Origin of the sequence: Serratia marcescens, assembly GCF_029846115.1 — a bacterium.
GTDB classification, from domain to species: Bacteria; Pseudomonadota; Gammaproteobacteria; order Enterobacterales; family Enterobacteriaceae; genus Serratia; species Serratia marcescens_L.
This window is the reverse complement of the sequence record NZ_JARVZZ010000001.1, coordinates 4,397,740-4,848,754: the sequence shown is the minus strand read 5'-3', so window position 1 is coordinate 4,848,754 and position 451,015 is coordinate 4,397,740. Positions and strand designations below refer to the sequence as shown.

Sequence of the window (451,015 nt, the reverse complement as noted above, 5' to 3'; positions counted from 1 at the left end):
AACATTCCGGAAGGTGTCGGCGTTAAATTTAGATATGGCATATTTCTTGGTTGAGGAACAACTAGAGCCGTATCTCCAATTCATTAACAGCCACCCTATGCTTTGTAAAGGTATTCAGAATGAACTCTGCAAAATCCTCTCTAACCAGAAAACTCACTAAGTATATAGGGTTAGGTGCTTCGCATGCTTTGGAAGCGATAGTAACCGGCGTTTGCGCGATTGCTGCTTTCATGTCGCTGTTCTTACTTGATGGGGCAGTGATGAAGGTTGCTGGCTTTGTTGGTTTCTTCGTTGCCGGCTATCTAATCACCCTGGCGATTGCATGGCTGCGTGGGGAGCGGTAACAAAGTGGCGACGTAATTTTCTTGTCGCCATTACAAAGATTCCACTGTGTCCATTACTTCACCTACTGTATTCCCAAAGCTCTCGCGGGCCTGTTTCTTTACTGGATCTGTGCGGAGCCGCCTGGGAAACTGTGTCGTTAGTGGGGGGGGCCCGATTAGGCAGGCTGCTCATCATACTCTTAATCATTGGCCCCATCCCACACTGGTTCGAGCGGACACTCTTTCTCCGGATTTAATTAGGTATTCTCGGACAAATACAAAAACAAAAAAGCCCGCAACCGAAGTTGTGGGCTTTTTCGCTATTATCGCCGGGTCTATCTGGTTCACTGGCGACGTATTTGGTGGAGCTGGGGGGATTTGAACCCCCGTCCGAAATTACTACACCGTCGGCACTACATGCTTAGTCCAATCTTTACATTCGCCGGCCAGCTGCGGATGGACACGCTACTGACAGACTAGCCTGATTGAGTTTAACGCTTCAGCCCCAGGCAGGACATCCACGCGATCTCTTTTGGGTTTGACCTCTCTTGATCCCCGTCCTAAGAGCGGAGGCTAGGGAGAGAGGGCTCTAAGCAGGGTATTAAGCTGCTAAAGCGTAGTTTTCGTCGTTTGCGACTATTTTTTTGCGGCTTTTTACGAGGCCAACCGCCCCTCGGCATGCTCCTAGGGCTTCGCAAATCCCGTCGAATCCAGAATCAGCCCCAAGTAACTTTGTGCAGTATACCAGAAGTTTACTTCGATAAGCCAGCGGCTTAACGATTGGCGTGCTTCATGATACGGGCTTTCGCCGTCTGCCATTCGCGATCTTTGATGTCATCGCGTTTGTCGTGCTCTTTCTTGCCTTTGGCTACGCCGATCTTGATCTTGCTCCAGGCATTTTTCCAATACAGGGACAAGGCCACCACGGTGTAGCCATCGCGGTTGACGCGGCCGAGCAGGGTATCCAGCTCGCGTCGTTTCAGCAGCAGTTTACGGGTACGCGTCGGATCGCACACCACATGCGACGAAGCCACGTTGAGCGGGGTGATGGTGGCGCCAAACAGATAGGCTTCACCGTCACGGAACGTCACGTAGCTGTCGCTGAGGTTGGCTTTGCCTGCACGCAGCGATTTAACTTCCCACCCTTGCAGCGACAGGCCCGCCTCGAACTCTTCTTCAATGAAGTATTCGAAACGCGCGCGCTTGTTTTGAGCAATGGTGGCGGAACCGGGTTTGTGTGCTTTTTTCTTTGTCATAGTGCGTTCATTATACTGGATGCTTCAGCGAAAGAAATCCTTTCCCGTTCAGCACCTGCGCAATTTTTCGCATTTTTGGCGCCCCCATCCCTTAGCAGATTTTTTGTTTGCCGCCAGATAAATGGTATTATCTGTACGTTTTATGTCTCACAGGAAATGATATGCCCCAGATCAGTCGGTCTGCATTAGTGCCGTTCAGCGCCGAGCAGATGTATCAGTTGGTTAACGATGTTCATTCTTATCCCGATTTTCTGCCAGGCTGCACCGGCAGCCGGGTGCTTAACGCTACCTCCAACGAAATGACCGCCGCGGTGGACGTCGCCAAGGCCGGTATCAGCAAGACCTTCACCACGCGCAATACGCTGCTGGATAACCAGAGCATCAATATGCAGCTGGTCGATGGTCCGTTCCGCAAGCTGATGGGCGGCTGGCAGTTCACGCCGCTGAGCGAAGAGGCCTGCAAGGTGGAGCTGCACCTGGACTTCGAGTTCACCAACAAACTGATTGAGCTGGCGTTCGGCAAGGTGTTCAAAGAGCTGGCGGGCAGCATGGTGCAGGCATTCACCCAGCGGGCGAAAGAGGTCTACAGTGTCTGACATCCAGGTCGAGGTGGTGTACGCCTTGCCGGAGCGTCAGTACCTGCGCAAGGTGAAGCTGGCCGAGGGCAGCAGCGTCGAGCAGGCGATCCAGGCTTCGGGCCTGCTGGAGCTGCGCCAGGATATCGATCTCAAGAGCAACAAAATCGGTATCTACAGCCGCCCGGCCAAGCTGGGCGATACGCTGAACGACGGCGACCGGGTGGAGATCTACCGGCCGCTGATAGCCGATCCGAAAGAGCTGCGCCGGCAACGGGCAGAAAAGGCAAAAAAATAAGGCGCTTATAGCGCCTTATTTTTTATCTGAAACTGATTTCCTCTTCCGCGTTGCAGCCTGCGACTGTCATGAGGAACATCATGCCCCCTCATGGGCCGGAAGGGCGGGCGGCACCGATTACTTGGTCAGCGCCGGTTTGTTCTGGATATCGGTCAACACGCCTGCGCTGTCGAAGGTCAGCGTCAGCGTCTGCTGGGTGATGTCTTCATGGCCAGGCTGCTGACGGAACACATAGAACCACGTCTGAGTCCCGAACGGGTCTTGCAGCATTGGGGTGCCCAATGTGTAAGCGACCTGTTGCTGGGTCATCCCTTTCTGAATTTTCGCCACGTCGGTCGACGTCAGGTAGTTCCCCTGGTTGATGTCAGGACGATAAACCACCTTTTCAAAAGTAGAACAGCCTGCAGTCAGCATCACAAAAACTACAGCGGCGGCAGTCAGCGTTTTACAGCGCATAGTAATCACATTCCTTTAGGGCATAGGATGCCGATGATAATAGACCTTGCGGCAGTTGGAAACCTTTATACCCTTCATCTTTCAAGTTGCGACGCGTTGGCTTTCTTTCAGCACCTCAAGCGCTTGGCCTGTTTCAGGCCGTTGAGGAGGCTTCGAATCGCCGCCGCGCCGCACTTTAGATATCTTTCGGGTCAACAGCGTCACTGTCAGACCGCAGGAAAGTGAAAAAGTTGAGCTTTTTTATGCCGCCAGCAGTTCTTTGGCGTTCGCCAACGTATTGCGGGTGACTTCGCTGCCGCCGAGCAGGCGCGCCAGCTCCTGCAGCCGGGCGCGCTTATCCAGCGGCGCCATCTGGGTTTCGGTGACCGTGCCGTCGGTCTGCTTGCTGACGAACAGGTGCTGATGCCCGCATCCGGCCACCTGCGGCAGGTGGGTCACGCACATCACCTGGGTGGATTCGCCGAGTTGGCGCAGCAGGCGGCCGACGATGGCGGCGGTCGGGCCGCTGATGCCCACGTCTACCTCATCGAAGATCAGCGCCGGGGTTTCCATCTTGCGGGCGGTAATCACCTGAATGGCCAGCGCGATGCGCGACAGCTCACCGCCGGAGGCCACCTTCGCCAGCGGCTGCAGCGGCTGCCCCGGGTTGGTGGAGACGCAGAACTCGGTGCGGCTGGCCCCTTCGGCGCTCAGATGCTGCGGCTCGAAACGCACATCGATGTTGAACTTGCCGTGCGGCATGGAGAGCGCCTGCATGCTGTCGGTGATGAGCGTGGTCAGCTCGGCGGCGTAGTGCAGGCGTTTCTGATGCAGCTGCTCTGCCAGCGCCAGCGCCTGCTGGTGATGCAGGGTGACCGCCTCGTTCAGGTGTTCATGGTCGCTTTCCTGCTGTGAAAGCAGCTGCTGTTCATCCAGCAACTGCTGATGCAGCTGCGGCAGCTCCTCCGGCGCAACCTGATGTTTGCGCGCCAGGCTGATTTGGCGCGACAGGCGCTGTTCCAGCTCGTGCAGGCGGTTGGGATCGAGATCCATGCGATCGGCATAGTGGCGCAGCTCGTCGCTGGCTTCGCTGATCTGGATAGAGGCCTCTTCCAGCATGTCCAGCAGGCCGCTGAGCTTGTCGTCCAGCCCGGCCAGCTCAAGCAGTAGGTGTTTGGCGCTGTAGAGCTGGCTGAGCATGTTGTTCTCGTCGCTGTCGGCCAGCAGCTGCAGCGTCTGCTGGCTGAGGGTCAGCAGCTGGCCGCTGTTGGCCAGGCGCTTGTACTCGGCGTCGGTCTGTTCGAACTCGCCGGCCTGCGGCGCGAATTCGTTCAGCTCTTTCAATTGGTATTGCAGCAGCTGCTTGCGCGCTTCGCGCTCGATGGACTGCTGCTGATGGTGCGCCAGCTCGCGGCAGCTCTGGTGCCAGCGTTGGTAGGCCTGGCTCATCGCCGCCAGCAGGGCGGGTTCGTCGGCGTAGGCGTCGAGCAGCGCTTTCTGGTGCTCCGGCTTGAGCAGCAGCTGATGGGCGTGTTGGCCGTGGATTTGGATCAGGCGTTGCCCCAGCTCGCGCAGCTGCGACAGCGGCACGGCGGTGCCGTTGATAAAGCCGCGCGAACGGCCGTCGGCGTTGATCACCCGGCGCAGCAGGCATTCGTTGCTGTCGTCCAGCTGGTTCTGCTCCAGCCACTCGCGTGCGGACGGGGTGTCCGCCAGCGAGAAGCGGGCGCAAATGTCGGCGCGGGCGGCTCCCAGGCGCACCACGTTGCCGTCGGCGCGGTTGCCGAGGCACAGCCCCAGCGCATCGATGGCGATGGATTTGCCGGCGCCGGTTTCACCGGTGATCGCCGTCATACCCGGTTGAAAATCGATTTCCAACTCACGAACGATAGCAAAGTTGCTGATGGTTAATTGCGCCAGCATGGGAACCTTCCTGTGTATAAACACATAACTGTAGTTTCATACAGTATAAACTGGTTTTATATACAGTAAAGTGGCCGACGCAGATTTTAGAACAATTTTTTCGACCAGCCCAGCTTGGTGCTTAACGTGTTGAAATAGCTGTAGTCCTTTGGGTGAATCAGATTCAGGTGGAAATCGCTGCGGCGGATCAGCACTTCTTCGCCTTCCTGGATCGGCAGCGCGATCTGGCTGTCGCAGCTGATCTCCAGATCGCTGCCGATCTGGGAAAACTTCAGGCGGATGGTGCTGTCGCCGTTGATCACCAGCGGCCGGGCGGAAAGGGTGTGCGGGAACATCGGCACCAGCGCGATCGCCTCCAGCGACGGGGTGAGGATCGGTCCGCCGGCGGAGAGCGAGTAGGCGGTGGAGCCGGTCGGCGTGGCGATGATCAGGCCGTCGGAGCGTTGCGAGAAGGCGAAGCGATCGTCGATGTACACTTCGAATTCGATCATGTGCGCCACTTTGCCGGGGTGCAGCACTACTTCGTTGATGGCGGTGCTGATGCGGCACTGCTGGTGCTCTTTATGCACGATGGTTTCCAGCAGGAAACGCTGTTCGTCGATGTATTCGCCTTCCAGCACGTCCGCCAGCTGCTGTAGGGCGTTGTCGGGATCGAGATCGGTGAGGAAGCCGAGGTTGCCGCGGTTGACCCCGATCACCTTGATGTCGTAACGCGCCAGCACGCGCGCGGCGCCGAGCATGTTGCCGTCGCCGCCGACCACCACCGCCAGATCGGCGCGCTGGCCGATATCCGCCAGGCTGCCGGTCACGGCGTCTTTCAGCCCCAAATCATGGGCGATCTGGCGTTCGACCATCACCGAATAGCCGCGGGCGACCAGCCAGTGGAACAGCATCTCGTGGGTTGCCAGCGCTGAAGGGTGACGCGGGTGGCCAACAATGCCAATACAGGCGAATTTTTTATTCATTTGTTGTGATTTTCCTCACCGGGACCCGTTTATGCCCCACATTGTGACCGGTTGACTTGAAACCCCGGTTTTGATCCCCATAATAAGCCAAGTTGCGAGATTAATGCTAAAACGCGGAGATATTCATGAGTAGTAAAGAACAGAAGACGCCAAACGAGCAAGTCTCGGAAGAAATGGAACAACACGCTCATCACGATGATACGCTGCCGGAAGCGGCGGAAGGCGTCGATCTGCGCGATGCGCGTATCGCCGAACTGGAAGCCCAACTGGCGGAAGCTCAGCAGCACGAGCGCGACAGCCTGCTGCGCGCCAAAGCGGAAGCGGAAAACATCCGCCGCCGCGCTGAACTGGACGTCGAGAAAGCGCACAAGTTCGCCCTGGAGAAATTCTCCGGCGATCTGCTGCCGGTGATCGACAACCTGGAGCGCGCGCTGGATCTGGCGGATAAAAACAACCCGGAACTGGCCGCGATGATTGAAGGCATCGAGCTGACGCTGAAATCGCTGCTGGACGTGGTGCGCAAGTATGGCATCGAAATCGTCGGCGACGTCAACGTGCCGTTCAACCCGGAAGTGCATCAGGCGATGAGCATGATGGAATCCGCCGATCATCAACCGAACCACGTGATGATGGTGATGCAGAAAGGCTATACGCTGAACGGCCGCCTGCTGCGTCCGGCGATGGTTGCAGTCTCCAAAGCCAAGGCGTAATCGCCCCGGCAACGGCATAAAGAAAGGCACCCGAGGGTGCCTTTTTTGTCTCTGTACTACGCCTGCGGCAGGCGTGGCATCCAGTCGATCGGCGTGAGCCCTTGCTGCTCCAGCAGCTGATTGGCCTGCGAGAAATGGCGGCAGCCGAGGAAACCGCGGTGGGCGGAGAGCGGCGACGGGTGCGGCGCCTTCAGCACATGGTGGCGGTTGCGGTCGATAAAGTTGCCTTTCTTCTGCGCGTGCGAGCCCCACAGCAGGAACACCACGCCTTCACGGTTCTCGTTCAGGGCGGCGATCACTTTATCGGTAAAGGTTTCCCAGCCCAGGTTGGCGTGCGAGTGCGCGCGGCCGCCTTCCACCGTCAGCACGGTGTTGAGCAGCAGCACCCCCTGTTCGGCCCAGCTTTGCAGGTAGCCGTGATCCGGGCGTTCGAAGCCGGGAATGTCGGTCGCCAGCTCTTTATACATGTTCACCAGCGACGGCGGCGCCGGCACGCCGGGGCGCACCGAGAAAGAGAGGCCGTGCGCCTGATTGGGGCCGTGATACGGATCCTGGCCGAGGATGACGACCTTGACGTCCGCCAGCTCGGTATAGCGGAAAGCGTTGAACACGTCCTTCTGCGGTGGATAAATGGTCTTACCGGCCTGGCGCTCAGCGGCAACAAAGGCGAGCGTTTCAACAAAATAGGGCTGCTCTTTCTCTTTGCCGATCACGTCATGCCAGGTGAGGGAGGTGGCCATAAACGCTCTCCTTTGTTTTCTTTAGCAATTCATGGGCTATAGCTTACCGTTTCGGCACGCGCAGCGAAACCCGCTTTTCATTTCTCGCTGCCGTGCCTTATGCAATTATTTTTGAAAATTTACAAAAATAATTGGTTTTTGCCGCAGTGGGAAAATTGATATAAAACATAAATTTGCCCCTTCACGCCCTGTGCCTACCCGGTAAAAATTGACTTTAATCAAGGAACTGGCCCGGTCAGGCTGGTATACAGAACAACAAGACAACAATGGTTTTACCAAATGGCCGAAACCAGAATTGGGTTTTCTCACGACGTGAATTTTTACGCCCTTGTACGGAGGCAACATAATGATTACCGGTATTCAAATTACCAAAGCGAATGACCAGGCGCTGGTGAATTCTTTCTGGCTGCTGGACGATGAAAAAGCGGAAGCTCGCTGCGTGTGCGCCAAGGCCAACTACGCGGAAGATCAGGTTGTCGCGGTGAGCGACCTGGGCCAGATCGAATACCGTGAAGTGCCGCTGGAAATGCAGCCGACCGTGCGCGTGGAAGGCGGTCAGCACCTGAACGTCAACGTGCTGCGTCGCGAAACCCTGGAAGACGCGGTCAAGCACCCGGAAAAATACCCGCAGCTGACCATCCGCGTGTCCGGCTATGCGGTGCGCTTCAACTCCCTGACGCCGGAACAGCAGCGCGACGTTATCGCCCGCACCTTTACCGAAAGCCTGTAATTTGCGGCGCAGTCAATCAGGGAGCTTCGGCTCCCTTTCTGGCGTTTGACGGCCGAAAACCGAACGTGGATCACATTCTGTACAAAGATAAGCATTTCTAATACAGAACTCATCCGACCTGCCGATAGCTAAATCAGCACCTATTCAGGTGCTCAATAAAAAGTCTATCGACAAGGAGTCGGCATGAGTATGCCTTTAAGTTTTACCTCTGCAGTATCCCCGGTGGCCGCGATCCCTACGCCTCGCGCCGCTGCCGAAACGGCGACGGCGGCGCAGCCCGCGGCCGCGCCGGCAAATCCGGCGCCGGCGGCCTCTCCCTCTCAGAACACGCTCAATGCGCAGGCTCTGTTGAATACGCTGGTCGGCGATATCTCAGCGGCAGCACCGACGGCGGCGGCAGCGCCGGGCGTGACGCGGGGGCAGCAATCGCAGGAGGGGGATTATGCGTTGGCGCTGTTGGCCAAGGACGTTTACTCACTCACTGGCCAGGGTGCCGCCGGGTTCAACCGCCTGAGCGACAGCGCGCTGCTCGGTTTCGGCATCGATCCCGCCAGCCTGCACGACGCGGGCAGCGGTTTTCAGGCCGGGATTTACAGCGACGACAAGCAGTATGTGTTGGCGTTCGCCGGCACCAACGACTGGCGCGATTGGCTGAGCAACGTGCGGCAGGCGACGGGCTATGACGATGTGCAGTACAATCAGGCGGTTGCCGCTGCCAAAAGCGCCAAGGCGGCCTTCGGCGATGCGCTGGTGATCGCCGGCCATTCGCTCGGCGGCGGCCTGGCGGCCACGGCGGCGCTGGCGACCGGCACGGTCGCGGTCACCTTCAACGCGGCCGGGGTGTCGGATTACACCCTGAATCGCCTGGGCATCGATCCGGCGGCGGCGAAGAAAGATGCCGAAGCCGGCGGTATTCGCCGCTACAGCGAACAATATGACATGCTGACCAGCACCCAGGAGTCGACCTCGCTGATCCCGGATGCCATCGGCCACAACATCACCCTGGCCAACAACGATACCCTGACCGGCATCGATGACTGGCGGCCGAGCAAGCATCTGGATCGCAGCCTGACGGCGCACGGCATCGACAAGGTGATAAGCTCGATGGCGGAACAAAAGCCGTGGGAGGCGAAGGCCAATGCCTGAAGGGCGTCGCTTGCGGCGGGCGCTGGCGATAGCCTTACTGGCGCTGGTCGCGGTGACCGGTTTACTGATGATGGCTAAGGAGCAACAGATGGGGCAGGAGATTTCGCCGTTTGACGGCCACAGCAATCTGGCGCTGGCTCAGGCGGTGGCGCGTGGCGATACGCAGGGTATCCATGCGCAGGCCACGCAGGATCGCTTGCGCGAACGGGGCGATCGGCAGGTCACGCTGTTGCAGTGGGCGGTGCTTTCGCAGCAGCCGGATAGCGTGCAGGCGTTGCTGGATCTCGGCGCCGACCCGGCGGCGGCGGGGCTGGACGGCAACAGCGCGCTGCACACCGCGGCGATGCTGCAAGACGCGCAGTACCTGCGGCTGTTGCTGGCCAAAGGGGCGCAGGTGAACGTGCGTAATGCCGTTACCGGCGCCACGCCGCTTGCGGCGGCGGTGCTGGCCGGGCGTGAAGAGCAACTGCGGATGTTGCTGGCGGCCGGGGCGGACACCACCTTGAGCGACCGGCTGGGGGATACCCCGCTGCATCTGGCGGCGAAGATTAACGCGCCGCACCTGGCGCTGCTGCTGTTGCAGGCCGGGGCCGATGCCCGGGCGCGCAACCAGCAGGGCGTCGCGTTCCAGTTTTATTTCTCGCAAACGCCGGCGCATTTGCAGAATGACGAACTGAAGGCGCAGTTCCGCGAACTGGATAAATGGCTGCAGGGGCACCGCCTGGCCACGCACTACGCGCAGCAGTAAACGCCCATAAAAAAACCGCCTGTATAGGCGGTTTTTTCTTAGGCAGCGGGGGTTATTCCGCGTCGCCGGCCGGTTTGGCCTTCGCCTGACGGCGTTTGCCGACGTTTTTGGCGTCGCGGTGGCGCACTTTCACCTTGGCCTTTTCTTTGTTCTTCGCTTTATCTTCCGCGCGTTTGGCCAGTACTTTCTTCGATGGCTTGCCGTTGCTCTTCTCGTTCGGCACCTTGGTTTTCGGCCGCAGTTCGTCGATCACGCGCGCTTTCAGCGGCTCGTTCAGGTAACGGCCCACTTTGCCCAGCAGCAGATGGTCGTGCGCTTCCACCAGCGAAATGGCGGTGCCTTTGCGCCCGGCGCGGCCGGTACGGCCAATGCGGTGCAGGTAAGTATCCGCCGTGCGCGGCATGTCGAAGTTGAACACGTGGGTGATATCGAGGATATCCAGACCGCGTGCGGCAACGTCGGTGGCGACCAGCACGTTAACCCGGCCATCCATCATGCGTTTGACCGCTTCGTTGCGTTTGGCCTGCACCATTTCGCCTTCGAGATAGCAGGTGTTGATGCCCGCTTCGCGCAGCCAGGTGGCCAGCTCGTGCACGCGCTCGCGTTTGCGCACGAAGATCACCGATTTCTGCACGTCCGGCTGTTGCAGCAGGTGGATCAGCAGCGCGGTTTTGTGCTGCACGTCATCGGCGCGGTAATACCACTGCAGGATTTTTTTGCGTTCGCGGCGCGACGGATCGGCTTCCACTTCCACCGGTTCTTTCAGGATGCGCTCGGCGAATTCGCGGATCGCTTCGCCTTCCAGCGTGGCGGAGAACAGCAGCGTCTGGTTGCGCCAGCGGGTTTCGGCGGAGATGGTTTCGATGTCCTGCGCGAAGCCCATATCGAGCATGCGGTCGGCTTCGTCGAGGATCAGGGTTTCCACCGCGCGGCAGTCGAAGTTCTCTTCTTTAATGTATTGCAGCAAACGGCCGGTGGTGGCGACCACCACGTCCTGGTTTTCGCTGAACACTTCCGCGTGGTTCATGTAAGCGACGCCGCCGGTGATGGTGGCGATATCCAGCGAGGTATGAGCAGCCAATTCACGCGCCTGATCGGCGACCTGCATCGCCAGTTCACGCGTTGGCGTCAGGATCAGTACGCGCGGCGGGCCGGATTTTTTGCGTGGAAAGTCCAGCAGGTGCTGCAACACGGGCAGCAGGAAGGCGGCGGTTTTGCCGGTGCCGGTCGGAGCCGAACCTAAGACGTCGCGCCCGTCCATCGCCGGCGGGATCGCAGCGGCCTGAATGGCGGTGGGGCGATCGTAGCCTTTGTCGCGCAGCGCGTCGATCAGGCGGTCATCGAGTTCGAGTTCGGAAAAAGTGGTTGCTGTCATGGTCTACCTCTACTTGGGGCGCCGATTATAGACGGGTTGGCCGCGATCTTCACCTATTTAAGCGGAAAGCCGCTCTTTTCCCGTCGATCAGATTGCCTTATGCTACGCCAGTTTTATAGTCAGGTGGTGAGTGTGAGCAAGCGATCGAAAGCCGATTTTACCCCGCGCCGCGGGGGTTTTACCTTTAAACAATTCTTTGTCGCCCACGATCGTTGTGCCATGAAAGTGGGCACCGACGGGGTGCTGCTCGGCGCCTGGGCGCCGCTGGGGCAGGCGCGCCGGGTGCTGGACATCGGCAGCGGCAGCGGGCTGATCGCGCTGATGCTGGCGCAGCGCAGCGGCGACGAAGTGACCATTGATGCGGTGGAGCTGGACGAAGCCGCCGCCGGCCAGGCGCGCGAAAATGCGGCGGAATCGCCGTGGCCGCAGCGGATCCGCGTGCATGCGCAGGATATTCACCATTATGCGCAGCGGCATGCCGCTGAGTATGATCTGATCGTCAGTAATCCGCCTTATTTCGAGCCGGCGGTGGCCTGCCGCGACCAGGCGCGCCACAACGCGCGTTATACCGAAACCCTGACGCACGATGCGCTGTTGGCCTGTGCGGCACAGCTGCTGGCGGCGCAGGGGACGTTCTGCGTGGTGCTGCCGCACGACATCGGCGCCGAATTCGAACGTCTGGCACAGCAAAGCGGCTGGCACACGGCGGTGAAAGTGAACGTCAGCGATCGGGCCGATACGCCGCTGCACCGGGTGCTGCTGGCGCTGACGCGGCGGGAAATGCCGCTGCAGGAGCAGGCGTTGGCGATCAAACAGGCTGATGGCAGCTACACCGACGATTTCCGCCGGTTGATCACCGACTTCTACCTGTTCTACTGAAAAGAAAAGGGCGCCGATTAGGCGCCCTGTCGCAGAGTTTAAGGCTGCAAAATGGTCGGCAGCGCTTCCGGCAGCAGATCCGGATAGTCCAGCGTGTAATGCAGGCCGCGGCTCTCTTTACGCGCCATGGCGCTGCGCACGATAAGCTCGGCCACCTGCACCAGATTGCGCAGCTCCAGCAGGTTGTTGGAGATGCGGAAGTGAGCGTAGTACTCGTCGATTTCCACCTGCAGCGTGTTGATGCGGCGCAGGGCGCGCTCCAGCCGCTTGGTGGTGCGCACGATGCCGACGTAATCCCACATGAACAGCCGCAGCTCGTGCCAGTTGTGCTGAATCACCACCCGTTCGTCCGCATCGTCCACCCGGCTTTCATCCCAGTGCGGCACCTGTTTGGCCTGCTGAATGAACGGCAGGCGCTGCAGAATGTCTTCCGCCGCTGCCCAACCGTACACCAGGCACTCCAGCAGCGAATTCGACGCCATGCGGTTGGCGCCGTGCAGGCCGGTATAGCTGACCTCGCCGATGGCGTACAGCCCGTCGAGATCGGTGCGGCCGTGCTGATCGACCATCACGCCGCCGCAGGTGTAGTGCGCCGCCGGGACGATGGGGATCGGCTGCCGGGTCAGATCGAAGCCCAGCGTCAGCAGCTTCTCGTGGATCATCGGGAAGTGCTGGGTAATGAACTCCGCCGGCTTGTGGCTGATGTCCAGGTACATGCAGTCGGCGCCCAGGCGCTTCATTTCATGGTCGATGGCGCGGGCGACGATATCGCGCGGAGCCAATTCGCCGCGCGGGTCAAAATCGGGCATAAAGCGGCTGCCGTCCGGGCGTTTCAGGTATGCCCCTTCACCGCGCAGCGCTTCGGTCAGCAGGAAGTTGCGCGCCTGCGGATGGAACAGGCAGGTCGGGTGGAACTGGTTGAACTCCAGGTTGGCGACCCGGCAGCCGGCGCGCCAGGCCATGGCGATGCCGTCGCCGGAGGAGATGTCCGGGTTGGTGGTGTATTGGTATACCTTGGCCGCGCCGCCGGTCGCCAGCACCACCGTTTTGGCGCGATAGGTTTCCACCCGCTCCAGCTCGCGGTTCCAGACGTAAGCGCCCACCACTCGGCGGGTGCCCGGCAGGCCGATTTTGTTCGAGGTAATAAGGTCAACCGCGTTGCGGCGCTCCATCACGCAAATATTGGGGTGAGCGCTTGCTTTCCCCACCAGCGTGGTCTCTACTTCCTTACCGGTAGCATCCGCGGCGTGCAGGATGCGGCGATGGCTGTGGCCACCTTCGCGCGTGAGGTGATAATGCTCCTCGCCCTGTGCGTTGACCTCGGTGTCGAACAGCACGCCCTGATCGATCAGCCACTGCACGCAGTGGCGCGCGTTGCCGGCGATGAATTCGACGGCCTCTTTGTCGCACAGGCCGGCGCCGGCAATCAAAGTGTCATCAACGTGTGAGGCAATGCTGTCCGTCTCATCGAACACCGCGGCGATCCCGCCCTGGGCGTAAAAGGTGGCGCCCTCGCTGAGCGGCCCCTTGCTGAGAACGGTAACCTTGCAATGCTGCGCCAGGCGCAGCGCCAGTGACAGGCCCGCAGCGCCGCTGCCGACGATCAGTACATCGCTAACATGTTCAGATGATGGTTGCATAACGTATGATGTGTGCAGAAGAAGAGTGAATTTCATGTTAGCCTAACTGTCCGGGCAAAAGCCACGGATAGGGCGACATCAACAGAAAAAACAATGGCGATATGGAACTTCGTGTTCTATATGAACTCCAAGCGAGTGCTTGCTCAGGAAAATAATGTATGGCTGGCAGTACAATTTTACGCGTGGAGACGGATTTGGGGAGAGTTTACCTCGGATGAGCGAGCAGTTAACGGATCAAGTTCTGGTCGAGCGGGTCCAAAAGGGCGATCAGAAATCGTTTAACCTACTGGTAGTGCGCTATCAGCATAAGGTGGCGAGTCTCGTTTCCCGCTATGTGCCGCAGGGCGATGTGCCCGATGTGGTGCAGGAGTCGTTTATCAAGGCCTATCGCGCACTGGAATCGTTCCGTGGCGACAGCGCTTTTTATACCTGGTTGTATCGAATCGCCGTGAACACGGCAAAGAATTATCTGGTTGCTCAGGGGCGCCGTCCGCCATCCAGTGATGTGGACGCCAACGATGCGGAAAATTACGAAAGTGCGGGCGCACTGAAAGAAATTTCGAACCCTGAGAACTTAATGTTGTCAGAAGAGTTGAGACAGATAGTTTTCCGTACCATTGAGTCTCTCCCTGAGGATCTTCGCATGGCGATTACCCTGCGGGAGTTGGATGGTCTAAGCTACGAAGAGATAGCCGCCATCATGGATTGCCCGGTCGGAACCGTACGTTCGCGTATTTTCCGCGCCCGGGAAGCTATCGATAATAAAGTTCAACCGCTGATCCAGCGTTAGCAATGGCGGGCACAGGAAGGGTACTTAGGCATGCAGAAAGAAAAGCTTTCCGCTCTGATGGATGGTGAATCGTTCGACAGCGAGCTGTTGAGTTCTCTGTCGCAAGATCGAACGCTTCAACAAAGCTGGCAGAGCTATCACCTGATACGTGACACACTGCGAGGTGATGTCGGGCAAGTGATGCATCTCGACATCGCCGATCGCGTAGCCGCTGCACTTGAGAAAGAACCCGCCCGGCTGGTGCCTTCCGCCGTTCAGGAATCTCAGCCGCAGCCTCACACCTGGCAGAAAATGCCGTTCTGGGACAAAGTGCGTCCTTGGGCGAGCCAGATTACGCAAATCGGTATGGCTGCCTGCGTGTCTCTGGCGGTGATCGTCGGCGTACAGCACTATAACCAGCCTGCTACGCCATCGAACGCGTCCGAATCGCCGGCCTTCACCACGCTGCCGATCATGGGCCAGGCCTCGCCGGTCAGCCTGGGCGTGCCTGCCGACAGTTTCTCTACCGGCAGCGGCCAACAGCAGCAGGTGCAGGAACAGCGCAAGCGTATCAACGCCATGCTGCAGGACTATGAACTGCAACGTCGCCTGCATTCGGATCAGCTGCAGCTTGAGCAAGGCAACCCACAACAGGCTGCCATTCAGGTTCCCGGAACTCAGTCTTTAGGAACGCAACAGCAGTAATGAAGCAAATCTGGTTCTCCGTTTGTTTATTGACGGGCAGCCTGCTCTATTCCAGCATCGCCCCGGCGCAGCCAACTGCGTCCGGGGCGTTATTGCAACAGATGAGCAGCGCCAGCCGTTCTCTCAATTACGAGCTCGCCTACATCAGCATCAGCAAGCAGGGAATCGAGTCGTTGCGCTATCGCCATGCGGTGATCGGCAACGTGCCGCTCGGCCAGCTGTTGCATATGGACGGCCCGCGCCGCGAAGTGTTGCAGCGCGGCGGCGGGATCAGCTACTTCGAACCTGGCCTGGAGCCGTTCACGCTCACCGGCGATCACATCGTCGATGCGCTGCCGGCGATCGTCTATGCCGATTTCACCCGCCTGGCCAAGTACTACGACTTTATCTCCGTGGGCAGCACCCGCATCGCCGATCGGCCGTGTGAAGTGCTGCGCGTGGTGGCGCGCGACGGTTCCCGCTACAGCTACATCGTCTGGATGGACGAGGACACCAAGCTGCCGCTGCGGGTGGATCTGCTCGATCGCGACGGCGAAACGCTGGAGCAATATCGGGTGATCTCCTTCGCGGTCGGCGCCGACGTGCAGGGCGCGATGCAGGGGCTGCTCAAAGCCAACCTGCCGCCGCTGCTGTCGCTGCCGGCGGTAGAAAACGTCCAGCTCAGCTGGAGCACCGGCTGGTTGCCGGCCGGGGTGGACGAGGTGGCGCGCAATCGCCGCAAATTGCCGAACGTCGCCGTGCCGGTTGAATCCCGGCTCTACAGTGACGGCCTGTTCAGCTTCTCGGTCAACGTCAGCCCGGCGGGCAGCGGAGCCGGGCAGCAGTATTATCGTCAGGGGCGCCGCACCATTCAGACCGAAGTGCGAGCGGGCAACGAAATCACTATCGTGGGCGAATTGCCGCCGGCTACGGCCAAGCGCATCGCCGACAGCATTTCTTTCAAGGTATCGCCGTAATGATGAAAGAGTGGGCCACGGTGGTTTCGTGGCAACAGGGCGTAGCGCTGCTGCGCTGTGAACCCAAGGCCGGCTGCGGCAGCTGCACTGCGCGCTCCGGTTGCGGCGCGCGTGCGCTGAACGAGCTGGTGCCGGAAACCGAGCATCAGCTGCAGGTGCATATCGATCAGCCGCTCGAACCGGGGCAGCGCGTTGAAGTCGGCATTGCGGAAGGCAGCCTGCTGCGCTCCGCCATGTTGGTTTACCTGACGCCACTGCTGGGCATGATGCTGGGCGGCACGTTGCTGCAATATTGTTTCGGCAGCGACGCCTCGGCGGCAGTCGGTGCCGTACTGGGCGGCGGGGCGGCCTTTATGCTGGCGCGCCGGTTGGCCCGGCGCCTGGGCGAGCAGGCCGATTACCAGCCGGTGGTGCTGCAGATTGGGTTGCCGCCTACCGCGATGCGCATGCAGGCGGAAAACTCCCCGCTGATTTAAACCGACGGCCGCGTCATCGCCGGGTTGTGATAGGCGGGGATGCGGTTGTGGATCATATGCTCCAGCAGCGCGATGAACAGATCGGCGCTGAGCAGCGAATCGTAGTTAATCGCGAACAGTACATTTCCCTGGCCGTCGAGCAAACGGATGCCGCGTTGCGGATGGTTTTCCAACGCGCGGATCTGCTCGATCGGCACGTTTCCCCGTTCCGTGGTCAGCAAGGTGGCGCTCAGCCGCAGCGTTTCGGTCGGTGTGCCTTGCCGCTTGCCCAGCAGCAGCTGCCATAGCCAGCGCGCGTCGCCCTCAACGGTGTGAAACGGCACAACCTCCCCCTGATAGAGCGCATTCAACGCCAGCGGCCCGCGCTGCTGCAGCTGTTGGTCGACGATCACGTCCGCCAGCCGCCACGAATGGGCGATATTGCTGAAAACCGTGTACCAGGGCTGATCCGCGCCGGCGCGGAACGCCGTGACGTCAAACAGCCCGCCAAAAGCCTTGCCGCCGCGAAAGCGATAGATGTCGCCGATCTTCTCAAACGGGATGAAACGCTCTTTGTGATGGTGGCCGTCAAAGACTCGCACGCCGTGCTCGTACAGGCGATAGGTCAGCGTCGGACGCAGATAATGCCGTAGCGCCAGCAGCGTACAGCCGAGTAAAACCGTGCCCGCGCCGGCCTGCAACAGCGTGATGACCTCGCTCTCATCAATGCTGCTCAGCAGCGGCAGAACCAACAGCGCCGCCCCCACGCTAAACAGCAGCGCCGCCGCCGCCAGAATGCCCCAGTTGACCTTTGAAAAATCGTGCCGGCTCAGCATTTGCCCTTTATCGATCATATGCACCTTCCAATCAACGTACGCAGATATGCTGCCGAACCCCGGTGGGCTGCCGATGTAGTGCCCTGAATAATGTTTTGTCGCGGAGTTCATGCCATTTCTATCCGAGGGGCGGTGGTGGCGTATATGGGGTTTTTCCTAAAGGGAGTGAGGCAAAATTGAATTCTAAGAGATTGATCCAAATATTCTTTTTCTATAATTTCAGAAGGGGTTTATTGCGCGGCGGTCGGTTATGTATTAGCGCCGGAGTTTCATGGCCACGGAGCGCCTGCAAGCCTTGGGTTCAGGCCGTATCTCCCGTGTTAACATCTGTTTTCACCCGCCGGGGTGCCCTGTAACATTTAGCGGCGCATAATAGAATGCCTTCACTGCACCGATCGCTAGGTTTTCAGTGGTGTGGCATGTAGAATGCAGCGATTCAGGTGCAAGACGGCCTCACCCATTCACTGTCGCTTTAGGTCCATGCGGGTTTCTATAGGCGAGTAATTCAGAAATACCAAGGCAGAAAAACTTTTATAATGAAGCATATACGAAATTTCTCCATTATTGCCCATATTGACCACGGTAAGTCGACGCTGTCTGACCGCATTATCCAAATCTGCGGTGGCTTGTCCGACCGTGAAATGGCCGCGCAGGTGCTCGATTCCATGGATCTGGAGCGCGAGCGCGGCATCACCATCAAAGCGCAGAGCGTGACGCTGGATTATAAGGCGCTGGATGGGCAGACCTATCAACTCAACTTTATCGACACCCCCGGCCACGTTGACTTCTCCTATGAAGTTTCCCGCTCGCTGGCGGCCTGCGAAGGCGCGCTGCTGGTGGTGGATGCCGGTCAGGGCGTAGAAGCCCAGACGCTGGCCAACTGCTACACCGCGATCGAAATGGATCTGGAAGTGGTGCCGGTACTGAACAAGATTGACCTGCCGGCCGCCGATCCGGATCGCGCCGCACAGGAAATCGAAGACATCGTCGGCATCGACGCTACCGATGCGGTGCGCTGCTCGGCCAAAACCGGCGTCGGCGTGCCCGAGGTGCTGGAGCGCCTGGTGCGCGACATCCCACCGCCGCAGGGCGATCCGGATGCGCCGCTGCAGGCGCTGATCATCGACTCCTGGTTCGATAACTACCTGGGCGTCGTCTCTCTGGTGCGCGTCAAGAACGGCACGCTGCGCAAGGGCGACAAGATCAAGGTCATGAGCACCGGCCAGGTGTACAACGCCGATCGTTTGGGCATCTTCACGCCGAAGCAGGTCGATCGCGACGTGCTGAACTGCGGCGAAGTGGGCTGGTTGGTCTGTGCGATCAAAGACATCCTCGGCGCGCCGGTGGGCGATACCCTGACCCAGGCGCGTCAGCCGGCGGATAAAGCGCTGCCGGGCTTCAAGAAAGTGAAGCCGCAGGTGTACGCCGGTCTGTTCCCGATCAGCTCCGACGACTATGAATCCTTCCGCGATGCGCTGGGCAAACTGAGCCTCAACGACGCCTCCCTGTTCTACGAGCCGGAAAGCTCCACCGCGTTGGGCTTTGGCTTCCGCTGCGGCTTCCTCGGCCTGCTGCACATGGAGATCATTCAGGAGCGTCTGGAGCGTGAATACGATCTGGATCTGATCACCACTGCGCCGACGGTAGTCTACGAAGTGGAAACCACCGGCAAAGAAGTGATCTACGTCGACAGCCCGTCCAAGCTACCGCCGTTGAACAACATCCAGGAACTGCGCGAGCCGATCGCCGAATGTCACATGCTGATGCCGCAGGAATACCTGGGTAACGTCATCACCCTGTGCGTTGAGAAGCGCGGCGTGCAGACCAACATGGTTTACCACGGCAACCAGGTGGCGTTGACCTATGAAATCCCGATGGCGGAAGTGGTGCTCGACTTCTTCGACCGTCTGAAGTCCACGTCGCGCGGTTATGCGTCGCTGGACTACAACTTCAAGCGCTTCCAGGCCTCCGACATGGTGCGCGTGGACGTACTGATCAACAACGAGCGCGTGGATGCGCTGGCGCTGATCACCCACCGCGACAACTCGCAGTACCGAGGCCGTGAATTGGTGGAGAAGATGAAAGAGCTGATCCCGCGTCAGCAGTTCGACATCGCGATTCAGGCGGCGATCGGCACGCACATCATCGCGCGTTCCACCGTGAAGCAGTTGCGTAAAAACGTGCTGGCGAAATGCTACGGCGGTGACGTCAGCCGTAAGAAAAAGCTGCTGCAGAAACAGAAAGACGGTAAGAAACGCATGAAGCAGGTCGGCAACGTCGAGCTGCCGCAGGAAGCGTTCCTGGCCATTCTGCACGTCGGTAAAGACGGCAAGTAACCGCGACGAGTTCGCGAAACGAGGGAGTTTGCATGGCGAATATGTTTGCCCTGATCCTGGCGTTGGCCACCCTGGTCACCGGGATCATCTGGTGCTTCGAGCGCTTTAAATGGGCGCCGGCCCGCCGCGCGAAGATCGCGGCGGTCAACGAGCAGACCGCGGGCGCCGTAGACGATAAAACGCTGGCGAAAGTGGCGAAGCAGCCTGGTTGGGTAGAGACTGGCGCATCGGTGTTCCCGGTGCTGTTGCTGGTCTTTGTGGTGCGTTCGTTTATTTATGAACCGTTCCAGATCCCGTCCGGCTCAATGATGCCGACGCTGTTGATTGGCGATTTCATTCTGGTGGAGAAATATGCCTACGGCATTAAAGATCCGATTACCCAGACCACGCTCATTGAAACCGGTCATCCGAAGCGCGGCGATATCGCGGTATTTAAATATCCGCTGGATCCGAAACTGGATTATATCAAGCGCGTGATTGGCCTGCCGGGCGACCGTATTACTTACGATCCGGTGAATAAGCGCGTTACGGTGCAGCCGTCCTGCAACAGCGGTCAGTCCTGCGATACCGCGCTGGCCGTGACTTACGCCGACGCGCAGCCGAGCGACTTCGTGCAGTTGTTCAGCCGCAGCGGCATGGGCGAGGCCAGCAACGGCTTCTACCAAATCCCGCTGAGCGATAACGTGCCGCCCGGCGGCATTCGCATGCGTGAGCGCCAGGAAAGCCTCGGCAACGTCACGCATCGCATCCTGACCGTGCCGGACGCGCAGGATCGGGTGGGCGCTTATTACCAACAGCCGGGCAAACCGCTGGCGGAGTGGGTGGTGCCGGCTGGGCATTACTTCATGATGGGCGACAACCGCGACAACAGCGCGGACAGCCGTTACTGGGGCTTTGTGCCGGAGAAGAATCTGGTGGGTAAAGCCACGGCCATCTGGATGAGCTTTGAAAAGCAGGAAGGTGAGTGGCCTACCGGCGTGCGTTTCAGCCGGATCGGCGGTATTCATTAATCGCTGACTGATTCCCTGTTAATTTCACGCCGCAGCCTACTGCGGCGTGAAAGATTAAGGGGATATAAACACAGCATTATGTTTCCACTCGTTGTAGAATACTTTCTCGAGCGATAAAAAGTTGGCCCCTGCTGGGAGCCACTGCAAACGAAACAGCTTTGGATCGGCTTTCGGCGAAGCAGGCCTGTTCCGTATGTTGCAAGTTTTTGACGCATTCTTGATCTATTGGTAACTCATGAACCCCATCGTAATAAACAGGCTGCAGCGGAAGCTGGGCTACACTTTTCAACAGCAGGAGCTTTTACTGCAGGCTTTGACTCACCGCAGTGCCAGCAGTAAACACAATGAACGTCTTGAGTTTCTGGGTGACTCGATTCTGAGCTTTGTCATCGCCAATGCGCTCTATCACCGCTTTCCTCGCGTAGACGAGGGCGACATGAGCCGCATGCGCGCCACGCTGGTGCGCGGCAATACGTTGGCGGAGATGGCGCGCGAGTTTGATCTGGGCGAATGTCTGCGGCTTGGGCCGGGCGAATTGAAAAGTGGTGGGTTCCGCCGCGAGTCAATCCTGGCGGATACGGTGGAGGCATTGATCGGCGGCGTGTTCCTGGACAGCGACATCCAGACCGTCGAGCGTCTGATTTTGGACTGGTATCGCAGCCGGTTGGACGAAATCAGCCCCGGTGATAAGCAGAAAGACCCGAAAACCCGTTTGCAGGAGTTTTTGCAGGGGCGTCATCTGCCGTTGCCTTCTTATTTGGTGGTGCAGGTTCGCGGAGAAGCGCACGACCAGGAGTTTACCATCCACTGCCAGGTGAGTGGTTTGAGCGAGCCCGTAGTGGGCACCGGCTCGAGCCGCCGTAAAGCCGAGCAGGCGGCAGCGGAACAAGCGCTGAAAAAGCTGGAGCTTGAATGAGCGAAGTAAAACAACACTGTGGGTTTATCGCCATTGTCGGCCGCCCGAACGTGGGCAAATCGACGTTGCTGAACCAACTGCTGGGGCAGAAGGTTTCCATTACGTCGCGTAAGCCGCAGACGACCCGTCACCGTATCATGGGCATCGACACCGATGGCGCCTATCAGGCGATCTACGTCGACACCCCAGGGCTGCACATCGAAGAAAAACGCGCCATCAACCGCTTGATGAACCGCGCGGCCAGCAGCTCGATCGGCGACGTCGAACTGGTGATCTTCGTGGTCGAAGGCACCAACTGGACCGCCGACGACGAAATGGTGGTCAACAAGCTGCGCAGCCTGCGCTGCCCGGTATTGCTGGCGATCAACAAGGTCGATAACGTCACCGACAAATCCAAGCTGTTGCCGCACATCGCGTTCCTCAGCCAGCAGATGAATTTCCTCGACGTGGTGCCTATCTCCGCCGAGAAAGGGATGAACGTCGACACCATCGCCGGCATCGTGCGCAAGCTGCTGCCGGAAGCGGAACACCACTTCCCGGAAGACTACATCACCGATCGCTCCCAGCGTTTTATGGCGTCCGAGATCATCCGCGAGAAGCTGATGCGTTTCCTGGGCGAAGAGCTGCCCTATTCGGTGACGGTAGAAATCGAACAGTTCGTGGCTAACGATCGCGGCGGCTACGATGTGCACGGCCTGATCCTGGTCGAGCGCGAAGGCCAGAAGAAAATGGTCATCGGCAACAAAGGCGCCAAGATCAAAACCATCGGCATCGAAGCGCGGCAGGACATGGAAAAGATGTTCGACGCCAAAGTGCATCTGGAGCTGTGGGTGAAAGTGAAATCCGGTTGGGCGGACGACGAACGTGCGCTGCGCAGTCTGGGCTATGTTGACGATCTGAAGTAACGATCCGTGGACGGCTGGGAGCGCGCTTTCGTCCTGCATGGGCGGCCGTACAGTGAAACCAGTCTGATGCTGGATCTGTTTACCGAAGGTCATGGGCGGGTGCGCTTGCTGGCGAAAGGCGCGCGCAGCCGCCGCTCCAATCTGAAGGGTTGCCTGCAGCCCTTTACCCCCCTGTTAGTGCGCTGGGGCGGCCGCGGCGAAGTGAAAACGCTGCGCAATGCCGAAGCGGTCTCCCTCGGTTTACCCCTCAGCGGCATGATGCTTTACAGCGGGCTGTACGTGAACGAACTGCTGGCGCGCGTGCTCGAGCAGGAAACCAACTACTCGGTGCTGTTCTTCGACTATCTGCAATGCCTGCAGGCGCTGGCGGCGGAAGACAGCTCGCCCGAACAGGCGCTGCGTCAGTTCGAGCTGGCCTTGCTGCACCACCTGGGCTACGGCCTCGATTTCCTGCACTGCGCCGGCAGCGGCCTGCCGGTGGATGACGCCATGACCTATCGTTACCGCGAAGAGAAAGGCTTTATCGCCAGCCTGGTGGTGGATCACTACAGCTTCACCGGGCGCGAACTGCGCGCGCTGGCAGAGCGTCAGTTTCCCGATGCCGAGACGCTGCGTGCCGCCAAGCGTTTCACCCGCATGGCGCTGAAACCCTACCTCGGCGGCAAGCCGTTGAAGAGCCGCGAACTGTTCCGCCAGTTCGTGCGCAAACAGCCGAATACGCCGGTCGACGACGCCTGACCTTTTCCCCTTTTGCCGCCCTGCGCCCGCGTGTAAACTGCTGGCACTGAAAATCGTATTTAGAGGTTGTCATGGCTGATTTGCTGCTGGGCGTCAATATCGATCACATCGCCACGTTACGTAACGCGCGCGGAACCCAATACCCGGATCCGGTTCAGGCGGCATTCATTGCCGAACAGGCAGGGGCCGACGGCATTACCGTGCATCTGCGCGAAGATCGCCGCCACATCACCGACCGCGACGTGCGCCTGCTGCGCCAGACCATCCAGACGCGCATGAATCTGGAGATGGCGGTGACCGACGAGATGCTGGATATCGCCATTGAGCTGAAGCCGCATTTCTGCTGCCTGGTGCCGGAAAAGCGCGAAGAAGTGACCACCGAAGGCGGCCTGGACGTCGCCGGCCAGCTGGACAAAATGAGCGTGGCGGTTGAGCGCCTGGCGCAGGCGGGCATTCTGGTCTCGCTGTTCATCGATCCCGATCATCGCCAGATCGACGCGGCGGTGGCGGTGGGCGCACCCTATATCGAGATCCACACCGGCGCCTACGCCGAAGCGCAGGGCGAGCTGGCGGTACAGGCCGAACTGCGCCGCATCGCGGTAGCCGCCGCCTACGCGGCCGAGAAGGGGCTGAAGGTCAACGCCGGCCACGGCCTGACCTATCACAACGTGCAGCCGATTGCCGCGCTGCCGGAAATGCACGAGCTGAACATCGGCCATGCGATTATCGGCCAGGCGGTGATGAGCGGGCTGCCGGCCGCGGTTGCCGACATGAAAGTGCTGATGCGGGAAGCGCGCCGGTAATGGCGGTGCTCGGGCTGGGTACCGACATCGTCGAGATGGCGCGTATCGAAGCGGTGGTGGAGCGCAGCGGCGATCGTCTGGCGCGCCGCGTGCTGAGCGATGCCGAGTGGGCGCTGTATCAGCAGCACCAGCAGCCGATTCGCTTTCTGGCCAAACGCTTCGCGGTGAAAGAGGCCGCCGCCAAGGCGTTCGGCACCGGCATTCGCAACGGCCTGGCGTTCAATCAGTTCGAAGTGTTCAACGATGCGTTGGGCAAGCCGAATATTCGTTTGCACGGCCGCGCCGCCGAGCTGGCGGGGGAGATGGGGGTCACCGCGATCCACGTTTCGCTGGCCGACGAACGGCGCTATGCCTGCGCGACGGTGATCGTAGAAAGCTGAAAATAGCAAGGGCGCCTGTGGCGCCCTTGTCAGTCCTGCGGCGGATTAAATGCGATCGGCGTGGTGCAGCACCACAAACTTGTCCCACAGCTGTTCGTTGGTCTCGCGATGCTGCGGATCGGTGATGATGGTGTTGTCGATCGGGCAAACCTGCTGGCAGGTCGGCGTATCGTAATGGCCGATGCACTCGGTGCAGCGATCGGTATCGATCTGATAAATCTCATCGCCCATCGAAATCGCCTGGTTTGGGCATTCCGGCTCGCACATGTCGCAGTTGATACATTTCTTGGTAATCAGCAGTGCCATTGTCAGTTATCTTTCCATCGGTGTGCTCGGGCTGGCGCGCAATCTATCATAGAATCGCCGCGCGGCGGGCGTTTTTTCGTCATCTTACCGCTTAGGGTAACTCAGGTGGGTCATCAGCCAACTGATCGAAATCAACTCTTCTCTGCCCGTCAAACACCCAGCGCTTATCGGTATCCGCCATACGCATCGTAGGCATCACCTCCGGATGGGTAACCCGTATTCCCGCCTCTTGAGCAAACAACCCGATAAAATCGAACGCGCTCATGGGATCATCAATGATTTGGTGCTGTGGGTCGCGATCGCTCAGCACCAGCAACGGCACCTGATAATTCTGCCGGGTATCGCCGCTGTGGCGCAGAGAACGCGTGCCGCCGATATCCTTGTGGGAAAGGCCGTGATCGGAGAAATAGAACAGTTTAAACGGCACGCCGGTCTGTTTCAGACTTTGATAAACCTGCTCGATAAAACGGTCAGTCTTGCGATAGGTAGAGAGGTAGCAGGCCAGCTCCTTATTCGGCGACTCGACGCTCGGCGGTTCGCCGTTAAGCCGCTCGCAAAAGTCGGCGTGCGAGCCCATCAGATGCAGCACATACAGGTTGCCTTGCCCCTGGCGGCTCAATAATTGGTCAAATATCGGCAGCAGTGCATCATCATCGGTGTTGCGCGATTGATAGTCGCCTTTCTTCAGGAAGTAATGGCTATCGCTGAACATGGCGATTTTTGATACCGGCGTATCGAATTGCCCGAACATGCCCTGATTGGACAGCCAGTGGGTATTGAGGCCGGCGGCTTTTGCCAGGGTGATAAGATTATCCCCGAGGGCAATGTTGTGGCCGTTGCTTAAAGCCAGCGTGCGGGGGAGCGATTCGAACGTATTCGGCGCGGTGGAAATATAATTGCTGTAAAACCGTCCCTTGGCATTATCCAGAAACGGTGTAGTGGACACCGGATAACCAAATAAGGACATATGATCCCTGCGCATACTTTCGCCGACGATGATGACATAGTTCTCATTCGTTGGTGCGCCGGCGGAAAGCGACCAGCGGTTTGGTGCTGAAGCGTCGGTGTTTAATTCATCAATCTGCTGTTGGTATTGATGGTAAGCTGAATAAGTGGATAAAAAGAAATCAGGCAATCGAAGATTACTCAACCCACCGCTGAATGCTCTGGCGATAATAATCACCGTAAGCAGGGCCAATGCGGTCAATATTGTTTTCTTTGACAGGGGGTATCGCCAAATAAATCGACCGAGAATGACCGGCGTAACCAGAATGGCGACAGGTAACAGATAACAGCTGACCGGGAGGGTTTGCAAAAACTCCCTTGCCTCTATCGGGTTGGATTGCAGCAGGGCGGACACCACGACGGCTGATGGGGAACCGTATATGGCCCCGACCGGCGCATACAGCGCGCATAGCAGAATAAACGGAATAATCAGGCCGTAACGGGTAAGCGAATGGATAGATAATAATAACAAGGTAAGTGCAATAAAAAGAATATCAATGCCTTTTCCGCCGCTGTATCCCATCGCTTTGATTAATATCAAAGCAATAATGGCATAAAATAAAAAAGTGCGCAGGGTCGGATGAGCCACGGAGTGCCGTAACTTATCTAAAATAACAGTGTGTGTATTCATAATGGTATCGTTAAATAATGCTGTCCATGCATGCTCAATTATTGATCGATAATTGAGCGAGTCACCGCCCGCACATTATTTTTCGAATGCAGAGAAGGGAAATAATTGAGCTGGCGGCGTTTTATCGGCCGCCATTATACGCCTCAAACTAACTTTTTCATTAACTGTTCGCTGTGTTTGATGCGATCGCGGGCATGATCGAGATCGTGCTGGATCAGGGCCATAAACAACAGGTCGGTGAGGGCGAACTGGGCCGTGCTGGAGGAGATGGCCGCACTGCGGGTGTGGGGCTCTTCGGCGATGGTATAGAGGCAGTGATCGGCGCGTTGCTGCAGACCGTTGGGAGAGAAGCTGGTCAGCGCCAACACCCTGGCGCCGGCCTGGCGCGCCTCTTCCGCCGCCAGATTGATTTCACGCCGTTCGCCGCTGAAGGAGATAGCCAGCAGCAGATCGCGTTTGTCCAGCGCCTGCACCGCCGCCAGCTGAACGTGCATGTCCGCTTCGGCCACCGCCATCACACCGATCTTCAGCAGCTTGAAGGAAAAATCCTTGGCCACCAGCCCGGAAGCGCCGATGCCGATCAGCATCACCCGGCGCGCCTGGCGCAGCATGTCCAGCGCCTGATGAAGCCGCTCTTCGCTGTTGATGTCCAGCGTCGCGCGCAGCGCCGCCTGCTTTTCCGCCAATAGCTTTTCACCAACGGTTTTCAGCGTGTCGCTGCTGAGGATGTGGTTGTGAACGGTCACTACCGGTTCGGCCTGCGGCTGGGCCAGCGTCTCGCTCAGCGCCAGCTTCAACGCCGGGAAACCTTTATAGCCCAGCTTTTGGGCGAACTTCACCACGCTCGACTGGCTGATGCCGGCCAGCTGGGCCAGCTTTTGCGAGCTGAGATGGCGCGCCTGCTCGGCGTTGTTCAGCAAAAAATCCGCCAGCTTGCGGTCGTTTTGCGCCAGTGTCGGATACATCTGGCGAATGCGCAGAAGGGTACTCATTGTTCTTTCCCTGGAAACCAGCGGCCATTTTGCCACGCAGAGGGCGAAAACGCGCGGTGAAAATTTTTGTGAGCTCGTCGTTAAAATAGCAAATAGCGCTCGCTTTGTTGAATAAAATATTCAAATATTGATTTAATTTTGTGAATTAAAAATTCAAAGGTGAACAGATGAACTTAGGCGCACTGGTATCGGAAACCCGCAACCCGGCCACCATGGGGCTGGATGAGATGTCGACGCTGGAGATGGTCCGCTGCTTTAACCAGGAAGACCGCAAGGTGCCGGAGGCGATTGAAAAGGTGCTGCCGGCGATTGCTCAGGCGGTCGATTTGGCTGCGGCGGCGTTGAAGGCCGGTGGGCGGCTGATTTATTTGGGCGCCGGCACCAGCGGCCGCCTGGGCGTGCTGGATGCCTCCGAGTGCCCGCCGACCTTCGGCGTGCCGCACGGCGTGGTAGTGGGGCTGATCGCCGGCGGGCCGGGCGCGCTGCTCAAAGCGGTGGAAGGGGCGGAAGACGACGAAGCTTTGGGCGAAGCCGATCTCCGGGCGCTGAACCTCAGCGCCATCGATATGGTGGTGGGGTTGGCGGCCTCCGGGCGCACGCCTTATGTGATTGGCGCACTGCGCTATGCGCGCGGGCTGGGCTGCCCGACGGCGGCCATCTCCTGCAACCCGGATTCGCCGATCGCGCACGAAGCGCAGGTGGCGATTTCGCCGGTGGTGGGGCCAGAGGCCCTGACCGGCTCGACGCGCCTGAAATCCGGCACTGCGCAGAAGCTGGTGCTCAACATGCTGTCGACCGGTGCGATGGTCAAGCTGGGTAAGGTTTACCAGAACCTGATGGTGGATGTGAAGGCCACCAACGTCAAACTGGTGGATCGCGCCTGCCGCATCGTGGTGGAGGCGACCGGCGCCGAACGCGCTCAGGCAGAGGCGGCGCTGGCGCAGACCGGCTTCGAAGTCAAACCGGCGATCCTGATGATTTTAGCCGGCGTCAGCGCCGAAGAGGCGCAGCAGCGGCTGCAGCGGCACGACGGCTATCTGCGCGCAGCGCTGGCGCGTTAATTCACGGTGGGGGCGGCGATGGACAAGACAACGGCATTGGCGACACAGATCCTGGCGGGTGTGGGGGGCGAGGGCAATATCCTCAAACTGGAGAACTGCATGACGCGAGTGCGCGTCGAGGTCAGCGACGAGCAGCGCCTGGATCTGGCCGCCCTCAGGCAGCTGCCCGGCGTGAAGGGCTATATCAAACAGGGTGAGCAGCATCAGTTTATCGTCGGCCCGGGCGCCGCCGCCAAGGTGGTGGACGCCATGCGCGAATTGCTGGGCGGCAGCGCGCAGCCCGTCGTCGCCGTCGGTGACGCGGCCCGCACCAAGGTGCAGGCCAAGCAAAAATACGCTGCGCCGATGAGCGGCGCGCTGAAAAAGCTGGCCGATGTCTTTATTCCGCTGATCCCGGCGTTTATCGCCTCGGGCCTGATCACTGGCATCATCAACCTGCTGAAACGGCCAGACATCGCCGGCCAGCTGGCGGTGGACTACCCGAACGTGCTGGGGCTGTTGGCGATCTTCGGCAGCGCGGTATTCGCCATCATGAACATTTTGGTCGGGGTTAACGCCGCACGGGTGTTCGGCGGCTCTCAGGCGATGGGCGGCGTCATGGCCGGCATTCTCTCCAGCCCGGCGTTGGCGCAGATCACCTTGTTCGGCGAGGCGCTGCAGCCGGGGCGCGGCGGGGTGATCGCCGTGCTGCTGGTGGTGGCGTTAATGTGCTGGGTGGAGAAACGCCTGCGCACGCTGTTGCCGGAGTCGGTCGAACTGATCCTCAATCCACTGCTGACCACACTGGTCACCGCCTCGCTGGCGATCCTGATTCTGCAGCCGATCGGCGGCATTATCTCCGACGCCATCGCCCACGGTGCCAATCTGGCGATCGACAAGGGCGGGCTGCTGGTGGGAGCGCTGCTCTCGGGGCTGTTCCTGCCGCTGGTGCTCTCCGGCCTGCATCAGGGACTGGTGCCGATCCACGTCGAGCTGGTGCAGGCGCACGGTTCCAACCCGCTGCTGCCGATCCTGGCGATGGCCGGCGTCGGTCAGGTGGGGGCGGCGCTGGCGGTGCTGTTGAAAACCCGCAACGCACGGCTGAAGAAGGTGATCAAAGGGGCGTTGCCGGTCGGCATTCTCGGCATCGGCGAGCCGCTGATCTTCGGGGTTACGCTGCCGCTGGGGCGGCCGTTTATCGGCGCCTGCCTCGGCGGGGCGGTCGGCGGTGCGCTCATCAGCTACTGGAAGGTGGCGACGGTAATCACCTTCGGCATTTCGGGGCTGCCTTTGGCGTTGACCATTGTCTCAGGTAAGGTGATGTTGTATCTGGCGGGGATGCTGATTACGATTATCGCCGGTTTTCTCTTCACCTGGATGATGGGGTTCGACGATCCCGAGGAGTAGCGTTTGAGCGACAAGCAGCAACAACCGGCCGCAGAGGGGCGCCGCGTGGTCTTTTTCGATCTGGACGGCACCCTGCATCAGGAGGATATGTTCGGTAGTTTCTTGCGTTTTCTGCTGCGCCGTTTGCCGCTGAACCTGCTGCTGGTGATACCGCTGCTGCTGCCGATCGGGTTGGCGTTACTGCTGCTGGGGCGAGCCGCGCGTTGGCCGATGAGCCTGCTGCTGTGGGCAATTACCTTCGGGCGTGCCGAAGCGACGCTGAAGGTGCTGGAACGGCAGTTTATCGAGGCTTTCCGCCAGAAGGTGACCGCATTTCCGGTGGTGCAAATGCGGCTGCGGCAGTACCTGGAGGAGCACGATGCCGAGGTGTGGTTAATTACCGGCTCGCCGGAACGGCTGGTGGAGCAGGTGTATCGCGATTCGGCGTTTCTGCCGCGGGTGCGGTTGATCGGCAGCCGCATCACGCGCCGCTGCGGCGGATGGGTCTTGACCTTGCGCTGTCTGGGGGCGCAGAAAGTAGTGCAGCTCGAGCAGCGGCTTGGTGCGCCGCTGAAGCTGTACAGCGGTTACAGCGACAGCAAGCAGGATAATCCGCTGCTGTTCTTTTGCGAGCACCGCTGGCGGGTAAGCAAGCAGGGCGAGCTGCAGCAGCTGGAATAAACCAAGGGCGGAGAATTCCGCCCTTATTGTTTTTATCGGTACCGCGATCAGTCGTCGGTTACGTCGTGCGGCTTGCGCCCCAACTGCCAAATCTTCTCCGCATAATGCCCCAACGCCCACAGGCTCAGGCCGAGCAGCACGAAGAAAACCGCCTTCGGCATGCTGTCCCAGAAAAACTCGAACAGACGGGTATACAGGTTAATGCCGAGGAAGGTTAGCCCGAAGCCGCGCAGCATGGCGTCGTCATGCTTCAACCCCAGCCAAATGGCGGCGAAAGCAGCCAGCCCGAACAGCAGGCTCCAGTGGAACAGCTCGATCTGGCGCGCGCTGTACCAGCTGTCGAGATCGCCGTAGTTGCCGAAGATAGACAGCAGCCACAGGGCGATAAACAGGTACAGCAGGCCCATCGCCAGCGACACCCGCTGCAGACCGCGCTGCGCCAACAGTGGCCGCAACAGCAGCGCGGCGGCGATCAGCACCGTGCCAAAGGCGATAAAGCGAATCGGGTAGCTCATGCCGAGCCAGTAGGCGCCCCAGCCGGACAGGTAGCCGGTCTCGGCGCCGAAGGCGTTGCCGAGCGACAGCAGGGCGAACCACCACACCAGCCCGGAGCGGCTGAACCAACCGATCGCACCGTACAGCAGCGCGGCGAACAGCAGCAGCACGGAAACCCGGCCGCTGCCGTTATCCAGCCAGACCCCCAGTTGCCATAAGGCGCAGGCGGTAAGCAACACGGCGACAAACAGCGCCGCTTCGTTGCCGTAGCGTTTTTCCGGGTGGCGCCGGCGGCGACGCAGCGCCCAGACGTAGGCCAGCGCCGCCAGTACGCCGGCGATCGCCATGCGTACCGGCGCGTCGAAGCGGAACAGTCCGCTGAGCCATGCAAGCAGTTCGCTGTCGGCGAACAGGCTGGTGACGGCGATCAGCAGAGAGGCCAGCGCGGCGAGAAACGCATAGCGCGCCAGCCGCCGCCAGTCGAAAGGCTGTACGGCCACATGCTGCAGCAGTTGCTGCCGTTGTTCGGGCGTCAAGGCGCCTTCCCCCACCCAGCCGTCCAGTGCCTTGCGCACCACGACCGCGTTCTTTTTACTGAGTTTCATGCTTCTTGTCCCTGAATCACACGCTGATTCGGCCAGTATAGCCATTGGCGGGCGGCTACGACAAAGGGAGGCTAGTGTGTATAATGCCCGCCGCAAAAGCGCACGAGGAATTATGCGATGACTGAATATAACGATGAGTACTGGATGCGTCAGGCATTGCAGCTGGCCCTGCGCGCGCAGGAAGAGGGCGAGGTGCCGGTGGGTGCGCTGCTGGTGCTGGACAATCAGGTCATCGGCGAGGGCTGGAACCGCCCGATCGGCCGACACGATCCTACCGCACACGCCGAGATCATGGCGCTGCGCCAGGGCGGCGCGGTGCTGCAAAACTACCGCCTGCTGAACGCCACGCTGTACGTCACGCTGGAGCCCTGCGTGATGTGCGCCGGTGCGATGGTGCACAGCCGTATCCGCCGGTTGGTGTATGGCGCCGCCGACGAGAAAACCGGCGCGGCCGGTTCGCTGGTGGATATTTTGCGCCATCCGGGCATGAACCATCAGGTGGAGATCGTCTCCGGCGTGCTGGCAGACGAATGCGCTGCCACCTTGAGCAATTTCTTCCGCCTGCGCCGCGAACAGAAAAAAGCGCTCAGGCTGGCGCAGCGGGCGGTGGATAAGCCGGAATAATCAGTGGTTGAGCGCCAGTTCCGGCATCACCGTCGGATAGCCTTTCCCCAACGCCTCCTGCTCGGCGGCCGCTTGCGCCGCCTTTCTCTCTTTTTCCTGCAGATAGCCCACCAGGCTGACCTGGTAGCGGCGGATGTTTTCTACATAGTTGTAGGCTTCACGCCCGCGCGCATAGCCGTAGGTCAGCTGCGGGTAGTAGCGCTTCTGGCTGAGCATCGGCAGGCGCTGCTTGACGTCGACCCAGCTGTCCGGATTGCCTTTTTGCGTTTTGGTCAGCTTGCGCGCGTCCAGCATGTGGCCCCAGCCCATGTTGTAGGCCGCCAGCGAGAACCAGATGCGCTCGTCTTCCGGCACGCTGTCCGGCACCTTGGCCATTAGCCGCTGCAGGTAGAGCGCGCCGCCCTGAATGCTCTCTTCCGGATCGAGGCGGTCGTTGACCCCCAGGCCGTCGGCGGTGGCGCGGGTCAGCATCATCAGGCCGCGCACGCCGGTGGGTGAGGTGGCCTGCGGATTCCAGTGCGATTCCTGATAGGCGATGGCCGCCAGCAGCTTCCAGTCGATCTCGTTGGCGTGCTTCTCGAACAGTGGGCGGAAGTTGGGCAGCACCGAGTCGATGGCCGACAGGAAGGTTTTGGTGTCCACATAGTCAAAGCTGCCGACGTGGCCGAGGTATTTTTCTTCGAGCCGCGCCAGGGTGCCGTCGTCCACCATCTGGCTGTAGAAGTCCAGCATCGCCGCGTACAGGCTGTCGTCGCCGTCGCGTTTCAGATACCAGGTGACCGGTTCTTCGTCGGTGACGTCGAACGCCACCGCCAGCTGCGGATGGATGCGCTGCAGCAGCGCGATGGTGACCGAATCGCCGAGGGTGTAGTCCAGCTTGCCGTCGGCCACCCGTTCCAGCAGCTCTTTGGAGGTGAGATCGCTGGAGGACTCCCAGGCGAGATCCGGGTATTTATCCTGTTTGAGCTGCTTTAGCGTGCTGACGTGCGCGGAACCGGAGGCGACCGCCAGCTTGCCTTTAATGTCGGCGAAGCCTTTTGGCCGCGGGGTGCCCAGCCGGTACACCAGCTGTTGGGAAACGGAGTAGTAGGCGGGGCCGGTGCGCGCGCGGCTGAGGCGCTCCTGGTTGTAGATAAGGCCCGCCGCCAGCAGATCGGCGTCGTCGTCGTCCAGATCGTCGAACAGGTCATTGATGTTCTGATGGGGGATCACCACCAGCTTCACCCCGAGGTAGTTGGCGAAGCGCTTGGCCAGTTCGTAGTCGAGCCCACCCGGCCCTTGCTTGGTGTTGAAATAGGTCAGCGGGGAGTTCAGCGTGCTGATACGCAACTCGCCGCGGGAAATGATCTCCTGGAGTTGCCCGCCCTGGCCGCTGCGCCAGGTGATATTGGGCCACAGGGCGAGAGCCAGAAGCAGGGTGACAACGCCGATGAGGATGTAGTTTATTTTAAGACGTTTCAAATAGTTATCCAGTGGTGGCACAGGTACGCCGGCGACGATAACCGCGAATTTTCTCATGGTTAAATCACCAGTGCGGGGGCATTTTGCGCAACAAAACGCCAGTGTGCAACTTTATTGACACGTTATGACAATTCGACGGTGCGGCACGCTTTTATCAATAATCCCTACGCAAACGGTTTCGTCGGCGGCGAGGATTCTCTATAATGACGCGCGTTTTCCCCTGTTGCGCCCAATGAAGCGTCTTATCCGTCGCTTCGAAGACGAGAGAACTTTGATTATGGAAATTCTGCGTGGTTCGCCCGCTTTATCGGCTTTTCGCATTACCAAACTGCTGTCCCGCTGCCAGGACGCCCACCTGCCCGTCAGTGATATCTACGCCGAGTACGTCCACTTTGCCGATGTTAGCGCACCGCTCAGTGCCGAAGAACACGCCAAACTTCAGCGGCTGCTCAAGTACGGTCCTTCTCTCGCCGAACATGCCCCTGAAGGCCGGTTGCTGCTGGTCACGCCGCGTCCGGGCACCATTTCTCCCTGGTCTTCCAAAGCCACCGACATCGCCCACAACTGCGGTCTGCAGCAGGTGGTGCGGTTGGAGCGCGGCCTGGCGTTCTACGTCAAGGCGCCCGAGCTGACGGAAACCCAGTGGCGCCAGCTTGCCGCGCTGCTGCACGATCGCATGATGGAAACCGTCTTCAGCGAGCTGCAACAGGCCGAACAGCTGTTCGCGCACCATCAGCCAGCGCCGTATCAGTCGGTCGACGTGCTGGGCGCAGGGCGCACCGCGCTGGAGCAGGCCAACGTCCGGCTCGGCCTGGCGCTGGCGCAGGACGAGATCGACTACCTGCTGAATGCCTTTACCGGTTTGGGGCGCAACCCGACGGATATCGAACTTTATATGTTCGCGCAGGCCAACTCCGAGCACTGCCGCCACAAGATTTTCAACGCCGATTGGATCATCGACGGCGAACAGCAGCCTAAATCGCTGTTCAAGATGATCAAGAACACCTATGAGCAGACGCCGGACTATGTGCTGTCGGCGTATAAAGACAACGCCGCGGTGATGGAAGGCTCGCAGGTCGGCCGCTTCTTCGCCGCGCCGGACAACGGCAAGTACGATTACCATCAGGAAGAAGCGCACATCCTGATGAAGGTGGAAACCCACAACCACCCGACGGCGATCTCGCCGTGGCCGGGCGCCGCGACCGGCTCCGGCGGCGAGATCCGCGACGAGGGGGCTACCGGCCGCGGCGCCAAGCCGAAAGCCGGCCTGGTGGGCTTCTCGGTGTCCAACCTGCGTATTCCCGGCTTTGAACAGCCGTGGGAGCAGGATTTCGGCAAGCCGGAACGCATTGTCACCGCACTGGATATCATGACCGAAGGCCCGCTGGGCGGCGCGGCGTTCAACAACGAATTCGGTCGTCCGGCGCTGCTGGGCTACTTCCGTACCTATGAAGAGCGCGTCAACAGCCACAACGGCGTCGAGCTGCGCGGCTACCACAAACCGATCATGCTGGCGGGCGGCATCGGCAACATCCGCGCCGATCACGTGCAGAAAGGGGAAATCACCGTCGGCGCCAAGCTGGTGGTGCTGGGCGGCCCGGCGATGAATATCGGCCTGGGCGGTGGCGCGGCCTCGTCGATGGCGTCCGGTCAGTCCGATGCCGATCTGGACTTCGCTTCGGTGCAGCGCGACAACCCGGAAATGGAGCGCCGCTGTCAGGAAGTGATCGACCGCTGCTGGCAGCTGGGCGACCAGAACCCGATCCTGTTTATTCATGACGTCGGTGCCGGCGGCCTGTCCAACGCCATGCCGGAGCTGGTGAGCGACGGCGGCCGCGGCGGCCGCTTCGAGCTGCGCGATATCCTCAACGACGAGCCGGGCATGAGCCCGCTGGAAGTGTGGTGCAACGAATCGCAGGAGCGTTACGTGATGGCGATTGCCCCGGCGCAGATGGCGCAGTTCGACGAGATCTGCCGCCGTGAGCGCGCACCTTATGCGGTGATCGGCGAAGCGACCGAAGAACAGCACCTGACGTTGAACGACCGTCACTTCGACAACCAGCCGATCGACATGCCGCTGGACGTGCTGCTCGGCAAGACGCCGAAAATGACCCGCGACGTTACCCGCCTGCAGGCGAATGGCCAGCCGGTGCAGCGTGAGAACATCACGCTGGCCGACGCGGTGAAACGCGTGCTGCATCTGCCGGCCGTTGCGGAGAAAACCTTCCTGATCACCATCGGCGATCGCACCGTTACCGGCATGGTGGCGCGTGACCAGATGGTCGGCCCGTGGCAGATACCGGTAGCCGACTGTGCGGTCACTACCGCCAGCCTGGACAGCTACTACGGCGAGGCGATGTCGCTCGGCGAACGTGCGCCGGTGGCGCTGCTGGACTTCGCCGCCTCCGGCCGCCTGGCGGTCGGGGAAGCGCTGACCAACCTGGCTGCCACCGAAATCGGCAGCCTGAAGCGCGTGAAGCTGTCCGCCAACTGGATGGCCGCCGCCGGCCACCCGGGCGAAGACGCCGGCCTGTACGAAGCGGTGAAAGCGGTGGGCGAAGAGCTGTGCCCGGCGCTGGGCATCACCATCCCGGTGGGCAAAGACTCCATGTCGATGAAAACCCGCTGGCAGGAAGGCAACGAACAGCGCGAAATGACCTCGCCGCTGTCGCTGGTCATCACCGCCTTCGCCCGCGTGGAGGACGTGCGCCACACCGTGACGCCTCAGCTGCGCACCGATAAGGGCGACAGCGCGCTGCTGTTGATCGACCTGGGCAACGGCCATAACGCGCTGGGTGCCACCGCGCTGGCGCAGGTTTACCGCCAGCTGGGCGACAAACCGGCCGACGTGCGCAACGTTGCGCAGCTGGCGGGCTTCTTCAACGCCATGCAGCAGCTGGTGGCCGATCAAGCGCTGCTGGCTTACCACGACCGCGCCGACGGCGGCCTGCTGGTGACGCTGGCGGAGATGGCCTTCGCCGGTCACTGCGGTGTGGACGTCAACCTCGACGGCCTCGGCGACGATGCGCTGGCGGTGCTGTTTAACGAAGAGCTGGGCGCGGTGATCCAGGTGAGCGCCGAACGTCTCGACGACGTGAAGCAGGCGTTTGCTCAGCACGGACTGATCGACAACGTGCATCACATCGGCAGCGTGCAGGCCGGCGATCGTTTCGTCATCACCCAACACGGCAAGGCGCTGTACAGCGAAAGCCGCAATACGCTGCGCACCTGGTGGGCGGAAACCACTTGGCAGATGCAGCGCCTGCGCGACAACCCGGCGTGCGCCGATCAGGAGCATCAGGCCAAGCAGGATGAACAAGATCCCGGCCTGAACGTGAAGTTGACCTTTGCACCGGAGGAAGACATCGCCGCGCCGTACATCGCCAAGGGCGCTCGCCCGAAAGTGGCGGTGCTGCGCGAGCAAGGGGTGAACTCCCACGTTGAAATGGCGGCGGCGTTCCACCGCGCCGGCTTTGACGCGGTGGACGTGCACATGAGCGATCTGCTGGCAGGGCGCCGCGATCTGCAGGACTTCCACACGCTGGTGGCCTGCGGCGGCTTCTCTTACGGCGACGTCCTGGGCGCCGGCGAAGGTTGGGCGAAGTCTATCTTGTTCAACGAGCGGGTACGTGACGAGTTCGAAGCGTTCTTCCACCGTCCGCAGACGCTGGCGCTGGGTGTGTGCAACGGTTGTCAGATGATGTCCAACCTGCGCGAGCTGATCCCGGGCGCAGAACACTGGCCGCGTTTTGTGCGCAATCTGTCGGATCGTTTCGAGGCGCGCTTCAGCCTGGTGGAAGTGGCGGCCAGTCCGTCGCTGTTCCTGCAGGGCATGACCGGTTCGCGTATGCCGATCGCCGTTTCCCACGGCGAAGGGCATGTCGAAGTGCGCGATGCGGCGCATTTGGCGGCGCTGGAAAGCCACGGTTTGGTGGCGCTGCGTTTCGTCAACAACGCCGGTCAGGTGACGGAAGCTTACCCGGCTAACCCGAACGGTTCGCCGAACGGCATTACCGCCGTGACCAGCGCCAGCGGGCGTGCCACGGTGATGATGCCGCACCCGGAACGCGTGTTCCGCACGGTCAGCAACTCCTGGCACCCGGAAGAGTGGGGCGAGGACAGCCCGTGGATGCGCATGTTCCGCAACGCCCGTAAGCAACTGGGCTAAAAACGGCCACCACCGTACAGAGGGCGCAAGCAATTGCGCCCTTTTTTATGGCCGGCGTTCGGCGATTGGCGGCAGTGTCTGCATTTTGCGACAGGCGCTATTTTCTCTGTCGCTAAATGGAGACATTTAAATAATTGATTTTATTGGTGGTAATCGGGTTTGGCTTTAGTTGTCTGCATTTGGCGACAGCGCGGTGTTTTTTTCATCGCTCATCGGGGCGTGATGCGCAAAGAAACTTACTGGTATAATTTTATTTTTTTAATAAAATCATGTTGTTATTATTTTTATTGCAAAGTTGGCACGCAACGTGCATTATTCTCGTCGGTTGCTCATTCAACTTTTTATGACGGCGCCGTAATTAGACGGCAAATCGCCTCATAAGCCTCCGAATGATGCCAAAGAAATGGTGCCTATCGTCCAACCAAACCGATAACAGACCGTGCAAACGGCTTTATCAAGCATCGGGCGACACGTGGAGTGAGGCACCGCCTGTATCCAACTGTGATGAAGGGTTCATCAATCCTGGATACTTACGGATGCTATTCGTCCTGTTCGATGCCAGCCGCTGCGCTACATCACCCTGGGGACGAGACTTAAGGGCATCCACACTTTCCTTGCGTTGGGGCAAGTTTCTTGCCCCGATGTCAATTCTCAATGCTGCGCTTATCCCTGTTTCGTTGCCTATGCCCTCGAACGCAGACGCTCTCCCCACACTCTTGCTTTCACACCGGTTGATGTTACCGAGGCCGCATGCCGTCGGCAGGCCAGGCCTATGGGCGCGGTTCACCGAACCCGCAGCTTTTTCCTTGTGCGTTCAGGATTCTCCCTTGCCGGGCTTTTCTCTTTCCGGCGAGTCAGTTAGCATCGTGACAGAGCTGAGAGAATGAGATGATTTCGTTGAAAAAATGGCGTTTATTCCCCCGTTCGCTGCGGCAATTGGTGCTGCTGGCGTTCCTGTTGGTGCTGTTGCCGCTGCTGGTGCTGGCCTATCAGGCCTACCAGAGTCTGGATCACCTCAGCGCGCAGGCGGCGGACATCAACCGCACCACGCTGGTGGACGCGCGGCGCAGCGAGGCGATGACCAGCGTGGCGCTGGAGATGGAGCGCAGCTATCGTCAGTACTGCGTGCTGGTCGATCCTACGCTGCAGAAGCTGTACCAGAACCAGCGCAAGCAGTATTCGCAGATGCTGGACGCCCACGCGCCGATCCTGCCGGACGAGCGCTACTACCAAACGCTGCGCCAGTTGCTGACCCAACTGGCGGCGATCAAATGCCATAACAGCGGGCCGGACCAAGAGGCTTCCGCCTTGCTCGAGTCGTTCTCCCGTTCCAACGCCGAAATGGTGCAGGCCACGCGCGCGGTGGTGTTCTCGCGCGGCCAGCAGCTGCAGCAGGCCATTGCCGAGCGCGGCCAGTTCTTCGGCTGGCAGGCGCTGCTGCTGTTCCTGGTCAGCGTGCTGCTGGTGGTGCTGTTCACCCGCATGATCATCGGGCCGGTCAAGGCCGTGGAGCGGATGATCAACCGCCTGGGGGAAGGGCGTGCGCTGGGCAGCACCGCGTCATTCAAAGGGCCGCGCGAGCTGCGTTCGCTGGCGCAGCGCATCATCTGGCTGAGCGAGCGGCTGGCGTGGCTGGAGTCGCAGCGCCACGAGTTCCTGCGCCATATTTCGCACGAGCTGAAAACGCCGTTGGCCAGCATGCGTGAAGGCACCGAACTGCTGGCCGACGAGGTGGCGGGGCCGCTGACTTCCGATCAGAAAGAGGTGGTGGCGATACTCGACAACAGCAGCCGCCATCTGCAGCAGCTGATTGAACAGCTGTTGGATTACAACCGCAAACTGGCCGATGGCCCGGCGGAACACGAGAACGTCGAGCTGCGCGAAATGGTCGATTTGGTGGTCGCCGCGCACAGTTTGCCGGCGCGGGCGAAGATGATTTCCACCGAAATTACGCTGGAGGCGGAAATCTGCTGGGCAGAGCCTACGCTATTAATGCGCGTGCTGGATAATCTCTACTCCAATGCGGTGCACTACGGCAAGGAATCCGGTAACATTTGGATCCGCAGCCGTCAGGTTGGACAACGGGTGCAAATCGACGTCGCCAATACCGGCACGCCGATCCCCGAGGCTGAAAGAGCCATGATTTTCGAGCCTTTTTTCCAGGGTAGTCACCAGCGAAAAGGGGCGGTAAAAGGAAGCGGACTGGGGTTGAGCATCGCTCAGGACTGTATCCGTCGCATGCGCGGTGAGCTGCAACTGGCGACGGTCGCCGGTGCAGACGTCTGCTTCCGCATTGAACTGCCGTTAACCGCCGAGAATGAATAAATAATGTACACATGGTCTAAACGCCTTCGTCTTTCACAGACCGAACGTTCACCGCGTGCCACGCACAGAGCGCCGCTCGGCAAACGCCCGATCAGCTGGTTGGGCGCCGTCTTCTTTATGCCGCTGTTGCTGGCGGGCTGCGTCGATCGCGCCGTCAGCGGTGGCCTGAACCCTCAGCAGCAAGAGGCGATCCCGGATACCAAGGTGATCGATTACCGCACCGCGGCTTGCGATACCCTGTGGCAGTTGGACGACAAGGACGCGGTGGATAACGCGCTCTACTGGCTGCGCGCGATGGACTGCGCCGACCGTATCGGCTCGACCCAGGCGCGTGCGCTGGCGAAAACGGTGCCTGGCGACAGCTGGTCCGGCGTTTTCAAACAGAGCATCCTGCTGGGCAGCGCGCAGCCGACCTCCGGCGAACGCCGCCAAATCATCGACAGGATCAACAGCTACCGGATGGAATTCCCCGGTTCACTGCGTCCGCTGACGCAGCTGTGGCGCCAGCAGCAATTGCTGCAGATCACGCTGTTCGATGAGAAAGCACGCTATCAGCATCTGCAGGAGAGCAGCGACAGTCAGATCGATTCGCTGCGCCAGAGCCAGGCGCGTCTGCAATCGCAGCTGCAGGACACCTCGCGCAAGCTGGAGAACCTGACCGATATCGAGCGCCAGCTCTCTTCGCGCAAGCAGCTGCAAGGGGAAATCCCGGACAACAGCGCAGGTTCGCAAAAGGGCGAAGCCGCCGGTAAAAACGGCGCGGCCGCCAAAGGGGCTGAATCGCAGGACGAACCGGAAAAAGGCACCGCGCTGCCGGTTGAACCGGAAGACACCTATACGCCGCACCCTGCCAATAAGGAGTCCCACGCGCAATGACCGCACGCAAACCGGCCAATTTGCTCTTGGTTGACGACGATCCCAGCCTGCTGAAGCTGCTGGGCATGCGTCTGACCAGCGAAGGTTTTCACGTCACCACCGCCGAAAGCGGCCAGGAAGCGCTGCGCCTGCTGGCGCGCGAACAGATCGATCTGGTGATCAGCGATCTGCGTATGGACGAGATGGACGGCATGGCGCTGTTCGCCGAGATCCAAAAGCATCAGCCGGGCATGCCGGTGATCATCCTCACCGCGCACGGTTCGATTCCCGATGCGGTGGCCGCCACCCAGCAGGGGGTGTTCAGCTTCCTCACCAAACCGGTGGATCGCGATGCGCTGTATAAGGCCATCGACGAGGCGCTCGCACTGTCGGCCACCCCGGCCGGCGACGAGGCCTGGCGCGAAGACATCGTCACCCGCAGCCCGCTGATGCTGCGCCTGCTGGAGCAGGTGAAAATGGTGGCGCAGTCCGACGTCAGCGTCTTGATCAACGGCCAGAGCGGCACCGGCAAAGAGGTGGTGGCGCAGGCGATCCACGCCGCCAGCCCGCGCGCCGGCAAGGCGTTTATCGCCATCAACTGCGGTGCGCTGCCGGAGCAACTGCTGGAGTCCGAACTGTTCGGCCACGCCAAGGGCGCCTTTACCGGCGCGGTCAGCAGCCGCGAAGGGCTGTTCCAGGCGGCGGCGGGCGGCACGCTGTTCCTCGACGAGATCGGCGACATGCCGCTGTCGCTGCAGGTGAAGTTGCTGCGCGTGCTGCAAGAGCGCAAGGTGCGGCCGCTGGGCAGCAACCGCGATCTGGACATTGACGTGCGCATCATCTCCGCCACCCACCGCGATCTGCAAAAGGCGATGGCGAAGAACGAGTTCCGCGAGGATCTCTACTACCGCCTCAACGTGGTGAACCTGAAGATCCCGGCGCTCAACGAACGCGCCGAAGATATCCCGCTGCTGGCCAACCACCTGTTGCGCGAGGCGGCTCAGCGGCACAAGCCGTTCGTGCGCAGCTTCTCGACCGACGCCATGAAGCGGCTGATGACCGCCAGCTGGCCGGGCAACGTGCGTCAGCTAGTCAACGTCATCGAGCAGTGCGTGGCGCTGACCTCGGCGCCGGTGATCAGCGAAGCGCTGGTGGAGCAGGCGCTGGAAGGGGAAAACACCGCGCTGCCGACCTTCGCCGAAGCGCGCAACCAGTTCGAGTTGCACTACCTGCGCAAGCTGCTGCAGATCACCAAGGGCAACGTGACCCAGGCCGCGCGCATGGCGGGCCGCAACCGCACCGAGTTTTACAAATTGCTGTCGCGCCACGAGCTGGACGCCAACGATTTTAAAGAATGACAGTTTGCCGCCGGCGCCTGCCACGCAGGTTCTCAACAAATCCGGCGGAATGATTTACACTCCGTTCTCTTTGCCGCGGCGCGCCCCGGCGTAGAGCACCATGGAACGTATTAAGCGGGATCGTACACAAATGAGCAGATCACTTTCCATCGCCCTGGCCCAGCTGAACCTGCTGGTCGGCGACATTGAAGGCAACACCGAACGCATGTTGCAAATCGTGCAGGAGCAGCAGAAGGCGGGAGCCGATCTGGTCATGTTCAGCGAACTGGCGCTGTCCGGCTACCCGCCGGAAGATCTGCTGTATCGCAATGACTTCTATCAGCGCTGCGACGCGCAGCTGCTGCGCCTGCAGCAGGCCTCCGCCGAGACGGCGATCCTGGTCGGCCACCCGTGGCGCGAAGGCGACAAGCTGTATAACGCGCTGTCGCTGTTTGCCGAAGGCCGCCTGCTGACCCGCTACTTCAAGCAGCAGCTGCCGAACTACGGCGTGTTCGATGAGAAGCGCTATTTCCACGCCGGCAACGACACCTGCGTGGTGGAGCTGAAAGGCTACCGTCTGGGTCTGCTGATTTGCGAAGATCTGTGGTTCCCTGAGCCGATCGACGCCGCCAAGGCGGCGGGCGCGGAAATTATCCTGTCGATTAATGCTTCGCCGTATAACCGCGAAAAGCCGTATATCCGCAAAACGCTGATGGCCGGCCACTGCCAGCGCACCCAGCTGCCGCTGGTGTACCTCAATCAGATCGGCGGCCAGGATGAGCTGATCTTCGACGGCTGCTCCAAGGTATTCGACGCCGCCGGCACCCTGACTCACCGTCTGGCGGCCTTCGACGAGCAGGTGACTCGTTTGGAATTCAACGAGCTGGCCGTGGTGCCGATGGCCGATCCGGCCGCTGAGCTGCCGCAGCTGGCGCAGGTGTACCAGGCGCTGGTGTTGGCGGTGCGCGACTACGTGACCAAAAACGGCTTTAAAGGCGCGGTGCTGGGCCTGTCCGGCGGTATCGACTCGGCGCTGACGCTGGCGATCGCCGTGGATGCGCTGGGCAAAGACAAGGTGCAGGCGCTGATGATGCCGTTCCGCTATACCGCGGATATCAGCATCGCCGACGCCAAGGAAGAGGCGGAAATCCTCGGCGTGGAGTTCGATATCGTCTCCATCGAACCGATGTTCGACGCCTTTATGGGCCAGCTGTCGCCGATGTTCGCCGGCACCGAGCGCGACACCACCGAAGAAAACCTGCAGGCGCGTTGCCGCGGGGTGGTGCTGATGGCGCTGTCCAACAAACGCCGCAGCATCGTGCTGACCACCGGCAACAAGAGCGAAATGGCGGTGGGTTACGCCACGCTGTACGGCGATATGGCCGGCGGTTTCGACGTGCTGAAGGACGTGCCGAAAACGCTGGTGTTCAAGCTGTCCGAATACCGTAACACCGTCTCCTACGTGATCCCGCAGCGGGTGATCGATCGTCCGCCGTCCGCCGAGCTGGCGCCGGATCAGGTCGATCAGGACAGCCTGCCGCCGTACGATATCCTGGACGCGATCCTGGAAGGCTACGTTGAACGCGACAAGTCGGTTGCCGATCTGGTGGCTGAAGGGTTCGACGAAGCGATCGTGCGCAAGGTGATCCGCCTGGTGGACATCAACGAATACAAGCGGCGTCAGGCCGCCGTCGGGCCGCGCATCACCGCCCGTAACTTCGGCAAAGACCGCCGCTACCCCATCACATCCGGTTTTGGCCGCAAAAATTGGTAAAAGGAAAGAAGATGAAAAAGATCGACGCGATTATCAAGCCGTTCAAACTGGATGACGTCCGCGAAGCGCTGGCCGAAGTGGGCATCACCGGCATGACGGTCACCGAAGTGAAAGGCTTCGGCCGCCAGAAGGGCCACACCGAGTTGTACCGCGGTGCCGAGTACATGGTCGACTTTTTGCCTAAGGTGAAGATCGAGATCGTGGTTGCCGACGACATCGTCGACACCTGCGTGGAAACCATCATGCAGACTGCGCAGACCGGCAAGATCGGCGACGGCAAAATCTTCGTCTTCGACGTGGCGCGCGTGGTGCGTATCCGTACCGGCGAGCAGGACGAAGAAGCGATCTGATCCTCCGCAGGATCATCGGCCATCAGGGCGCAGCGTGCTGCGCCCTTGTCATTTCTGCTCCCCGCGCATCATGCTTCTTCGCCTCGCCGTTTCCCCCCTTTTTGCCCGTCGGCATTCTAAAAAAGCGAACGCTATCGCGTTTTTGATACTTTTCCCGATCGCTTTTCTCGCGGGATCTACAATCAATCTAACTATCTTGATTGAGGTGATCCCCAATGAATTTCAAGTTGCGGCTTGGCGGCAAGGGCGTGCATCCCCAGGAGCTTACTCAAGTAAGTGACTGGGGTAAGCGCACGCAGACAACAACGCAGCGGCTTGAAAGGCGATAGGGATGATGACGTTACGCCAAATCCGCCACTTTATCGCGGTGGCGGAAACCGGGTCGATCTCCGCCGGCGCCCAGGCGGTGTTTGTCTCCCAGTCTTCGCTGACGCTGGCGATCCAGCAGTTGGAAACCGAGATTGGCGTGCGGCTGTTCGATCGCCACGCCAAGGGCATGACGCTGACCCATCAGGGGCATCAGTTCCTGCGCCAGTCGTATCTGATCCTGGCGACGGTGGACAACGCCAAGCGCAGCCTGCAGATCGGCACCGAAAGCCTGACCGGCAAGCTGACCGTCGGCGTCACCAGCCTGGTGGCCGGCTACTTCCTGGTGGAGCTGCTCACGCGCTTTAAATCGGCCTATCCCAACGTCACCGTGCAGGTGGTTGAAGACGAGCGCCCGTATATCGAGCATCTGCTGGTCAGCGGCGAGATCGACATCGGCGTGCTGATCCTGTCGAACATCGAAGACCGTGACGCGCTGCAGACCGAGGTGCTGATGCACTCGCCGTATCGCCTGTGGCTGCCGCCGCTGCACCCGCTGCTGGAGCACGAGAGCATCAGCCTGGCGGACGTGGCCAAACAGCCGCTGATCCAGCTCAACGCCGATGAAATGGACGTGCACGCGCGGCGCATCTGGTCGCGCGCCGGGCTGAAGCCGGAGATCGCCATGAAGACCGCCTCGACCGAGGCGGTGCGCAGCCTGGTGGCGGCGGGGATGGGGGTCTCCATCCAGCCGGATATGGCGTACCGCGCCTGGTCGCTCGAGGGCAACATGATCGAAGCGCGCAAGCTGGACGATCTGCTGGAGCCGCTGGATATCGGGCTGGCGTGGCGGCGCGGCAGCGCGCGGCCGGAGCTGGTGACGCCGTTCCTTACCATCGCGCGCGAGAACGGCAGCAAACATGCCGCCGGGCTTAAGCATTCGATTTAATCGAACGCGGCGTTCAGTATTTAGAATTTGTTGCCCGCCAGAGGCTCGCTTAGGCTGATTAAAACTAACTTATTCACATTTGGTTAACGTTTTTGTCACTTAGGGGCGTCAGGCGATGGCAGATGTGCAGGTTCTCTCAGGTTTGTCCTGTCAGCAGTTCATTAACGGTCAGTTGGTCGACGGCGAAGGCCAGCAGGAGTGCATCGTCAATCCGGCCAACGGCGAGACGCTGATCGCCCTGACCGAAGCCTCTTCGGCGCAGGTCGGCGGCGCGGTGAAAGCCGCGCAGCAGGCGTTCGGCCACTGGTCGCGCACCACGCCGGCCCAGCGCGCCGCTCTATTGCTGCGCATCGCCGACGCCATCGAGCGGCAGGCGCCGCAGCTGGCGCAGCTGGAAGCCCTCAACTGCGGTAAACCGCTGCATCAGGCGCTCAATGACGATCTGCCGGCGGCGGTCGACGTGTTCCGCTTCTTCGCCGGCGCGGTGCGCACGCAGCAAGGGCAGCTGGCCGGCGAGTATGTGCCGGGTCACACCTCGATGATCCGCCGCGATCCGATCGGCGTGGTGGCCTCGATCGCCCCCTGGAACTATCCGCTGATGATGGCGGCGTGGAAGATTGCGCCGGCGTTGGCGGCGGGCAATACCGTGGTGTTTAAACCCTCCGAGCATACGCCGCTGACCATTCTGGCGCTGGTGCCGGCGCTGCAGGATATCCTGCCGCCGGGCGTGCTGAATATCGTCTACGGCGGCGGGGAAGGGGTCGGCAGCCAGCTGGTGGGGCATCCGCAGGTGCGGCTGGTGTCGGTCACCGGCGATATCGTCACCGGGCAAAAAATTCTTCAGGCGGCGGCCAAAAGCGTCAAGCGTACCCACCTGGAACTGGGGGGCAAGGCGCCGGTGATCGTCTGCGACGACGCCGATCTCGACGAGGTGGTCAACGGCATCCGCACCTACGGCTATTACAACGCCGGCCAGGATTGCACCGCCGCCTGCCGCATCTACGCGCAGGCGGGCATCTATCCCAAACTGGTGGACGCGCTGGGCGAGGCGGTCGCCAGCCTGCGCTTCGCCCGCAAGCGCGATCAGGACAACGAGATCGGCCCGTTGATAAGTAGCCGTCAGCGCGATCGCGTCGCCAGCTTCGTCGAGCGGGCGCTCAGCCAACCGCATATCGAATTGATCACCGGCGCCGCGGCCCACTCCGGGCCGGGGTTCTATTACCAGCCGACCCTGCTGGCGGGCTGCCTGCAAAGCGACGAAATCGTGCAGCGCGAGGTGTTTGGCCCGGTGGTCAGCATCACGCGTTTCGAACACCTGGAGCAGGCGGTCGAGTGGGCCAACGACTCGGAATACGGGCTGGCTTCGTCGGTGTGGACGCAAAATGTCGATCGGGCGCTGCACATCGCCGCCCATCTGCAGTACGGCAGCACCTGGATCAACACCCATTTCACCTTGGCGAGCGAAATGCCGCACGGCGGCCTGAAACGCTCCGGGTACGGCAAGGATCTGTCCAGCGATTCGCTGCAGGATTACAGCGTTGTCAGGCACGTAATGGCGAAGTTCAAAGCCAGCTTCTAGCGGTTCTATAAAGCAAAATCAGGCGGCAGCCGTTCCCTGCCGCACACAGATACGCAACACAGGGGTAATTACGATGAGAAAAACTACCGCAGTCACCACCACCGTCTCCGCGCTCTGTCTCACCGTGCTGTGCGGCCTGGCCCAGGCGGCCGATCTGCCGCAGTCGCTGGGCAAAGGCGAAGGCCGGCTGGATATCATCGCCTGGCCCGGCTACATCGAACGCGGCCAGTCCGACAAAAACTACGACTGGGTCACCCAGTTTGAAAAGCAAACCGGCTGCGCGGTGAACGTGAAGACAGCCGCCACCTCCGATGAAATGGTCAGCCTGATGGCCAAGGGCGGCTACGATCTGGTGACCGCTTCCGGCGACGCCTCGCTGCGCCTTATCTTCGGTAATCGGGTGCAGCCGATCAACACCGCGCTGATCCCGAACTGGAAGAACATCGATCCGCGCCTGCTGAACGGCGCCTGGTACACCGTGGACGGCAAAACCTATGGCACGCCGTACCAGTGGGGGCCGAACCTGCTGATGTACAACACCAAAACCTTCCCGACGCCGCCGGACAGCTGGGCGGTGATCTTCCAGCAGCAGAATCTGCCGGACGGCAAGAGCAATCAGGGCCGGGTGCAGGCTTACGACGGCCCGATCTACATCGCCGATGCGGCGCTGTTCCTGAAGGCCACCCAGCCGCAGCTTGGCATCAGCGATCCTTATCAGCTCAACGAAGAGCAGTATCAGGCGGCGCTGAAGCTGCTGCGCAGCCAGCACGCGCTGATCCACCGCTACTGGCACGACACCTCGGTGCAGATGAGCGACTTTAAAAACGAAGGCGTGGTGGCCTCCAGCGCCTGGCCATATCAGGCCAACGCCCTGAAGGGCGAGGGGCAGCCGATCGCCACCGTGTTCCCGAAAGAGGGCGTGACCGGCTGGGCGGACACCACCATGCTGCATGCCGACGCCAAACACCCGAGCTGTGCCTACCAGTGGATGAACTGGTCGCTGGAGCCGAAGGTGCAGGGCGATGTGGCGGCCTGGTTCGGGTCGGTGCCGGCGTCACCGGCGGGCTGCAAGGCCAGCGCGCTGCTGGGTGAGAAGGGCTGCGAAACCAACGGCTTCAACCAGTTCGACAAAATCGCCTTCTGGAAAACGCCGCAGGCGCAGGGCGGCAAGTTCGTGCCGTACAGCCGCTGGACCCAGGATTACATCGCCATCATGGGCGGCCGCTAAGCCGCAGGGCGCAGCCCGCTGCGCCCGAACTACATCAGTATGGAGCACAGAAAATGACCATTGCCGTGCAATTCATCGATGTTTCGCGGACTTTCGGCGATGTTCGCGCCGTGGATCGGGTATCCATCGACATTCAGGATGGGGAATTCTTCTCCATGCTCGGGCCGTCCGGCTCGGGCAAAACCACTTGCTTGCGCCTGATCGCCGGCTTTGAACAGCTCACTTCCGGCTCGATTCGCATCCACGGCCAGGAAGCCGCCAGCCTGCCGCCGTATCAGCGCGACGTGAACACCGTGTTTCAGGATTACGCGCTGTTCCCGCACATGTCGGTGCTGGAAAACGTCGCCTACGGCCTGATGGTGAAGGGCGTCGCCAAACGCGAGCGGCTGGCGCGGGCGCAAGAGGCGCTGGAGAGCGTGGCGCTCGGTTTCGTTGCCGAACGCAAGCCGGCGCACCTGTCGGGCGGCCAGCGGCAGCGCGTGGCGTTGGCGCGCGCGCTGGTCAATCGGCCGCGGGTGCTGCTGCTGGACGAACCGCTCGGCGCGCTGGATCTCAAGCTGCGCGAGCAGATGCAGGGGGAGCTGAAGAAGCTGCAGCGCCAGCTGGGCATCACCTTTATCTTCGTCACCCACGATCAAAGCGAAGCGCTGTCGATGTCCGATCGGGTGGCGGTGTTCAATAACGGCCGCATCGAACAGGTGGATACGCCGCGTGAGCTTTACATGCGGCCGAAAACGCCGTTCGTCGCCGAGTTCGTCGGCACCTCCAACGTGGTGCGCAGCGAGTTGGCGCAGCGCCTGCTCGGCGAAAGCCGAACCTTCTCGATCCGGCCGGAACATATCCGCCTGCTGGAGCACGGCGGCGCGGCGCAGGACGAGATCCAGGTGCAGGGCACGCTGCAGGAAATCCATTACCAGGGCGCGGCCACGCGATATGAAATCACGCTGAACGGCGGCGAGAAGCTGCTGGTCAGCCAGGCCAATCCGCAGTGGCTCGCCGAAGGGCAACAGCGGCAGATCGGCCAGCCGATCGTCGCCTGCTGGCCGCGCGCGGCGATGGTGCCGCTGCTGGAGGAGAGGTGAGATGGACATGAGCATCGATTCCCCCTCGGCGCGCGGCGGTACCGTGCGCGCGCTGTCAACCTGGCTTTATCGCCGGCCGACGCTGTATCTGCTTTTGCTGCTGGTGCCGCCGCTGCTGTGGTTCGGCGCGGTGTACCTCGGTTCGCTGCTGACGCTGCTGTGGCAAGGGTTTTACACCTTCGACGATTTCACCATGGCGGTGACGCCGGATCTGACCTTCGCCAACCTGGCGGCGCTGTTCAACCCGGCCAACTACGACATCATCCTGCGCACGCTGACCATGGCGGTGCTGGTGTCGCTGGCCAGCGCGGTATTGGCGTTCCCGATCGCCTATTACATGGCGCGCTACACCAGCGGCCGCGTCAAGGCGTTCTTTTACATCGCGGTGATGATGCCGATGTGGGCCAGCTATATCGTTAAAGCCTACGCCTGGACCCTGCTGCTGGCGAAAGACGGCGTGGCGCAGTGGTTCCTGCAGCACCTGGGGCTGGAGCCGCTGTTGGCTTCGCTGCTGACGGTGCCCGGCGTCGGCGGCAACACGCTGTCGACCTCGGGGCTGGGGCGTTTTCTGGTGTTCGTCTATATCTGGCTGCCGTTCATGATCCTGCCGATCCAGGCGGCGCTGGAGCGCCTGCCGCCCTCGCTGCTGCACGCCTCGGCGGATCTGGGCGCGCGACCGGCGCAGACCTTCCGCCACGTCATTTTGCCGCTGGCGGTACCGGGCATCGCCGCCGGGTCGATCTTCACCTTCTCGCTGACGCTGGGCGACTTTATCGTGCCGCAGCTGGTGGGGCCGCCGGGCTATTTCATCGGCAGCATGGTGTACGCCCAGCAGGGGGCCATCGGCAATATGCCGATGGCCGCGGCCTTTACGCTGGTGCCGATCGTCCTGATCGCCATTTACCTTTCCATCGTCAAACGTCTGGGGGCTTTCGATGCACTCTGAACGCGCGCCCTTAGGGCTGAAGCTGGCCGCCTGGGGCGGACTGATCTTCCTGCATTTCCCGTTGGCGATCATCGCCATCTACGCCTTCAACACCGAGGACGCGGCCTTCAGCTTCCCGCCGAAGGGCTTCACGCTGCACTGGTTCAACGTTGCCGCCGGGCGGCAGGATATCCTCGATGCGGTGCTGCTGTCGGCGCAGATCGCCTGCCTGGCGACTGCCATCGCGCTGGTGCTCGGCACCCTGGCGGCGGCGGCGCTGTATCGGCGCGATTTCTTCGGCAAGGATAGCATTTCGCTGCTGTTGCTGCTGCCGATCGCGCTGCCGGGGATCGTCACCGGCCTGGCGCTGCTGGCGGCATTCAAGGCGCTGAACATCGAGCCGGGCATCCTGACTATCGTCGTCGGCCATGCGACGTTCTGCGTGGTGATCGTGTTCAATAACGTCATCGCCCGGTTCCGCCGCACCTCGTACAGCCTGATCGAAGCGTCGATGGATCTCGGCGCCGACGGCTGGCAAACCTTCCGTTACGTGATCTTGCCGAACCTCGGCTCGGCGCTGCTGGCCGGGGGCATGCTGGCGTTCGCGCTGTCGTTCGATGAAATCATCGTGACTACCTTTACCGCCGGCCACGAGCGCACGCTGCCGCTGTGGCTGCTGAACCAGCTCGGTCGCCCGCGCGACGTGCCGATCACCAACGTGGTGGCGCTGTCGGTGATGCTGTTGACCATGCTGCCGATCCTCGGCGCTTACTACCTGACCAAAGGTGGGGAAAGCGTCGCCGGCAGCGGCAAATAATTTCCTTACCCGACCTCTGATAAAAGGATAACCCTATGCAAAGCCAACTGTTGATTGATGGCCACCTGGTGAATGGCCAGGGCGCGACCCAGCCGGTGTATAACCCGGCGACCGGCGAAGTGATCGCGCAGGTGGCGGAGGCCAGCCCGGAGCAGGTCGATCGCGCGGTGCTGGCGGCGGACGCCGCGTTCGCCGCCTGGGGGCAAACCACGCCGAAGGCGCGTGCCGAGCATCTGCTCAAGCTGGCGGATCTGATCGACGAGCATGCCGAGACCTTCGCCAGGCTGGAATCGCTCAACTGCGGCAAGCCTTATCATTGCGTGTTGAACGACGAACTGCCGGCGGTGGCCGACGTGTTTCGCTTCTTCGCCGGGGCCAGCCGCTGCCTGACCGGCATGGCGGCCGGCGAGTATCTGGCCGGGCATACCTCGATGATCCGCCGCGATCCGCTCGGCGTGGTGGCTTCGATCGCGCCGTGGAACTACCCGCTGATGATGGCGGCCTGGAAACTGGCGCCGGCGCTGGCGGCGGGCAACTGCGTGGTGATCAAGCCGTCGGAGCAGACGCCGCTGACCACCTTTAAACTGGCCGAACTGGCCGCCGGGCTGTTCCCGCCGGGGGTGCTCAACGTGCTGTTCGGCCGCGGTGCCGGCGTCGGCGATCGGCTGACCGGGCATGACAAGGTGCGCATGGTGTCGCTGACCGGCTCGATCGCCACCGGCGAGCACATCATCGCCCACACCGCCGCCGGCATTAAGCGCACCCATATGGAGCTGGGCGGCAAGGCACCGGTGCTGGTGTTCGACGATGCCGATCTGCAGCAGGTGGTGGACGGTATTCGCGGCTTCGGTTTCTACAACGCCGGGCAGGATTGCACCGCTGCCTGCCGCATCTACGCGCAGAAAAGCATTTATCCCGAGCTGGTGAAGCGGCTGGGCGAGGCGGTGGCCAGCCTGAAGGTCGGTGCGCCGGACGACGAGAGCACCGAGCTGGGGCCATTGATTACCGCCCAGCATCTGGAGCGGGTCGCCGGTTTTGTCGAGCGCGCCAAAGCGTTGCCGCACGTGCAGGTGGTGACCGGCGGCGAGAAGGTGAAGGGGCCGGGTTACTACTTCCAGCCGACGCTGCTGGCCGGCGCGCGCCAGGAGGATGAGATCGTGCAGCGCGAGGTGTTCGGCCCGGTGGTGACGGTGACGCCGTTCGACGACGAAGAGCAGGTGCTGGCCTGGGCGAACGAATCCAACTACGGGCTGGCGTCGTCCGTGTGGACCCGCGACGTGGGCCGCGCGCATCGCTTGAGCGCCCGCCTGCAATACGGCTGCACCTGGGTGAACACCCACTTCATGTTGGTGAGCGAAATGCCGCACGGCGGCCAGAAACTGTCCGGTTACGGCAAGGATATGTCGATGTACGGGCTGGAGGATTACACCGCCATTCGTCATGTGATGTTCAAACATTGATTTTACAATAATTATCCGCACAATAGCGCGGCCTTCGGGCCGGCCCCGGCCGGCCGATGATAATAAAAAAGGAAGCCTATATGGGTATCACCCGACGCGATTTTCTCAACGGGGTGGCGATCACCATCGCCGCCGGGTTGACGCCGCTGCAAATCTTGCGCGCGTCGCCGCAAACCGCCAATCAAACCCTGTACTACCCGCCGGCGCTGACCGGGCTGCGGGGCAACCATCCGGGCTCGTTCGAGCATGCGCACCAACTGGGGCGCGACGGTAAAACCTTTGATTTCGGCAGCGTGCCCGCCGTTGAAGAGTTCGATCTGGTGGTGGTCGGCGCCGGCATCAGCGGGCTGGCGGCCGCCTGTTTCTGGCAGCAGCTGAAAGGCGAGCAGCAGCGCATTTTGCTGATCGACAACCATGACGACTTCGGCGGCCACGCCAAGCGCAACGAATTCAACACCGACGACGGCATGCTGCTCGGCTACGGCGGCAGCGAATCGCTGCAGTCGCCGCGCTCCAACTTCAGCCCGGTGGCGATGGGGCTGCTGCGCAAGCTCGGCGTCGATATCGATCGGCTGGAGCAGGCGTTTGACACTACCTTCTACCCGGATCTGAACCTGAGCCGCGGGGTTTACTTCGATCGCAAGAACTTCGGCGTCGACAAGGTGGTGAGCGGCGATCCGGGCCGCACGGTGGCAGACGATATTCCGCGCGATCGTCTCAACGGCCGCTCTTATGAAGCGTTCATCGGTGATTTCCCGCTGCCGGAAAGCGATCGCCAGGCGCTGATCGCGCTGCATACGGTGGAGAAAGATTATCTGCCGGAGATGACGCTGGAGCAGAAGGTCGAATGGCTCGATACCCACAGCTACACCCAGTTCCTGCGTGAAAAAGTGGGTCTGAGCGAGCTGGCGATCCGTTATTTCCAGCAGACCACCAACGACTTCCAGGCGGTGGGCATCGACGGCACGTCGTGCAGCGATGCGCGCATCTGCGATCTGCCGGGCCTCGGCGGCATGAATCTGCCGCCGCTGGATGAAGAGTCGCAGGCGGATCTCGACGATCCTTACGTGTTCCACTTCCCGGACGGCAACGCCACGCTGACGCGCCTGATGGTGCGCAAGCTGATCCCGGCGGTGGCGCCGGCCGGCAAAGACATGAACGACGTGGTGCTGGCCAAATTCGACTACAGCCAGCTCGATCGGCCGGAGTCGCCGGTGAAGCTGCGTTTGAACAGCACCGGGCTGCACGCGGCCAACGTCGGCGACAAGGTGGAAGTCACCTACATGACCGGCGAGAAGATGACCAAAGTGCGCGCCGGGCAGGTGGTGATGGCCGGCTACAACATGATGATCCCGTACCTGGTGCCGGAGATGTCGCACGAGCAGCAGGAGGCGCTGAAGCAGAACGTCAAGGCGCCGCTGGTGTACAGCAAGGTGGTGATCCGCAACTGGCAGCCGTTCATCAAGCTGGGCGTGCACGAAATTTATTCGCCGGCCGCGCCGTACAGCCGCGTGAAGCTGGACTACCCGGTGAGCATGGGCGGTTATCAGCACCCGCGCGATCCGGATCGGCCAATCGGTCTGCATATGGTGTACGTGCCGACGCTGCCGGGCAGCGGCCTCAGCCCGCGCGAGCAGTCGCGTAAAGGGCGCGCGCTGCTGCTGGGCACGCCGTTCGAGGTGCATGAGCAGATGATCCGCGAACAGCTGCAGGGCATGCTGGGCGAGGCGGGTTTCGACCATCAGCGCGATATTCAGGCGATCACCGTCAACCGCTGGTCGCACGGTTATTCCTACTTCCTTAACGGGCTGTTTGACGACGAAGAAGAAGCCAAGAAAATCATCGAAACGGCGCGGCAGCCGATCGGTAAGATCGTTATCGCCAACTCCGATTCTGACTGGAGCCCGTACGCCAACTCGGCGATCGATCAGGCGTGGCGTGCGGTGAACGAACTGGCCTACGGCAAGGTTGCCGCCAAGGAGGGAGCATGAGTCTGCGTTCGCTGTACCTGTTGAGCCTGCTGGCGGCCGGCGGCTCGGCCCAGGCGATGTCGGCCGGGGAATACGTCGCCAAAGCCGGCGATTGCACCGCCTGCCACACCGCGCCGGGCGGCGCTGAACTGGCGGGCGGCATGAAGTTCCCGACGCCGCTCGGGGCTATCTACGCCACCAACATCACGTCGGACAAGCTGCACGGCATCGGCGCCTATTCGTTCGAGGAGTTCGACCGCGCCATGCGCCAGGGGATAGCCAAAGACGGTCACCGGCTCTACCCGGCGATGCCGTACACCTCGTACGCCAAAATGAGCGCGGAAGACATGCGCGCGCTGTATGACTATCTGATGAATGAGGTGCCGGCACAGAACGTCGCCAACCGTGACAGCGACATCAGCTGGCCATTGTCGATGCGCTGGCCGCTGGCGGTGTGGAACTCGCTGTTCCACGACGACCAGCCGTATCAGGCAGATCCGCAGCAAAGCGCCGAGTGGAACCGCGGCGCCTACCTGGTGCAGGGCGCGGGCCATTGCGGCAGTTGCCACACGCCGCGCGGCTGGGCGATGCAGGAGAAGGGGCTGGACGGTAAGGAGCCGGTGTTCCTGAGCGGCGCCGAGCTGGACGGCTGGTACGCCTCCAATCTGCGCGGCCTGCCGCCGGAAGAGGTGACGGCGCTGCTGAAAACCGGCCGCAGCCGCCATGCGGCGGTCGTCGGGCCGATGAGCGAGGTGGTGACCCACAGCACGCAGTACCTCAGCGACGGCGATCTGAACGCCATCGCGGTGTACCTGCGCAGCCTGGCGCCGGAAACCGCCGCCAAAGCCGCTGCGCCTGCCGTGCCGGCGAATAATCCGGGCGGCAAGGCGACCTACGCGATGTACTGCTCGACCTGCCACGGCAACAAGGGCGAAGGCACTGACTTTGCCATACCGGCGCTGGCGGGCAATGCCACGGTAACGGCGGATAATCCGCTGACCGCGCTGCGGGTAGTGTTGGAGGGGGCGCATACACCGATCACGCAGCAGGCGATGGCGTTTGACATGCCGGCTTACGGCTGGGCGTTGAACGATCGACAGGCGGCGGATCTGATGAGCTATCTGCGGGGAAGCTGGGGCAACCAGGCGGCGCCGGTGACGGTGCAGCAGGTGCAGGACGCGCGCCAACTGCAGGCGAAATGAGAGGGGAGCGCGGTCTGACGGCCGCGCTCCGCAAGCATTACAGCACCTTATGCGGGCCGAAGCATTCGTAGTGGATGCGTTCGGCCTCTACGCCCATTTCCAGCAGCTGTTTGCCCACGAACTGCATGAAGGCCACCGGGCCGCAGAAGTAATAGTGCATCTGCGGATCGGCCAGGCTGCCTTGCAGCGCGCTCAAATCCATCAATCCGCGGCTGTGATAGTCGCGGCCTTCCACGTCATCGGCACCCGGCTCGCGGTACCACACATGGCGGCTCAGATTCGGCATGCGCCCGGCAATATCCGCCACCTCATCGGCAAAGGCGTGCACGCTGCCGTTTTCCGCCGCGTGCAGCCAGTGGACCTGCGCCTGATGCTGGTTGTCGTGCAGGGTGTTGAGCATGCCGAGCATCGGGGTTTGGCCGACGCCGGCGGAGATCAGCGCCACCGGCGTGGTCGGCGCCACGTCGAGGAAGAAGTCGCCGTGCGGCGGGGCGATGTAGATCACGTCGCCTTCCTGCGCCTGCTGGTGCAGGTAGTTGGACACTTTACCCTGATCTTCACGCTTCACCGCGATGCGGTAGAACTCGCCGTTCGGCGAGGTGGTCAGCGAGTACTGGCGAATTTCCTGATGTTCCAGGCTGTCGTGCTTGATGTAGACCGCCAGGTATTGCCCCGGTTTGAAGTCCGCCACCCGGCCGCCGTCCACCGGCGCCAGCACGAAGCTGCAGATCACGTCGCTCTGCGGCTGTTTCTTCAGGATGCGGAACGCGCGCAGATCGCGCCAGCCGCCGTTGTCGGCTTCGCTCTGCTGATAAATTTGCTCTTCACGCTGGATAAATACGTTGGCCAGCACGCCGTAGGCCTTGCCCCAGGCGTCCAGGACTTCCTGACCCGGGCTGAACATTTCGTCCAGCGTCGCCAGCAGGTGACCGCCGACGATGTTGTACTGCTCCGGCTGGATATTGAAGCTGGTATGCTTCTGCGCGATGCGCTCCACCGCCGGCAGCAGCGCCGCCAGGTTCTCGATGTTGGCGGCATAGGCGCAGATGGCGTCGAACAGCGCCTGACGCTGATCGCCGTTGCGCTGGTTGCTCATGTTGAAAATGTCTTTCAATTCCGGGTTGTGCGCGAACATGCGATCGTAAAAGTGGGCGGTCAGCTTCGGCCCGGTCGCAGCCAGCAGGGGAATGGTGGATTTCACGGTGGCGATGGTTTGGCTATCCAGCATGGAAGCGCTCCTTGGGTTGGGATCTTGACGATAATTTTAATGATGTATTTTAAATGCATCTTATTGGGTTCCGCGTCGCTTGTAAATACCCTTGTTTTCGTTGCGGTGTTCTTCGGGCGTCGATCGCGCTCACAAAACATGAAAAAAGCGCATTGTTCGCATGAGGAAATGTCCGTTGATAAACGGCGGTGTTTCGCGGATCAAAGCCTTGCGCCACCTTATGCCAATCGTTTGCGTAAAAACCTCTGTCAAGACCTATCTTCGGTGGGGCGAAACGGTTTACACTGTGGCCCAGAACCCAAACGGGTAGTTATTTGGTGATTTTTTAGTTAGCTGATTTAAGTCAGGAGATGCCGGATGTTAAAGCGTGAAATGAACATTGCCGATTACGATGCGGAACTGTGGCGTGCCATGGAGCAGGAAGTGGTGCGTCAGGAAGAGCACATCGAGCTGATCGCGTCTGAGAACTACACCAGCCCGCGCGTGATGCAGGCTCAGGGTTCCCAGCTGACCAACAAATACGCTGAAGGCTATCCGGGCAAGCGTTACTACGGCGGCTGCGAATACGTGGATATCGTTGAGCAGCTGGCTATCGATCGCGCCAAAGAATTGTTCGGCGCCGATTACGCCAACGTGCAGCCGCACTCCGGCTCCCAGGCTAACTTCGCTGTGTACACCGCGCTGCTGCAGCCGGGCGACACCATTCTGGGCATGAACCTGGCGCACGGCGGCCACCTGACCCACGGTTCCCCGGTCAACCTGTCCGGCAAACTGTATAACGTGGTGCCTTACGGCATCGACGACAAAGGTCAAATCGACTATGACGATCTGGCCAAGCAGGCGCAAACCCACAAGCCGAAAATGATCATCGGCGGCTTCTCCGCTTACTCCGGCGTGGTTGACTGGGCCAAAATGCGCGAAATCGCCGACAGCATCGGCGCTTACCTGTTCGTCGACATGGCGCACGTGGCCGGCCTGATCGCCGCTGGCGTGTACCCGAACCCGGTACCGCACGCGCACATCGTCACCACCACCACCCACAAAACCCTGGCGGGCCCGCGCGGCGGCCTGATCCTGGCGAAGGGCGGCGACGAAGAGCTGTACAAAAAGCTGAACTCCGCCGTGTTCCCTGGCGGCCAGGGCGGCCCGTTGATGCACGTGATCGCCGGCAAGGCGGTGGCGCTGAAAGAAGCGATGGAGCCTGAGTTCAAGGTTTATCAGCAGCAAGTGGCGGTCAACGCCAAGGCGATGGTGGACGTGTTCCTGCAGCGCGGCTATAAAGTGGTCTCCGGCGGCACCCATAACCACCTGTTCCTGCTGGATCTGGTCGACAAAAACCTGACCGGTAAAGAAGCGGACGCTGCCCTGGGCCGCGCCAACATCACCGTCAACAAAAACAGCGTGCCGAACGATCCGAAGAGCCCGTTCGTTACCTCCGGCGTGCGTATCGGCACCCCGGCCGTGACCCGTCGCGGCTTCAAAGAGGCCGACGTGCGCGAACTGGCCGGTTGGATCTGCGATGTGCTGGACAACATCAACGATGAAGCCACCATCGAACGCACCAAGAAGAAAGTGCTGGATATCTGCGCCCGCCTGCCGGTTTACGCATAATCCCGCTTTCTCCCAAAAAAACCCGCTGCGGCGGGTTTTTTTTATGTCCGCCAGCAGCAAACTGTGAACTGTCTGGCACTCTAACGCATTGAAGTGGAATGACGATTGCGGGGCAGTGTGAGCTCTGTCAAAGTATTGCCCTCACTCCGGAGGGATCATGGTTCTGCAATCAACGCGTTGGCTCGCGCTCAGTTATTTCACCTACTTCTTTTCCTATGGCATCTTCTTACCGTTCTGGGGCGTATGGCTGAAAGGCGAGGGCATCGCACCCGAAACCATCGGCATGTTGCTCGGCGCCGGCTTGGTGGCCCGCTTCCTCGGTAGTTTACTGATTGCACCCCGCGTTAAAGATCCCTCTCATTTAGTCTCCGCCCTGCGCCTGCTGGCGCTGCTGACCTTGGCCTTCGCGGTCGGCTTTTGCTTCGGCAACGGCTGGGGCTGGCTGATGCTGGTGATAGCGGGCTTCAACCTGTTCTTCTCGCCGCTGGTACCGCTGACCGACGCGTTGGCCGGCACCTGGCAAAAGCAGATCCGCATGGACTACGGCCGGGTAAGGCTGTGGGGCTCGCTGGCGTTCGTCATCGGCTCGGCGCTGACCGGGCAGCTGGTGGCGGTGTGGGGCCATAACGCCATTCTTTACAGCCTGATCTTCAGCGTGTTGGCGATGCTGCTGGGCATGTTGCTGAAGCCGAGCGTCATGCCGCAGGGCGAAGCGCGCACGCACAGCGGAGCTGAGCGCTCGCTGTGGGCACTGCTGAAAGAAGGGCCGGTCTGGCGCTTCCTGCTGTGCGTCACGCTGCTGCAGGGGGCGCATGCCGGCTACTACAGCTTCGGCTCCATTTACTGGCAGGAGGCGGGCTATTCGGCCTCGACCATCGGCTATCTGTGGTCGCTCGGCGTAATGGCGGAGGTGATTATTTTCGCCAGCAGCAACGTGCTGTTCCGCCGCTGGAATGCGCGCAACCTGCTGTTGCTCTCCGCCTGCTGCGGCGTGCTGCGCTGGAGCCTGATGGCCTACAGCACCGAGCTGGGCTGGCTGCTGCTGATCCAGATCCTGCACTGCGGCACCTTCACCGTCTGCCATCTGGCGGCGATGCGCTTTATCGCCGCGCGCCAGGGGCAAGAGGTGATCCGGCTGCAGGCGGTGTATTCGGCGCTGGCGATGGGCGGCGGCATCGCCGTCATGACGGTCATTGCCGGGTTCCTGTTCGAACATTGGCAGGGCGGGGTATTCTGGGTGATGGCGGCGGTCGCGGTGCCGGCCTTGTTCATCCGGCCGCCGGCGGTCAGCGTCAGCCGCTGATTAAGGGGCTTCCAGCAGCGCGCGGATCGCCTGGCGCTGCCGGGTTTCCAGCGGCAGTTCGGTATAGATCAGCGGCGGGTGCGGATCGCTGTGCACCGCCGCATAAGGGGTGATCACCAGCATGACGCCCTGCGGCGCGCCGCCGCGCAGATAGTCGTTCAGCGGCAGATACTTGATGTTCAGCGGCAGCAGCGTGAGCTCGCGGATCTGGTATTCCACTTCTTCTTCCAACTGCGGGTTGTCCAGCGTCAGCAGCAGCACCTGTTTTTCCTGCAGCGCGTTGTCCTGCATCAGCCAGGCGCCGAAGCTGATGGCCACCAGGCCCGCCTCCTCGTTGGAAAAATGCACGCCGTACTCCTGCTCCAGCGGTTTCAGCGCTTCCTGCGTGGTGCGCATCAGCCGCGGGTATTTGCGCACCACTTCTTCCAGCAGCATATTGTCGATGCCGATGGCGAAACGGCAGCGCTCCAGCGCCGGCGCCAGATGGGCAAACAGCTGGCTGACCAGCTCCGTTTTGCTGCTGAAGGCCATGCCGGAAAGCTGCTGGAAGCGCTCGACCATGCTGTCGATGGCCGTCATCAGCCGCTGTTCCTGCGCGGAGTCGTTGCTGTGGTAGCTGTGATTTTTCAACATGGTGAAGGTCAGCGCCAAAAAATCGCGCTCGTCTGCCTGCGGCGGCTGATTAAACAGCCGGTTGCAGGCCTGATGCAGCCAGGCGGCGGCCTGCTGCTCCGGTTTTTGCCGCAGCCAGTCACGCTGAACGGCGTCGAAACGCGGATGCTGCCGCAGGCGATTTTGCCAGGCGCAGTAAAGCAGATAATGCTGCAGGAATTGGCGGTCGCGTGCATCGAAGCGGCGGTTGAGCAGCGGCTCGCAGGCATCGATCGCCTCTGCCAGCGCAGACGCCAGGGCGGCATCGGCCGCCAGCGCGTGCCGCAGGCGCGGGGCGAAATCGCCTTCAACGAATTGCGGGCTGCAGCGCAGGGCCCGCCGCAGCCAATGGATCAGGCACAGGCGCTGGTCGAGCGTGCTGCCCCGCAGTTGGTAACCACGATCGTGATCGACGGCGATCTCCAGGTGGTGGAAACGCTGGATTTCACTGGCCACCTCGGCTATATCTTGCCGGGTTATCGGGGGGGCGACGCCGTTGATTCGGCTCAGGGTCTCCAGCTGTAACTCGGGCTCCGGCGTGTACAGCATCAGCAGCAGATGGCAGCGCCGTTGTTGTCCGGAGAGCTCGGGCACGGGAGAGGTGTCCAGGCTCATTATCACCTTCCGGCATAAAAGGTTGCGATTATGCCTAAGCATAGCAAAAGGCTTTGTAATGGCAGGGTTACCGCGCGGCTTTTACTTCGGCTTACAACTTTCGTCACAAATATCGCCGGGAGAGGCGGGCCGTTCGGCATTTGTTTGTGTTACGTTATAACAAATACAGGTAAGACAGGATAATGATGAAGTTACGTCGTCTTTTGGCTGCCTTTGGCGCCGTGTTCAGCGCCGGTGCGATCGCTCATCCGCACAGCTTTATCGACATGAACACCACCTTCGTCGCCAAGGACCAGCGGCTGGTCGGTCTGAAAATGGTGTGGGTAATGGATGAAATCACCTCGGCAGATCTGCTCTACGATGCGAAAAACGCCAAGAGCGATTCGGAGGTGTGGAAAAAGCTGGCGGCGGAAGTGATGGCCAACGTGCTGGGGCAGCACTATTTCACCGATCTTTACCGCGACGGCAAGCCGGTGAAATACCTGAACTTGCCCAGCGAATATCACCTGTCGCGCCAGGGCAATCAGGCGGTGCTGGAGTTCGTGCTGCCGTTGGCTGAGCCACAGCCGCTGGCGGGCAAGCCGTTCGAACTTTCTACTTACGATCCGACTTATTTCGTGGATATGACCTATAAAGACCAAAATGCGCTGCATCTGCCGCCGGAGATGGCGCAGCTGTGTAGCTATAAGCTGATGACGCCGAAGCCGAATGCGTCGCTGCAGGCCTATGCGCTGTCGCTCGACAAGAACGACTCGCCCGGCGAAGACCTGGCGCTGGGGCAGCAGTTCGCCCAGCGGGTGACGCTGCAATGTCGTTAAATTTCTCACCACCGACGACGAGCCAACGCCACTGGGCCTTCGGCCTGTGGCCGCTGCTGCCGTTCACGCTGGCGCTGGCGGCCGCCGCGCTGCTGGCGTGGCACTATTGGCCGCAGCTGCTGATGCAGAGCGTGGTATGGCAAAAAGCGCTGCACCAGCAGATGGCGGGGCTGTTGCAGCAGGTGAAGGCCGCGCCGCAGCAGGCCGGGCTGGCGCTGATGCTGTTCAGCCTCGGCTATGGCGTCTTGCATGCGCTTGGCCCCGGCCACGGCAAAGTGGTGATCGCCACCTACCTGGCTACCCATCCGGCGCGGCTGAAAAGCAGCCTGAAGCTGACCTTCGCCGCCTCGCTGGTGCAGGGCGGAGTGGCGATCGCGCTGGTCACGCTGATGCTGGTGGTATTGCAGCTCTCTTCGCGCCAGCTGCACCAAAGCAGCTTCTGGCTGGAGAAGGGCAGCTTTATCCTGGTGATGCTGCTTGGTGTGCTGCTGAGTTGGCGCGCGCTGAAGCGTTTGTTTGCGGCGATCAAGGCGATGCGCCCGGCGCCGGCGCTGCGCATCAATAGCCTGACGCCGCTGGCGGCGGATCATGTGCACAGCGCCAATTGCGGCTGCGGCCACCGTCATCTGCCGAGCGACAGCGAGCTGCAGGCGGGAAGCGATTGGCGCACTCAGGCCGCCATCGTGCTGGCGATGGGCATGCGCCCCTGTTCGGGGGCGATTTTGGTGCTGCTGTTCTCCAAGGTGATCGGCGTGTTCGGCTGGGGAGTGATCTCCGCGCTGGCGATGGCGTTCGGCACCTCGTTGACCATCTCGATGCTGGCGCTGCTGGTGCATTACAGCCGCCGGCTGGCGGTGCGCCTCAGTCGTTCGCGTGCGCCCGCCGCCTGGAGCGCAGTGGCTTGGGGGACGTTGGCGCTGGCCGGCGGTCTGATCCTGCTGGCTGCCGGGCTGCTGCTGTACGTCAGCGCGCAGCCGGAATTCGGCGGCGGCATCCGTCCCTTCTCCCGTTAACGGGCATAAAAAAAGCGCTGCATCGGCAGCGCTTTTTTTCGATTCGCTTCTGGCGATTAACGCTTCAGCGCTTCGCTCAGTTCTTCACGCATGGTGGCCAGCATGGCTTTCACTACGCGCGGGTTGCCTGCAACCACGTTGCCGGAGCTGAAGTGGTTGTGGCCACCGACGAAGTCGGTGACCAGGCCGCCGGCTTCACGCACCAGCAGTTCGCCCGCGGCGAAGTCCCACGGCTTCAGGCCGATTTCGAAGAAACCGTCCACGCGGCCGGCGGCCACATAGGCCAGATCCAGCGCAGCGGAACCGGTGCGGCGGAAGTCCGCGCACTGGGTGAACAGCTTGCCGACGATGTTGATGTAAGGCGTTGCGTGTTGTTTGACCTTGAACGGGAAGCCGGTCGCCAGGATGGTGCCATCCAGATCTTTGGCATTGGTGCCGCGCAGGCGGTAACCGTTGAGCTGTGCGCCCTGGCCGCGAGTGGCGGTGAACAGTTCGTTGCGCATCGGATCGTAGACCACGGCCACTTCAGTACGGCCTTTGATGCGTACGGCGATGGAAACGGAGAAATGAGGGAAACGTTTGATGAAGTTTGCAGTGCCATCCAGTGGATCGATCACCCATTGCACATCGCGATCTTCGCCGATCAGCTCACCGCGTTCTTCGCTCACGATACTGTGTTGCGGATAAGACTTGCGGATGACGTCGATGATCAGATGCTCTGCATCGCGATCGACGTTGGTGACGAAGTCATTGGTCCCTTTCTGGCTCGCTTCTACAGCGTCCGGGGTTTCGTAGTTTTTGGCAATCAGGTTACCGGCCTTGCGCGCAGCGCGCACGGCGATAGTCAGCATCGGATGCATGGGTATCTTCCAACTAGGATGTTAAAGAACAGGAAACGGCGCGAAGTATAGCAGCTGTTCGGCAAATTGCCTACGGCTGTGTTAAGATGCTGCGATTTTCCGCCACGCTCAGAGTTTGTATGCTGCACAATATCCGCATTGTTCTGGTTGAGACTTCACATACCGGCAACATGGGCTCGACCGCCAGAGCCATGAAAACCATGGGTTTAACCAACCTTTATCTGGTTAATCCGCTGATCAAACCCGATTCTCAGGCCATCGCCCTGGCCGCCGGCGCCAGCGACGTGATCGGCAACGCCACTATCGTCGATACCCTCGATGACGCCATCGCCGGCTGTAGCCTGGTGGTAGGCACCAGCGCACGTTCTCGCACCTTGCCGTGGCCGATGCTGGAGCCGCGTGAATGCGGCGTGCGCGCGGTGCACGAAGGCGAACACGCGCCGGTGGCGCTGGTGTTCGGCCGCGAACGCGTCGGGCTGACCAACGATGAACTGCAGAAGTGCCACTACCACGTCGCCATTCCGGCCAACCCGGACTACAGCTCGCTGAATCTGGCGATGGCGGTGCAGATCCTGGCGTATGAAGTGCGCGTGGCCTACCTCGATCGCCAACAGGCGGGCGCGCCGCAGCTGGAAGAGACGCCGTATCCGCTGGTGGACGACCTCGAGCGTTTCTATCAGCACCTGGAGCAGACGCTGCAGCGCACCGGCTTTATTCGTCCGTCCCATCCGGGCCAGGTGATGAGCCGCCTGCGTCGGCTGTTCACCCGCGCCCGCCCGGAAGGGCAGGAGCTGAATATCCTGCGCGGCATGCTGACGTCGATCGAGAAACAGGATAAACATCAAGGTAATTAATTGATGTGGCATAACGGTGGGCGACAATAGTATTAGTTATCCAAAGGTTATAACATGTATTTTATATACCTTTGTTCTTGCTAAGTTCAAAACGTGCTAATACTTGAGTCAATTACTAGGTTAAATAGTTGACTGTTTTACTCAGGAATGTCAGACTTTCGGCCATATTTGACCAACAGGTAACCATTGAGCTATGAGACTGACATCCAAAGGCCGTTATGCCGTAACCGCTATGCTCGACGTAGCGCTGCATTCCCAGGAAGGGCCGGTACCACTGGCGGACATTTCCGAACGCCAGGGTATTTCGCTCTCTTATCTGGAACAATTATTCTCCCGTCTGCGCAAGAATGGTCTGGTGGCCAGCGTGCGTGGCCCGGGCGGTGGTTATCTGCTGGGTAAAGACGCAGGTGAGATCGCCGTTGGCGCTGTCATCACTGCCGTCGATGAATCGGTAGATGCAACCCGTTGCCAGGGCAAAGAAGGCTGTCAGGGCGGCGATCGCTGCTTGACCCACGCCCTGTGGCGCGATCTGAGCGAGCGCATCAGCGGGTTCCTGAACAACATTACGCTGGCAGAACTGGTCAACAACCAGGAAGTGCTGGTGGTGGCGGATCGTCAAAACAACGATACGCGCCGCACGGCCAACGGTCGTCCGCAAGAAACTATCAACGTTAATCTGCGCGCATAAGCAGCTGGCGAAATTTTTTTAGTTTTTGGAAGTGATGTACGGAGCACAAGAGCAATGAAATTACCGATTTATCTGGATTACTCAGCAACGACGCCGGTCGACCCGCGCGTTGCTGAGAAGATGATGCAGTTTTTGACCCTGGACGGCACTTTTGGCAACCCGGCTTCCCGTTCCCACCGTTTCGGTTGGCAGGCGGAAGAGGCGGTAGACATCGCCCGTAACCAAATTGCCGAACTGGTGGGCGCCGACCCACGCGAAATCGTCTTCACCTCCGGGGCGACCGAATCCGACAACCTGGCGATCAAAGGCGCTGCCAATTTCTACCAGAAAAAAGGCAAGCACATCATCACCAGCAAAACCGAACACAAAGCCGTGCTGGACACCTGCCGTCAGCTGGAGCGCGAAGGGTTTGAAGTGACCTACCTGGCGCCACAGAGCAACGGCATCATCAGCCTGCAGGATCTCGAAGCGGCGCTGCGCGATGACACCATTCTGGTCTCCATCATGCACGTCAATAACGAAATCGGCGTGGTGCAGGATATCGAAGCGATCGGCGAAATGTGCCGTGCGCGCGGTATCATCTACCACGTTGACGCCACCCAGAGCGTGGGCAAACTGCCTATCGATCTGAGCAAGCTGAAAGTCGACCTGATGTCGTTCTCCGGCCACAAAATCTATGGCCCGAAAGGCATCGGCGCGCTGTACGTGCGCCGCAAGCCGCGCATCCGCATCGAAGCGCAGGTACACGGCGGCGGTCACGAGCGCGGCATGCGTTCCGGCACTCTGCCTGTCCACCAGATCGTCGGCATGGGCGAAGCTTACCGCATCGCCAAAGAAGAGATGACCGAAGAGATGGCGCGTCTGCGCACCCTGCGCGATCGTCTGTGGAACGGCGTGAAAGATATGGAAGAAGTGTATCTGAACGGCGATCTGGAGCACGGCGCACCGAACATCCTGAACGTCAGCTTCAACTACGTTGAAGGCGAGTCGCTGATCATGGCGCTGAAAGACCTGGCCGTTTCCTCCGGTTCAGCCTGTACCTCCGCCAGCCTCGAGCCGTCCTACGTGCTGCGCGCGCTGGGCATGAGCGATGAATTGGCGCACAGCTCGATCCGTTTCTCCCTGGGGCGTTTCACCACGGAAGAAGAGATCGACTACACCATTCAACTGGTGCGTAAATCCATCGGCCGTCTGCGCGATCTGTCCCCACTGTGGGAGATGTTCAAGCAGGGCGTGGACATCAACAGCATCGAATGGGCGCATCATTAATTCTCAGGTTTCAGGAGCAAGGTCATGGCTTACAGCGAAAAAGTAATCGATCATTATGAAAACCCGCGTAACGTGGGTTCTTTCGACAACGAAGATCCTACCGTCGGCAGCGGCATGGTAGGGGCACCGGCCTGCGGCGACGTCATGAAGCTGCAGATCAAGGTTAACGATGAAGGCATCATCGAAGACGCGCGCTTTAAAACTTACGGCTGCGGTTCCGCCATCGCCTCCAGCTCGCTGGTGACCGAATGGATGAAAGGCAAGTCGCTGGATCAGGCTGAAGCGATCAAAAACACCCAGATCGCTGAAGAGCTGGAGTTGCCGCCGGTCAAAATTCACTGCTCGATCCTGGCTGAAGACGCCATCAAAGCAGCGATTGCCGACTATAAGAGCAAGCATAGCGCCAAGTAATTTGTCTGAGTCGGCCCGGCCGCGCCGGGCTTTGATGTGAAGTGTGAGGTTGTGATGTCTATTACCATGAGCGACAGCGCTGCGCAGCGTGTTCAGGCGTTTTTGACGAACCGCGGCAAAGGTCTCGGCCTGCGTCTGGGAGTGCGAACTTCCGGCTGCTCCGGGATGGCGTACGTGCTGGAATTTGTTGACGAAGCCAACGATGACGACATCGTGTTTGAAGACAAAGGCATCAAGGTGATCATCGACGGCAAGAGCCTGGTCTACCTTGACGGCACCGAGCTTGATTTCGTTAAGGAAGGCCTGAACGAAGGCTTCAAGTTCAACAACCCGAACGTCTCAAGCGAATGCGGCTGCGGCGAGAGTTTCAACGTCTGACAGTCCATCGTGCTCCCCCGTTTCGGCGGGGGAACTTCATCCGCTAACGCCCAGAGCACGCTATGGATTACTTTACTTTATTCGGGCTGCCAGTTCGCTACACCGTGGACGGCAGCCTGCTTGCGTCCCGCTTCCAGGATCTGCAGCGCCAATTCCACCCCGATCGTTTCGCCAACCAGCCGGAGCGCGAACGCCTGATGGCGTTGCAGCAGGCGGCGACCATCAACGAAGCCTACCAGGCGCTGAAGCACCCGTTAAAACGCGCGGAGTATATGCTATCTTTGCACGGCTTCGAACTGGGCAACGAACAGCATACGATGCGCGACACCGCGTTTCTGATGGAACAGCTGGAACTGCGCGAAGAGCTCGATGCCATTGAGCGCAAGCCGGAGGCGGAAAGCCTGCTGGCCGATTTCGGCGCGCGGCTGGCCGTCTCCATCAAACAGCGCAGCGCTCTGATGCTGCAGCAGCTGGATGGTGAGCAATGGGCGGACGCCGCCGACACCGTGCGCAAGCTGCGCTTTTTGGACAAACTCCAGCAACAGGTTGAACAACTCGAAGAAAAACTGCTGGGTTTTGAGTAACACCTTCTGATTCTGATTGTGGAAGCTTCAACATGGCCTTATTACAAATTAGTGAGCCTGGCCTCAGCGCCGCGCCGCATCAGCGACGTCTGGCCGCCGGCATCGACTTAGGCACCACCAACTCGCTGGTCGCCACGGTGCGCAGCGGGCAAGCGGAAACGCTGGCCGACGAACAGGGCCGCCATTTGCTGCCTTCGGTGGTGCATTATCAGGCGAACGCGCAGCGCGTCGGCTGGGAGGCGCGCCAACAGGCGGCGCAGGATCCGGCCAATACCGTCAGCTCCATCAAACGCATGATGGGCCGCTCGTTGGCGGACGTGCAGCAACGTTACCCGAACCTGCCTTATCAATTCCAGGCCAGCGACAACGGCCTGCCGCTGATCGTCACCGCCGCCGGCCCGGTTAACCCGGTCGGCGTCTCCGCCGATATCCTGCGGGCCCTGTCCGCGCGCGCGCAAGCGGCGCTGGAAGGCGAGCTGGACGGCGTGGTGATCACCGTTCCCGCCTACTTCGACGACGCGCAGCGCCAGGGCACCAAAGACGCGGCGCGTCTGGCCGGCCTGCACGTCCTGCGCCTGCTGAACGAACCGACCGCGGCGGCGATCGCCTACGGGCTGGATTCCGGCCAGGAAGGGGTGATCGCGGTTTACGATCTGGGCGGCGGCACCTTTGATATCTCCATTCTGCGCCTCAGCCGCGGCGTGTTCGAAGTGCTGGCCACCGGCGGCGATTCCGCGCTGGGCGGTGACGACTTCGATCACCTGCTGGCCGACTGGTTGCGCGAGCAGGCCGGCGTGGCCGATCGCAGCGACCATGGTGTGCAGCGCCAACTGCTGGATGCCGCCATCGCCGCCAAAATCGCGTTGAGCGATGCCGACAGCGTGCGCGTTGAGGTGGCCGGCTGGCAGGGCGAGGTGACCCGCGCCCAGTTCGAAGCGCTGATCGCTCCGCTGGTGAAACGCACGCTGATGGCCTGCCGCCGCGCGCTGAAAGACGCCGGCGTCGCCGCCGACGAGGTGCTGGAAGCGGTGATGGTCGGTGGTTCTACCCGCGTGCCACTGGTGCGTGAGCAAGTGGGGGCCTTCTTCGGCCGTGCGCCGCTGACGTCGATCGATCCGGATAAAGTGGTCGCCATCGGCGCCGCGATCCAGGCCGACATTCTGGTGGGCAACAAGCCGGACAGCGACATGCTGCTGCTGGACGTGATCCCGCTGTCGCTGGGCCTCGAAACCATGGGCGGTCTGGTGGAGAAAGTGATCCCGCGCAACACCACCATCCCGGTGGCGCGCGCGCAGGAATTCACCACCTTTAAAGACGGCCAGAGCGCGATGATGATCCACGTGCTGCAGGGCGAGCGCGAGCTGGTGCAGGACTGCCGTTCGCTGGCGCGCTTCACGCTGCGCGGCCTGCCGCCATTGCCTGCCGGGGGGGCGCACATTCGCGTCACCTTCCAGGTGGATGCCGACGGTCTGCTGAGCGTCACCGCGATGGAGAAATCCACCGGCGTCGAAGCCTCGATCCAGGTGAAGCCGTCGTACGGCCTGTCGGACAGCGAAATCGCCGGCATGATCAAGGATTCGATGGCCAACGCGCAAAGCGACGTGGGCGCGCGCAAGCTGGCGGAGCAACGCGTGGAAGCCTCGCGGGTGCTGGAAAGCCTGCAGGGCGCGCTGGCCACCGACGCCGCGCTGCTGAGCGAGGCGGAAAGCCAGGCGATCGCCGCCGCGACCCAGGCGTTGCAGCAGGCGGCGCAGGGGGAAGATCCCGCCGCTATCGAAGACGCCATCAAAACATTAGATGCACAAACGCAAGATTTTGCCGCGCGCCGCATGGACGCTTCCATTCGCCGCGCGCTGGCTGGCCATTCTGTGGATGAGGTTTAACCATGCCTAAAATTGTTTTCCTGCCCCATCAAGATCTTTGCCCGGAAGGGGCGGTTCTGGACGCTGAAAAAGGGGAGTCGATCCTCAACGTTGCGCTGCGCAACGGCATTGAAATCGAGCACGCCTGCGAGAAATCCTGCGCCTGCACCACCTGCCACTGCATCGTGCGTGAAGGCTTCGATTCGCTGGAAGAGAGCAGCGAGCTGGAAGACGACATGCTGGACAAAGCGTGGGGGCTGGAGCCGGAAAGCCGTCTGAGCTGCCAGGCGCTGGTCGCTGACGAAGATCTGGTGGTCGAAATGCCGCGCTACACCGTCAACCACGCGCGTGAGCATTAATTGTTAGCCGCAGCGCCAACCCGGAGATCATAATGGGACTGAAGTGGACCGACAGCCGAGAAATCGGCGAAGCCCTGTACGACCAATACCCGGACACCGATCCGAAAACCGTGCGTTTTACCGACATGCATCAGTGGATCTGCGATCTGGAAGAGTTCGACGACGATCCGCAGGCTTCCAACGAAAAAATACTGGAAGCGATCCTGCTGGTCTGGTTAGATGAAGCGGAGTAAATAGCGTAACGGGCTGCCATGGGCGGCCCGTTTATTTTGTATCCGACATACCCGTCGTCTTTCAAACCGCAGCGTTGTTACCTGCACGATCACACCCCAGTCACTTACCTGAGTAAGCTCCTGGGGATGAGATCGCTGGGCGCCTAGCTGCAATTTGAAATCCATAGGGTATGCAATAAAGCCCTAATGAAATAATAAAGGGAACATCCGGAGTAAGAAGGCTATGACAACAGAATTCATGCAGGTCACGCTGTCGCAACAACCAGCCGACGCCCGTTGGGGCGAAAAAGCGCTGCTCAGCACCAACGGCGAAGGGATGACCATCCACCTGACCGGCGCCGACAAGCTGGGCGCGATCCAGCGTGCGGGTCGCAAAATTGACGGTCAGGGCATCAAAAACGTCAAACTCGCCGGTGACGGTTGGGACTTGGAAAACAGCTGGGCGTTTTGGCAGGGCTACCGCGGGCCGAAAGGGCAACGCAACGTCGAATGGGCCGAACTGCCGGAAGCCGCACGTCAGGAGCTGGATAAGCGCCTGAAGATCGTAGATTGGGTGCGTGACACCATCAATATGCCGGCGGAAGAGCTGGGGCCGGAGCAGCTGGCGACCCGCGCCGTCGATCTGATGTGCGACGTCGGCTGCGATGCCGTCAGCTACCGCATCACCAAGGGCGAAGATCTGCGCGAGCAGAACTATGCCGGCATCCACACCGTCGGCCGCGGCTCCGAGCGCCCACCGGTGCTGCTGGCGCTCGACTTCAACCCGACCGGTAACCCGGACGCGCCGGTGTTCGCCTGCCTGGTCGGCAAGGGCATCACCTTCGATACCGGCGGTTATAGCCTGAAGCAGAGCGCCTTTATGGACTCGATGAAGGCTGACATGGGCGGCGCGGCGACCATCACCGGTGCTCTGGCGCTGGCGGCGGCGCGCGGCCTGAAGCAGCGCGTGAAGCTGTACCTGTGCTGCGCCGACAACATGGTCAGCGGCAACGCTTTCAAACTGGGCGACATCATTCGCTACCGCAACGGCAAAACCGTTGAGGTGATGAACACCGATGCGGAAGGGCGCCTGGTGCTGGCCGACGGCCTGATCGACGCTTCTCAGCAGAACCCGCAGCTGATTATCGACTGCGCCACCCTGACCGGCGCGGCCAAAACCGCGGTCGGCAATGACTACCATGCGCTGTTCAGCTTCGACGATGCGCTGGCGCAGGAGCTGCTGAGCAGTGCCGCCGCCGAGCACGAGCCGTTCTGGCGTCTGCCGCTGGCCGAGTTCCACCGCAGCCAGCTGCCGTCCAACTTCGCCGAGCTGAACAACGTGGCCGGCCCGGCCTACACCGCCGGCGCCAGCACCGCGGCGGCCTTCCTGTCGCACTTCGTCAAGAACTACCAGCAAGGCTGGCTGCACATCGACTGTTCCGCCACCTACCGCAAAGGCGCGGTGGAGCAGTGGTCGGCCGGTGCGACCGGTCTGGGCGTGCGCGCCCTGGCCAACCTGCTGCTGAGCAAAGCCAAATAATTGAACGCCCGCCGCGTCGGGCGCTAGAATGCGCATTATCTTCGGGGCCCAGCATGCTGGGCCTCGCTATTTGATCCCTGGAGTTTGCCATGAGTGCCCATCATCACGATGCCGCCCCGAGCGAGAACGAACTTGAACGCCTGCTGAAGCTGGCGGTGACGGAGCCGGCCCATCGCCCGGCGTTCTTCCGTGAACTGCTCGACGCCACGGTGCTGATCCTCGGCGACAGCGAGCAGGTGCAGCAGGACGGCGACATCGCGCTCAACGCGGATACGCCGGTCAATATCCAGCATTGGGAGAAGCAGGACGGCGGCAGCATCATTCCGTTCTTCACCTCGCTGGAAGCGCTGCAGAAGGCCGTTGAGGACGAACAGCCATTTATCGCCATGCCGGCGCGGGTGTTGTTCGAAATTACCCAGGGCGCGGATCTGTTCCTCAACCCGAAGGCGGAGTACGGCAAGGAGTTCTACCCGGAAGAGGTGGCGATGCTGCTGGCGACCGGCGGCGTCGTCAAACCGGTGGAGCATTACGTCGATAAAGAGACCCAAATCCTGCTGGGGCAGCCCGAAACGTATCCGTCGGCGATGGTGGACGCGTTGACCACGCTGTTCAGCCAGCGCAAGCCGGTGCGCCGCGCGTTTCTGGCGCTGATGCACGACCAGGCGGCGGACGAGAAGCCGAATTTGCTGATCGGGCTGGAAGTGGACGCCGAGCCGGCGGAGATCGAGGCGTTGATCAACGAGGCCGGCAGCGTCGCCAGCGAAACGGCGCCGAACGACGAACCGGTGGATTTCTGCCTGGTGTCGGAGAACGAGCGCGGCATCAGCCACTATCTGATCTCCCATACGCAGCCGTTTTATCAGCGCCGCTGGGGCAGCTGGCTACGCAATTTGATCCCGTCTACCGACAAGACCCAGTAGCGCCGCCACGTTGTCGAAAATGGCCTATGAAGATCATATTTTTTTAATGAAATGTTGATTTTCCCGTAGGCAAGCGTTAACGGCGCACATATAATCTGCGCCACTTGAGAAGGCCGGCAACATTGCAGACCGGCCTGTTTTGGAAGTTATACAGAGGCCATCATGACCGTAGAACGTACCTTTTCCATCGTTAAACCAAACGCTGTAGCCAACAACGACATCGGCGCTATCTATGCGCGTTTCGAGCGCGCCGGTTTCAAAATCATCGCCGCTAAAATGCTGCGTCTGACTCGCGAACAAGCTGAAGGCTTCTACGCTGAGCACAAAGGCCGTCCATTCTTCGACGGTCTGGTTGAGTTCATGACCTCTGGCCCAATCATGGTGCAGGTTCTGGAATCTGAAAACGCCGTGCAGCGCAACCGCGACATCATGGGCGCAACCAACCCGGACAACGCGCTGGCCGGTACCCTGCGTGCCGACTACGCGGACAGCTTCACCGCTAACGCCGTTCACGGTTCCGACTCCGTTGAATCCGCACAGCGTGAAATCGCTTACTTCTTCAACGAAAGCGAAATCTGCGCACGTTAATCGTGCCGTTTCTTGGCTGATAGCCCGGCATTCACCGGCTGAAACAATAAAAATGCCCTGAATGCCTTTCAGCCGTAGCCACCCGCTACTAAAATTTGTACAATGCCGCGCCCCTGATAAGACGACTTGTCAGGGGCGCGTTTTTAGTGCCGCCACCCGAATCATGCGGGCTGAAATGCACAACTTACTGTCCATTCTTTAGCGCCATAACGTGTAATAACGAGGCCAGAGATCATTATGTTAGAACCCATCACGTCCGAGCACACCGTGTCTGAAAATAATTCGCTGACTACCCCCTCCGTTAACGTGGAGCAACCGGCTGCGGCCAAAATCAACCTGCTGGACCTGAACCGCCAGCAAATGCGTGAATTCTTTGCCGAAATGGGCGAGAAACCGTTCCGCGCCGATCAGGTGATGAAGTGGATGTACCACTACTGCTGCGACGATTTCGAGCAGATGACCGACATCAACAAAGTCCTGCGCGGCAAGCTGCAGCGCGTGGCGGAAATTCGCGCGCCGGAAGTGGCGGAAGAACAGCGCTCGGCCGACGGCACCATCAAGTGGGCGATTAAGGTCGGCGATCAGCAGGTCGAAACCGTGTACATCCCGGAAGCCGACCGCGCGACGCTGTGCGTCTCCTCACAGGTAGGCTGCGCGCTGGAGTGCAAATTCTGTTCGACGGCGCAGCAGGGCTTCAACCGTAACCTGCGCGTGTCGGAAATCATCGGCCAGGTGTGGCGCGCGGCGAAAATCATCGGCGCGCTGAAAGTGACCGGCCAACGTCCGATCACCAACGTGGTGATGATGGGCATGGGCGAGCCGCTGCTCAACCTGAACAACGTGGTGCCGGCGATGGAAATCATGCTGGACGACTTCGGCTTTGGCCTGTCCAAACGCCGCGTGACCCTGTCTACCTCCGGCGTAGTGCCGGCGCTGGACAAACTGGGCGACATGATCGACGTGGCGCTGGCGATCTCGCTGCATGCGCCGAACGACACCATCCGCGATGAGATCGTGCCGATCAACCGCAAGTACAACATCGAGACCTTCCTGTCCGCGGTGCGTCGCTATCTGGAGAAATCCAACGCCAATCAGGGCCGCGTGACCGTCGAGTACGTGATGCTGGATCATATCAACGACAGCACCGACGATGCGCATCAGCTGGCGGAAGTGCTGAAAGACACGCCGTGCAAGATCAACCTGATCCCATGGAACCCGTTCCCGGGCGCCCCTTACGGCCGCAGCTCCAACAGCCGGGTGGATCGTTTCTCCAAGGTGTTGATGGAATACGGCTTTACGACTATTGTTCGTAAAACCCGTGGTGACGATATCGACGCCGCCTGCGGGCAACTGGCGGGTGAAGTGATCGATCGTACCAAGCGTACCCTGAAGAAGAAAATGGCCGGGGAACCTATCAACGTACGGGCGGTCTGAATCCTATAGCACCATTTTTTGTTATCTAACAGCCTGTTATGCGAAAGCGTGTCGCTGATGGGCGTTAGCTGACGGCCGATAAGGAAATGAATGCGGGCATGAAGCTGAAACTGTGGGGGGTGTGGCTGGCGGCCGGGTTGTTGGCCGGGTGTTCCGGTTCAGCGCCGGAAAAGGAAGCACAAGTCTCTGAGGCGGGCCAGACGCGGTTGCAGCTGGGCCTGGAGTACCTGCAGCAAGGCGACATGGATGCCGCGCGCCAGAACCTGGAAAAGGCGCTGGATGCGGCCCCGCAGGATTACCGCACGCAGTTGGGCATGGCGCTCTACGCGCAGCGGATCGGTGAAAATGCCGCAGCCGAACAGCGTTATCGGCAAGCGCTCAAACTTGCGCCAGGCAATGGCACCGTGTTGAATAATTACGGTGCGTTTCTTTGCGGTTTAGGGCAGTATGTACCGGCGCAACAGCAGTTTAGCGCTGCGGCGCTGGCGCCCGATTATGGCCAGGTCGCCGACAGCCTGGAAAACGCAGGTTACTGTTTTCTCAAGGCCGGACAAAACGATGAGGCGCGCACGCTGTTGAGCCGCGCGCTGAAGGTCGATCCGGACAAAGGCACTCCGCTGTTGGCGGAGGCCGAAAAGCAATTTGGAGAAGGGAAGCGCGCCCAGTCGCAACTTTTATTGGATGTTTATCAGCATGTTCTGCCGGCCAGCGCCAGCAGCTTATGGTTACAGATTCGTTTCGCCGCGTTAGCCGGCCGTCAGGATAGCGTTCAACGCTATGGCAAGCAGCTAGCGCGAAGTTTTCCACAATCCAAACAGTACCAGCAGTTCTTAGCTAATGAATACTGAAGCCTCCCAAGATAAAACCGAATCCATGACGACAGGCCAGCGCCTGCGTCAGGCCCGTGAGCAACTCGGGCTGAGCCAACAGACCGTTGCAGAACGCCTGTGTCTCAAAATGTCCACCGTGCGCGATATCGAGGAAGACAGCGTGTCTGCTGACCTCGCGTCCACCTTCGTGCGCGGCTACATCCGTTCCTACGCCAAGCTGGTGCATTTGCCGGAAGACGAACTGTTGCCGATGTTGGCCAAGCAGGCGCCGTTGAAGATGGCGAAAGTGGCGCCGATGCAAAGCTTCTCGCTGGGCAAGCGCCGCAAGAAACGCGACGGCTGGCTGATGAGCTTCACCTGGCTTATCGTGTTCGTGGTGATCGGCCTGACCGGCGCCTGGTGGTGGCAAAACCACAAGGCCCAGCAGGAAGAGATCGCCACCATGGCCGATCAGTCTTCCGCGCAGCTTTCGCAGAATAACGAAGGGCAGTCCGTGCCGCTGACCGACGGCAACGCCGACGCCGGCACTAACGTGCCGTTGACCGACAACAGCGCAGCGCCGGCCGATGCCGGCGCTGCGGCTCAGGCGCCGGCGGCTACCGCTCAGGCGCCGAGTGCGGCTCAGCAGCAGCCTGCCGTGGTGTCGCCAAGCCAGACAACCCTGCCGGAAACCGCGCCGGCGGCACAAGCGCCGTTGCCGACCGCCGATGCGGGCGTGGCTGCGCCGGTGGCCGATCCGAATGCGCTGGTGATGGATTTCTCCGCCGACTGCTGGCTGCAGGTGACCGACGCGAGCGGTAAGACGCTGTTCAGCGGCACCCAGAAGCAGGGTGGCAAGCTGAACCTGGCCGGCACTGCGCCGTATAAACTGACCATCGGCGCGCCGGCGGCAGTACAGATCCAGTATCAGGGTAAGCCGGTTGATTTAAGCCGGTTCGTTAAGTCAAACCGTGTTGCTCGCCTGACCGTCGCCGCGCAGTAATCGCGCGGCTGGTCGTGATGTCAGAGCAGCAATGGAGAGTAAGTAATGCATAACCAAGCGCCCATCAACCGTCGAAAATCTACACGCATTTACGTCGGCAAGGTGCCTATTGGTGATGGTGCGCCGATTGCCGTGCAGTCGATGACCAACACCCGTACCACCGATGTTGAAGCAACGGTTAATCAGATTAAAGCGCTGGAGCGCGTGGGCGTCGACATCGTCCGCGTTTCGGTTCCTACCATGGACGCCGCAGAGGCGTTCAAGCTGATCAAGCAGCAGGTCAACGTGCCGCTGGTCGCCGATATCCACTTCGATTATCGCATCGCGCTGCAGGTTGCCGAATACGGCGTAGACTGCCTGCGCATCAACCCGGGCAACATCGGCAACGAATCGCGCATTCGCTCGGTGGTGGACTGCGCCCGCGATAAGAACATCCCGATTCGCATCGGCGTCAACGGCGGCTCGCTGGAGAAAGACCTGCAGGAAAAGTACGGTGAACCTACGCCGGAAGCGCTGCTGGAATCCGCCATGCGCCACGTGGACATCCTCGATCGCCTCAACTTCGACCAGTTCAAGGTCAGCGTCAAGGCGTCGGACGTGTTTCTGGCGGTGCAATCTTACCGCCTGCTGGCGTCGCGCATCGATCAGCCGCTGCATCTGGGCATCACCGAAGCCGGCGGCGCGCGCAGCGGGTCGGTCAAATCGGCCATCGGCCTGGGCATGTTGCTGTCTGAAGGCATCGGCGATACCCTGCGCATCTCGCTGGCGGCGGATCCGGTCGAAGAAGTGAAGGTCGGTTTCGATATCCTGAAGTCGCTGCGCATCCGCGCGCGCGGCATCAACTTTATCGCCTGCCCGACCTGTTCGCGTCAGGAGTTCGACGTGATCGGCACGGTGAACGCGCTGGAGCAGCGTCTGGAAGATATCATCACGCCGATGGACGTTTCGATCATCGGCTGCGTGGTGAACGGTCCGGGCGAAGCGCTGGTGTCCACCATGGGCGTGACCGGCGGCCACAAGAAGAGCGGCTTCTATGAAGACGGCGTGCGCCAGAAAGAGCGTTTCGACAACGAACAGATGATCGACCAGCTGGAAGCGAAAATTCGCGCCAAGGCCGCGATGATGGATGAAAGCAACCGCATCACGGTCAACCTGCTGGAAAAATAAGCGTTATTGCTACATGGCGGGCCTGTTGGCCCGCTTGTTTATGAGCCTGAAGGGCAGAAAACCGCATCCGCGTTGAATACCGGGCGGCAAAGTCCCTATAATCAGGTTCATTTTTACAGACAACGGACAGAGAACTCACGTGGCAAAGAACATTCAAGCCATTCGCGGCATGAACGACTACCTGCCGGAAGAAACGGCATTATGGCAGCGTATTGAAGGCACCCTCAAGCAGGTGCTGGGCAGCTACGGTTACAGCGAAATCCGGTTGCCGATTGTAGAGCAGACCCCGTTATTCAAACGCGCGATCGGCGAAGTGACCGACGTCGTGGAAAAAGAGATGTATACCTTCGAAGACCGCAACGGCGAAAGCCTGACGCTGCGTCCGGAAGGGACGGCTGGCTGCGTGCGCGCCGGCATCGAACATGGTCTGCTGTACAATCAGGAACAGCGTCTGTGGTACATCGGCCCGATGTTCCGCTACGAGCGCCCGCAGAAGGGCCGCTACCGTCAGTTCCATCAGCTGGGCGCGGAAGTGTTCGGCCTGCAAGGCCCGGACATCGACGCCGAGCTGATCCTGCTGACGGCCCGCTGGTGGAAAGCGCTGGGCATCGCCGAGCACGTCAAGCTGGAGCTGAACTCCATCGGTTCGCTGGAGGCGCGTGCCAACTACCGCGACGCGCTGGTGGCGTTCCTGGAGCAGCACGTCGAGGTGCTGGACGAAGACTGCAAACGCCGCATGTACAGCAACCCGCTGCGCGTGCTGGACTCCAAGAATCCTGAGGTGCAGGCGCTGCTGAACGACGCGCCGCGCCTGTCCGAGTACCTGGATGAAGAATCCCGTGCTCACTTCGCCGGTCTGTGTGAACTTTTGGCGCAGGCAGGTATCCCATATACCGTTAACGAGCGCCTGGTGCGCGGTCTGGATTACTACAACCGCACCGTGTTTGAGTGGGTGACCACCAGCCTGGGCGCGCAGGGCACCGTCTGCGCGGGCGGCCGTTACGACGGCCTGGTCGAGCAATTGGGCGGCCGTGCCACCCCGGCGGTCGGTTTCGCCATGGGCCTCGAGCGTCTGGTGTTGCTGGTGCAGGCGGTTAACCCGGAATTCAAGGCGCCGTCGGCTATCGACGTGTACGTCATCTCTTCCGGCGCGGGCACCCAGAGCGCGGCGATGCAGTTGGCTGAACAGGTGCGCGATGCGGCGCCTCAGCTGAAGCTGATGACCAATTACGGCGGCGGCAACTTCAAGAAGCAGATCACCCGTGCGGACAAATGGGGCGCGCGCATCGCGCTGATCCTGGGTGAGAGCGAAGTGGCGGCGCAGCAGGTGGTGGTGAAAGACCTGCGCAGTGGTGAACAAGAAACGCTGGCGCAAAGCGAAGTCGCTGCGCGTCTGGCTTTGATGTTAGGTTAAGGAGAAGGACACCGTGGAAGTCTATACCACTGAAAACGAACAAGTCGACGCACTGCGTCGGTTCTTTGCCGAGAACGGCAAAGCGCTGGCGGTGGGCGTGGTGCTCGGAATTGGTGCCCTGGTTGGCTGGCGTTACTGGCAGAGCCATGAAAACTCCAACATGATGGCGGCATCGCAATCCTATCAGGAAGCCAGCGATCGTCTGGCGGCCGGCAAGCCGGATGACGTGGCTGCCGCGGAGAAATTTGTCCAGGCTAACGGCAACAGCTACGGCGTATTGGCCGCGCTGCAGTTGGCCAAGCACTTTGTCGAACAGAATGATTTCGCCAAGGCGGAACAGCAATTGGCGCTGGCGCAGGGCCAGACCAAAGACGACAACCTGTTGGCGATGATCGACCTGCGTCTGGCGCGCGTCCAGCTGCAGGAGAAAAAGCTGGATGAAGCGCTGAAAACGCTGGATGGCGTGAAAGGCGAAGGCTGGGCGGCGATGATGCAGGATGTGCGCGGCGATGTGTTGCTGGCCAAGGGTGACGCCAAGGGCGCGCGCGAAGCTTACAGCAAAGGCATTGAGTCCAACGCTTCTCAGGCGCTGCAGGTTCTGCTGCGCATGAAATTGAATAACTTGTCCAGCTAAGGGGAATTCCCATGCAATTGCGTAAAACACTCTTGGTCGGACTGGTTTCCGCTGCCTTGCTGAGTGGTTGCTCGCTGTTTAACAGCGAAGAAGACGTGGTTACCATGTCGCCGTTGCCGAAAGTTGAAAATCAGTTTACGCCGAGCAAGGCGTGGAGCACCTCGGTAGGCGACGGCATCGGTGAGTATTACTCCCACCTGCGTCCGGCCTATCAGGACAGCACCATTTACGCCGCCGATCGCTTCGGCATCGTGAAAGCGATGGACGCCGACAGCGGCAACGAGAAGTGGAAGGTCAATCTCTCCGAGAAGACCGGTTTCTTCTCCAGCAACCTGTCTGCGCTGCTGTCGGGCGGCCTGACGGTCGCGGGTGACAAGGTTTACGTCGGCAGCGAAAAAGCGGTGGTTTACGCATTGAACACCGCCGACGGCGCCATCGCCTGGCAGACCAAAGTGGCCGGCGAAGCGATCTCCCGTCCGGTTGTCAGCGACGGCATGGTGTTGGTGCACACCTCCAACGGCATGCTGCAGGCGCTGAACGAAGCCGACGGCGCGGTGAAGTGGACGGTTAACCTGGACATGCCTTCGCTGTCGCTGCGCGGTGAATCTGCGCCGGCTGTCGCCTTTGGCGCCGCCATCGTCGGCGGTGACAACGGCCGCGTCAGCGCCGTGCTGATGCAGCAGGGCCAACTGATCTGGCAACAGCGTATTTCTCAGCCGAGCGGCGCGACCGAAATCGATCGCCTGAACGACGTGGATACGACGCCGGTGATCGTTGACGGCGTAGTCTACGCACTGGGTTACAACGGCAACCTGACGGCGCTGGATCTGCGTTCCGGCCAGATCATCTGGAAACGCGAGCTGGGTTCGGTGAACGATTTCATCGTCGACGCGGGCCGCATCTACCTGATCGACCAGAACGATCGCGTGGTGGCACTCAGCACCGAAGGCGGCGTGACCGTGTGGACGCAGAGCGATCTGCTGCACCGCAACCTGACGCCGCCGGTGATGTATAATGGTTATCTGGTGACCGGTGACGCCGAAGGCTATCTGCACTGGATCAACACCACCGATGGCCGTTTTGTCGCCCAGCAGGAAGTGGACAGCTCCGGCTTCCTGTCTGCGCCGATGGTGGCCGGCGACAAGCTGATCATCCAGGCTCGCGGCGGGAAAGTTTACGCTTTCACCCGCTAACGCCGCTCGTCGCAAGGCTTGAAAACGGCTCCTGAATGTTCAGGGGCCGTTTCGTATTTTATAAGCTGCACCGCTGGTGTCTATCCACAGTGCAGTAACACATTGATTATTAAGTAATGAGGCTTCAACAATGATACCTGTCGTCGCGCTGGTCGGGCGCCCGAATGTGGGTAAATCCACCTTGTTCAACCGTTTAACCCATACGCGCGATGCGCTGGTGGCGGATTTCCCGGGGCTGACGCGTGACCGCAAGTATGGTCGTGCTGAAATCGAAGGCAATGAATTCATCATCGTCGATACCGGCGGTATCGACGGCACCGAAGACGGCGTCGAAACGCGCATGGCCGGTCAGTCGCTGCTGGCGATCGAAGAAGCGGACATCGTGCTGTTCATGGTCGACGCCCGCGCCGGCCTGATGCCGGCGGATCAGGGCATCGCCCAGCACCTGCGCAGCCGTCAGAAGGCAACCTTCCTGGTGGCCAACAAGACCGACGGCCTGGATCCGGACACCGCTACCGCCGATTTCTACTCGCTCGGCCTGGGTGAAGTGTTCGCTATCGCCGCTTCCCACGGCCGTGGCGTGACCCAGCTGATCGAACACGTGCTGGTGCCGTTCGTGCCGGAAAAACCGGAAGACGTCGAACTGACCGAGGAAGAGGCCAACGCCGCTTACTGGGCCGAGCAAAACGGCGAAACGCTGGAAGGCGAAGAAGACGAAGAGCCGGAAGAAGAGTTCAACCCGCAGGATCTGCCGATCAAACTGGCGATCGTCGGTCGTCCTAACGTTGGTAAGTCTACGCTCACTAACCGCATCCTCGGCGAGGAGCGTGTGGTGGTGTACGACATGCCGGGCACCACCCGCGACAGCATCTACATTCCGATGGTGCGCGACGAACGCGAATACGTGCTGATCGACACCGCCGGGGTGCGCAAACGCGGCAAGGTGACCGAAACCGTCGAGAAGTTCTCGGTGATCAAAACCCTGCAGGCGATTGAAGACGCCAACGTCGTGCTGCTGGTGATCGACGCGCGTGAAGGCATCTCCGATCAGGATCTCTCGCTGCTCGGCTTTATCCTCAATAGTGGGCGCTCACTGGTGATTGCGGTCAACAAGTGGGACGGCATGAGCGAAGAAGATCGCGAGCACGTGAAAGAGATGCTCGACCTGCGTCTGGGCTTCGTCGACTTCGCGCGCGTGCACTTCATTTCCGCGCTGCACGGCAGCGGCGTCGGCAACCTGTTCGAATCGGTACAGGAAGCCTACGAGTGCGCAACCCGCCGCGTAAACACCTCGATGCTGACCAAAATCATGCAGATGGCGGTTGACGATCACCAGCCGCCGTTGGTGCGCGGCCGCCGCGTGAAGCTGAAATATGCTCACGCCGGCGGTTACAACCCGCCGATCGTGGTGATCCACGGCAACCAGGTCAGCGATCTCGCTGATTCGTACAAGCGCTACCTGATGAACTACTTCCGCCGCTCGCTGAACGTAATGGGGACGCCGATCCGCATCCAGTTCAAAGAGGGTGACAACCCGTTCGCCGGCAAACGCAACCTGCTGACGCCGACCCAGATGCGTAAGCGCAAGCGCCTGATGAGCCACCTGAAAAAGAGCAAGTAATCGCTCATGAGGGGCGCGGCAGTGATGCCGCGCCCTTTTTTATTGGCCCGAAATCGTTTTATTATCTGAAGATTACCTCGCCTGCCTGAAGGAACACCATGTCCTGGGAAACCTGGAGTTTTGCATTTAACGTCACCGTGCCGAATCTGCTGATGATGCTGCTGGGGATCCTGCTGCGCCATTGGCGCCTGATGGATGACCGCTTCGTCGACGGCGCGACTCGGCTGGTGTTCAATCTGGCGCTGCCGTGCCTGCTGTTTTTCAGCATCGCCACCAACCACCCGCAGCTGCTCGGCAACCTGCCGTTGGTGCTGTTCGGTGCGGTCGGCACGCTGGCGACCTTCCTGCTCTTGGAGCTGGCCGCCAAGTGGCTGGTGAAAGAACCGCGTGAGCGCGGGGTGTTCGTGCAGGGCGGTTTCCGCGCCAATACCGCCATCGTCGGCCTGGCCTACGCCATGACCGCCTACGGCAGCGAAGGCATTGCGCTCGCCTCGCTGTACCTGACGGTGACGGTGATCCTGTTCAACGTGCTGTCGGTCATCACCCTCACGCGCAGCCTGCAGGGCGGGCAGGGCAAGAAAATCAGCCACCTGTCGCTGCTGCGTAGCATCGTTACCAACCCGCTGATCATTGGCCTGGTGTGCGGGCTGCTGTATGCGCAAACCGGGCTGGGCATCCCGACCGTGATCCGCCAGACCGGCAGCTATATTTCCGCGCTGTCGCTGCCGCTGGCGCTGCTGTGCACCGGCGCCAGCCTGGATTTTCGCGCCATGTTCCGCTCGTCCAACGTGGCGGCGCTGTCGTCGGCGGCCAAGCTGTTTCTGGTGCCGTGCCTGATGACGCTGGCCGGCTGGCTGTGCGGGTTTCAGGGGGCGGCGCTGGGCATTATCTTCCTGTTTTCCGCCACGCCGACTGCTTCGGGCAGCTATGTAATGACGCGCGCCATGGGCGGCAACGCCACGCTGGCGGCCAACATTATCGCCATCACCACCGTCGGTTCGTTCTTCACCACCGCGTTGGGGATCTATTTCTTGCGCTCATGGGGCGCGATTTAACCTGGAGTCGTTATGGAAGCGCACTGTCCGCAATGCCGTCAGACCATGAAGTGGGTAGCGGGTCACTACCATTGTGAAACCTGCCAGCGCGATTATCTGCAGCTGGCGAGCTGCCCGGAGTGCGGGCAGCCGCTGCAAGAATTGAAAGCCTGCGGGGCGGTGGATTACCTGTGCCAGAACGGGCACGGGCTGATCTCCAAGAAACGGGTGAATTTCAGCTATCAGCCGCTGTAAGCCCTCATTCATCCACCTGTCCGGTTTTCCACAGATCCACCAGCGCCTGCGGCGCGCTGCTTTCCGGGATTAACAGCACGATCTCAGTGCTCAGGGTGGGGCTGGTGTAGTTGATTTGCACGCGGTAGTAGCGCTGGTCGCCGCAGCCGGGGGAGGTGGGCTGGCCTTCTTCCTGCGCATAGGGCAGCGTCTGGTTCAGCAACTGATTCAGGCGCTGCCGCTGCTCCGGCGTGATATCGGCCAGCGCGATGCGGCGCTGGCCCGCCAGTTTGGGAATGTAGGCGAAGCCTCCCTCGCGCGCCAGCTCAATGACCGTATCCTGATTGAGCGTCGGCAGCGGTTTCATTATTCCACCCCCACCTGATGCCAGGCTTGCTGCACCTTGTCCGCTACGCTCTGGTCGAAACGCGCTAGCGCATGTTTCACCGTGGTGCGGGCGAAGGTGGCGAAGTCGGCGTTTTGCGGCAGCGCTTTGTCGCACACCGTGTCATACCAGACATAGCCGGCTTTCTCCCAGGCGAAGCCGCCCAGCGCCGTCGCCGCCAGGTAGAAGGCGCGGTTGGGGATGCCGGAGTTGAGGTGCACGCCGCCGTTGTCTTCCTTGGTTTGGATATAATCCTTCATGCTGGCGGGCTGGGGGTCTTTGCCCAGCAGCGGATCGTCGTAGGCGGTGCCGGGTGCCGACATCGAGCGCAGCCCTTTGCCTTTGATGCCCTTGGCGAGCAGCCCGGCACCGATCAGCCAGTCGGCTTTATCGGCGGTTTGCTGCAGGTGGAACTGCTTGACCAACGAGCCGAACACGTCGGACAACGACTCGTTGAGCGCCCCCGACTGCTGGTAGTAGATCAGCCCGGCTTCGCTCTCGGTCACGCCGTGCGCCAGCTCGTGGCCGACCACGTCGATGGCGATGGTGAAACGGTTGAAAATCTCGCCGTCGCCGTCGCCGAACACCATCTGCTGGCCGTTCCAGAAGGCGTTCTGGTACTCCTTGCCGTAGTGTACGCTGCCGACCAGCGGCAGCCCCTGGTTATCCAGTGAATTGCGGCGGTAGGCCTGCCAGAAGAAATCGTAGGTGACGCCGAGATAGTCGTAGGCCTCGTCCACCGTCACGTCGTGGTTGCTGGGCTGGCCTTCTTTGCGTACCTGTTTGCCGGGCAACTGGGTGCCGTTCTGGGCGTCGTAGATATCGCGGAGCGCTTCGCCGGATCGGGCGTTTTTCTCGGTCGGCGAACGCAGCGGCTTGTTGCCGAGCAGGCTTTGCACGTGGTTCAGCGTGTGCAGCGCGCAGTCGCGCTGCGGGGCATTGCCGTGTTCAATGATGCGGCGCAGCATGTAGGGAGGAATGACGGAACGCATGCGCTGGGCTGGCATAGTGGCTCTCCTTAGGCAAAAATTTTACCTCATCGAATGAATGCACTGTGCCTAAGTGTAGCCTACTCGTCATAAAGCCTGTGGTCATGCGTGCTCACCGCCGGCGCGGTCTTGTGCGGGCTGATGCGCCGCACCGAGGCGCGCACCGCCAGCCGGCCGTGCAGCAGCAGGTTGCACGGCGGCGCGTCGGCGCGCAGCATGCGCCGCTGCAGCAGTTGGATCGCCTCGTAGCCCAGCTCGTCGCGCGGCACCTGCACCGAGGTCAGCGGCACATCGTGGATTTCCGCCAGGTTGAAGCCGTCGGTACTCATCACCGAGACGTCGCCCGGCACGCTCAGCCCCCGCTTGTTGAGCGCCTTGACCGCCCCGACCGCCATGTAGTCGCCGCCGGCCAGGATCGCCGTCGGCAGCGGGGAGTGGCCGTGGAGGCCGTCGAGATAGGTGGTCAGCGCCTGCTCGGCCTCTTCGCCGCCGAAGCCCGAGGTGGTGACCAGATGGCGGCCGTCGTCGAACGGCAAATGATGCCGGGCGTAGGCCTGCCGGATGCCCGCCAGCCGCAGCTCCATGGTGTGGCGGCGCAGACACTGCAAATTGAGGATATGGCTGTGCCCCTGCTGGAACAGGTAGCTGGCGGAGTAATCACCGATCAGCTGATGATCCGGTGAGACGCTGTCCAGCCGCATCTGCCGATCGCTGCAGTTGATCAGCACGCAGGGCTTGTGCAGATCGGCGGCCAGGGTGTGGATATGCTCGTCGTCGATGCCGATGATCAGCGCCGCTTCGGTGTGCGGGTCGCTCATCTTTTCCAGAAACAGCGCGCCGTCGCTGTGTTGCTCTTCCAGCCCGCAGTAGCGGATGCGCACCTCGTGCTCCATCAGCGCGGCGGCGATACCCTGAATGACCTTGTAGTAGAAGATGTCGGTGCGCACGTCGAACGCGCGCTGCGGCGCGAACACCATCACGTTGTTCAGCATCAGCCGGCCGCTGGAAATCCCCTGCAGAATGCCGTTTTGCTGCGCACAGTCCAGCACCTTGCGGCGCGCCTCGGCGCTGGTGTTGGCCTTGCCCGCCAGCACGCGGGAAACGGTGCTGATCGACAACCCGGTTTGGCGAGCGATCTCCTGAATTCTCAGCTTTCCGTTCATTCTGTGATCTCCTTCAAATTCGTCCATGAGAATATTTTCACCGCGGATTTTCAGCGTCTTGACCGGCTTTTATGCCCATTATGACTATTTTTTCACCCGCCTGTGAAAATCTTTGCAAAAAACCCCGTTTCGCTGCGCGCTCTCGCTGGGTAGTCTGCATTGGTACACCAATTTTAGCGACCTGTCAGTCCAATTTTAACGGTGTGCCAAAAAGAAAACAAAAAATAAATCATGGAGTTGTGATTGTCTGTCGGCCAATGCTACCGCGCCGACCCGTTTTCACCGCCCCGTGTTTGATAGCACAACGTACCCTACCAAAACGCGCGTCGCCGTCGCCGGCGGCCGCGGGGAGAGAACCGATGAGTGTGGAGATCAATCAGGCGGTCGCGCAGAGCGGCCGGCGCAAGTTCAAATCGCTGCGCTGGTGGATGCTGGCGCTGTTCTTGCTGGGCGTCACGGTCAACTACATCACCCGTAACTCGCTGGGCATTCTGGCGCCGGAGCTGAAAACCAGCCTGAACATGAGCACCGAGCAATATGCCTGGGTGGTGGCGTCGTTCCAGCTGGCCTACACGGTGTTTCAGCCGATCTGCGGCTGGCTGATCGATGTTATCGGCCTGAAGATGGGCTTTCTGATCTGCGCCGGCATTTGGGCGGTGGTATGTATGCTGCACGCCGGCGCCGGCAGCTGGCTGCAACTGGCCATTCTGCGCTTCTTCATGGGGGGCGCGGAGGCGGCGGCCACCCCGGCCAACGCCAAGGCGATCTCCGACTGGTTCCCGAAGAAGGAGCGGCCGATCGCCGCCGGCTGGGCGGGCGTCGGTTTCTCCATCGGCGCCATGCTGGCGCCGCCGATCATCGTCATTGCTCACGTCTCCTTCGGCTGGCAGGGCGCCTTCCTGTTCTCCGGCGGGCTGGCGCTGATCTGGGTGGTGCTGTGGTGGCTGTTCTACCACTCGCCGCAGCAGCACCCGAACCTCAGCCAGCAAGAGTTGGATCTGATCCGCGAAGACAACGAGCCGGTGCTGCCGAAGCTGCCGTTCCTCACCTCGCTGGCCAGCCTGTGCAAGAACAAGAAGTTCTACGGCATCGCCATCCCGGCTTTTCTCGCCGAGCCGGCCTGGGCGGTCTTCAGCTTCTGGGTGCCGCTGTATCTGGCCACCGAACGCGGCATGGATCTGAAACAGATCGCGATGTTTGCCTGGCTGCCGTTCCTGGCGGCGGATATCGGCAGCGTCGCCAGCGGCTATCTCACCACCCTGTACCGCAAATGGTTCGGCTGCAGCCGCGTCAACTCGGTGGTCGCCAGCTCGGTGACCGGCGCTTTCCTGATGGTGTCGCTGGCGTTCGTGGCGATCACTCAAGATCCCTATGTGGCGATCGCGCTGATCTCGATCGGCGGCTTCGGCCACCAGGTGATCTCCTGCATGCTTAGCGCCTTGGTGGTGGAATCGTTCGATAAAAACCAGATGGCGACGGTCAACGGCATGCGCGGTTCCAGCGCCTGGATCGCCAGCTTCCTGTTCACGCTGCTGATCGGCGCGGTATCCGACACCATTGGCTTCAACCCGCTGTTTATCGCCATGGGCTTCTTCGATCTGATCGGCGCTGTGTTCCTGATTGCCCTGATCGCCGAGCGCGGCGGTAAGAAAACACCTTCACACAGCTAAGTGAGATATTTATGAAAACCTTGAAAAACTGGGCGCTGGCGGCGCAGCATGCGGACCACGTCGAGCTGCTGGTCGATGAACGCCACCGTTTCTGCCTGTACGTGCTGGAAAACGATCTGTTCCGCGTGCTGATCAAACGTGAGGGCGAGCTGGCGCTGGATCGCACCTGGAGCATCGCGCCGCAAGAGGATGTGCCCTGGGAGGGGCGCGATCGGCTCAGCGTCGCCGGTTTCAGCCTGCCGGGCTATCAGCTGCGCCAGGAGGGCGATCGGCTGGTGGTCAGCACGCCGCGGCTGCGCGTGACGGTGCATCAGCCGCTGTGGTTGGCGTGGGAGTATTGCAATACCGCCGGCGAGTGGCGGCCCTTGGCGGCGGATCGGCCGACCAGCGCCTACCTGCTCAATGCGCACGGCGACGGTGTGGCGCACTACCAGCGGCGTTTCGCCGATGAGCGCTATTACGGCCTGGGGGAAAAAGCCGGCGATCTGGAGCGCACCGGCCGCCGCTTTGAGATGCGTAACCTGGACGCGATGGGCTACAACGCCGCCAGCACCGATCCGCTGTACAAGCACATTCCGTTTACCATCACCCGCGGGCCGGAGGCGAGCTTCGGCCTGTTTTACGATAACCTGAGCAGCTGCTGGCTGGATCTGGGCAACGAGATCGACAACTACCATACGGCCTATCGCCGCTATCAGGCCGAAGCGGGCGATCTGGATTACTACCTGTTCCTCGGGCCGAAGGTAGTGGACGTCACCAAGGCCTTCGTGCGCCTGACCGGCCGCACCCACTTCGGGCCGAAGTGGAGCCTGGGCTACAGCGGCTCGACCATGCACTACACCGACGCGCCGGATGCCCAGCAGCAGCTGCAGCAGTTCATCGCGCTGTGTCGCCAACACGCCATTCCCTGCGACTCCTTCCAGCTGTCGTCGGGCTACACCTCAATCAACAACAAGCGCTACGTGTTCAACTGGAATTACGACAAGGTGCCGCAGCCCAAGCAATTGAGCCAGGCGTTTCACGACGCCGGTCTCAGGCTGGCGGCCAACATCAAGCCGTGCCTGCTGCAGGATCATCCGCAGTATCAGGCGGTGGCGGTGCAGGGGCTGTTTATCCGCGATTCGCAAAGCGACGCGCCCGAGCGCTCCAGTTTCTGGGATGACGAGGGATCGCACCTCGACTTCACCAACCCGGCGACGGTGCGCTGGTGGCAGCAGGGCGTCACGCAGCAGCTGCTGGAGATGGGCATCGATTCGACTTGGAACGACAACAACGAGTACGAAGTGTGGGACGGCGAAGCGCGCTGCCACGGCTTTGGGCGGCCGATCGCCATCAAACACATCCGCCCGGTGATGCCGCTGCTGATGATGCGCGCTTCGATGGAGGCCCAGCAGCGTTTCGCGCCGCAGAAGCGGCCGTACCTAATCTCGCGCTCCGGCTGCGCCGGCATGCAGCGCTACGTGCAGACCTGGAGCGGCGACAACCGCACCAGCTGGCAGACGCTGCGCTACAACATCCGCATGGGGCTGGGCATGAGCCTGTCCGGGCTGTATAACCTCGGCCACGACGTCGGCGGCTTCTCCGGCGACAAGCCGGACGCGGAGCTGCTGGTGCGCTGGGTGCAAAACGGCGTGATGCATCCGCGTTTCACCATTCACTCCTGGAACGACGACGCCACGGTCAACGAGCCCTGGATGTACCCGGCCGCCACCCCGGCGGTGCGCGAGGCGATCAACTTGCGTTACCGGCTGCTGCCGTATTTCTACACCCTGTTCTGGCAGGCCTGCGCGGACGACGAGCCGATGCTGCGCCCGACCTTCCTCGATCATGAACAGGATGCGCGCACCTTCGACGAGAACGACGATTTTCTGATCGGCCGCGATCTGCTGGTGGCCAGCGTAGTGGAACCGGGGCAGCGCCGGCGTTCGGTGTATCTGCCGGACAACGGCGAAGGCTGGTACTGCTTCTACAGCGGCCAGTGGTTCGGCGGCGGCCAAACGGTAACGCTGGCGGCGCCGCTGGAGCGTCTGCCGCTGCTGGTGCGCGCCGGGGCGGCGCTGCCGCTGTCGCAGCGGTTGGCGCATGTGGACGTGGCCGCCGATGATCGGCGCGAGCTGCGGCTGTTTCCGCTCAAGGGCTGCGGCGCAAGTAGCGGGCTGCTGTTTGAGGACGACGGTGAAAGCGAAGGCTGGCGGCAGGGCGATGCGCTGTGGCTGCGCTGGGAAATGCGCTGCGACCCTCAGCGCATCATGCTGGATATCACGACGGAAGGGCGTTTCCGCCCGGCCTGGCGCACGCTGACGCTCAGCCTGCCGGAAGGCGAGACGCGCGCGCTGTGGGTGAACGGCGAACCGGGCGAGCGTTTTACGCTGGAGTAGGGGCTACTCGGCCGCGCGTTTCTTGCGCGGCTTCTTGGCGACGGTGATGGTTTTCACCTCGCTTTCCACCCAGCCATCCTGCAGGCGGGTTTTCAGCAGTTCGCCGACCTGCGCCTGTTTGGTGGTTTTCAGCAGCTCGCCGCGCGGGGTTTGCGTCACGCTGTAGCCGCGCGCCAGCGTCGCCAGCGGGCTGACGGTTTCCAGTTGGCTGCAGGCCACGCCGAAGCGCTGGCGGTAGGCGTTGAGCTGCCGCTCCATCGCCTGCTGCAGGCGGTATTCCTGCTGCTGCACGCGCTGTTGGTAGCGGTGAATGCGGCCCTGCGGCTGCACCTGCGCCAGCCGCTGCTGGGCGCGTTCGCTGCGGCGGGCGGCCAGGCGCAGCTGTTGCTGCATGCCGTCTTCCATACGGCGCTGCAGCTTGAACAGCAGCGTCTGCTGGCGCGCCAGGCGCAGATGCGGATGCTGCTGCTGTAAACGGTGGTGAATGCGGGTGAACTGCTGCTGGCGCTGCGCCAGGTAGTAATCCATCGCCATCTCCAGCCGCTGCTGCTGCGACTGCAGCTGGCGCAACAGCTCAAGCTGATTGCGGCTGACCAGTTCGGCGGCGGCGGATGGGGTCGGCGCGCGCAGATCGGCGACGAAATCGGCGATGGTGACGTCGGTTTCATGGCCGACGGCGCTGACGATCGGAATGCGGCTGGCGAAGATTGCCCGCGCCACGCGTTCGTCGTTGAAGCTCCACAGATCTTCCAGCGAACCGCCGCCGCGGCCGACGATCAGCACGTCGCATTCGTCGCGGCGGTTGGCAGTCTCGATGGCGCGCACGATCTGCATCGGCGCTTCCGCGCCCTGCACCGAGGTGGGGTAGATGACGATCGGCAGCGACGGATCGCGGCGCTGCAAGACCTGCAGAATATCGTGCAGCGCCGCGCCGCTGGCGGAGGTGATCACCCCGACGCGTTTGGCCGGGGCGGGCAGCGGCTGCTTGAACTGCTGATCGAACAGCCCTTCGGCGCTCAGGCGCTGTTTCAGCTGCTCGAACTGTTGCTGCAGCAGGCCGTCGCCGGCGGGCTGCATGCTCTCGGCGATCAGCTGGTAGTCGCCGCGCGGTTCATACAGCGTGATGCTGGCGCGCACCAAAACCTGCTGGCCGTTTTGCGGCCGGAAGGTGACGCGGCGGTTGCTGTTGCGGAACATCGCGCAGCGCACCTGAGCGCGGTCGTCTTTCAGCGTGAAATACCAGTGGCCGGAGGCGGGCTGGGAGAGGTTGGAGATCTCGGCGGAGAGCCAAATCTGCCCCATTTCCATTTCCAGCAGTTGGCGAACCGTCTGATTGAGGCGGCTTACGGTAAAAATGGAAGGCGAAACAGGTAGCGACATGTGACCCAGATCAAATTTCAAAACAATCACTTAATTGGTCGATACTACATGGCTGAAAAAGGTAATCAAGACTTTTTGCAAGAAAGTGCTGGAGGCAACCGATTCCGCTCTGTATAATGCCGCGGCAATATTTTATCTTTTTCACAGCCCACCCTGGTGAGATATTGCCCATGCTACGTATCGCTAAAGAAGCTCTGACGTTTGATGACGTCCTCCTGGTTCCAGCCCACTCCACGGTTCTGCCTAACACCGCAGAGCTCGGCACTCAACTGACCAAAACCATCCGCCTGAACATCCCTATGCTGTCCGCAGCCATGGATACCGTTACCGAATCCGGCCTGGCCATCGCGCTGGCGCAGGAAGGCGGCCTGGGCTTCATCCACAAAAACATGTCCATCGAGCGCCAGGCTGAAGAAGTCAGCCGCGTGAAGAAGCATGAAAGCGGCGTAGTTACCGACCCGCAGACCGTTACCCCATCCACCACGCTGCAGGAAGTGAAAGAGCTGACCGCCCGCAACGGCTTCGCCGGTTATCCGGTCGTGACCGAAGACAACGAGCTGGTCGGCATCATCACCGGCCGCGACGTGCGCTTCGTGACCGATCTGACCCAGCCGGTCACCGCAGTCATGACGCCAAAAGATCGCCTGGTCACCGTGAAAGAAGGTGAAGCGCGCGACGTGGTGCTGCAGAAGATGCACGAAAAGCGCGTAGAAAAAGCGCTGGTGGTGGACGACAGCTTCCACCTGTTGGGCATGATCACCGTTAAAGACTTCCAGAAAGCGGAACGTAAGCCGAACGCCTGTAAAGACGAGCACGGCCGTCTGCGCGTAGGCGCGGCGGTCGGCGCCGGCGCCGGCAACGAAGAGCGCGTTGACGCGCTGGTGGCGGCAGGCGTTGACGTCCTGCTGATCGACTCCTCGCACGGCCACTCCGAAGGCGTGCTGCAGCGCATCCGCGAAACCCGCGCCAAATACCCGGATCTGCAGATCGTCGGCGGCAACGTCGCGACCGCAGCGGGCGCCAAAGCGCTGGCTGAAGCCGGCGTGAGCGCGGTGAAAGTGGGTATCGGCCCTGGCTCCATCTGCACCACCCGCATCGTGACCGGCGTGGGCGTACCGCAGATCACCGCCATCGCCGACGCGGTGGAAGCGCTGGAAGGCACCGGCATTCCGGTTATCGCCGACGGCGGCATCCGCTTCTCCGGCGACATCGCCAAAGCGATCGCCGCAGGCGCATCCTGCGTGATGGTCGGCTCCATGCTGGCGGGCACCGAAGAATCCCCGGGCGAAATCGAGCTGTATCAGGGCCGTTCGTTCAAGTCTTACCGCGGCATGGGCTCGCTGGGCGCGATGTCCAAAGGCTCTTCCGACCGTTACTTCCAGACCGATAACGCCGCCGACAAACTGGTGCCGGAAGGTATCGAAGGCCGCGTCGCCTATAAAGGCATGCTGAAAGCCATCGTCCACCAGCAGATGGGCGGCCTGCGCTCCTGCATGGGCCTGACCGGCTGCGCCACCATCGACGATCTGCGCACCAAGGCGGAGTTCGTGCGCATTAGCGGCGCCGGCATTCAGGAAAGCCACGTGCACGACGTGACCATCACCAAAGAGTCGCCGAACTACCGCATGGGCTAATGCCTTAACCTCTCCTGAGTGAGAGGCCGGGGTGGGGCGCCAAGCCCCATCCCGAAACACACATTTTCGCTCTTTTTCTCTTGTTGCTGGAATTCGCCTCACATGACACAAAATATCCATAAGCATCGCATCCTGATACTGGACTTCGGTTCGCAATACACCCAACTGGTCGCCCGCCGCGTGCGCGAAATCGGCGTTTACTGCGAACTGTGGGCCTGGGACGTTAGCGAAGAGCAGATCCGCGAATTCAACCCAAGCGGCATCATCCTCTCCGGCGGCCCGGAAAGCACCACCGAAGCCGGTAGCCCGCGCGCCCCTGACTACGTGTTCAACGCCGGCGTGCCGGTGCTGGGCGTGTGCTACGGCATGCAGACCATGGCGATGCAGCTGGGTGGCCATGTGCAGGGCTCCAACGAACGCGAGTTCGGCTACGCGCAGGTGGAAATCGTCAAAGAGAGCGCGCTGCTGCGTGATATCGAAGACGCCATCAGCCCGGCCGGCAAACCGCTGCTGGACGTGTGGATGAGCCACGGCGACAAAGTGACCGCGATCCCGTCCGACTTCGTGACCGTCGCCAGCACCGACACCTGCCCGTTCGCCATTATGGCCAACGAAGAAAAACGCTTCTACGGCGTGCAGTTCCACCCGGAAGTGACCCACACCCGCCAGGGCCAGCGCATGCTGGAGCGCTTCGTGCTGGACATCTGCCAGTGTGAAGCCCTGTGGACCCCGGCCACCATCATCGAAGATGCGGTCGAGCGCATCCGCGAGCAGGTGGGTGAAGACCACGTGATCCTCGGCCTGTCCGGCGGCGTAGACTCCTCCGTGACCGCGATGCTGCTGCACCGCGCCATTGGCAAACGCCTGACCTGCGTATTCGTCGATAACGGCCTGCTGCGCCTGAACGAAGCCAACCAGGTGATGGAAATGTTCGGCGACCACTTCGGCCTGAACATCGTGCACGTCGAGGCGGAAAACCGCTTCCTGACCGCACTGGCGGGCGTGGACGAGCCGGAAGCCAAGCGCAAGATCATCGGCCGCGTGTTCGTTGAAGTGTTCGACGAAGAAGCCTGCAAGCAAGAGCAGGTGAAATGGCTGGCGCAGGGCACCATCTACCCGGACGTGATCGAATCCGCCGCTTCCGCCACCGGCAAAGCGCACGTGATCAAGTCGCACCACAATGTGGGCGGCCTGCCGAAAGAGATGAAGCTGGGCCTGGTCGAGCCGCTGAAAGAGCTGTTCAAAGACGAAGTGCGCAAGATCGGCCTGGAGCTGGGCCTGCCGTACGACATGCTGTTCCGTCACCCGTTCCCGGGCCCGGGTCTGGGCGTGCGCGTGCTGGGCGAAGTGAAGAAAGAGTACTGCGATCTGCTGCGCCGCGCCGACGCCATCTTCATCGAAGAGCTGCACAAAGCCGACCTGTACAACAAAGTCAGCCAGGCGTTCACCGTGTTCCTGCCGGTGCGTTCGGTCGGCGTGATGGGCGACGGCCGCAAATACGACTGGGTGGTCTCCCTGCGTGCGGTAGAAACCATCGACTTCATGACCGCGCACTGGGCGCACCTGCCGTATGACTTCCTCGGCCGCGTCTCCAACCGCATCATCAACGAAGTGGACGGCATCTCCCGCGTGGTGTACGACATCAGCGGCAAGCCGCCGGCGACGATTGAGTGGGAATGATGAACAGCTAATTACTGACTATCAGTGATTATTTAAAAACCCCCGCTGCGGCTTAGCTGTTCGGGGGTTTTCTCTTTTAGGATCTTGGTTGTGCTGTGAGCAGCTGTGCTTGCTCTGGTTCGCTACCCACTGAGCTCGTTATTCCGAACTGCGCCATACAAAGTTGCTGCTACTTTGTGTTATTGGTCAGCTATTGATTTGTCATGTATTGGCATATCTACGCTACTGGCGTAAGAACGCTAGATAGCAACGAGTCGGTAATAAGGGTGAACAACTGGAAGAGCCAGTTGTTCACGAGACGGACTATTCAATATAGCCTGGTAAGATTATTTGACTAGATTTTGCGTGATGGCGGCATCCTTTTTTAACCAAGAGGCTATGTTTGCTCCCACGCGCATCATGGGTTTTTCCACAAGATTATAGGTAGCAAACCCAATAATGATGACAATAATGAACGATGTGGCGTATCCAAAGCCGATCGGAATTCCCATTTTCTTTGCTATAAATGTCACGGGTATTGCCACTATGGGGTGCATTAAGTAAATTGAGTATGATATTTCACCCAGTTTCCCCAGGGCATTAGTCAATACGTTATTATAGCTTGGGTTTAATTTGTAAAGTGAGAAAACAAATGCTACGCATAAAGTGGAGATGACAATTCTATTGATACCTGAAACCAGGTTTATTTTATCTCCGGAAACAGGATAAAAAATGAATGCCAAAGTTGATAATAAGCAAATTGATAAAAGAGAACTGTTGCGCATTGTTAACTTCGGTGCATATTTACCAATTGCAGCACCGCACATAAAGAGGAATAGTTGATTAAAGGGGTTTATGTAGTTAGCCCACTGTTCGGAAAGAGGTGAGGAAGGGTCGAGAACGCTAAAAGAGAAGTAAAATCCAGAAATGATACTTAACGTCATTACTGCCGGGAAGGTATATCTATACGATGAGGATAAAAAATAAGTAAGGCAGAGTATGAAATAAAAAACAAGCTCATTGCCGATTGACCAGGCGCCAGTAGATAAATAAGCCGTTGGTTCAATAAATCCAAATAATAGTGTGTAATTTAAAAATGCCTTGTAATAGGGAAAATCATATACTAGGCCATTGACCGTTGCCAAAATCCAGCTAAAAATTATCATCCCGGTTACGGCTATCCAAAATAAAGGGAATATCCTAAAGATACGTTTTATGGCGAATGCTGCAACTTGACGTGTGGATGTTATTTTTCCTTCATAGATATACGCTAGGCTAACACCACTAAGAATATAAAAAATAGAAACTGCATATATACCCAGCTTCCCTAAAACGAACTGACTGCCGATAACGTCAACTGACGAACCGGTCGACATTGACCATGAAGTATAATGATAGATTACAACGGATAAGGCCATTAATCCACGGAGATAATCAAGTGATTCAACGCGGTTATTTTTCATTGAAATTCTCTTGTCTGTGCGTGCTAAAATTGCTTAAAAATATCGTTATGATAACGTCTGACCGAGTTGCCTCGGTCAGCTAAGTTACAAACCATCTTCAAATTTCAGAGTTCTAACGCCATTGTTATGCAGTTCATTAGACAGCTTTTCTGATAAAATATATTCGTTGCCTCCAGACTGTTCTAGCTGCCTGCGCATATTTGTGCGGGAGAAGTCGTAAGTGAAAGTGTTTGGTGCACCGAATGTAAAGAAGAAGCTACGCTTTGGCTTTCCAGATTTCAAACTGCAATAAAAGTCACGTACTTTACGGCCAATTTTTGACTTGCCATTCATATCGCCAAGCATCCTGCCTATCTTCAGCAATCCTTTCTCAATAACATCATATTCTTTACCTGCGTGCGTAATTCTTACATCAAAAATTACAACATCTCCGGGCTTAGTGGCTAACGAGATCGCCTCTCCTTCCGTTAGGTTGTTTTTAAGATGAGAACCTATCCTTACCGACATGCCATTTCCATCAGAGGAGTGATCATTCATGTAGATCCCCATTTTGTACACTCGGCAATCGGGCGTGAAATATGGCTCGGAAAAATATGCACCTTTGGCGTCGTCTTTATGCCAACCGAATCCCATGTTGTGATGAATATCTGCATGGGATGTAAAAACAAATTCGTCCTGGCCAAATACAGAACGGTAGGCTTCTAATACCTTTGGATGACTAATTACCCATGAGAAATCAGGCTCTTCAACAGCAATGTTTGGCTGAGTCAGTCCGTAACGGTAAGTTACACCCTTTTTTTGAAAAAAGGTGTGTATGGAAGAGTTCATCCGAGCCATTTCTTCTGGGGTGAAAAGGTTACGAATGACGACAAAGCCATCACGCTCAATTGATTCCTTAGCTGTGCACATAATTAACCTTGCAAGTATTTTTCAGTTGCTTAGATTTTGTCATACTATTTTTACATAAAAATACAGTTTGTAAAGTCTGTGAGTTTGTAAGTGCAAAAATTAATCATGAGTCTCTTTTTTTGGAATAAAAATCCATTTTTAATTAAAAAACGTTTCTTTATTTTGAAAAAAATAGATTAATGGTTGTTTTTTTTGTTTTAATCGAAAAGGTTCTAAACATTCTCATTGCTTAATAGTTCATTAGTGTGGGTAATTCTATGTTTTGTATTGTTTTTCAAGTTTAGGCTCCAGCCAAGTTATGGACGATGAAGAACATGTTTATGGTTCATATGAAAGCCGACAGCTCATAGGAAACGCCAAGAGGAGTGAGGATGAAAACAGAGCAATTGCTACGGTAATAACGCGGAAACCTTAGATATATCTTTTCCATGTTTCAGAATCCTACGAACAAGATGGTGGTGAGAGAAGACCGTTGTCTTGTTGAGATTGCCGCCATTTTCAATGAAAGATAAATCTGATGAGTCCGCGCACTCCAGGGGAAAAATTATGAGGGGGATCGTTTCCACCATACATACAATCTTGTTACATCGACGGGATATAAGGTGTTTGAATCATAGCGCCTGAACAAGCAGACGGATGCACAGTTTCTCGCAGAGAGCTTCTCCGCATGATCCTTGGCACCATCATGTTGTCAGCACCACACTTAGCCGGCCCCCCACTGCGTCAGCAGCGCATGCAGCCTGGCCGGCTCCAGCGGTTTGCGCAGCACCAGATAGCCTTCCTGTTCGGCCTCTTGCAATATCTGCGAGTTGAACTCGCCGCTGACCATCGCGCCGCTCACGTCCGGCAGGCGTTCGAACAGCGCTTTCAGGATGTCGAAACCGCTCTCGCCGGAACGCAGGCGCTGGTCGCACAGCACGGCGAATGGCGTAAAACCGTCGTCGACGATGGCGAAGGCTTCCTCGGCGGAGGCCGCGCAGCGCACGGTGATGCCCCAGGTGCTCATCAGGCTCTCCCAGGCAGAGGTCACCAAAGGATCGTCGTCCACCACCAGGCAGGCGCCGCGCAGCGGTGCATAGCGGGTAGGCGTGGCGGTGTTGTCGTAGACGGCCGCGGTTTCCGGCGCTTTGTCTTCGCCGACGTATTGCGTGAAGCGCATCCAGAAGCGCGAGCCTTTGCCTTCGACGGAGTGCATGCCGTACTTCACCTTCATCAGCTTGGCGCAGCGCGCCACCACCGCCAGCCCCAGCCCGTGGCCGGCGCTGTCGATTTTCCACGCCAGCTCGGGGCGGTAGTAAGGGGAGAAGATTTTGCTTTTCTCTTCGTCGGCGATGCCCACGCCGGTGTCCCACACCTCTACCAGGCACTCGGCGCCGCGCGGGCGGATGGCGATCAGCACGCCGCCCCGTTGCGTGTAGCGCAAGGCGTTTTGGATCAGGTTGATCAACGATTGCCGCACCAGCAGCGGATCGCCCATCACGCTGATGCGCCGTTTAGGCCGCCAGGTGCGCAGCGCCAGGGCACGGCTGTTGGCCTCTTCGCGGAACAGGGTGATCACCGAGTCGAGCAGGGCGCCGATATCCACATGGGTGGCGGCGGTGCGCACGTTGCCGGACTCGATCTTGCTGAGATCGAGCAATGAATTGAACATCAAATGCACCGAACGCACGCTCTGCTGCAGATCCAGCAGCTGCGGCGTCAGGCTGTCGTCGCGGTTTTTGTGGATGATGGCTTCGATCAGAAAGCCCATGGCGTGCACTGGTTGGCGCAGATCGTGGCTGGCGGTGGTCAGGAACTGGTTCTTGTCCAGCAGCGCCTGTTCCGCCTCCTCTTTAGCCTGGCGGAACTGCTCCGCCAGGCGCGAGCTTTGTTCTTCGAGCAACGCCTGCTGGATAAAGAACGCATGCGAGGTTAACGCGTGGCGGTAAATGGCGAAGCCGTACAGCAAGTTCAGCATCAGCACGATGAACATCACGTCTTCCAGCCGCCAGATGATGCCAAGGTTCAGCAGCCCCCAGGAGGCGAAGAAAAAGCGGGTAAAGGTGCTGATAACCGGCGTCAGATGCGTTGCGTTGGCAGCAACGATCGCGGCGATGCTGATATTGAGCAGCAGAAAAAAGTCAAAGTTATGGGTCTGCGGGGTAATTAAATAGAGTGATGAGATCCCCAACCCGTGAATAAAGGCCACCTTATTAATGAGCGGCAGCCAGCGGCGCAGCACGGTGTCTTCATCATTTTCCTTGGCCTCACGCAGGTAGCGACGATGTTCTATTCGGATCGCCACGGCACATAGCAGGTAAACGATGATCCAGGTAATGGTTGGGCCGAGTTTGTCGCCCAGCAAATAAATCCAGATGGCGAACGGGATGCCGACGAAAGGCACGGCGGTGAAACTGAACACCAACCGCATGAAGGTGTTGTCCAGCAGGCGGATCTGTGCGCGTGGGGAGATGCCATCATTTTGTAAATTCTGGAAAAACCTCATGGCGACGGATCCCGTTTGCCGTGCAGCAGCGTGATGGCTTCCACCCGGCTGTTGACGCCGATCTTTTTCAAGATATTGCTGATATGCTCTTTCACGGTCGGCTCGGAAATAGACAGTTGCGTTGCGATTCTTTTATTTGGCAGACCGCGCAACATCATAGTTAATACGTCGATTTGCCTTGGCGTTAAATTGAACTTATTTAAATGGTCATGGTTGTTTTTAATGGCGGATTCATTTCCTTCCGGGAACCACTCCTGATTATTATTTAGCGCAAAAACCGCCCTGGCGAATAATTCAGGTGGCTCGTTTTTTAATACGAAACCGTGCCCGCCGGCATTGTGCACTTTCTGCCAGATATCGTTATTCTCGTCGCCGCTGACCACCAAAATCCGCACCTGCGGATAACGTTGTTTTACTTCTTTGAGTAATTTCAACGCCGTACCGGAAGAGAGCCAAAAATCAATCACCAGTAAACGCGGCGGGCCATTTTCCCTAATATGGCGGTAGCAATTCTCTTCATTGGTCACCACATGCGCCTGTTTGAATCGGCAATGCGTGCTGAGAAAATTGGCGATGCCGCTTGCTACCAATGGATGGTCATCAACGACCAACGCATAATCCTGCCCCAAAGGATTCTCCTTTCGCTTTCACAGTTCAGATAGGTCTGATGAATTATTATCAACCCTCCCTACTTTAGGAGGGTTTTTTCGTTTAGGAAAGGGAAATATATTATTCGAGGATTTGGATAAGAGAAAACATAAAGCCAATCGATAATTTTAACTGATTGGTTATAAAGGATAATTTATGAAGAAACCACTTATCGCTTTAACCGTTACGATGATGATAGCCGGTTGTTCCACCCTGAAAACCGATCAGGCCATTCCATTACTGCAGGCGGAAACCGCCAAAATGCTGGGCCTGGGCTCATCGGACGAAATTACCGTGACCAATGTCAATGGCGCACAGCCAGATGCGCTGGGCGGCCAAAAACTTTCTTATCGCGCCACCACGGAAAAAGGCCGTATTTTCGATTGTTCATCGCTGATGATGCCGGGAATTTTAGGTTCGTCGCCGTCGCTGAGCGCGCCGACCTGTACGCCGGTGGTCACGCATAAATAATTCGCTTTGGGGGGCGGCATTGCCGCTTCCTGGTTTTCCATCGTCGGAGCGTCAGCGCCGGGGGGCAATAAGCTTTTGCTTCGACGATCACTAAACCGGCGTGCGCGAAATAACGCCTCACACCTCCTCTAGTGTATTGAGTTTTCCTATAACAATAAATTTCGCGCCATCACGCTAACGAGTACGGAGATAGCCCGTGAATGACAAGACATCGCACCCTTTAGCGGTTAAAACACCGCTTTCCAAACTTTACCTCGCTCTATTTTCTGCGCCGCTGCTGATGCTAGCGCCCGCCGATATCGCTCGCGCAGACGATGCCATTTTTGATGGCGACTCAAAAATTACCGAATCATTGGCCTACACCGGGGACGTTTACGTCGGCCGTAATCAAAGCGGCAACCTGCTGATCGAGAATGGCAAGATCAGCGCCTATAACATCAATATCGGCCGGATGTTCAACGGCCAAATTCATGAGAGCGTAGTCACGGTCCGCGGGCCGAATGCCGAGCTGAATGCGGTGAACGATCAGTTCGTGCTGCGCGGCGGCCTGAATCTGGGGCGGGGCACCTTGCGCGTTGAAGACGGTGCGCTGGCCAGCGCGAAAGAGATCGTGGTCGGCACCACCCGCGGCTACGACAGCCACCTTATCGCCACCGGCGCCGGTTCTCGCGTCACCAGCAATTTTCTCAGCGTCGGCACCGACTTAGGGGCGCGATCCACGCTGGCGATTGAAGACGGCGCGGTGCTGAACACCGCCTTTGACGCACGTATCGGCAATGGCAGCGGGCCGGGCGAGACCGATACGCTGAGCCCGAAAGCCACGGTCACGGGGGCCAATTCCCAGTGGAACGTCGGCCGCGCGCTCACGCTTTACGGCGATCTGGACGTGCTGAACGGCGGGGCGGTCAACGTCGGCGGCATTCAGGTGGCGGGCGTCTCCGGCGCGCGTAAAACTGCCGAGTTGACGATCGCCGGCAACGGTTCACGCGTGACCAGCGGCAGCAGCGTCAACGTCGGCGATTACGGCAATGGCGTGTTGGCGGTCATGGACGGCGGGACATTCTCCGCCGGCGGCAACGAAGTGGTGCTGGGTGAGACCGGCTCCGGCTCGAACCGCGGCGCGCTGATTATTGGCAGCCGCGGCAACATGGACACCGGCACCGGGTTGACCGAGCCGACGCTCGGCGCGGCGGGTGCCGCAGGCACTATCGATGCCCAGACGGCGATCGCCCTGCGGGGCGGGCTGTTCGGCAGCTATGTGTACTTTAACCATACCGACGGCAATTACGTCTTCAGCAACAAGATGAGCGGCGAAGGTGAGGTGATCAACACCGCCGGGCAGACGACGCTGAACGGCGATCTCACTGAGTTGCAGGCCAACGTCACCGCGCGCGGCGGTAAGCTCATCATCGCCAGCGACATCAATACCCAGAAAGAAGACGATATCTTCGAGATCCAAACCCTCAGCGCCGAGAACGGCGGCACGCTGATCCTCAACGCGACGGCGGGTTCCGACGTCAATAACGGGCAGGGCTACAGCAGCGCCGCGTCGATCAAGGCCGGCGGCACGCTGGGCGGCAACGGCACGCTGGGCCAGACCGAGATCCAGTCCGGCGGCCATATCTCGCCCGGTGACGGCAATATCGGCACGCTGACGCTAAAACGCTACCTGAATTTTATCGGCGAATCCTTCTATGACGTCGATATCGCCGGTGACGGCCGCAGCGACCAGCTGCTGGTGGCGGGCAAGACCACCATCAGCGATCGGGCCAAGGTGCAGGTGACGGCGCTGGATCCGCAAACCAGCTATAAAACCGGCCAAAGCTACCGCATTCTGACCTCGGACGGCGGCATTGACGGCCAGTTCGCGGCGGCGGTCTCCAAGTCTGCCTTCCTCGATGTGGCGTTGAACCACAGCGCCAACGCCGTGGATCTGACCATCGCGCAGAAAGACACGGGCGGTGAAAATCCAGGCGGCGAAAATCCGGGTGGAGAAAACCCAGGCGGTGAGAATCCAGGGGGCGAGAATCCGGGCGGGGAAAACCCAGGCGGTGAAAATCCGGGGGGCGAGAATCCAGGCGGCGGCAAGCCGGGCATTTTCCAAACGGTGGCCGAAAGCGGCAACCAGTGGAATACCGCTGGCGCGCTCTCGACGCTGACGCAGAGCGGTCCTTCGCTGGCGCTGTACAACTCGCTGCTGCTGCTGAGTGCGCCGGAAGCGCGCGAGGCGTTCAATCAGCTGTCCGGCGAAGTCTATCCGTCGATGCAGTCTAACCTGATCGCCGGCAGCACCCAGCTGTTCAACGTGCTGAACCAGCGCATGCTGCGCCTGTTCGACAACGACAGCCTGCCGATACCGCCGTTGGCGATGTCGCTGGTGCAACCGGCGCAGGCGCAAAACAGCGGCGTCTGGGGGCAGACCTTCAGTTCCTGGGGCAAAAACAGCGGCAACGGCAACGTGGGCAAGCTGGATGGCAACACCACCGGCTTCCTGTTGGGCGCGGATCGCAAGCTGACTGATCATAACGTACGCATCGGCGGCTACTTCGGTTACAGCCGTGGCGACTACGACGTCGACAGCCGCCGTTCCAAGGCCGATACCGACAACTACCACCTCGGCCTGTATGCGGCGGGGCAGCAGGATGCGTTCTCGCTGCGCGGCGCGCTGGGTTACACCTGGCACAAGATTGAAGGCAAGCGTAACGTCGATTTCAACGGCTTCTCGGATCGGCTGAAGTCGGATTACGACGCGAACTCGCTGCTGGCGTTCACCGAAGCGGGTTACCGTTTCGGCCAGCCGGAGATGAACGTCGAACCGTTCATTAACCTGAGCTATATCCGCCTGCATACCGACAGCTTCCAGGAGTCGGGTGGCGCGGCGGCGCTGAGCGTGCGCAATGAAACGATGAACACCTTCTACTCCACACTCGGAGTGCGCGGCGTGACCGAACTGCCGAAGAATGTCAGCCTCTACGGCTCGCTCGGCTGGCAGCACGCCTACGGCGATAAGAACACCTCATCGCGCATGGCGTTTGCCGGCAGCGACGCGTTCGTCACTCAGGGTCAGGCCGTGGATGACAACGTGATGGTGGGCGATATCGGCGTGAGCGTGAAACTGTCGCGCGCCGCGACGCTGGATGTCGGCTATCAGGGGCAATTCGGCGCCGATACCCGCGTTAATTCGGTCAACGCCAACCTGCGCTGGTCGTTCTGATTTTTCCTCTAGACTTCTCTGGTACTTGTAGGCCCGCTTGATGCGGGCCTTTTTTATGGTGAGAACTCAGTGGCGGCCTGCGACTGACTTTTATGATGAGAAAGCCCGCGCAATGCCGCTCACTTAAGCCTGAGTGGCATTTTTTTATCCAGCCTTTGGGCGTTCTGTGCAGGGGAATTGCCGTAAATGTCCCGCATTTCTCTGCGGCCAATATGAACGGCAATTGGAGGGGCCGATGGCGCGGCCCCTCCACCCGCGCCTTCGCTTAACACCATCTGTCCGCTACGCGGATACCCTCGCCGCGTCTGCGTTGTCGGGCGGGTCGGCTGCGACAAACGTCCCTGTTAGTCTCGCCTCAACCGGCCTTCCCTGGCCGGTTGCCCCTGACAACGCAGTCTTGCTCGGCAGCCGGTGATGCGCGCCCAAGGTCAACACCTGAGCTGGCTGCTACCGGGAAATCTGTCGCTTATGAGGTTGTGGTAGAGAAGTTGGAGATGAGCGCGGTGTTGGGCGCCCTTGAAGACGCCGAACGCAGGCATAGCGCATTAGGCGAAACCGCCATGGATGGCGGTTTCAGGTGAGACAGGCAGGGACGCCTGTCGCAACCGGCCTCAATGCGGTATGGCGGAGAGAGGACAAATCTGCCTGGAGCAGATTTGAACGCTGCTTGCAGCGGCCCCGAAGGGGCGAGGCCCAGGGATGGGCTGAGTAACGTTGGCAAAGCCAACCGTCTGATAGGGCAAAGGCGCGGGTTGCCAGGGGGCGCGCCTTCGGCCCCTGGCTCGGTCGAGGTGCGTGAGCCACATGGGGCATCTCACTTTTATCGACCGAAAATGTCACGAACGCCTGCAGAAAAACGCTAACTGATCAGCATTGCGCGCAATGGCGGGCTTGGCGAGAAGAACGAGCGGGGGTTAACGCCCTTTTTTCTTGCGCCCTGGCTGGGTAAAGCGCTTGCGGCCGGCCGGCGCAGCGGCTTTGTCGGCGCCTTTCGGGCCGCCGGCACTCGGCTTTTTCGCCGCGGCAGGTTTGGCTGGGGCCTTCTTCGCCGGCTTGGCCTCGGACGAGGAGCCTTCAATCAGTTTGAACAGTTCAATCAGCTCGTCATCGGTCAGATCGCGCCATTCGCCCAGCGGCAAGCCTTTCAGGCTGACGTTCATGATGCGCGTGCGTTCCAGCTTGGTGACCTCGTAGCCGAAGTGTTCGCACATGCGGCGGATCTGGCGGTTCAGCCCCTGCACCAGCGTGATGCGGAACACGAAAGGCGCCTCTTTCTTCACCTTGCACTTTTTGGTCACGGTGCCCAGCATCGGCACGCCGGCGCCCATGCCGCGAATAAACTCGTCGGTCACCGGCTTGTTGACCGTCACCAGATACTCTTTCTCGTGATTGTTGCCGGCGCGCAGGATCTTGTTGACCAGGTCACCGTGGTTGGTCAGAAAGATCAGCCCCTGTGAATCCTTGTCCAAACGGCCGATCGGGAAGATGCGTTTGCTGTGGTTGACGAAGTCAGCGATGTTGTCGCGCTCGCCGTCTTCGGTGGTGGTGACGATGCCGACCGGCTTGTTCAGCGCGATCAGCACCAGATCTTCTTCATTGCGCGGTTCGATCAACTGACCGTTAACCTTCACCACATCCCCGGCAAATACCTGAGCGCCAACGGTGGCGCGTTTACCGTTGATGAAAACGTTGCCCTGTTCGATGTATCGATCGGCGTCGCGGCGTGAGCAGATACCGCTCTCGCTAATGTATTTGTTCAGACGAATGGATGAGTTAGTCAGCATGGGATCTCCGTAAAACGCGGACTATACATTACCCGGATGACGCTGCGAAGCGAATCGTTAAGGCTTCCGGCCGTGATTCACGTTAGACGTTAAGGTATAGATTCTTTTTTTAAGCGGGTTAGGATAATAAAACAATTCAGACAGCGATGAGTGAGCATTAGTCGGTAGGGAGCCTCTGCGATATACAGAGCCGCGTATAAGGAATGGGTAGCATGAAAAAATATGTGGTTCTATTCACGGCCTGCTTCCTGGTCGGCTGTCCGGGGCCTGGCGATAAGCTGATTCCGCGCTTCCCCGCCGTCGTCACTGCCAAAGATAACCATGTCTGCATTCTTTCTTCTATGAAGGCGGGGGATAATATCCGCTTCGTTCAGATTTATAGCGAATCAGGCGTTAAGCTCATTAAAGCTATCGATAATGACGTTTTCTTCGTTGAGCCGGGGAGGTGCATGCCGGTATTCGACTATGCTTTTCGGCCAGGGAAGCGCTATTCCGTCGCCTACGATATACAGACACCCGAAGGTTCGCATTTGATTACCGCCGTATTTATGGTTGTCTCCGACGAACGGGGCAACCTGAGGGTTAACCATTAACGCATGTTCTTAGGTTCAGTTTGTTGGACTGCGTTAGGTTGTAGAATGAAAGGCTATGAAAAAATTTGCCCTGTTGCTCGCTAACGCATTGGCTGTTGTTGGGCTGGCTGTGCTGACAATAAAGCTTTTTCCTGTACCCAGGCTAAACCAGAACCAAACCGCTTGGCTGATTGACGCCAGTGGGTTTTTCCATTTTAACGATACGGAATGGTTTGGTGCGCTCGTTTTTGGCGCGGTTTATCTGCTGGCCGGGTGTCTGGAATGGCTCTTTATCCGCCAGGTTTTTCAGCGGGTGAGCTGCGGGTACCGCCACTAACTCTCATCACCGTTCCTCCACCTTCACCACCCGGGTATTCAGCGGGGTGAGCGTCTGCCCGGCGCTGCCGATCGGCGTCAGGCGCGGGACGGGGCGGCCGCTGTCGCTTTCCACCAGCGTTGAGTGCGCCTCTCCCTCGGCGAACAGATGATCTTCCCCCCACTGGCGCAGGCCGACGATCACCGGAAACAGCGCGCGGCCTTTCTCGGTCAGCACATATTCTTGATAGGCGCTGCCGTCGGCGGCGGGCACGATCTCCAGCACGCCGTGCGTCACCAGCGCGCGCAGCCGGGTGGCAAGGATGTTCTTCGCCATCCCCAGCCCTTTTTGAAATTCGCTGAAGCGGGTGACGCCGTCGAAGGCGTCGCGCACGATCAGCAGCGACCACCAGTCGCCAATCACATCCAGCGTGCGCGCCACCGGGCACGGCGCGTCTTCCAGGCTTTTACGTTTCACGACGGTTATCTCCAGCTGCATATTCTGGTTGCATTATAAAACCTCTACACCTAAAGTTCATTGGGTTTAATAATGAAACCAGATTGAGGTGTGCAATGAGCGACAAACTGCTGGATCCCTCCTGTGTGGTGCTGGGGCGCCTGCCGGCCCCCCTGGTGCTGCTGTTGGCCGCCGCCAGCGCCTTTAGCGTGGCCAACGTTTACTATGCGCAGCCGCTGCTGGACGCCATCGCCCATGATTTTTCCATCAGCCTGGCGGCGGTCGGCATGGTAATCACCGTGACCCAACTGGGCTGCGCGCTGGCGCTGCTGTTGGTGGTGCCGTTGGGGGATCGGCTGAACCGGCATTGGTTGCTGGCGGGGCAACAGCTGGGGCTGATCGGCGCGTTGCTGCTGGTGGGCTGGGCGCACAGCGCGCCCTGGCTGCTGGCGGGGATGTTGCTGGTAGGCTTATTGGGCACCGCCATGACGCAGGGGCTGATCGCTTTCGCCGCCGCCCTGGCGGCGCCGCAGGAGCGCGGGCGGGTGGTCGGCGCGGCGCAGGGCGGAGTGGTGTTGGGGCTGCTGCTGGCGCGCACCCTGTCCGGCACGCTGGCTGACGTTGGCGGCTGGCGCACGGTGTACTTCTTCTCTGCCGGAGTGACGCTGGTATTGCTGCCGATCTTGTCGCGCCTGCTGCCTGCGCCGCGTACCGCTCCCAGCGCGCTGAGTTATCCCGCGCTGCTGCGTTCGATGTTGAGCCTGTTGTTGCATGACCGCACGCTGCAAATTCGCGGCATGCTGGCGTTGCTGATGTTCGGCGCTTTCAGCCTCTTTTGGAGTTCGCTGGTGTTGCCGCTGAGCCAGGCACCGTTCAACTTCAGCCATGCCGCGGTGGGGGCGTTCGGCCTGGTCGGCGCGGTGGGCGCACTGGCGGCGGTGCGCGCCGGGCATCTGGCGGATCGCGGGCTGGGGCAGGCGGCCAGCGGCGTGTGTCTGCTGCTGTTGACGCTGGCCTGGCTGCCACTCGGTTTGCTCGGCAGCGGCCTGGTTTGGCTGGTGGCGGGCATCGTGCTGCTGGATCTGGCGGGCCAGGCGATCCACGTGCTGAACCAGAGCATGATCTTCAGCGCGCACCCGCAGTCGCACAGCCGGCTGGTGGGCTGCTACATGCTGTTTTACGCCGTCGGCAGCGGGCTGGGTGCCTTTGCCGGCACCCATATGTACGCCTGGGCGGGCTGGAGCGGCGTCTGCTGGCTGGGGGCAGGCGTCAGCCTGAGCGCGCTGCTGTTTTGGCGGCTGACGCTGCGCGGCATGCCGGGCTCATCGACGGCGGTGGAGCAGTGAAAGCTGGAAGCCCAGCGCACCGCACAACTGCTGAGGCGCGGTGAAGCCGCTTTCCGCCAGGAGGAGACGGCTGCGCGCCGCCGCCATCGGGTGCCAGTTGCGGCGTGTGCGTTCGATCACCTCCTGCGCCTGCGCCGCCGAATGCCCGGCGCTTTGCAGCCAGTGTTGGTAGTGGCTGGCGGGCAGGCCCTCCGGTTGATAGTCGAACAGCAGCAGCGGTGCGGCGGGGGAGAGGCGCTGCGCCAGCTGCTGCAGGAATTCCAGTTTGGCGCCATCGTCGGCGATAAAGTGCAGCACCAATGAGCACACCGCCGCGTCGTGGCGGGTTTGCGGCGCTTGTTGCAGCAAGGTGGGCTGGAAGCTCACCCGTTGTGCGTAATCCGCGGCTTCAGCCTTGGCGCGCGCGGCCGCCAGCATGCCTGCGGAGGGTTCCACGGCGCTGAAACGCCAGCTGGCGTTGGCGGCGGCCAGCGCCGACAGTTCGCTGCCGGTGCCGCAACCGGCCAGCAACAGCGTGGCGTCATTCGGCAGCGTCTGCGCGAGCGTCGCCGTCAGCAGCGCCTGAGCAAACTGATAGCCGGGCACCAGGGTCAGAATACGGCGATCGTAGTCCGCCGCCGCGGCATCGGGGAAGCGAGTATCCGTTTGATGTTGCATAACCTTCCTTGCAGAGTTCATCGAGAGAGACAAAGAAGGGTATGCTTAACTGATAATGAAATCCATTATCATTAATGAGTTCTGTGACGGGAAAGGCGGCGTTAGCGGGCCGGCGAATGCATCAGGTAATAATCTTCTTCGCCGTCGTTGCCGGTAGAGATGATGCGCCAGCCGTGTTTGCGGTAGAACGCCAGCGCCTTTTCATTCTTCACCAGGCATTTCAGCGAGCCGGTGGCGGTGAAGGTAGCTTCCGCTGCCTGCAGCAGCGCACTGCCGACGCCGCGCGGTGGCTGATGGGGATCGACATACAGGTTATGAATGAAGTTATCTTCGCGGTAGACGGAGACGAATCCCAGCAGCGTGCCGCCGTCTTCCGCCACCCAAATCGCTTCGCCCAGCGTCGCGCCGTCGAAATCTTCCAACTGATAGTTTGAGGTATCGCGCCAGCCGAACGCCGCCTTGCGCGACGCCAGGTACAGCGTGCGCAGGAAGGGGCGATCGGCCTCTTGGTAGGGTCTTATCTGCATGGCATCTCCCGGTGGTTTGTGCTCACTATAGCGCATTGCGCGGCGTATGCCCGCCGGGCAATTTATTCGCTTGTTTGTCCACGCCGCCGCTGGCATGATCCCCTGCAGGGATTAACTCAACGTTGATCACAACCTATTGATTTTCATGACTCGGGGTGCCCTTCTACGTGAAGGCTGAGAAATACCCGTATTACCTGATCTGGATAATGCCAGCGTAGGGAAGTCACGGCCGCCCAGCCGGCGCCGCCTTCTTGAACGCCGGTTGGGAGGAATATGATCGCTCGACCTGATGCACTACCCGGCGCGCGCGCCGCGGCCTGTCTGACCCAATTCCAACAGCGGCCTCCGCTGATCCACTGCCTGACCAACGAAGTGGTGCAATCGCTGACCGCCAACGTGCTGCTGGCGCTCGGCGCCTCCCCGGCGATGGTGGTGGAGCCGCAAGAGGCGGCGCAGTTCAGCGCGCTGGCCGACGGCCTGCTGATCAACGTCGGCACCCTCAATGCGCTGCGCGCCGAATCGATGCGGGCGGCGGTGGCCGCCGCCAATCAGGCCGGCAAGCCCTGGACGCTGGATCCGGTGGCGGTCGGCGCGCTCTCCTACCGCACCGCCTTCGCCAAACAGCTGCTGGACGAGAAACCGGCGGCGATACGCGGCAACGCCTCGGAAATCATGGCGCTCAGCGGGTTGCTGGCCAGCGGCCGCGGCGTGGACAGCGGCGACGATTCGCTGGCGGCATTGCCCGCCGCGCGTGAGCTGGCGCAGCGCAGCGGCGCGGTGGTGGCGGTCACCGGCGCGGTGGATTACGTCACCGACGGCCAACGTGACTGGGCGATCGAAGGCGGTTCCCCGCTGATGACGCGGGTGGTGGGCACCGGCTGCGCGCTGTCGGCGGTCGTGGCGGCGTTTTGCGCCCTGCCGGGCGATCGCCTGGACAACGTGGCGACTGCCTGCCGGGTGATGTCCCACTGCGGCGGTCTCGCGGCCAGACAGGCCGGCGGGCCGGGCAGCTTTACGCCGGCGTTCCTCGATGCCCTGTATCAGCTGCGCGGGGAGGATCTGTGATGAAACGCATTAACGCCCTGACCATCGCCGGCACCGATCCCAGCGGCGGGGCCGGCATTCAGGCCGATCTGAAGGCTTTCTCGGCGCTTGGCGCCTACGGCACCTCGGTGATCACCGCGCTGGTGGCGCAGAATACCCGCGGCGTGCAGTCGGTGTATTACATCGATCCGGCGTTCGTCGCCGCGCAGCTGGACTCGGTGTTCAGCGACGTGCGCATCGACAGCGTCAAGATCGGCATGCTGGCCAACGCCGACATCGTGCAGGCGGTGGCCGAACGGCTGCACCATTACCGGCCGGAGTTCGTGGTGCTGGACACCGTGATGCTGGCGAAAAGCGGCGATCCGTTGCTGGCGCCGGAGGCGGTGGCGTCTATCCGGCGCGAGCTGTTGCCGCTGGTATCGATCATTACGCCGAACCTGCCGGAAGCGGCGGCGCTGCTGGCGTGCGCGCCGGCGGAAGATGAAGCGCAGATGCGCGAGCAGGGGCGGGCGCTGCTGGCGATGGGCTGCCGGGCGGTGCTGATGAAGGGCGGCCACCTGAGCGAAAGCGAGAGCCCGGACTGGCTGTTTACCGCAGAAGGCGAGCAGCGCTTTACCGCGCCGCGCGTCGCCACCCGCCACACCCACGGCACAGGTTGCACGCTCTCGGCCGCGCTGGCGGCGCTGCGCCCGCGCCATGCCGATTGGGCGGCCACGGTGGCCGCCGCCAAGGACTACCTGCAACAAGCGCTGCAACAGGCGGACACGCTGGAGGTGGGGCATGGCATCGGGCCGGTGCATCATTTTCACGCCTGGTGGTGAGTCAACTTTTTGCCGCAGCCGTGGTCTGACTAGTTCAGGCCCGGTTTGACGGGCGAAACCTGATTTAACCTAGGGAGAAGGACTATGACGGGACACCAGGCGCTGCGTTGCGCCCTCTTCGGCGCACTGCTCAGCTTCAGCGCGGGCAGCTTTGCCCAGCAGATCGTCACCACGTCGGATTTGATTCAGCAGCCGGGGTATCAGGCCAGCTGGCAAAACATGGTGAAAGGCCAGGCGCGGATGCCGGGCTGGGCGCGTAAGGGCGTCGGCACCTCAACGCCGGCGCAGAATCTGAACTGGAAGGGCAAAGAGTATCTGGTCGGCAACCTGTGCAAACCGCACGACTGCGGCAACAACTTTTTGATCGTGGCGTTCAGCGCGGACAAATCCCAGGCCTGGGGCGTGCGGGTGGCGGTGGAAGACCGGCCGGAAGCCGTCGATCATCCGAAGAAATACGCCAAGTATCAGTGGCTCGGCAAGCCGGATGACGACATGAAGGCGCTGCTGAAGCAGCAGTTCGAGAACAATCCTGACTGGAAATGATCTGACCGGGGGCGCCGGTGATGGCGCCCCCGGCGTTGATCAGCCGATGCCGGCCTGATGCAGATCGTGCAGGTTGAGCGCCCCCACCAGCACGCCGTCCATATCGACCACCGGGGCCGCGCTGATGTGCTGTTCGTGCAGCGCTTCCAGCGCCTCGCCGGCGCGCCACTGCTCCGGCAGCCGATAGCCGGGGCGGGTGATCGCCGGGCTGAGCGGATCCTGCAGGCTGTTGCCCTTCACCAGCCAGCGGCGCAGGTCGCCGTCGGTAAACACGCCTACCACCCGCTGCTGCGCGTCGCAGACCGCCACTAACCCGAGCCCGGTGCGGCTCAGCTCCAGCATCGCTTCCATCACGTTGGCGCTTTCGCTCACGCGCGGCAGGCGATCGCCGGTGCGCATCAGGTGATGCACGCGGTTCAACAGGCGCGCCCCCAGGCTGCCGCCCGGGTGCGAGCGGGCGAAATCTTCCGCGTTGAAACCGCGCTGGCGCATCAGCGCCATCGCCAGGGCATCGCCCATCATCAGGGTGTTGACCGCGCTGGAGGTCGGCGCCAGCCCCATCGGGCAGGCTTCGCGCTCGACGCCGATATCCAACATGCAGGCCGCGGCCAGCGCCAGCGGTGACTCCTTGCCGCCGGTGATGGCGATCACCGGAATGCCGTTCTCCGCCAGCAGCGGCAGGATCAGATCCAGCTCTTTGGCGCGGCCGGAGTAGGAGATGAACACCACCACGTCGTCGGCGCCGATCATGCCGAGATCGCCGTGCAGCGCTTCCGCCGGGTGCACGAAGAACGACGGCGTGCCGGTGCTGGCCAGCGATGCGGCGATTTTCTTGCCGATATGACCGGATTTGCCGATGCCGGAAATCACCGCTTTGCCACGGCAGTTCAGCAGCAGTTCGCAGGCGCAGACGAAGTTGTCGTCCAGGCGCGCCAGCAGGCGTTGCGCTTCGGTTAGCTCGATCTCCAGCGTTTCGCGGGCGAAGGCGAGCAGGGCGTTGGCGTTACTCATCGGGGTCTCCTACCAGAAGGATATTGATGCCTTTCGCCTGCAGGGCGGCGAGGTAATCGGGGTTGATGTCTCGGTCGGTGATCAGCGTGTCGACGGCGCTGAGTTCGCACACCACGTTCGGGCTCTTGCGGCCGAATTTCGAGGAGTCTACCAACAGAATAATGCGGCCGGCGGCTTCGCACATCGCTTTGCTGACGTTGTGCACTTCGTTGAAGGTGGTGACGCCGGCGTTGAGATCGACGCCGTCCGCGCCGATAAACAGCTTGTCGAAGCTGAACTGCTGAAACGCCGATTCGGCCAGGCTGCCGTGGAACGAGGCCGATTTTTTGCGGTAGGTGCCGCCGGGCATCAGGATGGTCTGATCGTTGTCCAGCTCCACCAGCGCGTTGACGATGGTCAGGCTGTTGGTCATCACCGTGATGTTATTGAACTGCGCCAGATGCGGCACCATCTGCAGCACCGTGCTGCCGGCATCGAAGATCAGCGAGTCGCCGTCGGCGATCAGCGCCACGGCGGCGCTGGCAATGTGGCGTTTTTTCTCGGTATTGATATGGGTTTTGCGGTCGATCGGCTGATCGCCGTCGTCGCGGCTGAGCACCACGCCGCCGTAGGTACGGATCACCTCGCCTTCTTCTTCCAGCAGGGTGAGATCCTTGCGGATGGTGGTGCCGGTGGTGGAGAAATGCTCGGCCAGGGCGTCCACTGCCGTTTTGCCATGCCGCTGCAGATATTCAAGGATAGCGGCCTGCCGCTGCTTTGGTTTCATCGCGATTCCCGTTCACAAGAGTTGGGCATTTCCCCTCGCTGAATAATTCACTATGAAAGGTAATGTCTTTTAATGTGAAAATATCACGATTTGGGTTCAATCGCTAACGATAGTGCAGACTGGCATGCGCGATCCTCGGGGAAGATCACATCCGGGCGCAAATCCCGCTGATGCAAACCGTGCAATCGAGGCAGTGGGCGGGGCCGGGCGAAGACGGTCAGGCCGCGCAGCAACAGGCTGCCGCACACCCGCCGATCGGCGTCGAAGGCCAGCGCCAGCACCACTCGCGGGCGGAAACGGCCGCCGGAACGGCCGACGCCGACGGCGCCCAGCCGGCACAGGCCATCGAAGGCACGGTTGAAGCGCTGCAGTTGCCACCAGCCAAAGGCGATTTGCAGCAGCCAGGCCAGCAGCGCGAAGGCGATCAGAGCTTGAGTCATGGGGTTCTCCTTAGGCCCCCTTCCGCCGAAGGGGGCGTCGATGGCGTCAGAACATCACCTGACCGCCGGTGATATTGATCGACTGGCCGGTGCAGTAAGAGGCCTTGTCGCTGGCGTAGAACAGCAGGGTGTTCAGCACGTCCTGGTAGTCGCAGCCGCGCTTCAGCGGCACCTTGTCGATGTAGTACTGCTCCACCTGGTCCGGCGCGATGCCCAGTTTTTGCGCGTACTGCGGCAGCAGCGACTGGAACATCGGCGACTTCAGCAGGTTGCCGAGCATCAGCGAATGCACGGTAATGCCGTACTCCGCCAGATCGAGCGCCAGCGACTGGGTCAGCCCCACACCGCCGAACTTGGCGGCGCTGTAACCGGAGTTGTGCTTGCTGCCGACCTTGCCGGACTTGGAGTTGATCTGAATGATGCGCCCGGCGATGCCGTCGCGGATCATCAGGCGCGAAAACTCGCGGGCGCAGAGGAAATAACCCACCAGGTTCACCTGCAGCGAGCGATCGAAGTCGCCCAGCGGGAAATCGGTGATTGGCGCCGCCTTGGCGATGCCGGCGCTGTACACCAGCAGATTAGCCTGGCCGAACGCCCGGTCAACCGCCGCCGCCAGCGCGATCACGCTCTGCTCGTCGGTGGCGTCGGCCTGAAAACCGCAGGCGCTGCCTGCGCCAAACGCTTCGTTGATCTGCTGTGCCACCTGATTGGCATTGTCGGCGTTCAGATCGGCCACCGCTACCCGATAACCGGCCTGCGCCAGCCCGTGGGACAAAAAGGCGCCTAACGTTTGGCCGCCGCCAATCACTACAGCTACTTCAGACATGGTCTACTCCTTATGCGAAAAATGACAGCGTGCTGCCCAACGGGATATCGGTCGGCGTCGGGCCGGATACATGGATCGAGCCGGGGAATTCGGCTTCGGCTTCGCCGTCGAAGCGTACGGTGATGTGGCCCAGCTCGCGCAGGTTCTGCGTGGCGACGCTGCCAACGGCGGTGATGGCGTAGCGCTGCTGCGCCAGCTCCATCACGCCGCCGACCTGCAGCTCACCGGCGGTCGCGCCGTGGCGGTGGATGAAGCAGAACTCTTCGATATCCGCCGGCGCGCCTTCACGGAAGGTGATCAGCATGTTGTCCAGCAGCGCGTCGCGGGCGCAGCCACCGATCTGCGTGATGGTGGTGTGAAAAATGGTGTGCATAAACGTCTCCCTGGAAATCAGCTTATTGATAAATGAAGGCCGAGGCGGCCCAGGCGATCAACACCGTCGGCGCGCCGGTCAGGAAGCGGCCGACCAGCACCGAGGGCACGCCGACCCGCACGGTGTCCTGCTTGGCTTCCGCCAGCGACAGGCCGACCGGAATGAAGTCGCAGGCGGCCTGCGCGTTGATGGCGAACAGCGCGGGCAGCGCCAGCTGCGGCGGAATATGGCCGAGGCCGATCTGCACCCCGACCAGCACGCCGATCACCTGGGCGATAACCGCGCCGGGGCCGAGGAACGGCGACAGCAGCGGGAATGAGCAGATCAGCGCCAGCGTCACCAGGCCGATCGGGCTGTTGGCGAGCGGCGTCAGGCCGTGAGCGATAAAGTCCCCGAGGCCGGAGGCCATGATGATGCCGATCAAGGCCGAGACGAACGCCATAAACGGCAGGATGGTCTTCAGCACGGTGTCGATGGTGTCGCGCCCGGCCTGGAAGAACACCGCCACTACCGATCCCATGCCCATGCCGACCTTCGCCAGCAGCCCGTCGCTTTGCTCGGTAATCTTCTTGCTGGTGTCGTAGTCGCGCGCCTTGGGCGGCGCTGCAACGGTGGCGGCGGGTTGGCTATCTGCCGCTTCGATTCGACTGATGTTGTGGTCGCGTACGCCGGAGACATAGATGTCTTCGAGGATAAACTGCGCCAGCGGGCCGGACTGGCCGGTGGCGTGGATGTTGACCGTCGGAATGCGGCGTTTCGGATACAGGCCGCAGCGCAGGGTGCCGCCGCAGTCGATCACCGCCACCCCGATCTCTTCCGGCGGCGGCTCACCCTCTTTGAAGCCGTCGACGGCCGGCCAGCCGGTCAATTCGCTGAGGCGATCGACGATGGAAGGCCGGGTGCCGGCGGTGATGTACACCACTTTCTTGCCGGGCTCTATCGGCAGCTCCAGGGGGCCGCCCCAGCCGCTGGCGCCTTTTTCAATACGGATATAAGCACTCATGCTGCACTCCACGAATTAAAGTTGCACCTGGCGATCCAGACGGATGCCCATCTTGCGTTCGAACAGGCTGGTGGTCAGATCGGTGACCCAGCCGCGGAAGAAGTTGGTGAACAGCCCCACCAGGAAATAGCTCACCGCCAGCGGGCCGAGCGGCAGGCCGAGGGTGGTCAGGCCGCTGGCGATGCCGAGGTAAACGAACAGCTCGCCGGGATTGATGTGCGGGAACAGGCCGTTCATCGAGTGGCAGCTGTAGGAGGCCGCCGCGTAATAGCTCGGCTTGTATTTCTCCGGCATGAAGCGCCCCAGGCTGAGGGTCATCGGGTTGCAGAAGACAAAGGTGCCGATCAGCGGCAGCAGCAGATAACGCGACACGGGGTTGCCCGCGCAGCGCTGCGCCAATCGTTCGATACGTTCCTGGCCAACAAATTTGATCAGCGCGTTCATGATAACCAACAGGCTGATCAACAAAGGTAAAATGCCGGTCACCATGCCGACAAACACTTCACCGCCTTTCTGAAACAGGCCGATAAACCACTCGGCGCCGTGGGTGATTAGCTCAATCATTATGTTCTCCTGTAATGGACTGATATGGCCTGGAGCGAACGGCGGCTCTGTCGCCATGGGCCTTACAGTAGTCACTTTGTTGGGCCATTTGTTTTAAATAGATCACAATTTGAAAGATAAATATTTTATTTTGAAAGTTTAAAGTGAAAGAAAGAGAAGGTTGTCGGCGTCGGGTTTTAGGGGGGCGGGCATAAAAAAGCCCGGCGAACCGGGCTTTGGGTAGGGTGATTGACGGAAATCGCCGTTGTTAGTTTGTTTCTGTTACTGCTCGAGAATCTTTTGTATTGTCTGTACGGAAGCACCGTTTCTTTCGGCCGTTTGGGCCAGTTCTTGCTTTTGTTTGTCTTTTTCAGCGATTGCCATATCTTTGGCGGCGGCTATCGCGGCCAGGAAAATTTCTTTTTCCGCAGCGGTGAGCGGGCCTTGTAGTCTGGCTTCGCAGACGCGATACAACGTATCGCGGATAAAGTTTACCGTGGTGGTGCGCCGAGCCAGATCGACTACGGCGGTGCTGAACCCTGCATCTCCACTGACTTTTTGAATTTGTTCCGTGCTCATTTCAGCTTTCAGCGCGGCAATAACGGACTGCGCGACATCAGGCGGTGGAGCCACGCAGTACTTGATATTTGAGTCTGCGGGAATATAAATGGCGCTGCTTCTTGTTGAGTCATAGTCAAACCAATACGTTTCTCCAGGTTTCAACTCATGCTTAGAGGCCGGAGATTTAAAGAGCGCGCAAGACGATAGCGAAAGGATGAGCAGGGAGATGATGAGAATATTGACTTTCATGACAGCACCACCATAAAAACGTGGATTAATTAGCGTAAAACTTAGTCAAAAGTCCATAAATAACAATAGACTATAATAATTATTAATGCGCTAACCTTTTGTGTTTTCGGAAAAGGTGGGAAATTTGAAATTTGATAAGGCTAACTTTCAATCTTTAATGATTTATGTCGTTCTCTTTCGCATATTTGGAATAAAAAAAGCCCAGGGATATTAAATAAAAACTAATTCTTATTTTTGCTTATAAAATACATTCGGTTGCATTATTTCCTTGTCAAGACCTCCCTTGATGCACAAAAAAGCCCGGCGAGCCGGGCTTTGGGACAGGTGGTCCGTCACATCAGGCGATGGTGACCTTCTTGTCCAGGTAGGCGTCTTGCACGGCGTTGATCAGCGCCACGCCGTCTTTCATCGATTTCTTGAACGCCTTGCGCCCCAGGATCAGACCCATGCCGCCGGCGCGCTTGTTGATCACCGCGGTGCGCACCGATTCCTGCAGATCGTTCTCACCGGCGGCGCCGCCGGAGTTGATCAGCCCGGCGCGGCCCATATAGCAGTTGGCCAACTGGTAGCGCACCAGATCGATCGGGTGATCGGTGGTCAGCTTGGTGTAGACGCGATCGTCGGTATAGCCGAATTTCACCGCGCGGTAGCCGCCGTTGTTTTCCGCCATTTTCTGTTTGACGATGTCGGCGCCGATGGTGGCGGCGATGTGGTTGGCCTGGCCGGTCAGATCGGCGCTGGAGTGGTAGTCCACGCCGTCCTTGTTGAATGCCGGGTTGCGCAGATAGGCCCACAACACGGTGACCATGCCCAACTCATGCGCGCGCTCGAAGGCGATCGAGATCTCTTCGATCTGGCGGCGTGACTGCTCGGAGCCGAAGTAAATGGTGGCGCCGACCGCTACCGCACCCATGTTGAACGCCTGCTCGACGCTGGCATACAGGGTCTGGTCGTACTGGGTCGGGTAGCTCAGCGTTTCGTTGTGGTTGAGTTTGACCAGGAACGGAATTTTATGCGCGTAGCGGCGCGATACCGACGCCAGCACGCCGTAGGTGGAGGCGACGCAGTTACAGCCGGCTTCAATCGCCAACTCGACGATGTTCTTCGGATCGAAATACAGCGGGTTGGCGGCAAACGAGGCGGCGGCGGAGTGCTCGATGCCCTGATCGACCGGCAGGATCGACAGGTAGCCGGTGCCGGCCAGGCGGCCGTGGTTGAACAGGGTTTGCATCGAGCGCAGTACGCTGTTGGGGCGGTTGTTATCGATCATTACGCGGTCGACGAAGTCGTCGCCCGGCAGGTAGAGATTCTCGGCGGGGATAGTGGTACAGCGGTGTTGCAGCAGATCTTCCGCTTCCTTTCCTAGCAACTGCACAATATCAGTCATGATTCACTCCCGATTAAGCTTCTTCATACACCGGCAATGCAAGGGTTTTTGACCACCGGCGCAGTAAAAAAGCGGTGATTGAAGCTGTAAAGCGATACTACCGAACTGGATCCGGCAAGGACAAACAATAGATGCGATTGAGAGGAAATGCCATTGGCGAGGCCAAATACGCGGGGACGATCGCCCCCGGCGTGCTAAACGATTGATTATTCGATCTCGAACCACTCGGTGTTTTGCAGGGCGATCGGGGTGATGGAGTAGATCATCTCCTGCAGGTGATCGTGGATGGCGCGCTCCGCCGCCTCGGCATCGCGCGCTTTCAGCGCCTTGTAGATGCGGTAGTGCTGCTTGATCAGGCTCTCCGGCGGCGAGACTTCGCTCAGGCTGAGGAAACGCACCCGATCCATGGTGGCCTTGATGGTTTCGATGGTCTCCCACGCCAGCGGGCAGTCGGCGAACTGGGTCAGCAGCTGGTGGAATTCGTCGTCCAGCGCCAGAAATTCGCGTGTCTGTCCGTTCTGCGCCGCCAGCGCCTGGCGGTGCAGGTTATGCTCCAGCGTCATCAGCTGCGCCGGGGTGGTGCGCTCCGCCGCGCGGCGCACGATGGCGCATTCCACCGCCTGGCGGATAAAGCGCCCGTCGGCCACGCGCTTGGCGGAGATTTTCATCACGAAGGTGCCGCGCTGCGGCAGGATCTGCACCAGGCCGGCCTCCGCCAGCTTGATAAAGGCTTCGCGCACCGGCTGGCGCGAAACGCAAAAGCGCGTGGAAATCTCTTTCTCGGACAACAGGGTGCCGGGGGGGATGGTGCAGTCGACGATATCCTTGCGCAGGAAGCGATAGATCTGCTGGTTGACCGGGACGTTGTTGGTGAGACTGTACGTTTCAGACATGGCGACAATCAGGCATCTGGCTGGAATTCGAATGCCACCATACTAGCAGATTATTGGTTGAGGGCGGGGGGATAAATCCACCCGCCGGGTAGGGTAACTCAGTGATGCCAATCCTGATATTCCTGCTTGCGCCGCCCAGGCGCGGTTTCCGGCATCAGGCTCAGGCCGATGGCCGACACCACGCCCAGCACCATCATGTAACCCGCCAGCCCGTAGTAGTGGCCGCCGGTCACCTGCAGGATCTTCACCGCCAACAGCCCGAGAATGCCGCTGCCGATCAGCGAGCCGATCTGCCAGATCAGCGCGATGCCGCTGCAGCGCACACGGGTGGGGAACAGCTCCGGGAAGTAGGAGGCCTGCGGCGCATAGCACATGCTGTGGCCGAAGGTCAGCACCACGATCATGGCGATCTGCGTCACCCAGAAATTATCGAGGTTGATCGCCATAAAGAACGGCACGATGCACACCACCTGCAGCAGCGCGCCGGCGATGTATACCGGTTTGCGCCCCAGCCGATCGGAGAGGCGGCCCATCAGCGGAATGGCGAAAATCTCCAGCAGCACCGCCACGATCATCGCCTCCAGAAGAATGGTCTCGTTGAGGTGGTTGGCTTTGCCGTAGGCCAGCACGATCACCGTGAACATGGCGAAGGCGCAGGCTTCAATCAGCTTGGCGCACACCCCTTTGCCGATAAGGCCGGGGTAGCGGCGGGCCACTTCCACCACCGGCCGGCTCTCCACCGCCTTGGTGGCGCGGATTTGGGTAAACACCGGCGACTCGTCGATCTTCAGGCGAATAAACAGCCCGACGATCACCAGCAGCAGGCTGAGCAGGAACGGAATGCGCCAGCCCCAGTCCAGCATTTGCGCCGGCGACAGCACGGCGGTCAGCAGCGCGAACAACCCCGATGGCAGCAGGAAACCGGCGGGCGCGCCGATCTGTACCCAGCTGGCGTAGAAGCCGCGCCGTGGCGGCGGCGCGTATTCGGCGGTCATCAGCACCGCGCCGGCCTGCTCGCCGCCGACGCCAAAACCCTGCAGCACGCGGATAAAGATCAGCGCGAGCGGCGCCCAGATGCCGATCTGCTCATAGGTGGGCAGCAGGCCGATGCAGAAGGTGCCGAGGCCGACGATCAGGATGGTGATCACCAGCGCCTTTTTGCGGCCGACCTTGTCGCCGATGTGGCCGAACACGATGCCGCCCAGCGGACGCGCCAGGAAACCGACCGCGTAGGTGGCGAAGGCCGCCAGCGTGCTGATCAGCGGATCGGCGCTGGGGAAAAACAGCTGGCCGAAGAACAGCACCGCGGCGGTGCCGTAGGCGAAGAAATCATAGTATTCGGCGGCGGTGCCGATGGCCGAAGCGCTGGCGACGCGCCGCAGCAGCGGTTGATTGCCGGTATTGACGGCGTTATGCGTGGTGACGGTCATCGGAAACCTCCCGGTCGGTAAGCGGCAGAGCGGCGACGGCGGCTTTGGCCCCCAGGCTCAGCAGTTGATGATAAGCGTGGCTGACGGCGCGGACGAAGTCAGGCGAGTCGGGCAGATCCTGGCCGAAGACGCTGTCGAGCTGCAGCAGCGCCAGAACGCGGGGCCGGCCTTCCTCGCTGCCGGCGACCAACGCGGCGATGGGGTCGCGCAGTGGATCGCTGATGTCGATCGGCGCGCCTTGCTCATCGCGGCCGCCGACGTAGCGCACCCAGCGCGGCGACGCCGCCCGCCAGCATAAAGGCGCTGTCGAATTTGCCGGTGTTCTGCACGATGTAGCCGGTGACGATCGGCCCGATGATGCCGGAGACGCTGCCGATCAAATGAATGAACCCGCTGGCGCCGCCGACCCGGGATTTATGCACCACGTCCTGGATGATCGCCCAGTAGAGGGCGCCGGTAATGTAGAGGAAGAAGATCGACACTGACATCAGCATCACCGCCGGCACCACGCTGCTGACAGTGCCTGCTAACGCTACGCACACCGCCGCCGCCAGCAGGCTGGTGACCAGCACGATCTTGCGCGACAGCAGCAATTTTCCGGTGATGTTGAAGATTTTGTCGGAAATATAGCCGCCGAGCGCCAGCCCGACGAAGCCGACGATCCACGGGATCATTGTGGTCAGGCTCATCTCCTTGATGTTCAGGTTGTGCGCCTGCACCAGATACGAGGGGAACCAGCTCAGGAAGAAGAACAGAATGTAGTTGTAGCAGAAGAAAGCGAAGGCGGTGACCAGAATGATCGGCTGCTTCAGGTAGTAACCCAGCCCGTGGGCGGCGTCGCTCAGCGCGCTTTCCTCGCCGAGGTTTTCCTGTTTCAACCGCGCGATCAGCGCCCGTTCTTCGGCGCTGACGCGCTGGCTCTTCGCCGGGTTATCCGCCACCACGAAGAACCACACCAGCATCCAGACGATGCCGATGGCGCAGATGATCATAAACGCCGGCCGCCAGCCGAACGCCAGCGCCAGATAGCCGACGATCGGCCCGGCCACCGCGCCGCCCAACGGCGAACCGGCGCTGAGCAGGCCCATGGCGGTCGCCGCCTGCTTCTTCGGGAACCAGCCGTTGATCATCTTGTTGGCCGAGGCGCAGATCGGCCCTTCGGCCATGCCGAACAGGACGCGCAGGATCAGCATCGAGTAAAAACCGGTGGCGATCGCCGTCATGCCGCAGAAAATGGACCACAGACCGACCGCTACGCCCAGCACCAGCGTCGGGCCGAAACGATCGACCGCCAGCCCGCCGATGAAGTTGAAGATGGCGTAGCCGAAAAAGAAGCTGCCGAAGATCAGGCCGAACTGTTCGGCGTTCAGCATCAGATCCTGTTCGATCATCGGCACGGTGATCGACAGCGCTACGCGATCGAGGTAGTTGATCATGTAGACCATGAACAGCAGGAACACGATGGTCCAACGCAGGTTTTTAAACATAAAGCACTCCACTGGGTGTCGTTTTAATCGTGATGCTTCGTTGTTTGCACGGGCGGCGGGTGCCGCCCAATGCCCCGATGCGGCCTTGGCGTTACTCGAACTGCAGCAGCACCTTGCAGCAGGTGCGCTGATCCCGCTCGAACATCAGCATCGCCCGTTCGACGTCGTCGGCGGGCACGCAGTGGGTGAGCAGCCGCTGCGGGTCTAGCTTGCCGTCCGCCATCCAGCCGATCACCTGCGGGAAGCGCGCGCTGTTCAGGCGCGAGGAGAAGATCGACAGCTCCTTGCTGGTGATACTCTGCTGGGTCAGGGTGCAGGCGTCGCCGGAAAAGCCCATGATGCCGATGCGCGCCGCCGGCGAGGCAAGATTGATCGCCTCCGGCAAAATGGTGGGGTGACAGGCGGCATCGACGATCAGCGTCGGCTGAATGCCACGCTGCTGCAGCGCCTGCGGCAATGCGGCTTCGGCGTTGTTGAACGTCTCGTCGGCGCCGTTGGCGCGCGCCATGTCCAGCCGCTCGGCGATGCGATCGACGACCCACACCTGCTTGACGCCGTACACGCCTTTCAGCGTCTGGATCACCGTGAGCCCCATCGGCCCGGCGCCGTAGATCAGCGCGATGTCGTCGGGGCGCGGTTGCAGATGGGCGGTGATGTTGGCGGCGATGGTGAAGGGTTCGATCATCGCGGCGTGGCGATCGCTGATGGCGGGCGGAACCGGATAGGCGTTGCGCGCCGGCACGCAGGCGTAGTCGCTGAAGCCGCCGTCGCGGTGTACGCCGATCACCTGCAGCGAGGTGCAGACGTTAGGGCGGCCGACCGAACAGGGATAGCAGTGGCCGCAGCTCACCACCGGGTCTACCGAGACGCGTTCGCCGAGGCGCGCCGGATCGACGCCTTCGCCCAGCGCCTCGATCAGGCCGAAGAACTCGTGGCCGATCACCCGTGGGTAGCGGGCGAACGGGTTATGGCCGTGATAGATATGGACGTCGGAGCCGCAGATGCCGGCGAATTTCACCTTGACCCGCACTTCGCCGGCCGCCGGCTGCGGCAGCGCGCGCGTCTGCAGCGTCAGGCGCCCGGGCTGTTCGATCACGACGCTGCGCATAGTGTTTACCAGTTCCATAAGGTGCCATCCTCCAGACGCGCGACCGGCAGGTAGGCCGGTTCATACGGGTAACGGGCCGCCAGCTTCTCATCGAACTCGATGCCGATGCCCGGCTTGTCGCCCGGATGCATATAGCCGTCGTCGAACGTCCAGCTGTGCGGGAACACCTCGAGCATCTGCTCGGAATAGCCCATGTATTCCTGCACGCCGAAGTTCGGCACCCACAGATCGAAATGCAGCGCCGCTGCCATGCAGATCGGCGACAGATCGGAAGGGCCGTGGGAGCCGGTGCGCACCTGATACAGCGAGGCGAAGTCGGCGATGCGCCGCATGCCGGTAATGCCGCCCGCGTGCGTCAGGGTGGTGCGGATATAGTCGATCAGCTGCTCCTCAATCAGCTGTTTGCAGTCCCAGATGCTGTTGAACACCTCGCCGACGGCGATCGGCGTGACGGTATGCTGGCGGATCAGGCGGAAACAGGCCTGGTTTTCCGCCGGCGTCGGATCTTCCATCCAGAACAGGCGATACGGTTCGGCGCTTTTGCCGAAGCGCGCCGCTTCGATCGGCGTCAGGCGGTGGTGCATGTCGTGCAGCAGGTGCTCGTTGAAGCCGAACCTGTTGCGCACCGCGTCGAACAATTTGGGGGTGAAATCGAGGTATTTTTCCGTCGACCACAGCTGCTCTTCCGGCCAGTCGCCCTTGGTGGCCGGCTCATAGGCCAGGCCTTTGCCCTTGGCCATGCCGTAGGTGGTTTTCATGCCCGGTACGCCGCATTGAACGCGGATCGCCTTGAAGCCTTGCTCTTTATGTTTGGCGTAGTCGTCGAGCACCTCGTCGATCGAGTGGCCGGTGGTGTGGCAATACACCATCACTCCCGAGCGCGACGCGCCGCCCAACAGCTGATACAGCGGCATGTTGGCGGCCTTGGCCTTGATGTCCCACAGCGCCATGTCGACGGCGGAAATGGCCGACATGGTCACCGGGCCGCGCCGCCAGTAAGCGCCTTTGTAGAAGAATTGCCAGAGGTCTTCGATCCGCTGCGCGTCGCGGCCGATCAGCTGCGGGCAGAGGTGATCTTTCAGGTAAGAAGCCACCGACAGTTCACGCCCGTTCAGCGTGGCGTCACCGAGGCCGACGATGCCGTCATCGGTGGTGATCTTCAGCGTGACAAAGTTGCGCCCCGGGCAGGTGACGAACACCTCGGCGTTGACGATTTTCATAACCTTCACATCCTGTAGCTGCGGAGAGATAGCGCGAAAATACGTCATGAACTAACTACCATACAAGTATGAATTAATGATTTTGCCGGAGAGGATCACATTTGATCGCGAGTGGAAGCGGATAAGCGGAGGGGGGAAAAGCGGGGCGCAGCGGCTGCGCCCGACAAGGTCAGCCCAGCAGGGCGCAGTTAGGCGGCAGGCGGCATTCGATGGCCTGCGGTAACACTTCGATGCGGAAATGGCGGCCTTTGAGCGGCTCGCCGTCGAGGTTGAAGGTCATCTCATGCGGCGCGTCGATCTCGAGCCACGGCAGCGCCGCGCTGAGGATGCTGTTGCTCTCTTCGTCGTTGAACAGGGCGGCGACCAGCGCCGGCAGCAGTTCATCGGCGATCAGCAGGCGCAGCTGCAGCAGACCGTCGTTGATCAGCGCGCTGGGACACAGTTCCTGGCCGCCGCCGGCCTGTTTGCCGTTGCCGATACCGATCACCAGCGCCTCGCCCGCCCAGCGGAAGTCCGGCCCGCGGATTTCACAGCGGTCGGCCTGCAGCGTATCCATGCGCAGCAAGCCATGCACGAAGTAGGATACGCCGCCCAGTGCCGCCTTCAGCTTCTCCGGCGTTTCGGTGGTGATGCGGGTGCCGAAGCCGCCGGTGGCCATGTTGATGAAGTAGCGTTCGCCGTTGACCTTCGCCAGATCGATAGGCACCGAGCGGCCCTTGATCGCCAGCTGCAGCGCCTGTTCCGGCGAAGGGGGAATGTTGCAGGCCATGGCGAAGTCGTTGGCGGTGCCGAGCGGCAGAATACCGAGCGCCGGCCGGCCGTGCGCCGGCAACTGCACCAACGCGGCGGCCACTTCGTTGATGGTGCCGTCACCGCCGCCGGCGACGACGGTGCCGACGCCGAGCTGTGCAGCTTCCGCGACATAGCGCGCGGCGTCGCCGTGCTCCCAGGTCACGCGCACGTGCAGCGTGATTTGCTCTGCGCGCAGGCGTTTGACCGCCTGACGCAGCTCTTCGTTACCGGCGCCTTTGCCGTTGATGATAAGCAGGGCTGGGGCATGTGAGTGTTGAGGCATTGCCGATCTCCTCCGGCGGAAAACCAAGAATGCCTCAAGATAAACCAGCCGCCGCCACCAGGCCATCAGAATATTCAACTAATTCCGGTTATTTCCCGGCGTTCAGTGAATATGAAGCAAGGCGAATTTATCTGAATCTTACGCGGAAATAAGCCAGGTTTTAAAGACGGGAGGATTAATCGCTGTAGCGTTATTTATATATCGAAGCGGCGTGATTATTATTATTAAAACGGATAACGGGAATAAGTTATGGAAATAGGCGCGGCAAAAAAATAGGCGTGCCCATAAAGAAAAAGCCAGCCCAAGGGAGATTGGGCCGGCTAAGGAGGTGGTTCCTAGTATTGCTATGCAAATATTTTCGTTGTTCGTTTTAAGCAGCGTGATAGTAACCAAGCTGCGCGCACATTGATGTGATCCAATTCTAATATTTGCTAAAAATCGCCGCCGAATGGCGGCGATTCATTTTTATGCCCCGGCGCTATTTTCTTCCGCCAAATTGCGGATCAGCAACGCATAATTGAGATCGATATCCTGCGGGATCGGCAAATAAACGATATGGCCGTTGCCTGGCGCTACCTCAATCGGTTCGCCTTTCTTATTTTGCATGCTTTCGAGGGTGAACACCACGTTGCCGCCGGGCGTCATCATCTCGACGCTGTCGCCGAGCGCGAACTTATTCTTCACGTCAACTTCCGCCCAGCCATCGCGGCGCACGCCGGTGAATTCGCCGACGAACTGCTGGCGTTCGGAGAGCGAGGAGCCGTAGTCGTAATTCTGCTGCGCTTCGTGCACGTGGCGGCGCAGGAAACCCTCGGTATAGCCGCGGTGCGCCAGGCCTTCCAGCGTGGTGAGCAGGGTCGGATCGAAGGGTTTGCCGGCGGCCGCGTCGTCGATGGCGCGGCGGTAGACCTGGGCGGTGCGTGCGCAGTAGTAGAAGGACTTGGTGCGGCCTTCGATCTTCAGCGAGTGCACGCCGAGCTGCGTCAGGCGCTCCACGTGCTGGATGGCGCGCAGATCCTTGGAATTCATGATGTAGGTGCCGTGTTCGTCTTCGAAGGCGCTCATATATTCGCCTGGCTTTTGCGCTTCAGACAGCATGAACACCTTGTCGGTCGGCGCGCCGATGCCCAACGTCGGTTCGACGGTCTGCACCGGGATCGGTTCGTGCAGGTGCACGATATTGCCGGTGTCGTCCTCTTTGCCTTCCTCCGCTTTGTACTGCCAGCGGCAAGCATTGGTGCAGGTACCCTGGTTAGGATCGCGCTTGTTGATGTAGCCGGACAGCAGGCAGCGGCCGGAGTAGGCCATGCACAGCGCGCCGTGGACGAAGATCTCAAGCTCCATGTCCGGCACTTCGGCGCGGATTTCGGCAATCTCTTCCAGCGACAGCTCGCGCGAGAGGATCACGCGGGTCAGGCCCATTTGCTTCCAGAACTTCACCGTCGCCCAGTTAACGGCGTTGGCCTGCACCGACAGGTGGATGTCCATCTGCGGGAAGGCCTCGCGCACCATCATGATAAGGCCAGGATCGGACATGATCAGCGCATCCGGACCCATATCGATAACCGGCTTCAGATCGCGTAGGAAGGTTTTCAACTTGGCGTTGTGCGGGGCGATGTTCACCACCACGTAGAATTTTTTGCCCAGCGCATGGGCTTCGTTGATGCCCTGCGCCAGATTCTCGTGGTTGAACTCGTTGTTGCGCACCCGCAGGCTGTAGCGCGGCTGGCCGGCGTAAACCGCATCGGCGCCGTAGGCGAAGGCGTAACGCATGTTTTTCAGCGTTCCGGCCGGGGAGAGAAGTTCCGGTGTAAACATAGTGTGTCTCGGTCTGATTTCAGGTCAGTATACCTCTGTCTTTCGAATTGCAGCGTTGTTGGCTGCATTCGCTCACTCCAGTCACTTGATTGACCAAGTGCCTGAAGACTCACGAACTTGCCGCCTAGCTGCCGTATGAAAGCCAGTGGGTATATCGCGCCCCAGATGGCGCAGTAAAAGCGGGGGATTGTAGCCGCAGCGCGGCAAGAAATCAGCAGTTAACCGGATTTATTCAGGGGAGATTGATCCCGGTCAAACGGAAAACGCGCGGTGGCCGCCACCGCGCGGGCGAAACGGGGATCAGGCGCTCAAATCGCGGATATCGGTGGTCGGGCCGTTTTTCGTCACCGACTGGATACCGTTTTTGGCCGCGCTTTCGGAGCTGTACATTTCGCTGACGCCGATTACCTGATGGTTCTTGGCTTTCAGCACAAAATAGGGCTGATTGCTGGCGCTGTGCTTCAGTTCGTACTGCGCTTCATGCGGCGAGTTGGTCTGCACCGAGGCGATGCCGTTCTCCGCCGAGGCTTTGCTGGCATACATCTCGCTGGCCAGAATGATCTCGCCGTTACTGGCTTTCAGGTTGAAGTGGTACTGTCCGTTCTTTGCTTTTTTCAGCTCGTAATGACCGATTGCCATGGTTCTTCTCCTGTAGGTTCCGATTCGTGATGTAAGTGTAGCCAATCGCTTGAAAATCGGCGGCTAAACCTCACAGCAGCTTAGTCGAAAAAATGCGCAGTTTTTTTGCGCCGGCGCGGAGTTTTCATTCGGTGAGCCCGCCGCCGCACGGGAAGCTAAGGAAAGGCGCGATGATTGCGCAGTGCGCCGCATAACGAGGGGAACAGGGTTTCAACCCGTGAGATAGCACGTTACTGTTTGGCCGTTTCGTGAATGTGGATAAAAAATGAGCGGTACATCTTGGCATCGACACGCTACAGGCATATGCTTTGGCCTATGCCTGCTGTGGAGGTGTCTGGATGGAAAGAATCGCAAAGCTGTTTAAAAACGGCAGAAATCAGGCGGTGAGGTTACCGGTGGAATTTGAATTTGATACGGATCGTGTCTATATCCGTCGCGATCGGGAGGGCAACGTGATTTTATCCAAATATCCGGCAAAGCCGGACAGCTGGGCACCGCTGCTGAGCATTATCGCTCAAACGCCGGTGCCGCAAGAGTTTCTTGGCGTGGAGGATCGTCAGCAAGGGGTTGCAGGCCGCGATCCATTCTCAGAGGAAGAGTAGGCGATGTACATGTTTGATACCAATACCGTCAGCCACTTGTTTCGGCAGCATCCGCAGGTGCTTAACATCATGGAAAAGCACCCGCCTTCTGCAGTATGCATTTCCAGCGTAACGGAGGCGGAACTGCTTTACGGTGTCGCTAAACGGCGGAACAAGGCGTTGCAAAGCGCGGTCGAGGCCTTTCTTGCCGCGGTGACGGTCTATGCATGGGATAGCGAGGCCGCCCGCTGCTACGGTGAAATGCGGGCAAACATGGAGAGAAGGGGCAAAATCATGGGCGCGCTGGATCAACTGATCGCCGCTCACGCGCAGAGCCGTGGCGCGACGCTGGTGACCAACGATCGCGCTTTTACCCTGGTGCCCGGGTTGGCGGTTGAAGACTGGACGCGCTAATTATCCTCTAAATCCCATTCATCAGCCGGCAGGGCTCGGCTTCCCAGCGGTAGCCCACGCCGTATACCGAGCGGATAAAGGATTTTTCCCCGTCGATCAGTTCCAGCTTGCGGCGCAGGTTTTTGATGTGGCTGTCAATGGTGCGATCGGTGACCACCCGGTAGTCGTCGTACAGGTTGTTCAGCAGCTGCTCGCGAGAAAATACGTTGCCCGGCTGGCTGGCCAGCGTTTTCAGCAGGCGGAATTCCGCCGGCGTCAGATCCAGCAACTGCCCCTGATAGCTGGCCTGGAAGCGCGGTTCATCGATGTGCAGCAGGTCATCTTCCCGCGCGTTCTCCTGCGGCCGATAGCTGCGGCGCAGAATGGTTTTCACCCGTGCCACCACTTCGCGCGGGCTGTAGGGTTTGCAGATGTAATCGTCGGCGCCGATCTCCAGCCCTAACAGGCGGTCAATCTCTTCGATTTTCGCCGTCACCATCACGATGGGCACATCGCTGAAGCGGCGCAGCTCGCGGCACACCGTCAGCCCGTCGGCGCCCGGCAACATCAGGTCGAGCAAGATCAGCGCCGGTGGATGCTGGTGCACGGTCGGCACCACCTCGTTGCCGTTGGTCAGCCAGCGGGTGGCGTAGCCCGCCGCCTGCAGATAATCCACCAGCAGCTGGCCCAGCTTGGGCTCATCTTCAACAATCATGATCTGCACGGGTTGATTCTGAATGTCCATCAGGGCGCCTTATTTTTTATCGGGGTAGCAAATTCTACTGTAATGCGCACGCCGCCTAAAGGCGAATGCTCGGCGCGGATTTTCCCGTCGTGCGCTTCCACGATGTTGTGGCAGATCGCCAGCCCCAGCCCGGAACCGCCGCTGGCGCGGTTGCGTGAACCCTCCGCCCGGTAGAAACGTTCGAAAATGCGCTTCAGCTGCTGATCGCTGATGCCCGGCGCGCTGTCCTGCCAGTAGAGGATCTGGCGCCCCGGCTGCAGCTCGGCGCCGATCTCCAGCCGGCCGCCGGCGTCGGTGTAACGCAGGCTGTTTTCCAACAGGTTATTGAACAGCTGGTTCAGGCGATCGGGATCGCCGAACAGCGGCGCCTGGGCCGGCAGATGGGTGACGATCTCCAGCCCTTTGGCGCGGAAGCGTTCGCGGAAGGCGGCGACGGCGATCTGCACCAGGTGCACGCAGTCCACCGACGACTTGCGATAGGCCAGCGCGCCGAGATCGGAGAGCGACAGCTGATGCAGATCGTCGACCAGTTTGGTCAAGGTGGATACCTCGGCCTGTAGCGAGCTGAGCGACGCCGGCGTCGGCTGGCGCACGCCGTCCTGCAGCGCTTCCAGTTCGCCGCGCAGCACCGCCAGCGGCGTGCGCAACTCATGCGATACGTCGGCCATAAAGGCGCGGCGCATCTGTTCGTTTTTTTCCAGCGAGGTGGCCAACTGGTTGAAGTCGTGCGCCAGCCGGCCCAGTTCATCCTGGCTGCTGACCGCCACGCGGGTGGTGAAATCGCCCGCCGCCAGGCGGTGGGTGCCGGCCACCAGGCGCTTGACCGGAGCCAGCATGCCGCGCGACAGCAACCAGGTCACCGCCGCCGCCAACAGGGTGGAGAGCGCGACGATAATCCAACTGGTGCGCCGCTGCTGGCGATCGAAGTTGATGTCGGTATTGCGCGTCAGACGCTCGACCGGGGTGGTGAGCACCCAGCCGACGATCTCGTTGTTGTAGCGGATTGGGTGGCGTGGCCCCTCCTTCGGCAAGGGGCCCGAATGCCCGACCAAGCGATTGAACTGGCTGTCCACCACCCAAAACTGGGTGCGCCAGCCCTTGGGCGGCAGATTGTGACTGCTGTCGCTATTTTGCTCGAACGAACGCATGATTTGGTAGACCACCTGATCGTTGTTGCGCAGGAATATCCAGTTGCCATGATGGCTGTACTGTTCCTCCAGCGCTTCGCTCAGCATGTTGATGCGCTGCTCGTTGCTGCTCTTGATGTAATCGATAAAGCCGCGCTCAAAGCTGACGCGCACCCCCCAATGCATGGTGATCAACACCAGCATGCAGGTAGCGAAAATGGCCAGGAACAGTTTCCCGGTAATGCCTATCCTCATTGCAACCTCGTTGAGCCGGTACCCGGCTCTTTGGTCAGCGTGCGGTTGGGCGCGCTATCGGCCGGCACGCGCGCGAAGGCCAGCGCGGGCAGAGCGATAATCAACGCCATACAGCAGTAACTGTAAATAAATGCGCCGTGAATGGCCGGGCTATCGGCCACCACCTGATGATGGGCGAAGCTGCCGATCAAGATGCCGGCGACGCTGACGCCAAGGCTCATCGACAGCTGCATGACCATCGACAACAGGCTGTTGCCGCTGCTGGCCAGCCGGTCCGGCAGATCTTTCAGCGTCAGGGTGTTCATCGCCGAGAAGCGCAGTGAGTTGACCATCCCCTGTAAAAACAGAACCACCGGCAGCAGCCACAGCCAGCCGAGCATCGCCGCCAGCAGGAAGCTCAGGCTGACCAGCGCCAGCAGCAGCGTGGCGGCCACCAGCACGTTGCGATAGCCGAAGCGGTTGACCACCTGCACCACGATGCGCTTCATGCCCATGCTGCCGATGATCATCGGGATCATCATCAGCCCGGCGTGGAACGGCGTAAAGCCCATGCCCACCTGCAGAAACAGCGGCGTCATGAACGGCAGCATGCCGCTGCCGATGCGCCCCAGCAGGCTGGCCAGCAGCCCGATCTTGTAAGTCGGGGTGCGCAGCAGCCGCAGTGAGAACAGGGCGCGGCTATTGCCGTAGGCATGCCAAACATACCCCAACAGCGCCGCCACGCCCAGCGCCACCAGACCGGCGATGGCGCCGCCGGAGAGCCCCATGCCTTTGTGGCCGTCGAGCGCCAGCGTCAGCGACGCCATGCCGATCGCCAGCAGGATAAAGCCGCTGAGATCGAAGCGGCGGGTCTGCATTTGGTAGTTGGGCATCAGCAGCAGCGTGGCGATGGCGCCCACGATGCCCACCGGAATGTTGATCAGGAAAATCCAATGCCAGCTGGCGTATTGCACCAGAAAGCCACCCAGCGCCGGCCCCATCAGCGGGCCGATCTGGCCCGGCAGCGTCACGAAGGTCATCGCCGCCATGTACTGCTCGCGCGGCACGATCTTCATCACCGTCAGGCGCCCGACCGGCACCATCATCGCGCCGCCGATGCCCTGAATCACGCGCGAGGCGATCAGCTCGTTCAGGGTTTCCGAACGGGCGCAGAGGAGGGAGCCGAGGGTGAACAGCAGGATGGCGCTGAAAAACACCCGCTGTACGCCGACCTTGTCCGCCAGCCAGCCGCTGGCCGGCAGCGTCACCGCCACCGTCAGCACATAGGAGACGATCACCGACTGCATGCGCAGCGGGTTCTCCCCCAGGCTGGCGGCCATCGAGGGCAGGGCGGTGTTGACGATAGTGGTATCCAGCGTCTGCATAAAGAAGCCGAATGCCACTATCCAGAGTTGCCAGCGTACCGTGGCGGCGTGTTTCATCAGCATCGGTCGGCCATTAATGGGGCAGCGGGGCCAGTTGCTTGTTGCGGCGGAACTTCGCCTGCAGCCGGTCGAAGTAAAGGTAGACCACCGGGGTGGTGTACAGCGTCAGCAGCTGGCTCATCACCAGGCCACCGGCGATGGTGATGCCGAGCGGCTGGCGCAGCTCCGCGCCGTCGCCGCTGGTCAGCACCAGCGGCAGCGCGCCGAACAACGCCGCCAGCGTGGTCATCATGATCGGCCGGAACCGCAGCAGGCTGGCCTGGAAAATCGCCTCGCGGGCGCTGATGCCGCCGTTGCGCTGCGCCTCGAGCGCGAAGTCGACCATCATGATGGCGTTTTTCTTCACGATGCCGATCAACAGCATGATGCCTATCAGCGCGATCAGGCTGAACGGCGCGCCGAACAGCTCGAGCGCCAGCAGCGCCCCCACGCCGGCGGAAGGCAGCGTGGAAAGGATGGTCAGCGGATGGATATAGCTCTCATACAGCACGCCGAGCACGATATACACCGTGGCGATCGCCGCCAGGATCAGGATGAGCTGCGACTTCAGGGTGTCCTGGAACACCTGGGCGGTGCCGGCGAACGCGCCGCGCACCGTGGACGGCACGCCGAGCTGAGTCATGGTGCGCTCTACCGCAGCGGTGGCGTCCGACAGGCTGCCGCCGTCCGGCAGGTTAAAGGAGATGGTCGAGGCGGCGGACAGCCCCTGATGGTTGACCGACAGCGGCGCGTTGGCCGGCCGCCAACTGGCGAAGTAGGAGAGCGGTATCGCCTTGCCTTCGTTGTTGATGATGAACATTTTGTCCAGCGAGCTCACGTCCTGGGTGTAGGGCGGCGCCACTTCCATCACGACTTTGTATTGGTTGAGCGGTTGATAGATGGTCGAAATCTGCCGCTGGCCGAAGGCGTTGTTCAGCAGGTTGTTAGCGTCGGATACCGAAATGCCGAGGCGCGCCATGGTTTCGCGATCGTAGACCAAATCCATTTCCGAGCCTTTATCCTGCTGATCCGAGTTGACGTCCGCCAGCTCGGGCAATGCGGCCAGCGCGGTGCGGATCTTCGGCTCCCATTCGCGCAGCGCGGCGAGATCGTCCGCCAGCAGCGTATATTGGTAGCTGGCGTTGGCCTGCCGGCCGCCGACGCGGATATCCTGCACCGCCATCAGAAACAGGCTGGCACCCGGTTCTTTGGCCAGGCGAGCGCGCAGGCGGGCGATCACTTTCTGCGCGTCGTCGCTGCGTACCGACAGGGGTTTCAGTGAGATGAACATCGAACCACTGTTGGTGCGCGAGCCGCCGGTAAAACCGGTGACGTTTTCCACGTCCGGATCTTCGCGCACGATTTTCATGAAGTCTTCCAGTTTGCCGCGCATCGCCTGGAACGAAATGCTTTGGTCGGCCTGGATAAAGCCCATCAGGCGCCCGGTATCCTGTTCCGGGAAGAAGGTTTTCGGGATGCTGATATACAGCCAGACGTTGAGCGCAAGGGTGGCGAGGAACACCGCCAGCACCCAGCGCGAGTGGCCGAGCACCCAGTTCAGCGAGCGTCCGTAGCCCTGCTGCAGCGCCAGCAGCATTTTGCCGAAGCCGCGCGCCCGCCGCTGCGAACGCGGCGGCTGGTGGCGCAGCAGGTAGGCGCACATCATCGGCGTGAGCGTCAGCGAGACGATGAGCGACAGCCCGATCGATACCGACAGGGTGACGGCGAACTCGCGGAACAGGCGCCCCGGCAGGCCTTCCATCAACAGCAGTGGGATAAACACCGCCACCAGCGAAACGCTCATCGACAGCACGGTGAAGCCGACTTCCCGCGCGCCCAGCAGCGCGGCGTTGATCGGTTTCATGCCGGCCTCGACGTGGCGGGAAATGTTTTCCAGCACCACGATGGCGTCGTCCACCACAAAGCCGGTGGCGATGGTCAGCGCCATCAGCGACAGGTTATTGAGGCTGAACCCGCACAGATACATGGCGGCGAACGAGCCGATCAGCGACACCGGCACGGCGACCGCCGGGATTAGCGTGGCGCGCCCGGAGCGCAGGAAGATGAACACCACCAGGATCACCAACCCGATGGCGATCGCCAGCGACTGTTCGACCTCGGCCAGCGACGCGCGAATGGTCGGCGAACGATCCTGCGCGACGTTGAGTTTTATCGAGGCCGGGATATTTTCCTGCAGGGCGGGCAGCTCGGCGCGAATGCGATCGACGGTTTCGATGATGTTGGCGTCCGGCGCACGGCTGATGGCCAGAATGATCGCCGGTTTGGCGTCGGTCATCCCGGCGTTGCGCACGTCTTGCACCGAGTCTTTAACCTCGGCCACGTCGGCTAAACGCACCGCCGAGCCGTTGTTGTAATGAATGATCAGTGGACGGTAGGCATCGGCGGTTTTCAGCGCATCGTTGGCCTGGATCTGCCAGCGCTGCTGCGGGTTTTCCACGGCGCCCTGCGGGCGGCGCACGTTGGCGTTGGCGATGGCTTGCCGTACGGTATCCAGCGACACGCCCTGATTGAACAGCGCCGAAGGGTTCAGCTCGACCCGCACCGCCGGCAGCGAGCTGCCGCCCACGGAAACGTCGCCGACGCCCTCGGTCTGGCTGATCTTCTGCGCCAACTGGGTGGAGGCGAAATCGTACAGCTGCCCCTGGCTGTAGGTGTCCGAGGTCAGCGTCAGGATCATGATCGGCGCGTCGGAAGGGTTGACCTTGCGGTAGCTGGGGCGGCTCGGCATGCCGGTCGGCAGCAGGCTTTGTGCGGCGTTGATCGCCGCCTGCACATCGCGCGCGGCGCCGTTGATGTCGCGATCGAGATCGAACTGCAAAATGACCCGGGTACTGCCGAGCGAACTCATCGAGGTCATTTCGTTAACCCCGGCGATGCGGCCCAGCGCGCGCTCCAGTGGCGTCGCCACCGAGGATGCCATGGTTTCCGGCGAGGCGCCCGGCAGCGACGCGCTGATCGAAATCACCGGAAAGTCCACCTGCGGCAGCGGCGACACCGGCAGCAGGCGAAAGCCGATCGCGCCGCTGATGGCGATGGCCAGCGTCAGCAGGGTGGTGGCCACCGGCCGGTGAATGAACAGGGCGAAGAATTTCACGGCAGCTCCTGCGTATCCGGCTGGCGATGCGTGTTGCGCGCCAGTTTGTCAAACAGCAGGTAGATCACCGGCGTGGTGAACAGCGTCAGGATCTGGCTCATGATCAAACCGCCGACCATACAGACGCCAAGCGGATGCCGCAGCTCCGCGCCGACGCCGGTGCTCAGCATCAGCGGCAGCGCGCCGAGCAAGGCCGCCAGCGTGGTCATCAGGATCGGCCTAAAACGCAGCAGGCAGGCCTGATAGATGGCGTCGCGCGGCGATAAACCCTGTTCGCGTTCTGCCGCCAGCGCGAAGTCGATCATCATGATGGCGTTCTTCTTCACGATGCCGATCAGCAGGATGATGCCGATGATGGCGATCACGTCCAGCTCGCTGCCGGCCATCATGAGCGCGAGCAGCGCGCCGACCCCGGCGGTCGGCAGGGTAGAGAGGATGGTGACCGGATGAATGAAGCTTTCATACAGCACGCCCAGCACGATGTACATCGCCACCACCGCCGCCAAAATCAGCCACAGCGTGCTGCCGAGCGCCGCCTGGAAGGCCAGGGTCGCTCCCTGGAATTGGGTGGTGATGTCCCTTGGCATGTTGAGATTTTTTTCCGCCTGGGTGACCGCGTCCACCGCCTCGCCGAGCGAGTAGCCGTCGGCGACGTTGAACGAAACGGTGGCTGACGGGAACTGATCGAGATGGTTGACCGACAGCGGGCCGAAGCGCTCTTCGATTTTGGCGATGGCGCTCAGCGGTACCACGGCGCCGTCGTTGCCGCTCAGACGGATCTCATTGAGCGCCGCCAGCCCCGGCGTCGCGCTGACGTCGTGCTCCAGCACCACGCGGTATTGGTTGGCCTGAGTGTAGATGGTGGAGATCAGGCGCTGGCCGAACGCGTTGTACAGCGCATTGTCCACGTCGCTCATGGTGACGCCAAGGCGGGAGGCCGAATCGCGATCGACGTTGACGTAGGCCACCAGCCCCTGATCCTGCCAGTCGCTGGTGACGTCCGCCAACTGCGGGGTTTGCTTCAGCTCATCCATCAGCTGCGGCACCCACAGGCTGAGATCGTCCAGCGACATCGCCTGCAGGGTGAATTGGTACTGGGTGCGGCTGACTTGGGTATCGATGGTCAGATCCTGCACCGGCTGCAGATACAGCTTCACGCCGGGGAACTGCGCCGTTTGCTGCTGCAGGCGGTTGATGATCGCCGGAATGCGGTCGCTGCGTTCGCTCAGCGGCTTCAGGTTGATCTGCAGCCGGCCGCTGTTGAGCGTGGCGTTGCTGCCGTCGATGCCGACGAACGACGTCAGGCTCTCCACCGCCGGATCTTTGAGGATCTGCGCCGCGACCTGCTGCTGGCGCTCGGCCATATTGCTGAACGAGACGCTCTGCGGCGCCTCCAGCGTGCCCTGAATGATGCCGTTGTCCTGCACCGGGAAGAAACCTTTCGGGATCAGCAGGTACAGCAATACCGTCAGCGCCAGGGTGCCCACGGCCACGCCGAGCGTCAGCCAGGGATGGTTAAGCACCGTTTTCAACCACTTGCCGTATTGCGCGATCACCCGGTCGAAAAAGCGTTCGGAGGCGGCGGAAAAACGGTTCTGCTTGCGCAGCGATTCGTGGCTGAGCATGCGTGCGCACATCATCGGCGTCAGCGTCAGCGACACCACGGCGGAGATCAATATCGCCACCGCCAGCGTGACGGCGAACTCGCGGAACAGGCGGCCGACGATGTCGCCCATGAACAGCAGCGGGATCAGCACCGCCACCAGCGAGAAGGTCAGCGAGATGATGGTGAAGCCGATCTCGCCGGCGCCTTTCAGTGCGGCGTCGAGCGGTTTTTCCCCTTTCTCGATATAGCGCGAGATGTTCTCGATCACCACGATGGCGTCGTCCACCACGAAGCCGGTGGCGATGGTCAGCGCCATCAGCGTCAGGTTGTTGATGGAGAAGCCGAGGAAGTACATGGCGGCGAAGGTGCCGACCAGCGACAGCGGCACCGCCACGCTGGGGATAATGGTCGCCGGCACGTTGCGCAGGAACACGTAGATCACCATCACCACCAGCGCGATCGCCAGCAGCAGCTCGAACTGCACGTCGCTGACCGAGGCGCGGATGGTGGTGGTGCGATCGGTCAACACCTTGACGTCGACCGACTTGGGCAGGCTTTTAATCAGCGTCGGCAGCATTTCGCGGATGCTGTCGGCGGTGGTGATGACGTTGACGCCGGGCTGGCGTTGGATGTTCAGCACGATCGCCTGTTGCTTGTTGGCCCAGGCCGCCAGCCGGGTGTTTTCCGCCCCTTGTTCAATGGTGGCGATATCCTGCAGGCGGATCGCCGCGCCGTTCTGATAGGCGACGATCAGCTGACGATAGTCGTCGGCAGATTTCATTTGGTCGTTGGCGGACAGGGTGACCGATCGGGTCGGGCCGTCAAGGCTGCCTTTCGCCGAGTTGACGTTGGCGTTGCTGATGGCGGCGCGGATGTTTTCACTGTTCAGGCCATAGGCGGCGACCGCCGCGGCGTTCAATTTTACGCGCACCGCCGGGCGTTGGCCGCCGGCCAGCGTCACCAGGCCGACGCCGGTCACCTGAGAAATTTTTTGCGCCACGCGGGTTTCCACCATGTCTTCCACCTGCGTCATCGGCATGGCGGTGGAGGTCACGGCCAGCGTCAGGATCGGCGGATCGGCGGGGTTAACCTTGCTGTAGATCGGCGGGTAGGGCAGATCGGTCGGCAGCAGGTTGGTGGCGGAGTTAATCGCCGCCTGCACTTCCTGCTCCGCGACGTCGAGCGGCAGCGCCAACTGGAACTGCAGGGTGACCACCGAGGCGCCGCCGGAGCTTTGCGACGCCATTTGCTTCAGGCCGGACATCTGGCCGAACTGGCGTTCCAGCGGCGCGGTAATGGCGGAGGTCACCACGTCCGGGCTGGCGCCGGGGTACAGCGTCACCACCTGGATGGTGGGGTAATCCACCTCCGGCAGGGCGGACACTGGCAGCGCGCGATAGCCGATAATCCCCGCCAGCAATATCGCCATCATCAGCAACGTGGTGGCGACCGGACGCAGAATAAACAGGCGGGACGGACCGCCGCCGGCGTTGGGAGGCATCACCTGCATCAGGACTTCCTCTGAACGTCAGGTTCGCGCTTGGCGTTGGCCGCCGCCGGCGCTTCGCTCGGCGCGAGCACTTCTACCTGCATGCCATCGGTCAGGCGATCGATGCCGTCGGTCACCACCCGATCGCCGGCGTTGAGGCCGGCGCTGATCACCACCTGCCGGCTGTCCTGCACGCCGGCGGTGACCCGATGTTTGCTGACCTTGTTGTCTTCACCGAGCGTCCAGACGAAGTTGCCCTCGTTGCCCATCTGCAGCGCGGCGGTCGGGATCACCACCGCATCGTGCAGGGTATCCACCTGCAGCCGCGCGTTGACGAACTGGTTGGGGAACAGCGCGTCATCTTCGTTGGTGAAGCGCGCTTTCAGCTTGATGGTGCCGGTGGTGGTATCAATTTGGTTGTCCAGGCTCAGCAGCGAACCGGTCGTCAGCTTGTTCTGGTTGGTGCGGTCCCAGGCTTCGACGCTCACCGGCCCGGCTTTTTGCGCCTTGAGCAGATCGGCGATGTTGCCTTCGGGCAGCGTGAACACCACGTCGATCGGGTGCGTCTGCGTGATCACCACCAGACCGGTGGTGCTGCCGCTGGTGACATAGTTGCCGACGTCGACCAGTTTCAGGCCGACGCGGCCGTCGATTGGCGCAGTGATGCGGCTGTAGGTGATCTGCAGTTTGGCGCTGTCGACCGCGCCCTGATCGGCCTTGATCGCGCCTTCGGTCTGCTGCACCAGCGAGGCCTGCGTATCCAGCTCCTGGCGGGAAACCAGATTGGTTTTCACCAGTTGTTGATAGCGCGCCAGGTCGCGCCGGGCGTTGGCCAGCGTGGCCTGATCTTTTGCCAACTGCCCCTGAGCCTGGGTCAACTGAACCTGGAACGGCCGGGGATCGATTTCCGCCAGCAGATCGCCGGCTTTGACCTGCTGGCCTTCGGTAAAGTGGATCGCCATCAGTTGGCCATCGACCCGGCTGGTGACGGTCACGGTATTGGCGGCGGTGGCGGTGCCCAAGCCGGAAAGATAGCGTGGCACCGTCTGGCGGGTGGCGGTCGCCACCTGCACCGGCGACATCGGCGCGCCGCGTCTGCCGCCCGCGGCGCGGCCGGCTCCCGTTTTACCGGCGGCCTGGTGCGCACCCGGCGTCGTCCCGGCGGTCGGTTGGGCGGCGCTGAAATGGCGCCAGGCCAGAACGGCGACGATGATCGCAATCGCCGCAACCAGCAGGCGCAGCAGCAGGGAACGACGTTGGGGTTTTGCATTCATGGTGGTGAAAATTCTCTCCAAAAGGCAGGGGCGCGGGCACTCATTGCCACAAAAATGACACTCCTTACAGGATACTAGTTTAGCCAGCGAAGACGGCATAAAAATGAAGGAAATATGGAGGAACCGTCAGCATTGTCTTAATAAGTGGGTGATTTGAGCGTGCTATGTTTATAAGTGATTTATTCCGACTTATAGCCAATACGTTTTAACGATTTCCTGTATTTGGCGCTAATAATTAACAGGCAAATCATTTAACCCATGGAGTCTTTGTCATGAGCAAGAAACAACTGGGCCGTTCGGGCATTCAGGTGCCGGCGTTGACCTTTGGCGGCAACGTGTTCGGCTGGACGGCGGATCAGGCGACCTCTTTCAGCCTGCTGGATGCGCTGGTGGACAATCAACTTAACTTTATCGATACCGCCGATGTCTATTCCAGCTGGGTGCCGGGCAACCGGGGCGGCGAATCGGAAACCGTCATCGGCGAATGGCTCAAGAAGAGCGGCAAGCGCGACCAGGTGATCATCGCCACCAAGGTGGGCAAACCGATGGGCGAAGGCAAACAGGGGCTGTCGCCGCGCTATATTCAGCAGGCGGTGGAGGACTCGCTGCGCCGCCTGCAAACCGACTACATCGACCTCTATCAGTCGCACGACGACGACCGCGATACGCCGTTGGAAGAGACGTTGGCGGCGTTCGATGCGCTGATTAAGGCCGGCAAGGTGCGGGCGATCGGCGCCTCCAACTATCAGGCGGACCGTCTGGAAGAGGCGCTGCGGGTGAGCGAAAGCAACGGGCTGGCGCGTTACGAAACCCTGCAGCCGGAATATAACCTGTACGCGCGTGAAGGCTATGAAGCCGAGTTGGAAGGCGTGGCGCAGCGCCATGGGCTCGGGGTGATCAACTTCTTCGCGCTGGCCAGCGGCTTCCTGACCGGCAAATACCGCAGCAAAGCGGACGAGGGCAAAAGCCAGCGCGGCGATCGCATCGTCGAACGCTACCTTAACCCGCGCGGTTTCCGCATTCTGGCGGCGCTGGATCAGGTGGCCGGCAAGCACGGCACCTCCCCGGCACAGGTCTCGCTGGCCTGGCTGATTGCGCGCCCGAGCATCACCGCGCCGATCGTCAGTGCTACCTCGTTGCCGCAGCTGGATGAGTTGGTCAGCGCCACCCGCCTGACGCTGGATGCGGACGACATCCAGGCGCTGAACCACGCCAGCGCCGAGTAGGGGATGTTACCCGGCGGCGATTTTGCTCTATGCTGAAGGGGTCAACATGGCCCATTCAGGAACCCGCAATGTCTGGTGATATCATTAACGACCTCGCGACGCTGGAACAGCTTTACGGCAAACCCGCCGCGCCCTCGGTTTTTAAAGAAGTCAGCTATATCCACCCGGCGTACCGCCCGTTTATCGAGGCGGCGCCGTTTGCCGCCCTCTCGACGGTCGGCCCGGACGGCATGGATGTCTCCCCGCGCGGCGATCCGGCCGGTTTTATCCATATCGAAGACGAGAAAACCCTGCTGCTGCCGGACCGGCGCGGCAATAACCGCATCGACAGCCTGCGCAATATCCTGCACGACAACCGGGTGGCGCTGCTGCTGCTGATCCCCGGCATCGGCGAAACGCTGCGGATTAACGGGCGGGCGGATATCGTGGTGGCGCCGGCGGTGCTGCAGCGCTTCGCCCACCGCAACCAGCTGCCGCGTTCGGTGCTGCGCATTCGGGTAGAGGCGGTGTTCTTTCAGTGCAGCCGGGCGATCTTGCGTTCGGGACTCTGGGAAGAGGGTAGCCGCCTCGAACGTTCGGCGCTGCCCAGCCCCGGCCATATTTTGGCCGCGGTGAGCCAAACGCGCTTCGACGGTGAGGAGTACGACAGCGCGCTGCCGCAGCGACTGAAGGATACGCTGTATTAATCGCCGTGGCGTTCGCGCCACCTTTGTCGGTTCAGCCGGTACAAGACGTGCTTTTGCAGCGGATGGCCCGCCGGCAGCCGTGGATGCATGAAGGTTTCGCCGTCAAACTGCATGCCGATGCGCGTCATCACCCGGCGCGACGGCTGATTCTCTTCGGTGGTGAAGGACACCACTTCCGGCAAGTGAAGCGTGTCGAAGGCGCACGCCAGCGCCGCGCGCGCCGCTTCAGCGGCGTAGCCGTTGCCCCAGTGGGCCGCCGCCAGCCGCCAGCCAATCTCCACGCAGGGGGAGCAAGGCAGATCGTCGCCCGGCCGCGCCAGCCCGACAAACCCGATAAAGGGCGCACCGTTTTTCACTTCCACCGCCCACAGCCCCCAGCCGTGTTGTTCCATGAATGCGCGGATGCGTTCGGCCTGCGCGCGACTTTCCTCGGCCGTCATCGTCGCCGGGAAATAACGCATCACCTGCGGATCGGCGTTAAGCGCGGCGAAGGCCGGCAGGTCGTCGTCGCGCCAGAGGCGCAGCCGCAGCCTGGCGCTGTCGAGGGTAAGGATGGTTGACATGATGCATAGCCTCCAATGAACAAGGGCGCGGCGAGCCGCGCCCTTGGGCCGTCAACGGAACAGCGTTTGCGCCCAGCGCGCCAGCCCGGCGGTGACCGAGCCGAAGTCGTTGCCGCCGACGATCGGAATGCCCGGCAACTGCTGTTGCAGCGCGGCGCGCAGCAGGGGGGAGCGCGCGCTGCCGCCGGTCAGGTAGATCACCTGCGGCGCGGTCTGGCTGCTGGCCAGCGCGGCGCTGACCTGCTCCTGAATGCGCATCAACGGCTGCGAGATGGCGTCGGCGAGCTGAGCCTGGCTAATGCTCTCCGCCAGATCGGCCTGCACGAAATTGAGCGGCGCGCTGATGGCCGTTTGACCGGACAGGGCTATCTTACTCTCTTCGGCCGCACGCACCAGTCGGTAGCTCAGGCGCTGCTGATACACTTTCAGCAGGCGTTTGACCTTTTCCGGCTCCGCCGCGTCGAGGATCAGATCGCGTAGCACGCGGCCGTTGGCGGCGCTGTAGAAGTCGTTTTGCGCCGGCACGTCGTTGGTCGCCACCGCGTTCCAGTAAGGCAGCGCCGGCAGGGCGATGCCTTTCGCGGTTTCACCGCCCAGGCCGAACAGGGGCATCAGCTGTTTGAAGGCCAGCATGATGTCCAGATCGTTACCGCCGACCCGGCAGCCGCTGTGGCCCAGCAGGCTCTGCTGGCGATCGGCGCGGTCGCGCCACTGCGGCCCCATCAGCAGTACCGAGCAGTCGGTGGTGCCGCCGCCGATGTCTACCACCAGCACGGTTTGCTCTTCGTTCAGCGTTGCCTCGAAGTCCAGCCCAGCCGCGACCGGCTCGAACTGGAATTCAATGGCTTTGAAACCGGCGCGTTCGGCGGCGCGCTGCAAAATGCCCTGCGCCTGCCGGTTGGCCTCTTCGCCGCCGATGCCCTGGAAGTTGATCGGCCGGCCGATCACCGCCTGCTCGATACCGGTCTGCAGCACGTTTTCCGCCTGGCGTTTGATGTGGAACATCATGGCGCACACCAGGTCTTCGAACAGGGCGATCTGCTGCGGCTTCAGGCCGTTGGCGCCGAGGAAGGATTTCGGCGAGCGCACGAAGTACACCTCTTCCGGATCTTCCATGTAGTGCGCCAGCGCCTGCAGGCCGAACAGCACGCTGTCGCCGTTGACCGGAATGTCTTCTTCGCGGTTGTAACTGATGGCGCGGCGCAGCAGCTGCTGGTTTTCTTCGCTGCCGGTCGGCACCTGCCAGTGGCGGTGCAGGCATTCGCTCACCGCTTCGCGGGTCGGCGCGCACAGCATCGAAGGCAGATACGGTTCGTTGTTTTCCAGCGTCAACAGCTCGGGGCCGTGGTCGCGCATCACCGCGACGGAACAGTTGGCTGTCCCGTAGTCGAATCCAATAAACATCTCTTTTTTGTCCCCATGCCAATGAAGGGGGGCGACTTTACCCGAGACGGAGCCGGCGGGCAATGCGCCGATGCGCGAGTGTCGAAAAATTTAGCGGGCGCGGCGGCGGCGTGCTTAACTTAATGTCCGAATTCCGCACGTCAGCGCGCCAGCCGAGCCCCATAATGCAGAAAAAACCGAACCCGAGCGTTGCCATGAATACCCAACAGCAAGCGTTGTACGACGCGCTGCGCGCGCGTGACCGCAAATTCGACGGCCGCTTTTTCGTCGGCGTCTCTTCCACCGGCATTTATTGCCGCCCGGTGTGCAGCGCCCGCACGCCGAAGCTGGAAAACTGCACCTTCTATCCGAGCGCGGCGGCAGCCGAGCTGGCGGGCTTTCGCCCCTGCCTTAAATGTCGGCCGGAACTGGCACCCGGCCTGGCGCTGATCGATCTGGGCAACCGCTATGCGCAGGTGGCGGTACAGCTCATTGAGCAGGGTTATCTGTCCGAACACAGCTGCGAAGCGCTGGCGGCGCGGCTGGGCATTTCCGATCGCCACCTGCGGCGCATCTTCGCCGAACAGTTTGGCGCTTCGCCGATCGATTACGCGCAGTCGCATCGGCTGCTGCAGGCCAAACGCCTGCTGGCGGATACCGACCTGCCGCTCAGCGAGGTGGCGTTCGCCGCCGGTTTCGGCAGCCTGCGGCGTTTCAACGAGCTGTTCAAGGCGCGCTATCGCCTGATTCCGTCGGCGCTGCGCAGCGGCGGCGCGCGCGGTGAACGGGCGGCCGCCAGCGGCCTGGTGTTTCACCTGGGTTATCGGCCGCCCTATGACTGGGATCGCATGCTGAACTTCTTGCAGGCGCGCGCCGTGCAGGGCGTCGAGCGGGTCGAGGGCCGGTGCTATCTGCGTTCGATCGCCGTCAACCAGGGCGGTATGGAGTATTGCGGCTGGCTCAGCGTGCAGCCGGAAGAAGCGCGCAACCGGGTCAGGGTCGAGATCGCGCCGGCGCTCAGTTTGGTGACGACGGAGGTGCTGCGCCGCGTACGCTTGCTGTTCGATTTGGACGCCGCGCCGGATCGCATCAATGAGGCGCTGGGTTCGCTGGCGGCCGATGCGCCGGGGCTGCGCCTGCCGGGCTGCGTGAACAGCTTCGAGCAGGCGGCGCGTGCGGTGCTGGGCCAGTTGGTCAGCGTGAAAATGGCGGCAACCTTCGCCGGGCGGATGGCCGAACGTTGGGGAGAACCGCTGGCGGCGCCGCACGAGGGCATCACCCATGTTTTCCCCACCGCAGAACGGGTGGCACAGCTGCAGCCCGAAGCACTGCGCCCGCTCGGGGTGCAGCTGAAGCGCGCGGCGGCGCTGATCGAGATCGCCCGGGCGCTGGGCGAAGGGCGGCTGCAGCTCGATAACGTGCTGGATATCGAACAGGGCATCAAGGCGCTGACCGCGCTGCCGGGTATCGGCAACTGGACCGCCAGCTATATCGCGATGCGCGCCTGGTCGTGGCCGGATGTGTTCCTGGCCGGCGACTACCTGATCAAACAGCGTTTTCCCGGCATGACGCCGCGCCAGATCGAACGCTACGCCGAACGTTGGCGCCCGTGGCGTTCTTACGCCACGCTGCATCTGTGGCACAACGGCGGCTGGGCGCCGGAAGGGGAGATTTGAGCATTCGGCCTAGCGGGGAGACTCGATCAGCTGCAACAGGCGGCTCATGCCCTCGCGCATCAGGAACGCCAGCAGCTTTTCCCGCTCGGCCGGCGTCAGGTGGTAGTAATACTCGATCCAGACCCGTATCGGATCCTGGCGTTTGACGTCGTAGTCCGGATGGTCTGCCTCGCGCAAGGCCGACAGGCTGCGCGCGCCGTACGGCAAGCTGTCGATATGGTATTCCAGCGCTTTGCCCTGCACGCCGCTGCGACGGCGGCTGAGCCAGCCTTCGCGTCGGGCCATCAAATTGACCCCTTGCGGGGTTGAAGGCAACCCCGCCTTGCCCATCAGTTCCCTGGCGGAAAACCATTTCTTTTCCATAGTCCCTTATCCCTGAGCCATCACATGTCGAGGAAAATCAACGTATACGCTGATGTTCGCATGGGAGTTTCATCTTACTTAATCGTTTAAGCTTCAGGTGTTATTTATATCACTAATCTCGTATGGGTTAACACAATGTGAATAACGGGAGTGCGGCGCCGCCCGCGAGACGGCGCCGGTAAGGGGGAGGGGTTAGCGAATGCCGAAGTAGCCGTCGCTGAGCAATACCGCCAGCGGTTGCTCCAGCGCTACCTGATCGCCATCCGCCAGATCGATGCCGATATCGCGCAGCGCCTGCAGCGTCACCGGCTGGTGTGCCGGCCCGGCGAGCGTCTGCGCCTTGATCCGATGCGCCGCGCCGTTGAGCATCGAGACCATCAATTCATCCATCTGGTTGCAGTGCACGTTGGTGATAAAGCGTTCATCGACGCGAATGATGTCTATTTTCTGATCGCCCAACTCATCGAAGGCATTGATGTTATGCCCGAAGCCATTGACGATCAGCCGGCAGCCCAACTGCTGCAGTTCGCGAAGACACGCCCGGCACTGCGCGGCGTGTTCCAGCACCACGGTCTCATCGACGCTAAACAGCAGTGCCCGTGGCGGCAGCGAGGAAGCGCGCACCGTTTCCGTTAGCTCGCGCTGGAAGTCGGTGTTCAGCAGGCTGTCGGTGGCCAGCGGCAACGCGAGCGACAGCCCCTTGCGTTTGATGTCGTCGGCGCAGCGTACCAGCAGCTGCGTCACCATCCACCGGTCGATGTCCGGCATCAGGCCATACAGCTGCGCGGCGGCGATGAACGCCTCGTGCGGCAGCGGCCGATCGTCCGGCGCCATCACCTGCAGTTTCACCTGGTGGAAAGCGGCCGACAGCGGCGTCGCCGGCGGCGCGACCGCGCGGGTCAGCAGCCGCAGCTGCCCCTCGCCGATGATCGTCTGTACCTCCTGTGGGCTCAGTAATTCATGCTGCCGCTCCAACAGCTGTTTTTGCCGTGCTTCATACAGATACACCTGGCCGCGCCCGTGGTGCTTGGCGGTGTAGCAGGCGATGTCGGCCTGGGCCAGCAGTTCGCTGCTTTTGGCGTCGCCGCCGATGCGCGTGATGCCGGCGCTGGCGCCGACGCGGTAAATTTTCCCTTCCCAGTAGAACGGGTGTTGGCTGATTTGGTTGACCACCTGTTGCATCAGCGATTTGGCCTGCTCCAGCCGGCAGTCGAACAGGATCAGGCCGAACTCGTCGCCGCCCAGCCGGGCCAGGCAGTCGCTGTTGCGCAGATGGTGACGCATCAGTTGGGCGATGTCCCGCAGCAAGGCATCGCCCGCCGCGTGGCCGGCGGTGTCGTTCACCGCCTTGAACCGATCCAGATCGAGGAACACCAGCGAATGCGGCGGCGACGGTTCCCCGGCGGCGGCGATTGCCGCTTTCAGCTGCTTCTCGAAGCGGGTACGGTTCGGCAGGCCGGTCAGCGCGTCGTGTGAGGCGCTGTAGCTGAGCTTTTTCATCAGTTCGCGCGAGGCGGTGACGTCCTGCAGCACCATCACCGCGCCCATGGTTTCGCCGTCGAGGGTTTTCAGCGGTGAGACCGACTGCTGCACGTCGAAATAGCGCCCGTCGCGGCTGTGCAGCACCAGTGCGTAATCCGCCGGCCACTGCCGCGGGTATTGCGTGAGGTTTTCGATTTCCGGGCCGTCTTTGCCGTTGGTCAGGCGCACCACGCCGGCGATGGGCATACCGATCGCCAGCTCGAGCGGCCAGCCGCACATCTGCTCGGCCACCGGATTCATAAAGGTAATGCGCAGATGGCCGTCGGTGGAGATCACCCCTTCGCCGATGGCGTCGAGGGTGATGTGCAAACGCTCTTTCTCCTCGTGCAGCGCCTCGGCGAGGATCTTGAGCTCGGTCATGTCGATATTGGTGCCGATCATGCGCAGCGGCTGGCCCTGGTCGTCGAGGATCACGTTGCCCTGGCCGCGAATATGGCGCAATTTACCGCCGCGCGTGATGATGCGAAATTCCATGACGAACGGCCGTGGCTGCGCCAGAATCTCGGCCAGCTCGCGATCGGTGCGGTCGCGATCTTCCGGCACCAACAGCGTGCGCCACAGCGCCAGCGTCGGCGTTTGGTCGGGATTGAGATCGTAGAGTTCGAACATGCGCTGATCCCAGGTGAAGTTTTCCTGGCTCATCACCCATTCCCAGATGCCGACGCCGCCCACCTGATTGGCCAGCGTAATGCGCTCCACCAGCCGGTTGTTTTCCGCCTGGCTGCGCTTCAAATCGCTGATGTCCTCCACCTGCGAGATGAAGTACAGCGGCAGCCCTTCGGCGTCGCGCACCAGCGAGACCGCCAGCAGCGCCCAGACGGTCTGGCCGTCGCTGCGGATGTAGCGTTTCTCCAGGGTGTAGCTGCTGATATGGCCGTCGAGCAGATCGTGCAACTGGCTGAGATCGGCGTTGAGATCGTCGGGATGCGTAATTTCTTGAAAGGTCAGCTTGTGCAGCGCCTCAGGGGGATAGCCGAGCAGCGTGCACAGCGCCTGATTGACCTGCAGCCACTTCCCCTGCGGCGACACCAGCGCCATGCCGATGGCGGAATATTCCAGCGCGCTGCGAAAGCGGCTTTCACTTTCGACGATGTGCTGTTTCTCCACCCGGAAGGCGTGCATTACCACCGCCATCGCGTGCGCCGGGATTAAAATCAGCAGCATTGGCAAGTACAGACCGAGATCGCCAAGGTGCTTGCCGGAAGCCTGAAAATGCAGCAACCCCAGCGAAATCATCACGGTGATCAGCAAGAGGGTGCAGAAACAAACGGTGAATGCCTCAAAACGCGGCAGTGCGATGGCGGCCCATAGCAGCGGCAAAATCACGAACGTGAATGGAAAAGGCAGATAGGTCAGCGCCATAAAGCTGAAAGCCAGCGTAACCATCAGCGTCAGCAATAATGGAAACGGATTCAGCGCCGTCAGGGTGCGACGATTGTAAGAGAGGCCGATCGGCGCCAGCGACAGCACCCCTATCGCTTCGGAAATGAACCAGGTACCGAACGGCTGCCAAAAAGGCTGGTCTGGCGCGGGCACCAGGCCGGCGGCCAGCAGCGCGCTGAACAGCGGGGTAAAAATCACTGCGCAGACCACAAAACGCAACCAACTGGCGAGATCATTCAACGGATCGTACGGGTGTAGCATGCGGCGCAGCAGCAGGGCGCAAACCGCCGCTTCCAGCAGGTTGATGGCGGCCAGCTTGACGGGAGTGGCACTGATGCCGAACAGCAAGAAGCTGGCGAGTACGATGCCGAGGCCGCTGGCCAACATCGGCAGGCCCCAGTGGCGCGGGGCGTGGCGGTACAGTACCGCGATCGCGGCGGCGGTCGGGAACCACAGCGGCGTGAAGTGGCGGGCTTCGCTGGACAGCGACAGGCTCAGCAAGGCGAGCAGAAACGTCGCCAGGGCCACTAACAGGGAATGCGTCAGCACGACGCCTTTGTGGGTGCCGAACGTGTTCGGCGCGCTGATCTCCATAGACACCCTTACCGATGGCCTCTGTCAGTGATTGGATTCATGACGTGGATGAATTAAGACGATTTATTGGCAAAGGGTAGTACAGCGCGAGAGGAAAACCTACCGGGAAGGCCGACTTTACTGCGTTAACGCAAGCCCGGCGACAGAATGACGAAAAAGCCGGCGCGGGGCCGGCTTTTGGCGTATTACAGCAGGAACAGGGTGGCAAGGCCGAGGAAGATGAAAAAGCCGCCGGTATCGGTCAGCGCGGTGATGAGCACGCTGGAGCCGACCGCTGGATCGCGACCCAGTTTGAGCATGGTCATCGGGATCACTACGCCCATCAGCGCCGCCAGCAGCAGGTTGAGCAGCATCGCCAGCGTCATCACCCCGCCCATCGCCGCGTCGCCGTACAGCAGCCAGGTGATCACGCCCATGATGCCGCCCCACACCACGCCGTTGATGATGGCCACCCCCAGCTCCCTGAGCATCAGGCGCGAGATGTTGCCGACTTCAATCTGGTGCAGCGCCAGCGCGCGCACGATCATGGTGATGGTCTGGTTGCCGGTGTTGCCGCCGATGCCGGCGACGATCGGCATCAGCGCCGCCAGCGCCACCAACTGGGAAATGGTGTGTTCGAACAGACCGATCACTCGGGAGGCGATGAATGCGGTGCAGAGGTTGATCGCCAGCCAGGCCCAGCGGGTTTTGACCGCCTTGCTGACCGGGGCGAACACGTCTTCTTCCGGGCTCAAACCGCCCATGCGGCGCAGGTTGGTGTCGCTCTCTTCGTTGACGGCGTCGACGATCTCTTCGATGGTCAGGCGGCCCATTAGTTTGCCTTTGGCATCGACCACCGGGGCGCTGATCAGGTCGTAACGTTCGAACGCGCCGGCCGCATCATCGGCCTTGTCTTCGGGTTGAAAGGTGGCGGGATCGCTGTCCATCACGTCACGCACCGGGATTTCCGGATCGTTCAGCAGCACTGCGGTCAGCGGCAGCTCGCCCAGCAGGGTGTTTTTGCGGTCGGTGACGAACAGTTTATCGGTGGCATCGGGAATGGCTTTGCGCATGCGCAAGAAGCGGTGCACCGCGCCGAGCGTGACGTCCGGCCGCACCGTCACCAGTTCGAAATCCATCATCCAGCCGACGCTGTCTTTGGCGTACTGGCTCATCTCGCGCACCTGGGCACGCTGCTCCGGCTCCAGCGAGGTCAGCAACCGGCCCATCAGATTTCGCGGCAGGTATTGCGCCAGGTAGGCCTGTTCGTCGACGTCCAGCGTTTTGATCGCCTTGAGCAGGTCTTTGTCGCTCATTTCCTCGATCAGGCTGTCCCAGACCGGCTCGGCGACCTCCACCAGCGTCTGGCCGCGCTTGCTGTTGCCCACCAGCCGCCACAGCGCCATACGTTCGTCCTGTGGCAGCGCTTCCAGCAGGTCCGCCAGGTCGGCGGCGTGCATGTCGTCCAACAGGCCGGTGATTTCCGCCGTCTGGTTCAGCCGTTCGCTTTGGCTGAGGGCGTGTTCATCGCCTGGTCGGCCGAGAATGCCATCGACCAATTCCTTATTGTTCAACAGCAGAGTGAGAATGCGCTGGCGGTGTTCAGCGACTTTTTTGACGTTATGGGTTGCGGCTGACATGGTGTTCCTTAACGGGCGCTCGGCGTTCCTGACGCAGGCTCATTAAAAGATAGAGCATAGCGAGTGCCGGAGTCATTTTTATGAAACGGACGGGGCGCAGCGGTTATTCAGAGGAGGCGTCCTGTTGCGGCGCGCTGACTTCGGCGGCGTTTTGCGCAGCGGCCTGCTTTTTTTCCTGATGATGAGGCACCGCCACCACGGCGGCGTACAGCAGTCGGCCGACTAAAATGATAAAGCTGATAAACAACACTATCTTCGTCATCTGTCCGGTGGTTTTCTTGCGCATATATCACCCGGTATGCCGGTGTCCTGTGTTATTCGCTCGAGAATTTGTAACCGGATTTTAGGCGCTGATGACAAAAGTTGTCCATTTTTTTCCGGCGTGCGGCACGGCACATTAGGGTTTCGTTTAGGTTGACGGGGTGAGGGCGGAAAGAAAAACCCCCTGGCAGGCAGGGGGCGGGGGATCAGGCGGAGCGTTGTTCGTCTTGCGAGCCTTCTTCGTCGATCAGCAGCTTCCAGCCGACGACGTCGTTCCAGTAGGCCTGCTCGCGTTCGAAATCGAGCTGCACCAGGTTGTTCTGCGCCAGGTAGCCGGCCGGGAAGCGCAGCGTCCAGTGATTGTCGTCGGTGGTCAGGCGCAGCGTTTCCGGCGTGGTGGTCGACTGACGCTGGTTGTTGAGCAGGGTGCTCAGGCGTAGCAGCTGGATCAGCGGCAGGTAGTGTTTCTTCTTGAACAGGTTGAGGCGCGGCAGCTCTTCAAGCTTGATCGCCTTGCGGTGGAAACGCACCAGCGCCGACAGCAGCAGCTGCTGTTCCTGGTTGAAGCCAGGCAGATTGGAGTTTTGCAGAATGTAGGCCGAATGGCGGTGCATGCCGCTGTGGTTGATGCTCAGCCCCACTTCGTGCAGCATGGCGGCCCATTTCAGCAGGGCCTCCAGCTGTGGATGCACCAGCTTGGTGTTTTGCGCCATCCACTGCGAGTAGAGCAGCTCGGTGGTTTCCAGCACCCGCTTGGCCTGTTCGCGGTCGATGTTGTAGTGATCGGCCAGGCTTTTGGCGGTGCGGCTGCGGATGTCCTGGTGGCGGAAACGGCCTTCCATTTCATACAGCACGCCTTCGCGCAGCGCGCCATCGGACAGGCGCAGATCGCGGATCGCCAGCGCGTCGAACACGCCGCACAGAATAGCCAGCCCCGGCACGAACACCGATTGGCGGTCTTCCGACAGCCCCGGCAGGCTCAGCGAGCCGAAGCTTTTGAACTGCAGCACCTGTTCGGCGAGCATTTCCAGGCGATCCAGGGTGATGAGGCCGTCTTTTTCTCCCATCGCCACCAGCACTTCGTGGGCGGCTTTGATGGTGCCCGAGGCGCCCAGCGCGTACTGCCAGCCTTGAATGCGGTACTGCCAGGCCAGCGTTTCCAGCTTCTGCGCCGCCGCCAGCCGCGCGCGGCGGAAGTTGTTTTTGCTGATCTCGCCGCCCGGGAAGAACAGCTGGGCGAAGCTGACGCAGCCCATGCGGCGGCTTTCCGCCAGCAGCGGCTCGAAGTCTTCGCCGATCACCAGTTCGGTAGAGCCGCCGCCGATGTCGATCACCAGCTTGCGGCCTTTCTCCGGCTGAGTGTGCTCCACGCCCATGAAGATCAGACGCGCTTCTTCCTGGCCGGCGATGATTTCGATCGGGTAGGGGATCACTTTGGCGGCGCGCTTGAGGAACACTTCGGCGTTCACCGCCTGACGCAGGGTGTGAGTCCCAACGATGGTGACGTTATCCGCCGGGAAGCCCTGCAGCCGTTCGGCAAACAGGGCCAGGCAGGCCAGGCCGCGCTCTATCGCCTCTTCACTGAGTACGTTGTTGCTGTCCAATCCGTCGGCGAGATGCACTCGCTGTTTTAAACGGCCCAATACCTGTAAGGCGCCGTTGACGACGCGGGCGATCACCATGTGGAAACTGTTCGACCCGAGGTCGATGGCGGCGATTTCCTGCGGTTTGTTCGTTGCAGTGTTTTTTAGCGGCATAGTTGCTGGCCTACTGTCCTGGTTGTTCCAGAGCTTTTAAATACTCGTAAATAGCCACCTGGGCACGCACTTTGCGGCGGTTGCCGCGCGGCACGTACTGGTTGCTCAGTTCTTTATCCACATAACGGGCCTTGACCGTATCGCTGAACAGGATCTCCAGAATGTCCAGAACGCGCTGTTTCAGCGCCGGATCCAGCAGCGATACCGCCACTTCGATACGGTAATCTATGTTGCGGGTCATCCAGTCGGCGGAGGACAGATACACCCGTTTGTCACCTTTGTTGTCGAAAACGTAAACCCGATCGTGTTCCAAAAAGCGATCGACGATGCTGATCACCTGAATATTGTCGCTGATCCCCGGCAGGTTGGGAATCAGGGAACACATGCCCCGCACCAGCAGGCGGATCTTCACGCCGGCGCCGGACGCGGTATATAACCGATCTACCAGCCCTTTATCCACCAGATTATTAATTTTCAACATAATGCCGGCCTGTTCCCCGGCCTGGGCGTTGGCGATTTCGTTGTCGATCAGCTCATACAGCTTCAGGCGCGAGTTCTGCGGCGACACCATCAGGTTGTCGAAGGTGACCGGCCGGTAGGGGTTCTCGATAAAGTTGAATACCCGGCGCACCTCGTTGGTGATGCGTGAGTCGGCGGTCAACAGCGAATAGTCGGTGTAGATGCGCGCGGTTTTTTCGTTAAAGTTGCCGGTACCGATATGAGCATAGCGCACAATTTCATCGCCTTCACGGCGCGAAATCAGGAACAGTTTGGCGTGGATTTTCAGGCCCGGCGCCGAGAAGATCACGTGCACGCCGGCCTCGGTCAGGCGCTTCGCCCAGTGAATGTTGGCCTCTTCGTCGAAGCGTGCCTGCAGCTCGACCACCACCGTGACCTTTTTGCCGTTGTGCGCGGCGTGGATCATCGATTCGATGATGCGCGAATCTTTCGCCACCCGGTAGATGTTGATCTTGATCGCCAACACGCTCGGATCGAACGACGCCTGGCGCAGCAATTCCAGTACGTGCTCGAAGGTGTGGTACGGGTAGTAGAGCAGCACGTCTTTTTCGCGAATGGCGTCGAAGCCGTTGCGGAAACCGTCGAACCAAATGTGGCGCAGGCGCGGCAGCGGCTTGTTGACCAGATTGGCCTTGCCGACGTTCGGGAAACTGATGAAATCTTTGAAGTTGTGGTAGCGGCCGCCGGCGATCACCGAATCGTAGTTGGAGATGCCCAGTTTGCCGCGCAGCAGTTCCACCATTTCGTTCGGCATGTCGCGCTGATACACGAAGCGCACCGGCTCGGCGGTCAGGCGCTGTTTCAGGCTGGAGGACATCAGTTCCAACAGGCTGGATTCCATTTCGGTGACCAGATCGTACTCCGCGTCGCGGGTCATTTTCATCGAATAGGCGTTGAGCGCGTCGTAGTCGAAGAAGCCCTTGAAGATATCGTCCAGGCAGTAACGCAGAATGTTATCCAGCAGGATCATCGGTTTACGGCGGCGCGGCGCTTCCGGCGGCAGATTGACGAAGCGCGGCACCTTGTCGGACGGGATCTCCAGCAGCGCATAGTCGATGCGCGCGCCGCGAATGATCTCCACCGCCAGATAGGTGTAATCGTCTTTCAAGAACTGCACCAGGTTGGTGTCGTGGTTGATCAGGATCGGTGTGATGTGCTGGCGCAGATGCTGTTTGAAATATTGCCGCAGCCAGATTTGCTGGTTCTCGGACACCTGGCGTTCGTTGATCAGGAAGATCTGGTTACGCGCCATTTCAAGCAGCAGATCGTTGTACAGGCTGTCGAACTCCTGATCGGTTTTCAGCACCTTGGCCTGGATCTTTTTCAGCAGGTGGCGCGAGGCGCCGGCGGAGCCTTGCTCTTCGCTGATCAGGATGCGCCGTTTGAGATCGGCGAAGCGGACTTTATAGAACTCGTCGAGGTTGTTGGAGTAAATGCCCAGAAAACGCATGCGTTCAATCAGGGGATTGCTCTTATCTGCGGCTTCCTGCAACACGCGTTCATTAAAGGATAACCAGCTTAGTTCTTTTTCGATGTAGAGCTTTTCCTGACCCATTGCCACTCCAGTTCAAATTTAGAATAGGATCCGGGACGCAGCGCCCGGATGCCGCTCTAGTGTCCTTCATCATTATTGCGAGAGATTGACAGGAAAGTCCAACATATCCATTGCGTTGGCGCGCGACGTTTTTCGGCGGCAATAAATTTTCGCCGAGGCGGGATGCCCGGCAGTGGAATGAGTAGCGTGAAATGACGATTGGCGGGCTCATTTTTGGAGATATCAAGCGTGTTTACGTTCATTTTTCAGCAATATACCCACGCCATATTGTCTTTTTGCAGTGTAAAAAACCTGGGCTGTGGCGGGTAACTTTGTCATGCAAACGTCATAAAACTGACATAAGATGCCCGGTTATCTTACGGCGCAAGTCCGATTACATCAGCGACAGCGAGACACATGACACAGACGACAGCAAACCAACATCCCCGAGATCGCCTGCGCGGGCGCATCGACCGCGGCGTGCAGGCGGCAGTAACCGCCACCGGGCTGATGGTGCTGATGACGTTGATGCTGATCTTCGTTTATCTGCTGTTTGCGGTGCTGCCGCTGTTCAAACCGGCCTCGCTTGGGCAGGAGCAGCCGTTGCCGATCGCGGCGTCGGCCCCGGCGCTGGCGCTGGGTATGGACGTGCAGCAGCGCGTAGGTTATCGCATCGACGCGCAGGGCGCGGGGCAATTTTATCGTCTGACGCCGGCGCCGAGCGGCCAGGCCCAGACGCCGCTGGCGCAGCAGACGCTGCTGGCCAAACCCGCGCTGCTCGCGCAGGCTGCCGGAGAGCGCGATCTGTTTGCGCTGGCGCAGGCCGACGGCCGGTTGGTGGTGGCGCGTGCGGATTTCGCGACGGCGGAAAACGGCCGGCCGCAGTGGTTGTTCCCGCTCGGGCAGCAGCCATTGGCGTTGGATCCACAGCGCAAGCCGCTGAAACTGCTGTCGCTGGCGGATGCGCATCGCGGGCAGTATTTGCTGGCTGGAGTGACCGACGATCGGCGGCTGGTGTTCGGCCGTTTCAGCCCTGACCGGCCGCCGCAGTTCAGCGAGCGGCCGCTGGAACAGGATGCAGAGCAACAGGTGCTGACGCCGGATGGCCGCCAGCTTTACCTGCTGACCGGCAACCGGCTGGCGCGTTATGAAATCGACGGCGTGCAGCTGCAGCTGCGTGAAACGCGTACCCTTGGCGAACATGCCCCGTATCAGATGACGGCGCTGCCCGGCGGCAGCGCGCTGCTGATCAAGGGCGCCGACGGCAATCTGCGCGAGTGGTTCGAAGTAGAAAAAGAGCAGCGCTGGCGCCTGACGCCGGTGCAGCATTTCGACCATGGTGCCGACGGGCAGGAGCTGACGGTGGCTGAGCCCTATCGCCGGGTGTTCGCCACCCTGCGGCCCGATGGCGGCTTCTCGCTGTTTTCTACCATTCAACCGCAGCCGCTGCTGAATACCCGTTTGGGCGCCGAGGTGCAGCAGATGGCGTTCGCGCCGCGTGGCGATGGCCTGCTGCTGGAGAGCGCACAGGGCTGGCAGCGCTATGCGCTCGACAACCCGTATCCGGACGTCACCTGGCGTTCGCTGTGGGGCAAGGTGTGGTATGAGAACTACCCGCAGCCGGCCTACGTCTGGCAGTCCACCTCCGGCGAAGACAGCTACCAACCCAAATTCAGTTTGATGCCGGTGATCTTCGGCACCTTCAAGGCGGCGGCTTACGCGATGCTGTTCGCCATTCCCTTGGCGCTGGCCGGCGCCATTTACACGGCTTACTTTATGACGCCGGGGCTGCGGCGGGTGATCAAACCGGCTATCGAAGTGATGGGCGCGCTGCCGACGGTGGTGATCGGGTTGGTGGCCGGCATTTGGCTGGCGCCGATCATCGAGCAGTATCTGTTGGCGGTGCTGGCGTTACCGCTGCTGCTGGCGGCGGCGGTGCTGCTGTGCGGCGCGTTGACCCATCGCTTTATGCCGCGCTGCCGGTCGGGTGTCGATCTGCTGTTGCTGTTGCCGCTGCTGGCGTTGACGGTGTGGCTGGCGCTTGGCCTGGGGCCGCAGCTGGAGGTGGCGCTGTTCGGTGAGCCGCTGCATTTCTGGCTGGGGGATAATTACGACCAGCGCAATGCGCTGGTGGTGGGCGTGGCGATGGGCTTCGCGCTGGTGCCGATCATCTTCTCGCTGGCGGAGGACGCGCTGTTCAGCGTGCCGGCCACCCTGAGCCAGGGCTCTTTGGCGCTGGGCGCCACCCAATGGCAGACGGTGATCAAGGTGGTGCTGCCTTCCGCCAGCGCCGGCATTTTCTCCGCGCTGATGATCGGCTTTGGCCGCGCGGTGGGGGAAACCATGATCGTGCTGATGGCCACCGGCAACACGCCGATTATCGACGGCAGCCTGTTCCAGGGGCTGCGGGCGTTGGCGGCCAATATCGCCATTGAAATGCCGGAGGCGGTCTCCGGCAGCAGCCATTACCGCGTGCTGTTCCTGACCGCGCTGGTGTTGTTTGTCTTCACCTTCGTGTTCAACACGCTGGCGGAGGCGGTGCGCCTGCGGCTGCGCAAGCGCTACACGCCGAATCAGGAGGCGCCATGAAGAACTGGGTGAAGAGCGGGTCGCCGTGGATTTGGCTGACCGCCGGTTCGGTGGCCGTCAGCCTGTTGGCGCTGATCGGCATTCTGTTGCTGCTGGCCGGACAAGGGATGCGTTATTTCTGGCCGAGCCCGGTTTATCAGTTTGAGTTGAATCAGAACGGCGCCGGGCCGGTGACGGTGATCGGCGAGCTGTACCAGCAGCAAAGCATTTCGCGCCGCCAGCTGACGGAGGCGGGCGTGGCGCCGCCGGGCGAGGCGCAGAGCGTCGAACGCTATCTGATCAAGGTCGGTAACCGCGAGCGCGAGGGGCAGGATTTTCGCACGCTGCTGGCCAGCGACATCCGCAGCCAAAGCACGCCGCGCAGCCTGCTGGTGCTGGAGCGCGACAGCCACGGTACCGCCTACGGCTATCTGGCGGGGCTGCTGGAGGATGGGCAACCGCTGACCGGCCGCAATCTGGGGCAGGCGTTGCAGCAGCGGCTGCCACAAATCGCCGCGCTCTCGCGCCAGGCGCACGACATTCAATTCCTCGATATGGCGCGCATCAATCAGCAGTTTGACGCGCTGCGGCTGCGGGAAAAGCGCCTGCAGCGCGACGATAAGCTGGATGCCCGCGCGCAGGACGCCATCAAGGCCGAGCGGCTGGAGTTGCAGCGGCAATACCAGCTGCTGTCCGAACGCCTGGCGGGGCTAAACCGCGATCGCCAGCGCGATGCGCTGCTGCTGCGCGACATGCACGGCCAGACGTTGACCATTCCGCTCAGCCAGGTGCGCGATGCCTGGTACCCGAACGCCATGAACACCACCGAGAAGCTGGCACACTGGGGCGAACAGGTGAAGAAATTCCTCACCGACAGCCCGCGCGAAGCGAATACCGAAGGCGGGGTGTTCCCGGCCATTTTCGGCACGGTATTGATGGTGATCCTGATGTCGATCGTGGTGATGCCGTTTGGCGTGATCGCGGCGGTGTATCTGCACGAGTATGCCGGCAACAATCTGCTGACGCGGGTGATTCGCATCGCGGTGGTCAACCTGGCCGGCGTGCCCTCGATCGTCTACGGCGTCTTCGGCCTCGGCTTTTTCGTTTATATGATAGGCGGCACGCTCGATCAGCTGTTCTATCCTGAATCCTTGCCCAACCCGACCTTCGGCACGCCTGGCGTGCTGTGGGCGGCGCTGACGCTGGCGCTGCTGACGCTGCCGGTGGTGATCGTCGCCACCGAGGAAGGGCTGTCGCGCATTCCCACCTCGCTGCGGCAGGGTTCGATGGCGCTGGGTGCCAGCCGGGCCGAGACGCTGTGGCGCATCGTGCTGCCGATGGCGGCGCCGGCGATGATGACCGGCCTGATTCTGGCGGTGGCGCGCGCCGCCGGGGAGACCGCGCCGCTGATGCTGGTGGGGGTAGTGAAGTCGGTGCCGGTGCTGCCGGTGGACGAGATTTTCCCGTATCTGCACCTGGAACGGAAGTTTATGCATTTGAGCTTCCAGATCTACGATATGGCATTCCAGAGCCCGAGCGTAGAGGCGGCCCGGCCGCTGGTGTTCGCCACCGCCTTCCTGCTGGTGACGATCGTGGTGAGTTTGAATCTGGCGGCGATGGGTATCCGCCATTCGTTGAGGGAGCGGTACCGAGCATGGTCGCAGTAACAATGACGCTATTTTTGGGGAGTGCGTAATGGGTTTGATGACGCCAGGCAGTTTGCCCCGGCTGGATGTCCAGCATCTCGACGATGAACAGACCGCGCTGGCGGTCAACGGACTGAACCTGTTTTATGGTGACAAACAGGTGCTGCACGATATTTCGCTGCGCATTCCGAAGCACCGGGTGACGGCCCTGATCGGCCCCTCGGGCTGCGGTAAATCGACGCTGCTGCGCTGTTTCAACCGCATGAACGATCTGGTGGACAACTGCCGCATCGAGGGCGAGCTGCAGCTGAACGGCGCGCCGATCTCCGGCGCGCAGATCGACGTGGCGGCGCTGCGGCGGCGGGTGGGCATGGTGTTCCAGCGGCCGAACCCGTTCCCGAAATCGATCTATGAAAACGTGGTGTACGGTCTGCGGCTGCAGGGCGTGCGCGACCGGCGTTTGCTGGATGAAGCGGTGGAACGTTCGCTGCGCGCCGCCGCGCTGTGGCATGAGGTGAAGGATCGGCTGCGCGAAAATGCGTTCCGCTTGTCCAGCGGCCAGCAGCAGCGCCTGGTGATCGCGCGCGCCATCGCCATCGAGCCGGAGGTATTGCTGCTCGACGAGCCGACCTCGGCGCTCGATCCGATCTCCACGCTGACCATCGAAGAGCTGATTTCCGCCCTGAAGCAGCGCTATAGCGTGGTGCTGGTGACGCACAACATGCAGCAGGCGGCGCGCGTCTCCGACTACACCGCCTTTATTCATCAGGGGCGGCTGGTGGAGTACAACGACACCGACGCGATTTTCACCTCGCCGCGCCAGCGCCGCACCGAGGATTATATTACCGGGCGGTATGGGTGAGGGATGAGCGACGGAGGTTTTTGTTCTCCGTCGCATCGATATGCCGGCGTTGTTATGCCGTGTCTATGACTTTTTATTCCATCTGGATTTACAGACGCATTGAGACGATATAGATTACATTTTTGGCATAAATCTCACAGTCTGCGAGCTTGCTTTATCCAATCATTCATTATTGATTACATTATCCCTAATAAATGATCTGCAATTTATATATAAGGACATATATGCATGACTATTGATACGAATTATATCAAAGATATTGTTATTCCCACGCTAACGTTATTATTTCCTGTTTTTATTTCAGTGGTAAAATGGTGGTATTCACGCTGGTCAAAGAATTACGACAGTCGCCGCAATAACCAGTTTGACCGAGTCAGCGATGTTAAACGTCAGTCTGTTCTGTCACGCATTCAGGGGTTGCGGGATGGGCCACAGAACGGAATGGTGCCGCTGCGAACCAAAGCACTCTATGAAAGTATCGGCATCCGTTTACCAGTCTGGGTGGCGCACCAACTGGTAGATTATCTGGGTCGTGCACCAGTGGCATTGAGCGATCTTGCGCTGAACTGTTTCTTGCGCCGCACCTCCCTCACTTCGAACAAAAACGACGTTTTTTCCTTGGATGGCTGCCGGCTGCTACACCAGCGTGTTTCGCTGTTTGTGTTCCTAATCATTAGCGCGTTGGCTATCACTTGGGGATTCTACATCAGCGTGTTTCCATTGGCGGAAAGCGGAGCCAGCGCGACAGATAACAGCCCCTTGTGGGGAGTATTCTTCTTCTTTGCCTATCTGATGATGGCGATTTTCGTCGTGGCCTGGTCGATTAATGAATGGGAGTCCCTGCGGCATGCCAAGGCTTTCTGGCTGAAGTGGCAGCCCCACCTGTATCAAACCGAAGCGGAGTATCAGGCGCATTGTCAGCATGCGCGCAATGTTGCGGCGCAGGAAAACGTACCGGATATCGCTTCGGACACCGCTGCCGATTTGTCACCGGCCGAAAAGCCACTGCGTGGATGGCTGATGCGTAGGCTGGGCAAGAAAGATAATTAACCTCTAAGCGTCATATCATCACATGACTCTTAACGTGTTTTATCGGCTAGCCTCAACACGCCCCCCACCAGCAGCAACGCAGCCCCCGAGGCATAGAGCGGGAACCAGCGTGTCCACCAGAGCGGGGAAAATAGCGGGGTGCTATTGGGATCTGCGGAGGCGTAGCCGCTATAGGTATTTAGGCCGGCGGTTATGGCGAACATGACCAGACCGATAAAAATCAGCAGGTTTGAGACGGTCATCATGGTTTTTTTCCTTTGTAGAGGCAGAGGGTAACTCTTACTATCACTATTAATTATTGTTCGATTAATTATCGCGGATTAATATTATTTATTTCCGCATTCATCAGGCTATTTCCTGACGATAAAATAGCATGCCTTTATACTAGCCACTTATTTCCCAATAAAAAACCCGCCTGGGCGGGTTTTCTCTTTTTTCTCGCTCAGCGTCACTTCACCAGCGGTTTATCATTGGGCGTTTTGAACTTCGCCAGGTATTGCGGCTGGAAGATGCACATGCGCAGCACGGTGCGGTATTCGCCGTTGACGAAGAACTCGTCGATCAGCTCGCCTTCCACGTTGAAGCCCAGCTTGCTGTAGATGTGGATCGCCTTCGGGTTCTCCTTGTCGACGATCAGGTACAGCTTGTACAGGTTCAACACCGAGAAGCCGTAGTCCATTGCCAAGCGGGCGGCGGTGCTGGCGTAACCTTTGCCCTGGTGGGCAGGGTCGATGATGATCTGGAACTCTGCGCGGCGATGGATGTGATCGATCTCCACCAGCTCCACCAGGCCGACCTTGGCGCCTTCGTGTTCGATGATGAAGCGGCGCTCGCTCTGATCGTGGATGTGTTTATCGTAGAGATCGGAAAGCTCGACAAAGGCTTCGTAGGGTTCTTCAAACCAATAGCGCATAACGCTGGCGTTGTTGTCCATCTGGTGGACGAACGACAGATCGTCCCGTTCCAATGGGCGTAACCTGACGCTGGCAGTGCTGGACATGTGGGCTCCTCTGTGCCGTGAAATTGTGCAAAGTATAACTTCACAGAATGGATGAAGGCGAAAAAAAACGGCGCCGCGTGGGCGCCGTTTAGGCAAGGTTCAGGCTGCGCGCATCAGTCGGCGGCGTGACCCTGCTCAGGCAGGCGTTCGCCGTCCAGCCAGGCGGCGCCATCGCGCATCGCCAGGCGGCCGTCGACGAACCAGCTCACCACCAGTGGATAGATCGTGTGTTCCTGGGTTTGCACCCGTTCAACCACGTCATCTTCTTCGTCGTCAGCGAAAATCGGCACCTTGGCCTGCAAAATCACCGGGCCGCCGTCGAGCTGTTCGGTCACGAAGTGTACCGAGGTGCCGTGTTCGCTGTCGCCGTTGTCGATGGCCTGACGATGCGTATGCAGCCCCGGGTATTTCGGCAGCAGGGAAGGGTGGATGTTCAGCATGCGGCCGGCATAGCGCTGCACGAACTGCGGGCTGAGGATGCGCATGTAGCCGGCCAGCACCACCAGATCGGGCTGGTACTGGTCGATGGCGTCCGCCAACGCGGCGTCGAACGCCGCGCGATCGGCGTAAGCCTTGGCATCCAGCGCCTGGGCGGCGATGCCCGCCGCCTCGGCGCGCTGCAGGCCGTAAGCCTGCGCCTTGTTGCTGAACACCGCCACGATCTCGGCGGCGATGCGGCCCTGCTGGCAGGCGTCAATCAGCGCCTGGAGATTGCTCCCCTGGCCGGAGACCAACACCACGATCTTTTTCATCAGTTGATGACCACTTGTTGTTCGTCGGAAGAGGCGGTCAGTTTACCGATTTTCCACGCTTTTTCACCTGCCGCGGTCAGCAGCGCGATGGCCGCTTCCACTTCGGCTTCCGGCAGGGCGATGACCATGCCTACGCCGCAGTTGAAGGTGCGGTACATTTCATGACGGCTGACGTTGCCGGCCTGCTGCAGCCAGGTGAACACCGCCGGCCACTGCCAGCTGGCTTCGTCGATCACTGCCTGCATGCCTTCCGGCAGCACGCGTGGAATGTTTTCCCAGAAGCCGCCGCCGGTGAGGTGAGCGATGGCGTGTACGTCCGCCTTCTCGATCAGCTCCAGCACGGACTTCACGTAAATCTTGGTCGGCGCCAGCAGGTGGTCGGCCAGCGGTTTGCCTTCCAGCTGGGTGGCGGTCGGATCGGTGTTGCTCACTTCCAGGATTTTGCGCACCAGCGAGTAGCCGTTGGAGTGCGGGCCGGAAGCGCCCAGAGCGATCAGCGCGTCGCCGGACTGCACTTTGCTGCCGTCGATGATCTCGGATTTTTCGACCACGCCGACGCAGAAACCGGCCACGTCGTAATCTTCGCCGTGGTACATGCCCGGCATTTCAGCGGTTTCGCCGCCCACCAGCGCACAGCCGGACTGTTTGCAGCCCTCGGCGATGCCGGTGATCACGCTGGCCGCGGTGTCTACATCCAGCTTGCCGGTCGCGTAGTAGTCGAGGAAGAACAATGGCTCGGCGCCCTGAACCACCAGATCGTTGACGCACATCGCCACCAGATCGATGCCGATGGTGTCGTGGCGTTTCAGATCCATCGCCAGACGCAGCTTGGTGCCCACGCCGTCGGTACCGGAAACCAGCACCGGCTCGCGGTATTTCTGCGGCAACGCACACAGGGCGCCAAACCCGCCCAGACCGCCCATCACTTCCGGGCGACGGGTCTGTTTAACTACACCTTTGATGCGATCTACCAATGCGTTGCCTGCATCGATATCGACACCTGCGTCTTTATAGCTGAGAGAGGTTTTGTCGGTCACTGCGCGATTCCCCACGACGGTTTGCGGTTTGAAAACTGTGCTTCCGATGTTGATTCCGGAATAAGGCGCGGCAATTCTAACAGCGCAGGCAAACGTTTGCGAGCGGCTTGTGAACCGGCTCTGCTTTTTCGTCATCTATACTGATATTCAAACTTTTGTTGATCCCGATCGGGCTATTGTGGGTGGCGCGGCGAAAAAAAGGCGGTATAATCCCGCGATTTTTTTGGCCGCAACCACCTTAATAGGAGAAAAATGATGAAGATCGTTGAGGTGAAACACCCGCTGGTAAAACACAAGCTTGGCCTGATGCGCGAAAATGACATCAGCACCAAACGCTTCCGTGAGCTGGCCTCAGAAGTGGGTAGTTTACTGACCTATGAAGCGACCGCCGATCTGGAGACGGAAAAAGTCACCATCGAAGGCTGGTGCGGGCCAGTTGAAGTGGAGCAGATCAAAGGGAAAAAGATTACCGTAGTACCGATCCTGCGCGCAGGCCTGGGCATGATGGAAGGGGTGCTGGAGCACGTGCCGAGTGCGCGCATCAGCGTGGTGGGCGTATACCGCGACGAAGAAACTCTGGAGCCGGTGCCGTACTTCCAGAAGCTGGTTTCCAACATCGAAGAGCGCATGGCGCTGGTCGTCGACCCAATGCTGGCCACCGGCGGTTCGATGATCGCCACTATCGATCTGCTGAAGAAAGCCGGCTGCCACAGCATCAAGGTGCTGGTTCTGGTGGCGGCGCCGGAAGGCATCGCCGCGCTGGAGAAAGCGCACCCGGACGTCGAGCTGTACACCGCCTCCATCGATCAGTGCCTGAACGACAAGGGTTACATCGTGCCTGGCCTGGGTGATGCGGGCGACAAGATATTTGGTACCAAGTAAACATTTAAGCCGACTTAACGAGTCGGCTTTTTTTTGACTAAAACCTATAAAACCAATAAACCGAGGAAAAGCACACATGACCCGTCGCGCCATCGGCGTCAGCGAGCGCCCGCCGCTGCTCCAGACCATTCCGCTCAGCTTCCAGCACCTGTTCGCCATGTTCGGCGCTACGGTGCTGGTGCCTATCCTGTTCAAGATCAACCCGGCGACCGTGCTGCTGTTCAACGGCATCGGCACGCTGCTGTATCTGTTCATCTGTAAAGGCAAAATCCCGGCCTACCTCGGTTCCAGCTTCGCGTTTATCTCGCCGGTGCTGCTGCTGTTGCCGCTCGGTTATGAAGTGGCGTTGGGCGGTTTCATCATGTGCGGCGTGCTGTTCTGCCTGGTGGCGCTGATCGTGAAAAAAGCCGGCACCGGCTGGCTGGACGTGATGTTCCCGCCGGCGGCGATGGGGGCGATCGTCGCCGTCATCGGGCTGGAGCTGGCGGGCGTGGCGGCCAACATGGCGGGGCTGCTGCCGGCGGAAGGCACCAGCGCCGACTCGACCACCATCACCATTTCGCTGGTGACGCTGGGGGTCACGGTGCTCGGCTCGGTGCTGTTCCGCGGCTTCCTGGCTATTATCCCGATCCTGATCGGCGTGCTGGTGGGCTATGCGCTGTCGTTCTTCATGGGCGTGGTGGATTTGACCCCGATCCGCGAGGCGCACTGGTTCGCGCTGCCGACCTTCTACACCCCGCGCTTTGAGTGGTTCGCCATCTTCACCATTCTTCCGGCGGCGCTGGTGGTGATTGCCGAGCACGTGGGCCACCTGGTGGTGACCGCCAACATCGTGAAAAAAGACCTGATCCGCGATCCGGGCCTGCACCGCTCGATGTTCGCCAACGGTATCTCGACGGTGTTCTCCGGCTTCTTCGGCTCTACGCCGAACACCACCTACGGCGAGAATATCGGCGTGATGGCTATCACCAAGGTCTACAGCACCTGGGTGATCGGCGGCGCGGCGGTGCTGGCGATCCTGCTGTCCTGCATCGGCAAGCTGGCGGCGGCGATCCAGGCGGTGCCGGTGCCGGTAATGGGGGGCGTTTCCCTGCTGCTGTACGGCGTGATCGGCGCCTCGGGCATTCGCGTGCTGATCGAGTCCAAAGTGGATTACAACAAGGCGCAAAACCTGATTTTGACCTCGGTGATCCTGATCATCGGCGTGAGCGGCGCCAAGGTGCATATCGGCGCGGCGGAGCTGAAAGGCATGGCGCTGGCGACCATCGTCGGCATTGGCCTGAGCCTGCTGTTCAAGGTCATCAGCCTGTTCCGCAAGGAAGAAGAGGTGCTTGACGCGCCGGACGAACCGGCGGAGCAGAAGTAACGAAAAGGGCAGCCCAGGGGCTGCCCTTTTTATTCGTGTTTTTGCATTTATATCCGTTGGGATAAAGTAGCTGATAGCATTAACAACATCGGTTAAAAGGAAAGAGGGTATGGAGTACTACGGATATATTTTGCTCAAATTTGTGATTGGCTTTGTCATTGTTATCACCCACCTGAACCTGTCGGGAAAGACCCAGCTATCGCAGATGACCCCAGTAGATTTTATCGGTAACTTTGTGCTCGGGGGCATTATTGGGGGCGTTATCTATAGCGACAGCATCCCCTTGTACCAGTATGTCGTTGTATTACTTATCGGAGTAGGACTAATTTCTCTGTTGAATGCAATCAGTAAACACTGCAACTTCTTTCGTTCGGTCACTATAGGCAACCCGATACCAATTATAAAAAACGGCCGCTTTTTGATGGAAAATATTTTAGCCAAGAAAAATAAAATCGACATCTTGAACGTTTCCTCACAGCTGCATGCGCAGGGGATTCACGCCTTTCAGGAGATTGTCTATGCGCAAATTGAGCCGGGCGGTCAGATCACTGCGGTATGTGAGGGAAATGAACTGCCTTCAGTTATCATTATGAAAAATGGCAGGGCCAGGCCTTATGAGCTGCAGGAGATTAGTAAAGATGAGGAGTGGTTGAACCAAACTATCCGTGAACATGGCATAGAACCGAAAGATATTTTTATTGCTGAGTTTTGGGACGGTAGGACAGCATTCATTCTTAATGACGGACGTATAGTTAAATAGTGAAAAAGGGGAGCCTCAGCTCCCCAATGTCATATTAGCTGCGAATTTTGCGGTACACGAACAGCACCACGATGGCGCCGATAACCGCTACCACGAAGCTGCCGAAGTTGAAGCCGTCAACCTTGCCGTAGCCGAAGAAGGTGCTGATATAGCCGCCGACCACGGCGCCGATGATCCCCAGCACGACGGTCAGAATAAAGCCGCCGCCGTCTTTGCCGGGCATGATCCACTTAGCCAAAATACCGGCGATCAGGCCGAAGATAATCCAGGAAATAATCCCCATTTACTGCTCCTTTCTTTTGTGGCTGAGAATAGCTTACTGCTGGGTGGCCGGCTGCGTATTGCCGTTCACCGCCGCATCGGTCTCTTGTTTCAACTCTTGCGCTTTGTTTTCGGCGCTGTTCTTGATGGCTTCGGTCTTCGCCTTGGCCTGCTCGGTCAGATCGTTGGCACCGTTGATGGCGTCGTTCTTGATGGCCTTGGCCTGATCCACCAACTGCTGGCTTTGTTTGCCGGCGTCATCCTTAATCGCGGCGGCCTTGGCCTTGGCGTCGTTGGTGATGGCGTCGGCTTGCTTGGCGGCTTCATCTTTAATCGCCGAGGCTTTGTCCTTCAGCTGGTCTGCCTGCGTGGCGGCCTCTTTTTTGATGTCATCTGCCGTCGCTTTCGCTTTGTCCGTCAGATCGTCCGCTTTTTTCTGGGCGGCGTCTTTCATCTGCTCGGCACTGTCTTTGGCTTTATCCAGGTTGGCGTCAACCTTGGAAGAGTCATCACAGCCGGCAACCAACAACCCGATAAAGGAGGCTAACAGCACTTTATTCCATACTTTCATCGTCTATATCCTTGCAGAAACCTTGTTGATGGTGATTGCGTTTTGCCTACCTATACTAGGTCAGATTTTACTTAAATTACAAATTTAACCTGCGTGGGCATGGGGTTAGGGTTTGATATCAGACTATTCTTGCCGGTTAGGGAGCCGCAATCGATTAAACGGTGCTAAGGCATTGCTCACTATTGCGGCATAAGATCCTGCCGGTTCAACAGCGCCCGTTTTCTGTGTTAAACTGCCCGCGTTTTTCTGCCAGTTTTGGTTGAGGTGCTTCTCTGAATACGCCGGCACAGCTTTCACTGCCACTTTATCTTCCCGATGATGAAACTTTCGCCAGTTTTTATCCGGGCGAGAACCCATCCCTATTAGCCGCGATCCAATCCGCCGTCCGTCAGGAACATGGCAGCTATATCTATTTTTGGTCGCGTGAAGGCGGCGGGCGCAGCCATCTGCTGCATGCGGCCTGCGCCGAGCTTTCGCAGAAGGGGGAAGCGGTGGGCTATGTGCCGCTCGACAAGCGCGCTTACTTCGTGCCCGAAGTGTTGGACGGCATGGAGCAGCTGGCGCTGGTTTGCATCGACAATATCGAATGCATCGCCGGCGACGAAGAGTGGGAGATGGCGATCTTCAACCTCTACAACCGCATCCTGGAAACCGGCCGCACCCGCTTGTTCATCACCGGAGATCGTCCGCCGCGCCAGCTGAACCTGCGTTTACCGGATCTGGCTTCGCGCCTGGACTGGGGTCAGATATACAAGCTGCAGCCGCTGTCGGACGAAGAGAAACTGCTGGCGCTGCAGCTGCGCGGCAAACTGCGCGGTTTCGAGCTGCCGGAAGACGTGGGCCGCTTCCTGTTGAAACGGTTGGATCGCGAGATGCGCACGCTGTTTATGACCCTCGATCAGCTCGATCGCGCCTCGATCACCGCCCAGCGCAAGCTGACCATTCCGTTCGTTAAAGAGATCCTGGGGCTGTAGCGAGCCATCAAGCCTGTTTTTCCGCGTGTTCCAGCAGGGAGCAGTAGTGCTCAACCTGCTGGCGTTGCCGATCGCTTCGCAGTTGCAAAGCGAGATTGATATGTTCCAGACACTGCGCATTGTCTGCAAGGTGCAGGTCGATTTTCCCCTGCTGTGCCAACCAGGCCGCCACGTCAGCCCAGCGCCATAACGGTGAGGTGCCGCCGAGCCGTTGAATAGGGGAAGGGAAGCCGCCGGGGCCGCGAGTCCCGTCTTTTAGCATGGCGATCGCCTGACGCGACAGTTCAGTGAGCTCGGCAATATCGCTTAATCCCACCAGGCTGGAGTCTACCGATATCACCTTGGCGCCAATATTTGCAGACTCAATATCACTGATGGCGCTGCAAATCGCGTGCGCAAAGTTATCGCTTTCTCTATCGAACTCCAGGTAGGCGGCTTTACCGTAGAAACAGATCAGCGCGTCATCGCATCCCGCCGCATACAGCGCATCCTCCAACCCGGCGGTATCGGCGGTCACCCCATCCAGCGTCAATGAGAAATGATAGAGCGTCATGGTGATTCTCCGGTTATTTTTTCTGCGACAGCGCCAGGCAGTGATCGACTTTGCGTCGGATCTGTTTGGCATGCAGCTCGGGATTTTTCGGCGTGCTCCAGATGCTCATCATATGTTCTTGATGCCCGACAAAGGCGCAATGCAGTCGGCTAAAAGCATGCCCCTTGCTGGGACGAAAATGCCAGCCCTGAGAAAGGGCGTAATCTAACGCCGCCTGGATGTGCTTGTCTGGGTGTTTTTTCATCGCTCGTCCAGTGATGCGATCAGAGTAGATGGGGTGTTGACGGTTGTCAACGCTTGTCTTGCCGTGAGGCTCGGCATTTGTGCAGCATAGCAGCAGGAGAAGAGGGAGATGATGAAAAGTATTTGTATAACAAACAATTAAAAATAGCCCTGTTCAGGGCTATTGGTATTTTGCGGTTCAATAAGAGACTTGCCGGACGATTACAAAATCTCCAGCACCTGCTCCGGCGGCCGGCCGATACGCGCTTTGCTGCCTTTTACCACGATCGGGCGTTCGATCAGTTTCGGGTTCGCCGTCATCGCCGCCAGCAGCTGTTCTTCGCTCAGGTTGTCGTCCGCCAGCTTCAACTCCTTGTACAGATCTTCTTTTTTGCGCATCAGATCGCGCGCTGATGTGAAGCCCAGTTCCTTCAACAGCTTTTTCAGCTCATCGGCCGACGGGGGCGTTTCAAGATACAGCACCACCTTGGGATCGACACCGTGCTGCTCCAGCAGCGCCAGGGTTTCACGGCTCTTGGAGCAGCGAGGGTTGTGGTAAATCGTGACGTTTTTCATGGCGTTCATTCCTTGTTGAATCAGCTGCGCTGGTATTGGCGGAAACGCTGTTGCAGTTGGCGCAGCTGGTCGATGCGCGCATCGTAGCGCGCCTGTTTCAGGCTGCCGAGTTTCTGCAGCGAGCTGGCATTGCTGAGCAGGCCGATGGCCTGATCGAGCCGGCCGGTCAGCGCCAGGCTTTCGGCGCGGGCCGACAGCTCTTCATCGCGCAGCCCTTGGGCGGCGCTGGCCTGCGCCAGCAGATCCCAGCCGTTCGGATCGTCCGGATGGGCAAAGGTATAGCGGTTCAGGATCTTCGAGGCTTGCGCCGGCTGGTTGCCTTCGACATAGGCGTTGGCCAGGTTGAGCTGCAGCACCGGGTTGTTGTTCTGGGCGGCGTTGGCCGCCTGCAGGCGGGCGATGGCCTGCGGCGCGCGTTTCTGGCCGAGATCGATGTCGGTCATCAGGTCGATCAGCCAGACGTTTTTCGCATCCTGCGCCAGCATCGGTTGAATGATGTTGCGCGCGTCGTCGTATTTTTTCGCTTCATAGAACAGGATGGCGCGGCCGTATTTGGCGGCCGCCTGTTCGCGCACGTTGCCCTTGCTGAGCGAGCCGAGCAGTTCTTCGTTCAGGCCATAGCCTTCCGAACTGTACATGCCCAGTGCGCGCACCTTGGCCATCAGGTAATCCTGCGAGGACTGCACGATGTGTTTCGGCATTTGGTTGGCGCGGTTGCGCGCGTCGGAAAGGCGGCTGTCCGGCAACGGGTGCGTCAGCAGCATTTCCGGTGGTTTGGAGGCGTAGCGCGATTGATCCGAGAGTTTTTGCAGGAAGTCAGGCATCGCTTCCGGATCGAAACCGGCGCGCTGCAGCACCTGAATGCCGATGCGGTCGGCTTCCTGTTCGTTCGACTGGGTAAAGCTGATCATGCCCTGCTGGGTACCGGCCAGGGTGCCGCTCAGCGCCGCCATGCCCATGGTCGGGTTGGCCATCGCCAGCAGGATCGAGCCGAGCGCGCCCACCCAGGTCAGCGGGGCGTTGCGCTGTTGATCTTCCATTGCGCGCGCCAGGTGGCGTTGGGTGACGTGCGAGATTTCGTGCGCCAGCACTGAAGCCAGCTGGCTTTCGTTGTCGCTGACGCGGAACAGCGCCGAGTGCAGCACCACGTTGCCGCCGAAGAAGGCGAAGGCGTTGATCTCGTCGTTGCGCACCAGATAGAAATGGAACGGCGTGCGCACCGAATAAGCGCTGGCCACCAGCCGGTTGCCCAGTTGGTTGATGTACTGGCTCAGCAGCGGATCGTTGATCAGCGGGGCGCTGGCGCGCAGTTGGCGCACGTAGAAATCGCCCATCGCCAGTTCTTGTCCAATGCTCAGGGTGCCGCCGGCCGAGGTGCCCATATCCGGCAACTGGTCCTGGCTTTCCGCCTGTGCTGGCGCCAGGGCGGTGGCGTTCAGCGTGCCGAGCAGCAGCACCGCTAACGCGGTTTTGGTCAACCGGTTGGTCATAGTCAGGCGTTTCCCTTAAATAATCATTTCTAAGACGTCAGCAGCAGACAAGAGTTCTTTATTCCCGCAGCGCAATCCGCGTGAAAGTGCGGCGGCTCACAAACCGCGGCGGCGGCACCCATCACATCATAGTCAGCCGCAGGCGACAAGGAAACGTTAGCCGGGCGCGGATCGGGCAAAAAAGTTTTATTTTTCATTTTGAAGGGCGTTTTTTCGTCGCTGGCGATATGCATTTCGAATAAAACGCGGACAAAGTTGATCCGTGTTTTATTGACAAGATAAACGCAGACTCATATAGTCTGCGTTATTGAAGATTCATTGACGGTCGAAAACGGACATATGGCGTACATCACAACCAGCGTTGAATATGGCATCCACTGCCTGCTGTGGCTGGTCGGCGATAACCAACGCGCGCTCAGCAGCCGCGAGCTCGCCGAACTACAGGGGATCTCTCCCAGCTTTCTGGCCAAGATTTTCCCCAAGCTGGAAAAGGCGGGGATCGTCGCCGCCAGCGAAGGGGTGCGCGGCGGCTACCGGCTGGCGCGCCCGGCGGATGAGATCAGTTTTCTGGCGATCATCGACGCCATCGAAGGGCACAAACCGCTGTTCGATTGCCAGGAGGTGCGCGGGCGCTGTGCGGTGTTTGATGACTCCCCACCGGACTGGGCAGTCTCCGGCAAATGCGCTATCCATGCGGTGATGCTGCAGGCGGAGAAGGCGATGCGCGATGCGCTGGCGGCGCAGACCCTCGGCGCCGTCGCGGCCCGCTTTGGCCGCAAAGCGCCGCAAGGCTTCTTCGGCGAGGTCAACCTCTGGCTCGACGAGCGCATGACGGAACGCACCGCGCGCAGCGGCAAAACGGCGCGCGCCAAGACCTAAGCGCCACTTTTCCTTAAAGCGAAACACACTTTTCCCGCCTCTTCGGAAGGGGCGGGCGGGCCTTCTGCACCCTGTTACGGGAGCGGAACGGCATCGTTCATCCGAAAAAACTGCGGGCAGTCTTATCGCCCGGTTAACCCTGTATGAAGGAGTCATCCCATGACGCAGAAAATAGTGATTGCCGGTTCCGGTTTTGCCGGTTTTTGGGCCGCCGTGTCCGCTATGCGCGCCATTACCCTTGCCGGTAAGCATGACGACATCGAGGTGCTGATGGTTTCGCCGACGCCAACGGTCACCATCCGGCCGCGCCTGTATGAAGCGGTGTTGGAAAACATGAATCCGGACATTTCCGCGCAGCTTGCCGCCGTCGGCGTGCGGCACCTGGCCGGGGCGGTAGAGCGCATCGATGCCGCCGCCAAGACGCTCACGGTGGCGCAGGCGACGGGGGAAACCCTTGAATTGGCCTATGACCGCCTGGTGTGGGCCACCGGCAGTCGGCTCTCCGTACCTGCGGTGCCGGGCTTTGCCGAATACGGTTTCAACGTCGATACGCTGGAAAGCGCGCAGCGTTTGGATGCCCATATCAAAGCGCTGGCGGCCAAACCGTCGACGCCGGCGCGCAACACTGCCGTGGTGGTGGGCGCAGGGCTGACCGGGCTGGAGAGCGCGGCGGAGATGCCGCAGCGGCTGCGGGATGCGCTGGGTAAAGACGAGAACGTGCGCGTGGTGATCGTCGATACCGCGCCGGAAGTGGGCGCCGGGATGGGGGCGGAGCCGGGGGCGGTGATACGCCAGGCGTTGGCGGAGTGCGGTGTGGAAGCGCGGGCCGGCCTACGCGTCTCGGCCATCGACGCCGAGGGGGTCATGCTGTCGAACGGTGAGCGCATCGCCGCCAACACGGTGATCCTGGCGGCGGGCGTGCGGGCGCATCCGCTGACCGAGCAGATCCCTGGCGAGCGCGACGGCAGCGGCCGGGTGATCGGCGACGCCTTCCTGCGCGCGCCGGCGGCGACGGGCATTTTCGTGACCGGTGACACGGTGAAAGCCGCTACCGACGATCTCGGCAATCATAACCTGATGACCTGCCAGCATGCGATGAGCCTCGGCCGCGTCGCCGGTCACAATGCGGCGGCGGAACTCGTGGGCTTGCCGACGCACCCGTACAGCCAGCCGAAGTATGTGACCTGTTTGGATCTGGGGCCGTGGGGGGCGCTATATACCGAAGGCTGGGAGCGCCAGGTGCGCTTTACCCGTCAGGAAGGCAAAAAGATTAAGCAGGAAATCAACACGCAGTGGATTTATCCACCGGCGGCGGATCGCGAGGCGCTGTTTGCCGTCGCCAATCCGGATTTCGTGATTGTGCCTTAAGGAAGTCAAAACGGGAGCGGCAACGCTCCCGTCGTCATTTTCCCAGCGGCAGGAACGAGCGCTCCGGCACTACGGTTTTCATCACCAGCGTGGAGCTCAGGCGCTGCACGCCCGGCAAAGCGGAGAGTTTCTCGTCGTAAAGCTGTTGAAAGGCGGGCAGATCGCGGGCGATCACGTGCAACAGGTAGTCGGGATCGCCAAACAGCCGCTGCGCCTGCACCACCTGGGGAATATCCATCATGGCGTTTTCGAAAGTTTCAACGGCGCGGCGATCGCCTTCGCGCATGGTGACGAACACCAGGGCGGAGAAGTTATAGCCCAGGCTGCCGGGATCGAGCTGGGCGCGATAACCCCTGATCACCCCGGACTCCTCTAACGCCCGCACCCGGCGGTGGCAGGGAGAAACGCTCAACCCGATACGATCGGCCAGCTCGGTCACCGACAAACGGCCGTCGACCTGTAGTTCAGCAAGAATCTTGCGATCAATCTTATCCATTTAGAAAAATTTCCCCGCTTATGCCGATTTCAGGCAAGTAATTGAAAGCACATTTTAACGTCTTGAGGATATTCTTGCCATCTGTTGAACGGTTTTGACGGCCGCCGCGGCAGGCGGAGGCCGTTCTTCTTCCACGAGGAAAGCGCAATGGTTCTCTGTTCGGTGTGGCGCGGTGCGTTTGAGAGGGCGCCGGCATGACGCTCGCTCTGTTCGCCGCTTTTTGGGCGGTGTCGATTTTGTTGGTGATCACGCCGGGTATGGATTGGGCCTATGTGATCTCGGCGGGCATTCGCGGCCGGGTGGTGGTGCCCGCCGTCGCCGGCTTGCTGTTTGGCCACCTGCTGATGATTGCGATCGTGGTGGCGGGCGTCGGCGCGCTGCTGGTCGGCAACCCGCTGGCGCTGACGGCGCTCACCCTGTTGGGGGCGGCTTACCTCTTGTGGATCGGTTTCAACATGCTGCTGCACCCGCCGGTGCCTGGCGCCGGTGAAGATCAGCGTTCCGATTCCTGGCTGCGCTGGGCCGGCAAGGGCGTGTGCGTCAGCGGGCTGAACCCCAAGGTGTTTCTGCTGTTTTTGGCGCTGTTGCCGCAGTTTACCGACGCCCGGGCCGAATGGTCGGTGCCGATGCAGATGCTGGCGTTGGGCGTCGTGCATTTGATCAGCTGTGGCCTGGTGTATCTGCTGGTGGGGTTCGGTTCGCAGTCGGTGCTGCGCACGCGCCCACAGGCTGCGAAGGTCGTGGGGCGCATCTCCGGCGCGGCGATGATCGTCATCGCCCTCGGGCTGCTGGCCGAACAGGCGCTGAAATAGGGCACGGAAGGCCCGCCTGCGCGGGCCAAGCGGTATCAGGCTCTGACGGCGAGCAGCACCGATGAGGCTTTGATCAGGGCGATGGCGCGCGAACCGTTCTTCAGCGCCATCTCCTGCAGGCTTTCATTGGTGATTACCGACGTCAGCACAAAACCGGCATCCGCTTTGAGGTGTACGGTGCTGTTGACCGCGCCGTGCTCAACCGCAATCACTTCCCCGGCAAACTGGTTGCGGGCGGAAAAACGCAAACCGCAATCCTCCGTCGCCAGGATCACCCACGGCGCTTTAATCAGCGCGACGGCCTCTTTGCCGACGCTTAAACCCAGCGACTGCTGGCTTTGTACCGTGACGATGGCCACCAGTTTTTCACCGCCCTGCAGGGTGATCTCCACTTCGTCATTGACGGCGCCTTTAGCGACGGCGGACACGGTACCGGCTAACTGGTTACGGGCTGAAACGGGCATAGACTCTCCTTGAAAGGGGCAAACGGTAAAATTTTTCGCCAGCATGAACCCTAACCGCCGCGATTGCCAATGCCGCGGGGAAAGAGTGTGAGCAGAGCGAGCTTACTTAAAAATTAACGCCGATAGATGTCCGGCCGGGTGATCTGCCAGACAAAATCGGGACGGTTAATGGCGCTATAGCCCACTTTTTCATAGAGCCAAGGGGCGGTGCTGGTGACCAGCATGACTCGCCGCAGCGTCGCCATCAGCGGATGGGCCTGGCAACATTCTGCCAGCCACAGGCCCAGTCCGCTTTTTTGATGCGTCTCCAGCACGTACACGTCGCACAGATAGCCGAAGGTGGCGTAATCGGTGACCAGCCGGGCGAAACCGATTTGCCTGGCATCGTGATACAAACCGAAACACAGGCTGTGGGCGAGGGACTGGCGAACGGTCTCTTTATCAATGCCTTCCGCCCAGGATGAACGGGTCAGAAACGCATGAATGGCATCGAGATCCAGCAGGGCGGGATCGGTGCTGACGAGATAGTCCGCACGCTGCCACTCCCGTGGGGCAGGCGTTGTCATGAGGGTTCTTCTCCTGTGCAAGCGTTCAGGTCGGTGCCGCCGTTCAGGCGTGCAGTTCGGCAACCGCCATGGTGAAAATCAGCGTGTCTTCGCCCTCGTTGGCGTACCGGTGCGGGCCGTCCGTTCTGGCGACCGCCGAACAGCCTGGCGTAATTCTGAGCTCGGTCTGCTCGACGGCAAGGCTCAAGACGCCTTGTTCAACGTGCAGCAATTCGAAGGTGCCCACCGGGTGGCCGCCCGATGCATAGGCTTCCCCCGGCGCCATTTCCCACCGCCACAGTTCTATCATGTTCGGGCCGCGGGTGCCCGCCAGCAAGCGGGCCGAGCCGCCGCGATCGCCATGCCATAGCGTGGGAATATCTTGGCTTTCAATCAGGTAGGCGGCGGGGGCGCGGGTCACGTTGACGATGTCCGCCACCGACAGGCCCAGTGCTGCCGCGAGTTTGCACAGGATGGCGATGCTGGGATTGGCGCTCCCTTTCTCGATCTCTACCAGCATGCCCTTGCTGACGCCCGCCCGGCGCGACAGCTCGTCCAGCGACAGCTTTTGGCTTTTACGCTGCTGTTTGATGCGGTGCGACACCGCTTCGCTGACGGTTTGCACGTCGGCACCGAACTCGGTCGGTCTGTTGACTTTTTCGCTCATCGGTCAATATCATGGAATAAAATGGTCAATATAGGATTATTCAATGATTTTAGTCGATCCGTCAATCGATCCGGCCGTCGCTGCGCTGGCACCCGGTTTCCGGGCGTTAAGCATTACCGTGGCCGCGGCTCCCATAACCAACCCAGACGTGGGGGCGCTGGCGTTGGCGCAAGCCTGTCGCGCCCTCGGCGAGGGAGACGCGCCCTGGGCAGAGGCGCATCTCTCGGCCTGGCGCGATGTCTTCATGCAGTTTGGCGCCAAACCCAAGCGTACGCCCTGTTCCGCCGACGCCTTGCGCAAGCGCGCGCTGCGCGACGGCACGATGCCGAGCATCGATCCGGTGGTTGATCTCTACAACGCCGTCAGCATTCGTTTTGCCGTGCCGGTGGGGGGCGAGAATATTGCGGCCTATATCGGCGAGCCGCGGCTGATCGTCGCGGATGGCAGCGAGCTGTTCGATACCGTCAAGGAGGGCGCGGTGATCCATGAATCGCCGGAGGCGGGGGAGGTGGTCTGGCGCGACGATCGCAGCGTGACCTGCCGCCGCTGGAACTGGCGTCAGGGCGTCAGAACCCGGCTGAGCGCCGAGGCCGAACGGATGTGGTTCATCCTGGAGAGCCTGCCGGCAATGCCGTTGGCGGCGCTGCACGCGGCGGGCGACGAATTGATTGCCGGTTTACAGCAAATGATGCCCGGCGCCACGGTAGAGCGACGGCTTATCGGCTGCGCCTCGTAACAGGCGTCAGCACTGGCGGTGGACCAAACCGGTGATCAAATCCAGCGCGTCGTCCGCCGCCGCGATTTCGCTTTCGCTGAGCGCCTGTCGCTCGATGAAACTCTCAATGGCTTCCAGCAGGGAGAAAACGCTGATCTCCTCCCCTATCTTCACGACTTCGCAGACGCCACGCCCAATTGCCTCGCAGATTGCCTCATCAAATTCACACGGTTTGCTGTTCATCTTTTTTCCCCTACGGCGTTTGGGATTTTATCGGCCATGCTACCGGTTTTTGCCCGGCGACTGTCTGACGAAAATCCCATTTTTTCGTTGATGCTGACTGGCGTACGATCGCGGACATTGGCGAAATTCTGATTTCCTGACCGTGGCCAAATTTCCCTTGTGACCACCGTGTCGGCGCGGTATTGTCGCCAAATGACGACAATACCGCCTCATTGTCCGCATAAAAAATTCATGACGTTATCATCCCTTCATCCCGCTGCCGTGCGGGATTTTTTTATGAGGTTTATCTCAAAGTGCGGATAACCTCGACGCGATCGCTTGCCATGCTCTGAGAATAATCCTAGCTTGAAATAGTCATTTAGGGTTAGCAATCCCTCATGACCTCCTTGTAACACTTGATGCACCAGAACGTTTTCTCCCCCGCTTAGGCGGGGGTTTTTAATGACGTGCATCGGCAAAGGCTTTCAACGTAGAACCGACAGAGTTCGTGACGATAACCAGTTTAAGCATCAGGGGACGGGACAATGAAAAATGATCTGGCGGCGGCGATCGCGATTGGCTGTGTGTTGTTGTTCGCATTGGCGGTCGGTTCGCCCCTTTCCATCGGTACCTCGCTGTAATCTTCCGCGGCCCCGCTCGGGGCCGCTCACCGCGCCTGTCGCCGCGTCTGCGGATTTTTGCGTCGATCGCCTGCCCGCGCGATAAAATCAGCCAAATCGCTGTTGATGTATGGCGAACTTTGAGTACTCTGAGTGCTTTGCACACCTCGCGTGCGTCCGTTGTATCTATGCTTTAATCAGGCCCATCACAGGAATCGCCATGCCCGCCCGCCAAATCTCGAGGAGCCCGCTCTGATGCTGGAGATGTTATTACAGTGGTACCGCCGCCGCTTCACCGATCCGCAGGCTATCGCGCTGCTGGTGATCCTGGTCGCCGGGTTCCTTATTCTCTATTTTCTGCACGGCATTCTGACCCCGTTGCTGGTCGCCATCGTGTTGGCCTATCTGCTGGAGTGGCCGACCGCACGCCTGCAGCGCATCGGCTGTTCGCGCACCTGGGCGGCGAGCATCATGCTGCTGGTGTTCGCGGGCATCGCCATGCTGCTGGTGTTCGTCGTCGCACCGACCGCCTGGCAACAGGGCATCAATCTGATGAGCGATCTGCCGGGTATGCTCAACCAGTTCTATAACTTCGCCGCGACGCTGCCGAAGCGTTATCCGGCGCTGGTAGATGCCGGCATCATCGACATGATGGCGGAAAATCTGCGCAGCCGGCTGTCCGGCATGGGCGAATCGGTGGTGAAATTCTCGCTGGCGTCGCTGGTCGGCCTGCTGACGCTGGCTATTTACCTGATCCTGGTGCCGATGATGATGTTCTTCCTGTTGAAGGACAAAGAGCAGCTGCTGAACGCGGTGCGCCGCGTGCTGCCGCGCAATCGCGGCCTGGCGGGGCAGGTCTGGAACGAAATGAATCAGCAGATCACCAACTACATTCGCGGCAAGGTGCTGGAGATGGTGATTGTCGGCGTGGCGACCTACCTGGTGTTCGCCGTGCTGGACATGCGCTACTCGCTGCTGCTGGCGGTGCTGGTGGGCTTCTCGGTGTTGATCCCTTACATCGGCGCGGTGCTGGTCACTATACCGGTGGTGGTGGTGGCGCTGTTCCAGTGGGGCGTCGGCGCCGATTTCTGGACGCTGATCGTCGCCTATCTGGTGGTGCAGGGGCTGGACGGCAACCTGCTGGTGCCCATTTTGTTCTCCGAAGCGGTCAACCTGCATCCGCTGGTGATTATCCTGTCGGTGATCGTGTTCGGCGGGATGTGGGGCTTTTGGGGCGTGTTTTTCGCCATACCGCTGGCGACGCTGGTGAAGGCGGTGATCCACGCCTGGCCGGATGAACTGCGGGTCGAAGTGGAAGACAAGGCCGGTTGACAGGGAAGAAACGAAGCGCAGCAGGCCGCTGCGCTTCGTGAGAATTACTGCTGCAGGTAGCTCAGAACGATGTCGTGGTGATTGGTGGTTTTGAAATCATCAAACACTTTTTCAATCTTGCCTTTGCCATCGATCAGGAAGCTGATGCGGTGAATGCCGTCGTAGGTCTTGCCCATGAAGGTTTTCTCGCCCCACACGCCAAACTGTTGCGACACCTGATGATCTTCATCAGACAACAGCGTGAAGTTGAGCAGCTCCTTTTCGGCGAAGCGCGACAGTTTTTCCGGCTTGTCGGTGCTGATGCCCAGCACTTCGACGCCGACCTTTTTCAATTCGTCCATGTTGTCCCGCAGGCCGCAGGCTTGCACGGTGCAGCCCGGCGTCATCGCCTTCGGATAGAAATAGACCAATACTCGCTGTCCCTGGAAGTCGGCCAAATTAATTTCCTCACCGTCCTGGTCAGGCAAACTAAATTTCGGCGCTGTGTCACCGGCTTTCAATGGGCTCATCACTACTCTCCATCTTTCTCGTCATGCTGTGGATAGTTCACCACGCTAATACTGCCTTGCGCGTTCAATTCTGTACATAGGCGATGGAAGGCTTGCTCAATATTTGAGGCGTCCCGATCGCCGGAGCTGTGGGCGGTGATTTGGATATACAGCTGCGGCGGCAGGTCGCCCTCCGCTGGCTGCGTGCGCGAGACCAGTTCGGCGATATTCATCTGGCTGGAGTCGAACAGATCGGTAAAGCGTTCGATGATGTGCGGCGAGTCCTTCACTTCCACCTGCACCCACACCGTGGCCGGCATCGGCGGCCTTTCGTGCGAGTTTGTGCGCTTCATCACGATCAGCAGATCCAGCTCCGCGCCTTTTTGCGGCAGGGTGGATTCGATCAGGGTGATGGCGTTCCAACTGCCGGACAGCAGCATGATGAACGTGAACTCCTCTCCCAGCATGGCCAGACGGCTATCTTCGATATTGCATCCGCAACTGCTGACGTGGCGGGTGATGGTATTGACGATTCCGGGGCGGTCGGCGCCGAGCGCGGTAATCACGAGATAGTGTTCGTCTGACTGAGGCAAAATAGCGCTTCCTGTCGTGCTTAATGGGGTTACCATGGTAAACATAAAAAAAACCGCCTGCCAAGCGCTTACAACGCGGTTGTGCGCTTGCTTTTGGATAGGCAGCAAAAGTACCATGAGTGACTTGTTTGTGGAGGGGACGGCCAATGTTTACGGGAAGTATTGTTGCACTGGTGACGCCGATGGACGACAAAGGTGCTGTCGATCGCGCGAGCCTGAAAAAATTGATCGATTATCATGTAGCCAGTGGCACCGCGGCGATCGTTTCCGTAGGGACCACCGGCGAGTCCGCAACGCTTGCCCATGACGAGCACGTTGACGTGGTGCTGCAGACGCTGGAGCTGGCCGACGGCCGCATTCCGGTGATCGCCGGCACCGGCGCCAACGCCACCGCCGAAGCCATCGCGCTCACCACCCGCTTCGCCAATACCGGCGTAGTGGGCTGCCTGACGGTGACGCCGTACTACAATAAGCCGACGCAGGAAGGGCTGTATCAGCACTTCAAGGCGATCGCCGAGAGCACCGAGCTGCCGCAGATCCTGTACAACGTGCCTTCGCGCACCGGCTGCGACATGCTGCCGCCGACCATCGCTCGGCTGGCAAAAATCAAGAATATTGTTGCTGTAAAAGAAGCGACGGGGAACTTAAGTCGCGTTAGTCAGATCCAAGTGCTGGTTGACGATGAAGACTTCATCTTGCTGAGCGGCGACGACGCCAGCGGGCTGGACTTCATGCAACTGGGCGGCAAAGGGGTGATTTCCGTGACGGCCAACGTGGCCGCGCGCGAAATGGCGGAACTTTGCGCGCTGGCGGCGCAGGGCAAGTTTGCCGACGCGCGCCGCTTAAATCAGCGCTTGATGCCGTTGCATCAGGATCTATTTGTAGAAGCAAACCCAATTCCGGTGAAGTGGGCCTGTAAGGCGTTGGGATTGATGGCAACCGATACGCTGCGTCTGCCGATGACGCCGTTGAGCGAAGCCGCCCGCCCGGTGGTGGAGCGCGCGCTGAAAAGCGTCGGTTTGCTGTAACTCTAAGGGAAATTTGATGGCTTATTCATTGCAAAAGTCGACGGTAGCAAAAGTAGTGGGCATCTCTTTGGTGATGATGCTGGCAGCCTGCAGCAGCGATCAGCGCTACAAGCGCCAGGTCAGCGGCGACGAGGCCTACCTCGACGCGGCTCCGCTCAAAGCGCTGAACGCGCCGTCCGGCATGATCCTGCCGGTGCAGAGCGGCAACTATGACGTTCCCGCCACGACGCTGCAAGGCAACGTCGGCAAGCAGCTGGACATTCGTCCGCCGGTGCAGCCGCTGGCGCTGCTGAGCGGTTCACGCGCGCAATACGCTGGCGACAGCGGCACGCTGCTGCTGGAAAACAGCCCGCAGAACCAGAACCTGTGGTCGCGCGTGGTCAGCCTGCTGCAGGCGAAGAACATCGCGATCGCTTCCCGCCAGGACGCCGGTCAGACCCTGACCACCGACTGGGTGAAGTGGAACCGTCTGGACGAAGACAACCAGTACGAAGGCCGTTATCAGATCAGCGTGCAGCAGCAGGGCTACCAGCAGGCGCTGGTGGTGAAAAGCGTTGGCCTGCAGCAGCAGGGCAAGACCGAGCAGGTGACCGATCAGTCTGAGATCCAGCGCTACAACGGCATGATGATCAACACCCTGATCGAAGGCCTGGACAAGCAGGACAACCTGGCGAGCAGCCAGAGCGCCAGCCGCTTCGGCGCGCTGGATGTGCAGAGCGGCGCCGATGACACCGGCCTGCCGATGCTGGTGGTGCGCGGCCCGTACACCGTCGTGTGGGATCGCCTGCCGCCGGCGCTCGAAAAACTGGGGATGAAAGTGGGTGACCGCAGCCGTCCGCAGGGCACCGTCGCCGTGACCTACAAGTCCCTGAGCAGCAGCGATTGGGATGCGTTGGGCGTCAAGGATCCTGAACTGGCGGAAGGCGATTACAAGCTGCAGGTCGGCGATCTTAACAACCGCACCAGCCTGCAATTTATCGATCCGAAAGGCAAACCGCTGACCCAGTCGAAAAACGACGCACTGGTGGCGGCATTCCAGTCTGCCTTCAGTAAAACCAGCGTTAACTAATCAAAAAGGGGCTTCGGCCCCTTTTTGTTTTGTCTATACGGTATCGTTTGCGTCGCAGGTTTGGCACAATAGTGTCCGGCACGCCAAAGAATTCATTAGGTCAATTCTATACCCCCTAATTTCGGGCCGCGCTCGGGAGACATCGGGGATACATCACTGGAGTAAGTAAGATGCAAAAGCTAGCTGAGCTGTATCGCGGAAAGGCAAAAACCGTTTACACCACCGAGAATCCCGATCTGTTGGTGTTGGAGTTCCGCAACGATACGTCAGCACTGGATGGTCAGCGCATTGAGCAGTTCGATCGCAAAGGCATGGTGAACAACAAGTTCAACCATTTCATCATGAGCAAACTGGAAGAAGCCGGCATCCCGACCCAGATGGAGCGTCTGCTGTCCGACAACGAAGTGCTGGTGAAGAAGCTGGACATGGTGCCGGTGGAATGCGTGATCCGCAACCGCGCCGCCGGTTCGCTGGTGAAGCGTCTGGGCATCGAAGAAGGCCTGGTGCTGAACCCGCCGCTGTTCGATCTGTTCCTGAAAAACGACGCCATGCACGATCCGATGGTCAACGAATCCTACTGCGAAACCTTCGGCTGGGTGAGCAAAGAACATCTGGCGCGCATGCGTGAGCTGAGTTACCGCGCTAACGACGTGTTGACCCAGCTGTTCGACGACGCGGGCCTGATCCTGGTCGACTTCAAACTGGAGTTCGGCCTGTTCAACGGCGAAGTGGTGCTGGGCGATGAGTTCTCGCCGGACGGCAGCCGCCTGTGGGACAAAAACACTCTGGACAAGATGGACAAAGACCGTTTCCGTCAAAGCCTGGGCGGCCTGATCGAAGCCTACGAAGAAGTAGCGCGCCGCATCGGCGTGAAACTCGACTAAGCGTCGGCACCGCCATTCGGGGCGATCCGGCCGGATCGTCCCGCTATTCTGCGTTTTTCCAGAAAATTTCTACATTTCCTCCGCGGCAGACCATTTATAATGATGGATGCGAGATGACTAAAACCTATCCCACTCAGGCTTGAAGCTGCCTTTGCGCTTACGATCGCGGCGCAACTTCAACGAGCAGGGGAAATATCTGGAGTATATTTATGCGTTGGCAAGGGCGTCGGGAAAGTGACAATGTTGAGGATCGTCGCGGGCAGTCTTCAGGTTTGGGCGGCGGTGGCGGCGGTTTCCGCGTGCCGGTGCGCGGCAAGGGCGGCATCGTCATTCTGGTGGTGGTGCTGGTGGCCGGCTATTACGGCATCGATCTGTCGCCGCTATTGAACGGCGGTAACGTCGCACCGCAGGGTCAACAACAGAGCGCCAACATCAGTCCGAAAGACGATGAGCTGGCCAAATTCACCTCGGTGGTGCTGGCCTCGACCGAGGATAACTGGAAAGAGATTTTCCAGCGCATGGGCAAAACCTATCAACCGCCGAAGCTGGTGATGTATCGCGGCGTGACGCGCACCAGCTGCGGCACCGGTCAGGCGGCGATGGGGCCGTTCTACTGCCCGGGTGACAAAACGGTGTATATCGATCTGTCTTTCTATCAGGACATGAAAACCAAGCTGGGTGCCGGCGGTGATTTCGCCCAGGCCTATGTGGTGGCGCACGAAGTCGGCCACCACGTGCAGAACCTGTTGGGCATCGAGCCCAAGGTCCGCCAGATGCAGCAGGGCGCCAGCCAGGCGGAAGTGAACCGCCTGTCGGTGAAAATGGAGCTGCAGGCGGACTGCTTCGCCGGCGTGTGGGGCAAATATGCCGAGAAGCAGCAGATGCTGGAAGAGGGCGACCTGCAGGCGGCGCTGAACGCCGCGCAGGCGATTGGCGACGATCGGTTGCAGCAGCAGAGTCAGGGCCGCGTCGTGCCGGACAGCTTCACTCACGGCACCTCGCAGCAGCGTTACACCTGGTTTAAACAGGGCTTCGACAGCGGCGATCCCAATACCTGCAACACCTTTGCATCCCGTTAACGCCTCAAGTGCCGGAGCCTGACTCCGGCATTTTTTTCGGATTGAGACACAGCCTTATGTTACAGGCAGCGCAACAACTCATGCGGCGACAGGGCATCCGGCGCCTGCTGGTGCTCAGCGGCGAACCCGACTGGTGTCGCGAACAGGCACAGCGGCTGGCGGCGACCCTGCCGGGTGACTGGCCGTGGGTGGGGGAAAACCCGCCGCCCGGCCCGACGGCGTTGGCGAGTGGCGCCGTGCGCCAATTGCTGGGGCAGGAGCGGCTGCACGCGGTGTTCGATGCCAGTCAGTCGCTGGACGTGGAGGCGTTGGCGGCGCTGTGCGGCGCATTGCGCGCCGGCAGTTGGCTGCTGTTGCTGACGCCGCCCTGGCGGCAATGGCCTCAGCAGCCGGACGGCGACAGCCTGCGCTGGAGCGATTGCCCGCAGCCGATTACCACTCCGCATTTCATCCACCATTTGCAGCAGCATCTGGCCGATGACCGCGAAGTGACGATCTGGCGGCAGGATGAGCCCCTGACGCTGGCCGCGCTGCCGGCGCGCGAGGGTTGGCAACCGCCGGATGGCCGGCCGACCGGGGAACAGCAGGCTATCTTGACGACGCTGCTGCAGGCCGAATCCGGCGTGTGGGTGCTGACCGCCGCGCGCGGTCGTGGCAAATCGACGCTGGCCGGCATGCTGGTGGCGCAGTCGCCGCTGACCTGTTGGATAACCGGGCCGAGCCGCGCCGCCACTGAGGTGGCCGGGGAGTGGGCGCAGGGGCGCGCGCAGTTTTGGGCGCCGGATGCCTTGCTGGCGCAGTGCCGGGAGGGGGACGTCAGCGCCGTCGGCTGGCTGCTGGTGGATGAAGCGGCGGCGATCCCCGCGCCGCTGTTGCAGCAGTTGATCGGTTATTTCCCTCGCGTGTTGTTGACCACCACGGTACAGGGGTATGAGGGTACCGGCCGCGGTTTTCTGCTGAAGTTTTGCGCCGGGCTGCCTTCCTATCAGGCGTTGAGCCTGCAACAGCCGATGCGCTGGGCGCAGGGGGATGCGCTGGAACGGATAACGGACAATGCGCTGTTGTTTAATGAGCTGCCCGCCTGGCCGGCGGATGGCCAGGCGATCGATTACAGTCAGGCGGAGCAGCGTGAGCTGTGCGCCGATCCGCAGCGGCTGGCGCGTTTCTATGCCCTGCTGAGCAGCGCGCATTACCGTACCTCGCCGCTGGATTTGCGCAGGCTGATGGATGCGCCCGGCATGCATTTCGGGCTGGCGCAGGCCGGGCAGGAGGTAGTTGGTGCCGTGTGGCTGGTGGACGAGGGCGGCTTGAGCGCCGAGTTGGCGCACGACGTGTGGGCCGGCCGCCGCCGGCCGCGCGGCAACCTGGTGGCGCAGTCGCTGGCGGCGCATGGCGGCCAGTGGTGGGCGCCGACGCTGCGGTCACGCCGCATTACCCGCATCGCGACGCTGCCGGCACTGAGGCGGCAGGGTATCGCGCGTCAGCTGGTCGAGCGGCAACGCCGTCAGGCGCAGGGGCTGGATTTTCTGTCGGTCAGCTTCGGCTATACCGAGCCGCTGTGGCGCTTTTGGCAATCCTGCGGTTTCGAGCTGGTGCGCATCGGCAGCAAGCCGGAGGCCAGCAGCGGCTGCTATACCGCGATGGCTATCTTGCCCCTGAGCGAGCAAGGAGAGGCGCTGCGGCACGCGGCGCACAAGCATCTGGCGCGCGACTGGCCCTGGCTGCGGCAGCGTATTGAACTCGCGCTGGCGATCCCGGGCGACGACGGCGATACGCCGCTGGGCGAAGAGGATTGGCGCGAGCTGGCCGGGTTCGCTTTCGCCCATCGGCCGCTGGAGGCCAGCCTGGGGGCATTGCAGCGTTTGCTGTTGGCCAGCAATCTGCCGCTGCCCGCGCTGCGCGGCCATCTGCAACGGCGGCAATCCCCGGCGGCCTGCGCGGAGCTGGCGGGCGTCAGCGGCCAGAAAGCCTTGCTGCGCCACTGGCGGCACGAAGCGGCGCAGGCGCTGGAACAGCTGAATGCGCAGCACTGTCGCTACTGGCGCGACTGGACGCAGTCGTTGCAATAAATTGAATAACTCGCTCAATAAAACCCGATTTTCCCGATTTCTCAACGGCGTATAGTCACTGTCAGCGGTGTGGCGGCGACTGTCGCCGCACCAGGTTTGGTTACTATTAAGGAGTCATCGATGAAACATGAGCATTTCGTTGTCCAAAGCCCGGCGACCCCGGCGGCGCAGCTGATCTTGCTGTTTCACGGTGTCGGCGACAACCCGGTGGCGATGGGGGAGATCGGCAGCTATTTCGCCAAAGACTTTCCTCAGGCACAGGTGGTGAGCATCGGTGGCCCCGAAGCGTTCGGCAACGGCGCCGGGCGCCAGTGGTTTTCGGTGCAGGACGTGACCGACGAAAATCGCGCGGCACGCATCGCAGACGTAATGCCGCAGTTTGTGGCGGTGGTGCGCCATTGGCAGCAGCTGAGCGGCGTAGGCTATGCTGGCACGGCGCTGGTGGGGTTCTCGCAGGGGGCGATCATGGCGCTTGAGGCGTTGAAAGCGGAAACCCGGCTGGCCGGGCGCGTGGTCGCGTTCAGCGGGCGTTTCGCTCAGCTGCCCGAGCAGGCTTTCGGCGACAGCGTGGTGCATTTGATCCACGGTGAAGAGGACGCGGTGATCGCGGTGCAACACGCTCACGCGGCGGCAGAAGCGCTACGGGCCGGCGGCGCCGATTTTACGCTGGACGTGGAGGAAAACGTCGGGCACGCAATCAACCAGGGCATGATGAACGCCGCGCTGGAAAGGCTGCATTATTATGTGCCGCAGCGCTACTGGGACGAGGCATTGTCCGGCAAGCGCGGCGAGCTGATCGCCTTTCGCTAAAAATTCAGGGCGCCGATGAGCGCCCTGATGTCATTTCTTTTTCGGCCAGTCGTCTTCGTCATCCCACTGGGCGTTGTTGTCGCGGTGCGGCGGTATCTCCGGCTTGTTGGCCAGATAGCTTTTCACGTCGACGCGGCGCAGTTCCTTAATGCCGCTGACGACCATTCCCACCAGGATCAGCAGGATAATCCACCAGTAATCAGCTAACCATTGCATAGCTACTCCTTTCCTTCACTGCGTATAAAACGCGAAAAAATCGAGGGCAGATGGCGTTCGAGCCATTCAACACCGGCGACCTCCTTATCTTGCCAGGCCGCCAGCAACAGCGCCGGGGTCAGCAAATGTTCGGCTTCTTGCGCCAGCGGCCGGTAGCTCAGATGCCACGGCTCCACCGCCACGCCACCGCTGTCTTCGGTAAAGGGGCGATAGAAACCGAACTCGGCCATATGCGCCGTCAGCCATTGGTTGAGCGGCGCAAAGTAACCGCCTTCTTCATATTCCCACGGCTCCAGCTGCAGCTTTTGCCCTTCCGGCAGCAGCGACGGATCGTAAACGTCCAGATCGCTGCCCCAGTGATGGCGGCTGGCGCCCGGCAGGGCCGACCAGCGCAGGATCGCCTCACAGCGCTCGGCGGCGGACAGCGGCGCAACGTCTATCGGGCGGCTGTCCTTATCTAATACTGGCCGCTGGCCGCAGAATTTGCCATTCCAGATAGCCAGTTGCCGGTCGAAATCGCGGAAGGTGCTGGCGGGCTGGAGATCGAATCCCGCCTCACGCGCGGCCTGCTGCATCGCCAGGAAGGCGTTGACCGCCTGCGGCTGCAGCCGATGGTTCCCGCTCAGCGGCGCCAGGTGTTCGGTTGAGCGGCCGGTGAGCATCTCTGCGTTGATCATGCGACCAATTGCTCCATGATGCGTTGATACATGCGGCTCAGCAGCTGCAGATCCGCGGCGTTGACACATTCGTTGACCTTGTGGATGGTGGCGTTGACCGGCCCCAGTTCTACCACCTGCGCGCCCATCTGCGCGATGAAGCGGCCGTCGGAGGTGCCGCCGGTGGTCAGCAGCTGCGGCGTCAATTCAGAATAGTGCTCGACGGCGTTGACCACCGCATCCACCAGCGCGCCGCGCGAGGTGAGGAACGGCTGGCCGGACAGCCGCCACTCGATGCTGTAATTCAACTGGTGGCGTTCCAGCAGCTCTTCCACGCGCTGCTTGATCATCGCGTCGGTGAGTTCGGTGCTGAAACGGAAGTTGAATTGCACGTAGAGATCGCCCGGGATCACGTTGTTGCTGCCAGTGCCTGCCTGCACGTTGGCGATCTGCATGCTGGTCGGCGGGAAGAACTCGTTGCCGCGATCCCATTCGATCGCCACCAGTTCATTCAGCGCCGGCATGGCGCGGTGCACCGGGTTGTCCGCCAGGTGCGGATAGGCGACGTGCCCCTGTACGCCGTGGATATGCAGGTTGGCGGTGATGGAGCCGCGACGGCCGTTTTTCACCACGTCGCCGACGCGCTCGGTGCTGGACGGCTCGCCGACCAGGCAGTAATCAAGCCGCTCGTTGCGCGCCATCAGCGTTTCGACCACTTTAACCGTGCCGTGGGTGGCGCTGGCCTCTTCATCTGAAGTGATCAGAAATGCCAGGCGGCCCTGATGATTCGGGTTGGCGGCGACAAAGCGTTCCGCAGCTACCACCATCGCGGCCAACGAGCCTTTCATGTCTGCCGCACCGCGGCCATACAGCATGCCGTCGCGGATTGCCGGTTCAAACGGCGGATTGTCCCAGCGTTTTTCATCGCCGGTCGGCACCACGTCGGTGTGCCCGGCAAACGCCAGGGTTTGCCCTTCGCCGCGCCAGGCCCAGAAGTTTTGGGTGTCTTCGAAGTCCATGGCTTCGACGGTGAAGCCGATCGCCTGCAAACGTTCGATCATCAGCTGCTGGCAGCCTTCGTCATTCGGGCTGAGGGAAGGGCGTTTGATCAACTGCTGGGCCAGTTCGATAACCGGGCAAGTCATACGGCAACCTCGGCGATAAATTGTTGGTAAGCGTCGGCGTTGAAACCGAGCAGCGCGTGGCCGTTGCCGTCGTCCAGCAGCGGACGTTTAATGATTGCCGGCTGCGCCAGCATCAGCGCGATGGCGGCGTCGGCGTTATCGCAGGCATTGCGCTGCGCTTCATCCAGCTTGCGCCAGGTGGTGCCGCGGGTATTGAGCAGCGGCTCCCAACCCAGTTGCGCGACGAAGCCGCGCAACTGCTGTTCGGTCAGGCCGTCGGCGCGATAGTCGTGAAAATGATAGGTCACGCCCTGATCTTCCAGCCAGCGGCGGGCTTTTTTGATGGTGTCGCAGTTTTTGATGCCGTACATCGTCAGCGTTGTCTGTTGCGGTTTGTTTGCCATGGCGTAAAGCTACCTGTCTCGTCGAGTCGATACTGGGCGGCGGACGCGATCTTAGGCCTTCTCGCCGCCCGGCGATAGCAGAGATAATGCCAGTAAAGCGGCGGCGAGATCCAGACAACGATGCGCGTGAGATGCGATTGGGGGCCAGGGAAAGAGGCTGTCAAAGCGATGAAACGGCGACCTTCGCCGGCAGTGCTGTTAAAAGACGCCGGCGAATGCGTTCAGCTACCCCTGCGGTTCTGGGAAAGAAAACGCTATTCTTTATTTATTCTTATGTTTAAACGATCGGTTAAACACCGTACGCGGGTAATATGCAACAGCGGTTTTATCCTGCTGGTGCCGAATTTTTTCATTATTCGCGACTTGTAATGATTGGCGGTTTTATTTCTGATATTCATGGCATTGCTGATATCGGTCAGCGATTTTCCCGTCGACCACTCCGAGAGGAAAAGGGACTCGCGCTGGGAGAGTTGCGGCGGCTCGGTATAGTGACTGTAACGCTTATATAAGTCGCCGATCAGGTGGCTGAAACGGCTCAATGATATAAGGTTTGATAATATAATGGTCTTATTGTCGACAATCACCATTTCATGCGGGCAGTCGGTGATAATGACTATTTTGTAGGTGTTGGGGTTGGCATATTCATCGCGGTAACGCGCTTCAAAATTGGCGATGGTGACATCGATAAAGCAGACTCTTTTGCGGCTAAAGCCGGCCGGTGCACGTTTTTCCGCCCAGGTTTGCTTAAAGAGTTGTCGGATGCCGACGGTGGTATAGGCACACTCGCTGAAAATATCAATTTCCATTTTATTATAGTCCTTTACTTTCTATTTCCCGGTGAGGATCGATATCTTAAAACATAAAAAAAGAAACAATCTAAATAATTTCACATTGAACTTATCTTGTCGCGTAGACGGAGGCCCTCTCTCGGCAGCGGAAAATAAGGAAAGTCTCATATACTAACATGATTTATAAAGAGTAAATCTGCTTTTTAGCCGGCCCTTTGGCCGGAGGCGGTTTAATAGAATAGAAATCCTCTATTAATACTCAGGTTATTAAAAGGAATTAACATAGATGTCACCTATCGCAAAATTAAATTCGATCGTTTTTATCGATAGCTTTAGCGTGGCTGATTTCGTTAATGAGTTAATAACTAAGATATTTCTTGTTTTCTTGCCGTGATGGCGGTTTTATTTTGAACGGTGGAAAGACAGTCTATGAGTTTATGCGGAAATTCGGTTTGAAATTGAGATAAAGATAAATCTAAACAAAGAAAATGCGATGTTTTGAGCGACGAACAGCGCGTAATGTGGGCGATTGATACGGAGAGCTGGCGTGAAAGAATGTCATATCGAAATTTCCGATCGGGTAACACCGGAAATAACGTCTTGTATTGCGGAGGGGTTGGACCGTTTTAATGATCAACAGATCGGCTACGGCGATCGTCTGCCGCTGGCGGTGGTGGTAAAAGATCCCGACAGTGGGGACGTTCTGGGGGGAATTACCGGACGTTCATCATTAGGGCTGCTGTTTCTCGATCTCTTTTATCTGCCGGAAGCGCTGCGCGGCGCGGGGTTGGGCAGCGAACTGTTGCGCCGTTTCGAACAGGAAGGCCGCCGGCGCGGTTGCCTTTCGGCCGTGTTGTACACCATCAGCTTTCAGGCGCCGGACTTTTATCAACGGCATGGCTGGCAGCGTATGGGGGAGGTGCCTTGCTTGCCGCCGGGAACCAGCCGCGTCTTTATGAGCAAAACTTTGTGAAGCGCGTTTAACGCACGTAGCCTCCCTGTTGCAGGCGCTGCAGAGAGGCGCCGTCCGCATACACCATGCCGGTGGCCAAATCGTGAAAGCCGTACTTTTTATAGAAGGTCCGCTTTTCCGGCACGGAATAGATGAAAATCTTGCCGAGCGGCGCCAAATCTTGCATTACCCGATCCATCAACCTGCGTCCCAGCCCTTGCCCCTGAAAGCGCGGATCGATCGCCACGTCGGCCAGGTAGGCGACCGAGGTCAGATCGCTGATGGCGTGCGCGGTGGCGATCAGTTCGTCGCCGATAAACCCCCAATAGCAAAACTGGCTGTGTTGGTAAACGCGCCGCAGGGTGTGCGGATCGCGTTTGCCCAGCCCGGCGGCCTCCAGCAATTCGCACAGCCGCTGCCAGTCGATGGCGCGGCGGTTCAGATCGGTGACAATTTCCATCGTTTTCCTCTAACCAATAAGATTGAGATCGGCGGCATAGTGCCGAATGGCGCGCTGATAGCCGCGGATGTCGGGGTCTGACGAGGTGTCCGCCAACAGCAACAACAGATCGGCCACGGCCCGTTTATTTTCACCCAGGTTGTACAGCGCCATGGCGCGAAACAACATCAGCTCGTAGGCCTGCGGGAACTCGGTCAGACCGTCGTCGAAAGCCCGTAACGAAGCCGGATATTCTCCCAGGGCGCGGTAGGTGCTGCCGAGGCCCAGCCAGGCCTCGCGGCGCTGGGCGGGCGGCAAATCGCGGGCCAGCGCCGCGAGGTAGCAGGGAATGGCCTGTTGCTCCAGGCCCTGCACGTCATACAGGCAGGCCAGCTGAAGGTGCAATATCGCCGCTTCCGGTTCGGCCGCCAGTTGCCGTAACGCCAGCGCAGTCGCTTCCTGATAGCGGCCCTGCGTTTTCAACTGCGAGAGAGACAAAGAGGTGGACATGATCGGCGCTCCATTGGCGTATTTTTATACCTTTTACACGCTACCGTGGAGAAATTGATATCACAAGGGAATAGCTGCACAACACATTGATGAGATAAATACGAAAATGTGCGCTAAGCCCGGTTTCCGGGCCCGGCATCGTTCCCGTTTCCCTTCACATGGTCAAAAAACAGGCGTAGAATCCGCTTCGTCAAATAATTGAGGTTGTAAAGTATTATGGTTGATCGTGAATTAGGAAACTGGAAAGACTTCATTGATGAGATGTTGGGCAACTGACACAGCGTTGAAGCAGATGGCAAGGTTGAGTCATTGGAGCGTCACTGAAACACCTTGGGAACGAGATTATCGTTCGAAATAAAGCAGCATCGGTAACCCGACGCTGCTTTTTTTATGCGCTGTCTGTTACTCCTCGGTGGTCGGCGTGGCTGCCGGATGCGGTTTCCCCGGGAAGCGGCGGCGCACCAGCACGAAGAACAGCGGCACGAAGAAAATGGCCAGCAGGGTGGCGGAGATCATGCCGCCCATCACCCCGGTGCCGACCGCATGCTGGCTGCCTGAGCCGGCGCCGCTGCTGATGGTCATCGGCAGCACGCCGAAGATAAACGCCAGCGAGGTCATCAGGATCGGGCGCAGACGCATGCGTGAAGCTTCGAGCGTCGCCGACATCAGATCCTGCCCTTTCTGATTCAGTTCATTGGCGAATTCGACGATCAGAATGGCGTTTTTCGCCGACAGCCCAATGATGGTCAACAGGCCGACCTGGAAATAAACGTCGTTCTCCAGCCCGCGCAGCCAGGTAGCGGCGACCGCGCCGATCACCCCCAGCGGCACCACCAGCATCACCGAGAACGGAATCGACCAGCTCTCGTACAGCGCCGCCAGACACAGGAACACCACCAGCAGCGAGATGGCGTACAGCGCCGGCGCCTGCGAGCCGGACAGCCGTTCCTGATAGGACATCGCCGTCCACTCGAGGCCAAAACCGGTCGGCAGTTGGCTGACCAGTTTTTCCATTTCCATCATGGCGGTGCCGGAACTGACGCCGTTAGCCGCTTCGCCGACGATCTCCAGCGCCGAGCTGCCGTTATAGCGTTCCAGCCGCGGCGAACCGTACTCCCAGTGCGAGCTGGCGAAGGCCGAGAACGGCACCATGCCGCCCGCGTCGTTGCGCACATACCATTTGTTGATGTCATCCGGCAACATGCGGAACGGCGCCGCGGCCTGCACGTAAACTTTTTTCACCCGCCCGCGGTCGACGAAGTCGTTGACGTAGGTCGAGCCCCAGGCGGTGGAGAGGGTATTGTTGATGTCGTCGATCGACACGCCCAGCGCTTGCGCCTTGCGTTGATCGATGTCGATTTGCAGCTGCGGGCTGTCGTCCAGGCCGTTGTGACGCACGCGCGACAGCAGCGGGTTTTGCGCGGCCAGCTGCAGCAGCTGATCGCGCGCCGCCATCAGCTTGGCGTGGCCGAGCCCGGCGTGGTCCTCCAACTCCATATCGAAGCCGGAGGAGTTGCCGAGGCCGGTGATCGCCGGCGGACTGCTGGCGATCACCCGGGCTTCGTTAATCTTGCTGAATGCCAGCGTGGCGCGATCGATGATGTCGAATGAGCTGTTGGCGCCCGCCGTGCGCAGGTCCCAGTCTTTCAGCCGAATGAACAGACGCGCCACGTTTTGGCCGTTGCCCCCCGGCCCGGAGCCGATGATGGCGAACACCGACACCACGTCCTGTTTCTCTTCGGTGAGGAAGTACTGTTCGACCTTTTCCACCACTTTGGACGTTTGCTGCAGGGTCGAACCTGCCGGCAGCTGCACCTGTACGGTGAAGATGCCGCGGTCTTCCTGCGGCAGGAACGAGGTCGGCAGCTTGATGAACAGCAGCGCCATGCCGCCCAGCAACAGCAGATAAATCACCATGTAGCGGCCGCTGGCGTGCAGGATGCGCCCCACGCCGCGCTCATAGCGTTCGGTGTTGCGGTTGAACATGCGGTTGAACCAGCCGAAGAAGCCGCGCTTGCCGTGGTGGTGCCCCTTGGCGATCGGTTTGAGCAGCGTGGCGCACAGGGCCGGGGTCAGGATCATCGCCACCAGTACCGACAGCACCATGGCGGAGACGATGGTGATGGAGAACTGGCGATAGATGGCGCCGGTGGTGCCGCCGAAGAACGCCATCGGCACGAACACCGCCGACAGCACCAGCGCGATGCCGACCAGCGCGCTCTGGATCTGCCCCATGGATTTGCGCGTGGCCTCGCGCGGCGGCAGGCCTTCTTCGCTCATCACGCGCTCGACGTTTTCCACCACCACGATGGCGTCGTCCACCAGCAGGCCGATCGCCAGCACCATGGCGAACATGGTGAGGGTGTTGATGCTGAAGCCGCAGGCGGAAAGGATGGCGAAGGTGCCCATCAACACCACTGGCACGGCGATGGTGGGGATCAGCGTGGCGCGGAAGTTCTGCAGAAACAGGTACATCACCAGGAACACCAGCAGGATGGCTTCCAGCAGCGTTTTCACCACGTCTTTGATCGAGGCTTTGACGAACGGGGTGGTTTCATAGGCCACTTTGGCCTCCAGCCCGTGCGGGAAGTACTGCGACAGCTCGGCGATCTTGTCCTTCACCAACTGGTCGGTCTGCAGTTCGTTGGCGCCGGAGGCCAGCTTGATATTCATGCCCGCGGCCTGCATGCCGTTGTAGCGGCTGAGGTAGTTGTAGTTCTCGCCGCCCAGTTCGACGGTGGCGACGTTGCCCAGCGTCACCAGCGATCCGTCCTGATTGACCCGCAGGGTGATCTGACGGAACTGTTCCGGCGTCTGGAGCTGCGACTGGGCGTTGATGGTGGCGTTCAACGCCTGTTTATCGACCGATGGCGTGCCGCCCAGTTGGCCGACCGCCACCTGGGCGTTCTGCGATTGAATGGCATTGACCACGTCCTGGGTCGTGAGCTGGTAACTGTTGAGCTTGTTGGGATCGAGCCAGATGCGCATGGCGTATTGCGAGCCGTACACGTCCATGCTGCCGACGCCGTTGATGCGGCTAAGCGGATCCTGCAGGTTGGAGACGATGTAATCGGCGATGTCCTGCTTGTCCATGCTGTTGTCGGTGGAGACGAACGCCACCATCATCAGCGTGGTGTCGCCGGATTTCGACACCGTGACCCCCTGATTCTGCACCGCCTGCGGCAGGCGCTTGATCGCCGCCTGCAGCTGGTTTTGTACCTGCTGCATCGCCTCGTTGGGATCGGTGCCGGCTTCGAACGTCAGCGTGACGGTCGCCTGGCCGGTATTGGTGCTCTGCGACGACATATACATCATGTTGTCGAGGCCGGTCATATTCTGTTCAATGATCTGCGTGACGGTGTTTTCCAGCGTTTGCGCCGAAGCACCTGGGTAAGTTGCGCTGATGCGCACGTTCGGCGGCGCCAAATTCGGGTATTGTTCCACCGGTAAAGAAAAAATCGCCAATGCCCCGGTCAGGCAAAGAATAATTGCCAGCACCCAGGCGAAAATCGGGCGATCAATAAAAAAATTGGCCATGCAGCGCGAACCTCGTTATGACTTGTTCTATCTTTAAAACGCATCGGAAATATGCATTTCAGCGGCAGGGAAGGATTCCGGCGCTATTGCACTTTACTCGGGATAGTCGAGGAAAGCGTGGAGAAAAAAAGGAGATAGTGTAAATAACGGTAGCGGAAAACGGCGTGGATGCACCGGCGTCGATAATTGTACGCTATTAAGACATTTTTATTACTATCAAAGGCCTTGCGCATGTCTTCGCCGCAGGGAACAGGAAAGTAAAAAACTGGACTCACCTTACAGCAGGAGCTTGGCATGGGAATTAACCCGGTATTTGCCCGTCGGCTTTATTTATGCTGGCTGATTAGCCACAGTGAGCGGCCCAATGTGCCGCGGTTGATGGCGTTGACCGGCTGGCCGCGCCGCACGTTGCAGGATGTGCTGAAGGCGTTGCCCGGCATGGGCGTCGAGTTGCAGTTCGTGCAGCAGGGCGTGCGCAACAACGACGGTTTCTATCAGCTGGAAAGCTGGGGGCCGTTCAACAAGAGTTGGGTGCATCAGCATCATCAGGCGCTGCTCAGCGCCATCGAGTAAGTGGCCCCGGCGTATTGGCCGGGGCGGGGCGATCAGTGGCTTTTGTACTCCAGGTACATCACCGTCGCCGCCACGCGAGAACGCACGTCCAGCTTGCGCAGTATGTTGCGGATGTGCACCTTCACGGTTTCCTCAGAGATATGCAACTGCGCCGCCACCTGTTTGTTGGACAGGCCGCGCGCCACCTCTTGCAAGACGTCCAGTTCGCGTTCGGTCAAGGCGGTGAAGGGATCGCGCTGCTCGCTGCGCGCCAGCAAATAGTCGGCCATGGCATCGCTGATCACGTTCTGCCCCTCGGCGGCGGCGCTGATGTGTTCCAGCAGTTGCTCCGGCTCACTGTCTTTCAGCAGATAGCCGTCGGCGCCGGCGTCGATCAGCGCGTACAGATCGCTGCGCGCGTCGGAGACCGTCAGCACGATGATGCGCGCGTCCACGCCTTCGTCGCGCAGGGCCCGCAGCGTATCCAGCCCGGACATGCCCTTCATGTTCAGATCCAACAAGATCACGTCCGGAGCGTGCTGCAGCGCCAGCGCAACCGCCTCGCTGCCGTTGCCGGCCTCTGCCACCACGCCAAATCGCGCATCCAGTCCCAGCAGTTGTTTGATGCCGCGCCGCATCAACGGATGATCGTCAACGATCATGACTCGGTATTGCTTCATCACCATGAAATATGCTCCCTGTAGCAAGTAAAGCCACTCAAACGCGCCCGGAGGCGTGCTTCACAGTGGGACTGTCTCTTCAAAAATAGCGGCAATCTGCACCGCAAACCTCTCCGGGCGGTCTTCTGCCCGGCGGTAACCGTAACGCAGGGTGAACAGCCGCAAGGTCAGGGCGAGAATGTCAGGCAGACCGCCGTGCCGCCGCCGCTTCTGCGCCGGATGCGCAGCGTTCCTCCCAGTCGCGCCGCGCGTTCGCTCATGATGGTCAAGCCGTAATGCCCTTCCGGTTCTTCCAGACTGGCGATGCCGCAACCGTCGTCGGTAATACTGAATACGTTGTCGCCTGCGGCGTTGACCTCGCAACACACCGCGATCTCGCTTGCTCCGGCGTGCTTGACGGCATTGAGCACCGCTTCGCGCACGATCTGCAGCGCGTGCACCTGCTGCTGGGCGTTGAGCGCCTGCGAGGGCAGCCGACAGTGTAACTGAATCCGCGCGGGGGTTAGCGCCTTTAATGGCTGCAACAGTTGCTCCAGCGCGGCATTCAGATCCGCCTCCTGAATGTTGAGGCGGAAGGTGGCCAGTAATTCTCTCAGCTGGCGATAGGCATCGGCCAGCGTGCGATCGAAATCGTCGATAATCGTCTGCGCCGCCGGATCGTCGGCGGCGCGCCTGAGCAGCGTCAGCTGGATGCGCAGGAACGACAGCGTCTGCGCCAGCGAATCGTGCAGCTCGCGCGCGATGGTCCCACGCTCTTCCATCAACAGCAGATATTGGTACTGCTTTTGCGCCCGGTTGAAGTAGACGCCGCGCCCCAGCATGTTGGCCAGGCTCTGCATCAGGTGAGGATGCGGCGGCTGCGCTTCTGGCTGCCATCGCAACTCGCCCAGCAGTTTATCGCCTTGGGTGATCGGCAGCGCGCTCCAGGTTTGCGCCGGCGCCGGCTCTCCTTCGTTCAGTTGCCACTGGCCATGATCGTCCGCCACGTTCAACCGGATGCAGCGCAGTCGTTCGCTTTGGCGCACGATGCGCAGCACATTTTCGAACGCTTGCTGATCGATCTGGCGCACGCTCAGCGCCTGCGAGCAGCGATACAGCACCTCCAGCGTTTCGTTGGCCTGCTGCAGGCGGCGGGTCTTTTCCTGCACTTTCAGCTCCAGCGACTGATAGAGCCGGGCCAGCTCGTCCGACATGGCGCTGAAGGTTTGCGACAGCACGCCGAGTTCGTTCGGCAGCGCCACGTCCAGCTGCGGGTGGCGAAAATCGCGCTGTTGCACGCGCTGGCTGGCATAGACCAGATGCTGCAGCGGCGTGACCACCTGGCGGCGCATAAAACGAATGCAGAACAGCACCAGGCCGATGATGGCGGCGTAGCCCAGTACGCTGACGGCGGCCACCAGGGTGAGTTTCAACTCGGAATAACGCTGCAGAGCGGAAACGAAATGATCGACGCGATTGACATGGCCGGCGACCTCCGCCCGGTAGGCGGCCGCCTGCCCGTCACGGATCTGCCGCTCCATCGTTTGCCATGTTCGTTGCAGCGCCAGATAGTGGTTGCGCACCTCAGCCGGAACGTAAAAGCGCGCCAGCTTTTGCAGTGCCGGCGCCTGTAAAGATTGTCGGTACTGCTGCAGGTGCAGCTCCAGCTCCGGGCTCTGCCGGTCAAGATCAAAGGCCAAGCGGTAGCTTTGCATGCGCAGCGAACCGGCAATGTTGATCGCCTCGGCATCGCTTTGGCTGCCGGCGACGGTCGTCAACGCCAACCCGGTGGCGAGCACCGACAGTATCACGATGCCGAACAGCGCTCTGGCCAGGCTGCCGGTCACGGAACGTTTAACAAGCAATCACGGAATCCTTTTCTCTCAGGTGAGGCGCTTCGCCAGTTTCATTCGAAAGCAAAACTATAACTTTTGCAACTAAATTGCACCGCGATTTGTATCAAGTTGTCAACAAAACGGGAACAATTGTCGTTGTGTAATCAAATGAATAGCGAAATGCCCACCGATGTTCAGCGGCGGGCCGGTTTCCTCTGGTGATTTGTCTTTGGGGGGCGAATCGCACTGGGTTTTATGCAATGTCATGCGCCTGAGCGCGACTTATTTTCCATTATTTTAAGCAATGTTAAGTCCCGGCTTGTCCGGCGGGGTACGGTGTGATTTTTGTTGCAAATCGTCTGCCGCGGCGCGGCGTAATCGCGGTATGATCTTCAGGTTGCAACTCAAGGGAAAAGGGTCATGTCGTCGAAAATTGAGAATGTGAAGAAAGAGCTGTTGTCGGACAACTGGTATGTGCTGCACAAGTACACGTTCGATCTGAAACGCAAAAACGGCGGTTCGGTGCAACAGATGCGCGAGGTCTACGATCGCGGCAACGGCGCCACCATTTTGCTGTACAACCGCGCCAAGGGCACGGTGGTGCTGACCAATCAATTCCGCATGCCGACCTATGTCAACGGCAACGAAAGCGGCATGCTGCTTGAGGCCTGCGCCGGCCTGCTGGATGCCGACTCTCCGGAGCAGTGTGCGCGCCGCGAAGCGGTGGAAGAGACCGGTTTTCAGGTGGGTGAGGTCAAGAAAATCTTCGAAGCCTACATGTCGCCGGGCGGCGTGACCGAGATCGTGCACTTCTTTATCGCCGAATACCATGACGATGAGCGACGCGCGGCCGGCGGTGGCATTGAAGATGAAGATATTGAAGTGATCGAACTGCCGTTCAGCGAAGCGGTGGCGATGATCGCCGATGGCCGTATTAAAGACGGCAAGACCATCATGCTGCTGCAATATTTGCAGATTCATCGGGTGATGGCATAAAAAAAGCCGGTCACGATGACCGGCTTTTTTATCGGCTGGCGCCGGGTTGCTTATTTCAGCAGCGCCTGCGCCTTGGCCACCACGTTGTCCACGGTGAAGCCGAACTCGGCGAACAGCTGCTCCGCCGGCGCCGACTCACCGAAGGTGGTCATGCCCACGATGGCGCCGTTCAGGCCCACGTACTTGTACCAGTAGTCCGCGATACCCGCTTCCACCGCCACGCGCGCCGTCACTGCCGCCGGCAGCACCGACTCGCGGTATGCCGCATCCTGCTTGTCGAACGCGTCGGTCGACGGCATCGACACCACGCGCACCTGGCGGCCCGCCGCGGTCAGCTTGTCCGCCGCTTCCACCGTGATGCCCACTTCGGAGCCGGTGGCAATCAGGATGACGTCCGGCGTGCCCGCGCAGTCTTTCAGCACGTAGCCGCCGCGGTACACGTTCGCCAGCTGCTCTGCGGTGCGCGGCTGCTGGGTCAGGTTCTGGCGCGAGAACACCAGCGTGGTCGGGCCGTCGTTGCGCTCGATGCCGTACTGCCACGCCACCGCCGATTCTACCTGGTCACACGGGCGCCAGGTGCTCATGTTCGGGGTCACGCGCAGGCTTGCCAACTGCTCCACCGGCTGGTGGGTCGGGCCGTCTTCGCCCAGACCGATGGAGTCGTGGGTGTAGACGAACACGTTGCGCAGCTTCATCAGCGCCGCCATGCGCACCGCGTTGCGGGCGTATTCCACGAACATCAGGAAGGTCGCCGAGTACGGCAGGAAGCCGCCGTGCAGCGCGATGCCGTTGGTGATGGCGGTCATGCCGAACTCGCGCACGCCGTAATGAATGTAGTTGCCCGCCGGGTCAACGTTCAGCGCTTTCGAGCCGGACCACATGGTCAGGTTGCTCGGCGCCAGGTCGGCGGAGCCGCCCAGGAACTCCGGCAGCACCTTGCCGAACGCTTCCAGCGCGTTCTGCGACGCCTTGCGGCTGGCGATGTTGGCCGGGTTGGCCTGCAGTTTTTCCACGAACGCCTTGGCGTCGGCTTTCCAGTCGGCCGGCAGCTCGCCGTTCATGCGGCGCTTGAACTCGGCAGCCTGCTCCGGGAAGGCCCTGGCGTAGGCGGCGAATTTGTCGTTCCAGGCCGCTTCTTTGGCCTGACCGGCTTCCTTGGCGTCCCACTGGGCGTAGATGTCCTGCGGGATTTCAAAGGCGGCGTATTTCCAGCCCAGCGCTTCGCGGGTGGCGGCCACTTCGGCTGCGCCCAGCGCGGCGCCGTGCACGTCATGGGTGCCGGCCTTGTTCGGCGAACCGAAGCCGATAACGGTCTTGCACATCAGCAGCGACGGCTTGTCGGTCACCTTGCGGGCTGCTTCAATCGCGGCCTTGATGGCGTCCGGATTGTGGCCGTCGACGTTGCGCACCACGTGCCAGCCGTAGGCTTCGAAGCGCAGGGCGGTGTCGTCGGTGAACCAGCCGTCGACGTGGCCGTCGATGGAGATGCCGTTGTCATCGTAGAAAGCGGTCAGCTTGCCGAGCTTGAGGGTACCGGCCAGGGAGCAGACTTCGTGCGAGATGCCTTCCATCATGCAGCCGTCGCCCATGAAGGCGTAGGTGTGGTGGTCAACGATGTCGTGGCCAGGGCGGTTGAACTGCGCCGCCAGGGTGCGTTCGGCGATGGCGAAGCCGACGGCGTTGGCGATACCCTGGCCCAGCGGGCCGGTGGTGGTTTCAACGCCCGGGGTGTAGCCGTACTCCGGGTGCCCAGGGGTTTTGGAGTGCAGCTGACGGAAGTTTTCCAGCTCGCGCATCGGCAGGTCGTAGCCGGTGAGGTGCAGGAGGCTGTAAATCAACATGGAGCCGTGGCCGTTGGAGAGCACGAAACGGTCGCGGTCAGCCCAGTGCGGGTTAGTCGGGTTGTGGTTGAGGTAGTCACGCCACAGGACTTCGGCGATGTCCGCCATGCCCATAGGGGCCCCCGGGTGGCCGGAATTTGCTTTTTGTACGGCGTCCATGCTGAGTGCGCGGATGGCGTTGGCAAGCGCTTTACGAGAGGACATGTTTTACTCCAGTGCGGTTACAGTTGAGCGGCCAACATGTCTTCCAGCTTCTGCTGGTCGACGGCGAACAGGCGAATGCCTTCGGCGAGTTTCTCCACCGCCATGGCGTCCTGATTGTGCAGCCAGCGGAATTCCGCTTCGGCCAGCGGGGCAGGTTGGTGGAAGCCCTCGGTAGACGGGGTCAGCTTGCGCTCGACCGGCTGGTCGCTGTTTTTCAGCTGTTCAAGCAGGTTCGGCGCGATGGTCAGGCGATCGCAGCCGGCCAGCGCCAAAATCTGCTCAACCTTACGGAAGCTGGCGCCCATGATCACCGTCTGGTAACGATGACGCTTGTAGTATTCATAGATGGTACGCACCGACTTCACGCCCGGATCCTGATCGGCATCGTAGTCGGCGGCAGGCTGTTTGGCTTGATACCAGTCATAGATGCGGCCGACGAACGGCGAGATCAGATACACGCCGGCTTCGGCGCAGGCGCGAGCCTGAGCGAAGGAGAACAGCAGCGTCAGGTTGGTGTTGATGCCTTCTTTTTCCAGCTCTTCGGCGGCTTTGATGCCTTCCCAGGTGGAAGCCAGTTTGATCAGAATGCGCGATTTGTCGATGCCCTGTTCCTGATACATGGCGATCAGCTTGCGCGCTTTGGCGACGCACATGCCGCGATCGAACGACAGGCGGGCGTCTACTTCGGTGGAGATGCGGCCCGGCACGCTTTTGAGGATCTCGACGCCGATATTGACCGCCAGCTTATCGCTGGCGTTGATCAGCTGGGTTTCCTTGCTGCCGCCCTGGCGGCGGGCATACTCCAGCGCTTCGGTGATCAGCGCCTTGTACTGCGGCAGCGCGGCGGCTTTCAGGATCAGCGAAGGGTTGGTGGTGGCATCCTGGGGTTCGAACTGGCGGATGGATTCGATATCGCCGCTGTCGGCGACCACCGTGGTCAGCTGCTTGAGTGCGTCTAATTGATTCATTGATAAGCTCCTTGACCAAGCTCAACGTAGGGAAATGAGAACCTTTTGCATCGTAGGGGAAACACACTGCATCATCGGGTCGGGAATGAAAATGCGCTTTTTCTGATTGTTGCGATGGATAATAACAATGAATGCCGAATAAACCCAGGCGGGGCGCGGCTTGCGGCGGTGGCAGGCGAAGGAGGCGGTAGCGCGAGAGCCAAAAAAGAAGGGTTCAGCGCCAGGCTGAACCCTCAAAGATCGCCTCATTTGGCCGATTATTTGCTCAGGTTGACATCGATCGCCTGGTAGAAGGCGTTGGCGGTGTCGGCTATATCCCACACGGCAAGGATCACGTGCGAACCGCTGCGATCTGCCGGTATGTTGCACTGGTGGGTCACCTGCGCGGCAGGAATGGCGCCGCCGTCGTTGAACTGGCAGAACGGCGTCAGATCAAAGGAGGCGCGGGTCAGCGGTTGCGAAGCGTCCCAGTTCGGCTTGGTGATGAAATAGCGCCAGCTGGTAGTGCTGTGACGCGCGGTCAGCTTCCAGGTAAAGGAGTTGGGGCCGGTTTTCAGGTTGAGCTTGTTCCAGCGCGTCGGCGTTTGCTGATCCAGTTCGAAGAAGGTGGATTTGTCGGCGCTGGCGATATGGCCGTCAGCTGGACCGGCCTGCGGGAAGCCTTTCAGGCCTTCGACGCTCTGCGGTTCATACTGAACGCTGCCGCACTGGGTGTTGAGCTGCAGTTTGCACTGATAGGCGCGGCTGGCCGGCGATTCGACATAACCGTGGGCATTCGCCTGTTGCGAAACGCCGAACATGGCCGCGCTCAGCAGGCCCAGAGAGAGCAGGGTACGGGAAGATTTGTTCATAAGTCACTCCTGACTGAAATTATGTTGTAAGTTGAGCGTATTTCACCGACAAAATGAGAGGCTAATAACGTAATTGGAAATAACCATTTCTGTCGGCTTGTTTTATTTTTATCATTCTGGCTTGGCCGTAGATCGGAATGTTTTACCGGCTATTAACGAAAAATATTATGATGACGAACTTTGATCGTTAGGCCGAATTTATTTAACTTTCACAATGTAAAAGCACGGCGCTATGATGAAATTTATATCAGCTAGTGATGAATAGTATTTAAGATAGCGCTCTCATTTATGAAGTATATTGCTTGTTGCCTTGAGTACCCTTGTTCGACTTGATCGATTTTTGTGCGCCACCACCTTGGGAATTTAGTGTCATTTTTCTTATTTTATTTTAAAGAGGAATTTGTATGACTAGATTATCCCTGGACGCGATTAAAATAATCAGCACCATCAAGAGCACCGGCTCTTTCTCTATGGCGGCGGAGGCGCTGCATAAAACGCCTTCGGCGATCTCTTATCGGGTTTCCAATATTGAAAGCAAACTCTGCGTGAAACTTTTTCATCGCAATGGCCCCATGATTACCCTGACGGATGAAGGGGAGTTTCTCCTGCAGGAGGGCAGCTGGATATTAAATGCGGTGCAGGATCTGGAAAGTCGGGTAAGAAACATCCCCAAGCTGGACAATAATATCCGCCTGGCGGTGGACACCTTCTTCCCGCTGGAGACCCTGACGCAGGATATCCGCGACTATATTCAGCATTGCCCGAACGCCAATATCTCGGTGCAGCGGGAAGCCTTGAACGGCACCTGGGATGCGTTGAAGAACAACCGGGCGGACCTGATTATCGCCATTGGCCAAATTCCCGACAGCGTACAGGCCAAAACCCTGATGCTCGGCAAGCTCAACTTCGTGCTGTGCGTGTCGCCTTCGCACCCGTTCGCGGCGCAGAGAAAGCCGGTGTGCAAGAAGCAGCGCTTGAACGACATCGTGGTCGCGATCGCCGACAGCAGCCATGAGCTGCCCAAACGCAATCATGGTACGCTGCCTCTGCAGCGCCAACTGGTGGTGTGCGACGTGGAAAGCAACCTGGCGCTGCTCAAACGCGGCATCGGCCACGCTTTTCTGCCGCCGTCGCTGATTGAAAAGGAGCTGGCCAGCGGCGAACTGGTGACGGTGCCGGTGGAGATGCAGAAGGGCGACGAAATGATTTGGCTGGCGTGGCATCCGGCCAGCAAGGGCGCCGGGTTTAACTGGTGGCATGAGCGGCTGACGCGCAAAAGCGATGTTTACAGCCTGATGGGCCGGGAAGTGGTGCGGGATGGCGGCTATCCTTGGTGCCACAACTGAAGGGATAGAGACGAAGGGACGCGAAAATCAAACGGTTAACTCAATGAAAACCCCGCAGCGCTCGGCTACGGGGTTTTTTTATGGCTTACGCCACGCGGCCCACCTTCAACCAGGCGCTGTCGGAACCGGGTGCCGAGGTGATATAGCCCCATTTGGTCTGCCAGACGTAACCCTGATAGGACACCAGCGCGCCTTGCGCGTAAGTGGTGCCCGGCACGTAGGCCGGTGCCGTCATGATCGGCAGGTTGCCGGGGCCGACGCCGGTGTAGCGCAGGCCGGTGCCCATATCCAGCTGGCTGTCGTCGTAGTCTGCGGCGTTGAAATAGCGATCCAGCGCGGCCAGCAGATCGCCGTTGCGGTTGTCTTGCCCCAGATGCCAGAACATCACGCCGCCCAGCTGCTGCTGCTTGATGTACTTCGCTTTGTATTTGAAGCTTTCGGCATCGTCATAGGTGACGAACAGCCCGTTCTGCGCATGATACAGGTAAGGGGTTTTGGTCTTGTCGTTCCACAACCGCTGATAGCCGTAGTTGCCCTGCAGCATCTGCTCCAGCTGACGATAGGAGGCGATGCGCGGATCTTTGTCGCGCACGCACTCTTCGCAGCCCACCAGCCAGTAGTCGGTGCTCGGATACGGATCTTCGCCCGGCGTGCTGTGGCTGCTGTACTGGCCGCCGTTGCTGCCGCTGACGCCTTTGAAGGCGCGGCCGTAGAAGGGGACGCCCATCACGATCTTGGCGCTCGGCACGCCTTCCATCATCAGGTGTTGCTGCACTGCGGCGTCGACCGTCAGGCTGAACGGGCTGGGGAAGGCGCGGGTCAGCTCTTCCCAGCTCCAGCCCAGATTGGCTTCGCGCAGCGCGTTGTAGAAGGTCGGCCCGGCCGCGTCGCCGAACAGCGCCGCCTGGTGGTTGGTGATCTTCTCCCAGGGGCCGGCCAGATCGTAGGTCATCAGGTTGATGTAATCGAGCGGCGCGACGATCTGCGCCAGCTTGCTGTAATAGCGCGACAGGAAGAAGGCGCCGCCGGCGCCGGCGATGGTCAACTGATACGGCAGCGCCTGGCGGCCGTCGGCGACGGTTTGCTGATTCAGCAGGGTGCGGATCTCTTGCAGCGCGGCGATGAAACCGTCCACTTCTGAGGCCTGCGGGTACTCCCAGTCGATGTCCACGCCGTCGAAGCCGTAATCCTTCATGATGCGCACGCAGGATTGGGCAAACTTGGTGCGCGATGCCGGGGTCTTCACCGCGTTGACGTAGTTGGCGTGCGACACGCCCAAATCGTTGGAGTAGTACCAGCCGCCGATGGAGAACATGATGCGCAGACTGGGGTTGTGCGCTTTGAGCGCGGTCAGGCGATTGACGACATCACGCGCCTTGGCGTCGTTGGTGGCCGGATCCCAGGCGCATTCCAGATTGCTGTTGATATCCAGGAACGAGAAGTTGATGTGCGTCAGCTGTTTGGCTTTGGCCGGCGTGATGTTGGAAACCGGGAACGGCACGACGGAGGTATCGGACTCGGTGTAATTATTGATTTGGTTGGTCGGAATAAAATAATACCCAATAACGGCTTTGCGTGTGGACATGGCATTTCTCCAGAGTGGATGTTTTTAGGGTGGGGAACTATTTCCCACAGCCATTAATGTTTATTTTTGGTGAAAACAAAAGTCGAAATAAATCACGATAACAATGAATTTTTATTTACCGCCGCCTGCATTAGCGTCTAGGTGTTGTGCCAGCGTTCAGCATGAATGAATTCGACCGTAGGGCCTGTATTTATTCATTTGCTTTGTCATAGCATCCTTAACTAGATTCTGATTATCCGATGTCCCACCGGCCGTGATTGGCATTTAATTAAAAATAAAAAAAGGAGATGAGCTATGTCCAGCATAGAGCCTGACGCTGTTGGCTTAATAGTCCAGCGAGTATGTGAATATCTGCAGCCGGTATTGAACGCCATTCTGGCCGGCGTAATGGCGTTATTGCACGGCGCCTATCGCAACGTGGGCATTCGGCGCCGTTTATTGAATGCGGCGATGTGCGCGTTATTGGCCTGGACGGTGCGCGATGCGCTGGCACTGATGGGTCTGGAATTAAAGTGGGCGAATTTAGCCAGCGTGCTGATTGGCTTTATGGGGGCGGATTACATCAACGCCTTAATTAAGAAATTCATTGGTAAAAAAACGGGGTTTAAAAATGTTAAATGACATCGAAGATATTCGCTTTACCGCCCGCAGTGAAGAGAACCTGCGTGGCGTGCACCCGGATCTGGTGCGCGTTATTCGTCTGGCGCTGCGTTATTCGCTGGTGCCGTTCTCCGTCAGCGAGGGGCTGCGCAGCATGTCGCGCCAGCGGGAAATGGTGCGCGCCGGCAGCAGCCAAACGTTGCGCAGCCGCCACCTGACCGGCCACGCGGTGGACGTGGTGGCGATGCCGGCGGGCGTGGTCTCCTGGGAGTGGGATTACTACGCGCAGATTGCGGTGGCGGTGCGGCGCGCGGCGCGCGAATGCGGCATCAACGTCGAATGGGGCGGCGAGTGGAAAACCCTCAAGGATGGCCCGCACTTCCAACTGCCGTTTCGGGATTACCCGGCATGAGCGGCTGGCTGCAAAAACTGATGCAGGGCGGGTTGTTGCTGTTGCTGCTGGCGGCTATCTGCCTTGGTAGCTACAGCTCGCTGTTGTCGCACCAGTTGGCGTCTGCGCGGCAACAGGCGGAGGAACTGCAAAAAAGCCTGGCGCAGCAGGCCGGGCTGATCGCCACCCTGCAGACCCAGGATGCGCAAAACCGTGTGCTGATGGCGGCGCAGCAGCGGCAGGAACGGCAGCTGCGCCAACAGCACGAGGCTTATCAGAGGAAATACCGTGAAGCGATTAAAAACGATCCCTGCGCTGCTCAGCCTCTGCCTGGCGCTGTGCTTGAGCTCCTGCGCCCGGCCGCCGGCGCCCCAGGCCGTGCCGCTGTTGCCCCCTGAGTCGGTGTTTGCGCTCTGTGAGCAACCGCAGCTGCAAGGCGAGACCTGGGGCGATGCGGTAAGCTATACCCTGGCGTTACAAACCTCGTTACACATTTGCGCCGGTCAGGTGGAGACGCTCAACGCCTGGCGCGCCACGCTGCCGTCGCACTGACGGCGGCGTTTCTTTGCGCGTCCCGCAGACCTTCTTTTTTTACTTTTAAAACGGTCTTTCGACCCAGGTTATGGCGCGCTTCAAAGTTTGTGATGTTTCTCTCACTATACTTCAAGGCTGTGCCCTGTCATTGTACTTGGGCGCCACGGCCCACGGCAGGGCGCAGCCTCAAAGCCTTACCTCAACATAAAAGCAAAAAACAAAGGAATCCATAATGGACGAACAGCTCAAACAGAGTGCCCTTGATTTCCATCAGTTTCCTGTCCCAGGGAAGATCCAGGTTTCCCCTACCAAACCGTTGGCGACCCAGCGCGATCTGGCGTTGGCCTATTCGCCGGGCGTCGCCGCGCCTTGCCTCGAGATCGCCGAAGATCCGCTGGCGGCCTACAAATACACCGCACGTGGCAATCTGGTGGCGGTGATTTCCAACGGCACGGCGGTACTGGGTCTGGGCAATATCGGCGCGTTGGCCGGTAAGCCGGTGATGGAAGGCAAGGGCGTTTTGTTCAAGAAGTTTTCCGGTATTGATGTGTTTGATATCGAAGTGGATGAGCATAACCCTGACAAGTTAATCGATATTATCGCCGCGCTGGAACCGACCTTCGGCGGCATCAACCTGGAAGACATCAAGGCGCCAGAGTGTTTCTACATCGAACAGAAACTGCGCGAGCGCATGAAGATCCCGGTGTTCCACGACGACCAGCACGGCACGGCGATCATCACCACTGCGGCGGTGCTCAACGGCCTGCGCGTGGTGAAGAAGAATATCTCCGACGTACGCCTGGTGGTGTCCGGCGCCGGCGCGGCCTCCATCGCCTGCCTGAACCTGCTGGTGGCGCTGGGGCTGCGGCAACAGAACATCACCGTTTGCGACTCCAAGGGCGTCATCTATAAAGGCCGCGACGCCAACATGGAGCAGACCAAAGCCGCCTACGCCATCGAGGATAACGGCCAGCGCACGCTGGGCGACGCCATCCCGAACGCCGACATCTTCCTCGGCTGCTCCGGCCCGGGCGTCCTGACGCAGGATATGGTGAAAACCATGGCGCGCGATCCGCTGATCATGGCGCTGGCCAACCCGGAACCGGAAATTCTGCCGCCGCTGGCCAAAGCGGTGCGCCCGGACGCCATCATCTGTACCGGCCGTTCCGACTACCCGAACCAGGTGAACAACGTCCTGTGCTTCCCGTTCATCTTCCGCGGCGCGCTGGACGTGGGTGCCACCACCATCAACGAAGAGATGAAGCTGGCCTGCGTGCATGCCATCGCCGATCTGGCGCTGGCGGAGCAGAGCGACGTGGTGGCTTCTGCCTATGACGACCAGGATCTCTCCTTCGGGCCGGAATACATCATTCCGAAACCGTTCGATCCGCGCCTGATCGTCAAGATCGCGCCGGCGGTAGCCAAGGCGGCGATGGATTCCGGCGTGGCGACGCGCCCGATCGAAGACTTCGACGCCTACGTCGAGAAGCTGGCGGAGTTCGTCTACAAAACCAACCTGTTCATGAAGCCGATCTTCTCGCAGGCGCGCAAAGAGGTGAAGCGGGTGGTGCTGGCGGAAGGCGAGGAAGAGCGCGTGCTGCACGCCACGCAGGAGCTGGTGTCGCAGGGGCTGGCCTTCCCGATCCTGGTCGGACGCCCGAGCGTGATCGAGATGCGCCTGAAAAAATTGGGTCTGCAGCTGACGCCGGGCAAAGATTTCGAAGTGGTAAACAACGAGTCGGATCCGCGCTTTAACGAATACTGGGGCGAGTACTACCAGATCATGAAACGTCGCGGCGTCTCGCAGGAACAGGCGCGCCGCGCGGTGATCGGCAACCCGACGCTGATCGCCGCCATCATGCTGCACCGCGGCGAAGCGGATGCGATGATCTGCGGCACCATCGGCAGCTACCATGAGCATTACGACGTGGTGAAGAACGTGTTCGGCTTCCGTGAAGGCGCGCACGTCGCCGGTGCGATGAACGCGCTGCTGTTGCCGAGCGGCAACACCTTTATCGCCGACACCTACGTCAACGACGATCCGACGCCGGAGCAGCTGGCGGAGATCACTCTGATGGCGGCGGAAACCGTGCGCCGCTTCGGTATCGAGCCGAAGGTGGCACTGCTGTCTCACTCCAGCTTCGGGTCTTCCGACTGCCCGGCGGCGCGCAAGATGCGCAAAACGCTGGAGCTGGTGAACGAGCTGGCGCCGGAGCTGGAGATCGACGGCGAAATGCACGGCGACGCCGCGCTGGTGGAAAGCATCCGTCACGATCTGATGCCGGACAGCCCGCTGAAAGGCTCGGCCAACCTGCTGATCATGCCGAACATGGAAGCAGCGCGCATCAGCTACAACCTGCTGCGCGTCTCCTGCTCGGAAGGGGTGACCGTCGGGCCGGTGCTGATGGGGGTCGCCAAGCCGGTGCACATCCTGACGCCGATCGCCTCGGTGCGTCGCATCGTCAACATGGTGGCGCTGGCGGTAGTGGAAGCCCAGACCGAACCGCTGTAAGCCCAGGTTGAGTGACTGGCCCCCTGCGCCGCTGGCGCCGGGGGCTTTTTTATGCCTTGCAGCGTGCGGCGATGGCGCGGATATCCTGCGGGGTGGTGCGGCAACAGCCGCCGATCAATTGTGCGCCGAGCGTGCGCCACTCCGTCGCCTGATCGGCCAGGCTGCCGTGCTCGCCGCCGCAGGCGTGCCAGGTTTTGCTCACCGCATCGTAGTGCTCGCCGGAGTTCGGGTAAACCAGCAGCGGTTTGTCGGCCAGCGCACCCAGTTGGCGCAGCGCCGGGGCGACCTTGTCCAGCGCGATGCAGTTGATGCCGATGGCCAACACCTGTGGGTTGCCGCGCAGCGCGGACAGGACCTCCGTCAGCGGCGTGCCGTCGCTGAGGTGTTGGCTGTCGCGCAGGGTGAAGGCGAACCAGGCGCCGAGCGTCGGGAATTCCTGCAGCAGCGTCAGCAGCGCCTGCAGTTCGGCGAACGACGGCAGCGTTTCGCAGGCCAGCAGATCGACGCCGGCGGCGGCCAGGGCTGCAATACGCGGGCGGTGGAAGGCGATCATGTCATCCTGCGCCAGCCGGTAGTCGCCGCGGTATTCCGAGCCGTCGGCCAGATAGGCGCCGTACGGGCCCACCGAACCAGCGATCAGCAGCGGCGCGGCCTGCGGGTGCCCGGCCAGATAATCGCGGCGCGCGCGTTGCGCCAGCTGCACGCTTTTGGCGATCAGCGCCAGCGACCGATCCTGATCCAGGCCGCGGCGTAAGAAGCCCTGCGGCGTGGCCTGATAGCTGGCGGTGATGGCGCAGTGGGCGCCGGCGTTGAAATAATCGAGATGCACCTGATAGATAAGCTCGGGATTTTCAATCAGCACTTTGGCCGACCAGAGCGGATCGGTCAGATCGCAGCCGCGCGCTTCCAGCTCGGTGGCCAGCGCGCCGTCCAGGATCAGCGTGGGGTGTTCGGCCAGCAGGCGGGCGACGGGGTTATTAACCGACATGTTGTTCTCCCAAAGCGGTTTTTTGCCCGGCGCGCCGGGTCAGGAAATAGGTGAGGTAGCACAGGGCGACGAACGGCAGCCCGCAGTAGAGCGCAATGCGCTGCTCCGGATCGAACGCCAGCCCGATGCAGGCCAGCAGGCACAGCGCAAAGCCGAGGATCGGCGTCAGCGGGTAACCGGGGGCGCGGTATTTCAGGCCGCTTATCGGCTGGCCGCTGCGCAGGTAGGCGCGGCGGAAAGCAAAGTGGGCCGCGCAGATGCTCAGCCACACCGCCACCACCGCAAAACCGGAGATCGCCGACAGGGCGACAAACACCGTGTCCGGCGCGATCACGCTGGTCAGCAGCGCCAGCACGCCGCCGAGCATGCTGAAGGTCAGGGCGTTGATCGGAATGCCACGTGCATTGACGCGCGCAAAGTAGGCCGGCAGGGTGCGCTGGTGGGCCAGCGACCACAGCATGCGCCCCGAGGCGTACAGGCCGGAGTTGGCCGCCGACAGGATGGCGGTCAGGATCACGAAGTTGAAGATATCGGCGGCGTAAGGCACGCCGATGCGTTCAAACACCAGCACGAACGGGCTTTTGACGATCCCCGCCTGATCCATCGGGATCAACGCCGCCAGCACGAAGACCGTGCCGATAAAGAACAGCATCAGGCGGATCACCGTGGTGCGGATCGCCAGCGGCACGACTTTTTCCGGGTTTTCGGTTTCACCGGCGGCGATGCCGATCAGTTCCGTGCCGGAGAAGGCGAAGTTCACCGCCACCATGGTCATCAGGATCGGCAGCGTGCCGTGCGGCAGCCAGCCGGAAGCGGTCAGGTTATGCAGGAACGGCGCCGGCGTGCCGTCTTTCATCGGCAGCAGGCCGAACATGGCGGCGCCGCCCAGAATGATAAACGCCAGAATGGTCACCACTTTGATCAGCGAAAACCAGAATTCGCTTTCGGCGAAAAAACGGGTGGTCACCACGTTGAGCAGAAAAATGGCCGCGCAGAAGATCAGGCACCACAGCCACACCGGCGACTGCGGGAACCAGTACTGCATGCAGAATCCGGCGGCGGTCAGGCTGGAGCCGAGCGCCACCGTCCAGGTGAGCCAATACAGCCAGGCGACGGCATAGCCGGTGGCCGGCCCCAGATAGCGCGAAGCATAGACGTGAAAAGCGCCGGTTTCCGGCATCGCCACCGACAGCTCGCCCAGGCACAGCATCACCAGATACACCACCAGCGCGCCGATCAGGTAGGCCAGCAGCGTGCCGAGCGCCCCGGTGGTGGAGATGATGTAGCCGGTGTTGAAAAACAGCCCGGTGCCGATCACGCCGCCCAGCGACAGCATCACCAGGTGCCGGGCCTTCATGCTGCGTTTGAACTGTCCTGCGGCGGGTGCCGATGGTTGCATAATAATCTATCCGTATAGACGTCTAAATATCTGAATGGCTATTGGTTATACCCGCAATGCTTTTTCAACGCAATGCGCAGCCGGCGATCGCCGCGTAAAAAAATCGTTAAGCCGGATCTATATGCAAATGATAATTATTATCTATAATGTCGCCATTTTCGATAATGGGGCAACATGATGAGATACCTGATTTTATTGGCGGCGTTGGCGCTCGGCGCCTGCAGCCAAACGCCGGTGAAGGCGCCGGCCAGCGACGTCGCGAGTTTGGGGAGTATCACCGATCTGCACAGCGGCGCGACCCTGACGCCGGAGCAGCTGTTGACGCGACTGGCGCAGCAGCCGCGGGTGATCCTGGGGGAGAAGCATGACAATCCTTACCACCATCAGATTGAGGAATGGCTGGTGCAGCAGTTACCGCTGCGGCGGCCGCAGGGCAGCGTGCTGATGGAGATGATCAACCCGAACCAGCAGGCGCAGGTCGACAAGGTGAAGCAGTGGTTGCAGAGCGATCCGACGGTGCGCGACGGCCGCGTAGCGGAGCTGATCGCCTGGCAGCCGGGCTGGAAGTGGGCGCTGTATGGCGGGGTGACGATGGCGGCGATGCGCGCGCCTTACCCGCTGTGGTCGGCCAATCTGGATCGCAGCGAGATTACGGCGTTCTATCAGCAGCCGCAATTCCCGGCGGGGCAACTATCGGCGCAGCCGGCGGTGCGCAAGGCGCTGGAAGAGACCATCCGCACTTCGCACGGCGGCAAGATTGAGGCCGACCAGCTGCATGCGATGCTGGCGATCCAGCAGCAGCGCGACCGGCGCATGGCGGAACGTCTGCTGGCGGCGCCCACGCCCGCGCTGCTGATCGCCGGCGGCTATCACGCCGCCAAATCGGTGGGGGTGCCGCTGCACGTGCGGGATCTGCAACCAGCGGCGGCGCCGACGGTGCTGATGCTGGCGGAGCAGGGCGTACAGGTCGATGCGAACACCGCAGACTACCTGTGGCTCACACCATCAGTGAAATGAATACGTTAAGACAGTGAAAAGGGGTGTTAATTATATTTGCAAATGATTATCATTAGTAAATGTTATCTGCAATCATTCGCAATTAAGCAAAGCTAATGCCCCTATGTTAAGTCAGTCTTACTCCCTCCTGGCCTTTGAACTGCCGCAGCCGCGCTGGGCGCGCGGCCTGCTGCTCGCTCTGGCGGCGCACGCGGCGTTGGTGCTGTTGTTTTACTGGCCGCAGACGGCGCTGGAGCCGGTGGTGTTGCCACCGCCGGCGGTGATGATGAGCTGGGCGGCGCAGATTGAAGCGCCGGAAAGCAAGCCGCTGCCGCTGGGCGTGCAGCAGGCGGAGTCCGCCGCGGCGCAGCCGGCGGAGCAGCAGCAACAGCCGGATCTGCCCAAGCTGGCGCACGCCGAGAAAGCGAAAATCGTGACGGCGCAGAAGAAGCGCGCCGAACACCGACCCCCGCAAAAATCGCAGCCGAAGCCGCAGGAACAGGCCAAAGAGACGCGCAATGCCGCCGCGTCCAGCGCCGCCGCACCGCAGGCGCAGACGCTTTCCCACCAGACCGCCGCACCGATCAACAGCGACGCCAACAGCAACGCGCAGGCCAAACTGTCGTGGGAGAGCCTGGTGAAAGGCAAACTGAACCGCATCAAGGATTACCCTTTGGATGCCCGCAGCCGCCGGCGCAGCGGCATGCCGCAGGTCAGCTTCAGCGTTGACGCGCAGGGACGGGTCTCGAACGTCATGCTGCAGGTGCGTTCCGGCACCGCGTCGCTGGATCGGGAAGCGGTGGCGGTGGTATCGCGCGCCCAGCCGTTGCCGCCGCCGCCGCCGGAGATGCTGCAGCAGGGGGCCGTCAAGGTGACGATGCCGATCGATTTCAATCTGGCGGAGCTGAACGCCCGCCGTTAATGCCCGCAGGCGCCGCATCGCCGTCGTGCGCCTCTTCAAACTTCGTGAGGGATTATGAATCCGCTGTTATTCACCCCGCGCCGTCGCATCGCGGCCGCGCTCTGGCTTTCTTTAGGCATCGCTGGCGCCGCGCTGGCGCAACCGCAGCCGCCGTTGGCGGAACGCGCGCCGAAAGCGCTGACGGCGCACGGCGAGACGCGCACCGACGATTACTACTGGCTGCGCGACGACAGCCGAAAAGAGCCGAAGGTGCTGGACTACCTGAAGGCGGAGAACCGCTATACCGAGCAGATGATGGCGCCGTACCAGAAGCTGCGCGCCACGCTGTATCAGGAGATGTTGGGCCGCATGAACCCTGACGATCGTTCGGTGCCGTATCAGCTCAACGGCTATCGCTATCAGGAAAGCTACGCCGCCGGTAAAGATTTCGCGCTGTATCAGCGCCAGGCGCTCACCGCCGACGCGCCGTGGCAAACCTTGCTGGACGCCAATCGGCGCGCGGCCGGCCACGCCTACTATCGCCTGGGGGCGATGGACGTCAGCCAGGACAACCGCCGCCTGGCGGTGGCCGAAGATCTGCAGGGCCGCCGCCAATACCGCATCTCCCTGCGCGAGATAGGCAGCGAACGCTGGTCGCCGGAAACGCTGGAAAACACCTCCGGCAACATGGTGTGGGCCAACGACAACCAAACCCTGTTCTACGTGCGCAACCACCCGCAAACGCTGTTGCCGTACCAGGTCTATCGCCATCAGTACGGGACACCGACGGCGGAAGATAAGCTGGTGTACCAGGAAAACGACCCGGCGTTCTACCTCAGCCTTGGCCGCTCGTCCTCGCGTGATTATCTGATTCTGACCATCAGCGGTAACACCACCTCCGAGGTGCACCTGATCGACGCCAACCAGCCGCAGCGCGAGCCGCAGCTGTTTGCCGCCCGACAGAACGGCCGCGAGTACTATCTCGATCACTACCGCGGCGAGTTCTATCTGCGTTCCAACCATCAGGATCCGAACTTTGGCCTGTACCGCACCGCGGCGGTGGGCAAACCCTGGCAGACGCTGATCGCACCGCAGGCGCAGCACGAGGTGGAGAACTTCAGCCTGTTCCGCGACTGGCTGGTGGTGCAGGAGCGCGCCAACGGGCTGGTGCAGCTGCGGCAAATCAGCTGGGACGGCAAAACCGAGCGCGCCATCCCGTTCGACGACGCCAGCTACATGGCCTGGCTGGGTTATAACCCGGAGCCGGACAGCGATCGGTTGCGCTACGGCTATTCGGCGATGACCACGCCGACCCGCACCTATGAGTGGGATCTGAACAAGGGCGAGCGCACCTTGCTGAAGCAGCAGGAAGTGAAAGGCGTCGATCCCAGCTTGTATCACAGCGAGCGCATCTGGGTCACGGCGCGCGACGGCGTGAAGGTGCCGGTCTCGCTGGTGTACCGCACATCGCTGTTCAAAAACGGGCATAACCCGCTGCTGGTGTACGGCTACGGCGCTTACGGCATGAGCATGGATCCGGCGTTCAGCGCCAACCGCATCAGCCTGCTGGATCGCGGCTTCGTCTATGCGCTGATCCACGTGCGCGGCGGCGGCGAGCTGGGGCAGAGCTGGTACAAACAGGGCAAGCTGACGCACAAACCGAACAGCTTCAACGACTTCATCGACGCCACCCAGGCGCTGATCAAAGACGGCTACGGCCAACCGGGGCGCATCTACGCCATGGGCGGCAGCGCCGGCGGCTTGCTGATGGGAGCGGTGATCAATCAGGCGCCGCAGCTGTACAACGCGGTAGTGGCGCAGGTGCCGTTCGTCGACGTGGTGACCACCATGCTGGACGACAGCATTCCACTCACCACCGGCGAATACGAGGAGTGGGGCAACCCGCACCAGCCGGCCGCCTATGCGCTGATGAAGTCCTACAGCCCGTACGACAACGTGCGCAAGCAGCGTTATCCGAACCTGCTGGTTACCAGCGGCTTGTACGACTCGCAGGTGCAGTATTGGGAACCGGCCAAATGGGTGGCGAAGCTGCGGCGCTTCAAGCAGGGTGATTCGCTGCTGCTGCTCTCCACCGACATGACCGCCGGCCACGGCGGCAAGTCGGGCCGCCTGGCGCGGCTGGAAAACGGCGCGCTGGAGTACGCCTTTATTCTGGCGGCGGATCGGCAGGCGCAGAAATAACCTTCAGCGCCGCGGCACGCTGCGGCGCAATAAAACAATAACAATCTTTTACCGCGCGTTTCGGCGGGCTTTTTGCTGGGCATTGTCGGCCATCAAACCTTATTGGCTATTTCTGGGGATATATGAAAATCAAAATGATAGCGAGCCTGATCGGCGCGGGACTGGCGCTGTACGGGCAGGCTGCGGCCGCGCAGGAACAGGCGGAAAATAATAAAGGCAGCGTGGCGTTCAGCCCGCTCAACGTCTCGGCCGCCGACAGCGGCAAAAGCAGCGAAAAAGACGCGTTGGCGAGGCCGGGCGCGTTCAGCTCGCGCGATGAAAACAAGAATCTGGAGTCAGTGGACAGCATTCTGCGCAGCATGCCGGGCACCTATACCCAGATCGATCCCGGCCAGGGTTCGGTCAGCGTCAATATCCGCGGCCTGAGCGGCTTTGGCCGGGTCAACACCATGGTCGACGGCATCACCCAAAACTACTACGGCAACTCGCCGAGCGACGCAGCGCACGGGGGATTGCCCACCAGCCAGTTCGGGGCGCTGATCGATCCTAACTTTATCGTCGGCGTTGACGTGGCGCGCGGCAATGCCACCGGCTCCGCTGGAGTGAACGCCCTGGCGGGCAGCGCCAACTTCCGCACTATCGGCGTGGACGACGTGGTGTTTTCCGATAACCCGTTCGGCGTGCGCACCAAATTCTCGGTGGGCAATAACGGCATCGGCCGCAGCGGCATGATCGCCGTGGGCGCCAAAACCGCCGCCTTTGCCGACGGCGGCAGCCTGGGGGCGATGGCGGCGATCAGCGGCAGTTCCATCACCTCCAACTACAAAAACGGCGCCGGTTTCGACAGCGAGATGTTCAACGTCGATAAAACCTACCGCCAGAACCCGAAATCCCAGCTGTTTAAGGTGGACATCAAGCCGGATGCCTTCAACAGCATCGAACTGTCGGCGCGCAGCTACCAGAATAAAATCACCCGCCGCCACATCGACAGCGACGATTTCTACCTTAAATATCACTACGCGCCGTTCTCGGAACTGATCGATTTCAACCTGACCGCCAGCACCAGCCGCGGCAAGCAGCAATTTATGTCCAACAACATGGCGGGCTTCAGCGACAGCACGGCGAAAAACATCTCCGATGCGCTGGATATCAACAACACCAGCCGTTTCAGCCTGCAGGACGTCGATTTCGCCTTCAGCTACGGCGGCAAGCTGGTGCGCAACGAGTATAAGAAAAAGGCCTCCGGTTTGGTGACGGATGACAATCAGGCGGAAAGTTCGCCGGTGGGAATGTCGGGCAAGCAAGATATTTCCAGCCTGTACAGCGGGTTGCAGGCCAACTACGGCATCTGGCAGGGGAATTTCGATCTGAACTACACCGCCTATCGCCTCTCCGGCTATAAGCCGGCCTGTGACGAGCGCGTAGAGTGCTTCCCGCAGGGCGCCGGCAATATCAACCGCAATGAACACGGCTTCAACCCGTCGGTCATGCTGTCGGCGCAGGTGACGCCGTGGCTGCAGCCGTTCGTCAGCTACAGCAAGTCGATGCGCGGGCCGAATATCCAGGAGGTGTTCTTCGCCAACAGCGGCGGCCAGTCGATGAACCCGTTCCTGAAGGGCGAAAAAGCGGAGACCTGGCAGGGCGGTTTCAATGCCAATGCCCACGATCTGTTGTTCAAGCAGGACAGTTTCCAGCTGAAAGCGGTCTATTTCGAAACCAGAATCAAAAACTACATATCCAGCCAAACCTACCTGGTGTGTAAAAACCGCCAGAAGTGCAACCGTTCGCAGGCGACGCAGGAAGAGTGGGATAACGCGGACGCCAACGTCAGCATGACCATGTACAGCAACGCCCCCGAACCGGTCAAAATGCGCGGGGTGGAGCTCGAAGCGCTGTACGACGCCGGTTTCGCCTTCACCAAGCTGTCGTTAAGCAAGGAGCATACCTCCCAGCCGACCAACCAGGCCAGCAACGTGTTCGGCGCGGGCGATGTCAGCGAACTGCCGGAATTCTACTTCACGCTGGACAGCGGGGTACGCTTGCTGGACGAGAAACTGACGCTGGGCGGGGTGGTGAAATACACCGGCAAATCGGTGCGCCTGTCGCCGGACTCTGATTACGATGAGAATGAGCAGTTGCTGAAAGAGCCGGCGCCGCATATTCCGACCATTATCGATCTATACGGCACCTATCAGGTGAATCGCAATCTGTTGCTGAAGCTCAGCGTGCAAAACCTGATGGACAGAGACTATTCGGACGCGCTGAACAAGATGAACTCGCTGCCGTCGCAGTCGCAGTATGAGACGCCGACCAACACCGCCCGTGGGCGGACTTATATCTTCGGCGGGGAGGTACGCTTCTAAACCGCAGCAGAGCAGGGCGCAGTCACTGCGCCCGTTTCGCCTGCAGCAGCCATTTATCCAGCTCGTTGGCGAACTGCTGGCGGTCGCGCTGGTTCAGGGCGTTCGGGCCGCCGGTCTGAATGCCGCTGGCGCGCAGGGTATCCATAAAATCGCGCATGTTGAGGCGCTCGCGGATGGTGTCCGGCGTATAGCGTTCGCCGCGCGGGTTCAGCGCTACCGCACCTTTCTCTATAACCTCCGCCGCCAGCGGGATATCGGCGGTGATCACCAGATCGCCCGCTTCGCAGCGGCGCACGATCTCGTTGTCGGCCACGTCGAAGCCGGCCGCCACCTGCAGCGAACGAATGTACTTCGAGGGCGGCGTGCGCAATGGCTGATTCGCCACCAGCGTCACGGTGATGGCGGTACGATCGGCGGCGCGGAACAACACCTCTTTGATCACGTTCGGACAGGCGTCCGCATCGACCCAAATCTGCATCATTTCGCCTCCTGCAGCCAGTCGCGCACCGGCAGGAAATCGCGCGCCAGCGCCGCTTCCGGGCTGTCGCCTTCCGGCTGGTAGTTATATTCCCAACGCACCAGCGGCGGCATCGACATCAGAATGGACTCGGTGCGCCCGCCGGTTTGCAGCCCGAACAGCGTGCCGCGATCCCACACCAGGTTGAACTCCACATAGCGGCCGCGGCGGTACAGCTGGAACTGGCGCTCGCGCTCGCCCCAGGTCAAGGCCTTGCGTTTTTCGACGATCGGCAGATAGGCATCGAGGAAGCCCTGGCCCACCGCGCGGGTGAAGGCGAAGCAGTGGTCGAAGTCCGGGGTGTTCAGATCGTCGTAGAACAGGCCGCCGATGCCGCGTGCTTCGTTACGATGCTTGATGAAGAAGTAATCGTCGCACCACTGTTTGTATTTCGGGTAGACCTCGTCGCCGAACGGCGCACACAGATCGGCCGCGGTGCGGTGCCAGTGCACGGCGTCCTCTTCGAAGCCGTAGAACGGCGTCAGATCAAAGCCGCCGCCGAACCACCACACCGGCGCTTCGCCCGGTTTTTCGGCGATGAAGAAACGCACGTTAGCGTGGCTGGTGGGCACGTAGGGGCTGAGCGGGTGGATAACCAATGAAACGCCCATCGCCTGGAAGCTGCGCCCAGCCAGTTCCGGACGGTGCGCGGTCGCCGAGGCCGGCAAGGTGGCGCCGGAGACGTGCGAGAAGTTGACCCCCGCCTGTTCGAACACCGCGCCGTTGGTCAGCACGCGGCTGCGGCCACCGCCGCCTTCTTCACGCGTCCATTGGTCTTCGGTGAACACGGCGCCGCCGTCGGCCTGGGCGAGCTGCGCGCAGATGTGATCCTGCAGCGCCAGCAGGAAGGATTTTACTTCAGCGATGTTAGGTAAACTCATGCGGGGTCTTTATAGCGTCTGGCTGAACAAGGCGCTGAGTATACTCTTATTCGCCGCCCGCGGCATCAGCGGGGTTTGCGCTGGTGGGCGTCGAAGTAGTCGAAGAAATTAACGATGCCGTCCGCGATGGCGCGGGCTATTTTCTCGCGAAACGCGGTGGTGCCCAGCAGCCGCTCTTCGTTCGGGTTGGTGATGAACGAGGTTTCCACCAGCACCGAGGGAATGGACGGGGATTTCAACACCGCGAACGCCGCCTGTTCGGTGCTGTCGCTGTGCAGGTGGTGTACCGGGCGAATTTGGCCGAGCACGTGGCGGCCGAGCGTCAGGCTGTTGTTGATGGTGTCGGTTTGCACCAGATCGAACAGCACCTGTTGCAGGTAGTTGTCCTGATCCTTGTACTTGCCGCCTGCCACGTCGTCGGCGGCGTTTTCACGGTTGGACAGGTAGCGCGCCATGGCGCTGCTGGCGCCGCGGTTGGACAGGGCGAACACCGAAGCGCCGGAGGCCGATGGGCTGGTAAAGCCGTCGGCGTGGATCGAAATGAACAGGTCGGCCTGGTGCTGGTGGGCGATCTCCACCCGCTGGAACAGCGGAATGAACTCGTCTTCTTCGCGCGTCAGGCGCGCCTCGACGTGGTCGTGCTCATGCAGAAAACGGCGTACGTGGTTGGCGATTTCCAGCACGATGTGTTTTTCCTGCGAGCCTTCGTGGCCGACCGCGCCGGAGTCGATGCCGCCGTGGCCGGGATCGATCATCACCCGTTTTTTGCCGCCGGCCGGTTTCGCCGCCGGCTTGCTGTGCTGATTGCGCAGCAGGCCTTCCGCCCTGGCGCTGTGGTTTTTCACGCCGAACAGCGCCACCGCCAGGCCGGAAAGCAAAAGTTGGCGTCGCGTCGGGGAAACGGCAAGCGGCTTAAAATTGAGGAATTGTTTACCCTGCTTTTTCATTACGCAACGCTCCATCGACGATTCTATTTTGCGACGTTATATCGTATTGATAATCATTAATCGACCCGATAACTATTTCCATTTATTACGCTTGTTACCGCGATTTCCGGGCAAATAGCGCGGTAAATCACAGTTTGATATTGCGTAAGTGAATAATCACGCGATAATCAGATAAACACCTTAATTAACAGCGGCCAACATCGATGGAAATTCGCGTATTTCGACAAGACGACTTTGAAGAGGTCATTACCCTGTGGGAGCGCTGCGATCTGCTGCGGCCCTGGAACGATCCGGAAATGGACATCGAGCGCAAGCTGAACCACGATCCGGAGCTGTTCCTGGTGGCGGAAGTCGGCGGCGAAGTGGTCGGTTCGGTGATGGGCGGCTATGACGGCCACCGCGGCTCGGCGTATTACCTCGGGGTGCATCCCGACTATCGCGGGCGCGGCATCGCCAATGCGTTGATCAACCGTCTGGAGAAGAAGTTGATCGCCCGCGGCTGCCCGAAAATCCAGATTATGGTGCGCGAAGACAACGACACGGTGGTCGAGATGTACGAGAAGCTCGGCTATGAGATCCAGGGCATCACCAGCCTGGGCAAGCGGCTGATCGAAGATCAGGAATATTGATCGAGCGGCGGGCGGCGGCGTTGCACCGCCCGCCGCAGTGCATTACGGCAGCTTTTTGACGGTTTTCACGTCCACTTCGACGCTGCTCCAGTCTTTATCCACTTTGCCTTCCAACTGTACCTTGTCTTTCGGCGTCACGGTTTGGCCGTTCCAGCGTTTGCGGTCGATATCGACCGTCAAGGTGCCGGTGGCGTCGCGGAAGGTATAGGTTTCGTCGCCGATGCGCTGCTCGATGTTGCCCTGCAGCATCACCCAGGTGTCGTCGCTCAGCGATTTCACCTTGTCCACGGTGGTCAGCGCCGCGCTGGGGCCGGAGAAACCGCCTTGTGCGGTGGTTTGCGTTTGAGCCTGCGGCGCGGCCGGATCGAGGAACCCGCCTTGTTGCGCCAGTACCGGTGCGCTGCACAGCGCGATCAGAGCGGCCAGAGTCAGTTTTTTCATGTTGCGCTTCCTTATCGTTATCGAAAATTACATCCCGCTGATATCGGGTTGCTTGCTGAGTGATAAGCATTAAAACACGCCGATCTTAAGAGCTTCTTAAGCCGACGCATTGAAATTCCCATCGCCGGCGCCCATCTGTAGCCATAGTCTTTATTCTGTTGGCAAGGAACGATCGTTGAAGCCATTCTCACCCCAGTTTTCCCCGGATGATTACGACCAGCACGGCGCGCTGCGGCTGCCGCTGGGATTTTGGGCCGTGCTGATTCTGCAGGCGCGCACCTGGCTGCTGTTCGTGATGGCCGGCGCTTCGCGTGAGCAGGGCGAAAGCTTGCTGGCGCTGTTTTATCCGGATACCCAACGCTTTTGGTACGGCATGCTGCTCGGTCTGCCGGCGGCGCTGGCGTTTTTGCTGAGCGGCCGCCGCCACCAATGGCCGCGGCTGTGGCGCGGCTGGCGCTGGGGGCTGGTTGTCTCCGTGCTGGCGTCGCTCGGCGGCTCGCTGTTCAGCCTGTGGCGCCAGGACGGCGATGCGCCGGGGCTGGAGCTGGCGTTGGCGCTGCTCGATGCGCTGGCGCTGAGCTATCTGCTGTTGAATGCGCGCCTGAAAGCCTGCTTTACGCCGGCGGAGCACGCCGACTAATTGCCGAGAAGTGCGGCACTTTTCGCATTTTCCGTACTCCAAGCTGGCAACCGTTGGCGTAGTGCGGGTCGTTGTGAGAGGCTGGCACGCAGCAAAACGCCGAGTGCGGCAAGGGCGGGCTACCGCCCCGCGCCATTGATGTTTAAGGAGCTAGAGATGAATATTCGCCCCCTGTTGTTAGGGCTTCCGCTGTTACTGACCGGCTGTTCGAGCATGTCCAATTTCTCCTGGTCCAGCCTGTCGCCGTTCAACTGGTTCGGCAGCAGCCTGGAGGTCGGCGCCAAGGGCGTCGGCAAGCTCAACGCCGGCACGCCGATGTCGGAAAGCGCCATCAACGACGGGCTGGACGGCAACTACCGCCTGCGCGGCGGCATGGCGACCAGCAACGGTCAGATCGTCTCTTATTATCAGGCGCTGTCCGGCGACGAGGTGAAGCTGGTGATTACCGGTGAACCGAAAGGGCGCCTACAGCGGGTGGACGTGCTGGATCCGAAAGTGGCGACGGAGTGGGGCAACAAGCTCGGCACGCCGTTCGGCGATATGTACAGCAAGGCGTTCGGCTCCTGTAAACCGGGCAGCGGCGAAGACGCCGGCAAAGTGGAGTGCGTGGCGGAGCAGAGCAAGTACGTTACCTACATCTTCAGCGGCAAGTGGGCCGGGGCGCAGGACATCATCCCGCCGGACGACACCCTGAAAAGCTGGACGGTCAGCAAAATCATCTGGCACGCCAAGCCGCAGCAGTAATATGTTCAACGGGCGCCGGTTCACGGCGCCTGCCTTTTCAAGCCATTACCCCTATTTTCTTTGCGCTGCTGCAAGGCAATCGCCCGTGCTTGCGGTATGATAGCGCGCGTTTGTAACAGGGAACCCGCGCGTCAACCGCCATACCTTACCTGTTGCCGGATTCTGGTATTGAGGATAACAACATGACACAGGTTCAGAGCGGCATTCTGCTGGAGCACTGCCGTTTCGCCATTTTTATGGAAGCCAGCGTACAGGGCGAATTCGCCGACTTGCGCCAGGGCTGCAAGCAGTTTTGTCAGACGCTGAGCGAGCTGCAGCAGCAGTTTCCCGATGCGCGCCTCGGCGCGGTGATCGCTTTCGGCTACGACGTCTGGCACGATCTCTCCAGCGGCCAGGGCGCGCAAGAGCTGAAGCCGTTCACGCCGCTCGGCAAAGGGCTGGCGCCGGCCACCCAGCGCGACATGCTGATCCACATCCAGTCGCTGCGCCACGACGTCAATTTCACGCTGGCGCAGGCCGCGCTGGCGGCGTTCGGCAACGTCATCAAGATTGAAGAAGAAACCCACGGTTTCCGCTGGGTGGAAGAGCGCGATCTGAGCGGCTTCATCGACGGCACCGAAAACCCGCAGGGCGAGCAGCGCGCGGCAGTGGCGACGATCGCCGAAGGCGAAGAGGACGCAGGCGGCAGCTACGTGCTGGTGCAACGTTACGAGCACAACCTGCGACAGTGGCAGCGCTTTACCACCGAACAGCAGGAGCAGATCATTGGCCGCACCAAGCACGACAGCGAAGAGCTGCCGGCCGATCAGCGCCCGGATACCTCGCACGTCAGCCGCGTCGATCTGAAAGAGGATGGCAAAGGCCTGAAAATTCTGCGCCAGAGCCTGCCTTACGGCACCGCCAGCGGCAAACACGGCCTGTTCTTCATCGCGTATTGCGCGCGCCTGCACAATATCGAGCAGCAGCTGCTGAGCATGTTCGGCGATCTGGACGGCAAACGCGACGCGATGCTGCGTTTCAGCCGCGCGGTCACCGGCAGCTACTACTTTGCGCCATCGCTGACGCGCCTGCTGTCACTTTGACGCCGTTGCCGAAGCCGGCACGCCCGGCTTCGGCCCGTTTTCCCGCCCCGAAAACGCCATGTGCCCCCTGCCTTATAGCGTTTGATGCTTGTAAATCACTAAACGGTATATAAAAGCGTTACAGCTCCGCACCGAGTTATAAATACACTGGTCGTCAATAAGGCGAAAGCCTGAAGGAATGACTCAGTGATAAGGTGCAGAATGAAACAAAACCGGGTTAAAAATCTCGTGCTGAAAGGTTGGCTGGCGGCTGCGCTGTTGGCGAGCGGCGCCGCGTCGGCGACGGAATTGCTGAACAGCTCTTATGACGTTTCCCGTGAATTGTTCGTCGCGCTGAATCCCGGCTTTGAACAGCAGTGGAATCAACAGCATCCGAACGACAAGCTGACCATCAAACAATCGCATGCCGGCTCGTCGAAGCAGGCGCTGGCGATCCTGCAGGGTTTGCGCGCCGACGTGGTGACGTACAACCAGGTCACCGACGTGCAGATCCTGCACGATCGCGGGCAGCTGATCCCAGCGGACTGGCAGGCGCGCCTGCCAAACAACAGCTCGCCGTTCTATTCCACCATGGCGTTTCTGGTGCGCAAGGACAACCCGAAGGGCATCCACACCTGGAACGATCTGGTGCGCGACGACGTGAAGCTGGTGTTCCCGAACCCGAAAACCTCCGGCAACGGCCGTTACACCTATCTGGCCGCCTGGGGCGCCGCCAGCCAGGCCGACGGCAACGACGCGGCCAAGACCCGCGCCTTCATGACCCGCTTCCTGAAAAACGTGCTGGTGTTCGATACCGGCGGCCGCGGCGCGACCACCACCTTCGTCGAACGCGGCTTGGGCGACGTGCTGATCAGCTTCGAGTCCGAAGTGAACAACATCCGTAAGCAATACGGTGAAGACAAGTACGAAGTGATCGTGCCGCCGGTCGATATTCTGGCGGAATTCCCGGTGGCCTGGGTCGACAAAAACGTCGAGCGTAACGGCACCGAACAGGCGGCCAAAGCTTATCTGAACTATCTCTACAGCCCGGCGGCGCAGCAGGTGATCACCAGCTTCTACTACCGCGTGTATGACCAGAAAGCGATGACTGCCGCGAAGGGGCAATTTCCGGACACCCAACTGTTCCGCGTGGAAGATCAATTCGGCGGCTGGCCGCAGGTGATGAAAACCCACTTCGCCACCGGCGGCGAGCTGGATCAGCTGTTAGCGGCAGGGCGCAAGTAAATGTTGGCGTTGTCGTCCAGTAAGCGGGTGCTGCCCGGATTTGGCCTCAGCCTCGGCAGCAGCCTGTTTTATACCTGTTTGATCCTGCTGCTGCCGCTCACCGCGTTGGTGATGCAGCTGGCGCAGATGAGCCTGGCACAATACTGGGAAGTGATTTCCAACCCGCAGGTGGTGGCGGCGTATAAAGTGACGCTGCTGGCGGCCGGCGTCGCCAGCCTGTTCAATTCGGTGTTCGGTATGCTGATGGCCTGGATCCTGACGCGCTACCGTTTTCCCGGCCGCTCGCTGCTGGATGGCCTGATCGATCTGCCGTTCGCGCTGCCGACCGCGGTGGCCGGCCTGACGCTGGCCGGCCTGTTTTCCACCACCGGCTGGTATGGTCAGTGGCTGGCGCACTTCGATATCAAGGTCACCTTTACCTGGCTTGGGATCGCGGTAGCGATGGCGTTCACCAGCCTGCCGTTTGTGGTGCGCACCGTGCAGCCAGTTCTGGAAGAGCTGGGGCCGGAATACGAAGAGGCGGCCGAGACGCTGGGCGCCACGCGCTGGCAGAGCTTCCGCCGCGTGGTGCTGCCCGAGGTGGCGCCGGCATTGTTGGCCGGCACCGCCATCTCCTTTACCCGCAGCCTGGGCGAGTTCGGCGCGGTGATTTTCATCGCCGGCAACATCGCCTGGAAGACGGAAGTGACCTCGCTGATGATTTTCGTGCGTTTGCAGGAGTTCGATTACCCGGCGGCCAGCGCCATCGCCTCGGTGATCCTGGCGGCGTCGCTGCTGCTGCTGTTCAGCATTAACGTATTGCAAAGCCGCTTCGGCAGACGCTTGGGAGGAGGGCACTGATGGCTGATGTTTCCGCCTTCAACGGCGCCGAGCGTCCGCGCGTCAACTGGGGCAAGTGGACGCTGATCGCCATCGGCGCGCTGTTCTCGGTGCTGCTGCTGGTAGTGCCGATGATGTCGATTTTCGCCGAGGCCTTTTCCAAAGGATTCGGCGCGATGTGGAGCAACTTGCTCGATCCGGACATGCTGCACGCCATTTGGCTGACGGTCTTGATCGCGCTGATCACCGTGCCGTTCAACCTGGTGTTCGGCACGTTGCTGGCGTGGCTGGTGACGCGCTTCACCTTCCCCGGCCGCCAGCTGCTGCTGACGCTGATCGATATCCCGTTCGCCGTTTCACCGGTGGTGGCGGGGCTGATTTACCTGCTGTTTTACGGCAGCAACGGCCTGCTGGGCGGCTGGTTGGATGCGCATAACATCCAGATCATGTTCTCCTGGCCAGGCATGGTGCTGGTGACCATTTTCGTCACCTGCCCCTTCGTGGTGCGCGAGCTGGTGCCGATGATGCTCAGCCAGGGCAGCCAGGAAGACGAGGCCGCCATTTTGCTGGGGGCGTCCGGCTGGCAGATGTTCCGCCGCGTGACGCTGCCCAACATTCGCTGGGCGCTACTGTATGGCGTGGTGCTGACCAACGCGCGCGCCATCGGCGAGTTCGGCGCGGTGTCGGTGGTGTCCGGTTCGATTCGCGGCGAAACCTACAGCCTGCCGCTGCAGGTCGAGCTGTTGCAGCAGGATTACAACACCGTCGGCTCCTTTACCGCCGCCGCCCTGTTGACCCTGATGGCGATCGTTACCCTATTTTTGAAGAGCGCGCTGCAGTGGCGTCTGGAACGTCAAAACGCGCGTCTCGAGCGGGAGGAAAATCATGAGCATTGAGATTAACGGCATCAACAAGTACTTCGGTCGCACCAAGGTATTGAACGATATCTCGCTCGATATTGCTTCCGGCGAGATGGTGGCGCTGCTCGGGCCGTCCGGTTCCGGCAAGACCACGCTGCTGCGCATCATCGCCGGGCTGGAAAGTCAGAGCGGCGGCAAGCTGGGCTTCCACGGCACCGACGTCAGCCACATGCACGCGCGCGACAGGCGCGTGGGCTTCGTGTTTCAGCACTATGCGCTGTTCCGCCACATGACGGTGTTCGACAACATCGCTTTCGGCCTGACCGTGCTGCCGCGCCGCGAGCGGCCGAACGCTGCGGCGATCAAACAGAAAGTCACCCAACTGCTGGAGATGGTGCAGCTGGGCCACCTGGCCAACCGCTATCCGTCGCAGCTGTCCGGCGGCCAGAAACAGCGCGTGGCGCTGGCGCGTGCCCTGGCGGTGGAACCGCAAATCCTGCTGCTGGACGAACCGTTCGGCGCGCTGGATGCACAGGTGCGCAAAGAGCTGCGCCGTTGGCTGCGTCAACTGCACGAAGAGCTGAAGTTCACCAGCGTATTCGTTACCCACGATCAGGAAGAGGCGATGGAAGTGGCCGACCGCATCGTGGTGATGAGCCAGGGCAATATCGAACAGGTCGGGTCGCCGGTCGAAATCATGCGCGAACCGGCGAGCCGTTTCGTGCTGGAATTCATGGGGGAAGTGAACCGCCTGAACGGCGAAATTCGCGGCTCTCAGCTGTTCGTCGGCGCGCACCAGTGGCCGCTGTCGTTCCAGCCGATGCACCAGGGCAGCGTCGATCTGTTCCTGCGCCCGTGGGAAATGGAAGTGGCGACCGAAAGCAGCGAGCGCTGCCCGCTGCCGGTTCAGGTGCTGGAAGTCAGCCCGCGCGGCCATTTCTGGCAGTTGACGGTGCAGCCGATCGGCTGGCATCAGGAACCGATAAGCCTAGTGCTGCCGGAGGGCAACGCCACGCCGGTGCGCGGCGGCCGTTACTACGTTGGCAGCCTCAATGCGCGGCTGTATGCCGGCGATCAACTGCTGCAACCTGTTGCGTTAGCCAAAAGCGCCTGATAGGTTTTAGCAGCCCTTTTCTTCAAGGCAACCCCCGGGTTGCCTTTTTACTTTACGCACACCAACACAGGCAAAGATCGTGACAACGCTCGAACAATGCATCGGGAACACCCCGCTGGTACAACTGCAACGGCTGGCCGCCCAGGCGGGCAGCGAGGTATGGGTCAAACTGGAAGGCAATAACCCGGCGGGATCGGTGAAGGATCGCGCTGCGTTGGCGATGATCCAGCAGGCGGAGCTGCGCGGCGAGATCAAGCCCGGCGACGTGCTGATTGAGGCCACCAGCGGCAACACCGGCATTGCGCTGGCGATGATTGCTGCATTGAAAGGCTATACGCTGAAGCTACTGATGCCAGAGAACATGAGCCTGGAGCGGCAGGCGGCGATGCGCGCCTACGGTGCCGAGCTGATCCTGGTCAGCCGTGAACAGGGAATGGAAGGGGCGCGCGATCTGGCGCTGGAGATGCAGCGCCAGGGGCAGGGTAAGGTGCTGGATCAGTTCAATAATCTCGACAATCCCTATGCCCATTTCACCACCACCGGCCCGGAGATCTGGCGCCAGACCGAAGGGCGCATCACCCACTTTGTTTCCAGCATGGGCACCACCGGCACCATTACCGGCGTGGGCGGTTACCTGAAGAGCCAGAATCCGCAGGTACAGATCATCGGCCTGCAGCCGGCAGAAGGCAGCAGCATCCCCGGCATTCGCCGTTGGGCGCCCGCTTACCTGCCGGGCATTTTCCGCCCGGAGCTGGTGGAGCAGGTGCTGGATATCGAGCAGCGCGATGCCGAGCAGACCATGCGCCAGCTGGCGCAGCGTGAAGGCATCTTCTGCGGCGTCAGCTCCGGCGGCGCGGTAGCCGGCGCCCTGCGCGTCGCGGCGGCCCATCCCGGCAGCGTCGTGGTGGCGATCGTCTGCGATCGCGGTGACCGTTACCTCTCCACCGGCGTGTTCGACTGAATGTGCCCTCCCGGCGGTGCGTTCCGCCGGGAAAACCCTTCTCACTTCCCTTTTGACCGACGGTATAGCCGGCCCGCCTGCGCGGTGGCCGGCGCCTGTCGGCATGCCAATACCCTGACAGAAGTAGAGAAATTGCGCGACAGCAGCCACACTAACGATGGCGAGACGCGAACCGCGATGTGTAAGGATTGAGTAAAACCGGCTGCGGGCCGGCGGAATTGGCGGGAAAATAACGAAAATCGGTGAAGGAGCAAGGCATGAAAATTTTACTGGTCGACGATGACCTGGAGCTTGGCACCATGCTGAGCGAATACCTGACGGGCGAAGGCTTCGACGCCACGCTGGTGCTGACCGGCAAGGCGGGGGTAGAGGGCGCGCTGTCGGGCGACTATACCGCGATGATCCTCGACATCATGCTGCCGGACATGAGCGGCATCGACGTGCTGCGCGACGTGCGTAAAAAGAGCCGGCTGCCGATCATCATGCTGACTGCCAAAGGCGACAACATCGATCGGGTGATTGGCCTGGAGATGGGCGCCGACGATTACATGCCCAAACCGTGCTATCCGCGCGAATTGGTGGCGCGTCTGCGTGCGGTGCTGCGCCGTTTCGAAGAGCGGCCGCAAGAGGCGGACGACGAGGCCGCCATCAGCTTCGGCGAGCTGACGCTGAACCCTTCAACCCGCAGCAGCGAATGGCGCGGTAAGGCGTTTGATCTGACCGCTTCGGAGTTCAATCTGTTGGAGCTGTTGCTGCGCGCGCCGGATCGCGTGGTGTCGAAGGACGAGCTGTCCGAGAAGGGGCTGGGGCGCCCGCGTGAGGCCTATGATCGCAGCGTGGACGTGCACATCAGCAATATCCGCCAGAAGCTGAGCGCGTTGGCCGGCAGTAAGCTCAGCATTGAGACGGTGCGTAGCATCGGCTATCGCATTCGGTAATCTGACATGCGCGGAAGACTGTTCTGGAAAATTTTGCTCGGCTTTTGGCTGACCTTTCTCATCATGACGCAGGCGCTGTGGGTGGCGTTTTCTCTCTATGGCGATCGCTATGTGCCGCCGGAGAACGCCATGGCGCGGCGGGTCATCGGCCTGCAGCTGACCTCGGCCGCCACCCAGTTGCGCAGCGGCGGCATGCCGGCGCTGGAAGCCTTGATGCGCGACTGGCCCGAGGACGACAGACGTTTGCTGTCCGTGACGCCAATGACTCAACCACCGCCGCCCACGCCGGAAGAACCGGTATTTGAAGGGCGGCGGATGCCGAAAGAGATCTCTGCCTGGGTGCAGACCGGGGAAGGACAGGGATACTGGCTGAGTTATAACGTGCGCGGGTTGCGGGAAGAGTATCGGCCGGAGCGGCGCTCCCATTTCTTCAACATTCCTGCGCCGATGCTGTGGGTCGGCGGGCTGGGCGGTTTGCTGTTCAGCGCCGTGCTGGCCTGGAACCTGACCCGGCCGATGCGTCAGCTGCGCGGCGGTCTGGATCGGGTGGCGCAGGGCGATCTGTCGGTGCGGCTGTTCCCGAAGATGCGGCGCCGCCATGACGAGCTGTCCGACGTGGCGCGCGATTTCGACACCATGGCCGAGCGGCTGGAACTGCTGGTCAGCGCCCGCGAGCAGCTGTTGCACGACGTTTCGCACGAGCTGCGTTCGCCGCTGGCGCGCCTGCAGTTGGCGATCGGCCTGGCACGGCAGAATGCCGGCAACGTCGAAACCTCGCTCAAGCGCATCGAACACGAATCGGGGCGGCTGGACAAAATGATCGGCGAGCTGCTGGCGTTGTCGCGAACCGAACACAGCAGCCTGCCGGACGAGGAGTATTTCGATCTGTACGGCCTGGTGGATGCGGTGGTGAGCGATGCGCGCTATGAGGCGCAGGTGCCCGGCGTGGATATCGTGCTGCAGGCCGAGTCGGACGTGGAGTACACCGTCAAGGGCAATGCGGAGCTGATGCGGCGAGCGGTGGACAACATCGTGCGCAATGCGCTGCGCTTTTCCAGCCACGGCCAGCGGGTGACGGTGGCGCTGACGCGCGTCGATAATCAGTTCCAGATCGCGGTCAGCGATCAGGGGCCGGGAGTCGAGGAGGCGAAGCTGTCGAGCATCTTCGATCCGTTCGTGCGCGTGAAGTCGGCGCTGTCGGGCAAGGGCTACGGTCTGGGGCTGGCGATCACCCGCAAGGTGGTACTGGCGCACGGCGGCCAGGTTGAGGCGCGCAACGGCGATAAAGAGGGGTTGGTCATTACCCTGCGCATCCCGCGCTGGCAATAATAGACTATCTTACTTGCCATTTTGAACTAGGTCAGTGCTCGCCTTCGTCACGTACTGCGTGTACGCTCCGAAGGTTGCGCGCTGTCCATGTTCAAACTGCCTGCGCCGATAACGTCTATTATCCGCGGTATACCCAAAGGGTTTCGAATTGCAGCTAGGCGGCAAGCGGGGGAATCCCCGGGAGCTTACTCCAGTAAGTGACCGGGGTGAACACGTGCGGCCAACAACGCTGCGGTTCGAAAGACGAAGGGGATAAAAAAACGGCGCCGAGGGCGCCGTTTTTCTTGCTCATCCGCGCTTACTTCTTGATGCGGATGATCGGGGTTTCGCCAACGGTCACGCTGCCGGACAGTTTGATCAGCTCTTTGATCTCGTCCATGTTGGAGATAACGACCGGCGTCAGGGTAGACTTGGCTTTCTCTTCCAGCAGTGGCAGGTTGAACTCGATAACCACGTCACCTTTCTTGACGCGCTGACCTTCTTCGGCGATGCGTTTGAAGCCTTCGCCTTTCAGTTCTACGGTATCGATGCCGAAGTGGACGAACAGCTCAATGCCGCTGTCGGATTCGATAGAGAATGCATGGTTGGTTTCGAAAATCTTGCCGATGGTGCCGTCAACCGGAGCAACCATTTTGTTGCCGGCCGGTTTAATAGCGATACCGTCGCCAACGATTTTTTCAGCGAACACTACGTCCGGCACATCTTCGATATTGACGATTTCGCCAGAAAGGGGAGCGACGATCTCGATAGTGCCCGTGTCTTTCTTGTCATCAGAAACCAGAGATTTCAGTTTATCGAACAAACCCATGATCTTCTCCTAAGCATTAAATTGGGCGGCGTTCCAGTGTCGTGGAAGTTTAGCAGAGCGTTTTTTCTTCGATGAATTTATTGACGCAATTCATCAGGTCTTGTGCCGTTGGCTGTGCCAAGGCCTGCGCTGCCAACGCCTTCACATCTTCGAAATTCGTGTTACGAATAATTTTCTTGATGCGCGGGATTGAAATCGCACTCATGCTGAACTCATCCAGCCCCATGCCCAATAACAACAGTGTAGCACGCTCATCGCCAGCCAGTTCGCCGCACATGCCGGTCCACTTGCCTTCCGCGTGAGATGCATCAATAACCTGTTTGATCAGGCCAAGCACTGATGGGGACATCGGGTTATAGAGATGAGAAATCAGCTCGTTGCCGCGATCTACCGCCAGAGTATACTGGGTTAGATCGTTTGTCCCAATACTAAAGAAGTCGACTTCTTTCGCCAGGTGGTGAGCGATGACCGCCGCAGCCGGTGTTTCCACCATCACGCCCACTTCGATGCTCTCGTCAAACGCCTTGCCTTCTTCGCGCAGCTGCGCTTTCAGCGTCTCGATTTCGCCTTTCAGATCGCGCACTTCTTCCACGGAGATGATCATCGGGAACATGATGCGCAGTTTGCCGAACGCCGAAGCGCGCAGGATGGCGCGCAGCTGGGCGTGCAGGATTTCACGGCGGTCCATCGCGATGCGGATGGCGCGCCAGCCGAGGAACGGGTTCTCTTCCTTCGGCAGGTTCATGTACGGCAGGTCTTTGTCGCCGCCGATGTCCATGGTGCGGACGATCACGGCCTGCGAGCCCATGGCTTCCGCCACGGCTTTATAAGCCTGGAACTGCTCGTCTTCGGTCGGCAGCGAGTCGCGGTCCATGAACAGGAATTCGGTACGATACAGGCCGACGCCTTCCGCGCCGTTGCGCTCTGCACCCGCGACGTCGCGCACGGTGCCGATGTTGGCGCAGACTTCAACCTGATGGCCGTCCAGCGTAATCGCCGGCAGGTCCTTCAGCTTGGCCAGATCGTTTTTCTCGGTGATGTATTGGTTCTGGGCGGCTTTCAGCTGATCGATAACGTCAGCAGTCGGGTTAACGTAAATTTTGTTGTTAACCGCATCCAGAATCAGGTAGTCGTCGTTTTTCACCTGCTTGGTCACGTCGCTGGTACCGACGATCGCCGGCAGCTCCAGGGAGCGCGCCATGATAGAGGTGTGGGAAGTCCGGCCGCCGAGATCGGTAATGAAGCCCAGCACTTTGTCCAGGTTCAACTGCGCGGTCTCGGACGGGGTCAGATCGGTGGCCACCAGGATCACTTCGTCCTGAATGGAGCCCAGATCGACGATCGGCATGCCCAGGATGTTCTGCAGCAGGCGCTTACCGATGTCGCGCACGTCGGCGGCGCGTTCTTTCAGGTATTCGTCGTCCAGCTCTTCCAGCGCTTTCGCCTGACCTTCGATCACGGTGTAGGCGGCGGCGTCTGCGGAGGCCAGATCGTCTTTGATTAGGGCTATGATTTCCTGCTCAAGCTCTTCGTCTTCCAGCAACATGATGTGGCCTTCGAAGATAGCTTCCTTCTCTTCGCCGAAGGTTTCGCCAGCTTTGGTCTTGATCGCTTCCAGCTGTTCGGACGCTTTCGCGCGGCCGGCCAGAAAACGCGAGACTTCCTGCTCTACTTGATCAGCAGAGATTTTCTTCCGGTTGATGACGATGTCGTCTTCTTTCAGCAAGAGAGCCTTACCAAAAGCGATGCCCGGTGATACTAAAATGCCTGAAATCATAACCCTACCTTACTCTTGACTGGTGTTAACTAAAAAGACGGGCCGATTACTCAAGCTCTGCCATCAGTTTTACCAAGTGCTCAACGGCTTTCTGCTCGTCTTCACCTTCAGCTGAGATGGTCACTACGGTCCCTTGAGTCAGCCCCAGAGTTTGCAGTTTGAACAGGCTTTTAGCGCTGGCGCTTTTGCCGTTGGAAGTCACGGTGATGTCAGACGCGAAGCCTTTGGCTTCTTTAACGAACTGAGCGGCAGGGCGAGTATGCAGACCATTCGGAGCGGTAATAGTAACTTCTTGCTGGAACATTGATGTTTCCCCAACTTATTGGATTAATGTTGTGGAGCTAAAGTTTAGCCCAGGGGCCTGACTTTAGCTTGTCTGGTTATAGCGCCTGACTATGGACAGGGGCGAACGTTGATGCAACAGAAAACGACGCGTTAGGCACTTCAGATCAAAAAACTCGGCTTTAGACGTCGTTCCAATCCGCTCCCCATTATGCCCGATTCGACGCGTCGGCGACAGATGAGTAAATCGATTCAGCCTTGGCCGGGCTCGGGGGGTGATTAATTTTGCGCATCGAAATAATGCACCGTTAAATACTAAAGCCGACGGGCAAAAGCAATCTTGGACTGCTATAAAGTTTGATCCAGTCCACAAAAAAGCACCCCGCAGGGTGCTTTTTTAGCGATTTGTGCAGTGGCGGAATTACTGCTGCAATTCCTGCTCGGTGAACAGATCGGCAAACAGCGCGGTGCTCAGGTAACGTTCGCCGGAAGAGGGCAGGATCACCACGATGGTCTTGTCGGCGAACGCCGGTTCTTCGGCCAGTTTCACCGCCGCCGCAACCGCTGCGCCGGAGGAGATGCCCGCCAGAATGCCTTCTTCGTCCATCAGGCGACGCGCCATGCTGATGGCTTCGTCATTGGAGACTTTCTCGACGCGATCCACCAGGTCCAGATCGAGGTTGCCCGGAATGAAGCCGGCGCCGATGCCCTGGATCTTGTGCGGGCCCGGTTTCAGCTCTTCACCGGCCAGCGCCTGGCTGATGACCGGCGAGTCGGTCGGCTCGACCGCCACGGTGGTGATGGCCTTGCCTTTGGTGTTCTTGATGTAGCGGCTGACGCCGGTCAGCGTGCCGCCGGTGCCGACGCCGGAGATGAACACGTCGACGTCGCCGTCGGTGTCTTCCCAGATTTCCGGGCCGGTGGTTTTTTCATGGATGGCCGGGTTGGCCGGGTTGCTGAACTGTTGCAGGATCAGGTAACGGTTCGGGTCGGTGGCGACGATCTCTTCGGCTTTGGCGATAGCGCCTTTCATGCCTTTCGCCCCTTCGGTCAGCACCAGATTGGCGCCCAGCGCCTTGAGCAGCTTGCGGCGCTCGATGCTCATGGTTTCCGGCATGGTCAGCGTCAGCTTGTAACCGCGCGCGGCGGCCACGAAGGCCAGCGCGATGCCGGTGTTGCCGCTGGTCGGCTCCACCAGCTCTTTACCGGCGGTCAGTACGCCGCGTTGTTCCGCATCCCAAATCATATTGGCACCGATGCGGCATTTGACGCTGAAGCTCGGGTTGCGTGATTCAACCTTGGCCAGAATGCGTCCGTTGCCGATACGGTTCAGACGAACCAGCGGCGTATGGCCGATTGTTAATGAGTTGTCTTCATATATCTTGCTCATAGCCCGTCCTTTAACTCTATGAAAATGTGGGGAACATCGAAAGCATACGCTAACAGTACCGGCAGGGAAGTAAAGAATTGGTATATCTATATGTTATTAGGAAATAAGTTTTAAGCACAATGATAAGGGCGCGAAATGCGCGCCCTGTAGAAAATTTCCGCGCTATCGGCGGTAAAAAACGGCGGTTATCGGACGAATTGCGAGCGATAGCGATCGACCCACATCGCGGTGGCGCCGCAGACGGCGACCGGCAGGATCACCAGGTTGAGGATCGGGATCATGGTGAACAGGCTGACCAGCGCGCCGAACTGCAGGTTGTCGGTTTTGTGCTGGCGCAAGGCGCGACGCATGTCGGCAAAGCTCACCTTGTGGTTGTCGAACGGGTAGTCGCAATACTGAATCGCCAACATCCAGGCGCTGAACAGGAACCACAGCACCGGCGCCACCGTCTGGCCGATGCCGGGCACGAAGTAGAGCGCCAGCAGCAGCAGCGCGCGCGGCAGGTAATACATTAGCTTGCGCCATTCGCGCGCCATGATGCGCGGCAGATCTTTGGCGATGCCGAGCAGGCCGGTGTCCGGCAGCGGTTTGCCGGTCAGGCTGCCTTCGAGCTGCTCGGCCAGCAGGCCGCAGAACGGCGCGGCGATCAGGTTGGTGAGGGTGCTGAACAGATAGCTGAACACCAGCAGCACCGAAATGACCGCCAGCGGCCACAGCAGGTAGCTCAACCATTGCAGCCAGTCGGGAACGTGGCTCATCATCGTCGGGATCCAGTCGCCGAGCCGGCTGAACAGCCACCAGAAAGCGGAACCCATCAGCAGCACGTTGACCAGCAACGGCAAGACCACATAGCGTTTAATCCCCGGGCGCGAAATCAGGCGCCAACCTTCGGCGAAATAGTGAATGCCGCTGGTCGAACGGGAAGGGGGCTGCGTATAGGACATATCTTAAGTTATCTCGTTGTCTGAACAGGCATCATTATCATATAGGGATGATTTTCCACTGGCTAGGGTAGGGTTGGCTGAAAAACCAGCAGAAAAAGGCAGTATAATCATCTTTATTGGCATAAAGTTCAGCACGGACTTGCACTTGTGTGCGCGGGCAAATAGAGTTAAAGAGTGAATGTTTGCCGCGGTGGCAATGTATTGGAACAACAGAGATAGCAATGATGCAGGATTTGCGTCTGATATTAATCGTTGTTGGCGCGATCGCCATAATAGCGCTGTTATTGCACGGTCTGTGGACCAGTCGCAAAGAACGGTCAGCGCTCTTCCGCGATCGCCCAGCCAAACGTTCCCAAAAGGAACGTGAACAAACTCCGATCGACGATCTCGAAGAAGGCGTCGGTGAGGTGCGCGTACGCGCCGCTCACCCGCAAGACGAGCCGTCATTCGGCCATTTCGATGCCGCACGCGAAGAACCCGTGGCCGCGACGAAGCCTGCTCCGGCGGCTGCGCCAGCGCCCCGCGCCGTTCAACCGGCTGCCCATCAGACGCCGCCTCCGCTGTCTCAGCGGCCGGAGTATGATGACATCCTGCTGAACAACTACGCGCCGGACGAAGAACAGGCCGAGCCGCAGCAACCGCAACCGGCCGCGCGCCGTGAGCCGCGCGTCGACGATCTGCCGCATGAACATGAGGCGCCGCAGGGGGCGGAACCGGCATTCCACGCCGAGCCGGCCCCTGTGCAGCAAGCGCCGGAAGTGAAGCCGGCGCAGGAACCTGCACCGCAACCGGCGGCTGCGCCCATTCAGGCTAAACTGAAAGAGACCGTGCTGGTGCTGCACGTCGCGGCCCATCAGGGCGGCGTAATCGGCGGCGAAGTGCTGCTGCAGAGCGTGTTGCAGGCGGGCTTCCAGTTTGGCGAGATGGGCATCTTCCACCGTCATATCAGCCCGGCCGGCAGCGGCCCGGTGCTGTTCAGCCTGGCGAACATGGTCAAGCCGGGGTCGTTCGATCCTGACATGATGTCCGACTTCTCCACGCCGGGCGTGTCGATGTTCATGATGGTGCCGTCTTACGGCGACGCCAATCAGAACTTCAAGCTGATGCTGCAGTCGGCACAGCGCATCGCCGACGACGTGGGCGGCGTGGTGCTGGACGACGAGCGCCGCATGATGACGCCGCAGAAGCTGGAAACCTACAAAGCGCGTATCCGTGAAGTGTTGGAAAACAACGCCTGACCGGGTTGCCGCGCGCACTGAACATCCGTAACAACAAAGCCCCCGCTAGCCGGGGGTTTTTTATCTTTGATGGTGAGCCATGGAATCGATAATCCAACAAATCAATCAACTACGAGCCACACTGCGCCATCATGAATACCAGTACCATGTGCTGGATGCGCCGGAAGTGCCGGATGCGGAGTATGACCGCCTGATGCGCGAACTGCGCGAGCTGGAGAGCGCGCATCCGGAGTGGGTCACCGCCGATTCACCGACCCAGCGCGTGGGCGCGGCGCCGCTTGCGGCGTTCGACCAGGTGCGTCATGAAGTGCCGATGCTGTCGCTGGACAACGTGTTCGACGAAGAAAGCTTTCTGGCGTTTTACAAGCGCGTGCAGGATAGGCTCAAGAGCAGCGAACCGCTGACTTTCTGCTGCGAACTGAAGCTGGACGGCCTGGCGGTCAGCCTGCTGTACGAAGACGGCGAGCTGGTGCGCGCGGCGACGCGCGGCGACGGCACTACCGGCGAGAACATCACCACCAACGTGCGCACCATCCGCGCCATCCCGCTGCGCCTGACCGGCGACAACATTCCTCGCCGGCTGGAAGTGCGCGGCGAAGTGTTCATGCCGCAGGCCGGTTTTGAACAGATGAACGACGAAGCGAGGCGCAAAGACGGCAAGGTGTTCGCCAACCCGCGCAACGCTGCCGCCGGCTCGTTGCGCCAGCTCGATCCGCGCATTACCGCCAAACGCCCGCTGACCTTCTTCTGCTACGGCGTCGGCCTGCTGGAAGGCGGCGAGCTGCCGCGCAGCCACTTTGAGCGCCTGATGCAGTTCAAGGCCTGGGGCCTGCCGGTCAGCGATCGCGCCCAACGCCGCACCGGCAGCGAGGAAGTGCTGGCGTTTTATCGCCAGGTCGAGCAGGACCGCGCGCAGCTCGGTTTCGACATCGACGGCGTGGTGATCAAGATTGACGATATCGATCTGCAGGAAACGCTGGGATTTGTGGCGCGTGCGCCGCGCTGGGCGACGGCGTTCAAATTCCCGGCGCAGGAGCAGATCACCGTGGTGCGCGAAGTGGAGTTTCAGGTTGGCCGCACCGGCGCGATTACGCCGGTGGCGCGCCTTGAGCCGGTGCTGGTGGCCGGGGTGACCGTCAGCAATGCCACCTTGCACAACGCCGATGAAATTGAGCGCCTGGGGCTGCGCATCGGCGATACGGTGATCGTGCGCCGCGCCGGCGACGTCATCCCGCAGGTGGTGGGGGTGCTGGAAGATCGTCGGCCACAGGATGCGCGCGAAGTGGTGTTCCCGCTGCACTGCCCGGTGTGCGGCTCCGACGTTGAGCGCGTGGAAGGCGAAGCCGTGGCGCGCTGCACCGGCGGTCTTATCTGCGGCGCGCAGCGCAAAGAGGCGTTGAAGCACTTTGTTTCCCGCCGCGCGCTGGACGTTGAAGGCATGGGCGACAAGATCATCGAGCAACTGGTGGACAAAGAGTACGTGAAGAACCCGGCCGATCTGTTCCGCTTGTCCGCCGGCATTCTGACCGGCCTGGATCGCATGGGGCCGAAATCGGCGCAGAATCTGGTCAATGCGCTGGAAAAATCCAAACAGACCACCTTTGCTCGCTTCCTGTATGCGCTGGGCATTCGCGAGGTTGGCGAAGCGACCGCCGCCAACCTGGCGGCGCATTTCGGATCGCTCGAGAAGCTGTTCGCCGCCGATATCGAAGCGCTGAAAGAGGTGCCGGACGTCGGCGAAGTGGTGGCCAAACACACCCGCAATTTCCTCGATGAAGCGCTCAATCAGCAGGTGATCAACGAGCTGGTGGGCGCCGAAATCGGCATCCACTGGCCGGCGCCGGTGATGGTGGTGGCCGAAGAGATAGACAGCCCGTTCGCCGGCAAAACCGTGGTGCTGACCGGCTCGCTGAGCCAGCTGTCGCGCGACGAGGCCAAAGATCGCCTGACGGCGCTGGGCGCCAAGGTCAGCGGCAGCGTGTCGAAGAAAACCGATCTGGTGATCGCCGGCGAGGCGGCCGGCTCCAAGCTGGCGAAGGCGCAGGAGCTGGGTATCGCCGTGATCGACGAAGCGGAGATGATCCGCCTGCTGGGTGACTGATGGAAAAGGAAAACCTGCTGGAGATCGCCAATACCGTGATGCCGTTCGGCAAGTACCAGGGGCGGGTGCTGATCGACCTGCCCGAAGAGTACTTGCTGTGGTTCGCCCGCAAGGGCGAATTCCCCAAAGGCAAGCTCGGCATGCTGATGGAGATGACGCTGGCGATTAAAATCGAAGGGCTTGACCACCTGGTCAAGCCGCTGAAGAAAAGCTGAACTGACGGGCCTTGGCCCGTCTTTTTTTACCCGCGTGACGCCTGCGCGTTGGCGTTGGGCACCGCCTGTTGCGCCCGCTGCTTGCGCTGATACCTTTTCGCCAGCACCGCACAGGTCATCAGCTGCACCTGATGGAACACCATCAGCGGCAGCACCATGATCCCCACCGTTGCCGCCGGGAACAGGATATTGGCCATCGGAATGCCGTTCGCCAGGCTTTTCTTCGAACCGCAGAACACGATGGTGATCTCGTCCGCCTTGCTGAACCCCAGCCAGCGCGCCATGTAGGTGTTCACCACCAGCACGATCGCCAGCAGCACGATGCTGCCGCCGACGATAAACGCCAGCGAACCGATCCCCACCTGATGCCAGATGCCGTGCGTGACCGCCTCGCTGAAGGCGGCGTACACCACCAGCAGAATCGAGGTCTGGTCGGTTTTACCGATCAGCGGGCGATGGCGCTCGATCCAGCCGCCGATCAGCGGCCGCAGCAGGTGGCCGGCGACGAACGGCACCAGCAGCTGCAGCACGATCGAGCCCACCTGCCGCAGGCTGCCGGTATCGCCGTGCACGTTCATCAGCAGGCCGACCAACAGCGGTGACACGAAGATCCCCAGCAGGCTGGAGGCGGAAGCGCTGCACACCGCCGCCGCCACGTTGCCGCCCGCCAGCGAGGTGAAGGCGATGGCCGACTGCACGGTGGCGGGCAGGATGCACAGGTAGATGAAACCGGCGTGCAGCTCGGGGCTGACGTCGATCGGCGCCCACCAGGCGAACAACATCCCCAGCGCCGGAAAAATGATGAAGGTGCTGAACATCACCCACAAATGCAGCCGCCAGTTATTGCTGCCGGCCAGGATGGCCTCGCGCGACAGCTTGGCGCCGTGCATGAAGAACAGCAGGGCGATGGCGGCGATGGTCAGGGCATTGAGCCAGCCGACGAACTCGCCGCGCGCCGGCAGGAACGACGCCAGCAGCACGGTGGCGATCAGCGTCAGGGTAAAACGATCGGGCAGGAATCTCATGGCGATGCGCTCGGGTAGAAAATCGATGGGGCTATTCTCCCGCGTGGGCATATAATAATTAAATTGATTTATTTAATTTATCTATGAATAAAAAACATGAATTACTCACTCAAACAGCTGCGGGTGTTCGTCACTGTCGCCCGCCACGGCAGCTTCAGCCGCGCCGGTGAGGCGATTGGCCTGACGCAATCGGCGGTCAGCCACAGCGTGAAAGAGCTGGAGGCGGAGATCGGCGTGCGCCTGCTGGATCGCACCACGCGTGAAGTGGTGTTGACCGACGCCGGCCTGCGGCTGGCCAACCGGGTCGAACGGCTGCTGGACGAGCTGCAGGCCGCGTTGCTGGATGCGCGCAGCTTTGGCGTACAGCGCAGCGGCACGGTGCGGGTGGCGACCAGCCAGACCATTTCCGCCCATCTGATGCCGCAGTGCATCGCCGCCGGCGAGCGTGAATACCCGGAGATCCGCATCATGCTGCGCGATCAGGCGCAGCAGCAGGTACTGCACAGCGTGCGCAACGCCGAGGTGGATTTCGGCATCGTGGTCGATCCGGTGCAGGCGGTGGACCTGGAGTGCGAAGCGGTGCTGCATGAACCGTTCCTGCTGCTGTGCCGAGACGACCACCCGTTTGCTGCGCAGCAAGAGGTGCGTTGGTCGGCGTTAAACGGCTGCCGCCTGGTGTTACAGGATTATGCGTCGGGCAGCCGGCCGCTGATCGACAGCGCGCTGAGGCAGCAGGGCGTCGAGGCGCAGGTGGTGCAGGAAATCGGCCATCCGGCCACGCTGTTCCCGATGGTGGCGGAAGGGATTGGCATCAGTATCTTCCCGGCGTTGGCGCTGCCGCTACCGGAAGGGGGGCGGCTCCGGGTGCGGCGGCTGGTGCCGGAGATCAACCGCGCGCTGATGCTGGTGCGGCGCAAGAATCGCTCGCTGACGCCGGCGGCGGAGGCCATCTGGCAGGTCGCGCGTCAGCAGGCGGCGCTGCTGCACCAGCGCCGGCAGGAAAACGCGGCATATTGAGTCAGATATAGACGTCCACCGCGTTGAGCGGCGTCGGGCGGTTTACGCCGTCGCCGGCTTGCGCTGCGGCTTTCTTCATTTGCTCCTGCTGTTGCTTTTCCATCTCTTCTTTCTGGATGCGCGCGATCTCGGCCTGCAACATCTTGATCTGCGCTTCGATCAGCTGCTTTTGCTTCTCGATCTCTTTGGGATCGGCGCTGGAGTCTTTCAGTTCCACCAGCTTTTGCTGCAGAGCCTGAATCTGCCGGTTCAGCGCCTTGATGCGCACCGAGGCGCGGCTTTCGTTGAGATTAACCGGTTCGTCATTGCCGTTGGCGCGTTCGTTTTTCTCCATCTTGCCGCCTTGCGGCTGGTTGTTGACTGGTTTGGCCATCAGCAATTCGCCCTGATGGCCCGGCGCGCTGAAGACGTTGCTGACGCCGGGAACGGTATTTTTGATCGGTACGATCATGGTGATGGTGGTCGACATGGATGCTCTCCCTGAGTCTGGCTATCGCTGTTCAGGGTATCGGCAGCGGTGGCTAAATCTTTACCTGCCGCAGGTGAGGCCAGCGCTGCAGCCAGCCTTTGTCGAGCACGCGCTGGGCATAGGCCGTGCGATCGCCGTTTTTCACGTTGAAGGTGATGGTGTCGTCGAACAGCGCCGCGAGGCCGAAGGGGGCCACCAGCGTGATGCTGTCGTCGGCGTTCAGGCGCGCGCCGATCGCCGTTTCCACTTCGGTCCAGAAGCTGATGGCCTCTTCGCTGTCGCGATAGGGTTCCCGGCCGCCGCGCAGGTGCATGCGCGCCTGATTCTTGACCGACCACGGCTGCGGCAGCCATTGGTGCAGCCGCACCTCCAGCATGCGATCGCGCTCGGCGTCCGCACGCTGCGCATCGAAGTGGATCACGTCGATATCGTTGAGTGGCGTGGGCTCCTTATAGCCGTGGCGCCGATCCCACACCAGGTTGCGTACGAAGCCGGCGCCGAGGCACCAGTCATTCAGGCCGAGCCGGCGCACGGTGCGCAGGGCGGCCATGCGCGCGTCATCTTGTTGCAGCCAGTCGATAATTTGCCGTTGCGGATCCATCACCCCTCCTTTTTTCGCGGCTACTGTAACCCGAAGCGGCGGCGGGTGAAATGGGGGAAAGCGCGATGGCGGCGATCGCGTGCAAAATAATTTTCTTTTCCCACTGACTACACTTGGTGCAGGGCTTTTATCACGTCACTCGGGGCAAGGGAGGGGGCTATGTATCAGGCAACGGTGGGCCAACGCGGCTATCGCTTTGGCGATCTGCGTCAGCTGATGGCGAAGGCTTCGCCGGCGCGTTCCGGCGATTATCTGGCGGAGGTGGCGGCGCAAAGCGCCGAAGAGCGTATGGCGGCGCGCATTGTGCTGGCGGACTTGCCGCTCAAGGCGTTCCTGCAGCAGGCGCTGGTGCCCTACGAACAGGACGAGGTGACGCGCCTGATTATCGACGGCCACGATGGTGCGGCCTTTGAACCCATCTCGCACCTCACGGTCGGCGATTTTCGCGACTGGCTGCTGAGCGAGCAGGCGGACAGCGCCATGCTGGCGCAGGTGGCGGCCGGCATCACGCCGGAGATGGCGGCGGCAGTGAGCAAGATCATGCGCAATCAGGATCTGATCCTGGTGGCGAAGAAGTGCCGGGTGGTGACGCGCTTTCGCAATACGATTGGCCTGCCGGGCCACCTCAGCGTGCGGCTGCAGCCCAATCACCCGACCGACAGCCTGCAGGGCATCGCCGCCAGCATGCTGGACGGCCTGCTGTACGGCAGCGGCGACGCGGTGGTCGGCATCAATCCGGCCAGCGACAGCCTGCCGCTGCTGGAAAAGCTCAACTACATGCTGGACGACGTGATCCAGCGCTTCGCCATTCCCACCCAATCCTGCGTGCTGACCCACGTGACCAACACGCTGCGGCTGATGGAGCGCGGCGCGCCGGTGGATCTGGTGTTCCAGTCGATCGCCGGTACTGAAGCGGCCAATCGCGGTTTCGGTATCAGCTTGGCGCTGCTGGCGGAAGCGCAGCAGGCGGCGCTGAGCCTTAGGCGGGGCACGCTGGGCGACAACGTGATGTATTTCGAAACCGGGCAGGGCAGCTGCCTGTCGGCCAACGCCCATCACGGCGTCGATCAGCAAACCTGCGAGGCGCGCGCCTATGCGGTGGCGCGCCATTTCTCGCCGCTGCTGATCAACACCGTGGTGGGGTTTATCGGCCCCGAATACCTGTATGACGGCAAGCAAATTATCCGCGCCGGGCTGGAGGACCATTTCTGCGGCAAGCTGCTCGGCCTGCCGCTGGGCTGCGACGTCTGCTACACCAACCATGCCGAAGCCGATCAGGACGACATGGATACGCTGCTGACGCTGTTGGCCGCCGCTGGCTTGACGTTCCTGATCGGCGTGCCGGGCGCGGACGACATCATGCTCAACTACCAAAGCACGTCGTTCCATGACGCGCTCTATATCCGCGAGCTGCTGGGGCTGAAGCACGCGCCGGAGTTCGCCGCCTGGCTGGCGGCGATGAACATCACCGACGAACGCGGGCGGCTGCGCGACGCCGCTGCCAATCATCCGCTGTTGCTGGCGCTGCAGGGAGAACGCACATGAGCAAACCGGTTCACGCCAACAGCTGGGACGCGCTGCGCGCCTTTACCGATGCGCGTATCGCGCTGGGGCGCACCGGCGCCAGCCTGCCGACCGACGAGCTGCTGCGCTTCGGGCTGGCCCATGCCCAGGCGCGCGACGCGGTGCATCAGCCTTTCGACAGCGAGCGGCTGGCGGCGGATCTCCACGATGCCGGTTGGCCCACGCTGGCGGTACATAGCCAGGCCGCCGACCGCGCCGCCTATCTGCGCCGACCGGATCTGGGGCGGCGATTAGCGCTGGACAGCCGCAGCCTGCTGCTCGGCGTGCCATCGCACCGCGTCGATCTGCTGCTGATAGTGGCGGACGGCCTTTCCTCCAAGGCGGTGCACCGCCAGGCACTGCCGCTGCTGCAGGCGCTGCGGCCCTATCTCGATACGCTGGGGCTGACCGTTGCGCCGGTGGTGCTGGCGCATCAGGCGCGGGTGGCGCTGGGGGATGAGATCGGCGAATGCCTGCAGGCCAGGGCGGTGGCGGTTTTGATCGGCGAACGGCCGGGGCTGTCGTCGCCGGACAGCCTGGGCGTCTATTTGACCTGGGGGCCGAATGCGCGCAGAACGGACGCCCAGCGCAACTGTATCTCCAACGTGCGCCCCGAGGGGTTGGATTACCCGCAGGCGGCGTTCCGCCTGGCCTGGCTGCTGGAGCAGGCGTTCCTGCGGCGGCTGAGCGGCATCGAGCTGAAGGACGAGAGCGACAACCCGGCGCTGCACGGCCGGGTGACGCCGCTTTATCCCCAGCTGGGCGGTTGACCGATAGTTTGCTGCAGCAGGGCGGTGAAGGCCGCCAGCCGGGCGGACACCTTCGCCATCGGGCGCAGCAGATAGATACCTTGCTGCTCATGGCGCGGATCTTCCAGCATTTGCACCAGTTGCCCGTGCTGCACGTCCGGCCCCACCACCCAGTTGGGCAGAAAGGCGATGCCGAGGCCGAGCAGCGCGGCCTGGCGCTGTGCGGTGAAGTCGTCGCAGCGCAGCGCCATGGTGCAGCGGCTCATCAGCGCTGCGTCGAGGATCTGGGCCCAGCAGGCCGGCTGCTGCTTGTGATAACGGGCGATCAGCCGATGCTGCGGCAGCGCCTCCAGATCGGCCGGCAGGCCATAGCGGGCGACGTAGGCGGGGCTGGCGCACATCACCCAGCGTTGGGTGGCGATGCGACTGGCATACAGCGCGCTGTCCTTCTGCTCGCCGATGCGGAGGGCGGCGTCGAGCCGTTCCTGCGTCGGATCGGTCAGGCGTTCGGTCAGATCGAGGTCGACCGACAGCTGCGGGTAGCGTTCCGCCAGCGTCGGCAGCAGCGGCAGCACATAGGTTTTGCCGAAGGTCGGCAGGCAGCTGATGCGCAGCGTGCCCTGCGGCGTTTCGTTCAGCGCGCTCAGCTCGGCGCGAAGGCCGGTAATGTCCGTCATCAGCGCGGCGGCGCGCGTCAGCAGCAGCTCGCCGGCGTCGGTCAGCAGCAGGCCACGGGTGGAGCGCACGAACAGCGCGGCGCCGAGCGCGCTTTCCAAGGCGTCGATGTGGCGCACCAGCGAAGAGGGCACCATGCCCAGCCGGCGCGCGGCGGCGGAAAAGCTGCCCAGGCGGGCGACGTCGAGAAAAATTGGCAGGTGTTCAACATAGCGTGCGTCATTCATTTTTGCATTATATGCAAAAGCGTTTCTTATGAATACCTGCTTCTCTGCCGACGGCGCGGCGGCTACTCTGGCTGCGGGTTGACGACGCGCCTCAGCGCCGTCTCATCCCGGCCGCATAGAGAGAAAACGCATAAACCTCGCGGCGCTTAGTTCTAAATAACAGATGTTTTTCCCAGGCCGCGCGAGCCGCCTGCGGAGTTGATTGTCGCTCCAACACCAGATTAACCGTTCAATTTGATATTCGAGTCAGCATTAATGATTAGTAAGTCTTTACTTTCAATCATCATGCTGTTGACTCTGGATATCTGCCGGCCAGCCGTGCCGGTTTTTTTGTCGCCTCAGGCTGAATCGTTCCAACTGATGAACGCGCCTTGGGGGGCATCTTGGCCCACCGTCGGTGGGTCTTTTGAACGCGCGGAACCGCGGTTCCGCGCTGGTGGAGGAGTCAGTCATGAACGAAAAACACGGGTGTTCCTGTGCGCGCCATTTGGCGCAGGGTTTTGCCAGGCAGTCGATCAATGCCGGGGAGGGCGAAATCTATCAAATCTCGCTGATGAGCGCGCTCATCGACGGGGTTTACGAGGGGGAGACCACCATTGCCGAACTGCTCAAGCACGGCGATTTCGGCCTCGGCACCTTCAATCATCTGGACGGCGAATTGATCGCTTTCGACCAGGAAATACACCAGCTGCGCGCCGACGGCAGCGCCCGGCCGGCCGGCCTGCAACAGCAAACCCCCTTCGCCGTCGTCACCTTTTTCCAGCCCAGCGTCAGCCAGCAGTTCGACCGGCCGATCACCAAGGCGCAGCTGCACCAGTGCATCGACGAGCAGGTCGCCTCGCCGAACCTGTTTTGCGCGGTGCGGGTCGACGGCGAGTTCAGCCACGTGGAAACCCGTACCGTGCCGCGCCAGGAGCGGCCCTATCGCCCGATGCTGGAGGCGATAGAAGAGCAGCCGACCTTCTCGTTCCATCAGCGGCGCGGCACGCTGGTTGGTTTCCGCTCGCCGGATTACATGCAGGGCATCGGCGTGGCCGGCTATCACGAACACTTCGTTACCGACGACCGCAGCGGCGGCGGCCACGTGCTGGACTACCAGCTCGATCATGGCCGCCTGCAGTTCGGCGTCATCACGCGTCTCAATCTTCAGTTACCGCATGATGCGGATTTCTTGCGCGCCAACCTCTGTCCAGAGGATTTGGATCGCGCGATTCGTTCCGCCGAGGGCTAACCCCGGCGATCGTTTTCTTAGGAGGTGGAACCATGGCACAGGAAAAAACAGGCAATGACTGGCAATGCGGCGCCGATTTGGTGGTGAAAAATCTGGAAGCGCAGGGCGTCAAACACGTTTTCGGCATTCCGGGCGCCAAGATCGACCGGGTGTTCGACTCGCTGGAGGACGCGCCATCGATCGAAACGGTGGTGGTGCGGCATGAGGCCAACGCAGCCTTTATGGCGGCGGCGGTCGGCCGCTTGACCGGTAAGGCCGGGGTGGCACTGGTCACCTCCGGGCCGGGCAGCTCCAACCTGATCACCGGGCTGGCCACCGCCACATCGGAAGGGGACGCGGTGGTGGCCTTCGGCGGGGCGGTGAAGCGTGCCGACAGCCTGAAACAGACGCACCAGAGCATGGATACCGTCAGCATGTTCCGGCCGGTGACCAAGTATTGCGCCGAAGTGCATGCCGGTTCGGCGATTTCCGAGGTGATCGCCAACGCCTTTCGCCGCGCCGAGTTCGGCCGGCCGGGGGCCTCGTTCGTCAGCCTGCCGATGGATATCGTCAATGAACCGGTCAGCGCGCCGGTGCTGGCCGGCTGCCGCTTGCCGCGTATGGGGGCCGCGGCGGCGGACGACATTCAGGCGGCGGTGAAACTGATCCGGCAGGCCAAATGCCCGGTATTGCTGCTCGGTTTGCAGGCCAGCCGGCCGGAGAACAGCGAAGCGGTGCGCCATCTGCTGTATCGCACCCATATGCCGGTGGTCGGCACCTATCAGGCGGCCGGGGTGATCGACGTCAACCACTTCGCCCGTTTTGCCGGCCGCGTCGGCCTGTTCAACAACCAGCCAGCCGATCAGCTGTTGCAGAAGGCCGATCTGGTGGTGAGCGTCGGTTATGATCCGATCGAATACGATCCCTGCATGTGGAACAGCCACGGGCGGCTGAAACTGGTGCACATCGACGTGCTGCCGGCGGATATCGATACCTGCTATCGGCCGGATGTCGAGCTGGTGGGCAACATCAGCGCCACGTTGAACATGATGACCGAAACGTTCACTGAGGCGGTCTGCGTGCCGCCGGAGGTGGAGCTGATCCTCACCGATCTCGGCCGCCAGCGCACTGAACTGGCGGAGCGCGCCGCCCGCCGCGGCGGCATGCCGATCCACCCGCTGCGCATCGTCAAGGAGCTGCAGGACATCGTCAGCGACGACGTGACCCTGTGCGTGGACATGGGCAGCTTCCATATCTGGATCGCCCGCTACCTGTACAGCTTCCGCGCCCGCCAGCTGTTGATCTCCAACGGCCAGCAAACCATGGGGGTGGCGCTGCCGTGGGCCATCGGCGCGGCGCTGGTGCGCCCCGGCGATAAAGTGGTGTCTATCTCCGGCGACGGCGGATTCATGCAGTCGAGCATGGAGCTGGAGACTGCGGTGCGGCTGAAAAACAACATCGTGCACGTCATCTGGGTCGATAATGCCTACAACATGGTGGAGATGCAGGAAGTGAACAAATACCAGCGTAAATCCGGCGTGGAGTTTGGGCCGATTGACTTCAAGGCTTACGCGGAATCCTGCGGTGCGGTCGGTTTCGCCGTGCAGTCGGTGGACGATCTGCGGCCGATGCTGCGCAAGGCGATGGCGATCCAGGGGCCGGTGGTGGTGGCCATTCCGGTCGACTATGCCGACAACTATAAGCTGATGGCGCAGATGAACTTCAGCCAGATGATTTAATTTCATCATCGCGCGATTTCACCGGGGCAGGCCGCTTGCGCGCCTGCCCGTTTTTATGCGCGGATTTTGTCCTTTACATCGCTAACTGCATGATTTATTGCTATCCGTTGGGCTGTTTTTTCACCACTGGGGATAGCGCAATGAAAAGAAAAGCAATAACGATCGGGCTGCTGGCGTTGGCGATTGCCGGCGGCGCGCGTGCCAAGACGCTGGTCTACTGTTCCGAAGGCTCGCCGGAAGGCTTCAACCCGCAGCTGTTCACCTCCGGCACCACGGTGGACGCCAGTTCGGCGGCGATCTACAACCGGCTGGTGGACTTCAAACCCGGCACCGTCGAGCTGCAACCCAGCCTGGCGGAAAGCTGGGAGGTGAGTGAAGACGGCAAGCGCTATACCTTCCACCTGCGCAAGGGCGTGGCATTCCAGAGCAATAAATATTTCACGCCCACCCGCGATTTCAACGCCGATGACGTCATCTTCTCGTTTATGCGGCAGAAGGACGCCAACAACCCGTATCACAAGGTCTCCAACGGCGCCTACACCAACTTCGAGTCGATGGAGTTCGGCACGCTGATCGACCGGATCGTCAAGGTGGACGATTACACCGTGCGCTTTGAGCTCTCCCGCGCCGAGGCGCCGTTCGTCGCCGATCTGGGCATGTACTTCGCCACCCTATTATCGGCGGAATATGCCGAGGCGATGCTGAAGGCCGGCACGCCGCAGCGGGTGGACAACGATCCGATCGGCACCGGGCCGTTCCAACTGGTGCAGTACCAGAAGGACGCGAAAATCCTCTACAAGGCGTTCGATCGTTACTGGGAAGGCAAACCGAAGATCGACCGGCTGGTGTTTTCGATCACGCCGGATGCGACGGTGCGTTACGCCAAGCTGCAAAAGAACGAGTGCCAGGTGATGCCGTTCCCCAACCCGGCGGATCTGGCGCGCATGCGGCAGGACGGCAACCTTCAGGTGATGGAAAAATCCGGCTTGAATATCGGCTTCCTGGCGTTCAATACCCAGAAAAAACCGTTGGATAACGTCAAGGTACGCCAGGCGTTGGCGCTGGCGGTCAACAAGCCGGCGATCATCGAGGCGGTGTTCCACGGCGCCGGCCAGCCGGCCAAGAATCTGCTGCCGCCGACCCAGTGGGGCAGCAACGCGCAGCTTGAAGACTACCCGTATTCGCCGGAGCGGGCGAAGCAGCTGTTGCAGGAGGCCGGGCTGGGGCAGGGGTTTGACATCGATCTGTGGGCGATGCCGGTGCAGCGGCCTTACAACCCCAACGCCAAACGCATGGCGGAGATGATCCAGGCCGACTGGGCTAAAATCGGCGTGCGTGCCAAAATCGTCACCTTCGAGTGGGGCGAATATTTGCAGCGGATTAAAAACGGCGAGCACCAGACCGCGCTGATGGGCTGGACCACCGCCAACGGCGATCCGGACAACTTCTTCGGCCCGCTGTTCACCTGCGCTTCGCTCGGCGGCTCCAACTCGGCGAAATGGTGCTACAAACCGTTCGACCAGCTGATCCTGCAGGCGCGCGAGGAGAACGATCACGCCAAGCGGGTGGCGATGTACCAGCAGGCGCAGGTGATGATGCACGATCAGATGCCGGCGCTGATGATCGCGCACTCGACCATTTTCGAACCGGTGCGCAAGGAAGTGAAAGGCTACGAAATAGACCCGTTCGGCAAACACATCTTCAAGCAGGTGTCGCTGGAGAAGTAACGAAAAGGCCGGGTTACCCCGGCCTTTTTCATGCCTGCGGCGCGTCGCAGTGGTAGCGGCCGCGCGGGATCACCAGCGGCGTGTGGGACAGCGGATCGTCGATGATCATACACGGCATGCCGAACACCCGTTCCACCAGCTCGGCGGTGATGATTTCCGCCGGGTTCCCCTCCGCCACGATCTTGCCGTCGCGCATGGCGATGATGTGATCGGCATAGCGGCAGGCGTGGTTGAGATCGTGCAGCACCGCGATGAGGGTTTGGCCGTGCTCGCGGTTGAGCTGGCGGAACAGATCCAGCAGCTCGATTTGGTGCGCGATGTCCAGATAGGTGGTCGGTTCATCCAGCAGCAGCAGCGGCGTTTGCTGCGCCAACGCCATCGCCACCCAGACGCGCTGGCGCTGCCCGCCGGACAGCTCGTCGACGCTGCGATCCGCCAACTGGCTGACGTTGGTGGCCGCCATGGCGGCTTCCACCGCCTGTTTGTCGGCCTGCGTCCACTGTTTCAGCAGGCTTTGGTGCGGATAGCGGCCGCGCGACACCAGGTCTGCCACGGTAATGCTGTCCGGTGCGATCGAGGTTTGCGGCAGCAGGCCAAGCTCGCGCGCCAGCGCCTTGGTGGCGAAGTTGCTGATATTCTTGCCGTCCAGCATCACCTCGCCGGCGCTGGGCTTCAGCAGGCGGCACAGGGCGCGCAGCAGCGTCGATTTGCCGCAGGCGTTCGGCCCGACGATCACCGTGAAGGCGCCGTCGGGGATCGCCACGCTCAGATCGTCAGCGATGATTTTATTGTCGTAGCCCAGCTTCAGGTGCGAGGCGTGCAGGCGGTGGCTCATGGCGTTATCACTTTTCATTATCTGCGGGCCTCACGGATGAGCAGCCAAATCAGGTACAGGCCGCCGATGCAGACGGTCACGACCCCGACCGGCAGTTGGATCGGCGCAAAAAGATGTTGGGACACCACGTCGGCGCCGAGCAGCAGCGTCGCGCCCATCAGCGCCGAGGACGTCAGGGTGACCGAGGATTGTCCGGCCAGGCGGCGGGCGATCTGCGGTGCCGCCAGCGCGATAAAGGAAATCGGCCCGGCGGTGGCGGTGACGGCGGCGGTGAGGGTGACGCCGAACAGCATCAGCCACAGCCGGCTGCCTTCGGCGTTCACGCCCAGTGCGCGCGCCGTATCATCGCCCATTTCCAACAGCTGCAGCCGTTTGCCCATCAGCAGCGCGGCCGCGGCCGCCAGCACGATGAACGCCGTGGCGGGCTGGGCTTTCTGCCAGGTCATGCCGTTGAGCGAACCGGCCTGCCACATGGCGGCGTCCATGGCGCGCTCGAGCGAGGCGGTGATGATCAGCCAGGTATTGGTGGAGACCAGCACCGCGCTGATGGCGATGCCGACGATGATCAGCCGGAAGCCGGCGATGCCTTGCCGCCAGGCCAGCAGATAGATGGCCAGCGCGGCGAGAATGCCGCCGGCCAGCGCACCGCCGGCGATGTAGTAATAGCCGCCGTTGAACAGGGTGATGGCGATCAGCGCGCCGGTATAAGCCCCCATGTTAAAGCCAATCACGTCTGGGCTGCCGAGCGGGTTGCGGATAATCGACTGGAAGATGGCGCCGCTCATGCCGAGCGCGGCACCTAACAACAGCGCCATGGCGATACGCGGCAGGCGCCATTGGGTGACCACGGTGACCAGGTTTTTCGGCGCCTCGCCGCTAAGCGCGGCAAAGACCTGTTCCAGCGAAAGCTGCAGCGTGCCGTAGCACAGCGCGGCAACGGCCATCGCCAGGCACAACGCCAGCAACGAAAGATTGACCAACAGCAGGCGCAGCGGCACGCGCCAGTTGATGACGCCGTCCGGGCGGCCGATATGCAGCGTGTGCGGCAGACTCATCACAGACCCCCCAGCGTTTTCTTGCGGCGCACCAGCCAGATCAGCACCGGCGCGCCGATGAAGGCCGCCACGATGGAAACCCGCAGTTCACCGGCCGCCAGCAGACGGCCGACCACGTCGGCGCACAACAGTAAAATCGGCGCCAGCAGCATGGAGTAGGGCAGGATCCAGCGCTGATCGGGGCCGACCCACCAGCGGGCGATATGCGGCACCATCAGGCCGATGAAACTGATTGGACCGACGGTGGCGGTTGCCGCGCCGCACAGCAGCGTGATGGCGATCACCGCGATGACCTGAGTCAGCACCACGCGCGCGCCGAGCGCGATAGCCAGATCTTCTCCCATACCGATGGTATTCAGCGGCCGGGCGATGAGCAGCGTCAGCAGGCAGCCGAGCAAAATGGCGGGGGCGGTAACCGGCAGCGTGGACAGCGTGCGGATATCCAGCGTGCCGGCCTGCCAGAAGCGCAGTTGGTCGAAGGTTTGCGGATCGATCAGCGACAGCCCGGTGGTGATGCCGATCAGCACCGCGCCGATCGCCACGCCGGCCAGCGTCAGCCGCACCGGGTTGATGCGCCCGCCCGCCAGCGTGCCGATCAGGTAGACCAGCAGGGTGGTGAGGGCAGCGCCGACGAAGGCATAGGCCATATAGCTTTCAGTGGTGGCCGCGCCGAAAAACATGATGCCGATGACCACGGCGAAGCTGGCGCCGGCGTTGATGCCGAGCACGCCGGGATCGGCCAGCGGATTACGCGTCAACGCCTGAATCAGCGCGCCGGCGGCGCCGAGCGCCATGCCGGCCAAAATGCCTGCCAGCGTACGGGGCACCCGGGCGTTGAGAATGATGGTGCTGTCGGAACCGCTCGCGGCGCCCTGCAGGCTGAGCCAGACGGTATGGAAGGGGATGGCTTTGGAACCCAGCATCAGGCTGGCAATGATGCACAGCAGCAACAGCGCCAAGCCGATACCGAACCCGGCGATGCGTTTGAAGCCACTGGCGTAAGCTGCGTGCGGTGCGGACGAAAGCGTCCGCTCAGTCGGAGTGGGTACGTTCACACCGGTAACTCCTGTATGATTTTTATTCTCATTGTTATTTGCGTTCATGCGGGCGCTAATAGTAGCACGAGTTTACGCCCGCATGCACCCGCCGGTTGGTGGCGCAGGTGCGTTGACGATGTTAATAACTATTGATATTTCAATTGATTGAATGTGAACGATTGCCCTGTTTATGGCAAACGTCGGCAGGCGGCTGACCTGCCGACGGCGTGGTTCAGGGCTTTTTGAACAGCCGTTCGATTTGGTTCAGCATGTTGGTGGCGCTGTAGTAATCGAGACGGAAGGTGTCGTTGCCGACGGCGTAGACGTGCCGCTGTTCCACCGGTTCCAGATGTTTGAGGAACGGGTTGGCCAGCACCTCTTGCACTTTGCGCTCATTGGTGGCGAACAGGATCAGCGTTTTGCCGTTCAGGCCTTCGGCCATTTTTTCGCCGGAGATCTGGATGATGTCATGGCGTTTACCCATGCTGGCGTTGCCTTTGGCGCTTTCCGGCGGGGTAGCCAGTTGGAAGCCGAGCTGGGTCAGCAGCTTGCCCTGGGCGGACCCCGGCGTCCACAGCATGGCCTCGCGGCCGTTGTCGGCATACACCAGCGGGGTGGTCGGCTGCGGCGGCAGCGTGATCGCCTGCTTCACTTGCTCCACGCGCTGTTCGAAACGATCCTCCGCCTGTTTGGCGCCGGCTTCATGGCCGGTGATCTCGCCGAGCTCGCTGGCCAGCTGCTGCCAGCTCTTGTCGCCATAATCGAGCACCAGCGTCGGCGCAATGGCGGACAGCTGGTCATACAGTTTCAGCGCCGAATCCCCGCCGGTGGCGGCGACGACGATCAAGTCGGGCGCGGCGGCGGCGACGGCTTCGGCATTGGGCTCCACCTGGTACAGCCGTTCGACGTGGCGCTGTTTGGCCACCTCGCTCCACTGGGTAAAGAAGCCTTGTTTATCGGCCACCAGGGGATTTGGGCTGGTAGCGGCGCTGGCGACCACCGGGGCGTCGATCGCCAGCAGCGTGCCGGTGATGGTGACGCTGGTGGACACGATGCGCTGCGGCGGTTTTTCCAGCGTGAACTTCCCTTTGGCGCTGTCGATGGTGCGCGGCCAACTGCTGTCGGCAGCGGGGGGGGACGGTTTCTGCCCGTCGTTCTTGTCGTCCGGGCCGCAGCCGCTGAGCAGCAGGCTTGAAGTGGCGATAAATGCAATGAACAGCTGGCGTAAGGATAGGGTCATGAGCGGGCTCTTTCTTTCCTTGAACTAAGGCGTATCAATCCGGCGGCGGATTGGCTGCGTGGTGGATGCCCGCTAATTTACCATTCAAGCCGCCAAAATGATAACCATTCGTATCTCAGCGCGTGGCGAATAAAGTGAGAATAAGGCGAAAGGGAAAGTGAGTGCGGCAGAAACGAAAAAAGCGCCCAAAGGCGCTTTTTTCTGAATGGGTGGGTCGTGCAGGATTGATTCGGCCAGTGGCCTCACCCTGCGGGCAACGCTGCGCGTTGTCGTATCGCTGCGCGATGCTCGAACCTCTCCGGTTCTTCATCCTGCACGACTCGGTAAACTATGCCGGCGAGAGATGAAGTCAGAATCGGATGGCGCAGAAACGAAAAAAGCGCCAAAAGGCGCTTTTTTCTGAATTGGTGGGTCGTGCAGGATTCGAACCTGCGACCAATTGATTAAAAGTCAACTGCTCTACCAACTGAGCTAACGACCCGCAGAAGTGGTGGGTGATGACGGGCTCGAACCGCCGACCCCCTCCGTGTAAAGGAGATGCTCTACCAACTGAGCTAATCACCCACTTCAGGACTTCCAGGTACTGCTAAACGAGAGAATGATGGTGGGTGATGACGGGCTCGAACCGCCGACCCCCTCCGTGTAAAGGAGATGCTCTACCAACTGAGCTAATCACCCTCATTCGTTCTCATTTTTTCTCAACAAGATGGTGGGCGATGACGGGCTCGAACCGCCGACCCCCTCCGTGTAAAGGAGATGCTCTACCAACTGAGCTAATCGCCCCGTCTTGTTGGAGTCGCATTATAGGGATAGTTGAAAGTGAGTCAACGGTTTTTAAAATGATTTCAATCGTTCGCCGCAAATTTAGGCAGGGCGCGATAATTATCGGCAACGGCGCCGATTCTTTGCGCAACGCTATGCGAAACTCGCCGCAAAACGGGCGAAATCGACCGGCGCAATATCGTGTCGGCGTTGAGGAATTAGCGCGTGGTGATACAATGTCGCCCACTCTTTTTTCAATTCCGAGCAATCGTCGGCAACCGCCGACACGCGTTGCGTAATAAGGCAGTGAACCCAATGAAAATCAAAACCCGTTTTGCACCGAGCCCGACCGGCTATCTTCACGTCGGCGGCGCGCGTACCGCACTTTACTCTTGGTTGTTCAGCCGCCATGCGGGCGGTGAGTTCGTTCTGCGTATCGAAGATACCGATTTGGAACGCTCTACCCAGGACGCGATCGACGCAATTATGGATGGCATGAACTGGTTGAACCTGGATTGGGATGAAGGCCCGTATTTCCAGACCAAGCGTTTCGATCGTTACAACGCGGTCATCGACGAGATGCTGGAGCAGGGCACGGCCTATAAATGCTATTGCTCCAAGGAACGTCTGGAAGCGCTGCGCGAGAAGCAGATGGAAAACGGCGAGAAGCCGCGTTACGACGGCCACTGCCGCGACAGCCAGTGCAGCCACACCGACGACGAGCCGCACGTGGTGCGCTTCCGCAACCCGCAGGAAGGCTCGGTGATCTTCGACGACAAAATTCGCGGCCCGATCGAATTCAGCAACCAGGAGCTGGACGATCTGATCATCCGCCGCACCGACGGTTCGCCAACCTATAACTTCTGCGTCGTCGTCGATGACTGGGACATGGAAATCACCCATGTGATCCGCGGCGAAGACCACATCAACAACACCCCGCGCCAGATCAACATTCTCAAAGCGCTGGGCGCGCCGGTGCCGGAATACGCGCACGTGTCGATGATCCTCGGCGACGACGGCAAAAAGCTGTCCAAGCGTCACGGCGCGGTGGGCGTTATGCAGTACCGCGACGACGGCTATCTGCCGCAGGCGCTGCTGAACTACCTGGTGCGTCTGGGCTGGTCCCACGGCGATCAGGAGATCTTCTCCATCGATGAGATGAAAGAGTTCTTCACGCTGGAAGCGATCAACAAATCCGCCAGCGCGTTCAACACCGAGAAGCTGCAGTGGCTGAACCACCACTACATCAACCATATGCCGGCGGAAGAAGTGGCGGTGCATCTGGCATGGCACGTTGAGCAACTGGGCCTTGAAACCCGCAACGGCCCGGAACTGAAAGACCTCGTCAAGCTGCTGGGCGAGCGTTGCAAGACGCTGAAAGAGATGGCGGAGTCTTGCCGTTACTTCTACGAAGACTTCAGCGAGTTCGACGCAGACGCGGCCAAGAAGCACCTGCGCCCGGTGGCGCGTCAGCCGTTGGAAACCGTGCGCGCCAAGCTGGCCGCCATCACCGTCTGGACGCCGGAAAATGTGCACGACGCCATTCAGGGCACGGCGGATGAGCTGGGCGTCGGCATGGGTAAAGTCGGCATGCCGCTGCGCGTCGCGGTGACCGGCGCCGGCCAGTCGCCGGGCATGGACGTGACCGTGCATGCGATCGGCCAGAAGCGTTCGCTGCAGCGTATCGACATGGCGCTGGCTTACATCGCCGAGCGCGAAGCGCAAGCCTGATTTGGCTGAGACGCCATAAATGAAAAAGCCCCGTGGAGCGATCCCGGGGCTTTTTTCATGGCGGTGTGTCAGGCTTGCTCGCCGGCCGGCAAACCCGGGCGGTAGGCGAGGAAATACATCAGCCCGACAAAACCGGCGCCGCCCAGCGCGTTGCCGAGAAATACCGCGACGAAATTGGGTAAATACTGCTCCCAGCCCATGCCGCCGGCAAAGATGGCCGCCGGGATGATGAACATATTCGCCACCACGTGCTGGAAGCCGATGGCGACAAAAGCCATGACCGGGAACCACATGCCGATCACTTTGCCCGGCACATCCTTGCTGGCGAAGGCTAACCACACCGCCAGGCACACCAGCCAGTTGCAGCCGACGCCGGAAATGAAGGCGTGCAGGAAGTCTGCATCCACTTTGGCCTGCGCGATCGCCAGCGTCTTATGCAAGAACGCGCCTTCGGTCAGGCCCAGCAAATGACCGAAGAAGTAGGCGACGGCCAGGCTGCCGGCCAGGTTGGCCAGGGTGACCCAAAACCAGTTGCGCAGCACGGCGATGGCGGGGATTTCGCGGGCAAACCAGGCCATCGGCAAGGTCATCATGTTGCCGGTCAGCAGTTCGCCGCCGGCCAGAATAGTCAGGATCAAACCGATAGGAAAGACCGCGGCACCCAACAGGGCGCCGAAAGAGCCCCATTCGGCCGGCAGGGTGCCGATGACGTGAATATCCAGCAGAAAACCGGTGGCGATAAAGGCGCCGGCGAGAAAGCCCAGAATCAACAGATTAGCGAGAGGGGCGCGGCTTTTGTTTACCCCGGCCTGAACGGCGAGGGCGGCGATTTCTTTTGGTGAATGCAAAGACATGACGGACTCGGTTTATAGTAATGAAGTTTATGGCGCGGGCAGTCTATGCCGCTCGGGAGTCCGACTCAAGCGCATTTCGCTAACATTCCGTTAATTAAAAATCAACGTGATATGCAGGGTCTTTTGCCATTTTGAGATGTAGCACGCAAAATGGATGAACTCTGCGCAAAGTGATGATTTTTTGGTGCCAAACATGCTGATTTGGCGGCTTTTTCAACGCTTGATTCAGTAATTCAATTTAGCCGTTGACAGCTTTGAGTGGGTTTCATATTATGCGCCCCGTTCACAGCACAAAGTGATTGTGGAATGGGGCTATAGCTCAGCTGGGAGAGCGCTTGCATGGCATGCAAGAGGTCGACGGTTCGATCCCGTCTAGCTCCACCAACCTTCTTCTCAGAGAGGTTGGGGAATACCGTAACGCCGGTCAAAGCGTACCACTTTTGTGGGGCTATAGCTCAGCTGGGAGAGCGCTTGCATGGCATGCAAGAGGTCGACGGTTCGATCCCGTCTAGCTCCACCACCATTTGAAAAGCCGACCTTAGGGTCGGCTTTTTGCTTTTCTTTTTTCATCTTCGCCGAATGCCAGCCAACAAAAAAGGCGCCCGCAGGCGCCTTGTTATCGCAGTCGGTTCGAGGCTTAGCCCAGTACCAGACCCGCGATGGAAGCGGACAGGATGCTGACCAGCGTAGAGCCGTACACCAGCTTCAGGCCAAAGCGCGACACCACGTTGCCCTGGTGTTCGTTCAAGCCCTTGATCGCACCGGCCACGATGCCGATGGAGGAGAAGTTGGCGAAGGACACCAGGAACACCGACAGGATCCCCAGGCTGCGCGGCGACAGCTCGGCAGACACTTTCTGCAGCTCCATCATTGCCACGAACTCGTTGGAAACCAGCTTGGTGGCCATGATGCTGCCAACCTGCAGGGCTTCGTGTTTAGGAATCCCCATAATCCAGGCGAACGGATAGAAGAAGTAGCCGAGGATTTCCTGGAAACTCAGGCCGAAGATGGCGCTGAACACACCGTTGAGCGCGGCGATCAGGGCGATGAAGCCGATCAGCATCGCGGCAACGATAATCGCTACTTTGAAGCCGGCCAGGATATATTCACCCAGCATTTCGAAGAAGCTCTGGCCTTCATGCAGGTTGCCGAGGTGCAGCTCTTCTTCTTTATTGGTGTCGTACGGGTTGACCAGCGACAGCACGATAAAGGTGCTGAACATGTTCAATACCAGCGCCGCCACCACGAACTTGGCGTCCAGCATGGTCATGTAGGCGCCGACGATGGACATGGAAACCGTAGACATCGCGGTCGCCGCCATGGTGTACATGCGCTTTTCCGACATCTTGCCCAGGATATCCTTGTAGGCGATGAAGTTTTCGGATTGGCCCAGGATCAGCGAGCTGACGGCGTTGAACGACTCCAGCTTGCCCATGCCGTTCACTTTCGACAGCACGGTACCGATAATGCGGATGATGAACGGCAGCACCTTGATGTACTGCAGAATACCGATCAGCGCCGAAATGAAGACGATCGGGCACAGCACCTTCAGGAAGAAGAACGCCAGGCCTTTGTCGCCCATGCCGCCGAATACGAAATCAGTCCCTTGTCCCGCAAACCCGAGCAGTTTGTCAAACAGCGCGGCAAATCCTTTTACGAAGCCCAAACCCGCTTCCGAATGCAGGAAAAAGTAGGCCAGCAGTACTTCGATAACCAGTAGTTGAATAACATAGCGAATGCGGATGCTTTTACGATCGCGGCACACCAACAGGGCCAGGATCGCCACCACCACTATCGCCAACGCAAAGTGCGCAATATGGGACATGTTTGCTCCAAATTTGAGGCAGGCTGAATTTCGGCTGTCATTTTATGTAACGCTACGTTTAAAAACGAGACTTCTATTGCAAATATGGAAAATCATAGCGGGAGTTCTCCTAAAGTGTTACGCAAAAGCATAAAAAATCAAGACGTTAAAGCAGCAATAGGAAATTCGTATTCTTGTGCTAACCTGTCTTTCAGGGGTATTGCAGCCAAAATCTCATCAGAAAAGCACGGAAATCGGTAAGCTCAGCGCTGAACCCTTCGATAAAACCGTTAATGTTGGCTATTACAGAGATAAGTTTTACCGCTCTAAATGCGCTTGATAATTATTATCATTTATATAGAGTGGAGATAAACGTAATTTCAGTAAGGGTTCAACATATGCTGAACAGTCGCGTGGTTGAAACCACCTCCGGGCGCTCCGCCAGAAAAATCAAACTCTCGCTGATGGGGCCCGCCTTCATCGCCGCTATCGGCTATATCGATCCCGGTAACTTCGCCACCAACATCCAGGCCGGCGCCTCGTTCGGCTACAGCCTGCTGTGGGTGGTCGTCTGGGCCAACGTGATGGCGATGCTGATCCAACTGTTGTCCGCCAAGCTGGGCATCGCCACCGGAAAAAACCTGGCCGAGCATATTCGCGATCGCTTTCCGCGGCCGGCGGTGTGGGCCTATTGGGTGCAGGCGGAGATCATCGCCATGGCGACCGATCTGGCCGAATTTATCGGTGCGGCGATCGGCTTCAAGCTGCTGCTCGGCGTGTCCCTGTTGCAGGGCGCGGTGCTGACCGGTATCGCCACCTTTTTAATTTTGATGCTGCAAAAACGCGGTCAAAAGCCGCTGGAGCGGGTGATTGGCGGCCTGCTGCTGTTCGTCGCCGCCGCTTATATCGTCGAGTTGGCATTCTCCCAGCCGCAGCTCGCGCCGCTGCTGAAGGGCATGGCGCTGCCCGATCTGCCTAACGGCGATGCGGTATTTCTGGCCGCCGGGGTATTGGGCGCCACCATCATGCCGCACGTGATCTACCTGCATTCGTCGCTCACCCAAATCGGCGGCGAGCACGACAAGGCGGAGCGCTATGCCGCCACCAAGGTCGACGTCGCCGTGGCCATGACCGTTGCCGGTTTCGTCAACCTGGCGATGATGGCCACCGCCGCTGCCGCGTTTCATTTCAGCGGCCACAGCGGCATCGCCGATCTCGACGTGGCTTACCTGACGCTGCAACCGCTGCTCGGGCAAGCCGCTGCCACCGTGTTCGGCCTGAGCCTGGTGGCCGCCGGCCTCTCTTCCACCGTGGTGGGCACGCTGGCGGGGCAGGTGGTTATGCAGGGGTTCGTGCATTTCCATATTCCGCTGTGGCTGCGGCGCGCGGTGACCATGCTGCCATCGTTTATCGTCATCATGCTGGGGATGGACGCGACGCGCATTCTGGTGCTAAGCCAGGTGCTGCTCAGCTTCGGCATTGCGCTGGCGCTGGTGCCGCTGCTGGCTTTCACCGGCAATCGGGCGCTGATGGGGGAAATGGTCAACGGCCCAGTGGTGCAAAACCTGGGCAAGCTGATCGTGCTGGTGGTGGTGGGATTGAACGGCTATCTGCTGATCGGTAGCGTGCTGTAGGAAAAAAAACGCGGGCCGGCATGGTGCCGGCCCGTCGCCGTTAATCGCGGTCGTCATCGCCGTGGCGGCGCCAGCGATCGCGGTCATGATCGTGGTGGTGCTTTTTCTCTTTCTTCCAATGGTGCTTATCGTAATGCTTGTCGTATTTACGATAGCGCCCTTCATGATAGTAATAGTGTTTGCGCCAGTAGTCGCGGTCGCGCCAGCGATAGCCGTCCCAGTAGTAACCGCGACGGCTGCGGTCGCCGAGATAGCGCCCCTGATGACCCTGCCACCAGTCGCGATCGCGCCAGTCGTAACCGTCCCAGTAACGGCCGCGATTGTCCTGATCGCCGATGCGCAGTGAAACGCCCGGCATCAGATCGATGCTGATCCCTTCGGCGTGTGCTTGCTGTGCGGCGGGCAGTACCGTCGCCGCCAAGATGGCGGCCAAGAGCAGAGGTTTAAACATGACTTCTCCTTTCCGCTTGCGCGGCCTGGCCGTTTGTCACTTTATGAAGCGCGTTCATCAGTTTAAAAAAGCGGCCTTATCGTTATTTTTGCTGCAATATCGGCATCATAGCGCTGGCGCATAGGGTTGAATCTGAGAGCCATTCTGAAAACGGCGACGAAGACCAAGATTTGAGATTTTTCTGGAGTATCGCCGCTCGATTGAGCGGCGGTATTTGTAAACGATTACAGTAGGATTTGCTCGATCTGCGCGAGCTCTTCTTCACTGAAATGACGATTGGCCAGCATGCCTACCGCGTCTTCTATCTGCGCATCCTTGCTGGCGCCGATCAACACAGAGGTAACGCGATCGCCGCGCAGCACCCAGGCCAGCGCCATCTGCGACAGCTTCTGCCCGCGTTGCCGCGCCAGCGCATCGAGGCGGCGCACCTTGTCCAGCCGCTCGGCGGTCAGTTGTTCCGGCTGCAGGAAGCGGCTGCCGCTAGCGGCGCGGGAATCTTGCGGAATGCCGTGCAGGTAGCGGTCGGTCAGCAACCCGCCCGCCAGCGGCGAGAAGGCGATCGATCCAACGCCATGCTCCGCCAATGTATCCAGCAATCCCACCTCCGGCGTGCGTTCCAACATCGAATACTTGGGTTGGTGGATCACGCACGGCGTGCCGAGCCGCTGCAGAATGTCGAACGCCTGCCGTGCGCGCTCGGCCGGGTAATTGGACAGGCCGACGTACAACGCTTTGCCCTGGCGCACCAGCAGATCCAGCGCCGCCATGGTTTCTTCCAGCGGCGTGTCCGGATCCGGCCGGTGGTGATAAAAGATATCCACATAGTCCAGCCCCATGCGCTTCAGGCTCTGATCGAGGCTGGCGACCAGGTACTTTTTCGAGCCCCAATCGCCGTAGGGGCCGGGCCACATGGTGTAACCGGCTTTGGATGAGATGATCAGCTCATCACGCCAGGCCCGCAGATCGGCGTTGAGTATGCGGCCAAAGTTCTCCTCGGCGGCGCCGGGCGGCGGGCCGTAGTTGTTGGCCAGATCGAAATGGGTAATGCCGCGATCGAAGGCGCAGCGGATCAGAGCGCGGGCGTTGTCGTACAGCGTGGCGTCGCCGAAGTTGTGCCACAGCCCGAGTGAGACGGCGGGCAGCTTCAGCCCGCTGCGGCCGCAGCGCCGGTATTCCATATCTTGATAACGCGAGGGGGAGGCTTGGTAGGACATAGTTATCCTTGTCGGCGAGAGGTGAAGTGCTCTGAGTGTATACGTTTTCACACCGCGCTGCCGGGGGAGCGATCACAGCGCCGGCATGTAACGCCAGGTTGCCGATCGAGGCAGGAATGATTGTTCGAAATTTGAGCGGCATCTTCGATACTTAAAGATAATCGCTCCAGCTGCAGACAGGTGATGATCATGACTCAGATCTATACGGTGGCCGATTATCTGCTCGATCGTCTGGCCCAAATCGGCATCCGTCATTTCTTCGGTGTGCCGGGGGATTACAACCTGCAATTTCTCGATCACGTCCTCGCTCATCCGCAAATCACCTGGGTAGGCTGCGCCAACGAATTGAACGCCGCCTACGCCGCCGACGGCTATGCGCGCTGCAAACCGGCGGCCGCGCTGCTCACCACCTTTGGCGTGGGGGAGCTGAGTGCGTTGAACGGGGTGGCCGGCAGCTACGCCGAATACCTGCCGGTGATCCACGTGGTCGGCACGCCGGCACTGCGCGCCCAGCGCGCCGGTGATTTACTGCACCATTCGCTGGGGGATGGCGACTTCACCCACTTCGCCCGGATAGCCAAAGAGGTGACCGTCGCGCAGGCCGACCTGACCGCCGACAACGCCGCGATGGAGATAGACCGCCTGATCGGCGTTGCTTTGCTGGAACATCGCCCGGTTTACCTGATGTTGCCCAGCGACGTCGCACAAGCGCCGCTGCCGAGTAAACCGGCGCCGCTGATGCTGCGTCAGGCCAAACTGTCGCAGAGCGCATTGCAGGCGTTTATCGCCGCGGCGCGCGAAAAGCTGCTGTCGGCGCGGCGAGTATCGCTGCTGGCGGACTTCCTGGCCGATCGCTTCGGCGCCGAAGCGGCGCTGGACGAGTGGCTGCAGGAGGTCGACATTCCGCACGCTACGCTGCTGCTCGGCAAAGGCGTGCTGGATGAGAACCGCGCCGGCTTTGTCGGGACTTACTGCGGCGGCGCCAGCGATCCGGCGGTGAAACAGCTTATCGAAAACGCCGATGTGGTGATCAACGTCGGCGTGCGTTTGACCGACACCATTACCGCCGGTTTCACGCATCATCTGCCGGTGGAAAAATGCATCGACATTCAACCGTTCGAAGCCTGGGTCGGGCGGCAGCGCTTTTGCCGCATTCCGATGCGCGAGGCGGTGCAGGCGCTGCATCGCCTGAGCCTGTCGATGGCGTCGCGTTGGCCGTTGCCGCCGATCGTCCGCCCGGCGCTGCCGGAAGGCGATGGGAAAGGGTTGGATCAGCACGCCTTCTGGCGGCAGATGCAGGATTTCCTGCGGCCCGGGGATATCGTGCTGGCCGATCAGGGCACCGCCTGTTTCGGCGCGGCGGCGCTGACGTTACCGCGCGGTTGCCGCCTGATCGTGCAGTCGCTCTGGGGGTCGATCGGCTATACCCTGCCGGCGACGTTCGGCGTGCAGACTGCCGAACCGCTGCGCCGGGCAGTATTGCTGATCGGCGACGGCGCCGCGCAGCTGACCGTGCAGGAACTGGGCTCGATACTGCGCGACGGGCTTAAACCGGTGATCTTCGTGTTGAACAATCAGGGATATACCGTCGAGCGCGCCATCCACGGGCCGGAGCAACGTTATAACGACATCGCGCGCTGGAACTGGACGCAGTTGCCGTCGGCGTTGGCGGGCGAGCGGCCGGTGAGGGCATTGCGGGTCAGCGAACCGGACGGATTGCGCCAGGCGCTGCGCGAGGTAGCGGACGACGATCGGCTGGCCTTCATCGAAGTGATGCTGCCGAAGATGGACATGCCGGAACTGCTCGATACCGTCTCACGCGCCATTCAGGCGCGCAACGCCGCCGCTTAAGGCAGGGTATCGCCCAGCAGGCGCTCCAGCATCCAGAACCCCGCCGGGCCCGGCGGGGTCAGTTTGGACCATACCGCATCCACCGAAATCAGTTTTGGCCAGCCGCGCGGCCGCAGCTGGGTGAGCCTGCCGTGGCCGTATTGCTGCACCAGCCAGTGCGGCAACACCGCCCAACCGAATCCTTGTTCCGCCATCTCTAGCAACAGCAGATAGCTGGGCGCCGACCAGACCAGGCCACCCTGTCTGGCCGCCTCGGCGCCAGTGTAGGTATTCAGGATCAGCTGACGGGTGCTGGACAACTGCTCCGGCGTCGGCGCGGCGACCTGCGCCAGGGGATGCTGATGGGCGACGAATAGCCCCATTTCGGTCTGTTCCGGCAAGCGGGAGAAAGCGATATCCGGCGGATAACTTTTTTGCACTTCCACCATGCCCAAATGCGCGCGGCCGCTTTGCAGCAGATCGATAACGTCGCCTTCCTCGGCGATCATCCATTCCAGCTCAATCTCCGGGTAGCGCTGTTCGAACAGCTGCATCAACCGATCGTGATGCTTGGGCTGGTAGGTATCGGAAAACACCATGCTCAGGCGGGGTTCAACCTCGCCCGCCAGCTGAATGCTCAGGGCATCGAGCCGTTCGCTGGCCGCGAGGATCGCCTGCACATGCCCCAGTACCTTGCGGCCGGCGGCGGTGAGCACCGGCTGGCGCGCGCCGCGATCGAACAGCGTCAGCGCCAGGTCGGCCTCCAGATTGGCGATGGCGGTGCTGATGGTGGATTGGCTTTTGCGCAGCTTGCGCGCGGCGGCGGAAAACGAGCCGAGGGCGGCGGCTTCGACAAATGCGTGCAGCGCTTCCGGGGAATAGTGCATAACCTATCTACTTTATCGATGGAATCTATTTTTAATCTACCCAAAAAAGCGATGATAATCACCAGGCTTTCGCAACAACTGTCGAAAAAAAGGTGATGTATGCAACTGCAAAACAAGTCTCTCATTGAACGTATCGTCCACGCCGTCGGTTTCGAGGCCATCGCCGTGATGGTTTGCGCCCCGCTGGGCGCGTGGCTGCTGAACCGCTCAATGGTGCAGGTCGGTGCGTTGGCGGTGATGCTCTCCACCGTCGCTATGTTGTGGAACATGGTTTACAACACGGTGTTCGACCGCCTGTGGCCGGTCAGCCGGGTGGTGCGTAACCTGAAAGTACGTGCGCTGCACGCCGTCGGCTTTGAAGCCGGTTTTATCCTGATCGGCGTGCCGATCGCCGCCTGGATGCTGAGCATCTCCTGGACGCAGGCGTTTATGCTGGAAATCGGTTTCTTCCTGTTTTTCCTGCCGTACACCATGGCCTATAACTGGCTGTACGACACGCTGCGCCAGCGCTGGTTCGAAGCGCGCCAGCCGATCAATTCCGGCGCCAAATAAGGCGTCGTCAGCCCGGCGATTCTCAGGTAAGGTCAGAGGATCGTCGGAAATGCTGAGGAACGAATGATGAAAGTGTTGGGCTTGCTGGGTGGCATGAGCTGGGAATCCACCATTCCTTATTACCGCACCATCAACGAACAGGTAAAGGTGCGCCTCGGTGGGCTGCATTCGGCCAAAATCGTGCTCTACAGCGTCGATTTTCAAGAGGTTGAACGCTTGCAGCACCAGGGCGATTGGGACGGTGCCGGCCGATTGCTGGCCGCCGCCGCGGTGGCTTTGCGCGCCGCCGGCGCCGAAGCTATCGTGATCTGCACCAACACCATGCACAAGGTGGCGGAGGCGGTCGAGCAGGCCAGCGGCCTGCCGCTGATTCACATCGCCGATGCCACGGCGCTGCAGGTGCGGGAAAAAAACATACGCCGCGTCGGGCTGCTGGGCACACGCTTTACCATGGAGCAGACCTTCTATCGCGGCCGCCTGCAGGAATTGCACGGCATCGACGTGGTGACGCCGGTCAGCGCCGATCGCGACATCGTACACCGCATCATCTATGACGAACTGTGCCTGGGTAAAATTCGCGACGCCTCGCGCGACGAGTATCGCCGGATCATCAGCGATTTGGAGCAGCAGGGCGCGCAGGGGATTATTTTCGGCTGCACCGAAATAGGCTTGCTGGTGAGCGAGCGGGATGCGTCGGTGCCGGTGTTCGACACCACCGCGATCCACGCCCGCGCCGCCGCGGCGTTCGCGTTGGCCTAATCGTCGTGCGGCGGCTGCCGGCGATTCACCAGCATCAGCGGTTTGCCCGCCAGCGCCAGCCAGGCGGGCAGCATCACGATGCACAGCACCGGCAGCAGGTGCAGATCCGGCACCACCGCCACCGCCATGAACAGGCTGAGCCAGCCGTCGCGCGTGACCACCAGCACCAGCCCCATGATGGCGCAGGAGACGGTGATCGCCGCCGGCACTGCGGGAACGTGCTGGTGCAGCATCAGCCCCAGCGCCACGCCGACGAACACCGCCGGGAAGATGCGCCCGCCGCGAAAGCCGCTGGCGGCGGCGATCACCAGCGCCGCCAGCTTGGTCAGGGTAATGGTCAACAGCGCCGGCACGGAATAGCCGTCGTCTGCCGCGAGGCGCTTCATCTCATCCAGCCCTTTAAACAGGGTAATCTCTCCGCCCACCAGCGCCAGCAGGCCTAGCACAAAGCCACCCAGCCCTAACATCAACACCGGATTCTTCATCGAATGGAACAGGCGGTGAACGTGCGGGAAGCACCACAGCGCCACCATGCCGAGCGCGATGGCGATCAGCGCTACGATGGCGCCGCTGAAGATGTCCGGCAGCCGCGTCACGTCATAGGCGTCGAGCTGCAGGGCGAAATTGGGCACGAAGAACATCTGGGTGGTGACTGCGCCGGCGGCTGCGGCGACCAGCGGGGCGAACAGCCGATCCCACAACGGCGTTTCGTTATTGCCTGCCAGGGTTTGCGAGAAGATCAGCGCGGCGGCGACCGGCGTGCCGAACATCGCGCCGATGGTGCCCGCAGCCGCCAGGATGATCCAGTCCATGCGCGGCACCTTCGGCAGCAGGCGCGCACCGGCGGCCGCTACCAGCGCGATATTGATGGCGGTGATTGGGTTCTCCGGCCCCAGGCTGACGCCGCCGGCCAGGCCGACGATCAGCGCCAACCCCAGCCCCGGCAGGGCGGAGAGCGGCAGCGGCATACCGATCAGCGATTCCGTCGCCGGGTCCGGCCCGGCGTGGCCCGGCATATAGCGCACGATAAGGCCGACCGCCACGCCGGTCAGCGTCAGCATCGCGACCGACCACCAGGGCGACTGGGCGTCCAGGCTCAGCGCATCGGGCAGCGTTACCCACAGCCATTGCTGCAGCGCGGCGGCGACTTTCATCACCAGCAGCAGCACCAGACTGGAGGCGGAACCGATAATCAGCGCAGGCAAAGCAAAGGCCAACATGGCATTGGCGCGCGGATGCAGCATGGATAATCCTTTGTCGATGCCTCCCGGCAGGGCTGGGAGAGCGGGTGGTTGGGCAGTGGCCACAGCTTGCCAGACTATCGGCGTGCAGGCACGCATTGATATTGCCCGGCGCCGATGACGGTTAACAGTTGTCGGGGGGCGTTTTTTGCCGCAATTTGTTTCAAATCGCGGCGTCGCAGGCCAGCTGAAACGTTTTTTGTGATCCGGATCGCTATTGGGGTGCAGATCCGAGGCGGGTGATTGTTGTTTTTGCAGCAGGATTTTACAGTGTGGGCAGCTTTTTATTTTTCATTTTGCGGAGACGAAATCAATGACCTATGCCCTCGTGGGTGATGTTGGCGGCACCAATGCCCGCCTGGCGTTGTGCACTGTTGCGACGGGTGAAATTACCCAGGCGAAAACCTATTCCGGCCTGGAGTTCGACAGCCTGGAGGCGGTGATCCGCCACTACCTGAAAGCGTGCGATATCGAGGTGCAGGACGCCTGTATCGCAATTGCCTGCCCGGTGACGGAAGACTGGGTGGCGATGACCAACCACAGCTGGGCGTTCTCGATCCAAGCGATGAAGGCCAGCCTGGGGCTGAGCCATCTGGAAGTGATCAACGATTTCACCGCCGTCTCGATGGCGATCCCGATGCTCTCGTCGGACGACGTGTTGCAGTTTGGCGGCGGCGATGCGCAACCGGGCAAGCCGATCGCGGTGTACGGCGCCGGCACTGGGCTGGGCGTTGCCCACCTGGTGCACGTCGGTCGCCGCTGGGTCAGCCTGCCGGGCGAGGGCGGCCATGTCGATTTCGCGCCGAACAGCGAAGAAGAAGACATCATTCTGGAGGTGCTGCGCGCGGAAGTGGGGCACGTTTCCGCCGAGCGCGTGCTGTCCGGGCCTGGCCTGGTCAACCTGTATCGCGCCATCGTCAAGGCGGATAACCGCCTGCCGGAAAAATGGGAGCCGAAGGACATCACCGAGCGGGCGCTGGCAGACAGCTGCATCGACTGCCGCCGCGCGCTGTCGCTGTTTTGCGTGATCATGGGGCGCTTCGGTGGCAACCTGGCGCTGAATCTGGGCACCTTCGGCGGCGTGTACATCGCCGGCGGCATCGTGCCGCGCTTTATGGAATTCTTCAAGGCCTCGGGTTTCCGCGCCGCTTTCGAAGACAAGGGGCGCTTCCGCGATTATGTGCGCGAAATCCCGGTGTTCATGATAACGCACGGCCAGCCGGGCCTGCTGGGTGCCGGTGCGCATCTGCGCCAGACGCTGGGCATGCACCTGTAAGCTCAGGAGCGGGGCAATAAAAAAGGGGCGCAACCCACAGGTTGCGCCCCTTGTCGTTTTCGCGGGGTATCAGGCTTTGGCCAGCTCCGCCGTCTGGGCGGTTTCCGCTGTTTCCGTTTCTACCGCTTTCGGCGCTTTGATGAACAGCGTAATCAGCAGAGAGGCGGCGGACAGAACGCCAATCACCATGAAGGTGGCGTGGAAGCCGCCGAAGTATTTGGCGACGAACGAACCGGCCAGCGCACCCAGGCCGAAGCCCTGGTAGATGATGCCGTAGTTCTTGCTGTGGTTCTTCAGGCCGAAGAAGTCGCCGACAATCGCCGGGAACACGGTGATGTTGCCGCCGAAGCAGAAGGCCACCGCGCCGACGCAGATGAAGAACAGCGTGTGGTTCAGGGTCATGAAGCTCAGCGCGACAATCGCCAGCACGGTAACCAGCATGGTGAAGCTGATGACGCGCATACGGCCCACTTTATCGGACAGCGTGCCCAGGATGATGCGGCCGGCGGTGTTGAAGATGGCGACGGCGGACACGGTGTTGGCGGCAGTGGCCAAATCCATCCCGGCCAGCTGAACGCCCATGTCTTTCACGATGCCAATCAGGTACAGGCCGCTCATGCAGGCAGCGAAGAAGATGGTGAACAGCAGATAGGCTTCTTTGGTGGCCAGCATCTGACGCACACTGTAGTCGTTGCCCAGCCCGTTGGCGCCTTGCTGTGCGGCATTGGTCGCCAGCACCGGCTCTTTCAGCAACAGGGAGCCGACGACGATCAGGCCCATCACGATGGCGCCCCAGTAGAAGAAGGCGCCGGAAACGCCGACGTCGGCGATCAGGGCGGCGTTGACGTATTTGAACAGCAGGCTGCCGCTGCCGAAGGCGCCGACGGAGATGCCGGAAATCAGGCCTTTGTTGGCCGGGAACCACTTAATCAGGTTGGACAGGGTGGAGATGTAGGCGATACCGACCGCAAAGCCCACCACCACGCCGGCCAGCAGGTAGATCATGTCGAGCGAGCTGACGTGGGCGCTGGCGATAAGGCCCAGGCCGACCAGAATGCCGGAACACAGCGTCAGGTTGCGGATGCCGAAGCGCTCTTGCAGCTTGCCGGCGAACAGCGTGGCGAAGGCCAGGAAGAAACTGGTGATGGAGAAGGTGGTGGCGACGTCCGCCAGCCCCCAGTGGAACTTGTCGACCAGCGGCTGGTTGAACAGGCTCCAGGTGTAGATGGTGCCCAGACCCATCTGACAGATGATGGTGCCGAGAACGATTAAGCTGCGATTTGCCGGTTTGGTGTTCATGGCCGGTCTCCTTCCTGTGTGTGCGTTGCCGGGCGTGAGCCGCTGGCTGAAATTTGCGGGGTGAAGCTGTGTTCCCGCGGTATGGGCTTATTATATGGCCGGCACCCCCGGCGGGCGGCGGATCGGGAATGAGTTGCACGACGGAAGGAATGAAATGCATGTTATACGGCGTGAGTTGCCGTTTTAGCGCCGAAAAGCGCGTGAAATGCCGGGGGTAGCACGTGATCTACATCAAAGATATCAACGATTTATTGTTAACTGCCGGTGAACGATTGTGGTGAAATTGTGAAGGATGCGTCTGAAAGGCGTAAATCGGCATTGCGCCTATAGAGCGGCGGCAAGCGCGGGACTATGTTATCTGCGATCGGACGAGGTCCGCTCTGCAGGAGTCCATGAAATGAAAAAAACGCTGTTGTTACTGGCCGCGCTGCTGGCGCTGCCGCTGGCGAGCCAGGCCGACGTGTCCATCGGCGTGAACGTGCCGGGCCTGTCGTTGCATATCGGCGATCGCGATAATCGTGGCCACTACTGGGACGGCTATCGTTGGCGCGATCCGCGCTGGTGGGCCGATCATCAGCGGTATGAACGCCCGCGCGGGTACTATTATGGCCCGCCGCCACGGGTAATTTACTACGGGCCGCCGCGGCGTGACTGGCGAGATCGGCCGCATTACCGTATGCTGCCACCGCCGCCGCCCGGCTATTACTACCGTCCGGGCCCGCGCTGGTAAGCGCTTACAGGCGCATCAGCTTGCGAAACTCTTTCACCTTGCTGCGGCTGACCGGCACTTCAAACTCAAGATCGCTCAGCCGCAGAATGTAGGTATTGTTGAACCAGGGCACGATCTCGCGGATCTTCGCCAGGTTAACGCAGTAGGAGCGGTGGCAGCGGAAGAAATGCGCTTCCGGCAGCCGGCTGTAAAACTCGGTGATGTTCATCGGCATCACGAACTCTTCCCGACGGGTATAGACCCGCGTCACCTTTTCATCGGCGGCGGCGTAGTAGATGTCGTTGATGTCGGTAACGATGATCCGCTCGTCTTTGATCAGGTTGATGCTGTGGCTGCCGCGGCCCGGCGCGCTGGTCGGTTCCGCCGCGCCGGCGGGGCGATGATGCAGCGCCTCCAGCTTTTGCAGCATGGTGACGATGCGCGCCTCGTGATAGGGCTTGAGGATGTAGTCGAACGCCTCGATCTCGAACGCTTCCACCGCGTGCTCTTTATAGGCGGTGATGAACACGATCGACGGGCGATGCGCGAACTTGCTGATGTTTTGCGCCAGCAGCACGCCGTCCAGCGACGGGATGTTGATGTCGAGGAAAATGGCGTCGACCTGGTGGGTTTGCAGGTATTTCAGGACGTCGAGGCCGTCCTCGAAGGTGGCGACGATATCGATATTGCTGTGTTTCTTGATCAGGTAGCTGAGTTCTTCCTGCGCGAGGAATTCGTCTTCCACGATGATGGCTTTCATGAGGCCTCCCCGACCGGTGGCGCGCTCGGTTCCTGATGCAGCTTGCCGCCGTTTTTGCTGATGTAGAACGCGATTTCGGTGCCCGGCTCCAGGCGGCGGATATGCAGCCCTTCACCGTACAGCAGCGACACGCGGTGATGCACGTTGAGCAGGCCGATATTGTGGCCTGGCATTTCGTTGCGTGCCACCCGGTCGATGATGTCCTGGTTGATGCCGTTACCGGTATCCTTTACCGAAATCTTCACTCGGTCGCCCTGATCTTTCACCGCGATCACCACCACCCCTTTCCCCTTGCAGGGCTGGATGCCGTGCACGATGGCGTTCTCCACCAGCGGCTGGATCAGCAGGCTGGGAATACGCACCGAGACGTCGTCATCGATGTCGTAAATCACCGTCAGCTTGGCACCGAAGCGTGCCTGTTCGATGGCGATATAGTCCTGAATCTGATGCAGCTCCTTGCGGATATCGATCAGTTCGTCGTTCAGCTCCAGGTTGTAGCGCAGGTAGCGCGACAGGTTAATGATCAACTGGCGCGCGGTGTCCGGATTCAGGCGAATAGAGGAAGAGATGGCGTTCAGCGCGTTGAACAGGAAGTGCGGGTTAATCTTGCTCTGCAGCGCGCGCATTTCGGCCTTGTCCGCCATCTGGCGCAGGTGCTCGATGCGGGAAACCTCCATCTGCGTGGAGATGATCTGCGACAGCCCGACCGCCATCACCTTCAGCGTGTTGGTGATCTGGTGAGCGTGGCAGTAGTAGATTTTCAGCGCGCCGGTCACTTCGCCTTTTTCCCACAGCGGCACCACCAGCTGCGAGTGGATCTGCGGCGCGGCCGGGTTTTCCAGGTTGTTCTTGATGATGATTTTGCCGTGGCGAATGCTTTCGCGGGTGACGCGGCTCAGCCCTTCGCGGCCGATCGGGTAAGCTTCGCGCCCTACGCCCACGTAAGCCAGCACCTGATGGGTATCGGTGATCGCCACCGCGTCGGCACGGATGTCCTGGCGGATGATATCGCAGATGGTGGCCAGCGATTCGCTGTTGATGTTGCGGAAATAGGGCAGCGTCTTGTGGGCGATATCCAGCGCCAGCTTGGCCTGGCGCGCGGCGATCACCTCTTTTTCATCCTCGACGCTCTGTACCAGCAGCACGATCAGGCCGATGCACACCGTGCCGAGGATCATCGGCAGGGCGATCTGCGACACGATGTCCAGCCCGAGCTCGGTCGGCTTGGCCCACAGCACGATCAGCAGCATGGTGAGGGATTCGCACAGCATGCCGCCGACGATGCCGGCGCGCCAGCGCTGCTCTTTTTTCACCTTGAGGTTGATGTAACCGGCGCTGATGCCGGCGATGATGCTGGTGATAAGACAAGGCACCGAGGTGATGCCGCCGATGTCGATCAGATAGCGGTGCAGCCCGGCGACGATGCCGGTGACGATTCCCACCCAGGGGCCGAACAGGATACCGCCGGCCATGATGGCAATGACGCGCACGTTAACCAGAGACCCTTCGACGTTGATGCCGGAGTAGGTGCTGAACAGCGCGAACAGCGAGAAGATCGCCGTGACGATGCCGAGCTCGAGCGGCGTATGGTCTTCTTTTTGCAGCAATTGGCGGAACAGCCGGGTGCGGGTCAGGAAAAACAGACAGATCAACATCAGCGCGGCGCGATCAAACACCGCCAACAGCATTTCAAAAAAAGGGTGCACGACGGGTTCTCGCTGCGGCCTACGGATGGCGGCAGTATACCACAGCGAAAGGGGCCCGTGGCGTGCGCCACGGGCGGGGGATCAGCCCATGCCGAGCTGCGTTTTGCCCAGCGGCGTCAGCAGGCCGGCGGTGGCGCGGCCGTCGAAATCCACCTCGAAGTCGTCGGGGGCGAAGTCCGGCGGCGTTCTGCCGTCGATAAAGCTCGGCAGCTGGCGCTGCAGATAGGCATCGTTTTTCTCGCAGCCCGGCGCGGCGGCGATGTACATCACGTTGCTGTCGAACTCGCCGTTATGCTCGTTCTCCACCGCGTGGATCACGTCGCAGTGCCAAAAGACCGTGTCGCCCGGCTCCAGATCGGGAATAGGGGAAATCCCACTTAACAAAAGGGGATGCCATTTTTCCGATATCGACAGCGCGCGGCCCGGCGCCGCATCGCACAGATCGTCGTCGGCGACGTCGTCCTGCAGCGCGCGCAGCAGCACATAGGCCATGGCGTTGGCGATCGGCACCAGGTTCAGCGTGCCGGCGTTGGTGCGCTGCGGCGTCAGCGCCGTCCAGCCCTGGAAGGTGCGGAACATCGAGCAGACCGCCGGGGAGGCTATCTCGCGCACCTCGGTGCGGCCGTCGGCGGCGAAGGGGTCGTACTGCTGCCAGTCGCCGGAGAAAACGTGGCGATACACATAGCGGAAGTTTTCGTCCAGCCAGCGCTCGATGGTGCCGCTGTCGACGTGCGGCGACAGGCCCAGCGACGAGGAGTTTGGCGGGCGGCGGCGGGTGCGATCGGCGTAGGTGGCGACGCGGGTCGGATCGAAATGCTGTTTGCCGTTGCTCTCGGTAGCCCACAGGCTGTTGAGAAACACCTGCACCGCATGCATGCGCGCGTCCTGCCGCGCTTCGACCTGCGGTTTCGACCAATAGATGCCGTAGATCTGCGGTTTGCTTGCAGCCAGCTTACCGAAATAGTTGTCTTCGGCGGCATTTTTCAACCGCTCGACGAAGTTGTTGCGCTCAAGGTAGTCGCCGATTTCCCGGTTCCAGCCCTCGGCCTTGGCGCGGGGAAACACGCCGCGAATGGCGCAGGCACCGCGCTGTTTGATCAGCGCTATCTGCTGCTCGTTGACGCGCTGCTGCAGGATATCTTCCGCGTCGATCTGCGGCACCGGATTGTGGCCGGCGGCCAGCTCGCGGCGGATCTGTTCGACCTGGCCGCGGATGTTCTCTTCCAGCGCCAGAAACACGTCGCGGTAGTTCGGCAATGCCTGGCGCAGCTGGCGTTTGACGTTAGCGATCGTCTGCGGAATATCGTCGATGACTAAAGAGGCCATGGTGTTCTCCTCGTGCCGCGTGAGTGACTGCGGCGAGCGGTTGTAGGGAATCGGGCAAGACGTTATGGTTTTGTGGTTTTAACGTGAATGATTATCGGCAACCAATCAGGGAAAATAAAGAGATATCTTTCATTCGTAAGTTCCTCTTTTTCGTTTTTCGGAGATTTTATGAAGCTGGTCACTGAACGTCTGCACTTACAGTCGATAACCGCCGAGGATTGGCCGCTGTTTCTGCGCCTGTACCAAGATCCCGAGGTGATCCGTTACATCTCCGATCCGCGCAGCGAAGCGGAGATCCGCGCCCGGTTCGAGGAGCGGCTGCCGGCCTGGGACAAACACGGCGAGCAGTGGCTGTGCCTGGTGATGCGTGAGAAGCACAGCGGAGAGGCGGTGGGCATTACCGGTTTTCGCCCGCAGTGGGTGCCGTATCGGCAGGCGGAAGTGGGATACGGGAGCTTGCCTGCCGGGCAGGGCAAGGGCTATGGCAAGGAGTCGCTGCGGGCGGTGCTGGATTTTGCGGTGAACGCCTGCGGCTTTCACAAGCTGACCGCCACCGTGACCGCGGGCAATCTCGCCTCGCGCGGCCTGCTGGAGTCGTGCGGCTTTCAGCTGGAAGGCACGCTGCGCGATAACTTCCGTCTGGCGGGGCAGTGGTGCGACGACTGGCTGTTCGGGCTGCTGGCGGCGGAGTTTCAGGGCGGCAAATAAAAATATCGCGCCGGGTATCGACAAGCTCGTCGGCGCTGCGCTATGTTCGATATTCGGTCAGTTCGCTGGCCAGCGTCGCTCGGACGGTCCGGGCGCTAACGTCTATCGAGGAATCCCCTATGGCTGATAACAGTCCACAGCGCCGTTTTACGCGCATTGAACGTCTTCCCCCTTACGTATTCAACATCACCGCCGAACTGAAGATGGCCGCACGCCGTCGCGGCGAGGATATTATCGACTTCAGCATGGGTAACCCCGACGGCCCGACGCCGCCGCACATCGTGGAAAAACTGTGCGCCGTCGCCCAGCGCGACGACACCCACGGTTATTCCACCTCGCGCGGCATTCCGCGCCTGCGCCGCGCCATTTCGCGCTGGTATGCCGATCGTTATCAGGTGGATATCGATCCGGAAAGCGAAGCCATCGTCACTATCGGTTCGAAAGAGGGGCTGGCACACCTGATGCTGGCGACCCTCGATCACGGCGATACCGTACTGGTGCCGAACCCCAGCTATCCGATCCACATTTACGGCGCGGTGATCGCCGGCGCTCAGGTGCGTTCGGTGCCGCTGGTGGACGGCGTGGATTTCTTCGGTGAGCTGGAGCGTGCCATTCGGGAAACCATTCCGCGTCCGAAAATGATGATCCTCGGCTTCCCGTCCAACCCGACCGCGCAGTGCGTGGAGCTGGATTTCTTCGAGCGGGTGGTGGCGCTGGCCAAGCAGTACAACGTGCTGGTGATCCACGATCTGGCCTATGCCGATATCGTCTATGACGGCTGGCAAGCGCCGTCGATCATGCAGGTGCCGGGGGCAAAAGACATTGCGGTGGAGTTCTTCACCCTGTCGAAAAGTTACAACATGGCCGGTTGGCGCATCGGGTTCATGGTCGGCAACCCCGAATTGGTCAGCGCGCTGGCGCGCATCAAGAGCTATCACGACTACGGCACCTTTACGCCGCTGCAGGTGGCGGCCATCGCCGCGCTGGAAGGCGATCAGCAGTGCGTGCGCGATATCGCCGAGCAGTATCGGCAGCGCCGCAACGTGTTGGTGAAGGGGCTGCATGAGGCCGGCTGGATGGTGGAAAACCCGAAGGCGTCGATGTACGTGTGGGCTAAAATTCCCGAGCCTTATGCCCACCTCGGTTCGCTGGAGTTCGCCAAGCGCCTGCTGGCGGAAGCCAAGGTCTGCGTCTCGCCGGGCATCGGCTTCGGTGACTACGGCGATACCCACGTGCGCTTCGCGCTGATCGAGAACCAGGACCGTATCCGCCAGGCGGTGCGCGGCATCAAGGCGATGTTCCGCGCGGATGGGCTGCTGAAGCCGGGCAAGGCGGGCAGCGCCAAATAATCCTGTCAGGCCGGGCGTTCGCCCGGCCTTATTTTTGCCGTCCCAAGGTTTTCTTCATTATTTCCCCATTATGCTCGACTACGCTGGGTTTTATTTTTGGACAGAGTGTATGAGCAACCGCTACGCGCGATCGCAGATCGTTTTACATTGGCTGACTTTGCTGATGGTGATCCTCACTTATTCGGCGATGTTGCTGAAGGATTCGGTGCCGGAGGCGTGGGTGCCGATGGTCAAAAATTTGCACTTTAATTTTGGGGTATCGGTCTTTGTCTTGATGCTAATTCGGTTGGCGGTGCGTTCTTTCCACGCGACGCCGCCGACCACGCCCCCGCTGGAAGAATGGCAGGAGGTAGGCGCCAAGATTTTCCATTGGCTGCTGTACGTGGTCTTCCTGATGTTGCCGCTGCTGGGCATGTTAACCCTGGCCTATGGCGGCAAATCGTGGTCTTTGCTGGGCTGGCCGGTGCCGCAGTGGGTGACGCCGGATCCGGTGATGCGCCGGCTGGTCAAAACGGTTCATGAGACGCTGGCAAACGTTGGCTACTTTATCATTGGCGCGCATGCGCTGGCGGCGCTGTATCACCACTATCTGCGCAAGGACGACACCCTGCGCCGCATGATGCCGGGCAAATGATCGCTAGCCGAAACGCCAAAGGGACGCTTGCGCGTCCCTTTGGCTGTGTTCCTGGTCAGGCTGCTGTCAGGCAACCATCAACATGAAGGTGCCAACCCAGGCAACCAGCATGAATGACACGCCCATCAAAAAATATTTCACTGAACAACTCCTGTCTGGAGTCCTCGCCAGCAATGATCCCGATTGTTGTGCTGAGTATTTTATGGGCAACCTGCTTGTCGGGCGGATTCTTCCAAGCGAAAGAACAACGTCCTCGAGCGCGGGTTGTCCGGTTGTCGCGCCTCATGCTCCGTGAGGTAAAATCCGAACCGCGACAGGATCGGCGCTAATGTACTCTCAATACTGGTCTGATTTCAATACTGTGTTTTTGATCACAATTTTCGGCTGTTTTTTGCACAGTGCAGACTGTTTAATAACGCTTTTTATGGGCAAGCGACAGGAAGTAGCCTGCCGCTGCGGGTTTTAAAATCGGGGTATTGCAATGCGGTAGCCGGTGCTCAAGCGACGGCGTTGATGCCGGTCACCAAAATGGCCCAAAAAACGAGACAAGACAGCAGAATAACGGCCCAAATATGACGGCGACTCCACTCCATTTTTAGCCTTCGTTGTTGCGACAAGTGATTAGGTAACGATCATATCGGCGCACAATGGGGAAAATTTAGCCCCATCGGATAATATTTCGCTTACCTGCCGCTAACTTATTGGCAAAATTCGCTTATTGTCACGCGCACTTCGTAGCCCAGCAGATACAGCGCCTGCTCCAACGCCTCAACCTTTGAGGCGTAGCCGAGATCCAGCAACCGCTCCATTTGCCCGCCGTTGAATCCCAGCTTGCGTGCCAGCTCCGCTTTGCCGGTGTTTTTGCGCAGCATGGCGTTGTGCAGTTCGATCTTCAGTGCCACCAGCGCCGGCAGGTGTACCCTCAAGTCATCGGTTTGCAGAGGGGAAGGGGCTGGCAGAGGCAGCCCTTCGTCCATCGCGGTGGCAATGGCGGCCAGCAGGCTTTCCTGCGCTTCCAGCTCGACGTCTTCGCGTTTATAGCAGGCCGATTGCCACTCGGGGAAGTCGTGGAAACCGATCTGCCAGGCGTCGCTGTCGCTATCGAAGGTGTAATGGGCGGGGTAGTGGCTGTACATGGCAATCCCTGATTGAAGCCTGAATGAGGCGCTATTGTGACGGCGCGGCCGGCGGATAGCCATAGCTTTGAGCGGAATGGCGCTCAATCGGCATGTTCACGCGGCTTGCGGCGCAGCCCGTCGGGTGGCAACAGCAGGGCGCAGATCATGACGGCCAGGCTGAACAGCGGCAGCCAGTGCGCCACCGGGCCGGGGGAGTAGTTGTTGAGCACCGAGCAAACATAGCACGCCACGGCCAGCGCCCAACCCGGCAGGCCGATATCGTTGAGCCGAAACGCGGTTTTGGCCATAAACCACGCCACCAGGCCAAAACAGAACAGCGCCCACACCATGATGCACAGTAGATACAGCAACACCGAGACAAATTCCTCGGTATCGCCGTGCGCATGGGCGCGAAAATGGTTTTTATCCAGATAGGTCGACAGAAACGACAGCAGCACGATGCCAACGGCGAAGATCGCCAGCGAGAAAACAAAGGGTTTGCGCGAGATGCGCCCACGATAAAGGTCTTTGGCGAGTTGTCCGAGAGATTCCATCACAGTCCGTTGTCGTCATCATTGGCCGCCCGGCGGTGGCCGAATGGCAAGCAGCCGGGCATTTTATCGGGGTAAAAGGGGACGTCAAGGTGATAGTTTTTCTCATTTAGTCGCGGTTGAGATTCCGCGCGGCCGCACCGGGTGTCCTTTCTCCGTGCAAAACGTCACAATTTGGCACGTTTGGCTACCTGACGCGGTAATTGGCGGCATAATCCTGTTTGTTCGCGTTGAACAATGCATTAACATAACTCCCACTTATCTCTTGCATGGCTATATGGATATCCGATGCGTCACCTGGTTGCGCTTTTACCGCTGATTACCTTGCTTGCTGCCTGTAGCAGCACGCCGAAACCCAGTCCCACCGCTACGCCGCAGGGCACCCCGGTAAAGGGCGGCTTTTTGCTGAGCCCGGCGCACAGCGGCGCGCCGCTGGGTGGAGACTTCGCCAATAACCCGAATACCGCCCGCTTTATCGATAAGATGGTACAGGAACACGGCTTTGATCGGCAGCAGCTGCACGATGTGCTGGCGCAGGCACGGCGCCTGGATTCGGTGCTGCGGCTGATGGACAGGCAGGCGCCGACGCCGTCTACCCAGGGGCCAACCGGGCCGAACGGTTCCTGGCTGCGCTACCGCAACAAGTTCATCACGCCGGATAACGTGCAAAACGGCGTGGTGTTCTGGAATCAATATCAGGATGCGCTGCAGCGTGCCTGGCAGGTATACGGCGTGCCGCCGGAGATCATCGTGGGGATTATCGGCGTGGAGACCCGCTGGGGCCGCGTAATGGGTAAAACCCGCATTATCGATGCGCTGGCGACGCTGGCCTTTGACTACCCACGCCGCGCCGATTACTTCGCCGGTGAGCTGGAAACCTTCCTGCTGATGTCGCGCACCGAAGGCGACGATCCGCTCGAACTGCGCGGCTCCTTCGCCGGCGCGATGGGCTATGGGCAGTTCATGCCATCTTCCTTCAAGAGCTATGCGGTCGACTTCAACGGTGATGGTCATATCAACCTGTGGGATCCGGTCGATGCCATCGGCAGCGTGGCCAATTACTTCAAGGCGCACGGTTGGTCCAAAGGCGAGCCGGTCGCGATTCAGGCCAACGGTCAGGCGCCGGGGTTGGAAAACGGCTTCAAGACCCGCTACTCGGTCGCCGCGCTGGCGGAAGCCGGCCTAAGCCCGCAGGGTTCGCTCGGCGATAATCAGGAAGCCAGCCTGCTGCGGCTGGACGTCGGCACCGGCTACCAGTATTGGTACGGCCTGCCGAACTTCTACACTATCACCCGCTATAACCACAGCACCCATTACGCCATGGCGGTATGGCAGCTGGGCGAAGCGGTAGGGCGCGCGGCGCGCGGCGGCTTCTGACCGCTGCTTCTATCAACGAAAAAGGCCGCTTGCGCGGCCTTTTTTACGTTCTGAGCAATCAGAAATCGTAGCGCAGACGCACCACGGTCATATCGCCGAGGTTGTCGGTGCTCGATGTCAGCACGTGCTCTACGTCAACGCGGAAGCCGTAGTCAAACTGCACGGTAACCCCGAGGCCGTTGTCGATGCGCTGGTAGTTGCGGCCGCTGATGTATTCCAGGCGGTCGCCCATAAAGTACGGCATCACCGATTTCACCGCGTACTGGCCCACCGGCACGGTATAACCGGCCAGGTATTCGATACCCCACGCATCGCCGGCAAAGTAATTATTGACGTCGGCTTTCTTGGTGGTCAGGAAGTCGTTGTAGTAACCGCCGCCGAAGGTGAGGGTCCAGTTGTTCGGTTTCCAGCTGATGGCGGTGCCGAAAATGTTCTGGTCATAGCTCTTGCTGCCGCTGGTGGACGGGTTGCGCATTTCGGCGCGGGTGTAGTTCCAGGCGGTGCCCCAGGTCAGATCCTGCGTGATGTGGTAATCCACGCCCAGTGAGCCGCCGCCTTTGCGCTTATAGCGCAGGCCGTTGCCCGGCAGGTAGTCGCTGTCGCTGAACAGGTACGACGCATAAACGTCCGCATCGCCGAAGCGGTTCTTGTACTTCAGCATTTTGCGTGAACGGTAAGAGCCGTCGTAGTCGCCGTTGATGCCGTTGCCCGGCGCCTGGGCCAACATGTCGTAGTCCCAGATATCGGTCTTGGCGCCCACCACGTCATAGTAAACGCTGTTCTGCTGGCCGAAGGTCATCTGGCCCCAGGTGTTGCTTTTCAGGCCGGTGTACAGCATGCGGCGGCTGGTGTTTCTCGCGCCGTCGGCATAGTGATGATCCCAGTCGAACAGCGCAGGAATGTTTACGCCCAGCTCGTAGTAGCTGATCCAGCTGATATCGTCGAACAGGTAGTAGTCCGCCGCGAAACGGAAGCGGGTGCCGCCGTCGAAGCCGTTACGCTTGTAGGAGCCCTTGTCACCGTCGCCCGTCATGTTGTTGAACTGCGGACGGATACTGCCGCCAACGGTGAAGTTCAGGCGGCTGAGCGGATCGCCGGCCTGCGGATCCTGCTTCAGCAGGGTGATTTCTGCCTGAGCGGCGAACGACGCGCTGCCGATCGCCAGACCCAGCGCCACCGCTTGAGTCAATACGCGCAATTTCATTGCCATGTGTTATCCCTGTTTTATGTATGACCGCCCCCATCAGCGCCGCCATGCCGATGTTTTGCGCAGAACGCTGCGTTTTCACGCATTTTGACGGTTTTTTTTGGTGTTTTAGCGGCGGGCCGCATTTGTAACATAAACGGTGGGATAAAGAATTACTTTTCTTGCTAATTATTGGCCGGTTTTTGACCATTTCGTGCGGTGAGAAGGGCCGTTTTTCATGCCTCTCGATTCGGATGAATTCATCTAACGCCAAGGTTTATATTTTTCATTTGTCAGTCATTGGCGTCAGCCTGTAATTTTAGTCGTGCAAGAGATAATTAATTTCAGCCTGTCACCGGCGTATTAACGTTAGCCTTTTTCTGCGTAATCGGTCGGCAGGAATAAGCGATTGGGAGGTCGCCATGAGAAATCTGTTCATGTTGTTAGTGGGGTTATTTTCATTACCGGCGATGGCGGCGGAGTCGCACGTTTGTCATTCTCAAGCTTATGATTATGCAGAGGTTAGCAAGCTCAGATTGTCTGATGATACCCTGTTTTCCTGCCGCGGCGTGGGGCGCCTGACGATCCCTGAACTGGCGCGAAAAGGATGGAGGGTGATTCATTTGGCGCAGCAAACCGAATATACCGACTCCGTCGACAGCGACGGTGAGGTTATTAAGCTTTACCAGGAAATCGTGGTGTATAAAGAATAACGCGACGGTAGCCCGTTATTATTCTCACGGCGGCGAGAACCCTATTATGAATGCGAGAATCGGAATCGACGGCAGGGCTGCCGCCGCGATGGTGATGCTATGCGCCATCTGGGGAATGCAACAGGTGGCGATCAAGGCCGTCGAGCCGGATGTGTCGGCGGTGCTGCAAATTGCCATTCGCTCAGGCCTCGCCGCACTGGGGGTATACCTGCTGGCGCGCTGGCGCGGCGAGCGCTTTACCTGGGATCGCGCCACGCTGAGCGCCGGTTTGAGCGTGGGGGTATTGTTCGCGCTGGAGTTCTTTTTTGTCTCCGCAGGGCTGCGTTACACCAGCGCCTCGCATATGGCGGTGTTTTTGTACACCGCGCCGCTGTTTTCCGCCCTCGGCCTGCATTTTCTCCTTCCTCAGGAGCGTCTGTCGCCGGTGCAGTGGCTGGGCATGCTCATCGCCTTTGGTGGCGTGGTGCTGGCCATATCGGGTATGGCTGAGGGAAGCGGCGGGGCCGATCGGCTGAAAGGCGATCTCTATGGCTTACTGGCGGGGATCGCCTGGGGGGGCTCTACCCTGGTGATCCGCACCACGCGCCTGGCGGAGTGCTCGGCCAAACAGACGCTGCTGTTTCAGTTGACGGGCGCCTGTGTGCTGTTGTCGTTGCCGGCGCTGGCGACGGGAAACCTGCATTTCACCCTGAGCCCGGTGGCCTGGTACAGCCTGCTGTTCCAGACCGTGGTGGTGTCATTTTTCAGCTACCTGATCTGGTTTTCGCTGCTGCGCCGTTATCAGGCTTCCTCGCTGGGCATTCTCACCTTTATGACGCCGGTATTCGGCATCCTGGCGGGGGGCGTCATTCTCGGCGAACCGCTACAAATTGAATTTGTATTGGGTGCTGTACTGATCGTACTGGGGTTAATCGTGGTGAGTTGTTCTTATCTTATTTATTTTGACCGAAGGGTGGCACCAAAAATATAAATTATGGATGTTGATGTACAAAACTACCAAATAAGCTGCGAAAGCCAATTCATTATTCAGCTGCAAATATCCCGCTATGCCTGGGGCGTACCGCTGATTACGCTCAGCGATAACGGTGATTTTACTGTGATACGAAGCCGAGGCTGGTCGAGGTTGGCTAATGGGATGCAATTGGAGGTTTATTATTTTGCCAATAATTCCCTGCTTACCTGGGATAAAAACCGCAAATATATCTCTTATTCAAAGGCCGGCCGGCTCTATGCCTGCGCGCTGAATTTTTCTTATTCCCCCAAAATAGAGCGCTAACCCTCTGGCCATCAAACCAGAGGGACGATTTTCATGATCCACTGCTTGAACGCGAGGATTTTCGGCCACTGCCGCTCGGAGATGGTCGAGGTAAAATAGCAGTGCTCGCAGGGCACGGTCATGTTGGTGAACGGAATGATCAGCTCGCCGCTTTTGATCCAATCCTGCACCAGATTGAGCCGCCCCATGGCGACGCCAAGGTGCCGCGTGGCGGCCAGCACCGCGAGATCGGAGCGGTCGAACTCCATGCTTTTGCTGTCGGTATCCAGCCCCAGCGCAAAGTGTTGCGACCAGGTTTGCCACTCATCTTCGCCGGAGTTGTAGCGATCGTGCAGTAGCGTGCAGCGGGCCAGGTTTTCCGGCGCATCGTACAGGCTATGTGCGGCGGCGTACTGCGGCGTACAGATCGGCACCATCGATTCCTGCATAAAGGCCTCGTCCAGATGCCGCCCCGAGGGCAGTTTGCCGAAGTACATCGCCAAGTCCACGCCGCGGTTGGCCAGGTTGATGATCTCCTGCCCGGTCAGAATGTTGAGATGAATGGTGGGGTGCTGGGCGATAAAGTCGCCGATGCGCGGCAGCAGCAGGCATTGCACCAGAGAAGGGTGCGAATAGAGGGTCAACGTCCCCGTCAGCTCGCGATTTTTGATGTCCAGAATTTCCTGATTCAGCGTGTTGAAGGAGCTGTCCAGCGCCCATTGCATGCGCTCGCCCTCCGGCGTCAGGGTAATTCTGCGATGAAAGCGCTGGAATAGCAGAAAACCCAACTCCTTTTCGAGCAGATTAATGCGGTGGCTTACGGCGCTGGGGGTGATCGACAATTCTTGTGCCGCCAGCGCAAAAGATAAATGACGGGCGACGCATTCGAAAGTATGCAGCCGGGAAAATTGATAGCTGGTCAGCGGGGTGGCCCGCTGTGAATGTTTTTTACTGGGGAACATGCTATTTCTCCGTGCGCGCAATGCGCTAATATTAACACTTAATGGCATGAGTGATAAACCCAAGTTGATTAATATGTTCAGGTTATATATCAGGGCCCTGTTTACTGATTACCGTCATAGATTTTAAGGATTAAGATGATGAGATAACATGAACCGATAAATGACTTGTCTGCTGGCAGACTGAAATTAGAAATTGACGAGGTCTGACATAAACCTGTTAAAGATAAATGTGACGTAGAAGGAGAAACGGTGAAAAATAAGGCCGTTATTTCTTACGCACGTATCGGTCAAGTTGAGCTGTAGGTATGATGAAAAACGGGCTCGTCCAGTGACGTTCACTGACAGACGAAGGGAAAGCCAGTAGCAAGCCGAAGGGAGGCCATTGTGCAGTTGATTTATTTTATGTCGGAATCGTTGGCGCCGGAGAAATTTGCCCGCATCCTCAATCCCGCCGATGCGCGTTATGAGCTGGAGCGGCATTACCTGTTCGGCGGTTCGTCCATGTCGTCGATATCGAGCAGGCACACTATCACACGCAATACGCAGTCCGGTATTGGCGTATCGAGTTACCGGGAAGATAGCGGCATGAAGCGCGGCGTGTTTGACGAACTAAAACGCGGCAGTTTGCTGGCCGTTGATGCCAGTATCGGCGCCTGGAGCCCCGTCAAATATCCGTTTTTCATCAATGCGCAAGGGCGCCTGCAGCGCTATCCCGGCACTGTATTACCGCCGCAGTACCCCGTCGAACGTATAATTCAACGTTATGAAGAGATGATCAGCCGATACGCCGCCAGGCCTAAACCAACTTCCTTGCCCCCGAGACAAAACACCGCTAAAAATCCGCCGATGATGCAGGCGGTGGCCACCGCCGTTGGCTCAAGCCTTACCGTCATCAAAGAGGTTGTTCGCCCAATGAGCAAACAGGCGCGTTGGCAGGCGAGAAAATATCTGATTGGTCGAGGGGAGCGAAGTATCTATCCGGATGCGCGGATTGCGGCGCAACGCCTGGCGCAAAATAACGTCGCGGTGGAAAAGGCCAAGCTGGCGCAGAATGTCTATAACACGACCAACCCGTTGGCGGCTACGCCTGGCGTGCCTGAAGGATGGCGGGATGTGAGTAATGACGGCGGTTTTTTAGAAAAATTGGAGCTTCGCAGGGACATGCTTTTTGATAATGAGACCGAAGCAAACTTTTTGTCGAGAATTTATGCACCGGATAGAGCCGTGTTTGGCGATGACATGAATCCGACAGTCGTCTTTCGCGGATCAAGAATGCCTGCGCTCCCTAACGGCAAATTGAATGCGGCGAAGAAGATATTTATTGATCGTGAACTGCCGGAGATAAAAAATCTGGAAGACTGGACGAATAATTTCAATCAAGGTCGGGGGGCTGAGTCTGAATATTATAAAAAGGCTGTTGCTATAGGTAAACGGTTAGATGGCTCTACAACAAAAATCGATATTTCAGGGCATTCATTGGGGGGCGGTTTGGCTTCTGCTGCATCCATTGCTAGTGGTAAGCCAGGGTGGACATTTAATGCTGCGGGATTGAATTCGAGTACCGTGGAGAAATATGGCGGTTCCTTGGTGGGCAGTGAAGATATTATCAACGCCTACCGGGTGAAGGGCGAAGTTTTGACGAGGATACAGGAATTCGATCTCAGGCAAGATTTTATCGACGTTAATGGCAACCTTGCGTTATTGGCCGCGAAGGAAAAATTATCATCGCATTTGCCGGATGCCGTTGGTGTTAAACACACGCTTGATGGCGGTGTGGGCAATATGGGTGACCGACATGGCATCCAACAAGTGATAGACTGCATCGAACAGGAAAAAGACGACGATATCGCCACAATCGGCCACAGGATATAGAAACTCGATGAGACAAGTTTTTAATGTGTTCGCAGCGTTGTTCATCGCGATTGGATTGGTGCTTACAACCGGATGTAAGGAGAAAGGAATGGACTTGCCGCCAGAAGGTTACTTTACAGGTCAACAGCTTGTATTGGCTAAGGCGATCCGCGATGGGAATATCGGTGACATCAAACGGCTGGCGAAAGAGACGGATCTGAACAGCCCCGGTGAACATGATATGACATTATTGTTTTTTGCCCTGGCGACGTCGACTCATGATAATGCTACGCCGGAACGGCTGCAGATTGCGACCGAGTTGGTAAAGGCCGGAGCCGATCCACTGCAACCTCGCCCCAATGGCGGTGCCAGTCCTGCTGAATGGATGGCAAAATTAGACAACGGTATTTGGTTAAAGGCATTGCTTGATGGGGGGTTGTCTCCAGATGCTCGGGGTAAGGTAGACGAGTTACCTATCATATTTCAAACTTCAAAAGCCAGTAACGCAGAAACCCTGAAGGTTCTGGTTGCATATGGTGCGAACTTAGAAGCAAGAGATGTTCTTGGCCAAACCGTGGTGATGGATGCTTTTAGGTATTCATCATTTGATAATGTTAAGTATCTTCTCAATAACGGCGCTAATCCTAACCCCATAAATAAGAAAGGTGTTTCCTTAGTTGAGATGGTCAGTAAAGAAATAAAAAACAGCAAGGAAGGCGGAGAGTATAACGACGAATGTCTGACCATCAGAAAAATGATAATAGAGCGTGGGGTGAAATGGCCGAGGTCATAATTTTCTGACGCTGTGATAGATAGGGTATGGAAGAAATATTTCCCTGTATTCAAACAAAGGCGAGCCATGGATTTCTATAAATATTGATTGAATAAATTGATAAGACCGTATGTTCGCTATGTTTGCTCTTTGGCCGAAAAGAACCGCGCCCGGTGGTTACCCTCCGGGCGCGGCATTCAGGGAAAAACGGTATGCTTGTCGGCGCGCATCAACGGCGGCGCAGCAGCAGGCCGGCCAACAGGCCTGCACCAGCAATGAGGGCTAACGCGGCGAGGGGGTTTTTCTTCATCATGCTGCCGGCGCAGCTCAGGGCGTCACCGTATTTTTCTTGCAGCGCGCCCGCTGCATAGCGCGTGACGCCTTCGGCCTGCAAACGTTCGTTTCCGGTGACGTCGCCCGCTATTTCCTGCGCTTTGCCCGCCACTTTTTCCATCATGCCATTGGCTTTTTCGCTGTTCATTATGATGCGCTCCTAAGGTTCGATCCGTTTGGCTTCCGCACAGAGCGAAAGCCTGCATTTGCACCTCCATGTTATGCACTTCACTTTGTGCCGATAAGGGGCGTTTGCATCGGTGCAGATAGTGCATTTGCAGGCTACTTGCCGTTCCTGGTGGCCGGCCCGCCGGTAAACAGCCCGCGCTCTCTGGCCCAGACGATGGCTTCGCTGCGGCTGTGCACGCCAAGTTTGGAATAGACCGTCGCGACATGATTGCGAATGGTGTTGAGCGCCAGATTGAGACGCGCCGCGATTTTCTTGTCCGGCAGCCCCTCGCAAATCAATTCCAGCACATCGCGCTCGCGCGGCGTGAGATCGCTGGCGTTAAATCCGGTCTGATCGGGCCGGTTGATGCTTTTCACGTTGGCCAGTTTTTCAATCAAGGTTTGGCTGAACCAGGACGCGTCCTGCATCACTTCTTCGATGGCGCTCACCAGTTCCAGCTCCGAGCGTTTGCGTTCGGTAATGTCCATGAGCACCAGCAGGTAACAGGGCGCATTGTGAATGCTGACGGCATCCGCCGAGGCCACGCAGTCGATCGACTCGCTCCCTTTCTTGCGCACCCGGATGTCCAGCCCTTCGACGTTACCGCTTTTTTCCAGCGCGGCAAACAAACGGCGGTTCGCCTCGGGATCGTCAATAAATTGGATCTCATCGACCGTCTTGCCGATCAAGGCTTCGGCGTCGTACTCGGTGGTGCGGGTGAAGGCTTCGTTGACGTCCAGCACGCGCCGCTCGTGCGCCGTACACAACAACGTCGGCACCGGGCTCAGGCGAAATGCCTTGGCGAACCGCTCTTCACTTTCCCGCAGCGCCGATTCCGCCTGGCGCCGGGGTTCGAGATCGGTAAAAGTGAACAGCATGCAGTCGTCTTCATTGAAGTCCAGCGGTTGGCCGGCAACCACCACCAGCTTGCTTCCTCCGCCGGGCAGTTTCAGCTCGGCCTCCATCTGCGGAATGGTGGCGCCTTCCCCCAGGCGCTGAATCGCCAGCTCTTTGTGCTCCGCCTGTTCTAAAACGTCGAGTTCATAAACCGAACGCCCCATGACCTGTTCACGCTGGTAACCGGTCATATCGAGGAACCCCTGATTGACCTTGACATAACGCAGGTCGCTTAGCCGACAAATGACCGCCGGTGCCGGATTGGCGTTGAAGGTTTTTTCAAAGCGCTGTTCGGCGCTGGCCCACTCCGTCGCGTCGCTCAGGATCAGCGCCAGCAGCTCCGGCTGCCCCTGCGCATCGGTGATAATCAGGCTCCGCAAGCGGTGTACCCAGAAACTCTCCGGATCGTCGACCTGCCGAACTTCCACCACCACATCGGTGAAGGTCTCGCCATCGGCAACCCGGTTCAGCGGGTACTGTTCCAGCGCCAGCGGGTGATTGTTGCGATAGCGCAGGGCAAACCGCGCCGCGTACTCGGCGGCATTGGCCCCCAGGGCTTTCTGGTGGCTCACGCCATGCATGGCCAACGCGGCTTCGTTGGCCCAGAGCAGCGTTTGATCGGTATCCGTCAGGATCACGCCGTCGGACAAGCCGGAGATGATTTGCTGCAGGTGGCCGCGGTCGGTTTCGCTGGCCAGGACGGATGGGTTCATGTGCTCTCCGCTAGACAGAAGGGGGAGCGGCCTCTGACGGGGCCGCGGGTTACGCTACTCGCTGAGCAGCTTAGTGCATAACGTGCGTATTCGCAGGGTGTGAATGCACTAGTCATTCTGGCGCAAATGAACCGGGACGGCCGACGACGCCGCGCGGCAGACTGGATTTGTCTGCGCGGTTATCCGCCGTGTGTGCAATCACTTGTCCAGAAAATATAAGGAACAACGATGACCACTGTCTATGAATCAAATCGCTTTGCGTTTCAGGTGTCATGGGGCTCGATATTGGCCGGGAGTGCCGTGGCGCTGGTGACTTATCTGATCTTCAGCGTGCTGGGTACGGCTATCGGTGCCCAGGCCGTGGATATGATGCAAAAGGGCAACCCGCTGAGCGGCTTTGGCACCGGCACCGGGATTTGGCTGCTGGTTTCAACGCTGGCGTCGCTGGCCGCCGGCGCGTTCGTCGCCGGCCGCACCGCGCCGAACCGCGGCAGTTTGCATGGATTGCTGAGCTGGGCGATCACCACCTTGTTGACCACCTGGCTGGTAGCTTCATTGGCTAGCGGCGTGGTGGGGCTGGCGGGCAGCGCGGTGGGTAAAGGGCTTTCGCTGGCGGGCAACGGCCTGGCGGCGGCAGCGCCAAACGTGGGCGAAGGCATCAAGCAACAGCTGGATAAAAAGGGCATCAGCCTCGACTGGGGAAGCCTGGAAAATCAGTTGAACGCCACGCTCAAGCAGACCGGTAAGCCGGAACTGGATCCGGCTCGATTAGAACAGAAGGCCGACAGGGCGACCGCCGATGGCAAGCAATCGGCCATGGACGCGGCTGCCGATCCGGCACAGGCCGCCTCCGAGCTCAAACAGTGGTTCGACCGTGTCAAGCAGTCCGGTGAGCCGACGTTGAGCGCCGCCGACAAGGATGCGTTGGTGAATATCGTTGCGGCGCGCACCGGCAAGAGCCGCGATGAAGCGAGCCAAATCGTCGATAACTACGCTCAGGCTTACCAGCAGGCGGTGCAGAAAGTGGAAAAACTCAAGGCCGAGGCCGAGCAGAAAGCGCGTGAAGCGGCCGATGAAGCGGCCAAACAGCTGTCGCGTGCCGCGTGGGGGTCGCTGTTGGTGCTGCTGTTGGGCGCCGCGCTGAGCGCTGGCGTGGGGCGGATTGCCGAATCAACCCGCCGCACTGTCGCGGTGAGTTGAGATGAAAAAAAACCTGTCGTGCATCTCGCTGAATTATCGAAAAGTAGTCGGGGCCTCTGCTCCCGTGCTCGTCATCGATTTTTGCAACGAGAATAATGAGCGCTATACCCTGCGCTACAACCTGCCGCCGGATACCCCGGAACGCACCGAGCGGCGGGTGTCTTTACTGCTGTATCTGTTGCGCAAGCACAGGTCCGCAGAGATCGACAACCTGGCTGATTGATCAGCCCGTGAATGAAAAGCCCGGCTTTGCGCGCCGGGCTTTTTGCCGTGCTTTGGCAATAAAGCACTGCGTAAGCAGACAGGGCACTCTTACGAGAAAAGGGGAGGCGGTTCACCAGGGCATAAGTGGCGCTCCAATTGGCATGGAGGGAATAGGGCATTGAACAAGGTTTGTTGAAACGTCGATTCTTTACTGTGCGGGAAAAGATAAAAAAGAAACTCTCAATGACGATCTACGATTATCGGGCCCGAGGTTAAGGTCTTGCGCTTATCCACCGTATCTTCCTTCGCCACCGTTCATACTTTTTCGTATTAGGCCCAATAATTTTATCAGCTGGCCAAACAATAAAATACGATTTAATTTGCGATGATGAAATTCCTATTCAGCCATGTCTGTGGGGTGTAAAAAAACACGTTAAGATAAAACAATTAACAAAAAGTGTGATTCACCCTGGTGATGTAAATGCATCTTTGACGGAAGCATTTTATGTTGATTGTTTTTGTTCTGCGCATTTTTCGCGGGTGGATTTATATAACATGATCATTTTCAGTTATTTAAGTAATGGCTTTTCCTATGCCGCGAAAATGGCGTTGTCAGGGTGAACTTTTTTAGGATTAATCTTAATGACTTGATTGGGTTGGTTAACGATTTTAATGAAAAGGACACGATTTTTATAAAAGCAAGGAGCGCATATGGACTATCGAAAAGATATTCTCTTACAGGTATTAGAGTATATGGAGAAGAATATTATAGAGGGGCTATCCGTTGAGAAAGTGTCCATTATCTCAGGGTACTCCAAATGGCATTTGCAACGGTTATTTAAGCATTATTTTGGCATGACGCTCGGGACTTATATCAGGCACAGAAAGCTGAGCCGATCCGCAATCTTGCTTAAACAACACCAAGGGAACATATTGGATGTCGCCTTGGCATCGGGCTTTGCCTCTCAGCAATGTTACACGCGGGCATTCAAACGTTTCTTTGGCGAAACGCCCAACAGCTTTAGAAACAGCCGGGGATGGGATTTTTCCATCCAGATCCCACCGTATGGCAATGACAAGAAACCCTATTTTTATCACACGGTCATGCCGGATGATATCGAGTTATTAAAACAGTACAAAGCATTGATTTTCCATTCCATAAGAAAATGCAGAGATGCCGGTGACATTACGCAGACTAATGAGAAATGGTTAAGCAAGCATGGAAAGGTTTATAGCGCGGAAAAAAACAGATCGGGAAAATGGCATTCAAACGGTAAGGAACAAGAAGTTTTTCATTCTATCTTCAATTTCTACATACCCAGAGGGAAATATATTGTCATCCCCTTTATGGGAGAGCTGCCTGAGTACATTGATTTTTTTGCAGGCATTTATGATGCCTATTTGCCGGCTATTAATGTCAAAGTGAGAGAAAGTTTTTTTATCGAGCTATATAGAAACGAACATTTAAATAGTCGAGTCGTCAATGTCGACATACTTATTCCTGTGGCGTAGCGTTGAGAAAAGGAGATGTCATGAGTGTAGAGAAATCCCCCGATTCGATGAATGAACGTCATTACGCTTTATGTATGCTACCTTTAACGTTGTCTGTGCTTGGCAGAGTGAACGCGGCCGGTTTAGGCTGGCAGGTCATTCAATTAACAATGGCATTAACGCTCTTTATGTTTTCAGGAAATGCGATGGCAAATAATCGGGAGCATCAGCAAATAGCGTTAGTCGGCACCTGGACCCATATTCCGGATGCGCCGGCCGTGCAGAAACCGGCGCACCCCAGTGAAGGGCTCTATCATCTGGCGGTAAATGGCGACGGCACGTTAACGCTGCTCAATGTGATTAAGATGAAAAGCCCGTCATGGATCGTCACATCCCGCGATGGCCGTTTTGCCTATGCCACCAATGAGGAGGACGCGGGAACGGTGACCGCCTTGGCAATAGACAAAGGCGGCAGCGTGCGGGTGCTGAATACGGTGAGCAGCGCGGGCCAGCAGCCGACGCATGCCACCCTCAGTCCGGATGGCAAGTTTCTGTTTGTCGCCAACTACTCCGTCGCCAAAGGCGGGGCAGGCGTGACGGCGCTGCCGATTGGCAGCGACGGCAAACTGGGTGAGCGGGTGCAGCATTATCCGTTTACGCCCGGTTCAGGTGCCGTGCAGGGGCGCCAGGACGGGGGCCATGCACACTCCACTACCTTCAGCCGCGATGGCCAATACCTGTACGCGGCGGATCTCGGCGGCGACAAGCTGCATGCCTACCGCTATCGCTCGGATAACGCGCAGCCTTTGCAGGCGGACGCTTCGCGCGATGTCGCCTTTGCGCCCGGCGCCGGCCCAAGGCACATGGTGTTCTCACCGCAAGGGGAATACGCCTATGTCATCACTGAAATGGCGAGTGAAATCGAGGCGTTTGCCGTCAGCGATCATCGATTGACGCGGCAAGGGAAAGTGAAACTGAATGGCGGGCAGGATTCAGCGGAGGCGAAAAGCGGTGGGGCCATCATCCTGAGCCCGAGCGGCAGATATCTTATTGCCACCAATCGCGGCGCCGATAACCACCTGCTGGTATTGAAAATAGGCAGGGATGGGCTGCCGGGCGTGCCGACGCGCTATGAGGCCGGCGGCATTGAGCCGCGTGCGCTCGCTTTCGATGCCGGTGGTAACCATCTCTATGTGACGAATGTATTCACCAATAGCGTGACGCTGTTCGATTTCGATGATGAAAAGGGTGAGTTGCAGGCCAGAGGGCAGGCGGCGACGATTTCAACGCCGACGGATATTAAGTTTTTTAATTAATGCCAATTATAACGCGTGGGGGAAATTGGGTCTGAACAGGGGAAAGAGTGATCGCAGGTGCGGAGGATGGGGAATGGCTGGATTAGAAAGAATGGTGTCCCCGACTGGAATCGAACCAGTAACTAGCCCTTAGGAGGGGCTTGTTATATCCGTTTAACTACGGGGACGCTGCGGGCCGGCAACCGACGCTGCCGGGGCATTATACCTTTTTTTACCCGCAGAATAAGCGCTTAGCGGCGCGTTTGCTCAATACCTCGCCAGTTCACGCCGAAATTTCCTCGGCTAACCGACGGCGATCACGGTTTTTCCCCGCCGTGGCGCCGCTTTTCCTCTTGCCGATGCGCGGCCTGGTTTTTGGCGCTCAAATCGTTGCGGATCTGCGCGTGGCTGATCAGCGCAAAGATAAAGGTGCCGCCGATGATGTTGCCCGCCAGCGTCGGCAGGGCGAACGGGTAAATGAATTCTGGCCAGCCAATCGCGCCGTTGAACACCAGATACAGGATCTCGACCGAGCCGACCACGATATGGGTCAAATCGCAAATCGCCACCAGGTAGGTCATCAGCACGATCACCCAAATTTTCGCCGCGCCGGCGGCCGGGATCATCCACACCATGGTGGCGATGATCCAGCCGGCCAGGATGCCGTTGGCGAACATCTCTCCCGGCGTATGGCGCATCACCTCTTCGCCCAGGCTGATGAAGGCGCCGCGCGTTTCGGCGTCGAACAGCGGCATATGGGTAAACGCCAGCGCCGCCAGTCCGGTGCCGATCAGGTTGCCGAGCAGCACCACGCCCCACAGGCGCAGCAGGATCAGCAGGTTGCGCGGGGTGGGTTTATGCATGATTGGCAATACCGCCGTGACGGTGTTTTCGGTAAACAACTGCTGGCGCGCCATGATGACAATGATGAAACCGAAGGTGTAGCCGAGGTTCTCGATGAAAAAGCGGCTGGGATCGTCCGGCAAACGGGCGTGGAAAATGCCTTTTGCCGCCAGCGAGGCGCCCATCGACAGCCCGGCGGCGATCGCCGACCACAGCAGCGCCAGCCCGTCGCGCTCCAGCTCTTTTTCGCCTTCCATCCGGATCTGTTCATGCACCGCCGCCGCGCGCGACGGCAAATTCTCTTCCCTGACTTCGATTTCGCGCTTGCCCTGTTCCTGTTCTTCGCTCTCTACCTGCATTGTTTCATCCGGCTCGTGTTCCTGGCGTTGCTGTTCGCTCATGCTGTCGCTCCTGCTCAATAAGGGTGAGTTCACGTTATTAAGCGTAGTTGCCCGACCTAAATGCGGCGAAATACAGAAAAAGGTAACAAGAGTTAAAATCCGCCGATTTTTTCCACGCATTCTTGATCCTGCTCGCCATATTGGCCCGTCGGCGCGCCCGCCGCGGGCTGCGTGCGGGGAAAGGCTTATGCTATGATTCGCTATCCCAAAGAAAAATATGAGTTCCCCGATGCTGGAAGCCAAAAGTCTGAGTTGCGTGCGCGATGAGCGCATCCTGTTTAGCGAGCTAAGCTTTTCAGTTCATCCGGGCGATATCATTCAGGTAGAAGGGCCGAACGGCGCGGGCAAAACCAGTTTACTGCGCATTCTCGCCGGCCTGGCGCGGCCGGACGGCGGCGAGGTCTGCTGGCGGGGGCGCAACACGCTGCGCGATCGTGCGGGTTACCAGCAAGATTTGCTGTTTATCGGCCATCAGCCCGGCATCAAAGCCGTATTGACGCCCTTCGAAAACCTGCAGTTTTATCAGGCGGTGCGCGGCACAACCGAGCATCAGGCCATCTGGCGCGCCCTGGAGCAGGTGGGGCTGGTGGGTTACGAGGATCTGCCGTTGGCGCAGCTTTCCGCCGGGCAGCAGCGGCGCGTGGCGCTGGCGCGGCTGTGGCTCAGCGCGGCGCCGCTGTGGATCCTCGATGAGCCGCTGACGGCGATCGACAAGCAGGGCGTAGCCGAGTTGATTAGCCTTTTTGAACAACATGCGCAGCGGGGCGGCATGGTATTGTTGACCACCCATCAGGATTTGGCCGGTGTCAGCCAAACGGTGGGTAAAGTTCGTTTGGCGGAACATGACGCGGGGAGCCTGTGATGTTTTTGACCCTGGTGCGCCGTGAACTGAAGATCGCCTGCCGTAAAGGTTCGGAGATCGTCAACCCGCTGTGGTTTTTCCTGATTGTGATCACGCTGTTCCCGTTGGGGATTGGCCCGGAGCCGCAGCTGCTGGCGCGGATTGCGCCGGGCATCGTGTGGGTGGCGGCGCTGCTGGCCTCGCTGCTGTCGCTGGAGCGGCTGTTTCGCGACGATTTCCTCGACGGCTCGCTGGAGCAGCTGTTGCTGCTGCCGACGCCGCTGCCGATGACGGTGCTGGGCAAAGTGTGTGCTCACTGGGTCGTGACGGGGCTGCCGCTGCTGATCCTGTCGCCGCTGGTGGCGTTGCTGCTGTCGCTCGATATGCAGACCTGGCTGGCGGTGGCGGGGACGCTGCTGCTCGGCACGCCGACGCTGAGCCTGATCGGCGCTATCGGCGTGGGGCTGACAGTCGGCCTGCGCAAAGGGGGTGTGCTGCTCAGCCTGCTGGTGTTGCCGCTGTATATCCCGGTGCTGATCTTCGCCACCGGCGCGATCGACGCCGCCTCGATGGGCATGCCGATCGACGGTTACCTGGCGATACTCGGCGCGATGCTGGCGGGCAGCGTGACATTGGCACCGTTTGCCACCGCGGCGGCGCTGCGAGTGAGCGTGCACTAGCTAACTGATTGAATGAACAGACGGGGCAAGGCCGACAAGAGCGTACCCCGCAGAAGATTTTCGCCGTTTCGATCGCTCGGGGCGGCCGACGCATAAAAATTACCGTGAGCACTGACGACAATGTGGAAATGGTTACATCAACTGGCGCGGCCTGAACGGCTGTATCACGTCTGCGGCCGCTTTATCCCCTGGCTGGGGCTAGCGGCGGCGGCTTGCCTGCTGCTGGGCTGGGCATGGGGCTTTGGTTTCGCGCCGAAGGATTATCAGCAGGGCGACAGCTTCCGCATCATTTATATTCACGTGCCGGCGGCCATGTGGTCGATGGGTATCTACGCCTCGATGGCGGTGGCGGCGTTTATCGGCCTGGTGTGGCAGATGAAAATGTCCGATACCGTGGTAGCGGCGATGGCGCCGATCGGTGCGGTGTTCACCTTTATCGCGCTGGTGACCGGCTCCGCCTGGGGCAAGCCGATGTGGGGCACCTGGTGGGTGTGGGATGCGCGTCTGACCTCCGAGCTGGTGCTGCTGTTCCTTTATATGGGCGTCATCGCGCTGTACAACGCCTTTGAAGACCGCCGTCTGGCGGGCCGCGCCGCCGGGATTCTGGTGCTGGTGGGCGTGGTGAATATCCCGATCATCCATTTTTCGGTCGAATGGTGGAATACGCTGCATCAGGGCTCGACCAATATGCAGCAGTCTATCGCGCCAAGCATGCGCACCCCGCTGCGCTGGGCGATCCTCGCTTACCTGCTGCTGTTCGTCACGCTGACGCTGATGCGCCTGCGCAATTTGATCCTGTTCCAGGAGCGCCAGCGCCCGTGGGTCGCCGGGTTGGTGAATAAGGAGCGTCAGTCATGAATGCCGCGTTCGATTCCTGGTCGGCGTTTTTCGCCATGGGCGGTTACGCCTTCTATGTTTGGCTGGCGGTCGCCGCCACGCTGATTTCGCTGTTGGGGCTGGTGGCGCACACCGTCTGGCAACGGCGGCAGTTGCTCGCCGAGATCGGCCGCCGTCAGGCGCGCGAGCGGCGCATTCGCCATGCGCAACAATCAAAACAAAAATCCGCCGCACCGCGGGAGAAATCATTGTGAATCCACGTCGTAAAAGCCGCCTTTATCTGGCGATCGTTGTGCTGATCGGCATCGCGCTGACCGCGACCCTGATGCTGTACGCGCTGCGCTCCAACATCGATCTGTTCTATACCCCGGGTGAAATCCTGCAGGGCAAGGGCGAAAATCATGAGAAGCCCGAGGTCGGCCAGCGGCTGCGCATCGGCGGCATGGTGATGCCGGGTTCGGTGAAACGCGATCCCAATACGCTGCAGGTCAGCTTCAAGATTTACGACGCGCGCGGCGCGATCGGCGTGACCTACACCGGCATTCTGCCGGACCTGTTCCGCGAAGGGCAGGGCGTGGTGGCACAGGGCGTGCTGGGTGAGGGCAACGTGGTCAATGCGCGCGAAGTGCTGGCCAAACACGATGAAAAATACACGCCGCCTGAAGTGGCAGACGCAATGAAAGAGAACCACAAAGGCCCGGCGGAAGCGTATAACGCGCCGCAGGCGGAGGGCGTCAAGTCATGATGCCGGAACTGGGCAGTTTTCTGCTGTGCCTGGCGTTGGCGATCGCGCTGCTGCTGAGCATTTACCCGCAGTGGGGCGCGGCGCGGCAAGACAGCCGCATGATGGCGGTAGCCCGCCCGCTGACCTACGGCATGTTCGCCGCGATTGCGCTGGCGTTCCTGTGCCTGGTGCACGCCTTCGTGGTCAACGATTTTACCGTCGCCTACGTGGCCACCAACTCCAATACCCAACTGCCAGTGTATTACCGTATCGCCGCCACCTGGGGGGCGCATGAAGGTTCGCTGCTGCTGTGGGTACTTCTGCTGAGTTGTTGGTCGCTGGCGGTGGCGTTGTGCAGCCGGGCGATGCCGCAGGATGCGGTGGCGCGGGTGTTGTCGGTGATGGGGATGATCACCGCCGGTTTCCTGTTGTTCATCATCATGACCTCCAATCCGTTCACCCGCACGCTGCCGAATTTCCCGATCGACGGCAGCGATCTCAACCCGCTGCTGCAGGATATCGGCCTGATCTTCCACCCGCCGCTGCTGTATATGGGCTATGTCGGTTTCTCGGTCGCCTTCGCCTTCGCCATCGCCTCGCTGATGGCCGGCCGGCTCGACACCGCCTGGGCGCGCTGGTCACGCCCGTGGACTACCGCCGCCTGGGTGTTCCTCACGCTCGGTATCGTGCTCGGATCGGCCTGGGCCTACTATGAGCTGGGCTGGGGCGGCTGGTGGTTCTGGGATCCGGTGGAGAATGCCTCCTTTATGCCGTGGTTGGCCGGCACCGCGCTGATGCATTCGCTGGCGGTGACCGAAAAACGCGGCACGTTCAAAGCCTGGACGGTGTTGCTGGCGATCACCGCCTTCTCGCTGTGCCTGCTGGGCACCTTCCTGGTGCGCTCCGGCGTGCTGGTCTCGGTGCACTCCTTCGCCTCCGATCCGGCGCGTGGCATGTTCATCCTCGCCTATCTGGTGATCGTGATCGGCGGTTCGCTGCTGCTGTACGCGGTCAAGGGCGGCCAGGTGCGCAGCCGGGTGCAGCACGAGACCTTCTCGCGCGAGACCTTCCTGTTGGGCAACAACGTGCTGCTGATCGCCGCCATGCTGGTGGTGCTGTTGGGCACGCTGCTGCCATTGGTGCACAAACAGCTGGGGCTGGGCAGCATCTCGATTGGCGAGCCGTTCTTCAACACCATGTTCACCTGGCTGATGGCGCCGCTGGCGCTGCTGTTGGGCATCGGGCCGCTGGTGCGCTGGCGCCGCGATGAGCCGGGCAAGCTGTGGCGGCGCCTTGGCGTGGCGCTGCTGGCGACGCTGGTGTTGTCAATCCTGCTGCCGTGGCTGCTGCAGGACAGCATCGCCGGCATGACGGTGGTGGGCCTGATCATGGCGCTGTGGGTGATCATCCTGACGCTGATGGAGCTGCATGAGCGCGCCACCCACCGTCACGGTTTCTGGCGCGGGCTGCGCCAGCTGTCCCGCAGCCACTGGGGCATGGTACTCGGCCACCTCGGCGTGGCGGTGACGGTGATCGGCATCGCCTTCAGCCAGAACTACAGCGTGGAACGCGACGTGCGGATGAAGGCCGGCGACAGCGTGGATATCCACAACTATCACTTCGTGTTCCGCGACGTGCACGACATTCGCGGTCCGAACTACAGCGGCGGCGTCGGCATCATCGACGTCACGCGCAACGGCAAGCCGGAGGCGACGCTGCACGCGGAAAAACGCTACTACAGCGTGGCGCGCAGCATGATGACCGAAGCGGCGATCGACGGCGGTTTCAGCCGCGATCTGTACGCGGCGCTGGGCGAGGAGCTGGAGGACGGTTCCTGGGCAGTGCGCCTGTATTACAAACCCTTCGTGCGCTGGATTTGGTTCGGCGGCGTCTTTATGGCGATCGGCGGCCTGCTGTGCATCCTCGACCCGCGTTACCGCATGAGCAAAAAACTCAAGCGCGAAGGCAAGCTGGAGGCGCAACCATGAATCGTAAGCTGCTGTTTATCCCGTTGGTCCTCTTCCTGTTGCTGGTGGCGGCACTGATGGTGCAACTGACGCGCAACGCCGGCGGTGAAGATCCGACCATGCTGGAATCGGCGCTGATCGGCAAACCGGTGCCGACCTTCAGGCTGGAATCGCTGGATCAGCCCGGAAAAACCTACGATCAGGCGGTGCTGCGCGACGGCAAGCCGATATTGCTCAACGTCTGGGCCACCTGGTGCCCGACCTGCCGCGCGGAACACCAGTATCTCAATACGCTGGCGGCGCGCGGCGTGCGGGTGGTCGGCCTGAACTATAAAGACGACCGCGCCAAGGCGGTGACCTGGCTGAATTCCCTCGGCAATCCCTATGCCCTCAGCCTGTACGACGGCGACGGCATGCTGGGGTTGGATCTTGGGGTGTACGGCGCGCCTGAGACCTTCCTTATCGACGGCCAGGGGATTATTCGCTATCGCCACGCCGGCGACATGAATGAGCGCGTCTGGCAGCAGGAAGTGCTGCCGCTGTATAAAAAGTACGGGGGTGAGGCATGAGGCTGATTGTCCTGCTGTGCGCCGCGCTGCTGAGCTGGAGCGCCGTCGCGGCGATCGATACCTATCGCTTCAACTCCGTCGAGCAGGAACAGCAGTATCGCGAGTTGACCGAACAGCTGCGCTGCCCGAAATGCCAAAACAACAGCATTGCCGATTCCAACGCCATCATCGCCGCCGACATGCGCACCAAGGTGTACGAGCTGATGATGCAGGGGCAAAGCAAGCAGCAGATCATCGATTACATGGTGGCGCGCTACGGCAACTTCGTCACCTACGAGCCGCCGGTAACGCCGGCGACGCTGATCTTGTGGATCGGCCCGCTGCTGTTCGTGCTGATTGGCGGGGCGGTAGTGATCCTGCGCGCCCGTCGGCGGCCCGACGCGGCGGTGGACGACGCATTCTCCGAACGGGAACGGCAGCGCCTGGCGGCGCTGTTGCAAGAGACTGACAGGAAGAAACCCTAATGGCTTTTTGGCTGATTATTTGCGTGTTGCTGGCCGGCGCCGCCGCGTTGCTGGTGGTGCCGGCGATGCGCCACGGCAAGCAGAGCGCCGCCACGCGCGATGCATTGAACAAGGCTTTTTATCAGGATCGCCTCAGCGAGCTGGAGCAGGACGAGCAGCAGGGCGTGGTGGCCGAGCGCCCGGAGCTGGTCAAAGAGCTGCAACAGAACCTGTTGAACGACATTCCCGTCGAGCAGGCGGTGCAGGCGCAGCCGATCAACCGCTGGGCGCTGGTGCCGGGCGTGCTGTTATTGCTGGCGGTGACCGTTGGCTTTTATCTGAAAACCGGCGGGTTGGCGCAGGTGCTGGACTGGCGTCTGGTGCAGGCGCAAATGCCGGAATTGCGTGAGCGCGTCGCCAATGAGCGCGCCAAACCGCTGAGCATGGAAGAGATCGCCCGTCTCGGGCTGGGGCTGCGCACCGCGCTGCAGCAGGACGATCGCAACATCAACGACTGGATGATGCTGGGGCGGGTTGGCATGGCGCTGAACAACGCTACCACCGCCACGCAGGCGTTTGCCCATGCTTATCAATTGGATCCGAATAGTCTGGAAGTGCGGCTCGGCTATGCCGAGGTCTTGACGCGCTCCAACGATCCGGAGGATAACAAGCGGGCGACGCAGCTGTTGCGGCGCATGATCGCAGAAAATCACGGCGATCCGCGGGTGCTGAGCCTGCTGGCGTTCAATGCCTTCGAACAGGGCGACTTCAAGCAGGCGATCGGCGCCTGGCAGGTGATGCTGCAGCTGCTGCCGGCCAACGATCCGCGCGCGGAAGTGATAAAGCGCAGCATTGCACAAGCAAAAGCCCAGGCCGGCGGAGAAACTGTTAAACTGAATGTGACCGTTTCGCTGTCACCGCAGGCGGCGAAAGCCCTGCCGCCGCAGGGGACGCTGGTCATCTCGGTTACCGACGGCGCTAGCCCGGTACCGGTGGCGGTAAAACAATTGCCGCTGAGCCGTTTTCCGCTGTCTTTCTCTCTGGATGACAGCAACGCCATGATGCCCGAGCGTCTACTCTCGGCGCAGCATCAGGTGCAGGTGCGTGTGCGCCTCTCACAGGACGGATTGGCCACGCCGCAGCCGGGAGACTGGTTCGGCGAAAGCTCGCTGCAGACATTCAGCGGTAAAGAGCAGGTTAGCGTTCAGATAAACAAGCAGGTCCCTGAAAAATAAGACCGAACGTGTTTTTATGGAGAAAAATATGAACTTTCGCCTGACTGGGGTGGCATTCGCAACGGTATTACTGGTGGGCTGTGCCAGCGCGCCAGACAACGATCCGCAAGGGCGTTCCGATCCTCTGGAAGGATTTAACCGGACGATGTTCGACTTCAACTACAACGTCCTGGATCCTTATATCCTGCGCCCGGTCGCGGTGGCCTGGCGCGACTACGTGCCGATGCCGGCGCGTAACGGCATCAGCAACTTCACCTCCAACCTGGAAGAGCCGGCCAGCATGGTCAACGCCTTCCTGAAGGGCGACCCTTACCGCGGGATGATCCACTTCAACCGTTTCTTCCTGAACACCCTGCTCGGGATGGGCGGCCTGATCGACGTGGCCGGCATGGCCAACCCGAAACTGGCGCGCGAAGAACCGAACCGCTTCGGCAGCACGCTGGGCCATTACGATGTGGGTTACGGCCCGTACGTGATGCTGCCGGGCTACGGCAGCTTCACGCTGCGTGACGAAGGCGGCGATTTTGCGGATACGCTGTATCCGATGCTGAGCTACCTGACCTTCTGGATGTCGGCGGGCAAATGGGTGGTCGAGGGCATCGAAACCCGCGCCCAACTGCTGGATTCCGACGGCCTGCTGCGCAACTCTTCCGATCCTTACATCATGGTGCGCGAAGCTTACTTCCAGCGCCACGATTTCATCGCCAACGGCGGCTCGCTCAAGCCGGAAGAGAACCCGAACGCCAAGGCGATTCAGGGCGAGCTGGACGAGATCGACTCGCAGTAATCACGGGCGTTACGCCAATGAAAACCCGCCGTCAGGCGGGTTTTTTTTATGTCGGCGGCAAGCGACGGGCAAAAAAAAGCGCCCCGCGGGGCGCTTTGGCTTCTTTCTCAAGCGAGATTAGAAGCGGTAGTTGAAGTTGGCGCCGTACAGCCAGGCTTTACCTTCAGAGTTAAAGGTGTAAGGGCCTTCTTTGATGGTGACTTTCTGGCCGTGCATGTAGGAAATGCCGACGTCAACCGACGCGTCTTTGTTGAACGCGTAAGAGGTACCTGCGCTGATCCAGAAGCGATCCTGATCCGGAATGGAGATGGAACGGTTCTGTGCCGGCACCGGGCTGTCATCGAAGGCGACACCGCCGCGGAAGGTCCAGTTGTCGTCGTAGAAGTAGGTGGTACCCAGCGCGATGCGGTAAGCGTCTTTGAAGCCTTCATGCTTTTCGAACAGCGTCTGGCCGTTGTTGCCGGTGGCTCTCAGCTCCTGGAACTGGCTCCAGCTGGTGTACGCCAGGCTGTAGTGGATGGCCCACTGCGGCGCAACTTTGTTGTAGCCGGACAGTTCCCACATCTCTGGCAGGTTCAGATCCAGAGAGCCGGGGATGGTGCTGCCGTTGGTGCCCAAAGGCAGGCCGAGGGAACCCAGAATTGGGTTATAGGCCGATGGCAGGCTGCTTTTGTAATCGCCGTCAAACTTGATTTTGACTTCGGAGCGATAGGTGAAACCGTAGCGGTTATTTTCGTCCACTTCGTACAGGATGCCGGCGTTCCAGCCGTAACCCCATTTATCGCCTTTCAGATGCGAAATTTGGGTATCAGCCGGGATCTGTGATACCGGGCCGGCTAGCTGCGGCGGTAATTGGCCAGAACCTGCGATCAGCTTCGGCAATTCACCGGCGTAGCGTTCCAGTTTGGCTTTGGCGTACACCGCATCGAAGCCCAGACCGAAGCTGAAGTGTTGGTTCAGACGGTAGGCGCCGCTCAGGTTGAGGTTAACGGTAGTCAGATCGGTCTTGCCGCCGTAAGCGCCGGCGGTATAGCCGTCGTTGAATTCGGTCGCCAGACCGTAGTTGCTGGTGACCGAGCCGCCTACGGCGAACTGATCGTTAATCGGGTGAACATAATGCAGGTTCGGCACCCAGGCGACAGGGGCGATATTTTTTGAGTCCAGGCTGGCACCGGAAGGCGATTTACCGGTGATGTCAACGTCTGGGTCGATGAAGACTGCGCCGATGGAGAGTTCCGGGCGGGTATACATCATCAACAATGCCGGGTTGCGGCTCGCCGAGGCCGCCGTATCCGCCATGGCGCCTTCGCCAGAATACGAACGTCCTAAACCAGCTGATGAGAACTCATTCAGCTGGAATCCTGCGGCAGACACGTTTGAAGAAATAATTGCCACTGCAGCTGCGAGAGCTGATTTAGTCAATAGGTTTTTCTGGCTCATGACCAAAACCTCATTATGTGTTTATTATTTAAACTATTGTTACACGAGGTAACAAGGAGCGCGGGATTGTAGGGTCCGTTATCGTTCAGACAAATCAGACCAGTGGCTGAAGTATAGGTCTGACCTGTGAAAATGTTGCAAGTTTGTTTTTGAAATATTTCCAATCTGATATCAAAAAAGAGATCTGCTTAACAAAAAGCCAGCGGTAAATAACAAAATTCTTACCATTCCTTAGCAGACGCTCATTTTTATTTGTGATTTCCATCACTTAAAACACCCAGTAAAAGTAAGTGCTAGTGATTGACGGCGTGGAAGCGTAAAATAACCGCAGAATTTTGTGGCTTTGTGCCGGTGAGTAAAACGGCAATTTGGGCTGATAACCGAGGCCCTTGAGGAGAACCAATCATGTCAGATGCAATTAATAAATGCAGCGCCCAGGAAACCGCCGCGTGTTGCTGTGTGGATGTCGGCACCGTGATGGATAACACCGATTGCACCGCGTCCTACAGCCAGGTGTTCAGCAATCAACAAGATGCGGAGGCGATGCTGGCCGCACTGAGCGAAAAGGCGCGCGCGGTAGAATCCGACCCTTGTGACATCAGCAGTAGCATTAAACCGGTTGACGGCGGCGTGCAGTTGGAGGCCGATTTCACCTTCGCCTGCCAGGCGGAAACCCTGATCTTCCAGCTCGGCCTGCGTTAATCCTCGCTTTATCCCCCGGTGCCGCCTGCTGCGCGCCGGGGATTGCTTTCCCCACACCCCCCCGATAGAAAGTGCGCCTGCTCGCAGTTTTGATCTCTGCCGGTTTGCCAAATGTAACCGTTTGGTTAACAATGACCTCATCAGGTCAGACCTCTTTCTGCCCATTGCGCTGACGTTATTTTCTTCAGGAGCATTTATGAGTAAGGCACTGCCTTTGGTGACCCGTCATGGTGACCGCATTGCGATTGTGGATGGACTGCGTACCCCCTTTGCCAAACAGGCGACTGCCTATCACGGCATTCCGGCGGTGGATTTAGGGAAAACGGCGGTGAGTGAGCTGTTGGCGCGCAGCGGCATCGATCCGCAGCTTATCGAACAGCTGGTGTTCGGCCAGGTGGTGCAAATGCCCGAAGCACCGAACATCGCGCGTGAAATCGTGCTCGGTACTGGCATGAGCGTCCATACCGACGCCTACAGCGTGTCGCGCGCCTGCGCCACCAGCTTCCAGGCGATTGCCAACGTGGCGGAGAGCATCATGGCCGGCAGCATCAGTATCGGCATTGCCGGCGGGGCGGACTCTTCTTCCGTCTTGCCGATCGGCGTCAGCAAAGCGTTGGCGCGCACGTTGGTGGACGTCAACAAGGCGCGCACGCTGTCGCAGCGTCTCAAGCTGTTCAGCCGGCTGAAATTCCGCGATCTGATGCCGGTGCCGCCGGCGGTGGCGGAGTATTCCACCGGCCTGCGCATGGGCGATACCGCCGAGCAGATGGCGAAGAGCCACGGCATCACCCGCGAGGCGCAGGATGCGCTGGCGCACCGTTCCCACGAGCTGGCGGCCAAGGCCTGGCAGCAGGGGTGGCTGCGCGATGAGGTGATGACCGCCTATGTGCCGCCTTACCGCGCGCAGCTTTCTGAAGACAACAACATCCGTAAAGATTCCAGCCTGGCCTCCTACGCCAAGCTGAAACCGGCGTTCGATCGCAAGCATGGCAGCGTCACCGCGGCCAACAGCACGCCGCTGACCGACGGTGCGGCGGCGGTATTGATGATGAGCGAATCGCGCGCCAAAGAACTGGGGTTGCAGCCGCTGGGCTATTTGCGCAGCTTCGCTTTCGCCGCTATTGACGTGTGGGAGGACATGCTGCTGGGGCCTTCCTACGCCACGCCGCTGGCGCTGGATCGCGCCGGCATCGGTCTGGCCGATCTGACGCTCATCGACATGCATGAAGCTTTCGCCGCGCAAACGCTGGCCAACCTGAAGATGTTCGCCAGCGAAGAGTTCGCCCGCGAGAAGCTTGGCCGCAGCCAGGCGATCGGCGAGGTGGACATGGACAAATTCAACGTCTTGGGCGGTTCCATCGCCTATGGCCATCCGTTCGCCGCCACCGGCGCGCGCATGATCACCCAGACGCTGCGTGAGCTGAAACGCCGCGGCGGCGGGCTGGGCCTGACCACCGCCTGCGCCGCCGGCGGATTAGGGGCCGCGATGATCGTGGAGGTGGAATGATGAGCTTTGAAAACGCATTGCATGAACAGCGCGCCAAACCGTCGGCCTTTCAGCTGACGATTCGCCCCGACAACATCGGCGTGATCACCATCGATGTGCCGGGCGATAAGGTCAATACGCTCAAGGCCGAGTTCGTCGAACAGGTGAACGATGTGCTGATCCGGGCGCAGCAGCATACCGCGCTGGAAGGGCTGGTGATCGTTTCCGGCAAGCCGGACTCGTTTATCGCCGGCGCCGACATCACTATGATTGCCGCCTGCACCAGCGCCAAAGAGGCGGAAACGCTGGCCAAGAAAGGGCAGAGCACGCTGGCGCAGATCGCCGCCTTCCCGGTGCCGGTGGTGGCTGCCATTCACGGCGCCTGCCTGGGCGGCGGCCTGGAATTGGCGCTGGCCTGCCACGGCCGCGTCTGTTCATTGGATGACAAAACCGCACTCGGTCTGCCGGAAGTGCAGCTGGGCCTGCTGCCGGGCTCCGGCGGTACGCAGCGCTTGCCGCGCCTGATCGGCGCCGCCAAGGCGCTGGACATGATCCTGACCGGCAAGCACATTCGCGCCCGCCAGGCGCTGCGCATGGGGCTGGTGGACGACGCCGTGCCGCAGTCGATCCTGTTGCAGACCGCCATCGAGCGGGTGAAACAAGGCTGGAAGCATCAGCGCGAGCTGCCGTGGCAGGATCGCCTGCTCAACGGCCCGCTGGGCAGAAGTCTGCTGTTCAGCATCGTGCGCAAGAAAACGTTGGCGAAAACCCACGGCAACTACCCGGCGGCGGAGCGCATCATTCAGGTGGTGCGCACCGGGTTGGATCACGGCAGCGCCAGTGGCTATGAGGCCGAAGCGCGCGCCTTTGGCGAACTGGCGATGACGCCGCAGTCGGCGGCGCTGCGCAGCCTGTTCTTCGCCTCCACCGCGCTGAAAAAAGAGCGGGGCGGTAATGCCAAGCCGCATGCCCTGCATCGCGTCGGCATTCTCGGTGGCGGTCTGATGGGCGGCGGGATCGCCTGCGTCACCGCCACGCGCGGCGGTTTGCCGGTTCGCATCAAAGACATTAATGAAACCGGCATCAATCACGCGCTTAAATACAGCTGGGACGTGCTCGGCAAACGGGTGCGCAGCAAGCGCATGCGCCCGGCGGAACGGCAAAAGCAGATGATGCTGATCTCCGGTTCTACCGATTACACCGGCTTTGAGCAGGTGGATATCGTGGTCGAGGCGGTGTTTGAAGATCTGGCGCTGAAGCAGAAGATGGTGGCTGAGGTTGAAGCGAACTGTGCGCCGCATACCGTGTTCGCTTCCAATACTTCCTCGTTGCCTATCGGTCATATCGCCGAACAGGCCCAGCGGCCGGAGCAGGTGATCGGCCTGCACTACTTCAGCCCGGTGGATAAAATGCCGCTGGTGGAAGTGATCCCGCACGCCGGCACCAGCGAAGAGACCATCGCGACGACCGTGGCGCTGGCGCACAAGCAGGGCAAGACCGCCATCGTGGTGGGCGACAGCGCCGGTTTTTATGTCAACCGCATCCTGGCGCCGTACATCAACGAAGCGGCGCGCTGCCTGCTGGAAGGTGAGCCGATTGAGTCGCTGGACAAGGCGCTGGTGGACTTCGGTTTCCCGGTCGGCCCCATCACTCTGCTGGATGAAGTGGGCATCGACGTCGGCACCAAAATCATTCCCGTGCTGGTCGAGGCGCTGGGGCCGCGTTTCGCCGCGCCGGCTGCGTTCGATGCGGTGCTGAAAGACGGGCGCAAAGGGCGCAAGAACGGCCGCGGCTTCTATCTCTACCCGAGCGAAGGGCAGCAGCGGCAGCGGCGCAAACGTGCGGATACCTCATTGTATACGCTGCTCGGCGTCACGCCGAAGGCGCACATGCTGCCGGCGACCGTCGCTCAGCGCTGCGTGATGATGATGCTGAACGAAGCGGCGCGCTGCCTGGATGAAGGCGTGATCCGCAGCGCGCGCGACGGGGATATCGGTGCGGTGTTCGGCATCGGCTTCCCGCCGTTCCTCGGCGGCCCGTTCCGCTATATGGACGAGCTCGGCGCCGAGAAAGTGGTGAAGACGCTGGACTACCTGCGTCAGCAGCACGGCGAGCATTTCGCCCCGTGCGAGCGCTTGCAGCGCATGGCGCAGCAGGGCGAGCGCTTTTACCCGCTGGGGAGCTGAACGCAGGGCGGCCCGATTTGCACTATAGTTGCAACAGGGCCGCGTTGTGATCGCCATCACTCCTTGCAACAGCGTCAGCCGGTGAGGCTGTACAGCAAGGCGCAGGCAGCGGTAAGTTAGCTTGACCGCCATCAATAAATTTCATGGCGGCAAGGTTAAAATTTAACCCGTTGAATTGATTGTTCTGTGAGCAACCGAGGTTTGCCAGGGGAGGGTTGCTGTAAAAAACAGCATTTTCTTTAGGCAAACTTTCAGGCAAAATGCCCGGCCGCCATAAAGAGACGGCGCGTTATCGTTTTAAAGCTTTGGCTTTGGGTTGTAAAACTCGGCGGTACAGCACGCACGGCGTTTCTGTATAGCGTTACTTTGTCAACAACAGCGGTGCAATATGCAAGTTTTGATTATGCGTCACGGAGAGGCGGCGCTCGAGGCAGCCAGCGATGCGGTAAGGCCCCTTACCCTGTGCGGCCGCGACGAGTCCCGTCAGATGGCGGCCTGGTTGAACACCAAGTCTGTGGATATTGAACGCGTGCTGGTCAGCCCCTATCTGCGGGCCGAACAGACGCTGGCGACGGTGCGTGAAGCCTTGACGCTGCCGGAGGGCGAAGAAGTGCTGCCCGAGCTGACGCCGGGCGGCAACGCCGAACAGGTCGGCAGCTATCTGCAGGCGCTGGCGATGCAAGGGGTGAGCTCGGTGCTGATCGTGTCGCACCTGCCGCTGGTGGGGTATCTGGTGGCCGAACTGTGCCCGGGCGAGTGCCCGCCGATGTTCGCGACCTCGGCGATTGCCAACGTCGATCTGCCGGCAGACGGCAGTTACGGCAAGTTTGAATGGCAGGTCAGCCCATCGCAGGTGATGGCCAAGGTGTGAGCCGCGGATGCGGTGCGGAATAAACTCGGGGCGATGTCTGACATCGCCCCGAGTCGTTTCTGCAGGTCTACTCGGCCAGCTCCACCAACAGCAGGATGGCGGCATTGCCGCCCCATTCCTTCGGCGCCTGGTGGAATGCCAGCACGTCGGGATGCTGCGCCAACCACAGCGGCGTTTGCTGTTTGAGAATGTGCTTGCCGTGCCCGTGCATCACGCAGGCGCAGTGCACGTGCTCGCGTTTGCAGGCGGCGATCAGCGCCCCCAACTCCTGCTTGGCCTGCAGCTGGGTCAGGCCGTGCAAATCGAGAAACAGCTCCGGCGAATAATCGCCGCGTCGTAGCTTCTTCAGCTCATACGGGCTGCTGCCGGGGCGCACGTAGCGCGTCGGGCCTTCCTCTTCCAGTTGCGGCTGGTATTCATCTGAAAAATAATAGCTGGCATCGACCTGCTCCTGCAGCAGCCGCTGCGGGGCAATCTGTTTGACCTTGGGCTTCGGCGGACGGTGGACGATGGTGTCCTGGCGCAGCTTTTTCGCGCCCGCCACCGACTCTCTGAAGAGCTGTTGTTCGTCTTTGCTCAGAGGGGGCTTGTTCTTCATGCTTCATTCACCGGAAATCGTTTATTTCGCTAGTTTACCTTGTGAATGAGCGCTGTCGACGCAAAACTCGGGCCAGAGTGAAAAGCGCGAGGGGCAAGCGTGATTTGTCGCGGGCTTCATGGCAAACTATGCGGCTAAATCATGAAACACAGCGCCTGCCGGAGGGCAAATTGGACAAAATTTTCGTCGACGAAGCAGTGAACGAACTGCACACCATTCAAGATATGCTGCGCTGGACGGTAAGCCGCTTCAACGCCGCCAATATCTACTATGGTCACGGAACCGATAATCCGTGGGACGAAGCGGTGCAATTGGTGCTGCCAAGCCTGTTCCTGCCGTTGGACATTCCGGAGGACATGCACACCGCCCGCCTGACCTCCAGCGAGCGCCATCGCATCGTTGAGCGCGTGATCCGCCGCGTCAACGAACGCATCCCGGTCGCTTACCTGACCAACAAGGCCTGGTTCTGCGGCATGGAATTCTACGTCGATGAACGCGTGCTGGTGCCGCGTTCGCCGATCGGCGAGCTGATCAACGATCGCTTCAGCGCGCTGATCCCGCACCCGCCACGCCATATCCTCGACATGTGCACCGGCAGCGGCTGCATCGCCATCGCCTGCGGCTACGCTTTCCCGGAAGCGGAAGTGGACGCGGTGGACATCTCCAGCGAGGTGCTGGCGGTGACCGAGCGCAACATTCAGGCGCACGGCGTCGAACACCAGGTGATCCCGATCCGTTCCGATCTGTTCCGCGACGTTCCCGCGATCCAGTACGATCTGATCGTCACCAACCCGCCGTACGTCGATGCGGAAGACATGTCCGATCTGCCGCAGGAGTTCCGCTTTGAGCCGGAGCTGGGCCTGGCGGCGGGCAGCGACGGCCTGAAGCTGGTGCGCCGCATCCTGGCCTGCGCGCCGGACTACCTGACCGACGACGGCGTGCTGATTTGTGAAGTGGGTAACAGCATGGTACATCTGATGGAACAATATCCGGATATTCCGTTCACCTGGCTGGAGTTCGAAAACGGCGGCGACGGCGTGTTCATGCTGACCAAGCAGCAGTTGGTGGATTGCAAGGAACACTTCAGCCTCTATCGCAGCTAAGCCGCATTTTCAGGGCCCGCAAGGCGGGCCTCATAACGATAAAAGACTAACGGTAAGGAGCCGTGATGGCAGGAAACAGTATTGGGCAGATTTTCCGCGTCACCACCTTCGGTGAATCTCACGGGGTGGCGCTGGGTTGTATCGTCGACGGCGTGCCGCCCGGTATCCCGCTCACCGAAGCCGATTTGCAACACGATCTGGACCGCCGTCGTCCGGGCACCTCGCGTTACACCACCCAGCGTCGCGAACCGGATCAGGTGCGCATTCTCTCCGGCGTATTCGAAGGCGTGACCACCGGCACCAGCATCGGTCTGATCATTGAAAACACCGATCAGCGCTCGCAAGACTACAGCGCGATCAAAGACGTGTTCCGCCCGGGGCATGCCGACTACACCTACGAGCAGAAATACGGCCTGCGCGACTATCGCGGCGGCGGCCGCTCTTCGGCGCGTGAAACCGCCATGCGCGTTGCGGCGGGTGCTATCGCCAAGAAATACCTGCAGCAGAAGTTCGGCGTGCAGGTGCGTGGCTATCTGGCGCAGATCGGCGACGTGACCTGCGAGCTGAAAGATTGGGATCAGGTCGAACAGAACCCGTTCTTCTGCCCGGATCCGGACAAGCTGGAAGCGCTGGACGAACTGATGCGCGCGCTGAAAAAAGAGGGCGACTCCATCGGCGCCAAGGTCAGTGTGATTGCTGAAAACGTGCCGGTTGGCCTGGGCGAGCCGGTGTTTGACCGCCTCGACGCCGATCTGGCGCACGCGCTGATGAGCATCAACGCGGTGAAAGGCGTGGAGATCGGCGACGGGTTTGCCGTGGTGACCAAGCGCGGCAGCGAAAACCGCGATGAAATCACCCCGGAAGGCTTCCAGAGCAACCATGCCGGCGGCATTCTCGGCGGCATCAGCAGCGGCCAACCGGTGGTTGCACATCTGGCGCTGAAGCCGACCTCCAGCATCATGGTGCCGGGCCGTACCATCAATCGCCAGGGCGAAGCGGTGGAAATGGTCACCCGCGGCCGCCACGATCCGTGTGTGGGCATCCGCGCCGTGCCGATCGCCGAAGCGATGATGGCGATCGTGCTGATGGATCACCTGCTGCGCCAGCGTGCGCAAAACGGTGATGTGGTTTCCGACGTGCCTCGCTGGTAATCGCCATGAGAAACTGGATGTTGGGCCTGATGGCCCTGACGGCCTCCGCCTCCGCCATGGCGCTGACGCCGTGGCAGAAAATTGATCACCCGGTGGCCGGCGCGCCGCAGGCGGTGGGCGGTTTCGCCAACGGCTGCGTCATCGGCGCCCAGCCGTTACCGCTGAACTCACCGAACTACCAGGTGATGCGTACCGACCAGCGCCGCTATTTCGGCCATCCGGATTTGCTGGCGTTTATTCAGCGCCTCAGCAGCCAGGCGAACCAGAAAGCGCTGGGCACGGTGCTGATCGGCGACATGGCGATGCCGGCCGGCGGGCGCTTCAGCAGCGGCCACGCCAGCCACCAGTCGGGGCTCGACGTCGACATCTGGCTGCAGCTGCCGCGCCAACGCTGGAGCGCACAGCAGCTGCTGAAGCCGCAGCCTATCGATCTGGTGTCAAGTGACGGCAAGCAGGTAGTGGCGCGCCAATGGCAGCCGCAGATCGAGTCGCTGATCAAGCTGGCGGCGCAGGATGCGGACGTGACGCGCATCTTCGTCAATCCGGCCATCAAACAGCGTCTGTGTCTGGATGCCGGCGCCGATCGCGCCTGGTTGCACAAGGTGCGGCCGTGGTTCGGTCACCGCGCGCACATGCACGTGCGCCTGCGTTGCCCGGCGGGCAGCCTTGAATGTAAAGAGCAGGATACGCCGCCGCCGGGCGACGGCTGCGGCGCCGAACTGGCGAGTTGGTTCGTGCCGCATCAACCGAGCGCCAAACCGGGTAAACCGGTGCCGCCGCCGTTACCGCCGACCTGTCAGGCATTGCTGGATAATCACTTCGCAGCGGAATAATACATGGACTGGTTCGTCATCGGCCCCGAGATGCTCGGGGTGTTGTTTGCAGTAGCGCTGCTGGCGGGGTTTATCGACTCCATCGCCGGCGGTGGCGGGTTGCTGACGGTACCGGCCTTGCTGGCGGTGGGGGTTCCCCCGGCCCAGGCGTTGGCCACCAACAAACTGCAGTCGGTCGGCGGCTCCTTCTCCGCCAGCCTGTACTTTATTCGTCGGCGTGCGGTGAACCTCAACGATCAAAAGCTGACGATATTTCTGACGCTGATCGGTTCGATCATCGGCGCCATTCTGGTGCAGCATATGCGCGCCGATGTGTTGCGGCAGATGTTGCCGCTGCTGGTGATCGGCATCGGCCTCTATTTCCTGCTGATGCCGCGGCTGGGTGAGGAAGATCGTCAACGTCGCCTCGGCGCCTTGCCGTTCGGGCTGGTGGCCGGCGGCTGCGTCGGGTTTTACGACGGCTTCTTCGGCCCCGGCGCCGGATCGTTCTACGCGTTGGCCTATGTGACGCTGTGCGGTTTTAACCTCGCCAAGTCCACGGCACACGCCAAGGTGCTGAACTTCACCTCCAACGTCGGCGGATTGGCGCTGTTCATCATCGGCGGCAAGGTGGTGTGGAGCATCGGTCTGGTGATGCTGGTGGGGCAGGTGCTGGGCGCGCGTCTGGGCGCCCACATGGTGCTGACCCGCGGGCAGAAGCTGATTCGGCCGATGATCGTGATCGTCTCGCTGGTGATGAGCCTCAAGCTGCTGTACGACAATCACGGCGCGGAAATTCAGCAGTGGTTGACCGCCCTGGTGCACGGCTAAAGATGAAAAGTGGGCGCGGCTTACGCGCCCTGTCTTATTGAGTATAATGGCCTCTTTATTTCTGTGGTTATAGAGTTTTTATGTCAGACATGCAGACCCGTCATCGCTATGAACAGCTGATCGAGATCTTCAATCAGTGCTTCAGCGATGACTACAACACCCGCCTGGTGAAGGGCGACGACGAGCCGATCTACCTGCCGGCCGACGACGAACTGCCGTATCACCGCATCGTGTTTGCCCATGGCTTCTACGCCAGCGGCCTGCACGAAATCTCGCACTGGTGCATCGCCGGCGAAGCGCGCCGACAATTGGTGGACTTCGGTTACTGGTATTGCCCGGACGGACGCGACGCGCAAACCCAGAGTGAATTCGAAGCGGTAGAGATCAAACCGCAGGCGCTGGAATGGATGTTTTGCGTGGCGGCCGGTTTCCCGTTCAACGTCAGCTGCGACAACCTGAACGGCGACTGCGAGCCGGATCGCATCGCGTTCCAGCGCAAGGTGCGCGCCCGGGTATTGGCGCTGCTGGAGCAGGGAATACCCACACGGCCTGCGCGCTTTATTCAGGCGTTGCAATCGTTCTACAATACGCCACCGTTGGCGGCCGAACATTTTCCGTATCCGGAAGATCTCAACTGACGCCACAGCCCGCTATTTAATGAGGAAATTTGATGATCGCAGAATTCGAAGCGCGCATTTTGGCGCTGATTGATGACATGGTAGAGCACGCCAGCGATGATGAACTGTTTGCCGGTGGCTACCTGCGCGGTCATCTGACGCTGGCGGTGGCCGAAGCGGAAGAGCAGGGTGAGCACACTGCCGAAGCGCTGAAAGCGCGGGTGGAAGAGAGCCTGCATAAAGCGATCGCCGCCGGGGAACTTTCGCCGCCGGATCAGATCCTGGTGCGCGGCATGTGGGAAAACCTCTATCAGGCCGCCACGCCTGCCGCTTGACCGCCATGCCGGGGCGCATCATAGCGCCCCTCATTCATGAATTAAACCGCACGTCCTTTCAGCAGCTTCCGTACCCACATCCGATTCGGATTCAACGCCGCCAGCAGGCGCGCGTCGCCCGGCAACGGTTCGCCGAACAGCTGCGCCGCCAGAATTTCCGCCGCCAGCGGCGCCGAGCACAGGCCGCGCGATCCCAATCCGCCGATAGCGAACAGGCCGGGATAGACCGGCGCATCGGCGACGGTTTCACCGCGCTGGTTTTGCCGCTGCAAATCCTGATACTGCGTCACCGTGGCCTGATAGTCCGGCAGCGCGCCGACCATCGGCAGATGATCGCGGGTGGCGCTGCGCACGCCGCAGCGCGCCTGATGAGCGCTGACGTCCACCTGCTGCGGCCAGGCTTGTTCCGGCAGGCAGCGCAGCAGGCGCTCGCGGTTTTCCTGTTGCTCCTGCTCGCGGTAGTCGGTGGCGGTGTCGCCACGCTGGTAGCTGGCGCCGATGCAGTGTTGGCCGTTGTTGGCGTTGACCGGCGTCAGGTAGCCGTCGTAGCACAAGACCTGTTTCAACTGACCGAGGGCCGGCGAGGTTGGGATGTGCGACACCTGCCCGCGTACCGCATACAGCGGCAGGGCTTGCGTCGGTGCCAGCTCGGCCAACCGGTGGCCGTTGGCCAGGATCACCGTCGCATGGCGGCGGCATTCACCGTGGGCGAAGTCGATACGCCAGCCGTTTTCTTCACGCGCCAGCGCCTGCGCATCGTGCCGGTAGTGGCAGACCAGACCCTGACGCTGCGCCAGCGCGATAGCGCCGCGCGTCAGCTCGGCCGGGCAGAGCCAGCCGCCCTGCGGGTAGGTGATGCCGCCAAAGCCGGTATCGACGCCGCACAGTTCGCTGAGCGTCTCGCGGTCGGCTGCCGCCGCCAGCGCTGGCGGCCAGTCGGTTTTCAGCATATTGGCGATCTTGTCGCCGCTCTTTTCGTCGTAGGCCAGCTGGCTGACGCCGCACCACTGGTGATCAAAGATGACGCCTAGTTGCAACAGGGTGTCGTATTGGCGACGGGCGAAGGGAAACGCGGCGCTGAAGAAACTCTCCAGCGCGTCGCCGCTGCCGTTCAGCAGAGGATAAATCGCCCCCTGGCGGTTGCCGGAAGCGCCCTCGGCCGCCTGTTCGTCGGCGCAGTACAGCGTGACGGTGGCGCCGCGCCGCAATAAGGCCAGCGCGGTAAGCGCGCTGGCGACGCCGCCGCCGATCAGGGCGATGTCGGCGGTGTTGTCCGCCGCCGGACGCCGATACCAGGGCGCCGGGTGGGGCGTGGGCTGCGCATCGGCCGGCAGACCGCCGGCGAGCATCTCACGTTTTTGGCCGAAGCCTTTGCAACGGTTGACCTGAAAACCGGCCTGCTGCAAGCCGCGGCGCACGAAGCCGGCGGCGGTAAAGGTGGCGAAGCTGCCTTCCGGCCGGGCGAAACGCGCCATGGCGGCGAACAGTTGCTCGGTCCACATGTCGGGATTTTTGGCCGGCGCGAAGCCGTCGAGGAACCAGGCATCGACCTGGTTATTCATGCTGGCGTCGAACTGAGGCAGCAGTTCGTTGACGTCGCCGAACCACAGATCGAGCGTAATACGGCCTTCGGCCAACAGCAGGCGATGACAGCCCGGCAGCGGCAGCGGCCATTGGGCGCGCAGCTCGTCGGCATAGGGTGCCAGCTCCGGCCAGCGTGCATGCGCCGCCGCCAGATCGGCCTGCTGCAGGGGGAATTTTTCGAAGCTGATAAAGTGCAGGCGCTGCAGCGCGGCGTCCGGCTCGCCCTGGCGGAAGTCTGCGAAGGCCTGCCACAGCGTAAGGAAATTGAGCCCGGTGCCGAATCCGGTTTCCGCCACCACCAACAGCGGGCGCGGGTGAGTGGCGAAACGCTGCGGCAGCCGGTTGCCGTGCAGGAAGACATAGCGGGTTTCTTCCAGCCCATCCTGATTGGAAAAATAGACGTCATCAAACTGTTTCGAAACAGGTGTACCCTGTTCGTTCCAGGTTAGCGTTGCGGTTTGGATGGGGGCGTGGTTCACGGTCAATAGCTCGAAATTCAAGGGATGTCGCGAATTCTAACGGCGCTGGCGCCCTGGCGCAAACTGGACAACAATAAAGCTGAAAAACGCTGATCGGACTTGTTCGGCTTACATCTGTACGCTAAAGTGCGATGCAAAATCCCGTAGGTAAATAGTGGAAGAGGTATTGAATGAAACGTGCAGTGATTACTGGCCTGGGAGTTGTCTCCAGCATTGGTAATAACCAGCAGGAGGTCCTGGCGAGCCTGCAGGAAGGACGTTCTGGGATCACTTTCTCCCAGGAACTGAAAGATTCCGGCATGCGTAGTCACGTATGGGGGCAAGTTAAGCTCGACACAACCGGCCTGATCGACCGCAAGGCGGTGCGTTTCATGAGCGATGCTTCCATCTATGCCTTCCTGGCGATGCAAGAAGCGATCGCTTCTTCCGGCCTGAAGGAAGAAGAGTATCAAAACAACCCGCGCGTGGGCCTGATCGCCGGTTCCGGCGGTGGTTCTCCGCGCTTCCAGGTGTTCGGCGCCGATGCGATGCGCAGCCCGCGCGGCCTGAAAGCGGTTGGCCCATATGTGGTCACCAAAGCCATGGCTTCCGGCGTTTCCGCCTGCCTGGCGACGCCGTTCAAAATCCACGGCGTAAACTACTCCATCAGCTCCGCTTGCGCGACCTCCGCACACTGCATCGGTAACGCGGTTGAGCAAATCCAACTGGGCAAACAGGACATCGTGTTTGCCGGCGGCGGCGAAGAGCTGTGCTGGGAAATGGCCTGCGAGTTCGACGCGATGGGCGCGCTGTCCACCAAGTACAACGACACGCCGGAAAAAGCCTCCCGCACCTACGACGCCGATCGTGACGGTTTCGTCATCGCCGGTGGCGGCGGCATGGTGGTGGTTGAAGAACTGGAGCACGCGCTGGCGCGCGGTGCGCACATTTACGCAGAAATCGTTGGCTACGGCGCAACGTCTGACGGCGCCGACATGGTTGCGCCATCGGGCGAAGGCGCGGTGCGCTGCATGAAGATGGCGATGCAGGATCTGGATGCGCCGATCGACTACATCAACGTGCACGGCACCTCCACACCGGTAGGCGACGTGAAAGAGCTGGGCGCGATTCGCGAAGTGTTCGGCGACAATACCCCGGCTATCTCCTCCACCAAGGCGATGACCGGTCACTCGCTGGGCGCCGCAGGCGTGCAGGAAGCGATCTACAGCCTGCTGATGCTGGAGCACGGCTTTATCGCGCCGAGCATCAACATCGACACCCTGGATGAGCAGGCGGCCGGCATGAATATCGTGACTCAGCCGACTCAGCGTGAGCTGACCACCGTGATGTCCAACAGCTTCGGCTTCGGCGGCACCAACGCCACCCTGGTGATGCGCAAACTGGCGAAATAATTCCGCCTGAGCCTCACCTCGCCATCAAGCCCGCGTTTTCGCGGGCTTTTTACTGCCCGAACCCCGCCGGCTGGGCGCTCGGAGTTTTCCCAAATAACATCCCCTGACACATCATTACCTCGCCATTACATGCGTTGGGCATACAATAGCCAGGTAGCGTGATTATCGCTCGGCGTAGCTTTCTAAAGTGATCGAACATTGAGGCAAGAAGTATGAAAAAGTTAATTGCGGTTGGGTTACTGTCGGCCGTGCTGGCCGGATGCGCCACCGATTCCCCCTGCGTTCCGGTCTACGATGATCAGGGACGTCTGGTGCACACCAACACCTGCATGAAGGGCACCACCCAAGATAACTGGGAAACCGCGGGCGCGATCGCCGGCGGCGCGGCGGCAGTGGCCGGTCTGACCCTCGGCATCATCGCGCTGACCAAGTGATCGGCGCGGCGCCTGCGGGCGCATGCAACCAGCCCGGCCATTGCGTGCCGGGCTTTTTTATTTCACTGCACCAAAAACGCCTTGAACTGCGGCGTCATCACGGCGCTGAAACCGTCGTCGGTTTTGCTGATCAGGTAGACCGCCAACCCTTTCTCTTCGGCAAGCTTCAACGCTTTCTCCGTGCCCAGCACCATCAGGCCGGTATCCCAGCCGTCGGCCTCGAGCGCGGTGGGGGCGATCACCGTGGCGGAAACCAGCCGGTGGTTGATCGGCCTGCCGGTGGTCGGATCGATGACATGGGAGTAGCGCTGGCCGTTTTCTTCAAAGTAGTTGCGGTAGCTGCCCGCGGTGCTGATGCCGTAACCGTGCAGATCCACCAGCGCCTGCACCGCATTTTCACGGTCGGTCGGCTTTTGGATCGCCACCCGCCAGGGTTTGCCCTGGCCGTTGACGCCGCGTGAAGAGACCGCGCCACCGACCGATACCAGGTAGTTGGTAATGCCGTTGCGGTTCATCAGGCGCACCAGTTCATCGGCGCCGTAGCCTTCGCCCAGCGTCGAGAGATCGACATACATGTCCGGCAGATCTTTTTGCAGCCACTCCCCGCGATTGTCGCTGATCAGCTTCAGGTGCTGCAGGCCGATGCGCTGCTTCGCCGCGTCGATCTGCGCCTGTTCCGGCACCTTGACCGGATGCTTGTCGGGGCCGAACCCCCACAGGTTCACCAGTGGGCCGACGGTGATGTCCATGGCGCCGCCGGTATCGCGGCCGATGCGCTGAGCCATCAGCACGATGTCCGCCATGCCGCGCGGGATCGGCTGCGGTTCGAGGCTGGTGCTACGGTTAAATTGCGACAGCACCGAGTCGGCGCGGTAGGTGGAGATATCGTCGTTGGCCCGTTCGAGCACTGCGTCAATCTGCCGCTGCAATGCTTGCTTGCCGATCGCGACGTCACCGCTGACTTTAACGCTGTAGAAGGTGCCCATGGTCTTGCCGTCGATATCGATTTGCGGGCGGGAGGAGGCATCGTCGCAGGCGGCGAGCAGGGCGCATAAGGCGCTGAGCAATGCCCCTTTGGCGAACAGGGAAGCCATAACATGTCCTTTGAAAACGAGAAAGCCGCTACAAATAAAGTAAAGCGCGGCAAATGGAAAGTGGATAAAGGTAAAATAGCATTTTGCTGGCGTTGCGGCTGCGCCTGAGCTAACGTCTCGCTCATGCTTTTCGCTGAGGTTTCAAGCTGCCGCCATGAGTTCAACCGCCATTTCCCGGCTTATCCATCCCTTTGTCAAAGACCGCTTCCTGCATGTGCTGTTGCTGGCCGGCGCAGCGATGTTCGCCTTTCATCCGCAGCCACTGGCGGCGCTGGGCGGTTTCATCGACGGCCGCACCCTCATTACTCTGTTGGGGCTGATGCTGCTGACCAAAGGCGTTGAGGTCAGCGGCTACTTCGACTTCGTTGGCCGCAAGATTATCAATCGGTTGCACAGCGAACGGCGGCTGGCGCTGTTCCTGGTGTTTTCCGCCGCGCTGCTGTCGTCGTTTCTGACCAACGACGTGGCGCTGTTTATCGTCATTCCGCTCACCATCACGCTGAAAAAGCTGTCGGCGCTGCCGGTTGGCCGTTTGATCATCTTTCAGGCGCTGGCGGTGAACGCCGGTTCGCTGCTGACGCCGATAGGCAACCCGCAAAATATCCTGCTGTGGAGCCGCTCCGGCCTCTCTTTCCTCGGTTTCATCGGCCAGATGGCGCCGTTTGGCGCCGCGATGATGCTGAGCCTGTTGGTGTTGACCTGGTTCAGCTTCCCGGCGCGCGACATCGTGAAAACGCCGAATACCGAGGGCTACCCCTATCAACGGCCGCTGTTGCTGAGCTGCGTGGGGCTGTATGCGATCTTCCTGCTGTGCCTGGATATCGGTCTGCCGCTGTATGGGCTGCTGGCGGTGTTCGCCGGCTTTTTGTTGCTGGCGCGCCGGGTGCTGTTGCTGATCGACTGGAGCCTGATTTTCGTGTTCGCCGCCATGTTTATCGATGTCGGCCTGTTTACCCGCCTGCCGCCGCTTCAGCCGGCGTTTGCCGCCATCGCCGGGCTGAGCGACGGCGGGGTGTACGCGCTGGGCGTCGGGCTGTCGCAGATCGTCAGCAACGTGCCGGCCACTATTTTGCTGCTCAACTATGTGCCTTCCAGCGCGCAGTTGGCTTATGCGGTCAATGCCGGCGGCTTCGGGTTGGCGATCGGATCGCTCGCCAACCTGATTGCGCTGCGCATGGCGGGGGAGCGCAAGATCTGGTTGCGCTTCCACTATTACTCGCTGCCGCTGCTGGCGTGGGCCGCGCTGGTCGGCTGGCTGTTGAGCTAACTCTGATTACCGCTCTGCCGGGCGGCCAACAAGCAAATGCTTCGGGTCACTTGGTAGGATTTCACGAAGGCGCTGACGGGTAAAAATTCGAAGCGCGAGTGGAAGTTATGCGCGCCGGTGAAGTAATTGGGCGTCAGGATGCCGCGGCTCGAGAGCACCGCTCCGTCGGTGCCGCCGCGCATCGGGATCACCTTCGGCGGGATGCCGTGGGCGGCAAGGGCGCCGAAGATCAGATCGATGGCGCGCCGATCTTCGCCGATGGCGTTGCTGATGTTGCTGTAGATGTCGCTGATGCTGCAGCTGACGTTGGCGCGCGGATAGCCGGCCGCCACCTGACGCACCGTCTCCTCAAGGCGAGCTTTGCGCGCCTCGAAGGTTGCGCGATCGAAGTCGCGAATCGACACCTTCAGCGTCGCCTGATTGGCATTGGCGGCCAGATCCGTGAACCAGAAATAGCCCTCGCGCCCGTCGGTGTGTTCCGGAGTATCCTGCTCGTCGAATTGGTTGATGATGTCGTTGGCGATGCGTATCGGGTTGATTAACACGTTTTTCGCCGACATAGGGTGGGCAGTCACCCCCTCGATGCGGATCTCCGCCGACGCCGCGTTGAAATTTTCGTACACCACTTCACCCAGTTCGCAGCAGTCGATGGTGTAGGCGAAATCGACGGGGAAACGCTGCAGATCCAGCGCCTTGGCGCCGCGCAGGCCGATCTCTTCATCCGGCACGAACGCCACCACGATATCGCCGTGGCGATCGGCGACGGCCAGGTTGGCCAGCAGTGTCATCACCACGGTGACCGCCGCCTTGTTGTCGGCGCCCAGCACGCTGGTGCCGTCGCTGAACAGGATCTCTTCGTTTCGGTAGGGTAGGATCTCCGGGTGCTCGGCGACCCGCAGCCAGATGTCTTGCTCGGCGTTCAGGCATAAATCTTCGCCGGTGAAGCGCAGGCGCTGCGGCCGAATCTCGGGCGACAGGCCGACGTCCACGGTGTCGATATGGGTGATGAAGCCGATGCGCGGCGCGCCGGGGTGGGTGCCAGGCTTGCGGGCGGTGACGGTGGCGTGTTCGTCTATCTGCACGTCGGCCAGGCCGAGATGGCGCAGCTCTTCCGCCAGCAGCTGCGCCATCTCATGCTGCCCCGGCGTGCTGGGCAGGGTGGTTGCGGCGGCATTGCTCTGGCTGGTGACCGCCAGGTAGCGGAAGAAACGTTCGGTAAGCTGTTCGGCAATCGGGCTGGTCATCGGAATTCCTCGCGGTTGGCAATCTACCGGTTTTAAAACGAAATCAGCTGTTTGTCCAACGGTGCAATGCGTAAACTGCCAGAATGCGAAGCATCGCGCAGAAACGAAAAATAGCGGTGCAACTAGGAAATAGTCGCAGGTTTCTGCGGCAAAATCGGTGTTAGCTGTGGGCCGGGAAGCGCCTACATAACACTTATCTGTCCCTCAAGGAGAATTCATGCACACCGGTCACGCTCTGCTTATCACTTTACTGTCCCTGGGCATCTCTCACAGCGCCTGGTCGTCTGCCGATACCGGGCACGCCAACAGCAACGCCAACAGCCGCGAAGTGGCCAGCGCGTTAGGCGGCCTGAAGAACAAAACCTACGAGCTGGAGCAGGCGCCGAAGATCCGCGTCGCCAGCTTCAATATCGCCGCCGGCAAGGTCAGCGACATGACCGCCATTGCCAAGGCGATTCGCGCGATGAACGTCGACGTGGTGGCGCTGCAGGAGGTGGATAAACTCACCGCCCGCAGCGGCCGGGTCGATCAGGCGGCGGAGCTGGCGAAGCTGACCGGTATGCAGGCGGTGTTCGGCCGGGCGATCGATTACGATGGCGGCGAATATGGCCTGGCGTTTCTCTCGAAGTATCCGTTGCACGATGCCGTGATCTATCCGCTGCCGTCCGGCCAGCGCGAACAGCGCATCGCCTTCAGCGCCAAGGTTGACGTGCCGGAGTTCCCGGCGCCGATCACCCTGTTCAACGCCCACCTCGATACCAAGGAAGATCCGACGATGCGTCTGGATCAGGTGCGGGAGCTGAACGATCGCGCCATCGAAGTGCGTGGCATCAAGCTGCTGTTCGGCGACATGAACGATGTGCCGGGCAGCGTGACCTGGCTGGAGCTGAGCCGCTATTGGAACGACATCATGCCGAACGGGCAGGACGGCCGCAGCTGGCCGGCAGAAAATGCCGAGATCAAGGTGGATTACCTCTTCACCGGCAACGCGCAGCGCTGGCATCTGGACAGCCTGACGGTGCCGAACGCCAGCGGCGACTGGAACGGCGTGCATTGGCCGGCGGTAAGCGACCACCTGCCGCTGGTGGCGGAGATGCGCCTGACCGAGCAATAAGCGGGTGGGCGTTCCATTGGGGCCGCGCTAAGCCACGGCGATCTGCGCCAGCCGCTCGACGGCGCTGCGGATCTCGCCCGGCGCCAGGGCCGAAAAACCCAGCAGCCAGCCGTCGCGCTGTGCCTGTGCCGTCAGGTATTGCGCCTTCAGCCCGGGCGTGAGGATGCCGAGCCGCTGCGCCCGCTGGCTGAGCGCCGCCTCCTGGCCGGGCGGCAGCCAGACGCTGAGCTGCAGGCCACCGGCGGCGGGAGCGGGCGTGGCGAAGTGGCCGAGTTTTTCGTGTACTTCCGCCAGCAACACATCGCGCCGGCTGCGGTAGAGCTGGCGCATGTAGCGGATATGCGCGGCGAAGTGCCCTTGGCGGATGAATTCGGCGGTGACTGCCTGCATCAGCTGCGCGCTGTGGCCGTCATACACCGTGCGCGCGGTGACGAACGCTTCAACCAGCGCGGGTGGGGCGATCAGGTACGCCAACCGCAGCGAAGGGAACAGCGACTTGGAGAAGGTGCCGAGGTACAGCACCCGGCCACGGCGATCCAGGCCCTGCATCGCCGGTATCGGCAGGCCGTCGTAATGAAACTCGCTGTCGTAATCGTCCTCGATGATCCAGGCCTGATGCCTCTCCGCCAGCGCCAGCAACGCCAATCGGCGTGCCAGGCTGAGCGCTGCGCCGGTTGGATATTGGTGCGAGGGCGTCAGATAAAGCAAACGAGGGTCGGGCAAGGAGGGGTCAGCACACAGGCCGTCGCTGTCCACCGCGACCGGTGTCAGGGCGGCTCCTGCGCTGATAAAGGCGTTTCTTGCCCCGGTGTAACCCGGTTCTTCCATCCAGACGCTGTCGCCGCTGTCCAGCAGCAACGTGGCGATCAGCTGCAGCGCCTGCTGCGAACTGGTCAGCACGATAACCTGGCGAGCATCGCAGATCACGCCGCGCGTTTGGTTGACGTGAGCGGCAATCGCTTCGCGCAGCGGCAAATAACCCTGCGGGTCGCCGTAGCGCAGCAGGCTTTCTCCCTGTAGCCGCAGGCGCTGTGCGGTCAGTTGCTTCCACAAGGCCAGCGGAAACGCACGCAGATCCGGCGAGCCGGCAGCGAAGGCCTGAGGATGCTGCGGATCGCGGCAGCCGCCGGTTTGAACGATCTGTTGGCCGCGCTGCGAAAGGCGCGGTATGCCGGCGCCGGTCGCCGGCGCCGGCGATTTGGCGATGATAATCGCCACAAAGGTGCCCTGGCCGACGCGGCGCTGCAGATATCCCTCCGCCTCCAGCTGACCGTAGGCCGCTTCGACGGTTACCCGCGAGAGGCCCAGATCGCTGGCCAGCACCCGGCTGGAAGGCAGGCGTTGCCCAACGCTCAATGCACCCTGGTGGATGGCCTGCCGCAATGCGCCGCACAGGCGATCGCGCAGCGTGCCGGCGGCGTGGGGCGATTGCTGAAACAATGTGACCAGCGAGTGCCGCATAATGGGCCTTATCACGGTTGGGAAATGGGTATCAATCATAAGACCAAAATGGGGCACTATTGTCATCTGTCTTGATGCACGGGAGTGAGTGGTATGTTGAAAGAATCATTGGTGCTGGCTTTTCCGCCGGCGGCGCCGGAAGAGAGCCAGGCCTACCTGGCGACCAAGCTGAGCCGCTATGCGGATGCCTGGGACGTGGCGGAAGATCTGCGCAATGGCGTGGAAGAGATGGTAGTGATCGACACCCGCGCGGAGGCGCTGTATGCCGCCGGGCATATTCCCGGTGCGCTCAGTTTGCCGCATCGCCTGATGGATGAAGCCGGCACGGCGCAGCTGGATCGCCGAAAAGTGTATGTGACGTACTGCGACGGCATCGGCTGCAACGGTTCCACCAAAGGCGCTTACAAGCTGGCGAAGCTGGGATTCCGGGTGAAGGAGCTGATCGGCGGGCTGGACTTCTGGCTGCGCGACGGCCATCCGTTGGCCATCGGCGAACAGCCGGGATCGTTGCGCGATCGGGCGGCTGTTGCGGACTGCGGCTGCGCCTGAGGCGTTAAAACACCAGCGCTAGCACGACGGCCAGCGCCATCAGCAGCAGGATCAGCGCCACGGCCGGCTTGCTGAGCGCTTTTTGCAGCGGCAGAGGCAGGGCGGCGATCAGCGGGTTGAGCAGCGGCTGCGGATCGACAGGGTGGCTGACGATAGGCTGGGCCTGGCCGGCTTTTTCCAGGCGGCGGGCAAACAGCTGATGAATGGCGTCGTTCATTTGCGGATGCGTCAGCGGCGCATTGGCGCCGCAGTTGAAGCGGGCTTGGCAGTAGTCGTTCATCTGCTGCAGCTCTTGCTCATCCGCCGGCTGTTTGAGCGCCGCCAACAGATTGTTCAGCGTCGGCGCGCTCTGCGGGCTGAGCGCCACCTTCACTTGCAAAAACTGGTTCAGCAGCTGGAAGTGGCGCGCCGGCAGCGGATCGTTGGTTTTCACGCCCGCGAGATCAAACAGCGTTTGCCAGATTTTAGCCGGCGCTTCGCCGGTGGCGGCGCTGAGTTTGGTTATCTGCTGCTGCAGGCTCTGATGCTCTGCGGGCAGCAGCGGGCGATCGCTGGTGGCGGTTTGCTGCGGCTGGGGAATGGCCAGGCCGCCGGTCTGCAACAGATTCAGCACCTGCTGCAACTGCGGCGGGCTCAACTGGCTCAGCACCGTGTGGCCGAACTGCTGGCGAATAAAGTCGCTGACGGCCTGGCGGTTGTTGCCCTGCGGCAGCAATTCGGCCAGCTGTTGCAACAGCTGGCGCCCGGCATGGTTTTGCTGCGCCTGCGTCAGGCGCGTTTGCAGCAGCTGTTCCGCCGGTTGAAAATGGCGCGCGAGCAGTTCGCCGCCGTTGTCGGCGCCGAGATCGTGACGCAGAGATGCCCAGATCTCCGCCGACTTTGCCGGGCTGAGCGCCATGATTTTCACGATCAGCTTTTCCAGCGTCGTGCGCTGCGCCGGAGAGAGGGGCTGATCGTCAGTGGCCGCCGTTTTGCCCGGGGAGGGAGGGCGTTCGCCGGCGATTGGGGTGCCCGGCCCACTCAAAGGTTGCATATCACCAGTCCTTCGCTGTGTATCCCCGCAGAATGCCTGGAGGAGAGAATCATCATCGTACCCGGCGAAAAGCGCAGGCTTACCCTCTATGATACCTGTAAATCGCCGCCATCAATACCGCCGCTCAGACATTTCTTTACCGACAAAACGTTGCTAATCGCGCCCGCGCCGCTAAGATAACCCCAGACCCGAACATGAGGATGGCATGGTTAAACGGCAGCGGATTGCAAAATGGTTTTTATGCCTGGCTTGCCTGGTGGTGCTGACGTGCATGACCCAGCGCATGGCGGGCCTGCATGCGCTGCAGCAAACGCTCGGGATCCCGGCAGCCACCGCCGTTCAGTCCAGTGACACCGCCGCCGAAGCGCAGCCGACGCCCTGTGAGCTGAGCGCCAAGTCATTGCTGGCCGCGCCGCCGGTGATGTTCGAAACCGTACTGTTCGGGCTGGGCCTGCTGCTGGCGCTGTTGGCGCCGACCATCGCCGCGCGCCTGCACATTCCTCCTCCTCGCGCCATTTCACCGCCCACCCTCAGGGTGCACCTTCGATTATGCGTATTCCGTGAATGAGTTAATCGCCCGTTTTTCGCGGTGAATTAATCATTTATGGAGAATTAACATGTTGAAAATTATCAGGCTGGCCTGCGCTTGCCTGTTTATGCTGTGGCTGCCTGCCTTGCAGGCGGCGGACAGCGGCTGGCTGCAAAACCCGGCCAACGATCATGCCAAGGTGCGGCTGCGCGCCGACACGTCACAGCCGGGGGAGACTCGCCTGCTGCTGTCGGTCGAGCTGCAAAAGGGCTGGAAAACCTACTGGCGTTCCCCAGGCGAAGGCGGCATCGCGCCGGCTATCGTCTGGCAGGGCAATCCGCCGCCGGCGACCTGGCACTGGCCGACGCCGCAGCGTTTCGAGGTGGCCGGCATTTCCACCCAGGGCTATCACGATCGGGTCACGCTGCCGATCGTGATGTCAGCCCACGTATCCGGCCCGCTGGCGGGCACCCTGACGCTATCCACCTGCAGCAACGTCTGCATTCTGACCGACTACCCGTTCAGCCTGGATCTGACGACGCCGAACGATCCGCAGTTTAACCACGACTTCGCGCAGGCGATGGGGCAGGTGCCGATCGCCGCCGGGGTGGCGGAGAGCGTCAAGGCCGGTTACCGCAACGGCGAGCTGCAGATCGCCGCCGAACGTGCCGCTGGCTGGCAGCAGCCCTCGCTGTTCTTCGATACGCTGGCGGATGCCGATCTCGGCAAGCCGAAGGTCGAGACCGACGGCGCTCAGCTGTTGGCGCGAGTGCCGGTCAGCGACGGTTGGGGCGATGCGGCGCCGGATCTGCGCGGCAAAACGCTGACGCTGGTGATCGACGACGGCGGCATGGCGCAGCAGATTACGCTGCCGATTGGCGATCCGCTGGCCGCGCCCGCCGGTGCGGCGTTCTCGTTATGGCAGGCGGTATTGATGGCGCTGGCGGGCGGGTTGATCCTCAACCTGATGCCGTGCGTACTGCCGGTGCTGGGCATTAAGCTCGGCTCCGTCCTGCAGGTGGAACGGCGCGATCGGCGCAGCGTGCGTTTGCAGTTCCTGGCGTCGTCGCTGGGTATCGTCGCCTCGTTTATGGCGTTGGCTTTGCTGATGACGTTACTGCGGCTCGGCAACCATGCGCTCGGCTGGGGCATTCAGTTCCAGAATCCGTGGTTTATCGGTTTTATGGTGCTAGTGACGCTGCTGTTCAGCGCCAACCTGTTTGGCCTGTTCCATCTGCGCCTTTCGTCCGATCTGAACACGTCGCTGGCGACCCATAACGGGCACGGTCTGAGCGGCCATTTCTGGCAGGGCGCGTTTGCCACGCTGCTGGCGACGCCGTGCTCGGCGCCGTTTCTCGGCACGGCGGTGGCCTTCGCGCTGGCGGCGTCGCTGCCGGTGCTGTGGGGCATGTTCATCGCGCTCGGCATCGGCATGAGCCTGCCGTGGCTGCTGATCGCCGCCTGGCCATCGCTGGCGCTGCGCTTGCCGCGCCCCGGCCGCTGGATGAATACCGTCAAGCTGGCGATGGGGATGCTGATGCTGGCGTCGTCGCTGTGGTTGCTGAGCCTGTTGAGCAATCATATCGGCGTGCAGGCCACGCTGTGGCTGGGGGCGTTGGCGCTGCTGGCGTTGCTGTTGGCGGTGTGGCGTCAGCAGGGTGCACGGTTGGCGGCCAAGCTGGCGGCGGGCACGTTGGTGCTGGCGGGCGTGGCCTTGCTGGCCGGATCGCTGACCGCCGGCCTGTGGCGCCAGCCGTTGCAGGATCGGGTGCAGTGGCAACCGCTGAGCGAACAGGCGATTGCCGAGGCGCTGGCTCAGCATAAGCGGGTGTTCGTCGACGTGACCGCAGACTGGTGCGTGACCTGTAAAGCCAACAAATTCAATGTGCTGCTGCGCGATGACGTACAGCGCGCGCTGAGCGCCGACGACGTGGTTGCGCTGCGCGGCGACTGGAGCCGCCCGTCGGCCGACATCAGCGCCTTCCTGCAAAAGCGCGGCAGCGTCGCCGTGCCTTTCAACCAAATCTATGGCCCCGGCAGCCCGGACGGCGAGGTGTTATCCCCGCTGTTGACCCGTGACGCCGTGCTGCAAACGCTTTCCCATGCCAAAGGAACCGAACAATGAAAAAGCTACTGATTTTACTGATGATCATCGCCGCCCCAGTGTGGGCCGCCGAGCCTTTCACCCCGGCACAAGAGGCGCGTATCAAAGAGATGATCCGCGAAACGCTGGTGTCCAACCCGGACATTCTGGCGCAGGCGGTGGACGCCTGGCAGCAGCAAACCGCCGGCCAGCAAATCAGCCAGGCTATCAAGCAGAACGCCAAAACGCTGTACCAGGATCCGGCCAGCCCGCGCCTCGGCGCCGCCAACGCCAAACTGACGCTGGTGACCTTTACCGACTATAACTGCCCGTACTGCAAGCGTTTTGATCCGATGCTGGAGAAGATCGTCAAGCAATACCCGGACGTGGCGCTGGTGGTGAAGCTGCTGCCGTTCAAGGGCGAAAGCTCGGTCAGTTCGGCGCGCGTGGCGCTCACCACCTGGCAACAGCACCCGGATCAATTCTGGGCTTTGCACCAGCGGCTGATGGCGAAAAAGGGCTTCCACGACAACGCCAGCATCGCCGCCGCGCAAGAGAAAACCGGCGTCAAGGCGGTGGCGCCCAGCGAACAGAGCATGACCACGCTGCGCACCAATATGGAGCTGGCGGAACAATTGGGCGTGCAGGGGACGCCGGCGACGCTGATCGGCGATCGGATGCTGCCGGGGGCGGTGTCGTATGAAGAGCTGGAAGCGATGGTGAAGCAGCAGCTGGCGAAGGCCACCAATGGCTAAGCTCAAGCGCTGGGGGCGCGAGTTGCTGCTGCTGGCGCTGATCGCGCTGGCGGTGATGACGGTGATGGATTGGCTGAACGCGCCGCAGGCGCCGCCGGCCTTCGATGCTCAGACCCTGACCACGCTGGACGGCGAGAGAGTGTCGTTGGCGCAGCTCAGCCATGAGCGGCCACTGCTGGTTTACTTCTGGGCCAGTTGGTGTGGCGTCTGCCGTTTCACTACGCCGGACGTCGCCCGCTTGCAGGCGGCGGGCGGCAACGTGCTGACCGTCGCGCTGCGCTCGGGCGACGATACCCAGGTGAAACACTGGCTGACACGCAAGCGGCTGGCGCTGCCGGTGGTCAACGATCCGGCCGGTACGCTCTCGGCGCAGTGGCAGATTGGCGTGACGCCGACCTTCGTGGTGGTCTCGCAGGGCAAGGTGGTGCAGAGCACCACCGGCTGGACCAGCTACTGGGGGATGAAGCGGCGGCTGTGGTGGGCCGCACAATAGGATTAAATTAATATTTAATTATTTCAATAGAAATAATTAAAGTGATTTGTGTTCTATTTTGTGCAATCACTTTTGATTGCACAAGTTTTTTTTTGTATTCTATCGTTGTGAAATTATAGTTAAATGTGAGGATGGAATGTTTGGTAAAATAAAGCTTGGCTCTCGTTCTTTATCTAGTTTGAAATTGGATGAGCTCAATCCTAGGCTTATTGGATATAGAAAAAGAGGGAAGATTGGTACCGAGAAAAATATAATATCCACGTTGGTTAATCATTATGATGTTATGAGTCTGTGTAGATCTATATTGCAGAATGGGTTTCAGCCGGATGAAGTGTTAATTGCTATTCCGGACGATTCTGGCTCCTCAAAAAGAATAGTCGTTGAAGGAAATAGAAGGCTATCTGCTTGTAAAATACTGAAAAAACCCGAATTATTAAAGGGGACCAATTATGAAGGTCAAATAAACAGAATAAAGAAACATAAGAACTATTTGTATGTAATTGATACGATAAAGAAGATAAATATTGTTGAGCTTAATAATCGTGCTTCAGCTAGGTCGTACATAGCATCAAAACATACAAAAGAGTCGATAAAAAGATGGAGTGTTTATACGCAGGGTGCATATTATATTGACCTCTTGAATGAATGCAGTTCTGTTCAAGAACTAAGGGGTATGATAAACAACACTGTTTCCATCTCTAGAATAAAAACTGTAATACTTTTTTCTCGTATTGCAGATTATATTGTAGATCTCAATGACTTGTCTCTAGATGAGAAGGCATTAATACTTGAAGATATTGATAATATTAAAGTTGAAGCCATTCTTAGGTTGATGCAACGCTCTGATTTTAAAGAAAAGATAGCGAGGGTAAAAATAGATGATAGGGGAGGGATGGTTTTAAATGGAATCAGTCATGATGCATTTGATGTGATATTGGCCAAATTGGCTAGAGATTCCAATTTTGAAAAAACTCTTACTACACGTCAAGAGAACTCTAAAGAGATGCAAGATTACCTGTTAGAGTTGGAGTCTTTAATATCAAGCTTTGACAAGCCAGATGTTTATTCTGACGAGCCTGGAACTTCAGAGGATATTGACCTTGGGCTTTTTAGTAATGAAGATGATGATAGTGATGATTTGTTAGAAAGTAATAATGATAATAACTCAACGCAACCAAAACCTGACGATGGGAATACAAAAAGAATAAGGGTAAGTTACAAACTTTTGAACAAAAAAACGCTGTTAATTACTGATTATTATAAGCTAAATTCACTCATAGAAGAGGCAAAGAAAATCAATTGCATGACATATAAACATGCCTCTGTGCTACTTAGTCGTACTATTATACAAGTTATGTTGACTATTCATATTAAATCGACGGAGTTACATGATGATTATAAGAAAAATGCAAAACACAAATATTTAGAGCTCGATAGTTTGCTTGAATATTATATTTCTAACACAAGCAAGCTGATCCAGGATGATGTAAAGTTAATAAAAGAAGCAATTAAAAATTTCAAAAACGATGGCAAGAATATTGCGAATTTGGCAACACACAGTGATAAAGATATTCTTACTGAGTTAGAAGTAAAGCATATCCAAGCTAAGCTACAAATTCTTGCTGATCATTTTTTAAAAGTATTTATAGATTCAAAAAATGAAGTTTTAGCTGTATAATGTATAAGGATTTTTAAAAATGGTGATGATTTATGCAGGTATATGAGAAAGAAACATTAGAAATGCTTAATAAACAGTCTATTAGGCGTAGCCTAGGGATGCCTGTCATTCCTTCTGATGTTTCACCATTTCGCTATCCTGGTGGAAAAGGCAAGCTCTCAAAGTTTCTTGCCTTATTTATCATCACAAATCAACTTCAAGGATGTAAATTGGTTGAACCTTTTTGCGGTGGGGCTGGAGGAACTTTGCCTCTGTTGCTTACAGGTTTAGTCGATAAACTTGTTCTTAATGATGCCAACCCAGCTGTTTCTGCTTTTTGGGAGACGCTCAAGCTTAATCCTGACGCTTTAATCAATCGGGTGGAAAAAGAAGAAATAAGCATAAACAGATGGCATCATTGGAGGGAAGTCTATTTTGAGAGAAATAATGTTTCTCAAGAGGAAAAAGGTTTTTCCGCTCTGTTTCTAAATAGAACAAACCGTTCTGGCATGTTTCATGCGGGCCCTATTGGTGGGCGGGCACAATTAGGCGATTATTTACTTAATTGCCGCTTCACTCGCTCAACACTAATTAATCGGATAAAAAAAATTGTAGCTGTATCTGATAAGCTGATAGTCACAAATAAAGATGCTATTGATGCTATATCTCGACTGTCTGCTAATGACTTTATATATGCCGATCCTCCATATGTTAAAGAAGGTAAGAATATTTATAATGCCTTCTGCTTTTCTGAAGTTCAACACCAACGATTTGCTAGCTCTTTGAAGCGAAAAAAAGCACATTGGTTACTTTCCTATGATGACCATCCACTTGTTCATAGGTTTTACTCCAAGTCAGGGATAAACATTATTGAGTTAGGATATGCCATCAATAAAGCTCGAGTTGGTCAAGAGCTTTTAATAGCATCTGCAAATTTAAGACAGCCTATTATTGCCAATGTGTCGAGCTTTGATAAAACCACAATGGATAATAATGATGTATTGCTACATCGAGCTGAAGGTAAAACCTAGCAATATTAAATCAAAGTTTTTATTAAAGTGATTTTAATATTTTATTTCACTACTTTAACACCTCCTCAATCGCCCGGCACAGCCGGGCGATACCTTCTTCAATCTGCGGCGGTGAGTTGGCGGCGAAGTTCAGCCGCAGGCCGTGCGCGCCCAGCTGTTCCTGCGCATAAAAGCATTCGCCACGTGCGAAAGTCACTCCGTATCGCCAGGCGACCGGCATCAGCTCGGCGGTGGTCACCGCCGCCGGCAGCGTCAGCCAGATAAACAAACCTCCCTGCGGCGTTTCAAAGCGGCACCCCGGTGGTAGCCGCCGTTGCAAGGCATCAATCATCACCTCGAGATGGCGGCGGTAGACGCGCCCGGCGCGCCGCAGCTGCTTGTCGTAACGGCCGACGGTGACGAACGCGTCCAGCGCTCGCTGGATCAGGCTGGAACTGGTGAAGCTGTCGACGTGTTTCAATCGTGCGAAACGCTGATAATGTTCGCTGTCCGCCACCAGATAGCCGATGCGCATGCTGGGCAGCAGCATTTTGGAGAAGGTGCTGACGTAGATCACCGCGCCCGGCGGCGCCAGCGCGCGCAGCGACGGCAGCTGTTTGCCCTGATAACGCAGATCGCCGACGAAATCGTCTTCCAGGATCACCACGCCGGCCTGTTGGGCGATCGCCAGCAGGCGTCGCCGCCGTGCTTCACTCAGGCAACGGCCGGTCGGGTTGTGGAAATTGGGGATGGTGTAGATCAGTTTAGGGCGGTGGCGCGCCAGCAGCTCGGGCAACCGCTCGACCAGCATACCGTGGCGGTCGCCCGGTACGGTGACGATATTGACGCGGTGCTGGCGCAGCAGGCCCAGCGCTTCGGCGTAGGTCGGCTCTTCGACGATCACCGTATCGCCCGGCGCCAGCAGGCTTTGCACCACCAGACTGATGGCGTGCTGCGAACCGTTGGTGATCAGCACCTGTTCCGCCTGCGTGGGGATGCCCTGTGCGCTGAGTATGCGGCTCAGCGTATCGCGCAGCGGGTAGTAGCCGCAGTATTCCCCGTAGCTGAAGGCCTCTTCCGCATGGCGGCTGAGCACCGACAGCAGCACTTTGCGAAACGCCTCCAGCGGAAACACCTTAGGGCTGCCGACGCCGGCGGCGAAGTTGATCAGCCCCTCCGGCAGCGGGGCGTCGGCGTAGCCGTCCAGCCGCGAGGTGAGGGTGGTGAAGCTCTCCAGCGGGAATGGGGCATCGCTGCTCGGCCGGGCCGGGCGCGCCTGCGCTTGCGGGTGCGCGACATAGGCGCCGCTGCCGCGCCGCTGATGCAAAAAGCCCTTGGCCGACAGTTCGGCGTAGGCGTTATCCACCGTTAAACGGCTGACCGCCAGCTCGGCCGCCAGCGTGCGCGTCGAGGGCAGTTTGTCACCATCGACGAACACGCCGGTGAGGATGGCGCGCCGCAGCGCTTCTTCGATCTGTAAATAGAGCGGAACGTCCTGCTCGCGATCCAACGGGATATGCATGCGAAATTGGCCCGGTTATGGAGAGTGATTTTTACTATACCCCATGTCAACAGGGCTTCAAGCGCAGAAAAGTGGCCTGCATGACAACACCGCAAAGTGGCTATAGTGAGAAAAAATGGCTGCGTTACACTCTGTGCTTGAGCATTTACGTCGCCATTTCTCCGAGGATCTCATGTCATTACCGTCAGGCGTTTCCGCCCGGCCGGCGCTGCCCGGCGCGCGCCTTTTTCAGGGCAGCAGCCAGGGTTACGTCATCGCCATTATCAGCGCCATGCTGCTGGCCTTTACCGCCATCATCATCCGCGCGCTGACCGAGTACTACCACCTGCCGACCTTCGTGCTGGCGTTCTGGCGTGCGGCGCTGGTGGCGCTGGTGCTGTTGCCGCTGCTGTTGCTGGTGAAACCGCAGTGGGCGCGCCTGCGCCGTGAACAGGTGGTGTTCTACGCGCTTTACGGGCTGCTGCTGGCACTGTTCAACAGCCTGTGGACACTGTCGGTGGCGCTGAACGGCGCGTCGGTGGCGACCATTCTGACCTACTGCTCGGTGGGATTTACCGTGTTCCTCGGCTGGGTGATGTACAGCGAACGCCTGACGCTGCGCCAATTGCTGGTGATCGCCATCAGCCTGGGCGGTTGCTTCCTGGTCAGCAACGGCGACAGCATGGGGAACAGCCACTTCGATCTGCTGGGGCTGCTGGTCGGGATGTTGTCGGGCATCGGCTATACCCTGTATACCCTCGGCGGGCGGGTGGCCAGCGAACGCGGCTATCCGGTGTGGAACACTATCCTGTATGTGTTCGGTTTTTCGGCGCTGTACCAGTTGGCGTTCAACGCGGCGCTGACGGCGTTCCCGCTGGCGGCGTTCCACGGCATGGCCGGCTCTCTGTGGTTCCTGTCGTACGGTGCGCAGGGCATTCAGTGGAGCGGCTGGCTGTTGTTGCTGGCGCTGGCCGCCGGGCCGACGCTGCTGGGCTTCGGGCTGTACAATATCAGCCTGAAAACGCTGCCGCTGGCGGTGGCCAACCTGATCCTGTCGCTGGAGCTGGTGTTCACCGCGGTGATCGCTTATTTCCTGCTGGGGGAAAGCATGAATCAGCTGCAGCTGCTGGGCAGCGCGCTGGTGATGGGCGGGGTGCTGCTGTTGAAAAGCAAGACCGCCGAGGCGTGATCGGCTACCATTACGCCTCGCAAGAGAGGCCGTCATGATGAATAACCCGAGATTGAAGCGAGCGCTTATCGCTTGAATGGCCGTGTTGAGTGAACGACAACACGGCCACAGACATTCCGTTCCGTGGCTTTTATTCCCGTAACAAGAGAATACGCCATGTCCGAAAAACACTGGTCCAACACCGAGCTGCTGCATCAGACGGTGACCAATCCGAATATTATCGTCAAAGGCACCCACAGCTACTACAGCGACTGTTGGGATAACAGCTTCGAACGCTCGGCGGTGCGTTATCTGCATGGCGACGCGGTCAGCCGGCAATGGCAGCCGCTGGGCGAAATAGACCGCCTGTTGATCGGCGATTATGTGTGCATCGCAGCCGAAGCGGTGATCCTGATGGGCGGCAATCACACCCATCGCATCGACTGGCTGAGCCTGTATCCGTTTATGGCAACCATCAAGCAGGCGTACCGCCCCAAAGGCGATACGCGACTGGGCGATGGTTGCTGGATCGGCATGCGGGCGATGCTGATGCCAGGGGTATCGATAGGAGAGGGGGCGATCGTCGCCGCCGGCAGCGTGGTGGCCGGCGATGTTGAGCCTTATGCCATCGTTGGCGGTAATCCCGCGCGGTTTATCCGTTGGCGGTTCGCGCCGGAGGTCATTGCGCGGTTGCTTGCCTTACGCCTCTATGACTTGTCCGAGGCGGACTTTGCGGTGATTCAACCGCTGCTCGCCGATGACGATATCGATGCGTTGGAAAGGGGCATTGCGACCTTGCGTCGTTAAACATAACGGGCGGAGGATCCCCGCCCGTTTCGCGTTACTCGGCTTTGACCTCGGCCGCCGGTTGGCGGCGTTTGCGCATCAGGCGCAGCAGCGGCGGCAGCGCCAGTACCGCAACCGCCAGTACCAGCAGCGTTTGCGCGATGCTGCTGCTCCACAGAATGCCGAACTCGCCGTTGCTGATCGACAGCGCGCGCCGCAGATTTTGCTCCAGCATCTCACCCAGCACGAAGCCCAGAATCAGCGGCGACATCGGGAAGTGCATTTTGCGCAGGATGTAGCCGAACACGCCCAACCCGACCATCAGCAGCAGGTCGAAGGTGGTGCTGTGTACCGCATAAACCCCCACCGCCGAAACCGCGGCGATCGCCGGCACCAGGAACCACAGCGGGATGGTCAGCATGCGGGTGAACAGGCCGACCAGCGGCAGGTTCATGATCAGCAAAATGACGTTGGCGATCAGCAGCGCGGCGATCAGCCCCCAGACGATATCCGGCTGTTCGGTGAACATCGCCGGGCCGGGGGTGATGTTGTACAGCGTCAGCGCACCCATCATCACCGCTGTGGTGCCGGAGCCCGGCACCCCCAGCGTCAGCATCGGAATGAACGAACCGCAGGCCGAGGCGTTGTTGGCCGCTTCCGGCGCCGCTACGCCGCGGATGTCACCCTTGCCGAAGGTGTCGCTGTTGCCGCTGATTTTCTTCTCGGTCATGTAGGTCAGCGCACTGGCGATAGTGGCGCCGGCGCCCGGCAGAATGCCGACGAAGAAGCCGATCACCGACGAACGCAGGGTTGGGCCTGCGCACTGCGCCGCCTCTTTGCGGTTGAACAGCAACCGGCCGGTTTTACGCACCAGTTTTTGCCCGGCGCTGGTGCTTTCCAGCATCAGCAGGATTTCGCTGACCGAGAACAGGCCGATCACCACCACGATAAACTGCACGCCGTCGGAGAGGTGCACGCTGTCGAAGGTAAAGCGGTAAACGCCGGTGTTGGCGTCGACGCCCACCGTCGCCAGTCCCAGGCCGATCAGCGCCGCCAGCAGCGATTTCAGCGGGTTCTGGCTCATCATGCTGCCGAGGCAGGCGATGGCGAACACCATCAGGGCGAAATACTCCGCCGGGCCGAAGGCCAACGACCAGCGGGCCAACAGCGGCGCGAACAGGATGATGCCGCCGATGGCGATCATCGATCCGACGAACGAGCTGACCGCCGAGATGGACAGCGCCACGCCGGCGCGCCCCTGCTGCGCCATCGGGTAGCCGTCCAGCGCGGTCATGATCGCCGCCGCGTCGCCCGGTACGTTGAGCAGAATCGACGAGATGCGTCCGCCGTACTCGCAGCCGATATACACCGTCGCCAGCAGGATCAGCGCCGATTCGGCCGGCAGCTTGAGGGCAAACGCCAACGGCAGCAGGATCGCCACGCCGTTGATCGGCCCGAGGCCCGGCAGCAGGCCGACGATGGTGCCGACGAAGCAGCCTATCAGGGCGATAATCAGGTTCTGCGGCACCAGCGCCACTTCGAACCCTTGAGTCAAATACATCCAGGTATCCATCATCGCTCCCGTTAGCTCAGCCAGGTGCCGAGCGGCAGTGTGACATCGAGAAGTTGGTCAAAGGCGTAATACAGCGCTGCGCCCATGACGACGCCGGAGATGGCCGCCGCCGGCAGGCTGGCCTGAAACAGCAGGCCGATGCTGAACGTCAGCAGCGCGGTGGCCAGCGGAAAGCCCAGCCATTCAAAGCCCCAGGCATACAGCACCAGGGTGATCACCAATACCAGCAGCCGTTGCAGCACCTTGTGATGCGGCCACTCCACCGCCTGCGGGCGGCGCAGCAGCAGCAGGGCCGCGCACAGCGCCATCAGGCTGAGGATCGCCAGCGGGAACGGGCGCGGCCCCAGCGGTTCATAGCTGTATTCGCTTTGGATGCCCCAGCCGATGAACAGCCCACCGATGCACAGCAGCAGCCAGAAGCCGGCAAAAATACGATCGCTCATGGTTTTCCCCTGCGGTTATTTGGCCAGGCCGAACACTTTTGCCTGCTCACGGTATTGAGCAACCTGATTCTTCACGTAGGCGTCCAGCTCTTTGCCGGTCATGTTGAATTCGAACAGGCCGCGCAGATCGCGCTGCTGCTTGAATTCGTCGGTCGCCATCATTTTCTGGAAGGTGTCAATCCACCACTGATACTCTTCATCGCTGACTTTCGGCCCGACGTAGAAGCCGCGAATGATCGGCCACACCAGGCTGTATCCCTGCTCTTTGGCGGTCGGAATGTCGGCCAGTTGGCCCGGCAAACGTTGCTCGGCATACACCGCCAGCACGCGGATCTTGTCGCCCTGCAAATAAGGCACCATCTCGCTCAGGTCACCGGAAACCGCCTGGATATGGTTGCCCAGCAGCGCGGTGACCGGTTCGCCGCCGCCTTCGAACGCCACGTAGCGCATCTTGCGCGGATCCACACCGACTTCGCGTGCCAGCAGCGCGGTTTTCATCCAATCCTGGCTGCCGATGGAGGCGCCGGCGCCGAACACCACGCTATTGGGATCTTTTTGGAAGGCGTCCATCAGGTCTTTCAGGGTTTTGTATGGCGAGTCGGCGCGCACCGCGATCATGCCGTAGTCGGTACCGACCGCCGCCAGCCATTTGACGTCGTCCACGTTATAGCGGCCGAACTTGCCCTGGGCCAGGTTGAGCAGCGAGCCGCCGGAGAAGGCCACCACGGTGCCGAACTCCGCCGGGCGCTGCGCGACGATGGCGTTGTAGGCCACCGCGCCGACGCCGCCGGGCATATAGGTGACGCGCATCGGCTTATCGATGGCCTTGGTGTCCTGCAGCGACACCTGAATCAGCTTGCAGGTCAGATCGAAGCCGCCACCGGGCTTGGCCGGCGCGATGCATTCGGTGCGTTTGGGCGCTTCCACGGCAAAGGCCTGATTGGCCGCCAGCAGCAGGGCGGCGGCGGTAAAGGTACGGGTCATTATTTTTTTCATTGTGGCTTGCCCTCGGTATTGTTCTGGTTATGAATCCCGCCAGGTGCGGTTGCAGAATTGTTAAAACAACAACCTTTCATTTACCTTTCAGCGGACGGAAAAGTTTCCAGTCTGTGATTGGGGTCGCTCGTTGCGAGCGAATGGCGGGGGCGCTACCATAGAAATGAAGGCAAGAACAGGGCGCAAAACCGGCCAAAATACTGCGTAATATCAGGTTTGCCGTTCTGCTTCTGCGATAAAATCATGATCAGTGAAATGAATAGAGACGCAGCAATATGTTTTTGTTAGGGAAATTGTTTGGTGGCAGGGACAGCGCCAAAGTGTGCGCGATTAAACGGCTGCCGGAGGTCTATGCGGAGATGACCGGTGAAAGCGGGCAGTGCCGTTTGAAGCGACTGCGTGCTGATATTGGCGTATTTGAGCTGCATTTCGTCAATGCCGACGGTGAAAAGTATGCCTGCCAGATGACCGCCTGCGTGACCGGCATCGATCTGGTGTTTGCCGCCAACAATCGCTCCGTGCTGGTTTCTTCGCCGTTTACCGCCGACAAGCTGCGCCCGGTGCTGGACATTGCCGTTGCCGATAGCCCCATTCCGCTGATCTGATACCGTCCTGCGATCGTCCCCCATACGCATATACGCATAATTGTGTGCCAGCTCCCAAAACGGGCGGCGCGGCGCTCTTTTATCCCCTTATTTTCCATGCCATTCTCTGTTATCAGCCTGTTAACGGACGCCGTGTCGGCGCCAGGTTGTTCAGGTAAATCAATGGAATGGGAACATGCGACTGTTATTGGTTGAAGATCACCCCGAGCTGTCTCACTGGTTGCAAAAGGCGCTGACCGGCGCCGGGTTTGCCGTCGACGTCGCCCCGGACGGCGTGGCCGCCGATCATCTGTTGCTCAACGAACGCTATGCGTTGGCGGTGCTGGATGTGGCGCTGCCGCGTTTGAACGGCCTGGATTTGCTGGCGCGCCTGCGCAAGCGCGGGCAGGATCTGCCTGTGCTGCTGCTGACGGCGCGCACCGACGTGGCCGATCGGGTAAAGGGCCTGAATCTGGGGGCGGACGATTATCTCACCAAGCCGTTCGAATTGGACGAGCTGGAAGCGCGTATTCGGGCGCTGCTGCGCCGCAGCGTCGGCGCCGCGCAGCCGGCGTTGCAGTATGGCGCGTTGACCTATCACGACGAAGGCTATTTCCTGTTGGAGGGCAAGCCGCTGGCGCTGACGCCGCGCGAACTGGCGGTGTTGACCGCGTTGATGCACCGGCGCGGCCGCCCGGTGGCCAAGCAGCAGCTGTTCGAGCAGGTGTTTACGCTGTCCGACGAGGCCAATCCGGAGAGCATCGAGCTTTACGTGCATCGTTTGCGGAAAAAGCTGCAGGGCAGCGACGTGGCAATCATCACGCTGCGCGGTCTGGGTTACAGCCTGGAGCGGTGCAATGCGGTGGTTTAACGCGCCGCGTTCGTTGTTCTATCAACTGCTGCTGTTTTTTGGCCTGCCGCTGGTGGCGTTGGGCGGTATCTCGATCTACACCCACTATTTCAGCGCCATGAGCGCCGCCACCCTGGCTTACGATCGCACGCTGCTGGCGTCGGCGCGCACCGTGGCGGAGCGGCTGGTGGTGCGCGAAGGCAAGCTGGCGGTCGATGTGCCCTATGTGGTGCTCGACAGCTTCGAGCGCAACATGAACGATCAGTTGTATTACGAGGTGATTTCGCCGCAGGGAAAAAGCATCTCGGGCTATGACGATTTGCCGTCGTTGCCGCCCCATATCCCGCGTTCCACGCTCTACCCGGCGCTGGTGCATTTTTACGATGCGGAATACCTCGGCCGGCCGATCCGCGTGGCGGCGCTGTTTCAACCGATCAACGAGTCGGGCGTGAGCGGCATGGCGACCATTTTGGTGGCAGAAACCCTGGAGTCGCGCCGTTACCTGGCGCGGCAGATGATGATCGCGGCGCTGCTGAGCCAGGGCACGGTGGTGGTGTTGACCCTGATCCTGGCGTTCGCGCTGCTCAAGCGGGTGTTGAAGCCGATGCGTAAACTCTCCGGCATCATGTTGAGGCGCGATCCGGGCGAATTGACGCCCTTGCCGCGGGTATTGCCGTGGTCGGAGATGCAGCCGTTGCTGGTGGCGTTCAATCGCTACATCGAACGGTTGCGGCTGATGGTGGCGCGCCAGGAGCGTTTCAGCGCCGACGCTTCGCACCAACTGCGCACGCCGCTGGCGGTGTTGAAGACCCAGGTTGGGGTCGCGTTGGCCAGTGACCGGCCGCAGCAGTGGCGCGAAAGTCTGCAGGCGATGAGCGCGACGCTGGATAATACCGTGGCGCTGACCGACCGCCTGCTGCATCTCTCACGCCTGAAGGCCAGCGAGCACCAGGCCGAGCGCCAGCTGCAGCCGGTCAATCTGGCGCAGGTGCTGCGCGACGCCTGCTTTTCCCGCTTGCCGCAGGCGCGCAGTAAACAGATCGATCTCGGGTTTGAAGGTGAGGCGGTGTGCCAGGTGGCAGGGGAACCGCTGCTGTTGGCCGAGCTGTGCGCCAACCTGCTGGACAACGCGCTGAAATACACGCCGCGTCAGGGCGTGGTCACCGCCCGCCTCACTCAGGATAAGGCGGCGGGGGAAGGTGTGCTGGAGATAGAAGACAGCGGCCCCGGCATTGCTTTGCAGGACAAGGCGCTGGCGCTGCAGCCGTTTCACCGGCTGGACAACGTGGGCGATCAGCCGGGCGCCGGCCTGGGGCTGGCGCTGGTGAAGGATATCACCGCGTATCACGGCACCCGCCCGGAGCTGTTGAGCTCCGCCGCGCTGGGCGGCCTGTTGGTGCGGGTGCGTTTCAGGCTGCTGCCTTAAGCCTGTTCTTTGCAGGATTCGACGTCGGCCGCCGGGGCCTTGGCTTTACGCGTCAGCGGCGTGCGCAGCCGCTGCGACAGGATCACGCCCAGCAAGGTGATGCCGCCGCCGATCAGGTGGTAACCGTGCAGTTGCTCATGCAGGAACAGCACGGCGATAGCGGCGGTAAACACCGGCGCCAGGTTCATGAAGATCGAGGCGGTGTTGGCGCCCAGACGCATCACGCCCTGGATCCACAGGAACGGAGCGATAATCGAAGCCGGAATGCCGGCGAACAGCACCAGCGGCAGGTTATGGCCGTTCAAGCCGACATCCTCCGCCATCAGGAAATTAGGCAGCAGCAACAGCACGCCGAACAGGATCTGCACGTACAGCGATTGCCAGTTCGGTAGCGCGATAGCCCAGCGTTTGGTCAATACGCCATACAGCGCGTAAGAGGCGGTGGCGAGCAGCATCATCAATTCCCCCTTGCCGATACCGTGCTGCAGCAGCACGCCGGGCTGACCGCCGCTGACCAGCCAGATCAAGCCGCAGAAGGAGAGTATGCTGCCGAGCAGCACGCCGACGGTCGGCGCAATGCGCAGCAGTACGATGCTGATCAGGATGGTCAGCAGCGGGATCAGCGACACGATGATGCCCATAAACAGCGCGCTGACGCTGTGCGCCGCGTAATAGGCCAGGCTTTGGTACAGCACCATGCCCAGCAAACCGAGGATCATCAGCTTCCACCAGTTGGCGCGCACCTGCGCCCAGTTGCGCAGCACGCCCGGCAGCACGAACGGCGTCAGGGCAATCAGCGCCAGCAGCCAGCGGTAGAGCGAGATGGCCGCCGGATCGATGGCGGTGGCGGAGAGTTTACTGACGACGGCGTTAATCGACCATATCAGCACGGCCAACAGCGGGAAGAGCATATTCATGATAATTATTCTCAATAACGTCCAACATGCTGGCTAGTCTACGCGTGTCCGGTTTATCATATATAGCGATATTCAGACAAAAATCGGCGTAAACAAGACAAATCACGGGACGAAACCATGCCAGAAATCCGCCATTTCCCCGAGTCGCTGATCCCGGCGCCGAAGCCGGTGCAGTTCCGCTGCGAGGAGTTCAACGCGCGCACCGAATTCCAGCCGCACAGCCACACCTGGGGCCAGTTGATGTGGGTCAAAGCCGGGGTGATGGTGCTGCGTATCGGCGGGCAGCGCTTTCTGGCGCCGCCGGAGTTCGTGCTGTGGGCGCCGGCCGGCATCGAACACTCCTGCTATAACCAGCGGCTGGCGCAGTGCCGCATGGTGGACATCACGCCGGCGCTGTGTGCCGGCATGCCGGCCGACCCTTGTCTGGTGAGCGTGACACCAATCTTCCGCGCCATCGCCGAGGATTTCTATGCGCGCAAGCAGTACATTCCGCAGGCGGAGGAGGATTTGCGCCTGTGTCAGGTGTTGATCGATCAGCTGCGCCTGTCGCCGCGCCAGCAAACCTATCTGCCGTCGTCGGACGACAAGTTTTTGGCGCCGGTGCTGGAAGCGCTGGAGCATTGCCCGGCGGACAACACCTCGCTGGCGGCGTGGGCGGCTCGGGTTTACACCACCGAGCGCACGCTGTCGCGCCGCTGCCAACAGGATCTGGGCATGTCGTTCAGCGAATGGCGCCAGCGCCTGCGTTTTCTGCACGCCGTGTCGCTGCTCGAGCAGGGCAAGACCGTGCAGGACGTGGCGCTGGACGTCGGCTACAGCTCCGCGTCGGCGTTTATCGTCATGTTCCAGCAGATCGCCGGCACCACCCCTGAGCGCTTTCGCCGTGCCTGATTCAGTGGCACACTATTTCGCAGACAAATAGCCGTAAACCGTCGGAGAACGCAGTGAAGATTCTGGTTGATGAAAATATGCCGTACGCGGCCGAGCTGTTCAGCCGCCTGGGCGACGTGCAGGCGGTGCCGGGTCGCCCGATCCCGCGCGAGGCGCTGGCAGATGCCGATGCGCTGATGGTGCGTTCGGTCACCAAGGTCAATGAAGCCTTGTTGGCCGGCAGCCGCATCGGTTTTGTCGGCACCGCCACCGCCGGCACCGATCACGTCGATGACGCCTGGCTGCAAGGGCAGGGCATCGGATTTTCCGCCGCGCCGGGCTGCAACGCCATCGCGGTGGTCGAGTATGTGTTCTCCGCCTTGATGCTGCTGGCCGAACGCGATGGCTTCCATCTGCGGGATAAAACCGTCGGCATCGTCGGCGTGGGCAACGTCGGTTCGCGCCTGGACGCGCGCCTCAAAGCGTTGGGCGTGCGCACGCTGCTGTGCGATCCGCCGCGCGCCGATCGCGGCGACGCCGGGGAGTTTTGGCCATTGGCGAAGCTGGTAGCCGAGGCCGACGTGCTGACCTTCCATACGCCGCTGAATAAATCCGGCCAATACCATTCGCTGCATCTGGCGGACGCCGAGCTGTTGGCGGCGCTGCCGGACAACCGCATTCTGATCAACGCCTGCCGCGGGCCGGTGGTGGATAACGCCGCACTGCTGCAGGCGCTGGAAAAAGGCAAAAAGCTGAGCACGGTGCTGGACGTGTGGGAACCGGAGCCGGACCTCTCCTTGCCGCTGCTGGCGCGGGTGGATATCGGCACTGCGCACATCGCCGGGTATACGCTGGAAGGCAAGGCGCGCGGCACCACTCAGGTGTTCGAAGCGTTCAGCCGCCATCTGGGACAGCCGCAGCAGGTGGCGCTGGCCTCGCTGCTGCCGGTGCCGGAGTTCAGCCAGATCCGCCTCAACGGGCCGCTGGATGAAGCGCGGTTAAAACGATTGATGCACTTGGTGTATGATGTGCGCCGCGATGATGCGCCGCTGCGCAAAGTCGCCGGGCAACCGGGCGAATTCGATCGCCTGCGCAAGCACTACCAGGAACGCCGCGAGTGGTCTTCGCTGGCCGTGCAATGCGATGACAGCGCCAGCGCCGAGCTGCTCGGCAAGCTGGGCTTCAGCGTGGCGTAGCGCATAAGGTTGTCTTAAGCCAACGCCGCTACAGTGAGCGGCAAAGATTATCGGGCGGTGGCTGCACTGCCCGTCTGCATTTATGAATGAAATACTCTGGAGAAAACCCGATGTCTGACGGCTGGAATATCGCGCTGCTCGGCGCCACTGGCGCGGTAGGTGAAGCGTTGCTGGAATTGTTGCAGGAACGCCAGTTCCCGGTGGGTGAGCTCTATCCTCTGGCAAGCGAACGCGGCGCGGGCGCCAATGTGCGCTTCAACGGCAAGTCTCTTCTGGTGCAAAACGCCGAAGAGTTCGACTGGTCGCAGGCCCAGCTGGCCTTCTTCGTCGCCGGCAGCGAAGCTTCCGCGCGCTATGCCGAAGAAGCCGGCAACATGGGCTGCCTGGTGATCGACACCAGCGGCCTGTTCGCCATGGAGCCGGATGTGCCGCTGGTGGTGCCGGGCGTCAACCCGCAGGTGCTGGCGGATTACCGCAACCGCAATATCGTGGCGGTGGCCGACAGCATGGTCAGCCAGCTGCTGACGGCGATCAAACCGCTGACCGAACAGGCGGGGCTGTCGCGTCTGCATGTCACCACGCTGATGTCGGTATCGTCGCGCGGCAAGGCGGCGGTGGACGATTTGGCAGGCCAGAGCGCGCGCCTGCTGAACGGTATTCCGGCCGAAGAAGGCATTTTCGGTAAGCAGCTGGCGTTCAACCTGTTGCCGCTGATTGCCGACGAGCAGGGCAGCGTGCGCGAAGAACGCCTGATCGTCGATCAGGTGCGCAAGGTGTTGCAGGATGAAGGGCTGCCGATTTCGGTGAGCTGCGTTCAGTCGCCGGTGTTTTACGGCCACGCGCAGGTGGTGCACCTGGAAGCGCTGCGCCCGCTGTCCGCCGAAGAGGCGCGCAGCGAACTCGAAGAGGTTGAAGACATTCAACTGAGCGAAGAGGACGATTACCCGACTCAGGTCACCGATGCCTCCGGCAGCGATGCGCTCAGCATCGGTTGTCTGCGTAACGATTACGGTATCCCCGAGCTGCTCCAGTTCTGGACGGTGGCGGACAACGTGCGCTTCGGCGGCGCGTTGATGGCTGTCGAAACCGCCGAGCGTCTGGTGCAGGAGCAGATGTACTGATGTCTGAGGTGGTCTCGCCCGCTCAGCCGACGCTGAAGATCGCGCTGGGCATCGAATATGACGGCAGCCGGTACTACGGCTGGCAGCGGCAGCAAGAAGTGGCCAGCGTGCAGCAACGCCTGGAGCAGGCGTTGAGCAAGGTGGCGGATGCGCCGATTACCGTGCTGTGCGCCGGGCGTACCGACGCCGGGGTGCACGCTACCGGGCAGGTGGTGCATTTCGAAACCTCCGCGCGCCGCAAGGACGCCGCCTGGACGATGGGGGTAAACACCCATCTGCCGCCGGATATCGCGGTGCGTTGGGTGAGCCCCGTCGCCGACGATTTTCACGCGCGTTTCAGCGCCATCGCGCGCCGCTACCGCTATATTATTTTCAACCATCGCTACCGGCCGGCGGTGCTGCAACAGGGAGTGACGCATTTTTATCACCCGCTGGACGCCGATCGCATGCATCGGGCGGCGCAGGCGCTGCTGGGCGAGAACGACTTCACTTCGTTCCGCGCGGTGCAGTGTCAGTCGCGCACCCCGTGGCGCTGCGTAAAACACGTTAAGGTTACGCGCTACGGCGAATATATTGTGGTAGATATCAAGGCGAATGCCTTTGTGCATCACATGGTTCGCAACATCGTCGGCAGCCTGATGGAGATCGGCTGCGGCAATCAGGATGAGAACTGGATGGCCGAGTTGCTGGCGCTGAAAGATCGCAATCTGGCGGCGGCGACGGCGCGAGCCGAGGGGCTGTATCTGGTTGCCGTGGATTATCCCGACCACTTTGGTCTACCGCGGCCGCCGATGGGGCCGCTGTTTTTGCCCGACGATTAAACGCCGGCACGCCTGAAAGCGTCGCTCCCTTGTGCTTCTGCCGGGTGATTGAAACACCCGGTATCAATGAGAGAATTTATGGACATCATCAAGTTTATTATTGATTTCATTCTGCATATTGATGTGCATCTGGCCGAACTGGTCGCACAATACGGCATGTGGGTCTACGCTATTCTGTTCCTGATCCTGTTTTGCGAAACCGGTCTGGTGGTGACGCCGTTCCTGCCGGGGGATTCTTTGCTGTTTGTCGCCGGCGCGCTGGCGGCGTTGCCGACCAACGATCTGAACGTGCACACCATGGTGGCGTTGATGGTGGTGGCGGCGATCCTCGGTGATGCGGTGAACTACACTATCGGGCGGTTGTTCGGCGAGAAGCTGTTCAGCAACCCGAATTCGAAAATTTTCCGCCGTAGCTATCTGGACAAGACGCACCAGTTCTATGAGAAGCACGGCGGGAAAACGATCATTCTGGCGCGATTCGTGCCGATCGTGCGTACTTTTGCGCCGTTCGTCGCCGGTATGGGGCATATGTCCTATCGCCACTTCGCCGCCTATAACGTGATTGGCGCACTGGTTTGGGTGCTGCTCTTCACTTATGCTGGCTACCTGTTCGGCGATCTGCCGGTGGTGCAGGAGAACCTGAAACTGTTGATCGTCGGGATCATCATCGTTTCGATTCTGCCGGGCGTGATTGAAATTTGGCGCCACAAGCGCGCGGCCGCCCGCCAGCAAAAACAGTAAAAACATCGCTTAACCTGTCGGTTCGACCAGTTTTTTGTCCACAGCGTCGGGCCGATATGGTTTAATGAGCGACATTATGGTCTGTTCCTGCGAACAACCCTGAAGCCGATGCCTCAGTCGCCGCGCTTGCCGCGCCGCGAACGGGCATTTTTTCATTGGGGTGTTTTCGGGGGGATTGTTAAAGCATGAACAGCGGACTGGCGTGTGCCAGGTTCAAACAGAAAGGTCATCGATGAGCTGGATTGAACGAATTCTTAACAAGAGCAATATCACACAAACCCGTAAGGCGAGCATTCCTGAAGGGGTCTGGACCAAATGCGACAGCTGCGGCCAGGTTCTCTACCGCGCCGAGCTGGAGCGTAATCTGGAAGTGTGTCCGAAGTGCGACCACCACATGCGTATGGGCGCGCGCGCGCGTCTGCATACCCTGCTGGACGAAGGCAGCGAAGTGGAGCTGGGCAGCGATCTGGAGCCGAAGGACGTTCTGAAATTCAAGGATTCCAAGCGCTATAAAGATCGTCTGGTCGCCGCACAGAAAGCGACCGGCGAGAAAGACGCGCTGGTAGTGATGAAGGGCACGCTGTACGGCATGCCGATCGTCGCTGCGTCCTTCGAATTCGCCTTCATCGGCGGCTCGATGTCTTCCGTGGTCGGCGCGCGTTTCGTGCGTGCGGTTGAGCAGGCGCTGGAGGACAACTGTCCGCTGGTGTGCTTCTCCGCCAGCGGCGGCGCGCGCATGCAGGAAGCGCTGATGTCGCTGATGCAGATGGCGAAAACCAGCGCGGCGTTGGCCAAAATGCAGGAGCGCGGCTTGCCGTACATCTCCGTGCTGACCGACCCGACCATGGGCGGCGTCTCCGCCAGCCTGGCGATGCTGGGCGACATCAACATCGCCGAGCCGAAAGCGCTGATCGGTTTTGCCGGCCCGCGCGTCATCGAGCAGACCGTGCGCGAGAAACTGCCGCCGGGCTTCCAGCGCAGCGAGTTCCTGATCGAAAAAGGCGCGATCGACATGATCGTTCGCCGTCCGGAAATGCGCCAGACGTTGGCGAGCATTCTGTCCAAGCTGACCAATCAGCCGCAGCCGCATTTCGATGAGGCCGCGCCGGTCGTTGAGCCGGAGCCGCAGGCCGACGCCTGAGGCAAAGACAGATCCCGCCCGGGTTCAGCCGCCACTTTGTGGCTAAGTGACGGCTGAACCCGTTCCCTGCCGGCCGTGGCCTATCGCGCCATGGCTTGCGGATTGGCGGCGGTAACGAAGCGCATCGCCTTTACCGCGGTGAGGGTGGTGCCCTGATGGATTAATGAACCCAAGTTCAGTGACGGGACTCATGCAAAACCACCAAATTCCCCAAGCCACGTCGCCATTGAGCTCGTGGCTTTACTATCTGGAACGTCTGCACAGCCAGGCGATCGAACTCGGCCTTGAGCGCGTACAGCGCGTCGCGGCGCATCTGGATTTACTGACCCCTGCTCCCACGGTGTTCACCGTTGCCGGCACCAACGGCAAAGGCACCACCTGTCGCACCCTCGAAGCCATTCTGCTGGCCGCCGGCCTGCGCGTCGGCGTCTACAGTTCGCCGCATCTGGTGCGCTATACCGAACGCGTGCGCATTCAGGGGGAAGAGTTGAGCGAAGCGGAGCACAGCCGCTCGTTCGCCGCCATTGAGGCCGGCCGCGGCGAAACGTCGCTGACCTATTTCGAATTCGGCACCCTGTCGGCGCTGCAGCTGTTCAAACAGGCGCGGCTCGACGTGGTGATCCTGGAAGTGGGCCTGGGCGGGCGTCTCGACGCGACCAACATCGTCGATCCGAGCGTGGCGGTGATCACCAGCATCGCGCTCGATCATACCGACTGGCTGGGCAACGATCGCGAAAGCATCGGCCGTGAAAAGGCCGGCATTTTCCGCAGCGGCAAGCCGGCGGTGGTGGGCGAACCCGACATGCCGGAGAGCATTCGTCAGGTTGCCGAAACGCTGAGCGCGCCGCTGTATCGCCGCGGTGAAGCCTGGCGCTTCAGCGAGCAGGGCGATCGCTGGCAGTGGCAGGGTGGCGACACGCTGCTGACCGATCTGCCGACGCCGAACGTACCGCTGGCCAACGCCGCTACCGCGCTGGCGGCGCTGAACTGCTCCCCGCTGGAAATCGACGAACGCGCGATTTTCACCGGGCTGCAGCAGGCGACGCTGCCGGGGCGTTTCCAGATCGTGCGGCGGGAGCCGATGCTGATCCTCGACGTGGCGCACAACCCGCACGCCGCCGGCTATCTGGCCGGGCGCCTGGCCAAACTGCCGCGCGACGGCGGCAAGGTGCGCGCGGTGGTGGGCATGCTGTCGGACAAGGACATCGCCGGCACGCTGGACTGCCTCAGCGAGCAGGTGGATGAATGGTACTGCGCGCCGCTCGACGGGCCGCGCGGCGCCAGCGTCGAACAGCTGGCGCAACATCTGACGGAACCGCGCCGCTTTAATGATGTCGAAACTGCCTGGCGGCAGGCTATGCAGGATGCTGATAAACAGGATATTGTGATCGTCTGTGGATCGTTCCACACCGTGGCGCAGGTGATGGCGGCGTTAGACGAGATGCGGGGAGTGTGAGTGGCGAGTAAATTTCAGAACCGACTGGTCGGAACCGTGATTCTGGTGGCGCTGGGGGTAATCATCCTGCCAGGGCTGCTGGACGGCAAAAAGAAGCATTACGAGGATGAATTCGCGGCCATTCCGTTGGTGCCGAAGGCGGGCGACGTCGAGGAGAACGACGTGCTGCCGCCGGTGACGCAACCGCTGCCGGCGCAGCCGCCGGAAGGGGCGGGCGCGCTGGTCGAGCAGCAGGCGGCCAACGAAGCGGCGGCGCAACAGGCAGTGCGGCAGAGCGCTCAGCAACCGACGCAGGTGGCGCCGCCGCCGGTCGAAACGCGTCCTCAGCCGGTGCCACAGCCTAAGCCGAAACCGGTGGAAACCAAACCGGTAGAAGTGAAGCCGAAACCGACACCGCAACCGAAGCCGGTGGAAGTGAAGCCGGCGCCGAAACCTGAACCGACGCCGAAACCTGAACCGACGCCGAAGCCTGAACCGGCGCCGCAGCCGAAACCGACGGAAGAAAAAGCGCCGGCAGGGCAAGCCTATGTCGTGCAGCTCGGGGCGTTGAAAAACGCCGCCAAGGCGAACGAGATTGTCGCCTCGCTGCGCCTCTCGGGCTATCGCGCCTTTACCGTGCCGTCAACGCCGGTGCAGGGGCAGATCACCCGCATCTACGTTGGCCCGGATGCCTCCAGGCAGAAGCTGCAGGCGGCGCTGCCGTCGCTGAACTCGATCAGCGGGCTGAGCGGGCAGGTGAAACCGTACGGCCGTTAAAACCCCGCAGGGGCGCAGCAGGATGCGCCCCTGAATTAAGGAGTGGTGGAGAGATCGCAAGAAAAACCGCGCCTTTTACAGGCGAAATCACCTATGTAGGCGCGGCGATTGGGAATTTTTTGATCGCCGCTTTTTATTTGTAACGTGGTAGGAAATCCCCTACGCAAACGTTTTCTTTTTCTGTTAGAATTCGCCGCGAATTGGATGCAGGGGCGATTCATCATTGGAATAGTTCATGGTCTGGATTGATTACGTCATTATAGCGGTGATTGGATTTTCGGCTCTGGTGAGCCTGATCCGAGGGTTTGTTCGCGAAGCATTGTCACTTGTGACATGGGGATGTGCGTTTTTTGTTGCCAGCCATTTCTACTCTTACCTTGCGGTCTATTTCACTCGTTTTGAAGATGAACTGGTGCGAAACGGTATCGCGATCGCGATTTTGTTCATCGCGACCTTGATCGTAGGGGCTATTGTTAACTATGTGATTAGCTCTCTGGTAGAGAAAACCGGGTTGTCGGGCACCGACCGGGTGTTGGGCATCTGCTTCGGCGCGCTGCGCGGAGTGTTGATCGTCGCGGCGATCCTGTTCTTCCTGGATACCTTTACCGGCTTTTCACAGAGTGCCGACTGGAAACAGTCGCAGCTCATTCCCCAGTTCAGTTACGTCATCAGGTGGTTCTTTGACTACCTGCAGAGCACGTCGAGTTTCTTGCCGACCCAATTGCCGGGGCGGTAGCGCTGATGAGGAAAAGACAACATGTGCGGTATTGTCGGTATCGCCGGTTTCATGCCGGTAAACCAGTCGATTTATGATGCGCTGACGGTGCTTCAGCACCGGGGCCAGGATGCCGCAGGCATCGTCACCATTGACGCCCACAACGGGTTCCGTTTGCGTAAAGCCAACGGCCTGGTGAAGGATGTGTTTGAGGCGCGCCATATGCAACGCTTGCAGGGCAACATGGGCATTGGCCATGTGCGTTACCCGACGGCCGGCAGCTCGAGCGCCTCTGAGGCCCAGCCTTTCTACGTCAACTCGCCGTTCGGCATTACGCTGGCCCACAACGGTAATCTGACCAACGCCCATGAGCTGCGCCAAAAGCTGTTCGAAAGCGGCCGCCGCCATGTCAACACCACCTCCGACTCGGAAATCCTGCTGAACGTGCTGGCCAGCGAGCTGGACCGTTTCCCGCATTACCCGCTGGAGGCTGACAACATCTTTACCGCGGTCGCCGCCATGCATCAGCAACTGCGCGGCGCTTACGCCTGCGTAGCGATGATCATCGGCCACGGCCTGCTGGCGTTCCGCGATCCGAACGGCATTCGCCCGCTGGTGATCGGCAAGCGCACGCTGGAAGATGGCCGCAGCGAGTACATGGTGGCTTCCGAGAGCGTGGCGCTGGATACCCTGGGCTTTGAATTCCTGCGCGACGTGGCGCCGGGTGAAGCGGTGTACATCACCACCAAGGGCCAGCTGTTCACTCGCCAGTGCGCAGAGAACCCGAAAACCAACCCGTGCCTGTTCGAATACGTTTATTTCGCGCGCCCGGACTCCTTTATGGACAAGATCTCGGTCTACAGCGCCCGTGTGCGCATGGGCCAGAAGCTGGGCGAGAAGATCGCCCGCGAGTGGGAAGATCTGGACATCGACGTGGTGATCCCGATTCCGGAAACCTCCTGCGACATCGCGCTGGAGATCGCACGCATTCTCGAGAAGCCATACCGCCAGGGCTTCGTGAAGAACCGCTACGTCGGCCGCACCTTTATCATGCCGGGCCAGCAGGCGCGTCGTCAGTCGGTGCGCCGCAAGCTGAACGCCAACCGCGCCGAGTTCCGCGACAAGAACGTGCTGCTGGTGGATGACTCCATCGTGCGCGGCACCACGTCGGAACAGATCGTCGAAATGGCGCGCGAAGCGGGCGCCAAGCGCGTGTACCTGGCTTCCGCCGCGCCGGAAGTGCGTTTCCCGAACGTCTACGGCATCGACATGCCAAGCGCCAACGAACTGATTGCCCACGGGCGTGAAGTGGATGAGATCCGCCAGATCATCGGCGCCGACGGGCTGATTTTCCAGGACCTGGACGACCTGATCGAAGCGGTGCGTGAAGAGAATCCGGACATCACCCAGTTCGAATGCTCGGTGTTCAACGGCATCTACGTGACCAAAGACGTCGACCAAAGCTATCTGGAATACCTGGAGTCGCTGCGCAGCGACGACGCCAAGGCGCTGCGGGTGCAAACCGAAGCGGAAAATCTGGAACTGCACAACGAAGGCTAACCCCCTGCGTTGATCCCTCAAGGTGCATCGCCGCGTCTGCGGCGGTGCGCCTTGCTCCTCTGACTTGCTTATCCCTCGCCATTGCGGCAAAGTCTGCCTGATCTTACTTTTTACGGCAGAGGCCATTTTCCATGAAACGACTCATCATCGGCATTTCCGGCGCCAGCGGCGCTATCTACGGCGTGCGCCTGTTACAGGTTTTGCGCGACGTCGCAGAGGTGGAAACCCATTTGGTGATGAGCAACGCAGCAAGGCAGACGCTGGCGCTGGAAACGCCGTACAGCCTGCGGGAAGTGCAGGCGCTGGCCGACGTAGTGCACGATGCGCGCGACATCGCCGCCGGCATCTCCTCCGGCTCCTTCAAAACCCTGGGTATGGCGATCCTGCCCTGCTCGATCAAAACCCTGTCCGGCATCGTCAACAGCTACAGCGACGGGCTGCTGACCCGCGCCGCCGACGTGGTGCTCAAAGAGCGCCGTCGTTTGGTGCTGTGCGTGCGGGAAACGCCGCTGCATCTGGGGCACCTGCGGTTGATGACCCAGGCGGCGGAGATGGGCGCGGTGATCATGCCGCCGGTGCCGGCGTTTTACCACCAGCCGAAAAGCGTGGAAGACATCATCGATCAGACCGTCAATCGGGTGATCGATCAGTTTGATATCGAACTGCCGACCGATCTGTTCACCCGCTGGCAGGGTGTCAATTAACAGTTTTATCCCTAAATTGGCACATTTGTGCAACACCGCACTGAATTGGGGCGGAGTATGCACCATAATGATCCCACTTCATCACGCTCACTGTTTCATGGCGCCGCCTTGTCGCGGCTGCCAGTGGCGCGGCCCCGACCGGCCGATTTAATTTTGCGGTTATCGTCCCAGGAAACAGTATTGTGTAGGCCGGAGCCGTTCCCTCCGCCCGTAGCATCGAATGTGGCACGATTACTGCAAATTGATTTGGTGGGGAAAGTAATGCCCGTAGTGGCATCAAAAAAATCAATTTGAGGGTAATTTATGAAAAAGCGGGTTTTGATTTTGCCGTTAGTTCTGGCTTTGAGCGCCGCCAGCAGCGCCTTTGCCGCCATTCCTTCTACGCTGAAGATTGGCACCGATCCGACTTACGCACCGTTTGAATCCAAAAACGCCAAAGGCGAATTGGTCGGCTTTGACATCGATTTGGCCAAAGAGCTGTGCAAACGCATCAATACCCAATGCACCTTCGTGGAGAGCGACTTCGACGCGCTGATCCCATCCCTCAAGGCGAAGAAAATCGACGCCATCATCTCTTCGCTGTCCATCACTGAAAAACGCCAGCAGGAAATCGCCTTTACCGACAAGCTGTATGCTGCCAACGCGCGTCTGATCGCGCCGAAGGGCTCCAAGCTGTTGCCTACCGTGGACGCCCTGAAAGGCAAGAGTGTGGGCGTGTTGCAGGGCACTACCCAGGAAGCCTACGCCAACGCCATGTGGCAGCCGAAGGGCATCACCGTGGTGCCTTACCAGAACCAGGATCTGGTTTACGCCGATCTGGCTTCCGGCCGTATCGACGCCGCCTTCCAGGATGAAGTGGCGGGCAGCGACGGCTTCCTGAAACAGCCGCCGGGCAAAGACTATGCGTTCGCCGGCGAATCGGTGAAGGATGACAAGTTCTTCGGCGTCGGCACCGGCATGGGGCTGCGCAAGACCGATACCGAGCTGAAAGCGGCGCTGGACAAAGCCTTCGCCGAGATGCGTAAAGACGGCACCTACGACAAATACGCGAAAAAGTACTTCGACTTTGACGTCTACGGCGGGTAATCCGCTTCCCGTTCCATGCTGTGACTGCGGGGCCGGTGCGCCGGCCCCGATGGTTCGGATCCTAGACCACAGGGTGAAGTAGATGCTGCAAGGCTATTCCCAACTGATTTTCGAGGGGGCTCTGGTGACGTTGGAGCTGGCCCTCAGTTCCGTGGTGCTGGCGGTGGTGATCGGCCTGATCGGCGCCGGTGGCAAACTGTCCCATAACCCCTTTATCTCCGGTCTGTTCGGCGCCTATACCACGCTGATCCGCGGCGTGCCCGATCTGGTGCTGATGCTGCTGATCTTTTACGGTCTGCAAATCGCGCTGAACAACATCACTACGCTGCTGGGCTTCTCGCAGATCGATATCGATCCGCTCGGCGCAGGCATCATTACCCTCGGCTTTATCTACGGCGCTTATTTTACCGAGACCTTCCGCGGCGCCTATCTGGCGGTGCCGAAAGGGCAGATCGAAGCGGCGACGGCCTACGGCTTCAGCGGCGCGCAGATCTTCCGGCGCATTCTGTTCCCGGCGATGATGCGCTTCGCTTTGCCGGGCATCGGCAACAACTGGCAGGTAATCCTGAAGGCGACGGCGCTGGTGTCGATCCTCGGCCTGAACGACGTGGTAAAAGCCACGCAGCTGGCGGGGAAAGGCACCTATCAGCCGTTCTTCTTCGCCATCGTAGCCGGCGTGGTTTACCTGATCTTCACTACCGTTTCCAACGGCGTGCTGCTGTGGCTTGAACGGCGTTACTCACTGGGCGTCAAGAGGGCCGAGCTATGATTGAGATCCTGCAACAGTATTGGCAGTCGCTGCTGTGGAGCGACGGCTACCGCTTCACCGGCGTGGCGGTAACGCTGTGGCTGCTGATCGCCTCGGTGGTGATGGGCGGGCTGCTGGCAATCCCGATGGCGGTGGCGCGCGTCTCTTCCATCCGCTGGGTGCGTTTCCCGGTGTGGCTCTACACCTATGTGTTTCGCGGTACGCCGCTGTACGTGCAGCTGCTGGTGTTCTACTCCGGCATGTACAGCCTTGAGATCGTGCGCGGCAGCGAGTTTCTCAATGCGTTTTTCCGCAGCGGGCTCAACTGCACCATCCTGGCACTGACGCTCAACACCTGCGCCTATACCACCGAGATCTTCGCCGGGGCGATCCGCTCGGTGCCGCACGGTGAAATCGAGGCCGCCAACGCCTACGGTTTCTCGCGCTTCAAGATGTATCGCTGCATCATTTTGCCTTCGGCGCTGCGCACCGCGCTGCCGGCTTACAGCAACGAAGTGATCCTGATGCTGCACTCCACCGCGCTGGCGTTTACCGCCACCGTGCCGGATCTGCTGAAGATCGCGCGCGACATCAACGCCGCGACCTATCAGCCGTTCTACGCTTTCGGCATCGCGGCGGTGCTGTACCTGATCATCTCCTACGTGTTAATCAGCCTGTTCCGCAAAGCTGAAAAACGCTGGATGGCACACGTTAGTCACTGATAAATGACGGGAAGAAAAACCATGTCTGAGAATAAATTAGCCGTCACCGAACTGCACAAACGCTATGGCGACCACGAAGTGCTGAAGGGCGTCTCGCTGGCTGCCAACGCCGGGGATGTGATCAGCATCATCGGCTCCTCCGGCTCCGGTAAAAGCACCTTTCTGCGCTGCATCAACTTCCTCGAGAAGCCGAGCGAAGGCTCGATCAGCCTGAACAACGAAGACATTCGCATGGTGCGCGACAAAGACGGCCAGCTGAAGGTGTTCGACAAGAAGCAGCTGCAGCTGCTGCGCACCCGCCTGACCATGGTGTTCCAGCATTTCAACCTGTGGAGCCACATGACGGTGCTGGAGAACGTGATGGAGGCGCCGGTGCAGGTGCTGGGGCTGAGCAAGGCCGAAGCGCACGATCGCGCGGTTCGCTATCTGGATAAGGTGGGCATCGATGAGCGGGCGCGCGGCAAATACCCGGTGCACCTGTCGGGCGGCCAGCAGCAGCGCGTTTCTATCGCCCGCGCGTTGGCGATGGAGCCGGAAGTGCTGCTGTTTGACGAACCGACGTCGGCGCTGGATCCCGAGCTGGTGGGCGAGGTGCTGCGCATCATGCAGAAGCTGGCGGAGGAGGGGAAAACCATGGTGGTGGTGACGCACGAAATGGAGTTTGCGCGCCACGTTTCCAACCACGTGATTTTCCTGCACAAAGGATTGATTGAAGAGCAGGGGCCGCCTGCCGAGCTGTTCGGCAACCCCAAAAGCCCGCGCCTGCAACAGTTCCTGTCCGGCGCGTTGAAGTAACTTCAGGTCAGCGGGCTTCGGCCCGCTGATTAATCACGTCATCCAGTGCCTGTTCCAACTCCAGATAGCGGAAGTGGAAGCCTGCCTCCTCCAGCCGCTTCGGCACCGCCCGCTGGCCGCCGAGCACCAGTACCGCCGCTTCCCCCATCAACAAACGCATGACGAACGCCGGCACCCGCAGAAACGCCGGGCGATCGAGCACGTTGGCCAATTGGGCGGCGAACTGCTCGTTATGCACCGGGTAGGGAGCGACCATGTTGAACGGGCCGGTCAGAGTGGTGTGATCCAGCAGATAAAGAATGCCGTTGATCATGTCTTCGAGATGGATCCACGGCAGGTATTGGCGGCCGTCGCCGATCGGGCCGCCCAGCCCGAAGCGGAACGGCGGCAGCATTTTAGCCAGCGCGCCGCCCTGTGGCGCCAGCACTACGCCGGTGCGCAGCAGGCAGACGCGGGTGGCGTCGCTCTGCGCTTGCAGCGCCAGCGCTTCCCAGCGTTGGCACAGTTGGTGGGTGAATTCGTCGTGCGGCGGCTCCTCTTCGGTGACCACCGCCTGCCCCTGGTCGCCATAGTAGCCGACGGCGGAACCGGAAATCAGCACGCCGGGCGGCGTGCTGCCGGCCTTGATAAGCTGCGCCAACCGTTCGGTCAGATCCCAGCGGCTGCGGCACAGCCGCTCTTTCTGCTGCGCGCTCCAGCGCTTGTCGGCGATAGGTTCGCCGGCCAAATTGATCACCGCATCGAAGTCATCCAGCGACTGCCGGTCGTCCAGCGTTTGCCAATAGCTCGGCTGGTCGCCCAGCCGGGTCCGGGCTCGTCGTTCGTCTCGTGTCAGCACCGTAATGTGGTGAGAAAGCGCCAGCAGCCTGGCCGTCAGGCTGCTGCCTATCAATCCCGTTGCGCCGGTGATCAGGATCCGCATGGTCGACCTCCCTGAGTTAGTCCCGGCGGTAGCTCATGGTCATGGAGACCGAATCGGCGTAGCGCAGGGCCAGAAGTTTATCTATCTCCACTTCAGCATAGGTCACCCAGGCGTGTTCTTTTACGATATCGAGCACATCCTGCGTTAATTTTTCCAGCAGCGCGAAGCGGTTATCTTCCACATGGCGGATGATCGCTTTGGTGATGGTGCGGTAGTTGAGCGCGTCGGCGATGTCTTCGCTGTTGCGCGCCTTGTCCGCCGGGTAGTGGATCGCCACGTTGATCAGGACGTCCTGTCGGTTGTTGATTTCCTCTTCCTTGATACCGATGAACGTGCGCAACCGCAGATTTTTAATGCGAATAACGGCGTCGGGTTGACTGAAAGACATCAGAGATTCTCCATAGATCTGATTATTGGCGTTCAGAATACACGGAAAGTAGGGAAATGATAACGCAGGGGCGATGTGACTCCCCGGCGGCGGGGAGTCGGGGAGCGGGGTTAGCCCTGTTCGGCCAGCTTATAGGCGCGCTCGGTCGCCGGGCGGTTGTTGATGCGCTCGAACCAGTTGCGCACCGCCGGGTAATCCGCCAGATCGATGCGCTGGCGCGGATGCGACACCACCCACGGGTAGGTGGCGATATCGGCGATGCTGTAGTTGTCGCCGCCCAGGTACGGGTGCTTTTGCAGCTCGGCTTCCAGCACGCCATACAGCCGTTTGGTTTCCAGCTGGTAGCGCTCGATGGCGTAAGGCACCGGCTGCGGCGCGTAGTGGTTGAAGTGGTGATTCTGCCCGAGCATCGGCCCGAACCCGGCCACCTGCCAGAACAGCCACTGCAGGGTGGCGGCACGCTCGCGCAGGCCCTTGCTCAACAGCTTGCCGGTTTTCTCCGCCAGATACAGCAGGATTTCCCCGGACTCGAACAGGCTGATTGGCGCGCCGCCGTCCACCGGTTGCTGATCGACGATCGCCGGGATTTTGTTGTTGGGAGAAATGCTCAGAAAGTCCGGTTTGTACTGCTCGCCGGCGCTGATGTTTACGCGATGGATACGGTAGGGTAAGCCGACCTCTTCCAAAAACAAGGTGATCTTGTGACCATTGGGAGTAGGCGCGTAATACAGGTCAATCATGTTGCCTCCTGCGGTAAGGTGATCTGTAATTCATTACACGTTGCTGCGGTCTTCGCCGCGCACAAAGGTATATCAGAGATCCAACAATAGCAGCTAAGGATAGCAGGCTATGTGGGATTCGTCCGATGCTATCTGCGCGGTTGGATCACAATTCTCCACCGGGGCGGGCGGCGGTTTGCCGCACGGCGCCGTCGCGGTAAAATGGCGCTTATTTCCCTCTATAGGACAAGGTTATGAAGCTGATGTTCGCCTCGGATATTCACGGATCGCTGCCGGCCACCGAACGCGTGCTGGAATTGTTTGAACAAAACGGCGCCGACTGGCTGATTCTTCTGGGTGATTTGCTGAATCACGGCCCGCGCAACGCGCTGCCGGCCGGGTATCAGCCCGCTCAGGTTGCCGAACGATTGAATCGCTATAGCGACAAGATCATCGCCGTTCGCGGCAATTGCGACAGCGAGGTCGATCAGATGCTGCTGACATTTCCCATCGAGGCGCCCTGGCAACAGGTTTTACTGCAAAAAAGACGATTGTTTTTGACCCACGGTCACCTTTATCATCCCTCGGCACTGCCGCCGTTATCCCGCGGTGACGTCCTGGCCTACGGCCATACGCATCTGCCGCAGGCGGAGCGGCAGGGTGAGATCTATTGCTTCAATCCGGGCTCGGTCAGCATCCCCAAAAGGGGCTTTCCGGCCAGCTACGGCATGTTGGATCGGGGCACTTTGCGCGTGCTGACGCTCGACGACGGCAAGGTCGTCGCGGAGGTGGCGTTAACACGCTAAACGCACTAATTTATACACACACAATAAAAATCTTTGAAAAACACTCATTGATTAACCAGCGCGCGGGATGCATCGCGCCAAAATAGAAGGTTTTAGAGGATGGCGGAACAGGGTCAGGCTGCAGATACCGAATGGGTTGATATCGTCGACGAGCAAAACGAGGTGATCGCGCAATCCAGTCGTCAACAGATGCGGGCGGAGCGGCTGCGTCATCGTGCTACCTATATTGTGGTGCATGATGGGATGGGAAAAATTCTGGTGCAGCGTCGCACCGAGATCAAGGACTTCTACCCGGGCTGGTTGGACGCGACGGCGGGTGGCGTAGTGCAAAGCGGTGAAAATGTGCTGGACTCGGCGCGCCGCGAGGCGGAAGAAGAGCTGGGTATCGCCGGCGTGCCTTTCGCCGAACACGGTCTGTTCTACTTCGAAGAAGAGCAGTGCCGGGTGTGGGGCGCGCTGTTCAGCTGCGTTTCGCACGGCCCGTTCGCGCTGCAGGAAGAAGAAGTGGCCGAGGTGTGCTGGCTGACGCCGGAAGAGATCACCGCGCGCTGCGACGAGTTTACCCCGGATTCGCTGAAGGCGCTGTCGCTGTGGCTGACGCGCAACAACGAGCAGGATTACGGTAAGCCGCTCGACAACCACTGAGACGCCAACGCGTGAGAAAGCCGGTCATCGACCGGCTTTTTTTATGGCGCGGATTCAGCAGCTGTCGCGGCGGCACAGCGTGGCGGGCAGGGAGCCTGCCGGCAGCCAGGGCTGCTCGTTCAGCCGCGCCAGCAGCGCCTGGCCGGCCTGAATGCCGATGTCGCGATGCGGAATGGTCATGGTGGTCAGCGGCGGCTGGCAGACCCGGCTGAACTCGCTGTTGCCGAACCCCACCACCGCCAGATTGTCCGGCACCTTGATGCGCCGCCGGTGGCATTCATACAGCGCGCCGCCGGCCAGTTCGTCCGAGGCGCACACCAGCGCGTCCAGCTCCGGCCAGGCCAGCAAGAATTCCGGCAGCTGCTGCGCGCCGGTGCTGAAGCTGGCGGGCTGCGCGGCGTTGATCACCCGATGCGGCGACATATGGTTGCGCAGCAGCGCCTTGTGCCAGCCCTGCAGGTGCTGCTGGAAAATCCACTGTTCCTGGTTGGCGCACAGCAGCCCGATGTTCTGATAGCCGCTGGCGATCACCGTTTGCGTCAGCTGGTACATGGCCGCCACGTAGTCGATGCCGATGCTCATGTCGATCGGGTCGGCGCGCACGGCGCCGATCTCCACCACCGGAATGTTGGCGGCGATCAGCGCGTTGCGGGCGTTTTGCGAATGCTCGACGCTGAGCAGCACCGCCGCCGCCAGGTTGTAAGAGAGCAGGGTCTCCAGCAATTTCTCTTCGCGTTCGAGGTGATGTTGCGATTCCGCCAGCATGATGTGATAGCCGGCCGGCTGCAGCACTTTCTGCAGGCCGGCGAACATCTCGGCGCAGCCGGATTCGGACAGGCTGGGCACCACCATGGCGATGGTGTAGGACGAGGCCGACGCCAGCGAACTGGCGGCCAGGTTGGGCAGATACCCCAGTTCGCTTACCGCGGCTTCAATCTTCTCGCGCAGTTTGTCTGAAACCTGCTCCGGCGTGCGCAGCGCGCGCGACACCGTCATGGTGCCGACGCCTGCCAGCTGCGCTACGTCAGCCAACGTCACCCTGCCCGTGCTGCGTCGTTTTTTACCGATCGACATGCCTAATCCCGACTGAAATGCGCGCGCGGCGCATAAAAATGGTGAGGGCGGGAAGCCGACGGCGCGGCTTCGACGATCCCCGTATGCGGCACATTCTACCCCGTTACCCGAAAGAGCGAGAAAAAATTGTGGTTAACGCTATGCCGCGGCGCGGCGTTTTGATAGCGCTATCACAGATCTGCATGATAGCGCTTTGGTAGCGCTATCTTTGTGATATCCATCACTGTGTGGCCGGGAGGGGTTGATTAAAGTTTTAGCGTCGTCGGTGAATTAATCACCGGCCGAAACCATCAACCTTTAGGAGGGTAACGTGCTGAAAGAGTGGCTGACCGCCGATCATATACAGCTGTGCGAACGGGTGGAGGACTGGCGCCAGGCGGTAACGCTGAGTGCGCAGCCGCTGCTGCAAGACGGCGTGATTACGCCGAATTACCTGACGGCCATCTTTCATCAGCAGGAGAAGCTCGGCCCTTACTTTGTTCTGGCGCCGGGCATCGCCATGCCGCACGCCCGGCCCGAAGAGGGCGCCAACGCGCTGGGATTATCGCTGTTGAAGATCCATCAGGGGGTGAACTTTCATTCCGCAGATAACGATCCGGTTCAGGTGGTGGTGATGCTTTCGGCGCCCGACGGCGACAGCCACATCGAGTTGATTTCGCAACTGGCGGAATTATTTTCAGACAATCAGGCCATGGAGGCGTTATTTCACGCCAAAGATAAACGGCAAATCGAGGATATTATCGCCCGCTATTAACGCTTAATCACCAGGAACACTATTAATGCTAACAACGCCGGGAATATGACCGGCGGCGCTACCCTACACGCTAAATTCAACAGGTGGATATTATGAAAATCATGGCGATTTGCGGTTCCGGTCTCGGCAGCAGTTTTATGGTGGAAATGAACATTAAAAAGGTGCTGAAAAAGATGGGCGTGGAGGCCGAGGTCGAACATTCCGATCTGTCGTCCGCCACCCCCGGCGCCGCCGACGTGTTCGTGATGGCGAAAGACATCGCCGACAGCGCCAGCGTACCGGCCCAGCAGCTGGTGGTGATCAGCAACATCATCGACATTAATGAGCTGGAAGCCAAGCTGCGCGCTTACTTCGAAGCCCACTCAATCATCTGAATAAAACGATTGGCGAGGTGGATATGTTTATCCAGGAAACGCTTAAGTTTGTGGTGGATATATTAAAGGTGCCTTCGGTGCTGGTCGGGCTTATTGCGCTGATCGGTTTGCTGGCGCAAAAGAAATCGTTTTCCGACGTGGTGAAAGGCACGGTAAAAACCATTCTCGGCTTTATCGTTTTGGGCGGCGGCGCCACGGTATTGGTCGGGTCGCTCAATCCGCTAGGCGGCATGTTCGAACATGCGTTCAATATTCAGGGCATCATTCCGAATAACGAAGCGATCGTCTCCATCGCGCTGGAGAAATACGGCGCCTCCACCGCGCTGATCATGGCATTCGGCATGGTGGCGAATATCGTGGTGGCGCGCTTCACCCGGCTGAAATACATCTTCCTGACCGGCCACCACACCTTCTACATGGCCTGCATGATCGGCATCATCCTGACGGTGGCGGGCTTCGAGGGCGTGCAGCTGGTGTTTACCGGCGCGCTGACCCTGGGGCTGGTGATGGCGTTCTTCCCGGCGATCGCCCAGCGCTATATGCGCCGCATCACCGGCAATGACGATATCGCCTTCGGCCACTTCGGCACCCTGGGCTACGTGCTGTCCGGCTGGATCGGCTCGAAGGTGGGTAAAAACTCGCGCTCGACCGAAGAGATGAACCTGCCGAAAAACCTCAGCTTCCTGCGCGACAGCTCCATTTCGATCTCGATGACCATGATCGTCATCTACCTGATCCTGGCGATCTGCGCCGGCCGGGCCTATGTGGAAAGCGAGCTCAGCGGCGGCCAGAACTACCTGGTGTATTCGATTATTCAGGCCATCACCTTCGCCGCCGGGGTGTTCATCATCCTGCAAGGCGTGCGTTTGATTCTGGCGGAGATCGTGCCGGCGTTCACCGGCTTCTCGGAAAAGCTGGTGCCTAACGCGCGGCCGGCGCTGGATTGCCCGGTGGTCTATCCCTATGCCCCCAACGCGGTGCTGATCGGCTTCCTGTTCAGCTTCCTTGGCGGATTGGCCGGGCTGTTCCTGCTGGGGCAGCTGAAGATGGTGCTGATCCTGCCCGGCGTGGTGCCGCACTTCTTCACCGGCGCTACCGCCGGGGTGTTCGGCAACGCGACCGGCGGGCGGCGCGGCGCGATGCTGGGCGCCTTCGCCAACGGGCTGCTGATCACCTTCCTGCCGGTATTGCTGCTGCCGGTGCTGGGGGCGTTGGGCTTTGCCAACACCACCTTCTCCGACGCCGACTTCGGCGTGATCGGCATCCTGCTGGGCAACATGGCGCGCTTTATGTCGAAGGAGATGATCATGCTGGCGATCGTCGCCGTGTTCGCGCTGTTGGTGGCGCATAACTTCCTGGGAAAACGCAAAGGCGCGCCGGCCGCTGACCGCGTCGAGAAATAACGAGGGCAGACTGATGAACTACACAACGAGCGAAACGGAAATTGAAGAGCTGCATATCCTGGCGCGGGCGATCCGCCTGGAAACGCTGAAAGCGCTGACCGGGCTGGGCTTCGGCCACTACGGCGGCTGCATGTCGGTGGTGGAGACGCTGGCGGTGCTGTACGGCAGCGTGATGCGCATCGATCCGGCGGATCCGGACTGGCCGGAGCGCGATGATTTCGTGCTGTCGAAAGGGCACGCCGGCCCGGCGCTGTACAGCACGCTGGCGATCAAGGGCTACTTCCCGCTGGCGGAGCTGAAGACCCTCAACCAGAACGGCACGCGTCTGCCAAGCCACCCGGACCGGCTGCGAACGCGCGGCGTGGACGCCACCACAGGTTCGCTGGGACAGGGCGTGTCGATCGCCGCCGGCATGGCGTTATCCCATCGGCTGGCGGGGCGCCGCAATCGGGTGTTCAGCATCCTCGGCGATGGGGAACTGAATGAAGGGCAGTGCTGGGAGGCGTTCCAGTTTATCGCCCACCACAATCTGAACAACCTGACGCTGTTCATCGATTACAACAAGCAACAGTTGGACGGCGCGCTGGACGAGGTGATCCAACCGTTCGATCTGGCCGCCAAGTTCCGCGCCTTCGGCTTTGAGGTGCAGACCATCAAGGGCGATGACATCGCGGCGCTGCTGGCGGCGGTAGCGCCGGTGCGCGGCGGCGAACAGCGGCCGCTGGCGATCGTGCTCGACAGCATCAAAGGGCAGGGCGTGGCCTATCTGGAAAACCTGTCGAACTCTCACCACCTGCGCCTGACGCCGGACGTGCAGCAGGAAATCGAAAAAGCCATCGCCGAACTGGAGGCCGCCCATGTTTAACGTAGTGACGCAGTTGGAAAACGACGCCGTCGAAATGCGCAAAGTCTACGCCGGCGCGGTGCGTCGGCAGATTGAGGCGGGCGCGCCGATCATCGCGCTGGAGGCGGATCTGATGAGCTCGATGGCGATGGACGGCGTGCACAAGGATCACCCGCAGCACGTGATCAACTGCGGCATCATGGAGGCCAACGTGATCGGCGTCGCCGCCGGGCTGTCGCTCACCGGCCGGGTGCCGTTTGTGCATACCTTTACCGCCTTCGCCAGCCGCCGCTGTTTCGATCAGCTGTTCATGTCGCTGGATTATCAGCGCAACAACGTCAAGGTGATCGCCTCCGACGCAGGGGTGAGCGCCTGCCACAACGGTGGCACCCACATGTCGTTCGAGGATATGGGCATCGTGCGCGGGCTGGCGCATTCGGTGGTGCTGGAGGTGACCGACGCCACCATGTTCGCCGACATTCTGCGCCAGCTGATGGATCTGCGCGGCTTCTACTGGGTGCGCACCATTCGCAAGCAGGCGACGCGCATCTACCAGGAGGGCTCGCGCTTTACCATCGGCAAGGGCAACCTGCTGCGCGACGGCGACGACATTACGCTGATTGCCAATGGCATCATGGTGGCGGAGGCGCTGAAGGCGGCGCAGATGCTGGCGCAGCAGGGCGTCAGCGCGGCGGTGATCGATATGTTCACCCTCAAGCCTATCGACCGTGAACTGATCAAAACCTATGCGGCCAAAACCGGGCGCATCGTCACCTGTGAAAACCACAGCATTCATAACGGGCTGGGGTCGGCGGTGGCGGAGGTGCTGGCGGAAGAGTGCCCGACACCGATGCGGCGCGTGGGGGTGAAGGAGCGTTACGGCCAGGTGGGCACCCAGGCATTTCTACAGCAGGAGTACGGTCTGACCGCCGAGCATATTCTGGAGGCTGTTGGGCAGTTGCTGCAAAAATAGTTCTCGAGTCAATAACAACTGCTGTAACGAATGAGGTCTGGTGCTCTGGATAAAACACATACCTTCCTGCCCAGTATCTGAGTTATGACTCACACGTTATCAACTGAGAAGCCCCTTAGGGGGCTTTTTGTTTTTAATGGATAATAGATGGCCAATGCTTGGGTAAAAAGAGATAATAAATACAATAAGTTATATTCATGGAGTGAATAATGATAACAACAAGAGGCTCGTTCAGAAGGCTGACGCTAGGCGAGATCACGCTATCCCGCTCTTTCTATACCCTCATCATGATGATGTTGCTCAGTGGCTGTATGCTTGAAAAGCAACGTTTTTACGCTGCGGACATTACGCTGCGGGGAAATGATCTCTGTTTCTCTTTACCGCAAGCCTACTCAACACAGAGTGGCAGGGTCAGTCTGGTCAGCATTGCTATTGAACAACGGTTGGATAGTCAAACGCATGAGCTCTGGCGCAGGACCACTCTACCACCGAAGCCCGTTGAGACGATAACGCCCGGCCAATGTATCCCATACTCGTTCAAGGCATTTGAGAGCGATGTGCCCTACACCGTGGCAATCAGCACCGTAGATCCTCAGGATGCAGATTCCAAACGTTTTTGGCAGCGCAGTTTCTCGCTGAAAATCAGCGACGGCAAGATTTTGCAGGTTATTGCCAGCGCGGAGTAATAAAGCCAAAGAGGGATGAATGAAATGACAAGAACGGCAATGTGTGTGAAGCGAAGTGATAGGCATAACGCTTGAGAGAGTGCCGTTGGGTTTCTGCACCATAAATTACATTCGGCTCTCAAGGAGGAGATTATGGCCGTGATTCCATTACTGCCGCCAGGCGGTTTTACTGTTCTTGCCAGAAACTTGCGTGAGGCGCGCAGGCAGGGGTAACCGCGCAACATGGCGTTGCCAGGTACTTACTATTGGTTCTACCATCAGGTAAAAAATCGGGGCCCTTGGGATTACAAGCAGCAAAATCGCGCATTGGCTAACTTTGGTAATTTCAATTATGGTGCGACCGGTACCGCGGCTGGAATTCTCGCAGATATTTTGTTGATGGGCGCTGGATTTGCTCAGTCAAAAGCAGGAACATCGCGGCCAGAATGGAGTCATTGGTATCAACGCCCGCCGTATGGTGATGACCCTCAGGATCAATATTGGATCAAGCAAGGAATTGATTATGCAAATCGGCATGGTTACTAAATGGGCTCATCGGCTGCTGACGGCAATTTTGTTGGTTATGGTCGTCGGATTGGCGGGGTACTGGTATGCCACCCGCGATACTTATGACGATAAGCTCTATAGCAAAAAGCAGTTGACCGACGAAATTTGGCTCTATGTCACCGAGTACCAGAATGCGGGGGCCACCGACACGGATGTGTATCGTTACTATTTGAACGGAAGCCTGGATGGGGACCCTATCAACGTACTGAGTCAAAGCACGCCAGTTTTGACGGCGGATCGGGCTGATGCAACTATCCGTGGCGAGGGCAACCGCGTCACCATCAATTTTTCCGGAAAGGTGTATTCTTTTACGAATTCGGCATTTTTCTATGCCACGAACAGCCAAACACCCATCATGCCTACCATTGATTTTTCTGCAAGAGGCGTCAGTGCCTGGCGATGATGGTGGGTGCAGCGGATTTGGCGGGTATTGTCTAAGACAACCTCATCACCAAAAGTATCAGGCATAAAAAAGCCAGTCAGGATCACCTGACTGGCTTTTTTTAACGGTTTATTACGCCTTGGCGGCGGCGTCAGCCTGGGAAGACTGGATCGCCGTCAGCGCAACGGTATAGACGATATCGTCAACCAGTGCGCCGCGCGACAGGTCGTTCACCGGCTTGCGCATGCCTTGCAGCATCGGCCCGATGGAGACCAGGTCAGCGGAACGCTGTACCGCTTTGTAGGTGGTGTTGCCGGTGTTCAGATCCGGGAAGATGAACACGGTCGCCTGGCCGGCTACCGGTGAGTTCGGCGCCTTGGACTTGGCAACGTCGGCCATGATGGCGGCGTCGTACTGCAGCGGGCCGTCGATGATCAGGTCCGGGCGTTTTTCCTGCGCCAGACGGGTCGCTTCGCGCACTTTCTCGACGTCGCTGCCCGCACCGGAGTTGCCGGTGGAGTAGGAGATCATCGCTACGCGCGGCTCGATGCCGAAGGCCGCGGCGGAATCCGCAGACTGGATGGCGATTTCAGACAGCTGCTCGGCGGTTGGATCCGGGTTGATCGCGCAGTCGCCGTAGACCAGTACCTGGTCAGGCAGCAGCATGAAGAACACGGAGGACACCAGCGAGCTGCCCGGCGCGGTTTTGATCAGCTGTAACGGCGGACGGATGGTGTTGGCGGTGGTGTGAACCGCGCCGGAGACCAGACCGTCGACTTCGCCTTGTTCCAGCATCAGGGTGCCGAGCACCACGTTGTCTTCCAGCTGTTCGCGCGCGACCACTTCGGTCATGCCTTTGCTCTTGCGCAGCTCAACCAGGCGCGGCACGTAGTTTTCACGCACGGCGACCGGATCGACGATTTCGATGCCTTTGCCCAGCTCAACGCCTTGCGCTGCCGCGACGCGCTGGATCTCGTCCGGGTTGCCGAGCAGCACGCATTCCGCGATGCCGCGTTCGGCGCAGATGGCCGCCGCTTTCACGGTGCGCGGCTCGTCGCCTTCCGGCAGCACGATGCGTTTGCCGGCTTTACGCGCCAGCTCGGTCAGCTCGTAACGGAACGCCGGTGGAGACAGGCGGCGTGAACGCTCGGAGGTGGCGGTCAGCGAGTCGATCCACTCGGTGTTGATGTGGCTGGCCACGTAGTTCTGCACTTTCTCGATGCGCTGGTGGTCGTCCGCCGGCACTTCGAGGTTGAAGCTCTGCAGGCTCAGCGAGGTCTGCCAGGTGTTGGTGTCGACCATGAACACCGGCAGGCCGGTCTGGAAGGCGCGTTCGCACAGCTTCTTGATCGGCTCGTCGATGGCGTAGCCGCCGGTCAGCAGGATGGCGCCGATTTCTACGCCGTTCATCGCCGCCAGGCAGGCGGAGACCAGCACGTCAGGACGGTCCGCGGAGGTCACCAGCAGAGAGCCCGGGCGGAAGTGTTCCAGCATGTGCGGGATGCTGCGCGCACAGAAGGTCACGGACTTCACGCGGCGAGTCATGATGTCGCCTTCGTTGACCACGCGGGCCTTCAGGTGGCGAGCCATGTCGATGGCGCGGGTGGCGATCAGATCGAAGCTCCACGGCACGCAGCCCAGAACCGGCAGCGGGCTGTTGGCGAACAGCTGCGCAGGATCGACGTGGGCGATGCTGGCTTTGGTGGAGTCGTCGAAGATTTCGGACAGGTCAGGACGGGTGCGGCCCTGATCGTCGACCGGTGCGTTCAGCTTGTTGATGATCACGCCGGTGATGTTTTTGTTCTTGCTGCCGCCGAAGCTGGTGCGCGCCAGTTCGATGCGCTCTTTCAGCTGCGCCGGGGAGTCGTTGCCCAGCGCCAGCACGAAGACGATCTCGGCGTTCAGGGTTTTGGCGATCTCGTAGTTCAGCGCGTTGGCGAACTGATGCTTACGGGTTGGCACCAGGCCTTCGATCAGCACCACTTCCGCGTCTTTGGTGTTCTCGTGGTAACGCGCCACGATCTCTTCCATCAGCACGTCTTGCTGGTTGGAGCTCAGCAGGCCCTCAACGTAGTCCATGCGCAGCGGTTCGGCCGCCGGAATGGTGGAGTTGCTGCGGATGATGGTGGTGGTCTGGTCGAGCGCGTTGTCGCCGGTGCGCGGTTGAGCGATAGGCTTGAACACGCTCAGACGAACGCCTTTTTGCTCCATGGAGCGGATGACACCCAGGCTGACGCTGGTCAGGCCGACGCTGGTGCCGGTGGGGATCAACATAATAGTACGTGACACAGAATAGTCCTCTTCACGATTAACATGAGGCTAAAACAACACCGTCAGCCTGGGCTGACGGTGTTTTGAGAGCATTACGCGGTCAGGCGGGATGCGTCCTGCGCGATGACCAACTCTTCGTTGGTCGGGATCACCAGCGCCAGGCGGCTGCCGTCTTTGGTGATGGCGCCGGATTTGCCGAAGCGAGCGGCCATGTTGCGGTCGTGGTCGATTTCGAAGCCCAGCAGGCCCAGTTTGTTCAGGGTCAGCTCACGCACCATGCCGGCGTTCTCGCCGATGCCGCCGGTGAAGATCACCGCGTCCAGACGGCCTTCCATCAGGGCGCTGTATGCGCCGATGTATTTGGCCAGACGGTGGCAGAACACGTCCATGGCGCGTTTGGCGTCGGCTTTGCTGTCGTAGTTGTCTTCAACGTAACGGCAGTCGCTGGTGACTTCGGTCAGGCCCAGCAGGCCGGATTCTTTGGTCAGCATCTTGTTGATCTGGTCAACGCTCATGCCCAGAGAATCGTGCAGGTGGAAGATGATAGCCGGATCGATGTCACCGCTGCGGGTGCCCATCACCAGGCCTTCCAGCGGGGTCAGACCCATGGAGGTATCAACGCACTGGCCGTTGCGCACTGCGGTAACGGAACCGCCGTTGCCCAGGTGGCAAGTGATCACGTTCACTTCTTCTACCGGCTTGTTCAGCATCTTCGCGGCTTCCTGAGTCACGTAGAAGTGGCTGGTGCCGTGTGCGCCGTAGCGGCGAACGCCGTGGTCGCGGTACAGGCTGTACGGCAGGGCGTACAGGTAAGATTCTTCCGGCATGGTCTGGTGGAACGCGGTATCGAACACGGCAACGTTCTTGTCGGCCAGGTTAGGGAAGGATTTCAGCGCTTCCGCGATGCCGATCAGGTGAGCCGGGTTGTGCAGTGGTGCAAACGGCACGGAATCTTTGATACCCTGCAGAACTTCGTCGTTGATCACGGCGGAAGCGGTGAACTTCTCGCCGCCGTGCACGATGCGGTGGCCGATGGCGGTCAGCTGCGCGGAAAGCTCTGGTTTTTGTGCCAGAATAGTATTAACAATGAAGTTCAGCGCTTCGCTGTGTGCAGCGCCGGCCCCCAGGGCAGCTTCGTGTTTGGCGCCGTCCATTTTCCACTTGATGCGAGCTTCAGGCAGGTGGAAACACTCGGCCAAACCGGAGAGGAATTCGTCGCCGTTAACGGCATCGATGATGGCGAATTTCAGAGAAGAACTGCCGCAGTTAAGAACCAGTACTAGCTTACTCGACATGGAAGTACCTACTTAAATAGTCGTGTTGTTAAAAATAAATCGAAAACACGTGGTGAATTAATCGTCAATCAGACAACAAGCGTAGCGCATAGTGCCGATGACATTTATGATTAACATCATGTGAAGTGCACAAATCACAGGATGATGGAAAAACCGATGATTTCTCTGCGGTTTAAATAATCTTGATTTTTATAGGGCTAAAAGTTGACAAAAATTACGTCATCTTCTACCGGCCACAAGGCCGGCTTAGGATACCGATAGCCCGGTGTAAACACAAAATAAATTTAAAGCTTCAAATTTTTTAGTATGGTCTCTGGCAGCACGCTTTTAGTTTCTTTACGTGACGTTGAGGTACGCAATGACGAGCAAACCGTCCGGTTCCGTAAGCTGGTTTCAGGTCTTCCAGCGCGGGCAGCATTATATGAAAACCTGGCCGTCGGACAAACGTCTGGCACCGGTCTTTCCGGAGAACCGCGTTGCGCGTGCCACCCGTTTCGCTATCCGTTTCATGCCGCCGTTGGCGATTTTCACGCTGACCTGGCAGATCGCGCTCGGCGGTCAGCTCGGCCCGGCGATTGCCACCGCGCTGTTCGCCTGCAGCCTGCCAATGCAGGGGCTGTGGTGGCTGGGGCGCCGTTCGGTCACGCCGCTGCCGCCGACGCTGTTGCAATGGTTCCATGAGGTGCGTAACAAGCTGACGGAAGCCGGGCAGGCGGTGGCCCCGCTGGAGGGCACGCCGACCTATCAGACGTTGGCCGATTTGCTCAAGCGCGCTTTCAAGCAGCTGGACAAAACCTTCCTCGACGATCTGTAAATGAAGACAGGCCGCGTTGTGCGGCCTTTCTCGTCAAAGCGCCAATAACCCCGGTTTAAATCAAAGAACGGTCGAGTTGTGATTTCCTGCGTTCTTGCGCTGTGCGATGCTCCCGCCATCACACAGAAATGAGGAAATCCTGATGGAAATGACCAATGCCCAGCGGCTGATCCTGTCGAACCAGTACAAGATGATGACCCTGCTCGATCCGGACAACGGCGACCGTTATCGCCGGTTGCAAACCATCGTCGAACGCGGCTTCGGTTTGCAAATGCGCGAACTGGATCGCGACTTCGGTGAACTGAGCGAAGAGGTGTGCCGCACCATCATCAACGTGATGGAGATGCACCATGCGCTGCAGGTTTCCTGGGGCAACCTGAAAGAGAAGCAGGAGCTGGACGAGCGCCGCCTGGCGTTTCTCGGCTTCGACGCCGCCACCGAAGCGCGCTACCTGAGCTACGTGCGTTTCCTGGTCAGCACCGAGGGGCGTTATACTCACTTCGATTCCGGCAGCCACGGTTTCAACGCCCAGACCAAAATGTGGGAAAAATACCAGCGCATGCTGGCGATCTGGCTGGCCTGTCCGCGCCAGTATCACTTGAGCGCCGTTGAGATAGCGCAAATCATCAATGCTTGATTAAGAAGAGGTTTTCTGTGGAGTGTAAGGGTTTTCTGTTCGATCTTGATGGCACCCTGGTGGATTCATTGCCGGCGGTAGAGCGCGCCTGGACGCACTGGGCCGAGCGCCGCGGCGTTAACCCGCAAGCGGTGCTGGACTTCATTCACGGTAAACAGGCCATTACTTCTCTGCGCCACTTTATGCCGGGCGAAAGCGAAGCGGAAATTCAGCGCGAGTTCGAGTTGCTGGAGCAGGCCGAAGCGCAGGATACCGACGGCGTTCGCGCGCTGCCGGGTGCGATTGCGCTGCTGGAGCGCCTGAACGCGCTCGGCGTCCCTTGGGCGATCGTCACCTCCGGTTCGGTGCCGGTGGCCGGCGCTCGCCGCCAGGCCGGCGATTTGCCGCAGCCGGAGGTGTTCATCACCGCCGAGCAGGTTAAACACGGTAAGCCACAGCCCGACGCCTACCTGCTGGGCGCCGAGCGCCTGGGGCTGGCACCGCACGAGTGCGTGGTGGTTGAAGACGCGCCGGCCGGTATTCTCTCCGGCCTGGCGGCGGGCTGTCAGGTGATCGCGGTCAACGCGCCGGCCGATGCGCCGAAGTTGGAGCAGGTCGACCTGCGGCTGGATTCGCTGGCGCAGATCGCCGTCGATAAAACGGCGCAGGGCGCGATCGTTCGCCGGCTGGCCTGAGCGGCATTATCTTCACCCTAATTGATTAGACCCCGCTTCGGCGGGGTTTTTTTATGCTATTTTTTAGACCCTTGGACATTTGTCGGATGAGGCCGTTTTGAACAGCGAATTACTGTGGGTGCTGAGTTTACTGCTGATTGCCATCGTGCTGTTTATCACCAATAAGCTGCGCATGGACGTGGTGGCGCTGTTGGTGATCATCGCCTTCGTGCTGAGCGGCACGCTCAGCCTGCAGGAGGCGACGGTCGGTTTCAGCGATCCCAACGTGATTTTGATTGCGGCGCTGTTCGTGATCGGTGAAGGGCTGGTACGCACCGGCGTGGCTTACCAGGTGGGTGACTGGCTGGTGAAAGTGGCCGGCAGCAGCGAAACCAAAATGTTGATGCTGCTGATGGTGACAGTCGCCGGGCTGGGCGCGTTCATGAGCTCGACCGGCGTGGTGGCGATCTTTATCCCGGTGGTGCTCAGCGTGACGGCCAGAATGAAGATCGCGCCGGGGCGGCTGATGATGCCGCTCAGCTTTGCCGGGCTGATCAGCGGCATGATGACGCTGGTGGCCACGCCGCCCAACATGGTGGTCAACAGCGAACTGGTGCGTGAAGGCATCCATGGTTTCGGTTTCTTCAGCGTGACGCCCATTGGCCTGGTGGTGCTGGCGCTGGGTGTCGGCTACATGCTGATCGCCCGGCGTTGGCTGGGCAGCGGTGAAACGGGCAAAGCCGGTGACGACTGGCAGCGCCGCACCTTCCGCGATTTGATCCGCGACTACAAGCTGACTGGCCGCGCGCGGCGGCTGGCTGTCCGCAACGCTTCGCCGCTGATCGGGCGTTCGCTGGATGAACTGCATCTGCGTGCGCGCTATGGCGCCAACGTGGTGGGCATCGAGCGCTGGAAACGCTTCCGGCGGGTGATGGTCAGCGCCTCCGGCAGCACCGAGCTGCGCGAGGGCGATGTCCTCTTGATCGACATGTCGGACAGTCAGGTCGATCTGCGCGAATTCTGCGGCGAGCAGCGGCTGGAGCCGATGGTGCTGCGCGGCGATTACTTCTCGGAACAGTCGCGCAACGTCGGCATGGCCGAAGTGTCGCTGATCCCGGACTCGGCGCTGCTGGGCAAAAGCCTGCGCGAAGCGGCGTTCCGCAGCCGCTACGATCTGAACGTGGTGGGCATCCGCCGCCACGGCGAGACGCTGGGCGGCAAGCTGGTGGACGAGCCGCTGGAGCTGGGCGACATTTTGCTGGTGATCGGCGACTGGAAGGCGATCCGTCAGCTGCAGGCCAAAACCCACGACTTTATCGTGCTCAATCTGCCGGCCGAGGTGGACGAAGTGGCGCCGGCCATCACGCAGGCGCCGCACGCGCTGTTTTGCCTGGCGTTGATGGTGGCGATGATGTTGACCGACGAAATCCCCAACCCGATCGCGGCGCTGATCGCCTGCCTGCTGATGGGCAAGTTCCGCTGTATCGACATGGAGAGCGCCTATAAATCGATCCATTGGCCGAGCATTATTTTGATCGTCGGGATGATGCCGTTCGCGCAGGCGCTGCAAAAGACCGGCGGGGTGGATCTGATCGTCAGCGGGCTGATGGACGTCGCCGGCAGCGCGGGGCCGCGCGTGATGCTGCTGTGTCTGTTCGTCTTGTGCGCCGCCATCGGCCTGTTTATTTCCAACACCGCGACGGCGGTGCTGATGGCGCCGATTGCCATTGCCGCCGCGCGCGAAATGGGCGTCTCGCCATACCCGTTCGCGATGATTATCGCCATCGCCGCGTCCGCCGCCTTTATGACGCCGGTCTCTTCACCGGTCAACACGCTGGTGCTGGGGCCGGGCAATTACAAATTCGGCGATTTCGTACGTCTCGGCGTGCCGTTTACCCTGCTGGTGATGGTGGTCAGCGTGATTGTGGTGCCGTGGCTTTACGGTTTTTAACGGCGCAGCGGGGCTGCGCCGGCGGGGTTACAGCGAACTGTCGAGGCTGATTTCGTCCAATGACAGGCTGAAGCTGGGAATGAATACGTCCATGAAGTAGTCCATTTCCGGGCTGCGGCGCTGTTCCAGGGTTTTATCCAGCCGCGCCTTGGCCAGGGTGAATTCGTTGTTGCCGGCAGAGAGTTCTTCCAGGCATTTCAGGTAGGCGCACAGCGCGTCTGCCTGCTTTACCACCTGCTTTTCATCTTCGCTGTAGTAGTGCTCATCGAGAATGGTGCGGAAATCGTTGCGCAGCTCAGCGGGGATCATGTCCAGCAGCTTTTGCTGGGCGATCTTTTCGATCTTCTTGTATTCATGGGCGATCTGCGGATTGTAGTACTTGATCGGCGTCGGCATGTCACCGGTGATCACTTCGCTGGCGTCGTGATACATCGCCAGTAGCGCAACGCGGTCGGCGTTGAGGTTGCCGTTGAATTTGCGGTTCTTGATCACCGCCAACGCATGGGCGACGAAAGCCACCTGCAGACTGTGTTCGGAGACGTTTTCGGTACGCACGTTGCGCATCAGCGGCCAGCGGTTGATCAGTTTCAGGCGGGACAGATGGGCGAAGAAATGGCTCTGGCTCATGGTGCTCTCTTTAACGGCAAGTGAGGGCACCATTGTGAAGCAGTGACGGCGAATTTTGCAACCGGGCAATGAGAGAAGGGCGCAGCAAGGCGCTGCGCCCCAGGCGATTACTGGTGGTAACCTTCCAGGAAGCGGCCCAGCTTGCCGACCGCCATTTCCAGTTCGTCTACGCGCGGCAGGGTGACGATGCGCACGTGATCCGGGTAAGGCCAGTTGAACGCGGTGCCCTGCACCAGCAGCACTTTTTCCTGCAGCAGCAGATCCAGCACCAGTTTCTGGTCGTCGTGGATGTTGAAGCGCTTGGCGTCGATGCGCGGGAACATGTACAGCGCGCCCTGCGGCTTCACGCAAGAGACGCCCGGAATGTCGTTGAGCAGTTCCCAGGTGCGGTTGCGCTGTTCGTACAGGCGGCCGCCGGGCTGAATGAATTCGCTGATGCTCTGATAACCGCCCAGCGCGGTCTGAATGGCGTGTTGCATCGGCACGTTGGCGCACAGGCGCATCGAAGCCAGCATCTCCAGCCCTTCGATATAGCCTTTGGCGTGCTTCTTCGGCCCGTTCAGTACCATCCAGCCCTGGCGGAAGCCCGCCACGCGGTAGGTTTTCGACAGGCCGTTGAAGGTCACGGTCAGCAGATCCGGCGCCAGCGCGGCGATCGAATGATGCTCGGCTTCGTCATACAGGATCTTGTCGTAGATCTCGTCGGCGAAGATGATCAGATTGTGTTGACGGGCGATCTCGACGATCTGTTCCAGCAGCGCTTTGCTGTAAACCGCGCCGGTCGGGTTGTTCGGGTTGATGATCACAATGCCGCGGGTGCGCGGGGTGATCTTGCTGATGATGTCGTCCAGATCCGGGAACCAGCCGGCCTGCTCATCACACAGGTAGTGCACGGCCTTGCCGCCGGACAGCGATACCGCGGCGGTCCACAGCGGGTAGTCCGGCGCCGGCACCAGCATTTCGTCGCCGCTGTTGAGCAGCGCTTGCATGGATTGGACGATCAGCTCAGAGACGCCATTGCCAATGTAGATATCCTCAACGGTCACGTCACGCATGTTGCGCGCCTGATAGTGCTGCATGATCGCTTTACGCGCCGAGAAGAGGCCCTTGGAGTCGGAGTAGCCTTGCGCCGTGGGCAGATTGCGGATCACGTCGACCAGGATTTCGTCCGGGGCGTCGAAACCGAACGGGGCAGGGTTGCCGATGTTCAGTTTCAGGACTTTGTTGCCTTCTTCTTCAAGACGTTTAGCTTCTTTAAGCACCGGGCCGCGAATGTCATAGCAGACGTTGTCCAGTTTGCTGGATTTCTCAATGGGGGACATAAAAAGTTGAGCCTTTTGCTGGGATAGGGGCGCTCCTACCGTGGGACGCCGCAACCCGCCCAATGTACTCCTGGCGTAGTTGCTTTTGAAGGGTTTTGCACGCCTTTGGTGCAAATGCATGTCGTAACGGGGGATTTTAGTTATGATAAGCAAAGGTAAAGTTATTTTGTGGTTCATAATTTCATGAACTATAATTTTACTAGGGTTTTGTTCTGTGAAATCACGCGTCGATAAACGGGACGTGCCGGCGATCGCGGCCGGCAGCAGTGAACTGATAAGCCGAAAGTGAGAATGGGCTTCAATAAACTGTAAAGGAACGATAATACCGGAGTTGTCTGATAGCGGGGTGTCGGTAAGCGCACCACACTAAGAAAATGGCATATTTACATTAGCTTTACTTTATATTTTAGCTTAAGCATTGTTTATGTGGTTGTAGGATTATTATTTAAAGTAAAAATCTTACTGATTGAATTTATTAAATTCATTGAGTATTAACACGAAGTTGGTGTCATTAATTATTTATCTTTTTTGCTCTGTAATGCAGTCTGAACACCGGTTGATAAGGGTTCTCAGTAGCACGAATGGAGTGGAAATTAGGCAGTATGAATGAGTAAAATCTCAGGTTCGGTGGGGGTTTTCCCTTTCCACCGGTATTCAGCCCCCCGCGTTCTATAAGCATCATCGATAGATCGCATTTTAAAAAGCGATAGAGGTAACGAATCATAAGTAATTTTTTTGCCCTCCACTTATGAGTGGGGTACTGTCATAACAGGCTCCGTCCTTTTCAACGGCGTCTGAGAAACACACCAGGGTAGTAGTTCGTAAATTAGAATTTAAAAAAGTGAAGAATACACTATGACAACTGCAAATCGTCCGATACTTAATCTCGACCTCGATCTGCTAAGAACCTTTGTTGCGGTTGCTGATTTGAATACCTTCGCAGCGGCGGCTGTTGCCGTTTGCCGTACTCAATCAGCCGTCAGTCAACAAATGCAGCGATTAGAGCAACTGGTCGGCAAAGAACTGTTTGCCCGCCATGGGCGCAACAAACTCCTGACTGAGCATGGTATTCAGCTTCTCGGTTATGCCAGGAAAATCCTGCGCTTTAACGACGAAGCCTGTACCTCGCTGATGTACAACAATATTAAAGGTGTTCTGACCATCGGCGCTTCCGACGACACCGCCGATACCATTTTGCCTTTCCTGTTGAACCGCGTGACCGCCATCTATCCCAAGCTGGCCATTGACGTGCGCGTAAAGCGCAGCACGACGATGGTCGATCTGCTGGAAGAGGGCGAGATCGATCTGGCGGTGACCACGGCCGATCCGGCCGGGCACCCGCATATCGTACTGCGCACGTCGCCGACGCTGTGGTACTGCGCCGCCGATTACCACTATCAGGCCGGCGAACCGATCCCGTTGGTGGTGATGGATGAGCCAAGCCCGTTCCGCGCGCTGGCGATCAAACAGTTGGATGAAGCCGGTATCCCGTGGCGTATCGCCTACGTCGCCTCCACGCTGTCCGCGGTGCGGGCGGCCTGTAAGGCCGGCCTGGGCGTGACCGCGCGGCCGATCGAGATGATGAGCCCCGATCTGCGGGTGCTGGGCGCGGTGGAAGGTTTGCCGCCGCTGCCGGATACCCAGTATGCGCTGTGCAAAAATGCGCAGTGCAGCAACGAGCTGGCAATGGCTATCTTCAGCGCGATGCAGGGCGGCAATGACGGCTATGGCTTCAACGGCGCGGAAGCCGGTCTCCAGGGCGATCAGGATGACGCCAGCCTGGTGGACGAAGAAGAATAACGCCGCGGTGTGATATCTGATGAAAAACCTCTGCTTCGGCGGAGGTTTTTTTTGGCCGTTTTTTGGTGATATTTACTGTTATATAGGTTTAAGTGCAATTTTGTTATGAGTTGGCTGTTTTAATAACTTTTAAGCGTTACTGAAAAGAGAGTTTGGCCGGGTTTAAGATGCGGAGTTTGTTTTTTGAGCAATAAGATTGAATGGGTTAAAGGCATGGTAATAGCAGGGTTATTTTGTTAGCTTATAGCGGCCGTTTTTGCGGCTTAATTTGAGGAAAATTGTTAAAGGGCCACACTTTTTTTGAGGATTTATGCTGAAAACGTGTCCTGGATCAAAAAAATACCCCTAGGTAGTGAGTGGAAGAACAGGGAATTCCTGAGACAATGGTATAGTAAAACTGAAATGTGCATGTTGGTTTATATCTATCTGTTTCTACACAAAAATTAACTGACACGATTTAGCCTGTCCCTGGCGCATCAAATGTTAATTAAATGATACGTATGTAAACTAGTGTGTAGATACTTTTGTCAAAGTTGACAAAAGGTTATAGAAAGGAGTAAAAAGCCCACAGAAAAACGCTGCCTAACTCGCTGTAAAAGCAGTTTGTTTGTGTGGTTATTTATCCTTCCCTTAAATCGATGTGGCGCACTAACTGCCGGTGACAAGAGCAGTGCGATCGACGCCACTTTTGATGAGTAAGCATAGAGTATGTCAACAACCACTGAAGTTATCGCTCATCACTGGGCGCTCGCCGTATTTCTCGTCGTGGCTATCGGGCTTTGCGGCTTAATGCTGCTGGGTGCGTTCTTCTTGGGCGGGAGAGCCCGGGCGCGCGCCAAACACACCCCGTTTGAATCAGGCATCGACTCGGTCGGCACGGCGCGCATGCGCTTGTCCGCCAAGTTCTACCTGGTGGCCATGTTCTTCGTTATTTTCGACGTTGAAGCCTTATACCTGTATGCCTGGTCGGTCTCGGTTCGCGAGAGCGGTTGGGTAGGCTTTATCGAAGCCGCCATTTTCATTTTGGTGCTATTGGCCGGTCTGGTTTATCTGGTGCGCATTGGCGCGTTGGATTGGACTCCGGCGCGTTCCCAACGCCGCAGCAAACCGAGCACGATCACTAACACCAACAGTCATCCGCAGTAACAGCGAGGCATTAAGATGGACTATACGCTCACCCGCATAGACCCGAACGGTGAGAACGACCGTTATCCCCTGCAAAAACAGGAGATCGTCGCCGATCCCCTGGAACAACAGGTCCACCGCACGGTTTACATGGGTAAACTCGAACATGCGCTGCATGACATGGTGAACTGGGGGCGTAAAAACTCTATTTGGCCGTATAACTTCGGCCTTTCGTGCTGTTACGTGGAGATGGTGACGTCGTTTACCGCCGTTCACGACGTGGCGCGTTTCGGTGCGGAAGTACTGCGCGCCTCCCCGCGTCAGGCTGACCTGATGGTGGTGGCCGGTACCTGCTTCACCAAAATGGCCCCGGTCATTCAACGCTTGTACGAGCAGATGCTGGAACCTAAGTGGGTGATCTCGATGGGCGCCTGCGCCAACTCCGGCGGCATGTACGACATCTATTCCGTGGTGCAGGGCGTGGACAAGTTCCTGCCGGTCGATGTGTACATTCCCGGCTGCCCGCCGCGTCCAGAAGCCTACATGCAAGCGCTGATGCTGCTGCAGGAATCCATCGGCAAAGAACGTCGCCCGCTGTCGTGGGTTGTCGGCGATCAGGGCGTTTACCGCGCCAATATGCAGTCTGAAAGAGAGCGTAAACACGGCGAGCGCATCGCGGTGACCAACCTCCGGACGCCTGACGAGATTTAAGACGTTCATTTAACGTCCATCTTAGTGCGCTATTGGTTAACACAGCGAAAAGTGAAACTTGCGGCGAATAACCCTTTAGTGTGGTGAAAAAAAATTATGACAGATTTGACGACGCACGACGCCTTGCCTGCCTGGCAGACCCGAGATCACCTTGACGACCCGGTGATCGGCGAACTGCGCAACCGTTTTGGGCCGGAAGCCTTTACTGTTCAGGCCACCCGTACCGGCATGCCCGTGGTATGGGTTAAACCTGACCAGTTGCTGGAAGTAATGACGTTCCTGAGAAAACAGCCGAAGCCGTATGTCATGCTGTTCGATCTGCATGGCGTGGACGAACGTCTTCGCACCCACCGCGACGGCCTGCCCGCTGCGGATTTCTCCGTTTTCTACCATCTGATTTCCATCGAACGCAACCGCGACATCATGCTGAAGGTGGCGCTGTCTGAAAAAGACCTGCACGTGCCGACGGCGACCAAGGTGTTCCCGAACGCCAACTGGTACGAGCGCGAAACCTGGGAAATGTTCGGCATCACCTTCGACGGCCACCCGCACCTGTCGCGCATCATGATGCCGCAGACCTGGGAAGGGCACCCGCTGCGTAAGGACTACCCGGCGCGCGCCACCGAATTCGATCCTTTCGTGCTGACCAAGCAGAAAGAAGATCTGGAGATGGAAGCGCTGACCTTCAAGCCGGAAGACTGGGGCATGAAGCGCGGCACCGAGAACGAAGACTTCATGTTCCTCAACCTCGGCCCGAACCACCCGTCCGCGCACGGTGCGTTCCGCATCATTCTGCAGTTGGACGGCGAAGAGATCGTCGACTGCGTGCCGGACATCGGCTATCACCACCGCGGCGCCGAGAAGATGGGCGAGCGTCAATCCTGGCACAGCTACATTCCGTACACCGACCGCATCGAGTACCTCGGCGGCTGCGTGAACGAAATGCCTTACGTGCTGGCGGTTGAAAAGCTGGCCGGCATCAAGGTGCCGGAGCGCGTCGACACCATCCGTGTGATGCTGTCCGAACTGTTCCGCATCAACAGCCACCTGCTGTACATCTCCACCTTCATTCAGGACGTCGGCGCGATGACCCCGGTGTTCTTCGCCTTTACCGACCGTCAGAAAATCTATGATCTGGTGGAGGCGATCACCGGTTTCCGTATGCACCCGGCCTGGTTCCGCATCGGCGGCGTCGCGCACGATCTGCCGCGCGGCTGGGATCGCCTGCTGCGTGAATTCCTCGACTGGATGCCGAAGCGTTTGGATTCCTACGTGAAAGCGGCGCTGAAGAACAGCATCCTGAAAGGCCGTTCCATCGGCGTAGCGTCTTACAACGCCAAAGAAGCGCTGGAGTGGGGCGTGACCGGCGCAGGCCTGCGCGCCACCGGCGTGGAGTTCGACGTGCGCAAATGGCGTCCGTACTCCGGCTACGAGAACTTCGACTTTGAAGTGCCGGTGGGCGACGGCAACAGCGACTGCTACACCCGCGTGATGCTGAAGGTGGAAGAGCTGCGTCAGAGCCTGCGCATCCTCGAACAGTGCCTGAACAACATGCCGGAAGGCCCGTTCAAGGCCGATCACCCGCTGACCACGCCGCCGCCGAAAGAGCGCACGCTGCAGCACATTGAAACGCTGATCACCCACTTCCTGCAGGTTTCCTGGGGCCCGGTGATGCCAGCCAACGAATCATTCCAGATGATTGAAGCCACCAAAGGGATCAACAGCTACTACCTGACCAGCGACGGCAGCACCATGAGCTACCGCACCCGGGTCCGTACGCCGAGCTTTGCGCACCTGCAGCAGATCCCATCGGTCATCCGAGGCAGCCTGGTTTCCGACCTGATCGTCTATCTGGGTAGTATCGATTTTGTAATGTCAGATGTGGACCGCTAACTATGCACTCTCAAAAAGACAATCACGCAGTCAACGATGCGCTCGAGCCCATCAATGCAGCCGCTCCTCAGAGCGGCGTTGATGCATTTGTACTGAGCGCGGAAGAACGTGATGCGATCGAGCACGAAAAACACCATTACGAGGATCCGCGCGCCGCTTCCATCGAAGCACTGAAAATTGTGCAGAAGCAGCGCGGCTGGGTTCCGGACGGTGCGATTTACGCCATCGCGGAAGTGCTGGGCATCCCCGCCAGCGATGTAGAAGGCGTGGCCACGTTCTACAGCCAGATTTTCCGTCAGCCAGTAGGACGTCACGTGATCCGTTATTGTGACAGCGTTGTTTGTCACATCACCGGTTACCAGGGCATTCAGGCCGCTATCGAGAAGAAGCTGAACATCAAGCCGGGTCAAACCACCTTTGATGGCCGCTTCACGCTGTTGCCGACCTGCTGTCTGGGCAACTGCGATAAAGGGCCGACCATGATGATTGATGACGACACTCACAGTCAGCTGAAGCCCGAAGATATCGAGACGCTACTGGAGCAGTATCAATGACCAAGCACATTGTACGCACTCCCGAAACGCATCCGCTGACCTGGCGTCTGCGCGATGACAAGCAGCCGCTGTGGCTGGACGAGTACCGCAGCAAAAACGGCTATGCCGGCGCGGAAAAGGCCCTCAAAGGCCTGGCACCGGATGAGATCGTCGGCCTGGTGAAAGACTCCGGGCTGAAGGGCCGCGGCGGCGCGGGCTTCTCCACCGGTTTGAAGTGGAGCCTGATGCCGAAGGACGAATCCATGAACATCCGTTACCTGCTGTGTAACGCCGATGAGATGGAGCCGGGCACCTACAAAGACCGCCTGCTGATGGAGCAGCTGCCGCACCTGCTGGTGGAAGGCATGCTGATCTCCGCGTTCGCGCTGAAAGCCTACCGTGGGTACATCTTCCTGCGCGGTGAGTACATCGAAGCGGCGGCGCATCTGCGTCGCGCCATCGCGGAAGCCACCGAAGCCGGCTATCTGGGCAAGAACATTCTCGGCACCGGGTTCGATTTCGAGCTGATCGTGCACACCGGCGCCGGCCGTTATATCTGCGGCGAAGAAACCGCGCTGATCAACTCGCTGGAAGGCCGCCGCGCCAATCCGCGTTCCAAGCCGCCATTCCCGGCCAGCGCCGGCGTGTGGGGCAAGCCGACCTGCGTCAACAACGTCGAAACGTTGTGCAACGTGCCGGCCATTTTGGCGAACGGCGTGGAGTGGTACACCGGCATCTCCGGCAGTGAAGACAAAGGCACCAAGCTGATGGGCTTCTCCGGCCGGGTGAAAAATCCGGGCGTCTGGGAGCTGCCGTTCGGCACTACCGCGCGCGAGATCCTGGAAGACTACGCCGGCGGCATGCGTGACGGTCTGCGCTTCAAAGCCTGGCAGCCGGGCGGCGCGGGGACCGACTTCCTGACCGCCGATCATCTCGATCTGCCGATGGAATACGGCGCGATCGGCAAAGCCGGCAGCCGTCTCGGCACCGCGCTGGCGATGGCGGTAGACCACGAGATCGGCATGGTGCCGCTGGTGCGTAACCTGGAAGAGTTCTTCGCCCGCGAGTCCTGCGGCTGGTGTACGCCATGCCGCGACGGCCTGCCGTGGAGCGTGAAGATCCTGCGTGCGTTGGAAAACGGCGAAGGGCAGCCGGGGGATATCGAAACCCTCGAACAGCTGTGCCGTTCCCTCGGCCCGGGCAAAACCTTCTGCGCCCACGCGCCAGGTGCCGTAGAGCCACTGCAAAGCGCGATTAAATATTTCCGTGAAGAGTTCGAGGCGGGTATCGCCGTGCAACACTTCGGCAACGCCCATGCGATTGGCGGCATTCAGCCGAACAATCTGCTGAAGCAGCGCTGGTAAGCCGAACTTGCCCGAACACGGCCAGAATTTTTGATTAACGCCTGCCGCAAGGCAGGCCACTTGGAAGCATGCTGACTATGGCTACGATTCATGTAGACGGCAAAGAGTATGAGGTAGACGGGGCGGACAACCTGCTGCAGGCTTGTCTCTCCCTCGGCCTTGATATTCCTTACTTTTGCTGGCATCCGGCGCTGGGAAGCGTCGGCGCTTGCCGCCAATGTGCGGTAAAGCAATACCAAAACGCGGAAGATACGCGCGGCCGTTTGGTGATGTCCTGTATGACCCCGGCATCCGATGGTACCTTCATCTCCATCGATGACGGCGAAGCGAAGCAGTTCCGTGAAAGCGTGGTCGAGTGGTTGATGACCAACCACCCGCACGATTGCCCGGTCTGTGAAGAAGGCGGTAACTGTCACCTGCAGGATATGACGGTAATGACCGGCCACAGCTTCCGCCGCTACCGCTTCACCAAGCGCACCCACAATAACCAGGAGCTGGGGCCGTTTATCTCGCACGAGATGAACCGCTGCATCGCCTGCTACCGCTGCGTGCGTTACTACAAAGACTATGCGGACGGCACCGACTTCGGCGTGTACGGCGCGCACGACAACGTCTACTTCGGTCGTCCGGAAAGCGGCACGCTGGAAAGCGAGTTCTCCGGCAACCTGGTGGAAGTGTGCCCGACCGGCGTATTCACCGACAAAACGCACTCCGAACGCTACAACCGTAAATGGGACATGCAGTTTGCGCCGAGCATTTGCCAGCAGTGCAGCATCGGCTGTAATACCAGCCCGGGCGAGCGCTATGGCGAATTGCGCCGTATCGAAAACCGTTACAACGGCAGCGTGAACCACTACTTCCTGTGCGACCGCGGCCGTTTCGGTTACGGCTACGTCAACCAGAAAGATCGTCCGCGTCAACCGCAGCAGCTGCGCGGTGATGACTGGATCACCCTGAACGCCGAGCAGGCGATGCAGGGCGCGGCGGACATCCTGCGTCAGGCGAAGAAAACCATCGGCATCGGCTCCCCGCGCGCCAGCCTGGAAAGCAACTTCGCGCTGCGCGAACTGGTCGGCGCCGAGAACTACTACACCGGTATCGCTCAGGCGGAGCAATCACGCCTGGCGCTGATGCTGAACGTGCTGAAAAACGGCGGCGTCCATACGCCGGCGCTGCGTGAGATCGAAGATTACGACGCGGTGCTGGTGCTGGGCGAAGACCTGACGCAAACCGGCGCGCGCATCGCGCTGTCCGTGCGCCAGGCCGTCAAGGGGAAAGCCCGCGCGATGGCGGCGGCGCAACGCGTGGCCGACTGGCAGATCGCGGCGGTGCAGAACATCGGTCAGCACGCCAAGTACCCGCTGTTCACCACCAACGTCGACAACACCCGTCTGGACGACATCGCCGCCTGGAACTACCGCGCGCCGGTGGACGAGCAGGCGCGCTTCGGCTTCGCCATCGCTCACGCGCTGGACAGCGCGGCGCCGGCGGTGAACGATCTGGCTGACGGCCTGAACAAGAAAGTCGATATCATCGTGCAGGCGCTGACCGGCGCACGCAAACCGCTGATCGTGACCGGCAGCAACGCTGGCAGCGAAGCCATCATCGAAGCGGCGGCCAACATCGCCAAAGCGTTGAAGGGCCGCGGTTCCGATGTCGGCATCACCTTCGTGGCGGGCGCAGCCAACAGCATGGGCCTGGCGATGATCGGCGGCGGCTCGCTCGATCAGGCGCTGGAACAGCTGGCGAGCGGCGCAGCAGACACCGCCATCGTGATGGAAAACGATCTCTATCGTCATGCGCCGGCGGCGCAGGTGGACGCAGCGTTGACCAAGGTCAACAACCTGATCGTCGCCGACCACCAGCGCACCGCGATCATGGACAAAGCCAACCTGATCCTCTCCTCGGCCAGCTTTGCCGAGAGCGACGGTACGCTGATCAACCAGGAAGGCCGCGCGCAGCGCTTCTTCCAGGTATACGATCCGGCTTACTACGACGACGCCAAGAAGAATCAGTTCACCGTGATGCTGGAAAGCTGGCGCTGGATGCACTCGCTGCACTCCACCTACACCAGCCGCCACGTGGATTGGACCCAGCTTGATGACGTGATCGCCGCTTGCGTCGCTGCGTTGCCGCAGCTGCAGGGCATCGTCGACGCCGCGCCAGACGCGACTTTCCGCATTCGCGGTCAGAAGCTGGCGCGTTCGCCGCACCGCTCCAGCGGCCGTACCGCCATGCGCGCCAACATCAGCGTGCACGAGCCGCGTCAGCCGCAGGATAAAGACACCATGTTCGCCTTCTCGATGGAAGGGAACAACAGCCCGCTGGCCGATCGTCAACAGATCCCGTTTGCCTGGGCGCCAGGCTGGAACTCACCGCAGGCATGGAACAAGTTCCAGGCCGAAGTGGGTGGCAAACTGCGCCACGGCGATCCGGGCGTGCGCCTGATCGAAGCGGGGGAGGGCAGCCTCGGTTACTTCGACCGCGTGCCTGCCGCGTTCAATCCGGTCGACGGCTGGCGTGTCGCGCCTTACTACCACCTGTTCGGCAGCGACGAAATGTCGCAGCGCTCTCACGTGATCCAGCAGCGCATGCCGGAAGCCTACGTGATGGTCAACCCGGCCGACGCGGCGACGCTTGGCGTCAACGCGGGCAGCCTGGTGGAGTTCAGCTGTGCGGGCCAGACCCTGCGTCTGCCGGTGCGTCTGAGTGAAACCCTGACCCAGGGCCAGGTTGGTTTGCCGCTCGGCTTGCCAGGGATCCCGCCGATCTTGGTGGGTGCTAAGGTAGACAATCTGCGGGAGGCGGCACGATGAGCTGGTTTACCCCTGAGGTGATCGACATTCTGATCGCCATTCTTAAAGCGGTCGTGATCCTGTTGGTGGTCGTGGCGTGCGGGGCATTCATGAGCTTCGGCGAACGCCGCCTGCTCGGCCTGTTCCAGAACCGCTACGGACCGAACCGCGTAGGCTGGGGCGGCTCGCTGCAGCTGGTCGCCGACATGATCAAAATGTTCTTCAAGGAAGACTGGGTTCCGAGATTCTCCGACCGGGTGATCTTCACCCTGGCGCCGATGATCGCCTTTACTTCCCTGTTGCTGGCATTTGCCATCGTTCCGGTCAGCCCGACCTGGGCGGTGTCCGATCTCAACATCGGTATTCTGTTCTTCCTGATGATGGCCGGCCTGGCGGTGTACGCCGTGCTGTTCGCCGGATGGTCGAGCAACAACAAATACTCGCTGTTGGGCGCGATGCGCGCCTCCGCGCAAACCCTGAGCTACGAAGTGTTCATCGGCCTGTCGCTGATGGGCGTGGTGATGCAGGCGGATTCGTTCAACATGCAGGCCATCGTTGAATCCCAGGCGCACGTCTGGAACGTCATCCCGCAGTTCTTTGGCTTCGTGACCTTCGCGATCGCCGGCGTGGCGGTGTGTCACCGTCACCCGTTTGACCAGCCGGAAGCCGAGCAGGAACTGGCCGACGGTTACCACATCGAATATTCCGGCATGAAGTTCGGTCTGTTCTTCGTGGGGGAATACATCGGTATCGTCACCGTGTCCGCCCTGATTGTGACGTTGTTCTTCGGCGGCTGGCAGGGTCCGTTCCTGCCGCCATTCATCTGGTTCGCGTTGAAAACGGCCTTCTTCATGATGATGTTCATCCTGATCCGTGCCGCGCTGCCGCGTCCGCGTTATGACCAGGTGATGTCCTTCGGCTGGAAAGTGTGCCTGCCGCTGACGCTGCTGAACCTGCTGGCAACCGCCGCGGTCATTTTGTACAACGCTCAATAAGGGGTGAATAAACCATGACATTGAAAGAGTTAGTGGTTGGTTTCGGCACCCAGGTGCGCAGCATTTGGATGATTGGCCTGCATGCCTTCGCCAAGCGCGAAACCCAGATGTATCCGGAAGAACCGGTTTACCTGCCGCCGCGCTACCGCGGCCGCATCGTGCTGACGCGCGATCCGGACGGCGAAGAGCGCTGCGTCGCCTGTAACCTGTGTGCGGTTGCCTGCCCGGTCGGCTGTATCTCGCTGCAAAAAGCGGAGCAGAAAGACGGCCGTTGGTATCCGGAGTTCTTCCGCATCAACTTCTCGCGCTGCATTTTCTGTGGCCTGTGCGAAGAGGCTTGCCCGACTACCGCTATCCAGCTGACGCCGGATTTCGAACTGGGTGAGTACAAGCGTCAGGATCTGGTGTACGAAAAAGAAGATCTGTTGATCTCGGGGCCGGGTAAATATCCGGAATATAACTTCTACCGGATGGCCGGTATGGCGATTGACGGCAAAGCCAAAGGCGAAGCCGAAAACGAAGCCAAACCGATCGACGTCAAAGGTCTGTTGCCCTAAGGAGCCAGCAAGCATGGAAATTGCATTTTACCTGGCAGGTTTGATTGCGGTGGCCGCGACGATTCGCGTGATCACCCATACCAACCCTGTACATGCGCTGCTGTATCTGATCGTCTCGTTATTGGCGATCTCGGCAGTCTTCTTCTCGCTCGGCGCCTACTTTGCCGCCGCGTTGGAAATCATCGTCTATGCGGGCGCCATCATGGTGCTGTTCGTGTTCGTGGTGATGATGCTGAACCTCGGCAACGTGCAGCAGCAAGAGCGCGACTGGATGAAGCCGACGGTGTGGATCGGACCTGGCCTGTTGTCGCTGGCGCTGCTGGTGGTATTGATCGTCGCGATCCGCAGCGTATCCGACCAGGGTATCAGCGGCGAGATGGTCGACGCGAAGGCGGTGGGCATCAGCCTGTTCGGGCCTTACGTACTGGCGGTTGAGCTGGCTTCAATGCTGCTGTTGGCGGGTCTGGTTGTCGCCTTCCATATCGGCCGCGAGCACAAGCCTGGCGAGGTGCTGAGCAACGCGCCGGCGAGTGGCGAAATGGCGAGAAGAAAATCGGAGGAGCAAGCATGATCCCTCTTCAACACGGCCTGATCCTGGCGGCTATCCTGTTTGTGCTCGGGCTGACCGGGCTGCTGGTGCGCCGCAACCTGCTGTTTATGCTGATCAGCCTGGAAGTGATGATCAACGCTGCGGCGTTGGCGTTTATCGTGGCGGGAAGCTACTGGGGCCAGGCGGACGGGCAGGTGATGTACATCCTGGCGATCAGCCTGGCGGCAGCCGAGGCCAGTATCGGCCTGGCGCTGTTGCTGCAGCTCTACCGTCGTCGTCATACCCTGAATATTGATACTGTCAGTGAGATGCGCGGATGAACCTATTATATTTAACAATTCTGCTACCGCTGATCGGGTTCCTGCTGTTGGCATTTTCCCGCGGTCGTTGGTCTGAGAACACGGCGGCCACCGTCGGCGTGGGCTCTATCGGCCTGGCTGCGCTGGTCACGGTGTATGTGGCGATGGATTTCCTCGCCCAGAAAGCCGCCGGCGTGCAGCTGTTCGAACAAAGCCTGTGGACCTGGATGGCCGTCGGTAACTTCAATATCGGCGTGACCCTGGTGCTGGACGGCCTGTCGCTGACCATGCTGTCGGTGGTCACCGGCGTCGGCTTCTTCATCCACATGTTCGCTTCTTGGTACATGCGCGGTGAAGAGGGCTATTCGCGCTTCTTCGCTTACACCAACCTGTTTATCGCCAGCATGGTGGTCTTGGTGCTGGCAGACAACCTGCTGCTGATGTATCTGGGTTGGGAAGGCGTGGGCCTGTGCAGCTACCTGTTGATCGGTTTCTACTACAAAGACCCAGCCAACGGCGCGGCGGCGATGAAAGCCTTCATCGTGACCCGCGTGGGCGACGTGTTCCTGGCGTTCGCGCTGTTCATCCTCTACAACGAGCTGGGCACGCTGAACATCCGCGAGCTGATGATCCTGGCGCCGCAGAAACTGGCGGTGGGTGACACGGCCATCACCTGGGCGACCCTGATGCTGCTGGGCGGTGCGGTCGGTAAATCGGCGCAGCTGCCGTTGCAAACCTGGTTGGCGGACGCGATGGCGGGCCCAACCCCGGTTTCCGCACTGATCCACGCGGCGACCATGGTGACCGCGGGCGTCTATCTGATCGCCCGTACGCACGGCCTGTTCCTGATGGCGCCGGAAGTGCTGCACCTGGTGGGCATCGTCGGTGCGGTCACTCTGCTGCTGGCCGGCTTCGCCGCGCTGGTGCAGACCGACATCAAGCGCGTGCTCGCTTACTCCACCATGAGCCAGATCGGTTACATGTTCCTGGCGCTGGGCGTGCAGGCATGGGACGCGGCGATCTTCCACCTGATGACCCACGCGTTCTTCAAGGCGCTGCTGTTCCTGTCGTCCGGTTCGGTGATCCTGGCTTGCCACCACGAGCAAAACATCTTCAAGATGGGCGGCCTGCGCAAGAGCATCCCACTGGTGTATGTCTGCTTCCTGGTGGGTGGCGCGGCGCTGTCTGCGTTGCCGCTGGTCACGGCCGGCTTCTTCAGTAAGGACGAGATCCTGGCGGGCGCGATGGCCAACGGCCACATCAACCTGATGGTGGCCGGCCTGGTCGGCGCGTTCATGACCTCGCTGTACACCTTCCGTATGATTTTCATCGTGTTCCATGGCGAAGAGAAAATCAAAGCGCATGCCGGTAAAGGCATCACTCACCACCTGCCGCTGTTGGTTCTGCTGGTGCTGTCCACCTTCGTCGGCGCGATGATCGTGCCGCCGTTGCAGGACGTGCTGCCGGAGACGACCGAGCTGGCGCACGGCAGCGTGCTGACGCTTGAAATCACCTCCGGCGTGGTGGCTATCGTCGGCATTCTGCTGGCGGCCGCGCTGTGGCTGGGCAAACGCAGCCTGGTCAACAGCATCGCCAACAGCGCGCCGGGGCGTTTCTTCTCGACCTGGTGGTTCCATGCCTGGGGCTTCGACTGGCTGTATGACAAAGTGTTCGTCAAGCCGTACCTGGGCATTGCGAAGCTGCTGCAGCGCGATCCGCTGAACTCGCTGATGAACCTGCCGGCCGTCTTCTCCCGCTGGGGGAACCGCGGTCTGACGGTGAGCGAGAACGGTCAGGTGCGTTGGTATATAGCGTCTATGGGTGTGGGTGCAGTGGTCGTATTGGCTCTGTTGATTTTGGTTTAATTGAATAATTTAAACAGACGCATTTTTCGGGCGTAGCGCCGGGCAGGCGCTACGTACAAAGTTTGAAATTATTCGTATAAGGGACACAAAACGCCATGCTATTACCTTGGCTAATTCTTATCCCCTTTATCGGCGGTCTGCTGTGCTGGCAGCTTGAGCGCTTCGGTACTAAGGTGCCGCGCTGGATAGCGCTGATCGCAATGGGGCTGACGTTGGCGCTCTCTCTGCAGCTGTGGATGCAGGGCGGCTATACCTTGACTACGCCGAAAGGCATTCCGCAGTGGCAGAGCGAATTCCTGCTGCCGTGGATCCCGCGCTTCGGCATCTCCATCCACCTGGCGCTGGACGGCCTGTCGCTGCTGATGGTGGTGTTGACCGGTCTGCTGGGCGTGCTGGCGATCCTCTGTTCCTGGCGTGAAATCCAGAAGTATCAGGGCTTCTTCCACCTCAACCTGCTGTGGATCTTGGGCGGCGTTATCGGCGTGTTCCTCGCCATCGACATGTTCCTGTTCTTCTTCTTCTGGGAAATGATGTTGGTGCCGATGTACTTCCTGATCGCGCTGTGGGGCCACAAGGCGTCGGACGGTAAAACCCGTATCACCGCGGCGACCAAGTTCTTCATCTACACCCAGGCCAGCGGTCTGGTGATGCTGATTGCGATCCTGGGCCTGGTGTTCGTGCACTACAACGCGACCGGCGTGTGGACCTTCGATTACGAAGACCTGCTGCAAACGCCGATGTCCCACAACGTGCAATATCTGTTGATGCTGGGCTTCTTCATCGCCTTCGCGGTGAAAATGCCGGTGGTGCCGCTGCACGGCTGGTTGCCGGACGCGCACAGCCAGGCACCGACCGCAGGTTCCGTCGACCTGGCGGGCATCTTGCTGAAAACCGCGGCCTACGGCCTGCTGCGTTTCAGCCTGCCGCTGTTCCCTGAGGCTTCGCACGAGTTTGCGCCAATCGCCATGTGGCTGGGCGTGATCGGCATCTTCTACGGCGCCTGGATGGCGTTCGCGCAAACCGACATCAAGCGTCTTATCGCCTACACCTCGGTATCGCACATGGGCTTCGTGCTGATCGCCATCTACACCGGCAGCCAGCTGGCTTACCAGGGCGCGGTGATCCAGATGATCGCGCACGGCCTGTCTGCCGCCGGTATGTTTATCATCTGCGGCCAGCTGTATGAGCGTCTGCATACCCGCGACATGCGTCAGATGGGCGGCCTGTGGGGGCGTATCAAATTCATCCCTGCACTGTCGCTGTTCTTCGCCGTGGCTACGCTGGGGATGCCGGGTACCGGTAACTTCGTCGGCGAATTCATGATTCTGTTCGGCAGCTACCAGGTGGTGCCGGTGATCACCGTGATTTCTACCTTCGGTCTGGTGTTCGCTTCGGTTTACTCGCTGATCATGATGCAGCGCGCTTATTACGGTGCGCCTAAGTCCGACCAGCCGCTGCAGGGCATGACCGCGCGCGAGCTGTTCATCATTCTGCTGCTGGTGGTGTTGCTGGTTCTGCTGGGGGTTTACCCGCAGCCGATTCTGGATACTTCCAACGCGGCGATGAGCAACGTGCAACATTGGTTTGGTTCGTCAGTTTCAGCAATTTCAACAACAAGGCCGTAATTCGCCATGACAATAACTCCTCAACAACTGATCGCACTGCTGCCGCTGTTGATCGTCGGATTGACGGTGGTGGTTGTGATGCTAGGCATTGCGTGGCGACGCGACCACTTTATCAACGCCACCCTGACCGTGATCGGTCTCAACCTGGCGCTGCTTTCGCTGTACTTTGTCGGCCAGGCAGGCCCAATGGACGTCACCCCGCTGCTGCGGGTTGACGGTTACTCGATGTTCTACACCGGGCTGGTGCTGCTGGCGAGTCTGGCAACCTGCACCTTCGCGTATCCGTGGCTGGTCGGCTATCCGGATAACCGCGAAGAGTTCTACCTGCTGGTGCTGATCGCCGCCATGGGTGGCATCCTGCTGGCGAGCGCCAACCATCTGGCTTCGCTGTTCATCGGTATCGAGCTGATCTCGCTGCCGCTGTTCGGCCTGGTGGGCTATGCCTACCGCCAGAAGCGCCCGCTGGAAGCCGCCATCAAGTACATGCTGCTGTCCGCCGCCGCCTCGTCGTTCCTGCTGTTCGGCATGGCGCTGCTGTATGCCGAGTCCGGCGATCTGTCGCTGGCCGGCCTCGGTAAGAGCCTGCAGGAAAACATGATGCACCAGCCGCTGATCCTGGCCGGTATGGGCATGATGATCGTCGGTCTGGGCTTCAAGCTGTCGCTGGTGCCGTTCCAACTGTGGACGCCGGACGTGTATCAGGGCGCACCTGCGCCGGTCTCGACCTTCCTGGCGACCGCCAGCAAGATCGCGATCTTCGCGGTCGTGATGCGTCTGTTCCTGTATGCCCCGGCCGCCGACAACGAAGCGCTGCGCATGGTGCTGTCGATCATCGCGTTCTGCTCTATCTTGTTCGGCAACCTGATGGCCATCAGCCAGACCAACATCAAGCGTCTGCTGGGTTACTCGTCGATCGCCCACCTGGGCTACCTGCTGGTGGCGCTGATTGCGGTGCAAACCCATCAGCTGTCGCTGGAAACCGCCGGCGTTTACCTGGCCGGTTACCTGTTCAGCAGCCTGGGCGCCTTCGGCGTGGTCAGCCTGATGTCCAGCCCGTACCGCGGCCCGGATGCGGATTCGCTGTTCTCTTACCGTGGTCTGTTCTGGCATAAGCCAATCTTGTCCGCGGTGATGACGGTGATGATGCTGTCGCTGGCTGGTATCCCGATGACGCTGGGCTTTATCGGTAAGTTCTTCGTGATCGCGATGGGCGTCAGCGCACACCTGTGGTGGCTGACCGGCGCAGTCGTGGTAGGCAGCGCCATCGGCCTGTACTACTACCTGCGCGTGACTGTCAGCCTGTTCCTCAGCGCGCCGGAATCGCTGCAGCGCGATACCCCGAACAACTGGGCGTTGACCGCCGGTGGCGTCGTGGTGCTGATCTCAGCCGCGCTGGTACTGCTGTTGGGTGTCTATCCGCAGCCGCTGATTTCGCTGGTGCAGATGGCGCAGCCGACGTTCTGATAACGCTTCAGACGGTAAAAAGGTCGCTTCGGCGACCTTTTTTTATGGGTAAACGGCACTCAGCCGTAATGGGCGCTAAACGAGGTTTCCAGCGCCTGCACCACCGCGCGCACGCGGGCGGCGCGTTGCAAATCGGGATGCAGCACCAGCCAGATATCCACCCAGTCTTTATTCTCCGGGAACAGGCGCACCAGCTCCGGGTCTTTGTCCGCCAAAAAAGCGGAGAGCAGGCCGATGCCCAGCCCGCTGCGGGTGGCGGAGCGCAGCAGCAGCTGCGAATTGCATTGCAGCACGACGTTGGGCTCGTGCAGGGCTTCGCCGCAGAAATTGTTCCAGTGGCGCGGCACCAGCTCGCGCGGGAACATCAGCAGATCGTGGCCGCGCAGCTGCTCACCCCTGACCGGCATGCCGCGCCGCGCCAAATAGTGCTGGGTGGCATACAGGCCCATTTCGATGGTGGCTAACCGTTTGATGATCAGCTCATCGTCATCGGGACGGGCGCCGCGGATCGCCAGATCTGCGCCGTGGTAAGAAATATCGGCGATGTTGACCGCCGTCAGCAGTGTGACGGTGATGGCCGGATAGCGTTCCCGCAGATCTTGCAGCGCCGGCATCACGAAGGCTTCGGCCAGGGTATCGGTGGTGGCGATGCGCACGTTGCCGCACAGGCTTTCGTCACCGCTGGCGGCTTTACGGTTGATCGCCTGCACCGCATTTTCCATCTTCATCACGTCCGCCAGCATTTCCTCCCCCAGCGGGCTGAGGGCGAAGGATTTCGGCGTGCGGATAAACAGCTTGGAGCCGAGCGCATCTTCGAAAGCGGACAGCCGTCGACCGACGGTCGCCTGATCGACATGCAGCTGGCTGGCGGCTTTGCGTAGCGTGCCGCAGCGTGCGACGGCGAGAAAAAATCGGGCGTCGTCCCAGTTCATTGCGCACCTCCTCTGTACAGACTGGCGAGAGGAGGAAGGACACGGTGTGATGCGGTGTTTATTCTGGTGTGGAGACCGAAAAAAAGGCTTCGTATCATCATTATTTATAATGTTTCAGGATATGTATAAATGCATCACCGTGAAGCGGTTTTGCACCTTTATTTTTGTCTGGCAATGCTTATTCTTATCGGCGCTTATGCTGCGACCCGACGCACATTTTACACCAAGGCTACCCTAATGCATAAGCAATACGAATAAGAGCCGGTTCCCATTATTTCTGGGCGACCGCCGAGTGGGATCGACTCTGAATCAAGTTAGCTCACGATGATATGACTGGATATAAAAAAATGGAGTCTCACGCAGAGATGCTGTGCCCCCCGTTGCGCTGGCGACGGAGGACGGAGTCAGAGTTACCGTGGCGCCAGGCGCCGAGAAGATGGAACGCAACAACGCCGATGTTATTATTCAAGGCCTTGCAGCGCGCGGCATTCAACATATCTTTTTGGTCCCTGGCAAACTGGTTTACCCGTTAATCACTTCTATTGACCGTTCCGAGATTGTCGGCATCGTCGGTGCCCATGAAACCGCATGTGGATTTATGGCCGATGGCTATGCCCGCGCCAGCCGAAAGTTTGGCGTTTGTCTGGGCATTTCCGGCCCCGGCACCATGAATTTCCTGCCGGCGATGGCCGCTGCGCAAGCCGATAAGATCCCCGTGCTTTACCTGGCCGGCAGCATCGCCACCTATCATGAGGCGCAGGGCGCTTTTCAAGACGGCAGCAACAGCGGTATCGATGAGCTGACCATCGTCAAACCGCTGCTTTGCGCCGCGATAGAAACGAAAAACAACCTGACCTTGCAGCATGAGCTGCGCCGCAGCCTCTCCAGCCTGAACCCACAGCGGAAAGGGCGCGCCTACCTGAGCGTGCCGGTCGACATGCAGAAGAAAACCGCGCTCGGCGATCGTCGCGATCGGCCTGAACGCGTGTCGCAGCACCGTGAAGCGGCCGTGGACGTGCAGGCAGTGGAACAACTGCTGCATGATTACCTGCTGCGTGGCCTCAACGTCGCCTGCCTGGTGGGTAACCGGATGAACAATCCGCAGGATGCCGCGCTGTTGTTGCGGCTGGCGGAAAAATACCGCTTGCCTGTCGCCACGACGTTGTCGGGCAAGGGCGCGTTTCCCGAAGGGCACGCTCTGGCATTAGGGGTCTACGGTTTTGCCGGGCATGCCCGCGCGGTAGAAACCCTCAACGGTGAAGGCGTCGACGTGTTGCTGGTGCTGGGCTGCGATCTCAGCCAGCGCGACAGCCTGAACTGGAACCCGAGACTGCACGGCAATAAAACGCTGGTGGCGATCGACGAAGACTTCGACAAGGTGAGCTCGCATTTCCAGCCGGATCTGCAGATATTTTCCAGCCTGAGCGGTACGTTGCACTGTTTGTTGGCCGCGGTTGGCGATGAGGACGCGCGGCTTGGCGACGCGGCACGCTTACGCGACGCCTGGTTGGACGCGGTTCGCGCACTGCCGCTGGAACAGCCGCAGCCGACGTTGCAGGCGCGCATCGCCCAGGGCGAAAGCCGGCTGTACCCCGGCGAGGCGATTAAACTCATTCGCAGCCGCATGAACCCGGATACCAACGTCGTGGTCGATTCGGGCGCACACCGCATTTTCATGGCGCATCACTGGCTGGCGGCCGGGCGGGGGGATTACCACACCTCCAGCTCCCTGGCGCCGATGGGGTGGGCCATTTGCGCGGGCATCGGTATCAAGCTGGCGGCACCGCAGCGGGATTGCGTCGTGGTGACCGGCGACGGTTGCATGTTGATGCACGGCATCGAAATTCAGACCGCCGCGCGTTATGGCGTGAAGGTGGTGTTCGTGGTGATGAACAACAGCGCGCACGGCGCCATGCATATCGACACGCTGCAAAACCGTGGCATTTCAGCTGACTATACCGCCTTGCCCAACCATGACTGGAAAGCGTTTGCCAACAGCCTGGGGGTCGCCTCCGCGAAGGCGGAGACGCTGGAGGATCTGGACGAGGCCCTCGGCGCCGCGGCGAAACATCCGGGGCCGTACCTCATCGAAGTGATGGTAGGCAACTTTGCGGCGCCTAACCGCTACTACGCCGAGAGCATCGCGGAATACGAGCAGCGCATCAACGAACTGTAGGGCAACGCTGTTTTTTCAACCCGCCAGGTTCACCGCGCGTGGCGCCTGGCATTTTTACTTGCGGTAGTCATGGAGCGATCAGATGGTTAAATGGGGCATTTTGGCATTGTTGGCCGTATTTCAGGGGCCGGTTCACGCTGCCGAGGGGCATGGCGAAGGCATCGTCAAAACGACGTTGCTCAAGACCGAAAGTGCATGGGAGGGCTCGGCATATCGTCAGTATCCCGCCGGCGCACCGCAGATCACCATGCTGAAGGTGACGGTAGAGCCGAACAAGGTGCTGGCCTGGCATACCCATCCTTGCATCAGCGCTGTGTATATGAGCGGCGGCAGCGTTTCGCTCACGGTCCGGAAAACCGGTGAACGCCGCACGTTCCGGCAGGGGGATTCGTTTACCGATACCGTGGATATCGTGCACCAGGGCGTTTCCGGCGATCAGGGCGCCGAAATGCTGGTGTTCTTCGCTTGTGCGGACGATAAACCGTTGACGGTGAAAGCCGCCGGGTAGTGTTGATACGGCCCTGACCAAAGGCCGTTAATAAGAGAAGATCATGGTAGCTTTGTGGATGGTCGTCGCCAGCGGGTTCTTTGCGCTGATGGGTGCTTGCATCAAGTTGGCATCGACGACAGTCGGATTTTTCGACATCATTTTTTATCGTTCTCTCATCAATGTGCTGATCGTCGCAGCGCTGATCAAGATCCAGCGCCTCGGTTTTCGCACCCGTCATCTCGGATTGCATATGAAGCGGGCGGCGATAGGCAATGCTGCGATGTACTGCGGTTTTTATTCGCTGATACATCTGCCGATCGCCACCGCCACCACGCTGGGTTACACCAATCCCCTCTTTCAGTCGGCGATCGCGTTCATCACGACCCGAGGGCAGCTGACCGGTCGGCTGTTGTTTTCCGTGCTGTTGGGCTTTGCCGGCATTTTGATATTGCTGCGCCCCGACTCCCCCAACGGAGAGTACGTAGCCACGCTGGTCGGGCTGGCGGCCGGTCTGTTGACCGCGCTGGCTTACTTTAACGTCGGCAAGCTGGTGCGGCGCGGCGAGCCGGAACTGCGCGTGGTGTTCTATTTCTCGCTGGTGGGAACGTTGGTTGGCGGCCTGATGACTGCGTTGCTGGGTTTTTCCTTGCTGGACGGAGCAATGCTGCTGTGCGTCTGCGCCATCGGCGTCTTCGGCAGTCTGGGGCAGATCGCCATGACCCGCGCTTACGGAGGCGGCAATGCGGTGATTGTCAGCACCCTCTCTTACAGCACCATTATTTTCTCTACGCTGCTTGGTTATCTGATATTTGGCGAGCAGCTGTCTTATATCGCCGCCGCCGGTATGGCGCTGATCGTGTTGTCCGGCGCGTTGGCGGTGCGCAAGCGTGCCTCGGCCAAGCCTGAGCAGGCGGTGGCATAACGTGATAAGGAACGAAACAATGAACATGCGTCCGGTTGGCGTCATGGCGATGGCGGTCTTGTTTGGCATGGTGGCGACGCTGGCGATGGATGGGGTGAACAGTGTCGCCTCCAGCGCCGGTCTCATCGGCAAGCTCAACCTGGCCTTCATCGGCAAACTGATGAATCAATGGCTGCAGGGGCAATTTTGGTTTTTGCGGCCAGGCGACATCCCCGATGCGCCTGCGGCTCTGGTGATGGGCTACGGCGCGCACTATTTTGCCGGCATTAGCCTGGCGATCCCGTTCTATTGCCTGGTCTGCCCGCGCCTTAAGCCGGGGGGCGTCCTGTTGGTCGGGGCGCTGACGTATGGCCTGGCCTGTTCGCTGATCTCGCTGTGCTTCATTTACCCCTCGGTGGGTTTGGGTCTTTGGGGAATGGCCGGTAAAAATCCGGCTTTGCTGATCGCCAGCCTGGCCAACCATGCGGTGTATGGCGTGGCATTGGGCGGTTGCGCCATCGTTTGGCGCCGTCGCATGCTGCAGAAATGCATGCCCGACGCTGCGATGCTGCATTAATGAATCACGATGATGCATTCTTGGCTATTTTGGGCGTAATAGCCCAACGCTATGATAAGCGCGCTTCCTGAAGCCGCGTGGCAAGCGGGAAGGCGCATTTATTTAGGGCGAATGCCTGATCGATTCGGGAGTTGAACATGTCAGAAAGTATCGCCGTTGAAGAAACGGCTAAAGCGAAGTCGGGAACATCGCATTTCGCTATTTTGCTGTTTCTGGCGTTGGCATTGATGTCAGCGCTGTTGAACAGCAGTGCGCCGACGCCGCTTTATCCGCTTTATCAACATGAGCTGGCGTTGAGTTCGGTCAGCCTGACGATCATCTACGGCGCTTATGCCGCCGGCGTGCTGATTTCGCTGTTCGGCGTAGGCAATATGGCGGGGAAAGTAAAAGACCTGCGCAGCATGATCGTGCCGGCGCTATTGGTGGTGTTGCTTGGTGCGCTGCTGTTTTCGGTGGCGTCGTCATTCTTCATGATGTTTATGGCACGGCTGCTGGCCGGCGTCGGCACCGGCGCCCTGACCGGTGCGGCGAATATCGCGTTGGTGCGATTCGGGCCGCAGGACGGCGGAAAAAATGCGGCGTTGATCGCGACGCTGTCCTTTACCACCGGATTGGCCCTGGGCCCTATCTTTAGCGGCGTCGCACTGCAGACCGGTTTTCATACCACGTCGTTGCCGTTCATCATCATCATGGCCATTGCCGCCGTCGCCGCATTGGGCGTGATGCTGCGCTGGCCGCGAGAAGCGGTGGCGGTGCAGGCCGGTAGCGCAGCGGCGGAAAACGCGCCGATGGCGAAGCGTTCTCTGGCAGATGGCCTGCGCGCGACCGGCGGTAAATTCTTCTTGTGTGCCGGGGCGCTGTTTATTTGCTGGGCGGTCGCCGCCAGCATTCTGGCGATAGGGCCGAGCGTCGCCGAAAAACTGTTGAATATGCAGAACCGTGGCGTCTTTGGCTATGTGGTCGCTGTCTATCTGGTGATTGCCGGCATCAGCCAGATTTTGAGTCGTCGCATCAACGCCCGCCATTCGCTGTTGTTCGGTTGCCTGGCCCAGGCTTTGTCGGTCGGCGTGTTCGCCGTGGCGATTCAGATCCATTCGCTGGCGCTGGCCGCCGCAGGCATGGTGATCGCCGGTTACGCCTATGGCGCGATCTTCGTCGGCAGCGCCACGCTGGTGAATCTGATTTCACCGAAAGCCAGTCATGCGCGTTTGATCTCCCTGTTCTACGTGATCGCTTATATCGCTAACTGGGTGCCGATTCTGTTGGGCGTTGTGATCGACCATGCCGATTTGCATTTGGCGACCCACTTGTTATTCCTGAGCAGCGCCGTGATTTGTTTGATGTTGAGCGTCATGGTAACGCGTGCGGGCTTCCCACGCTGAAACCTGCGTTCGGGAGGGGGCGACTGGCGTCGCATGTTGGCATTTCATTTGAGATCGTGATTTCCCTGGTGTTGTGTTATTCCAGCGTGCTCGTCACGCTGGCTTTTTTTTGTGATAAATCTCACTTTTACGGTATTTTCATTTCCACATTTGCATTTTTATCGTGATTTTAATCACGAAAAAATAACGCGCTTCGGGTAAACTGCGCGCTTTATTTTTGCCGCGGGTCACTTTATGAACGTTCTTTTCGCCATTGCCGTTACGACCGGGATCCTGTCCGGCGTGTGGGGATGGGTTGCCGTCAGCCTGGGGCTGATCGGTTGGGCCGGTTTTCTCGGCTGCACGGCATATTTCGCCTGCCCGCAGGGCGGGCTGAAAGGGCTGTTGATCGGCGCGTTGACCTGCTGCAGCGGTGTCTTCTGGGCAATGGCGATCATCCACGGCAGCGAACTGGCGCCGCAGTGGAATCTCTTGGGGTATCTGCTGACCGGCGTCGTGGCGTTCCTGATGTGCATTCAGGCCAAACAGCAGTGGCTGGGGTTCGTGCCCGGCACCTTTATCGGCGCCTGTGCGACCTTCGCCGGCGGCGGCGATTGGCCGCTGGTGACGCTGTCCCTGCTGGTCGGCCTGCTGTTCGGCTATGCGATGAAAAACAGCGGGTTGTGGTGGGCGGCGCGCAGCGAAAAAGCCCGTGCCGCACAGCCGGTCAGCCCGAATGCCGGCTCAAACGGTGCCGCCGAGTGAGAGGCGGTAGTGCAGATCGTGGCGCTCGGCGCAGGGTTCGCCCGCGATCCGCAGCAGCAGCATTTCGGCGGCGGTTTTCCCCATCTCAAAGCGCGGCGTGATCACGCTGGCGATGCCCGGCGTGGTCGCCTGGCCAATATCCAGGCCGTGAAAACCCGATAACGCAACCTCTTGCGGCACGCGCACGCCGAGGCGCAGGCAGACCTGCAACACGCCCACCGCCAGATCGTCGTTGGTGCACAGGATACCGTCGAGCTGCGGGTAGCGTTCGAACGCCATCGCCAGCATGTCGGCGCCGATCGAAACCGAAGAGACCCGATGCGGCGTGATCTGACGCGGCGTTTGCCCCTGAGACGCCATGGCGCGGCAGTAACCCCGATAGCGTTTATTGTCGCGGGCGTCCGACATGGCGCCAAAGTAAACGATATGCCGTTTGCCGCTGGCGAGCAGCGCTTCGGTCATGTCATACCCCGCCTGTTCATTATCGAACCCCACCGCAATCCGCCCTGGCGGCGCGTCGAGATCCATCACCTGTGCGAGGGGGATTTTGGCGGCGCCGAGGTAGGTCTCTGCGCGCAAGGTATGCGCAGAGTCGGTGAGGATAAGCCCGGCGATCGGGTAGCTCAGCAGCTGTGCGATCTGCTCTTCTTCCCGCTGCGGGCTGTAATCGTAGTTCACCACCAGCGTTTGGTAACCCCGCGCTTGGGTAACGGATTCGATGCCGGCCAGCAGGTCGGCGAAGATCTGGTTGTTGAAGGAGGGGATCAGTACGCCGATGCGCGGTTTTCTGCCGGCCTGTGCGGTATCGGCATCTGTGACGTTCAGCTCCCGCATGACCTGCGCAATGCGTTCGGCGGTGTCGGCCGCCACTTTTTCCGGCGTGCGCAGAAAACGGCTGACGGTCATTTTGGTCACGCCGGCCAATTGTGCGATGTCCTGTAGCGTAACGCGAGGGTGTTTCATTCGGTGGCCTTCACGGGCGGTGCGGCAAGGGCGGATAGCGGTATGTTAACAAATCGATTTGGCGATAACAACGAATGCGCTTCTATTGAAAATAGCTATTTTTCAATTGGATAGATGATTTTTACCCGCGAACTGCCTGCGTGAGATCACGTTAAGGGTAACAGGGTTTCGTAACATGATTTTCAGTGATTCCCATCACGTTTTTACCGGTAACAATCGGCTGAGATAGAGGCCTGTCCGATTGGAGGCCTGATGGCCGGGAATCACCATGAACAATCTATTTTCTCTGGATAACAAAACCGTCTTGATCACCGGCGCCTCGCGCGGCATCGGTTTTCTGCTGGCGCGCGGCCTGGCGCAGCAAGGCGCACATATTCTGGTCAACGCCACCACCGAAGAACATGCCCGGCATGCCGCCGATCGCCTGCGCGAAGAGGGGCTGCGTGCGGATGCGGCGGCGTTCGACGTCACCGATTCCCAGGCGGTGCATGCCGCCATCGACCGTATCGAAGCGGACATCGGCGCGATAGACGTCTTGATCAACAACGCCGGCATCCAGCGCCGTCATCCCTTCACCGAGTTCCCGGAGCAAGACTGGGACGACATCATCGCCGTCAACCAGAAAGCGGTCTTCATCGTGTCACAGACCGTGGCCCGTTACATGGTGCCGCGCCGGCGCGGCAAGATAGTCAATATCGGTTCGATGCAAAGCGAGCTGGGCCGCGACACCATCACCCCTTATGCGGCGTCCAAGGGCGCGGTGAAAATGTTGACGCGCGGCATGTGCGTGGAGCTGGCGCGCTACAACATTCAGGTTAACGGCATTGCCCCCGGCTACTTCAAAACCGAGATGACGCAGGCGCTGGCCGACGATCCGGCTTTCACCGCCTGGCTGACCCAGCGTACGCCCGCCGCGCGCTGGGGGGATCCGCAGGAGCTGATCGGCGCGGCGGTGTTCCTGGCCGCCGACGCCTCCGCCTTCGTCAACGGGCAGCTGCTGTTTGTCGATGGCGGCATGTCGGCGGCGGTGTAATCTTTTTTCGTGGAGTCTTGAGATGAAAATTCAAACCCAGTCCTGCGTGGTCAACGGCAAGCGAGATGTGGCGGTGATCGCGCAAGAAGTGGATTACCGGGGGCAGGGAACGCTGGTGAAAATCAGCCGCGGCGGCATCTGCGGCTCGGATCTGCATTACTTCCAGGAAGGCAAGGTCGGCAATTTTCAGGTGCGTCAGCCGATGGTGCTGGGCCATGAGGTGATCGGCGAGGTGGTCGCCAGCGATTCACCGCGGCTGCCGGTCGGGCAGAAGGTGGCGCTCAATCCCAGCAAACCCTGCGGGCAGTGCAAATACTGTCTGGCGCAGCAAAGCAATCAATGCGTCGAGATGCGTTTTTTCGGCAGCGCGATGTATTTTCCGCACGTTGACGGGGCTTTTACCCAATACAAAGTGGTGGATAGCGCGCAGTGTGTCCCTTACGGTGCCGATCGCGACGACAGGGTGATGGTGTTTGCCGAGCCGCTGGCGGTGGCTGTCCACGCGGCGAAGCAGCCCGGCGACGTGGCGGGGAAAAAGATCTTCGTGTCCGGCGTCGGCCCGATCGGCTGCTTGCTGGTGGCGGCGCTGAAAGCGCTGGGCGCCGCCGAGATTGTCTGTGCCGATCTCAGCCCGCGCTGCCTGGCGATCGCCAGGCAAATGGGGGCCGATCGGTGCCTGCATGCCGCGGACGACGATGTGAGCGATTATCAGCAGGACAAGGGGTATTTCGACGTCGCCTTCGAAGTGGCGGGGCACCCGCAGTCGCTGCAGCGCTGCCTGGAGATCACCCGCGCCAAAGGCACCGTGGTGCAGGTGGGCATGGGTGGCAGCTTTCCCGATTTCCCGCTGATGTTGTTGATCGCCAAGGAGTTGAACCTGCTCGGATCCTTCCGCTTCGTGGCGGAGTTTGCGTTGGCGGTGGCGTGGCTGGCCGACGGCGTGGTCGATCCGCTGCCGTTGCTGTCGGCGGAGTTTGCCTGCGGGCAGCTGGCGCAGGCGCTGGAGTTTGCCGGCGATAAGCGCCAGGCCGCCAAGGTGCAATTGGTGTTTTAGGGTAAAAGTCCGATGGCCGCAGGCGGCGATCCTTGTCTATAGTGTAGGAACGCTTAATTTTTCAACCACGGAGATCTCACGATGGCAAGACATACGGATGCTGAGCAAACTACGCTGGATGACGATCTGAGAATGCTGACCGAGACGCTGGAAGAAGTGCTGCAATACACTGGCGATCGCGCGGATCAGGCTTACGTCGACATCAAGTCGCACGCCGAGCAGGCGCTGAGTGAGGTCAAGGCGCGCTGGGCGAACACCGGTGAATCCTACTACGCGCGCGCCAAAGAAGCGGTGCACCGCACCGACGACTACGTGCGGGATAAACCCTGGCACAGCGTAGGTATCGGCGCCACCGTCGGGCTGGTGCTGGGGCTGCTGCTGGCCCGTAAATAAATCACGGCATCGGGGCGGCGCAGGCCGCCTCGTGCTTTTCTGCAGGCAGTGTTGTTCATCTCGCCGTTTCCCCGCTAGCTTTCCCTGATCCCGCCTATACTTCCCGCAAGCCGCCGTCGGAGCGTCTCTATTTCCCTTGTTTTTGTATGGACGGATTGAGCTGGCGCCGCCTCAAGTGTAAAGTGTTTGTGTGTTTATTGTTTATTTTTTGTTCTAAATCAAATAATTATCTGGTGTAAACACCCAGGGATATACGGCGTTCTTGCGCTGGCGCAAAAGCCGTGAAAATAACACCTCATATAATACAGAGCGTAACTACAGGCGCGGTGTCCGTCGGCTGCGCCGGAGACGATCTCTGCTAACTGACTTGTGAGCGAACTATGTCGACAAGTGTTTTTAATCGCCGGTGGGCGGCTGTGCTGCTCGAGGCGCTGGCCCGCCATGGGGTGCGGCATGTTTGTATCGCTCCGGGATCGCGCTCCACGCCGCTGACGTTGGCCGCCGCAGCCAACCGATCGTTTATCTGTCATACCCATTTTGATGAGCGCGGGCTCGGCCATCTGGCGCTTGGGCTGGCGAAGGCGGCGCGTGAACCGGTGGCGGTGATCGTCACGTCCGGCACCGCGGCGGCGAACCTTTATCCCGCGTTGATCGAAGCCGGCCTGACCGGTGAGCGGCTGGTGTTTCTCACCGCCGATCGGCCGCCGGAGTTGATCGACTGCGGCGCCAATCAGGCGATCCGTCAAAACGGCCTCTACAGCAGCCACCCGACGCTGGCGATCGAGCTGCCGCGCCCAACGCCGGATATTCCGGCCGCGTGGCTGGCCTCCAGCGTCGACAGCGCGATGGCGCGCTTGCAGCACGGCGCTTTGCATATCAACTGCCCGTTCGCTGAACCGCTGTACGGCGGCGACGAACGTCACTATGCCGATTGGTCCGCCGCGCTGGGCGACTGGTGGCAGAGCGATCGTCCGTGGCTGCAGGAAAGCGAGACACATGCGGCGCCATTGCCGCAGCCGGACTGGTTCTTCTGGCGGCAAAAGCGCGGCGTGGTGCTCGCCGGCCGCATGAGCGCGCAAGAGGGCGCACAGGTGGCCGAATGGGCCGCAACGCTGGGCTGGCCGCTGATCGGCGACGTGCTGTCGCAGACCGGGCAACCGCTGCCCTGCGCCGATTTGTGGCTCGCTGATCCGCAGGCGCAACGCGTACTGCAAGATGCGCAGCTGGTGGTGCAGTTCGGCGGCAGCCTGACCGGCAAACGCCTGCTGCAGTGGCAGGCGCAGTGCCGGCCGGAAGAGTATTGGATCATTGACGAGCTGCCGGGGCGGCTCGATCCGGCCCAGCACCGGGGACGGCGCCTGCGCGCCGGCGTGGTGCAGTGGTTGACGCAGCATCCGGCGCAACCGCGCGCGCCGTGGGCTGCCGGGTTGGCCGCGCTGGCGGATAAGGCGCTGACGGCGGCGTCCACGCATCTGCACGATAACTTTGGCGAAGCGCAGCTGGCGCACCGCCTGCCGGAACTGCTGCCGGAGAACGGCCAGCTGTTTCTCGGCAACAGCCTGGTGGTGCGGCTGATCGACGCGTTAACGACGCTGCCTGCCGCTTACCCGGTATTCAGCAACCGCGGCGCCAGCGGTATCGACGGTCTGATTTCCACCGCCGCCGGCGTGCAGCGCGCCACTGCCAGGCCGACGTTGGCGGTGGTGGGCGACCTTTCCGCACTGTATGACCTCAATGCGCTGGCGCTGCTACGCCACTGTTCGGCGCCGACGGTGCTGATCGTCGTCAATAATAACGGCGGCCAAATTTTCTCGCTGCTGCCGACGCCGGAAGAGGATCGTCAGCGCTTTTACTGCATGCCGCAGAACGTCGAGTTCAGCCACGCGGCGGCGATGTTCCAGCTTGACTACGCGCGGCCAGAGAACTGGAGCCAGCTGCAACAGGCAGTTGAGCAAGGCTGGCGGCGCGGCGGCGCCACGCTGATAGAGCTGCAGGTGCCGCCGAGTGCGGGGGCCGAAAGCCTGCAATACCTGGTGCAACAGATGGCGGTGCAATGATGCTGGCGACGCGAATTTTGCAACAGGGCGAAGCGGGCCGCCCGTGGCTGGTGTGGCTGCACGGCCTGCTCGGCAACAACAATGAATGGCGCGTGATCGCCGCGCGCTGCCCGGAATGGCCGTCGTTGGCCATCGATCTGCCCGGCCACGGCGATTCCGTGGCGGTGACCTGCCGCGGTTTCGACGACATCAGTGCGCAAATCGCCGCTACGCTGCAACTGCGCAATATCGAACGTTATTGGCTGGTGGGCTATTCGCTCGGCGGGCGCATCGCCATGTATCACGCTTGCCACGGCCGCCATGCCGGCCTGCAAGGGGTGATCGTCGAGGGTGGCAACCCGGGGCTGAAGGACGAAGAACAGCGCCGCCGGCGCTGCGAGCAGGATGCGCTGTGGGCGGCGCGTTTTCGCAGTGAGCCGATCGCCGAGGTCCTGGCGGACTGGTACCAGCAGCCGGTGTTCAAAGAGCTCAGCCACGTGCACCGCCAGGCGCTGATCGCCGCGCGCTCGGTCAATAACGGCCCGGCGATCGCCGACATGCTCGAAGCCACCTCGCTCGGGCGGCAGCCCTATCTGGCGCCGCAGCTGCGCCAACTGAGCGTGCCGCTGCAGGTGCTGTGCGGTGAGAACGACCCCAAATTTCAACGGCTGGCGCGCGACGCCGGGTTGCCGTTGCGCATCGTGCCGCAGGCTGGGCACAACGCGCATCTGGCCAATCCGCAGGATTTCGTCGCCGAGCTGCAGACCTTTCTCGTTAACCCTGGTTAAAGGAACCGAACATGCTTTATCCGAATGAAGAACAGCTGTATGCCGCCATCGCCTGGCAGGATTGCACCGGCGATTTCGACGATATTCTGTATCACAAGTCCGCCGACGGCATCGCCAAAATCACCATTAACCGGCCGCAGGTGCGCAATGCGTTTCGCCCGCAAACGGTTAAAGAGATGATCGACGCGCTGGCCAACGCCCGTTACGACGACGGTATCGGCGTCATTATTCTGACCGGCGCCGGCGATAAGGCCTTCTGCTCCGGCGGCGATCAGAAAGTACGCGGCGACTACGGCGGCTATCGCGACGACAGCGGCGTGCATCACCTCAACGTGCTGGACTTCCAGCGCCAGATCCGCACCTGCCCGAAACCGGTAGTGGCGATGGTGGCCGGTTATTCGATCGGCGGCGGCCACGTGCTGCACATGATGTGCGATCTGACCATCGCGGCGGATAACGCCATCTTCGGCCAGACTGGCCCGAAAGTGGGCTCGTTCGACGGCGGCTGGGGCGCGTCTTACATGGCGCGCATCGTCGGCCAGAAGAAGGCGCGTGAAATCTGGTTCCTGTGCCGCCAGTACGATGCCGCTGCCGCGTTGGACATGGGCCTGGTCAATACCGTGGTGCCGTTGGCCGATCTGGAAAAAGAGACGGTGCGCTGGTGCCGAGAAATGTTGCAGAACAGCCCGATGGCGCTGCGCTGCCTGAAGGCGGCGCTGAACGCCGACTGCGACGGCCAGGCTGGTTTGCAGGAGCTGGCGGGCAACGCCACCATGCTGTTCTACATGACCGACGAAGGGCAGGAAGGGCGCAACGCGTTCAACGAGAAGCGTCAGCCGGACTTCAGCAAATTCAAGCGTAACCCGTAATGAGCGGGGTAAACCGCAGCGCGGCGCTTTACCGTTACAGCCTGCCGATGGAGGCGGGCGTGGTGCTGCGCAATCAGCGGTTGAAAACGCGTGACGGATGGGTGCTGCAGCTGCGTCAGGGCGAGCGTGAAGGCTGGGGCGAGATCGCGCCGCTGCCGGAATTCAGCCGAGAAACGTTGGCGCAGGCCGAACAGGCCGCGTTGGACTGGCTGCAGGCCTGGTTGGCGGGCAACGAACCGGATGACAGCACGCTGCCCTCGGTGGCCTTTGGGATTAGCTGCGCGCAGGCCGAGCTGGAGCAGCGCTTGCCGACGCAGGCGGATTTCCGCAAGGCGCCGCTGTGCACCGGCGATCCGGACGAGCTGTTCGAGATATTGAGCGCCTTGCCGGGCGAGAAAGTCGCGAAAGTGAAGGTGGGGCTGTATGAAGCGGTGCGCGACGGCATGATCGTCAACGTGCTGCTGGAGGCGCTGCCGGATCTGCGGCTGCGGCTGGATGCCAACCGCAGCTGGACCCGCGCCAAAGCCGACGGCTTCGCCAAATACGTCAACCCGGCGTGGCGCGATCGCATCGCCTTTTTGGAAGAGCCCTGCAAGACCCGTGATGAATCGCGCGATTTCGCCCAGGCGACCGGCATTGCCATTGCCTGGGATGAGAGCGTGCGTGAGGCGGATTTTGTGGTGCAGGCCGAGCCGGGTGTGGCGGCCATCGTGATCAAGCCGACGCTGGTCGGTAGCCTGACGTGCTGCCAGGCGCTGGTGGCGCAGGCGCATGCGGCGGGGCTGACGGCGGTGATCAGCTCCAGCATCGAGTCCAGCCTGGGGTTGACCCAGCTGGCGCGCATCGCCCGCTGGCTGACGCCGGACACCGTGCCGGGGCTGGACACGCTGGGGCTGATGCAGGCACAGGTGCTGCGGCCGTGGCCCGGCAGCGCATTGCCGCTGTTGGATATTTCGGCGCTGGAGTGCCTATGGCGCCGTTAAGCGATTGGCCGTGGCGGTACTGGGCACGCCTTCAACCGCAGGCGACGGCGCTGCTGCTCGGCGAACGGCCGCTGAGCTGGCTGGCGTTGCAAAGCCAGGTGGATGAGCTGGCGGCGGATTTTCAGCACCAGGGCGTGGAGCCGGGTTGCGGCGTGGCGCTGTGCGGTAAAAACAGCTATCCGCTGCTGTTGGCCTACCTGGCGCTGCTGCAATGCGGTGCGCGCCTGTTGCCGCTCAATCCCGCCTTGCCGACGCCGCTGCTGACGCAGCTGTTGCCCGAATTGGACATCACCTTTGCCTTCGGCCCGGATCCGTTGCCGGCACTGCCGGAAGAGGTGATTCGATTGACGCCGCCCTCGACCGAGCCGAGTTGGTCGAACCTGCCGACGTGGGATGTGCGGCGTCTGGCGACGCTGACGCTGACCTCGGGCTCCAGCGGTATGCCGAAAGCGGCGGCACACAGCTACGCCAACCATTTGGCCAGCGCCGCCGGGGTGTTGCGGCTGATGGATTTTCAGCGCGAGGATTGCTGGCTGCTGTCATTGCCGCTGTTTCACGTCTCCGGCCAGGGCATTGTCTGGCGCTGGCTGGCGGCGGGCGCACGGCTGGCGGTGCGCGAGATGCATCCGTTGGCCGAGGCATTGGCGGGCTGCACGCACGCCTCGCTGGTGCCGACACAGCTCTGGCGGCTGCTGGCGCAACCGCTGACGGGCATGACGCTGAAAGAGGTGCTGCTCGGCGGCGCAATGATCCCGGTGGCGCTGACCGAACGGGCGGAGGCGGCGGGGATCCGCTGCTGGTGCGGCTACGGGCTGACCGAACTGGCTTCCACGGTGTGCGCCAAGCGCGCCGATGCGCGGCCAGGCGTCGGCCTGCCGCTCGGCGGCCGTGAGGTAAAACTGGTGGACGAAGAAGTCTGGATCCGCGCCGACAGCCTGGCGCTCGGCTACTGGCGTCATGGCCATCTGCAGCCGCTGGCCGATGAACAGGGCTGGTTTGCGACCCGCGATCGCGGCGCGATGGCCGAGGGAGAACTGCGTATTCTCGGCCGGTTGGACAACCTGTTTTTCAGCGGCGGTGAAGGGGTGCAGCCGGAGGATATCGAACGCGTGCTGGCGGCGCATCCGCAGATCACGCAGGTGTTTGTGGTGCCGGTGGCGGACGCCGAGTTCGGCCAGCGGCCGGTGGCGGTGATCGACGGCGAACCGTCACTGTCGCTGGCGGCGTTGCTCGCCTGGTCGCAGGATAAGCTGGCCAATTTCCAACGCCCGGCGGCGTTGCTCCCGCTGCCTGACGAGCTGAAAAACGGCGGCATCAAAATTTCGCGCCGCCAGTTGCAGCAGTGGGTGGCGCAGCGTCTCTCTCAGGCATAAAAAAGCCGCCCGAAGGGCGGCTGAGTGGATGGCAGCAGGGGGTTATTTCAACCCCAACGCCCTGGCGACGCCAGCGCCGTAGTCCGGGTGCACCTTGGTGAACAGCTCGACCTGACGGCGCTGGATGTGTTCCGGCACCTGCGACAGTTCGCCGGCGATGCGGGTGAACATGCGCTGGTGCTCTTCGGCGCTCAGCAGGTTGAACAGCGCGCGCGGCTGGCTGTAGTAATCGTCGTCTTCACGATGATTCCAGTGGTCGGCCGCGCCCTCAATGCTCAGCGGCGGTTCGCTGAAGTCCGGCTGCTCCTGGAACAGGCCGAAGCTGTTCGGTTCGTAGGTGGCACCGTTGCCGCTGTTGCCGTCCACGCGCATCGCGCCGTCGCGATGATAGTTGTGGAACGGGCATTTGGCGCCGTTCACCGGGATCTGGTGGTGGTTGACGCCCAAGCGGTAGCGGTGCGCATCGCCATAGGAGAACAGACGGCCCTGCAGCATTTTATCCGGCGAGAAACTGATGCCCGGCACCACGTTGGCGGGGTTCATCGCCACCTGTTCAACCTCTGAGAAGTAGTTGTCGGGGTTGCGGTTCAGCTCGAAATAGCCGACGTCGATCAGCGGATAGTCGCCGTGCGGCCACACCTTGGTCAGATCGAACGGGTTATACGGCGTCTGCGAGGCTTCGTGTTCCGGCATGATCTGAATTTGCAGCTTCCAGCGCGGGAAGTCACCGCGTTTGATCGCGTCGAACAGATCGCGCTGTGAGCTTTCGCGATCCTTGGCGATGATCGCTTCCGCTTCGTCATCCATCAGGTTTTCAATGCCTTGCTCGCAGCGGAAGTGGAATTTCACCCAGAAACGTTCGTTGGCGGCATTGATAAAGCTGAAGGTGTGGCTGCCGAAACCGTGCATATGACGGTAAGATTTCGGAATGCCGCGATCGCTGAAGTCGATGGTCAACTGGTGCAGCGATTCTGGCAGGTGGGAGAAGAAGTCCCACTTGTAGACGGGGTTGCGCAGGTTGGTATGCGGATCGCGTTTCACCACGTGGTTGAGATCGGGGAATTTCAGCGGATCGCGCAGATAGAACACCGGCGTATCGTTACCCACCAAATCCCAGTTGCCTTCTTCGGTATAGAACTTCATGGCGAAGCCGCGAATGTCGCGTTCGGCATCGGCGGCGCCGCGCTCACCGGCGACGGTGGAGAAGCGGATAAACATGTCGGTCTGTTTGCCGACTTCGGAGAAGATCTTGGCGCGCGTGTAGCGGGTGATGTCGTGGGTGACGGTAAAGGTGCCATAGGCGCCGGATCCTTTGGCGTGCATGCGGCGCTCGGGGATAACTTCACGGTCGAAGTGGGCCAGTTTTTCCAGGAACCACACGTCCTGCAACAGCATCGGGCCGCGTTTGCCTGCGGTGATCACGTTATTGTTATCGACAACCGGGGCGCCGGCTGCGGTGGTCAGTCCTTTCTTGCTCATCACTTGCTCCTTATCGTAGTGCAGTTAAGTAAAGACTCGGGCGGTTTAAGCGTTCATCAGCATAGTCCTTTGTCGGGGCTTCTTCCCCTGACCTTGGTCAAAGCCACTACTAGTTGTAGCTCTATTGCCGAGCGGCGGCAAATAGGTCTCGGTTATCGTTGGCATTGCCTTGACGAATATGGATTGTTGTTTGCAAATATTTACATTTATTTGATTATTGACGAATTTTTTCGCTTTTATCCCTTAAATACTCATTGCGCTTTGGTATAGACTCGTGACGTTATTATTATGCGTTGATTCGATCATTCGGTACGGATGACAAACCAGAGGGAAAGATGATGAAAAAGACTTGGGTCGCGTGCGCGGCAGGATTGCTGTTGGTGACCGGCGCGGCGAACGCCATCAGCGTGTCGGGCGAAGCCGGGCAACACTACACCAACCTGGGCGTTGGCATGAGCACCGGCTCTTCTGGTCTGGGCCTGACCGGCAACTGGGCGCGCAGCGACCACGACGGCAACGTCGGCAGCGTGGGGCTGAACTTCGGGGTGCCGCTGGGGCCGTTGACGGCGACCGTGGGCGCCAAAGCGCTGTACCTCAGCCCGAAAGACGGGAAGAGCGGCGGGGCGGTGGCGCTGGGCGGCGGCCTGGAGTGGGAGATCAACCGCTACTTCAGCCTGCACGGCGAAGGTTACTTTGCCCCTGACTCTTTCACCAGCGGCGTGAAGGCCTATAACGAAGCCAGCGGCGGTCTGCGCTGGAAGTTCCGCCCGCTGAGCGTGGACGTGGGCTACCGTTACATGCAGATGGAAGGCAAAGACGGGCGTCGCGACAATACGCTGGCCGATGGCCCTTACGTTGGCGTAGGTCTGAGCTTCTGACGCTACGAAAAAGGGGCCATTCAGGCCCCTTTGTTCTTTCTGTTCCGCTTACCCTACCGCGGGCAGCATGCCGCTGGCGATGCCCAGTTGAATGGCGATTACCGTTACCCCGCAGACAAACACCAATGCCAACGCAGGCGTACCGCCCCAGACGCGATACTGCGCCTGATGTGTTTGGCGCGTTTTCCACACCAGCAGTGAAGGCAACAGCAGGGCCAGCACCGACAGAGCGATGGCGGCGAATCCCAACGCCAGCACGAAGCCGCGCGGGTAGAACAGCGCGAAGGCCAGCGGCGGCAGGAAGGTGATGGCGCCGGTTTGCAGGCGGCCACGCACGTTGTCTTGCCGCTTGAACAGGTCGGCCAGGAAATCGAACAGCCCGAGCGCCACGCCGAGGAACGAGGTTGCCAGCGCCAGATCGGCGAACAGGTGCACCGCCAGTTCAACGTGCGGCGAAGCGACCGCGTCGCGCACCGCCTGCAACAGGCCGTTCAGCCCGGCCTGCTGCGCCAGGATGCCGACGAAGGTGTCGGAGCTGATGCTGCCCAGTGTCGCCAACTGCCAGAAAATATAGGCGATCAGCGGGATCGCGCTGCCGATGATAAACACCCACCGCAGTTTGCGAATGTTGCCGCCCATGTAGTTGACGATGCTCGGCACGCTGCCGTGGAAGCCGAAGGAGGTGAAAATCACCGGAATGGCCGACAGCGCCAGGCCTTGCTCCAGCGGCAACGTCATCAGGTTGGTCTGGTGGATATTCGGCAACATCAGGCCGAGCATCACCACCAGGAACACCACTTTGGCGCTGAACAGGATGCGGTTGAACAAATCGACCGAGTGGGTGCCGATGCACACCACGCCGCCGGCCACCAGAGTAAACAACAGAACGCCGAGCGACACCGGGAAGTCCTGGGATGTCCATTGGCTGATGCTGGTGGCGAGCAATTCGCCGGCGCCGCTGATATAGGCGGCGGTGAGGGCGTACATCAGAAACATCATGCTGAAGCTGGTCAGCCACTGGCCGCCGCCGCCGAGATAACGTTTGGCGAGGGTGCCCAGACCGGTATCCGCCTGCTCATGCTGGTAGACCTCTACCAGCAGCAGCGCGGTGTAACACATCAACAGCCACAGCCCGACCAGTAAGGCCAGCGTGACGCCGAAGCCTACGCCGGCCGCTGCCAGCGGCATCGCCAGCATCCCGGCGCCAATGGTGGTGCCCGCCACGATAAAAACACTGCCAAGAGTGCGATTCTTCACGTTTTTTCTCTACCAGCCGAAAGATTTTGAAAATTATAGGTAACGATTTATGAGGATGGCAGGATAGTGGAAGCCCTAATTTGTGTCAAACCGGCGTTACGCATAATGTACATTAATGTTTACATTGCGGCGGGCTGCATGGCGCATGAGGAACGGGCCCATGGCTGAAATTATCCGCAGGCGGCTAGTGAAAAGTTATTTACGGGCTTCTATAGTGGAATGACCAAAAAATGTGGGAGAGATCAATGTTAAGAGTGGAGATGCTCAGCACCGGCGATGAAGTGCTGCACGGGCAAATTATTGATACCAACGCCGCCTGGCTGGCGGACTACCTGTTCCAGCAGGGCGTGCCGATGAGCGGGCGGGAAACGGTCGGGGACAGCCTCTCTGCGTTGATCGAGATCCTGCAGGAACGAAGCCATATCGCCGATGTGCTGATCGTCAACGGCGGCCTGGGGCCGACCAGCGACGATCTCAGCGCGCTGGCCGCCGCGAAAGCCTGTGGCGTCGAACTGGTTGAACGGGCCGACTGGCTGGCGCGCATGGAAGCCTATTTCGCCGGACGCGGGCGGCCGATGGCCCCTTCCAACCGCAAGCAGGCGCAGATCCCGGCCAACGCGGAAATACTGGATAACCCGGTGGGCACCGCCTGTGGGTTCGCGCTGCAGCTGAACAAGTGTCAGATGTTCTTCACCCCCGGCGTGCCGTCGGAATTCAAAGTGATGGTCGAACAGCAGATCGTGCCGCGCCTGCGGCAGCGCTTCACCTTGCCGGCGCCGCCGCTGTGTTTGCGCCTGACGACGTTCGGCACCTCCGAGAGCGATCTGGCCGCCGAGCTGGACAGTATGCCGCTGCCGCCGGAAGTGGTGCTGGGTTACCGTTCCTCCAGCCCGATCATCGAGCTGAAACTGACCGGGCCGGAAAGCCGGCGTGCGGAAATGGAGCAGGCCTGGCGACGCGTGCGCGAGGTGGCGGGGGACAACTGCATCTTTGAAGGCACCGCCGGGTTGCCGGCGACGCTGACGCAGCGCCTGAATCAGCAAGGGCTTAAGCTGGCGTTGAGCGAGCAGTTCAGCGCTGGGTTGATCAATCTGCAGATGCAAAGCGAAGGGGCGCCGCTGGCGGGGGGCGAGCTGCTGCCGGCGCATTGCATCGAAACGCTGGAAACGACGCTGGCGCGCGCCCGCTCGCTGGCGGAATTGACCGGTGCGCCGTTGGCGTTGGCGGTCAGCGCCATGCGTGACGAGCAGGTGAGCATTGCGCTGCACACGCCGCGCGGCGGGATTGGCCAGACCGTGCGTTATCGTGCGTCGCGCCACGGCCTGCGACTGCGGCAGGAGTCGGTGGCAATGCTGGCGCTGGATATGCTGCGCCGTTGGCTGAATGGGGGCCAGGCATGCGGTAAAAACGCCTGGCTGGAGGTGGTGGAAATTATCGAGTGACGGTCATGGCGCTGAGTCGCCGGCGTCACTGTTTTGCTGCAGCCGTTCGGACGCCAGATGTGAAAGGCGTATCGCCGCCGCGCCCCGCGTTTGCAGATCTGCACCATAGTCCTTGAGCGCCTGCGCGGCGCTGCCGGCCTGCGCCAGATGCATCGCCAGGCTGGCGGCGTCCGCCAATGCGGTGTTGGCGCCGAGCCCTCCCGCCGGGCTCATGGCGTGCACGGCGTCGCCGAGAAAGGCGATGCGTTCGCTGTGCCACACCGGCATCGCCTTCGTGACCTGCACCGCCCGCACGCTGAGCGACAGGGGATCCGCCAGAGTTAGCGCCGTTTGCAAGGCGGGCGCCCATCCCTGCGAGATATGCCGTACGCGCGCCTGCAGCGCCGCGCTTCCCTCCGTCCGCACCGGCCCGCCGAGCCGTGCAGCCGATCCGATACAGGCCCAATAGAGATAGTCGCCGACCGGCGTGAGGTGGCAATCCGGCGCATAGTCGGCTGCCAGCTGCGCCATGGGCGCCTGAAAGCGCATCGGTTCAATCACCAGCGATAAGCCATCGGCGAAGACGACCGACACGCCGTGCAGCAGTTCGGGGGCCAATCGGGCACGGGTCGCCGCATCGAGCGGCGTTTTGCCGTAAAGGGTGACCGCACCGCTGTCTTCGGGCGTAGCCTCCGGCAGGCAGCGCCGCCGCACCAGCGAGTTGACGCCGTCGGCGGCGATCAGCACATCGACCCGCACTTGCTCGCCGTTGGCGAACTGAAGTTCCACGCCCTGCGGCGTTTGTGCAAATTCACGCAGGGTATAACCGAAACGCACCTGCTCTTGCAGACCGGCGAGCAGGATTTCGCGCAGCGTTTGCCGATGAACGCCGAGGTCGCCGCTCGGTTCCTGCGCCTGCGGCGGGCTGGAGGGCAGCCAGTGCTCGGGGCGTCGGGCGTTGAGCGGGGCAAACTGTGGATCCCACAGATTGCTCTCGCCGCTGTTTTGCGCGCTGCCGGCGCAGAGCAACCGGTAGTGCGCCGGCGGCAGGCAGGCGGCCAGTGCCTGCTGGCCCGTCGGATCGATGCGCAGCCGGTAGCCCTGATCGCGCGCCTGCGGCGTGGTGTCGCGTTCAAACACCGTGGCGTGGATGCCGAAGCGGCGCAGCCCCTGGGCCAGACACAGACCGCCTGGCCCGGCGCCGATAATGCCAATGCTGAGTGTTGTCATCATGTTCCCTCGTGAGTCAGTGGCCACAGACGGGAGCGGCCGGAAGCATTTCATTATGTCGGCGCAGGGAAAGGTTGGTATAACGGCATTTGGACTAAAAATAGTGATAAGTGGCCAATATGAACGATAACCCTCACTTCGCCGACGCTGACTGCAGCGAATGGTCGGCGGGCCCCTGGCTGATCGCCCTTGGTGGCCGCGACGCGGTAGGCCAGGAGTATCGGTTGGGCACGCGCGAATACGACTGGCATCAGCATGTGCGCGGGCAGTTGCTGTGCGTCGAAAGCGGTTTGCTGCATGTACGCACGGCGCGCGGCGATTGGGTGCTGCCGCCGCAGCGAGCGGGGTGGATCCCGCCGGCGACGGAGCACCGGGTGCAGGTCTGCGGCGCGCTGAGCGGCTGGAGTTTGCTGCTGGCGCCGGAGGCCTGCAACGATCTGTCGAATAAACCCTGCGTCGTCGGCATTAGCGCCGTGCTGCAGGCGCTGGCTCTGCGAGCAGAAGGCTGGGATAAGCACAGTGCGCTCACCCTGGAGCAGGATCGCATGGCGCAAGTGATGCGGGATGAGATACGTCTGGCGCCGACGGAACCGCTGCATTTGCCGATGTCGTCCCATCCGCGCCTGGCCGGCGTTCTGCAAGCCTTGCTGGCGCAGCCGGGGAGCGAGCGTTCGCTGGAAGCCTGGGCCGAGTGGGGAGCGATGTCGCCACGCACTCTGCGGCGGCTGATGATCGGCGAGACGGGGTTGAGTTTTGCCCAGTGGCGTCAGCAGGCCCGGTTGTCATATGCATTGGCGAAGCTGGCCGAAGGCGAAACGGTGCTGCAGATTGCGGAAACGCTGGGATATGCCTCGCCGAGCAATTTTATCGCCATGTTTCGTAAAGCCTTTGGCGATTCTCCGGCGCGTTATTTTTCCGCCTCGGCAGGAAAGGGGCGCTAAGCGAAATACTTTGAAGATAGTTATATATCCCTGGTTAATCATAATCTTACAGGGGATATTCGCGGCGAGCGAATGCTGTTACTCTTTTGGCGGGTGCTTGAGACTGTTCGTCTTGGGCATTGTGTGACAAGGCGGATAGATGAAAGCCCCAGACTGACTCTCAATCAGAATGGGGCTGCCCTAACGCCTAGACACCGTTATGGTAGCCCCTTCACAGCAAGGAGGCAAGCATGCGCTTAAAGCATGTGTTTCACTCGCTAACCGTTGTATGTATTACGGTTTTGTTATTTATCTGGATGATAAGAGACTCGCTGTGCGAGCTGAAAATCTACCAGGAAAATATCACTATCCTGATCAGGTTGGCGTGTGAGGTGAAGCGGTAATCATAGGGCGGGGGCAACCCCGCCTTCTGGTCTCCAGGCGCGGTTTCCGGCACCCGACTTTACATTTCCAGTTCGATATCCGTCAGCGGCATGCAGCAGCAGGGCAGGATCTCACCGGCGTTGATAAACGCCAGCGGCTGTTGGCGATAGGCCACTTCGCCTTTCACCAGTTTCAGACGGCAGGCGCCGCAATAGCCGGATCGGCACTGGTACTCCACCTGCACGTCGTGCAGTTCCAGCACGTCGAGCAGGCAGTTTTCACTATTGGGGCAGGAGAGCTGCGTGCCGGCGGCGCGCAGCGTTACGATTGGCGTCGCCATCGCTTACAGTTCGAAGTCGCTCAGGTCGTCGGCGTTGATCTCCGAGTCGATCTGGCCAACCAGGTAGGAGCTCACTTCCACTTCCTGCGGCGCCACCTGTACGTTGTCGGACACCAACCAGGCGTTGATCCACGGGATCGGGTTGGAGCGGGTTTCGAACGGCAGACCGAGGCCGACCGCCTGCATGCGGATATTGGTGATGTACTCCACATACTGGCACAGGATGTCTTTGTTCAGGCCGATCATCGAACCGTCGCGGAACAGGTATTCCGCCCACTCTTTTTCCTGTTGGGCGGCCAGCACGAACAGATCGTAGCACTGTTGCTGGCATTCTTCGGCGATCTCTGCCATTTCCGGATCGTCGGCGCCGGAACGCATCAGGTTCAGCATGTGCTGGGTGCCGGTCAGATGCAACGCTTCGTCGCGGGCGATCAGCTTGATGATTTTGGCGTTGCCTTCCATCAGTTCGCGCTCGGCGAACGCGAAGGAGCAGGCAAAGCTGACGTAGAAGCGGATCGCTTCCAGCGCGTTCACGCTCATCAGGCACAGGTACAGCTGCTTTTTCAGCGCACGCAGATTGACGGTGACGGTTTTACCGTTCACCTGGTGGGTGCCTTCACCCAGCAGGTGATAGTAGCTGGTCATCTCGATCAGGTCGTCGTAGTAACCGGAAATGTCTTTCGCGCGCTTTTTGATCTCTTCGTTGGTGACGATATCGTCGAACACCAGCGCCGGATCGTTGACGATATTGCGGATGATATGGGTGTAGGAACGGGAGTGGATGGTCTCGGAGAACGACCAGGTTTCCACCCAGGTTTCCAGCTCAGGGATCGAGATCAGCGGCAGCAGCGCGACGTTCGGGCTGCGGCCCTGGATGGAATCCAGCAGCGTCTGATACTTCAGGTTGCTGATGAAGATGTGCTTCTCGTGCTCCGGCAGCGCCTGGTAATCGATGCGATCGCGGGAGACGTCAACTTCTTCCGGGCGCCAGAAGAAGGAGAGCTGTTTTTCGATCAGTTTTTCGAAGATTTCATGCTTTTGCTGGTCGAAACGCGCAACGTTTACCGACTGGCCGAAGAACATCGGCTCTTGCAGCTGGTCGTTTTTGGTCTGAGAAAAAGTGGTGTAAGCCATAAGCCTGAATCCATCGTAACGTGGCTAAATGAAGGGGCCGGAAAATTCCGGCCCGCTAGGTCAAACTTTAGATCTTGCAGGCGCCGCTTTCGCAGTCGTCATCGCCGGCCTTGGCAGGCTGCAAATCTTCCTGGGCGTCTTCCGCGCCGTCGCGGGTGTTTTGGTAGTACAGCGTTTTCACGCCGAACTTGTAGGTGGTGAGCAGGTCTTTCAACAGCTGCTTCATCGGCACCTTGCCGCCCGGGAAGCGGGTCGGATCGTAGTTGGTGTTGGCCGAAATCGACTGGTCGATGAATTTCTGCATCAGCCCCACCAGCTGCAGATAGCCGTCGTTGCTCGGCATTTCCCACAGCAGCTCGTAGTTGTCTTTCAGACGCTCATACTCCGGCACCACCTGGCGCAGGATGCCGTCTTTCGACGCCTTGATGCTGATGTGGCCGCGCGGCGGCTCGATGCCGTTGGTGGCGTTGGAAATCTGCGAAGAGGTTTCCGATGGCATCAGCGCAGACAGGGTCGAGTTGCGCAGGCCGGTTTCCTGGATCTCTTTACGCAGGGTTTCCCAGTCGTAGTGCAGCGGCTCGTTGCAGACCGCATCCAAATCTTTCTTGTAGGTGTCGATCGGCAGGATGCCCTGCGAATAGGTGGTTTCTTTGAACCACGGGCAAGCGCCTTGCTCCTGAGCCAGACGGTTGGAGGCTTTCAGCAGGTAGTACTGAATGGCTTCGAACGTTTTGTGCGTCAGGTTGTTGGCGCTGCCGTCGGAGTAGCGCACGCCGTTCTTCGCCAGGTAATAAGCGAAGTTGATGACGCCGATGCCCAGGGTGCGGCGGCCCATCGCGCCACGGTGCGCAGCCTTGATCGGATAATCCTGATAATCCAGCAGGGCGTCGAGTGAACGCACCGCCAGGGTCGCCAATTCTTCCAGATCGTCCAGGCTGTCGATCGCGCCCAGGTTGAAAGCGGACAGGGTGCACAGCGCAATCTCGCCGTTTTCGTCGTTGACGTCTTCCAGCGGCTTGGTCGGCAGCGCGATTTCCAGGCACAGGTTGGACTGACGCACCGGCGCGATCTGCGGATCGAACGGGCTGTGGGTGTTGCAGTGGTCGACGTTCTGGATGTAGATGCGGCCGGTAGAGGCGCGCTCTTGCATCATCAGCGAGAACAGCTCAACCGCTTTCACACGCTTCTGGCGAATGCTGTCGTCTTTCTCGTACTGAGTGTACAGGCGCTCGAATTCGTCCTGATCGGCGAAGAATGCGTCGTACAGCCCCGGCACATCGGACGGGCTGAACAGGGTGATGTCTTCGCCCTTGATCAGACGCTGGTACATCAGGCGGTTCAACTGCACGCCGTAGTCCATGTGACGCACGCGGTTACCTTCAACGCCGCGGTTGTTTTTCAACACCAGCAGGCTTTCCACTTCCAGGTGCCACATCGGGTAGAACAGCGTTGCCGCGCCACCGCGCACGCCGCCCTGAGAGCAGGATTTGACGGCGGTCTGGAAATGTTTGTAGAACGGGATACAGCCGGTATGGAAGGCTTCACCGCCACGGATCGGGCTGCCCAGTGCGCGGATGCGGCCGGCGTTGATGCCGATGCCGGCGCGCTGAGAAACGTATTTCACAATGGCGCTGGAGGTGGCGTTGATGGAGTCCAGGCTGTCGCCGCACTCGATCAGCACGCAGGAGCTGAACTGGCGGGTTGGCGTGCGCACGCCGGACATGATCGGCGTAGGCAGCGAAATCTTGAAGGTGGAAATCGCGTCGTAGAAACGCTTTACGTAGTCCAGACGGGTTTCACGCGGGTAGTTGGAGAACAGGCACGCGGACACCAGTAAGTACAGGAACTGGGCGCTTTCGTAGATCTCGCCGCTGACGCGGTTCTGCACCAGGTACTTGCCTTCCAGCTGCTTGACGGCGGCATAGGAGAAGTTCATGTCGCGCCAATGATCGATAAAGGAATCCATCTGCTCGAACTCTTCAGCGCTGTAGTCTTCCAGCAGATGCTTATCGTATTTGCCCATCTCGACCATGCGAGTGACGTGGGCGTGCAGCTTCGGCGGCTCGAACTGGCCATAAGCCTTTTTGCGCAGGTGGAAGATCGCCAGGCGAGCGGCCAGGTACTGATAGTCCGGCGCATCGCGGGAGATCAGGTCGGCTGCGGCTTTGATGATGGTTTCATGAATGTCGGCGGTTTTGATGCCGTCATAAAACTGAATGTGTGAACGCAACTCTACTTGAGAAACCGAGACGTTGTGTAATCCCTCTGCGGCCCAATCAATGACCCGGTGGATTTTGTCGAGATTGATGCGCTCTTTACGGCCATCGCGTTTAGTTACAAGCAGACTTTGGTTCATGTGGTGTTTTACCTGTCCGTATGGTGCCCCTAAGCAGAAGTGTAGTCGCTCTGCTCAGTATGTAAACACTATATATAGGGGTTGTATGTCGGTGAGGTAACAAGATAGTGAGAAAAAACGGCGTTTGCAAGTGAACAAAACTGGCCTAATTTGTGGATAACTTGGGGGTGAAATGTAACTTGCCGTTCGCAGTGCGCGCCGTGACTGGCGCGACAAGCTTGTCAATAAGCGCGATCAGATTTTACTGAAAAACTGAAAAAACCGATCGTTTGGCGCTTTATTAAACGTTAGAAAAAAACGGCATATTGATCTGATTTAATATTCTAAAAAACTGTTTACAACGGCTATTTTGATCGAAGTCGTGGAAATTAGGTATTTTTCCGAATGTGCCAATGGCGCCGCCCCCCGGTAATGCAGGGCCGGCGCGGTTTACAACGCTTAGCCTTCGTGCTGGGTGTGCACCATGTAGTTCACGTCAACGTTGCGCCCAAGCTTGAAATGATCGGTGATTGGGTTGTAATGCAGGCCGATCATGTGCTTTTCGCGCAGCGGCGTGCCGTCGACCCAGCCGATCAGTTCGGAAGGGCGAATGAACTTCTTATGATCGTGGGTGCCCTGCGGCACCATCTTCAGCACGTACTCTGCGCCGATCACCGCCATCAGCCAGGCTTTGGTGTTGCGGTTGATGGTGGAGAAGAATACGTGGCCGCCCGGTTTCACCAGATGGGCGCAGGCGCGCACCACCGAGGCCGGATCCGGCACGTGCTCCAGCATCTCCATGCAGGTGACCACGTCGTAGCGTTGCGGGTTGGCCTGGGCGTGGCTTTCCACCGTCTCCTGCACATAGGTGACGTCCATGCCGCTTTCCAGCGCGTGCAGCCGGGCGACCTGCAGCGGCTCCGCGCCCATGTCCAACCCGGTCACCTTGGCGCCTTCGCGCGCCATGCTTTCTGCCAGAATGCCGCCGCCGCAGCCTACATCGAGCACCTGCTTGTCAAAAATGCCGCCGGCGCGCTGCATGATGTAGTTCAGGCGCAGCGGGTTGATGCGGTGCAGCGGTTTGAACTCGCCTTCCAGATCCCACCAGCGAGAGGCGACGGCCTCGAACTTGGCGATTTCCTGGTGGTCAACGTTTTGCACTCGGCTGGATGATTCTGCGTTCATGGGCTGGTCTGGCTCCTTGTTCTCGTTGCGCGGATTATACATGTTCCGGCGCGGCATCGTCTGCGCCGATGCGTTTTTAGCGCACTTATCTGCACAATTTCCGTGAAACAGCGGCGGTTATTTTCCCGTAAAGCGTGCTTTGTGATATAGTTTTACACCTTTGCCACTATGGCAGCGGGCAGATGAATCATTAGTAGAGGGATAGCAGCTCCATGAGCGACCTTGCCAGAGAAATCACACCGGTAAACATCGAAGACGAGTTGAAAAACTCGTATCTGGACTATGCGATGTCCGTTATTGTCGGACGTGCGCTGCCAGATGTTCGTGATGGACTGAAACCGGTTCACCGCCGCGTTCTGTACGCGATGAGCGTATTGGGTAACGACTGGAATAAACCATACAAGAAATCGGCCCGTGTCGTCGGGGACGTGATCGGTAAATATCACCCGCACGGTGACAGCGCGGTTTACGACACTATCGTGCGTATGGCTCAGCCGTTTTCACTGCGCTACATGCTGGTGGACGGCCAGGGTAACTTCGGTTCCGTCGACGGCGACTCCGCCGCGGCGATGCGTTATACCGAAGTGCGCATGTCCAAGATTGCTCACGAACTGTTGGCGGACCTGGAAAAAGAAACCGTCGACTTCGTGCCTAACTATGATGGCACAGAGCAGATCCCGGCCGTCATGCCGACCAAGATCCCGAACCTGCTGGTCAACGGCTCGTCGGGCATCGCCGTGGGCATGGCCACCAATATTCCACCGCACAACCTCGCTGAAGTCGTCAACGGTTGCCTGGCCTATATCGATGATGAAAACATCAGCATCGAAGGGCTGATGGAGCACATTCCGGGGCCAGACTTCCCGACGGCGGCGATCATCAACGGCCGTCGCGGCATTGAAGAGGCCTATCGCACCGGGCGCGGCAAAATCTACCTGCGCGCGCGCGCGGAAGTGGAAGCCGATGCTAAAACCGGCCGCGAAACCATCATCGTTCACGAGATCCCGTATCAGGTGAACAAGGCGCGTCTGATCGAGAAGATCGCCGAGCTGGTGAAAGAAAAGCGCGTGGAAGGCATCAGCGCGCTGCGCGACGAGTCTGATAAAGACGGCATGCGCATCGTGATCGAAGTCAAACGCGACGCGGTCGGCGAAGTGGTGCTGAACAACCTGTATGCGCTGACGCAACTGCAGGTCACCTTCGGCATCAACATGGTCGCGCTGCATCAGGGCCAGCCTAAGCTGCTGAACCTGAAAGACATCCTCGAAGCCTTCGTGCGTCACCGCCGCGAAGTGGTCACCCGCCGCACCATCTTCGAACTGCGCAAGGCCCGCGACCGCGCCCATATCCTGGAAGCGCTGGCCATCGCGCTGGCCAACATCGATCCGATCATCGAGCTGATTCGCCGTGCGCCGACGCCGGCGGAAGCGAAAGTCGCGCTGGTGGCGCAGCCGTGGGATCTGGGCAACGTCAGCGCCATGCTGGAACGCGCCGGTGACGACGCCGCCCGCCCTGAGTGGCTGGAGCCGGAGTTCGGCATCCGTGACGGCAAGTACTACCTGACCGAGCAGCAGGCTCAGGCGATTCTGGATCTGCGTCTGCAGAAACTGACCGGCCTGGAGCACGAAAAGCTGCTGGAAGAATATAAAGAGCTGCTCAACTTTATCGCCGAGCTGATCTTTATTCTGGAAAGCCCAGAGCGCCTGATGGAAGTGATCCGCGAAGAGTTGGTGGCAGTCAAAGAGCTGTACAACGACGGCCGCCGTACCGAGATCACCGCCAATACTTCCGACATCAACATCGAAGACCTGATCAACCAGGAAGACGTGGTGGTGACTCTGTCTCATCAGGGCTACGTGAAGTATCAGCCGCTGTCCGACTATGAAGCTCAGCGCCGCGGCGGCAAAGGCAAGTCCGCCGCGCGTATTAAAGAAGAAGACTTTATCGATCGCCTGCTGGTGGCCAACACCCACGATACGATCCTGTGCTTCTCCAGCCGTGGCCGCCTGTACTGGATGAAGGTGTACCAACTGCCTGAAGCCAGCCGTGGCGCACGCGGTCGCCCAATCGTCAACCTGTTGCCGCTGGAAGCCGATGAGCGTATCACCGCCATCCTGCCGGTGCGCGAGTATGAAGAAGGGCGCCACGTGTTCATGGCCACCGCCAGCGGTACCGTGAAGAAAACCGCGCTGACCGAGTTCAGCCGTCCGCGCAGCGCCGGCATCATCGCCGTTAACCTCAACGAGGGCGACGAGCTGATCGGTGTCGATCTGACCGACGGCAGCAACGAAGTGATGCTGTTCTCCGCCAACGGTAAAGTGGTGCGCTTCCCGGAAACGCAAGTGCGTTCGATGGGCCGTACCGCAACCGGCGTGCGCGGCATCAACCTCGGTGAAGGCGACAGCGTGATCTCCCTGATCGTGCCGCGCGGCGAAGGCGACATCCTGACCGTCACGCAGAACGGCTTCGGTAAACGTACCGCCGTGACCGAGTACCCGACCAAGTCACGCGCCACTCAGGGGGTTATCTCCATCAAGGTGAGCGAGCGTAATGGCCAGGTGGTCGGTGCCGTGCAGGTGGAAACCAGCGACCAGATCATGATGATCACCGATGCCGGCACGCTGGTGCGTACCCGCGTTTCGGAAGTCAGCGTGGTGGGCCGTAACACCCAGGGCGTGACGTTGATCCGCACGGCAGAGGACGAAAACGTCGTCGGTCTGCAGCGCGTGGCCGAACCGGTGGAAGACGAAGAGCTGGACAGCCTGGAACCGGGCGCGGAAGCGGTGGAAGAAGACACCACGCCGCTGGACGATGGCGACGACGCGGCTGAGCCGATGGACGACGACAACGTTTAAAGCAAGGTGAGGGCGTCGGCATGCCGACACCGTAATGCACTGAGACAAAAGGGCCTGGCAGCGATGCTAGGCCCTTTTTCAGTTATATGGTTTAATTGGCGCACCGAGCCGCCGGCCGCCGCGCCGGCGACAACGCGCGCCGCCACTGACTTTCGTATGGTATCCGATTGAAATACTTAGCCTCTTTTCGAACTACGCTGAAGATATCCCGCTATCTGTTCCGGGTGCTGGCGATTTTGCTGTGGTCGTTGGGAGCGCTGCTCACCACCTTTTATATTCTGAATATCCTGCATCAGAAAGAATCGGATATCCGGCAGGACTACAACCTCAACTTCGATCAGGCGCAGGGCTACATCCGTCATTCGGCCGACATCATCCGCGACATCAAGTATATGGCGGAGAACCGTCTCAACGGATCGGTCAGTAGCCTGGACATGTTCAGCGGCGTGTTTCCCGGCAAGGGCAGCCCGCCGCAATTCTTTCCGCTGTACCCGGAGTCCAACTGCGCGCTGAGCACCACCTACCGCAGTTCGCTCGATTCGCTGAGCGGCCTGATCCAGTATTGGAAAGAGAACTTCGTGGCGGCCTACGACCTCAACCGGGTGTTCTTCATCGGCGGTGACAGCCTGTGTATGGCGGAGTTCGGCGGCGGCAACGCGAGCGCCAATCGGGAAAACGTGCTGAAGTCGCTGCACGAGCGCATTCTGAAATACCGCAATGCCAAGAATCTGGACAAAGACAACAACCTGTATTGGGTTAGCCCCAGCGCGCAGCGGCCGGACGTCGGCTATCTGTATGTGCTGACGCCGATCTATATCGGTAATAAGCTGGAGGCGTTGCTGGGCATCGAACAAACCGTTCGGCTGGAAGATTTCGTCACCGCCGGCAACCTGCCGATTGGCGTCACGCTGCTGGATGAGAACAACGAGCCGGTGCTGCGCCTGGCGGACGGCGATCGCTATGCCGCTTCGCTCAACAGCTATCCCGCAGAGCATGCCTACTTCGGCTATGTCGACAATTATCGCGACCTGATCCTGAAGAAAGCGCTGCCGCCTTCTTCGCTGAGCATCGTCTATGCGCTGCCGGTGAAAAGCGTGGTGGAACGCTTCAAAATGTTGATCCTCAACGCGCTGTTGCTGAACCTGTTGTCGGCCATCGTGCTGTTCACGCTGGCGTGGCTGTTTGAGCGCAAGATGTTCCTGCCCGCGGAGGACAATGCGTTTCGCCTGGAAGAGCACGAGCAGTTCAACCGCAAGATCGTCGCTTCGGCGCCGGTGGGCATCTGTATCCTGCGCATCAGCGACGGCACCAATATCCTGAGTAACGAACTGGCGCACAACTACATCAACCTGTTGACCCACGAAGATCGCGATCGCATTACGCGCATCATTTGCGAACAGCAGGCGAATTTCGTCGATGTGATGACAAGCAACAACAACAACCTGCAGATCAGCTTTGTCCACTCGCGCTACCGTAACGAAGAGGTGGCGATTTGCGTGCTGGTGGACGTCAGCGCCCGCGTGAAGATGGAAGAGTCGTTGCAGGAGATGGCGGCGGCGGCGGAGCAAGCCAGCCAGTCCAAATCGATGTTCCTGGCCACCGTCAGCCATGAGCTGCGCACGCCGCTGTACGGCATTATCGGCAACCTCGATCTGCTGCAGACCAAGGCGCTGCCGCAAGGGGTCGATCGGCTGGTCAATGCGATGAACAACTCCTCCGGTCTGCTGTTGAAAATCATCAGCGATATTCTCGACTTCTCCAAAATTGAGTCCGAGCAGCTGAAGATAGAACCGCGCGAGTTTTCCTGCCTGGAGGTGATCACCCATATCGCCGGCAACTATTTGCCGCTGGTGGTCAAGAAACGTCTGGGGCTGTACTGCTTTATCGAACAGAACGTGCCGGAGCGCATTTTCGGCGATCCGGTGCGGCTGCAGCAGGTGCTTTCCAATCTGGTGAACAACGCCATCAAGTTCACCGATACCGGCTGTATCGTGCTGCAGGTCTGCACCCGCGGCAGCTACCTGGAGTTCAGCGTGCGCGATACCGGTGTCGGCATCCCGGAGAAGGAGATCTCGCGCCTGTTCGATCCGTTCTTCCAGGTGGGCACCGGCGTGCAGCGCCATTTCCAGGGAACCGGCCTGGGGTTGGCGATCTGTGAGAAACTGATCAACCTGATGGACGGCGATATCGCCGTGGAATCCGAACCGGGCCTGGGCAGCTTGTTCAGCATCCGCATTCCGCTGTTCAACGCTCAGTTCCCCATCCCGCAGGCCAGCGATACCTGGCAGGGCCGCCGACTGTGGCTGGATATCCGCAATCAGCGGCTGGAAAGCTACCTGATGGCGATTCTGGGGGGCTACGGCGCCGATATCCAGCGCTATGATGGCCAAGAGACCGCCGCCGGAGAGGTGATGCTCAGCGATCATCCGCTGATGCTGGACACGCCGCTGCTGGCTCAGATCCAATTCTCCACCGAGCATATCGGCCCATCGCAGGAAACACGGCCGGGTTATTGGATGCACAGCACCTCCACGCCGCGTGAAACGCTGAGCTTGCTCAACCGGTTGTTCGGCGTCGGCAGCGGCGCGGCAGAGGCGCTGGTGCAGCTGCCGGTGCCTGCCAAGGCCAGCGCGGCGGACAACGGCGATATTCATCTGCTGGTGGTTGACGATCATCCGATCAACCGTCGTCTGCTGTCCGATCAGCTGGGATCGCTGGGGTATCAGGTGGTGACCGCCAACGATGGCGTCGACGCGCTCGGCGTGCTGAAACAGCACCACGTCGATATTGTGCTGACCGACGTCAATATGCCGAATATGGACGGCTATCGTCTGACGCAGGAGCTGCGGCAGATGCAGTTCAGCGCGCCGGTGATCGGCGTGACGGCGAACGCGTTGGCGGAAGAGAAGCAGCGCTGCCTCGAGGCGGGTATGGATAATTGCCTGTCGAAACCGGTCACGCTGGAGACGTTGGAGCAGACGCTGGCTTACTACAGCCAACAGGTGCGCTACAGCCGCAGCGAGGCTTGAAAAGCAAACAGGCACGGCGGATGCCGTGCCTGTTTGGCGTTAACCTGCCGTGAGGCGGGCTTTAGTCTTTGTCCAACGGCGTCATGCTGACGGACGAGAGATAGTTGAGCAGGGCGATGTCGTTTTCGACGCCCAGCTTCATCATGGCCGATTTCTTCTGGCTGCTGATGGTTTTGATGCTGCGGTTGAGCTTCTTGGCGATTTCGGTTACCAGGAAACCTTCGGCGAACAGACGCAGCACTTCGCTCTCTTTCGGCGACAGGCGTTTGTCGCCATAGCCGCTGGCGCTGATCTTCTCCAGCAGTTTAGAGACGCTTTCCGGCGTGAACTTCTTGCCTTTCTGCAGGGCGGCCAGCGCCTTCGGCAGATCGGTCGGCGCGCCTTGTTTCAGCACGATGCCTTCGATATCCAGATCCAATACCGCGCTCAGGATCGCCGGGTTGTTGTTCATGGTCAGCACGATGATCGACAACTGCGGATAGTGGCGCTTGATGTATTTAATCAGCGTGATGCCGTCGCCATACTTGTCACCCGGCATCGATAGATCGGTGATCAGCACGTTGGCGTCCAGCTTGGACAGATTGTTGATCAGTGCGGTTGAGTCTTCGAACTCCCCAACGACATTCACCCATTCAATTTGCTCAAGTGACTTCCGGATGCCAAACAGTACGATAGGATGGTCATCAGCAATAATTACGTTCAGGTTATTCATGTTGTTGGCTACCTTGCTTCAGCAGTCTGCTGACGAAAAAATCAATCTGACTGATGTTATTCTCGATCTCGGGCGCATCACCTTCTGCGATGCGCTGTTCTAACGATTCGCACAGCTGCTTGCCGGGAAGCAGATTTAACATGGCAAACACGCCTTTTAGGCGGTGTGCGGTTTGTGACAGCGCATTGAAATCACTGCTGCCCGCCTCAGTATACAGTTTTTTGACATCGTCGGGTACTGTATCGACAAACAGTCCATAGTAATCACTTGATTTCAATTGTTTTTCATAGAGTTGGATATCTTCTGAGCTCAATGAAAGCGGGCTTTCTTCCTGTTCCAGCGCGGCCATTTGCTGTTCGATCAGCATCAGCACGGCGTCGATTAATGCGCCGTTCAGATTATAGTTCACCCGAATGTAGCGTTTATCCAGTGCTTGCCAGCCCGGCTCATCGCTCGCCAACAACAGGGTGTAATCATCGGCGCGCTGTGGGTTATCGGTCAGCAGCACGTCATAATCGCGGTTGACCGCGCGATCTTCGGCGACGAGACAGTCGGCGCCGTAGGCCTGCAGCAGACGGGTCACGATGCCGCGCACTTCATCCGACGTGACGTCCAGCAGGGCGGTGACGCCGTCGAGCAGCTTTTCCTGCTCCTGCGGCTCTTTTTTCTCCATCTCCATGGCGACGCGAATGGTGTAGCGAGTGCCGATATCCACCTTGCTGCGAATGTCCAACTGGCCATTAAGCTTTTTGCACAGTTGGTTGCACAGGAAGAAGGTGAGCCCGGAACCGTGGTTGAAGCGGTCCACCAGCGTCTGGCTGAGGAACGGATAGTTGAGGTTGCTGATCTCTTCGTTGGAGATGCCGGAGCCGGTGTCGTTGATTTGGAAAATCAGGCGATCCGGGTGCTCGGGCTCATGGTCGACAACCAGAGATATCTTGCCGCAGGCGGTGGTGATAATGGCGTAATGCACCAGCAGCGAGATCACCTTACGCAGCGCGTTGGCGTCGCCGATATAGTTCTGCTCGACGTCCAGCTGGAAATGCTTGAACAGCGCCAGCCCCTTCTGGTTAAGGGCGGGCAGGGCCTCCTGCAGCAACTCGTCGATCATCGCCGTCGGGTTGAACGGCTCGCGCGTGGGTTGCCAATCCTGGGTTTCCAGCCGGGTCAGCAGGGTGATGTTATCGATCAACTCCAGCACCGAAGCCGACGCCGCCGTCAGTTGGCCCAGCAACGCCTGCTGTTGTTCCTCATCCGGCCGGCTGTGCAGACGGTCGACCAGATCGTGCATCTGGCGTACCGGCTGATTCAGCTCGATGCCCAGATTGTGCAGCATCAGCTTGCGCGCCTGAACGTTTTTGTCGTATTCGCGCCGCGCCTGCTGCAGCCGCTTGTTCACCATCACCTCTTTATCCTGATCGTGCATCAGGAACAGGTAGGTGTCCGGCGACAGCTGGCTGCGGAAGATGCGGATTTCATACACCTCGTTGTTGACCGTCGCCTGGATCACCCCGTGATGCTGTTCGGCCATATGGGCGATCTTCTGCAGACTGAGGTGTGGTAACAGGTGCTCGGCGATTTTGTTGCTGGCGATCACCGTATTGTTGGCGAAGCTGTAGACCAGCAGGCCGGAGGGCAGGCTGGAGACGATCTCCTGATTCAGCGCGCGCTCGGCTTCCAGTTCCACCGCCATGTTTTCGCTCGGGCGAATATACTGGCGACGGATAAAGTAGATGCTCAGCATCGACAGCGCCAGCAGCAGCAGGTTGACCGCGATCAGCCAGATGTTGTTACGCAGCAGATCGATGGCCAGATTGATGGCCGAAACGCGATACACCACCTTCAGCGGCGCATTGGGCAGGGCGGCGCTGAACTCCACCCAACCGCCGCTCATCGTCGCATGGGTGCCGAGGACGGTTTCCGCCGGGATGACGCTGTCGTCGAGATCGACATCGTCCGGCAGCAGCAGGAAACTGGCGCGGGCCAGATTGGCCGGAATGATGTCGTTGATTGGCAAATCGAAGGCGATCACCGTCGCCAGATGCCCTGGCTGATTGAAAGTGGTGCGAATTGAGAACGAATAGGCGTTCTGGAAGCGCTGCTTGCGCAGATCGGAAAAGCTCTCGCGCTCGTCGAGCATGTTGGCCTGCTGTAGCATCTCGGCGCGGCGTTCGTCCGCCGAGGTGGTCAGGTAGCTTTCCCGAAAGCGCGAAGCCAGCTCTTTGAGCGGCTGGGTGGTGATCAGGCTGAGGCTGTTGTCCTGACCATTGAGGTAATACATGGCGTAGTTCTCGGTTTTGGCGCCCCAGCGGGTGTCCAGGTAGTCCGAGATGTTGGCGATCATCGCCAGCGTGTTTTCGTCATGGCTGCCGAAGATCACCGCGTCCGTTTTCTTGTGCGGCTTCTCGACATAATAGACGTCGGGCCGCAGGCGAGTTTCCTGCAAACCGGGATCGACATTCTGCGCCGGCGCATTGCCGAATTTGTCATAGACCTGATAGGTCATATAGCGGTAGGTATCGATACGCTTTTGCAGCGAACCGGCGATGCCGTTCAGCGCGTACTTCTTTTCCGCCAGCCAGGCATTGGTGTAATTGTAACCATACAGGCCGATGCCGATCGTCAGCAGCACGATAAATAGCAGGAAGCAGCGGGTAATGTTGCTGGAGCTTATGGTCAGTTGTTTATTTTGCATAGTGGCTGCGCATTCCTGAATCAGCGAGTGACGGCCCTGGCGCTGGCGGTCACCGCCAACAGCAGAGCGGCTACGCAGGCGAAGGCCACCGTCAGGCTGGAAAACTGAGCGATGAAGCCGATCAGCGCCGGGCCGGCCAGAATACCGGCATAGCCGACGGTGGTCACGGAGGCGATCGCCAAATTGGCCGGCATGTCACGCTGGTTGCCTGCGGCGCTGAACAGGATCGGCACGACGTTCGAGGCACCGAGGCCGACCAGCATGAAGCCGACCAGCGACACGGTGGCGTGGTTGAAGGCGATGGCCAGGCTCAGACCGAAAGCGGCACACAGGCTGCCCAGCAGCAGCACTCGGTAGCGGCCCAGCGAGTTCACCACCCGATCGCCATTGAGGCGGCCGAGCGTCATGGTGATGGAAAACAGCGCGTAGCCCAGGCCGGCCTGGCTATGCTCGACGCCCCGCAAGGTGGTGAGGAACAGTGCGCTCCAGTCGAGCATCGATCCTTCCGCCAAAAACATGATAAAGCACAGAATGCCGATGAACATCACCCAGCCGCGCGGCAAGACGAACATCGGCCCGCCGTCGTCGGCGCCGCTCTCACGCAGCAGATGGCGGCTGGCAAGCGCCAGCAGGCCTATCACCGCCAGCACGGTGAGCAGGGTGGATTGCAGCGGCGTCAACCCCAGCCACAGCAACGCGCTGACGCCGCCGGCGCCGGCAATGCCGCCGATGCTGAAGAAACCGTGAAAGCCGGACATCATCGCCTTGCCGCTGGCGCGTTCGACGATCACCGCCTGAACGTTCATCGCCACGTCGATCATGCCGATCGCCGCACCGAACAGCAGCAGTGCCACGGCCATGCCGCCGAGGGAGTCCATCAGCGCCAGCAGCGGCAGATCGATGCATAACCCGAGTCCCGCCATCAGGATCACCGCGCGACAGCCCAGTTTGCCGGTCAGGAAACCGGTCAGCGGCATCGCCAGCATGGAGCCGGCGCCGATACAGAGCAGCAATAGGCCGAGCGAGCCGTCATCGATACCGATGCGCGCTTTGGCGAAGGGGACCAGCGGCGCCCAGGCGGCCATGCCGAGACCGGCGACGAAAAAGGCCAGACGGGTGGCGATCTGTTGAGGAACGCCGGGCGTTTGCTGTTCATTGCACAAGGTGGCTGTCATGTAAGCGTCAGGATCTTGGGTCAAAAGAATGGTGAAAGTTACTGACAGTTTTTATCACAATCCGCGATCCGGGTCGAAAATATTCGCGCCTGACAGGTTCCTGGCACCGCCTCTGCGCACCAGCCACAGCGCGATAGCCTGGACAATATAGTCCTTTTGCTGCTCGTCCAGTGCGACGCCCTGCGGTATGCCGTGCCACTTTTCCAGACAACCTCGGCAACAGGTGGCGGTAGCGTGCTGGGCGACGAACACCGGGTGGCCACGCATCGGCGTTTGCTTGCCGTCATTTTTAGGATGGGCGGCGGCCAGGCGGCGGTCGATAAAATCGCGGGCATGGCTGAGTATCAGCGGCAATCCCTTGCCGTCGAGATACGTTTGGTCTTTGGCATTTAAACGGAAGCGAGCGCGGAAGGGAGAGGTTTGTAGCCGCCGCCATAGCGCGTCGGGTTGAAAGGGCATCATGAATTTTACTCGCTGAGGGTGCGTTTTTTTCAGATTACCAGAACGGAAACTCTGCGGCTAATTATGCCTGCGGCGGGAAATAATCGGCGAGATAAAGCATGAAATGAAAAGCAATTACAATTTGTAGACTAAAATAAGGGAAGAGATTAGCAATTAGTGCGAAAGTAAATTAATGAAACTATATCATAAGGTTATTTATTTGCGTGCTATTTGTACGAGTCGAAATGGTGAGGGACGTGTGGAGGGAAATAAAAAACCGGCCAGAAGCCGGTTAAAGGAATGCAGAAATTATCCTCGGATCTCGGATAATGAAGGTAATAATGAAAATAATGATGATAGCGAGGTGATTATAGCGGCTGCGTGCGGGCAACGTTTTGGCACAATGTGCTTATTGGTTGGCTCGATTGTATGGTTGGCTTTTTTTTCTTAAAGATATGTATAACTACATGATTTTTTATCAATTAATCTATTCTTTGTCTTTAAGTGCTTTATTTTGTTTGTCTGTAAGGTTTTGTGAAAGTTCGCGCGTATTTACATTTTGAAACCTTTATTAATTACAATGAAACACTATCGGATACTTGGTATCATTTTCTTTCTGGATTAATATAACCCTTGTTACCAGAATGGTAATGCACAGTCGTGCTAATAATGCTCGAAAAGGGCAGTGGCCGTAGCTCGACATAATTAACGAGGATAATAACGATGAAACTTCGAGTACTCTCTCTGATGGTACCCGCACTGCTGGTTGCAGGCACAGCAGGCGCGGCGGAAATCTACAACAAAGACGGTAATAAACTGGATTTGTACGGTAAAGTCGACGGTCTTCACTATTTCTCCAGCAACAACGGCGTGGACGGCGATCAGTCTTATATGCGTTTTGGCCTGCGCGGCGAAACGCAAATCAGCGATCAACTGACCGGTTACGGCCAGTGGGAATATCAGGCGAACCTGAACCACGCTGAAAGCCAGGACAACAAAAACTTCACCCGTTACGGCTTCGCCGGTCTGAAATTCGGCGACTACGGCTCCTTCGACTACGGCCGTAACACCGGCGTGCTGTACGACGTCGCGGCGTATACCGACTTGCAGCCTGAGTTCGACGGTATGACCTATGGCGCCGACCAGTTCATGTTCCAGCGCTCCAGTGGCCTGGCGACCTACCGTAACAACGACTTCTTCGGTCTGGTTGACGGCCTGAACTTCGCCCTGCAGTACCAGGGTAAAAACGGCAACGGCGAAGAGACCAACAACGGTCGTGACGTTCTGGGTCAAAACGGCGAAGGCTACGGTATGTCCATGAGCTATGACATGGGCTACGGCATCAGCGCCGCGGGCGCCTTCTTCAACTCTCGCCGCACCAGCGAGCAGAATGGCGGTAACGGTCACCAGAACATCATGGGCCGCGGCGACAAGGCTGAAGGGTACTCCGGCGGTCTGAAATATGACGCCAACGATGTTTACCTGGCGGTGATGTTCACCCAGTCCTACAACGCGGCGCGTTTCGGTAGTTCCGATAGCAGCGTTTATGGCTACGCTAACAAGGCGCAGAGCTTCGAAGCCTACGCGCACTACCAGTTCGACTTCGGTCTGCGTCCGTTCGTGGGTTATAACCAGACCAAAGGTAAAGACCTGGGCCGTGCCGGCAACGGCAAGGACTACGGCGATCAAGATCTGGTCAAATTCGTCGACCTGGGTGCGACCTACTTCTTCAACAAAAACATGTCTACTTATGTTGATTACAAAATCAACCTGGTGGACAACAACGATTTCACCGACGCTGCCGGCATCAACACCGACAACGTAGTTGCCGTGGGCCTGGTTTACCAGTTCTAAGCACCAGCGTGTGAATGACACAGCGCGGCCTTCGGGCCGCGTTTTTTTTGCCGGTAAAAAGCACGAATTGAGCCGTTGCCGGCACGGGAAGCGCTTCCGATCGCCTCCATCCGGCCTACGCTGTCAGTACAGCAAACAGAGCGGAGGTGATATGGAACTCAAGATCGATAAGGTGATCGAAACGGTGTTGTACGTCAGCGATATTGAATGCGCGGACGTTTTTTACCGGGAGGTGCTGAAGCTGCCGACGATGGTCGCCAACGAACGGTTTCGCGCCTATAACGTCGGCGATCGGAGCGTACTGTTGCTGTTTATCGAGGGCGATTCGCTAAGCGGGGCGCACTATCCGACCGGGTTTATTCCCGCGCACGATGGCGTGGGGCCGGCGCATATCGGGCTGGCGGTGGCGAAAGAGCAATTGCCGCACTGGGAGCGGCATCTGATGGCCAACGGCGTGGAGATTGAGGGGCGGATGCGCTGGGAACACGGCGGGGAGAGCATTTATTTTCGCGATCCCGACGCCCACCTGTTGGAACTGGTGACGCCGGGCATTTGGGCCAATTACTGATCGAACCCGCCTTGCGCTAACATGTCCAACGCGGCATTCAGCACCTGCAGCGCGGCCTGCGGTTGCCGCTCTATCTGCACTCTGACGATGGCACCGTCGATCAGCATCGCCAACATCGCTGCGTGCTGTTCCCGCTGTGGGCCGGCGGGCAGGTGACGTGCCAGCTCGTCCGCCATCCGCCGCTTATGCTGGCCGGCGATGTGCAGGCTTTCCGGCAGCAGGTCGGCAAGCTCCACCGCCGTATTGATAAACGCGCAGCCGCGAAAGCGCGGATCGTCGAACCATTCCGCCAGGCAGGGCGCCAGGGCCGGCAGCAATCCGCCGCTCTGCGCCACATGCCTGGTCAACGCTGTGCTGAACCAGGCTAACCACTGCTGATGGCGATAGGTCAAAAACGCCGTAATCAAGTCGTTCTTGCTGGGAAAGTGGCGGTAAAACGTCACCTTGGTCACGCCCGATTCCTTGATGATCCGATCGATACCGGTGGCTCGGATCCCTTCTTGATAAAACAGATCGTGCGCCGTCAGCAGGATGCGCTGGCGGGCGGGCAAGGCGTCGAGATCGGCGGTCATCATTTTCTCCCAGGCTATTTTTGAGTGATTGTAGACAACTCTGTCTACTTGCGCTAGCGTAATGTCGTAGACAGAGTTGTCTACTTGCTTTCACCCAGGAGATGAACATGAGCATTAAACCCCCATTGCCACCTTTTACCCGCCAATCCGCCATCGAGAAGGTGCGGTTGGCGGAGGATGCCTGGAACAGCCGCGATCCTGAACGCGTATCGCAGGTGTATTCCCTCGATACCCACTGGCGTAACCGCGCGGAGTTTGTCGATGGCCGCGCAGCGGTGGTCGGCTTTTTGCAACGCAAATGGGCGAAAGAACTGGAGTATCGGCTGATTAAGGAGCTGTGGGCGTTTGATGGCGCCCGCATCGCGGTGCGTTTCGCCTATGAATGGCGCGACGATTCCGGCAACTGGTATCGCAGTTTCGGCAATGAGAATTGGGAGTTCAATCAGGAGGGGCTGATGATCAACCGCCATGCCTGCATCAATGACATGCCGATCCGCGAACAGGATCGGCGTTTTTATTGGCCGCTCGGTCGGCGCCCGGACGCTGTTCCGGCGCTGAGCGATTTCGGTTTTTGAATCTGATGGCGTGTTGGCGATGGCCTCCTGAGGGCAAAAGCGCACCGATCGACAAAGGGGAATTTGTAGAAAAGCCTTCCTGCTTCTAGACTTAGGGGACAACAAATGCACTCCAAGAGGACAAACTATGACGAAGAAGTTGGTTTTGGCCGTCGGCACTGCGGCGGTATTTTCCATTCTTGCCGGTTGCACCACCTATGATCGTGCAGCCAGTTATGTCAATGAGCCGGTGGTCAGCGATGTCAAAGTAGGGATGACCAAGCAGCAGGTGCGGGCTATCGCCGGTCCGCCGTCGACCACTGCCACGCTGGTTCATGCGCAGGGCACCTGCGACACCTATGCGGTGGCGCCGCGCGACGGCAAGGTGCAGACGTACTTTGTCAGCTACAACGACACGGGCCATGTCATGAACAAGGGCTATCAAACCTGTTCAGACTACGATTCGCAGCCGAAGTAATCGCGTTTCGGCCGGCCCAAAAAGCCTCGCTTGCGCGGGGCTTTTCATTTTTTAAGCGTTTAAGGCCTGAAGTTTAGGCAACTGCGCCGCCAATCCCATTTTTTTGCATGAAAACGATAGACATTTCATAACGGTATCGCTAATATCAGCGCCCATTGGAAGGATGGCCGAGTGGTTTAAGGCAACGGTCTTGAAAACCGTCGAGTGTAACAGCTCCCAGAGTTCGAATCTCTGTCCTTCCGCCAAATTCAGCCGGCTTAGCTCAGTAGGTAGAGCAACTGACTTGTAATCAGTAGGTCACCAGTTCGATTCCGGTAGCCGGCACCATGACAGAGGCCCCAGCAGAGATGCTGGGGCTTTTTGTTATGCGCTGCATGCTGACACCGGAGGATCAAATTAACCTATTAGGCGGGCTTTCATCTGCCGCATGGAGCTTGGACATTCATCACGGAGGGGAAGGAGCCGATGGCTTATTCTGGCAGAAATATAGCCGGAGGATGAGCCGGCTATCAGGTAGGGTTCAAATCTCAGTGACCAGCCACTGATCCGCTTCTTCGAACATCTCTTCCAACATTCGGTTCAACTTCTCACGATCGCTTTTGCTGGCGTCGGAGTTCAGGCCGTTGGCCTGCATCGGCTTCACGCGCACGTCCGCTCCCGGGAACAGCGCATGCACGCGTTTTTCCAGCTCGTTGCGAATAATCTCGGCGGCGTTGGGCAGCCCAGCGACGTTGCGTTTGTCGTACACCAATTCTACAAACATGACTCACCTGTAAATACTGATTTAATGTACAGTATTCTGGCCTGAGGAAGGTCGGTTGGCAAGAGGGGGCGCGGAATTTTGCACGATGCGTTCATTCGTGCGCGGCGTGCGGTAAAGCCTGCAGCTGAATCACCAATTCCGCCAGGCTGGCGGCCTGCATTTTCTCCATCACTTTCGCCCGGTGAACCTCCACGGTGCGCAGGGCGATATTCAGCCGTTCCGCCATTTCCCTGTTCATCATGCCTCGCACCACCAGATGCGCGATGTCGCGTTCTTTCGGCGTGAGCGTGCGGTAGCGGCCGCAAGTTTCATGGCATTGCCAGGCCTCGGCGGAGGCCTGCTGCGCCCGTTCGAGGGCGGCGATCAGCGGTTCAGCGGCGATCGGTTTTTGCAGGAAATCCACCGCGCCGTGCTTCATCTGTTCCACCGCCATCGGCACGTCGCCATGGCCGGACAGGAACACCACCGCCAGTGTGCTGCCCTGGCGGCGCAGTTCCCCGTAAACCTGGTGGCCATCGAACTTCGGCATCCGCATGTCCAGCAAGACGATCCCGGTCTGAAACAGGTCGGCCTGCGCCAAAAAGCCGGCGCTGTCATTCCAGCAGTGCACGTTGTGGCCGAGGCTGCTCAGCAAAAAATGGCAGGCGTCGGTGACGGCGACGTCATCATCCACCAGATGAATTAGCGACATGGTTTTCCTCATCGTTCAATATGAAATGCAGCGTTACGCACAGCCCATTGCGGCTGTCGGGGGCCGGGCGATTAGCCAGGCGGATTTCGCCGCCGCCATAGCGGGCCAGGCGCCGGCAAATGGCTAACCCCAACCCCATGCCGCCGGCTTTGGTGGTGTTGAAGGGGTGAAAAGCCTGTTCCAGCCCGGCCGTTGTCATGCCTCCCGCGTTGTCCTGCAGATGCAACTCGATCGCCCGTTCGCCCGCGGCGGCGGAAAGCCAGACGGCATTGGCCCCGGCCTGCGCCGCATTCAGCAGCAGGTTCACCAGCAGCTGTTCCAGCAGCGCCGGCGGCAGGGTTAGCGTCAGCGAAGGTACCACATTGTTGAACAACGTCAGGTCGGGATAGCGCTGCGTCAGGCGCAGCAGTATCCACACCCGCTCGGCGGTTTCGCTTACCGCAGTGGGCCGCCAGCTCGTTTGATCTATCGCCTCATCGGTGGGCCGCACCCACTGGCGCAGGTTATGAATCGTCTCGCCGCCGCGCTGCGCCTGCCGGTCGATATTTTCCAGCGGCCCCAGCAGCGGATGCCCGGTGTCCGTTTTACGCAGTTGGATCAGGCATCCCTGCGCATAGTGGCGAATAGCCGCCAGCGGTTGATTGAGCTCGTGTGCGAAGCCGGAGGCCATTTCCCCCAGCACGTTCAGCTGCCTGGCATTCTCCAGCGCCTGCTCCTGTCGCCGCAGTTGCTCTCCGGCATGGAGCAGTTGCCGCCCGCGCCGGCGTACCAGCAGCGCGATCCAGATATGGTTGACGATCAACAGCGACAGCACCGCCAGCGACAGTCCGACGGCCGTCTGATGCTGGATCAGCCAGCTCTTGATATCCAGCCATAGCCGCCGCTGTTCCGGGTGTCGATTGACGGCGCGCAGCAGCGCTTCCACCTCGCTGGTCGAGGCCGGTGCGCCCCACTGAAAGGGAGACTGCGGCGGTGCGGTCAGCAAGGCTCTTGCCACCGCATCCACCAGTGAGTTATCCAGACCGGGCAGGGCGGCGAACGACCAGTTGGGGTAAAGCGGCGTGCTGGTGACGCAGGGAACCGACGTGGCCTGTTGCAACAGCGGGCGAAAATCCGCCGGATTGATCAGGCCTTCCTTATCCATTTTCTCCAGCAGGCAGACCGGGACGATGGCGGCCTGAATGGCGCGTTCGCGCAACAGATAGATCAGGGCGTCGGCAGGGAAGCCGGTAAAGCGCAGGTGAAAATCGCGCTCGGGCCGTATGCCGGCGTCGCTGAGCGCCTTATAACCGGTCAGATAGCCGCCGAAGGCCTGCGGATCGATGGCGCCCACCGTTTTGCCCATCAGCGCCTGCGGCGTCGTAATGCCGCTGTCGCGCCGCACCAAAATCACGCTGCCGATGATGTTGCCCGTTGCCCGATCGCCGTTGGCGGCGCGCAACGACGCCAGCCAGCGCAGATGATAGTGGCTGTTCAACTGCACGAACTGCGCCGGATTAGTGACCACGAACTGCACGCTGCCCCGATTGACCGCTTCGCGCATCTGCGCCAGATCGAGCGGCTGCAGGCGGAAGCGTTCACTGCCGACGCTGCCGTTGAGACTGTCGATCAGCGGCTGCCAGTCACGCGCGGTCGCCGCATCGCCGCGCATCGCCAGCACGCCGACCGACCACTCGCCCGCCTGTGCCGCCATCCCCCAGCCGAGACTGAACAGTAATAACACGACCTTCACGGCCCCTCCTGATGGGCAATCTGCCTGCCGTCACTTGTTTTAGATCAACGTTAGGTTCGGTATGTGGTTAACCACAATAGAGCTGAGCCCAATGTCATTTTTACACTGTAAATCATCGACATTGTTTATTCATCTAACGGGCATCAATAGCGTGATCGGGGTGATGCCCAGGACGTGGGAGAGGCGCATGGATTTCGGTAAACGGCAGTTTTTGCAGCGGCTGGGCGTGTTGACGGCGGGGGCTTCGCTGATCCCCGTGGCGGAGGCCGGGCTGACGTTAGCACCGACGCGGCGCGAGGGAGATGCGAGCCGCCGTTACGCGATGCTGATCGATCTGCGGCGCTGCGTCGGGTGCCAGGCCTGTACCGTGAGCTGCGCCATTGAAAACCAGACGCCGCACGGCGAGTTCCGCACGACGGTAAACCAGTACCAGGTCAGCCTCGAAGGCGAAGAGGTGGCGACCAACGTGCTGCTGCCCAGGCTGTGCAACCACTGCGACAACCCGCCCTGCGTGCCGGTATGCCCGGTACAGGCCACCTTCCAGCGCGAGGACGGGATCGTGGTGATCGACAACAAACGCTGCGTGGGGTGCGCCTATTGCGTGCAGGCCTGTCCGTACGATGCCCGTTTTATCAATCACGCTACCCAAACGGCGGACAAATGTACCTTCTGCGTGCACCGGCTGGAGGCGGGACTGTTGCCGGCGTGCGTGGAGTCGTGCGTGGGCGGGGCGCGGATCATCGGCGATATGCGCGATCCGCACAGTACGTTGAGCAAGCTGCTGCGGCGCCACGAGGCCGAGATCAAAGTCCTCAAGCCGGAGAACCAAACTGCGCCCCATGTGTTTTATCTGGGGCTGGATGACGCCTTCGTCACGCCGCTGCCGGGGCGGGCGCAGGTCGCTTTATGGGGGGAGGGACGATGAGCCGCCAACTGATGATCGCAGAAGTTCTGAGCCAGCCGCAGGCGGTGAGCTGGCTGCCGTGGGCCGTACAATATTTCTTCTTTATCGGCATTGCCGCCTGCGCCGCGCTGCTGGCCTGCGTGTGGCGCTGGCGCGGTGGAGACAACGCCGCACATTTGGAGCGCACGGCGCTGTTTATCGGGCTGACGTGCGCCATCACCGCGCCGCTGGCGCTGACCGCCGACCTGCATCAAACCGCTCGCTTTTGGCATTTCTACGCCTACCCGACGCCCTGGTCGTGGATGCCGTGGGGTGCGCTGTTCTTGCCGCTGTTTACCCTGCTGATCGGCCTGTGGTTTCTCGCGATCGAATTTACACGGCTGACGGGCAGGCGAGTGGCGCTGCTGCGTGGGATCGCGCCTGCCTGCGCGCTGGTGGCTATCGGCCTGCTGTTGTACACCGGGCGTGAGGTTTCCGTCGTGCGCGCCCGCCCAATCTGGTTCAGCTACGCATTTCCGATCGTGATGTTCCTCAGCGCGCTGCAGGCGCTCTTGGCCTTGCTGCTGCTGACATTGCGCGAACGGCCCGGCCTGCAAGCGCCACTGGCGCGCGGGATGCTGTTGACGTTGCTGCTGCTTGGCGGGGCGATCCTGCTGTGGGTGTGCGGCGATACGTTATCCGGCTCGGCGGTACGCCACTGGCTGCAGACGCAGGCGACGGCGCGCCGGTATGCCGCGGGATGGATCGCACTGTGGGGGCTGGCGCTGGCGTGCGCCGCTTGGGCTGCCTATCGACGTTTACCGCGCGGCGGCGCGCCGCTGCTGGTGGCAGGCGCGCTGGGGCTGAGCTGGCTGATGCGCTGGACGCTGTTGATCGAGGTGCAAACCATCCCGAAATACAACGCGTCTTATTCCCCCTATAGCCTGCCGCTTGGTACCGATGGCTTGCTGGCGATCGTCGGCACTTTCGGGCTGTGGCTGGCGTTAATGATCATGGTGCGTGAAGCACAGGCGTTTTTACTGCGGAGAAAACAACATGGCTAAACTCACCCGGCGTCAGTGGTTGAAAGTGGGCCTGGCCTTCGGCGGATTGTCCGCTTTCGGCCTGAGTTACCGGGAAGTCGCCAAACGGGCGATCGACGGTTTGATTCACGGCACCTCAGGGCGGGTGACGTTGGATCGCATCAACGGCAACTCTCTGCCGCCCGAAGGGCGGGCGGTGCCGGAATGGCAAGGCAATTCGCAGCAGGCCATCTCGATGACCCAGTGTTTCGGTTGCTGGACGCAATGCGGCGTGCGGGTACGGGTGGACAGGCAGACCGACCGGGTACTGCGTATCGCCGGCAACCCTTATCATCCGCTGTCTCAGGAACGGCACGTCGACTCTGCCTTGCCGCTGCAGGACGCGTTGGCGCAGCTGGGCGGCGAAAGCGGCCTCGATGCCCGTTCGACCGCCTGCGCGCGCGGCGCCACGCTACTGGAGGGGCTTTACAGCCCGCTGCGCGTACTGGAGCCGATGAAGCGCGTCGGCAAGCGCGGCGAGGGCAAGTGGCAACGCATCAGCTTCGAACAGTTGATCGCTGAAGTGGTAGAGGGCGGCGATCTGTTCGGCGAGGGGCATGTGGACGGCCTGCGGGCGATCCGCGATCTGGAAACGCCGATCGACGCTCGGCGGCCGGGGCTGGGGCCGAAAGCCAACCAGCTGCTGGTGACCAACGCCGGTGACGACGGGCGCGACAGCTTCCTGCGGCGCTTCGCTCAGAACAGTTTCGGCAGCAAAAACTTCGGCGCGCACGGCGCATACTGCGGGCTGGCCTACCGTGCCGGTTCCGGCGCGTTGATGAACGATCTGGACAAGAACCCGCACGTGAAACCGGATTGGGAACAGGTCGAATTCGCGCTGTTTATGGGCACCTCGCCGGCGCAGTCCGGCAACCCGTTCAAGCGCCAGGCCCGGCAGTTGGCCAGCGCCAGATTGCGCAGCGAGTTCCGCTATGCGGTAGTGGCGCCGGCGCTGCCGCTGACCACCACGCTGGCGGACGATCATGGCCATTGGATCCCGGTGCTGCCGGGCACCGACTCGGCGCTGGCGATGGCGATGATCCGTTGGATCCTCGACAACCGGCGTTATCAGGCCGGCTATCTCGCCATCCCGTCGGAGGCCGCCATGCAACGCGCCGGCGAGAAGAGCTGGACCAACGCCACGCATCTGGTGATCGCCGAGAGCGGGC

425 protein-coding genes, 9 tRNA genes, 2 other RNA genes, 1 pseudogene and 1 riboswitch (2 of these 438 running past the window's edge) are annotated in these 451,015 nt (G+C 60.2%); of the genes and pseudogenes, 265 read left to right on the top strand and 172 right to left on the bottom strand.

All coding sequences use genetic code 11. The features are described from left to right. Together QDT79_RS23170 and QDT79_RS23165 are read left to right on the top strand one after the other, a co-directional pair. A protein-coding gene (locus tag QDT79_RS23170; protein ID WP_199200152.1) for an Ssp6 family T6SS pore-forming effector crosses the window boundary here: on the top strand, positions 1-160 show its end. It extends 488 nt beyond the left edge of the window; 160 of the gene's 648 nt are visible here — the last part of the coding sequence; its start codon lies off the left edge, out of view; the stop codon is at positions 158-160. Continuing rightward, positions 120-344 (top strand): hypothetical protein, encoded by a 225-nt coding sequence (locus QDT79_RS23165; RefSeq protein WP_055317294.1) that lies wholly within the window; start codon positions 120-122, stop codon positions 342-344. Before QDT79_RS23170 ends, QDT79_RS23165 begins: the two co-directional genes overlap by 41 nt. Positions 345-683: 339 nt before the next feature. Here the strand turns inward: QDT79_RS23165 and ssrA are convergent. Then, positions 684-1,047, bottom strand: a transfer-messenger RNA (tmRNA) gene (gene ssrA, locus QDT79_RS23160). A 49-nt stretch (positions 1,048-1,096) separates the two neighbouring features. Further along, the gene (gene smpB / locus QDT79_RS23155) at positions 1,097-1,579 is read right to left on the bottom strand and encodes an SsrA-binding protein SmpB (RefSeq protein ID WP_033654311.1); all 483 of its coding nucleotides are present in this window, start codon (positions 1,577-1,579) and stop codon (positions 1,097-1,099) included. Between the two features lie 161 nt (positions 1,580-1,740). On the opposite strand from smpB, the gene QDT79_RS23150 reads away from it, so the two are divergent. Next, positions 1,741-2,175 carry a type II toxin-antitoxin system RatA family toxin gene (locus tag QDT79_RS23150; protein ID WP_004929096.1) on the top strand — a complete coding sequence of 145 codons (435 nt, stop codon included), beginning with the start codon at positions 1,741-1,743 and terminating at the stop codon, positions 2,173-2,175. Continuing rightward, positions 2,168-2,452, top strand: a complete 285-nt coding sequence (locus QDT79_RS23145; protein ID WP_004929098.1) for an RnfH family protein — start codon at positions 2,168-2,170, stop codon at positions 2,450-2,452. Before QDT79_RS23150 ends, QDT79_RS23145 begins: the two co-directional genes overlap by 8 nt. A 117-nt stretch (positions 2,453-2,569) precedes the next feature. Here the strand turns inward: QDT79_RS23145 and bamE are convergent, their stop codons facing one another. From bamE to nadK, 3 genes are all read right to left on the bottom strand, one after another. Then, a complete protein-coding gene (gene bamE, locus QDT79_RS23140; RefSeq protein ID WP_044030646.1) occupies positions 2,570-2,908 on the bottom strand; it encodes an outer membrane protein assembly factor BamE in 339 nt (112 codons plus the stop codon). A 240-nt stretch (positions 2,909-3,148) separates the two neighbouring features. Further along, positions 3,149-4,810: a DNA repair protein RecN gene (gene recN / locus QDT79_RS23135; RefSeq protein ID WP_038870807.1), complete on the bottom strand. Its 1,662-nt coding sequence runs from the start codon at positions 4,808-4,810 to the stop codon at positions 3,149-3,151. Positions 4,811-4,896: 86 nt separating this feature from the next. Further along, positions 4,897-5,775, bottom strand: a complete 879-nt coding sequence (gene nadK / locus QDT79_RS23130; protein ID WP_019452304.1) for an NAD(+) kinase — start codon at positions 5,773-5,775, stop codon at positions 4,897-4,899. Between the two features lie 125 nt (positions 5,776-5,900). Between nadK and grpE the strand changes: the two genes are divergently transcribed. Continuing rightward, positions 5,901-6,485, top strand: coding sequence for a nucleotide exchange factor GrpE (gene grpE, locus QDT79_RS23125; protein WP_025303955.1), 585 nt, complete (start codon positions 5,901-5,903; stop codon positions 6,483-6,485). Positions 6,486-6,541: 56 nt separating this feature from the next. Here the strand turns inward: grpE and ung are convergent, their stop codons facing one another. Beyond that, positions 6,542-7,225: a uracil-DNA glycosylase gene (gene ung, locus QDT79_RS23120; RefSeq protein WP_033635636.1), complete on the bottom strand. Its 684-nt coding sequence runs from the start codon at positions 7,223-7,225 to the stop codon at positions 6,542-6,544. A 346-nt stretch (positions 7,226-7,571) separates the two neighbouring features. Between ung and grcA the strand changes: the two genes are divergently transcribed. The 3 genes from grcA to QDT79_RS23105 all read left to right on the top strand — a co-directional run bounded on the left by grcA (position 7,572) and on the right by QDT79_RS23105 (position 9,849). Then, the gene (gene grcA / locus QDT79_RS23115; protein WP_004929114.1) at positions 7,572-7,955 is read left to right on the top strand and encodes an autonomous glycyl radical cofactor GrcA; all 384 of its coding nucleotides are present in this window, start codon (positions 7,572-7,574) and stop codon (positions 7,953-7,955) included. Positions 7,956-8,138: 183 nt separating this feature from the next. After that, complete coding sequence (locus tag QDT79_RS23110; RefSeq protein WP_308317120.1) at positions 8,139-9,101, top strand: Tle-like phospholipase domain-containing protein; 963 nt, start codon at positions 8,139-8,141, stop codon at positions 9,099-9,101. Further along, positions 9,094-9,849 (top strand): ankyrin repeat domain-containing protein, encoded by a 756-nt coding sequence (locus tag QDT79_RS23105; RefSeq protein ID WP_102984262.1) that lies wholly within the window; start codon positions 9,094-9,096, stop codon positions 9,847-9,849. Before QDT79_RS23110 ends, QDT79_RS23105 begins: the two co-directional genes overlap by 8 nt. Before the next feature lie 52 nt (positions 9,850-9,901). On the opposite strand, the gene srmB is transcribed toward QDT79_RS23105, so the two are convergent. Beyond that, entirely contained in the window at positions 9,902-11,224 is a 1,323-nt protein-coding gene (gene srmB / locus QDT79_RS23100) for an ATP-dependent RNA helicase SrmB (protein ID WP_025303951.1), read from the bottom strand. A 99-nt stretch (positions 11,225-11,323) separates the two neighbouring features. Here srmB and trmN point away from each other — a divergent pair, with 99 nt between their 5' ends. Continuing rightward, positions 11,324-12,103: a tRNA(1)(Val) (adenine(37)-N(6))-methyltransferase TrmN gene (trmN, locus tag QDT79_RS23095; RefSeq protein WP_308317119.1), complete on the top strand. Its 780-nt coding sequence runs from the start codon at positions 11,324-11,326 to the stop codon at positions 12,101-12,103. A gap of 38 nt (positions 12,104-12,141) precedes the next feature. On the opposite strand, the gene nadB is transcribed toward trmN, so the two are convergent. Next, positions 12,142-13,743, bottom strand: coding sequence for an L-aspartate oxidase (nadB, locus tag QDT79_RS23090; RefSeq protein ID WP_172837486.1), 1,602 nt, complete (start codon positions 13,741-13,743; stop codon positions 12,142-12,144). 214 nt (positions 13,744-13,957) lie between these two features. Here nadB and rpoE point away from each other — a divergent pair, with 214 nt between their 5' ends. From rpoE to rseC, 4 genes are read left to right on the top strand one after another with little or no spacing between them, the layout of a single operon-like run. Beyond that, positions 13,958-14,533, top strand: coding sequence for an RNA polymerase sigma factor RpoE (rpoE, locus tag QDT79_RS23085; RefSeq protein ID WP_004929136.1), 576 nt, complete (start codon positions 13,958-13,960; stop codon positions 14,531-14,533). 30 nt (positions 14,534-14,563) lie between these two features. Then, positions 14,564-15,217 (top strand): anti-sigma-E factor RseA, encoded by a 654-nt coding sequence (gene rseA, locus QDT79_RS23080; protein WP_063990605.1) that lies wholly within the window; start codon positions 14,564-14,566, stop codon positions 15,215-15,217. After that, on the top strand, positions 15,217-16,173 hold the full coding sequence (rseB, locus tag QDT79_RS23075; protein ID WP_025303948.1) for a sigma-E factor regulatory protein RseB: 957 nt from the start codon (positions 15,217-15,219) through the stop codon (positions 16,171-16,173). Before rseA ends, rseB begins: the two co-directional genes overlap by 1 nt. After that, positions 16,173-16,649: a SoxR-reducing system protein RseC gene (gene rseC, locus QDT79_RS23070; protein ID WP_004929144.1), complete on the top strand. Its 477-nt coding sequence runs from the start codon at positions 16,173-16,175 to the stop codon at positions 16,647-16,649. Before rseB ends, rseC begins: the two co-directional genes overlap by 1 nt. On the opposite strand, the gene QDT79_RS23065 is transcribed toward rseC, so the two are convergent. Further along, on the bottom strand, positions 16,646-17,482 hold the full coding sequence (locus QDT79_RS23065) for a hypothetical protein (protein ID WP_063990603.1): 837 nt from the start codon (positions 17,480-17,482) through the stop codon (positions 16,646-16,648). The genes rseC and QDT79_RS23065 overlap by 4 nt on opposite strands. A 518-nt stretch (positions 17,483-18,000) precedes the next feature. Here QDT79_RS23065 and lepA point away from each other — a divergent pair. The 7 genes from lepA (at position 18,001) to acpS (ending at position 24,552) form a co-directional block, all read left to right on the top strand. Next, on the top strand, positions 18,001-19,800 hold the full coding sequence (gene lepA, locus QDT79_RS23060) for a translation elongation factor 4 (protein ID WP_060423862.1): 1,800 nt from the start codon (positions 18,001-18,003) through the stop codon (positions 19,798-19,800). Positions 19,801-19,832: 32 nt separating this feature from the next. Further along, complete coding sequence (lepB, locus tag QDT79_RS23055) at positions 19,833-20,810, top strand: signal peptidase I (protein WP_063990602.1); 978 nt, start codon at positions 19,833-19,835, stop codon at positions 20,808-20,810. 235 nt (positions 20,811-21,045) lie between these two features. Beyond that, entirely contained in the window at positions 21,046-21,726 is a 681-nt protein-coding gene (gene rnc / locus QDT79_RS23050; protein ID WP_004929158.1) for a ribonuclease III, read from the top strand. Further along, positions 21,723-22,631 (top strand): GTPase Era, encoded by a 909-nt coding sequence (gene era, locus QDT79_RS23045; RefSeq protein WP_025303944.1) that lies wholly within the window; start codon positions 21,723-21,725, stop codon positions 22,629-22,631. The genes rnc and era overlap by 4 nt, the downstream gene beginning before the upstream one ends. A gap of 6 nt (positions 22,632-22,637) precedes the next feature. Continuing rightward, a complete protein-coding gene (recO, locus tag QDT79_RS23040; protein ID WP_004929165.1) occupies positions 22,638-23,369 on the top strand; it encodes a DNA repair protein RecO in 732 nt (243 codons plus the stop codon). 71 nt (positions 23,370-23,440) lie between these two features. Continuing rightward, positions 23,441-24,172, top strand: coding sequence for a pyridoxine 5'-phosphate synthase (pdxJ, locus tag QDT79_RS23035; protein WP_025303943.1), 732 nt, complete (start codon positions 23,441-23,443; stop codon positions 24,170-24,172). Next, positions 24,172-24,552: a holo-ACP synthase gene (acpS, locus tag QDT79_RS23030; RefSeq protein WP_004929169.1), complete on the top strand. Its 381-nt coding sequence runs from the start codon at positions 24,172-24,174 to the stop codon at positions 24,550-24,552. Before pdxJ ends, acpS begins: the two co-directional genes overlap by 1 nt. A gap of 45 nt (positions 24,553-24,597) precedes the next feature. On the opposite strand, the gene QDT79_RS23025 is transcribed toward acpS, so the two are convergent. The 3 genes from QDT79_RS23025 to QDT79_RS23015 form a co-directional block, all read right to left on the bottom strand. Continuing rightward, positions 24,598-24,858, bottom strand: a complete 261-nt coding sequence (locus QDT79_RS23025; protein WP_033648939.1) for a YfhL family 4Fe-4S dicluster ferredoxin — start codon at positions 24,856-24,858, stop codon at positions 24,598-24,600. A 91-nt stretch (positions 24,859-24,949) separates the two neighbouring features. Then, a complete protein-coding gene (locus QDT79_RS23020) occupies positions 24,950-26,494 on the bottom strand; it encodes a phosphoethanolamine transferase (protein WP_308317117.1) in 1,545 nt (514 codons plus the stop codon). Between the two features lie 143 nt (positions 26,495-26,637). Next, complete coding sequence (locus QDT79_RS23015) at positions 26,638-27,486, bottom strand: MurR/RpiR family transcriptional regulator (RefSeq protein ID WP_016929788.1); 849 nt, start codon at positions 27,484-27,486, stop codon at positions 26,638-26,640. Positions 27,487-27,653: 167 nt separating this feature from the next. On the opposite strand from QDT79_RS23015, the gene murQ reads away from it, so the two are divergent. Genes murQ through yfhb form a run of 3 tightly spaced genes read left to right on the top strand, consistent with a single transcriptional unit; the run spans position 27,654 to position 30,593 of the window. Next, positions 27,654-28,547 carry an N-acetylmuramic acid 6-phosphate etherase gene (gene murQ / locus QDT79_RS23010; RefSeq protein ID WP_063990562.1) on the top strand — a complete coding sequence of 298 codons (894 nt, stop codon included), beginning with the start codon at positions 27,654-27,656 and terminating at the stop codon, positions 28,545-28,547. An 18-nt stretch (positions 28,548-28,565) separates the two neighbouring features. Further along, a complete protein-coding gene (locus QDT79_RS23005; protein ID WP_107227800.1) occupies positions 28,566-29,933 on the top strand; it encodes a PTS transporter subunit EIIC in 1,368 nt (455 codons plus the stop codon). A 3-nt stretch (positions 29,934-29,936) separates the two neighbouring features. Further along, positions 29,937-30,593, top strand: coding sequence for a phosphatidylglycerophosphatase C (gene yfhb, locus QDT79_RS23000; protein WP_063990560.1), 657 nt, complete (start codon positions 29,937-29,939; stop codon positions 30,591-30,593). Positions 30,594-30,640: 47 nt separating this feature from the next. Here the strand turns inward: yfhb and QDT79_RS22995 are convergent, their stop codons facing one another. Further along, positions 30,641-31,693, bottom strand: a complete 1,053-nt coding sequence (locus QDT79_RS22995) for a DUF2157 domain-containing protein (RefSeq protein WP_308317116.1) — start codon at positions 31,691-31,693, stop codon at positions 30,641-30,643. Positions 31,694-31,810: 117 nt separating this feature from the next. Here QDT79_RS22995 and tadA point away from each other — a divergent pair, with 117 nt between their 5' ends. After that, complete coding sequence (gene tadA, locus QDT79_RS22990) at positions 31,811-32,317, top strand: tRNA adenosine(34) deaminase TadA (RefSeq protein WP_063990558.1); 507 nt, start codon at positions 31,811-31,813, stop codon at positions 32,315-32,317. Here the strand turns inward: tadA and mltF are convergent, their stop codons facing one another. Continuing rightward, positions 32,318-33,778: a membrane-bound lytic murein transglycosylase MltF gene (mltF, locus tag QDT79_RS22985; protein ID WP_063990557.1), complete on the bottom strand. Its 1,461-nt coding sequence runs from the start codon at positions 33,776-33,778 to the stop codon at positions 32,318-32,320. 274 nt (positions 33,779-34,052) lie between these two features. On the opposite strand from mltF, the gene purL reads away from it, so the two are divergent. From purL to QDT79_RS22910, 15 genes are all read left to right on the top strand, one after another. After that, entirely contained in the window at positions 34,053-37,946 is a 3,894-nt protein-coding gene (gene purL / locus QDT79_RS22980) for a phosphoribosylformylglycinamidine synthase (RefSeq protein WP_308317198.1), read from the top strand. Positions 37,947-38,834: 888 nt separating this feature from the next. Beyond that, positions 38,835-40,271 (top strand): sensor histidine kinase, encoded by a 1,437-nt coding sequence (locus QDT79_RS22975; RefSeq protein ID WP_049200747.1) that lies wholly within the window; start codon positions 38,835-38,837, stop codon positions 40,269-40,271. 3 nt (positions 40,272-40,274) lie between these two features. Further along, positions 40,275-41,147, top strand: coding sequence for a two-component system QseEF-associated lipoprotein QseG (gene qseG / locus QDT79_RS22970; RefSeq protein ID WP_308317115.1), 873 nt, complete (start codon positions 40,275-40,277; stop codon positions 41,145-41,147). Continuing rightward, positions 41,144-42,484, top strand: a complete 1,341-nt coding sequence (gene glrR, locus QDT79_RS22965; RefSeq protein ID WP_025303931.1) for a two-component system response regulator GlrR — start codon at positions 41,144-41,146, stop codon at positions 42,482-42,484. The genes qseG and glrR overlap by 4 nt, the downstream gene beginning before the upstream one ends. 130 nt (positions 42,485-42,614) lie before the next feature. Continuing rightward, positions 42,615-44,237, top strand: coding sequence for an NAD+ synthase (locus QDT79_RS22960; RefSeq protein WP_308317114.1), 1,623 nt, complete (start codon positions 42,615-42,617; stop codon positions 44,235-44,237). Between the two features lie 11 nt (positions 44,238-44,248). After that, positions 44,249-44,587 (top strand): nitrogen regulatory protein P-II, encoded by a 339-nt coding sequence (glnB, locus tag QDT79_RS22955; protein ID WP_004847623.1) that lies wholly within the window; start codon positions 44,249-44,251, stop codon positions 44,585-44,587. A gap of 331 nt (positions 44,588-44,918) precedes the next feature. Then, positions 44,919-45,842 (top strand): LysR substrate-binding domain-containing protein, encoded by a 924-nt coding sequence (locus QDT79_RS22950; RefSeq protein WP_038874511.1) that lies wholly within the window; start codon positions 44,919-44,921, stop codon positions 45,840-45,842. Positions 45,843-45,957: 115 nt separating this feature from the next. Beyond that, complete coding sequence (locus QDT79_RS22945; protein WP_308317113.1) at positions 45,958-47,421, top strand: gamma-aminobutyraldehyde dehydrogenase; 1,464 nt, start codon at positions 45,958-45,960, stop codon at positions 47,419-47,421. Between the two features lie 73 nt (positions 47,422-47,494). After that, positions 47,495-48,649 carry a putative ABC transporter substrate-binding protein YdcS gene (gene ydcS / locus QDT79_RS22940; RefSeq protein WP_308317112.1) on the top strand — a complete coding sequence of 385 codons (1,155 nt, stop codon included), beginning with the start codon at positions 47,495-47,497 and terminating at the stop codon, positions 48,647-48,649. Between the two features lie 53 nt (positions 48,650-48,702). Then, positions 48,703-49,731, top strand: a complete 1,029-nt coding sequence (locus QDT79_RS22935; RefSeq protein WP_063990551.1) for an ABC transporter ATP-binding protein — start codon at positions 48,703-48,705, stop codon at positions 49,729-49,731. Position 49,732: 1 nt separating this feature from the next. Continuing rightward, a complete protein-coding gene (locus tag QDT79_RS22930; RefSeq protein ID WP_025303927.1) occupies positions 49,733-50,677 on the top strand; it encodes an ABC transporter permease in 945 nt (314 codons plus the stop codon). Continuing rightward, complete coding sequence (locus tag QDT79_RS22925) at positions 50,667-51,473, top strand: ABC transporter permease (protein ID WP_033648928.1); 807 nt, start codon at positions 50,667-50,669, stop codon at positions 51,471-51,473. Before QDT79_RS22930 ends, QDT79_RS22925 begins: the two co-directional genes overlap by 11 nt. A gap of 35 nt (positions 51,474-51,508) precedes the next feature. Continuing rightward, entirely contained in the window at positions 51,509-52,933 is a 1,425-nt protein-coding gene (patD, locus tag QDT79_RS22920) for an aminobutyraldehyde dehydrogenase (RefSeq protein ID WP_063990549.1), read from the top strand. Positions 52,934-53,013: 80 nt separating this feature from the next. Beyond that, the gene (locus QDT79_RS22915; protein WP_107227806.1) at positions 53,014-54,924 is read left to right on the top strand and encodes an NAD(P)/FAD-dependent oxidoreductase; all 1,911 of its coding nucleotides are present in this window, start codon (positions 53,014-53,016) and stop codon (positions 54,922-54,924) included. After that, a complete protein-coding gene (locus QDT79_RS22910; protein WP_308317111.1) occupies positions 54,921-56,105 on the top strand; it encodes a c-type cytochrome in 1,185 nt (394 codons plus the stop codon). Before QDT79_RS22915 ends, QDT79_RS22910 begins: the two co-directional genes overlap by 4 nt. 37 nt (positions 56,106-56,142) lie before the next feature. Here QDT79_RS22910 and hmpA read toward each other — a convergent pair whose 3' ends face one another. Next, a complete protein-coding gene (hmpA, locus tag QDT79_RS22905) occupies positions 56,143-57,333 on the bottom strand; it encodes an NO-inducible flavohemoprotein (protein WP_063990546.1) in 1,191 nt (396 codons plus the stop codon). A 357-nt stretch (positions 57,334-57,690) separates the two neighbouring features. Between hmpA and glyA the strand changes: the two genes are divergently transcribed. Together glyA and QDT79_RS22895 are read left to right on the top strand one after the other, a co-directional pair. Beyond that, on the top strand, positions 57,691-58,944 hold the full coding sequence (glyA, locus tag QDT79_RS22900) for a serine hydroxymethyltransferase (protein WP_025303922.1): 1,254 nt from the start codon (positions 57,691-57,693) through the stop codon (positions 58,942-58,944). Between the two features lie 157 nt (positions 58,945-59,101). Beyond that, a complete protein-coding gene (locus tag QDT79_RS22895; RefSeq protein WP_308317110.1) occupies positions 59,102-60,247 on the top strand; it encodes a 3-phenylpropionate MFS transporter in 1,146 nt (381 codons plus the stop codon). On the opposite strand, the gene csiE is transcribed toward QDT79_RS22895, so the two are convergent. Further along, positions 60,248-61,513 carry a stationary phase inducible protein CsiE gene (gene csiE / locus QDT79_RS22890; protein WP_308317109.1) on the bottom strand — a complete coding sequence of 422 codons (1,266 nt, stop codon included), beginning with the start codon at positions 61,511-61,513 and terminating at the stop codon, positions 60,248-60,250. A 182-nt stretch (positions 61,514-61,695) separates the two neighbouring features. On the opposite strand from csiE, the gene QDT79_RS22885 reads away from it, so the two are divergent. Both QDT79_RS22885 and QDT79_RS22880 read left to right on the top strand, forming a co-directional pair. Further along, positions 61,696-62,331 carry a DUF1007 family protein gene (locus QDT79_RS22885; RefSeq protein WP_033651572.1) on the top strand — a complete coding sequence of 212 codons (636 nt, stop codon included), beginning with the start codon at positions 61,696-61,698 and terminating at the stop codon, positions 62,329-62,331. Then, positions 62,322-63,344 (top strand): nickel/cobalt transporter, encoded by a 1,023-nt coding sequence (locus tag QDT79_RS22880; protein WP_308317108.1) that lies wholly within the window; start codon positions 62,322-62,324, stop codon positions 63,342-63,344. Before QDT79_RS22885 ends, QDT79_RS22880 begins: the two co-directional genes overlap by 10 nt. Positions 63,345-63,400: 56 nt before the next feature. Here the strand turns inward: QDT79_RS22880 and suhB are convergent, their stop codons facing one another. Then, entirely contained in the window at positions 63,401-64,204 is an 804-nt protein-coding gene (gene suhB / locus QDT79_RS22875; protein ID WP_004941400.1) for an inositol-1-monophosphatase, read from the bottom strand. A 119-nt stretch (positions 64,205-64,323) separates the two neighbouring features. On the opposite strand from suhB, the gene trmJ reads away from it, so the two are divergent. The 22 genes from trmJ to QDT79_RS22765 all read left to right on the top strand — a co-directional run bounded on the left by trmJ (position 64,324) and on the right by QDT79_RS22765 (position 84,433). Continuing rightward, positions 64,324-65,058 (top strand): tRNA (cytosine(32)/uridine(32)-2'-O)-methyltransferase TrmJ, encoded by a 735-nt coding sequence (gene trmJ / locus QDT79_RS22870; RefSeq protein ID WP_025303916.1) that lies wholly within the window; start codon positions 64,324-64,326, stop codon positions 65,056-65,058. A 193-nt stretch (positions 65,059-65,251) separates the two neighbouring features. After that, on the top strand, positions 65,252-65,746 hold the full coding sequence (iscR, locus tag QDT79_RS22865; protein ID WP_004941404.1) for a Fe-S cluster assembly transcriptional regulator IscR: 495 nt from the start codon (positions 65,252-65,254) through the stop codon (positions 65,744-65,746). A 54-nt stretch (positions 65,747-65,800) separates the two neighbouring features. Beyond that, entirely contained in the window at positions 65,801-67,015 is a 1,215-nt protein-coding gene (gene iscS / locus QDT79_RS22860; RefSeq protein WP_016929764.1) for a cysteine desulfurase, read from the top strand. A 24-nt stretch (positions 67,016-67,039) separates the two neighbouring features. After that, a complete protein-coding gene (iscU, locus tag QDT79_RS22855; RefSeq protein WP_004941408.1) occupies positions 67,040-67,426 on the top strand; it encodes a Fe-S cluster assembly scaffold IscU in 387 nt (128 codons plus the stop codon). 54 nt (positions 67,427-67,480) lie between these two features. After that, positions 67,481-67,804: an iron-sulfur cluster assembly protein IscA gene (gene iscA / locus QDT79_RS22850; RefSeq protein ID WP_004941410.1), complete on the top strand. Its 324-nt coding sequence runs from the start codon at positions 67,481-67,483 to the stop codon at positions 67,802-67,804. A gap of 62 nt (positions 67,805-67,866) precedes the next feature. Beyond that, positions 67,867-68,388 (top strand): co-chaperone HscB, encoded by a 522-nt coding sequence (gene hscB / locus QDT79_RS22845; protein ID WP_308317107.1) that lies wholly within the window; start codon positions 67,867-67,869, stop codon positions 68,386-68,388. A gap of 32 nt (positions 68,389-68,420) precedes the next feature. After that, the gene (hscA, locus tag QDT79_RS22840) at positions 68,421-70,271 is read left to right on the top strand and encodes a Fe-S protein assembly chaperone HscA (RefSeq protein WP_308317106.1); all 1,851 of its coding nucleotides are present in this window, start codon (positions 68,421-68,423) and stop codon (positions 70,269-70,271) included. A gap of 2 nt (positions 70,272-70,273) precedes the next feature. Next, positions 70,274-70,609 (top strand): ISC system 2Fe-2S type ferredoxin, encoded by a 336-nt coding sequence (gene fdx, locus QDT79_RS22835; RefSeq protein WP_046897754.1) that lies wholly within the window; start codon positions 70,274-70,276, stop codon positions 70,607-70,609. Between the two features lie 32 nt (positions 70,610-70,641). Beyond that, on the top strand, positions 70,642-70,842 hold the full coding sequence (gene iscX, locus QDT79_RS22830) for a Fe-S cluster assembly protein IscX (RefSeq protein ID WP_006327336.1): 201 nt from the start codon (positions 70,642-70,644) through the stop codon (positions 70,840-70,842). Positions 70,843-71,065: 223 nt separating this feature from the next. After that, positions 71,066-72,361: an aminopeptidase PepB gene (gene pepB, locus QDT79_RS22825; protein WP_063990538.1), complete on the top strand. Its 1,296-nt coding sequence runs from the start codon at positions 71,066-71,068 to the stop codon at positions 72,359-72,361. 89 nt (positions 72,362-72,450) lie between these two features. Beyond that, on the top strand, positions 72,451-73,281 hold the full coding sequence (gene sseB, locus QDT79_RS22820) for an enhanced serine sensitivity protein SseB (RefSeq protein ID WP_130018141.1): 831 nt from the start codon (positions 72,451-72,453) through the stop codon (positions 73,279-73,281). Between the two features lie 162 nt (positions 73,282-73,443). Then, complete coding sequence (gene ndk / locus QDT79_RS22815) at positions 73,444-73,869, top strand: nucleoside-diphosphate kinase (RefSeq protein ID WP_004941424.1); 426 nt, start codon at positions 73,444-73,446, stop codon at positions 73,867-73,869. 237 nt (positions 73,870-74,106) lie between these two features. Continuing rightward, positions 74,107-75,303 carry a dual-specificity RNA methyltransferase RlmN gene (gene rlmN / locus QDT79_RS22810; RefSeq protein ID WP_063990536.1) on the top strand — a complete coding sequence of 399 codons (1,197 nt, stop codon included), beginning with the start codon at positions 74,107-74,109 and terminating at the stop codon, positions 75,301-75,303. Between the two features lie 98 nt (positions 75,304-75,401). Next, a complete protein-coding gene (gene pilW / locus QDT79_RS22805) occupies positions 75,402-76,151 on the top strand; it encodes a type IV pilus biogenesis/stability protein PilW (RefSeq protein ID WP_063990649.1) in 750 nt (249 codons plus the stop codon). Beyond that, positions 76,141-77,115 carry a cytoskeleton protein RodZ gene (gene rodZ / locus QDT79_RS22800; protein ID WP_063990535.1) on the top strand — a complete coding sequence of 325 codons (975 nt, stop codon included), beginning with the start codon at positions 76,141-76,143 and terminating at the stop codon, positions 77,113-77,115. Before pilW ends, rodZ begins: the two co-directional genes overlap by 11 nt. A gap of 45 nt (positions 77,116-77,160) precedes the next feature. Beyond that, entirely contained in the window at positions 77,161-78,282 is a 1,122-nt protein-coding gene (gene ispG / locus QDT79_RS22795) for a flavodoxin-dependent (E)-4-hydroxy-3-methylbut-2-enyl-diphosphate synthase (RefSeq protein WP_016929756.1), read from the top strand. Between the two features lie 139 nt (positions 78,283-78,421). Then, positions 78,422-79,696: a histidine--tRNA ligase gene (gene hisS / locus QDT79_RS22790; RefSeq protein WP_025159556.1), complete on the top strand. Its 1,275-nt coding sequence runs from the start codon at positions 78,422-78,424 to the stop codon at positions 79,694-79,696. Positions 79,697-79,709: 13 nt separating this feature from the next. Then, entirely contained in the window at positions 79,710-80,330 is a 621-nt protein-coding gene (locus QDT79_RS22785) for a YfgM family protein (protein WP_033635592.1), read from the top strand. Positions 80,331-80,341: 11 nt separating this feature from the next. After that, on the top strand, positions 80,342-81,523 hold the full coding sequence (bamB, locus tag QDT79_RS22780) for an outer membrane protein assembly factor BamB (protein ID WP_033635590.1): 1,182 nt from the start codon (positions 80,342-80,344) through the stop codon (positions 81,521-81,523). Positions 81,524-81,653: 130 nt separating this feature from the next. After that, complete coding sequence (gene der / locus QDT79_RS22775; RefSeq protein WP_019452357.1) at positions 81,654-83,144, top strand: ribosome biogenesis GTPase Der; 1,491 nt, start codon at positions 81,654-81,656, stop codon at positions 83,142-83,144. Between the two features lie 98 nt (positions 83,145-83,242). Continuing rightward, positions 83,243-84,199 (top strand): AEC family transporter, encoded by a 957-nt coding sequence (locus QDT79_RS22770; RefSeq protein WP_047730075.1) that lies wholly within the window; start codon positions 83,243-83,245, stop codon positions 84,197-84,199. A gap of 12 nt (positions 84,200-84,211) precedes the next feature. Further along, the gene (locus QDT79_RS22765) at positions 84,212-84,433 is read left to right on the top strand and encodes a zinc ribbon domain-containing protein (protein WP_063990533.1); all 222 of its coding nucleotides are present in this window, start codon (positions 84,212-84,214) and stop codon (positions 84,431-84,433) included. A 4-nt stretch (positions 84,434-84,437) separates the two neighbouring features. Here the strand turns inward: QDT79_RS22765 and QDT79_RS22760 are convergent, their stop codons facing one another. The 3 genes from QDT79_RS22760 to QDT79_RS22750 all read right to left on the bottom strand — a co-directional run bounded on the left by QDT79_RS22760 (position 84,438) and on the right by QDT79_RS22750 (position 86,949). Then, a complete protein-coding gene (locus QDT79_RS22760; RefSeq protein ID WP_033635587.1) occupies positions 84,438-84,779 on the bottom strand; it encodes a protealysin inhibitor emfourin in 342 nt (113 codons plus the stop codon). Beyond that, positions 84,779-85,804 (bottom strand): M4 family metallopeptidase, encoded by a 1,026-nt coding sequence (locus QDT79_RS22755; protein WP_063990532.1) that lies wholly within the window; start codon positions 85,802-85,804, stop codon positions 84,779-84,781. The genes QDT79_RS22760 and QDT79_RS22755 overlap by 1 nt, the downstream gene beginning before the upstream one ends. A 62-nt stretch (positions 85,805-85,866) precedes the next feature. Then, a complete protein-coding gene (locus QDT79_RS22750) occupies positions 85,867-86,949 on the bottom strand; it encodes a LacI family DNA-binding transcriptional regulator (RefSeq protein WP_308317105.1) in 1,083 nt (360 codons plus the stop codon). 359 nt (positions 86,950-87,308) lie between these two features. Between QDT79_RS22750 and QDT79_RS22745 the strand changes: the two genes are divergently transcribed. Together QDT79_RS22745 and QDT79_RS22740 are read left to right on the top strand one after the other, a co-directional pair. Beyond that, positions 87,309-88,619, top strand: a complete 1,311-nt coding sequence (locus QDT79_RS22745; RefSeq protein WP_063990531.1) for an MFS transporter — start codon at positions 87,309-87,311, stop codon at positions 88,617-88,619. 11 nt (positions 88,620-88,630) lie between these two features. Further along, positions 88,631-90,997: a glycoside hydrolase family 31 protein gene (locus QDT79_RS22740; RefSeq protein ID WP_308317104.1), complete on the top strand. Its 2,367-nt coding sequence runs from the start codon at positions 88,631-88,633 to the stop codon at positions 90,995-90,997. Between the two features lie 3 nt (positions 90,998-91,000). Here QDT79_RS22740 and xseA read toward each other — a convergent pair whose 3' ends face one another. Beyond that, positions 91,001-92,377 carry an exodeoxyribonuclease VII large subunit gene (gene xseA, locus QDT79_RS22735; protein WP_055312720.1) on the bottom strand — a complete coding sequence of 459 codons (1,377 nt, stop codon included), beginning with the start codon at positions 92,375-92,377 and terminating at the stop codon, positions 91,001-91,003. Between the two features lie 170 nt (positions 92,378-92,547). Here xseA and guaB point away from each other — a divergent pair, with 170 nt between their 5' ends. Next, positions 92,548-94,011, top strand: a complete 1,464-nt coding sequence (gene guaB, locus QDT79_RS22730) for an IMP dehydrogenase (RefSeq protein ID WP_033635581.1) — start codon at positions 92,548-92,550, stop codon at positions 94,009-94,011. Between the two features lie 102 nt (positions 94,012-94,113). After that, positions 94,114-95,691, top strand: coding sequence for a glutamine-hydrolyzing GMP synthase (gene guaA / locus QDT79_RS22725; RefSeq protein ID WP_063990529.1), 1,578 nt, complete (start codon positions 94,114-94,116; stop codon positions 95,689-95,691). Positions 95,692-96,017: 326 nt separating this feature from the next. Here guaA and QDT79_RS22720 read toward each other — a convergent pair whose 3' ends face one another. The 4 genes from QDT79_RS22720 to QDT79_RS22705 all read right to left on the bottom strand — a co-directional run bounded on the left by QDT79_RS22720 (position 96,018) and on the right by QDT79_RS22705 (position 101,156). Further along, positions 96,018-97,133, bottom strand: a complete 1,116-nt coding sequence (locus QDT79_RS22720) for an acyltransferase family protein (RefSeq protein ID WP_308317103.1) — start codon at positions 97,131-97,133, stop codon at positions 96,018-96,020. 84 nt (positions 97,134-97,217) lie between these two features. Then, complete coding sequence (locus tag QDT79_RS22715; RefSeq protein ID WP_308317102.1) at positions 97,218-98,042, bottom strand: phytanoyl-CoA dioxygenase family protein; 825 nt, start codon at positions 98,040-98,042, stop codon at positions 97,218-97,220. Positions 98,043-98,745: 703 nt separating this feature from the next. After that, positions 98,746-100,527, bottom strand: coding sequence for a hybrid sensor histidine kinase/response regulator (locus QDT79_RS22710; protein ID WP_308317101.1), 1,782 nt, complete (start codon positions 100,525-100,527; stop codon positions 98,746-98,748). Then, positions 100,524-101,156 (bottom strand): response regulator transcription factor, encoded by a 633-nt coding sequence (locus QDT79_RS22705; RefSeq protein WP_063990526.1) that lies wholly within the window; start codon positions 101,154-101,156, stop codon positions 100,524-100,526. Before QDT79_RS22705 ends, QDT79_RS22710 begins: the two co-directional genes overlap by 4 nt. Positions 101,157-101,331: 175 nt before the next feature. Between QDT79_RS22705 and QDT79_RS22700 the strand changes: the two genes are divergently transcribed. Together QDT79_RS22700 and QDT79_RS22695 are read left to right on the top strand one after the other, a co-directional pair. Beyond that, positions 101,332-101,646: a putative periplasmic lipoprotein gene (locus QDT79_RS22700; RefSeq protein WP_025303891.1), complete on the top strand. Its 315-nt coding sequence runs from the start codon at positions 101,332-101,334 to the stop codon at positions 101,644-101,646. 196 nt (positions 101,647-101,842) lie between these two features. Further along, positions 101,843-104,860 carry an autotransporter outer membrane beta-barrel domain-containing protein gene (locus QDT79_RS22695; RefSeq protein ID WP_308317100.1) on the top strand — a complete coding sequence of 1,006 codons (3,018 nt, stop codon included), beginning with the start codon at positions 101,843-101,845 and terminating at the stop codon, positions 104,858-104,860. Between the two features lie 914 nt (positions 104,861-105,774). Here the strand turns inward: QDT79_RS22695 and rluF are convergent. Further along, positions 105,775-106,644: a 23S rRNA pseudouridine(2604) synthase RluF gene (gene rluF, locus QDT79_RS22690; RefSeq protein ID WP_063990524.1), complete on the bottom strand. Its 870-nt coding sequence runs from the start codon at positions 106,642-106,644 to the stop codon at positions 105,775-105,777. A 212-nt stretch (positions 106,645-106,856) separates the two neighbouring features. Between rluF and QDT79_RS22685 the strand changes: the two genes are divergently transcribed. Beyond that, a complete protein-coding gene (locus QDT79_RS22685; protein WP_063990523.1) occupies positions 106,857-107,237 on the top strand; it encodes a putative T6SS immunity periplasmic lipoprotein in 381 nt (126 codons plus the stop codon). 55 nt (positions 107,238-107,292) lie between these two features. Continuing rightward, positions 107,293-107,553 (top strand): DUF1158 family protein, encoded by a 261-nt coding sequence (locus tag QDT79_RS22680; protein WP_063990522.1) that lies wholly within the window; start codon positions 107,293-107,295, stop codon positions 107,551-107,553. Between the two features lie 6 nt (positions 107,554-107,559). On the opposite strand, the gene QDT79_RS22675 is transcribed toward QDT79_RS22680, so the two are convergent. Then, the gene (locus QDT79_RS22675) at positions 107,560-108,009 is read right to left on the bottom strand and encodes a winged helix-turn-helix transcriptional regulator (RefSeq protein ID WP_033648951.1); all 450 of its coding nucleotides are present in this window, start codon (positions 108,007-108,009) and stop codon (positions 107,560-107,562) included. A 95-nt stretch (positions 108,010-108,104) separates the two neighbouring features. Between QDT79_RS22675 and QDT79_RS22670 the strand changes: the two genes are divergently transcribed. Beyond that, the gene (locus QDT79_RS22670) at positions 108,105-109,334 is read left to right on the top strand and encodes an MFS transporter (protein WP_063990521.1); all 1,230 of its coding nucleotides are present in this window, start codon (positions 108,105-108,107) and stop codon (positions 109,332-109,334) included. On the opposite strand, the gene QDT79_RS22665 is transcribed toward QDT79_RS22670, so the two are convergent. Both QDT79_RS22665 and QDT79_RS22660 read right to left on the bottom strand, forming a co-directional pair. After that, positions 109,311-109,991: a methyltransferase gene (locus QDT79_RS22665; RefSeq protein ID WP_063990520.1), complete on the bottom strand. Its 681-nt coding sequence runs from the start codon at positions 109,989-109,991 to the stop codon at positions 109,311-109,313. The two genes, QDT79_RS22670 and QDT79_RS22665, sit on opposite strands and share 24 nt — an antisense overlap. A 101-nt stretch (positions 109,992-110,092) precedes the next feature. Next, entirely contained in the window at positions 110,093-110,518 is a 426-nt protein-coding gene (locus tag QDT79_RS22660) for a GNAT family N-acetyltransferase (protein ID WP_063990519.1), read from the bottom strand. Between the two features lie 141 nt (positions 110,519-110,659). Next, positions 110,660-110,756: riboswitch (TPP riboswitch) on the top strand. Positions 110,757-110,791: 35 nt separating this feature from the next. Here QDT79_RS22660 and thiM point away from each other — a divergent pair. The 3 genes from thiM (at position 110,792) to QDT79_RS22645 (ending at position 112,926) form a co-directional block, all read left to right on the top strand. Further along, entirely contained in the window at positions 110,792-111,583 is a 792-nt protein-coding gene (gene thiM, locus QDT79_RS22655; protein ID WP_060423150.1) for a hydroxyethylthiazole kinase, read from the top strand. After that, a complete protein-coding gene (thiD, locus tag QDT79_RS22650; RefSeq protein WP_308317099.1) occupies positions 111,583-112,383 on the top strand; it encodes a bifunctional hydroxymethylpyrimidine kinase/phosphomethylpyrimidine kinase in 801 nt (266 codons plus the stop codon). Before thiM ends, thiD begins: the two co-directional genes overlap by 1 nt. Positions 112,384-112,467: 84 nt before the next feature. Beyond that, complete coding sequence (locus tag QDT79_RS22645) at positions 112,468-112,926, top strand: inhibitor of vertebrate lysozyme family protein (RefSeq protein ID WP_197796515.1); 459 nt, start codon at positions 112,468-112,470, stop codon at positions 112,924-112,926. A gap of 39 nt (positions 112,927-112,965) precedes the next feature. On the opposite strand, the gene gutQ is transcribed toward QDT79_RS22645, so the two are convergent. From gutQ to QDT79_RS22555, 18 genes and pseudogenes are all read right to left on the bottom strand, one after another. Further along, positions 112,966-113,937: an arabinose-5-phosphate isomerase GutQ gene (gene gutQ, locus QDT79_RS22640; RefSeq protein ID WP_107227825.1), complete on the bottom strand. Its 972-nt coding sequence runs from the start codon at positions 113,935-113,937 to the stop codon at positions 112,966-112,968. Next, entirely contained in the window at positions 113,930-114,703 is a 774-nt protein-coding gene (srlR, locus tag QDT79_RS22635; RefSeq protein ID WP_033635559.1) for a glucitol operon DNA-binding transcriptional repressor SrlR, read from the bottom strand. The genes gutQ and srlR overlap by 8 nt, the downstream gene beginning before the upstream one ends. 83 nt (positions 114,704-114,786) lie before the next feature. Next, positions 114,787-115,143, bottom strand: a complete 357-nt coding sequence (gutM, locus tag QDT79_RS22630; RefSeq protein WP_033648849.1) for a transcriptional regulator GutM — start codon at positions 115,141-115,143, stop codon at positions 114,787-114,789. A 46-nt stretch (positions 115,144-115,189) separates the two neighbouring features. Continuing rightward, entirely contained in the window at positions 115,190-115,969 is a 780-nt protein-coding gene (srlD, locus tag QDT79_RS22625) for a sorbitol-6-phosphate dehydrogenase (RefSeq protein WP_033648848.1), read from the bottom strand. Between the two features lie 10 nt (positions 115,970-115,979). Next, positions 115,980-116,342, bottom strand: coding sequence for a PTS glucitol/sorbitol transporter subunit IIA (gene srlB, locus QDT79_RS22620; RefSeq protein ID WP_043138000.1), 363 nt, complete (start codon positions 116,340-116,342; stop codon positions 115,980-115,982). 22 nt (positions 116,343-116,364) lie between these two features. Then, positions 116,365-117,345 (bottom strand): PTS glucitol/sorbitol transporter subunit IIB, encoded by a 981-nt coding sequence (srlE, locus tag QDT79_RS22615; protein WP_308317097.1) that lies wholly within the window; start codon positions 117,343-117,345, stop codon positions 116,365-116,367. A gap of 15 nt (positions 117,346-117,360) precedes the next feature. Continuing rightward, entirely contained in the window at positions 117,361-117,909 is a 549-nt protein-coding gene (gene srlA / locus QDT79_RS22610; RefSeq protein ID WP_004941528.1) for a PTS glucitol/sorbitol transporter subunit IIC, read from the bottom strand. Positions 117,910-118,170: 261 nt separating this feature from the next. Next, positions 118,171-118,698 (bottom strand): hypothetical protein, encoded by a 528-nt coding sequence (locus QDT79_RS22605; protein WP_063990513.1) that lies wholly within the window; start codon positions 118,696-118,698, stop codon positions 118,171-118,173. Between the two features lie 337 nt (positions 118,699-119,035). Next, positions 119,036-120,085, bottom strand: a complete 1,050-nt coding sequence (gene fbaB / locus QDT79_RS22600; RefSeq protein ID WP_033635553.1) for a class I fructose-bisphosphate aldolase — start codon at positions 120,083-120,085, stop codon at positions 119,036-119,038. 206 nt (positions 120,086-120,291) lie between these two features. After that, positions 120,292-120,978, bottom strand: a complete 687-nt coding sequence (locus QDT79_RS22595; protein WP_308317096.1) for a GntR family transcriptional regulator — start codon at positions 120,976-120,978, stop codon at positions 120,292-120,294. Between the two features lie 98 nt (positions 120,979-121,076). Next, positions 121,077-122,408 (bottom strand): MFS transporter, encoded by a 1,332-nt coding sequence (locus tag QDT79_RS22590; protein WP_107227827.1) that lies wholly within the window; start codon positions 122,406-122,408, stop codon positions 121,077-121,079. After that, a pseudogene (locus QDT79_RS22585) lies at positions 122,389-122,679 on the bottom strand (mannitol dehydrogenase family protein); the annotation flags it as partial. The gene QDT79_RS22590 and the pseudogene QDT79_RS22585, both read right to left, overlap by 20 nt. Continuing rightward, a complete protein-coding gene (locus tag QDT79_RS22580; protein WP_308317095.1) occupies positions 122,651-123,895 on the bottom strand; it encodes an MFS transporter in 1,245 nt (414 codons plus the stop codon). The gene QDT79_RS22580 and the pseudogene QDT79_RS22585, both read right to left, overlap by 29 nt. A gap of 91 nt (positions 123,896-123,986) precedes the next feature. Beyond that, positions 123,987-125,003, bottom strand: a complete 1,017-nt coding sequence (locus QDT79_RS22575) for a Zn-dependent oxidoreductase (protein ID WP_080473415.1) — start codon at positions 125,001-125,003, stop codon at positions 123,987-123,989. Between the two features lie 5 nt (positions 125,004-125,008). Then, positions 125,009-126,223: a D-mannonate dehydratase ManD gene (gene manD / locus QDT79_RS22570; protein ID WP_063990507.1), complete on the bottom strand. Its 1,215-nt coding sequence runs from the start codon at positions 126,221-126,223 to the stop codon at positions 125,009-125,011. Positions 126,224-126,392: 169 nt separating this feature from the next. Further along, complete coding sequence (gene yegS / locus QDT79_RS22565) at positions 126,393-127,298, bottom strand: lipid kinase YegS (RefSeq protein ID WP_063990506.1); 906 nt, start codon at positions 127,296-127,298, stop codon at positions 126,393-126,395. A gap of 465 nt (positions 127,299-127,763) precedes the next feature. After that, complete coding sequence (trhP, locus tag QDT79_RS22560; protein ID WP_063990505.1) at positions 127,764-129,116, bottom strand: prephenate-dependent tRNA uridine(34) hydroxylase TrhP; 1,353 nt, start codon at positions 129,114-129,116, stop codon at positions 127,764-127,766. A 300-nt stretch (positions 129,117-129,416) separates the two neighbouring features. Continuing rightward, a complete protein-coding gene (locus QDT79_RS22555) occupies positions 129,417-129,755 on the bottom strand; it encodes a YegP family protein (RefSeq protein ID WP_016926703.1) in 339 nt (112 codons plus the stop codon). A gap of 338 nt (positions 129,756-130,093) precedes the next feature. Here QDT79_RS22555 and QDT79_RS22550 point away from each other — a divergent pair, with 338 nt between their 5' ends. Further along, the gene (locus QDT79_RS22550) at positions 130,094-130,357 is read left to right on the top strand and encodes an antitoxin (protein ID WP_063990504.1); all 264 of its coding nucleotides are present in this window, start codon (positions 130,094-130,096) and stop codon (positions 130,355-130,357) included. 3 nt (positions 130,358-130,360) lie between these two features. After that, positions 130,361-130,750, top strand: coding sequence for a type II toxin-antitoxin system VapC family toxin (locus tag QDT79_RS22545; protein WP_130018157.1), 390 nt, complete (start codon positions 130,361-130,363; stop codon positions 130,748-130,750). Positions 130,751-130,757: 7 nt separating this feature from the next. Here QDT79_RS22545 and baeR read toward each other — a convergent pair whose 3' ends face one another. From baeR to QDT79_RS22515, 6 genes are read right to left on the bottom strand one after another with little or no spacing between them, the layout of a single operon-like run. Further along, entirely contained in the window at positions 130,758-131,474 is a 717-nt protein-coding gene (gene baeR, locus QDT79_RS22540) for an envelope stress response regulator BaeR (RefSeq protein WP_063990502.1), read from the bottom strand. Then, positions 131,474-132,856 (bottom strand): envelope stress sensor histidine kinase BaeS, encoded by a 1,383-nt coding sequence (gene baeS / locus QDT79_RS22535; RefSeq protein ID WP_308317094.1) that lies wholly within the window; start codon positions 132,854-132,856, stop codon positions 131,474-131,476. The genes baeR and baeS overlap by 1 nt, the downstream gene beginning before the upstream one ends. Next, positions 132,853-134,283 carry a multidrug transporter subunit MdtD gene (gene mdtD / locus QDT79_RS22530; protein WP_063990500.1) on the bottom strand — a complete coding sequence of 477 codons (1,431 nt, stop codon included), beginning with the start codon at positions 134,281-134,283 and terminating at the stop codon, positions 132,853-132,855. The genes baeS and mdtD overlap by 4 nt, the downstream gene beginning before the upstream one ends. A 10-nt stretch (positions 134,284-134,293) precedes the next feature. Continuing rightward, positions 134,294-137,374: a multidrug efflux RND transporter permease subunit MdtC gene (mdtC, locus tag QDT79_RS22525; protein WP_130018159.1), complete on the bottom strand. Its 3,081-nt coding sequence runs from the start codon at positions 137,372-137,374 to the stop codon at positions 134,294-134,296. Then, positions 137,371-140,490 carry an MdtB/MuxB family multidrug efflux RND transporter permease subunit gene (locus tag QDT79_RS22520; RefSeq protein ID WP_308317093.1) on the bottom strand — a complete coding sequence of 1,040 codons (3,120 nt, stop codon included), beginning with the start codon at positions 140,488-140,490 and terminating at the stop codon, positions 137,371-137,373. Before QDT79_RS22520 ends, mdtC begins: the two co-directional genes overlap by 4 nt. Beyond that, a complete protein-coding gene (locus QDT79_RS22515) occupies positions 140,490-141,743 on the bottom strand; it encodes an MdtA/MuxA family multidrug efflux RND transporter periplasmic adaptor subunit (protein WP_063990497.1) in 1,254 nt (417 codons plus the stop codon). The genes QDT79_RS22520 and QDT79_RS22515 overlap by 1 nt, the downstream gene beginning before the upstream one ends. Positions 141,744-142,015: 272 nt before the next feature. Here QDT79_RS22515 and QDT79_RS22510 point away from each other — a divergent pair, with 272 nt between their 5' ends. Both QDT79_RS22510 and QDT79_RS22505 read left to right on the top strand, forming a co-directional pair. Further along, positions 142,016-142,969: an aldo/keto reductase gene (locus QDT79_RS22510; protein ID WP_107227836.1), complete on the top strand. Its 954-nt coding sequence runs from the start codon at positions 142,016-142,018 to the stop codon at positions 142,967-142,969. Between the two features lie 68 nt (positions 142,970-143,037). Then, entirely contained in the window at positions 143,038-143,655 is a 618-nt protein-coding gene (locus QDT79_RS22505) for a pyridoxamine 5'-phosphate oxidase family protein (protein WP_063990495.1), read from the top strand. Here the strand turns inward: QDT79_RS22505 and QDT79_RS22500 are convergent. Both QDT79_RS22500 and yegD read right to left on the bottom strand, forming a co-directional pair. Next, positions 143,652-144,218, bottom strand: a complete 567-nt coding sequence (locus tag QDT79_RS22500) for a GNAT family N-acetyltransferase (protein ID WP_308317092.1) — start codon at positions 144,216-144,218, stop codon at positions 143,652-143,654. The two genes, QDT79_RS22505 and QDT79_RS22500, sit on opposite strands and share 4 nt — an antisense overlap. Before the next feature lie 51 nt (positions 144,219-144,269). Continuing rightward, complete coding sequence (yegD, locus tag QDT79_RS22495; protein ID WP_063990493.1) at positions 144,270-145,622, bottom strand: molecular chaperone; 1,353 nt, start codon at positions 145,620-145,622, stop codon at positions 144,270-144,272. A gap of 164 nt (positions 145,623-145,786) precedes the next feature. Between yegD and alkA the strand changes: the two genes are divergently transcribed. Further along, positions 145,787-147,277 (top strand): DNA-3-methyladenine glycosylase 2, encoded by a 1,491-nt coding sequence (gene alkA, locus QDT79_RS22490; RefSeq protein ID WP_308317091.1) that lies wholly within the window; start codon positions 145,787-145,789, stop codon positions 147,275-147,277. A gap of 9 nt (positions 147,278-147,286) precedes the next feature. On the opposite strand, the gene QDT79_RS22485 is transcribed toward alkA, so the two are convergent. From QDT79_RS22485 to ppk1, 6 genes are all read right to left on the bottom strand, one after another. After that, positions 147,287-147,640: a DNA-binding protein gene (locus tag QDT79_RS22485; protein ID WP_107227864.1), complete on the bottom strand. Its 354-nt coding sequence runs from the start codon at positions 147,638-147,640 to the stop codon at positions 147,287-147,289. Positions 147,641-147,832: 192 nt separating this feature from the next. Next, on the bottom strand, positions 147,833-151,159 hold the full coding sequence (locus QDT79_RS22480) for a diguanylate cyclase (protein WP_308317090.1): 3,327 nt from the start codon (positions 151,157-151,159) through the stop codon (positions 147,833-147,835). Between the two features lie 185 nt (positions 151,160-151,344). Beyond that, on the bottom strand, positions 151,345-152,778 hold the full coding sequence (gene mgtE / locus QDT79_RS22475) for a magnesium transporter (protein WP_308317089.1): 1,434 nt from the start codon (positions 152,776-152,778) through the stop codon (positions 151,345-151,347). Positions 152,779-152,881: 103 nt separating this feature from the next. Continuing rightward, a complete protein-coding gene (locus tag QDT79_RS22470) occupies positions 152,882-153,064 on the bottom strand; it encodes a YfgG family protein (RefSeq protein ID WP_004941600.1) in 183 nt (60 codons plus the stop codon). A 181-nt stretch (positions 153,065-153,245) separates the two neighbouring features. Beyond that, complete coding sequence (gene ppx, locus QDT79_RS22465; protein ID WP_063990488.1) at positions 153,246-154,796, bottom strand: exopolyphosphatase; 1,551 nt, start codon at positions 154,794-154,796, stop codon at positions 153,246-153,248. 10 nt (positions 154,797-154,806) lie between these two features. Continuing rightward, positions 154,807-156,870 carry a polyphosphate kinase 1 gene (gene ppk1, locus QDT79_RS22460; protein ID WP_130018166.1) on the bottom strand — a complete coding sequence of 688 codons (2,064 nt, stop codon included), beginning with the start codon at positions 156,868-156,870 and terminating at the stop codon, positions 154,807-154,809. A 396-nt stretch (positions 156,871-157,266) separates the two neighbouring features. On the opposite strand from ppk1, the gene QDT79_RS22455 reads away from it, so the two are divergent. The 4 genes from QDT79_RS22455 to QDT79_RS22440 all read left to right on the top strand — a co-directional run bounded on the left by QDT79_RS22455 (position 157,267) and on the right by QDT79_RS22440 (position 162,975). Further along, complete coding sequence (locus QDT79_RS22455; RefSeq protein ID WP_308317088.1) at positions 157,267-159,438, top strand: ABC transporter permease subunit; 2,172 nt, start codon at positions 157,267-157,269, stop codon at positions 159,436-159,438. Then, on the top strand, positions 159,435-161,084 hold the full coding sequence (pstA, locus tag QDT79_RS22450) for a phosphate ABC transporter permease PstA (RefSeq protein ID WP_107227867.1): 1,650 nt from the start codon (positions 159,435-159,437) through the stop codon (positions 161,082-161,084). Before QDT79_RS22455 ends, pstA begins: the two co-directional genes overlap by 4 nt. Before the next feature lie 28 nt (positions 161,085-161,112). Continuing rightward, positions 161,113-161,925, top strand: a complete 813-nt coding sequence (pstB, locus tag QDT79_RS22445; protein WP_130018168.1) for a phosphate ABC transporter ATP-binding protein PstB — start codon at positions 161,113-161,115, stop codon at positions 161,923-161,925. A 228-nt stretch (positions 161,926-162,153) separates the two neighbouring features. Beyond that, positions 162,154-162,975 carry a hypothetical protein gene (locus tag QDT79_RS22440; protein WP_130018169.1) on the top strand — a complete coding sequence of 274 codons (822 nt, stop codon included), beginning with the start codon at positions 162,154-162,156 and terminating at the stop codon, positions 162,973-162,975. A gap of 29 nt (positions 162,976-163,004) precedes the next feature. Here the strand turns inward: QDT79_RS22440 and QDT79_RS22435 are convergent, their stop codons facing one another. The 4 genes from QDT79_RS22435 to purM all read right to left on the bottom strand — a co-directional run bounded on the left by QDT79_RS22435 (position 163,005) and on the right by purM (position 165,764). Next, positions 163,005-163,220 carry a hypothetical protein gene (locus QDT79_RS22435; RefSeq protein WP_063990482.1) on the bottom strand — a complete coding sequence of 72 codons (216 nt, stop codon included), beginning with the start codon at positions 163,218-163,220 and terminating at the stop codon, positions 163,005-163,007. 203 nt (positions 163,221-163,423) lie between these two features. Beyond that, positions 163,424-163,975 carry a spermidine N1-acetyltransferase gene (gene speG, locus QDT79_RS22430; protein WP_004941631.1) on the bottom strand — a complete coding sequence of 184 codons (552 nt, stop codon included), beginning with the start codon at positions 163,973-163,975 and terminating at the stop codon, positions 163,424-163,426. A 113-nt stretch (positions 163,976-164,088) separates the two neighbouring features. After that, the gene (gene purN / locus QDT79_RS22425; RefSeq protein ID WP_015378720.1) at positions 164,089-164,727 is read right to left on the bottom strand and encodes a phosphoribosylglycinamide formyltransferase; all 639 of its coding nucleotides are present in this window, start codon (positions 164,725-164,727) and stop codon (positions 164,089-164,091) included. Further along, positions 164,727-165,764, bottom strand: coding sequence for a phosphoribosylformylglycinamidine cyclo-ligase (gene purM, locus QDT79_RS22420; RefSeq protein ID WP_025303843.1), 1,038 nt, complete (start codon positions 165,762-165,764; stop codon positions 164,727-164,729). Before purM ends, purN begins: the two co-directional genes overlap by 1 nt. Positions 165,765-166,019: 255 nt before the next feature. Between purM and upp the strand changes: the two genes are divergently transcribed. From upp to QDT79_RS22405, 3 genes are all read left to right on the top strand, one after another. After that, positions 166,020-166,646: a uracil phosphoribosyltransferase gene (gene upp, locus QDT79_RS22415; RefSeq protein WP_038873707.1), complete on the top strand. Its 627-nt coding sequence runs from the start codon at positions 166,020-166,022 to the stop codon at positions 166,644-166,646. Positions 166,647-166,722: 76 nt separating this feature from the next. Then, a complete protein-coding gene (uraA, locus tag QDT79_RS22410) occupies positions 166,723-168,012 on the top strand; it encodes a uracil permease (RefSeq protein WP_107227868.1) in 1,290 nt (429 codons plus the stop codon). A gap of 109 nt (positions 168,013-168,121) precedes the next feature. Next, complete coding sequence (locus QDT79_RS22405; protein ID WP_019452427.1) at positions 168,122-168,772, top strand: DUF421 domain-containing protein; 651 nt, start codon at positions 168,122-168,124, stop codon at positions 168,770-168,772. 34 nt (positions 168,773-168,806) lie between these two features. Here QDT79_RS22405 and QDT79_RS22400 read toward each other — a convergent pair whose 3' ends face one another. After that, on the bottom strand, positions 168,807-169,055 hold the full coding sequence (locus tag QDT79_RS22400; RefSeq protein ID WP_016926728.1) for a GlsB/YeaQ/YmgE family stress response membrane protein: 249 nt from the start codon (positions 169,053-169,055) through the stop codon (positions 168,807-168,809). A gap of 33 nt (positions 169,056-169,088) precedes the next feature. After that, positions 169,089-169,604, bottom strand: coding sequence for a hypothetical protein (locus QDT79_RS22395; protein ID WP_063990478.1), 516 nt, complete (start codon positions 169,602-169,604; stop codon positions 169,089-169,091). 272 nt (positions 169,605-169,876) lie between these two features. Between QDT79_RS22395 and hda the strand changes: the two genes are divergently transcribed. Continuing rightward, positions 169,877-170,578, top strand: a complete 702-nt coding sequence (gene hda, locus QDT79_RS22390; RefSeq protein ID WP_025159568.1) for a DnaA inactivator Hda — start codon at positions 169,877-169,879, stop codon at positions 170,576-170,578. 7 nt (positions 170,579-170,585) lie between these two features. On the opposite strand, the gene QDT79_RS22385 is transcribed toward hda, so the two are convergent. The 4 genes from QDT79_RS22385 to bepA form a co-directional block, all read right to left on the bottom strand. Next, complete coding sequence (locus QDT79_RS22385; RefSeq protein WP_308317087.1) at positions 170,586-171,131, bottom strand: helix-turn-helix transcriptional regulator; 546 nt, start codon at positions 171,129-171,131, stop codon at positions 170,586-170,588. A gap of 13 nt (positions 171,132-171,144) precedes the next feature. Further along, complete coding sequence (locus QDT79_RS22380; RefSeq protein WP_308317086.1) at positions 171,145-171,375, bottom strand: hypothetical protein; 231 nt, start codon at positions 171,373-171,375, stop codon at positions 171,145-171,147. Between the two features lie 200 nt (positions 171,376-171,575). Further along, positions 171,576-171,929, bottom strand: coding sequence for an arsenate reductase (glutaredoxin) (gene arsC / locus QDT79_RS22375; protein ID WP_202670498.1), 354 nt, complete (start codon positions 171,927-171,929; stop codon positions 171,576-171,578). A gap of 20 nt (positions 171,930-171,949) precedes the next feature. Next, a complete protein-coding gene (bepA, locus tag QDT79_RS22370; RefSeq protein ID WP_038873698.1) occupies positions 171,950-173,419 on the bottom strand; it encodes a beta-barrel assembly-enhancing protease in 1,470 nt (489 codons plus the stop codon). 339 nt (positions 173,420-173,758) lie between these two features. Between bepA and QDT79_RS22365 the strand changes: the two genes are divergently transcribed. Both QDT79_RS22365 and QDT79_RS22360 read left to right on the top strand, forming a co-directional pair. After that, positions 173,759-174,298 (top strand): RrF2 family transcriptional regulator, encoded by a 540-nt coding sequence (locus tag QDT79_RS22365; protein WP_025303838.1) that lies wholly within the window; start codon positions 173,759-173,761, stop codon positions 174,296-174,298. Between the two features lie 159 nt (positions 174,299-174,457). Next, the gene (locus QDT79_RS22360; RefSeq protein WP_308317085.1) at positions 174,458-175,666 is read left to right on the top strand and encodes an NAD(P)/FAD-dependent oxidoreductase; all 1,209 of its coding nucleotides are present in this window, start codon (positions 174,458-174,460) and stop codon (positions 175,664-175,666) included. Positions 175,667-175,700: 34 nt separating this feature from the next. On the opposite strand, the gene QDT79_RS22355 is transcribed toward QDT79_RS22360, so the two are convergent. After that, complete coding sequence (locus QDT79_RS22355) at positions 175,701-176,162, bottom strand: Lrp/AsnC family transcriptional regulator (RefSeq protein ID WP_063990473.1); 462 nt, start codon at positions 176,160-176,162, stop codon at positions 175,701-175,703. A gap of 194 nt (positions 176,163-176,356) precedes the next feature. Here QDT79_RS22355 and QDT79_RS22350 point away from each other — a divergent pair, with 194 nt between their 5' ends. Beyond that, a complete protein-coding gene (locus tag QDT79_RS22350) occupies positions 176,357-176,974 on the top strand; it encodes a LysE family translocator (protein ID WP_004941674.1) in 618 nt (205 codons plus the stop codon). 35 nt (positions 176,975-177,009) lie between these two features. On the opposite strand, the gene QDT79_RS22345 is transcribed toward QDT79_RS22350, so the two are convergent. The 3 genes from QDT79_RS22345 to QDT79_RS22335 all read right to left on the bottom strand — a co-directional run bounded on the left by QDT79_RS22345 (position 177,010) and on the right by QDT79_RS22335 (position 178,650). After that, positions 177,010-177,438: a TOBE domain-containing protein gene (locus QDT79_RS22345; protein WP_063990472.1), complete on the bottom strand. Its 429-nt coding sequence runs from the start codon at positions 177,436-177,438 to the stop codon at positions 177,010-177,012. A 113-nt stretch (positions 177,439-177,551) separates the two neighbouring features. After that, entirely contained in the window at positions 177,552-178,004 is a 453-nt protein-coding gene (locus QDT79_RS22340; RefSeq protein WP_308317084.1) for a GNAT family N-acetyltransferase, read from the bottom strand. Positions 178,005-178,047: 43 nt separating this feature from the next. Further along, positions 178,048-178,650 carry a helix-turn-helix domain-containing protein gene (locus QDT79_RS22335; RefSeq protein ID WP_308317083.1) on the bottom strand — a complete coding sequence of 201 codons (603 nt, stop codon included), beginning with the start codon at positions 178,648-178,650 and terminating at the stop codon, positions 178,048-178,050. A gap of 43 nt (positions 178,651-178,693) precedes the next feature. On the opposite strand from QDT79_RS22335, the gene QDT79_RS22330 reads away from it, so the two are divergent. Continuing rightward, entirely contained in the window at positions 178,694-179,386 is a 693-nt protein-coding gene (locus QDT79_RS22330; protein ID WP_308317082.1) for a B3/B4 domain-containing protein, read from the top strand. Positions 179,387-179,392: 6 nt separating this feature from the next. Here the strand turns inward: QDT79_RS22330 and QDT79_RS22325 are convergent, their stop codons facing one another. Next, positions 179,393-179,608, bottom strand: coding sequence for a hypothetical protein (locus tag QDT79_RS22325; protein ID WP_308317081.1), 216 nt, complete (start codon positions 179,606-179,608; stop codon positions 179,393-179,395). Between the two features lie 854 nt (positions 179,609-180,462). Here QDT79_RS22325 and QDT79_RS22320 point away from each other — a divergent pair. Continuing rightward, positions 180,463-181,539, top strand: a complete 1,077-nt coding sequence (locus tag QDT79_RS22320; protein ID WP_063990467.1) for an AI-2E family transporter — start codon at positions 180,463-180,465, stop codon at positions 181,537-181,539. Between the two features lie 44 nt (positions 181,540-181,583). On the opposite strand, the gene bcp is transcribed toward QDT79_RS22320, so the two are convergent. Both bcp and QDT79_RS22310 read right to left on the bottom strand, forming a co-directional pair. Next, on the bottom strand, positions 181,584-182,048 hold the full coding sequence (bcp, locus tag QDT79_RS22315; RefSeq protein WP_049271993.1) for a thioredoxin-dependent thiol peroxidase: 465 nt from the start codon (positions 182,046-182,048) through the stop codon (positions 181,584-181,586). Between the two features lie 2 nt (positions 182,049-182,050). Beyond that, positions 182,051-182,656 carry a glycine cleavage system transcriptional repressor gene (locus tag QDT79_RS22310; RefSeq protein WP_369919484.1) on the bottom strand — a complete coding sequence of 202 codons (606 nt, stop codon included), beginning with the start codon at positions 182,654-182,656 and terminating at the stop codon, positions 182,051-182,053. Positions 182,657-182,766: 110 nt separating this feature from the next. On the opposite strand from QDT79_RS22310, the gene dapA reads away from it, so the two are divergent. The 6 genes from dapA (at position 182,767) to ypfH (ending at position 189,559) form a co-directional block, all read left to right on the top strand. Then, on the top strand, positions 182,767-183,648 hold the full coding sequence (gene dapA, locus QDT79_RS22305; RefSeq protein WP_043147806.1) for a 4-hydroxy-tetrahydrodipicolinate synthase: 882 nt from the start codon (positions 182,767-182,769) through the stop codon (positions 183,646-183,648). 16 nt (positions 183,649-183,664) lie between these two features. Continuing rightward, positions 183,665-184,717 carry an outer membrane protein assembly factor BamC gene (gene bamC, locus QDT79_RS22300; protein WP_308317080.1) on the top strand — a complete coding sequence of 351 codons (1,053 nt, stop codon included), beginning with the start codon at positions 183,665-183,667 and terminating at the stop codon, positions 184,715-184,717. 170 nt (positions 184,718-184,887) lie between these two features. Then, the gene (purC, locus tag QDT79_RS22295) at positions 184,888-185,601 is read left to right on the top strand and encodes a phosphoribosylaminoimidazolesuccinocarboxamide synthase (RefSeq protein WP_004941708.1); all 714 of its coding nucleotides are present in this window, start codon (positions 184,888-184,890) and stop codon (positions 185,599-185,601) included. Positions 185,602-185,810: 209 nt separating this feature from the next. Then, positions 185,811-186,680, top strand: a complete 870-nt coding sequence (gene ypfJ / locus QDT79_RS22290) for a KPN_02809 family neutral zinc metallopeptidase (protein WP_060428635.1) — start codon at positions 185,811-185,813, stop codon at positions 186,678-186,680. 56 nt (positions 186,681-186,736) lie between these two features. Next, positions 186,737-188,749, top strand: a complete 2,013-nt coding sequence (locus QDT79_RS22285; RefSeq protein WP_308317079.1) for a tRNA(Met) cytidine acetyltransferase TmcA — start codon at positions 186,737-186,739, stop codon at positions 188,747-188,749. A 120-nt stretch (positions 188,750-188,869) separates the two neighbouring features. Beyond that, the gene (gene ypfH / locus QDT79_RS22280; protein WP_063990465.1) at positions 188,870-189,559 is read left to right on the top strand and encodes an esterase; all 690 of its coding nucleotides are present in this window, start codon (positions 188,870-188,872) and stop codon (positions 189,557-189,559) included. Positions 189,560-189,589: 30 nt separating this feature from the next. On the opposite strand, the gene QDT79_RS22275 is transcribed toward ypfH, so the two are convergent. The 5 genes from QDT79_RS22275 to QDT79_RS22255 form a co-directional block, all read right to left on the bottom strand. Further along, complete coding sequence (locus QDT79_RS22275; protein WP_060428639.1) at positions 189,590-189,775, bottom strand: YpfN family protein; 186 nt, start codon at positions 189,773-189,775, stop codon at positions 189,590-189,592. A 2-nt stretch (positions 189,776-189,777) separates the two neighbouring features. Beyond that, positions 189,778-190,452 (bottom strand): M15 family metallopeptidase, encoded by a 675-nt coding sequence (locus QDT79_RS22270; RefSeq protein ID WP_063990464.1) that lies wholly within the window; start codon positions 190,450-190,452, stop codon positions 189,778-189,780. After that, a complete protein-coding gene (gene dapE / locus QDT79_RS22265) occupies positions 190,449-191,576 on the bottom strand; it encodes a succinyl-diaminopimelate desuccinylase (RefSeq protein ID WP_308317078.1) in 1,128 nt (375 codons plus the stop codon). Before dapE ends, QDT79_RS22270 begins: the two co-directional genes overlap by 4 nt. Further along, positions 191,573-191,959 (bottom strand): ArsC family reductase, encoded by a 387-nt coding sequence (locus QDT79_RS22260; protein ID WP_060438228.1) that lies wholly within the window; start codon positions 191,957-191,959, stop codon positions 191,573-191,575. Before QDT79_RS22260 ends, dapE begins: the two co-directional genes overlap by 4 nt. 254 nt (positions 191,960-192,213) lie before the next feature. Next, the gene (locus tag QDT79_RS22255) at positions 192,214-192,765 is read right to left on the bottom strand and encodes a helix-turn-helix transcriptional regulator (RefSeq protein ID WP_063990462.1); all 552 of its coding nucleotides are present in this window, start codon (positions 192,763-192,765) and stop codon (positions 192,214-192,216) included. Positions 192,766-193,294: 529 nt separating this feature from the next. Here QDT79_RS22255 and QDT79_RS22250 point away from each other — a divergent pair. Then, complete coding sequence (locus QDT79_RS22250; RefSeq protein ID WP_063990461.1) at positions 193,295-193,720, top strand: GNAT family N-acetyltransferase; 426 nt, start codon at positions 193,295-193,297, stop codon at positions 193,718-193,720. A gap of 7 nt (positions 193,721-193,727) precedes the next feature. On the opposite strand, the gene QDT79_RS22245 is transcribed toward QDT79_RS22250, so the two are convergent. Together QDT79_RS22245 and QDT79_RS22240 are read right to left on the bottom strand one after the other, a co-directional pair. Further along, on the bottom strand, positions 193,728-194,159 hold the full coding sequence (locus QDT79_RS22245) for a GNAT family N-acetyltransferase (RefSeq protein WP_308317077.1): 432 nt from the start codon (positions 194,157-194,159) through the stop codon (positions 193,728-193,730). 9 nt (positions 194,160-194,168) lie between these two features. After that, positions 194,169-194,648 (bottom strand): tetratricopeptide repeat protein, encoded by a 480-nt coding sequence (locus QDT79_RS22240; RefSeq protein ID WP_130018176.1) that lies wholly within the window; start codon positions 194,646-194,648, stop codon positions 194,169-194,171. Positions 194,649-194,864: 216 nt separating this feature from the next. Here QDT79_RS22240 and ypfM point away from each other — a divergent pair, with 216 nt between their 5' ends. After that, complete coding sequence (ypfM, locus tag QDT79_RS22235) at positions 194,865-194,924, top strand: protein YpfM (RefSeq protein WP_100396732.1); 60 nt, start codon at positions 194,865-194,867, stop codon at positions 194,922-194,924. 126 nt (positions 194,925-195,050) lie between these two features. Here ypfM and acrD read toward each other — a convergent pair whose 3' ends face one another. Then, positions 195,051-198,185: a multidrug efflux RND transporter permease AcrD gene (gene acrD, locus QDT79_RS22230; RefSeq protein WP_308317076.1), complete on the bottom strand. Its 3,135-nt coding sequence runs from the start codon at positions 198,183-198,185 to the stop codon at positions 195,051-195,053. Positions 198,186-198,479: 294 nt separating this feature from the next. Here acrD and QDT79_RS22225 point away from each other — a divergent pair, with 294 nt between their 5' ends. After that, positions 198,480-198,758 (top strand): winged helix-turn-helix domain-containing protein, encoded by a 279-nt coding sequence (locus tag QDT79_RS22225; protein ID WP_004941750.1) that lies wholly within the window; start codon positions 198,480-198,482, stop codon positions 198,756-198,758. Between the two features lie 32 nt (positions 198,759-198,790). On the opposite strand, the gene QDT79_RS22220 is transcribed toward QDT79_RS22225, so the two are convergent. Then, positions 198,791-199,423, bottom strand: coding sequence for a response regulator (locus QDT79_RS22220; protein ID WP_004941753.1), 633 nt, complete (start codon positions 199,421-199,423; stop codon positions 198,791-198,793). Positions 199,424-199,584: 161 nt separating this feature from the next. Continuing rightward, entirely contained in the window at positions 199,585-201,261 is a 1,677-nt protein-coding gene (gene narQ / locus QDT79_RS22215; RefSeq protein ID WP_308317075.1) for a nitrate/nitrite two-component system sensor histidine kinase NarQ, read from the bottom strand. A 390-nt stretch (positions 201,262-201,651) separates the two neighbouring features. On the opposite strand from narQ, the gene nudK reads away from it, so the two are divergent. Then, positions 201,652-202,227 carry a GDP-mannose pyrophosphatase NudK gene (gene nudK, locus QDT79_RS22210; protein ID WP_033635486.1) on the top strand — a complete coding sequence of 192 codons (576 nt, stop codon included), beginning with the start codon at positions 201,652-201,654 and terminating at the stop codon, positions 202,225-202,227. Positions 202,228-202,277: 50 nt separating this feature from the next. Here nudK and tkt read toward each other — a convergent pair whose 3' ends face one another. The 3 genes from tkt to cbp21 form a co-directional block, all read right to left on the bottom strand. Further along, positions 202,278-204,272: a transketolase gene (gene tkt / locus QDT79_RS22205; RefSeq protein ID WP_308316094.1), complete on the bottom strand. Its 1,995-nt coding sequence runs from the start codon at positions 204,270-204,272 to the stop codon at positions 202,278-202,280. A 17-nt stretch (positions 204,273-204,289) separates the two neighbouring features. After that, positions 204,290-205,240 carry a transaldolase gene (tal, locus tag QDT79_RS22200; protein WP_063988882.1) on the bottom strand — a complete coding sequence of 317 codons (951 nt, stop codon included), beginning with the start codon at positions 205,238-205,240 and terminating at the stop codon, positions 204,290-204,292. Between the two features lie 257 nt (positions 205,241-205,497). Next, on the bottom strand, positions 205,498-206,091 hold the full coding sequence (gene cbp21 / locus QDT79_RS22195) for a chitin-binding protein/chitosanase CBP21 (protein ID WP_063988883.1): 594 nt from the start codon (positions 206,089-206,091) through the stop codon (positions 205,498-205,500). 404 nt (positions 206,092-206,495) lie between these two features. Here cbp21 and QDT79_RS22190 point away from each other — a divergent pair, with 404 nt between their 5' ends. After that, positions 206,496-207,437: a LysR family transcriptional regulator gene (locus QDT79_RS22190; RefSeq protein ID WP_063988884.1), complete on the top strand. Its 942-nt coding sequence runs from the start codon at positions 206,496-206,498 to the stop codon at positions 207,435-207,437. An 85-nt stretch (positions 207,438-207,522) separates the two neighbouring features. Here the strand turns inward: QDT79_RS22190 and chiB are convergent, their stop codons facing one another. Further along, entirely contained in the window at positions 207,523-209,022 is a 1,500-nt protein-coding gene (gene chiB, locus QDT79_RS22185) for a chitinase ChiB (protein ID WP_033635479.1), read from the bottom strand. 294 nt (positions 209,023-209,316) lie between these two features. On the opposite strand from chiB, the gene QDT79_RS22180 reads away from it, so the two are divergent. The 5 genes from QDT79_RS22180 (at position 209,317) to maeB (ending at position 213,059) form a co-directional block, all read left to right on the top strand. After that, positions 209,317-209,643, top strand: a complete 327-nt coding sequence (locus tag QDT79_RS22180) for a phage holin, lambda family (protein ID WP_004936551.1) — start codon at positions 209,317-209,319, stop codon at positions 209,641-209,643. A 10-nt stretch (positions 209,644-209,653) separates the two neighbouring features. Then, positions 209,654-210,034 carry an L-Ala D-Glu endopeptidase ChiX gene (chiX, locus tag QDT79_RS22175; protein WP_507200861.1) on the top strand — a complete coding sequence of 127 codons (381 nt, stop codon included), beginning with the start codon at positions 209,654-209,656 and terminating at the stop codon, positions 210,032-210,034. Next, positions 210,031-210,411, top strand: a complete 381-nt coding sequence (locus QDT79_RS22170) for a DUF2570 family protein (protein WP_063988885.1) — start codon at positions 210,031-210,033, stop codon at positions 210,409-210,411. Before chiX ends, QDT79_RS22170 begins: the two co-directional genes overlap by 4 nt. After that, positions 210,392-210,565 carry an Rz1-like lysis system protein LysC gene (lysC, locus tag QDT79_RS22165; protein ID WP_308317073.1) on the top strand — a complete coding sequence of 58 codons (174 nt, stop codon included), beginning with the start codon at positions 210,392-210,394 and terminating at the stop codon, positions 210,563-210,565. The genes QDT79_RS22170 and lysC overlap by 20 nt, the downstream gene beginning before the upstream one ends. 214 nt (positions 210,566-210,779) lie before the next feature. Continuing rightward, positions 210,780-213,059 carry an NADP-dependent oxaloacetate-decarboxylating malate dehydrogenase gene (maeB, locus tag QDT79_RS22160; protein ID WP_016926766.1) on the top strand — a complete coding sequence of 760 codons (2,280 nt, stop codon included), beginning with the start codon at positions 210,780-210,782 and terminating at the stop codon, positions 213,057-213,059. 49 nt (positions 213,060-213,108) lie between these two features. Here maeB and mmuM read toward each other — a convergent pair whose 3' ends face one another. Both mmuM and mmuP read right to left on the bottom strand, forming a co-directional pair. After that, positions 213,109-214,047 carry a homocysteine S-methyltransferase gene (gene mmuM / locus QDT79_RS22155; RefSeq protein WP_063988886.1) on the bottom strand — a complete coding sequence of 313 codons (939 nt, stop codon included), beginning with the start codon at positions 214,045-214,047 and terminating at the stop codon, positions 213,109-213,111. After that, positions 214,037-215,446 (bottom strand): S-methylmethionine permease, encoded by a 1,410-nt coding sequence (gene mmuP / locus QDT79_RS22150; RefSeq protein WP_047730133.1) that lies wholly within the window; start codon positions 215,444-215,446, stop codon positions 214,037-214,039. Before mmuP ends, mmuM begins: the two co-directional genes overlap by 11 nt. Before the next feature lie 177 nt (positions 215,447-215,623). Between mmuP and QDT79_RS22145 the strand changes: the two genes are divergently transcribed. The 4 genes from QDT79_RS22145 (at position 215,624) to QDT79_RS22130 (ending at position 221,908) form a co-directional block, all read left to right on the top strand. After that, positions 215,624-216,463: a ChaN family lipoprotein gene (locus tag QDT79_RS22145; RefSeq protein WP_107227556.1), complete on the top strand. Its 840-nt coding sequence runs from the start codon at positions 215,624-215,626 to the stop codon at positions 216,461-216,463. A 103-nt stretch (positions 216,464-216,566) separates the two neighbouring features. Then, positions 216,567-217,364 (top strand): energy transducer TonB family protein, encoded by a 798-nt coding sequence (locus QDT79_RS22140; protein WP_308317072.1) that lies wholly within the window; start codon positions 216,567-216,569, stop codon positions 217,362-217,364. Between the two features lie 54 nt (positions 217,365-217,418). Beyond that, on the top strand, positions 217,419-219,545 hold the full coding sequence (locus QDT79_RS22135; protein WP_308317071.1) for a S9 family peptidase: 2,127 nt from the start codon (positions 217,419-217,421) through the stop codon (positions 219,543-219,545). 122 nt (positions 219,546-219,667) lie between these two features. Next, on the top strand, positions 219,668-221,908 hold the full coding sequence (locus tag QDT79_RS22130) for a TonB-dependent receptor domain-containing protein (protein ID WP_308317070.1): 2,241 nt from the start codon (positions 219,668-219,670) through the stop codon (positions 221,906-221,908). 22 nt (positions 221,909-221,930) lie between these two features. Here the strand turns inward: QDT79_RS22130 and QDT79_RS22125 are convergent, their stop codons facing one another. From QDT79_RS22125 to amiA, 3 genes are all read right to left on the bottom strand, one after another. Continuing rightward, positions 221,931-222,386 (bottom strand): YaiI/YqxD family protein, encoded by a 456-nt coding sequence (locus tag QDT79_RS22125; RefSeq protein WP_004936514.1) that lies wholly within the window; start codon positions 222,384-222,386, stop codon positions 221,931-221,933. Beyond that, a complete protein-coding gene (gene hemF / locus QDT79_RS22120) occupies positions 222,386-223,306 on the bottom strand; it encodes an oxygen-dependent coproporphyrinogen oxidase (RefSeq protein ID WP_107227559.1) in 921 nt (306 codons plus the stop codon). The genes QDT79_RS22125 and hemF overlap by 1 nt, the downstream gene beginning before the upstream one ends. A 65-nt stretch (positions 223,307-223,371) precedes the next feature. Further along, complete coding sequence (amiA, locus tag QDT79_RS22115) at positions 223,372-224,253, bottom strand: N-acetylmuramoyl-L-alanine amidase AmiA (RefSeq protein ID WP_107227560.1); 882 nt, start codon at positions 224,251-224,253, stop codon at positions 223,372-223,374. A 203-nt stretch (positions 224,254-224,456) separates the two neighbouring features. On the opposite strand from amiA, the gene QDT79_RS22110 reads away from it, so the two are divergent. Next, positions 224,457-224,882 carry a GNAT family acetyltransferase gene (locus QDT79_RS22110; RefSeq protein WP_004936504.1) on the top strand — a complete coding sequence of 142 codons (426 nt, stop codon included), beginning with the start codon at positions 224,457-224,459 and terminating at the stop codon, positions 224,880-224,882. 42 nt (positions 224,883-224,924) lie between these two features. On the opposite strand, the gene QDT79_RS22105 is transcribed toward QDT79_RS22110, so the two are convergent. After that, positions 224,925-225,323 carry a YgiW/YdeI family stress tolerance OB fold protein gene (locus tag QDT79_RS22105; RefSeq protein ID WP_049213185.1) on the bottom strand — a complete coding sequence of 133 codons (399 nt, stop codon included), beginning with the start codon at positions 225,321-225,323 and terminating at the stop codon, positions 224,925-224,927. Between the two features lie 175 nt (positions 225,324-225,498). Between QDT79_RS22105 and QDT79_RS22100 the strand changes: the two genes are divergently transcribed. The 10 genes from QDT79_RS22100 (at position 225,499) to QDT79_RS22055 (ending at position 235,034) form a co-directional block, all read left to right on the top strand. After that, positions 225,499-225,963 carry a DUF2919 domain-containing protein gene (locus tag QDT79_RS22100; protein ID WP_308317069.1) on the top strand — a complete coding sequence of 155 codons (465 nt, stop codon included), beginning with the start codon at positions 225,499-225,501 and terminating at the stop codon, positions 225,961-225,963. A 156-nt stretch (positions 225,964-226,119) separates the two neighbouring features. After that, the gene (locus QDT79_RS22095) at positions 226,120-226,707 is read left to right on the top strand and encodes an RpoE-regulated lipoprotein (protein WP_063988892.1); all 588 of its coding nucleotides are present in this window, start codon (positions 226,120-226,122) and stop codon (positions 226,705-226,707) included. Positions 226,708-226,889: 182 nt separating this feature from the next. Further along, a complete protein-coding gene (locus QDT79_RS22090; RefSeq protein ID WP_063988893.1) occupies positions 226,890-227,789 on the top strand; it encodes a Dyp-type peroxidase in 900 nt (299 codons plus the stop codon). A 201-nt stretch (positions 227,790-227,990) separates the two neighbouring features. After that, positions 227,991-229,013, top strand: coding sequence for a sulfate ABC transporter substrate-binding protein (locus QDT79_RS22085; protein WP_107227561.1), 1,023 nt, complete (start codon positions 227,991-227,993; stop codon positions 229,011-229,013). Beyond that, on the top strand, positions 229,014-229,853 hold the full coding sequence (gene cysT / locus QDT79_RS22080) for a sulfate/thiosulfate ABC transporter permease CysT (protein ID WP_308317068.1): 840 nt from the start codon (positions 229,014-229,016) through the stop codon (positions 229,851-229,853). Then, positions 229,853-230,728: a sulfate/thiosulfate ABC transporter permease CysW gene (gene cysW, locus QDT79_RS22075; protein WP_019453851.1), complete on the top strand. Its 876-nt coding sequence runs from the start codon at positions 229,853-229,855 to the stop codon at positions 230,726-230,728. The genes cysT and cysW overlap by 1 nt, the downstream gene beginning before the upstream one ends. Beyond that, positions 230,718-231,806, top strand: a complete 1,089-nt coding sequence (cysA, locus tag QDT79_RS22070; protein ID WP_063988895.1) for a sulfate/thiosulfate ABC transporter ATP-binding protein CysA — start codon at positions 230,718-230,720, stop codon at positions 231,804-231,806. Before cysW ends, cysA begins: the two co-directional genes overlap by 11 nt. A 79-nt stretch (positions 231,807-231,885) precedes the next feature. After that, complete coding sequence (gene cysM, locus QDT79_RS22065) at positions 231,886-232,767, top strand: cysteine synthase CysM (protein WP_308317067.1); 882 nt, start codon at positions 231,886-231,888, stop codon at positions 232,765-232,767. Positions 232,768-233,024: 257 nt separating this feature from the next. Then, complete coding sequence (locus tag QDT79_RS22060) at positions 233,025-233,705, top strand: response regulator transcription factor (protein WP_025303784.1); 681 nt, start codon at positions 233,025-233,027, stop codon at positions 233,703-233,705. Positions 233,706-233,711: 6 nt separating this feature from the next. Continuing rightward, positions 233,712-235,034, top strand: coding sequence for an ATP-binding protein (locus QDT79_RS22055; protein ID WP_308317066.1), 1,323 nt, complete (start codon positions 233,712-233,714; stop codon positions 235,032-235,034). A 298-nt stretch (positions 235,035-235,332) separates the two neighbouring features. Here the strand turns inward: QDT79_RS22055 and crr are convergent, their stop codons facing one another. The 5 genes from crr to cysZ all read right to left on the bottom strand — a co-directional run bounded on the left by crr (position 235,333) and on the right by cysZ (position 240,235). Continuing rightward, positions 235,333-235,842 (bottom strand): PTS glucose transporter subunit IIA, encoded by a 510-nt coding sequence (gene crr, locus QDT79_RS22050; protein WP_004936467.1) that lies wholly within the window; start codon positions 235,840-235,842, stop codon positions 235,333-235,335. Positions 235,843-235,891: 49 nt separating this feature from the next. Further along, complete coding sequence (ptsI, locus tag QDT79_RS22045; protein ID WP_015378671.1) at positions 235,892-237,619, bottom strand: phosphoenolpyruvate-protein phosphotransferase PtsI; 1,728 nt, start codon at positions 237,617-237,619, stop codon at positions 235,892-235,894. 46 nt (positions 237,620-237,665) lie between these two features. Then, entirely contained in the window at positions 237,666-237,923 is a 258-nt protein-coding gene (gene ptsH, locus QDT79_RS22040) for a phosphocarrier protein Hpr (protein ID WP_033635455.1), read from the bottom strand. A 399-nt stretch (positions 237,924-238,322) separates the two neighbouring features. Further along, on the bottom strand, positions 238,323-239,291 hold the full coding sequence (cysK, locus tag QDT79_RS22035; protein ID WP_033635454.1) for a cysteine synthase A: 969 nt from the start codon (positions 239,289-239,291) through the stop codon (positions 238,323-238,325). 185 nt (positions 239,292-239,476) lie between these two features. Then, positions 239,477-240,235: a sulfate transporter CysZ gene (gene cysZ / locus QDT79_RS22030; RefSeq protein WP_063988898.1), complete on the bottom strand. Its 759-nt coding sequence runs from the start codon at positions 240,233-240,235 to the stop codon at positions 239,477-239,479. A gap of 221 nt (positions 240,236-240,456) precedes the next feature. Between cysZ and zipA the strand changes: the two genes are divergently transcribed. The 3 genes from zipA to QDT79_RS22015 all read left to right on the top strand — a co-directional run bounded on the left by zipA (position 240,457) and on the right by QDT79_RS22015 (position 243,789). Beyond that, positions 240,457-241,473 carry a cell division protein ZipA gene (zipA, locus tag QDT79_RS22025; protein WP_107227564.1) on the top strand — a complete coding sequence of 339 codons (1,017 nt, stop codon included), beginning with the start codon at positions 240,457-240,459 and terminating at the stop codon, positions 241,471-241,473. Between the two features lie 79 nt (positions 241,474-241,552). Then, the gene (gene ligA, locus QDT79_RS22020) at positions 241,553-243,574 is read left to right on the top strand and encodes an NAD-dependent DNA ligase LigA (RefSeq protein WP_107227565.1); all 2,022 of its coding nucleotides are present in this window, start codon (positions 241,553-241,555) and stop codon (positions 243,572-243,574) included. Then, complete coding sequence (locus QDT79_RS22015) at positions 243,574-243,789, top strand: DUF3820 family protein (RefSeq protein ID WP_004936441.1); 216 nt, start codon at positions 243,574-243,576, stop codon at positions 243,787-243,789. Before ligA ends, QDT79_RS22015 begins: the two co-directional genes overlap by 1 nt. Positions 243,790-243,815: 26 nt before the next feature. Here the strand turns inward: QDT79_RS22015 and QDT79_RS22010 are convergent, their stop codons facing one another. Then, a complete protein-coding gene (locus QDT79_RS22010) occupies positions 243,816-244,814 on the bottom strand; it encodes a bile acid:sodium symporter family protein (RefSeq protein ID WP_308317065.1) in 999 nt (332 codons plus the stop codon). A 96-nt stretch (positions 244,815-244,910) separates the two neighbouring features. Here QDT79_RS22010 and QDT79_RS22005 point away from each other — a divergent pair, with 96 nt between their 5' ends. Then, complete coding sequence (locus tag QDT79_RS22005; RefSeq protein ID WP_063988902.1) at positions 244,911-245,831, top strand: LysR family transcriptional regulator; 921 nt, start codon at positions 244,911-244,913, stop codon at positions 245,829-245,831. 1 nt (position 245,832) lies between these two features. On the opposite strand, the gene QDT79_RS22000 is transcribed toward QDT79_RS22005, so the two are convergent. Beyond that, positions 245,833-246,300, bottom strand: a complete 468-nt coding sequence (locus QDT79_RS22000) for a FlxA-like family protein (RefSeq protein WP_063988903.1) — start codon at positions 246,298-246,300, stop codon at positions 245,833-245,835. 52 nt (positions 246,301-246,352) lie between these two features. Further along, positions 246,353-246,901, bottom strand: coding sequence for a nucleotidyltransferase family protein (locus tag QDT79_RS21995; RefSeq protein WP_107227566.1), 549 nt, complete (start codon positions 246,899-246,901; stop codon positions 246,353-246,355). Between the two features lie 159 nt (positions 246,902-247,060). Between QDT79_RS21995 and QDT79_RS21990 the strand changes: the two genes are divergently transcribed. Together QDT79_RS21990 and eutC are read left to right on the top strand one after the other, a co-directional pair. Continuing rightward, the gene (locus QDT79_RS21990; RefSeq protein WP_063988905.1) at positions 247,061-248,446 is read left to right on the top strand and encodes an ethanolamine ammonia-lyase subunit EutB; all 1,386 of its coding nucleotides are present in this window, start codon (positions 247,061-247,063) and stop codon (positions 248,444-248,446) included. Beyond that, the gene (gene eutC, locus QDT79_RS21985; protein WP_107227567.1) at positions 248,443-249,234 is read left to right on the top strand and encodes an ethanolamine ammonia-lyase subunit EutC; all 792 of its coding nucleotides are present in this window, start codon (positions 248,443-248,445) and stop codon (positions 249,232-249,234) included. The genes QDT79_RS21990 and eutC overlap by 4 nt, the downstream gene beginning before the upstream one ends. On the opposite strand, the gene QDT79_RS21980 is transcribed toward eutC, so the two are convergent. After that, on the bottom strand, positions 249,213-250,115 hold the full coding sequence (locus tag QDT79_RS21980) for a LysR family transcriptional regulator (protein WP_107227568.1): 903 nt from the start codon (positions 250,113-250,115) through the stop codon (positions 249,213-249,215). The genes eutC and QDT79_RS21980 overlap by 22 nt on opposite strands. Before the next feature lie 451 nt (positions 250,116-250,566). Between QDT79_RS21980 and budA the strand changes: the two genes are divergently transcribed. The 3 genes from budA (at position 250,567) to QDT79_RS21965 (ending at position 254,791) form a co-directional block, all read left to right on the top strand. Continuing rightward, positions 250,567-251,346: an acetolactate decarboxylase gene (gene budA, locus QDT79_RS21975; RefSeq protein ID WP_063988908.1), complete on the top strand. Its 780-nt coding sequence runs from the start codon at positions 250,567-250,569 to the stop codon at positions 251,344-251,346. Positions 251,347-251,378: 32 nt separating this feature from the next. Continuing rightward, positions 251,379-253,064, top strand: coding sequence for an acetolactate synthase AlsS (gene alsS / locus QDT79_RS21970; protein ID WP_033635442.1), 1,686 nt, complete (start codon positions 251,379-251,381; stop codon positions 253,062-253,064). 140 nt (positions 253,065-253,204) lie between these two features. Continuing rightward, a complete protein-coding gene (locus QDT79_RS21965; protein WP_308317064.1) occupies positions 253,205-254,791 on the top strand; it encodes an ABC transporter substrate-binding protein in 1,587 nt (528 codons plus the stop codon). A gap of 28 nt (positions 254,792-254,819) precedes the next feature. Here the strand turns inward: QDT79_RS21965 and QDT79_RS21960 are convergent, their stop codons facing one another. From QDT79_RS21960 to QDT79_RS21920, 9 genes are all read right to left on the bottom strand, one after another. Next, positions 254,820-255,626, bottom strand: coding sequence for an ABC transporter ATP-binding protein (locus tag QDT79_RS21960; RefSeq protein ID WP_107227649.1), 807 nt, complete (start codon positions 255,624-255,626; stop codon positions 254,820-254,822). Between the two features lie 17 nt (positions 255,627-255,643). Then, positions 255,644-256,681 carry an iron-enterobactin ABC transporter permease gene (fepG, locus tag QDT79_RS21955; protein WP_063988910.1) on the bottom strand — a complete coding sequence of 346 codons (1,038 nt, stop codon included), beginning with the start codon at positions 256,679-256,681 and terminating at the stop codon, positions 255,644-255,646. Next, the gene (gene fepD, locus QDT79_RS21950) at positions 256,681-257,736 is read right to left on the bottom strand and encodes a Fe(3+)-siderophore ABC transporter permease (RefSeq protein ID WP_063988911.1); all 1,056 of its coding nucleotides are present in this window, start codon (positions 257,734-257,736) and stop codon (positions 256,681-256,683) included. The genes fepG and fepD overlap by 1 nt, the downstream gene beginning before the upstream one ends. A gap of 214 nt (positions 257,737-257,950) precedes the next feature. Then, positions 257,951-258,958 carry a Fe2+-enterobactin ABC transporter substrate-binding protein gene (fepB, locus tag QDT79_RS21945; protein ID WP_107227572.1) on the bottom strand — a complete coding sequence of 336 codons (1,008 nt, stop codon included), beginning with the start codon at positions 258,956-258,958 and terminating at the stop codon, positions 257,951-257,953. A gap of 207 nt (positions 258,959-259,165) precedes the next feature. Next, a non-coding RNA gene (locus tag QDT79_RS21940) (RtT sRNA) lies at positions 259,166-259,289 on the bottom strand. A gap of 74 nt (positions 259,290-259,363) precedes the next feature. Beyond that, positions 259,364-259,439 (bottom strand) — tRNA-Lys (locus QDT79_RS21935). Between the two features lie 7 nt (positions 259,440-259,446). Further along, positions 259,447-259,522, bottom strand: a tRNA-Val gene (locus QDT79_RS21930). Positions 259,523-259,560: 38 nt separating this feature from the next. After that, positions 259,561-259,636 (bottom strand) — tRNA-Val (locus QDT79_RS21925). A 29-nt stretch (positions 259,637-259,665) separates the two neighbouring features. Next, positions 259,666-259,741: transfer RNA gene (locus QDT79_RS21920), tRNA-Val, on the bottom strand. Between the two features lie 294 nt (positions 259,742-260,035). On the opposite strand from QDT79_RS21920, the gene gltX reads away from it, so the two are divergent. Continuing rightward, complete coding sequence (gene gltX / locus QDT79_RS21915; protein ID WP_063988913.1) at positions 260,036-261,451, top strand: glutamate--tRNA ligase; 1,416 nt, start codon at positions 260,036-260,038, stop codon at positions 261,449-261,451. 68 nt (positions 261,452-261,519) lie between these two features. Here the strand turns inward: gltX and QDT79_RS21910 are convergent, their stop codons facing one another. Next, positions 261,520-262,305, bottom strand: coding sequence for a formate/nitrite transporter family protein (locus QDT79_RS21910; protein WP_041036155.1), 786 nt, complete (start codon positions 262,303-262,305; stop codon positions 261,520-261,522). A 308-nt stretch (positions 262,306-262,613) separates the two neighbouring features. Here QDT79_RS21910 and QDT79_RS21905 point away from each other — a divergent pair. Both QDT79_RS21905 and QDT79_RS21900 read left to right on the top strand, forming a co-directional pair. After that, positions 262,614-262,689, top strand: a tRNA-Ala gene (locus tag QDT79_RS21905). A 60-nt stretch (positions 262,690-262,749) separates the two neighbouring features. Then, positions 262,750-262,825: transfer RNA gene (locus tag QDT79_RS21900), tRNA-Ala, on the top strand. Positions 262,826-262,942: 117 nt separating this feature from the next. Here QDT79_RS21900 and QDT79_RS21895 read toward each other — a convergent pair. Then, entirely contained in the window at positions 262,943-264,130 is a 1,188-nt protein-coding gene (locus QDT79_RS21895; protein WP_004936373.1) for a NupC/NupG family nucleoside CNT transporter, read from the bottom strand. A 377-nt stretch (positions 264,131-264,507) separates the two neighbouring features. Between QDT79_RS21895 and QDT79_RS21890 the strand changes: the two genes are divergently transcribed. Continuing rightward, on the top strand, positions 264,508-265,743 hold the full coding sequence (locus QDT79_RS21890) for an Nramp family divalent metal transporter (protein WP_308317063.1): 1,236 nt from the start codon (positions 264,508-264,510) through the stop codon (positions 265,741-265,743). Positions 265,744-265,783: 40 nt separating this feature from the next. Here QDT79_RS21890 and QDT79_RS21885 read toward each other — a convergent pair whose 3' ends face one another. Both QDT79_RS21885 and mgrA read right to left on the bottom strand, forming a co-directional pair. Further along, a complete protein-coding gene (locus QDT79_RS21885) occupies positions 265,784-266,194 on the bottom strand; it encodes a DUF2502 domain-containing protein (RefSeq protein ID WP_025303761.1) in 411 nt (136 codons plus the stop codon). Positions 266,195-266,418: 224 nt separating this feature from the next. Next, a complete protein-coding gene (gene mgrA, locus QDT79_RS21880) occupies positions 266,419-267,408 on the bottom strand; it encodes an L-glyceraldehyde 3-phosphate reductase (protein WP_063988915.1) in 990 nt (329 codons plus the stop codon). Positions 267,409-267,597: 189 nt separating this feature from the next. Between mgrA and QDT79_RS21875 the strand changes: the two genes are divergently transcribed. Beyond that, complete coding sequence (locus QDT79_RS21875) at positions 267,598-269,259, top strand: alpha-keto acid decarboxylase family protein (protein WP_308317062.1); 1,662 nt, start codon at positions 267,598-267,600, stop codon at positions 269,257-269,259. Here the strand turns inward: QDT79_RS21875 and QDT79_RS21870 are convergent. After that, positions 269,256-270,125 carry a LysR family transcriptional regulator gene (locus QDT79_RS21870; RefSeq protein ID WP_044030749.1) on the bottom strand — a complete coding sequence of 290 codons (870 nt, stop codon included), beginning with the start codon at positions 270,123-270,125 and terminating at the stop codon, positions 269,256-269,258. The two genes, QDT79_RS21875 and QDT79_RS21870, sit on opposite strands and share 4 nt — an antisense overlap. Positions 270,126-270,224: 99 nt before the next feature. Here QDT79_RS21870 and QDT79_RS21865 point away from each other — a divergent pair, with 99 nt between their 5' ends. Beyond that, the gene (locus tag QDT79_RS21865; RefSeq protein WP_063988917.1) at positions 270,225-270,677 is read left to right on the top strand and encodes a multidrug/biocide efflux PACE transporter; all 453 of its coding nucleotides are present in this window, start codon (positions 270,225-270,227) and stop codon (positions 270,675-270,677) included. A 66-nt stretch (positions 270,678-270,743) separates the two neighbouring features. Beyond that, positions 270,744-271,436 carry an aspartate/glutamate racemase family protein gene (locus tag QDT79_RS21860; protein ID WP_063988918.1) on the top strand — a complete coding sequence of 231 codons (693 nt, stop codon included), beginning with the start codon at positions 270,744-270,746 and terminating at the stop codon, positions 271,434-271,436. Here QDT79_RS21860 and QDT79_RS21855 read toward each other — a convergent pair. After that, positions 271,433-272,680 (bottom strand): ion channel protein, encoded by a 1,248-nt coding sequence (locus QDT79_RS21855; RefSeq protein WP_063988919.1) that lies wholly within the window; start codon positions 272,678-272,680, stop codon positions 271,433-271,435. The two genes, QDT79_RS21860 and QDT79_RS21855, sit on opposite strands and share 4 nt — an antisense overlap. Positions 272,681-272,990: 310 nt before the next feature. Between QDT79_RS21855 and glk the strand changes: the two genes are divergently transcribed. Next, positions 272,991-273,953 (top strand): glucokinase, encoded by a 963-nt coding sequence (gene glk, locus QDT79_RS21850; protein ID WP_308317061.1) that lies wholly within the window; start codon positions 272,991-272,993, stop codon positions 273,951-273,953. 69 nt (positions 273,954-274,022) lie between these two features. On the opposite strand, the gene QDT79_RS21845 is transcribed toward glk, so the two are convergent. Continuing rightward, positions 274,023-275,252 (bottom strand): L-lactate MFS transporter, encoded by a 1,230-nt coding sequence (locus QDT79_RS21845; protein WP_063988921.1) that lies wholly within the window; start codon positions 275,250-275,252, stop codon positions 274,023-274,025. A 397-nt stretch (positions 275,253-275,649) separates the two neighbouring features. Here QDT79_RS21845 and QDT79_RS21840 point away from each other — a divergent pair, with 397 nt between their 5' ends. Further along, positions 275,650-275,982 carry a DUF2502 domain-containing protein gene (locus QDT79_RS21840; protein WP_308317060.1) on the top strand — a complete coding sequence of 111 codons (333 nt, stop codon included), beginning with the start codon at positions 275,650-275,652 and terminating at the stop codon, positions 275,980-275,982. A gap of 4 nt (positions 275,983-275,986) precedes the next feature. Here the strand turns inward: QDT79_RS21840 and QDT79_RS21835 are convergent, their stop codons facing one another. The 3 genes from QDT79_RS21835 to QDT79_RS21825 form a co-directional block, all read right to left on the bottom strand. Beyond that, on the bottom strand, positions 275,987-276,721 hold the full coding sequence (locus QDT79_RS21835) for a LytR/AlgR family response regulator transcription factor (protein ID WP_063988923.1): 735 nt from the start codon (positions 276,719-276,721) through the stop codon (positions 275,987-275,989). After that, positions 276,718-278,409 carry a LytS/YhcK type 5TM receptor domain-containing protein gene (locus tag QDT79_RS21830; protein ID WP_308317197.1) on the bottom strand — a complete coding sequence of 564 codons (1,692 nt, stop codon included), beginning with the start codon at positions 278,407-278,409 and terminating at the stop codon, positions 276,718-276,720. Before QDT79_RS21830 ends, QDT79_RS21835 begins: the two co-directional genes overlap by 4 nt. Positions 278,410-278,508: 99 nt before the next feature. After that, the gene (locus QDT79_RS21825) at positions 278,509-279,753 is read right to left on the bottom strand and encodes a DUF1479 domain-containing protein (RefSeq protein WP_130017802.1); all 1,245 of its coding nucleotides are present in this window, start codon (positions 279,751-279,753) and stop codon (positions 278,509-278,511) included. Positions 279,754-279,921: 168 nt separating this feature from the next. Here QDT79_RS21825 and QDT79_RS21820 point away from each other — a divergent pair, with 168 nt between their 5' ends. The 3 genes from QDT79_RS21820 (at position 279,922) to QDT79_RS21810 (ending at position 282,444) form a co-directional block, all read left to right on the top strand. Beyond that, entirely contained in the window at positions 279,922-280,461 is a 540-nt protein-coding gene (locus QDT79_RS21820) for a GNAT family N-acetyltransferase (protein ID WP_130017803.1), read from the top strand. A gap of 119 nt (positions 280,462-280,580) precedes the next feature. Continuing rightward, entirely contained in the window at positions 280,581-281,810 is a 1,230-nt protein-coding gene (gene alaC / locus QDT79_RS21815) for an alanine transaminase (RefSeq protein WP_033648107.1), read from the top strand. A gap of 109 nt (positions 281,811-281,919) precedes the next feature. Next, a complete protein-coding gene (locus QDT79_RS21810; RefSeq protein ID WP_308317059.1) occupies positions 281,920-282,444 on the top strand; it encodes a cytochrome b in 525 nt (174 codons plus the stop codon). Positions 282,445-282,510: 66 nt separating this feature from the next. Here the strand turns inward: QDT79_RS21810 and ypdK are convergent, their stop codons facing one another. From ypdK to QDT79_RS21795, 3 genes are all read right to left on the bottom strand, one after another. Further along, on the bottom strand, positions 282,511-282,585 hold the full coding sequence (ypdK, locus tag QDT79_RS21805; protein WP_099782600.1) for a membrane protein YpdK: 75 nt from the start codon (positions 282,583-282,585) through the stop codon (positions 282,511-282,513). Between the two features lie 557 nt (positions 282,586-283,142). Next, positions 283,143-283,580, bottom strand: a complete 438-nt coding sequence (locus QDT79_RS21800; RefSeq protein WP_149559562.1) for a type II toxin-antitoxin system HicB family antitoxin — start codon at positions 283,578-283,580, stop codon at positions 283,143-283,145. A gap of 83 nt (positions 283,581-283,663) precedes the next feature. Beyond that, on the bottom strand, positions 283,664-284,116 hold the full coding sequence (locus QDT79_RS21795) for a DUF805 domain-containing protein (protein ID WP_308317058.1): 453 nt from the start codon (positions 284,114-284,116) through the stop codon (positions 283,664-283,666). A 285-nt stretch (positions 284,117-284,401) separates the two neighbouring features. Between QDT79_RS21795 and mltB the strand changes: the two genes are divergently transcribed. Beyond that, positions 284,402-285,490 carry a lytic murein transglycosylase B gene (gene mltB / locus QDT79_RS21790; RefSeq protein ID WP_063988930.1) on the top strand — a complete coding sequence of 363 codons (1,089 nt, stop codon included), beginning with the start codon at positions 284,402-284,404 and terminating at the stop codon, positions 285,488-285,490. Positions 285,491-285,548: 58 nt separating this feature from the next. Here mltB and QDT79_RS21785 read toward each other — a convergent pair whose 3' ends face one another. Then, positions 285,549-286,700 (bottom strand): porin, encoded by a 1,152-nt coding sequence (locus QDT79_RS21785; RefSeq protein ID WP_063988931.1) that lies wholly within the window; start codon positions 286,698-286,700, stop codon positions 285,549-285,551. 398 nt (positions 286,701-287,098) lie between these two features. On the opposite strand from QDT79_RS21785, the gene QDT79_RS21780 reads away from it, so the two are divergent. Genes QDT79_RS21780 through QDT79_RS21770 form a run of 3 tightly spaced genes read left to right on the top strand, consistent with a single transcriptional unit; the run spans position 287,099 to position 288,665 of the window. Then, entirely contained in the window at positions 287,099-287,389 is a 291-nt protein-coding gene (locus QDT79_RS21780) for a hypothetical protein (protein ID WP_063988932.1), read from the top strand. A 46-nt stretch (positions 287,390-287,435) separates the two neighbouring features. Then, positions 287,436-288,359, top strand: coding sequence for a DMT family transporter (locus QDT79_RS21775; RefSeq protein WP_308317057.1), 924 nt, complete (start codon positions 287,436-287,438; stop codon positions 288,357-288,359). Between the two features lie 3 nt (positions 288,360-288,362). Beyond that, a complete protein-coding gene (locus QDT79_RS21770; RefSeq protein ID WP_033635406.1) occupies positions 288,363-288,665 on the top strand; it encodes a hypothetical protein in 303 nt (100 codons plus the stop codon). 11 nt (positions 288,666-288,676) lie between these two features. Here the strand turns inward: QDT79_RS21770 and dsdC are convergent, their stop codons facing one another. Beyond that, a complete protein-coding gene (gene dsdC, locus QDT79_RS21765) occupies positions 288,677-289,606 on the bottom strand; it encodes a DNA-binding transcriptional regulator DsdC (RefSeq protein ID WP_063988933.1) in 930 nt (309 codons plus the stop codon). Between the two features lie 384 nt (positions 289,607-289,990). Here dsdC and QDT79_RS21760 point away from each other — a divergent pair, with 384 nt between their 5' ends. Next, a complete protein-coding gene (locus QDT79_RS21760) occupies positions 289,991-291,478 on the top strand; it encodes a Tle-like phospholipase domain-containing protein (RefSeq protein ID WP_308317056.1) in 1,488 nt (495 codons plus the stop codon). 88 nt (positions 291,479-291,566) lie between these two features. After that, positions 291,567-292,250, top strand: a complete 684-nt coding sequence (locus QDT79_RS21755) for an ankyrin repeat domain-containing protein (protein ID WP_080473369.1) — start codon at positions 291,567-291,569, stop codon at positions 292,248-292,250. A 208-nt stretch (positions 292,251-292,458) separates the two neighbouring features. Here the strand turns inward: QDT79_RS21755 and QDT79_RS21750 are convergent, their stop codons facing one another. Both QDT79_RS21750 and QDT79_RS21745 read right to left on the bottom strand, forming a co-directional pair. Beyond that, complete coding sequence (locus tag QDT79_RS21750) at positions 292,459-292,710, bottom strand: CsbD family protein (RefSeq protein WP_063988935.1); 252 nt, start codon at positions 292,708-292,710, stop codon at positions 292,459-292,461. Between the two features lie 134 nt (positions 292,711-292,844). Next, positions 292,845-294,341 carry a helix-turn-helix transcriptional regulator gene (locus tag QDT79_RS21745; protein WP_063988936.1) on the bottom strand — a complete coding sequence of 499 codons (1,497 nt, stop codon included), beginning with the start codon at positions 294,339-294,341 and terminating at the stop codon, positions 292,845-292,847. Between the two features lie 228 nt (positions 294,342-294,569). On the opposite strand from QDT79_RS21745, the gene QDT79_RS21740 reads away from it, so the two are divergent. From QDT79_RS21740 to QDT79_RS21725, 4 genes are all read left to right on the top strand, one after another. Continuing rightward, the gene (locus tag QDT79_RS21740; protein ID WP_308317055.1) at positions 294,570-295,541 is read left to right on the top strand and encodes a YrzE family protein; all 972 of its coding nucleotides are present in this window, start codon (positions 294,570-294,572) and stop codon (positions 295,539-295,541) included. Between the two features lies 1 nt (position 295,542). After that, positions 295,543-295,764 (top strand): hypothetical protein, encoded by a 222-nt coding sequence (locus QDT79_RS21735; RefSeq protein ID WP_063988938.1) that lies wholly within the window; start codon positions 295,543-295,545, stop codon positions 295,762-295,764. Positions 295,765-296,456: 692 nt separating this feature from the next. Further along, a complete protein-coding gene (locus QDT79_RS21730; protein ID WP_063988939.1) occupies positions 296,457-297,257 on the top strand; it encodes a helix-turn-helix domain-containing protein in 801 nt (266 codons plus the stop codon). 20 nt (positions 297,258-297,277) lie between these two features. Continuing rightward, complete coding sequence (locus tag QDT79_RS21725) at positions 297,278-298,552, top strand: lactonase family protein (RefSeq protein WP_308317054.1); 1,275 nt, start codon at positions 297,278-297,280, stop codon at positions 298,550-298,552. 92 nt (positions 298,553-298,644) lie between these two features. Here QDT79_RS21725 and QDT79_RS21720 read toward each other — a convergent pair. Both QDT79_RS21720 and QDT79_RS21715 read right to left on the bottom strand, forming a co-directional pair. Next, positions 298,645-298,719, bottom strand: a tRNA-Arg gene (locus tag QDT79_RS21720). A gap of 129 nt (positions 298,720-298,848) precedes the next feature. Next, positions 298,849-299,775, bottom strand: coding sequence for a formate/nitrite transporter family protein (locus tag QDT79_RS21715; protein WP_063988941.1), 927 nt, complete (start codon positions 299,773-299,775; stop codon positions 298,849-298,851). 229 nt (positions 299,776-300,004) lie between these two features. Between QDT79_RS21715 and ccmA the strand changes: the two genes are divergently transcribed. The 10 genes from ccmA (at position 300,005) to mlaA (ending at position 307,858) form a co-directional block, all read left to right on the top strand. Next, positions 300,005-300,637 carry a cytochrome c biogenesis heme-transporting ATPase CcmA gene (gene ccmA / locus QDT79_RS21710; RefSeq protein WP_308317196.1) on the top strand — a complete coding sequence of 211 codons (633 nt, stop codon included), beginning with the start codon at positions 300,005-300,007 and terminating at the stop codon, positions 300,635-300,637. Continuing rightward, on the top strand, positions 300,637-301,296 hold the full coding sequence (gene ccmB, locus QDT79_RS21705; protein ID WP_025303731.1) for a heme exporter protein CcmB: 660 nt from the start codon (positions 300,637-300,639) through the stop codon (positions 301,294-301,296). The genes ccmA and ccmB overlap by 1 nt, the downstream gene beginning before the upstream one ends. Positions 301,297-301,416: 120 nt before the next feature. Continuing rightward, a complete protein-coding gene (locus QDT79_RS21700) occupies positions 301,417-302,154 on the top strand; it encodes a heme ABC transporter permease (protein ID WP_308317053.1) in 738 nt (245 codons plus the stop codon). Then, complete coding sequence (ccmD, locus tag QDT79_RS21695) at positions 302,151-302,387, top strand: heme exporter protein CcmD (RefSeq protein ID WP_004936267.1); 237 nt, start codon at positions 302,151-302,153, stop codon at positions 302,385-302,387. The genes QDT79_RS21700 and ccmD overlap by 4 nt, the downstream gene beginning before the upstream one ends. Next, on the top strand, positions 302,384-302,878 hold the full coding sequence (ccmE, locus tag QDT79_RS21690) for a cytochrome c maturation protein CcmE (RefSeq protein WP_308317052.1): 495 nt from the start codon (positions 302,384-302,386) through the stop codon (positions 302,876-302,878). Before ccmD ends, ccmE begins: the two co-directional genes overlap by 4 nt. Beyond that, positions 302,875-304,845 (top strand): heme lyase CcmF/NrfE family subunit, encoded by a 1,971-nt coding sequence (locus QDT79_RS21685; RefSeq protein ID WP_063988943.1) that lies wholly within the window; start codon positions 302,875-302,877, stop codon positions 304,843-304,845. Before ccmE ends, QDT79_RS21685 begins: the two co-directional genes overlap by 4 nt. After that, on the top strand, positions 304,842-305,393 hold the full coding sequence (locus QDT79_RS21680; protein ID WP_033653726.1) for a DsbE family thiol:disulfide interchange protein: 552 nt from the start codon (positions 304,842-304,844) through the stop codon (positions 305,391-305,393). The genes QDT79_RS21685 and QDT79_RS21680 overlap by 4 nt, the downstream gene beginning before the upstream one ends. Next, complete coding sequence (locus tag QDT79_RS21675; protein WP_063988944.1) at positions 305,390-305,857, top strand: cytochrome c-type biogenesis protein; 468 nt, start codon at positions 305,390-305,392, stop codon at positions 305,855-305,857. Before QDT79_RS21680 ends, QDT79_RS21675 begins: the two co-directional genes overlap by 4 nt. Further along, positions 305,857-307,071 carry a c-type cytochrome biogenesis protein CcmI gene (gene ccmI / locus QDT79_RS21670; RefSeq protein ID WP_063988945.1) on the top strand — a complete coding sequence of 405 codons (1,215 nt, stop codon included), beginning with the start codon at positions 305,857-305,859 and terminating at the stop codon, positions 307,069-307,071. Before QDT79_RS21675 ends, ccmI begins: the two co-directional genes overlap by 1 nt. 28 nt (positions 307,072-307,099) lie before the next feature. Next, complete coding sequence (mlaA, locus tag QDT79_RS21665; protein ID WP_021505590.1) at positions 307,100-307,858, top strand: phospholipid-binding lipoprotein MlaA; 759 nt, start codon at positions 307,100-307,102, stop codon at positions 307,856-307,858. A 117-nt stretch (positions 307,859-307,975) separates the two neighbouring features. Here mlaA and fadL read toward each other — a convergent pair whose 3' ends face one another. After that, a complete protein-coding gene (gene fadL, locus QDT79_RS21660) occupies positions 307,976-309,298 on the bottom strand; it encodes a long-chain fatty acid transporter FadL (protein WP_063988947.1) in 1,323 nt (440 codons plus the stop codon). Positions 309,299-309,703: 405 nt separating this feature from the next. Here fadL and QDT79_RS21655 point away from each other — a divergent pair, with 405 nt between their 5' ends. From QDT79_RS21655 to sixA, 4 genes are all read left to right on the top strand, one after another. Beyond that, positions 309,704-310,000, top strand: coding sequence for a YfcZ/YiiS family protein (locus QDT79_RS21655; RefSeq protein WP_072145088.1), 297 nt, complete (start codon positions 309,704-309,706; stop codon positions 309,998-310,000). Between the two features lie 196 nt (positions 310,001-310,196). Then, on the top strand, positions 310,197-311,507 hold the full coding sequence (gene fadI, locus QDT79_RS21650; protein WP_063988948.1) for an acetyl-CoA C-acyltransferase FadI: 1,311 nt from the start codon (positions 310,197-310,199) through the stop codon (positions 311,505-311,507). Next, complete coding sequence (gene fadJ / locus QDT79_RS21645) at positions 311,507-313,672, top strand: fatty acid oxidation complex subunit alpha FadJ (RefSeq protein WP_063988949.1); 2,166 nt, start codon at positions 311,507-311,509, stop codon at positions 313,670-313,672. Before fadI ends, fadJ begins: the two co-directional genes overlap by 1 nt. Before the next feature lie 388 nt (positions 313,673-314,060). Continuing rightward, complete coding sequence (gene sixA, locus QDT79_RS21640; RefSeq protein WP_004936230.1) at positions 314,061-314,543, top strand: phosphohistidine phosphatase SixA; 483 nt, start codon at positions 314,061-314,063, stop codon at positions 314,541-314,543. A 67-nt stretch (positions 314,544-314,610) separates the two neighbouring features. Here the strand turns inward: sixA and smrB are convergent, their stop codons facing one another. Next, positions 314,611-315,141 carry an endonuclease SmrB gene (smrB, locus tag QDT79_RS21635; protein ID WP_004936226.1) on the bottom strand — a complete coding sequence of 177 codons (531 nt, stop codon included), beginning with the start codon at positions 315,139-315,141 and terminating at the stop codon, positions 314,611-314,613. Positions 315,142-315,311: 170 nt separating this feature from the next. Between smrB and prmB the strand changes: the two genes are divergently transcribed. From prmB to QDT79_RS21605, 6 genes are all read left to right on the top strand, one after another. After that, positions 315,312-316,244, top strand: coding sequence for a 50S ribosomal protein L3 N(5)-glutamine methyltransferase (gene prmB, locus QDT79_RS21630; RefSeq protein ID WP_028127753.1), 933 nt, complete (start codon positions 315,312-315,314; stop codon positions 316,242-316,244). Positions 316,245-316,309: 65 nt separating this feature from the next. After that, a complete protein-coding gene (gene aroC, locus QDT79_RS21625; protein ID WP_033635387.1) occupies positions 316,310-317,395 on the top strand; it encodes a chorismate synthase in 1,086 nt (361 codons plus the stop codon). A gap of 5 nt (positions 317,396-317,400) precedes the next feature. After that, positions 317,401-318,228, top strand: coding sequence for a penicillin-insensitive murein endopeptidase (gene mepA / locus QDT79_RS21620; protein WP_149559570.1), 828 nt, complete (start codon positions 317,401-317,403; stop codon positions 318,226-318,228). Between the two features lie 3 nt (positions 318,229-318,231). After that, positions 318,232-319,038, top strand: a complete 807-nt coding sequence (locus QDT79_RS21615; RefSeq protein ID WP_063988952.1) for a sulfite exporter TauE/SafE family protein — start codon at positions 318,232-318,234, stop codon at positions 319,036-319,038. 89 nt (positions 319,039-319,127) lie between these two features. Beyond that, positions 319,128-319,676, top strand: coding sequence for an elongation factor P hydroxylase (locus tag QDT79_RS21610; protein WP_162215436.1), 549 nt, complete (start codon positions 319,128-319,130; stop codon positions 319,674-319,676). A gap of 32 nt (positions 319,677-319,708) precedes the next feature. Then, a complete protein-coding gene (locus QDT79_RS21605) occupies positions 319,709-319,990 on the top strand; it encodes a YfcL family protein (protein ID WP_016926855.1) in 282 nt (93 codons plus the stop codon). Positions 319,991-320,031: 41 nt separating this feature from the next. Here the strand turns inward: QDT79_RS21605 and mnmC are convergent, their stop codons facing one another. Further along, the gene (mnmC, locus tag QDT79_RS21600) at positions 320,032-322,053 is read right to left on the bottom strand and encodes a bifunctional tRNA (5-methylaminomethyl-2-thiouridine)(34)-methyltransferase MnmC2/FAD-dependent 5-carboxymethylaminomethyl-2-thiouridine(34) oxidoreductase MnmC1 (protein WP_063989028.1); all 2,022 of its coding nucleotides are present in this window, start codon (positions 322,051-322,053) and stop codon (positions 320,032-320,034) included. Between the two features lie 170 nt (positions 322,054-322,223). Between mnmC and fabB the strand changes: the two genes are divergently transcribed. Both fabB and QDT79_RS21590 read left to right on the top strand, forming a co-directional pair. Then, entirely contained in the window at positions 322,224-323,444 is a 1,221-nt protein-coding gene (fabB, locus tag QDT79_RS21595) for a beta-ketoacyl-ACP synthase I (protein WP_041036107.1), read from the top strand. Between the two features lie 212 nt (positions 323,445-323,656). Then, the gene (locus QDT79_RS21590; RefSeq protein ID WP_004936201.1) at positions 323,657-323,878 is read left to right on the top strand and encodes a putative periplasmic lipoprotein; all 222 of its coding nucleotides are present in this window, start codon (positions 323,657-323,659) and stop codon (positions 323,876-323,878) included. A 62-nt stretch (positions 323,879-323,940) separates the two neighbouring features. Here QDT79_RS21590 and apbE read toward each other — a convergent pair whose 3' ends face one another. Beyond that, positions 323,941-324,972 (bottom strand): FAD:protein FMN transferase ApbE, encoded by a 1,032-nt coding sequence (gene apbE / locus QDT79_RS21585; RefSeq protein WP_308317051.1) that lies wholly within the window; start codon positions 324,970-324,972, stop codon positions 323,941-323,943. 154 nt (positions 324,973-325,126) lie between these two features. Here apbE and QDT79_RS21580 point away from each other — a divergent pair, with 154 nt between their 5' ends. Beyond that, the gene (locus QDT79_RS21580; protein WP_063988954.1) at positions 325,127-326,239 is read left to right on the top strand and encodes an SLC13 family permease; all 1,113 of its coding nucleotides are present in this window, start codon (positions 325,127-325,129) and stop codon (positions 326,237-326,239) included. Here QDT79_RS21580 and pepT read toward each other — a convergent pair. Next, positions 326,236-327,483: a peptidase T gene (pepT, locus tag QDT79_RS21575; protein ID WP_308317050.1), complete on the bottom strand. Its 1,248-nt coding sequence runs from the start codon at positions 327,481-327,483 to the stop codon at positions 326,236-326,238. The two genes, QDT79_RS21580 and pepT, sit on opposite strands and share 4 nt — an antisense overlap. Before the next feature lie 217 nt (positions 327,484-327,700). Between pepT and QDT79_RS21570 the strand changes: the two genes are divergently transcribed. Continuing rightward, a complete protein-coding gene (locus QDT79_RS21570) occupies positions 327,701-328,597 on the top strand; it encodes an endonuclease/exonuclease/phosphatase family protein (protein ID WP_063988956.1) in 897 nt (298 codons plus the stop codon). A 27-nt stretch (positions 328,598-328,624) separates the two neighbouring features. Here QDT79_RS21570 and pdxR (QDT79_RS21565) read toward each other — a convergent pair whose 3' ends face one another. Continuing rightward, the gene (gene pdxR, locus QDT79_RS21565) at positions 328,625-330,058 is read right to left on the bottom strand and encodes a MocR-like pyridoxine biosynthesis transcription factor PdxR (protein WP_308317049.1); all 1,434 of its coding nucleotides are present in this window, start codon (positions 330,056-330,058) and stop codon (positions 328,625-328,627) included. Positions 330,059-330,151: 93 nt separating this feature from the next. Between pdxR (QDT79_RS21565) and QDT79_RS21560 the strand changes: the two genes are divergently transcribed. Next, positions 330,152-330,607, top strand: a complete 456-nt coding sequence (locus QDT79_RS21560; protein ID WP_107227597.1) for a rhodanese-like domain-containing protein — start codon at positions 330,152-330,154, stop codon at positions 330,605-330,607. 4 nt (positions 330,608-330,611) lie between these two features. On the opposite strand, the gene flk is transcribed toward QDT79_RS21560, so the two are convergent. Further along, on the bottom strand, positions 330,612-331,640 hold the full coding sequence (gene flk, locus QDT79_RS21555; RefSeq protein WP_063988959.1) for a flagella biosynthesis regulator Flk: 1,029 nt from the start codon (positions 331,638-331,640) through the stop codon (positions 330,612-330,614). A gap of 205 nt (positions 331,641-331,845) precedes the next feature. On the opposite strand from flk, the gene QDT79_RS21550 reads away from it, so the two are divergent. From QDT79_RS21550 to QDT79_RS21525, 6 genes are all read left to right on the top strand, one after another. Further along, positions 331,846-332,208, top strand: coding sequence for a copper resistance protein (locus QDT79_RS21550; protein ID WP_308317048.1), 363 nt, complete (start codon positions 331,846-331,848; stop codon positions 332,206-332,208). Positions 332,209-332,257: 49 nt separating this feature from the next. Then, positions 332,258-334,294: a protein-disulfide reductase DsbD family protein gene (locus QDT79_RS21545; protein ID WP_308317047.1), complete on the top strand. Its 2,037-nt coding sequence runs from the start codon at positions 332,258-332,260 to the stop codon at positions 334,292-334,294. Next, entirely contained in the window at positions 334,291-335,007 is a 717-nt protein-coding gene (locus QDT79_RS21540) for a DsbA family protein (protein ID WP_130017824.1), read from the top strand. The genes QDT79_RS21545 and QDT79_RS21540 overlap by 4 nt, the downstream gene beginning before the upstream one ends. Then, positions 335,000-335,500, top strand: coding sequence for a protein disulfide oxidoreductase (locus QDT79_RS21535; RefSeq protein WP_308317046.1), 501 nt, complete (start codon positions 335,000-335,002; stop codon positions 335,498-335,500). Before QDT79_RS21540 ends, QDT79_RS21535 begins: the two co-directional genes overlap by 8 nt. A gap of 136 nt (positions 335,501-335,636) precedes the next feature. After that, positions 335,637-337,178, top strand: a complete 1,542-nt coding sequence (locus tag QDT79_RS21530) for a hypothetical protein (protein ID WP_141240919.1) — start codon at positions 335,637-335,639, stop codon at positions 337,176-337,178. 32 nt (positions 337,179-337,210) lie between these two features. Continuing rightward, positions 337,211-338,188 carry a DNA adenine methylase gene (locus QDT79_RS21525; RefSeq protein ID WP_072021616.1) on the top strand — a complete coding sequence of 326 codons (978 nt, stop codon included), beginning with the start codon at positions 337,211-337,213 and terminating at the stop codon, positions 338,186-338,188. Positions 338,189-338,237: 49 nt separating this feature from the next. On the opposite strand, the gene pdxR (QDT79_RS21520) is transcribed toward QDT79_RS21525, so the two are convergent. Continuing rightward, entirely contained in the window at positions 338,238-339,689 is a 1,452-nt protein-coding gene (pdxR, locus tag QDT79_RS21520; RefSeq protein WP_308317045.1) for a MocR-like pyridoxine biosynthesis transcription factor PdxR, read from the bottom strand. Between the two features lie 172 nt (positions 339,690-339,861). Between pdxR (QDT79_RS21520) and QDT79_RS21515 the strand changes: the two genes are divergently transcribed. Both QDT79_RS21515 and QDT79_RS21510 read left to right on the top strand, forming a co-directional pair. Further along, a complete protein-coding gene (locus QDT79_RS21515; RefSeq protein WP_308317044.1) occupies positions 339,862-340,857 on the top strand; it encodes a DMT family transporter in 996 nt (331 codons plus the stop codon). A gap of 156 nt (positions 340,858-341,013) precedes the next feature. Then, the gene (locus QDT79_RS21510; protein WP_308317043.1) at positions 341,014-341,643 is read left to right on the top strand and encodes a CatB-related O-acetyltransferase; all 630 of its coding nucleotides are present in this window, start codon (positions 341,014-341,016) and stop codon (positions 341,641-341,643) included. Positions 341,644-341,677: 34 nt separating this feature from the next. On the opposite strand, the gene QDT79_RS21505 is transcribed toward QDT79_RS21510, so the two are convergent. The 3 genes from QDT79_RS21505 to QDT79_RS21495 are packed head-to-tail and all read right to left on the bottom strand — an operon-like array spanning position 341,678 to position 344,634. Then, on the bottom strand, positions 341,678-343,195 hold the full coding sequence (locus tag QDT79_RS21505; protein WP_049200154.1) for a tripartite tricarboxylate transporter permease: 1,518 nt from the start codon (positions 343,193-343,195) through the stop codon (positions 341,678-341,680). An 11-nt stretch (positions 343,196-343,206) separates the two neighbouring features. Continuing rightward, entirely contained in the window at positions 343,207-343,638 is a 432-nt protein-coding gene (locus QDT79_RS21500) for a tripartite tricarboxylate transporter TctB family protein (protein ID WP_063988966.1), read from the bottom strand. 15 nt (positions 343,639-343,653) lie between these two features. Continuing rightward, positions 343,654-344,634 (bottom strand): Bug family tripartite tricarboxylate transporter substrate binding protein, encoded by a 981-nt coding sequence (locus QDT79_RS21495; protein ID WP_033635359.1) that lies wholly within the window; start codon positions 344,632-344,634, stop codon positions 343,654-343,656. A gap of 275 nt (positions 344,635-344,909) precedes the next feature. Between QDT79_RS21495 and QDT79_RS21490 the strand changes: the two genes are divergently transcribed. The 3 genes from QDT79_RS21490 (at position 344,910) to QDT79_RS21480 (ending at position 347,494) form a co-directional block, all read left to right on the top strand. Beyond that, positions 344,910-345,239 (top strand): hypothetical protein, encoded by a 330-nt coding sequence (locus QDT79_RS21490; RefSeq protein WP_063988967.1) that lies wholly within the window; start codon positions 344,910-344,912, stop codon positions 345,237-345,239. Positions 345,240-345,414: 175 nt separating this feature from the next. Beyond that, positions 345,415-346,089 (top strand): transcriptional regulator TctD, encoded by a 675-nt coding sequence (tctD, locus tag QDT79_RS21485; protein WP_038876462.1) that lies wholly within the window; start codon positions 345,415-345,417, stop codon positions 346,087-346,089. Then, positions 346,076-347,494, top strand: a complete 1,419-nt coding sequence (locus QDT79_RS21480; RefSeq protein ID WP_107227601.1) for a sensor histidine kinase — start codon at positions 346,076-346,078, stop codon at positions 347,492-347,494. The genes tctD and QDT79_RS21480 overlap by 14 nt, the downstream gene beginning before the upstream one ends. Here QDT79_RS21480 and QDT79_RS21475 read toward each other — a convergent pair. Continuing rightward, positions 347,491-348,411, bottom strand: a complete 921-nt coding sequence (locus QDT79_RS21475; RefSeq protein WP_063988969.1) for a DMT family transporter — start codon at positions 348,409-348,411, stop codon at positions 347,491-347,493. The genes QDT79_RS21480 and QDT79_RS21475 overlap by 4 nt on opposite strands. 117 nt (positions 348,412-348,528) lie before the next feature. Here QDT79_RS21475 and QDT79_RS21470 point away from each other — a divergent pair, with 117 nt between their 5' ends. The 15 genes from QDT79_RS21470 to hisP all read left to right on the top strand — a co-directional run bounded on the left by QDT79_RS21470 (position 348,529) and on the right by hisP (position 362,843). After that, the gene (locus QDT79_RS21470) at positions 348,529-349,302 is read left to right on the top strand and encodes an AraC family transcriptional regulator (protein ID WP_063988970.1); all 774 of its coding nucleotides are present in this window, start codon (positions 348,529-348,531) and stop codon (positions 349,300-349,302) included. 53 nt (positions 349,303-349,355) lie between these two features. Further along, positions 349,356-350,477 (top strand): 4-phosphoerythronate dehydrogenase PdxB, encoded by a 1,122-nt coding sequence (gene pdxB / locus QDT79_RS21465; protein WP_130017830.1) that lies wholly within the window; start codon positions 349,356-349,358, stop codon positions 350,475-350,477. Between the two features lie 110 nt (positions 350,478-350,587). Next, positions 350,588-351,598, top strand: a complete 1,011-nt coding sequence (locus tag QDT79_RS21460; RefSeq protein ID WP_063988972.1) for an aspartate-semialdehyde dehydrogenase — start codon at positions 350,588-350,590, stop codon at positions 351,596-351,598. Then, entirely contained in the window at positions 351,598-352,419 is an 822-nt protein-coding gene (gene truA / locus QDT79_RS21455; protein WP_308317042.1) for a tRNA pseudouridine(38-40) synthase TruA, read from the top strand. Before QDT79_RS21460 ends, truA begins: the two co-directional genes overlap by 1 nt. A gap of 78 nt (positions 352,420-352,497) precedes the next feature. Further along, entirely contained in the window at positions 352,498-353,160 is a 663-nt protein-coding gene (locus QDT79_RS21450; RefSeq protein ID WP_019453745.1) for a DedA family protein, read from the top strand. Between the two features lie 232 nt (positions 353,161-353,392). Next, positions 353,393-354,301: an acetyl-CoA carboxylase, carboxyltransferase subunit beta gene (accD, locus tag QDT79_RS21445; RefSeq protein ID WP_063988974.1), complete on the top strand. Its 909-nt coding sequence runs from the start codon at positions 353,393-353,395 to the stop codon at positions 354,299-354,301. A gap of 190 nt (positions 354,302-354,491) precedes the next feature. Beyond that, positions 354,492-355,757: a bifunctional tetrahydrofolate synthase/dihydrofolate synthase gene (gene folC, locus QDT79_RS21440; protein WP_308317041.1), complete on the top strand. Its 1,266-nt coding sequence runs from the start codon at positions 354,492-354,494 to the stop codon at positions 355,755-355,757. After that, a complete protein-coding gene (gene dedD / locus QDT79_RS21435) occupies positions 355,758-356,513 on the top strand; it encodes a cell division protein DedD (RefSeq protein WP_308317040.1) in 756 nt (251 codons plus the stop codon). It begins immediately after the preceding gene. A gap of 235 nt (positions 356,514-356,748) precedes the next feature. Further along, entirely contained in the window at positions 356,749-357,249 is a 501-nt protein-coding gene (cvpA, locus tag QDT79_RS21430) for a colicin V production protein (RefSeq protein WP_004936119.1), read from the top strand. Between the two features lie 21 nt (positions 357,250-357,270). After that, on the top strand, positions 357,271-358,788 hold the full coding sequence (purF, locus tag QDT79_RS21425; protein WP_019453742.1) for an amidophosphoribosyltransferase: 1,518 nt from the start codon (positions 357,271-357,273) through the stop codon (positions 358,786-358,788). A 131-nt stretch (positions 358,789-358,919) separates the two neighbouring features. Next, positions 358,920-359,492, top strand: coding sequence for a UbiX family flavin prenyltransferase (locus QDT79_RS21420; RefSeq protein ID WP_038876440.1), 573 nt, complete (start codon positions 358,920-358,922; stop codon positions 359,490-359,492). Positions 359,493-359,795: 303 nt separating this feature from the next. Continuing rightward, positions 359,796-360,578, top strand: a complete 783-nt coding sequence (gene hisJ / locus QDT79_RS21415) for a histidine ABC transporter substrate-binding protein HisJ (RefSeq protein ID WP_004936109.1) — start codon at positions 359,796-359,798, stop codon at positions 360,576-360,578. A gap of 82 nt (positions 360,579-360,660) precedes the next feature. Then, positions 360,661-361,347: a histidine ABC transporter permease HisQ gene (locus QDT79_RS21410; protein WP_060420026.1), complete on the top strand. Its 687-nt coding sequence runs from the start codon at positions 360,661-360,663 to the stop codon at positions 361,345-361,347. Next, positions 361,344-362,048: an ABC transporter permease gene (locus QDT79_RS21405; RefSeq protein WP_033635343.1), complete on the top strand. Its 705-nt coding sequence runs from the start codon at positions 361,344-361,346 to the stop codon at positions 362,046-362,048. Before QDT79_RS21410 ends, QDT79_RS21405 begins: the two co-directional genes overlap by 4 nt. A gap of 21 nt (positions 362,049-362,069) precedes the next feature. Then, positions 362,070-362,843: a histidine ABC transporter ATP-binding protein HisP gene (hisP, locus tag QDT79_RS21400; protein ID WP_049200168.1), complete on the top strand. Its 774-nt coding sequence runs from the start codon at positions 362,070-362,072 to the stop codon at positions 362,841-362,843. A gap of 7 nt (positions 362,844-362,850) precedes the next feature. On the opposite strand, the gene QDT79_RS21395 is transcribed toward hisP, so the two are convergent. The 3 genes from QDT79_RS21395 to yfcG form a co-directional block, all read right to left on the bottom strand. Beyond that, positions 362,851-363,765: a TIGR01777 family oxidoreductase gene (locus QDT79_RS21395; protein ID WP_308317039.1), complete on the bottom strand. Its 915-nt coding sequence runs from the start codon at positions 363,763-363,765 to the stop codon at positions 362,851-362,853. 16 nt (positions 363,766-363,781) lie between these two features. Further along, the gene (gene folX / locus QDT79_RS21390; protein ID WP_063988979.1) at positions 363,782-364,153 is read right to left on the bottom strand and encodes a dihydroneopterin triphosphate 2'-epimerase; all 372 of its coding nucleotides are present in this window, start codon (positions 364,151-364,153) and stop codon (positions 363,782-363,784) included. Between the two features lie 110 nt (positions 364,154-364,263). Further along, positions 364,264-364,893, bottom strand: coding sequence for a GSH-dependent disulfide bond oxidoreductase (gene yfcG, locus QDT79_RS21385; protein ID WP_063988980.1), 630 nt, complete (start codon positions 364,891-364,893; stop codon positions 364,264-364,266). Positions 364,894-365,126: 233 nt separating this feature from the next. Between yfcG and yfcE the strand changes: the two genes are divergently transcribed. Then, a complete protein-coding gene (gene yfcE, locus QDT79_RS21380) occupies positions 365,127-365,678 on the top strand; it encodes a phosphodiesterase (protein ID WP_308317038.1) in 552 nt (183 codons plus the stop codon). Between the two features lie 99 nt (positions 365,679-365,777). Beyond that, positions 365,778-366,323, top strand: coding sequence for an NUDIX hydrolase YfcD (gene yfcD, locus QDT79_RS21375; RefSeq protein ID WP_004936086.1), 546 nt, complete (start codon positions 365,778-365,780; stop codon positions 366,321-366,323). Between the two features lie 54 nt (positions 366,324-366,377). On the opposite strand, the gene QDT79_RS21370 is transcribed toward yfcD, so the two are convergent. After that, on the bottom strand, positions 366,378-367,397 hold the full coding sequence (locus QDT79_RS21370) for a LacI family DNA-binding transcriptional regulator (protein WP_308317037.1): 1,020 nt from the start codon (positions 367,395-367,397) through the stop codon (positions 366,378-366,380). Positions 367,398-367,707: 310 nt separating this feature from the next. Here QDT79_RS21370 and QDT79_RS21365 point away from each other — a divergent pair, with 310 nt between their 5' ends. The 8 genes from QDT79_RS21365 to QDT79_RS21330 all read left to right on the top strand — a co-directional run bounded on the left by QDT79_RS21365 (position 367,708) and on the right by QDT79_RS21330 (position 373,380). Next, positions 367,708-368,151 carry a PTS sugar transporter subunit IIA gene (locus QDT79_RS21365; RefSeq protein WP_038876423.1) on the top strand — a complete coding sequence of 148 codons (444 nt, stop codon included), beginning with the start codon at positions 367,708-367,710 and terminating at the stop codon, positions 368,149-368,151. A gap of 92 nt (positions 368,152-368,243) precedes the next feature. Continuing rightward, on the top strand, positions 368,244-368,525 hold the full coding sequence (locus QDT79_RS21360) for a PTS sugar transporter subunit IIB (protein WP_197816220.1): 282 nt from the start codon (positions 368,244-368,246) through the stop codon (positions 368,523-368,525). 23 nt (positions 368,526-368,548) lie between these two features. Beyond that, positions 368,549-369,928, top strand: coding sequence for a PTS ascorbate transporter subunit IIC (locus tag QDT79_RS21355; protein ID WP_043140091.1), 1,380 nt, complete (start codon positions 368,549-368,551; stop codon positions 369,926-369,928). A 13-nt stretch (positions 369,929-369,941) separates the two neighbouring features. After that, positions 369,942-370,793 (top strand): transketolase, encoded by an 852-nt coding sequence (locus QDT79_RS21350; RefSeq protein ID WP_308317036.1) that lies wholly within the window; start codon positions 369,942-369,944, stop codon positions 370,791-370,793. Further along, positions 370,786-371,745 (top strand): transketolase family protein, encoded by a 960-nt coding sequence (locus QDT79_RS21345; RefSeq protein WP_063988983.1) that lies wholly within the window; start codon positions 370,786-370,788, stop codon positions 371,743-371,745. The genes QDT79_RS21350 and QDT79_RS21345 overlap by 8 nt, the downstream gene beginning before the upstream one ends. A gap of 209 nt (positions 371,746-371,954) precedes the next feature. After that, positions 371,955-372,431, top strand: coding sequence for a putative T6SS immunity periplasmic lipoprotein (locus QDT79_RS21340; RefSeq protein ID WP_253718948.1), 477 nt, complete (start codon positions 371,955-371,957; stop codon positions 372,429-372,431). Positions 372,432-372,653: 222 nt separating this feature from the next. Further along, complete coding sequence (locus QDT79_RS21335) at positions 372,654-372,956, top strand: polymorphic toxin type 44 domain-containing protein (RefSeq protein WP_074181155.1); 303 nt, start codon at positions 372,654-372,656, stop codon at positions 372,954-372,956. After that, positions 372,934-373,380, top strand: coding sequence for a hypothetical protein (locus tag QDT79_RS21330; protein WP_063989030.1), 447 nt, complete (start codon positions 372,934-372,936; stop codon positions 373,378-373,380). Before QDT79_RS21335 ends, QDT79_RS21330 begins: the two co-directional genes overlap by 23 nt. Before the next feature lie 111 nt (positions 373,381-373,491). Here QDT79_RS21330 and pta read toward each other — a convergent pair whose 3' ends face one another. Both pta and ackA read right to left on the bottom strand, forming a co-directional pair. Continuing rightward, the gene (pta, locus tag QDT79_RS21325) at positions 373,492-375,648 is read right to left on the bottom strand and encodes a phosphate acetyltransferase (protein WP_033648050.1); all 2,157 of its coding nucleotides are present in this window, start codon (positions 375,646-375,648) and stop codon (positions 373,492-373,494) included. 74 nt (positions 375,649-375,722) lie between these two features. Then, positions 375,723-376,925: an acetate kinase gene (gene ackA / locus QDT79_RS21320; RefSeq protein WP_055312511.1), complete on the bottom strand. Its 1,203-nt coding sequence runs from the start codon at positions 376,923-376,925 to the stop codon at positions 375,723-375,725. Positions 376,926-377,283: 358 nt separating this feature from the next. On the opposite strand from ackA, the gene yfbV reads away from it, so the two are divergent. The 4 genes from yfbV to QDT79_RS21300 all read left to right on the top strand — a co-directional run bounded on the left by yfbV (position 377,284) and on the right by QDT79_RS21300 (position 380,980). Then, positions 377,284-377,739, top strand: a complete 456-nt coding sequence (gene yfbV, locus QDT79_RS21315) for a terminus macrodomain insulation protein YfbV (protein ID WP_004936061.1) — start codon at positions 377,284-377,286, stop codon at positions 377,737-377,739. Between the two features lie 142 nt (positions 377,740-377,881). Further along, positions 377,882-378,376: a YfbU family protein gene (locus QDT79_RS21310; protein ID WP_197816214.1), complete on the top strand. Its 495-nt coding sequence runs from the start codon at positions 377,882-377,884 to the stop codon at positions 378,374-378,376. A gap of 17 nt (positions 378,377-378,393) precedes the next feature. Continuing rightward, complete coding sequence (locus QDT79_RS21305; protein WP_063988984.1) at positions 378,394-379,050, top strand: sugar phosphatase; 657 nt, start codon at positions 378,394-378,396, stop codon at positions 379,048-379,050. Positions 379,051-379,147: 97 nt separating this feature from the next. Further along, a complete protein-coding gene (locus QDT79_RS21300; RefSeq protein ID WP_308317035.1) occupies positions 379,148-380,980 on the top strand; it encodes an SLC13 family permease in 1,833 nt (610 codons plus the stop codon). A gap of 27 nt (positions 380,981-381,007) precedes the next feature. Here the strand turns inward: QDT79_RS21300 and yfbR are convergent, their stop codons facing one another. Continuing rightward, positions 381,008-381,607 (bottom strand): 5'-deoxynucleotidase, encoded by a 600-nt coding sequence (gene yfbR / locus QDT79_RS21295; protein ID WP_025303666.1) that lies wholly within the window; start codon positions 381,605-381,607, stop codon positions 381,008-381,010. 107 nt (positions 381,608-381,714) lie between these two features. Beyond that, on the bottom strand, positions 381,715-382,929 hold the full coding sequence (locus tag QDT79_RS21290) for a pyridoxal phosphate-dependent aminotransferase (protein WP_004936047.1): 1,215 nt from the start codon (positions 382,927-382,929) through the stop codon (positions 381,715-381,717). Between the two features lie 855 nt (positions 382,930-383,784). Here QDT79_RS21290 and lrhA point away from each other — a divergent pair. From lrhA to nuoN, 14 genes are all read left to right on the top strand, one after another. Next, positions 383,785-384,729 (top strand): transcriptional regulator LrhA, encoded by a 945-nt coding sequence (lrhA, locus tag QDT79_RS21285; RefSeq protein WP_004936045.1) that lies wholly within the window; start codon positions 383,785-383,787, stop codon positions 384,727-384,729. Positions 384,730-385,437: 708 nt separating this feature from the next. Continuing rightward, entirely contained in the window at positions 385,438-385,875 is a 438-nt protein-coding gene (gene nuoA, locus QDT79_RS21280; RefSeq protein ID WP_025303663.1) for an NADH-quinone oxidoreductase subunit NuoA, read from the top strand. Positions 385,876-385,890: 15 nt separating this feature from the next. After that, on the top strand, positions 385,891-386,565 hold the full coding sequence (locus tag QDT79_RS21275) for a NuoB/complex I 20 kDa subunit family protein (protein WP_004936039.1): 675 nt from the start codon (positions 385,891-385,893) through the stop codon (positions 386,563-386,565). Between the two features lie 96 nt (positions 386,566-386,661). Continuing rightward, on the top strand, positions 386,662-388,458 hold the full coding sequence (gene nuoC / locus QDT79_RS21270; protein WP_025303662.1) for an NADH-quinone oxidoreductase subunit C/D: 1,797 nt from the start codon (positions 386,662-386,664) through the stop codon (positions 388,456-388,458). Positions 388,459-388,460: 2 nt separating this feature from the next. After that, complete coding sequence (nuoE, locus tag QDT79_RS21265; protein ID WP_033635327.1) at positions 388,461-389,012, top strand: NADH-quinone oxidoreductase subunit NuoE; 552 nt, start codon at positions 388,461-388,463, stop codon at positions 389,010-389,012. Continuing rightward, complete coding sequence (nuoF, locus tag QDT79_RS21260; protein WP_015378579.1) at positions 389,009-390,355, top strand: NADH-quinone oxidoreductase subunit NuoF; 1,347 nt, start codon at positions 389,009-389,011, stop codon at positions 390,353-390,355. The genes nuoE and nuoF overlap by 4 nt, the downstream gene beginning before the upstream one ends. Positions 390,356-390,432: 77 nt before the next feature. Further along, positions 390,433-393,171, top strand: a complete 2,739-nt coding sequence (gene nuoG, locus QDT79_RS21255) for an NADH-quinone oxidoreductase subunit NuoG (protein ID WP_063989031.1) — start codon at positions 390,433-390,435, stop codon at positions 393,169-393,171. After that, positions 393,168-394,145: an NADH-quinone oxidoreductase subunit NuoH gene (gene nuoH, locus QDT79_RS21250; protein WP_004936022.1), complete on the top strand. Its 978-nt coding sequence runs from the start codon at positions 393,168-393,170 to the stop codon at positions 394,143-394,145. The genes nuoG and nuoH overlap by 4 nt, the downstream gene beginning before the upstream one ends. A gap of 14 nt (positions 394,146-394,159) precedes the next feature. Next, positions 394,160-394,702 (top strand): NADH-quinone oxidoreductase subunit NuoI, encoded by a 543-nt coding sequence (gene nuoI, locus QDT79_RS21245; protein ID WP_063988986.1) that lies wholly within the window; start codon positions 394,160-394,162, stop codon positions 394,700-394,702. A 13-nt stretch (positions 394,703-394,715) separates the two neighbouring features. Next, positions 394,716-395,273 carry an NADH-quinone oxidoreductase subunit J gene (nuoJ, locus tag QDT79_RS21240; protein WP_019453717.1) on the top strand — a complete coding sequence of 186 codons (558 nt, stop codon included), beginning with the start codon at positions 394,716-394,718 and terminating at the stop codon, positions 395,271-395,273. Next, on the top strand, positions 395,270-395,572 hold the full coding sequence (gene nuoK / locus QDT79_RS21235; protein ID WP_004936014.1) for an NADH-quinone oxidoreductase subunit NuoK: 303 nt from the start codon (positions 395,270-395,272) through the stop codon (positions 395,570-395,572). Before nuoJ ends, nuoK begins: the two co-directional genes overlap by 4 nt. Next, positions 395,569-397,416 (top strand): NADH-quinone oxidoreductase subunit L, encoded by a 1,848-nt coding sequence (gene nuoL, locus QDT79_RS21230; RefSeq protein ID WP_308317034.1) that lies wholly within the window; start codon positions 395,569-395,571, stop codon positions 397,414-397,416. Before nuoK ends, nuoL begins: the two co-directional genes overlap by 4 nt. Positions 397,417-397,511: 95 nt before the next feature. Further along, positions 397,512-399,041 carry an NADH-quinone oxidoreductase subunit M gene (gene nuoM / locus QDT79_RS21225; protein WP_025303660.1) on the top strand — a complete coding sequence of 510 codons (1,530 nt, stop codon included), beginning with the start codon at positions 397,512-397,514 and terminating at the stop codon, positions 399,039-399,041. 6 nt (positions 399,042-399,047) lie between these two features. Beyond that, positions 399,048-400,505, top strand: coding sequence for an NADH-quinone oxidoreductase subunit NuoN (gene nuoN / locus QDT79_RS21220; RefSeq protein WP_033635324.1), 1,458 nt, complete (start codon positions 399,048-399,050; stop codon positions 400,503-400,505). Between the two features lie 59 nt (positions 400,506-400,564). Here the strand turns inward: nuoN and QDT79_RS21215 are convergent, their stop codons facing one another. Then, on the bottom strand, positions 400,565-401,437 hold the full coding sequence (locus QDT79_RS21215) for a LysR family transcriptional regulator (protein WP_063988988.1): 873 nt from the start codon (positions 401,435-401,437) through the stop codon (positions 400,565-400,567). 436 nt (positions 401,438-401,873) lie between these two features. Here QDT79_RS21215 and QDT79_RS21210 point away from each other — a divergent pair, with 436 nt between their 5' ends. The 6 genes from QDT79_RS21210 to QDT79_RS21185 all read left to right on the top strand — a co-directional run bounded on the left by QDT79_RS21210 (position 401,874) and on the right by QDT79_RS21185 (position 407,707). Further along, on the top strand, positions 401,874-403,613 hold the full coding sequence (locus QDT79_RS21210; protein WP_308317033.1) for a thiamine pyrophosphate-binding protein: 1,740 nt from the start codon (positions 401,874-401,876) through the stop codon (positions 403,611-403,613). Positions 403,614-403,695: 82 nt separating this feature from the next. Beyond that, positions 403,696-404,121, top strand: coding sequence for a cupin domain-containing protein (locus tag QDT79_RS21205; protein WP_063988990.1), 426 nt, complete (start codon positions 403,696-403,698; stop codon positions 404,119-404,121). Between the two features lie 43 nt (positions 404,122-404,164). Continuing rightward, positions 404,165-405,025, top strand: coding sequence for a DMT family transporter (locus QDT79_RS21200; RefSeq protein ID WP_063988991.1), 861 nt, complete (start codon positions 404,165-404,167; stop codon positions 405,023-405,025). A gap of 19 nt (positions 405,026-405,044) precedes the next feature. Beyond that, a complete protein-coding gene (locus QDT79_RS21195) occupies positions 405,045-405,581 on the top strand; it encodes a DUF2938 family protein (protein ID WP_063988992.1) in 537 nt (178 codons plus the stop codon). A 137-nt stretch (positions 405,582-405,718) separates the two neighbouring features. Then, positions 405,719-406,963 (top strand): MFS transporter, encoded by a 1,245-nt coding sequence (locus QDT79_RS21190; RefSeq protein WP_308317032.1) that lies wholly within the window; start codon positions 405,719-405,721, stop codon positions 406,961-406,963. Between the two features lie 234 nt (positions 406,964-407,197). Continuing rightward, positions 407,198-407,707 (top strand): DUF1097 domain-containing protein, encoded by a 510-nt coding sequence (locus tag QDT79_RS21185; protein WP_063988994.1) that lies wholly within the window; start codon positions 407,198-407,200, stop codon positions 407,705-407,707. Here the strand turns inward: QDT79_RS21185 and QDT79_RS21180 are convergent. Beyond that, positions 407,687-408,670, bottom strand: coding sequence for a LacI family DNA-binding transcriptional regulator (locus tag QDT79_RS21180; RefSeq protein ID WP_308317031.1), 984 nt, complete (start codon positions 408,668-408,670; stop codon positions 407,687-407,689). The two genes, QDT79_RS21185 and QDT79_RS21180, sit on opposite strands and share 21 nt — an antisense overlap. A gap of 268 nt (positions 408,671-408,938) precedes the next feature. On the opposite strand from QDT79_RS21180, the gene idnO reads away from it, so the two are divergent. The 8 genes from idnO (at position 408,939) to menE (ending at position 417,199) form a co-directional block, all read left to right on the top strand. Continuing rightward, on the top strand, positions 408,939-409,703 hold the full coding sequence (gene idnO, locus QDT79_RS21175; protein WP_107227612.1) for a gluconate 5-dehydrogenase: 765 nt from the start codon (positions 408,939-408,941) through the stop codon (positions 409,701-409,703). A 22-nt stretch (positions 409,704-409,725) separates the two neighbouring features. Next, on the top strand, positions 409,726-410,757 hold the full coding sequence (gene idnD, locus QDT79_RS21170; RefSeq protein WP_063988997.1) for an L-idonate 5-dehydrogenase: 1,032 nt from the start codon (positions 409,726-409,728) through the stop codon (positions 410,755-410,757). Between the two features lie 81 nt (positions 410,758-410,838). Beyond that, complete coding sequence (gene elaB, locus QDT79_RS21165) at positions 410,839-411,150, top strand: stress response protein ElaB (protein ID WP_025160172.1); 312 nt, start codon at positions 410,839-410,841, stop codon at positions 411,148-411,150. Positions 411,151-411,530: 380 nt separating this feature from the next. After that, positions 411,531-413,207, top strand: a complete 1,677-nt coding sequence (menD, locus tag QDT79_RS21160) for a 2-succinyl-5-enolpyruvyl-6-hydroxy-3-cyclohexene-1-carboxylic-acid synthase (RefSeq protein WP_308317030.1) — start codon at positions 411,531-411,533, stop codon at positions 413,205-413,207. Next, the gene (menH, locus tag QDT79_RS21155) at positions 413,204-413,974 is read left to right on the top strand and encodes a 2-succinyl-6-hydroxy-2,4-cyclohexadiene-1-carboxylate synthase (protein WP_308317029.1); all 771 of its coding nucleotides are present in this window, start codon (positions 413,204-413,206) and stop codon (positions 413,972-413,974) included. The genes menD and menH overlap by 4 nt, the downstream gene beginning before the upstream one ends. A gap of 11 nt (positions 413,975-413,985) precedes the next feature. Then, positions 413,986-414,843 carry a 1,4-dihydroxy-2-naphthoyl-CoA synthase gene (gene menB / locus QDT79_RS21150; protein ID WP_063989000.1) on the top strand — a complete coding sequence of 286 codons (858 nt, stop codon included), beginning with the start codon at positions 413,986-413,988 and terminating at the stop codon, positions 414,841-414,843. Further along, entirely contained in the window at positions 414,843-415,826 is a 984-nt protein-coding gene (menC, locus tag QDT79_RS21145) for an o-succinylbenzoate synthase (RefSeq protein WP_308317028.1), read from the top strand. Before menB ends, menC begins: the two co-directional genes overlap by 1 nt. Then, entirely contained in the window at positions 415,814-417,199 is a 1,386-nt protein-coding gene (gene menE / locus QDT79_RS21140; protein ID WP_308317027.1) for an o-succinylbenzoate--CoA ligase, read from the top strand. Before menC ends, menE begins: the two co-directional genes overlap by 13 nt. Before the next feature lie 42 nt (positions 417,200-417,241). Here the strand turns inward: menE and katA are convergent, their stop codons facing one another. Further along, the gene (gene katA / locus QDT79_RS21135) at positions 417,242-418,678 is read right to left on the bottom strand and encodes a catalase KatA (RefSeq protein ID WP_063989003.1); all 1,437 of its coding nucleotides are present in this window, start codon (positions 418,676-418,678) and stop codon (positions 417,242-417,244) included. Positions 418,679-419,016: 338 nt separating this feature from the next. Between katA and QDT79_RS21130 the strand changes: the two genes are divergently transcribed. Then, positions 419,017-419,556, top strand: a complete 540-nt coding sequence (locus QDT79_RS21130; protein WP_025303646.1) for a YfaZ family outer membrane protein — start codon at positions 419,017-419,019, stop codon at positions 419,554-419,556. Positions 419,557-419,604: 48 nt separating this feature from the next. Here QDT79_RS21130 and tyrP read toward each other — a convergent pair whose 3' ends face one another. Then, positions 419,605-420,813 (bottom strand): tyrosine transporter TyrP, encoded by a 1,209-nt coding sequence (tyrP, locus tag QDT79_RS21125; protein WP_063989004.1) that lies wholly within the window; start codon positions 420,811-420,813, stop codon positions 419,605-419,607. A 245-nt stretch (positions 420,814-421,058) separates the two neighbouring features. Between tyrP and QDT79_RS21120 the strand changes: the two genes are divergently transcribed. Next, positions 421,059-422,255, top strand: a complete 1,197-nt coding sequence (locus tag QDT79_RS21120) for a nicotinamide mononucleotide deamidase-related protein YfaY (RefSeq protein WP_063989005.1) — start codon at positions 421,059-421,061, stop codon at positions 422,253-422,255. Positions 422,256-422,258: 3 nt separating this feature from the next. Here QDT79_RS21120 and QDT79_RS21115 read toward each other — a convergent pair whose 3' ends face one another. Then, entirely contained in the window at positions 422,259-423,467 is a 1,209-nt protein-coding gene (locus QDT79_RS21115) for an FAD-dependent oxidoreductase (protein WP_233221925.1), read from the bottom strand. 116 nt (positions 423,468-423,583) lie between these two features. On the opposite strand from QDT79_RS21115, the gene QDT79_RS21110 reads away from it, so the two are divergent. Then, positions 423,584-424,405 carry an AraC family transcriptional regulator gene (locus QDT79_RS21110; RefSeq protein ID WP_063989007.1) on the top strand — a complete coding sequence of 274 codons (822 nt, stop codon included), beginning with the start codon at positions 423,584-423,586 and terminating at the stop codon, positions 424,403-424,405. A gap of 230 nt (positions 424,406-424,635) precedes the next feature. Then, positions 424,636-424,788: a Hok/Gef family protein gene (locus QDT79_RS21105; RefSeq protein WP_033635303.1), complete on the top strand. Its 153-nt coding sequence runs from the start codon at positions 424,636-424,638 to the stop codon at positions 424,786-424,788. A gap of 59 nt (positions 424,789-424,847) precedes the next feature. Here QDT79_RS21105 and yfaE read toward each other — a convergent pair whose 3' ends face one another. From yfaE to ubiG, 4 genes are all read right to left on the bottom strand, one after another. Then, a complete protein-coding gene (gene yfaE, locus QDT79_RS21100) occupies positions 424,848-425,108 on the bottom strand; it encodes a class I ribonucleotide reductase maintenance protein YfaE (RefSeq protein ID WP_033653779.1) in 261 nt (86 codons plus the stop codon). Between the two features lie 3 nt (positions 425,109-425,111). Further along, complete coding sequence (gene nrdB / locus QDT79_RS21095) at positions 425,112-426,242, bottom strand: class Ia ribonucleoside-diphosphate reductase subunit beta (RefSeq protein ID WP_019453694.1); 1,131 nt, start codon at positions 426,240-426,242, stop codon at positions 425,112-425,114. Between the two features lie 67 nt (positions 426,243-426,309). Further along, positions 426,310-428,598, bottom strand: a complete 2,289-nt coding sequence (nrdA, locus tag QDT79_RS21090; protein WP_063989008.1) for a class 1a ribonucleoside-diphosphate reductase subunit alpha — start codon at positions 428,596-428,598, stop codon at positions 426,310-426,312. A gap of 438 nt (positions 428,599-429,036) precedes the next feature. Then, entirely contained in the window at positions 429,037-429,762 is a 726-nt protein-coding gene (gene ubiG, locus QDT79_RS21085) for a bifunctional 2-polyprenyl-6-hydroxyphenol methylase/3-demethylubiquinol 3-O-methyltransferase UbiG (protein WP_025303640.1), read from the bottom strand. 212 nt (positions 429,763-429,974) lie between these two features. On the opposite strand from ubiG, the gene gyrA reads away from it, so the two are divergent. Then, positions 429,975-432,617, top strand: a complete 2,643-nt coding sequence (gene gyrA / locus QDT79_RS21080) for a DNA topoisomerase (ATP-hydrolyzing) subunit A (RefSeq protein ID WP_107227617.1) — start codon at positions 429,975-429,977, stop codon at positions 432,615-432,617. A gap of 167 nt (positions 432,618-432,784) precedes the next feature. Continuing rightward, on the top strand, positions 432,785-435,646 hold the full coding sequence (gene rcsC / locus QDT79_RS21075; protein WP_107227618.1) for a two-component system sensor histidine kinase RcsC: 2,862 nt from the start codon (positions 432,785-432,787) through the stop codon (positions 435,644-435,646). A gap of 61 nt (positions 435,647-435,707) precedes the next feature. Here rcsC and rcsB read toward each other — a convergent pair whose 3' ends face one another. The 4 genes from rcsB to QDT79_RS21055 are packed head-to-tail and all read right to left on the bottom strand — an operon-like array spanning position 435,708 to position 440,687. After that, positions 435,708-436,358, bottom strand: a complete 651-nt coding sequence (gene rcsB / locus QDT79_RS21070; RefSeq protein WP_004935900.1) for a response regulator transcription factor RcsB — start codon at positions 436,356-436,358, stop codon at positions 435,708-435,710. Then, complete coding sequence (gene rcsD, locus QDT79_RS21065; RefSeq protein ID WP_107227619.1) at positions 436,351-439,053, bottom strand: phosphotransferase RcsD; 2,703 nt, start codon at positions 439,051-439,053, stop codon at positions 436,351-436,353. Before rcsD ends, rcsB begins: the two co-directional genes overlap by 8 nt. 20 nt (positions 439,054-439,073) lie before the next feature. After that, entirely contained in the window at positions 439,074-440,228 is a 1,155-nt protein-coding gene (locus QDT79_RS21060; RefSeq protein WP_063989011.1) for an MFS transporter, read from the bottom strand. Between the two features lie 54 nt (positions 440,229-440,282). Next, positions 440,283-440,687, bottom strand: a complete 405-nt coding sequence (locus tag QDT79_RS21055; protein WP_074181157.1) for a DUF4186 domain-containing protein — start codon at positions 440,685-440,687, stop codon at positions 440,283-440,285. 705 nt (positions 440,688-441,392) lie between these two features. Between QDT79_RS21055 and ompC the strand changes: the two genes are divergently transcribed. Further along, positions 441,393-442,523, top strand: coding sequence for a porin OmpC (gene ompC / locus QDT79_RS21050; RefSeq protein WP_025303634.1), 1,131 nt, complete (start codon positions 441,393-441,395; stop codon positions 442,521-442,523). Between the two features lie 151 nt (positions 442,524-442,674). Next, positions 442,675-443,091 carry a VOC family protein gene (locus QDT79_RS21045; protein ID WP_063989013.1) on the top strand — a complete coding sequence of 139 codons (417 nt, stop codon included), beginning with the start codon at positions 442,675-442,677 and terminating at the stop codon, positions 443,089-443,091. Here QDT79_RS21045 and QDT79_RS21040 read toward each other — a convergent pair. Continuing rightward, complete coding sequence (locus QDT79_RS21040) at positions 443,085-443,663, bottom strand: TetR/AcrR family transcriptional regulator (RefSeq protein WP_107227620.1); 579 nt, start codon at positions 443,661-443,663, stop codon at positions 443,085-443,087. The genes QDT79_RS21045 and QDT79_RS21040 overlap by 7 nt on opposite strands. A 107-nt stretch (positions 443,664-443,770) precedes the next feature. On the opposite strand from QDT79_RS21040, the gene QDT79_RS21035 reads away from it, so the two are divergent. From QDT79_RS21035 to QDT79_RS21020, 4 genes are all read left to right on the top strand, one after another. Next, complete coding sequence (locus tag QDT79_RS21035; RefSeq protein WP_063989015.1) at positions 443,771-444,238, top strand: nuclear transport factor 2 family protein; 468 nt, start codon at positions 443,771-443,773, stop codon at positions 444,236-444,238. Positions 444,239-444,365: 127 nt separating this feature from the next. Beyond that, entirely contained in the window at positions 444,366-444,695 is a 330-nt protein-coding gene (gene osmE, locus QDT79_RS21030; protein ID WP_025303630.1) for an osmotically-inducible lipoprotein OsmE, read from the top strand. Positions 444,696-444,852: 157 nt separating this feature from the next. Continuing rightward, a tRNA-Ser gene (locus QDT79_RS21025) sits at positions 444,853-444,940 on the top strand. A 6-nt stretch (positions 444,941-444,946) separates the two neighbouring features. Beyond that, positions 444,947-445,022, top strand: a tRNA-Thr gene (locus QDT79_RS21020). A gap of 193 nt (positions 445,023-445,215) precedes the next feature. On the opposite strand, the gene QDT79_RS21015 is transcribed toward QDT79_RS21020, so the two are convergent. The 3 genes from QDT79_RS21015 to ttrS all read right to left on the bottom strand — a co-directional run bounded on the left by QDT79_RS21015 (position 445,216) and on the right by ttrS (position 447,842). Beyond that, positions 445,216-445,458, bottom strand: coding sequence for a DinI family protein (locus QDT79_RS21015; protein ID WP_063989016.1), 243 nt, complete (start codon positions 445,456-445,458; stop codon positions 445,216-445,218). Between the two features lie 91 nt (positions 445,459-445,549). Next, positions 445,550-446,149: a tetrathionate respiration response regulator TtrR gene (gene ttrR / locus QDT79_RS21010; RefSeq protein WP_107227621.1), complete on the bottom strand. Its 600-nt coding sequence runs from the start codon at positions 446,147-446,149 to the stop codon at positions 445,550-445,552. Next, positions 446,124-447,842 carry a tetrathionate respiration histidine kinase TtrS gene (gene ttrS, locus QDT79_RS21005; protein ID WP_308317195.1) on the bottom strand — a complete coding sequence of 573 codons (1,719 nt, stop codon included), beginning with the start codon at positions 447,840-447,842 and terminating at the stop codon, positions 446,124-446,126. The genes ttrR and ttrS overlap by 26 nt, the downstream gene beginning before the upstream one ends. 226 nt (positions 447,843-448,068) lie before the next feature. Here ttrS and ttrB point away from each other — a divergent pair, with 226 nt between their 5' ends. The 3 genes in view from ttrB to ttrA are tightly spaced (each overlapping or abutting the next) and all read left to right on the top strand, a layout consistent with a single transcriptional unit that may run on beyond the window. Then, on the top strand, positions 448,069-448,806 hold the full coding sequence (gene ttrB / locus QDT79_RS21000) for a tetrathionate reductase subunit TtrB (protein WP_063989018.1): 738 nt from the start codon (positions 448,069-448,071) through the stop codon (positions 448,804-448,806). Beyond that, a complete protein-coding gene (gene ttrC / locus QDT79_RS20995; protein ID WP_063989019.1) occupies positions 448,803-449,828 on the top strand; it encodes a tetrathionate reductase subunit TtrC in 1,026 nt (341 codons plus the stop codon). The genes ttrB and ttrC overlap by 4 nt, the downstream gene beginning before the upstream one ends. After that, positions 449,821-451,015 carry the start of a tetrathionate reductase subunit TtrA gene (ttrA, locus tag QDT79_RS20990; protein WP_308317026.1) on the top strand. It continues 1,877 nt past the right edge of the window, so only the first 1,195 of its 3,072 coding nucleotides appear in the window; the start codon lies at positions 449,821-449,823; its stop codon lies off the right edge, out of view. Before ttrC ends, ttrA begins: the two co-directional genes overlap by 8 nt.

What these genes read in the sequence shown, in the direction of transcription:
- QDT79_RS23165 (WP_055317294.1), top strand. Translation starts at nt 120, where the DNA reads ATGAACTCTGCAAAATCCTCTCTAACCAGAAAACTCACTAAGTATATA.
- smpB (WP_033654311.1), bottom strand. Translation starts at nt 1,579, where the DNA reads ATGACAAAGAAAAAAGCACACAAACCCGGTTCCGCCACCATTGCTCAA.
- QDT79_RS23150 (WP_004929096.1), top strand. Translation starts at nt 1,741, where the DNA reads ATGCCCCAGATCAGTCGGTCTGCATTAGTGCCGTTCAGCGCCGAGCAG.
- bamE (WP_044030646.1), bottom strand. Translation starts at nt 2,908, where the DNA reads ATGCGCTGTAAAACGCTGACTGCCGCCGCTGTAGTTTTTGTGATGCTG.
- recN (WP_038870807.1), bottom strand. Translation starts at nt 4,810, where the DNA reads ATGCTGGCGCAATTAACCATCAGCAACTTTGCTATCGTTCGTGAGTTG.
- nadK (WP_019452304.1), bottom strand. Translation starts at nt 5,775, where the DNA reads ATGAATAAAAAATTCGCCTGTATTGGCATTGTTGGCCACCCGCGTCAC.
- grpE (WP_025303955.1), top strand. Translation starts at nt 5,901, where the DNA reads ATGAGTAGTAAAGAACAGAAGACGCCAAACGAGCAAGTCTCGGAAGAA.
- ung (WP_033635636.1), bottom strand. Translation starts at nt 7,225, where the DNA reads ATGGCCACCTCCCTCACCTGGCATGACGTGATCGGCAAAGAGAAAGAG.
- grcA (WP_004929114.1), top strand. Translation starts at nt 7,572, where the DNA reads ATGATTACCGGTATTCAAATTACCAAAGCGAATGACCAGGCGCTGGTG.
- QDT79_RS23110 (WP_308317120.1), top strand. Translation starts at nt 8,139, where the DNA reads ATGAGTATGCCTTTAAGTTTTACCTCTGCAGTATCCCCGGTGGCCGCG.
- QDT79_RS23105 (WP_102984262.1), top strand. Translation starts at nt 9,094, where the DNA reads ATGCCTGAAGGGCGTCGCTTGCGGCGGGCGCTGGCGATAGCCTTACTG.
- srmB (WP_025303951.1), bottom strand. Translation starts at nt 11,224, where the DNA reads ATGACAGCAACCACTTTTTCCGAACTCGAACTCGATGACCGCCTGATC.
- trmN (WP_308317119.1), top strand. Translation starts at nt 11,324, where the DNA reads ATGCTACGCCAGTTTTATAGTCAGGTGGTGAGTGTGAGCAAGCGATCG.
- nadB (WP_172837486.1), bottom strand. Translation starts at nt 13,743, where the DNA reads ATGCAACCATCATCTGAACATGTTAGCGATGTACTGATCGTCGGCAGC.
- rpoE (WP_004929136.1), top strand. Translation starts at nt 13,958, where the DNA reads ATGAGCGAGCAGTTAACGGATCAAGTTCTGGTCGAGCGGGTCCAAAAG.
- rseA (WP_063990605.1), top strand. Translation starts at nt 14,564, where the DNA reads ATGCAGAAAGAAAAGCTTTCCGCTCTGATGGATGGTGAATCGTTCGAC.
- rseB (WP_025303948.1), top strand. Translation starts at nt 15,217, where the DNA reads ATGAAGCAAATCTGGTTCTCCGTTTGTTTATTGACGGGCAGCCTGCTC.
- rseC (WP_004929144.1), top strand. Translation starts at nt 16,173, where the DNA reads ATGATGAAAGAGTGGGCCACGGTGGTTTCGTGGCAACAGGGCGTAGCG.
- QDT79_RS23065 (WP_063990603.1), bottom strand. Translation starts at nt 17,482, where the DNA reads ATGATCGATAAAGGGCAAATGCTGAGCCGGCACGATTTTTCAAAGGTC.
- lepA (WP_060423862.1), top strand. Translation starts at nt 18,001, where the DNA reads ATGAAGCATATACGAAATTTCTCCATTATTGCCCATATTGACCACGGT.
- lepB (WP_063990602.1), top strand. Translation starts at nt 19,833, where the DNA reads ATGGCGAATATGTTTGCCCTGATCCTGGCGTTGGCCACCCTGGTCACC.
- rnc (WP_004929158.1), top strand. Translation starts at nt 21,046, where the DNA reads ATGAACCCCATCGTAATAAACAGGCTGCAGCGGAAGCTGGGCTACACT.
- era (WP_025303944.1), top strand. Translation starts at nt 21,723, where the DNA reads ATGAGCGAAGTAAAACAACACTGTGGGTTTATCGCCATTGTCGGCCGC.
- pdxJ (WP_025303943.1), top strand. Translation starts at nt 23,441, where the DNA reads ATGGCTGATTTGCTGCTGGGCGTCAATATCGATCACATCGCCACGTTA.
- acpS (WP_004929169.1), top strand. Translation starts at nt 24,172, where the DNA reads ATGGCGGTGCTCGGGCTGGGTACCGACATCGTCGAGATGGCGCGTATC.
- QDT79_RS23025 (WP_033648939.1), bottom strand. Translation starts at nt 24,858, where the DNA reads ATGGCACTGCTGATTACCAAGAAATGTATCAACTGCGACATGTGCGAG.
- QDT79_RS23020 (WP_308317117.1), bottom strand. Translation starts at nt 26,494, where the DNA reads ATGAATACACACACTGTTATTTTAGATAAGTTACGGCACTCCGTGGCT.
- QDT79_RS23015 (WP_016929788.1), bottom strand. Translation starts at nt 27,486, where the DNA reads ATGAGTACCCTTCTGCGCATTCGCCAGATGTATCCGACACTGGCGCAA.
- murQ (WP_063990562.1), top strand. Translation starts at nt 27,654, where the DNA reads ATGAACTTAGGCGCACTGGTATCGGAAACCCGCAACCCGGCCACCATG.
- QDT79_RS23005 (WP_107227800.1), top strand. Translation starts at nt 28,566, where the DNA reads ATGGACAAGACAACGGCATTGGCGACACAGATCCTGGCGGGTGTGGGG.
- QDT79_RS22995 (WP_308317116.1), bottom strand. Translation starts at nt 31,693, where the DNA reads ATGAAACTCAGTAAAAAGAACGCGGTCGTGGTGCGCAAGGCACTGGAC.
- tadA (WP_063990558.1), top strand. Translation starts at nt 31,811, where the DNA reads ATGACTGAATATAACGATGAGTACTGGATGCGTCAGGCATTGCAGCTG.
- QDT79_RS22975 (WP_049200747.1), top strand. Translation starts at nt 38,835, where the DNA reads ATGATTTCGTTGAAAAAATGGCGTTTATTCCCCCGTTCGCTGCGGCAA.
- qseG (WP_308317115.1), top strand. Translation starts at nt 40,275, where the DNA reads ATGTACACATGGTCTAAACGCCTTCGTCTTTCACAGACCGAACGTTCA.
- glrR (WP_025303931.1), top strand. Translation starts at nt 41,144, where the DNA reads ATGACCGCACGCAAACCGGCCAATTTGCTCTTGGTTGACGACGATCCC.
- QDT79_RS22960 (WP_308317114.1), top strand. Translation starts at nt 42,615, where the DNA reads ATGAGCAGATCACTTTCCATCGCCCTGGCCCAGCTGAACCTGCTGGTC.
- glnB (WP_004847623.1), top strand. Translation starts at nt 44,249, where the DNA reads ATGAAAAAGATCGACGCGATTATCAAGCCGTTCAAACTGGATGACGTC.
- QDT79_RS22950 (WP_038874511.1), top strand. Translation starts at nt 44,919, where the DNA reads ATGATGACGTTACGCCAAATCCGCCACTTTATCGCGGTGGCGGAAACC.
- QDT79_RS22945 (WP_308317113.1), top strand. Translation starts at nt 45,958, where the DNA reads ATGGCAGATGTGCAGGTTCTCTCAGGTTTGTCCTGTCAGCAGTTCATT.
- ydcS (WP_308317112.1), top strand. Translation starts at nt 47,495, where the DNA reads ATGAGAAAAACTACCGCAGTCACCACCACCGTCTCCGCGCTCTGTCTC.
- QDT79_RS22935 (WP_063990551.1), top strand. Translation starts at nt 48,703, where the DNA reads ATGACCATTGCCGTGCAATTCATCGATGTTTCGCGGACTTTCGGCGAT.
- QDT79_RS22930 (WP_025303927.1), top strand. Translation starts at nt 49,733, where the DNA reads ATGGACATGAGCATCGATTCCCCCTCGGCGCGCGGCGGTACCGTGCGC.
- QDT79_RS22925 (WP_033648928.1), top strand. Translation starts at nt 50,667, where the DNA reads ATGCACTCTGAACGCGCGCCCTTAGGGCTGAAGCTGGCCGCCTGGGGC.
- patD (WP_063990549.1), top strand. Translation starts at nt 51,509, where the DNA reads ATGCAAAGCCAACTGTTGATTGATGGCCACCTGGTGAATGGCCAGGGC.
- QDT79_RS22915 (WP_107227806.1), top strand. Translation starts at nt 53,014, where the DNA reads ATGGGTATCACCCGACGCGATTTTCTCAACGGGGTGGCGATCACCATC.
- QDT79_RS22910 (WP_308317111.1), top strand. Translation starts at nt 54,921, where the DNA reads ATGAGTCTGCGTTCGCTGTACCTGTTGAGCCTGCTGGCGGCCGGCGGC.
- hmpA (WP_063990546.1), bottom strand. Translation starts at nt 57,333, where the DNA reads ATGCTGGATAGCCAAACCATCGCCACCGTGAAATCCACCATTCCCCTG.
- glyA (WP_025303922.1), top strand. Translation starts at nt 57,691, where the DNA reads ATGTTAAAGCGTGAAATGAACATTGCCGATTACGATGCGGAACTGTGG.
- QDT79_RS22895 (WP_308317110.1), top strand. Translation starts at nt 59,102, where the DNA reads ATGGTTCTGCAATCAACGCGTTGGCTCGCGCTCAGTTATTTCACCTAC.
- csiE (WP_308317109.1), bottom strand. Translation starts at nt 61,513, where the DNA reads ATGAGCCTGGACACCTCTCCCGTGCCCGAGCTCTCCGGACAACAACGG.
- QDT79_RS22885 (WP_033651572.1), top strand. Translation starts at nt 61,696, where the DNA reads ATGATGAAGTTACGTCGTCTTTTGGCTGCCTTTGGCGCCGTGTTCAGC.
- QDT79_RS22880 (WP_308317108.1), top strand. Translation starts at nt 62,322, where the DNA reads ATGTCGTTAAATTTCTCACCACCGACGACGAGCCAACGCCACTGGGCC.
- suhB (WP_004941400.1), bottom strand. Translation starts at nt 64,204, where the DNA reads ATGCATCCGATGCTGACTATCGCCGTGCGCGCTGCGCGCAAGGCCGGT.
- trmJ (WP_025303916.1), top strand. Translation starts at nt 64,324, where the DNA reads ATGCTGCACAATATCCGCATTGTTCTGGTTGAGACTTCACATACCGGC.
- iscR (WP_004941404.1), top strand. Translation starts at nt 65,252, where the DNA reads ATGAGACTGACATCCAAAGGCCGTTATGCCGTAACCGCTATGCTCGAC.
- iscS (WP_016929764.1), top strand. Translation starts at nt 65,801, where the DNA reads ATGAAATTACCGATTTATCTGGATTACTCAGCAACGACGCCGGTCGAC.
- iscU (WP_004941408.1), top strand. Translation starts at nt 67,040, where the DNA reads ATGGCTTACAGCGAAAAAGTAATCGATCATTATGAAAACCCGCGTAAC.
- iscA (WP_004941410.1), top strand. Translation starts at nt 67,481, where the DNA reads ATGTCTATTACCATGAGCGACAGCGCTGCGCAGCGTGTTCAGGCGTTT.
- hscB (WP_308317107.1), top strand. Translation starts at nt 67,867, where the DNA reads ATGGATTACTTTACTTTATTCGGGCTGCCAGTTCGCTACACCGTGGAC.
- hscA (WP_308317106.1), top strand. Translation starts at nt 68,421, where the DNA reads ATGGCCTTATTACAAATTAGTGAGCCTGGCCTCAGCGCCGCGCCGCAT.
- fdx (WP_046897754.1), top strand. Translation starts at nt 70,274, where the DNA reads ATGCCTAAAATTGTTTTCCTGCCCCATCAAGATCTTTGCCCGGAAGGG.
- iscX (WP_006327336.1), top strand. Translation starts at nt 70,642, where the DNA reads ATGGGACTGAAGTGGACCGACAGCCGAGAAATCGGCGAAGCCCTGTAC.
- pepB (WP_063990538.1), top strand. Translation starts at nt 71,066, where the DNA reads ATGACAACAGAATTCATGCAGGTCACGCTGTCGCAACAACCAGCCGAC.
- sseB (WP_130018141.1), top strand. Translation starts at nt 72,451, where the DNA reads ATGAGTGCCCATCATCACGATGCCGCCCCGAGCGAGAACGAACTTGAA.
- ndk (WP_004941424.1), top strand. Translation starts at nt 73,444, where the DNA reads ATGACCGTAGAACGTACCTTTTCCATCGTTAAACCAAACGCTGTAGCC.
- rlmN (WP_063990536.1), top strand. Translation starts at nt 74,107, where the DNA reads ATGTTAGAACCCATCACGTCCGAGCACACCGTGTCTGAAAATAATTCG.
- pilW (WP_063990649.1), top strand. Translation starts at nt 75,402, where the DNA reads ATGAAGCTGAAACTGTGGGGGGTGTGGCTGGCGGCCGGGTTGTTGGCC.
- rodZ (WP_063990535.1), top strand. Translation starts at nt 76,141, where the DNA reads ATGAATACTGAAGCCTCCCAAGATAAAACCGAATCCATGACGACAGGC.
- ispG (WP_016929756.1), top strand. Translation starts at nt 77,161, where the DNA reads ATGCATAACCAAGCGCCCATCAACCGTCGAAAATCTACACGCATTTAC.
- bamB (WP_033635590.1), top strand. Translation starts at nt 80,342, where the DNA reads ATGCAATTGCGTAAAACACTCTTGGTCGGACTGGTTTCCGCTGCCTTG.
- der (WP_019452357.1), top strand. Translation starts at nt 81,654, where the DNA reads ATGATACCTGTCGTCGCGCTGGTCGGGCGCCCGAATGTGGGTAAATCC.
- QDT79_RS22770 (WP_047730075.1), top strand. Translation starts at nt 83,243, where the DNA reads ATGTCCTGGGAAACCTGGAGTTTTGCATTTAACGTCACCGTGCCGAAT.
- QDT79_RS22765 (WP_063990533.1), top strand. Translation starts at nt 84,212, where the DNA reads ATGGAAGCGCACTGTCCGCAATGCCGTCAGACCATGAAGTGGGTAGCG.
- QDT79_RS22760 (WP_033635587.1), bottom strand. Translation starts at nt 84,779, where the DNA reads ATGAAACCGCTGCCGACGCTCAATCAGGATACGGTCATTGAGCTGGCG.
- QDT79_RS22755 (WP_063990532.1), bottom strand. Translation starts at nt 85,804, where the DNA reads ATGCCAGCCCAGCGCATGCGTTCCGTCATTCCTCCCTACATGCTGCGC.
- QDT79_RS22750 (WP_308317105.1), bottom strand. Translation starts at nt 86,949, where the DNA reads ATGAACGGAAAGCTGAGAATTCAGGAGATCGCTCGCCAAACCGGGTTG.
- QDT79_RS22745 (WP_063990531.1), top strand. Translation starts at nt 87,309, where the DNA reads ATGAGTGTGGAGATCAATCAGGCGGTCGCGCAGAGCGGCCGGCGCAAG.
- QDT79_RS22740 (WP_308317104.1), top strand. Translation starts at nt 88,631, where the DNA reads ATGAAAACCTTGAAAAACTGGGCGCTGGCGGCGCAGCATGCGGACCAC.
- xseA (WP_055312720.1), bottom strand. Translation starts at nt 92,377, where the DNA reads ATGTCGCTACCTGTTTCGCCTTCCATTTTTACCGTAAGCCGCCTCAAT.
- guaB (WP_033635581.1), top strand. Translation starts at nt 92,548, where the DNA reads ATGCTACGTATCGCTAAAGAAGCTCTGACGTTTGATGACGTCCTCCTG.
- guaA (WP_063990529.1), top strand. Translation starts at nt 94,114, where the DNA reads ATGACACAAAATATCCATAAGCATCGCATCCTGATACTGGACTTCGGT.
- QDT79_RS22720 (WP_308317103.1), bottom strand. Translation starts at nt 97,133, where the DNA reads ATGAAAAATAACCGCGTTGAATCACTTGATTATCTCCGTGGATTAATG.
- QDT79_RS22715 (WP_308317102.1), bottom strand. Translation starts at nt 98,042, where the DNA reads ATGTGCACAGCTAAGGAATCAATTGAGCGTGATGGCTTTGTCGTCATT.
- QDT79_RS22710 (WP_308317101.1), bottom strand. Translation starts at nt 100,527, where the DNA reads ATGAGGTTTTTCCAGAATTTACAAAATGATGGCATCTCCCCACGCGCA.
- QDT79_RS22700 (WP_025303891.1), top strand. Translation starts at nt 101,332, where the DNA reads ATGAAGAAACCACTTATCGCTTTAACCGTTACGATGATGATAGCCGGT.
- rluF (WP_063990524.1), bottom strand. Translation starts at nt 106,644, where the DNA reads ATGCTGACTAACTCATCCATTCGTCTGAACAAATACATTAGCGAGAGC.
- QDT79_RS22685 (WP_063990523.1), top strand. Translation starts at nt 106,857, where the DNA reads ATGAAAAAATATGTGGTTCTATTCACGGCCTGCTTCCTGGTCGGCTGT.
- QDT79_RS22680 (WP_063990522.1), top strand. Translation starts at nt 107,293, where the DNA reads ATGAAAAAATTTGCCCTGTTGCTCGCTAACGCATTGGCTGTTGTTGGG.
- QDT79_RS22670 (WP_063990521.1), top strand. Translation starts at nt 108,105, where the DNA reads ATGAGCGACAAACTGCTGGATCCCTCCTGTGTGGTGCTGGGGCGCCTG.
- QDT79_RS22665 (WP_063990520.1), bottom strand. Translation starts at nt 109,991, where the DNA reads ATGCAACATCAAACGGATACTCGCTTCCCCGATGCCGCGGCGGCGGAC.
- QDT79_RS22660 (WP_063990519.1), bottom strand. Translation starts at nt 110,518, where the DNA reads ATGCAGATAAGACCCTACCAAGAGGCCGATCGCCCCTTCCTGCGCACG.
- thiM (WP_060423150.1), top strand. Translation starts at nt 110,792, where the DNA reads ATGATCGCTCGACCTGATGCACTACCCGGCGCGCGCGCCGCGGCCTGT.
- thiD (WP_308317099.1), top strand. Translation starts at nt 111,583, where the DNA reads ATGAAACGCATTAACGCCCTGACCATCGCCGGCACCGATCCCAGCGGC.
- QDT79_RS22645 (WP_197796515.1), top strand. Translation starts at nt 112,468, where the DNA reads ATGACGGGACACCAGGCGCTGCGTTGCGCCCTCTTCGGCGCACTGCTC.
- gutQ (WP_107227825.1), bottom strand. Translation starts at nt 113,937, where the DNA reads ATGAGTAACGCCAACGCCCTGCTCGCCTTCGCCCGCGAAACGCTGGAG.
- srlR (WP_033635559.1), bottom strand. Translation starts at nt 114,703, where the DNA reads ATGAAACCAAAGCAGCGGCAGGCCGCTATCCTTGAATATCTGCAGCGG.
- gutM (WP_033648849.1), bottom strand. Translation starts at nt 115,143, where the DNA reads ATGACTCAAGCTCTGATCGCCTTCGCGCTGCTGGCCTGGCTGCTGCAA.
- srlD (WP_033648848.1), bottom strand. Translation starts at nt 115,969, where the DNA reads ATGTCTGAAGTAGCTGTAGTGATTGGCGGCGGCCAAACGTTAGGCGCC.
- srlB (WP_043138000.1), bottom strand. Translation starts at nt 116,342, where the DNA reads ATGCACACCATTTTTCACACCACCATCACGCAGATCGGTGGCTGCGCC.
- srlE (WP_308317097.1), bottom strand. Translation starts at nt 117,345, where the DNA reads ATGAGTGCTTATATCCGTATTGAAAAAGGCGCCAGCGGCTGGGGCGGC.
- srlA (WP_004941528.1), bottom strand. Translation starts at nt 117,909, where the DNA reads ATGATTGAGCTAATCACCCACGGCGCCGAGTGGTTTATCGGCCTGTTT.
- QDT79_RS22605 (WP_063990513.1), bottom strand. Translation starts at nt 118,698, where the DNA reads ATGAAAGTCAATATTCTCATCATCTCCCTGCTCATCCTTTCGCTATCG.
- fbaB (WP_033635553.1), bottom strand. Translation starts at nt 120,085, where the DNA reads ATGACTGATATTGTGCAGTTGCTAGGAAAGGAAGCGGAAGATCTGCTG.
- QDT79_RS22595 (WP_308317096.1), bottom strand. Translation starts at nt 120,978, where the DNA reads ATGTCTGAAACGTACAGTCTCACCAACAACGTCCCGGTCAACCAGCAG.
- QDT79_RS22590 (WP_107227827.1), bottom strand. Translation starts at nt 122,408, where the DNA reads ATGACCGTCACCACGCATAACGCCGTCAATACCGGCAATCAACCGCTG.
- QDT79_RS22580 (WP_308317095.1), bottom strand. Translation starts at nt 123,895, where the DNA reads ATGTTTAAAAACCTGCGTTGGACCATCGTGTTCCTGCTGTTCATGGTC.
- QDT79_RS22575 (WP_080473415.1), bottom strand. Translation starts at nt 125,003, where the DNA reads ATGCGCAGCGTCGTGATCGAACAGCCCGGGCGCCTGACGCTGCAGACG.
- manD (WP_063990507.1), bottom strand. Translation starts at nt 126,223, where the DNA reads ATGAAAATCGTCAACGCCGAGGTGTTCGTCACCTGCCCGGGGCGCAAC.
- yegS (WP_063990506.1), bottom strand. Translation starts at nt 127,298, where the DNA reads ATGCCTCAACACTCACATGCCCCAGCCCTGCTTATCATCAACGGCAAA.
- trhP (WP_063990505.1), bottom strand. Translation starts at nt 129,116, where the DNA reads ATGTTTACACCGGAACTTCTCTCCCCGGCCGGAACGCTGAAAAACATG.
- QDT79_RS22555 (WP_016926703.1), bottom strand. Translation starts at nt 129,755, where the DNA reads ATGGCAATCGGTCATTACGAGCTGAAAAAAGCAAAGAACGGACAGTAC.
- QDT79_RS22550 (WP_063990504.1), top strand. Translation starts at nt 130,094, where the DNA reads ATGGAAAGAATCGCAAAGCTGTTTAAAAACGGCAGAAATCAGGCGGTG.
- QDT79_RS22545 (WP_130018157.1), top strand. Translation starts at nt 130,361, where the DNA reads ATGTACATGTTTGATACCAATACCGTCAGCCACTTGTTTCGGCAGCAT.
- baeR (WP_063990502.1), bottom strand. Translation starts at nt 131,474, where the DNA reads ATGGACATTCAGAATCAACCCGTGCAGATCATGATTGTTGAAGATGAG.
- baeS (WP_308317094.1), bottom strand. Translation starts at nt 132,856, where the DNA reads ATGAGGATAGGCATTACCGGGAAACTGTTCCTGGCCATTTTCGCTACC.
- mdtD (WP_063990500.1), bottom strand. Translation starts at nt 134,283, where the DNA reads ATGCTGATGAAACACGCCGCCACGGTACGCTGGCAACTCTGGATAGTG.
- QDT79_RS22520 (WP_308317093.1), bottom strand. Translation starts at nt 140,490, where the DNA reads ATGCAGGTGATGCCTCCCAACGCCGGCGGCGGTCCGTCCCGCCTGTTT.
- QDT79_RS22515 (WP_063990497.1), bottom strand. Translation starts at nt 141,743, where the DNA reads ATGAATGCAAAACCCCAACGTCGTTCCCTGCTGCTGCGCCTGCTGGTT.
- QDT79_RS22510 (WP_107227836.1), top strand. Translation starts at nt 142,016, where the DNA reads ATGAGCAAGAAACAACTGGGCCGTTCGGGCATTCAGGTGCCGGCGTTG.
- QDT79_RS22505 (WP_063990495.1), top strand. Translation starts at nt 143,038, where the DNA reads ATGTCTGGTGATATCATTAACGACCTCGCGACGCTGGAACAGCTTTAC.
- QDT79_RS22500 (WP_308317092.1), bottom strand. Translation starts at nt 144,218, where the DNA reads ATGTCAACCATCCTTACCCTCGACAGCGCCAGGCTGCGGCTGCGCCTC.
- yegD (WP_063990493.1), bottom strand. Translation starts at nt 145,622, where the DNA reads ATGTTTATTGGATTCGACTACGGGACAGCCAACTGTTCCGTCGCGGTG.
- alkA (WP_308317091.1), top strand. Translation starts at nt 145,787, where the DNA reads ATGCAGAAAAAACCGAACCCGAGCGTTGCCATGAATACCCAACAGCAA.
- QDT79_RS22485 (WP_107227864.1), bottom strand. Translation starts at nt 147,640, where the DNA reads ATGGAAAAGAAATGGTTTTCCGCCAGGGAACTGATGGGCAAGGCGGGG.
- QDT79_RS22480 (WP_308317090.1), bottom strand. Translation starts at nt 151,159, where the DNA reads ATGGAGATCAGCGCGCCGAACACGTTCGGCACCCACAAAGGCGTCGTG.
- mgtE (WP_308317089.1), bottom strand. Translation starts at nt 152,778, where the DNA reads ATGTCAGCCGCAACCCATAACGTCAAAAAAGTCGCTGAACACCGCCAG.
- QDT79_RS22470 (WP_004941600.1), bottom strand. Translation starts at nt 153,064, where the DNA reads ATGCGCAAGAAAACCACCGGACAGATGACGAAGATAGTGTTGTTTATC.
- ppx (WP_063990488.1), bottom strand. Translation starts at nt 154,796, where the DNA reads ATGCCGCTAAAAAACACTGCAACGAACAAACCGCAGGAAATCGCCGCC.
- ppk1 (WP_130018166.1), bottom strand. Translation starts at nt 156,870, where the DNA reads ATGGGTCAGGAAAAGCTCTACATCGAAAAAGAACTAAGCTGGTTATCC.
- QDT79_RS22455 (WP_308317088.1), top strand. Translation starts at nt 157,267, where the DNA reads ATGACACAGACGACAGCAAACCAACATCCCCGAGATCGCCTGCGCGGG.
- pstA (WP_107227867.1), top strand. Translation starts at nt 159,435, where the DNA reads ATGAAGAACTGGGTGAAGAGCGGGTCGCCGTGGATTTGGCTGACCGCC.
- pstB (WP_130018168.1), top strand. Translation starts at nt 161,113, where the DNA reads ATGGGTTTGATGACGCCAGGCAGTTTGCCCCGGCTGGATGTCCAGCAT.
- QDT79_RS22440 (WP_130018169.1), top strand. Translation starts at nt 162,154, where the DNA reads ATGACTATTGATACGAATTATATCAAAGATATTGTTATTCCCACGCTA.
- QDT79_RS22435 (WP_063990482.1), bottom strand. Translation starts at nt 163,220, where the DNA reads ATGATGACCGTCTCAAACCTGCTGATTTTTATCGGTCTGGTCATGTTC.
- speG (WP_004941631.1), bottom strand. Translation starts at nt 163,975, where the DNA reads ATGTCCAGCACTGCCAGCGTCAGGTTACGCCCATTGGAACGGGACGAT.
- purN (WP_015378720.1), bottom strand. Translation starts at nt 164,727, where the DNA reads ATGAAAAAGATCGTGGTGTTGGTCTCCGGCCAGGGGAGCAATCTCCAG.
- upp (WP_038873707.1), top strand. Translation starts at nt 166,020, where the DNA reads ATGAAGATCGTTGAGGTGAAACACCCGCTGGTAAAACACAAGCTTGGC.
- uraA (WP_107227868.1), top strand. Translation starts at nt 166,723, where the DNA reads ATGACCCGTCGCGCCATCGGCGTCAGCGAGCGCCCGCCGCTGCTCCAG.
- QDT79_RS22405 (WP_019452427.1), top strand. Translation starts at nt 168,122, where the DNA reads ATGGAGTACTACGGATATATTTTGCTCAAATTTGTGATTGGCTTTGTC.
- QDT79_RS22400 (WP_016926728.1), bottom strand. Translation starts at nt 169,055, where the DNA reads ATGGGGATTATTTCCTGGATTATCTTCGGCCTGATCGCCGGTATTTTG.
- QDT79_RS22395 (WP_063990478.1), bottom strand. Translation starts at nt 169,604, where the DNA reads ATGAAAGTATGGAATAAAGTGCTGTTAGCCTCCTTTATCGGGTTGTTG.
- QDT79_RS22385 (WP_308317087.1), bottom strand. Translation starts at nt 171,131, where the DNA reads ATGACGCTCTATCATTTCTCATTGACGCTGGATGGGGTGACCGCCGAT.
- QDT79_RS22380 (WP_308317086.1), bottom strand. Translation starts at nt 171,375, where the DNA reads ATGAAAAAACACCCAGACAAGCACATCCAGGCGGCGTTAGATTACGCC.
- arsC (WP_202670498.1), bottom strand. Translation starts at nt 171,929, where the DNA reads ATGAAAAACGTCACGATTTACCACAACCCTCGCTGCTCCAAGAGCCGT.
- bepA (WP_038873698.1), bottom strand. Translation starts at nt 173,419, where the DNA reads ATGACCAACCGGTTGACCAAAACCGCGTTAGCGGTGCTGCTGCTCGGC.
- QDT79_RS22365 (WP_025303838.1), top strand. Translation starts at nt 173,759, where the DNA reads ATGGCGTACATCACAACCAGCGTTGAATATGGCATCCACTGCCTGCTG.
- QDT79_RS22360 (WP_308317085.1), top strand. Translation starts at nt 174,458, where the DNA reads ATGACGCAGAAAATAGTGATTGCCGGTTCCGGTTTTGCCGGTTTTTGG.
- QDT79_RS22355 (WP_063990473.1), bottom strand. Translation starts at nt 176,162, where the DNA reads ATGGATAAGATTGATCGCAAGATTCTTGCTGAACTACAGGTCGACGGC.
- QDT79_RS22350 (WP_004941674.1), top strand. Translation starts at nt 176,357, where the DNA reads ATGACGCTCGCTCTGTTCGCCGCTTTTTGGGCGGTGTCGATTTTGTTG.
- QDT79_RS22345 (WP_063990472.1), bottom strand. Translation starts at nt 177,438, where the DNA reads ATGCCCGTTTCAGCCCGTAACCAGTTAGCCGGTACCGTGTCCGCCGTC.
- QDT79_RS22340 (WP_308317084.1), bottom strand. Translation starts at nt 178,004, where the DNA reads ATGACAACGCCTGCCCCACGGGAGTGGCAGCGTGCGGACTATCTCGTC.
- QDT79_RS22335 (WP_308317083.1), bottom strand. Translation starts at nt 178,650, where the DNA reads ATGAGCGAAAAAGTCAACAGACCGACCGAGTTCGGTGCCGACGTGCAA.
- QDT79_RS22330 (WP_308317082.1), top strand. Translation starts at nt 178,694, where the DNA reads ATGATTTTAGTCGATCCGTCAATCGATCCGGCCGTCGCTGCGCTGGCA.
- QDT79_RS22325 (WP_308317081.1), bottom strand. Translation starts at nt 179,608, where the DNA reads ATGAACAGCAAACCGTGTGAATTTGATGAGGCAATCTGCGAGGCAATT.
- QDT79_RS22320 (WP_063990467.1), top strand. Translation starts at nt 180,463, where the DNA reads ATGCTGGAGATGTTATTACAGTGGTACCGCCGCCGCTTCACCGATCCG.
- bcp (WP_049271993.1), bottom strand. Translation starts at nt 182,048, where the DNA reads ATGAGCCCATTGAAAGCCGGTGACACAGCGCCGAAATTTAGTTTGCCT.
- QDT79_RS22310 (WP_369919484.1), bottom strand. Translation starts at nt 182,656, where the DNA reads ATGGTAACCCCATTAAGCACGACAGGAAGCGCTATTTTGCCTCAGTCA.
- dapA (WP_043147806.1), top strand. Translation starts at nt 182,767, where the DNA reads ATGTTTACGGGAAGTATTGTTGCACTGGTGACGCCGATGGACGACAAA.
- bamC (WP_308317080.1), top strand. Translation starts at nt 183,665, where the DNA reads ATGGCTTATTCATTGCAAAAGTCGACGGTAGCAAAAGTAGTGGGCATC.
- purC (WP_004941708.1), top strand. Translation starts at nt 184,888, where the DNA reads ATGCAAAAGCTAGCTGAGCTGTATCGCGGAAAGGCAAAAACCGTTTAC.
- ypfJ (WP_060428635.1), top strand. Translation starts at nt 185,811, where the DNA reads ATGCGTTGGCAAGGGCGTCGGGAAAGTGACAATGTTGAGGATCGTCGC.
- QDT79_RS22285 (WP_308317079.1), top strand. Translation starts at nt 186,737, where the DNA reads ATGTTACAGGCAGCGCAACAACTCATGCGGCGACAGGGCATCCGGCGC.
- ypfH (WP_063990465.1), top strand. Translation starts at nt 188,870, where the DNA reads ATGAAACATGAGCATTTCGTTGTCCAAAGCCCGGCGACCCCGGCGGCG.
- QDT79_RS22275 (WP_060428639.1), bottom strand. Translation starts at nt 189,775, where the DNA reads ATGCAATGGTTAGCTGATTACTGGTGGATTATCCTGCTGATCCTGGTG.
- QDT79_RS22270 (WP_063990464.1), bottom strand. Translation starts at nt 190,452, where the DNA reads ATGATCAACGCAGAGATGCTCACCGGCCGCTCAACCGAACACCTGGCG.
- dapE (WP_308317078.1), bottom strand. Translation starts at nt 191,576, where the DNA reads ATGACTTGCCCGGTTATCGAACTGGCCCAGCAGTTGATCAAACGCCCT.
- QDT79_RS22260 (WP_060438228.1), bottom strand. Translation starts at nt 191,959, where the DNA reads ATGGCAAACAAACCGCAACAGACAACGCTGACGATGTACGGCATCAAA.
- QDT79_RS22255 (WP_063990462.1), bottom strand. Translation starts at nt 192,765, where the DNA reads ATGGAAATTGATATTTTCAGCGAGTGTGCCTATACCACCGTCGGCATC.
- QDT79_RS22245 (WP_308317077.1), bottom strand. Translation starts at nt 194,159, where the DNA reads ATGGAAATTGTCACCGATCTGAACCGCCGCGCCATCGACTGGCAGCGG.
- QDT79_RS22240 (WP_130018176.1), bottom strand. Translation starts at nt 194,648, where the DNA reads ATGTCCACCTCTTTGTCTCTCTCGCAGTTGAAAACGCAGGGCCGCTAT.
- acrD (WP_308317076.1), bottom strand. Translation starts at nt 198,185, where the DNA reads ATGGCCAATTTTTTTATTGATCGCCCGATTTTCGCCTGGGTGCTGGCA.
- QDT79_RS22225 (WP_004941750.1), top strand. Translation starts at nt 198,480, where the DNA reads ATGGGAATTAACCCGGTATTTGCCCGTCGGCTTTATTTATGCTGGCTG.
- QDT79_RS22220 (WP_004941753.1), bottom strand. Translation starts at nt 199,423, where the DNA reads ATGGTGATGAAGCAATACCGAGTCATGATCGTTGACGATCATCCGTTG.
- nudK (WP_033635486.1), top strand. Translation starts at nt 201,652, where the DNA reads ATGTCGTCGAAAATTGAGAATGTGAAGAAAGAGCTGTTGTCGGACAAC.
- tkt (WP_308316094.1), bottom strand. Translation starts at nt 204,272, where the DNA reads ATGTCCTCTCGTAAAGCGCTTGCCAACGCCATCCGCGCACTCAGCATG.
- tal (WP_063988882.1), bottom strand. Translation starts at nt 205,240, where the DNA reads ATGAATCAATTAGACGCACTCAAGCAGCTGACCACGGTGGTCGCCGAC.
- cbp21 (WP_063988883.1), bottom strand. Translation starts at nt 206,091, where the DNA reads ATGAACAAATCTTCCCGTACCCTGCTCTCTCTGGGCCTGCTGAGCGCG.
- QDT79_RS22190 (WP_063988884.1), top strand. Translation starts at nt 206,496, where the DNA reads ATGACTAGATTATCCCTGGACGCGATTAAAATAATCAGCACCATCAAG.
- chiB (WP_033635479.1), bottom strand. Translation starts at nt 209,022, where the DNA reads ATGTCCACACGCAAAGCCGTTATTGGGTATTATTTTATTCCGACCAAC.
- QDT79_RS22180 (WP_004936551.1), top strand. Translation starts at nt 209,317, where the DNA reads ATGTCCAGCATAGAGCCTGACGCTGTTGGCTTAATAGTCCAGCGAGTA.
- QDT79_RS22170 (WP_063988885.1), top strand. Translation starts at nt 210,031, where the DNA reads ATGAGCGGCTGGCTGCAAAAACTGATGCAGGGCGGGTTGTTGCTGTTG.
- maeB (WP_016926766.1), top strand. Translation starts at nt 210,780, where the DNA reads ATGGACGAACAGCTCAAACAGAGTGCCCTTGATTTCCATCAGTTTCCT.
- mmuM (WP_063988886.1), bottom strand. Translation starts at nt 214,047, where the DNA reads ATGTCGGTTAATAACCCCGTCGCCCGCCTGCTGGCCGAACACCCCACG.
- mmuP (WP_047730133.1), bottom strand. Translation starts at nt 215,446, where the DNA reads ATGCAACCATCGGCACCCGCCGCAGGACAGTTCAAACGCAGCATGAAG.
- QDT79_RS22145 (WP_107227556.1), top strand. Translation starts at nt 215,624, where the DNA reads ATGAGATACCTGATTTTATTGGCGGCGTTGGCGCTCGGCGCCTGCAGC.
- QDT79_RS22140 (WP_308317072.1), top strand. Translation starts at nt 216,567, where the DNA reads ATGTTAAGTCAGTCTTACTCCCTCCTGGCCTTTGAACTGCCGCAGCCG.
- QDT79_RS22135 (WP_308317071.1), top strand. Translation starts at nt 217,419, where the DNA reads ATGAATCCGCTGTTATTCACCCCGCGCCGTCGCATCGCGGCCGCGCTC.
- QDT79_RS22130 (WP_308317070.1), top strand. Translation starts at nt 219,668, where the DNA reads ATGAAAATCAAAATGATAGCGAGCCTGATCGGCGCGGGACTGGCGCTG.
- QDT79_RS22125 (WP_004936514.1), bottom strand. Translation starts at nt 222,386, where the DNA reads ATGCAGATTTGGGTCGATGCGGACGCCTGTCCGAACGTGATCAAAGAG.
- hemF (WP_107227559.1), bottom strand. Translation starts at nt 223,306, where the DNA reads ATGAGTTTACCTAACATCGCTGAAGTAAAATCCTTCCTGCTGGCGCTG.
- amiA (WP_107227560.1), bottom strand. Translation starts at nt 224,253, where the DNA reads ATGAAAAAGCAGGGTAAACAATTCCTCAATTTTAAGCCGCTTGCCGTT.
- QDT79_RS22110 (WP_004936504.1), top strand. Translation starts at nt 224,457, where the DNA reads ATGGAAATTCGCGTATTTCGACAAGACGACTTTGAAGAGGTCATTACC.
- QDT79_RS22105 (WP_049213185.1), bottom strand. Translation starts at nt 225,323, where the DNA reads ATGAAAAAACTGACTCTGGCCGCTCTGATCGCGCTGTGCAGCGCACCG.
- QDT79_RS22095 (WP_063988892.1), top strand. Translation starts at nt 226,120, where the DNA reads ATGAATATTCGCCCCCTGTTGTTAGGGCTTCCGCTGTTACTGACCGGC.
- QDT79_RS22090 (WP_063988893.1), top strand. Translation starts at nt 226,890, where the DNA reads ATGACACAGGTTCAGAGCGGCATTCTGCTGGAGCACTGCCGTTTCGCC.
- QDT79_RS22085 (WP_107227561.1), top strand. Translation starts at nt 227,991, where the DNA reads ATGAAACAAAACCGGGTTAAAAATCTCGTGCTGAAAGGTTGGCTGGCG.
- cysT (WP_308317068.1), top strand. Translation starts at nt 229,014, where the DNA reads ATGTTGGCGTTGTCGTCCAGTAAGCGGGTGCTGCCCGGATTTGGCCTC.
- cysW (WP_019453851.1), top strand. Translation starts at nt 229,853, where the DNA reads ATGGCTGATGTTTCCGCCTTCAACGGCGCCGAGCGTCCGCGCGTCAAC.
- cysA (WP_063988895.1), top strand. Translation starts at nt 230,718, where the DNA reads ATGAGCATTGAGATTAACGGCATCAACAAGTACTTCGGTCGCACCAAG.
- QDT79_RS22060 (WP_025303784.1), top strand. Translation starts at nt 233,025, where the DNA reads ATGAAAATTTTACTGGTCGACGATGACCTGGAGCTTGGCACCATGCTG.
- QDT79_RS22055 (WP_308317066.1), top strand. Translation starts at nt 233,712, where the DNA reads ATGCGCGGAAGACTGTTCTGGAAAATTTTGCTCGGCTTTTGGCTGACC.
- crr (WP_004936467.1), bottom strand. Translation starts at nt 235,842, where the DNA reads ATGGGTTTGTTCGATAAACTGAAATCTCTGGTTTCTGATGACAAGAAA.
- ptsI (WP_015378671.1), bottom strand. Translation starts at nt 237,619, where the DNA reads ATGATTTCAGGCATTTTAGTATCACCGGGCATCGCTTTTGGTAAGGCT.
- ptsH (WP_033635455.1), bottom strand. Translation starts at nt 237,923, where the DNA reads ATGTTCCAGCAAGAAGTTACTATTACCGCTCCGAATGGTCTGCATACT.
- cysK (WP_033635454.1), bottom strand. Translation starts at nt 239,291, where the DNA reads ATGAGCAAGATATATGAAGACAACTCATTAACAATCGGCCATACGCCG.
- cysZ (WP_063988898.1), bottom strand. Translation starts at nt 240,235, where the DNA reads ATGTCCTATACGCAGCCCCCTTCCCGTTCGACCAGCGGCATTCACTAT.
- zipA (WP_107227564.1), top strand. Translation starts at nt 240,457, where the DNA reads ATGATGCAGGATTTGCGTCTGATATTAATCGTTGTTGGCGCGATCGCC.
- ligA (WP_107227565.1), top strand. Translation starts at nt 241,553, where the DNA reads ATGGAATCGATAATCCAACAAATCAATCAACTACGAGCCACACTGCGC.
- QDT79_RS22015 (WP_004936441.1), top strand. Translation starts at nt 243,574, where the DNA reads ATGGAAAAGGAAAACCTGCTGGAGATCGCCAATACCGTGATGCCGTTC.
- QDT79_RS22010 (WP_308317065.1), bottom strand. Translation starts at nt 244,814, where the DNA reads ATGAGATTCCTGCCCGATCGTTTTACCCTGACGCTGATCGCCACCGTG.
- QDT79_RS22005 (WP_063988902.1), top strand. Translation starts at nt 244,911, where the DNA reads ATGAATTACTCACTCAAACAGCTGCGGGTGTTCGTCACTGTCGCCCGC.
- QDT79_RS22000 (WP_063988903.1), bottom strand. Translation starts at nt 246,300, where the DNA reads ATGTCGACCACCATCACCATGATCGTACCGATCAAAAATACCGTTCCC.
- QDT79_RS21995 (WP_107227566.1), bottom strand. Translation starts at nt 246,901, where the DNA reads ATGGATCCGCAACGGCAAATTATCGACTGGCTGCAACAAGATGACGCG.
- QDT79_RS21990 (WP_063988905.1), top strand. Translation starts at nt 247,061, where the DNA reads ATGTATCAGGCAACGGTGGGCCAACGCGGCTATCGCTTTGGCGATCTG.
- eutC (WP_107227567.1), top strand. Translation starts at nt 248,443, where the DNA reads ATGAGCAAACCGGTTCACGCCAACAGCTGGGACGCGCTGCGCGCCTTT.
- QDT79_RS21980 (WP_107227568.1), bottom strand. Translation starts at nt 250,115, where the DNA reads ATGAATGACGCACGCTATGTTGAACACCTGCCAATTTTTCTCGACGTC.
- budA (WP_063988908.1), top strand. Translation starts at nt 250,567, where the DNA reads ATGAACGAAAAACACGGGTGTTCCTGTGCGCGCCATTTGGCGCAGGGT.
- alsS (WP_033635442.1), top strand. Translation starts at nt 251,379, where the DNA reads ATGGCACAGGAAAAAACAGGCAATGACTGGCAATGCGGCGCCGATTTG.
- QDT79_RS21965 (WP_308317064.1), top strand. Translation starts at nt 253,205, where the DNA reads ATGAAAAGAAAAGCAATAACGATCGGGCTGCTGGCGTTGGCGATTGCC.
- QDT79_RS21960 (WP_107227649.1), bottom strand. Translation starts at nt 255,626, where the DNA reads ATGAGCCACCGCCTGCACGCCTCGCACCTGAAGCTGGGCTACGACAAT.
- fepG (WP_063988910.1), bottom strand. Translation starts at nt 256,681, where the DNA reads ATGAGTCTGCCGCACACGCTGCATATCGGCCGCCCGGACGGCGTCATC.
- fepB (WP_107227572.1), bottom strand. Translation starts at nt 258,958, where the DNA reads ATGACCCTATCCTTACGCCAGCTGTTCATTGCATTTATCGCCACTTCA.
- gltX (WP_063988913.1), top strand. Translation starts at nt 260,036, where the DNA reads ATGAAAATCAAAACCCGTTTTGCACCGAGCCCGACCGGCTATCTTCAC.
- QDT79_RS21910 (WP_041036155.1), bottom strand. Translation starts at nt 262,305, where the DNA reads ATGTCTTTGCATTCACCAAAAGAAATCGCCGCCCTCGCCGTTCAGGCC.
- QDT79_RS21895 (WP_004936373.1), bottom strand. Translation starts at nt 264,130, where the DNA reads ATGTCCCATATTGCGCACTTTGCGTTGGCGATAGTGGTGGTGGCGATC.
- QDT79_RS21890 (WP_308317063.1), top strand. Translation starts at nt 264,508, where the DNA reads ATGCTGAACAGTCGCGTGGTTGAAACCACCTCCGGGCGCTCCGCCAGA.
- QDT79_RS21885 (WP_025303761.1), bottom strand. Translation starts at nt 266,194, where the DNA reads ATGTTTAAACCTCTGCTCTTGGCCGCCATCTTGGCGGCGACGGTACTG.
- mgrA (WP_063988915.1), bottom strand. Translation starts at nt 267,408, where the DNA reads ATGTCCTACCAAGCCTCCCCCTCGCGTTATCAAGATATGGAATACCGG.
- QDT79_RS21875 (WP_308317062.1), top strand. Translation starts at nt 267,598, where the DNA reads ATGACTCAGATCTATACGGTGGCCGATTATCTGCTCGATCGTCTGGCC.
- QDT79_RS21870 (WP_044030749.1), bottom strand. Translation starts at nt 270,125, where the DNA reads ATGCACTATTCCCCGGAAGCGCTGCACGCATTTGTCGAAGCCGCCGCC.
- QDT79_RS21865 (WP_063988917.1), top strand. Translation starts at nt 270,225, where the DNA reads ATGCAACTGCAAAACAAGTCTCTCATTGAACGTATCGTCCACGCCGTC.
- QDT79_RS21860 (WP_063988918.1), top strand. Translation starts at nt 270,744, where the DNA reads ATGAAAGTGTTGGGCTTGCTGGGTGGCATGAGCTGGGAATCCACCATT.
- QDT79_RS21855 (WP_063988919.1), bottom strand. Translation starts at nt 272,680, where the DNA reads ATGCTGCATCCGCGCGCCAATGCCATGTTGGCCTTTGCTTTGCCTGCG.
- glk (WP_308317061.1), top strand. Translation starts at nt 272,991, where the DNA reads ATGACCTATGCCCTCGTGGGTGATGTTGGCGGCACCAATGCCCGCCTG.
- QDT79_RS21845 (WP_063988921.1), bottom strand. Translation starts at nt 275,252, where the DNA reads ATGAACACCAAACCGGCAAATCGCAGCTTAATCGTTCTCGGCACCATC.
- QDT79_RS21840 (WP_308317060.1), top strand. Translation starts at nt 275,650, where the DNA reads ATGAAAAAAACGCTGTTGTTACTGGCCGCGCTGCTGGCGCTGCCGCTG.
- QDT79_RS21835 (WP_063988923.1), bottom strand. Translation starts at nt 276,721, where the DNA reads ATGAAAGCCATCATCGTGGAAGACGAATTCCTCGCGCAGGAAGAACTC.
- QDT79_RS21830 (WP_308317197.1), bottom strand. Translation starts at nt 278,409, where the DNA reads ATGCTGTTGGCGGTGTTTGATCGCGCCGCGCTGATGTTGATCTGTCTG.
- QDT79_RS21825 (WP_130017802.1), bottom strand. Translation starts at nt 279,753, where the DNA reads ATGGCCTCTTTAGTCATCGACGATATTCCGCAGACGATCGCTAACGTC.
- QDT79_RS21820 (WP_130017803.1), top strand. Translation starts at nt 279,922, where the DNA reads ATGAAGCTGGTCACTGAACGTCTGCACTTACAGTCGATAACCGCCGAG.
- alaC (WP_033648107.1), top strand. Translation starts at nt 280,581, where the DNA reads ATGGCTGATAACAGTCCACAGCGCCGTTTTACGCGCATTGAACGTCTT.
- QDT79_RS21810 (WP_308317059.1), top strand. Translation starts at nt 281,920, where the DNA reads ATGAGCAACCGCTACGCGCGATCGCAGATCGTTTTACATTGGCTGACT.
- QDT79_RS21800 (WP_149559562.1), bottom strand. Translation starts at nt 283,580, where the DNA reads ATGTACAGCCACTACCCCGCCCATTACACCTTCGATAGCGACAGCGAC.
- QDT79_RS21795 (WP_308317058.1), bottom strand. Translation starts at nt 284,116, where the DNA reads ATGGAATCTCTCGGACAACTCGCCAAAGACCTTTATCGTGGGCGCATC.
- mltB (WP_063988930.1), top strand. Translation starts at nt 284,402, where the DNA reads ATGCGTCACCTGGTTGCGCTTTTACCGCTGATTACCTTGCTTGCTGCC.
- QDT79_RS21785 (WP_063988931.1), bottom strand. Translation starts at nt 286,700, where the DNA reads ATGGCAATGAAATTGCGCGTATTGACTCAAGCGGTGGCGCTGGGTCTG.
- QDT79_RS21780 (WP_063988932.1), top strand. Translation starts at nt 287,099, where the DNA reads ATGAGAAATCTGTTCATGTTGTTAGTGGGGTTATTTTCATTACCGGCG.
- QDT79_RS21775 (WP_308317057.1), top strand. Translation starts at nt 287,436, where the DNA reads ATGAATGCGAGAATCGGAATCGACGGCAGGGCTGCCGCCGCGATGGTG.
- QDT79_RS21770 (WP_033635406.1), top strand. Translation starts at nt 288,363, where the DNA reads ATGGATGTTGATGTACAAAACTACCAAATAAGCTGCGAAAGCCAATTC.
- dsdC (WP_063988933.1), bottom strand. Translation starts at nt 289,606, where the DNA reads ATGTTCCCCAGTAAAAAACATTCACAGCGGGCCACCCCGCTGACCAGC.
- QDT79_RS21755 (WP_080473369.1), top strand. Translation starts at nt 291,567, where the DNA reads ATGGACTTGCCGCCAGAAGGTTACTTTACAGGTCAACAGCTTGTATTG.
- QDT79_RS21750 (WP_063988935.1), bottom strand. Translation starts at nt 292,710, where the DNA reads ATGAACAGCGAAAAAGCCAATGGCATGATGGAAAAAGTGGCGGGCAAA.
- QDT79_RS21745 (WP_063988936.1), bottom strand. Translation starts at nt 294,341, where the DNA reads ATGAACCCATCCGTCCTGGCCAGCGAAACCGACCGCGGCCACCTGCAG.
- QDT79_RS21740 (WP_308317055.1), top strand. Translation starts at nt 294,570, where the DNA reads ATGACCACTGTCTATGAATCAAATCGCTTTGCGTTTCAGGTGTCATGG.
- QDT79_RS21735 (WP_063988938.1), top strand. Translation starts at nt 295,543, where the DNA reads ATGAAAAAAAACCTGTCGTGCATCTCGCTGAATTATCGAAAAGTAGTC.
- QDT79_RS21730 (WP_063988939.1), top strand. Translation starts at nt 296,457, where the DNA reads ATGGACTATCGAAAAGATATTCTCTTACAGGTATTAGAGTATATGGAG.
- QDT79_RS21725 (WP_308317054.1), top strand. Translation starts at nt 297,278, where the DNA reads ATGAGTGTAGAGAAATCCCCCGATTCGATGAATGAACGTCATTACGCT.
- QDT79_RS21715 (WP_063988941.1), bottom strand. Translation starts at nt 299,775, where the DNA reads ATGAGCGAACAGCAACGCCAGGAACACGAGCCGGATGAAACAATGCAG.
- ccmA (WP_308317196.1), top strand. Translation starts at nt 300,005, where the DNA reads ATGCTGGAAGCCAAAAGTCTGAGTTGCGTGCGCGATGAGCGCATCCTG.
- ccmB (WP_025303731.1), top strand. Translation starts at nt 300,637, where the DNA reads ATGTTTTTGACCCTGGTGCGCCGTGAACTGAAGATCGCCTGCCGTAAA.
- QDT79_RS21700 (WP_308317053.1), top strand. Translation starts at nt 301,417, where the DNA reads ATGTGGAAATGGTTACATCAACTGGCGCGGCCTGAACGGCTGTATCAC.
- ccmD (WP_004936267.1), top strand. Translation starts at nt 302,151, where the DNA reads ATGAATGCCGCGTTCGATTCCTGGTCGGCGTTTTTCGCCATGGGCGGT.
- QDT79_RS21685 (WP_063988943.1), top strand. Translation starts at nt 302,875, where the DNA reads ATGATGCCGGAACTGGGCAGTTTTCTGCTGTGCCTGGCGTTGGCGATC.
- QDT79_RS21680 (WP_033653726.1), top strand. Translation starts at nt 304,842, where the DNA reads ATGAATCGTAAGCTGCTGTTTATCCCGTTGGTCCTCTTCCTGTTGCTG.
- QDT79_RS21675 (WP_063988944.1), top strand. Translation starts at nt 305,390, where the DNA reads ATGAGGCTGATTGTCCTGCTGTGCGCCGCGCTGCTGAGCTGGAGCGCC.
- ccmI (WP_063988945.1), top strand. Translation starts at nt 305,857, where the DNA reads ATGGCTTTTTGGCTGATTATTTGCGTGTTGCTGGCCGGCGCCGCCGCG.
- mlaA (WP_021505590.1), top strand. Translation starts at nt 307,100, where the DNA reads ATGAACTTTCGCCTGACTGGGGTGGCATTCGCAACGGTATTACTGGTG.
- fadL (WP_063988947.1), bottom strand. Translation starts at nt 309,298, where the DNA reads ATGAGCCAGAAAAACCTATTGACTAAATCAGCTCTCGCAGCTGCAGTG.
- QDT79_RS21655 (WP_072145088.1), top strand. Translation starts at nt 309,704, where the DNA reads ATGTCAGATGCAATTAATAAATGCAGCGCCCAGGAAACCGCCGCGTGT.
- fadI (WP_063988948.1), top strand. Translation starts at nt 310,197, where the DNA reads ATGAGTAAGGCACTGCCTTTGGTGACCCGTCATGGTGACCGCATTGCG.
- fadJ (WP_063988949.1), top strand. Translation starts at nt 311,507, where the DNA reads ATGAGCTTTGAAAACGCATTGCATGAACAGCGCGCCAAACCGTCGGCC.
- sixA (WP_004936230.1), top strand. Translation starts at nt 314,061, where the DNA reads ATGCAAGTTTTGATTATGCGTCACGGAGAGGCGGCGCTCGAGGCAGCC.
- smrB (WP_004936226.1), bottom strand. Translation starts at nt 315,141, where the DNA reads ATGAAGAACAAGCCCCCTCTGAGCAAAGACGAACAACAGCTCTTCAGA.
- aroC (WP_033635387.1), top strand. Translation starts at nt 316,310, where the DNA reads ATGGCAGGAAACAGTATTGGGCAGATTTTCCGCGTCACCACCTTCGGT.
- mepA (WP_149559570.1), top strand. Translation starts at nt 317,401, where the DNA reads ATGAGAAACTGGATGTTGGGCCTGATGGCCCTGACGGCCTCCGCCTCC.
- QDT79_RS21615 (WP_063988952.1), top strand. Translation starts at nt 318,232, where the DNA reads ATGGACTGGTTCGTCATCGGCCCCGAGATGCTCGGGGTGTTGTTTGCA.
- QDT79_RS21610 (WP_162215436.1), top strand. Translation starts at nt 319,128, where the DNA reads ATGCAGACCCGTCATCGCTATGAACAGCTGATCGAGATCTTCAATCAG.
- QDT79_RS21605 (WP_016926855.1), top strand. Translation starts at nt 319,709, where the DNA reads ATGATCGCAGAATTCGAAGCGCGCATTTTGGCGCTGATTGATGACATG.
- fabB (WP_041036107.1), top strand. Translation starts at nt 322,224, where the DNA reads ATGAAACGTGCAGTGATTACTGGCCTGGGAGTTGTCTCCAGCATTGGT.
- QDT79_RS21590 (WP_004936201.1), top strand. Translation starts at nt 323,657, where the DNA reads ATGAAAAAGTTAATTGCGGTTGGGTTACTGTCGGCCGTGCTGGCCGGA.
- apbE (WP_308317051.1), bottom strand. Translation starts at nt 324,972, where the DNA reads ATGGCTTCCCTGTTCGCCAAAGGGGCATTGCTCAGCGCCTTATGCGCC.
- QDT79_RS21580 (WP_063988954.1), top strand. Translation starts at nt 325,127, where the DNA reads ATGAGTTCAACCGCCATTTCCCGGCTTATCCATCCCTTTGTCAAAGAC.
- pepT (WP_308317050.1), bottom strand. Translation starts at nt 327,483, where the DNA reads ATGACCAGCCCGATTGCCGAACAGCTTACCGAACGTTTCTTCCGCTAC.
- QDT79_RS21570 (WP_063988956.1), top strand. Translation starts at nt 327,701, where the DNA reads ATGCACACCGGTCACGCTCTGCTTATCACTTTACTGTCCCTGGGCATC.
- pdxR (WP_308317049.1), bottom strand. Translation starts at nt 330,058, where the DNA reads ATGCGGCACTCGCTGGTCACATTGTTTCAGCAATCGCCCCACGCCGCC.
- QDT79_RS21560 (WP_107227597.1), top strand. Translation starts at nt 330,152, where the DNA reads ATGTTGAAAGAATCATTGGTGCTGGCTTTTCCGCCGGCGGCGCCGGAA.
- flk (WP_063988959.1), bottom strand. Translation starts at nt 331,640, where the DNA reads ATGCAACCTTTGAGTGGGCCGGGCACCCCAATCGCCGGCGAACGCCCT.
- QDT79_RS21550 (WP_308317048.1), top strand. Translation starts at nt 331,846, where the DNA reads ATGGTTAAACGGCAGCGGATTGCAAAATGGTTTTTATGCCTGGCTTGC.
- QDT79_RS21545 (WP_308317047.1), top strand. Translation starts at nt 332,258, where the DNA reads ATGTTGAAAATTATCAGGCTGGCCTGCGCTTGCCTGTTTATGCTGTGG.
- QDT79_RS21540 (WP_130017824.1), top strand. Translation starts at nt 334,291, where the DNA reads ATGAAAAAGCTACTGATTTTACTGATGATCATCGCCGCCCCAGTGTGG.
- QDT79_RS21535 (WP_308317046.1), top strand. Translation starts at nt 335,000, where the DNA reads ATGGCTAAGCTCAAGCGCTGGGGGCGCGAGTTGCTGCTGCTGGCGCTG.
- QDT79_RS21530 (WP_141240919.1), top strand. Translation starts at nt 335,637, where the DNA reads ATGTTTGGTAAAATAAAGCTTGGCTCTCGTTCTTTATCTAGTTTGAAA.
- QDT79_RS21525 (WP_072021616.1), top strand. Translation starts at nt 337,211, where the DNA reads ATGCAGGTATATGAGAAAGAAACATTAGAAATGCTTAATAAACAGTCT.
- pdxR (WP_308317045.1), bottom strand. Translation starts at nt 339,689, where the DNA reads ATGCATATCCCGTTGGATCGCGAGCAGGACGTTCCGCTCTATTTACAG.
- QDT79_RS21515 (WP_308317044.1), top strand. Translation starts at nt 339,862, where the DNA reads ATGTCATTACCGTCAGGCGTTTCCGCCCGGCCGGCGCTGCCCGGCGCG.
- QDT79_RS21510 (WP_308317043.1), top strand. Translation starts at nt 341,014, where the DNA reads ATGTCCGAAAAACACTGGTCCAACACCGAGCTGCTGCATCAGACGGTG.
- QDT79_RS21505 (WP_049200154.1), bottom strand. Translation starts at nt 343,195, where the DNA reads ATGGATACCTGGATGTATTTGACTCAAGGGTTCGAAGTGGCGCTGGTG.
- QDT79_RS21500 (WP_063988966.1), bottom strand. Translation starts at nt 343,638, where the DNA reads ATGAGCGATCGTATTTTTGCCGGCTTCTGGCTGCTGCTGTGCATCGGT.
- QDT79_RS21495 (WP_033635359.1), bottom strand. Translation starts at nt 344,634, where the DNA reads ATGAAAAAAATAATGACCCGTACCTTTACCGCCGCCGCCCTGCTGCTG.
- QDT79_RS21490 (WP_063988967.1), top strand. Translation starts at nt 344,910, where the DNA reads ATGTTTTTGTTAGGGAAATTGTTTGGTGGCAGGGACAGCGCCAAAGTG.
- tctD (WP_038876462.1), top strand. Translation starts at nt 345,415, where the DNA reads ATGCGACTGTTATTGGTTGAAGATCACCCCGAGCTGTCTCACTGGTTG.
- QDT79_RS21480 (WP_107227601.1), top strand. Translation starts at nt 346,076, where the DNA reads ATGCGGTGGTTTAACGCGCCGCGTTCGTTGTTCTATCAACTGCTGCTG.
- QDT79_RS21475 (WP_063988969.1), bottom strand. Translation starts at nt 348,411, where the DNA reads ATGAATATGCTCTTCCCGCTGTTGGCCGTGCTGATATGGTCGATTAAC.
- QDT79_RS21470 (WP_063988970.1), top strand. Translation starts at nt 348,529, where the DNA reads ATGCCAGAAATCCGCCATTTCCCCGAGTCGCTGATCCCGGCGCCGAAG.
- QDT79_RS21460 (WP_063988972.1), top strand. Translation starts at nt 350,588, where the DNA reads ATGTCTGACGGCTGGAATATCGCGCTGCTCGGCGCCACTGGCGCGGTA.
- truA (WP_308317042.1), top strand. Translation starts at nt 351,598, where the DNA reads ATGTCTGAGGTGGTCTCGCCCGCTCAGCCGACGCTGAAGATCGCGCTG.
- QDT79_RS21450 (WP_019453745.1), top strand. Translation starts at nt 352,498, where the DNA reads ATGGACATCATCAAGTTTATTATTGATTTCATTCTGCATATTGATGTG.
- accD (WP_063988974.1), top strand. Translation starts at nt 353,393, where the DNA reads ATGAGCTGGATTGAACGAATTCTTAACAAGAGCAATATCACACAAACC.
- folC (WP_308317041.1), top strand. Translation starts at nt 354,492, where the DNA reads ATGCAAAACCACCAAATTCCCCAAGCCACGTCGCCATTGAGCTCGTGG.
- cvpA (WP_004936119.1), top strand. Translation starts at nt 356,749, where the DNA reads ATGGTCTGGATTGATTACGTCATTATAGCGGTGATTGGATTTTCGGCT.
- purF (WP_019453742.1), top strand. Translation starts at nt 357,271, where the DNA reads ATGTGCGGTATTGTCGGTATCGCCGGTTTCATGCCGGTAAACCAGTCG.
- QDT79_RS21420 (WP_038876440.1), top strand. Translation starts at nt 358,920, where the DNA reads ATGAAACGACTCATCATCGGCATTTCCGGCGCCAGCGGCGCTATCTAC.
- hisJ (WP_004936109.1), top strand. Translation starts at nt 359,796, where the DNA reads ATGAAAAAGCGGGTTTTGATTTTGCCGTTAGTTCTGGCTTTGAGCGCC.
- QDT79_RS21410 (WP_060420026.1), top strand. Translation starts at nt 360,661, where the DNA reads ATGCTGCAAGGCTATTCCCAACTGATTTTCGAGGGGGCTCTGGTGACG.
- QDT79_RS21405 (WP_033635343.1), top strand. Translation starts at nt 361,344, where the DNA reads ATGATTGAGATCCTGCAACAGTATTGGCAGTCGCTGCTGTGGAGCGAC.
- hisP (WP_049200168.1), top strand. Translation starts at nt 362,070, where the DNA reads ATGTCTGAGAATAAATTAGCCGTCACCGAACTGCACAAACGCTATGGC.
- QDT79_RS21395 (WP_308317039.1), bottom strand. Translation starts at nt 363,765, where the DNA reads ATGCGGATCCTGATCACCGGCGCAACGGGATTGATAGGCAGCAGCCTG.
- folX (WP_063988979.1), bottom strand. Translation starts at nt 364,153, where the DNA reads ATGTCTTTCAGTCAACCCGACGCCGTTATTCGCATTAAAAATCTGCGG.
- yfcG (WP_063988980.1), bottom strand. Translation starts at nt 364,893, where the DNA reads ATGATTGACCTGTATTACGCGCCTACTCCCAATGGTCACAAGATCACC.
- yfcE (WP_308317038.1), top strand. Translation starts at nt 365,127, where the DNA reads ATGAAGCTGATGTTCGCCTCGGATATTCACGGATCGCTGCCGGCCACC.
- yfcD (WP_004936086.1), top strand. Translation starts at nt 365,778, where the DNA reads ATGGCGGAACAGGGTCAGGCTGCAGATACCGAATGGGTTGATATCGTC.
- QDT79_RS21370 (WP_308317037.1), bottom strand. Translation starts at nt 367,397, where the DNA reads ATGTCGATCGGTAAAAAACGACGCAGCACGGGCAGGGTGACGTTGGCT.
- QDT79_RS21360 (WP_197816220.1), top strand. Translation starts at nt 368,244, where the DNA reads ATGAAAATCATGGCGATTTGCGGTTCCGGTCTCGGCAGCAGTTTTATG.
- QDT79_RS21355 (WP_043140091.1), top strand. Translation starts at nt 368,549, where the DNA reads ATGTTTATCCAGGAAACGCTTAAGTTTGTGGTGGATATATTAAAGGTG.
- QDT79_RS21350 (WP_308317036.1), top strand. Translation starts at nt 369,942, where the DNA reads ATGAACTACACAACGAGCGAAACGGAAATTGAAGAGCTGCATATCCTG.
- QDT79_RS21345 (WP_063988983.1), top strand. Translation starts at nt 370,786, where the DNA reads ATGTTTAACGTAGTGACGCAGTTGGAAAACGACGCCGTCGAAATGCGC.
- QDT79_RS21340 (WP_253718948.1), top strand. Translation starts at nt 371,955, where the DNA reads ATGATAACAACAAGAGGCTCGTTCAGAAGGCTGACGCTAGGCGAGATC.
- QDT79_RS21335 (WP_074181155.1), top strand. Translation starts at nt 372,654, where the DNA reads ATGGCGTTGCCAGGTACTTACTATTGGTTCTACCATCAGGTAAAAAAT.
- QDT79_RS21330 (WP_063989030.1), top strand. Translation starts at nt 372,934, where the DNA reads ATGCAAATCGGCATGGTTACTAAATGGGCTCATCGGCTGCTGACGGCA.
- ackA (WP_055312511.1), bottom strand. Translation starts at nt 376,925, where the DNA reads ATGTCGAGTAAGCTAGTACTGGTTCTTAACTGCGGCAGTTCTTCTCTG.
- yfbV (WP_004936061.1), top strand. Translation starts at nt 377,284, where the DNA reads ATGACGAGCAAACCGTCCGGTTCCGTAAGCTGGTTTCAGGTCTTCCAG.
- QDT79_RS21310 (WP_197816214.1), top strand. Translation starts at nt 377,882, where the DNA reads ATGGAAATGACCAATGCCCAGCGGCTGATCCTGTCGAACCAGTACAAG.
- yfbR (WP_025303666.1), bottom strand. Translation starts at nt 381,607, where the DNA reads ATGAGCCAGAGCCATTTCTTCGCCCATCTGTCCCGCCTGAAACTGATC.
- QDT79_RS21290 (WP_004936047.1), bottom strand. Translation starts at nt 382,929, where the DNA reads ATGTCCCCCATTGAGAAATCCAGCAAACTGGACAACGTCTGCTATGAC.
- lrhA (WP_004936045.1), top strand. Translation starts at nt 383,785, where the DNA reads ATGACAACTGCAAATCGTCCGATACTTAATCTCGACCTCGATCTGCTA.
- nuoA (WP_025303663.1), top strand. Translation starts at nt 385,438, where the DNA reads ATGTCAACAACCACTGAAGTTATCGCTCATCACTGGGCGCTCGCCGTA.
- QDT79_RS21275 (WP_004936039.1), top strand. Translation starts at nt 385,891, where the DNA reads ATGGACTATACGCTCACCCGCATAGACCCGAACGGTGAGAACGACCGT.
- nuoC (WP_025303662.1), top strand. Translation starts at nt 386,662, where the DNA reads ATGACAGATTTGACGACGCACGACGCCTTGCCTGCCTGGCAGACCCGA.
- nuoE (WP_033635327.1), top strand. Translation starts at nt 388,461, where the DNA reads ATGCACTCTCAAAAAGACAATCACGCAGTCAACGATGCGCTCGAGCCC.
- nuoF (WP_015378579.1), top strand. Translation starts at nt 389,009, where the DNA reads ATGACCAAGCACATTGTACGCACTCCCGAAACGCATCCGCTGACCTGG.
- nuoG (WP_063989031.1), top strand. Translation starts at nt 390,433, where the DNA reads ATGGCTACGATTCATGTAGACGGCAAAGAGTATGAGGTAGACGGGGCG.
- nuoH (WP_004936022.1), top strand. Translation starts at nt 393,168, where the DNA reads ATGAGCTGGTTTACCCCTGAGGTGATCGACATTCTGATCGCCATTCTT.
- nuoI (WP_063988986.1), top strand. Translation starts at nt 394,160, where the DNA reads ATGACATTGAAAGAGTTAGTGGTTGGTTTCGGCACCCAGGTGCGCAGC.
- nuoJ (WP_019453717.1), top strand. Translation starts at nt 394,716, where the DNA reads ATGGAAATTGCATTTTACCTGGCAGGTTTGATTGCGGTGGCCGCGACG.
- nuoK (WP_004936014.1), top strand. Translation starts at nt 395,270, where the DNA reads ATGATCCCTCTTCAACACGGCCTGATCCTGGCGGCTATCCTGTTTGTG.
- nuoL (WP_308317034.1), top strand. Translation starts at nt 395,569, where the DNA reads ATGAACCTATTATATTTAACAATTCTGCTACCGCTGATCGGGTTCCTG.
- nuoM (WP_025303660.1), top strand. Translation starts at nt 397,512, where the DNA reads ATGCTATTACCTTGGCTAATTCTTATCCCCTTTATCGGCGGTCTGCTG.
- nuoN (WP_033635324.1), top strand. Translation starts at nt 399,048, where the DNA reads ATGACAATAACTCCTCAACAACTGATCGCACTGCTGCCGCTGTTGATC.
- QDT79_RS21215 (WP_063988988.1), bottom strand. Translation starts at nt 401,437, where the DNA reads ATGAACTGGGACGACGCCCGATTTTTTCTCGCCGTCGCACGCTGCGGC.
- QDT79_RS21210 (WP_308317033.1), top strand. Translation starts at nt 401,874, where the DNA reads ATGGAACGCAACAACGCCGATGTTATTATTCAAGGCCTTGCAGCGCGC.
- QDT79_RS21205 (WP_063988990.1), top strand. Translation starts at nt 403,696, where the DNA reads ATGGTTAAATGGGGCATTTTGGCATTGTTGGCCGTATTTCAGGGGCCG.
- QDT79_RS21200 (WP_063988991.1), top strand. Translation starts at nt 404,165, where the DNA reads ATGGTAGCTTTGTGGATGGTCGTCGCCAGCGGGTTCTTTGCGCTGATG.
- QDT79_RS21195 (WP_063988992.1), top strand. Translation starts at nt 405,045, where the DNA reads ATGAACATGCGTCCGGTTGGCGTCATGGCGATGGCGGTCTTGTTTGGC.
- QDT79_RS21190 (WP_308317032.1), top strand. Translation starts at nt 405,719, where the DNA reads ATGTCAGAAAGTATCGCCGTTGAAGAAACGGCTAAAGCGAAGTCGGGA.
- QDT79_RS21185 (WP_063988994.1), top strand. Translation starts at nt 407,198, where the DNA reads ATGAACGTTCTTTTCGCCATTGCCGTTACGACCGGGATCCTGTCCGGC.
- QDT79_RS21180 (WP_308317031.1), bottom strand. Translation starts at nt 408,670, where the DNA reads ATGAAACACCCTCGCGTTACGCTACAGGACATCGCACAATTGGCCGGC.
- idnO (WP_107227612.1), top strand. Translation starts at nt 408,939, where the DNA reads ATGAACAATCTATTTTCTCTGGATAACAAAACCGTCTTGATCACCGGC.
- idnD (WP_063988997.1), top strand. Translation starts at nt 409,726, where the DNA reads ATGAAAATTCAAACCCAGTCCTGCGTGGTCAACGGCAAGCGAGATGTG.
- elaB (WP_025160172.1), top strand. Translation starts at nt 410,839, where the DNA reads ATGGCAAGACATACGGATGCTGAGCAAACTACGCTGGATGACGATCTG.
- menD (WP_308317030.1), top strand. Translation starts at nt 411,531, where the DNA reads ATGTCGACAAGTGTTTTTAATCGCCGGTGGGCGGCTGTGCTGCTCGAG.
- menH (WP_308317029.1), top strand. Translation starts at nt 413,204, where the DNA reads ATGATGCTGGCGACGCGAATTTTGCAACAGGGCGAAGCGGGCCGCCCG.
- menB (WP_063989000.1), top strand. Translation starts at nt 413,986, where the DNA reads ATGCTTTATCCGAATGAAGAACAGCTGTATGCCGCCATCGCCTGGCAG.
- menC (WP_308317028.1), top strand. Translation starts at nt 414,843, where the DNA reads ATGAGCGGGGTAAACCGCAGCGCGGCGCTTTACCGTTACAGCCTGCCG.
- menE (WP_308317027.1), top strand. Translation starts at nt 415,814, where the DNA reads ATGGCGCCGTTAAGCGATTGGCCGTGGCGGTACTGGGCACGCCTTCAA.
- katA (WP_063989003.1), bottom strand. Translation starts at nt 418,678, where the DNA reads ATGAGCAAGAAAGGACTGACCACCGCAGCCGGCGCCCCGGTTGTCGAT.
- QDT79_RS21130 (WP_025303646.1), top strand. Translation starts at nt 419,017, where the DNA reads ATGAAAAAGACTTGGGTCGCGTGCGCGGCAGGATTGCTGTTGGTGACC.
- QDT79_RS21120 (WP_063989005.1), top strand. Translation starts at nt 421,059, where the DNA reads ATGTTAAGAGTGGAGATGCTCAGCACCGGCGATGAAGTGCTGCACGGG.
- QDT79_RS21115 (WP_233221925.1), bottom strand. Translation starts at nt 423,467, where the DNA reads ATGATGACAACACTCAGCATTGGCATTATCGGCGCCGGGCCAGGCGGT.
- QDT79_RS21110 (WP_063989007.1), top strand. Translation starts at nt 423,584, where the DNA reads ATGAACGATAACCCTCACTTCGCCGACGCTGACTGCAGCGAATGGTCG.
- QDT79_RS21105 (WP_033635303.1), top strand. Translation starts at nt 424,636, where the DNA reads ATGCGCTTAAAGCATGTGTTTCACTCGCTAACCGTTGTATGTATTACG.
- yfaE (WP_033653779.1), bottom strand. Translation starts at nt 425,108, where the DNA reads ATGGCGACGCCAATCGTAACGCTGCGCGCCGCCGGCACGCAGCTCTCC.
- nrdB (WP_019453694.1), bottom strand. Translation starts at nt 426,242, where the DNA reads ATGGCTTACACCACTTTTTCTCAGACCAAAAACGACCAGCTGCAAGAG.
- nrdA (WP_063989008.1), bottom strand. Translation starts at nt 428,598, where the DNA reads ATGAACCAAAGTCTGCTTGTAACTAAACGCGATGGCCGTAAAGAGCGC.
- ubiG (WP_025303640.1), bottom strand. Translation starts at nt 429,762, where the DNA reads ATGAACGCAGAATCATCCAGCCGAGTGCAAAACGTTGACCACCAGGAA.
- gyrA (WP_107227617.1), top strand. Translation starts at nt 429,975, where the DNA reads ATGAGCGACCTTGCCAGAGAAATCACACCGGTAAACATCGAAGACGAG.
- rcsB (WP_004935900.1), bottom strand. Translation starts at nt 436,358, where the DNA reads ATGAATAACCTGAACGTAATTATTGCTGATGACCATCCTATCGTACTG.
- rcsD (WP_107227619.1), bottom strand. Translation starts at nt 439,053, where the DNA reads ATGCAAAATAAACAACTGACCATAAGCTCCAGCAACATTACCCGCTGC.
- QDT79_RS21060 (WP_063989011.1), bottom strand. Translation starts at nt 440,228, where the DNA reads ATGACAGCCACCTTGTGCAATGAACAGCAAACGCCCGGCGTTCCTCAA.
- QDT79_RS21055 (WP_074181157.1), bottom strand. Translation starts at nt 440,687, where the DNA reads ATGCCCTTTCAACCCGACGCGCTATGGCGGCGGCTACAAACCTCTCCC.
- ompC (WP_025303634.1), top strand. Translation starts at nt 441,393, where the DNA reads ATGAAACTTCGAGTACTCTCTCTGATGGTACCCGCACTGCTGGTTGCA.
- QDT79_RS21045 (WP_063989013.1), top strand. Translation starts at nt 442,675, where the DNA reads ATGGAACTCAAGATCGATAAGGTGATCGAAACGGTGTTGTACGTCAGC.
- QDT79_RS21040 (WP_107227620.1), bottom strand. Translation starts at nt 443,663, where the DNA reads ATGACCGCCGATCTCGACGCCTTGCCCGCCCGCCAGCGCATCCTGCTG.
- QDT79_RS21035 (WP_063989015.1), top strand. Translation starts at nt 443,771, where the DNA reads ATGAGCATTAAACCCCCATTGCCACCTTTTACCCGCCAATCCGCCATC.
- osmE (WP_025303630.1), top strand. Translation starts at nt 444,366, where the DNA reads ATGACGAAGAAGTTGGTTTTGGCCGTCGGCACTGCGGCGGTATTTTCC.
- QDT79_RS21015 (WP_063989016.1), bottom strand. Translation starts at nt 445,458, where the DNA reads ATGTTTGTAGAATTGGTGTACGACAAACGCAACGTCGCTGGGCTGCCC.
- ttrR (WP_107227621.1), bottom strand. Translation starts at nt 446,149, where the DNA reads ATGTCGCTAATTCATCTGGTGGATGATGACGTCGCCGTCACCGACGCC.
- ttrS (WP_308317195.1), bottom strand. Translation starts at nt 447,842, where the DNA reads ATGGCGGCACAGGCGGGCGAGTGGTCGGTCGGCGTGCTGGCGATGCGC.
- ttrB (WP_063989018.1), top strand. Translation starts at nt 448,069, where the DNA reads ATGGATTTCGGTAAACGGCAGTTTTTGCAGCGGCTGGGCGTGTTGACG.
- ttrC (WP_063989019.1), top strand. Translation starts at nt 448,803, where the DNA reads ATGAGCCGCCAACTGATGATCGCAGAAGTTCTGAGCCAGCCGCAGGCG.